Source organism: Cobetia sp. PDI-23MA (genome assembly GCF_059507735.1).
In genome coordinates, this window is record NZ_CM183352.1 from 453,248 (window position 1) to 914,620 (window position 461,373).

Annotated in this window: 359 protein-coding genes, 12 tRNA genes, 3 rRNA genes, 1 other RNA gene and 1 riboswitch (1 of these 376 running past the window's edge); of the genes, 205 read left to right on the top strand and 170 right to left on the bottom strand. The window is 63.4% G+C overall.

Annotated features, from left to right (window positions below):
• The 3 genes in view from AC5WNJ_RS02065 to AC5WNJ_RS02075 are tightly spaced (at most 33 nt apart) and all read left to right on the top strand, a layout consistent with a single transcriptional unit that may run on beyond the window.
• Positions 1-669, top strand: partial view of a (Fe-S)-binding protein gene (locus AC5WNJ_RS02065; protein ID WP_253063065.1) — the final stretch only. Its footprint begins 1,536 nt before the window's first position; 669 of the gene's 2,205 nt are visible here — the last part of the coding sequence; the start codon falls outside the window, past its left edge; the stop codon is at positions 667-669.
• Positions 666-2,156 carry an electron transfer flavoprotein subunit alpha/FixB family protein gene (locus AC5WNJ_RS02070; protein ID WP_253063067.1) on the top strand — a complete coding sequence of 497 codons (1,491 nt, stop codon included), beginning with the start codon at positions 666-668 and terminating at the stop codon, positions 2,154-2,156. Before AC5WNJ_RS02065 ends, AC5WNJ_RS02070 begins: the two co-directional genes overlap by 4 nt.
• 33 nt (positions 2,157-2,189) lie before the next feature.
• Positions 2,190-3,116, top strand: coding sequence for an adenine nucleotide alpha hydrolase family protein (locus AC5WNJ_RS02075; RefSeq protein WP_253063069.1), 927 nt, complete (start codon positions 2,190-2,192; stop codon positions 3,114-3,116).
• Between the two features lie 118 nt (positions 3,117-3,234).
• Here AC5WNJ_RS02075 and AC5WNJ_RS02080 read toward each other — a convergent pair whose 3' ends face one another.
• Positions 3,235-3,870 carry a DUF4174 domain-containing protein gene (locus AC5WNJ_RS02080; protein WP_253063071.1) on the bottom strand — a complete coding sequence of 212 codons (636 nt, stop codon included), beginning with the start codon at positions 3,868-3,870 and terminating at the stop codon, positions 3,235-3,237.
• A gap of 594 nt (positions 3,871-4,464) precedes the next feature.
• Between AC5WNJ_RS02080 and AC5WNJ_RS02085 the strand changes: the two genes are divergently transcribed.
• Positions 4,465-4,857, top strand: coding sequence for a DUF4168 domain-containing protein (locus AC5WNJ_RS02085; RefSeq protein WP_253063072.1), 393 nt, complete (start codon positions 4,465-4,467; stop codon positions 4,855-4,857).
• A 168-nt stretch (positions 4,858-5,025) separates the two neighbouring features.
• Here AC5WNJ_RS02085 and AC5WNJ_RS02090 read toward each other — a convergent pair whose 3' ends face one another.
• Positions 5,026-6,615 (bottom strand): BCCT family transporter, encoded by a 1,590-nt coding sequence (locus tag AC5WNJ_RS02090; RefSeq protein WP_253063074.1) that lies wholly within the window; start codon positions 6,613-6,615, stop codon positions 5,026-5,028.
• A 452-nt stretch (positions 6,616-7,067) separates the two neighbouring features.
• On the opposite strand from AC5WNJ_RS02090, the gene AC5WNJ_RS02095 reads away from it, so the two are divergent.
• The 3 genes from AC5WNJ_RS02095 (at position 7,068) to AC5WNJ_RS02105 (ending at position 12,376) form a co-directional block, all read left to right on the top strand.
• Positions 7,068-8,852, top strand: coding sequence for an NADH-ubiquinone oxidoreductase-F iron-sulfur binding region domain-containing protein (locus tag AC5WNJ_RS02095; protein ID WP_253063076.1), 1,785 nt, complete (start codon positions 7,068-7,070; stop codon positions 8,850-8,852).
• Positions 8,849-11,875 carry a molybdopterin-dependent oxidoreductase gene (locus tag AC5WNJ_RS02100; protein ID WP_495930355.1) on the top strand — a complete coding sequence of 1,009 codons (3,027 nt, stop codon included), beginning with the start codon at positions 8,849-8,851 and terminating at the stop codon, positions 11,873-11,875. Before AC5WNJ_RS02095 ends, AC5WNJ_RS02100 begins: the two co-directional genes overlap by 4 nt.
• 261 nt (positions 11,876-12,136) lie before the next feature.
• Entirely contained in the window at positions 12,137-12,376 is a 240-nt protein-coding gene (locus AC5WNJ_RS02105; protein WP_043333148.1) for a hypothetical protein, read from the top strand.
• A 141-nt stretch (positions 12,377-12,517) separates the two neighbouring features.
• Here the strand turns inward: AC5WNJ_RS02105 and AC5WNJ_RS02110 are convergent, their stop codons facing one another.
• Complete coding sequence (locus tag AC5WNJ_RS02110; protein ID WP_495930356.1) at positions 12,518-13,147, bottom strand: flavin reductase family protein; 630 nt, start codon at positions 13,145-13,147, stop codon at positions 12,518-12,520.
• A gap of 1,444 nt (positions 13,148-14,591) precedes the next feature.
• Between AC5WNJ_RS02110 and cyoA the strand changes: the two genes are divergently transcribed.
• From cyoA to cyoE, 5 genes are read left to right on the top strand one after another with little or no spacing between them, the layout of a single operon-like run.
• On the top strand, positions 14,592-15,560 hold the full coding sequence (gene cyoA / locus AC5WNJ_RS02115; RefSeq protein ID WP_495930357.1) for a ubiquinol oxidase subunit II: 969 nt from the start codon (positions 14,592-14,594) through the stop codon (positions 15,558-15,560).
• 3 nt (positions 15,561-15,563) lie between these two features.
• Complete coding sequence (cyoB, locus tag AC5WNJ_RS02120; RefSeq protein ID WP_495930358.1) at positions 15,564-17,573, top strand: cytochrome o ubiquinol oxidase subunit I; 2,010 nt, start codon at positions 15,564-15,566, stop codon at positions 17,571-17,573.
• A gap of 17 nt (positions 17,574-17,590) precedes the next feature.
• Complete coding sequence (gene cyoC / locus AC5WNJ_RS02125) at positions 17,591-18,202, top strand: cytochrome o ubiquinol oxidase subunit III (RefSeq protein ID WP_495930359.1); 612 nt, start codon at positions 17,591-17,593, stop codon at positions 18,200-18,202.
• Positions 18,199-18,528, top strand: coding sequence for a cytochrome o ubiquinol oxidase subunit IV (gene cyoD / locus AC5WNJ_RS02130; protein WP_054555337.1), 330 nt, complete (start codon positions 18,199-18,201; stop codon positions 18,526-18,528). The genes cyoC and cyoD overlap by 4 nt, the downstream gene beginning before the upstream one ends.
• A gap of 13 nt (positions 18,529-18,541) precedes the next feature.
• Entirely contained in the window at positions 18,542-19,396 is an 855-nt protein-coding gene (cyoE, locus tag AC5WNJ_RS02135) for a heme o synthase (protein ID WP_166019784.1), read from the top strand.
• 146 nt (positions 19,397-19,542) lie between these two features.
• Here the strand turns inward: cyoE and gbca are convergent, their stop codons facing one another.
• Positions 19,543-20,826, bottom strand: coding sequence for a glycine betaine monooxygenase oxygenase subunit (gbca, locus tag AC5WNJ_RS02140; RefSeq protein ID WP_495930360.1), 1,284 nt, complete (start codon positions 20,824-20,826; stop codon positions 19,543-19,545).
• Between the two features lie 620 nt (positions 20,827-21,446).
• Here gbca and gbcB point away from each other — a divergent pair.
• Both gbcB and nhaC read left to right on the top strand, forming a co-directional pair.
• Positions 21,447-22,556 (top strand): glycine betaine monooxygenase reductase subunit, encoded by a 1,110-nt coding sequence (gene gbcB / locus AC5WNJ_RS02145; RefSeq protein ID WP_495930361.1) that lies wholly within the window; start codon positions 21,447-21,449, stop codon positions 22,554-22,556.
• A gap of 198 nt (positions 22,557-22,754) precedes the next feature.
• Entirely contained in the window at positions 22,755-24,287 is a 1,533-nt protein-coding gene (gene nhaC, locus AC5WNJ_RS02150) for a Na+/H+ antiporter NhaC (protein ID WP_495930362.1), read from the top strand.
• Between the two features lie 559 nt (positions 24,288-24,846).
• Here nhaC and AC5WNJ_RS02155 read toward each other — a convergent pair.
• The gene (locus tag AC5WNJ_RS02155) at positions 24,847-25,737 is read right to left on the bottom strand and encodes an AEC family transporter (RefSeq protein ID WP_495930363.1); all 891 of its coding nucleotides are present in this window, start codon (positions 25,735-25,737) and stop codon (positions 24,847-24,849) included.
• Positions 25,738-26,109: 372 nt separating this feature from the next.
• Here AC5WNJ_RS02155 and glyA point away from each other — a divergent pair, with 372 nt between their 5' ends.
• From glyA to purU, 6 genes are all read left to right on the top strand, one after another.
• A complete protein-coding gene (gene glyA / locus AC5WNJ_RS02160; RefSeq protein WP_495930364.1) occupies positions 26,110-27,420 on the top strand; it encodes a serine hydroxymethyltransferase in 1,311 nt (436 codons plus the stop codon).
• 141 nt (positions 27,421-27,561) lie between these two features.
• A complete protein-coding gene (locus AC5WNJ_RS02165) occupies positions 27,562-28,812 on the top strand; it encodes a sarcosine oxidase subunit beta family protein (RefSeq protein WP_253063092.1) in 1,251 nt (416 codons plus the stop codon).
• A gap of 25 nt (positions 28,813-28,837) precedes the next feature.
• Positions 28,838-29,164 (top strand): sarcosine oxidase subunit delta, encoded by a 327-nt coding sequence (locus AC5WNJ_RS02170; protein ID WP_176676123.1) that lies wholly within the window; start codon positions 28,838-28,840, stop codon positions 29,162-29,164.
• Positions 29,161-32,268: a sarcosine oxidase subunit alpha family protein gene (locus AC5WNJ_RS02175; RefSeq protein WP_176676124.1), complete on the top strand. Its 3,108-nt coding sequence runs from the start codon at positions 29,161-29,163 to the stop codon at positions 32,266-32,268. Before AC5WNJ_RS02170 ends, AC5WNJ_RS02175 begins: the two co-directional genes overlap by 4 nt.
• The gene (locus AC5WNJ_RS02180) at positions 32,261-32,962 is read left to right on the top strand and encodes a sarcosine oxidase subunit gamma (protein WP_253063094.1); all 702 of its coding nucleotides are present in this window, start codon (positions 32,261-32,263) and stop codon (positions 32,960-32,962) included. The genes AC5WNJ_RS02175 and AC5WNJ_RS02180 overlap by 8 nt, the downstream gene beginning before the upstream one ends.
• Positions 32,963-33,181: 219 nt before the next feature.
• Positions 33,182-34,057: a formyltetrahydrofolate deformylase gene (purU, locus tag AC5WNJ_RS02185; RefSeq protein WP_176676125.1), complete on the top strand. Its 876-nt coding sequence runs from the start codon at positions 33,182-33,184 to the stop codon at positions 34,055-34,057.
• A 128-nt stretch (positions 34,058-34,185) separates the two neighbouring features.
• On the opposite strand, the gene fhuB is transcribed toward purU, so the two are convergent.
• The 9 genes from fhuB to AC5WNJ_RS02230 form a co-directional block, all read right to left on the bottom strand.
• Entirely contained in the window at positions 34,186-36,309 is a 2,124-nt protein-coding gene (fhuB, locus tag AC5WNJ_RS02190) for a Fe(3+)-hydroxamate ABC transporter permease FhuB (protein ID WP_495930365.1), read from the bottom strand.
• Positions 36,296-37,252, bottom strand: coding sequence for an ABC transporter substrate-binding protein (locus tag AC5WNJ_RS02195; protein ID WP_176676126.1), 957 nt, complete (start codon positions 37,250-37,252; stop codon positions 36,296-36,298). The genes fhuB and AC5WNJ_RS02195 overlap by 14 nt, the downstream gene beginning before the upstream one ends.
• Complete coding sequence (locus tag AC5WNJ_RS02200; protein ID WP_176676127.1) at positions 37,249-38,016, bottom strand: ABC transporter ATP-binding protein; 768 nt, start codon at positions 38,014-38,016, stop codon at positions 37,249-37,251. The genes AC5WNJ_RS02195 and AC5WNJ_RS02200 overlap by 4 nt, the downstream gene beginning before the upstream one ends.
• Positions 38,017-38,115: 99 nt before the next feature.
• Entirely contained in the window at positions 38,116-38,886 is a 771-nt protein-coding gene (locus AC5WNJ_RS02205; protein WP_176676128.1) for a sigma-70 family RNA polymerase sigma factor, read from the bottom strand.
• A 228-nt stretch (positions 38,887-39,114) separates the two neighbouring features.
• Entirely contained in the window at positions 39,115-41,847 is a 2,733-nt protein-coding gene (locus AC5WNJ_RS02210; protein ID WP_495930366.1) for a GNAT family N-acetyltransferase, read from the bottom strand.
• Entirely contained in the window at positions 41,844-43,415 is a 1,572-nt protein-coding gene (locus AC5WNJ_RS02215; RefSeq protein WP_176676129.1) for a SidA/IucD/PvdA family monooxygenase, read from the bottom strand. Before AC5WNJ_RS02215 ends, AC5WNJ_RS02210 begins: the two co-directional genes overlap by 4 nt.
• Positions 43,408-45,108, bottom strand: coding sequence for a pyridoxal-dependent decarboxylase (locus AC5WNJ_RS02220; protein ID WP_176676130.1), 1,701 nt, complete (start codon positions 45,106-45,108; stop codon positions 43,408-43,410). Before AC5WNJ_RS02220 ends, AC5WNJ_RS02215 begins: the two co-directional genes overlap by 8 nt.
• A 362-nt stretch (positions 45,109-45,470) precedes the next feature.
• Positions 45,471-47,603 carry a TonB-dependent siderophore receptor gene (locus AC5WNJ_RS02225; RefSeq protein WP_495930367.1) on the bottom strand — a complete coding sequence of 711 codons (2,133 nt, stop codon included), beginning with the start codon at positions 47,601-47,603 and terminating at the stop codon, positions 45,471-45,473.
• Positions 47,604-47,865: 262 nt separating this feature from the next.
• Positions 47,866-48,570 carry a hypothetical protein gene (locus AC5WNJ_RS02230; RefSeq protein WP_176676131.1) on the bottom strand — a complete coding sequence of 235 codons (705 nt, stop codon included), beginning with the start codon at positions 48,568-48,570 and terminating at the stop codon, positions 47,866-47,868.
• Between the two features lie 253 nt (positions 48,571-48,823).
• On the opposite strand from AC5WNJ_RS02230, the gene AC5WNJ_RS02235 reads away from it, so the two are divergent.
• Positions 48,824-48,900: transfer RNA gene (locus AC5WNJ_RS02235), tRNA-Ile, on the top strand.
• 25 nt (positions 48,901-48,925) lie between these two features.
• On the opposite strand, the gene AC5WNJ_RS02240 is transcribed toward AC5WNJ_RS02235, so the two are convergent.
• Entirely contained in the window at positions 48,926-49,114 is a 189-nt protein-coding gene (locus AC5WNJ_RS02240) for a hypothetical protein (protein ID WP_176676132.1), read from the bottom strand.
• A 63-nt stretch (positions 49,115-49,177) separates the two neighbouring features.
• On the bottom strand, positions 49,178-49,735 hold the full coding sequence (locus AC5WNJ_RS02245; protein ID WP_176676133.1) for a PRC-barrel domain-containing protein: 558 nt from the start codon (positions 49,733-49,735) through the stop codon (positions 49,178-49,180).
• 674 nt (positions 49,736-50,409) lie between these two features.
• On the opposite strand from AC5WNJ_RS02245, the gene AC5WNJ_RS02250 reads away from it, so the two are divergent.
• The 3 genes from AC5WNJ_RS02250 to AC5WNJ_RS02260 all read left to right on the top strand — a co-directional run bounded on the left by AC5WNJ_RS02250 (position 50,410) and on the right by AC5WNJ_RS02260 (position 52,159).
• Complete coding sequence (locus AC5WNJ_RS02250; RefSeq protein ID WP_253063118.1) at positions 50,410-50,769, top strand: hypothetical protein; 360 nt, start codon at positions 50,410-50,412, stop codon at positions 50,767-50,769.
• A 621-nt stretch (positions 50,770-51,390) separates the two neighbouring features.
• The gene (locus tag AC5WNJ_RS02255) at positions 51,391-51,705 is read left to right on the top strand and encodes a hypothetical protein (RefSeq protein WP_043333132.1); all 315 of its coding nucleotides are present in this window, start codon (positions 51,391-51,393) and stop codon (positions 51,703-51,705) included.
• A 226-nt stretch (positions 51,706-51,931) separates the two neighbouring features.
• Positions 51,932-52,159 carry a hypothetical protein gene (locus AC5WNJ_RS02260; RefSeq protein ID WP_176676135.1) on the top strand — a complete coding sequence of 76 codons (228 nt, stop codon included), beginning with the start codon at positions 51,932-51,934 and terminating at the stop codon, positions 52,157-52,159.
• A gap of 130 nt (positions 52,160-52,289) precedes the next feature.
• Here AC5WNJ_RS02260 and AC5WNJ_RS02265 read toward each other — a convergent pair whose 3' ends face one another.
• Positions 52,290-53,903, bottom strand: coding sequence for a peptidoglycan DD-metalloendopeptidase family protein (locus AC5WNJ_RS02265; protein WP_253063120.1), 1,614 nt, complete (start codon positions 53,901-53,903; stop codon positions 52,290-52,292).
• 509 nt (positions 53,904-54,412) lie between these two features.
• Here AC5WNJ_RS02265 and AC5WNJ_RS02270 point away from each other — a divergent pair.
• Positions 54,413-55,318, top strand: a complete 906-nt coding sequence (locus AC5WNJ_RS02270) for a LysR family transcriptional regulator (RefSeq protein ID WP_176676137.1) — start codon at positions 54,413-54,415, stop codon at positions 55,316-55,318.
• A gap of 140 nt (positions 55,319-55,458) precedes the next feature.
• On the top strand, positions 55,459-56,469 hold the full coding sequence (locus tag AC5WNJ_RS02275) for a glutathione S-transferase family protein (RefSeq protein WP_176676138.1): 1,011 nt from the start codon (positions 55,459-55,461) through the stop codon (positions 56,467-56,469).
• Positions 56,470-56,509: 40 nt separating this feature from the next.
• Here the strand turns inward: AC5WNJ_RS02275 and AC5WNJ_RS02280 are convergent, their stop codons facing one another.
• On the bottom strand, positions 56,510-57,022 hold the full coding sequence (locus tag AC5WNJ_RS02280) for a YaiI/YqxD family protein (RefSeq protein WP_176676139.1): 513 nt from the start codon (positions 57,020-57,022) through the stop codon (positions 56,510-56,512).
• Between the two features lie 577 nt (positions 57,023-57,599).
• Between AC5WNJ_RS02280 and AC5WNJ_RS02285 the strand changes: the two genes are divergently transcribed.
• The 3 genes from AC5WNJ_RS02285 (at position 57,600) to nfi (ending at position 60,851) form a co-directional block, all read left to right on the top strand.
• A complete protein-coding gene (locus tag AC5WNJ_RS02285; protein WP_176676140.1) occupies positions 57,600-59,291 on the top strand; it encodes a DEAD/DEAH box helicase in 1,692 nt (563 codons plus the stop codon).
• A 178-nt stretch (positions 59,292-59,469) separates the two neighbouring features.
• A complete protein-coding gene (locus AC5WNJ_RS02290; RefSeq protein ID WP_176676141.1) occupies positions 59,470-60,042 on the top strand; it encodes a hypothetical protein in 573 nt (190 codons plus the stop codon).
• 41 nt (positions 60,043-60,083) lie between these two features.
• Positions 60,084-60,851: a deoxyribonuclease V gene (nfi, locus tag AC5WNJ_RS02295; RefSeq protein WP_253063122.1), complete on the top strand. Its 768-nt coding sequence runs from the start codon at positions 60,084-60,086 to the stop codon at positions 60,849-60,851.
• A gap of 49 nt (positions 60,852-60,900) precedes the next feature.
• Here the strand turns inward: nfi and AC5WNJ_RS02300 are convergent, their stop codons facing one another.
• Together AC5WNJ_RS02300 and AC5WNJ_RS02305 are read right to left on the bottom strand one after the other, a co-directional pair.
• Entirely contained in the window at positions 60,901-64,440 is a 3,540-nt protein-coding gene (locus AC5WNJ_RS02300; RefSeq protein ID WP_176676142.1) for an AAA family ATPase, read from the bottom strand.
• Entirely contained in the window at positions 64,437-65,852 is a 1,416-nt protein-coding gene (locus tag AC5WNJ_RS02305) for an exonuclease SbcCD subunit D C-terminal domain-containing protein (RefSeq protein ID WP_176676143.1), read from the bottom strand. Before AC5WNJ_RS02305 ends, AC5WNJ_RS02300 begins: the two co-directional genes overlap by 4 nt.
• Positions 65,853-66,284: 432 nt before the next feature.
• Between AC5WNJ_RS02305 and AC5WNJ_RS02310 the strand changes: the two genes are divergently transcribed.
• The 8 genes from AC5WNJ_RS02310 to AC5WNJ_RS02345 all read left to right on the top strand — a co-directional run bounded on the left by AC5WNJ_RS02310 (position 66,285) and on the right by AC5WNJ_RS02345 (position 83,564).
• A complete protein-coding gene (locus AC5WNJ_RS02310; protein WP_176676144.1) occupies positions 66,285-66,704 on the top strand; it encodes a DUF1499 domain-containing protein in 420 nt (139 codons plus the stop codon).
• 539 nt (positions 66,705-67,243) lie between these two features.
• Positions 67,244-68,581 carry an MFS transporter gene (locus AC5WNJ_RS02315; protein WP_176676145.1) on the top strand — a complete coding sequence of 446 codons (1,338 nt, stop codon included), beginning with the start codon at positions 67,244-67,246 and terminating at the stop codon, positions 68,579-68,581.
• Between the two features lie 205 nt (positions 68,582-68,786).
• A complete protein-coding gene (locus tag AC5WNJ_RS02320) occupies positions 68,787-72,845 on the top strand; it encodes an exodeoxyribonuclease V subunit gamma (RefSeq protein ID WP_176676146.1) in 4,059 nt (1,352 codons plus the stop codon).
• On the top strand, positions 72,842-77,074 hold the full coding sequence (locus AC5WNJ_RS02325) for a UvrD-helicase domain-containing protein (RefSeq protein WP_176676147.1): 4,233 nt from the start codon (positions 72,842-72,844) through the stop codon (positions 77,072-77,074). The genes AC5WNJ_RS02320 and AC5WNJ_RS02325 overlap by 4 nt, the downstream gene beginning before the upstream one ends.
• Positions 77,067-79,214: an exodeoxyribonuclease V subunit alpha gene (recD, locus tag AC5WNJ_RS02330; protein WP_495930368.1), complete on the top strand. Its 2,148-nt coding sequence runs from the start codon at positions 77,067-77,069 to the stop codon at positions 79,212-79,214. Before AC5WNJ_RS02325 ends, recD begins: the two co-directional genes overlap by 8 nt.
• 112 nt (positions 79,215-79,326) lie before the next feature.
• Positions 79,327-80,517, top strand: coding sequence for a nitric oxide-sensing protein NosP (gene nosP, locus AC5WNJ_RS02335; protein WP_176678247.1), 1,191 nt, complete (start codon positions 79,327-79,329; stop codon positions 80,515-80,517).
• The gene (locus AC5WNJ_RS02340) at positions 80,507-81,952 is read left to right on the top strand and encodes a NahK/ErcS family hybrid sensor histidine kinase/response regulator (protein ID WP_176676149.1); all 1,446 of its coding nucleotides are present in this window, start codon (positions 80,507-80,509) and stop codon (positions 81,950-81,952) included. The genes nosP and AC5WNJ_RS02340 overlap by 11 nt, the downstream gene beginning before the upstream one ends.
• A gap of 295 nt (positions 81,953-82,247) precedes the next feature.
• Positions 82,248-83,564, top strand: a complete 1,317-nt coding sequence (locus AC5WNJ_RS02345) for an Nramp family divalent metal transporter (RefSeq protein WP_176676150.1) — start codon at positions 82,248-82,250, stop codon at positions 83,562-83,564.
• A 110-nt stretch (positions 83,565-83,674) separates the two neighbouring features.
• Here AC5WNJ_RS02345 and AC5WNJ_RS02350 read toward each other — a convergent pair whose 3' ends face one another.
• On the bottom strand, positions 83,675-84,481 hold the full coding sequence (locus tag AC5WNJ_RS02350; protein WP_176676151.1) for a response regulator: 807 nt from the start codon (positions 84,479-84,481) through the stop codon (positions 83,675-83,677).
• Between the two features lie 338 nt (positions 84,482-84,819).
• On the opposite strand from AC5WNJ_RS02350, the gene exaC reads away from it, so the two are divergent.
• Positions 84,820-86,340: an acetaldehyde dehydrogenase ExaC gene (gene exaC, locus AC5WNJ_RS02355; protein WP_176676152.1), complete on the top strand. Its 1,521-nt coding sequence runs from the start codon at positions 84,820-84,822 to the stop codon at positions 86,338-86,340.
• A gap of 131 nt (positions 86,341-86,471) precedes the next feature.
• On the opposite strand, the gene AC5WNJ_RS02360 is transcribed toward exaC, so the two are convergent.
• The 4 genes from AC5WNJ_RS02360 to AC5WNJ_RS02375 form a co-directional block, all read right to left on the bottom strand.
• Positions 86,472-86,963, bottom strand: coding sequence for a pyridoxamine 5'-phosphate oxidase family protein (locus AC5WNJ_RS02360; protein ID WP_176676153.1), 492 nt, complete (start codon positions 86,961-86,963; stop codon positions 86,472-86,474).
• A 161-nt stretch (positions 86,964-87,124) separates the two neighbouring features.
• Positions 87,125-87,616: a CreA family protein gene (locus AC5WNJ_RS02365; protein WP_176676154.1), complete on the bottom strand. Its 492-nt coding sequence runs from the start codon at positions 87,614-87,616 to the stop codon at positions 87,125-87,127.
• A gap of 121 nt (positions 87,617-87,737) precedes the next feature.
• Complete coding sequence (locus tag AC5WNJ_RS02370; RefSeq protein WP_176676155.1) at positions 87,738-88,091, bottom strand: DOPA 4,5-dioxygenase family protein; 354 nt, start codon at positions 88,089-88,091, stop codon at positions 87,738-87,740.
• Positions 88,092-88,206: 115 nt separating this feature from the next.
• Positions 88,207-88,977 carry a sulfite exporter TauE/SafE family protein gene (locus AC5WNJ_RS02375; protein ID WP_253063128.1) on the bottom strand — a complete coding sequence of 257 codons (771 nt, stop codon included), beginning with the start codon at positions 88,975-88,977 and terminating at the stop codon, positions 88,207-88,209.
• Between the two features lie 233 nt (positions 88,978-89,210).
• On the opposite strand from AC5WNJ_RS02375, the gene AC5WNJ_RS02380 reads away from it, so the two are divergent.
• Positions 89,211-90,236, top strand: coding sequence for a succinylglutamate desuccinylase/aspartoacylase family protein (locus tag AC5WNJ_RS02380; RefSeq protein WP_176676157.1), 1,026 nt, complete (start codon positions 89,211-89,213; stop codon positions 90,234-90,236).
• A gap of 137 nt (positions 90,237-90,373) precedes the next feature.
• Here AC5WNJ_RS02380 and AC5WNJ_RS02385 read toward each other — a convergent pair whose 3' ends face one another.
• The 3 genes from AC5WNJ_RS02385 to AC5WNJ_RS02395 all read right to left on the bottom strand — a co-directional run bounded on the left by AC5WNJ_RS02385 (position 90,374) and on the right by AC5WNJ_RS02395 (position 93,997).
• Positions 90,374-91,771, bottom strand: a complete 1,398-nt coding sequence (locus tag AC5WNJ_RS02385) for a peptide MFS transporter (RefSeq protein WP_495930369.1) — start codon at positions 91,769-91,771, stop codon at positions 90,374-90,376.
• Between the two features lie 458 nt (positions 91,772-92,229).
• Positions 92,230-93,237, bottom strand: coding sequence for a tRNA dihydrouridine(20/20a) synthase DusA (dusA, locus tag AC5WNJ_RS02390; RefSeq protein WP_176676159.1), 1,008 nt, complete (start codon positions 93,235-93,237; stop codon positions 92,230-92,232).
• A gap of 142 nt (positions 93,238-93,379) precedes the next feature.
• Entirely contained in the window at positions 93,380-93,997 is a 618-nt protein-coding gene (locus tag AC5WNJ_RS02395; protein WP_176676160.1) for a TetR/AcrR family transcriptional regulator, read from the bottom strand.
• A gap of 293 nt (positions 93,998-94,290) precedes the next feature.
• Here AC5WNJ_RS02395 and AC5WNJ_RS02400 point away from each other — a divergent pair, with 293 nt between their 5' ends.
• The 3 genes from AC5WNJ_RS02400 (at position 94,291) to AC5WNJ_RS02410 (ending at position 98,185) form a co-directional block, all read left to right on the top strand.
• Positions 94,291-94,845, top strand: coding sequence for a carboxymuconolactone decarboxylase family protein (locus tag AC5WNJ_RS02400; protein WP_176676161.1), 555 nt, complete (start codon positions 94,291-94,293; stop codon positions 94,843-94,845).
• A gap of 938 nt (positions 94,846-95,783) precedes the next feature.
• Positions 95,784-96,845: a magnesium/cobalt transporter CorA gene (corA, locus tag AC5WNJ_RS02405; protein WP_176676162.1), complete on the top strand. Its 1,062-nt coding sequence runs from the start codon at positions 95,784-95,786 to the stop codon at positions 96,843-96,845.
• Between the two features lie 440 nt (positions 96,846-97,285).
• On the top strand, positions 97,286-98,185 hold the full coding sequence (locus AC5WNJ_RS02410; protein ID WP_176676163.1) for a LysR family transcriptional regulator: 900 nt from the start codon (positions 97,286-97,288) through the stop codon (positions 98,183-98,185).
• A gap of 19 nt (positions 98,186-98,204) precedes the next feature.
• Here the strand turns inward: AC5WNJ_RS02410 and AC5WNJ_RS02415 are convergent, their stop codons facing one another.
• Genes AC5WNJ_RS02415 through cydD form a run of 3 tightly spaced genes read right to left on the bottom strand, consistent with a single transcriptional unit; the run spans position 98,205 to position 102,758 of the window.
• Complete coding sequence (locus AC5WNJ_RS02415) at positions 98,205-99,017, bottom strand: SDR family NAD(P)-dependent oxidoreductase (protein ID WP_176676164.1); 813 nt, start codon at positions 99,015-99,017, stop codon at positions 98,205-98,207.
• Positions 99,018-99,054: 37 nt separating this feature from the next.
• Entirely contained in the window at positions 99,055-100,917 is a 1,863-nt protein-coding gene (gene cydC, locus AC5WNJ_RS02420) for a thiol reductant ABC exporter subunit CydC (protein ID WP_176676165.1), read from the bottom strand.
• The gene (gene cydD, locus AC5WNJ_RS02425; protein WP_176676166.1) at positions 100,914-102,758 is read right to left on the bottom strand and encodes a thiol reductant ABC exporter subunit CydD; all 1,845 of its coding nucleotides are present in this window, start codon (positions 102,756-102,758) and stop codon (positions 100,914-100,916) included. The genes cydC and cydD overlap by 4 nt, the downstream gene beginning before the upstream one ends.
• A gap of 257 nt (positions 102,759-103,015) precedes the next feature.
• Here cydD and gltX point away from each other — a divergent pair, with 257 nt between their 5' ends.
• From gltX to AC5WNJ_RS02440, 3 genes are all read left to right on the top strand, one after another.
• Positions 103,016-104,491, top strand: coding sequence for a glutamate--tRNA ligase (gene gltX, locus AC5WNJ_RS02430; protein ID WP_176676167.1), 1,476 nt, complete (start codon positions 103,016-103,018; stop codon positions 104,489-104,491).
• A gap of 169 nt (positions 104,492-104,660) precedes the next feature.
• Positions 104,661-104,736 (top strand) — tRNA-Ala (locus tag AC5WNJ_RS02435).
• Positions 104,737-104,754: 18 nt separating this feature from the next.
• A tRNA-Glu gene (locus tag AC5WNJ_RS02440) sits at positions 104,755-104,830 on the top strand.
• A 530-nt stretch (positions 104,831-105,360) separates the two neighbouring features.
• On the opposite strand, the gene AC5WNJ_RS02445 is transcribed toward AC5WNJ_RS02440, so the two are convergent.
• On the bottom strand, positions 105,361-106,248 hold the full coding sequence (locus AC5WNJ_RS02445) for an NAD(P)-dependent oxidoreductase (protein ID WP_176676168.1): 888 nt from the start codon (positions 106,246-106,248) through the stop codon (positions 105,361-105,363).
• Positions 106,249-106,508: 260 nt separating this feature from the next.
• Positions 106,509-107,795, bottom strand: a complete 1,287-nt coding sequence (gltA, locus tag AC5WNJ_RS02450) for a citrate synthase (RefSeq protein ID WP_176676169.1) — start codon at positions 107,793-107,795, stop codon at positions 106,509-106,511.
• A gap of 391 nt (positions 107,796-108,186) precedes the next feature.
• Here gltA and sdhC point away from each other — a divergent pair, with 391 nt between their 5' ends.
• From sdhC to AC5WNJ_RS02500, 10 genes are all read left to right on the top strand, one after another.
• Complete coding sequence (gene sdhC, locus AC5WNJ_RS02455; protein ID WP_253063132.1) at positions 108,187-108,564, top strand: succinate dehydrogenase, cytochrome b556 subunit; 378 nt, start codon at positions 108,187-108,189, stop codon at positions 108,562-108,564.
• On the top strand, positions 108,558-108,905 hold the full coding sequence (sdhD, locus tag AC5WNJ_RS02460) for a succinate dehydrogenase, hydrophobic membrane anchor protein (protein ID WP_176676170.1): 348 nt from the start codon (positions 108,558-108,560) through the stop codon (positions 108,903-108,905). Before sdhC ends, sdhD begins: the two co-directional genes overlap by 7 nt.
• A gap of 3 nt (positions 108,906-108,908) precedes the next feature.
• Positions 108,909-110,681: a succinate dehydrogenase flavoprotein subunit gene (sdhA, locus tag AC5WNJ_RS02465; RefSeq protein WP_176676171.1), complete on the top strand. Its 1,773-nt coding sequence runs from the start codon at positions 108,909-108,911 to the stop codon at positions 110,679-110,681.
• A 154-nt stretch (positions 110,682-110,835) separates the two neighbouring features.
• Complete coding sequence (locus AC5WNJ_RS02470; protein ID WP_176676172.1) at positions 110,836-111,540, top strand: succinate dehydrogenase iron-sulfur subunit; 705 nt, start codon at positions 110,836-110,838, stop codon at positions 111,538-111,540.
• 227 nt (positions 111,541-111,767) lie between these two features.
• The gene (locus AC5WNJ_RS02475) at positions 111,768-114,602 is read left to right on the top strand and encodes a 2-oxoglutarate dehydrogenase E1 component (protein ID WP_176676173.1); all 2,835 of its coding nucleotides are present in this window, start codon (positions 111,768-111,770) and stop codon (positions 114,600-114,602) included.
• A 51-nt stretch (positions 114,603-114,653) separates the two neighbouring features.
• On the top strand, positions 114,654-116,204 hold the full coding sequence (gene odhB / locus AC5WNJ_RS02480) for a 2-oxoglutarate dehydrogenase complex dihydrolipoyllysine-residue succinyltransferase (protein WP_176676174.1): 1,551 nt from the start codon (positions 114,654-114,656) through the stop codon (positions 116,202-116,204).
• A gap of 113 nt (positions 116,205-116,317) precedes the next feature.
• Positions 116,318-117,757: a dihydrolipoyl dehydrogenase gene (gene lpdA, locus AC5WNJ_RS02485; RefSeq protein ID WP_175090458.1), complete on the top strand. Its 1,440-nt coding sequence runs from the start codon at positions 116,318-116,320 to the stop codon at positions 117,755-117,757.
• Between the two features lie 108 nt (positions 117,758-117,865).
• Complete coding sequence (sucC, locus tag AC5WNJ_RS02490; RefSeq protein ID WP_175090459.1) at positions 117,866-119,032, top strand: ADP-forming succinate--CoA ligase subunit beta; 1,167 nt, start codon at positions 117,866-117,868, stop codon at positions 119,030-119,032.
• Positions 119,032-119,904, top strand: a complete 873-nt coding sequence (sucD, locus tag AC5WNJ_RS02495) for a succinate--CoA ligase subunit alpha (RefSeq protein WP_043333998.1) — start codon at positions 119,032-119,034, stop codon at positions 119,902-119,904. The genes sucC and sucD overlap by 1 nt, the downstream gene beginning before the upstream one ends.
• 298 nt (positions 119,905-120,202) lie before the next feature.
• A complete protein-coding gene (locus AC5WNJ_RS02500; RefSeq protein ID WP_253063134.1) occupies positions 120,203-120,745 on the top strand; it encodes a DUF302 domain-containing protein in 543 nt (180 codons plus the stop codon).
• Positions 120,746-120,919: 174 nt separating this feature from the next.
• On the opposite strand, the gene glpQ is transcribed toward AC5WNJ_RS02500, so the two are convergent.
• The 7 genes from glpQ to AC5WNJ_RS02535 form a co-directional block, all read right to left on the bottom strand.
• Positions 120,920-122,080, bottom strand: a complete 1,161-nt coding sequence (gene glpQ / locus AC5WNJ_RS02505) for a glycerophosphodiester phosphodiesterase (RefSeq protein ID WP_253063136.1) — start codon at positions 122,078-122,080, stop codon at positions 120,920-120,922.
• Positions 122,081-122,213: 133 nt separating this feature from the next.
• Positions 122,214-123,218, bottom strand: coding sequence for a glucosaminyl phosphatidylglycerol flippase (gene gpgF, locus AC5WNJ_RS02510; protein WP_176676176.1), 1,005 nt, complete (start codon positions 123,216-123,218; stop codon positions 122,214-122,216).
• A 63-nt stretch (positions 123,219-123,281) separates the two neighbouring features.
• The gene (gene gpgD, locus AC5WNJ_RS02515; protein ID WP_176676177.1) at positions 123,282-124,124 is read right to left on the bottom strand and encodes an N-acetylglucosaminyl phosphatidylglycerol deacetylase; all 843 of its coding nucleotides are present in this window, start codon (positions 124,122-124,124) and stop codon (positions 123,282-123,284) included.
• Positions 124,117-125,241, bottom strand: a complete 1,125-nt coding sequence (gpgS, locus tag AC5WNJ_RS02520; protein ID WP_495930370.1) for an N-acetylglucosaminyl phosphatidylglycerol synthase — start codon at positions 125,239-125,241, stop codon at positions 124,117-124,119. The genes gpgD and gpgS overlap by 8 nt, the downstream gene beginning before the upstream one ends.
• Positions 125,242-125,991: 750 nt before the next feature.
• The gene (locus tag AC5WNJ_RS02525) at positions 125,992-126,357 is read right to left on the bottom strand and encodes a hypothetical protein (protein WP_176676179.1); all 366 of its coding nucleotides are present in this window, start codon (positions 126,355-126,357) and stop codon (positions 125,992-125,994) included.
• A gap of 290 nt (positions 126,358-126,647) precedes the next feature.
• Entirely contained in the window at positions 126,648-128,594 is a 1,947-nt protein-coding gene (locus tag AC5WNJ_RS02530) for an exoribonuclease II (RefSeq protein ID WP_495930371.1), read from the bottom strand.
• Positions 128,595-128,776: 182 nt separating this feature from the next.
• Positions 128,777-129,442: an NAD(P)H-binding protein gene (locus tag AC5WNJ_RS02535; protein WP_176676181.1), complete on the bottom strand. Its 666-nt coding sequence runs from the start codon at positions 129,440-129,442 to the stop codon at positions 128,777-128,779.
• A 286-nt stretch (positions 129,443-129,728) separates the two neighbouring features.
• Between AC5WNJ_RS02535 and AC5WNJ_RS02540 the strand changes: the two genes are divergently transcribed.
• A complete protein-coding gene (locus AC5WNJ_RS02540) occupies positions 129,729-130,880 on the top strand; it encodes an oxidoreductase (RefSeq protein ID WP_176676182.1) in 1,152 nt (383 codons plus the stop codon).
• Positions 130,881-131,010: 130 nt separating this feature from the next.
• Here AC5WNJ_RS02540 and AC5WNJ_RS02545 read toward each other — a convergent pair whose 3' ends face one another.
• The 7 genes from AC5WNJ_RS02545 to AC5WNJ_RS02575 all read right to left on the bottom strand — a co-directional run bounded on the left by AC5WNJ_RS02545 (position 131,011) and on the right by AC5WNJ_RS02575 (position 141,926).
• Positions 131,011-132,213 carry a TIGR01620 family protein gene (locus AC5WNJ_RS02545; RefSeq protein WP_253063140.1) on the bottom strand — a complete coding sequence of 401 codons (1,203 nt, stop codon included), beginning with the start codon at positions 132,211-132,213 and terminating at the stop codon, positions 131,011-131,013.
• Complete coding sequence (locus tag AC5WNJ_RS02550; RefSeq protein WP_253063142.1) at positions 132,210-133,697, bottom strand: YcjX family GTP-binding protein; 1,488 nt, start codon at positions 133,695-133,697, stop codon at positions 132,210-132,212. The genes AC5WNJ_RS02545 and AC5WNJ_RS02550 overlap by 4 nt, the downstream gene beginning before the upstream one ends.
• A 115-nt stretch (positions 133,698-133,812) precedes the next feature.
• Complete coding sequence (locus tag AC5WNJ_RS02555) at positions 133,813-135,018, bottom strand: MFS transporter (RefSeq protein WP_176678252.1); 1,206 nt, start codon at positions 135,016-135,018, stop codon at positions 133,813-133,815.
• A 144-nt stretch (positions 135,019-135,162) separates the two neighbouring features.
• Positions 135,163-135,999 carry a DUF2927 domain-containing protein gene (locus AC5WNJ_RS02560; protein WP_176676183.1) on the bottom strand — a complete coding sequence of 279 codons (837 nt, stop codon included), beginning with the start codon at positions 135,997-135,999 and terminating at the stop codon, positions 135,163-135,165.
• A 132-nt stretch (positions 136,000-136,131) separates the two neighbouring features.
• A complete protein-coding gene (locus tag AC5WNJ_RS02565; RefSeq protein WP_176676184.1) occupies positions 136,132-137,724 on the bottom strand; it encodes a solute:sodium symporter family transporter in 1,593 nt (530 codons plus the stop codon).
• Positions 137,725-138,230: 506 nt separating this feature from the next.
• Positions 138,231-139,826: a solute:sodium symporter family transporter gene (locus AC5WNJ_RS02570; RefSeq protein ID WP_176676185.1), complete on the bottom strand. Its 1,596-nt coding sequence runs from the start codon at positions 139,824-139,826 to the stop codon at positions 138,231-138,233.
• A 375-nt stretch (positions 139,827-140,201) separates the two neighbouring features.
• On the bottom strand, positions 140,202-141,926 hold the full coding sequence (locus AC5WNJ_RS02575) for an alkaline phosphatase D family protein (RefSeq protein WP_253063154.1): 1,725 nt from the start codon (positions 141,924-141,926) through the stop codon (positions 140,202-140,204).
• A gap of 266 nt (positions 141,927-142,192) precedes the next feature.
• Here AC5WNJ_RS02575 and AC5WNJ_RS02580 point away from each other — a divergent pair, with 266 nt between their 5' ends.
• The 4 genes from AC5WNJ_RS02580 (at position 142,193) to AC5WNJ_RS02595 (ending at position 147,698) form a co-directional block, all read left to right on the top strand.
• Entirely contained in the window at positions 142,193-142,810 is a 618-nt protein-coding gene (locus AC5WNJ_RS02580) for a DUF924 family protein (protein ID WP_253063156.1), read from the top strand.
• Positions 142,811-142,908: 98 nt separating this feature from the next.
• The gene (locus AC5WNJ_RS02585) at positions 142,909-143,154 is read left to right on the top strand and encodes a GlsB/YeaQ/YmgE family stress response membrane protein (RefSeq protein ID WP_176676186.1); all 246 of its coding nucleotides are present in this window, start codon (positions 142,909-142,911) and stop codon (positions 143,152-143,154) included.
• A gap of 319 nt (positions 143,155-143,473) precedes the next feature.
• Positions 143,474-145,720: a catalase HPII gene (gene katE, locus AC5WNJ_RS02590; RefSeq protein ID WP_176676187.1), complete on the top strand. Its 2,247-nt coding sequence runs from the start codon at positions 143,474-143,476 to the stop codon at positions 145,718-145,720.
• A 451-nt stretch (positions 145,721-146,171) separates the two neighbouring features.
• Positions 146,172-147,698, top strand: coding sequence for a catalase (locus AC5WNJ_RS02595; protein ID WP_176676188.1), 1,527 nt, complete (start codon positions 146,172-146,174; stop codon positions 147,696-147,698).
• Between the two features lie 163 nt (positions 147,699-147,861).
• On the opposite strand, the gene AC5WNJ_RS02600 is transcribed toward AC5WNJ_RS02595, so the two are convergent.
• Entirely contained in the window at positions 147,862-149,982 is a 2,121-nt protein-coding gene (locus tag AC5WNJ_RS02600; RefSeq protein WP_253063158.1) for a S9 family peptidase, read from the bottom strand.
• A gap of 268 nt (positions 149,983-150,250) precedes the next feature.
• Between AC5WNJ_RS02600 and AC5WNJ_RS02605 the strand changes: the two genes are divergently transcribed.
• From AC5WNJ_RS02605 to AC5WNJ_RS02615, 3 genes are read left to right on the top strand one after another with little or no spacing between them, the layout of a single operon-like run.
• On the top strand, positions 150,251-150,775 hold the full coding sequence (locus tag AC5WNJ_RS02605; protein WP_176676190.1) for a hypothetical protein: 525 nt from the start codon (positions 150,251-150,253) through the stop codon (positions 150,773-150,775).
• Between the two features lie 60 nt (positions 150,776-150,835).
• Positions 150,836-152,983, top strand: coding sequence for a VWA domain-containing protein (locus AC5WNJ_RS02610; protein ID WP_176676191.1), 2,148 nt, complete (start codon positions 150,836-150,838; stop codon positions 152,981-152,983).
• Positions 152,976-153,869, top strand: coding sequence for a class II glutamine amidotransferase (locus AC5WNJ_RS02615; RefSeq protein ID WP_176676192.1), 894 nt, complete (start codon positions 152,976-152,978; stop codon positions 153,867-153,869). Before AC5WNJ_RS02610 ends, AC5WNJ_RS02615 begins: the two co-directional genes overlap by 8 nt.
• A 136-nt stretch (positions 153,870-154,005) precedes the next feature.
• Here the strand turns inward: AC5WNJ_RS02615 and cysK are convergent, their stop codons facing one another.
• Positions 154,006-154,971: a cysteine synthase A gene (gene cysK, locus AC5WNJ_RS02620; protein ID WP_176676193.1), complete on the bottom strand. Its 966-nt coding sequence runs from the start codon at positions 154,969-154,971 to the stop codon at positions 154,006-154,008.
• Between the two features lie 519 nt (positions 154,972-155,490).
• Between cysK and AC5WNJ_RS02625 the strand changes: the two genes are divergently transcribed.
• From AC5WNJ_RS02625 to AC5WNJ_RS02650, 6 genes are all read left to right on the top strand, one after another.
• Entirely contained in the window at positions 155,491-157,251 is a 1,761-nt protein-coding gene (locus AC5WNJ_RS02625) for an AMP-binding protein (RefSeq protein WP_495930372.1), read from the top strand.
• A 232-nt stretch (positions 157,252-157,483) separates the two neighbouring features.
• Positions 157,484-161,650, top strand: coding sequence for an ATP-dependent RNA helicase HrpA (hrpA, locus tag AC5WNJ_RS02630; RefSeq protein ID WP_176676195.1), 4,167 nt, complete (start codon positions 157,484-157,486; stop codon positions 161,648-161,650).
• 399 nt (positions 161,651-162,049) lie between these two features.
• Entirely contained in the window at positions 162,050-163,234 is a 1,185-nt protein-coding gene (locus AC5WNJ_RS02635; protein ID WP_176678255.1) for a beta-ketoacyl-ACP synthase III, read from the top strand.
• Positions 163,235-163,369: 135 nt separating this feature from the next.
• Positions 163,370-164,131, top strand: a complete 762-nt coding sequence (locus AC5WNJ_RS02640; protein WP_176676196.1) for an MlaA family lipoprotein — start codon at positions 163,370-163,372, stop codon at positions 164,129-164,131.
• A 115-nt stretch (positions 164,132-164,246) separates the two neighbouring features.
• Entirely contained in the window at positions 164,247-165,398 is a 1,152-nt protein-coding gene (locus AC5WNJ_RS02645; RefSeq protein ID WP_176676197.1) for a PP2C family protein-serine/threonine phosphatase, read from the top strand.
• Positions 165,391-165,945, top strand: a complete 555-nt coding sequence (locus tag AC5WNJ_RS02650) for an STAS domain-containing protein (protein WP_176676198.1) — start codon at positions 165,391-165,393, stop codon at positions 165,943-165,945. The genes AC5WNJ_RS02645 and AC5WNJ_RS02650 overlap by 8 nt, the downstream gene beginning before the upstream one ends.
• Before the next feature lie 205 nt (positions 165,946-166,150).
• On the opposite strand, the gene tal is transcribed toward AC5WNJ_RS02650, so the two are convergent.
• Entirely contained in the window at positions 166,151-167,089 is a 939-nt protein-coding gene (gene tal, locus AC5WNJ_RS02655) for a transaldolase (RefSeq protein ID WP_175090482.1), read from the bottom strand.
• 52 nt (positions 167,090-167,141) lie between these two features.
• Here tal and AC5WNJ_RS02660 point away from each other — a divergent pair, with 52 nt between their 5' ends.
• From AC5WNJ_RS02660 to pstB, 6 genes are all read left to right on the top strand, one after another.
• Complete coding sequence (locus AC5WNJ_RS02660; protein WP_176676200.1) at positions 167,142-167,285, top strand: hypothetical protein; 144 nt, start codon at positions 167,142-167,144, stop codon at positions 167,283-167,285.
• Between the two features lie 128 nt (positions 167,286-167,413).
• Complete coding sequence (locus AC5WNJ_RS02665) at positions 167,414-168,631, top strand: Bcr/CflA family multidrug efflux MFS transporter (protein ID WP_176676201.1); 1,218 nt, start codon at positions 167,414-167,416, stop codon at positions 168,629-168,631.
• Positions 168,632-168,743: 112 nt separating this feature from the next.
• Positions 168,744-169,760: a substrate-binding domain-containing protein gene (locus AC5WNJ_RS02670; protein ID WP_176676202.1), complete on the top strand. Its 1,017-nt coding sequence runs from the start codon at positions 168,744-168,746 to the stop codon at positions 169,758-169,760.
• Between the two features lie 128 nt (positions 169,761-169,888).
• Positions 169,889-171,145: a phosphate ABC transporter permease subunit PstC gene (pstC, locus tag AC5WNJ_RS02675; RefSeq protein WP_176676203.1), complete on the top strand. Its 1,257-nt coding sequence runs from the start codon at positions 169,889-169,891 to the stop codon at positions 171,143-171,145.
• A gap of 14 nt (positions 171,146-171,159) precedes the next feature.
• Entirely contained in the window at positions 171,160-172,326 is a 1,167-nt protein-coding gene (gene pstA / locus AC5WNJ_RS02680) for a phosphate ABC transporter permease PstA (protein ID WP_176676204.1), read from the top strand.
• A gap of 81 nt (positions 172,327-172,407) precedes the next feature.
• A complete protein-coding gene (pstB, locus tag AC5WNJ_RS02685) occupies positions 172,408-173,250 on the top strand; it encodes a phosphate ABC transporter ATP-binding protein PstB (RefSeq protein WP_176676205.1) in 843 nt (280 codons plus the stop codon).
• A 145-nt stretch (positions 173,251-173,395) separates the two neighbouring features.
• Here pstB and AC5WNJ_RS02690 read toward each other — a convergent pair whose 3' ends face one another.
• Positions 173,396-174,616, bottom strand: coding sequence for an acetyl-CoA C-acyltransferase (locus AC5WNJ_RS02690; RefSeq protein ID WP_176676206.1), 1,221 nt, complete (start codon positions 174,614-174,616; stop codon positions 173,396-173,398).
• Positions 174,617-174,733: 117 nt separating this feature from the next.
• Here AC5WNJ_RS02690 and AC5WNJ_RS02695 point away from each other — a divergent pair, with 117 nt between their 5' ends.
• The 5 genes from AC5WNJ_RS02695 (at position 174,734) to AC5WNJ_RS02715 (ending at position 182,006) form a co-directional block, all read left to right on the top strand.
• Complete coding sequence (locus tag AC5WNJ_RS02695) at positions 174,734-175,351, top strand: TetR/AcrR family transcriptional regulator (RefSeq protein ID WP_495930373.1); 618 nt, start codon at positions 174,734-174,736, stop codon at positions 175,349-175,351.
• A gap of 250 nt (positions 175,352-175,601) precedes the next feature.
• Positions 175,602-177,272, top strand: coding sequence for an AMP-binding protein (locus AC5WNJ_RS02700; RefSeq protein WP_176676208.1), 1,671 nt, complete (start codon positions 175,602-175,604; stop codon positions 177,270-177,272).
• A gap of 81 nt (positions 177,273-177,353) precedes the next feature.
• On the top strand, positions 177,354-178,118 hold the full coding sequence (locus tag AC5WNJ_RS02705; RefSeq protein ID WP_176676209.1) for an SDR family NAD(P)-dependent oxidoreductase: 765 nt from the start codon (positions 177,354-177,356) through the stop codon (positions 178,116-178,118).
• Between the two features lie 442 nt (positions 178,119-178,560).
• Positions 178,561-180,372 carry an acyl-CoA dehydrogenase C-terminal domain-containing protein gene (locus tag AC5WNJ_RS02710; protein WP_176676210.1) on the top strand — a complete coding sequence of 604 codons (1,812 nt, stop codon included), beginning with the start codon at positions 178,561-178,563 and terminating at the stop codon, positions 180,370-180,372.
• Between the two features lie 350 nt (positions 180,373-180,722).
• On the top strand, positions 180,723-182,006 hold the full coding sequence (locus AC5WNJ_RS02715; RefSeq protein WP_253063161.1) for an AI-2E family transporter: 1,284 nt from the start codon (positions 180,723-180,725) through the stop codon (positions 182,004-182,006).
• A gap of 134 nt (positions 182,007-182,140) precedes the next feature.
• Here the strand turns inward: AC5WNJ_RS02715 and trxA are convergent, their stop codons facing one another.
• Together trxA and AC5WNJ_RS02725 are read right to left on the bottom strand one after the other, a co-directional pair.
• Entirely contained in the window at positions 182,141-182,464 is a 324-nt protein-coding gene (gene trxA / locus AC5WNJ_RS02720; protein ID WP_043333971.1) for a thioredoxin, read from the bottom strand.
• Between the two features lie 249 nt (positions 182,465-182,713).
• Positions 182,714-183,490, bottom strand: a complete 777-nt coding sequence (locus tag AC5WNJ_RS02725; RefSeq protein ID WP_176676211.1) for a sulfite exporter TauE/SafE family protein — start codon at positions 183,488-183,490, stop codon at positions 182,714-182,716.
• 176 nt (positions 183,491-183,666) lie between these two features.
• Between AC5WNJ_RS02725 and cysB the strand changes: the two genes are divergently transcribed.
• Positions 183,667-184,638, top strand: coding sequence for an HTH-type transcriptional regulator CysB (gene cysB / locus AC5WNJ_RS02730; protein WP_043333969.1), 972 nt, complete (start codon positions 183,667-183,669; stop codon positions 184,636-184,638).
• 136 nt (positions 184,639-184,774) lie between these two features.
• Here cysB and AC5WNJ_RS02735 read toward each other — a convergent pair whose 3' ends face one another.
• Positions 184,775-185,401 (bottom strand): phosphoadenosine phosphosulfate reductase domain-containing protein, encoded by a 627-nt coding sequence (locus tag AC5WNJ_RS02735; protein WP_176676212.1) that lies wholly within the window; start codon positions 185,399-185,401, stop codon positions 184,775-184,777.
• A gap of 215 nt (positions 185,402-185,616) precedes the next feature.
• On the bottom strand, positions 185,617-187,068 hold the full coding sequence (gene pabB / locus AC5WNJ_RS02740; RefSeq protein ID WP_176676213.1) for an aminodeoxychorismate synthase component I: 1,452 nt from the start codon (positions 187,066-187,068) through the stop codon (positions 185,617-185,619).
• Positions 187,069-187,324: 256 nt separating this feature from the next.
• Between pabB and AC5WNJ_RS02745 the strand changes: the two genes are divergently transcribed.
• The 15 genes from AC5WNJ_RS02745 to rlmM all read left to right on the top strand — a co-directional run bounded on the left by AC5WNJ_RS02745 (position 187,325) and on the right by rlmM (position 207,227).
• Positions 187,325-188,197 (top strand): alpha/beta fold hydrolase, encoded by an 873-nt coding sequence (locus AC5WNJ_RS02745; protein ID WP_176676214.1) that lies wholly within the window; start codon positions 187,325-187,327, stop codon positions 188,195-188,197.
• A 370-nt stretch (positions 188,198-188,567) separates the two neighbouring features.
• The gene (locus AC5WNJ_RS02750; protein ID WP_107335487.1) at positions 188,568-189,347 is read left to right on the top strand and encodes a GntR family transcriptional regulator; all 780 of its coding nucleotides are present in this window, start codon (positions 188,568-188,570) and stop codon (positions 189,345-189,347) included.
• 73 nt (positions 189,348-189,420) lie between these two features.
• The gene (prpB, locus tag AC5WNJ_RS02755; protein WP_176676215.1) at positions 189,421-190,332 is read left to right on the top strand and encodes a methylisocitrate lyase; all 912 of its coding nucleotides are present in this window, start codon (positions 189,421-189,423) and stop codon (positions 190,330-190,332) included.
• 182 nt (positions 190,333-190,514) lie between these two features.
• Complete coding sequence (gene prpC / locus AC5WNJ_RS02760; protein WP_176676216.1) at positions 190,515-191,657, top strand: bifunctional 2-methylcitrate synthase/citrate synthase; 1,143 nt, start codon at positions 190,515-190,517, stop codon at positions 191,655-191,657.
• A 67-nt stretch (positions 191,658-191,724) separates the two neighbouring features.
• Entirely contained in the window at positions 191,725-194,427 is a 2,703-nt protein-coding gene (acnD, locus tag AC5WNJ_RS02765; protein ID WP_176678256.1) for a Fe/S-dependent 2-methylisocitrate dehydratase AcnD, read from the top strand.
• Positions 194,424-195,692, top strand: a complete 1,269-nt coding sequence (gene prpF, locus AC5WNJ_RS02770) for a 2-methylaconitate cis-trans isomerase PrpF (RefSeq protein WP_495930374.1) — start codon at positions 194,424-194,426, stop codon at positions 195,690-195,692. The genes acnD and prpF overlap by 4 nt, the downstream gene beginning before the upstream one ends.
• Before the next feature lie 204 nt (positions 195,693-195,896).
• Entirely contained in the window at positions 195,897-197,504 is a 1,608-nt protein-coding gene (locus AC5WNJ_RS02775; protein WP_176676218.1) for a bifunctional 2-methylcitrate dehydratase/aconitate hydratase, read from the top strand.
• A 201-nt stretch (positions 197,505-197,705) separates the two neighbouring features.
• Positions 197,706-198,299 carry a LemA family protein gene (locus tag AC5WNJ_RS02780; RefSeq protein WP_166019876.1) on the top strand — a complete coding sequence of 198 codons (594 nt, stop codon included), beginning with the start codon at positions 197,706-197,708 and terminating at the stop codon, positions 198,297-198,299.
• A 70-nt stretch (positions 198,300-198,369) separates the two neighbouring features.
• Positions 198,370-200,274, top strand: coding sequence for a M48 family metallopeptidase (locus tag AC5WNJ_RS02785; protein ID WP_176676219.1), 1,905 nt, complete (start codon positions 198,370-198,372; stop codon positions 200,272-200,274).
• A 481-nt stretch (positions 200,275-200,755) separates the two neighbouring features.
• Positions 200,756-202,296, top strand: a 16S ribosomal RNA gene (locus AC5WNJ_RS02790).
• A 76-nt stretch (positions 202,297-202,372) separates the two neighbouring features.
• Positions 202,373-202,449, top strand: a tRNA-Ile gene (locus tag AC5WNJ_RS02795).
• 40 nt (positions 202,450-202,489) lie between these two features.
• Positions 202,490-202,565: transfer RNA gene (locus AC5WNJ_RS02800), tRNA-Ala, on the top strand.
• A 232-nt stretch (positions 202,566-202,797) separates the two neighbouring features.
• Positions 202,798-205,685: ribosomal RNA gene (locus AC5WNJ_RS02805) — 23S ribosomal RNA — on the top strand.
• Between the two features lie 138 nt (positions 205,686-205,823).
• Positions 205,824-205,939 (top strand): 5S ribosomal RNA (rrf, locus tag AC5WNJ_RS02810).
• The 16S, 23S and 5S rRNA genes sit together here with 2 tRNA genes alongside, the layout of an rRNA operon.
• A gap of 214 nt (positions 205,940-206,153) precedes the next feature.
• Entirely contained in the window at positions 206,154-207,227 is a 1,074-nt protein-coding gene (gene rlmM / locus AC5WNJ_RS02815) for a 23S rRNA (cytidine(2498)-2'-O)-methyltransferase RlmM (RefSeq protein WP_176676220.1), read from the top strand.
• Positions 207,228-207,356: 129 nt separating this feature from the next.
• Here the strand turns inward: rlmM and AC5WNJ_RS02820 are convergent, their stop codons facing one another.
• The gene (locus tag AC5WNJ_RS02820) at positions 207,357-207,641 is read right to left on the bottom strand and encodes an antibiotic biosynthesis monooxygenase family protein (RefSeq protein ID WP_176676221.1); all 285 of its coding nucleotides are present in this window, start codon (positions 207,639-207,641) and stop codon (positions 207,357-207,359) included.
• 62 nt (positions 207,642-207,703) lie between these two features.
• Here AC5WNJ_RS02820 and tusA point away from each other — a divergent pair, with 62 nt between their 5' ends.
• Positions 207,704-207,949 carry a sulfurtransferase TusA gene (gene tusA / locus AC5WNJ_RS02825; protein WP_054555155.1) on the top strand — a complete coding sequence of 82 codons (246 nt, stop codon included), beginning with the start codon at positions 207,704-207,706 and terminating at the stop codon, positions 207,947-207,949.
• A 40-nt stretch (positions 207,950-207,989) separates the two neighbouring features.
• Here the strand turns inward: tusA and AC5WNJ_RS02830 are convergent, their stop codons facing one another.
• Positions 207,990-208,724, bottom strand: a complete 735-nt coding sequence (locus AC5WNJ_RS02830; RefSeq protein WP_175090610.1) for a hypothetical protein — start codon at positions 208,722-208,724, stop codon at positions 207,990-207,992.
• 293 nt (positions 208,725-209,017) lie between these two features.
• Positions 209,018-210,493: an MATE family efflux transporter gene (locus tag AC5WNJ_RS02835; protein WP_495931017.1), complete on the bottom strand. Its 1,476-nt coding sequence runs from the start codon at positions 210,491-210,493 to the stop codon at positions 209,018-209,020.
• Between the two features lie 342 nt (positions 210,494-210,835).
• On the opposite strand from AC5WNJ_RS02835, the gene AC5WNJ_RS02840 reads away from it, so the two are divergent.
• The 5 genes from AC5WNJ_RS02840 (at position 210,836) to AC5WNJ_RS02860 (ending at position 217,087) form a co-directional block, all read left to right on the top strand.
• Entirely contained in the window at positions 210,836-211,408 is a 573-nt protein-coding gene (locus AC5WNJ_RS02840) for an elongation factor P hydroxylase (RefSeq protein ID WP_253062225.1), read from the top strand.
• Positions 211,409-211,643: 235 nt separating this feature from the next.
• On the top strand, positions 211,644-212,690 hold the full coding sequence (locus AC5WNJ_RS02845) for a Fe(3+) ABC transporter substrate-binding protein (protein WP_253062227.1): 1,047 nt from the start codon (positions 211,644-211,646) through the stop codon (positions 212,688-212,690).
• Positions 212,691-212,831: 141 nt separating this feature from the next.
• Complete coding sequence (locus tag AC5WNJ_RS02850) at positions 212,832-214,640, top strand: ABC transporter permease (protein ID WP_253062229.1); 1,809 nt, start codon at positions 212,832-212,834, stop codon at positions 214,638-214,640.
• A 113-nt stretch (positions 214,641-214,753) separates the two neighbouring features.
• A complete protein-coding gene (locus AC5WNJ_RS02855) occupies positions 214,754-215,290 on the top strand; it encodes an HPP family protein (RefSeq protein ID WP_176676223.1) in 537 nt (178 codons plus the stop codon).
• A gap of 216 nt (positions 215,291-215,506) precedes the next feature.
• The gene (locus AC5WNJ_RS02860) at positions 215,507-217,087 is read left to right on the top strand and encodes a DEAD/DEAH box helicase (RefSeq protein WP_176676224.1); all 1,581 of its coding nucleotides are present in this window, start codon (positions 215,507-215,509) and stop codon (positions 217,085-217,087) included.
• Between the two features lie 129 nt (positions 217,088-217,216).
• On the opposite strand, the gene AC5WNJ_RS02865 is transcribed toward AC5WNJ_RS02860, so the two are convergent.
• Together AC5WNJ_RS02865 and AC5WNJ_RS02870 are read right to left on the bottom strand one after the other, a co-directional pair.
• Positions 217,217-217,783, bottom strand: a complete 567-nt coding sequence (locus tag AC5WNJ_RS02865; protein ID WP_253062233.1) for a hypothetical protein — start codon at positions 217,781-217,783, stop codon at positions 217,217-217,219.
• Positions 217,784-217,831: 48 nt separating this feature from the next.
• The gene (locus AC5WNJ_RS02870) at positions 217,832-218,782 is read right to left on the bottom strand and encodes a TatD family hydrolase (protein ID WP_176676225.1); all 951 of its coding nucleotides are present in this window, start codon (positions 218,780-218,782) and stop codon (positions 217,832-217,834) included.
• A 326-nt stretch (positions 218,783-219,108) separates the two neighbouring features.
• Between AC5WNJ_RS02870 and AC5WNJ_RS02875 the strand changes: the two genes are divergently transcribed.
• On the top strand, positions 219,109-221,046 hold the full coding sequence (locus AC5WNJ_RS02875; RefSeq protein ID WP_176676226.1) for an ATP-binding cassette domain-containing protein: 1,938 nt from the start codon (positions 219,109-219,111) through the stop codon (positions 221,044-221,046).
• A 192-nt stretch (positions 221,047-221,238) separates the two neighbouring features.
• Here AC5WNJ_RS02875 and AC5WNJ_RS02880 read toward each other — a convergent pair whose 3' ends face one another.
• Positions 221,239-221,691 (bottom strand): universal stress protein, encoded by a 453-nt coding sequence (locus AC5WNJ_RS02880; RefSeq protein WP_175090604.1) that lies wholly within the window; start codon positions 221,689-221,691, stop codon positions 221,239-221,241.
• Positions 221,692-221,900: 209 nt separating this feature from the next.
• On the opposite strand from AC5WNJ_RS02880, the gene AC5WNJ_RS02885 reads away from it, so the two are divergent.
• On the top strand, positions 221,901-222,449 hold the full coding sequence (locus tag AC5WNJ_RS02885; RefSeq protein WP_176676227.1) for a preprotein translocase subunit YajC: 549 nt from the start codon (positions 221,901-221,903) through the stop codon (positions 222,447-222,449).
• Between the two features lie 124 nt (positions 222,450-222,573).
• Here the strand turns inward: AC5WNJ_RS02885 and slyA are convergent, their stop codons facing one another.
• A complete protein-coding gene (slyA, locus tag AC5WNJ_RS02890; RefSeq protein ID WP_176676228.1) occupies positions 222,574-223,020 on the bottom strand; it encodes a transcriptional regulator SlyA in 447 nt (148 codons plus the stop codon).
• A 217-nt stretch (positions 223,021-223,237) separates the two neighbouring features.
• Positions 223,238-224,350 (bottom strand): DUF5924 family protein, encoded by a 1,113-nt coding sequence (locus AC5WNJ_RS02895; RefSeq protein WP_176676229.1) that lies wholly within the window; start codon positions 224,348-224,350, stop codon positions 223,238-223,240.
• Positions 224,351-224,776: 426 nt separating this feature from the next.
• On the opposite strand from AC5WNJ_RS02895, the gene fadB reads away from it, so the two are divergent.
• The 3 genes from fadB to AC5WNJ_RS02910 all read left to right on the top strand — a co-directional run bounded on the left by fadB (position 224,777) and on the right by AC5WNJ_RS02910 (position 229,336).
• The gene (fadB, locus tag AC5WNJ_RS02900; RefSeq protein ID WP_176676230.1) at positions 224,777-226,927 is read left to right on the top strand and encodes a fatty acid oxidation complex subunit alpha FadB; all 2,151 of its coding nucleotides are present in this window, start codon (positions 224,777-224,779) and stop codon (positions 226,925-226,927) included.
• A 93-nt stretch (positions 226,928-227,020) separates the two neighbouring features.
• Positions 227,021-228,199 (top strand): acetyl-CoA C-acyltransferase FadA, encoded by a 1,179-nt coding sequence (gene fadA / locus AC5WNJ_RS02905; RefSeq protein ID WP_176676231.1) that lies wholly within the window; start codon positions 227,021-227,023, stop codon positions 228,197-228,199.
• Between the two features lie 204 nt (positions 228,200-228,403).
• On the top strand, positions 228,404-229,336 hold the full coding sequence (locus AC5WNJ_RS02910; protein WP_176676232.1) for an amidohydrolase family protein: 933 nt from the start codon (positions 228,404-228,406) through the stop codon (positions 229,334-229,336).
• A gap of 99 nt (positions 229,337-229,435) precedes the next feature.
• Here AC5WNJ_RS02910 and AC5WNJ_RS02915 read toward each other — a convergent pair whose 3' ends face one another.
• The 4 genes from AC5WNJ_RS02915 to leuS all read right to left on the bottom strand — a co-directional run bounded on the left by AC5WNJ_RS02915 (position 229,436) and on the right by leuS (position 234,342).
• Positions 229,436-229,786, bottom strand: coding sequence for a DUF6482 family protein (locus tag AC5WNJ_RS02915; RefSeq protein ID WP_176676233.1), 351 nt, complete (start codon positions 229,784-229,786; stop codon positions 229,436-229,438).
• Positions 229,787-229,807: 21 nt separating this feature from the next.
• A complete protein-coding gene (holA, locus tag AC5WNJ_RS02920; protein WP_176676234.1) occupies positions 229,808-230,866 on the bottom strand; it encodes a DNA polymerase III subunit delta in 1,059 nt (352 codons plus the stop codon).
• 145 nt (positions 230,867-231,011) lie between these two features.
• Complete coding sequence (locus AC5WNJ_RS02925; RefSeq protein ID WP_176676235.1) at positions 231,012-231,557, bottom strand: LPS-assembly lipoprotein LptE; 546 nt, start codon at positions 231,555-231,557, stop codon at positions 231,012-231,014.
• Positions 231,558-231,741: 184 nt separating this feature from the next.
• Positions 231,742-234,342 (bottom strand): leucine--tRNA ligase, encoded by a 2,601-nt coding sequence (leuS, locus tag AC5WNJ_RS02930; protein WP_176676236.1) that lies wholly within the window; start codon positions 234,340-234,342, stop codon positions 231,742-231,744.
• Positions 234,343-234,661: 319 nt separating this feature from the next.
• Between leuS and AC5WNJ_RS02935 the strand changes: the two genes are divergently transcribed.
• Entirely contained in the window at positions 234,662-235,342 is a 681-nt protein-coding gene (locus tag AC5WNJ_RS02935; protein WP_306424388.1) for a zinc ribbon-containing protein, read from the top strand.
• On the top strand, positions 235,342-236,559 hold the full coding sequence (locus AC5WNJ_RS02940; RefSeq protein WP_176676237.1) for a tetratricopeptide repeat protein: 1,218 nt from the start codon (positions 235,342-235,344) through the stop codon (positions 236,557-236,559). Before AC5WNJ_RS02935 ends, AC5WNJ_RS02940 begins: the two co-directional genes overlap by 1 nt.
• 124 nt (positions 236,560-236,683) lie before the next feature.
• Here AC5WNJ_RS02940 and AC5WNJ_RS02945 read toward each other — a convergent pair whose 3' ends face one another.
• The 6 genes from AC5WNJ_RS02945 to miaB form a co-directional block, all read right to left on the bottom strand.
• Positions 236,684-237,436, bottom strand: coding sequence for a YdcF family protein (locus AC5WNJ_RS02945; protein ID WP_043335281.1), 753 nt, complete (start codon positions 237,434-237,436; stop codon positions 236,684-236,686).
• A gap of 119 nt (positions 237,437-237,555) precedes the next feature.
• Positions 237,556-239,073 carry an apolipoprotein N-acyltransferase gene (gene lnt, locus AC5WNJ_RS02950; protein ID WP_176676238.1) on the bottom strand — a complete coding sequence of 506 codons (1,518 nt, stop codon included), beginning with the start codon at positions 239,071-239,073 and terminating at the stop codon, positions 237,556-237,558.
• A gap of 86 nt (positions 239,074-239,159) precedes the next feature.
• Entirely contained in the window at positions 239,160-240,068 is a 909-nt protein-coding gene (locus AC5WNJ_RS02955; RefSeq protein WP_176676239.1) for a CorC family transporter, read from the bottom strand.
• Between the two features lie 128 nt (positions 240,069-240,196).
• Positions 240,197-240,892: an rRNA maturation RNase YbeY gene (gene ybeY, locus AC5WNJ_RS02960; RefSeq protein WP_253062732.1), complete on the bottom strand. Its 696-nt coding sequence runs from the start codon at positions 240,890-240,892 to the stop codon at positions 240,197-240,199.
• A gap of 17 nt (positions 240,893-240,909) precedes the next feature.
• The gene (locus tag AC5WNJ_RS02965; protein ID WP_176676241.1) at positions 240,910-242,022 is read right to left on the bottom strand and encodes a PhoH family protein; all 1,113 of its coding nucleotides are present in this window, start codon (positions 242,020-242,022) and stop codon (positions 240,910-240,912) included.
• Between the two features lie 226 nt (positions 242,023-242,248).
• Positions 242,249-243,598: a tRNA (N6-isopentenyl adenosine(37)-C2)-methylthiotransferase MiaB gene (miaB, locus tag AC5WNJ_RS02970; RefSeq protein ID WP_176678260.1), complete on the bottom strand. Its 1,350-nt coding sequence runs from the start codon at positions 243,596-243,598 to the stop codon at positions 242,249-242,251.
• A gap of 833 nt (positions 243,599-244,431) precedes the next feature.
• Between miaB and AC5WNJ_RS02975 the strand changes: the two genes are divergently transcribed.
• Both AC5WNJ_RS02975 and tmpT read left to right on the top strand, forming a co-directional pair.
• On the top strand, positions 244,432-245,130 hold the full coding sequence (locus AC5WNJ_RS02975; protein ID WP_176676242.1) for a TIGR04211 family SH3 domain-containing protein: 699 nt from the start codon (positions 244,432-244,434) through the stop codon (positions 245,128-245,130).
• A gap of 40 nt (positions 245,131-245,170) precedes the next feature.
• Positions 245,171-245,842 carry a thiopurine S-methyltransferase gene (tmpT, locus tag AC5WNJ_RS02980; protein WP_253062236.1) on the top strand — a complete coding sequence of 224 codons (672 nt, stop codon included), beginning with the start codon at positions 245,171-245,173 and terminating at the stop codon, positions 245,840-245,842.
• Between the two features lie 124 nt (positions 245,843-245,966).
• On the opposite strand, the gene AC5WNJ_RS02985 is transcribed toward tmpT, so the two are convergent.
• The 3 genes from AC5WNJ_RS02985 to ggt all read right to left on the bottom strand — a co-directional run bounded on the left by AC5WNJ_RS02985 (position 245,967) and on the right by ggt (position 249,942).
• Positions 245,967-246,572, bottom strand: a complete 606-nt coding sequence (locus tag AC5WNJ_RS02985) for a YajG family lipoprotein (RefSeq protein ID WP_176676243.1) — start codon at positions 246,570-246,572, stop codon at positions 245,967-245,969.
• Positions 246,573-246,753: 181 nt separating this feature from the next.
• Entirely contained in the window at positions 246,754-248,016 is a 1,263-nt protein-coding gene (locus AC5WNJ_RS02990) for an MFS transporter (protein ID WP_253062240.1), read from the bottom strand.
• A 165-nt stretch (positions 248,017-248,181) separates the two neighbouring features.
• Positions 248,182-249,942, bottom strand: coding sequence for a gamma-glutamyltransferase (gene ggt, locus AC5WNJ_RS02995; RefSeq protein WP_253062242.1), 1,761 nt, complete (start codon positions 249,940-249,942; stop codon positions 248,182-248,184).
• A 278-nt stretch (positions 249,943-250,220) separates the two neighbouring features.
• On the opposite strand from ggt, the gene rpe reads away from it, so the two are divergent.
• Complete coding sequence (gene rpe, locus AC5WNJ_RS03000) at positions 250,221-250,928, top strand: ribulose-phosphate 3-epimerase (protein ID WP_495930375.1); 708 nt, start codon at positions 250,221-250,223, stop codon at positions 250,926-250,928.
• A complete protein-coding gene (locus AC5WNJ_RS03005; RefSeq protein WP_495930376.1) occupies positions 250,909-251,280 on the top strand; it encodes a GIY-YIG nuclease family protein in 372 nt (123 codons plus the stop codon). The genes rpe and AC5WNJ_RS03005 overlap by 20 nt, the downstream gene beginning before the upstream one ends.
• Before the next feature lie 100 nt (positions 251,281-251,380).
• Here the strand turns inward: AC5WNJ_RS03005 and AC5WNJ_RS03010 are convergent, their stop codons facing one another.
• On the bottom strand, positions 251,381-252,682 hold the full coding sequence (locus tag AC5WNJ_RS03010; RefSeq protein ID WP_175090585.1) for an NAD(P)/FAD-dependent oxidoreductase: 1,302 nt from the start codon (positions 252,680-252,682) through the stop codon (positions 251,381-251,383).
• Between the two features lie 466 nt (positions 252,683-253,148).
• On the opposite strand from AC5WNJ_RS03010, the gene AC5WNJ_RS03015 reads away from it, so the two are divergent.
• The 5 genes from AC5WNJ_RS03015 to trpC all read left to right on the top strand — a co-directional run bounded on the left by AC5WNJ_RS03015 (position 253,149) and on the right by trpC (position 258,298).
• Entirely contained in the window at positions 253,149-253,796 is a 648-nt protein-coding gene (locus tag AC5WNJ_RS03015) for a phosphoglycolate phosphatase (protein WP_253062736.1), read from the top strand.
• Positions 253,797-253,904: 108 nt separating this feature from the next.
• The gene (gene trpE, locus AC5WNJ_RS03020; protein WP_176678263.1) at positions 253,905-255,392 is read left to right on the top strand and encodes an anthranilate synthase component I; all 1,488 of its coding nucleotides are present in this window, start codon (positions 253,905-253,907) and stop codon (positions 255,390-255,392) included.
• A gap of 322 nt (positions 255,393-255,714) precedes the next feature.
• Entirely contained in the window at positions 255,715-256,350 is a 636-nt protein-coding gene (locus AC5WNJ_RS03025) for an anthranilate synthase component II (RefSeq protein ID WP_253062244.1), read from the top strand.
• A 77-nt stretch (positions 256,351-256,427) separates the two neighbouring features.
• Positions 256,428-257,474 (top strand): anthranilate phosphoribosyltransferase, encoded by a 1,047-nt coding sequence (gene trpD / locus AC5WNJ_RS03030; protein ID WP_176676248.1) that lies wholly within the window; start codon positions 256,428-256,430, stop codon positions 257,472-257,474.
• Complete coding sequence (trpC, locus tag AC5WNJ_RS03035) at positions 257,474-258,298, top strand: indole-3-glycerol phosphate synthase TrpC (RefSeq protein ID WP_176676249.1); 825 nt, start codon at positions 257,474-257,476, stop codon at positions 258,296-258,298. The genes trpD and trpC overlap by 1 nt, the downstream gene beginning before the upstream one ends.
• Positions 258,299-258,451: 153 nt before the next feature.
• Here trpC and AC5WNJ_RS03040 read toward each other — a convergent pair whose 3' ends face one another.
• The 7 genes from AC5WNJ_RS03040 to ugpB all read right to left on the bottom strand — a co-directional run bounded on the left by AC5WNJ_RS03040 (position 258,452) and on the right by ugpB (position 265,740).
• Positions 258,452-259,270: an HAD family hydrolase gene (locus AC5WNJ_RS03040; protein WP_176676250.1), complete on the bottom strand. Its 819-nt coding sequence runs from the start codon at positions 259,268-259,270 to the stop codon at positions 258,452-258,454.
• Between the two features lie 105 nt (positions 259,271-259,375).
• Entirely contained in the window at positions 259,376-260,197 is an 822-nt protein-coding gene (locus tag AC5WNJ_RS03045) for a DeoR/GlpR family DNA-binding transcription regulator (RefSeq protein ID WP_176676251.1), read from the bottom strand.
• Positions 260,194-261,021, bottom strand: a complete 828-nt coding sequence (locus AC5WNJ_RS03050; protein ID WP_176676252.1) for a glycerophosphoryl diester phosphodiesterase — start codon at positions 261,019-261,021, stop codon at positions 260,194-260,196. Before AC5WNJ_RS03050 ends, AC5WNJ_RS03045 begins: the two co-directional genes overlap by 4 nt.
• A gap of 213 nt (positions 261,022-261,234) precedes the next feature.
• Entirely contained in the window at positions 261,235-262,350 is a 1,116-nt protein-coding gene (locus AC5WNJ_RS03055; RefSeq protein WP_253062246.1) for a sn-glycerol-3-phosphate import ATP-binding protein UgpC, read from the bottom strand.
• Positions 262,351-262,448: 98 nt separating this feature from the next.
• Positions 262,449-263,294, bottom strand: a complete 846-nt coding sequence (ugpE, locus tag AC5WNJ_RS03060; protein WP_175090578.1) for a sn-glycerol-3-phosphate ABC transporter permease UgpE — start codon at positions 263,292-263,294, stop codon at positions 262,449-262,451.
• A complete protein-coding gene (ugpA, locus tag AC5WNJ_RS03065) occupies positions 263,294-264,169 on the bottom strand; it encodes a sn-glycerol-3-phosphate ABC transporter permease UgpA (RefSeq protein ID WP_495930377.1) in 876 nt (291 codons plus the stop codon). Before ugpA ends, ugpE begins: the two co-directional genes overlap by 1 nt.
• Positions 264,170-264,369: 200 nt before the next feature.
• Positions 264,370-265,740 (bottom strand): sn-glycerol-3-phosphate ABC transporter substrate-binding protein UgpB, encoded by a 1,371-nt coding sequence (ugpB, locus tag AC5WNJ_RS03070; protein WP_176676254.1) that lies wholly within the window; start codon positions 265,738-265,740, stop codon positions 264,370-264,372.
• A gap of 340 nt (positions 265,741-266,080) precedes the next feature.
• Here ugpB and AC5WNJ_RS03075 point away from each other — a divergent pair, with 340 nt between their 5' ends.
• The gene (locus AC5WNJ_RS03075; RefSeq protein WP_176676255.1) at positions 266,081-266,668 is read left to right on the top strand and encodes a hypothetical protein; all 588 of its coding nucleotides are present in this window, start codon (positions 266,081-266,083) and stop codon (positions 266,666-266,668) included.
• 128 nt (positions 266,669-266,796) lie between these two features.
• Here AC5WNJ_RS03075 and AC5WNJ_RS03080 read toward each other — a convergent pair whose 3' ends face one another.
• The 4 genes from AC5WNJ_RS03080 to betI form a co-directional block, all read right to left on the bottom strand.
• Positions 266,797-269,265, bottom strand: a complete 2,469-nt coding sequence (locus AC5WNJ_RS03080; protein ID WP_176676256.1) for an acyl-CoA dehydrogenase — start codon at positions 269,263-269,265, stop codon at positions 266,797-266,799.
• Positions 269,266-269,715: 450 nt separating this feature from the next.
• Complete coding sequence (gene betA, locus AC5WNJ_RS03085) at positions 269,716-271,431, bottom strand: choline dehydrogenase (RefSeq protein ID WP_176676257.1); 1,716 nt, start codon at positions 271,429-271,431, stop codon at positions 269,716-269,718.
• 336 nt (positions 271,432-271,767) lie between these two features.
• Positions 271,768-273,249 carry a betaine-aldehyde dehydrogenase gene (betB, locus tag AC5WNJ_RS03090; RefSeq protein WP_176676258.1) on the bottom strand — a complete coding sequence of 494 codons (1,482 nt, stop codon included), beginning with the start codon at positions 273,247-273,249 and terminating at the stop codon, positions 271,768-271,770.
• Positions 273,242-273,898 carry a transcriptional regulator BetI gene (betI, locus tag AC5WNJ_RS03095; RefSeq protein ID WP_176676259.1) on the bottom strand — a complete coding sequence of 219 codons (657 nt, stop codon included), beginning with the start codon at positions 273,896-273,898 and terminating at the stop codon, positions 273,242-273,244. The genes betB and betI overlap by 8 nt, the downstream gene beginning before the upstream one ends.
• Before the next feature lie 424 nt (positions 273,899-274,322).
• On the opposite strand from betI, the gene AC5WNJ_RS03100 reads away from it, so the two are divergent.
• From AC5WNJ_RS03100 to AC5WNJ_RS03120, 5 genes are all read left to right on the top strand, one after another.
• A complete protein-coding gene (locus tag AC5WNJ_RS03100; protein WP_176676260.1) occupies positions 274,323-275,276 on the top strand; it encodes a choline ABC transporter substrate-binding protein in 954 nt (317 codons plus the stop codon).
• 86 nt (positions 275,277-275,362) lie between these two features.
• A tRNA-Met gene (locus tag AC5WNJ_RS03105) sits at positions 275,363-275,439 on the top strand.
• A 174-nt stretch (positions 275,440-275,613) separates the two neighbouring features.
• A tRNA-Asn gene (locus AC5WNJ_RS03110) sits at positions 275,614-275,689 on the top strand.
• Between the two features lie 78 nt (positions 275,690-275,767).
• Positions 275,768-275,843 (top strand) — tRNA-Asn (locus AC5WNJ_RS03115).
• Positions 275,844-275,940: 97 nt separating this feature from the next.
• Positions 275,941-276,016, top strand: a tRNA-Asn gene (locus AC5WNJ_RS03120).
• Between the two features lie 466 nt (positions 276,017-276,482).
• On the opposite strand, the gene AC5WNJ_RS03125 is transcribed toward AC5WNJ_RS03120, so the two are convergent.
• Complete coding sequence (locus AC5WNJ_RS03125) at positions 276,483-278,591, bottom strand: carboxy terminal-processing peptidase (RefSeq protein ID WP_176676261.1); 2,109 nt, start codon at positions 278,589-278,591, stop codon at positions 276,483-276,485.
• 293 nt (positions 278,592-278,884) lie between these two features.
• On the opposite strand from AC5WNJ_RS03125, the gene AC5WNJ_RS03130 reads away from it, so the two are divergent.
• A complete protein-coding gene (locus AC5WNJ_RS03130) occupies positions 278,885-280,213 on the top strand; it encodes a M18 family aminopeptidase (protein ID WP_495930378.1) in 1,329 nt (442 codons plus the stop codon).
• 230 nt (positions 280,214-280,443) lie between these two features.
• Here AC5WNJ_RS03130 and AC5WNJ_RS03135 read toward each other — a convergent pair.
• Together AC5WNJ_RS03135 and AC5WNJ_RS03140 are read right to left on the bottom strand one after the other, a co-directional pair.
• Positions 280,444-280,520, bottom strand: a tRNA-Met gene (locus AC5WNJ_RS03135).
• Positions 280,521-280,601: 81 nt separating this feature from the next.
• Positions 280,602-281,936, bottom strand: a complete 1,335-nt coding sequence (locus tag AC5WNJ_RS03140) for a D-amino acid dehydrogenase (RefSeq protein WP_176676263.1) — start codon at positions 281,934-281,936, stop codon at positions 280,602-280,604.
• 182 nt (positions 281,937-282,118) lie between these two features.
• Here AC5WNJ_RS03140 and AC5WNJ_RS03145 point away from each other — a divergent pair, with 182 nt between their 5' ends.
• The gene (locus tag AC5WNJ_RS03145) at positions 282,119-283,069 is read left to right on the top strand and encodes a LysR family transcriptional regulator (RefSeq protein ID WP_176676264.1); all 951 of its coding nucleotides are present in this window, start codon (positions 282,119-282,121) and stop codon (positions 283,067-283,069) included.
• 185 nt (positions 283,070-283,254) lie between these two features.
• Here AC5WNJ_RS03145 and ychF read toward each other — a convergent pair whose 3' ends face one another.
• The 8 genes from ychF to AC5WNJ_RS03185 all read right to left on the bottom strand — a co-directional run bounded on the left by ychF (position 283,255) and on the right by AC5WNJ_RS03185 (position 290,649).
• Complete coding sequence (ychF, locus tag AC5WNJ_RS03150) at positions 283,255-284,346, bottom strand: redox-regulated ATPase YchF (protein WP_175088361.1); 1,092 nt, start codon at positions 284,344-284,346, stop codon at positions 283,255-283,257.
• Positions 284,347-284,644: 298 nt separating this feature from the next.
• Complete coding sequence (gene pth / locus AC5WNJ_RS03155; RefSeq protein WP_043335900.1) at positions 284,645-285,229, bottom strand: aminoacyl-tRNA hydrolase; 585 nt, start codon at positions 285,227-285,229, stop codon at positions 284,645-284,647.
• Between the two features lie 29 nt (positions 285,230-285,258).
• Entirely contained in the window at positions 285,259-285,894 is a 636-nt protein-coding gene (locus tag AC5WNJ_RS03160; protein WP_253062248.1) for a 50S ribosomal protein L25/general stress protein Ctc, read from the bottom strand.
• Between the two features lie 180 nt (positions 285,895-286,074).
• Positions 286,075-287,016: a ribose-phosphate pyrophosphokinase gene (locus tag AC5WNJ_RS03165; RefSeq protein ID WP_172978614.1), complete on the bottom strand. Its 942-nt coding sequence runs from the start codon at positions 287,014-287,016 to the stop codon at positions 286,075-286,077.
• Positions 287,017-287,088: 72 nt separating this feature from the next.
• Positions 287,089-287,163 (bottom strand) — tRNA-Gln (locus AC5WNJ_RS03170).
• A 29-nt stretch (positions 287,164-287,192) separates the two neighbouring features.
• Complete coding sequence (gene ispE / locus AC5WNJ_RS03175; protein WP_176678265.1) at positions 287,193-288,065, bottom strand: 4-(cytidine 5'-diphospho)-2-C-methyl-D-erythritol kinase; 873 nt, start codon at positions 288,063-288,065, stop codon at positions 287,193-287,195.
• A 50-nt stretch (positions 288,066-288,115) separates the two neighbouring features.
• On the bottom strand, positions 288,116-288,760 hold the full coding sequence (gene lolB / locus AC5WNJ_RS03180; protein ID WP_176676266.1) for a lipoprotein insertase outer membrane protein LolB: 645 nt from the start codon (positions 288,758-288,760) through the stop codon (positions 288,116-288,118).
• 122 nt (positions 288,761-288,882) lie between these two features.
• Positions 288,883-290,649, bottom strand: coding sequence for a tetratricopeptide repeat protein (locus tag AC5WNJ_RS03185; RefSeq protein ID WP_495930379.1), 1,767 nt, complete (start codon positions 290,647-290,649; stop codon positions 288,883-288,885).
• Positions 290,650-291,247: 598 nt separating this feature from the next.
• Between AC5WNJ_RS03185 and hemA the strand changes: the two genes are divergently transcribed.
• From hemA to AC5WNJ_RS03210, 5 genes are all read left to right on the top strand, one after another.
• A complete protein-coding gene (hemA, locus tag AC5WNJ_RS03190; protein ID WP_176676268.1) occupies positions 291,248-292,519 on the top strand; it encodes a glutamyl-tRNA reductase in 1,272 nt (423 codons plus the stop codon).
• Complete coding sequence (gene prfA / locus AC5WNJ_RS03195) at positions 292,516-293,601, top strand: peptide chain release factor 1 (RefSeq protein WP_176676269.1); 1,086 nt, start codon at positions 292,516-292,518, stop codon at positions 293,599-293,601. The genes hemA and prfA overlap by 4 nt, the downstream gene beginning before the upstream one ends.
• Before the next feature lies 1 nt (position 293,602).
• Positions 293,603-294,451 carry a peptide chain release factor N(5)-glutamine methyltransferase gene (gene prmC, locus AC5WNJ_RS03200; RefSeq protein ID WP_176676270.1) on the top strand — a complete coding sequence of 283 codons (849 nt, stop codon included), beginning with the start codon at positions 293,603-293,605 and terminating at the stop codon, positions 294,449-294,451.
• Between the two features lie 316 nt (positions 294,452-294,767).
• Positions 294,768-295,268, top strand: a complete 501-nt coding sequence (locus AC5WNJ_RS03205) for an Lrp/AsnC ligand binding domain-containing protein (RefSeq protein ID WP_176676271.1) — start codon at positions 294,768-294,770, stop codon at positions 295,266-295,268.
• Positions 295,269-295,340: 72 nt separating this feature from the next.
• A complete protein-coding gene (locus tag AC5WNJ_RS03210) occupies positions 295,341-296,090 on the top strand; it encodes a HesA/MoeB/ThiF family protein (protein ID WP_176676272.1) in 750 nt (249 codons plus the stop codon).
• A 104-nt stretch (positions 296,091-296,194) separates the two neighbouring features.
• On the opposite strand, the gene gatB is transcribed toward AC5WNJ_RS03210, so the two are convergent.
• The 3 genes from gatB to gatC form a co-directional block, all read right to left on the bottom strand.
• Entirely contained in the window at positions 296,195-297,649 is a 1,455-nt protein-coding gene (gene gatB / locus AC5WNJ_RS03215) for an Asp-tRNA(Asn)/Glu-tRNA(Gln) amidotransferase subunit GatB (RefSeq protein ID WP_495930380.1), read from the bottom strand.
• Positions 297,649-299,127 carry an Asp-tRNA(Asn)/Glu-tRNA(Gln) amidotransferase subunit GatA gene (gene gatA, locus AC5WNJ_RS03220; RefSeq protein ID WP_176676274.1) on the bottom strand — a complete coding sequence of 493 codons (1,479 nt, stop codon included), beginning with the start codon at positions 299,125-299,127 and terminating at the stop codon, positions 297,649-297,651. The genes gatB and gatA overlap by 1 nt, the downstream gene beginning before the upstream one ends.
• A 129-nt stretch (positions 299,128-299,256) precedes the next feature.
• Complete coding sequence (gatC, locus tag AC5WNJ_RS03225; RefSeq protein WP_054555110.1) at positions 299,257-299,544, bottom strand: Asp-tRNA(Asn)/Glu-tRNA(Gln) amidotransferase subunit GatC; 288 nt, start codon at positions 299,542-299,544, stop codon at positions 299,257-299,259.
• Positions 299,545-299,873: 329 nt separating this feature from the next.
• Between gatC and AC5WNJ_RS03230 the strand changes: the two genes are divergently transcribed.
• The 7 genes from AC5WNJ_RS03230 (at position 299,874) to tldD (ending at position 310,844) form a co-directional block, all read left to right on the top strand.
• Complete coding sequence (locus tag AC5WNJ_RS03230) at positions 299,874-300,911, top strand: rod shape-determining protein (RefSeq protein ID WP_043332576.1); 1,038 nt, start codon at positions 299,874-299,876, stop codon at positions 300,909-300,911.
• A gap of 64 nt (positions 300,912-300,975) precedes the next feature.
• Positions 300,976-301,953, top strand: coding sequence for a rod shape-determining protein MreC (mreC, locus tag AC5WNJ_RS03235; RefSeq protein ID WP_366071643.1), 978 nt, complete (start codon positions 300,976-300,978; stop codon positions 301,951-301,953).
• A complete protein-coding gene (gene mreD / locus AC5WNJ_RS03240) occupies positions 301,953-302,435 on the top strand; it encodes a rod shape-determining protein MreD (RefSeq protein ID WP_043332574.1) in 483 nt (160 codons plus the stop codon). Before mreC ends, mreD begins: the two co-directional genes overlap by 1 nt.
• Before the next feature lie 225 nt (positions 302,436-302,660).
• Positions 302,661-303,341 (top strand): Maf family protein, encoded by a 681-nt coding sequence (locus AC5WNJ_RS03245; RefSeq protein WP_176678267.1) that lies wholly within the window; start codon positions 302,661-302,663, stop codon positions 303,339-303,341.
• A gap of 185 nt (positions 303,342-303,526) precedes the next feature.
• Positions 303,527-304,990: a ribonuclease G gene (rng, locus tag AC5WNJ_RS03250; RefSeq protein WP_176676275.1), complete on the top strand. Its 1,464-nt coding sequence runs from the start codon at positions 303,527-303,529 to the stop codon at positions 304,988-304,990.
• An 80-nt stretch (positions 304,991-305,070) separates the two neighbouring features.
• Positions 305,071-309,387: a YhdP family phospholipid transporter gene (locus AC5WNJ_RS03255; RefSeq protein ID WP_495930381.1), complete on the top strand. Its 4,317-nt coding sequence runs from the start codon at positions 305,071-305,073 to the stop codon at positions 309,385-309,387.
• Positions 309,384-310,844 (top strand): metalloprotease TldD, encoded by a 1,461-nt coding sequence (gene tldD, locus AC5WNJ_RS03260; protein ID WP_176676277.1) that lies wholly within the window; start codon positions 309,384-309,386, stop codon positions 310,842-310,844. Before AC5WNJ_RS03255 ends, tldD begins: the two co-directional genes overlap by 4 nt.
• 88 nt (positions 310,845-310,932) lie before the next feature.
• On the opposite strand, the gene yjgA is transcribed toward tldD, so the two are convergent.
• A complete protein-coding gene (gene yjgA, locus AC5WNJ_RS03265; RefSeq protein ID WP_176676278.1) occupies positions 310,933-311,436 on the bottom strand; it encodes a ribosome biogenesis factor YjgA in 504 nt (167 codons plus the stop codon).
• 76 nt (positions 311,437-311,512) lie between these two features.
• Here yjgA and pmbA point away from each other — a divergent pair, with 76 nt between their 5' ends.
• On the top strand, positions 311,513-312,883 hold the full coding sequence (gene pmbA, locus AC5WNJ_RS03270) for a metalloprotease PmbA (RefSeq protein WP_176676279.1): 1,371 nt from the start codon (positions 311,513-311,515) through the stop codon (positions 312,881-312,883).
• Between the two features lie 108 nt (positions 312,884-312,991).
• Here pmbA and mgtE read toward each other — a convergent pair whose 3' ends face one another.
• From mgtE to AC5WNJ_RS03330, 12 genes are all read right to left on the bottom strand, one after another.
• The gene (gene mgtE, locus AC5WNJ_RS03275) at positions 312,992-314,347 is read right to left on the bottom strand and encodes a magnesium transporter (RefSeq protein ID WP_176676280.1); all 1,356 of its coding nucleotides are present in this window, start codon (positions 314,345-314,347) and stop codon (positions 312,992-312,994) included.
• Positions 314,348-314,725: 378 nt separating this feature from the next.
• On the bottom strand, positions 314,726-314,995 hold the full coding sequence (locus AC5WNJ_RS03280) for an HPr family phosphocarrier protein (RefSeq protein ID WP_176676281.1): 270 nt from the start codon (positions 314,993-314,995) through the stop codon (positions 314,726-314,728).
• Positions 314,982-315,923 (bottom strand): RNase adapter RapZ, encoded by a 942-nt coding sequence (gene rapZ / locus AC5WNJ_RS03285; RefSeq protein ID WP_176676282.1) that lies wholly within the window; start codon positions 315,921-315,923, stop codon positions 314,982-314,984. The genes AC5WNJ_RS03280 and rapZ overlap by 14 nt, the downstream gene beginning before the upstream one ends.
• A gap of 137 nt (positions 315,924-316,060) precedes the next feature.
• Positions 316,061-316,531: a PTS sugar transporter subunit IIA gene (locus AC5WNJ_RS03290; protein ID WP_043332557.1), complete on the bottom strand. Its 471-nt coding sequence runs from the start codon at positions 316,529-316,531 to the stop codon at positions 316,061-316,063.
• A 9-nt stretch (positions 316,532-316,540) separates the two neighbouring features.
• Positions 316,541-316,849, bottom strand: coding sequence for a ribosome hibernation-promoting factor, HPF/YfiA family (gene hpf / locus AC5WNJ_RS03295; protein ID WP_175088343.1), 309 nt, complete (start codon positions 316,847-316,849; stop codon positions 316,541-316,543).
• A gap of 660 nt (positions 316,850-317,509) precedes the next feature.
• Complete coding sequence (locus tag AC5WNJ_RS03300) at positions 317,510-318,958, bottom strand: RNA polymerase factor sigma-54 (RefSeq protein WP_176676283.1); 1,449 nt, start codon at positions 318,956-318,958, stop codon at positions 317,510-317,512.
• 233 nt (positions 318,959-319,191) lie between these two features.
• The gene (lptB, locus tag AC5WNJ_RS03305) at positions 319,192-319,932 is read right to left on the bottom strand and encodes an LPS export ABC transporter ATP-binding protein (RefSeq protein ID WP_043332551.1); all 741 of its coding nucleotides are present in this window, start codon (positions 319,930-319,932) and stop codon (positions 319,192-319,194) included.
• Positions 319,933-319,935: 3 nt separating this feature from the next.
• Positions 319,936-320,514 carry a lipopolysaccharide transport periplasmic protein LptA gene (lptA, locus tag AC5WNJ_RS03310; protein WP_225347607.1) on the bottom strand — a complete coding sequence of 193 codons (579 nt, stop codon included), beginning with the start codon at positions 320,512-320,514 and terminating at the stop codon, positions 319,936-319,938.
• Positions 320,515-320,622: 108 nt separating this feature from the next.
• Entirely contained in the window at positions 320,623-321,306 is a 684-nt protein-coding gene (gene lptC, locus AC5WNJ_RS03315; RefSeq protein WP_176676284.1) for an LPS export ABC transporter periplasmic protein LptC, read from the bottom strand.
• Positions 321,306-321,875, bottom strand: a complete 570-nt coding sequence (locus tag AC5WNJ_RS03320; protein ID WP_176676285.1) for a KdsC family phosphatase — start codon at positions 321,873-321,875, stop codon at positions 321,306-321,308. Before AC5WNJ_RS03320 ends, lptC begins: the two co-directional genes overlap by 1 nt.
• A gap of 126 nt (positions 321,876-322,001) precedes the next feature.
• Positions 322,002-323,057, bottom strand: coding sequence for a KpsF/GutQ family sugar-phosphate isomerase (locus tag AC5WNJ_RS03325; protein WP_176676286.1), 1,056 nt, complete (start codon positions 323,055-323,057; stop codon positions 322,002-322,004).
• Between the two features lie 99 nt (positions 323,058-323,156).
• A complete protein-coding gene (locus tag AC5WNJ_RS03330; protein ID WP_176676287.1) occupies positions 323,157-324,101 on the bottom strand; it encodes a calcium/sodium antiporter in 945 nt (314 codons plus the stop codon).
• A gap of 315 nt (positions 324,102-324,416) precedes the next feature.
• Here AC5WNJ_RS03330 and AC5WNJ_RS03335 point away from each other — a divergent pair, with 315 nt between their 5' ends.
• The 9 genes from AC5WNJ_RS03335 (at position 324,417) to hisD (ending at position 331,768) form a co-directional block, all read left to right on the top strand.
• Positions 324,417-325,337 carry an ABC transporter ATP-binding protein gene (locus AC5WNJ_RS03335; protein WP_082388135.1) on the top strand — a complete coding sequence of 307 codons (921 nt, stop codon included), beginning with the start codon at positions 324,417-324,419 and terminating at the stop codon, positions 325,335-325,337.
• Positions 325,334-326,134: a lipid asymmetry maintenance ABC transporter permease subunit MlaE gene (gene mlaE, locus AC5WNJ_RS03340; protein ID WP_043332547.1), complete on the top strand. Its 801-nt coding sequence runs from the start codon at positions 325,334-325,336 to the stop codon at positions 326,132-326,134. The genes AC5WNJ_RS03335 and mlaE overlap by 4 nt, the downstream gene beginning before the upstream one ends.
• Entirely contained in the window at positions 326,134-326,598 is a 465-nt protein-coding gene (gene mlaD, locus AC5WNJ_RS03345; RefSeq protein ID WP_043332545.1) for an outer membrane lipid asymmetry maintenance protein MlaD, read from the top strand. Before mlaE ends, mlaD begins: the two co-directional genes overlap by 1 nt.
• A 139-nt stretch (positions 326,599-326,737) precedes the next feature.
• Complete coding sequence (locus tag AC5WNJ_RS03350) at positions 326,738-327,400, top strand: MlaC/ttg2D family ABC transporter substrate-binding protein (RefSeq protein WP_176676288.1); 663 nt, start codon at positions 326,738-326,740, stop codon at positions 327,398-327,400.
• A 20-nt stretch (positions 327,401-327,420) separates the two neighbouring features.
• On the top strand, positions 327,421-327,786 hold the full coding sequence (locus AC5WNJ_RS03355; protein ID WP_253062255.1) for an STAS domain-containing protein: 366 nt from the start codon (positions 327,421-327,423) through the stop codon (positions 327,784-327,786).
• Between the two features lie 225 nt (positions 327,787-328,011).
• Positions 328,012-328,266 (top strand): BolA family protein, encoded by a 255-nt coding sequence (locus tag AC5WNJ_RS03360; protein ID WP_043332541.1) that lies wholly within the window; start codon positions 328,012-328,014, stop codon positions 328,264-328,266.
• A gap of 12 nt (positions 328,267-328,278) precedes the next feature.
• Positions 328,279-329,544 carry a UDP-N-acetylglucosamine 1-carboxyvinyltransferase gene (murA, locus tag AC5WNJ_RS03365; protein WP_176676289.1) on the top strand — a complete coding sequence of 422 codons (1,266 nt, stop codon included), beginning with the start codon at positions 328,279-328,281 and terminating at the stop codon, positions 329,542-329,544.
• Between the two features lie 83 nt (positions 329,545-329,627).
• Positions 329,628-330,272, top strand: coding sequence for an ATP phosphoribosyltransferase (gene hisG / locus AC5WNJ_RS03370; protein WP_043332537.1), 645 nt, complete (start codon positions 329,628-329,630; stop codon positions 330,270-330,272).
• Positions 330,273-330,463: 191 nt separating this feature from the next.
• A complete protein-coding gene (gene hisD / locus AC5WNJ_RS03375; protein ID WP_176676290.1) occupies positions 330,464-331,768 on the top strand; it encodes a histidinol dehydrogenase in 1,305 nt (434 codons plus the stop codon).
• A gap of 126 nt (positions 331,769-331,894) precedes the next feature.
• On the opposite strand, the gene AC5WNJ_RS03380 is transcribed toward hisD, so the two are convergent.
• Positions 331,895-333,211 carry a trypsin-like peptidase domain-containing protein gene (locus AC5WNJ_RS03380; protein WP_176676291.1) on the bottom strand — a complete coding sequence of 439 codons (1,317 nt, stop codon included), beginning with the start codon at positions 333,209-333,211 and terminating at the stop codon, positions 331,895-331,897.
• Positions 333,212-333,397: 186 nt separating this feature from the next.
• Between AC5WNJ_RS03380 and AC5WNJ_RS03385 the strand changes: the two genes are divergently transcribed.
• Complete coding sequence (locus AC5WNJ_RS03385) at positions 333,398-334,165, top strand: Nif3-like dinuclear metal center hexameric protein (protein WP_176676292.1); 768 nt, start codon at positions 333,398-333,400, stop codon at positions 334,163-334,165.
• An 88-nt stretch (positions 334,166-334,253) separates the two neighbouring features.
• Here the strand turns inward: AC5WNJ_RS03385 and AC5WNJ_RS03390 are convergent, their stop codons facing one another.
• The gene (locus AC5WNJ_RS03390; RefSeq protein ID WP_043332529.1) at positions 334,254-334,706 is read right to left on the bottom strand and encodes a Z-ring associated ZapG family protein; all 453 of its coding nucleotides are present in this window, start codon (positions 334,704-334,706) and stop codon (positions 334,254-334,256) included.
• Between the two features lie 514 nt (positions 334,707-335,220).
• On the opposite strand from AC5WNJ_RS03390, the gene zapE reads away from it, so the two are divergent.
• From zapE to AC5WNJ_RS03430, 8 genes are all read left to right on the top strand, one after another.
• On the top strand, positions 335,221-336,378 hold the full coding sequence (zapE, locus tag AC5WNJ_RS03395; protein ID WP_176676293.1) for a cell division protein ZapE: 1,158 nt from the start codon (positions 335,221-335,223) through the stop codon (positions 336,376-336,378).
• A 250-nt stretch (positions 336,379-336,628) separates the two neighbouring features.
• Positions 336,629-337,057: a 50S ribosomal protein L13 gene (gene rplM / locus AC5WNJ_RS03400; RefSeq protein ID WP_176676294.1), complete on the top strand. Its 429-nt coding sequence runs from the start codon at positions 336,629-336,631 to the stop codon at positions 337,055-337,057.
• 13 nt (positions 337,058-337,070) lie between these two features.
• Positions 337,071-337,460, top strand: coding sequence for a 30S ribosomal protein S9 (rpsI, locus tag AC5WNJ_RS03405; protein ID WP_176676295.1), 390 nt, complete (start codon positions 337,071-337,073; stop codon positions 337,458-337,460).
• A 217-nt stretch (positions 337,461-337,677) separates the two neighbouring features.
• The gene (petA, locus tag AC5WNJ_RS03410) at positions 337,678-338,274 is read left to right on the top strand and encodes a ubiquinol-cytochrome c reductase iron-sulfur subunit (RefSeq protein WP_176676296.1); all 597 of its coding nucleotides are present in this window, start codon (positions 337,678-337,680) and stop codon (positions 338,272-338,274) included.
• Positions 338,274-339,536 carry a cytochrome b gene (locus AC5WNJ_RS03415; protein WP_176676297.1) on the top strand — a complete coding sequence of 421 codons (1,263 nt, stop codon included), beginning with the start codon at positions 338,274-338,276 and terminating at the stop codon, positions 339,534-339,536. Before petA ends, AC5WNJ_RS03415 begins: the two co-directional genes overlap by 1 nt.
• The gene (locus tag AC5WNJ_RS03420; RefSeq protein WP_253062267.1) at positions 339,533-340,345 is read left to right on the top strand and encodes a cytochrome c1; all 813 of its coding nucleotides are present in this window, start codon (positions 339,533-339,535) and stop codon (positions 340,343-340,345) included. The genes AC5WNJ_RS03415 and AC5WNJ_RS03420 overlap by 4 nt, the downstream gene beginning before the upstream one ends.
• A gap of 215 nt (positions 340,346-340,560) precedes the next feature.
• Positions 340,561-341,187 carry a stringent starvation protein SspA gene (gene sspA, locus AC5WNJ_RS03425; protein WP_043332516.1) on the top strand — a complete coding sequence of 209 codons (627 nt, stop codon included), beginning with the start codon at positions 340,561-340,563 and terminating at the stop codon, positions 341,185-341,187.
• A gap of 167 nt (positions 341,188-341,354) precedes the next feature.
• Complete coding sequence (locus tag AC5WNJ_RS03430; RefSeq protein WP_176676298.1) at positions 341,355-341,945, top strand: ClpXP protease specificity-enhancing factor; 591 nt, start codon at positions 341,355-341,357, stop codon at positions 341,943-341,945.
• Between the two features lie 168 nt (positions 341,946-342,113).
• Here AC5WNJ_RS03430 and AC5WNJ_RS03435 read toward each other — a convergent pair whose 3' ends face one another.
• The 4 genes from AC5WNJ_RS03435 to AC5WNJ_RS03450 are packed head-to-tail and all read right to left on the bottom strand — an operon-like array spanning position 342,114 to position 345,649.
• Entirely contained in the window at positions 342,114-342,692 is a 579-nt protein-coding gene (locus AC5WNJ_RS03435) for a BON domain-containing protein (protein ID WP_176676299.1), read from the bottom strand.
• A gap of 37 nt (positions 342,693-342,729) precedes the next feature.
• Entirely contained in the window at positions 342,730-343,323 is a 594-nt protein-coding gene (locus AC5WNJ_RS03440) for a phosphoheptose isomerase (RefSeq protein WP_043332512.1), read from the bottom strand.
• Positions 343,324-343,344: 21 nt separating this feature from the next.
• Complete coding sequence (locus AC5WNJ_RS03445; protein ID WP_052384397.1) at positions 343,345-343,746, bottom strand: YraN family protein; 402 nt, start codon at positions 343,744-343,746, stop codon at positions 343,345-343,347.
• A 1-nt stretch (position 343,747) separates the two neighbouring features.
• The gene (locus AC5WNJ_RS03450; protein WP_495930382.1) at positions 343,748-345,649 is read right to left on the bottom strand and encodes a penicillin-binding protein activator; all 1,902 of its coding nucleotides are present in this window, start codon (positions 345,647-345,649) and stop codon (positions 343,748-343,750) included.
• 198 nt (positions 345,650-345,847) lie between these two features.
• On the opposite strand from AC5WNJ_RS03450, the gene rsmI reads away from it, so the two are divergent.
• The 17 genes from rsmI (at position 345,848) to lpxC (ending at position 366,239) form a co-directional block, all read left to right on the top strand.
• The gene (gene rsmI / locus AC5WNJ_RS03455; protein ID WP_043332510.1) at positions 345,848-346,711 is read left to right on the top strand and encodes a 16S rRNA (cytidine(1402)-2'-O)-methyltransferase; all 864 of its coding nucleotides are present in this window, start codon (positions 345,848-345,850) and stop codon (positions 346,709-346,711) included.
• Positions 346,712-346,813: 102 nt separating this feature from the next.
• Positions 346,814-347,166: RNase P RNA component class A (gene rnpB / locus AC5WNJ_RS03460), an RNA gene on the top strand.
• A 285-nt stretch (positions 347,167-347,451) separates the two neighbouring features.
• The gene (gene rsmH, locus AC5WNJ_RS03465; RefSeq protein ID WP_176676302.1) at positions 347,452-348,438 is read left to right on the top strand and encodes a 16S rRNA (cytosine(1402)-N(4))-methyltransferase RsmH; all 987 of its coding nucleotides are present in this window, start codon (positions 347,452-347,454) and stop codon (positions 348,436-348,438) included.
• 250 nt (positions 348,439-348,688) lie between these two features.
• On the top strand, positions 348,689-349,009 hold the full coding sequence (gene ftsL / locus AC5WNJ_RS03470; RefSeq protein ID WP_175088323.1) for a cell division protein FtsL: 321 nt from the start codon (positions 348,689-348,691) through the stop codon (positions 349,007-349,009).
• Positions 349,010-349,116: 107 nt separating this feature from the next.
• Complete coding sequence (locus tag AC5WNJ_RS03475) at positions 349,117-350,778, top strand: peptidoglycan D,D-transpeptidase FtsI family protein (RefSeq protein WP_176678269.1); 1,662 nt, start codon at positions 349,117-349,119, stop codon at positions 350,776-350,778.
• Positions 350,779-350,883: 105 nt separating this feature from the next.
• Positions 350,884-352,482, top strand: coding sequence for a UDP-N-acetylmuramoyl-L-alanyl-D-glutamate--2,6-diaminopimelate ligase (locus AC5WNJ_RS03480; protein WP_253062269.1), 1,599 nt, complete (start codon positions 350,884-350,886; stop codon positions 352,480-352,482).
• Positions 352,479-353,942: a UDP-N-acetylmuramoyl-tripeptide--D-alanyl-D-alanine ligase gene (locus tag AC5WNJ_RS03485; RefSeq protein ID WP_176676304.1), complete on the top strand. Its 1,464-nt coding sequence runs from the start codon at positions 352,479-352,481 to the stop codon at positions 353,940-353,942. Before AC5WNJ_RS03480 ends, AC5WNJ_RS03485 begins: the two co-directional genes overlap by 4 nt.
• Positions 353,943-353,951: 9 nt before the next feature.
• Positions 353,952-355,034 (top strand): phospho-N-acetylmuramoyl-pentapeptide-transferase, encoded by a 1,083-nt coding sequence (mraY, locus tag AC5WNJ_RS03490; RefSeq protein WP_176676305.1) that lies wholly within the window; start codon positions 353,952-353,954, stop codon positions 355,032-355,034.
• Between the two features lie 13 nt (positions 355,035-355,047).
• A complete protein-coding gene (gene murD, locus AC5WNJ_RS03495; protein ID WP_176676306.1) occupies positions 355,048-356,559 on the top strand; it encodes a UDP-N-acetylmuramoyl-L-alanine--D-glutamate ligase in 1,512 nt (503 codons plus the stop codon).
• On the top strand, positions 356,552-357,781 hold the full coding sequence (gene ftsW, locus AC5WNJ_RS03500) for a putative lipid II flippase FtsW (RefSeq protein WP_176676307.1): 1,230 nt from the start codon (positions 356,552-356,554) through the stop codon (positions 357,779-357,781). The genes murD and ftsW overlap by 8 nt, the downstream gene beginning before the upstream one ends.
• Before the next feature lie 77 nt (positions 357,782-357,858).
• Positions 357,859-358,935 (top strand): undecaprenyldiphospho-muramoylpentapeptide beta-N-acetylglucosaminyltransferase, encoded by a 1,077-nt coding sequence (gene murG, locus AC5WNJ_RS03505; protein WP_176678271.1) that lies wholly within the window; start codon positions 357,859-357,861, stop codon positions 358,933-358,935.
• 22 nt (positions 358,936-358,957) lie between these two features.
• The gene (gene murC, locus AC5WNJ_RS03510) at positions 358,958-360,370 is read left to right on the top strand and encodes a UDP-N-acetylmuramate--L-alanine ligase (protein WP_176678272.1); all 1,413 of its coding nucleotides are present in this window, start codon (positions 358,958-358,960) and stop codon (positions 360,368-360,370) included.
• The gene (locus AC5WNJ_RS03515) at positions 360,367-361,368 is read left to right on the top strand and encodes a D-alanine--D-alanine ligase (RefSeq protein ID WP_176676308.1); all 1,002 of its coding nucleotides are present in this window, start codon (positions 360,367-360,369) and stop codon (positions 361,366-361,368) included. Before murC ends, AC5WNJ_RS03515 begins: the two co-directional genes overlap by 4 nt.
• Positions 361,369-361,371: 3 nt before the next feature.
• Entirely contained in the window at positions 361,372-362,100 is a 729-nt protein-coding gene (locus AC5WNJ_RS03520) for a cell division protein FtsQ/DivIB (protein ID WP_176676309.1), read from the top strand.
• A 289-nt stretch (positions 362,101-362,389) separates the two neighbouring features.
• Positions 362,390-363,670 (top strand): cell division protein FtsA, encoded by a 1,281-nt coding sequence (ftsA, locus tag AC5WNJ_RS03525; protein WP_077371694.1) that lies wholly within the window; start codon positions 362,390-362,392, stop codon positions 363,668-363,670.
• A gap of 40 nt (positions 363,671-363,710) precedes the next feature.
• Entirely contained in the window at positions 363,711-364,877 is a 1,167-nt protein-coding gene (gene ftsZ / locus AC5WNJ_RS03530) for a cell division protein FtsZ (protein WP_043332494.1), read from the top strand.
• A 450-nt stretch (positions 364,878-365,327) separates the two neighbouring features.
• A complete protein-coding gene (lpxC, locus tag AC5WNJ_RS03535) occupies positions 365,328-366,239 on the top strand; it encodes a UDP-3-O-acyl-N-acetylglucosamine deacetylase (protein ID WP_495930383.1) in 912 nt (303 codons plus the stop codon).
• Between the two features lie 216 nt (positions 366,240-366,455).
• Here lpxC and AC5WNJ_RS03540 read toward each other — a convergent pair whose 3' ends face one another.
• Positions 366,456-366,935 (bottom strand): DUF721 domain-containing protein, encoded by a 480-nt coding sequence (locus AC5WNJ_RS03540; protein ID WP_495930384.1) that lies wholly within the window; start codon positions 366,933-366,935, stop codon positions 366,456-366,458.
• 62 nt (positions 366,936-366,997) lie between these two features.
• On the opposite strand from AC5WNJ_RS03540, the gene AC5WNJ_RS03545 reads away from it, so the two are divergent.
• From AC5WNJ_RS03545 to AC5WNJ_RS03560, 4 genes are all read left to right on the top strand, one after another.
• A complete protein-coding gene (locus AC5WNJ_RS03545; RefSeq protein WP_495930385.1) occupies positions 366,998-367,378 on the top strand; it encodes a hypothetical protein in 381 nt (126 codons plus the stop codon).
• A gap of 174 nt (positions 367,379-367,552) precedes the next feature.
• Positions 367,553-370,315, top strand: coding sequence for a preprotein translocase subunit SecA (secA, locus tag AC5WNJ_RS03550; RefSeq protein WP_176676313.1), 2,763 nt, complete (start codon positions 367,553-367,555; stop codon positions 370,313-370,315).
• 89 nt (positions 370,316-370,404) lie between these two features.
• A complete protein-coding gene (argJ, locus tag AC5WNJ_RS03555) occupies positions 370,405-371,628 on the top strand; it encodes a bifunctional glutamate N-acetyltransferase/amino-acid acetyltransferase ArgJ (RefSeq protein WP_495930386.1) in 1,224 nt (407 codons plus the stop codon).
• A 107-nt stretch (positions 371,629-371,735) separates the two neighbouring features.
• A complete protein-coding gene (locus AC5WNJ_RS03560; protein ID WP_495930387.1) occupies positions 371,736-372,689 on the top strand; it encodes a Nudix family hydrolase in 954 nt (317 codons plus the stop codon).
• Positions 372,690-372,836: 147 nt separating this feature from the next.
• Here AC5WNJ_RS03560 and yacG read toward each other — a convergent pair whose 3' ends face one another.
• The 5 genes from yacG to pilB all read right to left on the bottom strand — a co-directional run bounded on the left by yacG (position 372,837) and on the right by pilB (position 377,838).
• The gene (gene yacG, locus AC5WNJ_RS03565) at positions 372,837-373,082 is read right to left on the bottom strand and encodes a DNA gyrase inhibitor YacG (protein ID WP_495930388.1); all 246 of its coding nucleotides are present in this window, start codon (positions 373,080-373,082) and stop codon (positions 372,837-372,839) included.
• The gene (gene coaE / locus AC5WNJ_RS03570; protein WP_495930389.1) at positions 373,075-373,725 is read right to left on the bottom strand and encodes a dephospho-CoA kinase; all 651 of its coding nucleotides are present in this window, start codon (positions 373,723-373,725) and stop codon (positions 373,075-373,077) included. Before coaE ends, yacG begins: the two co-directional genes overlap by 8 nt.
• Positions 373,722-374,582, bottom strand: a complete 861-nt coding sequence (locus AC5WNJ_RS03575; protein ID WP_495930390.1) for a prepilin peptidase — start codon at positions 374,580-374,582, stop codon at positions 373,722-373,724. Before AC5WNJ_RS03575 ends, coaE begins: the two co-directional genes overlap by 4 nt.
• Positions 374,583-374,673: 91 nt before the next feature.
• The gene (locus tag AC5WNJ_RS03580; RefSeq protein ID WP_495930391.1) at positions 374,674-375,912 is read right to left on the bottom strand and encodes a type II secretion system F family protein; all 1,239 of its coding nucleotides are present in this window, start codon (positions 375,910-375,912) and stop codon (positions 374,674-374,676) included.
• Positions 375,913-376,101: 189 nt separating this feature from the next.
• Complete coding sequence (gene pilB, locus AC5WNJ_RS03585) at positions 376,102-377,838, bottom strand: type IV-A pilus assembly ATPase PilB (protein WP_495930392.1); 1,737 nt, start codon at positions 377,836-377,838, stop codon at positions 376,102-376,104.
• A 584-nt stretch (positions 377,839-378,422) separates the two neighbouring features.
• On the opposite strand from pilB, the gene AC5WNJ_RS03590 reads away from it, so the two are divergent.
• The gene (locus tag AC5WNJ_RS03590) at positions 378,423-378,860 is read left to right on the top strand and encodes a pilin (RefSeq protein WP_495930393.1); all 438 of its coding nucleotides are present in this window, start codon (positions 378,423-378,425) and stop codon (positions 378,858-378,860) included.
• 70 nt (positions 378,861-378,930) lie between these two features.
• Positions 378,931-380,697: a hypothetical protein gene (locus AC5WNJ_RS03595; RefSeq protein ID WP_495930394.1), complete on the top strand. Its 1,767-nt coding sequence runs from the start codon at positions 378,931-378,933 to the stop codon at positions 380,695-380,697.
• A 50-nt stretch (positions 380,698-380,747) separates the two neighbouring features.
• On the opposite strand, the gene AC5WNJ_RS03600 is transcribed toward AC5WNJ_RS03595, so the two are convergent.
• From AC5WNJ_RS03600 to AC5WNJ_RS03625, 6 genes are all read right to left on the bottom strand, one after another.
• Positions 380,748-381,050, bottom strand: a complete 303-nt coding sequence (locus AC5WNJ_RS03600; protein WP_043332474.1) for a hypothetical protein — start codon at positions 381,048-381,050, stop codon at positions 380,748-380,750.
• Between the two features lie 54 nt (positions 381,051-381,104).
• On the bottom strand, positions 381,105-382,463 hold the full coding sequence (locus tag AC5WNJ_RS03605) for a cation diffusion facilitator family transporter (protein ID WP_495930395.1): 1,359 nt from the start codon (positions 382,461-382,463) through the stop codon (positions 381,105-381,107).
• 73 nt (positions 382,464-382,536) lie between these two features.
• The gene (locus AC5WNJ_RS03610) at positions 382,537-384,096 is read right to left on the bottom strand and encodes a PhnE/PtxC family ABC transporter permease (protein ID WP_495930396.1); all 1,560 of its coding nucleotides are present in this window, start codon (positions 384,094-384,096) and stop codon (positions 382,537-382,539) included.
• Positions 384,086-384,814 carry an ATP-binding cassette domain-containing protein gene (locus tag AC5WNJ_RS03615; RefSeq protein ID WP_495930397.1) on the bottom strand — a complete coding sequence of 243 codons (729 nt, stop codon included), beginning with the start codon at positions 384,812-384,814 and terminating at the stop codon, positions 384,086-384,088. Before AC5WNJ_RS03615 ends, AC5WNJ_RS03610 begins: the two co-directional genes overlap by 11 nt.
• 28 nt (positions 384,815-384,842) lie before the next feature.
• Positions 384,843-385,724, bottom strand: coding sequence for a putative selenate ABC transporter substrate-binding protein (locus AC5WNJ_RS03620; RefSeq protein ID WP_199852379.1), 882 nt, complete (start codon positions 385,722-385,724; stop codon positions 384,843-384,845).
• A gap of 220 nt (positions 385,725-385,944) precedes the next feature.
• Positions 385,945-386,802, bottom strand: a complete 858-nt coding sequence (locus AC5WNJ_RS03625) for a MurR/RpiR family transcriptional regulator (RefSeq protein WP_495930398.1) — start codon at positions 386,800-386,802, stop codon at positions 385,945-385,947.
• Positions 386,803-387,191: 389 nt separating this feature from the next.
• Between AC5WNJ_RS03625 and zwf the strand changes: the two genes are divergently transcribed.
• The 3 genes from zwf to AC5WNJ_RS03640 are packed head-to-tail and all read left to right on the top strand — an operon-like array spanning position 387,192 to position 390,095.
• A complete protein-coding gene (zwf, locus tag AC5WNJ_RS03630; protein ID WP_253062303.1) occupies positions 387,192-388,682 on the top strand; it encodes a glucose-6-phosphate dehydrogenase in 1,491 nt (496 codons plus the stop codon).
• A gap of 1 nt (position 388,683) precedes the next feature.
• Positions 388,684-389,376, top strand: a complete 693-nt coding sequence (gene pgl, locus AC5WNJ_RS03635) for a 6-phosphogluconolactonase (RefSeq protein WP_175088301.1) — start codon at positions 388,684-388,686, stop codon at positions 389,374-389,376.
• 56 nt (positions 389,377-389,432) lie between these two features.
• A complete protein-coding gene (locus AC5WNJ_RS03640) occupies positions 389,433-390,095 on the top strand; it encodes a bifunctional 4-hydroxy-2-oxoglutarate aldolase/2-dehydro-3-deoxy-phosphogluconate aldolase (RefSeq protein ID WP_495930399.1) in 663 nt (220 codons plus the stop codon).
• A 231-nt stretch (positions 390,096-390,326) separates the two neighbouring features.
• On the opposite strand, the gene AC5WNJ_RS03645 is transcribed toward AC5WNJ_RS03640, so the two are convergent.
• The 3 genes from AC5WNJ_RS03645 to AC5WNJ_RS03655 form a co-directional block, all read right to left on the bottom strand.
• A complete protein-coding gene (locus tag AC5WNJ_RS03645) occupies positions 390,327-391,373 on the bottom strand; it encodes a ketopantoate reductase family protein (RefSeq protein WP_495930400.1) in 1,047 nt (348 codons plus the stop codon).
• A gap of 74 nt (positions 391,374-391,447) precedes the next feature.
• The gene (locus AC5WNJ_RS03650; protein WP_253062307.1) at positions 391,448-393,607 is read right to left on the bottom strand and encodes a DNA topoisomerase III; all 2,160 of its coding nucleotides are present in this window, start codon (positions 393,605-393,607) and stop codon (positions 391,448-391,450) included.
• A 69-nt stretch (positions 393,608-393,676) separates the two neighbouring features.
• On the bottom strand, positions 393,677-395,584 hold the full coding sequence (locus AC5WNJ_RS03655; RefSeq protein WP_253062309.1) for a hypothetical protein: 1,908 nt from the start codon (positions 395,582-395,584) through the stop codon (positions 393,677-393,679).
• 259 nt (positions 395,585-395,843) lie between these two features.
• Between AC5WNJ_RS03655 and AC5WNJ_RS03660 the strand changes: the two genes are divergently transcribed.
• Complete coding sequence (locus AC5WNJ_RS03660) at positions 395,844-396,782, top strand: homocysteine S-methyltransferase family protein (protein ID WP_253062311.1); 939 nt, start codon at positions 395,844-395,846, stop codon at positions 396,780-396,782.
• A 91-nt stretch (positions 396,783-396,873) separates the two neighbouring features.
• A complete protein-coding gene (locus tag AC5WNJ_RS03665) occupies positions 396,874-398,700 on the top strand; it encodes an SEC-C metal-binding domain-containing protein (RefSeq protein WP_176676331.1) in 1,827 nt (608 codons plus the stop codon).
• A gap of 190 nt (positions 398,701-398,890) precedes the next feature.
• Here AC5WNJ_RS03665 and AC5WNJ_RS03670 read toward each other — a convergent pair whose 3' ends face one another.
• From AC5WNJ_RS03670 to AC5WNJ_RS03710, 9 genes are all read right to left on the bottom strand, one after another.
• Complete coding sequence (locus tag AC5WNJ_RS03670) at positions 398,891-400,135, bottom strand: glycosyltransferase family protein (RefSeq protein WP_495930401.1); 1,245 nt, start codon at positions 400,133-400,135, stop codon at positions 398,891-398,893.
• A gap of 88 nt (positions 400,136-400,223) precedes the next feature.
• A complete protein-coding gene (locus AC5WNJ_RS03675) occupies positions 400,224-401,678 on the bottom strand; it encodes a WecB/TagA/CpsF family glycosyltransferase (protein WP_176676333.1) in 1,455 nt (484 codons plus the stop codon).
• Positions 401,678-402,760: a glycosyltransferase family 2 protein gene (locus tag AC5WNJ_RS03680; RefSeq protein ID WP_495930402.1), complete on the bottom strand. Its 1,083-nt coding sequence runs from the start codon at positions 402,758-402,760 to the stop codon at positions 401,678-401,680. The genes AC5WNJ_RS03675 and AC5WNJ_RS03680 overlap by 1 nt, the downstream gene beginning before the upstream one ends.
• Positions 402,757-404,151, bottom strand: coding sequence for an oligosaccharide flippase family protein (locus AC5WNJ_RS03685; protein WP_495930403.1), 1,395 nt, complete (start codon positions 404,149-404,151; stop codon positions 402,757-402,759). Before AC5WNJ_RS03685 ends, AC5WNJ_RS03680 begins: the two co-directional genes overlap by 4 nt.
• Positions 404,152-404,299: 148 nt before the next feature.
• Positions 404,300-405,673 carry an O-antigen ligase family protein gene (locus AC5WNJ_RS03690; RefSeq protein ID WP_495930404.1) on the bottom strand — a complete coding sequence of 458 codons (1,374 nt, stop codon included), beginning with the start codon at positions 405,671-405,673 and terminating at the stop codon, positions 404,300-404,302.
• A 7-nt stretch (positions 405,674-405,680) separates the two neighbouring features.
• On the bottom strand, positions 405,681-407,135 hold the full coding sequence (locus AC5WNJ_RS03695) for a GumC family protein (protein ID WP_495930405.1): 1,455 nt from the start codon (positions 407,133-407,135) through the stop codon (positions 405,681-405,683).
• A 58-nt stretch (positions 407,136-407,193) separates the two neighbouring features.
• Positions 407,194-408,366 (bottom strand): polysaccharide biosynthesis/export family protein, encoded by a 1,173-nt coding sequence (locus AC5WNJ_RS03700; RefSeq protein ID WP_495930406.1) that lies wholly within the window; start codon positions 408,364-408,366, stop codon positions 407,194-407,196.
• The gene (locus AC5WNJ_RS03705) at positions 408,366-408,725 is read right to left on the bottom strand and encodes an STAS domain-containing protein (protein ID WP_176676338.1); all 360 of its coding nucleotides are present in this window, start codon (positions 408,723-408,725) and stop codon (positions 408,366-408,368) included. The genes AC5WNJ_RS03700 and AC5WNJ_RS03705 overlap by 1 nt, the downstream gene beginning before the upstream one ends.
• Before the next feature lie 226 nt (positions 408,726-408,951).
• Entirely contained in the window at positions 408,952-410,157 is a 1,206-nt protein-coding gene (locus tag AC5WNJ_RS03710; protein ID WP_176676339.1) for an AmpG family muropeptide MFS transporter, read from the bottom strand.
• A gap of 253 nt (positions 410,158-410,410) precedes the next feature.
• Between AC5WNJ_RS03710 and rfaH the strand changes: the two genes are divergently transcribed.
• Together rfaH and AC5WNJ_RS03720 are read left to right on the top strand one after the other, a co-directional pair.
• Positions 410,411-410,938: a transcription/translation regulatory transformer protein RfaH gene (gene rfaH, locus AC5WNJ_RS03715; RefSeq protein ID WP_176676340.1), complete on the top strand. Its 528-nt coding sequence runs from the start codon at positions 410,411-410,413 to the stop codon at positions 410,936-410,938.
• A 68-nt stretch (positions 410,939-411,006) separates the two neighbouring features.
• Positions 411,007-411,513: an FKBP-type peptidyl-prolyl cis-trans isomerase gene (locus AC5WNJ_RS03720; RefSeq protein WP_253062335.1), complete on the top strand. Its 507-nt coding sequence runs from the start codon at positions 411,007-411,009 to the stop codon at positions 411,511-411,513.
• Between the two features lie 658 nt (positions 411,514-412,171).
• On the opposite strand, the gene AC5WNJ_RS03725 is transcribed toward AC5WNJ_RS03720, so the two are convergent.
• Positions 412,172-412,618 carry a helix-hairpin-helix domain-containing protein gene (locus AC5WNJ_RS03725; RefSeq protein ID WP_176676342.1) on the bottom strand — a complete coding sequence of 149 codons (447 nt, stop codon included), beginning with the start codon at positions 412,616-412,618 and terminating at the stop codon, positions 412,172-412,174.
• A 294-nt stretch (positions 412,619-412,912) separates the two neighbouring features.
• On the opposite strand from AC5WNJ_RS03725, the gene pyrF reads away from it, so the two are divergent.
• Entirely contained in the window at positions 412,913-413,614 is a 702-nt protein-coding gene (gene pyrF / locus AC5WNJ_RS03730) for an orotidine-5'-phosphate decarboxylase (protein ID WP_495930407.1), read from the top strand.
• A gap of 133 nt (positions 413,615-413,747) precedes the next feature.
• On the opposite strand, the gene AC5WNJ_RS03735 is transcribed toward pyrF, so the two are convergent.
• On the bottom strand, positions 413,748-414,572 hold the full coding sequence (locus AC5WNJ_RS03735) for an SIMPL domain-containing protein (RefSeq protein ID WP_495930408.1): 825 nt from the start codon (positions 414,570-414,572) through the stop codon (positions 413,748-413,750).
• A gap of 166 nt (positions 414,573-414,738) precedes the next feature.
• On the opposite strand from AC5WNJ_RS03735, the gene AC5WNJ_RS03740 reads away from it, so the two are divergent.
• Positions 414,739-415,587: a helical backbone metal receptor gene (locus AC5WNJ_RS03740; RefSeq protein WP_495930409.1), complete on the top strand. Its 849-nt coding sequence runs from the start codon at positions 414,739-414,741 to the stop codon at positions 415,585-415,587.
• 50 nt (positions 415,588-415,637) lie between these two features.
• Here AC5WNJ_RS03740 and cobO read toward each other — a convergent pair whose 3' ends face one another.
• The 5 genes from cobO to AC5WNJ_RS03765 form a co-directional block, all read right to left on the bottom strand.
• The gene (gene cobO, locus AC5WNJ_RS03745; protein ID WP_495930410.1) at positions 415,638-416,237 is read right to left on the bottom strand and encodes a cob(I)yrinic acid a,c-diamide adenosyltransferase; all 600 of its coding nucleotides are present in this window, start codon (positions 416,235-416,237) and stop codon (positions 415,638-415,640) included.
• 124 nt (positions 416,238-416,361) lie between these two features.
• Positions 416,362-418,248 (bottom strand): TonB-dependent receptor domain-containing protein, encoded by a 1,887-nt coding sequence (locus tag AC5WNJ_RS03750; RefSeq protein ID WP_495930411.1) that lies wholly within the window; start codon positions 418,246-418,248, stop codon positions 416,362-416,364.
• A gap of 132 nt (positions 418,249-418,380) precedes the next feature.
• Positions 418,381-418,633: riboswitch (cobalamin riboswitch) on the bottom strand.
• A gap of 254 nt (positions 418,634-418,887) precedes the next feature.
• On the bottom strand, positions 418,888-420,129 hold the full coding sequence (locus AC5WNJ_RS03755; protein WP_176676347.1) for a NupC/NupG family nucleoside CNT transporter: 1,242 nt from the start codon (positions 420,127-420,129) through the stop codon (positions 418,888-418,890).
• A gap of 261 nt (positions 420,130-420,390) precedes the next feature.
• Positions 420,391-422,337 (bottom strand): cation:proton antiporter, encoded by a 1,947-nt coding sequence (locus AC5WNJ_RS03760; protein WP_495930412.1) that lies wholly within the window; start codon positions 422,335-422,337, stop codon positions 420,391-420,393.
• Between the two features lie 281 nt (positions 422,338-422,618).
• Entirely contained in the window at positions 422,619-425,864 is a 3,246-nt protein-coding gene (locus tag AC5WNJ_RS03765) for an FAD-binding and (Fe-S)-binding domain-containing protein (protein WP_495930413.1), read from the bottom strand.
• 360 nt (positions 425,865-426,224) lie between these two features.
• Here AC5WNJ_RS03765 and AC5WNJ_RS03770 point away from each other — a divergent pair, with 360 nt between their 5' ends.
• From AC5WNJ_RS03770 to AC5WNJ_RS03790, 5 genes are all read left to right on the top strand, one after another.
• Entirely contained in the window at positions 426,225-427,109 is an 885-nt protein-coding gene (locus AC5WNJ_RS03770; RefSeq protein WP_495930414.1) for a hypothetical protein, read from the top strand.
• A gap of 281 nt (positions 427,110-427,390) precedes the next feature.
• Positions 427,391-427,768 carry a fluoride efflux transporter CrcB gene (gene crcB / locus AC5WNJ_RS03775; protein ID WP_495930415.1) on the top strand — a complete coding sequence of 126 codons (378 nt, stop codon included), beginning with the start codon at positions 427,391-427,393 and terminating at the stop codon, positions 427,766-427,768.
• A gap of 131 nt (positions 427,769-427,899) precedes the next feature.
• Positions 427,900-429,177 carry a serine--tRNA ligase gene (gene serS / locus AC5WNJ_RS03780; protein ID WP_495930416.1) on the top strand — a complete coding sequence of 426 codons (1,278 nt, stop codon included), beginning with the start codon at positions 427,900-427,902 and terminating at the stop codon, positions 429,175-429,177.
• A 263-nt stretch (positions 429,178-429,440) separates the two neighbouring features.
• Complete coding sequence (gene cobA, locus AC5WNJ_RS03785; protein WP_495930417.1) at positions 429,441-430,646, top strand: uroporphyrinogen-III C-methyltransferase; 1,206 nt, start codon at positions 429,441-429,443, stop codon at positions 430,644-430,646.
• 320 nt (positions 430,647-430,966) lie between these two features.
• Positions 430,967-432,796 carry an acyl-CoA dehydrogenase C-terminal domain-containing protein gene (locus AC5WNJ_RS03790; protein ID WP_495930418.1) on the top strand — a complete coding sequence of 610 codons (1,830 nt, stop codon included), beginning with the start codon at positions 430,967-430,969 and terminating at the stop codon, positions 432,794-432,796.
• A 167-nt stretch (positions 432,797-432,963) separates the two neighbouring features.
• On the opposite strand, the gene AC5WNJ_RS03795 is transcribed toward AC5WNJ_RS03790, so the two are convergent.
• Together AC5WNJ_RS03795 and AC5WNJ_RS03800 are read right to left on the bottom strand one after the other, a co-directional pair.
• Complete coding sequence (locus tag AC5WNJ_RS03795) at positions 432,964-433,509, bottom strand: Mpo1 family 2-hydroxy fatty acid dioxygenase (protein ID WP_495930419.1); 546 nt, start codon at positions 433,507-433,509, stop codon at positions 432,964-432,966.
• Between the two features lie 222 nt (positions 433,510-433,731).
• The gene (locus AC5WNJ_RS03800; RefSeq protein ID WP_495930420.1) at positions 433,732-434,184 is read right to left on the bottom strand and encodes a GreA/GreB family elongation factor; all 453 of its coding nucleotides are present in this window, start codon (positions 434,182-434,184) and stop codon (positions 433,732-433,734) included.
• 231 nt (positions 434,185-434,415) lie between these two features.
• Between AC5WNJ_RS03800 and AC5WNJ_RS03805 the strand changes: the two genes are divergently transcribed.
• A complete protein-coding gene (locus AC5WNJ_RS03805) occupies positions 434,416-434,742 on the top strand; it encodes a YnfA family protein (RefSeq protein ID WP_495930421.1) in 327 nt (108 codons plus the stop codon).
• A 133-nt stretch (positions 434,743-434,875) separates the two neighbouring features.
• Positions 434,876-435,247, top strand: coding sequence for a hypothetical protein (locus AC5WNJ_RS03810; RefSeq protein WP_495930422.1), 372 nt, complete (start codon positions 434,876-434,878; stop codon positions 435,245-435,247).
• A gap of 272 nt (positions 435,248-435,519) precedes the next feature.
• Here AC5WNJ_RS03810 and AC5WNJ_RS03815 read toward each other — a convergent pair.
• The 6 genes from AC5WNJ_RS03815 to bioB form a co-directional block, all read right to left on the bottom strand.
• A tRNA-Leu gene (locus tag AC5WNJ_RS03815) sits at positions 435,520-435,604 on the bottom strand.
• 99 nt (positions 435,605-435,703) lie between these two features.
• Entirely contained in the window at positions 435,704-436,492 is a 789-nt protein-coding gene (bioD, locus tag AC5WNJ_RS03820; protein WP_495930423.1) for a dethiobiotin synthase, read from the bottom strand.
• Positions 436,493-436,550: 58 nt separating this feature from the next.
• Complete coding sequence (locus AC5WNJ_RS03825; protein WP_495930424.1) at positions 436,551-437,417, bottom strand: methyltransferase domain-containing protein; 867 nt, start codon at positions 437,415-437,417, stop codon at positions 436,551-436,553.
• Between the two features lies 1 nt (position 437,418).
• Positions 437,419-438,249, bottom strand: coding sequence for an alpha/beta hydrolase family protein (locus AC5WNJ_RS03830; protein ID WP_495930425.1), 831 nt, complete (start codon positions 438,247-438,249; stop codon positions 437,419-437,421).
• Positions 438,246-439,607 (bottom strand): aminotransferase class I/II-fold pyridoxal phosphate-dependent enzyme, encoded by a 1,362-nt coding sequence (locus tag AC5WNJ_RS03835; protein WP_495930426.1) that lies wholly within the window; start codon positions 439,605-439,607, stop codon positions 438,246-438,248. Before AC5WNJ_RS03835 ends, AC5WNJ_RS03830 begins: the two co-directional genes overlap by 4 nt.
• A gap of 6 nt (positions 439,608-439,613) precedes the next feature.
• Entirely contained in the window at positions 439,614-440,792 is a 1,179-nt protein-coding gene (bioB, locus tag AC5WNJ_RS03840) for a biotin synthase BioB (RefSeq protein ID WP_495930427.1), read from the bottom strand.
• Between the two features lie 411 nt (positions 440,793-441,203).
• Here bioB and AC5WNJ_RS03845 point away from each other — a divergent pair, with 411 nt between their 5' ends.
• From AC5WNJ_RS03845 to AC5WNJ_RS03870, 6 genes are all read left to right on the top strand, one after another.
• The gene (locus AC5WNJ_RS03845; protein WP_495930428.1) at positions 441,204-441,824 is read left to right on the top strand and encodes a ComF family protein; all 621 of its coding nucleotides are present in this window, start codon (positions 441,204-441,206) and stop codon (positions 441,822-441,824) included.
• A gap of 182 nt (positions 441,825-442,006) precedes the next feature.
• Positions 442,007-443,104, top strand: coding sequence for a serine/threonine protein kinase (locus tag AC5WNJ_RS03850; protein WP_495930429.1), 1,098 nt, complete (start codon positions 442,007-442,009; stop codon positions 443,102-443,104).
• Positions 443,105-443,438: 334 nt separating this feature from the next.
• A complete protein-coding gene (folE, locus tag AC5WNJ_RS03855) occupies positions 443,439-443,990 on the top strand; it encodes a GTP cyclohydrolase I FolE (RefSeq protein WP_176676363.1) in 552 nt (183 codons plus the stop codon).
• Positions 443,991-444,075: 85 nt separating this feature from the next.
• The gene (folX, locus tag AC5WNJ_RS03860) at positions 444,076-444,480 is read left to right on the top strand and encodes a dihydroneopterin triphosphate 2'-epimerase (protein WP_175088383.1); all 405 of its coding nucleotides are present in this window, start codon (positions 444,076-444,078) and stop codon (positions 444,478-444,480) included.
• A 93-nt stretch (positions 444,481-444,573) separates the two neighbouring features.
• A complete protein-coding gene (locus AC5WNJ_RS03865; RefSeq protein ID WP_495930430.1) occupies positions 444,574-444,909 on the top strand; it encodes a hypothetical protein in 336 nt (111 codons plus the stop codon).
• A 97-nt stretch (positions 444,910-445,006) separates the two neighbouring features.
• A complete protein-coding gene (locus tag AC5WNJ_RS03870) occupies positions 445,007-446,464 on the top strand; it encodes an NAD-dependent succinate-semialdehyde dehydrogenase (protein WP_176676365.1) in 1,458 nt (485 codons plus the stop codon).
• Positions 446,465-447,055: 591 nt separating this feature from the next.
• On the opposite strand, the gene glsB is transcribed toward AC5WNJ_RS03870, so the two are convergent.
• Positions 447,056-447,997 carry a glutaminase B gene (glsB, locus tag AC5WNJ_RS03875; RefSeq protein WP_054555045.1) on the bottom strand — a complete coding sequence of 314 codons (942 nt, stop codon included), beginning with the start codon at positions 447,995-447,997 and terminating at the stop codon, positions 447,056-447,058.
• A gap of 350 nt (positions 447,998-448,347) precedes the next feature.
• Between glsB and AC5WNJ_RS03880 the strand changes: the two genes are divergently transcribed.
• Complete coding sequence (locus AC5WNJ_RS03880; protein WP_176676366.1) at positions 448,348-448,587, top strand: DUF2061 domain-containing protein; 240 nt, start codon at positions 448,348-448,350, stop codon at positions 448,585-448,587.
• Positions 448,588-448,649: 62 nt separating this feature from the next.
• Positions 448,650-449,759 carry an amidohydrolase family protein gene (locus AC5WNJ_RS03885; protein ID WP_253062412.1) on the top strand — a complete coding sequence of 370 codons (1,110 nt, stop codon included), beginning with the start codon at positions 448,650-448,652 and terminating at the stop codon, positions 449,757-449,759.
• A 137-nt stretch (positions 449,760-449,896) separates the two neighbouring features.
• Here AC5WNJ_RS03885 and purH read toward each other — a convergent pair whose 3' ends face one another.
• From purH to dsbD, 8 genes are all read right to left on the bottom strand, one after another.
• Positions 449,897-451,474: a bifunctional phosphoribosylaminoimidazolecarboxamide formyltransferase/IMP cyclohydrolase gene (gene purH, locus AC5WNJ_RS03890; protein ID WP_495930431.1), complete on the bottom strand. Its 1,578-nt coding sequence runs from the start codon at positions 451,472-451,474 to the stop codon at positions 449,897-449,899.
• A gap of 62 nt (positions 451,475-451,536) precedes the next feature.
• Positions 451,537-451,833 (bottom strand): DNA-binding transcriptional regulator Fis, encoded by a 297-nt coding sequence (gene fis, locus AC5WNJ_RS03895; RefSeq protein WP_043331993.1) that lies wholly within the window; start codon positions 451,831-451,833, stop codon positions 451,537-451,539.
• Positions 451,830-452,864 (bottom strand): tRNA dihydrouridine synthase DusB, encoded by a 1,035-nt coding sequence (dusB, locus tag AC5WNJ_RS03900; RefSeq protein ID WP_495930432.1) that lies wholly within the window; start codon positions 452,862-452,864, stop codon positions 451,830-451,832. Before dusB ends, fis begins: the two co-directional genes overlap by 4 nt.
• Positions 452,865-453,066: 202 nt before the next feature.
• Positions 453,067-453,981: a 50S ribosomal protein L11 methyltransferase gene (gene prmA, locus AC5WNJ_RS03905; protein ID WP_495930433.1), complete on the bottom strand. Its 915-nt coding sequence runs from the start codon at positions 453,979-453,981 to the stop codon at positions 453,067-453,069.
• Positions 453,982-454,104: 123 nt separating this feature from the next.
• Entirely contained in the window at positions 454,105-455,445 is a 1,341-nt protein-coding gene (accC, locus tag AC5WNJ_RS03910; protein ID WP_176676371.1) for an acetyl-CoA carboxylase biotin carboxylase subunit, read from the bottom strand.
• A gap of 19 nt (positions 455,446-455,464) precedes the next feature.
• Positions 455,465-455,941: an acetyl-CoA carboxylase biotin carboxyl carrier protein gene (gene accB, locus AC5WNJ_RS03915; protein ID WP_495931018.1), complete on the bottom strand. Its 477-nt coding sequence runs from the start codon at positions 455,939-455,941 to the stop codon at positions 455,465-455,467.
• A gap of 172 nt (positions 455,942-456,113) precedes the next feature.
• A complete protein-coding gene (aroQ, locus tag AC5WNJ_RS03920; RefSeq protein WP_495930434.1) occupies positions 456,114-456,554 on the bottom strand; it encodes a type II 3-dehydroquinate dehydratase in 441 nt (146 codons plus the stop codon).
• A 256-nt stretch (positions 456,555-456,810) separates the two neighbouring features.
• A complete protein-coding gene (gene dsbD, locus AC5WNJ_RS03925; protein ID WP_495930435.1) occupies positions 456,811-458,826 on the bottom strand; it encodes a protein-disulfide reductase DsbD in 2,016 nt (671 codons plus the stop codon).
• A gap of 529 nt (positions 458,827-459,355) precedes the next feature.
• Here dsbD and AC5WNJ_RS03930 point away from each other — a divergent pair.
• Entirely contained in the window at positions 459,356-460,459 is a 1,104-nt protein-coding gene (locus AC5WNJ_RS03930; protein ID WP_495930436.1) for a DUF2333 family protein, read from the top strand.
• A gap of 133 nt (positions 460,460-460,592) precedes the next feature.
• Here the strand turns inward: AC5WNJ_RS03930 and ppa are convergent, their stop codons facing one another.
• Complete coding sequence (gene ppa, locus AC5WNJ_RS03935) at positions 460,593-461,123, bottom strand: inorganic diphosphatase (protein ID WP_043331979.1); 531 nt, start codon at positions 461,121-461,123, stop codon at positions 460,593-460,595.
• Between the last annotated feature and the right edge of the window lie 250 nt (positions 461,124-461,373).

Below are 461,373 nucleotides of genomic sequence, written 5' to 3' on the forward strand. Positions count from 1 at the left end.
GTGGCGCGCCGTCTGGGGGATGAGGCGACCTTCCAGTCGCTGGCCACCCGCAATATCGCCACCCTGTCGAAGTATCGCTTCGCGCGCATCATCACCTGCGATCCGCACAGCTTCCATGTGCTGGGACGTGAATATGCCGCCTTCGGTGGCGACTACCTCGTCAACCACCACACCAGCTACATGAACGAGCTGCTGGCGGCCGGTCGCCTGAGCCTCGATGCCACCCGACTGGCGACGCTCGGCGCGGTCACCTGGCACGACCCCTGCTATCTGGGGCGCTACAACGGTGAATTCGAGGCGCCGCGTAGCTTGCTGGCGGCGCTGGGGCTGGAAGTGCGCGAGATGCAGCGCTCCGGTTTCCGCTCACGCTGCTGTGGCGGCGGTGGTGGCGCGCCGGTGACGGACATCCCCGGCAAGCAGCGTATCCCCGACATGCGCATGGGCGATGTGCGCGAGACCGGCGCCGAAGTCGTGGCGGTCGGCTGCCCGCAGTGCACCGCGATGCTGGAAGGCGTGGTGGCACCGGCCGGTGAAGCCGAACCCCAGGTGCTGGATCTGGCGGAACTGATGGCGCGGGCGCTGGTAACGGATGCGTCCACGCAGGGCTCGTCCACACAGGGCATGGCGACGTCGACCACGCAGCCCACTGACGCGGAGGTGGCGGCATGACGATTTCCGGCGACCCAAAAGCAACCGAGCATCCACACCCATCAGGGCATCCATACCCATCCGAGCGCGAGCTACTGCCACGCCGTGACCCGCGCCTGGAGCAGCAGGCACGCAATCGGCTGCACCCTGAGCATCTAATCGCGCTGCAGGCGCTGGGCCGTGGCGCGGCAGCACCTCAGGAACGCTGGATGGGCCCGAAGGGTGTGATGCGCCGCAATCCGCATGTCGGGCACTTCATCGCCGCCAATGGCCGCAAACGCATCGATCGCAGTGGCCGCTCCGGGCCTGCCGCGGTGGGTACTGGCCAGCCCGCTGTCGCGGCCAAGGCGCGCGTGCTGCCGCTGGTCGAGATCGCATCACCCGCCTTCCTGGTCGCGGTGGTGCCGGACATGACTGGTGGGCGACTGTCGAGTCATGACCGTGATGTGCTGGGGCTGGCCCGTCAGATCGCCGATGCCGACCCCGCCCATCAGGGCGCGGTGCTGGCCGTCACCTTCGGCACCTTGCGTGAGGATGGTGACGCCGCCGACAGTGTCGGGCTCGGCGCGGCGGGGGCCGACCGTTGGCTGCACTTTGCCGATACTCTCCACGATGGCTATGCGCCGCTGGCCCAGCTGGCGGAGCTTGAGGTCATCGATGGCAAGCTGGCACCACGGCTGTGGTTGCTGCCGGAATCCCGCACTGGCGGTGGTGAACGCGGCCGACGTCTCGGTGCGCGCCTGCTGTGTCAGGGCGATGCGCTGGCGCGGCCCAGCGGCAATGCCTATCAGCTCGACGGCGAGCTTGCCGCCATCGGGCGTGGCGAGCTTGCCGAGGTCAACGTCACCGGGCGCAGCGGCAATGGTCAGCAGGACCTGACCCGCCCGCTGACCCGTATCGTGCTGTGCGAGGCGGAATGCGCCGAGCCGGTGGAAGATGTGCGCCACGCCGCGCTGCCGCTCGAGTGGGAGGCGGCCAGCGCCGCGCACGCCGTGCCAGACGTGATCGAAGACCTTGGCCCGGTGGCCGTCGATCCCTCCGCGATCGCGCTGGGCGAGGCCGAATTCATTCTCTCGGCGGGCAACGGCATCCGCGATTGGGATGGCTTCCACCGCGCCGCCAGCCTGCTGGGCGCCACCGAAGGCGCCTCGCGGGTGGCGGTGGATGACGGCTTCATGCCGCGTGCCCGCCAGGTCGGTGCTACCGGGACCTGGGTGACGGCGCGGGTCTATGTCGCGGTGGGCATCTCGGGGGCCATTCAGCATCTGCAGGGCATCCAGCGCTGCGACAAGGTGGTGGCCATCAACACCGATGGCGGCTGTGACATGGTCAAGCGTGCTGATCTTGCGGTGATCGGTGACGCCGGGGCGATTCTTGCCAGTCTCTGTCAGCAGCTCGAGGCCGAACGCAGTGTCGGCGGTGATGCCTCGGCGGTGGGACAGTCGCCTGCCGTGCCCTCGACATCATCCAGCACGTCATCCGCCACGCTTGCCGCCGACGCGGCCTGAACTCGCGCCTGCGACAGGGGAAAGGAGAAGGACATGAAGGCAGATCGTTCATCCGTTGCGCAGCAGGCCTCGGCACCGCTTGAGGTCGTGAGTCTGGTATCGCTGGGTCAGCACCCGGTTTCGGGGCGTCTGCGGCGTGCCGAGCAGGACGCCCGCGCGCTGGAGCTGTGTCTGGCGCTGGAGCGTCAGTCGGCACCCGGTGCCGTAAGCCTCAGTGCCTGGCACGCCAGTGGCAGCGAGATCGCGCCCGGCAGCGAGCAGGATCAGGCGCTGCGCGGCTATCTGGGCATGGGGCTGGAGTCGTTGACGCTGGTGACGCCGGATTCTCCTGGCGCTGGCCCGCTCAAGGCTGCTGATCCGCTCATGGCTGACGATTCGTCGCTCACGGCTGCTGATCAACCGGTCATCGATGTCTGGCCGCTGCTGGTCACGCTCCTCAAGCAGGCGGCACCGCAGCTGGTGGTGTGTGGTGGCCAGGGCGAGACCGGTGAGGGCAGTGGCCTGCTGCCGCATCTGCTGGCGGAGAGTCTTGGCTGGCCGTTGGTGGAGGGTATCGTCGCGATCGAGAGCTGCGATGGCGCACATCTAATCGCCTTGCAGGCGCTGCCGCGTGGCCAGCGGCGACGGTTGCGCGTGAAGCTGCCGGCGCTTGTCAGCGTCGACTCCGCGGCGCCGGCGGCGCGTCAGTCGGCCTTCGCGCAGGCGCGGCGTGGTGAGCTTGCGTCACAGCCCAGCGGCGAGCTTGTCCATGATGCGCAGGCCGAGGCCTTCGGCGTGGCCCCGGCTCGCAAGCGTCCCAAGCGCTTGAAGCACATCAAGGCGACCAGCGCGCGGGACCGCTTCAAGGCCGCGGCCGCCAAGGCCGAAGGGGGCGGTGGCAAGCGGCTGGAAGGCGTGAGCGCCGAGGAGGGCGCGGCGGAAATCCTCAAGCTGCTGCGTGAGGAAGGCGTGCTGCGCTGAAGCCGCGCAGAGGGTAAAAAGCCCCTGTCAGCCGAGCTGACAGGGGCTTTTTCATGCATCACGGAAGATCGCTCTTCACCGAAAGTCGCTCTTCACAATAGGTCACCCTTACAGAAGATCACTCCTCCCACTGCCAGTCCTCATCGCTCAAGGGTTCGGGCGAGGTGTGCTCGTCGGTGCCCTGGGGGGCCTTGCGCGCTGCCTGACTGGCTTCGCGCTGGCGCATCGGCATGTTGTCGATCACCTGATAGATCTGGTCGGGGGCGACGAAGCCTTCCTGCTGCATCTTCTTGCCGCCGTCCTTGCCCATCAGGATGACGGTGAAGGGCGCGCCCTCGCGCAATTGCATGGCATCGCGCAGGGCACGCACCTCCTCGAAGCTCATCGGCACGCCATCGTGGATGCCGCGCGTGCCCATCAGCGTATAGAGCGTCATGTCGCGTTGCTGCATCTCGCCACGCGTGGCGCGTAGTTCCTCGCGCTGACGCTCGAGATCCCGGTCCTGCTCATCCGGCGCGATCAGCACCAGCGAGCGTCGGTTCCAGGTCTCGCCCAGCAGCGGGTTGGCGGCGGGGTCGACATTGGCGGCGGTCATGGTGGTCTCCGCGGTGTCCGGTGAGGTCGGGGGTGGCGGTGCGCCCGAGGATGTCTCGGAGGGTGCGTTCAGGTCGGCATCCGAATCCAGCAGGCTGATGGCATGCACCGGCGAGCTCAACAGCAGAGCCGGCAGCAGGGCCAGCAACAAGAGGCTCATCAGGCTCGACGTCAGTCTGTGATGCGAGAACAGTCGAGGCAGCGCGGACAGTCTCTGCGCGGATGGTATGTACGTGGACATGGCAGTCCTCCGGCGGCAATGATATGAGCTGGGCCAGCCAGCCTGGGCTGTAGAAACAGGTTGCAGGGAAGAATGGCACACCCTGTATGACAGCCTCTCCTTCAAGATTAAGACAGTCACCGAGAGTTTGCTGCCCGTTGGCGCGCGATTTATGTGGTACTTCATGACATGCCGCCCTCATTCAGCCTGTGGAGAGACCCATGGCGACATGCCGCTAGCGGTGGCAACAGGCGACGTGGCCTCCTTGTGTAAAGCGCATGCCGCGTACGTGGTGTGCAGACTTCACGCAGCATGCTGCAGATATTTCCACAATCGTGGCACAAGCTGTATGCGCGTCCAGCCGTCATGGCGCCCGCCATGCGTAGCCCCGAGGCTTCTACGTTGCTGATCTGCGACTCATGTAACTGTGTCGATACACAATATTTTCAAAGAGTTGCATGAAAAAATGAACGTCCTGTCTTCAGGCTCGTCTGAGTTAGGGCAAACACTTATTGATCACTGCTGGAGGCTGCAATGAAACGGATGACTGCATACATGACGGCTGCCCTGATTTCCGCGGGCATGATGTCGGCACCGGCGTTCGCTGCTGATGCACCGGCCCAAGGTCAGTCTACTGCCCAGGCGGCACAGGCTCAGGCTGGCGATTTCACCGACGCTCAGCTGCAACAGTTCGCTGCGGCCTCTCAGGACATCGCACGCATCTCACAGGAATTCGCCGGCAAGCTGCAGAAGGCTGACGACGAGACTGCCAAGCAGAGCGTGCGTCAGGAAGCCAACGACGAGATGGTCAGCGCTGTCGAGGACTCCGGTCTGGAAGTCGCCACCTTCAACTCCATCGGTCAAGCGGTCCAGAACGACCCGGACCTGATGAAGAAGGTACAGAAGCTGGCTCAGGAAAACTCCTGATCTCGCCTGGATGACGTTCGGGTCATCCAATGACAACGCCGCCCCCGGTTGCCGGGGGCGGCGTTTTTTTGTGCCCATGTCCTGCGGCCTGTCAGTCAGTACCGCCTTGGTCAGTACCGCTTTGGTCAGTAAAGCTTTGGTCATTAAAGCTCTGGTCAGCACCGCATGTCAGGCACCGGCAGCCGGACGAATGAGCATGTCCTGTGCCTTCTTTTCCTGCATCAGGCCACGGAACAGGGAATAGCACATCACCAGCAGCACCAGCGTGAACGGCAGCCCCGTGGCGATGGCGCCCGCCTGCAGCGAGCCCAGCGCAGCGCTCCCCCCGCCATAGAGCAGGGCGCCGGCGATCAAACCTTCCATCGCTGCCCAGAACATGCGCTGGCTGACCGGGGCGTCGATCTTGCCACCGGCAGTGATCGAGTCGATCACCAGCGAGCCCGAGTCGGAGGAGGTCACGAAGAACACCAGCACCAGCACGATGGCGATGAAGGACGCCACGCCGGACAGCGGCAGGTTGTCGAGCATCTGGAACATGGCCAGCGACACGGAGTCGATGCCATTGGCCAGCGCGCCCACGCCATTGATGGCCTGTTCCAGAGCGGTGCCACCGAAGACGGACATCCACACGATGGTGACCAGGGTCGGCACCAGCAGCACGGCGGTGACGAATTCGCGTACGGTGCGGCCGCGCGAGACACGCGCGATGAACATGCCGACGAACGGTGACCAGGAAATCCACCAAGCCCAGTAGAAGACGGTCCAGCCGTGGAACCAGCTTTCATCGGGGCGGCCGATCCAGTTGGACAGCGGCAGCAGATATTCCCCATAGCTGAGGGTAGTGGTGCCCAGGCCCATGAGAATGGTGAGAGTCGGCCCGAAGATGAGGATGAAGATGATCAGCACGGCGGCGATGATCATGTTGATGTTGGAAAGCAGCTTCACGCCGCCATCCAGACCACGACTGACCGAGTAGATGGCCACCAGCGTCACCAGAATGATGATCGCGATCTGGGTCGGCAGGCCATCGCCGACGCCGAACAGGTAGTCCAGACCCGATGCTGCCTGAGCGGAACCCAGCCCCAGCGACGTCGCCAGACCGAAGATGGTCGCCAGCACGGCGAGGATATCGACGATATGCCCCATCCAGCCCCAGGTGCGCTCACCGAGTATCGGGTAGAACGCTGAGCGGATGGTCAGCGGCAGGCCCTTGTTGTAGGTGAAGAAGGCCAGCGACAGCCCGACCACGGCGTAGATGGCCCAGGGATGCAGGCCCCAGTGGTACATGGTGGCACCCAGCGCGGCGCGTGCCCCTTCCGGCGTACCGGCAGGCGCGTTCAGTGGCGTGCCGTACCAGTCGGTGTAATAGGCCACCGGCTCGGCGACGCTCCAGAACATCAGGCCGATGCCCATGCCGGCGGCGAACAGCATCGCGAACCAGGAGCGTGTCGAGAACTCCGGCTTCGCCTTCTGGCCGCCCAGGCGCAGCTTGCCCACCGGATGCACGATCAGCAGCAGGCAGAACAGCACGAAGAGGTTGCCGGCCAGCATGAACAGCCAATCGCCATGTGCGATGGACCAGGCCTTGGCACCGCCCAGGGCACTTTCCGCGCCCGCAGGGAAGACGATGGCAAACAGGATGAAGCTGACGATCAGCACGGCGCTGATCGCGAAGACGGGGTTGTGAACATCGAGACCCATGACCTGGACATTGTCCTGGCCGATCTCGTAGTCCGTGTCATACGGATTCGATGACATGTGATGACCTCATGTTGTTATTGGTGTCGCCAGCCGGACAGGGCGGCTGGCGCGAAGCGAGGTGTTGTCGTGGGTGTCTCCCGGGTCTGCGATGTGGGAAGTGGGGGGAATGGCAATCCAGAGCGCGGTGGCAATCCAGAACGTAATGACGAGCTGACTGCGGGGCAGGTCGCCGCCGGACCCTGGTGATTGTGTGAGGGCGGGACGAGGGCGAGTTAGCTGGATACGACGCCGACATGTGCGTGGCTGACACGCGAGTCGATTCGATGGGGGAGGCGGTTGTCGCGGCTCTGCCCGCTTTGTAGATTGCGATCTACAGTGAAGGAACCTGCTTGGCTTGTCGGGCTTGCCTGACTTCGGACACCTTTAGATGGTCGCGTCCACGGCCCAGCCAGACCGTTGTCTCGACAGAACGATCCGCCAGTTCATAACGATAACAATGTGGTGCCGCCATGACGCCTGAGACCCTGACCGAGCCGACACCTGTCGCTCGCCGCCGTTCGCGCAGCCAGTTGCGCGGTCGTCCGCTGGATGCCGAGGCCTGGGCCGAGGTACAGCGCCTGCTGGGCGATGCCCCGGCGCAGCGTGACCTTCTGCTCGAATATCTGCATGTGCTCAATGATGAGGTCGGCTACCTGATGCTGGCCCACCTGCGTGCGCTGGCCGAGTGGATGCGCCTGCCGATGGCCGAGGTCTACGAGACGGCCACCTTCTATGCCCACTTCACCTTGGTCCGCGATGGCGAGACGCCGCCCGCGGCGCTGACCGTGCGCGTCTGTGATTCGCTGTCCTGTCAGCTGGCCGGCTCCGAGGCCTTGCGCGCCGGCCTCGCCGCGGGGCTGGACCCCGAACAGGTGCGCGTGCTGCGTGCGCCCTGCATGGGGCGCTGTGACAGTGCGCCGGTGGCGGAGGTCGGGCATTGCCATCTGGTCCACGCCAGCGTGGAAGGCGTCACGGCGGCGATTGCCGAAGGCCATGTGCATGCCGCGCCGGCTGCGAGTCTTGCCTATCCGCGGCTGGCACAATATCGCGCCAGTGGCGGCTATGGGCTGCTTGCCGCGCTGGAGGGCGGTGAGGTCAGCATCGAGGACCTGGCGCAGATGATCGAGCAGGCCGGTCTGCGTGGCCTGGGCGGGGCGGGCTTCCCGACGTTTCGCAAGTGGGGCTTCGTGCGCGCCGAGGCCGGGCCGCGCTACTGCGTGATCAATGCCGATGAAGGCGAGCCTGGCACCTTCAAGGACCGCTGCTATCTGGAGCGTGAGCCGCACACCTTCCTCGAGGGCGCGCTGGCCAGTGCGCATGCCATCGAGGCCGAGGCGCTCTACATTTATCTGCGCGACGAATACCCGACCCTGAATGAGGTGCTGCGTGAGTGCATCGCGGAGCTGGAAGCCGCAGGCCTCGTCGCGCCGGGTTATATCCAGCTGCGGCGTGGCGCCGGCGCCTATATCTGTGGCGAGGAATCGGCGCTGATCGAGTCGCTGGAAGGCAAGCCCGGCAAGCCGCGTCAGCGTCCGCCCTTCGTGGCCCAGTGCGGTCTGTTCGGTCGCCCGACCCTAGTCAACAACGTCGAGACGGTCTACTGGATCGCGCGGCTCCATCGCGAAGGCCATGACCACTACGTCGCGGCCGGGCGTCAGGGACGGCAGGGGCTGCGCAGCTTCTCGCTCTCCGGGCGCGTCAGACGCCCGGGCATGTATCTGGCACCGGCCGGCATCACGCTCAATGAGCTGGTCGAGGAATACGGCGGCGGCATGGCCGACGGCCATCGTCTGCGTGCCTATCTGCCCGGCGGTGCCTCCGGCGGCATCCTGCCGGCCAGCAAGGCTGACCTGCCGCTGGATTTCGACACCCTGCAGGCCCACGGCTGCTTCATCGGGTCGGCCGCGGTGGTGGTGCTGTCGGATAAGGACGATCTGGCGGTGGTGGCGCGCAATCTGATGAGCTTCTTCATGGACGAGTCCTGCGGCCAGTGCACGCCGTGTCGTGTCGGCACGCGCCAGATGCTGGCGGCGCTTAGCGGCGATGAGTGGGATGAGACGCTGCTGAAGCGCTTGTCGCAGGTGATGATGGACGCCTCGATCTGCGGGCTCGGTCAGGCCGCGCCCAATCCGGTGCTCGGCCTGCTCAAGGATTTCCGCCAGACCCTCGCGGATGGTGGGGTGCGCCTGATCGCCACGAGCGATACGACCGACGCCACGAGCCATGCGGCTGACGCCACGGGAGGTGAGGCATGAATGCGCTGACAGGGTTGGGCAACTCATCCTCGGATGATCAGCCGCTGCGCGAGGATGGTTTCACCATCACGCTGGATGGCGCCGAGGTGACGGCCTATCCCGGCGAGACGCTGTGGAAGATCGCCAAGCGTGCCGGCGAGACGATTCCCCATCTCTGCTACAGCGAAGCGCCGGATTATCGCGGCGATGGCAACTGTCGCGCCTGCATGGTCGAGATCGATGGCGAGCGCACCCTTGCTGCCAGCTGTATCCGCGAGGCGCGGGCGGGCATGGTGGTGCGCAGTGCCAGTTCACGGCGTGCCGGCGAGGCGCGCGCGATGGTGGTGGAGCTGCTCGCCGCCGACATGCCCGCCGAGGCGCACAACCCCGATGTCAGCAGCCACTTCATGGCGATGGCCGAGCTGCTGGCGGTGGATGTCGGGCACGCGCGCGAGACCCTGGGCGGCGCACGCGAGACGGTCCGCGAGTGGCTGGGGGAGACCGTGGAGGAGTGGTTGCCGACGCAGGCCAGCGCGCTTGATCACTCCCACACCGCGATGGCGGTCAATCATGACGCCTGCATCAGCTGTGGCCTGTGCGTGCGCGCCTGTCGCGAGGTGCAGGTCAATGACGTGATCGGGCTGGCGGGGCGCGGCAGCAATACGCGCATCGTGTTCGATCTCGAGGACCCGATGGGCGACAGCACCTGCGTCGCCTGCGGCGAGTGCGTGCAGGCCTGCCCGACCGGCGCCCTGATGCCCGCCGCCCAGGTGGATGAGCAGGGCCATGGCGACAGCGCCGCCGTCGATGAGCGCGTCGCCTCCATCTGTCCGTACTGCGGCGTGGGCTGTCAGCTGGAGTATCAGGTCAGTCGTGGCAGCGGCGAGGCATTGAGTGTCGAGGGCCAGCCGGTTGCGACCCTGGCGGATGCCCAGCAGGGCATGGCGGACGGCGACTCCCTCAAGACTGACAAGCGCTGGCAGCGCGTCGCGGATACGCGGCTGGACAACATCATTGCGGTCAGTGGCCGCGATGGGCCCTCCAACCACGGCCGGCTGTGCGTGAAGGGGCGCTTCGGCTTCGATTATCCGCGCCATCCGGAGCGCCTGATCCGCCCCCTGATCCGCCGTGACGGTGTGGCCAAGGGGCTGGATGCGAACTTTGACCCCGCACACCCGCTGACCCACTTCCGTGAGGCCAGCTGGGACGAGGCCCTCGAGGTCGCGGCCGAGGGGCTCATGCGCCTCAAGCGCGCGCATGGCCCCGACAGCCTGGCGGGCTTCGGCAGCGCCAAGTGCACCAACGAAGAGGCGTGGCTGTTCCAGAAGCTGGTGCGCACCGGTTTCGGCTCCAACCATGTCGATCACTGCACGCGCCTGTGTCATGCAAGCTCGGTGGCGGCGCTGATGGAAGGCGTCGGCTCGGGCGGCGTGAGCGCCTCCTTCATGCAGGCCGAGCAGTCCGACCTGATCGTGCTGACCGGCTGCAACCCGGGCGTCAATCATCCGGTGGCGGCGACCTTCTTCAAGCGCGCCGCCAAGCGTGGCACGCGCATCGTCGTGATCGACCCGCGTGCGCTGGCGCTGCGTCGTCAGGCGCATCGCTCGATCCAGTTCACGCCGGGGGCGGACGTGGCGCTGTTCAATGCCATGCTCAATGTCATCATCAGCGAGGGTCTGGCCAATCAGGCCTATATCGAGGCGCATACCGAGGACTTCGCCGCGCTGGCGGAGCATGTCGCGGCGCTGACGCCGGAGGCGATGTCGCCGCTGTGTGGCGTGGCGGCAGAAGAGATTCGCGCCGTGGCCCGCGAGTACGCGACCGCCAGGCGCGCGATGATCTTCTGGGGCATGGGCATCTCGCAGCACACCCACGGCACCGACAACGCGCGCTGTCTGATCGCGCTGGCGCTGGTGTGTGGTCATGTCGGGCGTGAAGGCACCGGCCTGCACCCGCTGCGCGGGCAGAACAACGTCCAGGGTGCCTCGGATGCCGGGATGATTCCGATGGTGTTCCCCGACTATCAGCCGGTGGGCGACACGGCGGCGCGCGAGCGACTGGAAGCGTTGTGGCAGACCCCGCTCTCGGCGACGCCGGGCCTGACGGTAGTGGAGATCATGCACGCCATCCACGCCGATCAGATCCGCGGCATGTACATTCTCGGCGAGAATCCGGCGATGTCGGACCCGGATCTCGAACATGCGCGCAGCGCGCTGGCGCGTCTGGAACACCTGGTGGTGCAGGACATCTTCGTCACCGAGACGGCACAGTTCGCCGATGTGGTGCTGCCCTCGTACGCCTGGCCGGAGAAGGACGGCAGCGTCACCAATACCAACCGGCAGGTGCAGCGCGGGCGGGCGGCACTGCGCGCCCCGGGCGAGGCGAAGCCGGACTGGTGGATCACCCAGCAGCTGGCGCGGCGCATGGGGCTTGACTGGGATTACGCCGGGCCGGAGGAGATCTACGCCGAGATGCAAAAGGGCATGGATTCCCTCGACAACATCGACTGGGCGCGGCTCTCCGAGGAGAACTCGGTGACCTATCCGTGCCTGACGCCGGGAGGCGAGGGCGAGGATGTGGTGTTCGGCGAGGGCTTCCCGCGCGCCAGCGGCCGTGCCCGCTTCGTGCCGACCTGGCCCACGCCGCCGGATGAGACGCTGGATGACGACTATCCGACGGTGTTGACCACCGGTCGTCAGCTGGAGCACTGGCATACCGGCTCGATGACGCGCCGCGCGGCGGTACTCGACAATCTCGAGCCGGCCGCCGTGGCCACGCTCAATCCGGTGGAGCTGGAGCGCCTGGGCATCACGCCGGGCGAGCCGCTCTCGATCACCACGCGACGTGGCCAGATCACCCTCGCTACCCGCGCCGATCCGCTGACACCGGCCGGCATGGTCTTCGTGCCCTTCTGCTACGCCGAGGCCGCCGCCAACCTGTTGACCAATCCGGCGCTCGACCCGGTGGGCAAGATTCCCGAGTTCAAGTACGCCGCCTGTCGTCTGGCCAAGGCCGAACCCGCCTCGGCGGGTGTGGAGAGCTGAAGCGGACATGTGAGGTGGACATGGCAAGCGGGCTGGACCGAGCGGACAGATCGAGGCAATAGACCGCAACCGAGCCAGACGCGCCTGACGCAAATGCCTACGCCAGTGGCGTGGGCAGGCACGCAGAGGGCGCCCCGGTCTGACCAGAATGTCGGAGACAGCCCGTCGTGCATTTCGGCTATCCTCACAAGGGCGATGCTCAGAACAGAGTGGGTCAATACCAATGACAATGCCCGCCGTCAGCGAGCAAGGAGAATGACGATGATGATCGTGGAGCTGATTGATCACGAAGACTTTCGTGAGCGGCTGGTGGCGCTTGGCGTGCAGATTTCCGAGCATGCCTGCGCGGACACCTGCGCACGCATGGCACTCAGAAAGCATGCCGAGGTGGGTGTGCCGGGCTTGCAGGAACTGGTGCGCGAGCTGGTGATGCACTCCGATATCCTGCTGCCGTCGGTGCGCCAGGCGCTGGACAAGTATCTGCTGCCCGGGCTTCGCTAGGCGCGCGCCGGGAAGATTGCGCGCCACGCACTGACACCGTTTACCTGATGTACACAAGGGCCTGTCGACTGACAGGCCCTTTTGCGTATGGGAGGCTCATCATCGAAAAGGGCGGAGTAAATGTCTCTGCACCTGCGTCCGTTACTCGGGGCGCTCCAGGCTGAACAGGCTATCCGTGCGTGCATAGTCACTGCCGGCCATGCGCCCGATGGCACGCAGTACCGAATTGTCGACATGCCGTCCATCCCAGACCGCTTCATCGGCATGCACCACCACTACCTCGGCCAGCACCAGTGAACCGGCCAGCGGTTGATCACCGAACGAGATGATGTCGCGCAGTCGGCAGCCGAAGGCGATCGGGGCGCCCTCCACGCGCGGAACCGCAAGCGGCGGCATGGCCACCTTGTTCAGGCCGGCATGGGTGAACTCATCCTCGTCGGCCGCGAGGCTGGCGCTGGTGAGGTTGAGCGCCTCGCTCATCGCCTCGCCACCGATGTGAATGACGCACTCCGCCACCTGCCCGAGGTTGTTGAGGGTGTCCTTGGTCTTGCCTTCGCCATTGCGCAGCGGGCTGAAGGCGAGCACCGGCGGATTGATGCTGGCGATGGTGAAGAACGAGAAGGGCGCGAGATTGGTGTTGCCTGCCGCATCGATGGTCGATACCCAGGCGATCGGTCGAGGTGCGATGCTGCCCGATAACAGGCGATAGAGGGTGCCCGCGGGAAGCTGGTCGGCGGCGATGAGGGGATGCGTGGTCGAGGAGGCAGTCATGGTGAGGGTCTCGTTGCAGGGCTCTGGTGGTAGGGCCGATGTCATAGAGCTGTCATTGCGGAGTTGTTGTTATGGAGCTGTCATGGCAGAGCCTGCGTCGCAGGGCATGGCGCTCGACCCGCTCAGGCAGCATCTCGCACGGCGACTGACATTCGAGAGAGTGAGAGCCTGGCAGGTCAGGTGACTGCCGGACCAAGAGCTCGCGAATCTGGCCGCCTCGGCTAGCGAGGGCCGTGAATCATCGTTGATGCGGAACGAGAATCGCGCCTGGCCATAGGCCGGTGGTGCTGGTGAAGAGTGGCCTGTCTGGCCGCCGGGCGTGGAAAAGGTCTCGGGAAATTCTCCCAGATCATTGTCCCTATTTTTGGTGTGGTCAATTGTCGCAGGTCTTGACCTTTTTTGAGGGTGTTGTTCCTGACGTCTCGGTCGAGTTCATTCCTTGTCTGACTCAAGTCACACAATGGGGGCGAGAAATCGGATTTTTGTGCAATTTTGGTAACCATTGAGTTTCTGTAATGTGTTTATTTGTGTATTTTTTATGATGTCGGGCCGGGTGTCATCTGGCAGAAAGGTGGTGAGTCAGCGGAAATGAATGACGGAAAATGACAGCCATCAAGCCATTTGGTTCGGCATTGATCATGAGAATGGCATGCCAAGGTTGCGAAAAAGCGTCCCCTGTTGATCGAGGGTGTCAGTATCATGCGAGACGCATCATGGTGCATTTACCTGTCAGATCATGATCGATAATGCTGCATGTTTCTCGCCAATGAATGCCGACGTCACTTGAGTATCATGTCGGGAAAATGCCTCTCGCGCCCTGGTTGGGAGAGTACTTCAGTCACTTTTGAAAGGCTAAAGAGCAGTTTTTTTGGTATTTAGTGTCGATATTTGGTTATTTTTTGGTTTTTAATTGCGCAACATCGTATGACGGCAGTGATTGCTTCGATATCGCGTGATGCGCCGATGTTCAGGACATCTGCGGTGATGCACTGAATTATGGCGCGACAAGGTCGTGATTCTCTCGGGCATCATCAGGCACGGCAGGGGGGGCTGGCATTGTGGAGAAGGCTGGCGATTGAGGTTCTGTCTGTTCCTGCAGGGCATGCACTGTCGCGACATCATCGCGGTGTGTGTCGGCTTTGCCACCCGATCCCGCTGCCTGCCCCCCCCTGGAGCGTGAGAGAACTCATGCCGCTCAAGGCATGATTGGCGCGCGCCGGATGGCCGAAGTCATCCGCATGTGGCCCCTGGTGCGTCATCGTGCCCCGTAGTCAGCCCCCCTGTCTTTTCTCTATCCTGTGCCCGCCTGCGGGAAATCTTCTGATTTCGTTCGAACGATCGACGGCTTCCTGTTGGTCATTTCTTCGAACGCTGTGTTCCACATGTGGGCTCGTCATGACGTCATGGCGTGTTCCAACGAGGTCGTGAGATGAGAAAAAGCCTAATGCGGGGGGCTCTGCGGGGACTCCCTATCCTCGCGGGATTATTGATGCTGTCCGGCTGTGACGCCGTACTCTTCGATCCCAAGGGGCCTATCGGTGAATCCGAAAAGTCGCTGATCCTGACTGCTACCTATCTGATGCTCGTGGTCGTTATCCCGGTCATCTTCATGACGCTGTGGTTCGCCTGGCGCTATCGCGATACCAAGCAGAGCAAGGCGACCTACACGCCCAACTGGGCGCATTCCACCAAGATCGAGATCGTGGTCTGGGGTATTCCCTGCATGATCATCCTCGCGCTTGGCATCCTGACCTGGAAGAGCACGCATGAGCTGGACCCGCGTGCCGAGATCGTCGACGGCGGTGAGCCGGTCGAGGTGCAGGTCGTGTCCATGGACTGGAAGTGGTTGTTCATCTATCCGGAGCAAGGCATCGCGACGGTCAATGAACTGGCCATGCCCGTGGATCGTCAGGTTCGCTTCCACATCACATCCGACACGGTGATGAACTCGTTCTTCGTCCCGCAGCTCGGTAGCCAGATCTACGCAATGGCGGGGATGGAAAACCGTCTGCACCTGATCGGCAATGAAGTGGGCACCTACGACGGTATCTCTGCCAGCTATAGCGGCGCCGGCTTCGCGGACATGCACTTCAAGGCGCATGTCATGAGCGAAGGCGACTTCGACGCCTGGATCGAGAAGGCACGCGGCAGCAGCAAGGTACTGGATGATGCTGGCTTCGCCGCTCTCCAGGAGCCGAGCGAAGACGTCGCCCCGACCTTCTATGGTCAGGTCAAGCCGAACCTGTATGAGCAGATCATGGCGCCCTACATGGACGGCATGGAGCTGGGCATGAGCGATGATCAGATGCGCCACATGAAGAAGGGTGGCATGCATCACGACAGCGCCGATCACGGCATGTCCGGTCATGACGCTTCTGGTCACGCCGAACCTGCGATGGCAACCGAGGAATAAGCAATGCTTGGAAAACTCACATTAGAGGCGATTCCGTATCACGACCCGATCATTGTGGTCGTGCTCGCGGCGGTAATCCTCGGTGGTGCAGCCCTGTTCGGGTTCATCACGGTAAAGAAAAAGTGGGCCTACCTGTGGAATGAGTGGTTCACCTCTGTCGATCACAAGAAGATCGGCATGATGTACATCATCGTCGCATTGGTGATGCTGATTCGTGGTTTCTCCGATGCGATCATGATGCGTTCCCAGCAGATGCTGGCCTCCTCCGGCGGGCACGGCTATCTGCCCCCGGATCACTACGACCAGATCTTCACTGCCCACGGCGTGATCATGATCTTCTTCGTGGCGATGCCGCTGGTCATCGGCCTGATCAACGTTGTCGTGCCGCTGCAGATCGGCGCACGTGACGTGGCCTTCCCGTTTTTGAACTCGCTCAGCTTCTGGCTGTTCGTGGTCGGCGCGCTGCTGGTCAACATCTCTCTGGGTCTGGGTGAGTTCGCCAAGACCGGCTGGCTGGCCTATCCGCCGTTGTCGGGGGCCAATTACAGTCCTGGGGTCGGGGTGGATTACTGGATCTGGTCATTGCAGATCTCCGGTGTCGGTACCCTGCTGACAGGTGTCAACTTCATCGCCACCATCCTCAAGATGCGTGCGCCGGGCATGTCCCTGATGAAAATGCCGGTCTTCACCTGGACCGCACTGTGCGCCAACATCCTGATCGTCGCGGCCTTCCCGATTCTGACCGCTACCATCGCGATGCTGACGCTCGATCGCTACCTCGACTTCCACTTCTTCACCAATGACCTTGGTGGAAACATGATGATGTACGTCAACCTCATCTGGGCCTGGGGCCATCCTGAGGTGTACATCCTGGTGCTGCCGGTCTTCGGTGTGTTCTCCGAAGTCATCTCCACCTTCTCCAAGAAGAAGCTGTTCGGTTACACCTCGCTGGTGTGGGCGACTCTCGTCATCACCATCCTGTCGTTCATCGTCTGGCTGCACCACTTCTTCACCATGGGGGCCGGCGCTGACGTGAACGCCTTCTTCGGTATCGCGACGATGATCATCTCGATCCCGACAGGTGTGAAGATCTTCAACTGGCTGTTCACCATGTACCGCGGTCGCGTCGAAATGACCTCTCCGGTGCTGTGGACCCTGGGCTTCATCGTCACCTTCACCATCGGTGGCATGACCGGCGTTCTGCTGGCCGTTCCGGGCGCCAACTACGTACTGCACAACTCGCTGTTCCTGATCGCCCACTTCCACAACGTCATCATCGGCGGCGTGGTCTTCGGTGCGATGGCCGGTATCACCTACTGGTTCCCGAAAGCGACCGGCTTCATGCTGTGCGAGAAGTGGGGCAAGCGTTCCTTCTGGTTCTGGATCACTGGCTTCTACCTCGCCTTCATGCCGCTGTACATCCTCGGCTTCATGGGCATGACCCGTCGTCTGCAGCACGTCGACAACCCGCTGTGGGTACCGTACCTGGTCGTCGCCTTCATCGGTGCTGTCCTGATCCTGATCGGTATCGCCTGCACCGTGATCCAGATCGCGGTCAGCATCAAGAACCGCAAGCAGCTGCAGGACACCACTGGTGATATCTGGGGCGGCCGTACCCTGGAGTGGAGCACCACTTCACCGGCACCGTTCTACAACTTCGCTCACGAGCCGCAGGTCTCCGAACTCGACGAGTTCTGGGAAATGAAGGAACGTGGTATCGAGCAGGAGGCCAAGAAGCCTTATGCGCCGATCCACATGCCGCGCAACGCCGCTGCTGGCGTCATCATCTCCGCCTTCAGCCTGGTGTTCGGTTTTGCTCTGGTCTGGCACATCTGGTGGATGGCCGTGGTCGGTCTGGTCGGCATGATCGCCACCTTCATCGTGCGTTCCTTCAACTACGACATCGACTACTACGTGTCCGTCGAGGAAGTGGAGCGTGTAGAGCGTGAGGGTCGCGAGCGTCGCGCCCTGCCCAGCGCCCGCACACCTAACGACACAGTGGTTCAGGGGTAATCATGGCGAATAATGCAATGACATCTCACGATGGGGCGCATGACGCCCATGACGATCACGAGCATCACGATACCAACGGCCTGAAGGTCTTCGGTTTCTGGCTCTATCTGCTGAGCGACTGCATCCTGTTCGCGATGCTGTTCGCGGGCTACGTGGTACTGAGCCAGGCGTATGCCGGTGGCCCGACGGGCGCCGAGATCTTCGAGCTGGACTTCGTGCTGGTCGAGACCGCGCTGCTGCTGGCCTCGAGCTTCACCTACGGCATGGCGATGCTGGGCATGAACCGCGGGGACAGCTCCGCGGTGATCAAGTGGCTGATGATCACCTTCGCCTTTGGCGCAGGTTTCATCGCGATGGAAATCTATGAGTTCCACCACCTGATCGTGAATGGCCATGGCCCGGACAAGTCCGCGTTCCTGTCTGCCTTCTTCACTCTGGTCGGCACCCACGGTCTGCACGTGACCGTCGGTCTGATCTGGATGGCGCTGCTGATCTTCCAGGTCAAGCAGAAAGGTCTGACGGAAGTGCATCGCGGTCGTCTGATGATGCTCAGCCTGTTCTGGCACTTCCTGGACGTCATCTGGATCTGTGTCTTCACCGTCGTCTATCTCACAGGAGTGATGCTATGAGCCATTCCAACAACGACCACAACGACAATCACGGCAGCGTCAAGCAGTACGTGACCGGTCTGATTCTCTCCATCATCCTGACCATCATCCCGTTCGGGATGGTGATGATGATGGACGATCCGGGTGTCGGCGTTATCTGGGCCATCTACGGCTTCGCCATCGCTCAGGTCTTCGTGCAGCTGTACTTCTTCCTGCACCTGGACGGCTCCAAGGAGCAGAGCTGGAATGTCATGGCCATGCTGTTCACCCTGGTGATCGTGGCAATCGTCGTTGGTGGTTCCATGTGGATCATGATCGAGCTGAATCAGAACATGATGCCCATCTGATAGCGTGAGCCTGATGATCAAGGACTACCTGCGTACCACCAAGCCGGGCATTATCTTCGGCAACCTGATCACCGTCAGCGGCGGCTTCTTTCTCGCTTCCGGTGGTGAGGTGGATTGGGCGCTGTTCATCGCCACCCTGGTCGGGGTGGCGTTGATCGTGGCCTCAGGCTGTGTGTTCAACAACTGCATCGATCGCGATATCGACCGCCACATGGCGCGTACCCAGGGCCGTGCCCTGGTGCAGGGCGATATCTCGCTGAAGGGGGCTTTCGTCTTCGGCAGCGTACTGGGTCTTGCAGGCTTCTGGCTTCTGGCCATGATGACCAACCTCATGGCGATGATCGCCGTGGGATTGGGCTTCGTGATCTACGTCGGGGCCTACAGCATGTGGCTTAAGCGTGGCTCGGTGTATGGCACCCTCATCGGCTCGCTGTCCGGTGCTGCGCCGCCAGTGGTCGGCTACCTGGCCGTCACCGGTCAGGCGGACATGGGGGCGCTGCTGCTGTTGATCATCTTCAGCATGTGGCAGATGCCGCATTCCTATGCGATTGCCATGTTTCGTGTCGATGACTATCGGGCCGCCAATATTCCGGTACTCCCGGTAGCGCGAGGCATGGAGCATGCCAAGCGTGTAGTGACGGGGTACATTGCCGGTTTCATCCCGGTGTCGCTGTTGCTGACACTCTGGGGCTATACCGGCATCTGGTATCTGGTAGTCGCGACCGTCACGGGCGGCTGGTGGCTGTATCTGGCCGCCTGGCGCCTCAAGGATCAGCCTGATGCCTCCTGGGCACGCAAGCTGTTCGGCTTCTCCATCATCATCGTCATGGCGCTCAGCCTGATGATGAGCCTGGACACGCAGCTGTAATCCAGCCGTAGTACCTCCCGGGTGACCCGCCTTCGGCGTGTTGCCCGGGGGAAAGCCAAAAAACCCGCCACCGGCTTGCCGGTAGCGGGTTTTTTCTTGCCTGTCTTTCAGAGACTCAGGTTTCGAGGACTCAAGGGCTCAAGCCCTCAGGCCAGCTGCAGATGCGGCTCCGGCTGTTCCTTGAGGGCGTCCTGAAGGCGCTCGGCATACCAGTCGACGAAGTCGACGACGCCGAACTCGAAGGTCGCCGAGTAGGGGCCGGGCTGGTAGGCGCTGGAGTTGACACCGCGCTGGTTCTCTTCCACCAGCTGACGGTCCTGATCATTGGTGGCGTCCCACACCTTGCGCAGCTTCTCGATGTCGTAGTCGACGCCTTCCACCGCGTCCTTGTGCACCAGCCACTTGGTGGTCACGCGGGTCTGGAGGGGGCCGATCGGGTCGACCTGGAAGACCACGGCGTGATCGCCCATGAAGTGGTTCCAGGAGTTGGGCAGGTTGAGGATGCGCAGCGAGCCCATGTCGGGGCTTTGCAGGCGACCCAACAGCTTCTTGCATGCTGGAGTGCCGTCCGTGGTCATCGAGACGGTGCCTTCCAGCAGCGGCGTGCGCGTCATGCGATTGCGACGACCGAAGCGCACCAGCTGATAGGGCACCTTCTCGGCATCCCAGTCGGCCTGCTTCTTCGCGACCAGCGCCTTGTAGGCTTCGGTGGCACGGGGGTCATCGGTGTCATCGAATTCCTGCAGGGTGTTGAGCAGCTCCGGGTGGGAGCCATCGCAGTGATAGCACTCGCGATTGTTCTCGATCACCAGCTTCCAGTTGCCTTCCTCGATGATGGAGGAGCTGGCCGCGACCTTGACGTTCTCCATGTCGTAGGGCTTGAGGTAGAACTCCAGCGTCTTGAAGAACGGCTCACAGTTCTCGGGCTGCTCGGCGAGGTTGATGAACAGCATGCCACCGGCTGAGCGCACGTGGACGGGGTGCAGGCCGTACTCACTGGTATCGAAGGTGGTGCCCATGTCGGAACCGGCGAACAGCAGACGGCCATCCAGCTCATAGGTCCACTTGTGATAGCCGCACACCAGCTTGGCGACCTTGCCACGCTCGGTGCTGCACAGGCGGGACCCGCGATGACGACAGACATTATGGAAGGCATGGATGGCCCCGTTGTCACCGCGCACGATGATGATCGGACTGTTGCCCACGTCCATGGTCATGAAGTTGCCCTTGAGCGGAATCTCGCTGCTGAGACCGGCAAACAGCCACTCGCGCTCGAAGATCTCCTTCATGTCGAGATCGAACAGGCGCTGATCATTGTAGAAGGGCTGGGGCAGGGTGTAGCCGGGACTGCGGGCCTGTAGAAGCCGCGCGGCGGCCTCGCGTACCGCCTGACGCTGCTGATCCTGAGCGTGTTCCAGTAAGTCGCTCATCGCGGTGTCCTCGCACGGTCGGTAGGCGCCGGGAGCAGGGTCGCCTTGGGTTGAGTGAGTGTGCTGATCATTGTTGTTGTGAAGCCGGGACAGAGAGAACGAGTGAACAGACCATTGCCGGGCAGCACCGCGAGTCGACATCAGTGCACCTATGAGTGAGTGCCGATGCATCGCGCGGTGCGTCGTCCCGTCCTGGTCGGTTCGGGTGTCGAGGGCGGCGCATGCCAGGAGGCCGCTCGCTCAACAGGATGGTCAGCGTGGAAGTTCAGGCGGCCCGCATGAGGTCTGAATGGCATTGCCACGCATGGAGCGCAGTGTGGCTGAGCTCAAGTCGCGACCTATGTCTGATGGCGACGCTCAATGATGTATTTCCGACGTCGGTTGGCTGCGCAGGACCTTCGAGGCACAGGCAGGCGCAGCGGTGAGGCGTGGGCAGGGGACTGCGGGGCGTGATTGGAGGGATCGGGCATGTTTCTGTCGTGCACGGATAAATGTCTGCCGGGCGCTGACTCGACAATCCTGAGCATGTCCCACCGTTGGCCGCGCACGCAGCGCAGGGTGGCCTGACACTGTCTCTTCACGAACATGTCTCCAAGAACAACATGCCCAGCGAGGCCTTCATGAGCACCACTCTCAGCAACTTCAATCCGGTTACGACGCAGACCTGGACCAACGGTCGACATAGCGTGCGCTGCGTGAAGGTCATTCAGGAAACCTGGGACGTGCGCACCTTCTGTTTCATGGCCGAACAGCCGGTGATGTTCTTCTTCAAGCCGGGACAGTTCGTGACCCTGGAGCTCGAGATCGATGCCCAGCAGATCATGCGCTCCTACACCATCTCCAGCTCACCGTCGGTGCCCTACAGCTTCTCGATCACCGTCAAGCGCGTGCCGGGCGGGCTGGTCTCCAACTGGCTGCACGACAACCTCAATGAAGGCGATGTGCTGGCGGTGCATGGCCCGGTGGGCAACTTCAACTGCATCGACTACCCGGCGGAACGCATTCTGATGCTGTCCGGTGGCGTGGGTATCACGCCCTTGATGTCGATGGCGCGCTGGTACTTCGATACCAACGCCAACGTGGACATCTCCTTCGTGCACAGTGCGCGCAGCCCGCGCGACATCATCTTCTGGCGTCAGCTCGAGTTCATGGATTCCCGCGTGCCGGAGTTCAACCTGCACGTCATCTGCGAGCGCTTCGAGACCGGCCAGACCTGGTCCGGCTATCGTGGCTATCTCACCGATGCGATGCTCGAGATGATCGCGCCGGACTTCATGGAACGCGAGATCTTCTGCTGTGGCCCGACGCCCTACATGAATGCGATCAAGCACCTGCTGCGCAGCCACGGCTTCGACATGAGCCGCTACCACGAGGAATCCTTCGGCGCCACGCCGGTCGAGGTCGAGGAAGAAGCCATCGAGCAGGCCGAACAGGCCGAGGTGCTGGCCGATGAACTGGACCGCTCCGATCTCATGCGGGTCGAGTTCTCCGCCACCGGCAAGTCGGTGCAGATCGCCCCGGGCGAAACCGTCCACGCCGCTGCCGCCAAGCTGGGTCTGCATATTCCCAAGGCCTGCGGCATGGGTATCTGCGGTACCTGCCGGGTACAGAAGGTCTCCGGCGAGGTCGCGATGGAACACAACGGTGGCATCACCGACGAAGACGTCGCCGAAGGCTTCATCCTGTCCTGCTGCAGTGTGCCCAATGGCGATGTGGTGATCGATTACTGATCCACAACCTGGCCTCCCGCCCTGCTGGCTTTCGCGAGCGATATTCACGGGCGGGCGCAGGCGCTGGATAAATACGCTGGCTAAATGAGAGGACATGTCGCATTCGCGCGGCTGGATGACGCAGTCAGTCAGCCTCGACTTCCCGGGTCCCATTAGCGTTGGGGGTACAAAAAGTACAACCAACTAATGGAGCAAGACATGACTCGGGACGTGAAGACCCCGCTACGGCCATCGCTCAAGATGGCCTGCCTGCCTATCGTGGCCACCCTGGCCGTTCTTGCGTTGCAACTGTTCGTGTTCGGCGAATTCACCCCGCATGTGCCGCTGGTATGCGGTGTCGCCATCACGGCGCTGATCGGCTGGAGGCTGGGCCATGGCTGGTCGGCGATGGAAGAGGGCATGATGCGCATCGTGCGTGTCGGCCTGCCCTCCATCGCGATCCTGATTCTGGTCGGCATGACGGTCGGGGTGTGGATCGCCTCCGGCAGTGTACCGATGATCATCTACTACGGGCTCAAGCTGGTCTCGCCGGAATACTTCCTGGCAGCGGCCATGCTGCTGTGCGCGGTGGTCTCGGTGGCGCTGGGTACCAGCTGGGGCACCGTGGGCACGGTGGGGCTTGCGCTGATGGGTATCGGGGCCGGCTTCGGCATTCCGCCGTGGTGGACCGCCGGCGCGGTGGTGTCCGGCGCCTTCTTCGGTGACAAGGTCTCGCCGCTGTCGGATACCACCAATCTGGCGCCGGCGGTGACGGGCGTGAATCTGTTCGCGCACATTCGCAACATGATGCCGACCACCATTCCCGCCATGCTGATCGCGCTGGTGGTCTATCTGGTCGCCGGCAACCTGCTCGCCGCCGGTCAGGTGCTGGATCTCGAGCGCATCACCGCCATCACCGAAGGGCTTTCCGGACACTTCACCTTCAATCTGTGGGTGCTGATGCCGCCGCTGCTGGTGATGACGCTGGCCGTTGCGCGCATGCCGGCACTGCCGGCGCTGTTCGTCGGGGTACTGGCCGGGGCGGTCGTGGCATTCGGCGTACAGGGCGAGGCGGTCAAGGCGCTGTTCGGCTATATGCAGGGCGGCTACGCCTTGAGCACCGGCGTGAGCGAGATCGACAGCCTGCTCAATCGCGGCGGCATCATGTCGATGGCCTGGGTCATCCTGCTGGTGATGATCGCACTGGCCTTCGGGGGATTGCTGGAAATCATCGGCTGTCTGCAGGCGCTGTGTGCCGCGGTGCTGGTCAAGGTGCGCGGTATCTTCGGTCTGCAGGTCGCGGCCAGTTCCACGGCGGCGCTGACCAATGTCATCGCGGGCGCCCCCTACCTCTCCATCGCTCTGCCGGGTCGCATGTACGCGCCGATCTATCGGGGTGAGGGATATTCGACGCTCAACCTGTCGCGCTCACTGGAAGAGGGCGGCACGCTGATCTCGCCGCTGATTCCCTGGAATGCCGGTGGTGCGGTGGTGGTCAGTTCGCTGGGGCTGATGGCCGGTGGCGCGGGCATGGAGGGGCTGCTTTACATTCCGCTGGCCTTCGCCTGCTGGCTGTCACCGTTGCTGGGGCTGCTCTACACCCTGCTTGGACGCTTCATCATTCGGGCCGATGATGATGAGCGCGCCGAATGGCAGGCCAAGGGGCATGCCGTGACAACGCTGGCCCAGCTGCGTCAGCAGCAGGCCGAGGGCCTGGCGGGACTGCAAGCCGCCGCGGCCGAGGTGCGCTGACAGCCTGCTCGGCATGAGTGCTCTAAGACTTAATGCTCAGGTTCATGAGCAAGTCGACTCGCGCAGGAAGACGGCACAAACCATCTGGAGGTGCAGACGACTTCGGGGCTACCCTTCAGATGTTGCCACGTGAATGAGCGCATGCAGTGCAGGGGGCTCTGCGGGAAGTCCCGCCAGGCCATGCCAGGGTTCGCCCTGGTGCCATAAGCACAAGGCCCCGTTGGGCTGCATGCCCTCTTCAGCTGCGGGTCGAGAGCGGAGAGCGTTCACGTCAGGTCCACGACTGCCACTCCAGTCAAGGGTTTGGTCAAAAGGGCAATGATGACACAGGGGAACGGTGCGCCACCTCCAGGCCGGGAGCGGGTGCCAGCAGGACTACAAGGCTGATCGTCGCAACAGGAAGCGCCGTGCTGCTCAATATCGGGATGGTGCAATACCGTCTTCTTCACAGCACGGCAGTTTCCGCAGGAAGGTGTCACACGACCACGCAAGCTCAGGCTCGCGTGGTTTTTTTGTGCCTGTCATTCACTGCGGGAAAGCTTGGGCGGCTTCCGTCGGGTCAGCCCAGTGTCGCCCCCATCGCCGCCAGCAGCATGGGCAGATAGAGGAAGGCGGCGAGCGTCGAGCAGAACACCAGCGTGGCCACGTACTCCGGCTCACGCCCGGCCTTCTGGGCGAACATGTAGTTGTAGACCGCCACCGGCATGGCCATCTGCATGGTCAACACGTGCAGTGCCAGCGGGGGCAGGTCCAGCAGGGTGCCGATCCCCCAGGCACACAGGGCGGCAAAGGGAATGCGCAGGACACTGAAGCCCACGCCCGCCGCCAGATTCTTGACACGAATGCTGGCCAGCGACACGCCCAGGGTGATCAGCATCAGTGGCACGGTGAAGCCGGAGATCAGCTCCAGGCTGTTGGCGACAAAGCGTGGCATGTGCACATCACAGAGCAACATGATGGTGGCGACGATGCTGGACCAGATGGTCGGCGAGCGCACCACGCTGCGCAGCGGGTTGCCGCTGGTGCTGGCAAGCCAGGCGCCGAGGGTGAACTGCAGCAGCGACATGGTGACCATGATGGTGATGGCGTAGGCGAAGCCGGCCTGGCCGAAGGCGTAGAGCGAGACGGGCAGGCCCATGTTGCCGACGTTGGAGAACAGCAGCGGGGCCACCGCCACCTTCCAGGGCTTGCCGATCAAGCGCGCGAAGGGCCAGCTCAGCGCCAGCAGCAGGGCCATCACGGACAGCGTCGCCAGGCCCGTACGCAGGAAGCTCGAGTTGTCGATCTCGGCGCTGCCCAGCGCATTGAGGATCAGCGCCGGTGTGCCGATGTAGAGCACCAGTCGGGTGACGAAGGCCATCGGGTAGTCATTGCCAAGCCTGACCCAGAAGAAGCCGATGGCGGCGCCACACAGTACCGGTGCCATCACCGCCAGCAATTCCATCAGCATATTCTCAACTCCCCTCCCCAGGCGCGCACTTGCATGGATCAGTCGTCATCCGGCGCCTGATCGCACGATATCGGTGTCTAGCATACCTGCCCGCAGGGGCTTCGGTGTAGCGCCAGTGGCGGGCAGCCACCATTCGCAGCAGCTCTGTTCGGGCCGACGGTATGTCGTTTTTGCCTGCCGATGTCGCATTCGCGCTGCGGTGTGACGCTGACAAGCAGTTTGCCGCAGGGGGGCAGGGCTAGTATCGGGTCAAGACAGCCACTCAAGGCCTTGGCGCCGGCTGACTCGACAGGATTTGAGCGAACAGACGATCACTGATCACCCTTCATCGAACCACTCCAACAACAACGATCCGCTTACCGGAGGCGCGCAATGTCTCAGCAACATGGCTACACCCGTGATGACCGACTGGCCAGACTCGACCCTGCACTGGCCGAGGCCATCCTCGAAGAGACAGCGCGTCAGGAAGCGCATATCGAGCTGATCGCCTCCGAGAACTATGCAAGCCCGCTGGTGATGGAGGCTCAGGGCAGCCAGCTGACCAACAAGTACGCCGAAGGCTATCCGGGCAAGCGCTACTACGGCGGCTGCGAATTCGTCGACAAGGTCGAGACACTGGCCATCGAGCGCGCCTGTGCGCTGTTCGGCTGTGACTACGCCAACGTGCAGCCGCACTCCGGCGCCCAGGCCAACGCGGCCGTGTTCATGGCACTCGTCTCGCCGGGCGACACCATCCTCGGCATGAGCCTGGCGCATGGCGGTCACCTGACCCACGGCGCGGCGCCCAACTTCTCCGGCAAGCACTACAACGCCATCCAGTACGGCCTGACCGAAAGCGGCGAGCTGGACTACGAGGAGATGGAGCGTCTGGCGCGTGAGCACAAGCCGAAGATGATCATCGCCGGCTTCTCCGCCTACTCGCGCCTGGTCAACTGGCGTCGCTTCCGCGATATCGCCGACGAGATCGGTGCCTGGCTGATGGTCGACATGGCCCATGTGGCCGGTCTGGTCGCGGCGGGTCACTACCCGAGCCCGCTGCCCTACGCCCATGTCGTCACCACTACCACCCACAAGACGCTGCGCGGCCCGCGCGGTGGCCTGATCCTCTCCGCCACCGGTGATGAAGCGCTGCACAAGAAGCTCAATGGCGCCGTCTTCCCCGGTCAGCAGGGCGGCCCGCTGATGCACGTCATCGCCGCCAAGGCCGCGGCCTTCAAGGAAGCGATGAGCCAGGACTTCGTCAGCTATCAGGCCCGCGTGATCGCCAATGCCCGCGTGATGGCCGAGGTCTTCATGTCGCGCGGCTATGACGTGGTCTCCGGCGGCACCGATGACCATCTGTTCCTCGTCTCGCTGATCCGCCAGGGCGTGACCGGCAAGGACGCGGATGCCTCACTGGGCCGCGCCCACATCACCGTCAACAAGAACAGCGTGCCGAATGACCCGCAGAGCCCCTTCGTGACCTCCGGGCTGCGCATCGGCACCCCGGCCGCCACCACGCGCGGTTTCGGCGAGGCGGAATGCGAGGCACTGGCCGGCTGGATCTGTGATCTGCTCGACGCGCTGTCCACCGGCGAGAGCGCCAAGGTGGAAGCCGAGGTGCGCGGCAAGGTCGAGGAAGTCTGTGCACGCTTCCCGGTCTACGCATCCAACAGCGTGACCGACCCCACCGCACTTGCCTGAACAAGGCGCTGGCGAGAGACAACGATAACAACGACACATGCCGCAAGCGCAGAGACATCACTCGGGTGACAAGAACAGATATCACTCGGGCGAGAGCACCGGACAGCGCTTGCGGTGGCAAAGATGTGAGGAGGGTGGCAAATGCAGCGTTACTCGGGATTCGGGCTGGTCAAGCATGCGCTCAGCCACCATGAGAACTGGCAGAAGGTCTGGCGTAGCCCAGAACCCAAGAAGGAATACGACGTCGTCATCGTCGGCGGCGGCGGGCATGGTCTGGCCACGGCCTACTACCTGGCCAAGGAGCACGGCATCACCAATGTCGCGGTGATCGAGAAGGGCTGGCTGGGCGGCGGCAACACCGCGCGCAACACCACCCTGGTGCGCTCCAACTATCTGTGGGACGAGGCGGCGGCGCTCTACGAGCATTCCATGAAGCTGTGGGAAGGCCTGTCTCAGGACCTGAACTACAACGTGATGTTCTCCCAGCGTGGCGTGCTCAACCTGGGCCACACCCTGCAGGACATGCGCGACATCCAGCGCCGCGTGAATGCCAACCGTCTGCAGGGTATCGACGGTGAGGTACTGGACACTCAGCAGGTGCAGGAATTGGTACCTGCACTGGACTGCTCGAGCCGGGCACGCTATCCGGTCCTCGGTGCCTCCTGGCAGCCGCGCGGCGGCGTGGCGCGTCACGACGCCGTGGCATGGGGCTTCGCGCGCGGTGCCGACAGCCTGGGTGTCGATCTGATCCAGCAGACCGAGGTCACCGGCTTCCGCAAGCAGGATGGCGCCATCGTCGGGGTGGAAACCTCGCGCGGCTTCATCGGTGCCAAGCGTGTCGGCGTGGTCACCGCCGGCAACTCCGGCGTGATGGCCGAGAAGGCCGGCTTCCGCCTGCCGCTGGAATCCCACCCGCTGCAGGCGCTGGTCTCCGAGCCGCTCAAGCCGATTCTCGACACTGTGGTGATGTCCAATCACGTCCACGGCTACATCAGCCAATCCGACAAGGGCGACCTGGTCATCGGTGCCGGCATTGATGGTTATGTGGGCTATGGCCAGCGTGGCAGCTACCCGACCATCGAGCACACCCTGCAGGCCATCGTCGAGATGTTCCCGGTCTTCTCACGGGTGCGCATGAACCGTCAGTGGGGCGGCATCGTCGATACCTGTCCGGACGCCTGCCCGATCATTTCCAAGACGCCCGTGAAGGGGCTCTATTTCAACTGCGGTTGGGGCACCGGTGGCTTCAAGGCCACGCCGGGGTCCGGCAACGTCTTTGCCTGGACACTGGCCAAGGGGCGCACCCATCCGCTGGCGGAACCCTTCTCCTATGACCGTTTCAACACGGGCAAGCTGATCGACGAACACGGCGCCGCTGGCGTCGCGCACTGAACCTGCCGTCAGGAGACGACCGACCATGATGCATATCTTCTGTCCCTACTGCGGCGAGCTGCGCGAGGAAGAGGAATTCCACGTCAAGGGCCAGGCGCATATCGAGCGCCCGAAGGACCCCGAAGCCTGCTCCGATGCCGAGTGGGGGGATTATCTGTTCTTCCGCAACAACCCGCGTGGCGTTCACCACGAGCTGTGGATTCACGCCGTGGGCTGTCGCAAGTATTTCAACATCACCCGCCATACCGTGACCTACGAGATTCTCGAGACCTATCGCATGGGCGAGCAGCCCAGCATCACCGGTGAGACGAAAGCCGATCCGACCACGCAAGCCAAGGGGGTGAGCGCATGAACCAGCAAGACCACCAGACCGCCGCTGCCCCGCGCCGTCTCGCCTCGGGTGGACGCATCGACCGCGCCACGCCGCTGACCTTCACCTTCAATGGCAAGCGCTATCAGGGCCTGGCAGGCGATACCCTCGCCTCGGCACTGATGGCCAACGGCCTCGACGTGCTCAACGCCAGCTTCAAGTATGCGCGTCCGCGCGGCCTGGTCGCCGCCGGTGCTGAAGAGCCCAACGCCATCCTGCAGCTGGGCAGCACCGAAGCGGGTCAGGTGCCCAACGTGCGGGCCACCCAGCAGGCGCTCTATGAAGGCCTGGAAGCCCACGCCGTCAGCGGCTGGGTCAAGGCCCAGAAGGACCTGATGAGCCGCTTCTTGCCGCAGGTCGGCAAGCTGGGCGGCAAGTTCATGCCGCCGGGCTTCTACTACAAGACCTTCATGGCGCCGGCCTCGCTGTGGATGACGTATGAAAAGTACATCCGCAAGGCCGCCGGTCTCGGGCGTTCTCCGCTCGAGGACGATCCGGACATCTACGATCACCTGCATCAGCACACCGATGTGCTGGTGATCGGCTCCGGCCCGGCGGGCCTGATGGCGGCGCTGGTTGCGGCCCGCAGTGGCGCGCGCGTCATCCTGTGTGATGAGCAGGAAGAGCTGGGTGGCTCGCTGCTCTCCATGTCGGCGGACTGTCTCGATCAGACCCTGGACGGCAAGCCGGCCATCGAATGGCGTGATGCCGTGCTGGCGGAACTCGAAGCCTGCGAGGATGTGCAGCTGCTGCCACGCACCACTGCCAACGGCTACCACGATCACAACTTCGTGACCCTGCACGAGCGCCGTACCGAACATCAGGCCGATCTCGCGCCCTTGAATGCCCGTGGCGCGCGTCAGGCACGTTCACGCCTGCACCGCGTGCGTGCCCATCGCGTCATCATGGCCACCGGCGCCCACGAGCGGCCGCTGGTCTACAGCCACAACGATGTGCCGGGCAACCTGCTGGCCGGTGCCGTCACCACCTATCTGACCCGTTACGGCGTCGCCGCCGGTGACAAACTGGTGCTGTCGGTCAACAACGACCACGCCTATCGCGCGGCGCTGGCCTGGAAGGCGGCCGGTCGTGAAGTGGTCGCGATCGCCGATGCGCGCCCGGCCCCTTCCGGCGTGATGGTCGAGGCGGCGCGTGCCGCGGGCATCCGCATCATCGCCGGTGCCGCCGTGATCGAGGCCAAGGGCGAGCGTCGCGTGACAGGCGCGCGCATCGCGGCCATCGATATCGATGCCTTCAGTGTGACGGGGGCGGTGGAAGAGCTCGCCTGCGACACCATCGCAAGCTCCGGCGGCTACAGCCCGGTGGTTCACCTGGCAGCGCACACCGGCGCACGTCCGGTATGGAGCGACGAGATCCACGGCTTCCTGCCGGCGCTGGGCGCCCCGATGCTCAAGGGCTTCGATGCCTGCGGCGCCGCCAATGGCAGCTTCGCGCTGGAAGACGTGCTGGTCGCGGCCTACGCCAGCGGTGTCGCCGCGGTGGAAGCCTGCGAGTTCGAGGTCGCGGCGTGCGAGGTGCCGGCAGTCTCCGAGCTGGCAGAAGCCCCGCTGCTGCCGCTCTACCAGGTGCCGCACGACAAGCCCACCGCTCGCGCCCCCAAGCAGTTCGTCGATCTGCAGAACGACGTGACCGCCGCCGGGATCGAGCTGGCCACCCGCGAGGGCTTCGAGTCCATCGAGCACGTCAAGCGCTACACCGCGATGGGCTTCGGCACCGATCAGGGCAAGCTGGGCAACATCAACGGCATGGCCATCGCCGCGCGCTGTCTGGGGCAGACCATCCCCGACACCGGCACCACCGTCTTCCGCCCCAACTACACCCCGGTGACCTTCGGTGCCATCGTCGGTCGTCACTGCAACGAGCTGTTCGATCCGATCCGCTACACCGCGATGCACGAATGGCACCTGGCGCAGGGAGCGAAATTCGAGGATGTCGGCCAGTGGAAGCGCCCGTGGTATTACCCGCAGGGCAGTGAAGACATGCACGCCGCGGTGGAGCGCGAGTGTCTGGCGGTGCGCGAGAAGGTCGGCGTGCTGGACGCCTCGACCCTGGGCAAGATCGACATCACCGGTCGCGATGCGCGCGAGTTCCTCAACCGTATCTACACCAACGCCTGGGCCAAGCTGGGCGTCGGCAAGGCGCGCTACGGCCTGATGTGTCATGACGACGGCATGGTGATGGACGATGGTGTCACCACCTGTCTGGCCGAAGACCACTTCCTGATGACCACCACCACCGGTGGCGCGGCCGCGATCCTGGAATGGCTGGAGCTGTGGCATCAGACCGAATGGCCGGAACTGGACGTGCAGATGACCAGCGTCACCGATCACTGGGCGACCCTGACCGTCACCGGCCCCGAGGCGCGTGCATTGGTCGGCGAGCTGACCGATATCGACCTCGACCGCGACAGCTTCAAGTTCATGGAAGTGCGCGAAGGGCTGATCGCCGACATTCCCGGGCGCATCTTCCGCATCTCCTTCACCGGTGAGCTGTCCTACGAGCTCAACGTGCCGGCCAACTACGGGCTGCATGTCTGGAAGCGTCTGTTCGAGTGCGGCCAGAAGTACGGCCTCACGCCCTACGGCACCGAGACCATGCACGTGCTGCGCGCCGAGAAGGGCTTCATCATCGTCGGTCAGGACACCGATGGCTCGATCACCCCGGAAGACCTCGGCATGCAGTGGTGCGTCGGCTACAACAAGCCGTATTCCTGGATCGGCAAGCGTGCGCTGTCGCGTCCGGATACCCGCCGCGACGACCGCAAGCAGATGGTCGGCCTGATTCCGACGCGCAAGAAGGCCGGCGATGAGCGCATCGTGCTGCCGGAAGGCTCGCAGATCGTCTTCGACCCCGAGCACGCCATCCCGATGCCGATGGTCGGCCATGTGACCTCCAGCTACTACAGCCCGACGTTGGGGCATGGCTTCGCGCTGGCGGTGGTCAAGGGCGGTGCCAAGCGCATCGGCGAGACGGTGTTCCTGCCCCAGGCCGATGGTACGACGCTGGAAGCCGAAATCACCTCACCGGTGTTCTACGACAAGAAAGGGGAGCGCCAGCATGTCTGATGCCACCACACTCGACCCGCAAGCGGGTGTCGCCGTCGAGGCGCAGCCGCAGGACATGACAAGTTCCCGGACATCGGTGATCGATCAGCGCCCGATGCCCGAGGTTCACGCTCAGTGCGCCCGTTCGCCGCTGGCGCATCTGTTCACGGCCCGCGATGACGGCGATGCCGGCGTTGTGCTTGAGGAGAAGGCGTTTCTCGGTCACCTGACGCTGCGCGGTGACCCCGCGCAGCCGGGCTTCGCCGAGGGTGTCGAGGCGGCGCTGGGTCTGGCGCTGCCGTTGACGCCGGCGACTCTCCATCAGAATGAGGGGGGGCGCTCGATTCAGTGGCTGTCACCGGATGAGTGGCTGATCCTGGTGCCCGGCGAGGAAGCCTTCACTGTCGAGAAGGCGCTGCATGAGGCGTTGGCCGGTCGCTATCAGGTGGTCAACGTCAGCGGTGGTCAGACCGTCATCTCGCTGAGCGGTGACCAGGCGCGGCAGGTGTTGATGAAGTCGACGCCTACCGATGTGCATCCGCGTGCCTTCCCGGTCGGGCGCGGCGTGCCGGCGGTGTTCGCCAAGGCGACACTGGTGCTGCGCCGCGTCAGCGAGAGCGAATTCGAGCTGGTGGTGCGCAGGAGCTTCGCCGACTATCTCGGCCGCTGGCTGCTGGATGCCAGCGAGGAATTCGGGGTCTGTATCAAGGCCTGAGGTCTGTATCTGGAAAGGTCTGTGTCTGGAGAGAGCTCTGTCGCAGGCGCACGCCACGACCTGAATCAACCGCCAGGGGCCTCGCCCGGGCCAGGAGGCGGGCTTCAGAAATACTGAAGCCCGCCTCAATAATATTGGTTTGTCGCGCAGGGCCTCGAATGCAACCCTGACGTTGCTGCTTCCAACAATAGATAATCCTTACATGACAGGCACCTACGTATGCGTGATACCTGGATTCTGACCGCCCAATGTCCCAGCCGCATCGGCACGGTGGACGTCGTGACACGCTACCTGCGCGAGCAGGGCTGCTATATCACCGAGCTCAATTCCTTCGATGACCGCCTGTCGGGGCGCTTCTTCATCCGGGCCGAATTTCGTCCGCAGACCGAGGCCGGTGCCCTCGATGACGGCTTCGATGCCGCGAGTTTCGAGCAGGGCCTGGGCACGCGTGCCGCCGACTTCGAGATGGACGTCAGCCTGAGTGCGCCGGATGAGCGCATGAAGGTGGTCATCATGGTCTCGCGCTCGGACCATTGCTTGAATGACCTGCTCTATCGGCATCGCATCGGCCAGCTGCCGATGGATATCACCGCCGTCATCTCCAACCATCCGGACATGGCACCGCTGGCCGAGTGGCATGGCCTGCCGTATCACCACCTGCCGATCACCGCCGAGACCAAGGCCGAGCAGGAAGCGCAGGTGTGGCAGATCGTGCAGGACACCGGCGCCGAGCTGGTGATTCTGGCGCGTTACATGCAGGTGCTGTCGAGCGACATGTGCGAGAAGCTCTCGGGGCGGGCGATCAACATCCATCACTCGCTGCTGCCGGGCTTCAAGGGCGCACGCCCCTACCACCAGGCCTACGAGAAGGGCGTCAAGCTGGTCGGAGCCACCGCGCACTACATCAATGATGATCTCGATGAAGGGCCGATCATCACCCAGGGCGTCGAGACGGTGGATCATGCCCACTATCCCGAAGACCTGATCGCCAAGGGCCGTGATATCGAGTGCCTGACCCTGTCGCGAGGCGTGCGTTATCACCTCGAGCGCCGCGTCTTCCTGCATGACAGGCGCACGGTGGTGTTCGGCAACTGAGTGCAGATTGCCAAACGAGAAACGCTGAAACACGAAGCCCGCGATCAGAGATCGCGGGCTTCGTGTCTTCTGGTCTCGTGTTTTCTGGCTGCGTGTCGTCTGGCTTGAGGCCTCTCATCGAGGGAACATCAGCTCGACTTGCGCAGACTCCACAGGAAGTAGCTGCCGCCGATCAGCGAGGCCATTAGGCCGGCGGGGATCTCGTAGGGCGACAGCAGCTGGCGGCCCAGCCAGTCGGCGAGCACCATCAGCAGAGCGCCGCACAACACCGCGCCGAGCATGTGCTCGCGAGCGCGGCTCAGCCCCAGCAGGCGTGCCAGATGCGGTGCCAGCAGGCCGACGAAGGACAGCGGACCAACGATCAGGGTTGCCAGCGCGGTCAGCACCGCCACCGCGCCCAGCAGCACCAGGCGGGCGCGGGTCACGCCGATGCCCAGCGCACTGGCGCTCGCCATGCCCAGCGGCAGGATATCCAGCCAGCGCGCCAGCGGACGCACCAGCAGCACCGCGATGATCGCCAGCGCGAGCACGCCGACCGCCGCGGAGAGGCCCACGTAATAGGTGGAGCCGGACAGCCAGGCCAGAATCTGCTGACCGCGCGGGTCGCCATCGGCAAGGATGATGCCGCGCACCGCATCGTAGAGCGCCGTGATCGCCACCCCGCACAGCAGCACGCGTTCGGGAATGAAGCCACTGCGAAGATTGAGCACTACCAGCAGCGCCAGACAGGCCAGCGCCCCGCAGATGCCTGCGCCCAGCAGGGTCAGTTGCCCCGGCGACGGGACCAGCAGCAGCGTCAGCATCAGGGCGATGGCGGTGCCGCCGCTGATGCCGAGAATCTCGGGGCTGGCCATCGGGTTGCTGGTCAGGCGCTGCAACAGGGTGCCGGCCAGGGCCAGCAGCACGCCGGCGCCTGCCGCCGCCAGTACCCTTGGCAGGCGGAAGTCCAGCACGCTGGTCTGGCCGGCCAGCAACTGCTGGAGCATGTCACCGCCCAAAGTCCAGCCATCGTCGCCATTGCCGACCAGCAGGGCCAGCATCAGGGCCACGCAGACCCCGGCCAGCAGCCAGCCGAGCAGGCGGTCGGGGCGGGGGTGACGATGCGTCAGGGACATGCCGTGATGACTGGCGGGGCCAGCCCCCTGGGCCATCTTGAGGCGCGGAATCAGCCACAGCAGCAGCGGCGCGCCGAGGGCCGCCGTCATCGCGCCGGTGGGAATCAGGTTGGGCAGCAGGCCATCGAGACTGGCGACCACCTGGTCCGTCACCGCCAGCAGCAGTGCCCCGAACAAGGGTGCCCACAGCAGGCGCTGCCCCAGGCGGCGCGCGCCCATCAGACGTACACATGCCGGTGCGGCCAGGCCGATGAAACCGATGATGCCCAGCACGCTGACCACGCAGGCACTCAGGAATACCGCCAGCCCCAGGCTCATCAGACGCAGCTTGCGCAGCGAGACGCCCAGGCTTCGGGCATTGGCCTCGTCGAGATCCAGCACTGCCAGCGGACGCATCAGCACCATCGCCAGCAACATGCCCGGCAGCAGGCGGGTGAGCAGCGTGATCACGCCATCCCAGCTGTTCTGGGCCAGCGAGCCTGCGCCCCATACCAGGGTGCCGTGCAGGGCTTCCTGATTGAACAGCAACAGCACCATGCCCAGCGCGCCGATGTAGAGATTGACCACCAGTCCGGCCAGCACCACTACGGTCGGCGACATGCCACGCGCCCAGGCCAGCGCAAATACAAGCCCCATGGCGGCAAGACCGCCGGCCAGCGCGACCCATTCACGGCCCAGCTGGAATCCATCACCTCCAAGGCCAGTACCGGCCATCAGCGCCGGGGCGAACAGCGTCGCCAGCATCATCGCCAGACTCGCGCCACTGGCGACGCCGAGGATGGTGGGCGCAGCCAGTGGATTGCGCAGTACCTGCTGCATCAGCACGCCCGCCATGCCCAGCGCGCCCCCGGCCAGCAGCGCGCAGACCAGTCGCGGCCACCAGCTGACATGTGCCACCAGCTGGGCGGAGAGCAGTGCGCTGTCTGACTGGCCGAGACTGGCCGCATCACTGAAGTCGGGCGATACCCACAGTGCGGTCAGGCCCTGCATCAGACTCAGGCCTTCACGATTGAGCGCGAGGCTGCCCAGTACCACAAGGGCCAGGGCCAACAGGCTGCAGGCCCGGCCCGGCGTGAGGTGCAGCGGGTGTCGGTTTGATGCGGGGCGAGTGCTCATGGCCTGCTCAGTGGTTGCCATCGGTGGTCTCCCCCTCAGGTGCCGTCTCGCCGTCAATCAGATGGCTGGCGAGCAGTTCGGCGAAACGGTTGGCCGAGGGCAGGGCGCCGAAGCTCCAGACCGGGGGCAGGAACAGCGGTGCCGAGGCCTGACTGTTCTCGCGCACGCCGGGCATGGCCTGCCACAGGCCATTGCGTGCCAGGGCTTCGCGTCCGCCCGGCGGCAGCGGTTCCACCACCACCATGCGGCCCTCCAGCGTCACCAGCTTCTCGAGACTGACGGTGGCGAAGCCCCAGGCGTTGGTGTCGCCTTGCCAGGCATTGTCGATGCCCATGCGTTCGATCACGGCCTGGAACAGGCTGTTGTCACCGAAGATGCGCACATGGCGGTCATCCATGAATTGCACCATCAACAGCGGCAGCGGCGTCTTGCCATCGTGTGCCGACTGCTGGCGCAGTGCGGCGTTGTAACCGGCCAGGCGAGCGGTGCTCAGGCGAATCAGCTGTTCGGCCTGTGGCTCGCGCTGCGTCAGCTTGCCCAGCTGGCGCGTCGCGGTGACCAGTGTCTGCCAGGTGTCGGCATCCGGGGTATAGATGGCAATGCTGGTGACCGGCGCGATGGCCGACAGGCGCGGTGCGAGGCTTGCCAGCATCGGGCTGATCAGGATGTCGTCCGGGGCGAGGGCGGCCAGCTGCTCCAGGTTCGGCTGGGTGCGCAGGCCAAGATCCCGCGTGCCCTGCGGCAGCGCCGGTTGATCCACCCAGCTTGCGTAGGTTTCCACCTGCCCCACGCCCATGGCGCGGACTCCGATACCGGTCAGGGTCTCGGCCAGCGTCCAGTCCAGCGCCACGACGGGACGATCGACGAAGCCCACTGGTGCCTCGTGGTCGTCAACCGTCGTGGCAGCGCAGGCGGGACCCACCGCCAGCAGACTCAGACTGATCAGTGCCGACAGCCACTTCATAGCGGCACCGCGATCTGCTGCCGGCTCTGCGGCGGGGTGATCACCTGCATCTCGACGCCATAGATGTCCTTGAGCGTGGACGGGGTCATCATCTCGTCGGGCGCGCCCTCGGCCAGTACCTTGCCGCCGTGCAGCGCCACCAGGCGATCGCAGTAACGCGCTGCCAGATTGATGTCGTGCAGCACGATGATGATGCCCAGCCCCAGGGTATGACTCAGATGCGAGACCAGCTCCATCACCTCGATCTGATGGGCGATATCCAACGCCGCCAGCGGCTCGTCCAGCAGCAGATAGCGACTGCCCTGGGCCAGCAGCATGGCCAGCCATACACGCTGACGTTCGCCACCGGAGAGGGTATCGACCTGCTGGTTGGCGAAGGCTTCGGTGTGGGTCAGCGCAATGGCGCGCTCGATGGCTTCTTCATCCTTGGGTCCGGGACGCCCGAGCAGGCCGTGCCACGGATAACGGCCGAAGGCGACCAGTTCGCGGCCGGTCAGCGCTTCGGCCGCCGGCAGATGCTGCGGCAGGTAGGCCACAGCGCGCGCGAATTCCCGACTGCCGAACTGCGAGAGCGGGCGATCATCCAGCGCCAGCTTGCCACTGGTCGGCGTGTTCTGGCGCGCCAGCAACTTGAGCAGTGTCGACTTGCCGGAGCCATTGTGGCCAATCAGGCCATGCACCTGGCCGGGGGCGAAATCGAGAGACTGCGTCTTGAGCAGACAGCGCTCGCCGAGGTCAAAGCGCAGGTGATCGAGAGTGAACATGAAGGCATCGTCATCCGTGGTCAGGGCGTCAGGCTAAGGGCGATTCATTCTGGGCGACATGACGCGGAGACGTTCGCCCATCCGTGCTCCGCGGGGCCATCAGTGCTGATCGGCTCTTGCTATCGGGACGTCATCACGCCGGCGTCGTCGTCGCGCCTTGCTGGGCGGCGCGGCTGACATGCCCTGCGCGGCTGGCGGCGAGTCCGCGTCGCCCTGTTGGCAGGCGGCGCAGTCGTGGCTGACTTCATTGCGATAACAGCTCGCCGCGGCCAAACGCTTTTCGCAGTGTTGCTGCGCCTGGGTGACGTAGCGACCCGCCATGCGCTCGGACACGCCGAGACGCTCGCCGATCTCGCGCTTGGTCAGCCCTTCGAGGCGATACCAGGTCAGGGCGAGGCGAAAATGGCCTGCCAGCTCGGAGAGTGCCGCATCGACGACCTGCAGCTTCTGGCGGCGCGCCAGGCTCCTCTCCGGGTCCAGATGGGCGGCCGCCACGCGCTCATCACCCTCGGACACCGATTCGAAATCCGGTGCGCGGGACTGGTGGCGGTGATGATCGATGATCAGGTTGCGTGCGATGCGAAACAGCCAGGCGCGCGGGTTGGCGGGCCACTCTCCGGTCAGGCGCAGGCGCAGATAGACCTCATGACTGATGTCTTCCGCCAGCTCATGCGAGCCCAGCTGGCGCACCAGAAAGCCGGTCAGTTCGTGACGATTCTCGGCAAACAGCTGGTCCAGCGAGTGGCGGTATTGCTGTGCAGCACAAGCCTGCAGCTCAGCGGGCGTTTCAGCTTCTGGCCCGCGTGTGTCAGGCGTTCGATCATCCGTGTCGCGATGAGTCCGAACTGGGGGCTTGGCGTGAGAGGGCATCCACGGCTCGCAATGAGATATGTCGTGATGGAAAGCCAATGGTATTGTTGTTACGAATCATTATCAATACTTGCTTGTCAGGCACCCCAAGGACCGCCCCTGTGCATGACGAGGGCGGTCCCGGTGCTGCTTGATATCACCCGGCAGTGACAGGGCGTTTCAGGTGTACGGCCCGAGACGCTGGGTCACTGCCTGGCGTGCTGACACTGCCTGGCTCGCCGTCAGCGCTCAGCGGCGGGCGAAGGCCGCGATGGGGTTGTCCAGCTCGCCCTTGAGCTGCAGGGCGCCGGACGGATCGGTGAGATCGACCATCTGCTGGTTATTGCGCAGCTGCAGGCGGTTGAGGCATGACAGCGTGAAGCGCGGTGCGAACAGGTCATGGCGCGCGAACTTGTCGGCCATCTCCGGATGGGCATCCTGGTAGTCGTGGATGCAAGCCGCGACGCGAGACCAGAAGGCCTCCTCCGTCATCACCTGCTCGCGCACCAGCAGCGGCACCGCGAAGCGGAAGATGCAGTCGAAGACGTCGGTGAGCAGTGACAGGATGCGGATCGGTTCCGGCACCTCGACCACCAGCCGCTCGACCCCTGCCGGCAATTCGAGTGCACGGGTCTCATCGGTGGCGAACAGCGCCGCTTCCTCGGCGATGTCCTTCATCAGTGCACCACACGGCACGCCATCGCGCAGACGCATGATCAGGTTCTCGCCATGCGGCATGAACACCAGGTCGTGCTTGAAATAGCAGTGCAGCAGCGGCGTCATGTAGGCCGTCAGCCATTTGTCGATCCATGCTTCGGCGCCGATGCCGGAACGCTCGATCAGCGCCGGCAGCAAGGCCTTCTCGTCATTGTCGACGTGCAGCAGCGCCGCCATGGTCATCAGGCGCTCGCCTTCATCCTTGACGTCTTCCGGGCTCTCGCGCCACAGGCTGGCCAGCATCTTGCGATAGCCGACAGCCGCCGGGTCGGCGTCTTCCAGCACATCATCGCGATAGCCGATGGCTGCGACTTCACGCAGCAGGCGGAAGCCCCACTGTTCGAAGGACGGGTCCGAATCGATCAGGCCCTTAAGCCATTGATTGATGACCGGAGTGGCGCGCATGTAATAGGGCGACAAACCGCGCATGAAGCCCATGTTGAGGATCGATAGCGCCACCTTTACATAGCGGCGGTTCGGCTGATTGCGGTTGTAGAGCGTGCGGATCGACTGCTGGGCCTGATAGCGGTCCTCCCCTAGCCCCAGACAGACGATGCGCTGGCTTGAGATCTCGGCGGCGAAGGTGATCGCCAGCTTGTGATTCCACTGCCATGGGTGCACCGGCATCATCAGATAATCGGCGGCATCGAGGCCCTTGGCCGTCAGTTGATCCTCCAGGCGGGCCAGTTCGGCCTGACCCAGTTCCTCTTCCAGCAGACGGCGCGGATCGAGACCATCCACGGCGGAGTAGTGCGCGTTGTCGCGATGCACGGCGATCCACACCAGCGCGAAGGGCTGAGCGGCTTCCGGCGCGTAGGCGCGATAGTCCAGCGCATCGAAGCCCATGCGGCCATTGTTGGCGACGAAGCACGGATGGCCTTCGCTCATTGCCGATTCCAGGGTCTGGAAGGAGGCACCGGCCAGCACGCGGGCGGACTGGTTCTCGCGCACGGCGCGCTGCATCTTCCAGGCGCTGGAGGCAAGCGTGGCGCTGACCTCCTCGAGATAGACCGGCAGCAGACGCGGCGGAATCTCCAGCACATCGTTGAGTTCCAGAATCAGCTCACGCGCGTCCAGTGGCAGGGAGTTGCCGTCGGCATCCAGACGCTGGATGGAGGCGGCATCGATCAGCCAGTGATCGAGCTGGAAACGTCGCGCCACGAAGCGATATTCCACCGCTCGGCGGCTGACGGGCGCCTTGTCACTTGCGGACTCGGCCAGCGGCAGGCGGAAGTGATGCCAGTTGTCATGACTCTGGCAGGCGGTGCGGGTGCCACAGTCATCGGCGCATCGCGGGTGGATAAGACGCTCGTGACTGAATTCGGCTAGCGCCTTGCGCACCAGCAGGCGATTGGCCTGCTGCCAGTCCGGCCCGGTGAGATGCTGGCTGGCCGCGGCCGGGTTGGCGGTCACGCCGCTGCCCAAGCGCGGGCTGCGGGTGGCCAGAGCGGCGCGGAAGTCCTGCGGGGTGCAGAAGCACAGGCGGGCCGGCTTGCCGTCGAGATCCAGCGGGCCATGATCGACGAAGCCCACCGCGGCATTCAGTGGATGAATGGCGCGATTGCGGCTGTCCGGCTCCACCACCACGCGGGACACGGGACGTACTGCCTCTTGCCCTTCATCTTTTTTCCCTTCAGCGGCATGCTCGTCACGGAACTGGCCGGCGAAGACCATCGCCATGATCGTCTCGATCACCGCACGCGAGAAGCCGCTGATGGGGGCCTGGTCCTCGCTGCGCGGCGCGACGAGGAAGTGCATGCCGAAGTCGCCGGGCTGCACACTGTAATGCTTGCCGAGCGGGTCGTGTGCCGGGTCATAGAGTTCGACCAGAAACGCTGGCTGGTCGTTGTAGAGACCGACCCAGCCCTGGGCATGCTGGCTGTCTTCCAGGCCCTGATAGAAGTCGTACTTGGTGGTGATGAGGTCATCACTCATGCCCCAGAAGCTGGCGCGTTCGCCGCTGGTCCACTCATCCACCAGCGCCATGTCGGCGGCGAGATCCAGCGGGCGCAGCGCGAATTCGGCGCGCTCGCTGGCGCTGTCATCCTGGGGCTTGCGCAGGCGCGCCTGGGCTTGCTCCAGCTCCACCGCGCGGCGGGTGAAGCGCGTTCCCGGTGCCGGGCTGAGCAGATCGAGCGGTGCCGGCGCGGCGAGCGATGTCGTTCCGAACACCTGCTGTGACGGTGTCGCTGCACTGTGAGAACTTGCCGCGCTGCTGGACTGTTCGGCGCTTGCGGCGCTGGTGATGTCGACTGGCATGTTCATGCGGTGGTCTCCCGGTGTTGCGGTGCAGCGGTGTGAGTCGTGTCGGTGGTGGCGGTAGCGGACGTACCGGTGGCGGACGTGCCGGTGGCGGACGTGCCGGCATGGATATCCGTCTCGCCGTAGGGCAGGTGTGCGGCGGGCAGCGGTGTGAAGCCATTGCCACAGCCCTTTTCAGAGCCGGGCGCGCCGAAGCTCTGGAAGGCGATGCGGCGCTCGATGGTATAGACCTCACGCCCGGTGATGGCGCGCAGGATGCAGCTGTTGCGATAGCAGGCCATGCCCAGGTCCGGCGCGGCCAGCGAGTGGGTATGCAGCTCGGCGTTCTGGACGAAGATCTCGCCGGCGAACGGCGATTGATCGCCCTCGTTGCCGTCGGTATCGGCGGTGCTCTGCGTGTCGACAGCGTAGAAGCGACCGACGGCGTAGCGGCCTTCCTCGTCACGACGAATGCGCGACTCGATGCTGCGCAGGAAGGGTGGCGCCACGTACTGATAGCCCGTGGCCAGTACCACGGCGCTGGTGTCATGACGCCAGGCCTGCTGCTGTTCGCGCTGATAGAGCCCCAGCGTGAAGTCGCCGTCGGCTCCTTCCTTGTTCAGCGAGGTCAGTTCGGTATTGGTCATCAGGGTGGTGGGCACCACGCCTTGCAGCTGCTTGGCGTAGAGGGTGTCGTAGATCTCGTCGATCAGCTCGAGATTGATGCCCTTGTAGAGACCCTTCTGGGTCGCCAGCAGGGTGTTGCGCTGTTCACGCGGCAGGGCGTGGAAGTAATCGATGTAATCCGGCGAGGTCATCTCAAGCGTCAGCTTGCCGTACTCCAGCGGGAAGAAGCGCGGCGAGCGCGTGATCCAGTTGAGCTGGTAGCTGTGCTGATCGATCTCGCGCAGCAGGTCGAGATAGATCTCGGCGGCGCTCTGGCCGGAGCCGATGATGGTGATGGCCGGCTGGGAGGTGAGCTCGTCCTTGCGCGCCAGATAGTGGGCGTTGTGACACACGCGGCTGCCCGCGACCGGCACGACGTCACGCACGGCATCGGCGGCTTGCGGCAGGTAGGGCTGGGTGCCGGTGCCCAGTACCAGCTTGCGTGCGCGATAGGCGAAGGCTTCGCCGGTGCTGGGGCGAGTGCCGCGCACGACATAGATGTCGCCGACATGCTGGATGTCCTGGACGTCGTGATCGAAGCGCAGGCTGGTCAGCTCGCGCGCCGCCCACTGGCAGTACTGGTTGTATTCGCGGCGCAGCAGGAAGAAGTCTTCGCGGATGTAGAAGTTGTAGAGCTTGTCATGCAGCTTCAGATAGTTGAGGAAGCTGAAGTGGCTGGTCGGGTCGGCCAGCGAGACCATGTCCGCCATGAAGGGCGTCTGCATGCTGGCATCTTCCAGCAACATGCCCGGGTGCCAGTCGAACTCTGCCTTGCGCTCCAGGAAGACGCCGTTCACGTCTTCCAGCGGCTCGCTCAGACAGGCAAGGCTGAGGTTGAAGGGGCCGATGCCGATGGCGACGAAGTCGAGCACCTCATTGCGCGTTTCAGCGGTATCGGTGACGTGAGGAGTCGAGGTGTCATGCATGACGGCTTTCCTTGGCTTCTGTGGTGTGGCTGCGACGTTTGGCGGCCGGGGTATCGACCAGGGCATCGGCCAGTGCTGCGGCGTGGCTTGCCTGGGCCGTGGTGCTGGCAGCCAGATGATGCGCCTTGACCAGCGCCTGGCCGTGCTGGCGGATCAGTTCGACCACCGCGGCGATGTCATCGCGGGTGGTTTCCGGATTGAGCAGGGTGAACTTCAGATACTGACGGCCGGACACCTTGGTGGCGGCGACGATGGCCTCACCGCTTCGCGACAGGCGCTTGCGGATCTCACGGTTCAAGGCATCCCACTGCTCGGCGCTGAGGGTCTCTTCATTGGCATCATGGAAGCGGAACACCAGGGTGCTGAGTTCCGGCGCCTGGGCGACATCGATGTCCGGTGCCGCCTCGAGCAGCTGATAGCCCTCGCGGGTGAGATCGATTACGCAATCGAGCATGTCGCCCAGCGCATCGGCGCCCATCAGACGCAGGGTCATCCACAGTTTCAGGGCGTCAAAACGACGCGTGGTCTGCAGGCTCTTGTTGACCTGATCCGGCGTGCCTTCACGGGCCTGAAGTTCCGGGTTGAGGTAGTCGGCGTGATAGGTGACGTGGCGCAGCTGGGTGCGGTCACGCACCACGCAGGCGCTGCAGCTGACCGGCTGAAAGAAGGTCTTGTGGTAATCGATGGTGACGGAGTCCGCCATCTCGGTGCCCTTGAGCCAGTGTCCGTGACGACGCGAGGTGATCAGGCCGCCGCCGTAGGCGCCATCGACATGGAACCAGATGCCACGTGCATGGCATTCGCGGCCGATGGCCTCCAGCGGGTCGATGCTGCCGAAGTCGGTGGTGCCTGCGGTGGCGACGACGGCCATCGGGATCAGGCCTTCGGCGCGGGCCTTGTCCAGCGCTTCCCGCAGTGCATCGGGGTCCATGCGGCGACGCTCATCCACGGCGACCGGGACGACGGCGTTGTGGCCGAGACCGAGCAGGGCACAGGCCTTCTGCAGACTGAAATGGCTGATGCCGGAGGCGAAGACGCGCAGGCGCCCGGCTTCCGGCGGCAGGCCGTGGGTCTGGTTGCCGGGGTGGTTGGGCAGCTTCTCGCAGACCGCATCACGGGCCAGCAGCAGCGCCATCAGGTTGGATTGGGTGCCGCCGCTGGTGAAGATGCCATCGGCAGTCGGACCCAGCCCCAGGCGCTCGGTGGTCCAGTCGATCAGGCGCTGCTCGATCAGGGTGCCGCCAGCGCTCTGGTCCCAGGTGTCGAGGGAGGAGTTGATCGCACCCAGCAGACTCTCGGCCCACACGCCGGGCAGCACGACCGGGCAGTTGAGGTGTGCGATGTAGCGGGGATGATGGAAGTAGACGGCATCCTTCAGGTAGAGCGACTTGAGCTCCTCCAGGCCGGCTTCGAGGTTCTCGAGGGGCGTCTCGAGATCGAGGTCGGCGAAGGCCGGACGCAGAGCTTCCGGAGTGATGCCGCTGAATGGCTGCTGGACACTGTCGAGCTGTTCAGCCACCAGGGTGCTGATGCGCTGCATGCCGGTCTGCCAGGCATCCATGTTGGCAGGCGAGAACAGGGCGGCGCTGGGCGAGCGGGACAGAGCGCCCGCACAGACGTCGGTCTGGGTGTCAGACGCGGAGGATCCTGCGGCAGCGCCGTAGGTGGCGGCGGAATCTTGAAGGCTGTGCATTACATAACCTTATGCGAATGTTCGCAGATAAAGACTTGGAAGAGACTCGCAGCCAGCTGGGACAGATGGCTCAGGTGCGAGGACCAGTCAGGACATTCATCAAGTGCCGCGTTTGCGGTCGTTGTTGTTGGTGGTGGTGGAATTGTTGGCGATGTAGTCGTCACGTCAATCACGCGAGCCGTGGGCATCGGTATCACGTGATTCGACATCGTAAGCGCAGAGTGCGAGTGCGATGTCAGAGGTGCCTGCATGCCAGATGTGTCAGACGATGAGTGGTTCAGGGCGATGGTGCCGGCGACATCCTTGCCGCCGGCGGGTCTTGCGGATCGATTCAGAATCGACGGACTGCGGAGGTGTCGGGATCAGAAATCATAGGTCAGGGTCGCGGTCATGCTGCGCTCGGCACCGTAGTAGCAGAAGCTGGTGTTGTAGCAGGACGCGATGTATTCCTTGTCGAACAGGTTGCTGACGTTGAGCTGTACGCTGGTGCCGCTCCAGCCGATCTGGCTCAGGTCGTAGCCGACCAGGGCATCGACCAGTGCGTAGTTCGGCACCTTCTCGGTGTTCTCGGAATCCGCCCACATGTCGGCGTAGTAGCGCACGCCGAGGCCGGCATTCAGGCCCGTGAGCGGGCCTTCATTGAAGGCGTAGTCACCCCAGACGCTGATCTGGTGCTTGGGCACCTGGTTGGCATCGTTGCCTTCGGTGCCATCTTTCGCCTTGGCATAGGTCACGTCGGTGTAGCTGTAACCGGCCTGCAGCGCGAAGTCGCGGGTCACCTGGGTACGGGCTTCCAGCTCCAGGCCCTGGGACTCGATCTCGCCGTAGGAGGTGTAGTAGCTGTCTTCCGGGTCCTTGGAGGCGACGTTTTCCTGATTGATGCGGAACAGCGAGACGCTGTACTGATCACGCGTGCCGTTGGGCTGGTACTTCATGCCGACTTCGACCTGCTTGCCGGTGGTCGGGTCGAGCAGGTCGCCGTCTTCATCGGTGTAGGAGTTCGGCGAGAAGGACGTGGAGTAGCTGACATAGGGCGAGATGCCGTTGTCGAAGCCGTAGATCAGGCCGATGCGGCCGCTCATCTCGTTGTCGTTCAGCTCGCTGGTGGTGTTGTAGTCACGATCGGTGTTCTTGATGTTGACCCAGTCCTGACGCAGGCCGGCGGCCAGGTTCCAGCGACCCCAGCTGATCTGGTCCTGCAGGTAGACACCGGTCTGGTCCAGCTCACGCTTCTGGTTCTCGGTGGCATAAATGGAGACATCGGCATCGCTGCTGCCGGAGACATCCAGCGTGCTGGCGGTGCCGTATTCCCAGTCCACGTCATTGGTGCGGGTCTGATAGTCGGCGCCGAACAGCAGGGTGTGATCGAAGGCGCCGGTGGAGAAGCGGCTTTCCAGCTGGTTGTCGACGGTCCAGGCGCGCAGGCTTTCCTCGCCGCCGGAGTAGTAGCGGGTCAGCTCGGTGTCCGAGGCCCAGCCATAGGCGTAGACCTGCTCGAGGTCCACATCGGAACGCAGATAGCGGAATTTCTGGCGTGCGGTGACAGCGTCATTGAAGCGGTGCTCGAAGTCGTAACCGAGCATGCGTTCGGTGCGATCGAATTCCTCGTAGTCTTCGTCACCTTCGTAGAAGTCGTTGCCGAGCTTGGTGCCGTTGTAGCTGACCACTGTGCCTTCATAGGGCAGGCCTGAGTGGTAACCGCCTTCCGGGTCCTTCTGGAAGTAGCCCATCAGGGTGACGGTGGTGTCGTCGGTGACATCCATGGTGATCTGCGGCGAGAAGGCGTATCGCTCTTCCTCGACGGAGTCGACCTGGGTGTCCTCGGCGCTGGCGAGGCCGGTCAGGCGGTAGGCGATACGCTGCTCGTCATCCAGCGGGCCGGTGAGGTCGAAGGCTGCGCTGCGTTCGTTGTCATCGCCGACGGTGAAGCGGACCTGGCCGGAGTCCTGGAACTCGGGGCGCTTGGACTGCATCGCGACCAGGCCACCCGGCGAGGAGCGTCCGTAGAGGACGGAGGACGGCCCTTTCACCACCTCGATGCTGTCGAGGAAGTAGGGGTCGATGGTCATCGAGCTGTAGGAGCCCGAGTCACCCATCAGCTTCAGGCCATCCAGGAAGGTGTTGCTGACACTGCCATCGGAGAAGCCACGAAGTACCAGATAGTCATAGCGGTTGGAGGCACCGATCTGGTTGGTGAAGACGCCCGGCGTGTAATCCGCGGCACGCTGTACCGTTTCGACGGCGCGCTTGTCGATATCGTCGCGCGTGATGGTGGAGACGGCCTGGGGGGTTTCCAGATAGCCGGTGTCGGTCTTGGTAGCCGCTGTGGTGGTCACCGTCATGGTGTCGAGGGTCTCGTCCTGAGACTCACGGTGGTCGGCCGCCATGGCCTGACCGGCAAAGGGCAGGCCAAGGCCAATCGCCAGTGCCAGAGGGTGCCTGGGCAGGGTCATCAGCAGGGAGCGAGTGGCTTTATGTGTGGCGGAGTCTTTCATGAGCGCGGTGTTCCATCCGGAATGATTTATATAGGAATGATTCTTGTTCGTCGTTTTATCCTCTGGGTAGACGTTCAGATGACAGCTTTCTGAACCATGAATGAGAATTATTTTTATCATTATCTTATGTCGTGGCGTCATGAGGGCTGACCATCGCCGTCAGGTGTGCCCTCGTTGGCTGACGCAGGCCGTCATCCTCGGCGGCTACCGGCACAAAAAAACCGCCCCGTGGGGCGGTTCTGGTGACGCGCTGTGCGGAAAGTTACTGGTCGACCATCTCGCCCTGCAGCGTGACGGGAATGTCGCCTACCAGCTTGCCGTAGCCCAGCAGGTTGAGCAGCGTGCTGCCGATCTGATTTCTGGCGACTTCTGCACTGTCCAGAGAGATTGGGTCGGCGTTGATGAAGGTCAGGTGGGTGGCATCCTGACGGGTGACCTTCAGCGGCAGGATCTCGCGGTGGGTACGGTTGCCATCGGTGGCCGAGAAGGGCACCTGCATGCGCGTCGTCTGGCCGGGCTCCAGCGCCGCGATGGCCAGCGGGTCAAGATTCAGGGTCAGCGTGGCCAGGCGCATCTGGCTGACGCCGGACAGCCACGGCGGCAGCTCGCCGACCTTGTCGAGCAGATCGGTCTGTCCGACGCTCAAGGGAATGCTCATCTTGCCATCATCTCCCACGGTGCCGCTCAGGCCATTGAGGTGATGCACGTGCTCCACGTTGCCCTGGCTGCCCTGCGCGGTCAGCGTCGCGGTGGCGCCGCTGCTGTCGGGTACCAGCTGCCAGGCGGCCTGGGTCGGCAGGCTGACACCGATACCACTCATGGCGAAGGCCAGTGCAGCGGCCTTGATCGGGGCGCTGAAGCGGCCTCCGTTGGTCGTGCCGGTGAGTCGGCTGGCGGGTTGGCCGGTCGAGCGGCGCGCAAGCGTGCGGCTCAGGGCGCGGGTCCAGCGAGAGAAAGGCAATGACATGTCATGACTCCTGATGGCCAGGGGCTTGATCGGGCGAGGCCCGCCATGAGCGCCTGGAAAAGATTCGATGCTGCAATGGCACCTTGGACAGACGGCGGCGCCAAGGGTTCGCGGCACTCGTCGCAGACAACAAGGCTGATGGGGGAGGACCAACGCACATCTCGCGTCGCAACCGGGAGTGGGAAATCGCTATGTTGTTGAGTTTTCGGGCTTTCCCGAGGCTCATGCTTTCGCTATCATATGCGCGCTGCATGGGCCCATAGCTCAGTTGGTTAGAGCACTCGACTCATAATCGATTGGTCGCAGGTTCAAGTCCTGCTGGGCCCACCATGCATGCCTTCCAGTGGGGTTTCATTCAGCTGATGCTCGAAAGCTCCAGTGCCCCGACAAGTCGCCAATGGCGGCTTTTTTTGCCTGCCATTCCGGCTTCTCTGGCTGTTCTTTCTCTTCTTTCTTTCTCTTCTTTCCCTTCTTCCCCCATCAGTGCATCAATGGCGTGATTTCTCGTGGTCCTGAACCACGAAAGCCCCATGCCGTGGGGCATGAGGCGTTTTCCTCTGCATTGATGCGGATCATCCGATTCAGGTGATCTCTTGCAGGGTCGCTATCACTGAGTCTCTTCTTCCATTTTCTGCTCAGTGTCATTGGCGGCACCGCTGATGGCGTTGCCGGCGGTGGTCAGCGCATTGGCAGTCGCCTGACGAGTGTCCTGCCATGCGCTGGCAGCAGTGTTCTTGGTTTCATCCCAGGCCGCTGCGGCGCTCTTGCGCGTGTCCTGCCACCAGTCAGTGGTGTAGTTCGGCTGCTGCTCGAACTCGCTCATATCCATGTCGAGGTGGATGCGGTATTCCAGGGCGTCCGGATCATCGCCCTGCTCGGTCTCGAGGGTGAACTTGCCCGTTTCCACGACGTACTGGTTCTCGTCCAGCCCCATGGAGTCATCGCTTTCGATGACCAGAGCGGCAACCTGCATGTTGTCGTCAAGCAGGATGTCCTCGACTTCACCGACCGCATTGCTGTCATCGTTGTGAAGGTAGACATCGGCATCCATCAATTCATCTGCGGAGTAGAGCCCCTGCGGACTGGCCATGGCCATGCTGGTAGTGGACAGCAGCGTGGTCGCGGTGATCGCACCCAGAATCTGTTTACGGTTCAGCTTGCTCATGCAGTACTCCTTGCGTGTTGAATCGGTACTTCTGGTCTGGTCCATCGAGCGCTTCCTTCTCGCTCGTGGCGCAAATGATTCGCCAGAACCATGACCTTACCCACTGAGATCCTGACGAGACCGACAAGTTTCAAGGGGGTGAAAGAAAAACTTGTACGAGAATTTCTCTGTCTGTCACATGCAAGGTGTAATGGAGCCCTGTACCTGTCACGAATAGGGCGCCCGCACACTGTCAGCAGGGGCCTGATGAAGGGGGCGAGTGGAGGATGCGAGCAGAGAGGTGAGGTGCTGAAGGGGGGGGGGCAAGGTCCGCTCTGTACGATGCAAAAAGTCGAAAAAGACATCTGTTTGTGCCGAAATCAGTGCGTTTTCGAGGCTTTTCTGCTCGCTGGCTGGCTTCCTGAAGAGTGGAGCAAGATGTTTTACACGTCAGATGAGGCTTTTTGTAGCGAAGTGTTACACAGTTTCTGTGGGGCGCTATCATGCCACAGCGGGCACATGGTGAGAGGTAAACGCTTGATCAGCGCACACGTAAATGCCTGCCAATTCCTCTACGCTAGCTGTACAGTTACGTTTTGATACGCGTTAAAACTTGTACAAATACTTGTAAGTGTCTAACTTTGTATTTGTCGAAGCACGGCGGGGTAGGCGGGAGATTTCCTGATACGACATTGATGGAGCTGCAGAGCCGCTTTTTCAATCCCCTGTCAGGTTGCCGCAAATTTTCACATCGTCATGCCGCCCGCTCCACCGGTTTCGAGCACATGTTTTTCATCATGGATCCAATGGAGGGCATCGAGATGAACACAGTACGCAAGGTTCCCATGGAGTGTTCACGCTGTGGCAGCAACCGGGTTCACCTCGAAGATTCCCCGGCAGATGATGACATCGTCAGTTGTGCCGAATGTGATGAGTTTCTGGGTGTCTGGTTCATGTTGCGTGATCGCCTTGAAGTCAGTGCACGCAAGCGAGCTGCGATTGACCCGGCTCTTATGGCGCAGAAGGTGGTCCAGCAGTTGGACGCCCCGACCTGAAGCAAGTGCCTGCAAGGCCAGTGTTCGCCAGTGTTCGTGAGGGCGCACAAGAGTTTTTTACCCCAGTGTCAGCAGTTTGTCGTTCTGTCTCGGTCAATCGAGACTTGACGTCTGGCACTGTAGGTTGAGTAGAGATTTCCGTGATACCGCTGACGACTGTTCAGCGTCCTGGTTGACCTGCGACGAGCCGCGTTGCTTCCGCGATAGGTCGTGTTCTGCCTGAGAGTGTTTTCCCGGCCTTTGGTCGGGATTTTTTTGGGCTCAAGCCCATCAATACCCGTCTTACGCCCGTCCGAAGAGTGGTGTGGCAGACATTCCTTGATCTGGTATGCGTTTGATCTGCGTCATTCGCGAGGTGTTATCAGACTGTAAGATAGTGCTGTCAGACTCTTGCCGGTCGCGCGGCCATGAAGAGTGTTTCGCGCTCTGTGCGATAGCTTTCGCAGCCGTGAGCGAAGAGGCTGACCAGCGATAAATTGTGGCATCTAACCAAAAGTGCAATGGAGCCTGTTGCTATCTGTCTCCATCATGCGCACGCAAAATGAGCCACGTCTTGATGTTTCCTGTACTGAGAACCTGGTCATGACATCGTCATCTTTTGCGTCGAAAAGGAGTTCGCGCATGTTTACCCCATCAGTCCCGACCCGTAATGGGCCTCAGTGTCCCGAATGCAACGAAGCGCTGGATTGGCCTGCCCGTGATCTGCCGGATGATCACATCCTCAAGTGCCCCAACGGCCATGCGTTGTGTTCGATGGGCGATTTTCGCCTGGCGGCACGTGAGATGGCGCTGCAGGAAGAGTTCCGCCTGACGCGTGATGGCGCCAGGTCACACGGCCAGCATCGTGTGCCGGAGCGCCCCGTCGCGCGCATGTCCAACACCGCAAGTCACGGCACCAGCCATGAGTCGCTTGCCGGCAGCATCAGCGCCGCGTGACATCTGTCTGTTCGCGCCTGCCCCTCAAGCCCCGGGCACCGTGTCGGGGCTTTGCGTCTGAGCGCAGTGCCTGGGCGCGGTAGCTCGGTGAGCTAGCTCGAGCCGAATGGCGAGCGACTCCTGGCCAGCGGGGTTGCATGCCGTGTGAGTGGCCCCATGTCTTGGGGAGCCGCCAATCGATCAGCTTCAAGGTGAGCGGCCCAGACACCGAACAGGAGAATGCTTCATGTCAGATCTTTCCGAGGAACTGCGTATTCCCAAGCCGTGCCCGGACTGTGGTAGCCAGCGAGTCCGCGTCTCGCAGGTCCATAATCCCGACGACAAGGTGTTCTGTGCATCCTGCGGTACCTACATCTGTCTGTATGCCGATGTGGCCAAGATGCGTGAGGAGGGCACGAGCAGCGAAACGGAAGAGCTGCTGGAGCAGGCCTCCAACAAGGGCATCAAGAAGTGACCTGATCCCCGGCTGAGACACCGACAAACGAAAAGGCCCCCACCGTATGGTGAGGGGCCTTTTCGTTTGTCGTGCGTGTTTCCTGTCAGGCGCAGACCCTGTGCTTGAGGGCCCGCGCCTGGGTTCGCGTCTAGCTCTCGTCACCCTGACTCGGGGTGGAGGCCTTGGCGATGGCGCCAGTGTTGTCGGCGGCTTCCAGCTTGGCCAGCATGTTCTCTGACTGACGCTTGAAGTTGGCGAGCGCCTTGCCGGACAGAGACTTGTTGTTCGGCAGCTGAACGCGCATGGGATCGACCTGGCGGTTGTTGACCATCACCTCATAGTGCAGGTGCGGGCCGGTGGAGCGGCCGGTGTTGCCTGACAGGGCGATCTTCTCACCCATGGTCACGCGCTCGCCTTTCTTGACCAGCGGACGTGACAGGTGCAGATAACGGGTCTTGTAGCCGTTGTCCATGCGCAGCACCAGATAGCGACCGGCCAGCGGGTGGTTGCCGACCAGCTCGACGACGCCATCCGCGGTGGAAAGCACCGGCGTGCCGGTACGCACCGCGAAGTCAGTGCCCTTGTGCGGGCTGATGCGTCCGGTCACAGGGTGGCGACGGCTCAGGTTGAACGGCGAGCTGATGCGCGCCTTGTGCGCCAGCGGGTAGCGATTGAAGGCCGGGTCGAGGCCCTTGCCATCAGGGGTGTAGTAGCGGCCATCGCTGCTGTTGCGCACCACGGTCAGTGACTTGCGAGAACCTTCGTAGCGTGCGGCGAGGATGCGGGAATCCATGCTGGTACCGTCGATCATGTCGGACTCGACCAGTACCTGGAACTTGTCACCCTTGCGCGTATCGCGTCGGAAATCGATCTTCTTGCCCAGCACCTGGGTCAGCTGGCTGACTTCCGCGACGCCCAGGCCAGTGGATTCCGCTGACAGGGAGAAGCTGCCACTGACCGTACCGGCGAACATGCGCTGAGTGGCCTGGGTCGCCTTCTCTATCTTGGCGACATTGAAGCTTTCACCGCCGGTCTCACGCTTGACCATGAAGCCGCGACGCGCGTCCTTCATGATGCGCAGCGCCAGCAGGTTGCCGTCTTCATCCAGCTTGTAATCGAAGCTGTCGCCGATGCGCCAATGCGTCAGCACGCGCTTGTCAGGCAGCGCCTTGAGGATGCGCGTGGTTTCGCTGTAGCCAAGGCCCAGCGAGCGCTCCGCCATCACGGCGAAGGTATCACCGGCCTGCACGGTATAGGTCTGCCACTCGGGCACATAGACTTCCTCGACCGCCAGCTCGGTCTGCAGCGTCGGGCTTTCGCCGAGCTCGACCGGGTCGACGGAGAGGTCGTCATAGGAGGTGCCGCCGGCCTGTTCGTCGGTCGCGGTGCCGATGACGGCTTCCGCGGTCTTCACTGCCGCCGGCGCCAGTGCCACGATCGGGGCTGCCGTCTGGCTGTCAGGGTGATAGTTGGCATCCGTCAGCAGTGTCGGCATGTCGAAATCGATGGCGACGATCTCGCTGGGCGTCAGCGCTGCCAGCGGAATGTCACCGGAGGCCGAGCTGGCCGCTGTCTGATTGGCGAGCTGCGCCGGGCTCAGAGGAGACTGAGTGTCGTCGGCGGCAGCAATTGCCAGCGGCAGCTTGGCCGGGGTGCTGGAATTTGCACTGGCCAGATCGATGGCGATGGACTGTGATGTCTTGGAGACATCAGGAGCATCGAATGTTTCGAGAAGCTTGTGAGCACCCAGCACGGTAACCATGGTGGCAACAGGTAAAAGAAGATACTTGTGCGCGCGAGGGAGCGAATGAAGAATTCGCAGCATATGTGACCGATAAAGTTATGTGAAATGAAAAGATGGCAACAATGAGGCATTCGAACCTTAACCAAGGTTCCCATCGTTCGATAGGCTGGACGCATATCCAGTATGAGTAATTCAACCCTGTTTAGATCATTGACGACGCAGTTGGCGGTACCGGCAACATGAGGTCTGGCGAAAATAGCGCCATTTTTGCTTAGGAAACGCTGTTCAGGCAGTAAATCCTGCTTGGTGTTAAATTTTGTAAAGTTAAGCAAAATAGCGTATTTGTCCTCCTGCATTTCAGAGGATGCCGTCCTGATGTCCGAGGATTGCGACCAGATGTCGGGAGTCTGACAGCACAGAATGCTCTTTTGCTTCCGTCGGGTTGCAGTATCAGGTGTCTGGTTTTTTGCGTCTGGCATGTCAGGATTGCCCCGTGCATTCCCGTACGTTCTGCAAGAGGAATCCCGATGTCGTCACGCGTGACACTGGCTCAGTGGCAGATGCTGGCCGCCGTGGTGGACCACGGCAGCTTCGCGCGTGCGGCGGCCGCGATCCACAAGAGTCCCTCGACCCTGAATCACGCCGTGCATCGTCTCGAGACCTTGCTGGGCGTGCAGGTGCTGGAGCCGGTCGGGCGCAATGTCCGGCTGACCGAGGCGGGTGAATTGCTGCTGCGCCGGGCGCGTCAGCTGATCGAGAATGCGCGGGCACTCGAGGATGTGGCCGATGCGTTGTCGGCAGGCATGGAGAGCGAGATCGCCATCGCGGTGGATCAGCTGTTTCCGTCGGATGTGCTGGCACGGGCGCTGGAAGCCTTCTCGACGGCCTACCCTCAGGTGCGTGTCCAGCTGCACGAGACGACGCTGACCGGCGGGCGCGAGCTGTTCGAGGAGAAGGAAGCGGACCTGTTGATCAGCGGCCTGATGCTGGATGACCATCTCGGCACCCCGTTGCTGCGTGAAACCTTCATCGCCGTAGCGGCGCCGGGGCACCCGCTGCATGCCCTCGGGCGTCCGCTGGATCTGCGTGACCTCGTGCAGCATCGCCAGCTGGTGGTACGCGACAGCAGCCGTTCCAGCGGCATGGATGCCGGCTGGCTCAAGGCCGAGGCGCGCTGGACGGTGAGCCACTTGGCCACGTCAGTCGATCTTGCCGAACGCGGACTGGGCTTCGCCTGGTTGCCCCGCACCCGCATGAGCGAGGCTCTGGCTCGGGGGCGGCTGTTGCCACTGCCGCTGGCCAATGGCGGCGAGCGCGAAGTGTCGCTGATGCTCTATCTGTCGGACGATGATCGCGCGGGCCCTGCCGTCCGGGCGATGAAGGCGCAGCTGCACGCTGCCGTCGAGCGGGATGCCAGCGAGCGGCGTTCCTGAACGGCGTGAGGGCTTGAGAAAAGCGCGTGACGTGATCGTTCGAGACACTCGATCGTTGCCACGCAGTGAATTCGCTTGCGCTGTCGCGCTTGGCTCTTAGGCTGGGGGCATCCCCTCAAGCCATACAAGGAGCGTGCAAGATGGGCTTACTGGTCGACGGCAAGTGGCAGGATCGCTGGTATGACACCGACAGCACCGGCGGTGAATTCAAGCGCGAGAGCGCGCGGCTCAGGGATTGGGTCGTGGCGCCCGATGCCACGCTCGAGGGGCCGCAGGGACAAGCGGCCGTGCCCGCCAGCGCAGACCGTTTCCATCTTTACGTCTCGTTGGCCTGCCCCTGGGCGCATCGCGCGCTGATCATGCGCTCTCTCAAGGGGCTCAAGCCGCTGATCGGCATGTCCTGCACCAGCCCATTGATGCTTGAACATGGCTGGAGCTACCTCGAGGAAGAAGGCTCCAGCGGTGATCCGATCAATGGCGTGCGCTATCACCACCAGCTCTACACCCTGACCGACCCGCACTACACCGGCCGTGTCACCGTGCCGGCACTGTGGGACAAGCAGACCGGTCGCATCGTCAACAACGAGTCGGCGGAGCTGGTGCGCATCTTCAATGACGCCTTCGATTCGCTGACCGGCAATGATCTGGATTTCTATCCAGAGGACCTGCGCGGCGAGATCGATGCCATCAATGCCGAGGTCTATGACAAGGTCAACAATGGTGTCTACAAGACCGGATTCGCCACGCGGCAGGAGGTCTACGAGCGTCACTTCACGGCGCTGTTCGAGTGCCTGGATTTACTGGAGCGTCGGCTGGCCGACTCGCGCTACCTCACCGGTGAGTGGCTGACCGAAGCGGACATCCGGCTCTTCACTAGCCTGGTGCGCTTCGACGTCGTCTATCACGGTCACTTCAAGTGCAACCAGCGCCGCATCAGCGACTATCTCAATCTCGCCAACTACCTGCGTGAACTCTACCAGTGGCCGGGTATCGCCGAGACCTGCCACTTCGATCACATCAAGACCCACTACTACGGCAGCCAGCTGGCCGTGAATCCGACCGGCATCGTGCCCATCGGCCCGGCGCTGGACCTTGAGGCGCCCCATGATCGTGAGCGCCTGACGGGACAGGGCATCCGCCGTCACGCCTGACGAAAGTCTCCCGGATTCCTGCCGTTGCCTCCGGCGCGGGTCAGGCGCCCGGTCTCGGACGTCTGGCCTTCGCCAGCCAGCGATCCAGAGCGTTGCCGAAGTCGCGCTGCTCGCGCTGGCCATAGGCGGACGGGCCGCCGGTATGCTCACCGCTGGAGCGCATGCTTTCCATGAAATCGCGCATCTGGACCTTGGCGCGGATATTGTTGGCATCCAGCGTCTCGCCACGGCTGGTCATCACCAGCGCGCCTTTCTCGATCGCTTCCAGCGCCAGTGGCAGGTCGGAGGTGATCACCATGTCGCCGCGACGTGCACGCTCGACGATCAACTGATCCGCCGCATCCGCGCCGGCCGGCACCGACAGTGCCTTGACGTGCGCGGAGCGGGGCAGGGGAACCTGGTGATTGGCCACGAACCAGGTGGGCGTCGCGGTGCGTTCCGCGGCGCGCACCAGGATGTCGCGCGCGGCGCGCGGACAGGCGTCGGCGTCGACCCACAGCGTGGCGAGGGGCTCGCTCGAGTCAGTGCTGGCGGGGGCTTGCGTATCAGTCATGCCGTCTCCTGTCAGAGAATGATGGGCGAGGGCGCGCCGCGCCGATGAGCGTCAGGCTTGCGACCAAGGTCAAAAGAAAGGATGCAGAATGCGCGAGGGACTGCTAGAATGCCAGCTCCTCGCATGTAGTGACCCACCATCCTGAGTAGCCGAGCCCGACGTGATCGCCGTTTCTTGTGGCCATCAGCCGGTATTTCGCGCCTCCCGGACCGCGTGGCGTAGCTTGCCCCAGCCATCCGTGACCCCTCGATTCGATCGATGTCCGGCCGCCGCGATGCAAGACCCGTCCCTGTCCACAGTGTGCATGATGGAGCGCCCCGAGACTCTGAGTAGAAGAGCCTCTGGTTGCTGTACGGTCGCCGCAGCGTTGTGCCTGAAAGTGGAAATGCGTCCATCTTCAGAGCAACCCGGGCCCGTCCATGCCAAGACGTCCAGCACTCGTACGTTTTTTCTGATGATGCCAGCGCCTCGTGCCTGATCGCATCGCCAGACGGAGCCCTTACGCTTCGTGTCGGTTCAACCCGACCCATTCTTCAGCTGCAAGCTTCACTTGCAGCCATTTAGGTGTGAGATATACATGACCACGACTTCCGTCGTCGATCGCTTCAGCGATCTTGCCCTGCTGCCTGCCGTCCTGACCTCTCTCGAGAAGCTGGGCTACGAAACGCCGTCCCCCATCCAGGGCCAGACCATCCCGAGCCTGCTCGAAGGCCGTGACATGATCGGCCAGGCCCAGACCGGCACCGGCAAGACTGCGGCCTTCGCTCTGCCGCTGCTGACCCGCCTGGACCTCGACCGCCGTGAACCGCAGGTTCTCGTGCTGGCTCCGACCCGTGAGCTGGCCCAGCAGGTCGCCGTCAACTTCACTCGCTACGGTCAGTTCATGCGTGGCCTGGAAGTGGCCACTCTCTGCGGTGGTCAGGACTACCGCGAGCAGATGCGTAGCCTCAAGAGCGGCGCCCAGATCGTCGTCGGTACTCCGGGTCGTGTCATCGACCACCTGGACCGCAAGAGCCTGAAGCTTGACGGCCTGTCCGCACTGGTGCTGGACGAAGCCGACGAGATGCTGCGCATGGGCTTCATCGATGACGTCAAGCGCGTCGTCGCCGATACCCCGAAGGAAGCGCAGCGTGTCTTCTTCTCCGCGACCCTGCCGGCCGAGATCGAGCGTATCGTCAACCGTTACCTGGTTGATCCGGTCAAGGTGACCATCAAGTCCGAGTCCAAGACTGCTTCCACCATCGAGCAGATGATGGTGCGTGTCGAAGGCGGCGCGAAGCTGGAAGCCCTTTCCCGTCTGCTGGAAGTCGAGACCGTCGATGCGGCCATCGTCTTCGTGCGCACTCGTGCGGCCTGTACCACTGTCGTCGAGCAGCTGATCGCTCGCGGTATCTCCGCGGCGGCACTGTCCGGTGATCTGGACCAGTCCCTGCGTGAGCGCACCGTGACTCGCCTGAAGCGTGGCAAGGTCGACGTGCTGGTCGCCACCGACGTCGCTGCTCGTGGTCTGGACGTGGCGCGCATCACCCACGTCATCAACTACGACCTGCCGGGTGACAGCGAAGCCTTCGTTCACCGTACCGGTCGTACCGGCCGTGCCGGTCGTGAAGGTCGTGCCATCACCTTCGTCAGCGGTCGCGAGATGCGCAAGGTCCGCTGGATGGAGCAGGCCCTTGGTCAGCGCATCACCGAACGCCAGCTGCCGAGCGAAGACGAGATCCGTGCTCACCGTGACGCGGCCTTCCGCGCTCGCGTCGTCGAGGCCCTGGGCAGCAGCTCCAACGGTCATCGCGCGCTGGTCCAGAGCCTGATCGAGGAAGGTCACGATCCGGTCGAGCTGGCCGCTGTCTTCGTCAAGATGGCGCGTGCCGGAGAGACGCCGATCCAGTCCCTGCCGAAGCCGGGCGCGCGTCGCAACGAGCGTTCCGAGCGTGGTGAGCGTCCGGAGCGTGGTGAGCGTCGCAACTCTGCCCCGGTCGCCCGGGAAGGCATGAAACTGTACCGCGTGGCCGTCGGTCACCGCGACGGGGTCAAGCCGGGCCAGCTGGTTGGCGCCCTGGCCAACGAAGGTGGCATCGAAGGTTCACGCATCGGTCGCATCGACATCCGCAACACGCACAGTGTCGTGGAACTGCCGAGCGGTCTGCCGACCAGCATCGTGTCCAAGATGGCGCGTGCTCGCGTCGCCGGTCGCCCGCTGGAGCTGTCTGAAGATGGCGGCCGCCCGCAGCGTCGTGAAGGTGGCAACGACGATCGTCGTCGCGCCTGATCAGGCCTGAGTCGGGCCAGCACTGATCGCAGTGTTGGCCACGGCTCCTGAAAAGACCGGTACCTCTCACGAGGTGCCGGTTTTTTTGTGCCTGGACGAAAGGCATCCCCGGTGCTGGTATCCTGTCGTGACATGGCGGTGGCGCCTTCACCGTCGATCATTTTCCGAGGATGCCCACATGATCTCTTCACTCGATGCCTTGCGCCGTGGCCTGCCCGCCACGCCTGCCCGCCAGCTGATGCTGTGTACTCTGCTGGCGACACCCTGGTTGCCACTCAGTGCGGCCCACGCCGAGTCCGACATGCCCGTCAGTAGCGCCACGCCGGAGATTCGCATCCCGCTGGTCTCGCTGGAGGCCCTGCGTCTGGCACCGGTGGTGTCACCGCAGGGCGAGACGCTGGGCAAGGTCGAGGATGTGCTCAGTGATACGCGTGGCCAGATCCATCGCCTGCTGATTCGCCCTGACGCCGGTGACAAGGCGGCCAGCATCGACTTCTCGCGCTTCACCCGTGAGGCGGTCAGTGACCCGCTGGCAGCCGCGGCGCCCGGCGACATCCGCTACCGACTGGTGCTCGACATGACGCCGGAGCAGCTGACGGCCCGCGCGGACCAACCGCTGTCCAATCGCCTGTCGCGTCAGCTGGAACGCAGCATGGGGGAGGTCGGCAACGGGCTGGACAGCTTCCGCAATCAGGCGGCGGAGGTGCTGCGTTCACTGGGCAAGCAGCTTGAAGGCGAGGGCGATCGATAGCATCTGAGGGAAAGAGACTCGCAACCGCCGAGAGGGAATGCATGAGTGAGTGGATGGCAGCACTGCACGATTGGAATCTCGACCCTGCCGCCGCCGTTGCCAAGCAACGCGAAATGGCCACTCGACTGACGCTGACACCGCCCTGGGGATCAAGTCCCGACGCGTGGCCAGCGACCATCACCGGGGTTGATATCGGCTTCGAGGATGGGGGCGAGGTGACACGCGCGGCGGTGGTGACGCTGGATCTGGCGACGCTGGAGCCCCTCGAGCAGCAGCTGGTCCGTCAGCCGACCCGCATGCCCTATATTCCGGGTCTGCTGTCGTTTCGCGAGCTGCCCGCCGCCATCGCCGCCCTCGAATCGCTGGAGCGTCCGCCCGAATGCCTGATGGTGGACGGCCACGGCATCGCACACCCGCGCCGCCTGGGCGTGGCGGCGCATCTCGGCCTGTGGTGTGACCTGCCATCCTTCGGCGTGGCCAAGAAGCGCCTGTGCGGCAAGTATGGCGAACCGGGCGATGCGCGCGGTGACTGGGTCGCGCTGACGGATTGCGTGCGTGAAGCGGATGGCAAGCTCGGCATCATCGAGAATACTGAGCTGCCCAAACGCGAACAGCGCAGCCAGCTGGGCGCCGTGCTGCGCTCACGCGCGAAGGTCAAGCCGGTATTCGTCTCGCCGGGCCAGCGCATGAATCTGGACACGGCGCTGGCGATGACCCTGCACTGTCTGGGCAAGACCAAGCTGCCCGAGCCGACCCGACTGGCGGACCAGCTCGCCAGCCGCCGCCTCAAGCGGCTTCGTGATGCCTAGCTGCCTCAAGCGGCTACGCTGAACCTGGCTTCGTGACGCCTGACCGCCGCTAGCCTTCGATCTCCAGTCGGCTCTGGCCGTTGCCCGAGGGGCGCACCGCGATACGCACCGGAATGCGTTCATGCATCTCGGCCACGTGCGAGATGACCCCGACGCGACGGCCGCTGGCCTGCAGGCCATCCAACGCCTCCATCGCCAGGGCCAGCGAATCCGGGTCGAGGCTGCCGAAGCCTTCGTCGATGAACAGCGATTCGATGCGCAGCTCACCGGAGGCCATGCCCGCCAGGCCCAGCGCCAGCGCCAGCGAGACCAGAAAAGTCTCGCCGCCGGACAGCGAGTGCACGCTGCGCAGCTCGTCGCCCATCTCGGTGTCCACCACCACCAGTCCGAGCGGGCTGGCGCCGCGCGCCAGACGATAGCGGCGCACCAGATTGGCCAGATGCAGATTGGCATGCTCGATCAGACGCTCGAGGTTGAAGGCCTGGGCGATGGTGCGGAATTTGGCACCGCTGGCACTGCCGATCAGCTCCGACAGCGCGCCCCAGCGTTCATGGACTGCGCGGGCGCGGGCCAGCTGCTCGCCAAGTTCGGCGCTGCCGCTGCGGCGCTGATCATCATTGAGTATCGCCGCCTGCGCCGATTGATGGGCCTCGCGCACGGCAGTGAGCGGTGTCTTGAGCGCCGCGATCAGGCCGGCCAACGCCTCGCCAAGCGCGTGGGTATCTTCCGCGGGCCGTGGCTGCGCATCCTCCGGCGCACCAGCGTCTTCTTGCGGGAGCTGCACATGAGCCTGCAAGCGAGCATGCAGCGCCAGTGCCTGCCGGGCCTGGGCGCGAATGACGCCCGTCTCTTCAGTCCCCGCCGCGCCGTCTCCCGCCACACCTTCTCCAGCGATACCTGCTCCTGACGTCTCCTCGGCGGGCGCTGCCAGCTGCTCGAGTACCGTCTGCCAGTTGGAGGTTCGAGCGGCCTGCCAGTGTTTGAACTGACGCGCATTGCGCTCCTCACGCAGGGCATCCGCGCGTGCGACGCGCTCGTGGGCGCTGCGCAGTTGCTGGCGCAGTGCCTGCAGCTCGTGATCCTCGACGGCCAGCAACTCCGCGATGCGCGCATCATCCAGAGCAGGGTTCGCTGCCTGCCAATGCGAGCGTTCGCTATCGAGCGAGTCCTGCTCCTCGCGCAGCTCCGTCTGGCGTTGCTGCAGGTTGGTCTGTTGCTGCGTCAGCTGCTGTTGCTGATCGTTCAGCTCCTGCAGTGCCTGACGCGCATCCTCTTGTTCGTTGCGCATCCGGGTGGTCAGCGACTCGATCCAGTCGGACCAGTCGCTCACGCTGGCATGCTGCCGCTTGGGGTCCGCGCTCAGCTGCTGGGCAAGCGTGCCGCTGAGCTGCTCGATCTCGCGCGCCAGCGCAGTGATCTGCGTCTCGCACTGTTGAAGCTGAGCCTCGCCATGCTGGCATTGCGTCGTCAGCGTGGCGTGGCGTGTTGCCAGTGCCTGGCGTTGCTCACGCAGTGGCGTCAGTTGACGCAGTGTCGTCACCAGCGTGTTCTGGCGGGCGTCCAGCTCCCCAAGGCGCTGCTCGATCAGTTGCAGTGCGTGGGCAGCCGGCAATGTCGGCAAGGGTTCAAGCTGGGGGTGCTCTGACAGCGAGTGCCGGGCCAGAAGTTCGGTCAGCTTCGTCTGGCAGCTCTGCGCCTGCTGCTGCAGGCGTTGCAGCTCCGAGTGCAGCTGGGTCTGTTCCTGCTGCAGATAGCCGAGCTGCTGCTCGAGGCGGGCGTGCTCGTGACTGGCCGTCTCCATGGCTTGCTGTGCGGTGGCCGTGGCCTGGCGACGCTGGTCAAGGCGCTCGCGGGCCTGCTGTTCCAGCTGAGCGATCAGCGCCTCGGCCGGTGCGGCCTGGCCGGCGGCGGGGTGCTCGTGGCTGCCGCACACCGGGCACTCCTCGCCCTGAACCAGCCCGCGGCGCAGCGCCAGCACATTGTCGCTGCGTGCCAGACGCTCCTGCTCCTGCTGGCGGCGTTCGGCGTCTTCCTCGTGGCGCGCCTGGTCGCGGGCCTGCAATGCCTGCACCTGCCGGGCAGCCACATCGCGCAACGCCTGTTGCTGTCGGGGCAGCTGCTGCTCCAGCTCGACAAGACGCTGCTGCACTTCATCACGGCGGGCCAGACCAGTGATCTGCTCGCTGAGTACGGGCTTGAGCTCCAGTAGTGCATCGCGCTGACGTTGCAGCTGGTCACGATACTCTTCGGCATCGCGCAGCGGCTGGCCGGACTCGTCGACCAGCGTTGCCTGCAGCTGCTGGAGTTGCTGCTCCAGCTGCTGACGCTGGCGATCCTGCGCCTCGAGCTCCTGCTGATGTTGGCCGAGCGTGTCACGCAGGCGTTGCTGTTCACTCAGCTGGCTGGCGTGTGCTTCGCGTTGTTGCGCCAGTCGCGAGGCCAGCTGACGTGCCTCTTCAAGCTTCGGCAGCTGCTCGCCGCGCCAGGTCTCGCAGCGCTGCATGCGTTCATCGGCAGCCTGCCTGGCGGCTCGGGCCTGCTCAACCCTGGGTGACAGGGTCTCTAGCTGCTGCTCCAGCTGGGCCAGTTGCGTGACCAGCTGCGCATGCTGCGGCGCGATCGCCTTGAGGCGCAGCAGGGCAGGGCGAATCGGCGCGAGGGCTTCCAGGGCGCTGAGTTTCTCGCGCTGACGGGAAAGATCATCACCGACGGCGTGGGCCTCGGTCTGTTCCTGCTGCGCCTGACGCAGGGCCTGTTCGAGTTCGCCCGCCGTGGTGGTCCACTGGTGATAGGCCGTCATCGCATCATGCTGTGCGCTGAGTCGAGTCATGGCCGTCTGGCGCAGATGGACCTCCTCCTCGAGCGCCTGACGCTCCTGCGGGCTGGCCGGCAGCTGGCCTTCCAGCTTGCGTTCCAGTTCAGCGACGGCCTCGCGGGCGGCGCGCTCGCGCTCATGGGCGGCCATCGAGATCTCGGAGTAATGGCCGGTATCGGTCAGTTTCTCCAGCAACTCCGAGCGTTCATTGTCTTTGGCGCGCAGGAAGGCGCTGAACTCGCTCTGCGCCAGCAGCACGGCGCGGGTGAACTGCGCGAAATTCAGCCCCAGCCTGTCGATGATCAACGCCTTGGCGTCATTGTTGGTGGTGTTGAGGGTCTGAGCCGGCTGGGTGTCATCGCCGGTGGCCAGCAGCTGGAGATGTTGCCTGGCATTCTGCAGGCGGCCGCCGGGCTTGCCGCGTGCGCGGCTGACCGTCCAGCTGGCGCGATAGCGCAGCCCATCGCGGCCGATGAAATCCACCTCGGCCTTGCCTTCGCCGCAGCCACGCCGGAGCAGGCTGCGCGGGTCCTTGAGCGTCAGCTGATGCTCTCCGATGTCGGTCAGTTTACCGTCGCCCGGAGTCTGATCTAGGCGCGGCGTGGTGCCATAGAGCGCCAGACACAGGGCATCGAGCAGCGTGCTCTTGCCGGCCCCGGTGGGGCCGGTGATGGCGAACAGGCCGGCATCGGACAGCGGCGCCTTCTCGAAGTCGACCTCATGCGTGCCGGCAAGCGATGCCAGGTTGTCGAGACGCAGGGCGAGAATCTTCATGCCTGACCTCCCTTGGCCTTGTCTGTCGAGGCTGTCTTGTCTATCGAAGCCGCCTTGCCGGCCTTGCGAGCGGGCCGGGTGGCTGGCTCGCCTTCGAGGCGCGTCTCGCGCGCGGCCTCGACCTCCTCGAGCAGCTGGGCGAAATCCTCGATCAGCGTCGGGTCCGGCTCACTGTCATAGGTGGCGAGATAGTGACGCTCGAACAGCCCCATCGGCCCCAGCTCATCGAGCTTCACGCCCTTCGGCGCGCGATGCTCGGCACTGGGCGCCGGGTAGCGGGTGGCCAGCTTGATCAGACGCAGCGGCGCGCCTTCCAGCAGTGCCTCGATACGGGCGCGCAGGTCGATCAGCGGGGCTTCCAGTTGCACGGTCACTTCCAGCCACGGCCAGCGTGTCGGCTCGAGATCCTCTTGCGCCTCGGCGACCAGCGCCGTGAGTTGAGTGGTGATCTCGGCCAGTGGCGCAGGCCCGACGCGCGTGAGAGCGACATGGCAGGGCACGCGATGCTCCTCGACCTTCTCCAGGCTGTCATTGTTGAGCGTGACATCGAGAATGCGGTGACCGTAGTCGACCTCGGAGAAGTCCATCGCCAGCGGCGTGCCGCAATAGCGGATGCGCTCCTCGCCGCCCACGCGTTGCGGGCGATGCAGGTGGCCCAGCGCCACATAGGCGATGTCGTCGGGGAACAGGCTGGTCGAGAGCGCCTCTTCGCCGCCCATCAGGATCGGGCGCTCGCTGTTCTCGGACACCTCGCCGTCACGCATGTGGGCATGACCCATGGCGATCAGCGCCTCGCCGGGTTGGCGGGCGGCACGCGCAGCACTGACCAGCTGCTGGTGCACGCGGGCCACGCCGTCGCGGTAGGCCTCGCTGCGGGTGCGTTCGCCCTTGCCTGCTTCCCCTTCCTGCTCGGCTGGCTCGCCGCTGCTCAGGCCGGTGACCTCGGCCGGGCGCAGGAAGGGCACCGCCAGACACAGGGCGCGGCACTTGCCGTCACGATCGTGCAGAGGCACCAGCAGATGCTGGCAGTCGAGACTGTGGGCATCGTCGCCGTCGGTGGAGTCATCCACCCAGCGCACGCGCCCCAGCGCATGGGTCTTGAGGCGGGCCAGCAGCGCGGCCGGCAGCTCGATGCGCGAGCCGGAATCGTGATTGCCGGCGATCATCACGATCTCCAGCGCCGCGTCCTGCTCGTGGGCGCGCACGATGAAGTCGTAGAGCAGCTCCTGGGCGGCCAGGCTCGGGTTGACCACATCGAACAGGTCTCCGGCGATCAGCAGCGCATCCGGCGCCAGAGTCTTGAGCTGCCCGAGCAGCCAGTCGAGAAAGGCAGCATGCTCGACGTGACGGCTCTGGCCGTGAAAGCTCTGGCCGAGATGCCAGTCGGAAGTGTGCAGGAAGCGGAAGCTCACGATGGGGTCCTTGCGAAGTCGTCTGGCCGGCGGCTGGGGCTGGAGCTGCGGATGGGGCAAAGCCGGGCCGGGTGAAATGCTGCCCAGTGTACGGTCTGGCTTCGCTGGGGCGGAAGAGGGCACGGCCTCAAGCCGCTCAAGGTGCGGCGCATTATCAGGCAGATGATCTGGATCAAGGCCTTCCACGGGCAAAATCGACAAAAGTCGCTACGCTGAAAGTCGAGGCCCTTGTCATTCACCGACAAGCCCGTGCGATGGCAGCGTGTGGGAGTTGCCTCAGCGAATCACATCAGCGGAGCAGCCCGCACGGGGCTTTCTTGCGCGCAGTCTTCTCAAGGACTTCGCAATGTCTTCAAGCTGACTTGGATAACAATCAGGCTGGTGACAGAGGATGCTGTTACCGACGCCCAGAGATGACAGGAAGGATTCGAAATGCGCCAAGGTCTTTTTGCTTCACCTCGTCCCGACAATCTCGGCCTGCATGATGGCATGCTGGCTCCGGCCCCCAGCACCCCCAACGGGGTCAGTTCCCAGGCCACTGACAGCAAGCACTATGTCGCGCCACTCCCGATGCCGCAGGATTGCTGCGTCAGTGCGATGGAGAAGGTGCACAGCATCATAGAGTCCATGGGCCATGCTGAAATCATCAGCGAAGATGGCGGCTATCTGCACGCCGAGTTCCACACCCCCGTGCTGGGCTTCGTCGATGATGTGGAAATCGTCTGCAATGAAGAGGAGGGGGTCTGTCATGTGCGCAGCGTCTCACGCAGAGGGCATTCCGATCTCGGCAAGAACCGTCAGCGGGTCGAGGACATTCGCCAACGCCTGGAAGGCTGGGGCTACTGCAGCTGACGCTTGTCGATGAACCTGAGCTTGAATCCAGGACTCGTGCGTCGCCCGGCAGGGGAGGGAAGGTGACCCACTGCAGGACGCCCATCACATTCCCTCCCTCATTGCTTGAACTAGACAGAAAGACTTCCCCCCCCACCCCGGTTCGCCTTGTCGAGGCACCGGGGTCTTTCATGCCAACTCCTTGCAAGGCCGGCGTGATTTCCCGCAAGCCCCCTGCCAAACAGTGAGCGAACGCTACCCAGCCAAGGTCGCCTTTGCTACTCTGGGCGCGATACATGAAACGCATGACTGCATCGACCTGTATTGTGTTTTGTGCAATGCAGTGATGCGTCGTACGCTGGCAGGATTCCGCATGATCGCCACGCCTCCGGGGCAACCCCGGTGCTTTCAGTCATCATCAGCACGACTTCCGCTCCGTGATCGATGATGTCTCTCGACCGGATGATGTCTCTCCGACTGAAAGCCTCCAAGACAAGATGCGCGACGCGTGAATCACCCTTGACCATCGCTGGACACCAGCCCCCGCTAAACAGAGATCCATGAACGATTCCGTCCCCGCAGCGGGCTCCGCCTCCGCTGCTCACGTTTTGCCCAACGAAAATTCGCTCAAGCGTGGTGACATCAAGGTGCTCGGTCTGTCCGCTCTCGGCGGCGCCCTCGAGTTCTATGACTTCGTCATCTTCGTATTCTTCGCCACCGTCGTCGGCCAGCTGTTCTTCCCGCCCGACATTCCCGAGTGGCTGCGTCAGGTGCAGACCTTCGGCATCTTCGCCGCCGGTTATCTGGCGCGCCCGCTGGGTGGCATCATCATGGCTCACTTCGGCGATACGCTGGGCCGCAAGAAGATGTTCACGCTGTCCATCTTCATGATGTCGCTGCCGACCCTGCTGATGGGCATGCTGCCGACCTATGCCGTCATCGGCATGTGGGCGCCGCTGCTGCTGATCATCCTGCGTCTGTTCCAGGGCGCCGCGGTCGGCGGTGAGGTGCCGGGTGCCTGGGTGTTCGTCAGCGAGCACGTCGCACCGCGTCACAATGGCCTGGCCTGCGGCACGCTCTCGATGGGGCTGGTGGGGGGCATCCTGCTCGGCTCGCTGATGGCCAGCGCCATCAACAGTGTCTACACCCCGCAAGAGGTCAGTGATTTCGCCTGGCGGATTCCGTTCATCATCGGCGGCGTGTTCGGGCTGTTCTCGGTCTATCTGCGTCGCTGGTTGCACGAGACGCCGGTATTCGCCGAGATGCAGCAGAAGAAGGCGCTGGCCGCCGAGCTGCCCTTGAAGATGATCCTGCGGGAACAGCGTTCGGCGATTGCCGTGGCGATGGCGGTCACCTGGATTCTGACCGCTGCCATCGTGGTCGTGATCCTGATGACGCCGAGCCTGATCGCAGGCCTCGAGGGCCTGAGCCGCGCCGCGGCCTTCTCCGCCAACAGTCTGGCGATCGTGGCGGTATGCATCGGTTGCATCGCCTCCGGTTACATGGTCGATCGCATCGGCGCCGGCGTCACCCTGGTGCTGTGGAGCGCCTTGCTGGGCATCACCTACTGGGTCTTCCTCGCCACCATGCACTCAGACCCCAGCCTGCTGGTGCCGCTCTACTGCCTGACCGGCTTCAGCGTCGGCATCGTCGGCGCGGTGCCGAGCATCGCGATCCGCGGCTTCCCGCCGGCGGTGCGCTTCACTGGCCTGTCGTTCTCCTACAATGTCGCCTACGCCATCTTCGGTGGCTTCACGCCGATTCTGGTCTCGCTGATGATGACCGTCTCGCCGCTGTCGCCGACCTGGTACGTGGCGGCGCTGTCGCTGATGGGCGTGGTGCTCGGCCTGTGGCTGGCGATCAGCCCGCGCGGCCGCGAACTGATGCGCATCGTCTGATCAGCGTGTCTGCTATCGCAGGATGAGAGGCAGGCCCTTGTGGCCTGCCTCTGCCTGAAAACGCGCATCACCCTCCGGGTGGTGCGCGTTTTTCGTTTGGGCCGGCGCCACGGCGACGCTAGGATAGAACCATTCATTGTCTCTTCCGCGCAGCGGCTTGCCACGGCCACGATGGCCGGGTTGTCACTCCCAGCAGGATGCCCGCATGTTTACCGTTCTTCACGCCAATCACCTCGAGGACCTTCGCGATCTGGCCCTCAAGGTGATCAAGGCCGCGCCTCAGCCTCCGCTGGTGCCGGAAACCTTCCTCGTCCAGTCCAACGGCATGGCCCAGTGGCTGAGATTGTCATTGGCCGAGGCCGATGGCATTGCCGCCTCGGTGGATTTCCCACTGCCCTCGAGCTTCGTGTGGCGTGCCTATCGCGGGGTGTTGGGCAGCGTGCTGGGCGACGAGATTCCGGAGCTGTCGCCCTTCGACAAGGGCCCGCTTGCCTGGCGTCTGCTGCGCCTGCTGCCGGGGCTGCTGGCCGATGAATCCCGGGCCGAATGCTATGCGCCGCTCAGGGATTACCTGTGTCGCGACGAGCGTGGCCAGTTGATCGAGGCGGTCGGTGAGGATGCACTGCCAGCGCTGCCCGAAGGCCCGGAGGCTGAGCGTCAGCAGTGGCAGCTGGCCTGCCAGCTGGCGGACCTGTTCGATCAGTACCTCAACTATCGCCCCGAGTGGGTGCGCAGTTGGGAGAGCGGGCTCGAAGACGACAACTTCCGGGATGCCTTCGCGCGCCAGCAGGCCGCAAGCGAGCTGCCGGCCAATCTGCTGCCCGACAACCTGCCGGACAGCCAGCAGTGGCAGCCGGCATTGTGGCGCGCGGTGCTGGCCGATGCGCCCTCCAGCAGCCGCCAGCATCACCGCGCCGCCCTGCATGGTCGCTTCGTCGCGGCGGCGCGCGCGCTGGAGACACTGCCCTCGACCCGTCGTCATCCGCTGCCGCCACGCCTGTTCGTGTTCGGAATCTCGGCGTTGCCGGGCCAGACACTGGATGCGCTGCATGCGCTGTCCGGGGTGATGGACATCTACCTGATGATCACCAATCCCTGCCGCCATTACTGGGGTGATATCGTCTCCGACCGCGAAGCCGTGCGGCGCAGTTCGCGAGCAGACAGCCAGCGCATGGACAGCGAGCGCCTCGCGCAACAGCGTGCCCGTCACCCCGAGGCGCCGGCGCTGATCGGGCTGGCGGAGGAGGAGTTGCACCTCAAGGCCAACCCGCTGCTGGCAGGGCTTGGCGCACAGGGGCGTGACTTCATCGTCAGCCTGTATGAATTCGAGAGTGCGCTGTCGGGGCGCGACAGCGGCTTCGATCTCGAGCTGGACGTCTTCGTGCCGCGCATCAGCGAGGACACGCCACCCGAGCAGGCACCGCTGCTGCTGCAGATCCAGGACGAGATCCTCGAGCTGGTCCATCCCGGCGAGCGTGCGCTGGCCGAGGGCAGTCCGCGGGCACTTGCGGCCGATGACGATTCCATCAGCCTGGTCAGCGCCCACTCGGCGCTGCGCGAGGTCGAGATTCTCCACGACCGTCTGCTGGCGGCCTTCGAGCGGGCCCATGACGCCGAGAAACGTGGCGAGGGCGAGCCGCTGCGGCCGCGCGACATCCTGGTGATGGTGCCGGATATCGACCGATATGCTCCCTATATCGAGGCGGTGTTCGGTCAGCTGCCGCCGGGCAATCCGCGCCATATTCCCTTCACCATCGCCGACCGTGTGGCCAGTCAGGCCAATCCGCTGCTCGGGCTGGTGCTGATGCTGCTGGAACTGCCGGAGCGCCGCCTCGGGGTCAGCGAGGTACTCGATGCGCTGGATGTCGCCGCCTTCCGACGTCGTTTCGCCATCGAGGAGGGTGAGCTCGAGCGTCTGCGGCGCTGGCTGGCCGACAGCGGCGTGCGCTGGGGGCTCTCCGGTGAGCATCGGGAGCAGCTCGGCTTCATGCCCCTCGATGAGAACAGCTGGCGCTTCGGGCTCGAGCGCATGCTGCTGGGCTACGCCACCGGGGCCCCGGCGGCCGGATCCCCGGCGGCCGGCGATCCGGCGCAGGGGGGACTTGGGGATGGGCAGAATGGCGTTCCGATTGACGACATGATGGACGGCCTTGTCGACATGAACGGCCTGAGTTTCGATGGCGTGGTGCCCTTCGATGAAGTGGCCGGTCTCGAGGCCGAGCTGGCAGGCAAGGTCGGCGAGCTGATCGAGAGTCTGGATCGCTGGCGCCGCTGGCTGGATACCTCGCGCACGCCAGCGGATTGGGCCACCACGCTGCAGCGGCTGTGGGAGGAGAGCCTCAGCCCGGACAGCGCCGAGGAATTCGACATTCTGGCGCGCCTGCAGGCGGCGCTGTCACGCCTCGACAAGGGCTGGCAGCAGGCCGGTTTCGAGGGCTGCCTGTCGCTCAAGGTGGTACGCGAGGCACTGCGCGGCGAGCTGGACAGCGGCGGTCTCGCTCAGCGCTTCCTCGCCGGGCGCGTCAACTTCGCCACCCTGATGCCGATGCGTGCGATTCCCTTCCGCGAAGTGCACCTGCTGGGCATGAACGATGGCGACTACCCGCGGGTGCGCATGCCGCAGGATTTCGACCTGATGGCCAGCCGCCCGCAGGCGGGGGACCGCTCGCGGCGCGACGATGATCGCTACCTGTTCCTTGAGGCGCTGCTGGCGGCGCGGGATCGCCTGTCGATCTCGTGGGTCGGCCGCGACCAGCGCGACAATGGCGAGCGGCCGCCCTCGGTGCTGGTCGGCGAATTGCTCGACTACATCGAACTGGGCTGGGAGCCCGAGCAGCTGCACTCCGCCAAGCGCTCGCGGGAGGCGGCACTGCGTGAACGCCTGATCACCGAACACCCGCTGCAGCCGTTCTCGCGGCGCTATTTCCATGCCTGCCAGGCGGCGGTCGTCGATCTGTTCAGCTATGACGCCAGCTGGTCGAGCCTGTATCGCGCGACAGATCAGGCTCAAGTGACTGAAAAAGATCCGGAAAAGCCAAGCGAGGCCAAGGCGGGTTCGGCGACAACGACTGCCTTGAAGCAGCTGGTGGAGCAGGCGCCGGAGTCCCACCTGCGCCTCGGTGCCGATTCGCTGGCGCGCTTCCTGCGCCGCCCCTGGCAGCTGGGGCTGGACCGCGTCGGCGTGCGCTTCCGCGATGCCGAGGTGCCGGATGAAGACAACGAACCTTTCGCCCCCGACGGTCTGGAGAACTTCACCCTGACCCGCGAGTTGCTGGACGCCGCGCTTGCCGGGCAGTCATTGCCGCTGGCCGCCGAACGTCTGCGCCGGGCCGGGCGGCTGCCGGCGCTGGGCTTTGCCGATGCCTTGATCGAACCGCGTCTCAAGCGCCTCGATCAGCAGTTGGCCAGCTGGCGTGACCAGCTCAGCGATGCCATCTCGCTGCCGCCGCGCACCCTCGAGGTACCGCTGATCATGCAGGATGAGGGCGGCGAGATGCTGCGCGTGACCCTCACCACGCGTCTGATCAGCCGTCAGCAGCTGCGCGATGACGCCGAGGGCGAGAGCCGCCTGCTGGCCACGCTGGAGGCGACCCACTTCGGCACCCTTAAGCCCGGCAAGGAAGGGCGCTACAAGAAGCTTGGCAAGCCGCATCGTCTGCTGGCCGGCTACCTCGAGTGGCTGATGGCCAATGCGCGCCCCGGCCTCGGGGAGCTGGCGGGTAATCAGGGCGCAAGCCGTGAAGGCTATCAGTGGCTTGCGGTGTTCGAGGACCGCTGGCTGCTGTTCCCCGCGCTGCGCATCGAGCAGGCCGAGGCCGCGCTGCGCCATCTCGTCAAGGCCTATGCCCAGGGCTGGCAGGCGCCGCTGGCGGCCGCCCTGGAACTGGCGACCACCCTCTGGGAGGTGGTCGGCGAGGAGGATCGCAATGCCCTGTTCGGTGCGCTCAAGGCGCAGGCCGCTGACGGCAGCGCAAATCTTGAGACGGCGCTGGCCGCCATTCACAAGTCCTGGCTTGCCGACAGTCTGATGCGCGCCATGGAAACCCGCTTCAGCGAAGACATCTTCAAGGGCCCCCAGGCGCTCAGGCGTCAGGAAGGTGCACTGGGCGAGCTGTGGCCGGAGTTCGAGGCCTTTGCACAGGCCGGCGGCGTGCTCAACAGCGTGCAGCTCTACCAGCCACTGATCGAGAGCATGATCGGCGTGCGGCAGGGCATACTCGGCGAACGCGCGGTGGAGCTTGCCACCGGGAAGGCGGCGTCATGAGCGATACCAGAGTGGAAGGCATGCGCGGTGTGCAGAGCGTCATGGCTCGGGACAAGGAAGCGGCAATGTGTGACGAGATGGATCAGAGCCAGCAGGGTCAGGCCCTCGATATTCCGACGCTGCCCCTGCTCGGTCAGCATCTGATCGAGGCGAGTGCCGGCACCGGCAAGACCTTCACCCTCGCCGCGCTCTACGTGCGGCTGGTGCTCGGGCCCTTGCCCGGCCAGGACGCGGGCGTCTGCTATCCGCGCCCGCTGACGCCGCCAGAGATTCTGGTGGTGACCTTCACTGAAGCCGCCACCGCCGAGCTTAGAGACCGCATTCGGGCGCGCCTCAAGCAGGCACGAGAGGCGCTGCTGGAGCGTGCCAGTCCTGATCCGGTGCTGGCCGAGTTGCTCGCGCCGCTGCTGACATCCTCATCTGCCGAGGACGCATCGCGTCTCAAGGCCGCGGCGGCACGGCGCCTCGATCAGGCCGCGCGCCTGATGGATGACGCCGCCATCTTTACCATCCATGGCTTCTGCCAGCGCATGCTCAGCCGGCATGCCTTCGATGCCGGTGGACGCTTCGGCGCCGAGCTATTGCAGGACGGCCAGTCGCTGCTGGCGCGCTGCGTCGAGGATTACTGGCGCTGCGAGTTCTATCCGCTGGCCCGCGAGTGGCAGGCCTTGATCCGTGGCCGCTGGGCCGGCCCCGACGCCTTGGGAGAGGAGCTGCGCGGCCTGCTGCGGGATGGCACGCCACGCCCGCTGTACCGCGACGGCGAATGTCTTGAGGCCCCGCATGACCTGAGCGAGCTGCTCGGCAATGCCGAACAGTGGCGTCAGCAGCAGGAGGCCGCCCGTCGCGCCGTCGAGGAAAGCTTCGATGAGCCGGCCATCCGCGCGGTAATGGGCGAGGCCTTCGCCAGCAAGGCGCTCAACGGCAACAGCTACAAGGAGGCCGAACTCGAGCCCCGTCTGGCGGCGACGGCCGCCTGGCTGGCCAGCGGCGAGCACGACTTCGCCGCCGACATGCTCGACAGCAAGAAGCTGTGCTGGCTGAGTCAGGCCAAGCTCGAGAAGGGCACCAAGAAGAACTGCCAGACGCCGCGTCATCCCTTCTTCGCGGCGCTGGACATGCTGGCCGAGGTGCCCGCCCCGGACGCCGTACTGTTGGATCAGGTCGCCGTGCATGCGCGTGACAGCGTCGCCCGTGCCCTGATCTGCGAGAAGCGCCGCCTCGGGCTGTGGGAATTCTCGGACCTGCTCAATGATCTCGATCACGCGCTGGACCCGTCGCTCAATGGCGAGGCCAGCCAGCGTCTGGCGCGCCAGATCCGTCAGGAACTGCCGGTGGCGATGATCGATGAATTCCAGGACACCGACCCGGTCCAGTACCGCATCTTCCGGCGCATCTATCCGCAGACGGCGGGCGATGGCCCGACCGACAACGATGCCTTCAGCAGTGATGTCGGCAACGATGCTGGCGAGGCGTCCAGCACGCTGTTGATGATCGGTGACCCCAAGCAGGCCATCTATGCCTTCCGCGGCGCCGATATCGACACCTATCTGGCGGCGCGCAAGGTCACCCCCTCGCGCTTCACCCTGCCGCGCAACTTCCGCTCCAGCGCCGCGATGGTGTCCGCGGTGAATGCCCTGTTCGCCCAGCATCCCGCGCCCTTCGGCAGTGAGGACATTCCCTTCCAGCCGGTCGAGGCCCAGGGCACGCGCACCCGGCTGGTACTGCGTCATCCGGATGGCCGCGAAAAGGCCGCCTGCGCGCTGAACCTGTGGTGGGCCAGCGGTGAGCGTCTGAGCGCCGATGACCACCGCCGCGCCATGAGTGAGGCCTGTCGCGCCCAGATCCAGGCCCTGCTGGAAGGACAGCAGCGTCTGGCGGCGGGCAAGCCGGGGCTGGTGTTCATGGATGCAGGGGATGCGACGCCACGTGGCGTAGCTGCCAGCGATATCGCCGTGCTGGTGCGCAACGGTCGCGAGGCAGCCGCGGTGCGTGGGGCGCTTGCCGAAGGCGGCATCCGCAGCGTCTATCTGAGCGAGAAGAGCTCGGTGTTCGATACACCGGAGGCCTTCGAGCTGCTGCAGTTGTTCGAGGCCGTGGCCCATCCGCGGGATGACCGTCGCCTGCGCGCGGCGCTGGCGACGCGGCTGCTGGCAGAGGATCTCTCGCTGGTCGAACGCCTCGCGGTGGATGAGCTGGCCTGGGAGCGTGAAGTCGAGCGCTTCGATGGCTATCACCGCGACTGGCAGCGGCGCGGCGTGCTGCCGATGCTGCGCGGCGTGATGCGCGACTTCCGGGTCGGTGAGCGGTTGGCGGCGCGCGCCGGGGGCGAGCGCGCCCTGACGGACGTGCTGCACCTTGGCGAACTGGCCCAGAATGCTGCCCAGCGCCTCGATGGCGAGCAGGCGTTGCTGCGCTGGTGGCATCAGGCGCTGGAATCGGGCCATGAAGCGCTGGACAGCGACAGCCTCAGCCAGCGGCTGGAAAGTGATGAGGGGCTGGTGCGCGTCGTCACCATCCACAAGTCCAAGGGGCTTGAGTATCCCATCGTGCTGCTGCCGTTCATGGCCAGCTTCCGCGCGGCCGAGCCGGACAAGACCTTTGGTCTGCTGAATCTCAAGCAGCGCTGGCTGGCTTCGGCTGACGGGGGAGGCGAGGACCAGGAAGGTGATGACCAAGGAGGTGATGACGAGGAAGTCTCTGCTCGGAGAGCCGATCAGGAGGATGACGCTCTCGATGACAGCATCCTGGTCAAGAAGCCCTCGAAGGAGGCCATCGCGGCGGCCGATCATGCGCGCCTGATGGAAGACGTGCGTCTGCTCTATGTGGCGCTGACGCGTCCCAAGTACGCCTGCTGGCTGGGACTGGCGCCGATCGGCAAGGGCGGTTTCAGCAAGCAGCTGAGTCTGCCGGCGACGGCCATCGGCTATCTGCTCGGCCTGAGCGAAGACCCGAACGTCGAGGCCAGTGGCGTCGAGGCCGCGTTGCACGGCTGGTGTGATCAGCAGCCGAGTGGGCTTGCCAGTGTCGCCGGTCTGCCGGGGATTCCCGGCCACGAGTATCAGCCACCGGCGGAGCGTGACCAGCACTTCCACGGCGCGCGCCACTTCGCGGGCGGCATCGAGGATGACTGGTGGATCGCCTCCTACACCGCCTTGCTCACCGATGCCCGTCAGGTGACGGCGGCGCTGGAAGACACCGCCGATGCCGCGGATGACCGCGTGCCCGAGGGCGCCACCGAGATCGCGCTGGAAGAAGGCGAGCAGGGGCTGACGCGTCCGGACCGCGAGGTGACGGGCCAGTCAGGCCCGCTGCTGGCCGGCGGCCTGCCGATGACGGTGGGCGAGATCCATCTGCATGACTTCCCGCGCGGACCGCGCCCGGGGACCTTCCTGCATGGTCTGCTGGAAGCGGTGGATCTTGATCGCCTCGGCGCGGATGACTATCGCGGCGAGCTTGAGCGGCTGGTGGGCTCGCGGCTGCATTTCGGTGGCTTCGATGCCAGCTGGCAGCCGCGCCTCACCGACTGGCTGGAGCAGGCGCTGACCCGCCCGCTGCAGGGCTTCGAGGGCGAGCCGATTCTGCTCAATCGACTCGAGGCCTGGCAGCCGGAGCTGGAATTCTGGCTGCCCGCTGTCCATGCACGCAGTCTGCCGCTGGATGCCGTGGTCACCGCGCTGGAGCCGTTGCCGCGCTCGCGGCCCAGACTCGCGCCACGCCGCATGCACGGCATGCTCAAGGGCTTCATCGATCTGACCTTCCAGTCCGGCGGACGCTGGTACGTGCTGGACTGGAAATCCAACTATCTGGGCGAGCGCCCCGAGGATTATCTTGGCGAGTCGCTGGCGCGTGCGATGGTCGAGCACCGCTACGACCTGCAATACGTGCTCTACACCCTCGCGCTGCATCGTCTGCTCAAGGCGCGTCTCGGCGACGACTACGATTACGAACGCTGCATGGGCGGGGTGCTGTATGTCTTCCTGCGCGGCCTGGATGCCGGCGGTGATTCACCCGCGCTTGCGGTGGACGCCCAAGGGGAGACGCCCGGCCTGCCCTTTGAAAGGACAGCGACGCCCGGCGTCTTCCAGCGCCGGCCATCACAGGCGCTGATCGAGGCGCTGGATCTCTGGCTGGGTGGCGACAGCTCCGCCCTGGACAGCCTGCTCCTCAACACCACCGACACCACGCCACTCACGCAAAGCGGCCAGCAGGGGGCCTTCGATGTCTGACGTCATGCCCGTGGAAACCCGGCGAAGCGCTGCTTCCTCCGATCAATTGCTCGCCACGCTCGGCCTGTGGGTCGAGCTGGGCTGGCTCAGGCGCGTCGATGCCCATCTGGTGCGCTTCATGGCACGTCATGTGCCGGAGGCCCCGGCCAGCGTGCTGCTGGCGGCTGCGCTGGCCAGCCACCAGCTGGGGCGCGGACATGTGTGCCTGTCGCTGTCGCGGGCGCTGGCCGAACCACGCGCGACCCTGTCGCTGCCACCGCTGGAGCAGTCCGAGGCGCACCTGGCCGAGGTCAGCGTGGCTCTGCCGGAGGCCTTTCTGGCGGATCTCGATGCCACTCGCTGGGCCGAACAGCTGGCGTCATCACGGCTGGTCAGCGTGCTGGCCCAGGCCGATGCCCCGGCGGGCCATCTGTCGCTGCGCCCGCTGGTGCTGGTGGGCGATCGTCTCTATCTGCGCCGGTACTGGCAGGCCGAGCGGGAAGTCGCCGCGGGACTGCGTGCGCGGATGGGCCCGAGCGAGGAGGGAGAGACGCGGGTCAGCGATGCGCTGGGTGAGCGCCTGCGCGAGTTGTTCGCCGGCAATCAGCCGGACCCCCACGGCGAGCCGGACTGGCAGAAGCTGGCCTGCGCCCTGGCGCTGCGTCAGCGCCTGACGGTGATCTCCGGCGGCCCCGGTACCGGCAAGACCACCACCGTCACGCGCCTGTTGGCGCTGTTGCAGGCACAGGCGCTGGCGGGTGGCGCTGACGGTGGCGAGGGCGAGGGCGAGGGCGAGGGCGAGACGCAAGGCGCTGAGACAGGCCATCCCCACGAGCGGCGAGCGCTGGATATCCGCCTGGTCGCCCCGACCGGCAAGGCGGCGGCGCGGCTGTCGGAGTCGATCCGCGGCGCGGTGGCGAAGCTCGAGGTGCCGGACGCGGTTCGCGCCGCCATCCCGCGCGAGGCAAGCACCGTGCACCGCCTGCTGGGCGCGCGTCCGGATTCTCGCCACTTCCGTCATCACGCCGGCAACCCGCTGGCGCTGGATCTGCTGGTGGTGGATGAAGCCTCGATGGTCGATCTCGACCTGATGGCGGCGCTGCTTGGCGCGCTGCCCGCTCACGCCCGCCTGATCCTGCTCGGCGACAAGGACCAGCTGGCCTCGGTGGAGGCCGGCGCCGTGCTGGGCGATCTCTGCGAGCACGCGCTGCCGCCGCGTTACTCACCGGCGCTGTGTGATGACCTCGCCCGTCTGACCGGCGAAACGCTGGAGCAGGCCATCGCCGTGCCTGATGACCAGGACCCGGAGGAGACCTCAGCGACACGCGGCCGACTCGCCGATCACGTGGTGGTGCTGCAGAAGAGCTATCGCTTCTCCGCCGACAGTGGCATCGGCGCCCTGGCACGTGCCAGCAACGCCGGGGATCGTCAGGCGCTGCGCACCGCCTGGAAGACAGGCTACAGCGATATCGCCTGGCTCAAGCTCAGTGGACCGGAAGACCGCGATCTGGAAAGGCTGGTGATCAATGGCTATCGCCCGGCGCTGGAGGCCGTGCGTGAGCGGCGCCCGGCGCGTGAGGTGATCGACCTGCTGCTCGAGTTCCAGCTGCTGTGCGCGCTGCGCCGTGGCCCCTACGGCGTCGATGGCCTCAACCAGCGCGTGGCGCGGGTGCTGATGCGACGTGGACTGATCATTGAGGAGCGCGGCTGGTACGCCGGGCGTCCGGTGATGGTGACGCGCAACGACCGCGCGCTGGGGCTCTACAACGGCGATGTCGGCATCACCCTGCCGGACCCCGCCGCCGGGGGGCGTTTGCGCGTGTTCTTTCCGGTCGAGGAGGAGGCGACGCCAGACACCGAGCGTGATGGGCAGGACACCGACATCCAGCGCTTCCACCGTGGCGTACGCGCGGTATTGCCGTCACGCCTCGAGGCGGTGGAGACGGTCTTCGCGATGACGGTCCACAAGTCGCAGGGTTCCGAGTTCCGCCATGTGGTATTCGTGTTGCCTGAAGGCGCCAACCCGATTCTGACCCGCGAGCTGGTCTACACCGGCATCACGCGGGCCAAATCGCGGGTCACGCTGGCGGGCACCCGCCGTGAGACGCTGGAAGGTGCCATTGAACGACGCGTGGTGAGAGCCAGCGGGCTGGTGCTCTAGGCCGGACGCCGACGGATGATCGTCATCTCCGGCTCCGCCACGCTCGACGGGAGGAGGGGACATGACGGATGTCAGCAGTCACGTGAAGGAAAGGGCGCAGCCACAGAGCGAGATGCATGCCGTGCCGCTGGCCACGGCGGCCAGCCAGCTCAAGGACCCACTGGCCGCGGTGGCTGAGCTTGCCCGAACGTTTGATCTGGCGCTGGGAAGTCGTGAGCGGCTCGGCGGGGTGCTGTTCTTCTGCTCGGCGGATTATCCGCTGGCGGCACTCGGTCAGGCGTTGGCCGCCACCTTCGGCGAGGTACCGGTCAGCGGTTGTACCACCGCCGGCGAGATCACGCCCGAGGGCTATGCGCGCGGCTCCATTACCGCCATCGGCCTGGCGCGCAGTGACTTCGCGCTGGCACAGGTGCTGATCGATGACCTGGACGGCTTCGATCTTCCGCGTGCCCAGGCGCTGAGTGATGGCCTGCTGGCGCGCTGTCGCGAGCAGGCCGTGGCACCGGTGATGGGCAACAGCTTCGCGCTGACGCTGCTCGATGGCCTGTCGAGCAGCGAGGAGCAGGTCCTGGCGACGCTGGATGCGGCGCTGGGCAGCATTCCCGCCTTCGGAGGTTCCGCCGGGGATGACAATCGCCTGTCACATACCTATGTCTACGCCGAGGGCGTCTTCCATGATCAGGCGGCGGTCGTGGTGGTGGTCAACACGCGGCTGCCCTTCGAGGTCATCAGCACCCATCACCTCACGCCGCTGGCCGACAAGCTGGTAGTGACGGCGGTGGAGCGTGATTCACGCCGCGTGTTGGAGCTGAATGCCGTACCCGCCGCCGAGGAGTACGCCCGGCTGGCCGGCGTCGCGCCCGAGGCGCTGGATGAGGTGGTCTTCGCGCGTTGTCCGCTGGCGGTGCGCATCGGCGAGGCGCATTACGTGCGCTCCATCCAGCGCGTGAATGATGATGCCAGCCTGAGTTTCTACTGTGCGGTGGAGATCGGCATCGTGCTCACCGCCATGCAGGCCACGCCGATTCTCGAGCAGCTCGAGCAGTGCCTGAGCGCGGTGGAGTCACGTCTGGGGGCGCCTGCGCTGACCATTGGCTGCGACTGCTTCCTGCGACGCATGGAGATCGAGGCACTGGGGCTGGAGGATGAGGCCTCACGGATGCTCAGGCGGCATCGGGTGATCGGCTTCAATACCTACGGTGAGCAGCACCGCGGCATGCACATCAACCAGACCTTCACCGGCGTGGTGATCGGCCAGCGCCGCTTGGTTGTCGACGGCATGGGAGGAGAGGATGGCGCCTGATACGCCGCTGACAGATTCCCGAAAGGACGCCCTGAGCGCCGAACTCGCCGCCCTCAAGGCGCGCAATCGCCAGCTGGAGAAGATCAATGCCGCACTGATCGAGCGGGTCGAATCCAGCAGTCCTTCACCGAGCGCGCCCTACGCCGCCTTCGAGCATGCGGTACTGCTGGCGGATCAGGTGCGCGAGCGCACCGATGCCCTGCATCGCACCCTCGATGAGCTGGGAGCGCTCAATCGACGCCTCACCGCCGCCAAGGCCGCCGCCGAGGCGGCCAATCACTCCAAGACCCGCTTTCTCGCCGCCATCAGCCATGATCTGCTGCAACCCCTGAATGCCGCCCGGTTGTTCACAAGCACCCTGGAAGAGCAACTGGTGAGGCTGGAGATGAACCAATCCCTGCAGAGCGATGCCACTTCGGGTGACGCTTCGCCCGGCGAGCTGGTGGCGCGGCTGGGGCGCTCGCTGTCAGATGTTGAGAGTCTGCTGGGCACGCTGGTCGATATCTCGCGGCTGGATGCCGGCGTGCTGACGGCGGATGTCGCCGTCTTCCCGGTGCGTGAGCTTCTGGATGTGCTCGCCGAGGAATATCGCCAGCTGGGTGCCGCCCGTGGGCTCAAGCTGCATTACGTGGCCAGTCATCTGAGTATCGAGTCGGACCTGCAATTGCTGGCGCGAGTGGTGCGCAACTTCCTGAGCAATGCGCTGCGCCATGTGCCGGATGGCCGGGCACGCGGGCGGGTGCTGCTGGGGTGTCGGCGTCGCGATGACTGGCTGGAGATCACCGTGGCCGACAACGGCCCCGGCATCGCCGAGCATCAGCGCGAGGTGGTCTTCCAGGAATTCCGACGTCTGGCGCCGCGCCGGGACAACGAGCAGCGCGGCCTCGGGCTGGGGCTGGCGATCGTCAAGCGCATCACCGGCCTGCTGGAGCACCCCCTGTCGCTGACCAGCACGCCGGGGCGCGGCGCCGCCTTCGCGGTGCGCGTGCCGATTCGTCAGCCTGCCAGTGTGGAGGGCTCGGCGGCTGACGCCTCTTCTCCCGGCCAGCCTTGCGCGTCACCGCTCGCGCAGCCGCTACTCGATACCGTTATCTGGGTGGTCGAGGATGATCGAGAGGTATGCGCCGGCATGCAGTCATTGCTCGGGGGCTGGGGCGCGAGTGTTTACTGCGCCGAGGATGCCGAGGTGCTGTTGCAGCAGGCCGTGGCCGCGCCGCAGGTCTTGATCGTCGATCATCAGCTCGGCGAAGGGCAGCCCGATGGCCTCAAGCAGGCGCAACGTCTGCGACAACGCTGGCCGGGCTTGCCGGTGGTGGTGATCAGCGCGGATCACTCGGCACCGCTCAAGGCCAGGGCGCGTGCGCTCGGTTTCGGTTTTCTGCTCAAGCCGGTCAAGCCGCTGCGTCTGCGCCAGTTGCTGGTCAATTGTCGCTAGCCGCTCACGGAAGTGCTGTAAGAAGCGCTGCAAGAGATGCTGTAAAGGGGAAGGGAAGAGAGCGCTGGAAAGAAATTGAGGGGGCACAAGAAGGGGCTGGAAGGGAGCGCTGAGAAAGGCAATGGCAAATAAACGTCCGTCACAGGGCGATTGAAAGTGCCTATCGGATATCACGCTTGTTTTTAATGAGAATCAATGGCGTTTGGGGTGTATGCTTGTCACATAGCCTCCCGCATATTTCCTTATCTGTTCGCGGGTCATTGATCTGGCAGGTTTTCCCCCCATGCTGAATGTCATGTCCGATAAATCCGTACGTCATGCCGCAAGCGTGTCACTGGGCAGCGATGGCGACGCCTCTGCTGCCGGTGGTGCGCGCACAGCTCCCCCTGTCCGTGTCGCTGGCCGCCTGCGCCGCGCCTTGCCATTCCTCGGCCCGGCGATGATCGCTGCCGTCGCCTATATCGACCCGGGCAACTTCGCGACCAATCTCGAGGCCGGTTCCCGTTATGGCTACGCCCTGTTGTGGGTGGTGCTGTGGGCCAATCTGATGGCGATGTTGATCCAGACCCTGTCGGCGCGGCTGGGGCTGGCGACCGGCAAGAATCTGGCCGAGGTCATCCGTGAACGCTTCCCGCGTCCGGTGGTATGGGCCTTCTGGGTGCAGGCGGAGATCGTCGCCATCGCGACCGATCTGGCTGAATTCCTGGGGGCGGCGCTGGCCTTCAATCTGCTGTTCGGGCTCAGCATGCTGGAAGGGGCGCTGCTGACCGGCGCCATCACCTATGCGGTACTGGTGATGCAGCGTTTCGGCTTCCGCATGATGGAAATGATCATCGGCGCGATGATACTGGCGGTCTCGGCGGGCTTCCTGCTCGAGATCATCCTCAGCCGACCGCCGGTGGAGCCGATCATCCATGGCCTGTTGTCCCCGGACTTTCCGGATAGCCACGCCATCTTCCTGGCGGCCGGCATTCTCGGTGCCACCGTGATGCCCCATGTCATCTACCTGCATTCCGCGCTGTCCCAGAATCGCATCCGGGTGCGTGACAGCGGGCAGCGTCGTCGCGTGATGGGCTACTACCGTCTGGATGTCATCCTCGGCATGGCGCTGGCGGGGCTGATCAACATGGCGATGCTGGTGCTGGCCGCCAAGGTCTTCCATGGCAACGGCGAGACCGGCGTGGCCTCCATCACCGAAAGCTACAAGCTGCTGTCACCGCTGATGGGGCAGGATGCGGCGAGTCTCATCTTCGGATTCACGCTGCTGCTGGCGGGGCTGTCCTCCTCCATCGTCGGCACCCTGTCCGGTCAGGTGGTGATGCAGGGCTTCGTCAACTTCCGCATACCGATGTGGCTGCGCCGCGTGATCACCATGGCGCCGGCCATCGCCATCATCCTGATGGAGTTGCCGGAGCAGCAGGTGCTGGTCGCAAGCCAGGTGGTACTCAGCTTCGGGATTCCCTTCGCGCTGGTGCCGCTGTTGATGTTCACCGCCAATCGCCGCCTGATGGGAGACCTGGTCAACCGTCACTGGGTGACGGCCATCGGGGTGCTGGTCGCGGCGATCATCATCCTGCTCAATGGCTATGTGCTGGTCGGCGAGCTGATGTAGGGCCTATGTTCCAGGCTCTATGTCCCAAGCCCTATTTCCCAGTGTCTGTGCCCCTGTGAGAGACAAGAGTCCTGTGGGTAGCAGGCCCATGAAACGCCCCGCGGTGCGCCTCACTCATGAGCGCCTCGGCGGGGCGTTGCGCGTTTCGGCAAGGCCGGGGACGCATCCGTGTCAGACATGGCAGCCAGGGCGTGGCTGGCCAGCAGGATTGCCTGCACCCGGCTGGTGACCTCCAGCTTGTGCAGGATGGCGGACACGTGCGACTTCACCGTGGTTTCCGCCACGCCCAGCTGCCAGGCGATCATCTTGTTGGATTCGCCCAGCACCATGCGCTCCAGCACGCCACGTTGCTTGGTGGTGAGGGTCTGCCAGCGCCGCGCGAATTCCGGCTCGCTGAGGCTCGGCACCAGTTGAGGCGCCGGCGGTGGCAGCGATGTCGATGATGCTGCCGATGTTGATGCTGATGCCGACGGTGCCGAGAGCGAGGCTGGACGTGGCGCAGCGCGCATCAACTGGGCAGGCACGTAGACTTCCCCTGCCAGCATGCGCGCGAGCGCCTCGCGCAATACCTCCGCCGAGCTCGACTTGGAGAGGTAGCCCACCGCGCCGAGTGACAAGGCCTCCAGCACCGTCTCGCGTGCCTCGTGGGCGGAGAGAATCGCCACCGGCAGCCAGTCTGCCTCCTGGCGCAATCGCCTCAGGCCTTCCAGGCCATGGCTGTCGGGCAGGTCGAGATCCAGCAGCAGCAGGTCGAGGCTATCGGCGTGCACATCGATGAGGCTGAGCGTTTCGGCGAGACTGGCGGCCTGCAGCAGCTCGTAGGGCGCCGCCGAGGCGTCAGCGACGCTCAGACTCAGGGTACGACTGATGGCGTCACGGAACAGCGGATGGTCATCCGCGATCAACAGACGGTACATGGAGGCTCCTGGCCGGTAACGGGCGATATCTTGAGCATAACGTCATGGCGTGGTGTCGTGCCTTGCGGCCTTCGCGGTATGGCGGCCTTCGCGGTATGGCGGCGTTCGTGTCTCCTCGCTTTTCTCCTCCCAAGGGATGAGACGGTCTCCACCCATGGGGGCATGTCGGGATCGGCGTGAGTGAACAAGACTGTGAAAGTCGTCTGATCAAGTAGTCATTGATGCAGTCATTGACGGTCAGGTGATGGACAGGAGCGCCACCTCCTGTTCAGGACATCGACAACAACAGGCCGTCGATCACGAGCGCCACTCGTGAATCCGGCCAACAGGAGTTCGCCATGATCTACGCCTCCCCGGGCAGCGCCGATGCGCTGGTCACGTTCAAGGATATCTACGGCAACTATATCGGCGGTCGCTTCGTCGAGCCGGTGAAGGGTGAGTACTTCGACAATGTCAGTCCGGTGACGGGCGAGGCCTTCTGCCGTATTCCGCGCTCCAGCGCGGAGGATATCGATCTCGCGCTGGACGCCGCTCACAAGGCAGCGCCTGCCTGGGGCAAGACCTCGGTGCAGGAGCGCTCCAACATCCTGCTCAGGATCGCCGATCGCATCGAGCAGAACCTCGAGATGCTGGCCGTCGCCGAGACCTGGGACAACGGCAAGGCGGTGCGCGAGACGCTGAACGCCGATATCCCGCTGGCGGCGGACCACTTCCGCTACTTCGCCGGTTGTCTGCGCTCCCAGGAAGGCACCGCGGCGGATATCGATGCCAATACCGTCTCCTATCATTTCCATGAGCCGCTGGGCGTGGTCGGGCAGATCATCCCGTGGAACTTCCCGATCCTGATGGCGGCCTGGAAGCTCGGCCCGGCGCTGGCGGCCGGCAACTGCGTGGTGCTCAAGCCGGCGGAGCAGACCCCGGCCTCGATTCTGGTGCTCGCGGAGCTGGTCGGTGACCTGCTGCCGGCGGGCGTGCTCAACATCGTCAACGGCTACGGGGCCGAGGCCGGCCAGGCGCTGGCCACCAGCAAGCGCATTGCCAAGATCGCCTTCACCGGCTCCACTCCCGTGGGCTCGCACATTCTCAAGTGCGCCGCCGACAGCATCATCCCCTCCACGGTGGAGCTGGGCGGCAAGTCGCCCAACATCTACTTCGCCGACATCATGAATGCCGAACCCGAGTTCATCGACAAGGCCGCCGAAGGCCTGGTACTGGCGTTCTTCAATCAGGGCGAGGTGTGTACCTGCCCGTCACGTGCGCTGATCCAGGAAAGCATCTACGACGACTTCATGGCTCGGGTGATGGAGCGCGTGAAGACCATCAAGCGCGGCAACCCGTTGGACACCGACGTGCAGGTCGGCGCCCAGGCCTCCCGCGAGCAGTTCGACAAGATCATGTCCTACATGGATGTCGCCCGCGAGGAAGGTGCCGAGGTGCTCACCGGTGGCAGCAGCGAGCAGCTGGAGAACGAGCTGGCCAACGGCTATTACATCCAGCCGACCCTGCTCAAGGGCAACAACTCGATGCGTGTCTTCCAGGAGGAGATCTTCGGGCCGGTGGTGGCCGTCACCACCTTCCGTGACGAGGCCGAGGCGTTGGCCATCGCCAATGACACCGAATTCGGTCTCGGCGCCGGCGTCTGGAGTCGCGACATGAACGTCGCCTTCCGCATGGGGCGTGGCATCCAGGCCGGCCGCGTATGGACCAACTGCTACCACCAGTATCCCGCCCATGCCGCCTTCGGTGGCTACAAGAAATCCGGTGTCGGTCGCGAGACCCACAAGATGGCACTGGAGCACTACCAGCAGACCAAGAACCTGCTGGTCAGCTACGACATCAATCCGCTCGGTTTCTTCTAGACTCCAGGTTCCAAGTTCCGGGTTCCAGGCTCGAATGCCAGACACGACAACGCCAGCCCTCGGGCTGGCGTTGTCGTGTCTGGCGTGTGCGTGACGGGGCAAGCGGGCGTTTTACCGAAATCGGCTCTTGCTCACAGCGTGCCGAATTTCTCGTTCTCGCCCATGTCCGGGGTGTGGTCCTTGTCGAGGTTGGCGCGGGCGATCTCGTAGAGTTGGTAGGCCTTGCTTTCCTTGGCCTTCCAGTACTCGCCGGACTGTACCTTGACCTCCAGCAGGGTGACATCGGGGTCATCCTTGCCTTCCGGGAACCAGGCGGCCACGAACGGGTTCCAGAACTTGTCGATCAGGTCCTGATCACGCTTGAGGTTGGCATGGCCGTTGAGCGAGACGTAGACGCCATCATCCTGATCGGAAAAGCTCAGGCAGACCTCGCTGTCCTTGCTGGCCTCGAAGACCTTCTCGGCGCTGGCACGGGTGAAGAACCACAGGGTGCCGTCGTAGTCATCCTGCACCAGATGCATCGGGCGGGCATGGGGCAGGCCGTCGCCCTGCGTCACCAACATGCCGACCTTCACGTCCTTGATCAGCTTCCAGATCTTCTGCTTGTGCTCCGGGCTCGACATCGTCTGTCACTCCTTTGCGTCATGCGAATGAAAATCCGGCTGGCTAGCCGTTGCACAAGACCTTGGAGCGACACCCCACAACTTCAAGGGATGATGGTGAAGCTTTCGCTTGATGAGTCAGCACTTGATCAATCGGCGCTTGATTCAGGCGTCGAGGTGACTCACTGCGCTGCCGGTGCCTGCCAGGCGTCGCTGCCCCATAGCGGCACGCTGCTCAACGCGTGCTTGAAGCTGCCACTGGTTTCCTTGGTGCTGTAGGCGATGTAGAGCAGGCTCTGTGAGTCGCGGTCCAGGATACGGCGAATCTTGAGGCTCTTGAGCAGCACGCTCTTGGACTTGCGATAGACCTCCTCGCCACTCTTGGAGGTGTCGATGTCGGCGATCATCGCCGGGGTGATCGGGCCGGTCTGACGGCAGGCGATGCTCATGTCGGAAGGGTCGGAGAAGTCGAGGTCCGCCTCGATGTTGCTCAGGTGGCAGGTCACGCCTGGCACCTTGGGGTCGATCAGGCTCTCGATCTTGATGTCCTTGGTGGTGAACAGGCCCAGCGAGACATCGCCGACCTCGTTGTCATCACAGCCGGCCAGCAGCAGGCCCGAGGCGATCACTCCGAGCAGGGCAGTACGCGAGGTAAAGCGACGCAGTCGTGTCATGGGGTCATCCTTGAGTCAGTGGGTAAGGCGAAGGGACAAGGCAAAGAGGCAAGGCGATGGTAGCGTGTCAGGCCCGCCGCGGGCATCAAGCAACGTCGTGGCATTGCTGCGTCGTGCGGTCTCACTGGCTGGTGAAGGCGGCGAGATTCAGCGCATGCGAGTTGCCCAGCCACATCACGCCCTGGGTGTGATCGAAGAGGTCATCGTCGGTGCCGACGTGCACGAAGATGTCCAGCGAACCACGGTTGAGTGCCAGCCACGGGATGATGCGGCCGAATTCTTCCGGGGCAAATGACAGCTGACAGCTCCATAGCGGATGCGGGCCTACCGGCTGCTGGTGAAAGCGGCCGACGCGCAGCGGGAACTGCTGCTCGGCGCGTGCCGCCAGCTCGCGAGCGGCGGCCAGGCCCTGCTCATCGGTGTAGTAGAGATGTGCATGGTAGTAGCTGATGCGGCTTGTCATGGAGTCGCTCATGGCGTTGTCTCGATCGTTCTCATGGGGCATTCCGGTACTCGGCCTCAAGGGCCGTACCGGGAGTTTTCAAAGGCTGGCGGCAATGGTCGTCAGGGCGTGATGGGCCTTGCGGCCCTCAGCCCCAGGCCCTGTAGATCAGCTGCACGCCCACCAGCGCCATCGCGATGATGATCAGGCGGAAGAACAGCGTCTCGTTGACGCGGGATTGCAGCCACAGGCCGCTTCTGACGCCCGCCCAGGCCACCGGTACCAGCAGCAGCGAGGTGGAGAGGCTGGTGAGGTTGATCTCGCCCAGCGCCACGTAGGGGCCCAGTTTCATCAGGTTCATGCCAGCGAAGATGATCACCGTGGTGGCGATGAAGGTTTCCTTGGGATGCTGGCGCGGAATCATGTACAGGTTGTAAGGCGGCGCGCCGGCGTGGGCGAAGAAGCTGGTGAAGCCCGCCGTCGCACCTGCAGGCACCGCCAGCCAGCGCGGCAGCGGTTTCCTGGCAGTGGGCTTGAACAGCATATAGGCGGCGAACAGCAGCGAGATGACACCCAGCAGGCCGCGAATCATGTTCTCGTCCAGCTCGTCGAACAGCACCACGCCCACCGCGATGCCGATGGCGGCGCTGGGCAGGATGATGCGCACCTCCGACCACAGCTGCTTGCCCCACCAGGCGCGGGAGCTCAGGAAGTCCATCACCAGCAACAGCGGCAGCAGGATGCCGGCGGCTTCCAGCGGCCCGATGGCCAGCGCCATCAGCGGCACCGAGAGCGAGCCGAAGCCACCGGCGAAGCCGCCCTTGGAGATACCGGTCAGGTAGGTCGAGAAGATGATCGCGCTCCAGGCCAGCGCAGAGTAATCGGGCAGTGTCAGCAGGGCATCGAGAGAATCGGTCACGGGCATCTCATGTCGAGAGGGCGGGCAAGGTGAGTCGTGAAGGCCCATTGTTGAACAATTCTGCCCGCGCTTCATCCCGATACGCTGCAATGAAGTCTTTCCCTTGGCGCACCAATGCGCTAAAAGGCGCATGTCGCACAGTGTTTTCTTTCGAGACACTGAGCGAATAGCCTGATCTGTCGGGCATGTCGCAATGCCTGTCGCTCGTTGGTCGAACAATCTCTGAGGTGGCGATGTCACGCGCTCCATTTGAAATCAGCGGTACCCGCATCGCGCCGGGAACGCGGGCCCAGGTCGATGTGCCTGTCGCCAAGCTCTACACCCATGCGCCGCTGCACATCCCCGTCGAGGTGGTGCATGGTCGCCAGTCCGGCCCGGTGTTGCTGGTATGTGGTGCCATCCACGGTGACGAGATCAACGGCGTCGAGATCGTGCGGCGGCTGCTCAAGAGTTCCAGCCTTGCACGGCTGCGCGGCACCCTGATCGCGGTACCCATCGTCAACGTCTTCGGTTTCGTGCAGCACACGCGCTACCTGCCGGACCGCCGCGACCTCAACCGCTGCTTCCCGGGCAGCGAGAGCGGCTCGCTGGGCTCGCGGGTGGCGGCGCTGTTCCGTGAGGAGATCGCCGATCAGGCTACCCACATCATCGACCTGCACACCGGCGCGATCCACCGCACCAACCTGCCGCAGATCCGCGCCACCATGACGGGCAGTGATGCCACGCGTCAGATGGCGGATGCCTTCGGCGCACCGGTGCTGCTGAATGCCGAGCTGCGCGAGGGCAGTCTGCGTGCCTATGCCAGCGAGCGCGGCGTGCCGGTCATCACCTATGAGGCCGGTGAGGCACTGCGCTTCGATGAGTGGGCGATTCGCCCGGGCGTCAGCGGCGTGAAGCGCGTGATGCGCTCCATCGGCATGCTGGCCAAGGACCGCGACCGCAAGCCCAGCTCGCGTGCGGTGGAGATGTCCAACGGCTCCAGCTGGGCGCGGGCCTCCATCGATGGCATCGTCCAGAGCCGCGTGGGCCTGGGGGACCGCGTCGAGAAGCATCAGGTGCTGGGCATCGTCGCCGACCCCTTCGGAAACAGCGAAAGCGAGGTGCTATCACCCGCCGACGGCATCATCATCGGCATGGCCAATCTACCGCTGGCCAACGAGGGCGAGGCGCTCTATCACGTGGCGCGCTTCCATGCGATCGACGATGCCGAGAGCGCCGTCGACAACTTCCAGCAGCTGTTCGTGCCGGACTCCATCTAGGCGTCTCGTTTCACTTCAGGCCCCCTCATGGTCCTGGTTGCCGGCAGTGACAACGCAAACGCCCCGCTCGATGAGCGGGGCGTTTGCGTTGCAGCAGTCTGTGATGTCGTCGCAGCAAGATGACGACGAGTACGAGATCAGCCGTGACTGCTCTGGGTCTCGAACGGGCCGTCATGACGCGCTTCCGCGCCGTGCATCCAGTCCACCAGCTTGCCGGCGAATACCAGCAACAGCAGGCCGCCGAGTACGCCGGTGATGGCGATGCCGCCGAACACGCTCATGGCACCGGCTTCGCCGACCAGCGAGCCGATCATTCCGGCCAGGTAGTTGGCCAGTGCCACGAAGGCGAACCAGGCGCCCATCATCAGCGCACCCATGCGCACCGGTGACAGCTTGGTGACCATCGACAGCCCCACCGGCGACAGGCACAGCTCGCCGAGGGTGTGGAAGAAGAAGGCGCCGACCAGCCAGATCATCGAGGCGCTGCCTGCGGCTTTCTGCTCCAGCACCGCGCCGATCATGCACACGAAGCCGATGCCGAGGGCGATCAGGCCGAAGGCGAACTTGACCGGCGAGCTGGGCTCGCGGTTGTCCATGCGGGTCCACAGACCCGCCAGCAGCGGCGAGAGCAGGATGATGAACAGCGGGTTGAGCGACTGGAACCAGGCCGCCGGCACTTCAAAGCCCATCAGCATGCGGTCGGTGTAGTCCTGCGCATACAGCGCCATCAGGCCGCCGCCCTGTTCGAAACCGGCCCAGAACAGGATGGTGAACAGGCCCAGCACCAGAATGACCTTGATGCGGTCACGCTCTTCGCGGCTCAGCGGCGTCTTGCGCTCGTGGCTCTTGTTCAGGCGTGCCTCGCGGCGGGCGCTGGGCTCCATCCCGAGATCCCCCAGATGGCGCGGCGCGAAGATGAGCTGGATGACGACTGCCAGCAGCATGCCGATACCGGCCACCAAGAAGCCGGCATTCCAGCCATAGCCTTCGGCCATGGAGCCCGCGACGATACCCGACAGCAGCGCACCGATGTTGATGCCCATATAGAAGATGGTGAAGGCACCATCACGGCGGTGATCGCCCTGCTGGTAGAGGTCGCCGACCATCGTGGAGATGTTGGGCTTGAACAGGCCGTTGCCGATGATCAGCAGGCCAAGGCCGACATACAGCAGCATCTCGGCATCGAGCCCGCTCATGGCCGGCGGCACGGCGAGCACGAACTGTCCGACCGCCATGATCAGCCCGCCGATCAGGATCGCACGGCGTGCGCCCAGCCAGTTGTCGGCCAGGGCGCCGCCGAACATCGGCGTGATGTACACCAGGCCCGTGAAGATGCCATACAGCTGCAGGGCATCGCCCTGACTCCAGCCCAGACCGCCACTGGTGACGGCATCGGTGAGATAGAGCACCAGCAGGGCGCGCATGGCGTAATAGGAGAAGCGTTCCCACAGTTCGGTGGAGAACAGCAGATAGAGTCCGGCCGGATGCCCGAACAGCTCACGGCCGTTGGCTCCGGAGGAGGAGGATGTGGACATGGAACCTCGAAGGAAGTGTCAGCAGAAGCAGCGCAGCCCGGAGGACGGGACTGCATGGACCGGCCCACAGGTCGCAGAGGAGGACTGTGGAGGAATCGCCGATGACGGAGCAGTTGTGTGGCTGACGTCACTCGCGCAGGGCGTAACGATGTCGAGACCTGTTGTTGTCCGTATGGTCAATCATTTTGCGTGAGATGTCTTTGTCAGACAATCAAACGAAAGTCATGTATGTCATTGGTATTCAAAGAGTTATTAGCTTAGATGGCGACGCAGGGTTGCGTCGGATGTCACGTCTGCCCGTGCCGCGTCGCCACTTCCTGACTGCCAAGACGACGACACCCGGCGTGAGGGCCAGGTGTCGGGGACTGACTTTTGACAGCGCTGCTCTCAAGAGAGGGCAGAAGAGAGAGCAAGAAAGGACAGAAGAGAGCAGAAGCGGCGCGAACAGGCCAGCTCGATCAGGCTTGCTCGACCTGCGCCTCGGGCCGCTGTTCCGGTACGCGCGCCATGGCGTCATCGATGACCTCGATGCCCGCGCCCGGCTTGTGGGCGTTCTCGGAGACATGGCGGCGGAACTGGCGACCGCCCGGTTGGCCCTGGAACAGTCCCAGCAGATGGCGGCTGATGTGGTTGAGACGCACGCCCTCGGCGAGGCGCTTCTCGATATAGGGGCGGAAGGCACGCAGCGCATCGTGGCGGCTGGTGTGCGGATTCTCGGCCTCACCGTACAGCTCGCTGTCCACCGTCGCCAGCAACCAGGGGTTGTGGTACGCCTCACGGCCGACCATCACGCTGTCGACGTGCTCCAGCTGCTCGTGCAGCTCATCCATCCGTTTCAGGCCGCCATTGATGCCGATATGCAAGGACGGGTGCGCCTGCTTGAGGCGGTGCACGCGGCCGTAGTTCAGCGGGGGAATATCGCGGTTCTCCTTCGGCGACAGGCCCTGCAGCCATGCCTTGCGCGCATGCACGCTGAAGGTGTCGCAGCCGGCGTCGGCCACGGTGGTGATGAAGCGCTCGAGATCGGCGTCCTCATCCTGATCATCGATCCCGATGCGGCACTTCACCGTCACCGGAATCTTCACCTGCGCCTGCATCGCCGCCACGCATTTTGCCACCAGCTCCGGATGGCCCATCAGACAGGCACCGATCATGTTGTTCTGCACGCGATCGCTCGGGCAGCCGACATTCAGGTTCACCTCGTCATAGCCCCAGCTCTCGGCGATCGCCGCACACTCGGCCAGCGCCTGCGGATCGCTGCCACCCAGCTGCAACGCCAGCGGATGCTCCGTCTCGTCATGGCCGAGGAAGCGCTCGCGGTCCGGATTGAACAGCAATGCCCCGGTGGTCACCATCTCCGTGTACAGCAGCGTACGACGGCTCAACACGCGCGCGAAGGCGCGGTAGTCACGGGTCGTCCATTCCATCATCGGCGCAACGGAGAAGGTGCGGTCAATCGGTGTCATCGGCATGGCAGTCATATCGGCTGGTGTGGGAGCAGGGATCGGAGCATCAGGCGCTGTCGAGACAAGCGGGCGGTGATTCTAGCAGCTTGTGAGGCGAAGCGCCGAGTCAGAGGGAGCCGCGAGCCAATGCGCCGCTCATGGCTCAATGCGTGTTGTTGACCTTCAGCGCTTCGATATCCTGGGCGATGTCTTCGGCGAGCTGGCGGACGGCGTCGCTTTCGCCTTCACGCTGGGCGTAGGCGCGCAGGCCCATGACTTCGGCCTGCAGGCGGCGGCCGAGGCGTTCCGGCTGGTGAGCGGGGCGCTCGGGGTCGATGAGTTCTCCGGCGTCGCGGGCGTCCGCGAAGGCCTGGCGGAAGCGGGCTTCCATGTTGGCGAGCAGCGTCTCGACCTTGTCGCGGGCGGCCTGTTCACGCTCGCCGAGTTCCAGCAGGCTCTTGGCCAGCATGCAGGCGCGGGACGGCACTTCGCAGTCACGTAGTCCGCCGAGCTTGCGGATATAGGTGGCGAGGGCGGTCAAGGGTGAGTCGTGACTGGCCATCAGGCTTTCCATCTCGCGCAGGCTGCGCGCGGAGTAGCAGTCCAGCGCTTCCTGGAAGAGGCCGTCCTTGCTGCCGAAGGTGGCGTAGATGCTGCCGGGGCGCATGTCGAGCGCGCGCTCGATGTCCTTCAGCGAAGTGGCATGAAAGCCCTTCTGCCAGAAGAGATTGAGCGCCCGTTCGAGGGAATCCTGGCGGTTGTGCAAGGTCGCGCGTGGCATGGCTGTCCTGACGATGGGGCTCGCGAGCGACGCCTGTCTTCGCGCGGCATGGCGAAGCGGGCGGTCTGCAAGGAGCAAGGTATTGAGTGAGTACTCAAGTTTAACTTGAATGATCGCTCAAATCCAGCTAGTGTGTTCCCCGACAACGCAGTGCAGCGGATGGTCAGGCTTTATTTTGAGCGTTTGCTCATATCTTGCCCTGCATCCTCAGGGGCGCCGCTGGAGGCTTCATGCCACTGACTGACAGCCCCTGAGGTTCCGCGCATCTCGCTCATCATTCCGAAGGAGTTCTCATGACTGATTTCACACTCTATACCGCCGACAATGCCCCGCAGGACAGCAAGCCGCTGCTTGGCAAGTCCGTCGAAGCCTTCGGCATGGTACCGGGCCTGCACGCCGTGATGGCGGAAGCACCGGGTCTGCTGGAAGGCTACCAGGTGTTGCACCAGCTGTTCCTCGATAGCAGCTTCGATGATGAAGAGACCACCGTCGTGTGGCAGACCATCAACGTCGAGCACAACTGCCACTACTGCGTGCCGGCGCATACCGGCATCGCCAAGTCGATGAAGGTGGATGACGCCATCACCGAAGCACTGCGCAACGAGACGCCTCTGCCGACCGAGCGTCTGGAAGCTCTGCGCACCTTCACGCTGGCCGTGGTACGTGAGCGTGGCTTCGTGGATGACGCTACCGTGCAGACCTTCCTCGATGCCGGTTATACCAAGCGCAATGTGCTGGAAGTGATTCTGGGCCTGTCCCAGAAGGTGATGAGCAACTACACCAATCACCTGGCCGAGACGCCGATCGACGAGCCGTTCAAGAAGTTCGAGTGGCACAAGCAGGGCTGAAGCTGAGGTGAGAGGCGGCGGCAAGTGCCTGACTCTCCAATACTAATGAAAATATTTCTCATTAGTATTGACGTCTGAGTCCGCGGGTCATATTCTGGGGTCATCGCTTCCCCGCCATGGGTAGCGGTGTCCCGGCCAGCGGAGTCAGGCCCCTGTCCGGGAGGCTTCTCATCAGACAGTTTTACGGTCCTTGCCAGCGGCTCATCCTACGGGGTGGGCCGCTTTTTTATGCGCAAAAAAAGACGCCTCCTTCGCTTGCACGAGGGAGGCGTCCGGAAGCGCTTCTCGAGTCATTCGCTTTCCGTCTGCCAATGACAGGGAGGAAGGCTTGCGAGTCGAGCGGTGCTTCGTGCTCACCAGATTTGGATGTCAGGTCCCTGGCAAGCGTCTCATCAGGCCAGTCACGACCTTGATATTCTGGCGCCATGATACGTCAGCCGGTGAGGGGAGGCCAGCGGCGCGTGAGATAAACGCTGACTCAATGTTAATGAAAATATTTCTCATTAGTATTGACGGCGTCAGCCGGAGAGCATAATCTGGATTCATCGCTTCCCGCCATGGAATGCGGTAGCCAGAACAGCGGAGTCAGGCCCCTGTTCGGGTTTCTCCTCATCAAGCTAGTCACGGTCTTAGGGCGACTCTCACGGGTCGCCTTTTTTCATGTCTGGCGCTTCTCCATTTCGTGTCTGGCACTTCTCTGGCGATTTACCTCGATCTTCCTTCCGTCGCTCTCCCGCTTGCCTCCTCATCTACGCTTGGTGCGCCCCGTCGCTCTGCCTCCGCTGGCGCGCCATCTCGTTTAGAATGACGACATCCTATTCCCACGCCGCCAAGGTGCCCGGGTTCCGCTGCCTTTTCAGAGGGTTGGCCATTGCGGTCAATCATTGTCATCAGTCAGAGCACGGGCGCGACCCGCGGGGCTTTCCGAGGAAGTCATCATGATCACACTCTATCGACTGCACGATGATGGGCGCCTGCGCGGTGAACATATCGTGTTGCCCGACCCGCAGCCCGGCCAGCCCGATACGCCGCCGCGCCTGGCGGATAGCGCTGAAGAGGCGGCAGCCCTGCATGCCGGGTTGCTGGCCGATGACGAGCTGGCGCCACCGATTCTGGTGCGTAGCGATGTGCTGTGGATCGATCTCTGTGAGCCGGATGAGCAGGAAAAGCGCTGGGTGAGCGAACAGTTCACGGTAGAGCTGCCTGATGTCGAGGAGCTGGAGGAGATCGAGTCGTCGTCGCGCTTCTATCTGGAAGGCGATGGCATCCACGTCGTCTCGCTGTTTCCGCATCGCAAGGGGCGCGAGCCACAGACGGCCAACGTCGCCTTCCATCTGCATGGGCGCCAGTTGATCAGCATGCGCCACGAGGATATCGGCCTGCTGCGGCTGTTCCGCAATCACCTGCGTCGCCAGCGACTGAGCCCGGAGGATGGCTGGGAAGTGCTGTTGGCGCTGCTGGCGATGAAGGTCGATTACCTGGCCGATGAGATCGAGGATATCTACCGGGCCCTGGAGGCGTTGGGCAAGCAGGCGGTGCACCCCGAGGCGCTGGAAGACACCCTGCACGGCATCCTGTTGCAGGAGCGCTACAACGACAAGGTGCGCCAGTCGCTGCTGGACAGCCAGCGCCTGCTGCGTCAGCTGACGCGCCATCTGCCCTCGGCGCCACGTCAGAAATCGCGACGTCAGGAGATTCGCGACATGTTGCGCGACATCGACTCGCTCAATCCGCACACCACCTTCATCTTCGACAAGGTCAACTTCCTGCTCGATGCCTCGATCGGTTTCACCAACCTCGATCAGAGCCGCATCATCAAGATCTTCTCGGTGGCGGCGGTAGTCTTCATGCCGCCGACCTTGATCGCCAGCATCTACGGCATGAACTTCCACTGGATGCCGGAGCTGGACGAGAACTGGGGCTATCCCTTCGCGCTGTGCCTGATGGGGGTATCGGCGCTCTCGACCTATCTGTTCTTCAAGTGGAAGAAGTGGCTGTAAGTTGCTGAAGACAGGCATAAAAAAGCGCCTGGCGTCGTGAGACGGCCAGGCGCACAAGAAACTTGCATTACAACACTGAAGATCGCCACCGAGGCCCAGGATGGGCCGACAGCGAAACCGCGCGTGGGGGCGTCGCCATGCAGACCAGTCACCGGGAATCGGTGGGATGAGCAGTGCAACTACCTGAGCGCGAACCTGGACGGTCGGGCTGCGCCACGCAGGCCCGGCCGTCTTCGGTCTAGTCCGGAAGCAGGCGGCCGATGCCGCGGCGCGCCTGCTCCCGCATGTTCGTGGCGCACAGTATAGGGTGCCGCGCTTTGGAGAATAAGCGCGTACAATTGAAAACTAGGGTTTCCAATATGGAAACCTGAGAGATTGATGGGGTGTCTGGCCGTGTCCGGAGGGCCATGGCGGTTGCAGAGCGAGGGAAAGGGAGACACATGGCGACACTTGATGCATTGCGCGTCTTCGTCGAAGTCGTGCGCGCGGCCAGTTTCACTGCGGCGGCGCGCCGACTGGGAATTTCCAAGTCGCTGGCGTCCAAGCGGGTGGCGGCACTGGAAGAGCAGCTGGGCGTCAGCCTGATCAATCGCTCGACCCGCAAGCTGCATCTCACCGAGGCGGGGCGCATCTACTACGAGCACGGCCTGCGCATCCGCGAGGAGCTGGAATCCGCCGAGGCCCGCGTACAGTCCGTGACCTCGCAGCCGATGGGCCAGCTCAAGGTCTCGGCACAGGTGTCGTTCGGCTTCATGTATCTGGCCGCGCCGACCACCGCCTTCATGCGTCGCTACCCGGATGTCAGCGTCGAGATTCTGCTCGAGGATCAGCGCTTCGAGCCCATCGATGAGTCGGTGGACCTGGCGATTCGCATGGGGCCGCTGCCGGATTCCTCGATGGTCTCGCGGCCGCTGTGCAAGGTGGTCTACGGCCTGTACGCCGCACCGGATTACCTGGCGCGCGTCAATTCACCGCCGGTGCAGCCCCAGGACATCCGCGCCTTCGATACCATCTTCTACGGCAATTACGACCTGGGGGCGCATTGGCGCTTCACGCTCAATGGTCAGCCCTTCGATGTGGAGCCGGAGTCGCGGCTGGTGATCAACAATCTGCTCGGCGTGGTGGAGGCGGCCAAGGCCGGCTTCGGTCTCGCCTACCTGCCGACCTTCTCGGCCCGCGCGGCAGTGGAAAGCGGTGAACTGGTGCCGCTGCTGCAGCCCTACTGGAACGAGCATGGCTCGATGGTGGTGCTGTTCCGTTCACGCAAGTACCTGCCTGACAAGACCCGCGCCTACCTCGACTTCATCACCGAGTGGTTTCAGGAGCATCTGCAGCTCTGAGTCGCCTCTACCGAGAGGGTTACCACTCGATGGCCTGGCCGGCCCAGTCGTAGAAGCCGCCGCTGGCGGTGGGCGAGAGTTCGCAGGCGACGCGCAGCAGACGGCGCGCCACGAAGCCCGTCGTGAATAACTTGCCCTCGGGCACGCGGGACTGGAAGGGAGTCGACAGGCCGGTGTCGGTGGTGCCGGGATGCAGCGCGACCAGCAGCGCCTCGGGATTGCGCCGTGCGATCTCGATGGCGGCGGTCTTGAGCAGCATGTTGTGGCTGGCCTTGCTGGCGCGATAGGCATACCAGCCGCCGCTGCGGTTGTCGGAGATCGAGCCGACCCGCGCCGACAGCGAGGCGAAGATCACTGGCGTGCGTCGGCGCAGACGTGGCGCCAGCATCCCCAGCAGCAGGGCCGGGGCGAAGGCATTGACCTGATGCAGACGCGTCAGGGCCGCCAGACTCAAGTCTTCCAGACGCTTCTCCGGCCATAGCTGCTCGCGCTCGTCATGCAGCAGGCCCAGCGCGTTGAGTATCAGCGCCGGTGGCTGCCCCGTCTCGCTCTCGCCATCCAGTTGCTGTGCCAGCCACTTCTCAAGGCGTGCGGTGCCTTGCTCGGTGGTCAGGTCGGCCTCCAGCGTCTCGAGCTCGGGATGCGTCGAAAGGCATGAGACATCGCGACTCACCGCCAGCACTTTTCCACAGTGCGGATGGGCGAGCAGCTCATCGATCAGCGCCCGCCCGATCCCGCCGCTGGCGCCGGTGACCAGTGCGCAGAAGCCCCGTGGCAGGCGCGCGAAGGTGTCCGCCGCCAATGGCTGATCTTCCAGTCTGCTGTCTACCATATATGTCTCCCTCTGTAGTGGCTGAACAGGATTATCGTCAGGCAGTGCGCTCCATCAGCCTGGCGAGGCGGGAATCGCGGCTCAGTGTGGTCGGGGTGGTGTCTTCCTGCAGTCGGCCCGCTTCCAGCAGCGCCAGACGCGCAAAGCGCTCCAGCCCCAGCGGCTGATGAGTGATCATGATCAGGCTGCGGCCCTCGCAGGCGGCGAGAATCGCGCTCATCACCTGCTCGGCGCTGGTGCGGTCCAGTCCTTCGCAGGGCTCATCGAGCAGCACGATCGGCGCCGGTGACAGCAGTGCGCGTGCCACGCCGAAGCGGCGCAGCTGGCCACCGGACAATGAACGTCCCCCTTCATCCGGGAAGCCGGCCAGTCCCTGTGGCTGGCGGGCCAGCCAGTCGCCGAGGCCAAGGCTTTCCAGCATGCGCGTCAGTGACTTATCGCTGGCCTCGGGAGCGGCCAGGCGCAGGTTGTCGGCGTAGCTGGCACAGAACAGGTGCGTGTCCTGCGGGCAGACCGCGAAGCTTGCACGCAGCGTGGCCTCGTCGAGCGAGTCCAGCGCCACGCCACCCAGCGTGATCTGTCCGGCACTGGGGGCATGGAAGCGACTGAGCACGTCCAGCAGGGTGCTCTTGCCGCTGCCGGACGGGCCGAGCAGTGCCAGATGCTCGCCTGCGGCCAGTGTCAGTGACAGCTCTTCAAGCACCGGCGTGTCGCCGTGGGTGACGCTCAGCTGCTCGATCTCCAAGGCGTGTCCCACCGGCGTGGCAGCCTCGGAGTCACTGGGGAACTGGGCCGCCGGCGTATTGGCCTGCACGCGGTTGAGGCGCGCGGCCGCCGACAGACAGCGACCGAGACCCTGCCAGGCCAGCGGCAGTGGCGCCAGTGCCTCGAAGGCGCCGAGTACCGCCAGCAGGAACAGCGCCAGCAGACGACCATCGAGCAGCTCGCCAGAATGCGTCGTGATGTCGTCGTTCGCATATGGCGCCATCTGCATGACGCCGAGCAGGGCGACCCCGGCCAGCGTCAGCCCCAGCAGACTGTGACTCAGCCAGCTGGCCAGTGCCTGACGGCGTGCCTGGGTGCGCTCGATGCGGTCCCGCTCGGCCTGTTGCTCGGCCAGGCGCTCAAGCTCTTCATTCCAGCGATCATAGATCACCAGCTCGCCCAGTCCCTGCAGGCGCTCCAGCAGGCGTGCGCGCAGGCGGCTGGCCGAGGATTGGTGACGCATGGCGTCACGGCTACCACGCCACCAGGCCAGCCACGGCACCAGTCCGCCGGTCAGCACCAGCCCGATCACTGCGACCAGCGCCAGTGTCGGCGCGAAGATGCCGATCAGCGTGCCGGCGGCGAGGATGGCGCAGACCGCCACCAGCGAGGGAATCAATACGCGCACGTAGAGGCTGTCGAGGGCGTCGACATCCGCGCCCAGGCGGGTCATCAGCTCGCCCTGGCCGGCATGCTGCAGGGCGGCGGGGGAGAGCGGCTCGATGGCCTCGAACAGGCGACGGCGCAGGCTCGCCAGCAGACGCAGCGTGCCTTCGTGGGTGGTGAGACGCTCGCCATAGCGTCCGGCGGTGCGCGCCAGTGCCAGACCGCGCACACCTGCCGCCGGGGTGAAGAAGTTGAAGGCCTGGGTGGCAGCGACGCTCAAGCCGGCCACGGCGGTGGCGGAGAGAAACCAGCCCGACAGTGCCAACAGGCCGGTGGCCGCCAGCAGAGTGATCAGCGCCAGCAGTGCGCCGATGCCCAGCCAGCCACGATGCTCGCGCATCAAGGCCAGATAGGGCGTCAGTTCGCGCAGACGTGGGCGCTGTTCGCTATACGCTTCACCTAGTGCTGGCTCGCTGGCTGTGACGGCCGCGGGCGTGTCAGGCGCGGACTTGCAGATGGCGCGGCTCATGCGTCACCTCGCGGCGTCGGGAGGGGGAGCGGGCGGTCCTGCACCAGCTGGCCATCGTCGAGGTGAATCAGGCGCTGGCACAGCGTCAGCAGCTCTGGTCGGTGGGTCAGCAACAGCAGGGTGCGGCCCTCGCCGAGACGCTTGAGCGCGGCGATCACGCGCGCTTCGCTGTCGGCGTCCAGGCTGGCGGTGGGTTCATCCAGCAGCACCAGTGGCGCGTCATGCAAGAATGCGCGGGCCAGTGACAGGCGGCGTGCCTGGCCGCCGGACAGCGCCTGACCGCCCTCGCCAAGGCGCGTCTCGAGCCCTCGCGGCAGCTGCTGGTACCAGTCAAGCAGGTCGGCATTGTCCAGCGCCGCTTCGAGTTGGGTGTCGCTGGCGTGAGGCCTGGCCAGACGCAGGTTGTCGGCCAGCGTGCCGGACAGCACCACCGTCTCCTGACCGACCCAGGTCGCCATGCCCGGCGGCAGGCCGTGGCTCAGCGGATGGCCATTGAGATACAGCAGGCCGTCGCTGGCCTCGACGAAGCCGAGCAGCAGATTGAGCAGCGTCGACTTGCCGGAGCCGGAGGCACCGGTCAGCGCGACGCGTTCGCCCTGGGTGATCCGCAGGGTCAGCGGGCCGAGTGCCGGTGGAGTCAGCGTGCTGGTCTGGCGGGTCCATTGATTGGGATAGCGCACACAGACCTCTTCCAGCATCAGCGAGTGCAGCTTGCGGGTCTGAGGGCGCGCCGCGGGCAGGTCGCTGTTGGCATTGTGCGTCTGTGTGGCAGCCTCGCCATCCGCCTCCTGGGTGAAGGGGGCACTGCCGACGATGGGGGCGAGATCACTGGCGGCAGCCTCGGCCTCGGCCTTGGCGTGATAGTGCACGCCCAGCTCGCGCAGCGGCTGATAGAACTCGGGCGCCAGCACCAGAATGAAGAGTGCGGTCTGCAGGGTCAGCGGTGAGTCGCCCCAGGTGCCGAATTGCAGGTGGCCGAGGAAATGGAAGCCGAGGTAGACCGCCAGCAGCGCGATGGACACCGCGGTGAAGAATTCCAGCACCGTGGAGGACAGGAAGGCCAGGCGCAGTACGCGCATGGTGCGCTTGCGAAAGGCATGGCTGACCGCCTCGACCTGGGGGCCGCGCCTGGCGCTGCCGAATAGCTTGAGGGTCTTGAGACCGGTGAGCAGGTCCATGAAGTGACGGCCCATGCGGTCCATCTCCCGGAACTGCTCCTGCGAGCGCTTGCGCGCCGCGATGCCGACCAGAATCATGAAGATCGGCACCAGTGGTGCGGTGGTGGCGAGAATCAGGCCGGCCGCCCAGTTGAGCGGAAACACCACACACAGCAGCATCAGCGGAATCAGCCCCGCGAGGCGTGTCTGTGGGCGGAAGTCGGCGTAGTAGCCGTGCAGTGACTCGACCTGGTCCCAGGCGCGGTTGGCCAGGCTTGCGCGATGCTGGCGACGCACCCACAGCGGGCCGAGTTCGGCGAAGCGCTGCAGCAGGCGCTCGCGCAGGCGACGGCGGATCTGCTGGCTGGCGCGGGTGCCGGCATAGCCACGCAGGCCAGTGAGCGCGCCGCGCAGCGAGAGACTGGCGGCGAGTACCGCGATGGCCGGCCACAGTGTCGCCAGGCCTTCGCGGTCGATCGCGACGCCCTGGGCCAGGCGGGCGATGGCCCAGGCCTGGGCGAGCAGCACCAGTGTCGAGAGCAGGGCGCACAGGATGGCGAGCTGGGGCCAGTGGCCACCGGCACGTGCCAGTGTCTCCAGCCAGCGGCGTGGCACGAATTCTGCCGAGGCAGTGGCATCGGTGGGGGAGGGTGAAACATCGGGTGCAGCGGCAGTTCGGGGCATTCATGCTCCTGCCGGTGGTGGCAGAGATAGTTGCAGGGAAGCGCTGGCGTCACGTCTCAAGGCAGAGAATGACGCATCTGGCGCAAGCTTACCGCCGAGAGAGCGTTGGTACACGGCGACGCACTGTCGCACATCTTCACCTTGCGTATAATATGCCCCAGCACTCGCTGCTGAGACAGCAGCGTGATTTCACGCCCCGGCAGTCAGTCATTGCCGAGACGCTTGTTGCCCTCTCTTCTCGAACTACTGGACTCCACATGACCGTTCGTACGCGCATCGCACCGTCGCCGACTGGTGATCCCCACGTCGGCACCGCCTACATCGCCCTGTTCAACCAGTGCTTCGCTCGTCAGCACGGTGGCGAGTTCATTCTGCGCATCGAGGATACCGATCAGACGCGTTCCACCGGCGAATCCGAGCAGATGATCCTCGACTCGCTGCGCTGGCTGGGCATCGAATGGGCCGAAGGCCCGGATGTCGGCGGTCCGCACGGCCCGTACCGTCAGAGTGAGCGTGGCGACATCTATGCCACACACTGCCAGCAGCTGATCGATGCCGGCCACGCCTTCAAGTGCTATCGCACCAGTGAAGAGCTGGATGAGCTGCGCGAGTCGCGCAAGGCCGAAGGTCTGCACATGGCGCTCAAGCCGTCCGACCTCGCGCTGCCGGCAGAAGAAGTGGCGCGTCGTGAAGCGGCGGGCGCGCCCTTCGTCATCCGCATGAACGTGCCGGAAAGCGGCACCTGTGTGGTCAAGGACATGCTGCGTGGCGAGATCGAGGTCGACTGGGCCCAGGTCGATGCGCAGATCCTGCTCAAGTCCGACGGCATGCCGACCTACCACCTGGCCAACGTGGTGGATGATCACCTGATGGAGATCACCCACGTGATGCGTGGCGAGGAGTGGATCAACTCGGCGCCCAAGCATCAGCTGCTGTATGAATACTTCGGCTGGCAGATGCCGGAACTGTGCCACATGCCGCTGCTGCGCAATCCGGACAAGACCAAGCTGTCCAAGCGCAAGAACCCGACGTCGATCCTCTACTACCGTCGCATGGGTTACCTGCCGGCGGCGGTGATCAACTATCTCGGTCGTCTGGGCTGGTCCATGCCGGACGAGCGCGAGAAGTTCACCCTGAGCGAGATGCAGGAGCATTTCGATATCCAGCGTGTCTCGCTGGGTGGTCCGGTGTTCGATGTCGAGAAGCTCAGCTGGCTGAACGGTCTCTATATCCGCGATCTGTCCGAGGATGAGCTGCTGAGCGAGCTGCGTCAGTGGGCCTTCAACGAGTCCTACGTCAAGCAGATCCTGCCGGAAGTGAAGCCGCGCATCGAGACGCTGTCCGAGGCGATTCCGCTGGCGGGGCACTTCTTCTCGGGTCTGCCGGCCATCACGCCGGACGACTTCGCCAAGGCGAAGCTGGAAGGCGAAGACCTGGTGCGTCAGATGCAGTTCCTGACCTGGAAGCTTGAAGCCGTGAGCCGCTGGGACAAGGAGCATCTGCTGGCGGAAGTGAAGCTGCTCTCCGAGCACTTCGGGCTCAAGATGAAGGACTTCCTGGCGCCGGTATTCGTGGCGGTGACCGGCTCGGCGACCTCTACCTCGGTGATGGACGCGATGGTCATTCTGGGCTCCGACATGACGCGCGCGCGTCTGCGCCACGCCGTGGCCGTGCTGGGTGGCGTCTCCAAGAAGGCGGCCAAGCGTTTCGAGAAGGAATATCGTGACCTCTGAGCGCAGTCCGTGACCGCGCTCCCGACGGGCGCGTCGCGCTGATGATGGCCTCCATAATGAATGACGTCATGGGGGCCATGCGCCGAAAAGGCGCGAGAGGCGAATTGTGTGAAAAAGAAGTTGACGACCCCGAGGGTTATCAGTAAGATACGCCTCGTTCTTGAGAGACGGGGCCTTAGCTCAGCTGGGAGAGCGCAACACTGGCAGTGTTGAGGTCAGCGGTTCGATCCCGCTAGGCTCCACCAAGTTTCTCAAGCGACTGCGTCCCATTCGTCTAGTGGTCCAGGACACCGCCCTTTCACGGCGGTAACAGGGGTTCGAACCCCCTATGGGACGCCACTCTTTCGACATCTCGAGCCACCTTTCAGGTCTCGTGAAGTCAACAAAAAAGCACACCTTAAGGGGTGTGTTTTTTTTGTCCCTGATTCTGGCTTATGCACAGCCTGTGTGTCGGCAGAAAAGCATGTTATCCCCAAGTCGCCCTTGACAGACCTCGTGTCTTGTCCACTGTTCGCGCGCTGTCACATCTCCCCCTGCATCTCCTCCCAAAGTGCGGCCCCTGCGGCTGGCGCTTACGTCGTGCTACCAAAAATTTCTTTTATATCAATGGCTTATGTGCTGGTTAAATTTTGTGCAATCTGTTGGTAAGCCCGCTGTCATGCTGGTTCGCTGCGCTTGTCTAGGGGTTATCAACGAGGTTATCCACAGATAGTGTGGAAAAGCATGCCGAGCGCCGCTGCTGTCTGGGATGTTGCGCTGCGGCACGAAAAAACGCCTCATTCCCGCGTCCATATGGCGTTGGAATGAGGCGTTTTCAGTGCGAGGCCGTGTGATGCGGTTCGGCTCACTCGCTTGAGTTCAAGGCCGCTTCATCTGGAGAGGCGCTTGAGCAGCGAGGAGGTGTCCCAGCGATTGCCGCCCATGGCCTGCACGTCGGCATAGAACTGATCGACCAGCGCCGTCACCGGCAGGCTGGCATCGATGCGGCGTGCTTCCGCCAGACAGATGTCGAGGTCCTTGCGCATCCAGTCGACGGCAAAGCCGTGATCGTACTCGTCCTTGATCATGGTGGAGTGACGATTTTCCATCTGCCACGAGCCAGCGGCGCCCTTGGAGATCACCTCGATCACCGCCTCGCGATCCAGTCCTGCCTGCTCGGCGAAGTGCAGGCCCTCGGAAAGTGCCTGCACCAGCCCGGCAATGCAGATCTGGTTGACCATCTTGGTGGTCTGGCCGGCACCGGTCTCGCCGATGCGCTTCACCATGCGACCGTAGTGCGTCAGCACCGGCTCGGCACGTGCGTAATCCGCCTCGCTGCCGCCACACATGATGGTCAGCACGCCATTCACGGCGCCTTGCTGGCCGCCGGAGACCGGTGCGTCGACGAATCCGATGCCGGCCTCGCCCGCGGCGGCGGCCAGCTCGCGTGCCAGGTCGGCACTGGCGGTAGTGTGGTCCACCAGCAGGCTGCCGCTCGCCATGCCGGCCAGCACGCCGTCGTCGCCGTAGGTGACGCTGCGCACGTCATCATCATTGCCCACGCACATCAGCACGATATCGGCGCCCTCGGCGGCTTCTCGCGGGGTGGCGTGATGGCTGCCGCCGTACTCCTCGCTCCACTGCTCGGCGCGTGCACCTGTGCGGTTGTAGACCCGCACCTCAAGGCCTGCGCGTTTCAGATGGCCGGCCATGGGGTGACCCATGACCCCGAGTCCGATGAAGGCGGCGGTACGTGGCGTGGTGTGTGTCTCTGACATGCTGGAAGGCTCCTTGCCATCGATCAGGTGTGAGGTTGCGCCGCTCGCGGTGGGGCGCATGGCGTGCCGGTGCTTGCAGGGCGTGACGAAGCCGGTACATCAGCACGCTAGCACGTTCGGGGCGGGGCGGGGCGGCTTTGTGACTTGCATCTCGACAGGGGGGGCGCATGAGAGGCGACAGGCCAAAAAAAACCGCCTCCGAAGAGGCGGTCTGTCCTGCAGGTCGATGACCCGATATTGCCTGGTTGCCAGGCAACTGGTTACTTGGTCGGGTAGTCGCGCTGCGGGTGGCCGGTGTAGAGCTGGCGCGGACGGCCGATACGGTGGCCGCCGGCGATCATCTCGTTCCAGTGGGAAATCCAGCCGATGGTGCGCGACATGGCGAAGATGACCGTGAACATGTTGGTCGGAATGCCGATCGCCTTGAGGATGATGCCGGAGTAGAAGTCGACATTCGGGTACAGCTTGCGCTCGATGAAGTACTCGTCTTCCAGGGCGATCTGCTCCAGACGCTTGGCGATCTTGAGCTGCGGATCGTCGGCCATGCCCAGCTGCTCCAGCACTTCGTCACAGGTCTCTTTCATGACCTTGGCGCGCGGATCGAAGTTGCGATAGACGCGGTGACCGAAGCCCATCAGCTTGAACGGGTCATCCTTGTCCTTGGCCTTGTCGATGAAGCGCTGGATGTTCTCTTCGGAATCCTCGCCGATTTCATCGAGCATGTTGAGTACGGCTTCGTTGGCACCGCCGTGTGCCGGGCCCCACAGTGCCGCGATGCCGGCGCTGATGCAGGCGAACGGGTTGGCACCGGTGGAGCCGGCCAGGCGCACTGTGGAAGTCGAGGCGTTCTGCTCGTGGTCGGCGTGCAGCATGAAGATGGTGTCCATCGCCTTGGCGAACACCGGGTTGATCTTGTACTCCTCACACGGATTGCCGAACATCATGTACAGGAAGTTCTCGCCGTAGGAGAGGTCATTGCGCGGGTACATGAAGGGCTGGCCGATGTTGTACTTGTGGCACATGGCCGCAAGGGTCGGCATCTTGGCGATCAGGCGCACCGCACTGACATAGCGTTCCTTCTCGTTGTTGATGTTCAGGTTGTCGTGGTAGAAGGCGGCCAGGCCACCGACGACACCGCACAGGATCGCCATCGGGTGGGCATCGCGACGGAAGCCCTTGAAGAAGTTGACGATCTGCTCATGCACCATGGTGTGGTTGCTGATCAGCTGGGCGAACTTGTCGTATTCCTCGTCGCTCGGCAGTTCTCCGAACAGCAGCAGATAGCATAGCTCGATGTAGTTGGAGCTCTTGGCCAGCTGGTCGATGGGGTAGCCGCGATGCAGTAGCACGCCTTTCTGGCCATCGATGAAGGTGATGGATGATTCGCAGGCGGCAGTGGAGACGAAGCCCGGGTCATACGTGAACATGCCTTCGGCGGTCAGGCCGCGAACGTCGATGACGTCCTGTCCGAGCGTGCCGGAATAGACCGGGAACTCGATGCTCTTGTCGATACCGTCTACTGTCAATGTCGCTTTCTTGTCAGTCATGCCGACCTCCTCATTATTCGCGTAACTCTTTGACTTGCTTGCCATGCCGGGCTTGCATCAATCCCGCCCACTATAGAAGCCCGCCAAGGATTGTCAATTCGCCACACGGCGTAGAGACGCGCGCCATGCTGTTGTGCGTGAGTTCCCCGACGTTTGCCTATCCCGTGGTGTCAGGTCGCGTCCTGTTCACTGCATTTTGTGCAATCTGTGGTTGCGGCCCTGCGACGTCATGTCATTTGTCATGCCAATGGCCAACCCCTATAATCCCCCGTCGCGCGACTGGCGGGAAATTCGGCTCGGTACCGTGGATGGCCTGCGCCCGAGACCCTTCCTCAAACCACCGCCCCTGCGGGCTTGCGTCCGTGTTGGGCCAAGAGAGTGTGTAAGAGCCGTGAATAGCAAACGACCCGTAAATCTCGATCTGACGACGATAAAGTTCCCTCTCCCTGCGCTGACTTCAATCACCCACCGTATTACCGGCGTGATTCTGTTCGTGGGCCTGGTATTTGCGCTGTGGGCACTCGATGCCTCGCTGTCCTCCCCGGAAGGGTTCGAGGCGGTGCGTGATGCTCTGGCAACCAATTTCCTGGCCAAGCTCGTGGCCTGGGGCCTGCTGTCTGCCCTCGGTTTCCACTTCGTGGCTGGTATCAAGCACCTGTTGATGGACATGGATATTGGTGTCGAACTGGAAAGTGCTAATCGCAAGGCGCAGGTCACTGTCGTGATCAGTGCTGTTCTCGTAGTCCTGGCGGGAGTCTGGGTATGGTAAACAACATCACCAATTTCAGCCGCAGCGGTCTGTCCGACTGGGTACTGCAGCGTGTTTCTGCCGTGATTCTGGCAGCCTATTCCGTGTTCATGGTCGGCTATCTGCTGCTCCATCCGAACCTCGACTACACCACCTGGAGTGGTCTGTTCGAGAACACGGCAATGCGCATCTTCTCTCTGATGGCATTCATCTCGATTGCCGCACACGCCTGGATCGGTCTGTGGACCGTGGCGACCGATTACATGAAGCCGACCGCAGTGCGCTTCGGTTTCCAGGTCTTCGTCATCCTTGCGTTGTTCATCTTCTTGGTCTGGGGCGTTCAAGTCCTGTGGGGAGCCTGATACATGTCCACCATGCGTAGCCTGACATTCGACGCGATCATCATCGGCGGTGGCGGCTCTGGCCTGCGTGCCGGCCTCGAGCTGTCCCAGTCCGGCAAGAAGACCGCCGTGCTGTCCAAGGTCTTCCCGACCCGTTCGCACACTGTCTCTGCCCAGGGCGGTATCACCTGTGCCATCGCTTCTGCTGATCCGAATGATGATTGGCGCTGGCACATGTATGACACCGTCAAGGGCGGCGACTACATCGCCGACCAGGACGCCGCCGAATACATGTGTACCGAAGGCCCGAAGGCGGTCTTCGAACTCGAGCACATGGGTCTGCCGTTCTCTCGCTTCGACAACGGTCGCATCTATCAGCGTCCGTTCGGTGGTCAGTCCAAGGACTTCGGCAAGGGCGGCCAGGCGGCACGCACCTGCGCCGCGGCTGACCGTACCGGTCACGCTCTGCTGCACACCCTCTATCAGGCCAACCTGAAGAATGGCACCGTCTTCCTCGACGAGTGGTACGCCATCGACCTGGTCAAGAATGCCAACGGCGATATCGTCGGCGTGATTGCCCTGTGCATCGAGACCGGCGAGACCGTGGTCGTGAAGTCCAAGGCGACCGTTCTGGCTACCGGCGGTGCCGGCCGCATCTACGCCTCCACCACCAATGCCCTGATCAACACCGGCGACGGTATCGGCATGGCGCTGCGCGCCGGCCTGCCGGTCCAGGACATGGAAATGTGGCAGTTCCACCCGACCGGCATCCACGGTGCAGGCGTGCTGGTCACCGAAGGCTGCCGTGGTGAAGGTGGCTACCTGGTCAACAAGGACGGCGAGCGCTTCATGGAGCGTTATGCGCCGAACGCCAAGGACCTCGCGGGCCGTGACGTCGTCGCGCGCTCCATGGTCATGGAAATCCTCGAAGGCCGTGGCTGTGGCGAGAATGGCGACCACGTCTTCCTGAAGCTGGACCACCTGGGCGAGGAAGTGCTCAACAAGCGCCTGCCGGGTATCTCCGAGCTGTCCAAGACCTTCGCGCACGTCGATCCGGTCAATGCACCGATCCCGGTCGTGCCGACCTGTCACTACATGATGGGCGGCATCGCCACCAACGTGCACGGTCAGGCCATCGCACAGAACGAAGACGGCAGCGATCGCATCGTCAACGGCCTCTATGCCGTGGGTGAAGTGGCCTGCGTGTCCGTGCACGGTGCCAACCGTCTGGGCGGCAACTCGCTGCTGGATCTGGTCGTCTTCGGCCGTGCCGCGGGCAAGTACATCGAGAGCGCGCTCAATGAAGGTGTCGAGTACCTCGAGCCGACCCAGAGCGACATCGATGCTGCCCTGGTGCGCCTGAACCGCTGGAACGAGTCCGAGAGCGGTGAGTCCGTGCCGGAACTCAAGCGTGAACTGCAGCAGATCATGCAGAACTCCTTCGGCGTCTTCCGTCAGGAAGACAAGATGGAAGAGGGCGTCAAGCAACTGGCCGAGCTGCGTGAGCGTATCGCCAAGGCGGGTCTGGCCGACAAGTCCCAGGTCTTCAATACCGCACGTATCGAAGCCCTTGAGCTGGACAACCTGATGGAAGTGGCGGAAGCCACTGCCATCGCGGCCCTGACCCGCAAGGAAAGCCGTGGTGCCCACTCCCGTTACGACTTCCCGGATCGTGATGACGAGAACTGGCTCAAGCATTCCCTGTTCTTCCCGAACGAGAAGCGTGTCGGCAAGCGCGACGTGAACTTCGCGCCGAAGACCGTCGAGCGTTTCGAGCCGAAGATTCGTACCTACTGAGTCTGGACCTGACACGTGCGTCCCGCTTCGAGGGGCGCACGTTTCTCCAGACCAAGTTCGCACTCGCTCGAGTTCACGCTCGCTTGAGTTCGCCGTGATCGAGGTGCGTGCAGGTCACCGCACGCACCTGACCCGTTTGCCCGGAGGGGAAACCATGCTTCAGGTATCCATATACCGCTACAACCCTGAAACCGATACTGCGCCGTACATGCAGGAGTTTCAGGTCGACACCCAGGGTCGTGACCTGATGGTGTTGAACGTGATGGAAATGCTCAAGGAACAGGACAGCTCGCTGGCCTATCGTCGCAGCTGCCGTGAAGGTGTCTGTGGTTCGGACGGCATGAACATGAACGGCAAGAACGGCCTGACCTGCGTCACTGCACTGTCCGAAGTCGTCAAGGACAACAAACTGGTGCTGCGTCCGCTGCCGGGCCTGCCGGTCGTGCGTGACCTGGTCGTCGACATGAGCCTGTTCTACAAGCAGTACGAGCGCATCCAGCCGTACCTGCTCAACGACACGCCGGCGCCGGCCATCGAGCGTCTGCAGTCGCCGGAAGACCGTGACAAGCTCGACGGTCTCTACGAGTGCATCCTGTGTGCCTGCTGTTCCACGGCCTGCCCGTCCTTCTGGTGGAACCCGGACAAGTTCGTCGGTCCGAGCGGTCTGTTGCAGGCCTATCGCTTCCTGGCGGACTCGCGTGACACCGCCACCAAGGAGCGTCTGAGCGAGCTGGACGATCCGTTTGCCGTATTCCGTTGTCGCGGAATCATGAATTGTGTCGCGGTTTGCCCCAAGGGTCTGAACCCGACACGTGCCATCGGCAAGATTCGTGAGCTTTTGCTGGCAAACGCCACTTAAAAGCCGCGCCTTAGCTTGCTATGATGCACGTCAGCTGCGGCAGGGTGTCACACCTTGCCGCAGCGCACAGCTTGCTGAAGCCGGTGCCTTGTGCACCGGCTTTTGACGATAAAAGAAGACTCAGATGGTGAAGGCCTCCATGGTTTCGCCATACAGGGCATAATCGAGTGACGCCGACAGCGCTTGTCAGGCGCCTACCCCACCCCATCAGTCAGGGTGACCGAGAGATGCAAGAAGGCACAATGGAGTTGATGTGGCGCACTTCCCATATGAGCGGGGGGAATGTCCACTACGTAGAAGATCTCTACGAGCGTTATCTTGTCGACCCGAATGAGGTTCCCGACGAGTGGCGCAACTACTTTGATACTCTGCCGCGTCATGACGGCAGCCCCTCCCAGGATGTTCCGCTAGCGCCGATCCGTGATCAGTTCTACGAGATGGGTCGCAACAGTCGCCGCCCGGTGGCTGTCTCTGCGGGCGAAAGCAGCGAGAACAAGAAGCAGGTTCGTGTTCTCCAGCTGATCAACGCCTACCGCTTCCGTGGCCACCAGAAGGCGGATATCGACCCCCTCGGTCTGCGCAAGCCGGCACCGGTACCGGACCTCGAGCTGTCCTTCCATCAGCTGTCCGCCGCTGACATGGACGTCGAGTTCCAGACCGGCTCGCTGTTCCTCGGCAAGGATGTTGCACCGCTCAAGGAAATCCACGCCGCGCTGGAGCAGACCTACTGCCGCAGCATCGGCGCCGAGTTCATGCACATCGTCAACACGGAAGAGAAGCGCTGGCTGCAACAGCGTTTCGAGTCCGTGCGTTCCAAGCCGAACTTCTCACGCGATGTCCGTCATCACGTGCTGGAACGTCTGACCGCCGCCGAAGGCCTCGAGAGCTATCTCGCCAGCAAGTACCCGGGCACCAAGCGCTTTGGTCTGGAAGGCGGTGAATCCTTCATTCCGATGATGGATGAGCTGATCCAGCGCAGCGGCAAGTACGGTACCAAGGAAGTCGTGATCGGCATGGCCCACCGTGGCCGTCTCAACCTGCTGGTCAACCTGCTGGGCAAGAGCCCGTCCGAGCTGATCGATGAATTCGACGGCAAGAAGCAGATCGCCAAGGGTTCCGGCGACGTGAAGTACCACCAGGGCTTCAGCTCGAATGTCATGACCCCAGGCGGCGAAGTCCACCTGGCGCTGGCGTTCAACCCGTCGCACCTGGAGATCGTCTCTCCGGTGGTGGAAGGCTCCGTGCGTGCCCGTCAGGATCGTCGTGAAGACGCCGAGGGTGACAGCGTACTGCCGATTTCCATCCACGGTGACGCGGCCTTCGCCGGTCAGGGCGTGGTCATGGAAACCTTCCAGATGTCGCAGACCCGTGCCTACAAGACGGGCGGTACCGTGCATGTCGTCATCAACAACCAGGTGGGCTTCACCACCTCGCGTGCCGATGACGCTCGCTCGACCGAATACTGCACCGACATCGCCAAGATGGTTCAGGCGCCGATCATCCACGTCAATGGCGATGATCCGGACGCCGTGCTGCACGCCGCCCAGGTGGCCATCGACTATCGCCAGCAGTTCAAGCGTGATGTGGTGATCGACCTCGTGTGTTACCGCAAGCGCGGTCACAACGAAGCCGACGAGCCGTCCGGTACCCAGCCGCTGATGTACGCCAAGATCAAGTCCCAGAAGACCGCTCGCGAGAAGTATGCGCAACGTCTGGTCGAGGAAGGTGTGCTCAGCGAGGAAGAGACCAAGCAGCTGGTCGACCAGTACCGTTCGGATCTCGATGCCGGCAATCACGTGGCCAACGCCCTGGTGAAACAGCCGAATACCGGCCTGTTCGTCGACTGGACGCCGTACCTGGGTCATGAGTGGACCGGCGTTGCCGATACCTCGATGGACATGAAGCAGCTGCAAGCGCTCGCCAACAAGATGTGCGAAGTGCCGGACGGTGTCTCGGTCCAGCGTCAGGTCAACAAGATCTATGAAGACCGTCGCAAGATGGCCGCTGGTGGCATGCCGCTGAACTGGGGCTTCGCCGAGACACTGGCCTACGCCACCCTGGTCGGTGCCGACCATCCGGTGCGTATCACCGGTCAGGACGTAGGTCGCGGCACCTTCTCCCACCGTCACGCGGTGGTGCATAACCAGAAGGATGGCAATACCTACGTGCCGCTGCAGCACATCAAGGATGGTCAGGCGACCTTCACCATCCATGATTCCTACCTCTCCGAGGAAGCCGTGCTGGCCTTCGAATATGGCTACGCCACCACCATGCCGAATGCGCTGGTGGTGTGGGAAGCCCAGTTCGGTGACTTCGCCAACGGTGCCCAGGTGGTGATGGACCAGTTCATCTCTTCCGGCGAGAGCAAGTGGGGCCGCCTGTGTGGTCTGACCATGCTGCTGCCGCACGGCTACGAGGGCCAGGGACCGGAGCACAGCTCCGCACGCCTCGAGCGTTACCTTCAGCTGTGTGCCGAGCACAACATGCAGGTCTGCATGCCGACCACGCCGGCGCAGATCTATCATCTGCTGCGTCGTCAGGTCATCCGCTCGCTGCGCAAGCCGCTGGTCGTGCTGTCACCCAAGTCTCTGCTGCGTCACAAGGAAGCGACTTCCACCCTCGACGAGCTGGCCGATGGCCGCTTCGAGATGGTGCTGTCCGACAAGGGCAACCTGGAAGCTTCCAAGGTCAAGCGCGTCGTGCTGTGTGCGGGCAAGGTCTACTATGACCTGGCCGCCTATCGCGCCGAGCAGGGCCGTGAAGATGTTGCCATCATCCGTGTCGAGCAGCTCTATCCCTTCCCGAAGGAAGAGCTCCAGGCTGCCATCGCCGACTACGAGAATCTCGAGCAGGTGATGTGGTGCCAGGAAGAGCCGCTCAACCAGGGTGCCTGGTATCAGAGTCAGCACCATATGCGTCAGGTCGCTGAGCAGCACCGTCAGGGGCTTGGCATGAGCCTGGACTTCGCCGGACGCCCGGCCTCTGCGGCACCTGCCGCGGGCTACATGTCCGTTCATAACGAGCAGCAGCGCCAGCTGGTCGACGACGCCTTCAACAAGTAAAGGCTCGCGACCCGCAAGGGCACCGAGAGAGAATTGAGTTAAGGAACTCCAATGGCTATCGATATCAAAGCGCCGTCTTTTCCGGAATCCGTCGCCGAAGGCACCGTGGCGACCTGGCACAAGCAGCCCGGCGACAGCGTCGAGCGTGACGAGCTGATCGTCGAGATCGAGACCGACAAGGTCGTGCTGGAAGTCGTCGCCCCGCAGGACGGCACCCTGGGCGAGATCAAGGTTCAGGAAGGTGACACCTGCGAGTCCGAGCAGGTGCTGGGCTCCATCGGTGAGGCAGGTGCTTCCGCCTCTGCTGACACCAAGGGTGACTCCGCTTCCGAAGAGAGCAAGTCCGACAGCAAGCCGGCCGCCGGTGGCGAAGGCAAGACGCTGGAAGTCAAGGCGCCGAGCTTCCCGGAATCCGTCGCCGAAGGCACCGTCGCCACCTGGCACAAGAAGGTCGGTGAAGCCTGCGAGCGCGACGAGCTGATCGTCGAGATCGAGACCGACAAGGTCGTGCTGGAAGTCGTGGCTCCGGCCGACGGCGCCCTGAGCGAGATCAAGGTCGAGGAAGGCGATACCTGCGAGACCGAAGCCGTATTGGCGCTGTTCAGCGCTGGTGCTACCGGTGGTGCCGCGCCGCCCGCTGAGGCAAGCGACGACAAGTCCGGCTCTGACGAAGGTCAGGACGAGAAGGTCGGCGACAAGATCCTCGCCCCGGCAGCGCGCAAGATGGTGGCCGAGCACGATCTGGACGTCAGCAAGCTGGTCGGTTCCGGCAAGGGCGGACGCGTGCTGAAGGAAGACGTGGCCAAGGCCGTCAAGGAAGGCACTGCGGCCAAGTCCGCTGCCAAGCCGGCTGCCGCACCCAAGGCTGCTGCACCGAAGGCCGCTCCGGCCTTCGAGGGTGAGCGTCCCGAGAAGCGCGTGCCGATGAGCCGCATGCGTCAGACCATCGCCAAGCGTCTGGTCAATGCCCAGCAGACTGCCGCCATGCTCACCACTTACAACGAAGTGGACATGAGTGCGGTGATGGAGCTGCGCAAGCAGTACAAGGACACCTTCCAGAAGGTGCACGACACCAAGCTCGGCTTCATGGGCTTCTTCGTCAAGGCGGCCACCGAAGCGCTCAAGCGCTTCCCGGACGTCAATGCCTCCATCGACGGCACCGACATCGTCTACCACGGTTACCAGGACATCGGTGTGGCCGTGTCTTCCGATCGCGGTCTGGTCGTGCCGGTGCTGCGTGATACCGATAGCATGAAGCTCGCCGATGTCGAAAAGACCATCGTCGACTTCGGCCAGCGTGCCCGCGCCGGCAAGCTGGGCATCGATGAGATGCAGGGCGGTACCTTCACGATCACCAACGGCGGCATCTTCGGTTCCCTGATGTCCACCCCGATCCTGAATCCGCCGCAGACCGCCATTCTGGGCATGCACAAGATCCAGGAGCGTCCGATGGCCGTGAACGGTCAGGTCGTCATCCGTCCGATGATGTATCTGGCACTGTCCTACGATCACCGCATGATCGATGGCAAGGATGCAGTCCAGTTCCTCGTCGCCATCAAGGACCTGCTGGAAGATCCGGCTCGTTTCCTGCTCGACGTCTGAGACCGCAATGTCTCACGGCCTTGAGGATCTCGAGGCCGTGAGCGGCCCCGGCGAGTGGCACTGACACTCGCCGGGTTGCCAACCCGAATCGAACTGCACCAACAGGAAGAGACATGGCCGATAAATTTGATGTGATCGTCATTGGCGCTGGCCCTGGTGGCTATGTCGCCGCCATCCGCGCTGCTCAGCTGGGTCTGAAGACCGCCTGCGTCGAGAAGTGGGTCAACAAGGAAGGCAAGGTCGTTCACGGCGGTACCTGCCTGAACGTCGGCTGCATTCCGTCCAAGGCATTGCTGGAAACCTCGCACAAGTACGTCGAAGCGCGTGATGAGTTTGCCGAACTGGGCATCAAGGCCGACGGCGTCGAGATCGACGTGGCCAAGATGATCGAGCGCAAGGCGCAGATCGTGAAGAACCTGACCGGCGGTATCTCCGGTCTGTTCAAGGCCAACGGTGTCACCGCGCTGGAAGGTACCGGCAAGGTGCTTCCCAACAAGCAGGTCGAAGTGACCGATCACGACGGTGGCAAGACCACCTACGAAGCCGAGAACATCGTCATCGCGTCCGGTTCCGTGCCGGTCGAGATTCCGCCGACGCCGCTGACCGAAGGTCTGATCGTCGATTCCACCGGCGCGCTCGAGTTCGAGGAAGCGCCGAAGCGTCTGGGTGTCATCGGTGCCGGTGTCATCGGTCTCGAGCTCGGCAGTGTCTGGAGCCGTTGCGGTTCTGAAGTCACCGTGCTGGAAGCCGTCGACAGCTTCCTGCCGATGGTCGATGCGGCCGTCGCCAAGGAAGCCCAGAAGCTGCTCAAGAAGCAGGGTCTGGACATCAAGCTCGGCGCCCGTGTGACCGGTTCCGACATCAAGGACAGCGAAGTCGTCGTCAAGTACACCGACGCCAACGGCGAACAGGAACAGACCTTCGACAAGGTCATCGTCGCGGTTGGCCGTCGTCCTTACACCCAGAGCCTGCTCGACAGCGATGTGGGTATCAATCTGGACGAGCGTGGCTTCATCCACGTCGACGACCAGTGCGCGACCAGCGTGCCGGGCGTCTACGCCATCGGCGACGTGGTGCGTGGCCCGATGCTGGCGCACAAGGCCTCCGAAGAGGGCGTGATGGTTGCCGACATCATCGCCGGCCACAAGGCCGAGATGAACTACGACGCCATCCCGAGCATCATCTACACCTTCCCGGAAGTGGCGTGGGTCGGCAAGACCGAACAGCAAGCCAAGTCCGAAGGCATCGAAGTCAAGACCGGCAGCTTCCCGTTCGCGGCAAGCGGTCGTGCCATGGCCAACAATGCCACTGAAGGTCTGGCCAAGATCATTGCCGACGCTGAGACTGATCGCGTCCTGGGCGTTCACATCATCGGCCAGCATGCCGGTGAGCTGATCGCACAGGGTGTGACTGCCCTCGAGTTCGGCGCAAGCGCCGAAGACCTCGCACTGATCTGCACGGCTCACCCGACCCTGTCGGAAGCCGTGCACGAAGCCGCGCTGGCCGTTGACGGGCATGCGATTCACATCGCAAACCGCAAGAAGCGCAAGTAAGCGTCCTTCCGAACAAGAGGCGCGTCGCCCCGGCCAGGCCGGGGCGAACGGTGGCAGTGGCATCTTGCGACTGCCGTTCGAGTCTAATGCAACCAATGGCATGACACGATGAACCTTCACGAATATCAGGCAAAACAACTTTTTGCCGACTATGGCCTGCCGGTGTCCAAGGGCTTTGCCGTTGACACCCCGGAAGACGCTGCTGAAGCGTGCAAGAAGATTGGCGGCGACAAGTGGGTCGTCAAGGCACAGGTCCACGCTGGTGGCCGCGGCAAGGCTGGCGGCGTCAAGCTGGTCGACAGCGCACAGGCCGCTTCCGACTTCGCGACCCAGTGGCTGGGCAAGAATCTGGTGACCTACCAGACTGACGAAAACGGTCAGCCGGTCACCAAGATTCTCGTCGAGAACTGCACCGACATCGCCGAAGAGCTGTACCTGGGCGCCGTCGTTGACCGCACCACTCGTCGCATCGTCTTCATGGCTTCCACCGAAGGCGGCGTGGAAATCGAGAAGGTTGCTGAAGAGACGCCGGAAAAGATCCTGAAAGCCGAGATCGATCCGCTGGTCGGCGCACAGCCGTACCAGGCGCGCGAACTGGCCTTCAAGCTGGGTCTGAACCCGACCCAGATCAAGCAGTTCACCAAGATCTTCCTGGGTCTGGCGAAGATGTTCGCCGACAAGGATTTCGCGCTGCTGGAAATCAACCCGCTGGTCATCACCGACGAAGGCAACCTCCACTGTCTCGACGGCAAGATCAACATCGACGCCAACGCCGTCTACCGTCACCCGGACCTGCAGGCGATGCACGATCCGTCCCAGGAAGACGAGCGTGAAGCGCATGCTGCCCAGTTCGAACTGAACTACGTTGCCCTCGACGGCAACATCGGCTGCATGGTCAACGGCGCAGGCCTGGCGATGGGCACCATGGACATCGTCAACCTGTCTGGCGGCAAGCCGGCCAACTTCCTCGACGTGGGTGGCGGTGCTACCAAGGAACGCGTTGCAGAAGCCTTCAAGATCATCCTGTCCGACGACAACGTCAAAGCTGTTCTGGTGAACATCTTCGGCGGCATCGTGCGTTGTGACATGATCGCCGAAGGCATCATCGGCGCCGTCGAGCAGGTCGGTGTCAACGTGCCGGTCGTGGTGCGTCTGGAAGGTAACAACGCTGAACTCGGCGCCAAGAAGCTGGCCGAAAGCGGTCTGAACATCATCGCTGCTACCAGCCTGACTGACGCGGCGCAGCAGGTTGTCAAAGCTGCGGAGGGCAAGTAATGAGCATTTTGATCGACAAGAACACCAAGGTGATCTGCCAGGGCTTCACTGGCGGCCAGGGTACCTTCCACTCTGAACAGGCCATCGCCTACGGCACCAAGATGGTCGGTGGCGTGACGCCGGGCAAGGGTGGTCAGACTCACCTGGGCCTGCCGGTGTTCAACACCGTTGCCGAAGCCGTTGCCGAGACTGGCGCTGAAGCGTCCGTCATCTACGTGCCGGCACCGTTCTGCAAGGATTCCATCCTTGAAGCGGCCAATGCAGGCATCAAGCTGATCGTCTGCATCACCGAAGGCGTGCCGACTCTCGACATGCTGGAAGTCAAGGTCAAGTGCGACGAGCTGGGCGCGCGCGTCATCGGTCCGAACTGCCCGGGTGTCATCACTCCGGGTGAGTGCAAGATCGGTATCATGCCGGGTCACATCCACCAGCCGGGCAAGGTCGGTATCGTGTCTCGTTCTGGCACCCTGACCTACGAAGCCGTCAAGCAGACCACTGACCACGGTTTCGGTCAGTCCAGCTGTGTCGGTATCGGCGGCGACCCGATCCCGGGTTCCAACTTCATCGACATCCTCGAGATGTTCGAGAAGGACCCGAAGACCGAAGCCATCGTCATGATCGGCGAGATCGGCGGCTCTGCTGAAGAAGAAGCGGCTGCCTACATCAAGGCGAACGTCACCAAGCCGGTCGTCTCCTACATCGCTGGTGTGACTGCGCCTCCGGGCAAGCGCATGGGCCATGCAGGCGCCATCATCTCCGGCGGCAAGGGTACTGCCGACGAGAAGTTCGCGGCTCTGGAAGCGGCTGGCGTCAAGACTGTGCGTTCCCTCGCGCAGATCGGCGATGCCATCAAGGAAGTCACTGGCTGGTAAGCCATTGATCTCCTGACACGATCGGCGTCAAGCGGATCGCATGTCACCGAAAGGGCAGGCCCACAGGGCCTGCCCTTTTTTTGTTTCTGGCCCCCAATAGTGGCTCCCGAATGCATGTCAGTGGGTCTACCAGCGGCCTGTGACGTAGGGCGAGGGGCGAGGTGTTTCGGCTGATGCAGGCGGGGCAGGTGCGTTCATATCAAGCAATTGATAGTCTGATGACTGTTCATTGGCACCTGACCAAGCGACACGTGCAGATGCCCCACGGCGTAACACGACTCACTGATAAGGATGTTCCATGCTCAAGTCATTCCCAGCCCTCACGCGTTCCGCGCGCCTGCTGGCGCTGCTGTCCCTGCCGTTGGCTGCTGGCGTGCCGCTGGCTGCCAGTGCAGATTCCGGCGCGGCGGCAGCCTCCGCCCCTGAAGCTTCAGCGAGCATGCAGGTACCTGCCAAGGGCATCGAGTCGGTGACCAGTCGTGATGATGTCGCCTCCGTCCAGGCGCGTCTCGAGACGGCTCTCGAGGCCAAGGGGCTGACGCTGTTCAGCGTCATCGATCATGAAGCGGGAGCCAAGAAGGTGGGCATGGAGCTGCCCGCGACGCATACCGTCATCTTCGGCAATCCCAAGGTGGGCACCCTGTTGATGCAGTGCAACGGGGCGGCCGCCCTGGACTTGCCGCAGAAGATGCTGATTCGCGCCGTGGAGGGCGGCAGCGTGATCGAGTGGAATGATCCCCAGTACATGGCCAATCGTCATGATCTGGGCGACTGCAAGCTGCCGCTGGACAAGATCGCCGGGCTGCTCAAGGGGTTGGCCGCCGAAGCGGCGGGTCAATGAAGGCAGCGCTTATCACGTGCCGATGCTGATATCGTGCACTGACAACGGGGACTGACGATCGATCGCTGCCAATCAAGCAGGACGAGAAACAAGCAGGACGAGAAAGCCGGACTCCTCACGGAGTCCGGCTTTTTGATGTTCCTCTGCCAAGGACTGCCTGTCTTGAAGGGCTGCTTACAGAGCCTCACCGTGCTGCTTCAGCCACTGTACGGCGCGGTCCGGGTAGTCCGTGAAGATACCATCGACCCTGGCGTCGACGAAGAAGGCGCGCAGCATGTCGTCGTAATCGCTGGCCCAGTCCGGAATGCGCCCTTCATCGAGCCGGAAGGTGTAGGGCATCACGATCAGCCCCTGCGCATGGGCTTCCTCGACCAGCGGCGTGACCTTGATGTCGTCCCGGGTCGAGCTGTCTTCGATCACCATCGGCTTCCATGGCCCGATGCCATCGGCGTAGGTGGCGATGCGCTGCATGCCGCCTTCCTGATACATCCAGTCATAGTCGTAGGGCTCAAGCTTGCCATCCGCATCCGGCTGGAAGGTCATGTCCCAGCTGGTCTCGCCCATCAGCTGTACCAGGCGCAGGTCCATCTCCAGCTCAGGCTGCAGCGTGTCGTGGATGCGCTTGAGGCCATTGGGGTCGAAGACCTGCACGACGGCATTGTCATCGTGCGCGATGTAGCCGTACTGCTTGAGGGTCTCGAGCATGGCTCGGGAGACCTGCTTGCCTTCCGACTGGTGGAACCAGGGTGCCTTGATCTCCACGTACAGGCCGACATCGCGTCCGGTTGAGTGATTCAGGCCCTGGATCATCTCGATTTCTTCACTCAGGGTATGCAGGCCGAAGTGCGACTTGCCCAGCGGGAAGCGTTCAGGGTAGTCGGCGACGGGCTCGCCATCCTTGACGGTGAAGCCCTCGCTGAACGACAGCTTGCGCAGCTCATCCAGCGTGAAGTCGATGGCGTAGTAGCGGCCATCGTCGCGCGCACGCTCGGGGAAGACCTCGGCGACATTGGTCACGCGATCCAGGAAGCGGTCGTGCAGCACCACCAGCTGGTCGTCCTTGCTCATCACCACGTCCTGCTCGAGGAAGTCGGCGCCCTGGGCGTAGGCCATCGCCTTGGCGGCGAGTGTGTGCTCGGGCAGGTAGCCCGAGGCCCCCCGGTGGGCGACCACGACCTTGTCGGTGCCATGGCCGGGGTCGATGCTGCGCAGAGGCCTGTCATCAGCGAGTGCCGCTGAGGTCGAGGTGGCCAGCAGAGAGCCGACCACGCCCATCATGGCCAGCGGACGACGAATACGGGGGTAAGTCGGGTGACGCTGGGAAGGATGCGGCATGTGAGATCACCTTGAGCTGTGGTTATTGTATGACCGTTCAATAAAGTCGTCTGCCAACATAACAAAGTCTTATTCATAAGGCGATCATCAAGTGTTTTTCATGATGAGTAAGAGCCGCTGCTCGGTCGTCCGGTCATGTGGTCGCCGAGCGACGCTTGAGCAAGCTTCCCAGCATGCTGCGTCCCGCCATCACGAAGAACACAGGAGCGCCGGCGATCAGGTAGAAATAGAAGGTCACCGCTCGCCAGATCACCACGGCCGCCGCGGCACTGGCGGCGCCGATTATCGGGCTGAGCAGGGCAGTGGAGGACAGCTCCGCGCCTCCAGCACCGCCGGGCAGCAGCGTCAGCTGGCCCGCTGCCAGCGAGAGCATCTGCACGATGAAGGTCCAGCTCCAGTCGATGTCCTGCCCCAGCCCGGACACGGCCAGATAGAGGATCGAGTAGCGCAGCAGCCAATGCGCACAGCAGAGCAGGAAGATCAGGCTCAGTGTCAGGCGCGGCAGGGCGAGCGTCTCGACCAGCGCATGGCGAAAGTGGATCAGACCCCTCGCCAGCTTGACGCGTGAGCGATGACGTACCTTGAGCCAGCGCAGCAGGCGTCCGCTGGTTTTGAGCAGGCGCCGATGATGCTTGCCCAGCGCGGCCAGCAGGCCAAAGCCGATGATCAGCAACAGCGCCGGCACGGCCAGCATCCACCCCAGGCGCAGGTCGATGGTATGCGAGAGGGCGTAGAGGCCGATGCTGGCCAGTGCCGAGAGGAAGAACAGCATGTCGGTGATCTGATCGACCGCGAAGACCGCCGTGGCCTGCGCCGGGCGCACCCCCTGACGTGACAGCAGCCCCATCAGGGTAAGCGGACCGCCACTGCCGCCGGGGGTGGCGCTGATGGCGAACTCGGTCGCCATCACCATGCCGACGGCGCGCCGTTGCCCCAGGTGACCGCCACGCCCGGCCAGCAGCAGACGCAGCCGGCCGGCGTTCAGGTTCCAACACATGACGATCATGCCGAGCATCAAGAGGAAGGTGTCGAGGGGGAACTGGCGCAACTGGCCGCCAAGTCCGCTGCCACCCAGCACCAGCGGTATCGCGATGACCATCACAAGGCCAGCACCCAGTAACCAGAGGGCACGATTCATGGCAGATTCCCGCAGCGGGTTGTCACAAGGCCCATACGACGGGACTCATACAGTGGGTGGGTCTCAGGCAGCACTGTGCGCCGCCTGGTACGAATTCAGTTGCGTCGTATCAGGCGTGGCGGAGGGGAGCAGTCCCTGCTGCGTCAGCCAGCCGATCTTGGTCATCGGCAGGCGTCCCTCATCGAGCAGGCGCTCGACCAGCGTCAGCCAATACTGGCGTGAGCGTGCATGACGCATATCGACCGGATGCAGGCCCAGACGCAACACCGGCGCCTGTTGCTCGCGGCTCAGCTTGCGCTGCGTCACCCACTGCGACATCAGGCGGCGTGGCGCGGAGCGTGCGCTCCATACGAGCCCTGGCGCATCGATGACCGTGAAGTCAGGTAGTCGATAGAGATGTTGGGGGTCGCTGGTGTAGCGGAAGTCGAGAGACTTCAGGGCTTGACGAGTGCCGTCACTCATCAGCCAGGCGGGAGCCACGAAGCCCTCCAGCGGCCAACCAAGACGCTTGAAGAGTGCGGCGCCTTTGAGCAGGCGTCGTCTGGCTTCGGCCTCATCGAGGGGGTAGAACTCGCCCTCCCAGGTCAGTACGCGGCGCATCAGGTAATCGCGCGGGGTGCGGGGGGCCGGAGCGTCATCGCAGTGATAAAAGCCATGCAGGGCAAGCTCGTCTCCCTGTTGGCGGCGAGAGTCCAGCAGGGTGATGAATTCGGGAGCGTCTTCCAGGGCGCTGCGATGATGGAAGTCAGGCACCACCAGCCAGGTGATCGGACAGGGGTGGTTCAGGCGCGCCTGGCAGAGGGCATCCACCTCGGCGACGAAGTCCCGGTAGTCGGACCAGGTCTCGGGCGCGACATCATGCAGGACCAGCAGAAAGTGCTGTTTGGCAGCTGGCGACTCAGCCATGGGTCACCTCCTCGAGCACCGGTTGCATGCGAGTCCCGGTGACCGCGTGATAATGCCCGAGCAAGCCATCCACGACACGGTCCCAGGCATGGTGCTTCTCGACATGACGCCGCGCCAGGCGACCCAGTGCGGCGGGGTCATTGGCGAAGACTTCCTGCACGGCACGCGCCATGGCATGCGGCGAGTGCGGGTTGCAGAGCTGACCGCAGCCCAGTGGCACATTCTCGGCCAGGGCGCCTGCGCGTGCCGCCACCACCGGCGTGCCGCAGGCCATGGCTTCCAGTACCACCAGACCGAAGGTTTCCTGGGTGCCGGCATGCAGCAGCACATCCACCGAGGCCACCAGGCGTGCCACTTCGGTGCTACTGCAGAAATGCCCGGTCACGCTGACATTATCGGGTAGATGCCGTGGCATGCCCGAGCCGATCAACAGTAGATGGTAGTCGGGGCCGAGCAGACGGGCGGCTTCCAGCAGCTCATCAAGATTCTTCTCGCGTGAGCCGCGCCCGGCGAAGGCCAGCAGGCGCACGTGGTCTTCCAGGCCAAGCTCGCGGCGCAGGTCCTCATCGCGGCAGTCAGGGTGGAAGGTGGAAAGATCGACACCGAGTGGCTGGATATGGACATTGTCGACACCGAGCCGGTCGAGTCGGTCGGCCATCACCTGGCTGGGAGCCAGTACGCGGTCGAAGTGGCGATAGAGGCGTTTGACGTAGCGATCGACGTTTGCCCCTGACCACTCGCCCAAGCGATTGGTGATCAGGCGCGGCAGGTCCGAGTGATAGAAAGCCAGCACCGGGACATCGAGCTTGCGACCGGCATCGAGTGCCGCCCACGCCGTGATGTAAGGGTCGCCGGCCTCGATGACATCGGGTTGCAGTGCCAGCAGCGTGCTGACCCAGCCGCCTCGGCGCAGTGGGAAGCGATAGCCGTTGCCGAAGGGAATGGGCGGTGCCGACACGCTATAGAGGTCATCACTGACGCTGGTGGTCTCACCGGGGACCAGCAGGCTGTGACGAACATCGGGCCGCGTCCGCAGACGTCGTCGCTTGGCTTCCAGGTAGGTTCTGACGCCGCCACTGGAGGGGGCGTGGAACATGGTCATGTCAGCGATATGCACACGGACTCCTCAAGACCGCTTTACCGGTCGTGCGCGATGAAGATGAATCCCAGCGTCACTGCCCGCCATGGCTGTCTTGTCGTGCTTCCGGGTGCTTGAGACAGACGCAAACGAGCACGCAGATTCCAGCAGGCCAGTGGCATTGACGAACGAGCCTCTGGTCAAGTCATGGGGGGAACCCGACGTGAAACCAAGGGCACGCGGCATGACATGCGGTGTCGCGCGTGACGAGACGCCTCGCCACGCGATGTTCCACACTGCGGCCGGCAATGACGTTACATCAGGAGATGGCTGGTCTGTGTGACAACAGGGAACAATGTTGGTGCGATGCGCTCCCGCGCTCGGATATTCGTCATCAAGCTCTTGGCATCAAGCTCTTGGCATCAGGCAATTGGCACAGGCTACTGGCATCAGGCAATTGGCACAGGCTACTGGTATCAGGTTCACTGCCAGGGGAAGAAAGGCGTTTCGCCATGCTGGCGTGCTTCAGCAGGGCGTGCGGCAGTTGGCCTCTGGTCAGTGCTGCGCAAGAGAAGCCATACGACAGGCAAAAAAAGACCCTGTCCGGAGCCACCGGACAGGGCAAGTGCGTGCACTACAGGAATACAGGGGGCGACAGGGGGAGGGTCGTCGAAGCGGGCATTGCAGGGTCTAGCAGTGGATCGACTCAGTCATGTCTGGCATCCGAGCCTGGTGTTGCATGGGGTCCTGGCATCGTTATCTGTCCTGAAGGATGGAGATCGGGCGTCATCACGCCAGTTCCTGCTGGGACAGGTGCAGGGCGCTGGGCATGGCCTGGCCGAGTTCCTGTGAGAAGGCGGCTTCCGGCACGGCTGGGCGCTGACTGGCGAGCAGCACAAGGCTCAGCAGCAGACCGGCGGCCAGCAGCAGGCGGTTTCGGGTGCGGCGACGATCACGTTCCAGCAGCATCGCGACATGCTCCATTGCTTCACGTTGGATCTCACGCTGGCGTTCCGGAGTGGTGGCGGTGTCGTTCGAGACGGGGTCTGTGTCGGAGTCGATACGGGCATAGTTCATGACTGGATGACGAACGATGGCGGCATGTTCGGCCAGGTGACGCAGTGAGGTAGCTGCAGTGGAGCGATGAGTTTTCATTTCGAGTCCTCGCATGGACGAACTTCATCAGGGGCAGGCATCAGTCATTCGCGCTTGGGTCAATCCAGTGATGCTGCAGCAGTGAAAGCAGGTGTCGTGTATTGATGCAAAGAGCTTAGCGTGAGCTCCTGTTTCACAAAATTACAATTTTTCACGCTTGGCACACGATACGTATACGTCATGCACAGGAACGAAAAACGCCCCGGGCGCAGAGCGCTCCGGGGCGTAGATGGCCGTGGAATTTGCCCGTGATGACAAGGCAGTTACATACGGCAGTGGTGGGTCGCGGCTTATTCGGCCGGGCGACCTACCAGTGAACGACGCTCTTCACGGGCTTCGGTCAAGGAGACCTTGATGATGTCGCCCAATGAGTAACGCAGCTCGTCTTCGATGCGCACGCGGCCTTCCTTGTCATCGATCGCGACCTTCTTGCGATCGCTGTAGATCAGCGGTGCCGGAATGAAGACGCTGGCGCCATTCTCTTCCAGACGCACGCGCATGCCGCCACGACGGATGTCGATGATCTCGCCAGTGAAGACCTGCTGTTCTTCGGCGGCCTTGGTCAGGTAGCGCACGTAGAGCCAGTCCTTCACATCACGCTCGGCCATGCGGTTGAGGCGACGACGTTCGCTGAGGTGCTCGGTCAGCTGCTCGGTGGCTTCCGCCGGCACGTCCTGGCCGAGAATCACGCGCTTGATCAAGCGGTGGTTGACCATGTCGCCGTACTTGCGGATCGGCGAGGTCCAGGTCGCGTAGGCCTCCAGACCCAGGCCGAAGTGCGGTCCCGGCTGAGCGGACATCACGGTGTAACCCTGGAAGCGACGCATGCGCACGTCCAGCCAGGTGTCTTCGCGGCTGTCCAGCTCCTGACGGATCAAGCGGTAGCCTTCCAGGCTGCTCAGCTGTTCCGGCGTGGCGGTGATGTTCTGGCCAGCCAGGAACTCGATGGTGTCGTCGTACTTCTCCGGTGCGAAGCCCTGGTGCACGTTGAAGATACCGTGACCGATATGCTTGGAGAGCAGACGTGCGCAGCTCAGGTTCGCGGTGATCATGGATTCTTCGATCATGCGATTGCTGATGCGGCGGTGGTCGGCACGTACGTTGAGCACGTTGCCTTCCTCATCCAGCTCGAACTCGAAGTCCGGGCGCTCGCGGAAGACCTGGGAATTGCGTGCACGCCAGGCGATACGCGCCTGGGTGAAGGCTTCCAGCTGACGCAGACCTTCGGCCAGCTCTTCGGTTTCCGGCTTCCAGCTGCCTTCCTGGCCTTCGATCCAGTCGGAGACATTGTCGTAGGTCAGGCGGTGGTGGGAGCGCATGGTGGCCGCGAAGAACTTCGGCTCACCGATCACGCCATCGGTATCGATGTCGACGATGCACATCAGCGTCGGACGATCTTCACCTTCCTTCAGCGAGCACAGGTCGTCGGCCAGGATTTCCGGCAGCATGGTGACGTTCTGGCTCGGCAGGTAGACGGTGAAGGAGCGCGTGCGCGCCTCTTCGTCGACACGGCTGCCTTCCGGCACGTAGGCGGTCGGGTCGGCGATGGCGATGCTCAGGGTCCAGCCGCCTTCCGGGCGCTCGACGATGTGCAGGGCATCATCCATGTCACGGGTCTTCTCACCATCGATGGTGAAGAAGGGCACGTGGGTCATGTCTTCACGTGTCAGGCCCTCATCCAGCAGCGGCCAGTCATTGCCGCCCTCCGGAGAAGCCTGTTCCAGCGCGTGACGCGCCAGGGTGACACGCCACGGCACGCGCGGGTTGTCCACCTCGGCGATGACTTCCTCGATCTGGGCGAAGAAGCTGCGGTCATCCTTGCGCATCGGGTGACGCAGCAGGCGTGCCACGACCCAGTCGCCATCATTGAGCTTTTCCTCATTGATGCCGCGCTTCACGCGCGCTTTCATGCGCGTGTTGATGGAGGGGTGATCCGGCATCACGTTCAGGCGGCCATCACGCTTGCCGACACGAGCGACGAAGCGATCGACACCCGTCTCGATCAGCACTTCCGGCTGTACGGATTTCTTCTCGCCTTCGACCTTGACGGTCGCTTCGACGCTGTCACCGTGCAGCACCTGCTTCATGGCGGGCGGCGGCACGAAATAGGATTCGCCGTCCTCGCACTCGAGGAAGCCGAAGCCCTTGTCGGTGCCTTTGATCACCCCCGTGACACGGGGAATTTCCTGGCGGATTTGATCTTTCAGCTGCGCCAGCAGCGAATTGTTCTGCAGCATTTCGGAAGTTCTGTTGGCGGGGTCAGTGGCTCACTATACGGACATGGGGCATGGGGGGAAAGCTACCTGATGGCTCAACGCCCGCGCGGGCTGCGCGCAGGCGTGGATGAGCGGTGGGACAACCGCGGGAAACCCAGATGAAAGCGGCCTGCCTGTGCACTTTGTCACGGGCTCGGGCGCGCTCAGTCGGCGGTCGTCGTGGCGTTCAGCAGACCCGAAACCGGCGTATCACCGTCGAACAGGGTGAAGATGGGCGCCTTGCGCTGGCGGCCACCGATCTCGCGGGCCTTGATCAAGCCGAGCAGGAACTCGGCGACATTGGCGCGCGAGACCTGCATCTCGTCGGAGTCATCGACATTCTGGGTCAGCTTGCCGCTGCCGCTGTCGTTGGTGAGACGGCCGGGCTTGACGATGACATGGCGCAGGCCGCTCTCGGCGAGGCACAGGTCGGCCGCCTTCTTGGCCGCGAAGTAGGGGCGCATCGCTGCCGGGCCGGCCAGTGGTGTCTCGGAGCGGATCGAGCTGACCTGGATCACGCGCGACAGCCCGAATTCGGCGGCCAGCTCCGCGGTGCGCATCGCACCATGCAGGTCGATGGTCAGCGTCTTGTCCGGGCCGGTATTCGGGCCGGAGCCCGCGACGAACACCGCCTGATCGCAGCCATAGAAGGCCTGGCGCATCTCGCCTTCCAGATCGCCCAGAACCGTCGGGATGCTGCGTTCATGGAACCAGCTCTGCTGCTCGGTCGAGCGGATCATCGCCACGATGGGTTCGCCGGCGGCCTGAGCCTTCTCGCAGAGTTGACGACCGATCTTGCCGTTGGCACCGATGATGAGCGTCTTGCGCATGCTGTCTGCTCCTTCGCGAATCAAATGGCGAGGTGGCTTGCGAGTGGTATTCCCACTCACTGCCATGCCTCTCCTTGTAGAGCAAGGTCTGCGGGCTGAGCCACATGACTTCAAGGGGACTGCTGTTCGATGGCGGGCATTACGCGGCGACTCGCTCACGGGATGAAGTCTGCGATGGTCAAGTATCAAAGGCGGCTGTCATCTCTGTCTGTGGCACGGGAGCCTTGCTAGGATGGCGCTGCCAGGTACGACTCCCCAAAGATTGCGCCAACGACAAGGATGCCCGATGAGCCGCATAGCCCACCCCGATAATGATGAGCACAGCGACACCGCCGCATGGCACGGCGCCGCCTTCCCCTCCGAGAGCGCGATCCGGGTCGGGCTGATCGGTTATGGCATGGCGGTACGCACCTTCCACGCGCCCTTGATCGAGGCCACGGACGGGCTGGCTCTGGTGGCACTGTCCACCTCGCGGCCCGAGATCGTCAGGGCCGAGCGTCCGCAGCTTGAGGTGGAGGCCACCCCGGAGGCCTTGCTTGCGCGTGACGACATCGACCTGATCATCATCGCGACGCCCAACGAGACCCACGCCCCGCTGGCCTCTGCGGCGCTGGCGGCAGGCAAGCATGTGGTCGTCGACAAGCCCTTCACGGTGACGCTTGAAGAAGGTGAGGCCCTGACCCGCCAGGCCGAGCAGGCCGGACGGGTGCTGGCGGTATTTCACAATCGGCGCTTCGATGCCGACTTCCTGACGCTGGCGGAATTGATCAACGACGGCACGCTGGGCCGTATCGCGCATCTGGAATCCCACTTCGACCGCTTCCGTCCGACGGTGCCGAACCGCTGGCGTGAACAGGCACTGCCCGGCAGCGGCCTGTGGTATGACCTCGGTCCGCATCTGCTGGATCAGGCGCTGTGCCTGTTCGGCGAGCCGAGCACCATCCAGCTCACGCGTCGCACCCAGCGCGAGGGCGCGGTGACCGATGATTTCTTCCACGCCGTGCTCGATTACGCCCACCATCCAGGGCACCCCGGTCTGGTGGTGGAGCTGCACGCCAGTGCTCTGACGGCGGCGTCGACGGCACGCTTCGCCGCGCACGGCACCCGTGGCAGCTTCGTGGTGTTCGGGCTCGACCCTCAGGAGGATTGCCTCAAGGCTGGTGACTGGCCCTCGCGTGACCCGCTGGAGCGTCAGGCGCGCCAGTGGGGGCGGGATGCGCGTCCCGGGATGCTGACCGTGCTGGAGGCCGACCCGGATGGCGCCGAAGGCGAGCAGGTGCTGGTGGGCGGCACCCATCAGGGCCGCGATGGCGACTATCCGGCCTGGTATGCGGGGCTGCGCGACTGCATTCGTGGCCAGGGCGGCAATCCGACCTCACCCCATGAGGCGCTGCGCGTGATGAAGTGGCTGGAGGCCGGCATCGCCAGCGAAGGCTGAAACCAGCGAAGGCTGAAACCATCGAAGGTGAGATGACTCACGAAAGACGCGCGCCCTGAAGGCCGAATGGCCAGCAATCAGAGGCGCGCGTCTTGCTTTCGAGGTAGTGGCAGGGGAGGTCGCGGCCTGCTCAGCTTGGGTCGTCCTCGCCCTTGTCGGCCTTGCGCATGCGCGAGAACAGCTCCGCGCGCAGCTCACCGATGCGCGGCACCTCCTCTGCATGGAAGGGGATGGGGCGCAGCAGGCGCATGGCTCGCAGGCCGAGACGTGCGTTCATCAGGCCACTGCCCAATCCCTGACCGGCCTTGGTGGAGAGGCGGCCGGCCAGATTCATCGACAGCAGGTCCATGCTGGCCTCGGCGGCCAGTTCGCTGGCACCGGCGAAGGCCATCGAGGCCAGCACCTCCTTGAACAGCCGCAGGCGGCTGGCATAGCCCAGCTCCAGGCCGTAGAGGCGCGACAGGCGCTCCATCATGCGCAGCCCGCGCCAGGCCACCAGGCTCATGTCGACCCAGGTCAGCGGCGAGACCGCCACCATCACCGCCGTCTCGCCACTCATGCGCGAGATCAGACGCCGCGCCTCACGGTCCCGCGGCCCCAGCACGTGGAAGGCGAACAGCTCGCGGCGCTCCGACGGGGAGTGATGCGCTTCACAGGCGGCGCGCCAGGCGCGTACGCCAGCGTCATCATCGCCGAGCTTCATTTGACGACGCAGCTGTTCGAGCAGGTCTTCCTGCGGGCTGTCGGCCTTGCCGCCTGTCTTGCCGCCGGTCTTGGCTGAGTCCTCGTCAGGCGTGGACAGCGCATCACCGCGCTGACCAAAGCCCTTTTGGCCAAAGCTTTTCTGGCCAAAGTCATCCTGCTGATGTTCTTCCAGCTCGGCGCGCAGCGCGACGTGCCTGCGCAGGTGACGCAGCCTGAAGAGCTCCTTGCCCAGCGCGCGGGCGCCAAGCCCGATGGCGCCAAGGCCCAGCAGACCCCAGGCACCGGCGATCAGATCCCCGCCCATGGCCGCCTGATACAGCGCATGACCGGCTTCGACACCCCCGAGTGTCAGGGTGCCGAGCAGCAGCCATTTGAGGCCGCGATGACGTGGCCGGGCGCTCAGCGTCGCATCGAGCCCCGGCGTGGCGGGTTCCGGTTCGGCCGCCGCCAGCGGCTGGCTTTCCATCTCCGGCGAGAAGTGACGCGCGCCGCGCAGGGCCTCTGCCGCGCTCTTCGATGCGCTCTCGGTGGGGCGCTCTGCATAGGAGGTCGAGGCGGCATCGGCCTTTGTCGAACCGGGGCTCGTGAAGCGTTTGCCCGGGCGCGGATGGCGGGATTCGGTAGTCATTTCAGGTGGTCTCCCAGCAGCCAGTCGAGCACGGCGTCCATGCGAATGTGAGGTGGCGCATTGCCGTCGATCTTCGGCGGAGCGAAGTGGGGGAAGTCGAAGCGACTTTCGGCCCAGAAATTCGGGTCGGGCAGCCGTGAAGGCACCTCGCCCGGGAACAGCAGAACGGACTCGCGGCCAGCGCCTTGCGTGTCCAAGTCACTCGCCCCCTCGTGCTCGCCGAGCAGTTGTCCCGCCAGTGCCGGATGACGTTGGCCATTCTCTACCACCTCACGCGCCTCGCTGGCGCGGATGGCGGCGATGGTGAAGGCCTTGAGTGGTACATCGCGATAGCGCAGGCGCTTGAGCGGGTCCGCCAGCAGCTGCTCGAGCAGGTCGCGCATCGCGCCATGCTGCTCCGGCGTGACGTGGTCGGCCTTGGTGGCGGCGATGGCCAGGCGGTCGATGCGGCGGTCGATCAGGCGCGCCAGCAGGTGGCGGCGGCCATAGGCGAAGCTGTCGAACAGCTTGTCCAGCGCACGGCTCAGGTCGCGGAAGGGCGCCGGGCCGGCATTCAGCGCGCCCAGCACGTCGATAAGCACGATCTGGCGATCAAAGCGCCGGAAGTGGTCGTGATAGAAAGGGCGCACCACGCGGCGGCGATAGTGATCGAAGCGCCGCGCCAGGGTGCGATACAGGCTGGCTTCCGGCAGGGCGGCCAACGCGTCGGGTGTCCAGTCACCGAGCCCCGGCAGCGGGAAGAACTGCAGTACCGGCGCCTCGTCCAGCTCGCCAGGCAGCAGGAAGCGGCCCGGTGTCAGGTCGACGAAGCCACCCTTGCGGCGCGCGGCGTGCAGATAGTCGGTATAGAGGCTCGCGATCTCGGCGAGGCGGTCTTCATCCACTTCGCTGTCCGGTGTCAGGCCCTCGATGGCCGCCATCCAGTCCTGCGCCCAGTCGCCACGACCGTCGGCCAGCCGGGTCTCGCACTCACTGCTCCAGCCGCTGAAGTCCTGCTCCAGCATCGGCAGGTCCAGCAGCCATTCGCCGGGATAGTCGATCAGGTCCAGCGTCAGGGTGGCGCGCTGGCTGTCGAGCATGCGCGCGGCGCGCGAGGTGGGGCGAAAGCCTATCTTGAGGCGCAGTTCGCTGATGCTGCGGGTCGGCGTCGGCCATTCGGGGCCGTGGTGCGCCTGCTGGCCGGACAGCGAGCGCAAGCCGGCCTCCAGCGGGAAGCGCGGGATGGAGAGGTCCGGCTGGCTGACGCGTTCCGCGCCGAGCAGGCGGCCATCGCGTGCGGCGGGCAGCAGTTCCAGGCGCGCACCGAGTCCGGCATGGCGCAGCTGTTCGATCAGCGAGACGAGGAACGCCGTCTTGCCGGCGCCGGACAGGCCCGTGACGGCGAGGCGCAGCTGGCGGTCGAGGCCGCGCTCCAGCAGGTCATGTGCTTCGCGGCCCACATCGCGGGCAAGCTGGCGGGCGTTGCGGGTCATGGTGTTGAACATCAGGCATTCCCTGTCAGTGGGGGCGAGGCGGCGGCGCGACGTGCAGACGTCCTGGCAGGTGAAGGTGAGCTGGGTGATGGTCGGGACTTTTCAGCGTGCGCCGCTCGGCTCGCCATCATCCCTCTATCTGCGGGCGATCGGCGCGCAAGGCAAGCTGACGCCACGCCAGCAGGGCGATGGGCAGCAGGCAGGCGGGGATCAGCAGCAGGTTGAGCAGCGCCCAGCCCAGCGTGCTGACCAGGGGGCCGGCCAGCAGCGCCGTCACCGCCCCGGTGGTGAAGACGAGGAACTCGTTGGCAGCCTGGGTGCGGGCCTTCTCGTTGGGTCGATGGCAGTGGGTCAGCAGCGTGGTGGCGGGCAGGAAGGTGAAGTTCCAGCCGATGCCGAGCAGGATGAGACCGAGGAAGAACCCCTGGGTTCCCGTCAGGTAGTCGACGGCCAGCAGCTGCGCGGTGGCAAGACTTGCCAGCAGAAAGCCACAGCCTGCCACGATCATGGTGCCCGATCCGAAGCGGGCGACCAGCCGCCCGGTGAAGAAGGACGGCAGGAACATGGCGACCACATGCCATTGGATGATGGTGGCGACGTGACCGAAGCCGTGTCCGGCATGGGCCATCGCCAGCGGTGTGGCCGTCATCGCCAGATTCATCACTCCATAGCCGACCATCGCGCTGAGCACGGCCAGCAGGAAGGTCGGCTGACGCAGGATCACGCCCAGAGGGCGTGCAGGTTCCACTGCATCATCGTCGGCTGACCGGGCATTGCTCTCGCTGGGCAGGCGGATGAAGGCCAGCAAGAGAAGCGCCAGCAGATAGAGCGCCCCCAGCCCGATGAAGCTGCCCAGGAAGGGCGTGTCGGCCAGCGCATGACTGGTGCGGGCAAGCCAGGGTCCGAAGAAGGCCGCCAGCACGCCACCTCCCATTACCAGCCCGATGGCGCGTTCGCGCTGCTCCTCCGGGGCGACCTCCATCGCGGCGAAGCGATACAGCTGACCGAAGCCGATGCCGATGCCCACCAGCCAGGTGGCGAGCAGGAACAGCCCGAAATGCTGCAGATGCAGCGCCAGCACGGCCAGCCCCGCGCCAGCCAGCCCGCACAGATTGCCGAGCACGAAGCCACGTCGCCGCCCGAGGCGGGCGGTGATCAGCGAGGCGGGAATGGTGGCACACATCAGTCCCAGCCACTGGGTGGCGACCGGCGCGGTCGACCAGCTGCTCGAGGCCAGCTGGGCACCGATCAGTGGTGAGACCGCGATCAGCAGGATGTTGCCGCTGACCAGCAAGGCCTGACACAGCGACAGCAGCGTGACGGCCAAGGGCAGGCGTGCCCGGTCGGCAGCGGGAGAAGATAGTGGCATGAAGGCGCAGCTCCGTCGGATGTCGGCGCCCGGCGCGCCTGACCTGATTATGCCTGTACTCCGTCCAGGCGTTCCAACTCCGTGCCCAGGATTGCGCTCACGGCGCGCCTAGTCTCCCGCCCATTCCCGCAGGCTGCCCTGGCGCACACGGTGAATGGCGTGTGACAGCTCGCCCTGCTCGGCAAGGCGCTGGATGACTGCGGGCAGCGCAGCGCGGACCTGTGTAGCTGACATGCCGGGAGAGAGTTCCGAGGCATACAGCATCTTGAGCAGCACGTAATCCAGCGGGCTCAGCCAGGTATCCACCGTGACGTCACTGAAGACGGAGGGAAAGACGTTATCCGAATCATTGGGCAGCCCCATCAGCTGGGCGCTCTCCTCGACGACGCAGTCCACCAGACGCGCCTTCTGGCGGGCATAGTCCGCGGGGATCAGGATCAGGCCGCTGGTGATGGCGTGATCTGGCCCGGTCTTGAACAGCGTCAGGCATACGCCTTCCCGCAGAGCCTTGCGCATGCCCGGGGTGGCGGCCTGCTGCTTGCCGACATAGGCGGTGGCCTCGCGCGTCATGTGGTCCCGGGGTATGAAGGCGATGCGCAGATTGGCCTCCATGGCGGAAGACACGAAACTCAGCGGATGACCGGTGATGGTGGATAGATGACGGAACTGGATCTCGCTCATCTGTCGCTGCAGAGATGAGTCGCCCAGTTGCGAGTCGACCCAGACCGTGATCGGTTCCTGCCAGCGCACCAGCGAGGCGCTGCTGCCGGGTAGGTATTCACGCTTGAGCGCCACTTCCATGAAGCTGTCCGTCAGCACATCGGCCCGCTGCCAGCGCTCGGCGGCCTGACTGAGCGGTGTTGACATCAGTGAGGCGAGCAGGGACAAGCACAGTGCCAGCATCTTGAGACGCGGACGACAGCAACGACGGCGGTAGCGGGACATGTAAGACCTCGGTGGTGAGCGACTCATCCAGCATGCCTGAAATGCACACGCCCCGCGTGTCCGGGAGGACATCACGGGGCGTGATACACGATTGATGACGATTTGGCGCCGGGGCAAGCTCGTCGGCAGGCGTCAGATGAAGGCCAGATAGATGGCGATCACCAGCACGACCAGCAGCAGTGCACAGACCTTGGCACCTTTCCAGGGCGTCATGTCGATGGCGCCGACATCCTGCTGGATCCACGGCTCGTCACGCGGCGCCAGCTTGCCGATGATCAGCATCATCGCGATCAGCAGCACGAATACCAGGCCGACGAAGTGGAACTCGTGGATCACGTCAAGCACGCCGGAGAAGGCCGGCACGAAGTAGACCACCCCGATCACGCTGCAACCGATCAGCAGCGCCAGGTTGGCGGCGATGGTCGGCACGCGACGCGTCAGCAGCCCCATCAGCACCACGGCGAAGATCGGGATGAAGTAGATGGCATTCATCTTCTGCAGGTAACCGAACAGGCTCTCTTGACCGGCCAGCAGCGGCGCGAGGGTCATGGAGGCGATCGCCAGCACCCAGCCGAAGCCCTTGGAGACCTTGACCACTTCCTCGTCGCTGGCATCACGACGCAGATGCGCCTTGTAGATACCGGTGGAGAACAGCGTGGTGGTGGCGTTCAGCGCCGAGTTGAAGGACGACAGGATCGCCCCGACCATCGCCGCGGCGAAGAAGCCGGTCAGCGGTGCGGGCAGCACATCGAAGACCAGCTGGCCGTAGGCGCTGTCGGCCTTGACGCCGGAAGAGGCATAGAGGTGATACGCGATGATGCCGGGAATCACCAGATACAGCGGGCCCAGCAGCTTGAGGGCACCGGTCAGCAGTACGCCTTTCTGGCCCTCGGCGAGGGTCTTGGCGGCGAAGGTGCGCTGGATGATCTGCTGGTTGGTACACCAGTAGAAGAAGTTGATGATCATCACGCCGGTGAACAGGGTCGAGAAGGGCACCGACTGGCCTTCACCACCCATGGAGTTGAATTTCTCCGGGTTGGCGGCGGTCAGCGTGTCCCAGCCGGCCATCACGCCCTGACCATCACTCACCGCATCGAGGCCGAAATAGACGATCAGCATGCCGCCGATCAACAGGCCCACGCCGTTCAAGGTGTCGGAGATGGCGATGGAGCGCATGCCGCCGAACAGGGCATAGATGGCGCCGATGATGCCGACCACCCAGATGGTCATCCACAGCAGCGCATTGGGCGAGCTGATGCCGGTCAGCGAGGGCAGATCCAGCATGCCCTGCAGGCCGATGGCACCGGAGTAGAGGATGATCGGCAGCAGGATCACCGCGTAGGCGAACAGGAAGATCAGGTTGGTGATCAGCTCGGTGCTGCGTCCGAAGCGCAAGGCCAGCAGCTCGGGCAGGGTGGTGATGCCACTCTTGAGGAAGCGTGGCAGGAAGAACATCGCCATCACCACCATGGCCAGTACCGCCATGACTTCCCAGGCCATCACCGACAGGCCATCGGTGAAGGCGGCGCCATTCAGGCCGACCATCTGTTCGGTGGACAGGTTGGTCATCAACAGCGAGCCCGCGATCAGCGGGAAGGTCAGACTGCGTCCGGCGAGGAAATAGCCGGTGGAATGCGAGGTGTCATCGCGATGTGTCCACCACCAGGTCAAGGCGGCGACCAGGCCGGTAAAGAACACGAAAGAAACAAGGGTAAGGGCATGCATGGGGAGATTCCTGTGGGCCTGCGGCGGCGAATCTTCGGGAAATGGGCAGGTTGCCCGGGGAGAGATTCGCTGCCGACAAGGCCGTGGCGATGCAATGCACACAGCAGGCTGTGTCATCGTCCGTGATGAGACTTACCGATAACATTCAGGGCAAGGCTGGCGATAGTGTAGGTATCTCCCGATATCTCGCTATCCGCCATTTGTAGAACATACGTTGGTTTTGTGGCGGGCTCGGCGTCGATTGAGCGTTGAGGATGGGCAGGTGGGCATCCCTTCTCAGTTTCTGGCATCAGTCGCTGAGCGCAGGATCTTGAAAAGATGCATGTCGCGGCGCTTGCCGCGCATTGCGGGGCATCCTTGATGCCCGACTAGATACGCCGGCGCCCCGCCATCGGCGAGGATGGCGGGGCGCCGGCGTGGTCATTTCCTGTGGTCCTCTCTTTCGGTCATGCCGTACTGTCATGTCGAGAACGTGTGTCGTGCAGTCGCCCTGGCGAGTGGAGCGATCAGCCGGCGAAGGCCAGATAGATCACCATCACCAGTACCAGCAGAACGATGCTGGCGATACGCGTGCCGGCCCAGGGCGTCATGTCGATGGCGCCGACATCCTGCTGGACCCAGGGTTCGGCACGCGGTGACAGCTTGCCGATCACCAGCATCAGAGCGATCAATACCACCAGCACGATGGCGATGAAGTGGAAGTTGTGCACCTGGTCGACCAGCTCGGAGAGCGTCGGCACGAAGTAGAACAGGCCGATGACCGCGCAGCCGAGTACCAGCGCCAGATTGGCGGCGATGGCGGGTACGCGCTCGGAGGCCAGACCTACCACGATCACCGCCAGCAACGGGATGTAGTAGATCGAGTTCACCTTCTGGATGTAAACGAACAGGCTTTCCTGGGTCGCCAGCAGCGGCGCGATGGCCATCGCGGCGGCGGCCATGATCCAGCCGGCCCACTTGGAGGCAGTGACCACTTCCTCATCGCTGGCACCGGGCTTGAGGCGTGCCTTGTAGACATCGAGGCTGAACAGGGTGGCGGTGGAGTTGAGCGCCGAGTTGAAGGACGACAGGATCGCGCCGACCATCGCCGCAGCGAAGAAGCCGGTCAGCGGAGCAGGCAATACATCGAAGACCAGCCGGCCATAGGCGGCATCGGCCTTGATGCCGTCACCGGCGTACAGTTGATAGGCGATGATGCCCGGCAGCACCAGGTACAGCGGGCCCAGCAGCTTGAGGGCACCGGTCAGCAGTACGCCCTTCTGGCCCTCGGCCAGAGTCTTGGCGGCAAAGGTGCGTTGGATGATCTGCTGATTGGTACACCAGTAGAACATGTTGAGCAGCAGCACCCCGGTGAATAGGGTCGAGACCGGCACTGACTGGTCATCCCCGCCCAGCGAATTGAGCTTCTCCGGGTGGGTCTCCTTGAGCGTCTCCCAGCCGGCGAGAATGCCATTGCCGTCACCGACACGGTCCAGCCCGTAGTAGACGATGATCATGCCGCCGATCAGCAGGCCGATGCCGTTCAAGGTATCGGAGATGGCGATGGAGCGCAGGCCACCGAAGAGGGCATAGATGGCACCGGCGATGCCGACGGCGATCACGGTGCCGGTCAGCAGCACCATCTGCGAGTCGATGCCGGTCAGGGCGTGCAGGTCGAGCACGCCCATCAGGCCGAGGGCGCCGGAGTAGAGAATGCTGGGCAGCAGGATGATGGCGTAGGCCAGCATGAAGATCAGGTTGGCCAGCAGTTGGGTGGTGCGATCGAAGCGCAGTGCCAGCAGTTCCGGCAGGGTGGTGATGCCGCTCTTGAGGAAGCGTGGCAGGAAGAACATGGCCATCGCGACCAGCGAGACCACGGCCACCACTTCCCAGGCCATCACGGAGAGGCCGTCGGTGAAGGCGGCGCCGTTGAGGCCCACCATCTGCTCGGTGGAGAGATTGGTCATCAGCAGGGAGCCTGCGATGATCGGGAAGGTCAGACTGCGCCCGGCGAGGAAATAGCCGGTGGAATGTTGATGATCGTCACGACGGGTCAGCCACCAGGTGATCACGGCGACCAGCCCCGTGAAGAACACGAAGGAGCTCAGGGTGAGGGCGTTCATGGCGTTATCCTTGTTGAACAACAGGGCTCGGAGGCCTGCTTGCTCAGCTGCCCATCGTCTGCAGAACATGCCTCACCGTTGGCGCGCGGTACCACGAGACACGCTGTCAGCGACCGACATCTAGCGTGCCGGTCAGTGTCAAAGAAATGCAGAACCCTCACCATTGACAATTTGTCTGACATTTTTCTGTAATTGTCTGATTCATGCAGACATAGCCCGCCAGCGGCTGTCGACCTGTCGCCATGACCAGAACGCCCCGCCTCTTGCGTGTCGATCGACGGCAGGAGGCGGGGCGTTGTCGTTGTCAGAACCTGGTATCGCAAGCCGCCAGTCAGCCGCGAGTGCCAGAAGCGGGTGGCGGAACAGAAACCGCTGTCAGGCGCTGGCGGCGGGAGTCAGCACCTGCTGATAGAGCGAGGCGCCATGGATGTCCTTGAGCGTGACGGTCAGCGCCTCACTTTCCGGATCAAGATCCACCTGGCCGAAGAACTGGAATCCTTCACTGGGTGACATATTGGCGCGCCCTTGCGGCGGGGCCTTCACGAACTCCAGTTTTGGCCCGAAGGTATTGTCCAGCTCGCCCGGCCCGTAGGTGCCGGCGTGGATCGGACCGCTGACGAATTCCCAGAACGGCGTGAAGTCCTTGAAGACGGCGCGCTCGGGCGAATAGTGATGTGCGGCGGTGTAATGCACGTCGGCAGTCAGCCAGACCAGATTCTGGATGTCGTGATCGCGCACGAACTTGAGCAGTTCGGCAATCTCCTGCTCGCGTCCCAGCGCCTCGCCATCGCCATTGGCGCCGTTCTCGAAGTTGTCGCCATCACGCACCAGCAGCCCGATGGGCATGTCGGAGGCGATGATCTTCCAGGTGGCGGTGCTGGCCTTGAGCGACTGCTTGAGCCAGGCAAGCTGATCACGGCCCAGGAAGTCGGTCTCGGGGCCACGCTCGGACTGGCGGTTGGCGGAATTGGCGCCGCGGAAGCTGCGCATGTCGAGCATGAACATCTCGAGCCCCGGCCCGAAGCTGAAGTTGCGGTGGATGCGCTCCGGCGCCTCTGGGCCGGTGCGCAGCGGCATGTTCTCGAGGAAGGCACGCCGCGCATTGGCGGACAGCACATCGAGATTCTTCTCGGTGTAGCGACTGTCCTCGAGAATCTCGCCCGGGTACCAGTTGTTGGTGGTCTCGTGGTCATCCCACTGGGCGAACATCGGCACTTCGGCATTGAAACGGCGCAGGTTCTCGTCCATCAGGTTGTAGGCGTACTGGCCACGATACTCGTCCAGCGTTTCTGCCACCTTGGACTTGGCCGGTGTGACGATGTTGCGCCACAGGCTGCCGTCATGCTGGGTGACGCTCTCCTCGAGCGGGCCATCGGCATAGATGGTGTCACCGGAGTGGAGGAAGAAGTCCGGCTGGACCTGACGCATGGTCTCGTAGAGACGCAGGCCGCCGAAGTCCGGATTGATGCCCCAGCCCTGGCCGACGGTGTCGCCGGACCACACGAAGCGCAAGGCGCGCGGTCGCTGGGCGCTCGGCGGCAGAACCAGGCGACCGGCGGTGGCCTCGCTGATGGCGCGGTGGTCATCCAGCGCTGCGTAACGTACCCGGTAGAAGACCTCGCCGCTGGCGTTGGCGCGAGTATTGATACGGGTCAGGTCCAGCTTGCTGGTCAGGCCATCCGTCGGCAGGGCCACCGGGCCACGCATCTGGAAGGCGCCGCGCATCTCGGGATTGTCGGCCAGCTCGATCAGCATGCGTGCCGGCTTGTCGCTCTGACTCCACAGCATGGCGCGGCTGGCGGTCACGTCGCCGCTCATCACGCCAGAGGGCATGCGTGGTCGCCGCCCCTCAGCCATCACGATGGCGGGAGCGCCGAGCAGGCCCGTGGTCGCCAGCAGCCCGACCCCAGCACCCTGCAGGCCACGCCCCAGCAGCTGGCGGCGGTCCATCCGTGACGGGGCGCCGGCGGGGGTGACTGTCGCAGCGTCATTGCCGGCTGGCGCAGCGCTTGGCGAAGAGGGGGATATGGGGGTGGTTTGAGCGGCGTGGGACTTGCGAGAGGAGCGCAAAGGCAGCAGATCAGACAGACGGCGGGACATGACGGGCTTCCTTGTAAGGGTCTGGCGTCAGGTTGGGGTAGAGAGTGGCAACATAAGTGACATCAAGGCACCAGCCAGCGCGGGACAGGCCGCAAAGGCTGACAGCACTGATGGGAGAGGCTACTTTCCACGCTCAAGATGAAGATCCGGTGTCAGAACCATGATCACCACGCGCTGCTCAGGACCGGCACTCGCAGTGCAAGGTGGTGCGCTCCGTCAGGCCTGTCTCGCGGCTTTCTTCCCGACTCCACGCAAGGACACCTTCGATGCCCCCCTCCATGCCCCCCTCAAGCCCCTCGGAATCCCCGCAACCTGACGCCGCCAGGCTGATCGCGGACAGCCATCCCCAGGCACGGCAGGTACTCGATTACTGGTTCACTCAGCTGACGCCCAAGGACTGGTTTCGCAAGAGCGATGCCCTCGATGCTCAGCTGCGCGAACGATTCGCGGAGCTACTCGAGCAGGCGCAGGCCTGTGAACTGTGGGAGTGGCGCACCACTCCCGGTGGGCGGCTGGCGGAAATCCTGCTGCTGGACCAGTTTGCGCGCAATATCCATCGCGATACGCCGCGCGCCTTCAGTGGCGACAACCTGGCACTCGCGCTCTCCCAGCAGGCCGTCATGCTGGGCGATCTGGAGCACTTGCCGATCGCGTGGCAGCCCTTCGCGATCATGCCGTGGATGCACAGCGAATCGTTGCGCATCCATGAATACGCCGAACAATTGTTCGCACGCCCCGGTCTCGAGCACACCTTGCGCTACGAGCATCTGCATGCGGACATCGTGCGTAGATTCGGCCGTTACCCGCATCGCAATGCGATTCTCGGTCGCGAGTCCACGCCTGACGAGGTCGCCTTCCTGGGCCAGCCAGGCTCATCCTTCTGACAAATGAAAGATCGCCCCCTTTTAATTGTATGGCGTCGTCTCCAAGACTTTTACAGCGGCGCCAAGCGCCCGTACATCAGTAAGGAAGGAGACAGCAGATGGGTATCATTCTCGGATTGATCATCGGTGGTCTGGCCGGCTGGATCGCAGGCAACATCATGCGCGGCGGCAGCTTCGGCATTCTTGGCAACATCGTCGTCGGTGTCGTCGGCGGCCTGCTGGGCAGCGTCATCTTCAAGCTGCTGGGGCTCGCCACCACCGGCATCATCGGCTCGCTGGTCGTCTCGGTCGTGGGGGCGGTGGTGTTGCTGTGGATCGTCTCGAAGGTCAAGTCCAAAGCCTGACGGCGCGCTGTCGAGCCCCGTCAGGCGCGAATTAGCAAGCGCAAGCAGCAAGTACAGTCGTCAACAGCAAGTGAAGTCCCTTGCGGGTGTCTGGATGGATTCGATGTAGCCACCCGCCGCAGCAACGCCTCTTGTCACCCGGGGTACCTGAATGCCCGGTGATCTGTCACGGCGCCTAGAGGCGCCTTGTCGAGGTGTGTACCTGGACAGGAAGTACCTGGACAAGAAGTACGCCGGCAAGAGGCGGCAAGGCCGAATCATCCTCCAGCGCCACAGTAGTGGCGCGTTGCGGATCTAGCGAAAACAGGAGCGTTTGAGCATGGCGAGCAATGAGCACGATTCTGCACCTTCTTCCCCGTCGAATGCCGACAGTGCGAAGTGCCCCTATCATGAGGGCCAGAATCGCTCGGCAGAGGGAGAGAACCCCTATACCCATCCCAACCGCAATGGGCCGCACGACACCAGGCCCAATGCCGGTGATGGCCATGCCAAGGACGAGGCGTTGGAGACCTATCGCACCGACGCCGAAGGGCATGATCTGCGTACCAACCAGGGGCTGCGCATCGCGGACAACCACAACTCGCTGAAGGCGGGAGAGCGCGGTCCGACCCTGATGGAAGATTTCATCTTCCGCGAGAAGATGAACCACTTCGACAATGAACGTATTCCTGAGCGTATCGTTCACGCGCGCGGCGCGGCCGCGCACGGGTATTTTCAGGCCTACGACAATGCCGCCAGATATTCCAAGGCTGGTGTGTTCAGCGACCCGTCCAGGAAGACGCCGGTATTCGTGCGCTTCTCGACCGTGCAGGGCTCGCGTGGCTCCAACGACACCGTGCGCGACGTGCGCGGCTTCGCGACCAAGTTCTATACCGATGACGGCAACTGGGACCTGGTCGGCAATGACATCCCGGTCTTCTTCATCCAGGACGCGATGAAGTTTCCCGACTTCGTGCACGCGGTGAAGCCGGAACCGCACAACGAGATTCCCCAGGGGCAGTCGGCCCACGATACCTTCTGGGACTTCGTGTCACTGATGCCGGAAACCACTCACACCGTGCTGTGGACCATGTCGGACCGCGCCTTCCCGCGTCATTACCGCAACATGGAAGGCTTCGGTGTGCATACCTTCCGTCTGATTGACAGCGAAGGCGTGTCGCGCTTCGTCAAGTTCCACTGGAAGCCGGTGGCCGGTACCTGCTCGCTGATCTGGGATGAAGCCCAGAAGCTGTGGGGGCGTGACCCGGACTTCAACCGTCGCATGATGTGGGATGACATCAAGAGCGGTGCACCGCTGGAGTGGGAGCTGGGCATTCAGGTGGTCGAGGAGAAGGACGAGCACAGCTTCGACTTCGACATTCTCGACCCCACCAAGCTGATCCCCGAATCGCTGGTACCGGTGGTGCCGATCGGCAAGATGGTGCTGGACCGCAATCCGGACAACTACTTCGCCGAGACCGAGCAGGTCGCCTTCAATCCGGCCAACATCGTGCCGGGGATCGACTTCTCCAATGACCCGCTGCTGCAGGGGCGTCTGTTCTCCTATCTGGATACCCAGATGCTGCGCCTTGGTGGGCCGAACTTCCACGAGATTCCCATCAACCAGCCGGTGTGCCCGTTCCACAACAACCAGCGCGATGCCCAGCATCGACAGACCATCAACACGGGGCAGGCGTCCTACGAGCCGAACTCCATCGATGGTGGCTGGCCGGCCGAGACACCGCCGTCCAACGATGCCCATGGCGGCTTCGAGCCGCATCATGAGCGCATCGAGGCGCACAAGGTACGTGCGCGCAGTGCCTCCTTCGGGGATCACTATTCCCAGGCCACCCTGTTCTGGAACAGTCAGACTGACGTGGAGAAGGAGCACATCATCGCGGCCTACACCTTCGAGCTTTCCAAGGTCGAGCGTCCGTGGATCCGAGAGCGGGTGATCACCGAGATCCTGCCCAACATCGATCTGGAGCTGGCACGTCGCGTCGGTGAGAATCACGGCATCGAGACACCGACCAGCAAGCCCGCGCCGGACGGTGAACTGGGCACCCGCCAGGTCGACAGCGACCCGGCGCTGAGCCTGATGGCGCGCCTGCCGGACTCGATCGCCACCCGCAAGGTCGCGATTCTGGCCGCCGATGGCGTCGCCATGGAAGATGTTCGCTCGACCAAGGAACAGCTGGCCGCCGAGGGTGCCGAAGGGGTGTTGATCGCCCCGAGCATGGCGCCGATCAAGGCCGGAGACGGCACCATGCTGTCGCCGGATGCGATGCTCAATGGCCTGCCGTCCGTGGCGGTGGATGCCGTCGTCGTCGCTGGCGGTGTGGGTAGCGTCGAGACGCTGAGCGGCTCGGGCCTCGGGCTCTATTATGTCCAGGAAGCCTACAAGCACCTGAAGCCCATCGTGGCCATCGGCGAAGGCAAGGAGCTGCTGGCCGCCGCACGCGTGTCGGTCGAGGAGGGCGTCATCCTGGTGGATGATGTACTCGCCGCCAGCCTGCCGCTGCGTGATGCCCTGATGGCTCACCGGGTGTGGTCGCGCGATGCGCGTGCCAATCAGATGCCAGCATGAGGCGCTGACGCCCCACAAGGTATGGTATGACTCACCAAGCCCCCTGACCTGCGAAGGTCAGGGGGCTTTTTCATGGTCATGATGTGGTCATCTGTGAACGTGAAGATGGGGTGGCGGTGATAAGGTGTAAACAGGGTTGATGATGTCGTCGGGTTGAGTGCCGTCCTGCGGTTCACGCCGCTGAGAGGGGTTGATAGGCTCGGTGATAGGGGCTGATTATCGAAGGCATGCTGGTAATTGATTATCGCTGGATTCATCAGATGCGTAAGGTAAATAGGCATCAAGGGGTCACAAGCCAGCACATGCCGGGCAGGCATCGGCCCCGACCCGATCCGACAATGGGCTGCAGGCCTTCACATCAAGCAGCGCATGAAAATGTGACATCAGCAGTATCTGGCCTTGCCAGTCGAGTTTGATAGCGCTTTTTTCTACCTGACAGGAGAACGTCTACATGTCCCAGACTCCACGCTATACCACAGGTAACGGCGCCCCGGTGCCTCACGATGACATCAGCCAGACAGCGGGCCCGAATGGTTCACTGACCTTCGACAACTGGCGTCTGTTCGAGAAGCTGGCGCACTTCAACCGTGAGCGCATTCCGGAGCGTGTCGTCCACGCCCGCGGCGTTGCCGCCTACGGCACCTTCACCCTGACCCGTGACCTGTCTGATCTGACCATCGCCCGCTTCCTGCAGGGTGTCGGCAAGCAGACCCCGTTGCTGGCGCGTTTCTCCACCGTGGCCGGTGGCCAGGACAGCGGCGACAATACCCGTGACGTGCGTGGCTTCTCCTTGAAGTTCTATACCGAGGAAGGCAACTGGGACATGGTCGGCAACAACACGCCGGTGTTCTTCATCCGCGAACCGTCCAAGTTTCCTGACTTCATTCACACCCAGAAGAAAGACCCGCGCACCAACATGGTCGACTGGCAGAACCGCTGGGAATTCTGGGCCAACCATCCGCAGGCGCTGCATCAGGTCACCATCCTGATGTCCGACCGCGGCATCCCGAAGTCGTTGACCACCATGAACGGCTACAGCTCGCACACGCTGAGCCTGTGGAACGACAAGGGCGAGCGCGTCTGGGTCAAGTGGCACTTCAAGACCGATCAGGGCCACGAGACACTGACCGATGACGAAGCGGCACAGGTCGCACCGGACTTCCACCAGCACGACATGTTCACCCGCCTCGAGCGTGGCGAGCGTCCGAGCTGGACCGTCAACATCCAGGTGATGACCGAGCAGCAGGCACGTGATTACCACATCAACCCGTTCGATCTGACCAAGGTGTGGCCGCATGGTGACTTCCCGCTGATCGAGATCGGCAAGATGGAGCTCAACCGCAACCCGGAGAACTACTTCGCGGAAGTCGAGCAGTCCGTCTTCTCGCCGTCCAACTTCGTGCCGGGTATCGGCGCCTCGCCGGACCGTGTGCTGCAGTCTCGTCTGTGGGCCTACGCCGATGCACACCGCTATCGTGTCGGTGCCAACGCCGAGCAGCTGCCGGTCAATCGTCCGATCTGCCCGGTCAACCACTACCAGCGTGATGGCGTGATGGCGGGCATGTGCCCGGTCACCGGCCACGGTGGCGGCCCGCTGGGCGGCCAGGCCGGTCAGGGCGTGCCGGGAGAGACGAAGGAAGGTGGCCAGTACTCACGCACCAACTTCTATCCCAACGAGCGTGCTGACCAGGGCGCCCCGGTGCCGGACGCTACCGTCGCCGAGCCGCCGATGCCGCTGGAGCAGAACGCCTGGATGGGCTATCACGACAACAGCGATGAGGATAACTACAGCCAGGCCGGCAACCTCTATCGTCTGTTCGACGAAGGCCAGAAGACGCGCATCACCGACGTCATCGCCGGCACCATGGTTGGCGTCAGCCACGTGGTCCAGGACAAGATGATCGCGCACTTCCGTCAGGCGGATGCCGATTATGGTGATCGTATCGCCACCAAGCTGGCCAAGCTCGATCCGCGCTGAGTCAGTCATGCTGCACCCTTCGTCAGGTCAGTAGTGCTACCTTGAGCTGACGAGAAACTCAAGGCCCCCGCCGGGTAACCGGCGGGGGCCTTGTCGTATGCGGCTTTCGGGGTGCTATCCGACAGTCACAGCGCTGTGCGAAAGACACGCAAGCACAGGCACCTCAGTCGTTGTCGCGCGTGGCCTCATTGCCGTCAGCTTTCTCGCACACGCCCAGCGCCCACAGCAGGAAGGCGTCCTGGCGCGCATTGTCATGCCACGCCTTGAAGCGACCCGAGGCGCCGCCATGTCCGGCGCTCATGTCGGTGCGCAACAGCACCGGATGCGGCGTGCAGTCCATCTGGCGCAGACGCGCATACAGCTTGGCCGGCTCCCAGTAGGGCACGCGGGTGTCATGCCAGCTGCCCTGCAGGAACAGCGGCGGATAGGGCGCGGCGCTCAGGTTGTCCAGCGGCGAATAGGCGCGGATGCGACGCCGCGCCTCGTTCTCGTGCGGGTTGCCCCACTCGGTGTATTCCGCGGTGGTCAGCGGCAGCTCCGGGTTTTCCATGGTGCGCAGCACATCGACGAAGGGCACATCGAGCACCGCGGCGCAGAAGGCCTCTGGGCGCTTGTTGAGGCTGGCGCCGACCAGCAGACCACCGGCGCTGGCACCGTAGGCGGCAATGCGATCCGCGGCCCCGACGCCGTGCTCGACCAGCGCATCACGCGCGGCGAGGAAGTCGTTGAAGCTGTTTTCCTTGTGTTCCAGCTTGCCGGCCAGATACCAGGGCTCGCCACGGTCTCCGCCCCCCCGCACGTGGGCGACCGCGAAGGCGACACCGCGCGTCAGCAGTTCCAGACGGGCGATCGAGAACCACGGGTCCAGCGTCTCGCCGTAGGCCCCATAGCCGTAGAGCAACACCGGCAGCGGGGCGTGGGGACGGCCCGTGTCATCACACAGGTCGCGACGCATCACCACCGAGACCGGCACCTGCTCGCCATCGTTGGACGTCGCCCACAGGCGGCGGCTGATCAACTGTTCGGGCGCGAGATCGCCATGCACGGTCTGGCGCTTGAGCAGTCGGCGCGCACCCGTGTCGAGGTCCAGCTCGATCCAGCTCGGCGGGGTGGTGAAGCTTTCCTCGCGGATGCGCAGGCGGCGAGCGTCGAAATGCGGGCAGTCGCCCAGCCCCTGACTCAGAGGTTGTTCCGGCATGGCCAGGCGTTCGTCGCGACTGATCGCCTGTGTCTGTGCCGTGCCCTCGAATTCGATCACGCGCAGCCATGCCTGGGCCTGACGGTGATCGCGTTCATCGACCATCAGCCCCCAGCTGAAGGCTTCGACGCCTTCCAGCGTCACCTCATCGCGGGTGGCGATCAGCGGCTGCCAGTCGCCGGGCGCATGCTCGGAGGCGATATCGAGCTGGAAGTGCGGCGCTTGCCTGTTGTGCAGCACATAGAAGTGGCCGGGGCGGTGGTCGACACCGTACTCGACACCGGTCTCGCGGGCGCGCACCAGGCGCATCTCATCCAGCGGGGCATCGGCCTTGAGCAACCAGGTCTCGCTGGTGTCCTTGGAGGCGGTTTCCAGAATCAGCCAGGCGCGTGAGCGGGTCTTGCCCATGCCGACCCAGAATTCGCTGTCTTCCTCGCGGTAGAGCAGCGTCTCGGCGCGGCTCGTGACATTCAGACACCAGATCTCGAAGGGGCGCTGGGTGCTGTCATAGCGCGTGAACAGCAGATGCTGGCCGTCCTCGGCCCACACCAGGTCCGGCCCGATATCCTCCAGCAGGCACTCGTCATCGTGGCCGGCGTTGCGTGAGTCGCCATCCGTCGCGTTCAGTGTTGCAAGACGCAGGCTGAACACCTCGTCGCCGCTGGTGTCCAGAGTCCATGCCAGTTGCTGTTCATCCGGGGAGATGGCCATCTCGCCCAGTTCGACGAAGTCGTGATGGCGCGACAGGCTCTGCAGGTCCAGCAGGCATTCGTGCTGGCGGGTATCGGCGGGGTCGGCGCCGATCGCATGGCGCCACCAGACCGGATAGTCGGCGTCTGCCGCGGTCTCGCTCCAATAGACGTAGTGATCCAGTGCCTCGGCCAGGCTTGAGACGGCCAGTTCGCGGCGCGCAAGATGGCCGTGATAGAGGGCGTCGCTCAGCGGCGCGAGCGGTGCGAACCAGCGATCACTCTCGGCGTTGACCGCCGTGAGAAAGGTGGTGACCTCTGGCGTGTCGCGTTCTTCAAGCCAGTGCCATTCGGGGTCATCGGCACGATAATGGCGCTGGACGGGGCTATCGGGCATGGCTACCTCGTGAAAGTGGGGTGCTCGAGTGTGTCGGGCGGGCATGGAGTGTAACATTGAGCCTGTCCCACAGCGTGCGCAAGCCCTTGCCTCATGGGAGGCATCGCCGCCGTGAGAGATGAATGCGCAGCCTCTGGTGCCACGCAACGTGTGGCTCCCGATGATGGGATGACTCGATGGCTGAACTGAGGTGTCGGGTGCTTCTGCACAGGACAGGCACCCCTCTGAATGTCAGTCTCGACAGGATGTTATGACAGGAGTGAAGGGCATGATGATTTCCGATTCGTTGCCGCAGATGTGGCTGATCTATTTTGGCCTGGCAGCGGTAGTGCTGTTTACCGGCTATATGGCGGTGCGAATACTGCCGCGTTTCCTGCGCTGGATCCTCGTCGGCGGCATCGCCGGCATGATCGCCGTGCCGACCAGTTTTCACGTCACGGCCAGCGTCGCGGAAGATGCCTACACCGGCCTTGCGCCAGCCATCGTGGCCTTTGCCGTCAGCGTGATACAGAAGGATGGTGGTGGCATGGCCTCGGCCTTCGGCATGCTGGTGCTGGGCATCGGGGCCGGTGTGGTGCTGGGTCTGGTGATCTGGTGGCTGGGACGCGGGCGTGAACAGCGTCGCCGCGCCGCCCAGCAGCGCCGCCAGCCTCATGCCCATGAGCAGGAGGATGAGGAAGTGCGCGAGGGCCACGCCGCTGGCGCCAGCTTGCGCAGCGAGAAACGTGGCACCTCGGCCCGTGCGGCGGCGCGTACCCGCGCAGGCCGCGACCGTCAGGAACCGTCGCTCTGATCGAGCGTCGTTCGATCAGCGCCAGCCGTGCATTGTCCGAGCGTGGACTAAGGATCTGTCATGCCCCGTGATGTAGCTGTCACTTCGTCTCTTGAGCCAGTCCGTTCACCAGGGCATGTATCCGGCTCTTCATTCGGCCCTGTCGCCAAGGTTGCGGGGGCGCGCTGGCTGGCGGCCCTGATGCTGGCGGGCATCAGCCTCGCGTCGCCCTCGGCCTTCGCCGAGCAGGCGTCGTCAGCGGCCAACGCTTCGGCAAGTGAGCCGATGAGCGAGCCGGTAAGTGGGCCGGTAGATGAGTCGGCCAGCGAACAGGCTGAGCAGATGCCGTTCGTGGCCCGGGATGTCGCGAGTGACGCGAACGCAGCCAGTGGCTCGGCGCGCGACATTGCGCCTGACCTGCGCATGGCGATCGATGTCTCCGGCAGCATGAAGCACAACGATCCGACCAATCTGCGCGCCAGTGCGCTGGACCTGCTGGTCACCTTGCTGCCGGAGCGCTCGCGTGCGGGGCTGTGGGGCTTCGGTGAGCAGGTACAGCCCTTGCTGGCGCTGGGCGCGGTCGATGCGGGCTGGAAACAGGCGGCCCGCGGGCTGGAAGGGCGGTTGGACGATTACGAGCAGTACACTGACCTCGAGGCGGGCCTGCGTGCCGCCGCCGAAGGCGCCGATGTGAGCATCGATGGCCAGGGGCCGCGTCAGATCATTCTACTCTCCGATGGCATGGTCGACCTGCGTGAGCCGAGCAGCGAGAAGGCCGCCTCGGACAGCGCCTCGCGCCAGCGCATCACCGATGAGCTGACGCCGACGCTTGCCGCGCACAACATCACGGTGCATACCGTCGCGCTGTCGCGCAATGCCGATATCGATCTGCTGCAGCAGGTCGCCGATGGCACCGGCGGGCTGGCGACGGTCGCCGAGACCCCGGAAGACCTGCTGCGTGCCTTCCTCGGGGCGCTCGACCGTATCGTGCCCGGCGAGCTGGTGCCGCTCGAGGACAAGCGCTTCACCATCGATGGCAGCGTCGAGGAATTCACGGCGCTGGTCTTCCACGGCCCCGATGACAGCGCGCCGATATTGATCGCACCGGATGGTCAGCGCTATTCGCTGGCCGACAAGGCATCGTTGCCCGAGGGCGTGCGCTGGGAACATCAGCCGCGCTATGACCTGATCACCGTGACCGACCCCGAGGCCGGGCAGTGGCGTATCGAAGGGCAGGTGGGCGTCGACAGCCGCATCACCGTGGTGTCAGACCTGGCGCTGGTGTCGCGCCCGCTGCCGGCCACGCTGTATCGCGGCTTTGGCTATTCCCTCTCAGCCTCGCTGGTCGACGGCGCACGTGATGTCGCTGAGCAGGACTTCCTGGCGACGCTGGACGGCAATGCGCGTCTGGTGCCGGAAGACGAGGGTGGCATGTCAGCAGAAACGGCAGCCGTGACCAGCGCCCAGCAGCGCGGTCTTGAGCGTGACGGCGCGCAGTTCAGCGTCAACATGCCGCCACCGCAGCAACCGGGTGGTGCTCGCCTGACGCTGACCATCGAGGGCCAGCGCGATGGCGCGCCCTTTGCACGTCAGTTGAGTCAGCGCACCAGCGTGGTCGACCCGCTGCTGGTCGAGCCGATCGGTGGCAATGCGCAGAACTCGACGCCGCCGAGCGCGCTGGAGGTCAGCGCGCGTCATCCGCTGCTCAACACCGCCAATACCCAGCTGGATGCGACGCTGCAGGGTGAGCCGTTGAGCGTGGCGGAAGCGGGCGAGAGTCGCTGGCGTATCGAACTGCCGCCGCTGGAGCGTGACGTCAGTGCCGATGTGCAGATCAGTGCGCGCATCGCACTGGGCGGGAGCTCACGGGTGATCGACCTGGCGCCCTATACCCTCAACGAGAATGCGGCGCGGCGTGCCGCCAATCTGGACCGCTCGCCCATCGAGGGCGAGTCCTTCGGTGAGATTCAGGGCCTGGATCAGGCGGTAGAGGAGAAGGAAGACCTCAATGACCTGCTGGTGAAGGGCCGCCTGCCCATCGACAAGGTGCCTGCGTTGATCAGTCAGTGGTTCGAAGGAGCTTCGGACTTTGCCAAACGTGAGGCAGAATCACCGCAAAGCCGCATGATCGCTTACGCCGTTGCCGGTGTGATCGGCCTGCTGGTAGTGATCATGTTGGTGCGTCGCATGACGCGCAAGCCGACTCAGCGGGAGGAACCCCATGTGTGAACTGCTCGGCATGAGTGCCAATGTGCCGACCGATATCTGCTTCAGCTTCGCCGGTTTTCTGCAGCGAGGCGGTGGTACTGGTCCGCACCGCGATGGTTGGGGAATCGCCTTCTACGAAGAGGGCGGTTATCGCGAATTCCGTGACCCGCATCCGTCGGTGGATTCGCCCATCGCGCGCATGATTCTCGACTATCCGATCAAGTCGCAGATGGTCATCAGCCATATTCGCCAGGCCAATGTCGGCCAGGTGACGCTGGCCAATACCCACCCGTTCACGCGCGAGCTGTGGGGTCGGCAGTGGTGCTATGCCCACAACGGTCAGCTGGCGGACTGGCAGGCACTGCCCCTGCCGTACTACCGCCCGGTGGGCAGTACGGACAGCGAGCACGCTGCCTGCTTCCTGCTCGGCGAGATCCGGCGCGCCTTCCCGAATCCGCCGGCCCGGTGCGAAGACCTGTGGCGGCATCTGCACGCCCAGTGCGAGCGTCTGCGCGGGCTTGGCGTCTTCAATCTGCTGCTCTCCGATGGCGTGCATCTCTACGCCTACTGCTCCACCAGGCTGGCGCACATCACGCGCCGCGCGCCCTTCGGGCAGGCGAGTCTCACCGACTTCGAGATGAGCGTCGACTTCCAGCAGCACACCACCGATGCCGATGTGGTCTCGGTGATCGCCACCGATCCGCTCACCGACAACGAGCAGTGGCAGCGCCTGCTTCCGGGTCAGCTGGTGGTGTTCCGCGAAGGCGAGCTGGTCGCCAGTCTTGGTGGCGAGTTGCCGCTGAGCCAGGAAGAGCCAGGGCAGGAGCAGGCCGAGAACGGAGCGGTCGATCGCACCGCGACCGCGCGCCTCAAGCCGGATTGGCTGGCGTCTGACTTGAGCTGCTGACGTTTGGTTGAGTCGCTGACGTTTGGCTGAGTCGCTGACGCTGAGCGACGCAGAAAGAAATTGAACGCCAGACACACGAAGGGCCGCGATTGCGGCCCTTCGTGTTTGCGGCTTTTGCCTGGTCAATGCGTGAGGCTCAGCCTTCGACGTCGTCGAACATGCCGGCGAACATCGGCGAGGACAGGTAGCGCTCGCCGCTGTCCGGCAGGATGACGACGATGGACTTGTCGGCGTAGGCCGGGTCTTCCGCCAGGCGCAGCGCCGCGGTCATCGCCGCACCGCAGGAGATGCCGCACATGATGCCTTCTTCCTGCATGATGCGACGCGCCATGGCCATGGCGTCTTCACTGGCGACCGGCTCGACGCGGTCGATCAGCGTCAGGTCCAGGTTGTCGGGAATGAAGTTGGCACCGATGCCCTGGATCTTGTGCGGGGCCGGCGTGATCGACTCGCCCTGCATGCGCTGGGTGATGATGGTGGATTCTGCCGGCTCCACCGCCACGGCCTCGAGTGACAGGCCGCGCACCGTCTTGAAGTAGCGGGCGATGCCGCTGATGGTTCCGCCGGTACCGACGCCCGCCACCAGCACATCCATTTCGCCGTCCAGCGCGTCCCACAGCTCCGGGCCAGTGGTCTCTTCGTGGATGCGCGGGTTGGCCGGGTTGGAGAACTGCTGCGGCAGGAAGTAGCGTTCCGGCTCGGCCTTCTGCAGCTCGCAGGCCTTGTCGATGGCACCCTGCATGCCCTTGGCCGGATCGGTCAGCACCAGGTTGGCGCCGAGGGACTTCAGCACCTTGCGGCGCTCCATGCTCATCGAGGAAGGCATGGTCAGGGTGACGGGGTAGCCACGCGCCGCGCCGACGAAGGCCAGCGCGATACCGGTGTTGCCGGAAGTCGGCTCGATGATCTCCATGCCCGGCTTGAGCACGCCGCGTTCTTCGGCGTCCCACACCATGCTGGCACCGATACGGCACTTGACCGAGAACGCCGGGTTGCGGGCTTCCACCTTGGCGTACAGGCGTGGATGGCTGCTGAGGCGGTTGATCTTGACCAGCGGCGTATTGCCGATGGCTTGCGAGTTGTCCTGATAGATCCTGGCCATGCGAGGTCCTCTGGGTATCTGGCGGCTAGACAGCGAGCATGCCCGCTGCTTGAGTGAAGTGATGACGCTCAGCAGCGGCTGTCGCGACTGTATGAGCATAAGGTTAAGGGCTAGCCGAGCGCGACTCAAAGGCCTGAAGCGCATAACGACATGGCTAGGTTGGCAGTCGAGGCTAGCCTCTGACCAAGGTCGTACAAGAGTAGTGATCTGATTCAACAAGACTTTTTCTGATGTGAACGATGGTTTCAATCGGTCGTTTTACATCATTGGCGTGACTGGTTAAGGTGAAGCTCGGCGGCCCTGAAGGTTCCTGCCGGGGTGTCGCCGGTGCGTTGCCGGCACCTGCGCGCGCGTTGTCGCGCCGACCTTTTCCCATCACGCCGTCATTCATGTCATTGTTCACATGTGGGCGTGACGCCCTGATAACAACAAGTGCTGAATTCTCGCCTGTGGCTGCCAGTGAAAGACGCCGCGCCCGGCCACGATCCAGCAGACGAATGCAGTCATGGAGCCCAAGCCATGCATGATGCCAATCCTGCCAACGCCTCGGCAGACCCGGAAGCCGACAAGGCGTCTGATCCCGCTGGCCCCGTGACCGGGGACGCCAACCTGATTCTCAGCGGTGAGCCGTTGTCCGGTCTCGAGGATTACCCCTCGATTCTCGAGGTCTTCGAGGCCAGCTGCGCCAACTATGCCAGCCGTCCGGCCTTCAGCTGCATGGACAAGACGCTCAGCTACGCCGATGTGGACCGCCTGTCGCGCAATTTCGCCGCCTGGCTGGAACACGAGACCGGCCTTGAGCCCGGTGATCGCATTGCCATCCAGCTGCCGAACCTGCTGCAGTTCCCGGTGGCGGTATTCGGCGCGCTGCGCGCCGGTCTGGTGGTGGTCAACACCAACTCGCTCTACACCGAGCGCGAGATGCAGCATCAGTTCCATGATTCCGGTGCACGTGCCATCGTGATTCTGGCCAACATGGCGGACAAGCTCGAGAAGGTGCTCAAGCGTACCGACATCGAGGAGGTCATCATCACCGAGATAGGTGACCTGCATGACTTTCCCAAGCGTCCGCTGATCAACCTGGCGGTGCGCTACGTCAAGAAGATGGTGCCGAAGTACCACCTGCCCGAGGCACACGGCCTGCGTGAGGTGCTCAAGCGCGGCGCGGGGCTCTCGCACACGCGTGTCACGCGAAAGCCCGAGGACATCGCCGCGCTGCAGTACACCGGCGGCACCACCGGGGTTGCCAAGGGCACCATGCTGACCCACCGCAATCTGGTCGCCAACATGCTGCAGGCGCGCGGCGTGATCAGTGACGTGCTCAATGAAGGCCAGGAGGTGCTGATCGCGCCGCTGCCGGTCTATCACATCTATACCTTCACGGTGAATTGCCTCTACAGCATGGAGAGCGGCAATCACAGCGTGCTGATCACCAATCCGCGCGATATCGATGGCTTCATCAAGACACTGGGCAGGACACCGTTCACTGCCTTCGTCGGCCTCAACACGCTGTTCTCGGCGCTATGCCAGCGTGATGACTTCAAGGCGCTGGACTTCTCGAGTCTCAAGCTGACCATCTCCGGCGGCATGGCGCTGACGCGCAGCGCGGCCGAGCGCTGGGAAGCCGTCACCGGCTGCCCGATCGCCGAGGGCTACGGCATGACCGAGACCTCGCCCATCGTCAGCTTCAATCCGCCGCGTGAGCTGCAGCTGGGCACCATCGGCAAGCCGGTGCCGGGTACCGAGCTCAAGGTGGTGGACGCCGATGGTGTGACGCTGGGGCGTGATGCGCCGGGCGAGCTGTGCGTGCGCGGCCCCCAGGTGATGAAGGGCTACTGGCAGCGTGACGATGCCACGCGTGAGGCGATGGATGAAGAGGGCTTCATCCGCACCGGCGATATCGCGGTCATCCAACAGGATGGCTTCGTGCGCATCGTCGATCGCAAGAAGGACATGATCATCGTCTCCGGCTTCAATGTGTTCCCCAACGAGATCGAGGACGTGGTCAGCGGCCATCCGGATATCGTCGAGGCGGCGGCAGTGGGCGTGCCGGACGAGCAGAGCGGAGAGGCGATCAAGCTGTTCGTGGTCTCCAGCAACCCGGATCTGGATCGCGACAGCCTGCGCAGCTGGTGCAAGGAGCAGCTGACCGGCTACAAGGTGCCGCGCTTCGTCGAATTCCGCGATGAACTGCCCAAGACCAACGTCGGCAAGGTGCTGCGTCGTGAGCTGCGCGACAGCGAAGAGAGCGGTGGCAATACGCCGCTACGCGAGCACTGAGGACAGTACTGAGGACAGCGCTGAATCGGCGGCGGGGCAGGGGACAAGCGCCGCCAAGGTTGGGCGCGGCTACGCGCAGGGCTACAATGGACGGCCCGTCACTTGTTGACGGGCCGTTTTGTCATTCAGGTGTCATGGCTTGCTGCCTCGTGCAGGCGAGCGTGAGGCTGAATTCCCGAGAGTTTCCGGCTGCGCGCGTGGCGTGTGGTCGCTGGTTGAGAAGAGGCAGTCCTTGAGCGACACCGCTACCGCACCGTCCGAACATGCGCGTCTTGAAGCCCTCGCGGCTCGCCTTGAACGCGCCCTGAGCCGTGATCAGCGCGAGCTGGGCAAGCGCCTGGCTGGCCTGCGGCGGCGTCTCAAGGAAGGCAAGCCGGTCGATCGTGCCATCAACGACATCGAGAGCCGCCTTGAGGCGAGCATCGCCCAGCGCGCCGCGCGCGAGACGGCACTGGCCCGCTGGCAGACCCCCGCCGCGCTCAACTATCCGCCGGAGCTGCCGGTGGTGGAGCGTCGCGAAGACATCCTCGCCGCGCTTGCCGAGCATCAGGTGGTGGTCGTTGCCGGTGAGACCGGCTCGGGCAAGACCACCCAGCTGCCCAAGCTCTGTCTGGAGATGGGGCTGGGGCGCAATGGCCTGATCGGCCACACCCAGCCACGTCGTCTGGCGGCGCGCTCGGTGGCGGCGCGTCTGGCCGAGGAGCTCGAGACGACGCTCGGCGAGACGGTCGGCTATCAGGTGCGCTTCAACGACACCACCGGCCCGTCGACGCTGGTCAAGCTGATGACCGACGGTATCCTCCTGGCGGAAACCCAGCATGATCCGGACCTGAGCCGCTACGAGGCGATCATCATCGATGAGGCCCACGAGCGCAGTCTGAACATCGACTTCCTGCTCGGTTATCTCAAGCGTCTCACTGCGCGCCGCCCGGACCTCAAGATCATCATCACCTCGGCGACCATCGACGTGGAGCGCTTCAGTCAGCACTTCGCGGCCCAGGATGGCACGCCGGCGCCCATCGTCTCGGTCAGCGGGCGCAATTTCCCGGTCGAGACCCGGTACCTGCCACTGGTGCGCGACGCCGAGGATGAGGAAGACCTCAGCCTGCAGGAAGGTATCCTGCGCGCGGTGGAAGAGCTGTCGTTGATCGAGCGCGAGAAGGGCTGGATGCGGGGCCCGCGTGACGTGCTGATCTTCCTGCCCGGCGAGCGCGAGATCCGCGCCACCGCGGACACCCTGCGTCGCGCCCAGCTGCGTGATACCGAGGTGCTGCCACTGTACGCGCGCCTCTCCAACGAAGAGCAGAACCGCGTCTTCCAGCCGCATCGTGGCCGCCGCATCGTGCTGGCCACCAATGTCGCCGAGACCTCGCTGACCGTGCCGGGCATCCGCTATGTGATCGACCCGGGCCTGGTGCGCATCAGCCGCTACAGCTATCGCTCCAAGATCCAGCGTCTGCCGGTGGAACCGATCAGCCAGGCCAGCGCCAACCAGCGCAAGGGCCGCTGCGGGCGTATCGCCGAAGGCCTGTGCATCCGCCTTTACAGCGAGGAGGACTTCCTCGCGCGCCCGGAATACACCGAGCCGGAAATCCAGCGCACCAACCTGGCCTCGGTGATTCTGTCGATGCTGTCGCTCAAGCTGGGTGACATCGAGAAGTTCCCCTTCGTCGATGCGCCGGATTCGCGCTTCGTCACCGATGGCTTCCGCCTGCTGCGCGAACTGGGCGCGGTGGATGAACACAACCGTCTGAGCCGTGATGGCCGCACCTTGGCGCGTCTGCCCATCGACCCGCGTCTGGCGCGCATGGTGCTTGAGGGCGCCTCGCGCGGTTGCCTGCGCGAAGTGCTGATCATCGTCAGCGCGCTGTCGATCCAGGACCCGCGCGAGCGCCCCGCCGACAAGCGCCAGCAGGCCGATCAGATCCACCACGAGTGGGATGACGACAACTCCGACTTCGTCAGCTGGCTGAATCTGTGGGAAGGCTTCGAACTGGCGCGTGATGCCTTGGGGGCCAACCCGCTGCGCCGCTGGTGCAAGGCGCGTTTCCTCAACTATCTGCGCCTGCGCGAGTGGCATGACACCTTCCGTCAGCTCAAGCAGCTGACGCGTGACCTGGGGCTGGAGATGACCAGCGCCCAGCAAGAGCGCGACGCCGAGGCGCAGGCCGAGGTCACCGCGCGGGTACTGGCCTCGCCGGGGCAGGGCCGCCGCCCGTCGGTGGCCATCGATCACGAATCACTGCATCGCGCGCTGCTGACCGGGCTGCTCTCCAATCTCGGCCTCAAGCAGGAAAATCGCGAGTATCTCGGCGCGCGCAACCGACGCTTCTTCGTCCACCCGGGTTCCGGTGTGGCCAAGAAGTCGCCCAAGTGGGTGATGGCGGCCGAGATGGTCGAGACCACCAAGCTCTACGCGCGTCAGGTCGCGGCGATCAAGCCCGAGTGGGTCGAGCCGCTGGCCGAGCATCTGGTCAAGCGCAGCTACAGCGAGCCGCACTGGGAGATGAAGCGCGCCCAGGTGGTCGCCAGTGAGCAGGTGACCCTGTTCGGGCTGCCCATCGTCACCGCGCGCAAGGTGCATTACGGCCCGCTGGCGCCACAGGAGTCCCGCGAGCTGTTCATTCGCCGTGCGCTGGTCGAGGGCGAATTCCAGACCCGTGCGCCGTTCTTCGCCCACAATCGCGGCCTGATGGATGAGGTTGGTGAGCTTGAGGACCGCGCGCGCAAGCGAGACATCCTCGTCGACGAAGAGACGCTGTTCGCCTTCTATGCCGAGCGGATTCCGGAAGGCATCTACAACGGGCGCAGCTTCGACAGGTGGCGCAAGGAGGCCGAGCGCAACAATCCCGATGTCCTGCATCTGAATCTCGACGACCTGATGGCGCGCGACGCCGAGGAAGTCACCGTCGCGCGCTACCCCGAGCAGCTGCACCACAACAGCGTCGCCTACCCGCTGAGCTATCACTTCGCGCCCGGTGCGGTGGATGACGGCGTGACGATGATCGTGCCGGCGGCGATGCTCTCGCAGCTGCCACGCTATCGCATCGAATGGCTGGTGCCGGGGCTTCTGCGTGACAAGGCCATCGCGCTGATGAAATCGCTGCCCAAGCAGTACCGCAAGCAGGTAGTGCCGATTCCCAACTGGGTCGATGCCGCACTTGAGGCGCTGACCCCGGACGACGTGCCGCTGACCGATGCGCTGGCCGAGTTCATGCGCGTCAAGACTGGCCTGCGCCTGCCGCAGGATGCCTGGGCGCCCGAAACGCTGGAACCGCACCTGAAGATGAACCTGCGTATCGTCGATCAGGACGGCAAGGTGCTGGGCGAAGGGCGTGATCTCGAAGCGCTGGAAGCTCGCTTCAAGGACTCGGCCGCGGCCGCCGCGCGGGCGATGGCCAACCGCAGCCGTGAAGCCGACAGCGAAGTGCTGGAAGATCTGCCGGAGACGCCGATCGCCACCTCGCACAGCACCACCCAGGCAGGCATCCGCGTCGAGGCTTATCCGGCGCTGGTGGTGAAGGCGGCGGCGCCTGCCGACGGCGGCATGAGTGCCAAGCAGCGCAAGCTGGCGCGCAAGACCGGCAAGAACAGCGCGCCGTCCAGCCATGCGCCTGCCAGCGCGACGGCTCAGGTCGAGCAGAATCTGAGCGTGGAGCTGTTCGATCATCCGGCCAAGGCCGCCGCCGCGCACCGTGATGGCATCACGCGTCTGGCGATGGCACGCCTGCCGGACCAGGTGCGCTATCTGGACCGTGATCTCAAGGCGCTGGAGCGCTGTGCGTTGCTGTTCGCCAAGGTCGGCACGCGTCGCCAGCTGGCGGATGACTTCATCTACGGCGTCTTCGAGCAGGTGATGGCCGTCGAGCCGCTGCCGCGTTCGCGCAGCGAGCTGCAGGCGCGTCTCGATGACAAGCGGGCCGAGCTGGTGCCGCACGCCGAGGCGCTGCTCAAGCCATTGGAAGCCGCGCTCAAGCAGCATCTGGAGCTTTCCAAGCGTCTCAAGGGCAAGATCGACTTCTCGATGGCGTTGGTGGTGGCTGATCTCAAGGCCCAGCAGGCGCGCCTGATCACGCCGGGCTTCATCCAGGCCTCCGGTGAATGGCTGCATCAGCTGCCGCGTTATGTGGAGGCGATGCTGATCCGTCTCGACAAGGCACCGCGTGAGCGCATGCGCGACCAGCGTGACATGGAAGAGGTCAAGGGCTTCGAATCCCGCCTTGATGCCCGCCTGAGCAAGGCGCGCGAGCAGGGGCTGCCGGATGCGGAGCTGGAAGAGTTCGGCTGGTGGCTGCAGGAACTGCGCGTCTCGCTGTTTGCCCAGCAGCTCGGCACCCTGGAGACTGTCTCCGCCAAGCGCCTCGAGAAGCGCTGGCAGGAGCTGATGGCGCGCCGCTGATGTCCTGGGACTGGGCTTTGTCTTGGCTGAGCTTTGTCTTGGCTGAAGTTCTGCCTTGGCTGAGGCTCGGCCTTGGCTGGGGCAGCGCCAGGACGTTGTGTGTGGCATCAGAGTCTTGCGTGACCGGTACGTGGAGGCGTGCCGAGGCGGGATGGCCCAAGCTGCATACAGGAAATGCTGTTTAAGCATTCACTGTGGTCGCTCGACAAATGCTGACTCGGGCGTCTGGAATTGCCGAGACAGCGTACACTGAACATGGGGCATGACGACGCGGTACCGGATCGTGCCCCGCTCAATTCTGGTGATATCCCGCGGGATAGCACTGTCAGGAGTGGATGCATGCCAAACAATGACAATGTTCACGCTGCCGATACGCAACACGCCAACGCCGGTCAGTCCATGAGCGCCAGCGGCAATCATCGGGTACTGATCACCGGCAGCGGGCTCTACACGCCGCCCAATGCCATCAGCAACGAGGCACTGGTGGCGTCCTTCAATGCCTGGGTGGCGGCGGACAATGCCGCCAATGCCGACGCCATCGCGCGTGGTGAGCGTGAGGCGCGTACCGAGTCCAGCGGCGAATTCATCGTCAAGGCCTCGGGTATCCACAGCCGCTACGTGCTGGATGCCGAGGGCATTCTCGACCCGGAGCGCATGCGCCCACGCCTGCCGGCGCGCGCCAATGACCAGCCCTCGGTGCAGTGCGAGATGGGCGTGGCGGCCGCGCGTGAAGCACTGGCAGCGGCGGGCGTCAATGCCGCGGACCTGGATCTGGTCATCGTGGCCTGTTCCAACCTCGAGCGCCCCTATCCGGCGGTGGCGGTGGAACTGCAGGCCGCGCTTGAGGCCGGTGGCTATGCCTTCGACATGAACGTGGCGTGCAGCTCCGCCACCTTCGGCATCGAGACCGCCGCCAACGCGATTCGCAGCGGCAGTGCCAAGCGTGTGCTGATGGTCAATCCGGAGATCTGCAGTGCGCATCTCAACTTCCGCGACCGAGACAGCCATTTCATCTTCGGGGATGCTTGCACGGCCGTGGTGCTGGAAGCCGCGGATGTCGCCACGCGCACCGATGGCTTCGAGGTGCTCGGCACGCGTCTGGTGACGCGCTTCTCCAACGCGATACGCAACAATTTCGGCTTCCTCAATCGCACGGCGGTGCTTGAGGACGACGTGGCATCCGCGATGACACTCGACAGCGCAAGCCATCGTGTAAAGGCCGATGACAAGTTGTTCATCCAGGAAGGTCGGCGCGTCTTCCGCGAGGTCTGCCCGATGGTGGCCGAGCTGATCACCACCCATCTGGGCGAGATCGAGGCAGACGGCGGTGATCTTGATCGCATGTGGCTGCACCAGGCCAACCGCCACATGAACGACATGATCGCGCGGCGTGTGCTGGGGCGTGACCCGTCGAGCGAGGAAGCGCCGATCATTCTCGATCGCTACGCCAATACCAGCTCCGCGGGCTCGGTGATCGCCTTCCACCTCCATCATGCGGATCTGGCGCCGGGGAGCCTTGGGGTATTGTGTTCTTTCGGGGCAGGCTACAGTGCCGGCAGCGTGCTGCTGAAACGCTGCGGTTGAAGCAGGACATTGCGCGAATCCACGTGGCCTGTGCTGGCTCTTGGCGGGCGCGGAACGTATAAAGAAGGTCGGACCTGACAGCCAGGGATGTGGCAAGGACCGCTGCAGGAATCCAATAGACTTACAGGTGACGAGATGCACACGATCAAGACTTCCCTGCCGGCACTGCTGGCCATGTCCCTGCTGGCGGGTTGCGCCAGCACCGGAGACAGCGAGCCGAATCCTCAGGACCCCTGGGAGGGCTTCAACCGTAACGTCTATACCTTCAATGACACCCTGGACCGCTATGCCCTCAAGCCGGTCGCGCAGGGCTATGACTATGTGACGCCGGAGCTTGTGCAGGATGGCGTGGGCAACTTCTTCTCGAACCTGGGAGAGGTCCGCACCATGTTCAACTCGGTGCTGCAGTGGAAGTGGGCCAATGCCGGAGTCTCCACCGGCCGTCTGTTGCTCAACTCCACCGTCGGCATCGGCGGCCTGTTCGATCCGGCCAGCGAACTGGGCTGGACGGTCGACGAAGAGGACTTCGGTCAGACGCTCGCCGTGTGGGGAGTCGGTCAGGGGCCGTACCTCGTGCTGCCGCTGTTCGGCCCGAGCACCGTGCGTGACACCGCGGGCATGCCGGTCGACTACTTCAATGATCCGGTCAATTACATCGAGAATGACAAGGTACGTTACGGCCTGAAGGCGCTGGATCTGGTCGACACCCGTGCCGGTCTGCTCGAGCAGGAGAAGCTGATCCAGGGGGATCGCTACAGCTTCATTCGTGATGCCTACCTGCAGCGCCGCAACTTCGAGATCAACGATGGCAAGCTGGGCGATGATCCCTTCGCCAGCGACAGCTTCGATGATGCCGATCTCGATGGTGCCTTCGCACCGGAAGACGACAGCCAGTAATGCGTCACCCGCAGCAGGCGGCCGGTACCGTGAATGGTCAGTGGTGCCGGTCGCGAGGGCAAGCAGCATCAAGACTGCGAGTGGATGGCAGCAAGGACGGGAATGAGGGGTTGGCATGGCGGATGAGCAAGGCAAGCGTCTGTTGATCGGTCTGATTGATCTTCCCGGCTCGCGGCGTGATGCGCTGGCGAAGCTGTTGACGGATGAACGCTGTGCGGTGGCGGCCTGTGGTGGCATCGCGACACTGCCCAGCGGAGTGGCGGTGGTGGTCGCGCATGTCGAGGCCGTTTCCAGTCATGAGTGGTCGCGTCTGGCCGAGCGCCTGCCGACGGTGGTGGTGGCCGAGAGTCGTGGGGATGAATGCCTGTTGCCGGCGGTGGAGGCCGGGCTGGTCGATTACCTCATCGCGCCGCGCGAGCATGGCTCGGTACTGCGCAGTCTGCTCAAACGGGCGGCGGAGCATCACCAGCTGGCCCATGAGCACGCCAAGGCACGCGCGCGCCTCGAGGAGCTCAACGAGCATCTGGAGACGCATCTGGCGCTGCTGCGTCAGGACCAGCAGGCCGGTGGCCAGATCCAGCAGCGTCTGCTGCCCCAGAGCGGACAGCACATCAATGGCGTCAGTTATGAGTACTGCCTGTCGCCGTCGCTGTATCTGTCGGGTGACTTCCTCGAGTATCAGGCGATCGACGAACGCTTCAGCCTGTTCTACTTTGCGGATGTCTCCGGTCATGGCGCCTCGTCGGCCTTCGTGACCGTGCTGCTCAAGCTGTTGTTCGCACGCGCGATCCGCCACTGGGAGGAACATACGCCGGAAACCTTCGGCCCCGAGTGGCTGGCACTGCTCAACCGTGAACTGATCGACAGTGGTATCGGCAAGCATGCCACGGTGATGTGTGGTGTGATGGACCGTGATACGCGCACGCTGCATTACACCCTGGGCGCCCAGCTGCCGATGCCGGTACTGGTCACGCCCGACGGCGAGCTGCGTGAGCTGGAGGGCAGCGGTCGGCCGGTGGGGCTCTTCCCAGACACCCGCTATCCAGCGTATCGTGTGGCGCTTCCTGAGCGCTTCCGCCTGTGGCTGGCCAGTGATGGTGTGCTGGAATGCCTGCCGGGCGAGGCGCTGGAGGACAGGACTCGAGCACTGCATCAACGGATTCTGAGCAGTGAGGATGTGCAAGGATTGCGTCGTGGACTGGCGCTGGATGGCGAGCTGCCGGATGACCTTACCTTGATGACGCTGACAGGATTCCATGATGGATGAAGGACGTATCCAGGCCGTGTTCGAAGACGGCCTGTTCGTGCTCAAGCTATCCGGTGATGTACGCCTGACGCTGTGTGCCACGCTGGATCAGCAGGTACAGCGCGTGGCTGCGGTTGAGGGACTGGAAAGCGTGATCATCGATCTGCGCGAAGCGACCAATGTCGATTCCACCGCACTGGGCTTTCTGGCCAAGCTGGCGCTGGCGGTCCGCGATCGGCTGGTGATGCCGGCGCAGGTGGTGGCTGCCCATCCCGACGTGCTGACCATGCTCAAGGTGATGGGGTTCGACGAGGTGGCCAGTGTCGTGGATGCCGGCAGCCTGCCGGAGGCGGACCAGGCCGATCTGGACGGAGCCTCCTGCTGCAACGCGCCAGCGCTGAACGAGTCTCAGGATGACGTCGATGCCTCGCCCCAGCAGGAACAGGAGCTGCGCGGGCGCATTCTCGAGGCTCACCGGCTGTTGATGTGCCTGAATGGTCACAATCGCCTGGAGTTCCAGCCGCTGATCGAGCTGCTGGAAAGCGAGGAGCATCGCCAGCCGCACTGAAGGCGCCGGGGCATTGAGCCTGACAGCTCGTTTCTAAAAGCACGAATCTGGCAGCGCGAATCAGACAGCACGTTTCTGAAAGCACGTTTCTAAAAGCATAAAGAAAGCGCCTGCCGTGAAACACGGCAGGCGCTTTTTGTTGCCTTGGCCGTTCAATGAGCTCTTGCTTAACAAGAGTTCATCATCGGCGCTATGCTCTGTTGGCTCAGTGGCTGCGCAGTTCGGCCAGCAGGGTCTCAAGCTTGCGCTGATCGGCCATGAACTTGCGGATACCTTCGCCCATCTTCTCGGTGGCCATGGCATCTTCGTTCATGTCCCAGCGGAAGTTGGACTCGGTCAGCACTTCCGGCACGTTCTGCTCGGCATCGCCGGCCAGCAGGCGACGTTCCAGCGTGCCGGTGCTCTCGGCCAGCTCACCCAGCAGTGCCGGCGAGATGGTCAGGCGATCACAGCCGGCCAGCGCTTCGATCTCGCCGGTGTTGCGGAAGCTGGCGCCCATCACGATGGTCTTGTAGCCGTGTCCCTTGTAGTGCTCGTAGATGGCCTTGACCGACTTCACGCCCGGGTCGTTGTCACCGCTGAAGTCGGCGTCCGGCTGATTGGCCTTGTGCCAGTCGAGGATACGGCCGACGAAGGGCGAGATCAGCGTCACGCCGGCATCGGCACACGCCTGGGCCTGGGCGAAGCTGAACAGCAGCGTCAGGTTGGTGCGGATGCCTTCGCGCTCGAGCTTCTCGGCGGCGCGGATGCCTTCCCAGGTGGAGGCGGTCTTGATCAGGATGCGTTCCTGACCGACGCCATTGGCGGCGTAGCGCTCGATGATGCGATGCGCGCGACGGATGGTCTCGTCGGCATCGAAGGACAGACGGGCACTGACCTCGGTGGAGACATAGCCCGGTACCAGGCCGGCGATCTCGGTGCCGATATCCACGGCCACGGCGTCGACGGCATCATCGATGTCGGTGGCCTTGCGCGCGACTTCGGTCAGGCGCTCGCGACGTGACGGGTCCTGAGCGGCCTGCAGGATCAGTGACGGGTTGGTGGTAGCATCAGTGGGCGCGAAGCGACGAATGGCCTCGAGGTCACCGGTGTCGGCGACGACGGTGGTCATTTCCTTGAGTTGGGAGAGCTTGTCCTGTGCCATGCAAGAGTTTCCTGTACTGAGCGTGAGCCACCCGAAGGGATGAGTGGCCCTCATGAATAAGGCAAGAGGTGAAGGGCAGGGGCCGCCGGAGCGAGCGCTGCCACCGAGTGTGCACCCACGCCTGCCGGCTGTGAAGACACCTCGGGTCGATCGCCCCAAGTGGATGATCCGCGGGGATTTCATCAGCGTGATGTGACATTCGTCACCTGTGTAGGTCAACTGTATCAATTGTGCGGCGGCGCGCCCACTGTCGTCATCTGACGGCAAGGGCGTGGCGTTTTCGGCACCTGGGCATACCATCGACAAACGATTGCAGGAGGGGATGTGGACAAGCGTCAAACCCGTCAGCTGGCCTTGCTGGTCGCGGCCAATACAGCCCTGGCTCCATTGGCCATCGATGCCTATCTGCCGGCATTGCCGGCCATGGCGGAAGACCTGGCGACCACGGTGCACCATACGGAGCTGTCGCTGTCGATCTTCCTGCTCGGCTTCTCGCTGGGGCAGTTGATCTTCGGCCCGCTGTCAGACCGTATCGGGCGCAAGCCGGTCCTGCTGTCAGGCATCTTCGTCTTCCTGCTGGCGAGTCTGGCCATCACCCGGGTCGAGAGCCTCGAGGGGCTCTATGCGCTGCGCTTCCTGCAGGCGCTGGGCGGCGGCGCCTCGGTGGTCAATTCCTCGGCGATCGTGCGCGATTGCTTCAGTGGCCGCGAGGCGGCCAAGGTGCTGTCCACCGTCGCGGTGATCATGATGCTGGCGCCCTTGATCGCGCCTGCCATCGGCAGCCTTTTGCTGGGCATGGCGGGCTGGTGGCTGATCTTCGCCTTCCTCGCCGCCTATGCCGCCTTCCTGCTGGTGGTACTGCCGCTGCGCTTGCCCGAGACCCGACGCAAGCGCGAGGCGGATGAGCCGCCGGCCAGCCTCCTGCAGGTCGCGCGTGACTATGCCAGCGTGCTTCGCCACGGGCCGGCGATGGGCTATGCGCTGACGCAGGCGATGGGCTTCGGTGGCATGTTCGCCTTCATCACCGCGTCGCCCTACGTCTATATTCAGCATTTCGGAGTGACGGCGGCCTGGTACCCGGTGCTGTTCGGCGCCAACATCCTGTTCATGTTCACCGCCAACCGTCTCAACGTGCGCCTGCTGTCACGCCTGTCGCCGCCGCGCCTGCTGCGCATCGGCATCGGTATCCAGCTGTGTGCCGCCATCCTGCTGGTATCGGCGCTGGTACTGGGGCTGGATCTGCTCTACGTCCTCGCGCCGCTGTTGATGGTGTTCGTCGGGGCCAACGGCATGGTGGCGCCCAATGCGATCTCCTCGGCGCTGGAGTATTTTCCGCGCATCAGCGCCACGGCCAATGCGTTGATCGGCAGCATGCAGTTTGCCAGTGGCGCCATGATCGGCATGCTGATCGCAGGCCTGGCGATGGACAGCCTGTGGCCGATGATCCTCGGCATGCTGGGCACGGCGCTGATCAGCAATATTCTGCTGCGGGTGCTGGCAGGGCGCAGTGCCCTGGCGCGCCACGCGACGCCGTCCGACTGAGAAAGGCGTGAGTCGGCGACTGTCACACAGTTGTCATGAATGCTTGGCAAGGTACTCCCTGTAGACAAGAAGCCACCTCACTGGCTCATTCCTATCGCAAGGAGTTTCAGGCATGAAGGCGTTCCTCAAGTCCGGTCTCGCAGCGGCTGTCATCGCTGCATCAGTGGGTGCAGCAGAAGCCCGTGAACAGCTGCGCATCGTGGGGTCTTCCACGGTCTATCCGTTCTCCAGCTACGTTGCTGAAGAGCTGGGTGCCACCAGCGATTTCCCGACTCCGGTCATCGAATCCACCGGTTCCGGCGGCGGCATGAAGCTGTTCTGTGAAGGTGTCGGTGACAGCACTCCGGACATCACCAACGCCTCTCGTCGCATGAAGACGTCTGAATTCGAGCGCTGTGAAGAGAACGGCGTGACCGATATCACCGAAGCCATGATCGGCTTCGACGGTATCGCCTTCGCCCAGTCTGTCCGCGATGGCAGCATCAACCTGACCCGTGAGCAGATCACCCTGGCGGTCGCCGCTCAGGTGCCGGTCGACGGCAAGTTGGTCGACAACCCCTACACCAAGTGGTCCGAGATCGATTCCTCCCTGCCGGACCGCAAGATCACCGTCTACGGGCCGCCTTCCACTTCCGGTACCCGTGACGCCTTCGAAGAGCTGGTGATGGAAGTCTCCACCGAAGAGATGGAAGGCTACGGCGGTGAGGGTTACACCAACATCCGTCAGGACGGTCACTACATCGCTGCTGGCGAGAATGACAACCTGATCATCCAGAAGCTGGTCGAGAACACCGAAGCCTTCGGTATCTTCGGCTACTCCTTCCTCGAAGAGAACGCTGACAAGGTCGTCGGTGCTTCCATCGATGGCGTGCAGCCGGAAGCCGATGCCATCTCCTCTGGCGAGTATCCGGTCTCCCGCTCCCTGTTCTACTACGTGAAGAACCAGCACAAGGATGACGTGCCGGCTCAGCAGGCCTACAACGACCTGTTCATGAGCGAGAAGATGATCGGTGAGCTGGGCTACCTGAAGGGCATCGGTCTGATCCCGCTGCCGAAGGAAGAGCGCGCCAAGCTTCGCGAGCAGGTCACTGAGCGCACCAAGCTGACTCTGGCCGATCTCCAGAAGTAAGCAACGCAGCTGACCCTCTGACGCGGCCGGTTGCCTTTGGCAGCCGGCCCGTTTGCTTGACTGGTCGCAGGGTTTCGCAAGGCATGAAGCCTTCCCCCTGTGAACAACGCGACTCCGGGACCCGAAAGATGCAGACTCAGCAGATCTTTCTCTTCTTCATAGGCATCGTGGCGCTGGCTGGCCTGGTAGCCTTCTTCAGCGGCCGCAGCAAGGCACAGCGTGTACGTGCCAGCGGTGCTGAAATGTACGCTCAGCCGGATCAGTACGGCTGGTTCACGGCAATTTCCAGCGCAGGGCCTGCTCTGCTGGTCGGTCTGGCAGCCGTCGTTGCGATTGCCACCGCAGGTATCGATATCGAAGGCATGCAGCTGCTGATCGCCAGTCTGGTCGTCGCAGCCGCCGGTCTGGTCATCGGCCTCGCGCTGGTGAAGCCTGATTTCCATGCGCGCAATGCCATCGAGACTCTCATTCGCTATGTGTTGATCGGCGCGGCGATGATTTCCATCGTCACGACGTTCGGCATTCTGGTCTCCATCATCTTCGAGGCCATCCGCTTCTTCCAGATGGAAAGCTTCTGGACCTTCATCACCGGGACCACCTGGGATCCGGGCAACAGCTTCCAGATGGCCGCCGGTCGTGGTGAAGGCGTCGAGAGCACCGCCAACTTCGGTGCCGTACCGCTGTTCGCCGGTACCTTCATGATCACCCTGATCGCGATGCTGGTGGCCATTCCCATCGGTCTGCTCGCCGCGGTCTACATGGCGGAGTTCGCCCCCGAGAGAGTGCGTACCGTCGCCAAGCCGGTGCTGGAAGTGCTCGCCGGTATCCCGACCGTGGTCTACGGCTTCTTCGCCGCCATCACCGTCGCGCCGCTGGTCGTCGATATCTTCTCTCCGCTGGGCATCGAGGCGTCCTACAACAACGCGTTGGCACCGGGTTTGGTCATGGGCATCATGATCATTCCGTTCATCTCCTCACTGTCCGATGACGTCATCACCTCCGTGCCGGACACCATGCGCCAGGGCTCTCTGGCGCTGGGCATGACCCACGGCGAGACCATTCGCAACGTCATCCTGCCCGCCGCGCTGCCGGGCATCGTGTCCGCTTCGCTGCTGGCGATGTCACGCGCGCTTGGCGAGACCATGATCGTGGTGATGGCGGCGGGCATGCGTCCGAACCTGACCGCCAACCCGCTGGAAGACATGACCACCGTCACGGTGCGCATCGTCGCCGCCTTGACCGGTGACCAGGAGTTCGCGAGTGCCGAGACATTGTCGGCCTTCGCGCTGGGTCTGGTGCTGTTCGTTGTCACTCTGCTGCTGAACATGGTCTCGGTGGTTCTGATCCGCCGCTTCCGTGAGAAGTACAGCGCCAACAACCTCTGAGGCCGAGACTAGACATGAGCCAATCATTCGACGATATCTCGGCCCAGCTGAAGGGCCGTCATCGCCGCACCAAGCGCCTGAAATTCATGTCCATGGGCGCACTCGCCCTGGCTGCCACCTTCCTGGTGGTCTTCATCGGCGACATGATCATGCGCGGCTATCCGGCCTTCCAGCAGGCAGAACTGCACGTGCCGGTTACCTACAGCGAGCAGTCGCAGGAAATCCCGCTGGCAGCGGTGGAAGAAGACGTGCGTGATCTGGTCAGCCGCGGCTGGCTGCGTCAGCTGCCGCGCGACATGGCCGCTGACGCCAGCCTGATGGGTCAAACGATCGAGCGCTGGGTGATCGCCGATGACCAGGTCGATCAGTATCTCAAGGGCCACAAGTCACATCTGAAGCCCAGGCAGACCGCCGTGCTGGACCGCATGGTCGAGAACGGCACGGCCGAGCTCAAGTTCAACGTCAACTTCTTCACCACCGGCGACTCCAAGCTTCCGGAGTACGCTGGTATCTGGTCGGCGGCGATGGGGACGATCCTGACGTTGCTGGTCACGCTGGCCTTCGCCTTCCCTGTCGGCGTGCTGACGGCGGTCTACCTGGAGGAGTTCGCGCCGGACAACCGCTTCACCCAGGCGATCGAGGTCAACATCAACAACCTGGCGGCGGTGCCGTCGATCCTGTTCGGTCTGCTGGGTCTGGCGATCTTCATCAACTTCTTCGGCATGCCGCGTTCCTCCCCGCTGGTCGGTGGTCTGACACTGGGTCTGATGACCTTGCCGGTGATCATCATCACCACGCGCTCGGCGCTGCGCAGCGTACCGGACACCATTCGTCAGGCCGCCTTCGGCGTCGGCTGCTCCCGCTGGCAGGTGGTGCGTGACCACGTACTGCCGCTGTCACTGCCGGGGATCCTGACCGGTTCCATCATCGGTCTGGCACAGGCGATGGGTGAGACCGCGCCGTTGATCATCGTCGGCATGGTGGCCTTCATTCCGGATGCGCCGACTGCCATCACCCAGGCTGCCACCGTGCTGCCGGCCCAGATTTTCACCTGGGCGGGCGAGCCTGAGCAGGCCTATGTTGAGCGTACTGCAGCGGGCATTCTGGTGCTGCTGTCAGTGCTGATCTTCCTCAATGCCGCAGCCGTGATGCTGCGCAAGAAATTCGAGCGTCGCTGGTAGGCAGCTGCGAGGCGGCCCGTCGATTGGCCGGTCGCCTCACACCTAAAGCCCTGGCCCACGACTCATAAAGGAATACGAGACATGAACAGCACCGTCGCCACTCCCGCCAAGCCTGCCGCGGCCACTCGTCCCGGTAGCCCGGTCGTCACGAACGAAGATGCCAACCACGAGCTGGCCATTCGTGTGGAAGATCTCAACCTGTGGTACGGCGAGAAGCAGGCGTTGAAGAACATCAACATTGATGTCTTCCAGAAAAATGTCACCGCTCTGATCGGCCCTTCCGGTTGTGGCAAGTCGACCTTCCTGCGCTGCCTTAACCGCATGAATGACCTGATCCGCAGCGTGCGCATCGAAGGTCTGGTCGAGATGGATGGCCGTGACGTCAACGCGCGCGACATGGATGAAGTGGCATTGCGTCGTCGCGTCGGCATGGTGTTCCAGAAGCCGAACCCGTTCCCCAAGTCCATCTACGACAACATCGCCTACGCGCCGACCATGCACGACCTGGTCAGCCGCCGCGCCGACAAGGATGATCTGGTCGAGAGCGCGCTGCGTGATGCGGGTCTGTGGGAAGAGGTGAAGGACATTCTTGACCAGCCGGGCACCTCGCTGTCCGGTGGCCAGCAGCAGCGTCTTTGCATCGCGCGTGCCATCGCGGTCAAGCCTGACGTCATCCTGATGGATGAGCCGACCTCGGCGCTCGATCCGATCTCCACCGCGACCATCGAAGACCTGATGGACAAGTTGAAGACCCAGTTCTCCATCGTCACCGTGACGCACAACATGCAGCAGGCGGCACGTGTCGCTGATTACACCGCCTTCTTCCATATGGGCGAGCTGGTGGAGTACAACGACACCAAGACGATGTTCTCCAATCCGAATACCAAGAAGGCCGAGGACTACATCACTGGTCGCTATGGCTAAGCGGCGCCAGCGTCAGGGCTCGGAAGGCTGAGCCCTTGATAGCTGTCTGAGAGCATTTCAGGCCGCACGACGACACGAGGCCCGGATCCATGATCCGGGCCTCGTGTCGTTGCAGCATCAGGTCGAGTCAGTGTCGAGTAGGATGTCAGTCTTCCAGCTCGACGGCGATCGCGGTGGCTTCGCCGCCGCCGATACACAGCGCCGCGATGCCACGTTTCTTGCCACGGCGCTCCAGCGCGTTGATCAGAGTGACGATGATGCGTGAGCCGGTGGAGCCGACCGGATGCCCCTGGGCGCAGGCCCCTCCGAAGACATTGACCTTCTCATGCGGGATATCGTGGGCATCCATCGCCAGCAGGGTGACCACCGCGAAGGCCTCGTTGATCTCGAACAGGTCGACGTCGTCCGTGGTCCACTCCAGGCGCTTCATCAGCGAGTCGATGGCGCCGATGGGCGCCAGTGTGAATTCGCTGGGGTGCTGGGAGTGGGTGCTGTGCCCGAGGATACGCGCCTTGACGGCCAGCCCGCGTCGTTCGGCTTCATCACGGCGCGTCAGCACCAGCGCCGAGGCGCCGTCGGAGATGGAGCTGGCATTGGCGGCGGTGATGGTGCCGTCCTTGGCGAAGGCCGGACGCAGGGCGGGAATCTTGTCAAGATTGGCCTGGAAGGGCTGCTCGTCCTGCTCGACCACGCTCTCGCCCTTGCGGCTCTTGACCGTGACGGCGGCGATTTCCGGCGCGATGTCGCCCGACTCGGTGGCCGTCATGGCACGCCTGAGCGATTCGATGGCGAAGTCATCCATGCGCTGGCGATCGTAGCCGCGGGCATCGGCCACTTCCTGGGCGAACACGCCCATCAGCTTGCCGGTCTCGGCATCTTCCAGCCCATCGAAGAACATGTGGTCCTTCAGCTCGCCATGGCCGAGGCGATAGCCGCCACGTGCCTGGGTGAGCAGATGCGGAGCGTTGGACATCGATTCCATCCCGCCGGCCAGCATGATGCGGTTGGTGCCTGCGCGTATCAGGTCATGCGCCAACATGGTGGCCTTCATGCCGGAACCACATAGCTTGTTGATGGTGGTGGCGCCGATGCTGTCCGGCACGCCGGCCTGGCGCATGGCCTGACGCGCCGGACCCTGCTTGACGCCAGCGGGCAGCACGCAGCCGAAGATGCCCTCGTCGACATCGGCAGGCGTGAGGCCTGCGCGTTCGATGGCCGCCTTGATGGCCACGGCGGCGAGCTGTGGCGCGCTCAGCGTCGAGAGTGAGCCCTTGAGGCCACCCATCGGCGTGCGGGCGCCGGCGAGAATCACGATGTCATCGGCGCTGGCGGAAGGGCTTGGCGTAGTGCGGGAAGCGGTCGTCATGACGGTCTCCTGTGTCTTGTTATTGGAAGATCGAGTCGTGCAGTCGGCGTTGTGATCACTGCGTGGCTATGCTTTGATCCATTCAATCCCATAAACCAAGCAAGCGCTAGTTATACGATGAATGTAGCCACCGCCTCACCCCGTCGCAAGGAGCTGGTCCGCATCGCCGCCCGCCTGTTCGTCGAGGAGGGTTTCGATCGCACCACCGTCCGCATGCTGGCCCAGGAAATGGGCATCAAGTCCGGCAGCCTCTTCCATCACTTCGCCGACAAGCAGGAAATCCTGTGCGCCGTGATCGAGGAGGGCATGTTCAGTGCGCTGGCCATCGCCCGTGAGCATCTGGCGCGCTGCGAGCCGTGCCAGGCAAGCGAAGTGACCGCCTCGGCGGCATCGCAGCAGCAGGCGCGTGAGCGACTGCTGGCCCTGGCGCGCGCACATCTGGACACGCTGCTCACCGATCGCAATGCCCATGTGGTCGCGCTCTATGAGTGGCGGCGGCTGGAGGGCCCGGCGCGCGAGCATCTCGTCCAGCTGCGTGATGACTACGAAGACCTGTGGCGTGACGCCATCGCCTCTGCCGTCGCTGCAGGGCTGCTCAAGGGCGACGCCACACTGCTGCGCCAGTTCATGCTCGGCGCGCTCAACTGGACGGTACGCTGGTATCGCCCCGAGGGAGAGCGCTTCCCCGATGAGCTGGCTGAGGCACTGGTCGACAGCCTGTGTCGTCTGCCCTGAACGAGCGTGCGGTACACGGCGTCTGCTACGCAGCGTCTGCAACTTTTGGCCAGTCGAGCATCACAATGCTTGCCGCCCGACAGGCTTGTCGCTAACTTGACGTTTACGTTAACTGTAGATGGCTGGCGCCCAGTCATCTCACTTCGCCCCGGAGCACCACTCAGGAGCCAGTCACGCCATGACGCCAAGCGATACAACAACAAACCGCACGTCACGCGCCCCCTCTGCTGAATCTGCGAATTCATACGCCATGCAACCCGCCGCCAGCCAGACGCTGAGCGATTATCTGGCCGCCTTCGATATCCAGGCACTGCGCGATGAATTGTTCACCACGCCGCTCGACACCAATGACGAGGGCGAGCTCGGCAATGCCTATGAGGCGTGTGTCGGGCGTCATCTGCGCGCCGGGCAGGGCGAACGTATCGCGCTGGTCCACGAAGACGAACAGGGCCGGGTACGTGAGCTGAGTTACGCACAGCTCGACGAGCAGAGCGCGCGGCTGGCGGCTGCCTTGAAGGCACAGGGCGTGATGGCGGGGCAGCGGGTCGCCTGCATGCTGTCGCGTACGCCGGAGCTGATGATCGCGCTGGCTGCGACCTGGCGGCTGGGCGCCGTCTATCAGCCGCTGTTCACCGCCTTCGGCACCGATGCGCTCGACTATCGCCTGTCGCGCGCCGAGACGCAGATCGTGATCACCGAGACGAGCCAGCGCAGCAAGTTCACAGAGCTCGCCCGCCATCCCGTGATCATCTGCGTGCGCGATGAGGAAGATGCGCTGGAGGCGGGTGATCTCGACTGGCAGACATTGATGCAGAGCGAGCCACTGACCGAGCCGCCAGTGTGGCTTCCGGCGGAGGCGCCCTTCCTGCAGATGTTCACCTCCGGCACGGTCGGCAAGCCCAAGGGCGTGGCGGTGGCGCTGAATGCGCTGCCGGCCTTCTGGCTCTATCAACGCCTGGCGGTGGACCTGCGCCCCGGCGAGCGCTTCTGGAACATGGCCGACCCCGGCTGGGCTTACGGGCTCTATTACGCCATCACCGGCCCGCTGTTGCTGGGGGCCACCACCTACTTCATGCAGGCGCCGTTCAGTGCAGAAGGCGGGCTGGCCTTCCTGGAGCGTCACCGCATCGACAATTTCGCGGCCGCGCCCACGGCCTATCGCATGCTCAAGGCCTCCGGGCTCGGCGAAGGCGCCTTCGAGCGCCTGAACCTGCGGGTCGCAAGCTCCGCTGGCGAGCCCCTCAACACCGAGGTAGTGGGCTGGGTCGCGCGGGAGCTGGGCTGTGCGGTGATGGACCATTACGGCCAGACGGAGACCGGCATGACTTGCTGCAATCATCACGCGCTGGCCCATGAGGTCGTGGTCGGCAGTGTCGGCTTCCCGCTGCCCGGCTACCGACTTGCCGTGCTCGACGCCGAGTATCGTGAGCTGCCGCCGGGCGAGCCGGGTGTGCTGGCGGTGGATATCGCCCGCTCTCCCGCGCACTTCTTCGCCGGCTACACCTGGCAGGAGAAGCAACCCTGCGTCGAGGGCTATTACCTGACCGGAGACGTGGTGGTGGCAGAGCCCGATGGGCGCTTCACCTTTGCCGGGCGTGATGACGACATCATCACCACCGCGGGCTATCGCGTCGGCCCGGCGGATGTCGAGAACGCTGTGCTGGTGCATCCGGCGGTGGCGGAATCGGCGGCGGTCGGCAAGCCGGATGCGCTGCGCGGCGAGATCATCAAGGCCTATGTGGTGTTGCGCGATGGCCATGTCGGCAGTGACGAACTGGCGGAGGAAATTCGCGCCAGCGTGCGCCAGCGACTCTCGGCGCACAGCTATCCGCGTGAGATCGACTTCGTCGACAGCCTGCCCAAGACGCCGTCGGGCAAGATCCAGCGTTTCCTGCTGCGGGCACAGGCGCGCGAAAGCTGAACGCCGCCATCTACGGGACTTTTCTGTCATCGCCTGCCTCTCATCACCTTTCCTGCCATCACCTTTCGGGAGACTCGTTTCATGAAGATCGCCGACCACTGCTTTTTTATCACCGGCGCAGCATCCGGCCTCGGGGCCGCCACGGCGTCACGTATCGTCGCGGCCGGCGGCCAGGTGGTGCTGGCGGATCTCTCGGAGAGTGCACGTGAACAGGCCGATGCGCTGGGGGAGGCGGCATGCTTCTGTCATTGCGACATCACCGACAGCGCCAGTGTCGAGGCCGCGCTGGATGTCGCGGAGCAGACCTTCGGTGCCATTCATGGGGTGATCCATTGTGCGGGGATGGTGAGCGTCGCCAAGCTGGTGGATCGTGATGGCGAGCCTGCTCCGCTGGAGGGCTTCGAGAAGACACTGGCGATCAACCTGAGCGGTACCTTCAACGTGGCGCGCCTGACGGCGGCACGCATGGCGCGCAATGCCGCCGAGGGCGAGGACGGCGAGCGGGGCATCATTCTCAATACCGCCTCGGTCGCGGCCTTCGATGGCCAGGTGGGGCAGTGTGCCTATAGCGCCTCCAAGGCCGGGGTCGCCGGCATGACGCTGCCGATGGCGCGTGAGCTGGCACGCCATGGCATTCGCGTGATGGCGATTGCGCCCGGCGTGTTCGAGACACCGATGATGGCCGGCATCCCGGAGCCTGCCCGTGAAGCGCTGTGCGAGGCGGTGCCGTTTCCCAAGCGACTGGGCAAGCCCGATGAGTTCGCGCGTCTGGCCGAGCACATCATCACCAACAGCATGCTCAATGGGGAGGTGATCCGCCTCGATGGCAGCATTCGCATGGCCTGAGGCTGGCGGGCAAGGCCTTTAACATTTGGATCGGCTCTCTGGATCGGCATCTCTGGATAGGATCTCTGGAGAGAGCACGGGACACAAGGAATCTTGCAGGACAGGTTATCTCTGGGGGAGATATTGCTCGATCGCGGCTGCGGTCGGGCTTTTTTGCGTCTGTTTCTCGTGTCATCTCTTGTTTCTGCCATGCGCGCGGGGGCGGCCTGAAGACAGGACTTGCCACCGATGAGACAGGGCTTGCCACCAATGTCGCAGACCAGAAATCAAACGACCGCTTGACGACCAACTGGAGGAGGCGCTAATTTCAAACGCATGTTTGATGGTGTGTGGGAGTCGTCTTTTCGCCTCTTTCATGAGTCTTGAGCAACAACGACAGCAAGCCCATCACCATTCCTTTTGATTCAGCGCCGCCGTGCCGCGACGGCTCAAGGAGTAAAGCATGCCGGACTATCAGGCGCCGTTGCGCGACATCCGCTTCGTGATGAATGAGCTGCTCGACTATCCCGCTCACTATGCCAGCCTGCCGGGTGGCGATGAGGCCAGCGACGATATCGTGACCGCCATCCTGGAGGAGGGCGCACGCTTCGCGCACGAGGTGCTGACGCCGCTGAACCAGTCGGGCGACCGCGAGGGTTGTACCTTCGAGGGCGGCGAGGTCAAGGCGCCGAGCGGCTTCAAGGCTGCCTATCAGCAGTATGTCGAGGGCGGATGGCCGAGTCTGGCTGCCTCACCGGAACATGGCGGTCAGGGGCTGCCACCGTCACTGGCGATGGTGCTCTCGGAAATGGTCGCCTCCGCCAACCTGTCGTGGGGCATGTATCCGGGCCTCTCGCATGGCGCGATGAATGCACTCGAGCATCACGGCAGCGAGGCGCTCAAGCAGACCTATCTGATTAAGCTGGTCGAAGGCAGCTGGACCGGTACCATGTGCCTGACCGAGCCGCATTGCGGCACGGACCTGGGCCTGATCAAGACACGTGCCGTGCCGCTGGATGACAGCGATGACAGCAAGGGCTACCGCATCAGCGGCACCAAGATCTTCATCTCGGCCGGTGAGCACGATCTTTCCGAGAACATCGTGCACCTGGTGCTGGCCAAGCTGCCGGATGCCCCGGAAGGCTCGCGTGGCATATCGCTGTTCGTGGTGCCCAAGTTCCTGCCCGACGCCAATGGCGAGGCTGGTGAGCGCAATGGCGTCAGCTGTGGCTCCATCGAGCACAAGATGGGCATTCACGGCAACGCGACCTGCGTGATGAACTTCGATTCCGCCACAGGCTTCCTGGTCGGCCCGCCGCACAAGGGACTGGCCTGCATGTTCACCATGATGAATGCCGCGCGTCTCGGGGTGGGGATCCAGGGCGTGGCGCTGGCCGAGGCCAGCTTCCAGAATGCGCTGAGCTATGCGCGTGACCGTCTGCAAATGCGTGCCCTGTCCGGTGCCAAGGCGCCGGAGAAGGCGGCCGACCCGATCATCGTGCATCCGGACGTGCGCCGCATGCTGCTGACCCAGAAGGCCATCGCCGAGGGTGGGCGCATGCTGGTGATGTATGCCGCCCAGTTCAATGACATCGTCGAGAATGCCCCGGACAGCGAAGACAAAACACGTGCCGATACCTTGCTCGGCCTGCTGACGCCCATCGTCAAGGCCTTCCTGACCGAGACCGGCTTCGAGGCGACCAATCACGGCGTTCAGGTCTATGGCGGCCACGGCTTCATTCAGGAATGGGGCATGGAGCAGTTCGTGCGCGATGCGCGCATCACTCTGCTTTATGAAGGCACCACCGGTATCCAGGCGCTGGACCTGCTGGGCCGCAAGATCCTGATGAGCCAGGGCGAATCGCTCAAGGTCTTCACCAAGGAGATCCACAAGTTCTGCCAGGCCAGCGAAGGCAGCGAGTTTGCCAATCCGCTCGCCGAGCTCAACCGCGAATGGGGCGAGCTGACCATGGCGGTGGGCATGGGCGCGATGCAGGACCGCGAAGCGGTCGGCGCCGCCAGTGTCGATTACCTGATGTACGCCGGTTACGTCGCGCTGGGCTACCTGTGGGCTCGTGCCGGCGAGACGGCCAGGGCGGCGCTGGCGGCCGGCGAAGGGGATACTGCCTTCTATCAGGCCAAGCTGGATACCGCGCGCTTCTACTTCCAGCGCATCCTGCCGCGCACGCAAGGCCATGCCGCGATGATTCGCGCCGGTGGCGAGACGCTGATGGCGCCGACGGTGGAAGGCTTCGGCAGCGGCTTCGAGATCTGATGACGGTTTCAAGCCTGAGAGCAGTTTCAAGCCTTAGCGAAGTTTCAAGACTCAGCAGTTCGATGTATCGGCAACAGTCGTGTCTTATGCCTCCAGTCAGTGCGCTCTGACTCGGTACCCTTGGGGAGACTTCGGTCTCCCCATTTTTTGTGCGCTTGGTGTCAGGCAGGAGTTTTTCCCGGCACGAGCAATCAATCTCGTTTCAGTCTTGGCTTGTGACAGGCATGCGCCCAAGATAGGCGCATCGATGGCTGTCCCGATGAACCCGCGGGGCAGCGACGCGCATGTGCTGATGGCAAGTACTTATGGCATGTACTGATGGCAAGCATTGACAGGATAGGTGGCGCAGGATGCACGCGAACGATACGCCTGAGGAAAGATCGCGGCACGAGGAAGTGCCGCCCGAGGCGCAGATGGCCGATGCGCAAGCGCCTGACGATAGCGTTGGCGAGCCACGCAGTGTCAGTGAGGGCACTTCCATCGAGGAGGCCGTGACACGCATGCAGGTGCCACGCGACGAGCGTCAGCAGGAGGCGCTCGAACGCTCCGGGCGTTCTCGCCACGCGCCCAACGTGCGCCGCGCGCTGGAGATTCACCCCCTGCTGGTCGGCATGGCCGCAGTGGTCATCATCATCGGCGGCCTCAAGCTGGCGGCGGACCTGGTGGTGCCGCTGCTGCTGGCGGTGTTCGTCGCTGCGGTCTGCGATGCGCCGGTGCGCTGGCTGGCCCGTCACGGCATCGGGCAACGCTTCGGGGTGCCCATCGTCATCCTGACGGTCTGCGTGCTGTTCTCGTCGCTGACGGCGCTGCTGGTCTCGCGCTTTACCCTGTTCAGCGATGAGATGCCCAAGCTTGAGGAGAGCCTGCGCGAACAGTATCAGAGCATGCTGGAATGGCTGGCAGACAGCGGCGTATCCATCGCGCCGGCCCGCTTCAGCGAGTTGGTCGACCCGGCCTCGTTGACCCAGTGGGTGCCGAATCTACTGACCGGGCTCGGGGGCCTGCTGTCCTCGAGCGTCATCATCGTGCTGACGGCCACCTTCCTGCTCTACGAGGCATTGTCACTGCGCGACAAGCTGGTCAGCACGCTGCGCAGCCCGCATGTCAGTCTGCGGCGCTTCACGCTGTTCTCGCTGACGCTGCGCCGCTATCTGGCGGTCAAGACCTTGATCAGCCTCGTGACCGGGGGGCTGGTCGCGATCAGCTGTCTGGTGCTCGATGTGGAGTTTGCCTTCCTGTGGGCCACGCTGGCCTTCTGCCTCAACTACATCCCCAACATCGGCTCGGCACTGGCCGCGGTGCCTGCGGTGTTGCTGACGCTGGTGATGCCGGAGGGTGGCGCAGTCAAGGCGCTGATGCTGGGCGGCTGTTACCTGGCGATCAACTTCATTCTCGGCAACTTGATCGAGCCGCGCGTGATGGGGCGCACCCTGGGGCTGTCGACGCTGGCCGCCTTCCTGTCGCTGGTGGTGTGGGGCTGGGTGTTCGGGCCGGTGGGCATGCTGTTGTCAGTGCCGATCACCATGACGCTCAAGATCGCCTTCGACTCGCACCCGGGCACGCGCTGGGCGGCGCGTCTGCTGGGCCCCTCCGTGCGCCGGATTCGCCGTCGTCGTCGCCTGGCGGAGGAGTGACCTACGGGCCAGCTCTGCGTGGATGACCCGCTGCCTGAATGCCAAAGGCCCCGTCACGCTGTGCGTGACGGGGCCTTTGATTATCGAATCAGTGCGCGGTGGCTGGTGGGCCAGTCACCTGTCAGCAAGTCGACTCAGAGGTTCTGCTCGATGAACTGGCTCAGTTGACCCTTGGACTGGGCACCGACCAGAGAGGCGACCTTGGCGCCGGACTTGAACAGGATCACTGTCGGCACGCCACGCACGCCTTGCTCGGCAGCGATTTCCGGTGCGTCATCGACATTCACGTTGACGATTTTCAGGCCTTCGCCTTTCTCGTTGGCGACTTCTTCGACGACCGGCGCCATCATCTTGCACGGACCACACCACGGGGCCCAGAACTTCAGCAGGACCGGGGCTTCAGCGTTGAGAACTTCCTGTTCGAAGTTGGCGCCGGTGACATCGACGTGATTGGACATCTTGTTTCTCCAGGGGATTCGTTTCGCTGTCTGCGGCATTGCCGGACATGCAGGCTGCGTCCGATGGTAGCGCCACTTTGCATCACTGACAAATGAGCATTGCCCATCGGCTCAATAGCACGGGGTTATGATCGCTAGTGTTTTTATAGCTGTTTTATTGGTTTGAGGGAATAGCAACGGGGCAGGCAATGTGGATTGCCTGCCCCGACTTTGGTATTGCCTGTGCGAAGGCCCTTCAGCAAGGAGAGCTCAGAAGAAGGCGTAACGGATACCCAGTCCCAGCAGCAGTGTCGTCAGCAGGCCCTGCAGCAGGCCGCTGGGCATGTGGCGCGTCAGGCGTGCACCAAGGTTGATGGCAGGCAGTGAGCCGACCAGCAATGCGCCGAGCAGCAGGAAATCGACGTTGCCCAGCCATAGATGTCCCAATCCCGCGACCAGCGTCAGCGGTACGGCGTGAGCGATATCGGTGCCCACGATGCGCGCGGTGCTCAACAGCGGGAACAGCATGATCAGCACGGCAGCGCCGAAGGCACCGGCACCCACGGAGGACAGGGTGACGCACACGCCGAGCACGATGCCGGCCAGAATGGTCAGCGGTGCCGCGTGGCGTACGATGAAGCTTTCCGGGCTGATCAGCCCCAGCAGGCGTTTCTTGAACAGCAGCACGCCGGCGGTGAGGATCAACATTACACCGAGCATGCCCTTGATCAGGCCCGCGTAGGCGGTGGGGTCAGTAAAGAAGGTATGCAGGACCGCAATCGTCAACAGCGCCGCCGGCAGCGAGCCGATGGCCAGGCGCCGGGCGATGGTCCAGTCCACATGGCCCTGGCGATGGTGCGCGAAGGCGCCGCCCGCCTTGGTAATGGCGGCATAGAGCAGGTCGGTGCCCACGGCGATGTGCGGCGGGAAGCCGAACATCAACAGCAGAGGCGTCATCAGCGAGCCGCCGCCCACGCCAGTGACACCGACCGCGAAACCCACTCCGGCGCCTGCCAGCACGTATAGCAGCAGTTGTGTGACTTCCATCCCTACCTACCCCCTTGTCAGGTTACTGTCGCCAATCTACTCTTGAGCGTATATTCCCGAAAGGAATCATTATTCATGATTTTATCGCCCGATCATCTTAGCAAGGTGACCGGCCATGTCCGGGCCACTGTCACGCCGCGTCGCGTCGATGGTGCTTCTCAGGAGAGTGAAGCCGCATGAAACTCCAGCAGTTGCGTTATATCTGGGAAGTCACCCGCCACAACCTGAACGTGTCCGCCACCGCGCAAAGTCTGTATACCTCCCAGCCGGGCATTTCCAAGCAGATTCGTCTGTTGGAAGATGAGCTTGGCGTCGAAATTTTCGCGCGCAGTGGCAAGCACCTGACGCGGGTGACCCCGGCCGGCGAGTCCATCGTCGAGCTGGCAAGCCAGGTGCTGCGCACGGTGGAGAACATCAAGCACGTCGCCCAGGAGCACAGTGATGACCGTCGTGGCAGCCTGTCGATCGCCACCACACACACCCAGGCGCGTTATGCCTTGCCGCCGGTGATCGCCGATTTCACGCGCAAGTACCCGGATGTCGCGCTGCACATGCAGCAGGGTACGCCGAAGCAGATCGCCAACATGGTCAGTGAGGGGCAGGCCGACTTCGCCATCTGCACCGAGTCGCTGGAGCTATTCAACGACCTCATCCTGCTGCCGTGCTATCGCTGGAATCGCTGCGTGCTGGTGCCCAAGGATCATCCGCTGGCCAATGGTGAGGAACTGACCCTCGAGTCGCTGGCCAGCTATGCGCTGGTTACCTATACCTACGGCTTCACCGGCCGCAGCCAGCTGGACGATGCCTTCAAGTCCCACGGCCTGGCGCCCAACGTGGTGCTGACCGCCTCGGACGCCGATGTCATCAAGACCTATGTGCGGCTCGGCATGGGTATCGGCATCGTCGCGCACATGGCAGTGGATGAGGTGGCCGACGAAGACCTGGTCGCGCTGGACGCCACGCATCTGTTCGAGAGCTCCACGACCAAGATCGGCATCCGCCGCGGCACCTTCATGCGCAGCTACATGTTCGAATTCGTCGAGCGCTTCGCGCCGCACCTGACGCGGGAGCGTGTCGAAGCGGCACTGGCCGCCGGCCCGCGCCACGAGCATGAGATCTTCCACGACATCGAGCTGCCGGTGCGCTGAGTGCCGGTGGACTGAGTGTCGGTGGACTGAGCCTCGCTCGCCTGATCTGCCACAGCGCAGATGAAAAAGCCCGCCTCCTGAGAGGCGGGCTTTTTGCTGGCTGGGCGATTCGAGCGCACAGCGTCAACCACAGGGCTCAGTGTGCCAGGTGCAGGCCACACTCGCGGTTGTCTTCCGCCTTGGTCGGGTCGACGTAGTCGAACTCGTTGGGCAGGTCATGGGCGACCAGGTACTCGTGCATCTGCTTGGACGACCAGTGGAGCACCGGGGCGACCTTGATCAGGCCATCGCCATTCAGCGAGACCGGCTGCATGCCGGCACGGAAGGCGGTGTCACTGGCGCGCACGGCGGTGAACCACATCTCGGGGTTCAGTTCGCGCAGCGCACGCTCGAACGGTTCGAGCTTCACTTCACGGGTGAAGGCTTCGTGGCGCGGGTCATCGATATGCGGAGTGAGGCCATCGACGGCTTCACGGTGCGCACGCGTACGCTGCGGCAGATAGATGATGCGGTTCAGGTTCAGCTTGCGCGTCACCTCATCGGCGAAGCGATAGGTGGCATCGGTATTGTAGCCGTTGTCCATCCACACGATCGGGATGTCAGGACGGAAGCGCGTCACCATGTGCAGGATCACCGCCTCGAAGGGACGGAAGTTGGTGGTGCAGATGGCGTGCTTGTCCAGCGACAGGGCCCAGCGGGTCAAGGCTTCCGGGTCGTTGCCGAATTCGGCGTTGATGCGAGAGAGATCGAAGGTATCGGACATGAGGAGTCTCCAGAACGAGGGCACGTCCGATGGAGCGGGGCGCAGGGCTGATCAATGGCCAGGAAAGACCATCAGCAGAGGCGGGGAGCGCTCAAGGAGACGTGCAGGAATGCGCCTACCCTATCAAAGGCAGGCACCGCTTCCCCAATACGAATTCGTTCGATCGTTATATGTCATCGAGTTATGGCACTCATGATGCCTTATAACATCGCCTGTCAGCCAAGCGCTTCCATCAGGCGCTGGATCTTGGCCAGGCTCTCGCGGTATTCGGCCTCTTCCTCGGAATCGGCGACCAGGCCGCCGCCGCCCCACAGATGCACCTGGCCCTCGGCGATCACCGCCGTGCGGATCGCGATGGAGGTATCCATGTGGCCGCGGATATCCAGATAGCCGAGGCTGCCGCAATAGGCGCTGCGGCGTACCGGCTCCAGCTCCTCGATGATCTGCATGGCACGGATCTTGGGCGCGCCGGTGATGGAGCCGCCGGGGAAGGCGGCGCCGAGCAGGTCCAGCGCATCGCGCCCTTCATCCAGGGTGCTGGTGATGGTACTGACGGAGTGGTGCACGTTGGCGTAGCTCTCCAGCGCGCACAGCGATGGCACCTTGACGCTGCCGGGCGCGGAGACGCGGCCCAGGTCATTGCGCAGCAGGTCGACGATCATCACGTTCTCGGCGCGGTCCTTGGGGCTTTCCAGCAGCTCGGCGGCCAGCCGGGCGTCCTCTTCCGGCGTCGCGCCACGTGCGCGGGTGCCCTTGATCGGCTTGGTCTCGACCGCGCGGTGATTGACCTCGACGAAGCGCTCCGGCGAGACGGAGACGATCGCCATCTCCTCGCCCTTGGCGTCCTGCCAGCTCAGATAGCCGGCGTAAGGTGTCGGCGTGGCCTGGCGCAGACGCAGGTAGGCGTGCCAGCTATCACCGCTGCACTCGGCGGAGAAGCGCTGGGTCAGGTTGATCTGGTAGCAGTCACCGGCATGCAGATACTCCATCACCTGGCGGAAGCGCTCTCCATAGCCTGCGCGATCCAGCAGCGGCGAGAAGGGGGTGTCGAGGGCGAAGTCAGCGCTGCGCGGCGCGGGTTGCTCCAGCCATTCCAATACCTGCCTGCGCCGTTGGGGCGAGGCGATCAGCCAGCTCTGCTGGCGCTGATGGTCACTGATCAATGCCCAGTCATAGAGACCAAGACGCGCCCAGGGCAGCGCGATGTCGTCCTCGGTCGTGGCGGGCAGGTCTTCCAGCGCGCGCCCGAAGTCGTAGCTCCAGTAGCCCAGCAGGCCGGCGATGAACGGCAGGTCCTCGGCTGTCAGGTCATGCCGGGCGAGCTCTTCGCCTGCCAGCGTCTGCGGCAGCAGGGTCAGCAGCTGACGCTGGGCCTCGATCACCGGCAGACGGGCGAGGCGCTCCAGCGCTTCACTGAACTGGCTCAGATCCCGCATCGTTTCCGGCAGCGGGCCGGTGAGCTTGCCACCCTGTGGGCCTTGCTCCAGTACGGCCAGCGGGTCGCTGCTGATGATGTCGAAGCGACCGCCGGCCAGCGACGGCTGGCCGCTGTCGAGCAGCACGGCGTCGGGTCGCGTACGCAGGCGTGCGAAGCGCGACAGCGTGGAGGCTTCATCCTCGGCGGTGAGGGCGTAGGGTAGGGCGTTGATTTCGAGCGAGATGGTCATGACAGCTTCCGTTGGCGGACAGGGCATTCTAGGCATCCGGAGGCGTTTTGTCCGCCCATGCGTGCGGATTCCGGTGAGGGGCGGCCCTTGTTGGCTTGCCGTTCTCCTGCGTGCTGATTAAGGTGCCTGCCTCTGAATGCCCTGCGTTGTCATCGATGACGGCGTTGGCGCACGTGCAGACATTCGCCCAGCCCTATTGCCTAGCCCTATTGCCCAGTCTCTTGCCCAGCCCCTGGCACCCCACCGGAGCCCTTGCATGCATCCCGAGTTCGAACATGGCCAACATCTGCTGTCACGTCCCGATCAGAACATCTTCTGGCAGCGTCTCAAGCGGCATGACGCCCAGGGCGGGCGTCGTCTGCTGATGCTGCACGGCGCGGGGGTGGCCGGTACGCTGACCTGGGCACCGCTGGTCGGGCATCTCACGGCCCATGATGAACTGATCATCCCCGACTTGCGTGGCATGGGGCAGACGCTGGCGCCGCAGGGTGGCGAGCCTCCTTTCACTCTCGAGCAGGTGGTCGAGGACGTGATGGCGTTGATCGAGACCCAGCGCATCACGCATTTCGACCTGATCGGCTACAGCTTCGGCGGGCTGGTCGCCATGCGTCTCGTCCAGCGCCTGCGCGCCGAGCGCCCGGAGGTGAAGGTCGGCGACATCAGCCTGCTGGAGCCGGCGCTGCTGGAGCGCGAATGCCACGCCACCATGGTCAAGGTGCGTGACGGCTACGCCGCGGCGGCGCGTGCCATGCGCGAAGCCCCAAGCCCCGAGGCGGGCATCACCGCCTTTCTCGACCTCATCTCGCCGCATCGTACGCGCAACCCGCGCGCCGAGCGCATGATGGTGGCACGTCTGGCGCATCGCCATCTGGGGTTTGCCAATGCGCTGGACTGTGTCACCCATGCCGTGCGCGAGATCGACCGCGAGGCACTGCTGGCCGACGTGCTGGCCTCAGGCAGCGAGGTGCGCAGCCTGGTCGGTGGCAAGAGCCCGCAGACCCTGCGCGACTATCACAGCCTGCTGGCCGAGCGTCATGTAGGTTGGCAATCGCTGGAAATTCCCGGCACCGATCACTCGCTGCCTTTCCAGAAACCCCGCCGCATCGGCGCGGAGCTCAGCTTCACATAAATCGCATGATTGTCGACAAGCCGGCCGATGAGCGGTCTGGCCTTGAGACGAAAGACGCCCCGTCAGCCTGTGCTGACGGGGCGTCTTTCGTCTCGGCCTCTGCCAGCTGGAATGCCTCTGTCCTGTCGGTGTGTGAAGGCTGAAATGGCGGCTTCTCAGGCGGTTCGTCCTTGTTCTTGCAGCCGTTTATCCAACGCATGCCAACTCTCTTACGCCAAAGGTGTAGAGGATTTGGCGGATTGTGTCTTGACCCACTCAGGCTCGCTGGCTAGTCTGGCAGTCATTGAATGATTGTCGACAATGGTGCTGAAAGTCCCTCATCGCCATTGTCCTGTCTCAGCCCCTTGTCCAGCCGGATCGCCTGACCACCATGACCACCGATGCCTTTCACAATGCCACCACCGCTCGAAGCCTCGCGCGCGGCGCCACTGCCGAGCAGGCAGGCCACACCGCCTCCGCCAGTGCTCCGGCGCCTGAGGTGCGCACCCTGGCCGAGCGCGTCTTCCACCAGCTGCAGGACGCCATCGTGCGCGGTGAGCTGGCACCTGGCAGCAAGATCACCGAGCCGGGGCTGGCGCAGGCCTATGGCATCTCGCGCGGCCCATTGCGTGAGGCGATGCGTCGTCTCGAGGTCCATCGCCTGATCGAGCGCGTGCCCCACGTCGGCGCGCGGGTGGTCAAGCTCTCGATGACCGAGCTGCTGGAGCTGTTCGACGTGCGTGAGGCGCTGGAGAGCATGGCTGCGCGTCTGGCGGCGCGGCACATGACGCAGGAGGAGGTCACGCGGCTGCGCAGCGTGCTCAAGACCCACGAGCAGCAGTCGGACCTCAAGACCGGCACCGCCTACTTCCAGAAGGAAGGCGATCTCGACTTCCACTATCAGATCGTCCTCGGCAGCCACAACCACATGCTGATGACGATTCTCTGCGACGACCTCTACTACCTGGTGCGCATGTATCGCACCCAGTTCAGCGCCAGTGGCTCGCGTCCGCAGAAGGCCTTCGTCGAGCACCACCGTATCGTCGATGCCATCGAGGCCGGCGACGAGGAGCTGGCGGAGCTTCTGATGCGGCGCCACGTCAGCGCCTCTCGGGAGAACGTCGCTCGTCGCTATGCCGCCACGCTCAAGGAGGAGCAGGGCGAGGAGTGAACTGCCACACCGCTTGCGACCGGATCACCCCCAACAATTCCAACCCCGTCATGGGCCCAGCCCGGGAGATGTCATGTCACGCCATCTGAGTTCCACCGCCTTGCCAAGCCCCGGCGCCCGCTTCCGCGCGGCGCTGGAAGCCAATCGTCCGCTGCCCATCGTCGGCACCATCAATGCCTATACCGCCATCATGGCCGAGCGCGTCGGGCATCAGGCGATCTACCTGTCCGGTGGCGGCGTGGCCAACGCCTCCTACGGTCTGCCGGACCTGGGCATGACCAGCATGAATGACGTGCTGGAAGATGCGCGTCGCATCACCGCTGCCAGCGAGCTTCCGCTGCTGGTGGACATCGACACCGGCTGGGGTGGCGCCTTCAACATCGCGCGCACCATTCAGGAGATGGAGCGTGCCGGTGTGGCGGCCGTGCATCTGGAAGATCAGGTCGCCCAGAAGCGCTGCGGTCATCGTCCCAACAAGGCGATCGTCTCCAGCCAGGAGATGGTCGACCGCATCAAGGCCGCTGCCGATGCCCGCCGTGATGATGACTTCTACCTGATCGCGCGTACCGATGCCTTCCAGAAGGAAGGGCTCGAGGCCGCCGTGGCGCGTGCCAACGCCTGTGTCGAAGCCGGAGCGGACGCGATCTTCGCCGAGGCGGTGCATACCCTCGAGGACTACCGTGCCTTCTGCGAGGGCGTCGACGCGCCGATACTGGCCAACATCACCGAATTCGGTGCCACGCCGCTGTTCAATCAGCGCGAGCTGGGCGACGTCGGCTGCCGGATGGTGCTCTATCCGCTGTCCGCCTTCCGCGCCATGAACGCCGCCGCCCTCAAGGTCTACCAGAACATCCACGACAAGGGTGATCAGAAGGACGTGGTCGACGACATGCAGACCCGCATGGAGCTCTACGACTTCCTCGATTACCACACCTTCGAGCAGAAGCTGGACACCCTGTTCGAGGTCGAAAGCCGCAAGGATTGATGCCAGACGCTCGAGGCGGATGCCATGTTTCGTCTCAGGAGGCCATTGGCTTCACGGGCCGGCACTTTCGGCCCGATCGTTTCACCCTCGCTGGCAGACGCCTGGCCGGCGAGGGGCTTGACGCTTTATGCCCTACAAGAAAAAGAACAACTCAATGACGTCACTGCCAAGGAGATCACGCCATGTCAGATACCACCGCTACCCCGAGCCCTAGGGCCTCCAGCGGCCTGCGCGGCCAGAGTGCCGGCGAGACCGCCTTGTGCACCGTCGGCCAGACCGGCTCCGGCCTGCGCTATCGCGGCTACGATCTGGAGGATCTCGCCGCCCACGCAAGCTTTGAAGAAGTCGCCTATCTGCTGCTCAAGGGCAAGCTGCCCAATCGTTCGGAGCTGGATGCCTACATCACGCGCCTCAAGGGGTTGCGTGGTCTGCCGGATGCCCTGAAGGCGGTACTGGAGCAGATTCCGGCCAGCGCCCATCCGATGGACGTGATGCGCACCGGTTGCTCGATGCTCGGCAATCTGGAGACCGAAGAGAGCTTCGCTGAGCAGTCCGATCAGGCCGACCGCATGCTGGCGGTGTTCCCGTCGATCATCAATTACTGGTATCGCTTCAGCCATGACGGCGTGCGCATCGACACCGAGACCGATGACGACTCCATCGGCGCGCACTTCCTGCACCTTTTGCACGGCGAGGCCCCCAGCGAGCTGCATGCCGCGGTGATGAACACCTCGCTGATCCTCTATGCCGAGCACGAATTCAATGCCTCGACCTTCACCGCGCGTGTCTGCGCCTCGACGCTCTCCGATCTGCATTCCTGCGTGACCGGGGCCATCGGCTCGCTGCGCGGTCCGTTGCATGGCGGTGCCAACGAGGCGGCGATGGCGATGATCGAGCACTGGCGCTCACCGGAGGAAGCCGAGCGCGAGATTCTCGGCATGCTGGAACGCCGCGAGAAGATCATGGGCTTCGGCCACGCCATCTATCGTGAACGTGACCCGCGCAACGCCATCATCAAGGAGTGGTCACGCAAGCTGTCCGAGGATGTGGGCGACACTCAGCTCTACGCCGTTTCCGAGCGCGTCGAAGCCGTGATGTGGCGCGAGAAGAAGCTGTTCTGCAATGCCGACTTCTTCCACGCCAGCGCCTATCACTTCATGGGCATCCCCACCAAGTTGTTCACGCCGATCTTCGTCTGTTCACGCCTGACCGGCTGGGCGGCGCATGTCTTCGAGCAACGCGCCAACAATCGCATCATCCGCCCGAGCGCCGATTACACCGGCCCGGAGCATTGCGACTGGCTGCCCATCGAGCAGCGCGACTGACCCTTCCCTCGGCCAGTCCGCGTGCTGGCCGATTGTTTTCTTGACCGCCTGATGAGTCCGGATGCCCATGAATACCGAGTATCGCAAACCCCTGCCTAGCACGGCGTCACCGGGTACCCCGGTCGACTACTTCGATGCGCGTGCCGCCGTGGAAGACATCGCCCCCGGCGCCTATGCCGGTCTGCCCTATACCTCACGCGTACTGGCCGAGAACCTGGTGCGTCGCTGCCCGCCGGACCAGCTGCGCGACAGTCTCGTGCAATTGATCGAGCGTCGGCGTGATCTCGATTTCCCCTGGTATCCCGCGCGCGTCGTGTGTCATGACATCCTCGGTCAGACCGCGCTGGTCGACCTGGCCGGTCTGCGCGATGCCATCGCCGAGCGCGGCGGAGACCCGGCCAAGGTCAATCCGGTGGTGCCGACCCAGTTGATCGTCGACCACTCGCTGGCGGTGGAACACGCCGGCTTCGACAAGGACGCCTTCGCCAAGAACCGCGCCATCGAGGAGCGGCGCAACGAGGACCGCTTCCACTTCATCGACTGGACCCGTCAGGCCTTCGAGAACATCGACGTGATTCCGCCGGGCAACGGCATCATGCACCAGATCAATCTGGAGCGGATGTCGCCGGTGATCGAGTCGCGCGCCGATGTGAAGGGCCATCAGGTCGCCTTCCCGGATACCCTGGTGGGTACCGACAGCCACACGCCGCATGTCGATGCGCTGGGCGTGATCGCCGTCGGCGTCGGTGGGCTCGAGGCCGAGAGCGTGATGCTGGGGCGCGCCTCCTACATGCGCCTGCCGGACATCATCGGCGTGCGCCTCACCGGGCGTCCGCAGCCGGGCATCACCGCCACCGACATCGTGCTGGCGCTGACCGAATTCCTGCGCGCCGAGAAGGTCGTCTCCTCCTATCTGGAATTCTTCGGCGAAGGCGCGGCCAGCCTGACCCTGGGCGATCGTGCCACCATCTCCAACATGACGCCGGAGTACGGCGCCACGGCGGCGATGTTCTACATCGATCAGCAGACGCTGGACTACCTGACCCTTACGGGGCGTGAGCCGGAGAACATCGCGCTGGTCGAGCGCTACGCGCGTGAGACCGGGCTGTGGGCCGATGAGAGCGGCCATATCGAAGGCGCGGTGAAATATGAGCGCGAGCTGACCTTCGATCTGTCCTCGGTGGTGCGCACCCTGGCGGGCCCCTCCAACCCGCACAGTCGCGTGCCGACCAGCGAGCTTGCCGCGCGTGGCATCTCTGGGGTGATCGAGCATGAGCAGGATGAGGATGGGCGCGACCTGATGCCGGATGGCGCGGTGATCATCGCCGCCATCACCAGTTGCACCAATACCTCGAATCCGCGCAATGTCATCGCCGCCGGCCTGCTGGCCAGACGCGCCAATGCGCTGGGGCTGACGCGCAAGCCGTGGGTCAAGACCTCGCTGGCGCCGGGCTCCAAGGCCGTGCAGCTGTATCTGGAAGAGGCGGAACTGCTGCCGGAACTCGAGCAGCTCGGCTTCGGTATCGTCGGCTTCGCCTGCACCACCTGCAATGGCATGAGCGGTGCGCTGGACCCGGCGATCCAGCAGGAAATCGTCGAGCGTGATCTCTACTCCACCGCAGTGCTGTCCGGCAATCGCAACTTCGATGGCCGTATCCACCCCTACGCCAAGCAGGCCTTCCTGGCCTCGCCGCCGCTGGTGGTCGCCTACGCCATCGCAGGCACCATCCGCTTCGACATCGAGAAGGATGTTCTCGGGCATGCGCCGGACGGCTCGCCGATCATGCTCAAGGACCTGTGGCCGAGCGACGAGGAAATCGACGCCATCGTCGGTGCCAGCGTCAAGCCGGACCACTTCCGTCAGGTCTACATCCCGATGTTCGAGACCCGTCAGGGTCGCGACGACACGACCAGTCCGCTCTACGACTGGCGCGAGATGAGCACCTACATCCGTCGTCCGCCGTACTGGGAAGGTGGCCTGGCCAGCGCGCCGACGCTCAAGGGCATGCGGGCACTGGCGGTGCTGGGGGACAACATCACCACCGATCACCTGTCACCCTCCAATGCCATCATGGCCAGCAGTGCGGCAGGCGAGTACCTGGCCGCGATGGGCCTGCCGGAGGAGGACTTCAATTCCTACGCCACCCACCGTGGCGATCACCTCACCGCGCAGCGGGCCACCTTCGCCAATCCCAAGCTGATCAACGAGATGGCCGTGGTGGAAGGGGCGGACGGCAAGCGCGAGGTCAAGCAGGGCTCGCTCACGCGTCTGGAGCCGGAAGGCAAGGTGGTACGCATGTGGGAGGCCATCGAGGCCTATATGCAGCGCAAGCAGCCGTTGATCATCATCGCGGGCGCGGATTACGGCCAGGGCTCGTCGCGTGACTGGGCGGCCAAGGGCGTGCGGCTGGCGGGCGTCGAGGCCATCGTCGCGGAAGGTTTCGAGCGTATCCACCGCACCAATCTGGTCGGCATGGGCGTGATGCCGCTGCAGTTCGCCGCCGGGACCACGCGCAAGACGCTGGCGCTGGATGGCAGCGAGATCTACGCCGTCGAGGGCGAGCCGGCGCCGGGGGCAGAACTCACGCTGGTGATCGAGCGCACCGCCGGTGACAAGGCAGGCAAGCTCGAGCGCGTGCCGGTCACCTGCCGTCTCGATACCCGTGAGGAGGTCTCCATCTACTCGGCGGGTGGAGTGCTGCAACGCTTCGCCGAGGACTTCCTGAACTCGCAGGCGCCGGGCGAGACGGCGGCGGAGGTATCGGCATGAGCCAGCAGGCACAGCTCAGGATTCCCGCCACCTACCTGCGTGGCGGCACCAGCAAGGGCGTGTTCTTCCTGCGCGATGAACTGCCGGAAGCGGCGCAGGTGCCGGGCCCGGCGCGCGATGCCCTGCTGCTGCGCGTGATCGGCAGCCCCGACTCCTATGCCAAGCAGATCGACGGCATGGGGGGCGCGACCTCCAGCACCAGCAAGACGGTGATCATCAGTCGTAGCGAACAGCCGGACCACGACGTCGACTATCTGTTTGGCCAGGTCTCCATCGACTCGCCCTTCGTCGACTGGAGCGGCAACTGCGGCAATCTCTCGGCGGCGGTGGGGCCCTTCGCCATCGAGAAGGGCCTGGTGCCGGCCGAGCGCCTGCCGCGTGACGGTATCGCCGAGGTGCGTATCTGGCAGGCCAACATCGGCAAGACCATCATCGCGCGGGTACCGATGTGCGAAGGGCGCGTCCAGGAAACCGGCGACTTCGCCCTGGATGGCGTGACCTTCCCGGCCGCCGAAGTGGCGGTCGCCTTCCGCGACCCTGCCGCCGGCGAAGGCAGCATGTTCCCCACCGGCAATGTGGTCGATACGCTGGAAGTGCCGGAATCGGTGGTCGCGGGCGGGAGAATCCGGGCGACCCTGATCAATGCCGGCATCCCGACCATCTTCGTCGCTGCCCGTGATCTCGGCTATCAGGGCACCGAGCTTCAGGAGGCGATCAACTCGGACGCCGAGGCCCTCGCGCGCCTCGAGACATTGCGCGCCCACGGCGCACTGCGCATGGGACTGATCCAGGAGTTGGGCGAGGCCGCCACGCGCCAACACACCCCCAAGGTCGCCTTCGTGGCGCCGCCGGTGGATCACGTTGTCTCCAGTGGTCGCGAGATCAAGGCCGACGAGATCGATGTGCTGATCCGCGCCGTGTCGATGGGCAAGCTGCACCACGCCATGATGGGCACCGCGGCCGTCGCCATCGCCGCGGCGGCTGCGGTACCGGGCACGCTGGTCAATCTTGCCGCCGCTGGCGGAGCCGATGCTGAGTCTGGGGCTGGGCAGACTGACGCGGCGCGTGACTCGGTGTGCTTCGGGCATCCCTCCGGCACACTCAGGGTCGGCGCGAGTGCCCATCGGCAGACAGAGGCAGGCCAAGGCAGTGATGGCCAGCAAGGCGAGGGCGAGTGGACCGTCAGTGAAGCGGTGATGAGTCGCAGCGCGCGTATCCTGATGGAAGGCTGGGTGCGGGTGCCGGCGAAGACCTTGATGCGCTAGCGCCGGCATAGGCAGGTGAGGGTCGGTTGTCATGTTCGACAGTCAAAGCCCCTTCTGCGGCACCCCGATGAAAGCCGGCCTGGCATGCATGTGCAGAGGGCCGGCTTTCGCGTGTCTGTGGTGTGTACACAGGTATTTCGGAGGGTGTGCCGGTGTCGCGGGAGCCGCACATGGGCAAAGACGATCCACGACAGGAGGTCATGTATGAGCACGCCATCCTCTGATCAGAAAGGCGAAAGCCGTCTCAGCGCCACTCAAGCCAGTACAAGTCAGGCCAGCGCCAATCAGCGCCCGGACTATGACCCGGAGCTGCAGCAGATCGCCGACTATGTGCTGGGGTATTGCGATGGACCGCATATCGCGGATGCGGATGCTAATGTGGATGACCGGGCTGGCAAGAGCGAGCGCTCAGGTCCCTCGGCGGAGGCGATGGACACTGCTCGCCTGTGTCTGATGGATACCCTCGGCTGCGGCATCCTGGCGCTGCGCTTCCCGGAATGCACCAAGCATCTCGGGCCGCTGGTGGCCGAGACCGTGGTGCCGCATGGTGCGCGGGTGCCCGGCACCGCCTTCAGTCTCGATCCCGTCAAGGCTGCGTGGGATATCGGCTGCACCATCCGCTGGCTGGATTACAACGATACCTGGCTGGCGGCGGAGTGGGGGCATCCCTCGGATAATCTCGGCGGCATTCTGGCGGTGGCGGATCACCTCTCGCGCCAGCGTGTCGCGCAGGGCAAGCCGCCTCTGGTGATGCGTGATGTGTTGGAGAGCATGGTGATGGCCCACGAGATCCAGGGTGTGCTGGCGCTGGACAACAGCTTCAATCGCGTCGGGCTCGACCATGTCATGCTGGTCAAGGTGGCGACCACTGCCGTGACGGCGCGCTTGATGGGGGCGAATCGCGAGCAGTTGCTGTCGGCGCTGTCGCACGCGTTCGTCGATGGCCAGAGTCTGCGTACCTATCGTCATGCGCCCAATGCCGGCTCGCGCAAGAGCTGGGCGGCGGGGGACGCCACCTCACGCGGCGTGCGGCTGGCGGATATCGCCCTGCGTGGCGAGATGGGCATCCCCGGCGCTCTCAGTGCGCCGCAGTGGGGCTTCAATGATGTTTCCTTCAGTCACGGCAACAGCGATCTCGCCCTCAAGCCTGAAAACGAACGGCACCTGACGCTGGCGCGCCCTCTGGGTAGCTATGTGATGGAGAACGTGCTCTTCAAGGTCTCCTTTCCGGCCGAATTCCATGCCCAGACCGCCGCCGAGGCGGCCGTCCAGCTCCATCCCGAGGTTCGCGACCGGCTCGAGGAGATCGAGCGCATCGAGATCACCACCCACGAATCCGCGATCCGCATCATCTCCAAGCAGGGTGCACTCGCCAATGCGGCGGACCGCGATCACTGCCTTCAATACATGGTCGCGGTGCCGCTGATCTTCGGCGAGTTGAACGCGGATCACTATGAAGATGGCTTCCATGCCGCTCACCCGGAGATCGACCGGCTGCGTGGCAGGATGGTCGTCAAGGAAGAGGCGCGCTTCACCCGCGAGTATCTGGAAGCCGACAAGCGCTCGATCGCCAATTCCCTGCGGGTGGTCTTTTGCGATGGCAGTGCCACTGAGCAGGTGACGGTGGAATACCCGCTGGGACATCGCCGGCGGCGTGAAGAGTCGCTCGCCCCGCTCGAGGACAAGTGTCGGGCCAATCTGGCCACCTGCTTCCCGCCTTCGCGTTGCGACACCCTGATGGCGTTGCTGGGTGATCGCGAGCGACTCGAAGCACTGTCGGTGCACGAGTTCATGGCGCATTGGGTGCCGTGAGGTTGCCGGCCGCATGATGCCCCGTTGGCAATCAGTCATCCAATTGACTGGTGCCGTCATCCGGTATGGGTAAACTGGAAGCGGATTGCACAGGGCGATCGCCAGGAGTGCTTGCAAAGACTCGCCGGAGAGCGGGGCAACGCCTGCCGAGCCTTCATTGCAAAGGCATCATGGCAAAGGCTTCATCACAAGGGACTCATCATGAAAACATTTCTGCTGCTGGGCGCCATCGCGCTGATCGTCATCTACGTGATCTCGATCTACAACAAGCTGGTCAGCCTCAAGGCGCGCTTCGAGAATGCCTTCGCGCAGATAGAGGTGCAGCTCAAGCGGCGCTACGACCTGATTCCCAATCTGGTCGAGACGGCCAAGGGCTATCTGAGTCATGAGCGTGGCACCTTGGAAGAAGTGATCAATGCCCGCAACAAGGCGATGGCTGCCTTGAATGCCGCAGCGGCGCACCCCGGCAGCATGGACAAGCTGGCCAGCCTGGCCGGTGCCGAGCAGGGGCTGGCGGCGAGTCTGGGCAAGCTGGATGTGGTGGTCGAGGCCTATCCGGAGCTCAAGGCGGACCAGACCATGAGCGACCTGATGGAAGAGCTGACCGCCACCGAGAACCGCGTCGCCTTCGCGCGTCAGGCCTACAATGATGCCGTCACCGACTACAACGTCTATCGCCAGAGCTTCCCGCAGGTGATGTTCGCGCCGACCTTCGGTCATCGCAGTGATGCAGGTCTGCTGGCCTTCGATGACAGCGTGAAGATCCGCCAGGCCCCGGATGTCAGTTTCTCCTGAGTCGACCGGCTGATGCTTCTCTCGCAGCGGTCTTGCGCTGTGATCCTGACTGGGTAGATGGCGAGCGCGAATGAATTTCTATCATGAGCAGGACAGTGCGCGGCGTCGTACGCGGCTATTGCTGGTGGCCTTCACGGTCATGTCGCTGGTGGTGTCTCTTGCCGCCGGCGCCGTGGTGCATGTCGCGATCAGCAGTTTCCTGGGGCGCCCGGCCACCACGACGTTTGAATATGTCTGGCCAGTGGCGAGCATCATCTTCCTGTGCAATGCATTGGTCGCAGCGCGTGAGCTGCGGCGTCTGCAGCAGGGCGGCGCGGTCGTGGCCGCACGCCTGGGTGGCAAGCTGGTGGATGTCGAGACCCAGGACTCGCGCGAGCGGCGGGCACTGAATGTGGTGGAAGAGATGGCGATCGCCGCCAATCTGCCCACGCCGCAGCTGTTCCTGCTTCCGCATGAGGCGATGATCAATGCCTTCGCGGCGGGCTATCGGCCACATGATGCGGTGATCGCGCTGAGTCGCGGGGCGTTGGAGCAGCTGGATCGCAACGAGCTGCAGGGCGTGGTCGCTCACGAGTTCGCCCATATCGCCAATGGCGATATTCGCCTCAACCTGCGTCTGGCGAGTGCGGTCCATGGCCTGGTGTTTCTCTCCGAGGCGGGACGCTTCCTGATGGGGACGGGGCGCATCGGCTTCGTGCTGGGCAGGGCGCGCTCCTCCGGCTCCGACAGGAAAGGCGGCATGCCACAGCTGATGCTGGTCGGTGTGGCGCTGTGGTTGCTCGGCAGTCTCGGCGGGCTGGGCGGCAGGCTGCTGCAACGCGGGGTCGCGCGCTCACGCGAATATCTCGCCGATGCCAGTGCGGTGCGTCTGACGCGCTTTCCGGATGGCATCGCCTCGGCCCTCAAGCGTATCGGCGGCATGGGTTGGCAGGGGCGCATCCAGCATCCGCGCGCCATGACCTACAACCATCTCTTCTTCGTCGAAGCGCGTCCGCCATGGCTGACGGGCTGGTTCGACTCGCATCCGCCGCTGGATGAACGCATCAAGCGCCTGGAACCCCGTTGGGACAGGCAATATCTGAGCGCGCGTCAGCAACCGGTGCATACCTTCGAGCAGCAGGGGCCCATCGGGGCAGAAGTGCTTGGCGGGGTCATGGCGGGTATCGCCGGCGCGGCTGTCCTGGGCGAGCTGTCGCGTTCCCGGGGGGAACTCGAGAACCTGACGCTGTCACGTTTTCTCTGCCCGCAGCTGGTGGTGGCGATGATCGCGCCCTCGGAACTCACCCGGCGTGGGGTCTGGCTCACCGAGCTTGAACGTCAGCATGACTGGCTGGATGGCAAGCGCGTGCGCGAGGCGCGGCGCAAGCTCGAGTCCTTGCCGCGAGTCGAGTGGATCCCCTTGCTCAACCGGCTGATACCGCGCTGGCGGGAAGCGGATGAGCGCGCTCATCGCATGCTCAAGGCGCAGACACCTCCGCAGGACATGTTCATCTGGTGTCTGTGGCAGTTGTTGCTGGAGTCACTGGACCCGCGAATCGATCGCAAGAGTGACTCGTTGGCCTTGCAGCAATGTCAGCCGGCCTGTCAGCACTGGCTCATGCTGATGGTCGGACTCATCGACGATGAAGCGATGCGCGAGGCCATCTTCCTGGACGCCAGTGCGGAACTTGGTCTGGCGCTTGCGTATCCGCAGTCGCAGCCGGATGGAGATAACCCTGCGCTGCGCTGTCGTCATCTCACGCAGCTGGCTCACCTGCGCCCGATGGACAAGCAGCGCTGGTTCACGGCGCTTGCCCAGGTGGTGCATGCTGACCAGACACTGGCCGATGAGGAAGTGGCCCTGCTGACATTGCTGGCCCGCGTCATGCAGCTGCCGGAGGCACGCCTGGAAGCGGCGCTTGAGACACAGTCCCATTCGCGTGGCGGCTGGCAGGCGCGCCCAGTATCACGGCCTGCGGATGGCAGGGCGGTCTGAGTATCGATCAGGCGAGCAGCTATTTTCTGCGTCAAAGCTCTTGCCATCAAACCGATTCCTGCGTAAAGTACGCATCCGCTGCCGGGGACGCATGGCGTCACCAGCGGTGAAAGAGGTTTGCAGGTGATTGTTTTGCTTGATGTTTTTGAAGTCCGCTTCGAAACCATCGATTGACAATTCCGGGCGATTCGCTAGAATGCGCCGCAATCCTTACGGAACAGGTGATCGAGCAACGCTCCTCACCGCTTGATGATGCTTAGAGGCAGTCGACTGACTCATCATCAAGTGCTTGACTTCTCAAGCGTTCCGGGTAGAATATGCCTCCTCGCTTCACAGCGACGCTCTTTAAAAATTTGATCAGGTAATTCGTGTGAGCGCTTGCCGATGAGTGGTGACAAGGTCACCAAATATCGGAGCAAGCCTCTCACGAGAAGTTTGACTCTGAACCAAGTTTGGTCTGCTTAACAGACTATCAAGCTTTCAACTGAAGAGTTTGATCATGGCTCAGATTGAACGCTGGCGGCAGGCTTAACACATGCAAGTCGAGCGGAAACGATCCTAGCTTGCTAGGAGGCGTCGAGCGGCGGACGGGTGAGTAATGCATGGGAATCTGCCCGATAGTGGGGGACAACCTGGGGAAACTCAGGCTAATACCGCATACGTCCTACGGGAGAAAGCAGGGGATCTTCGGACCTTGCGCTATCGGATGAGCCCATGTCGGATTAGCTTGTTGGTGAGGTAATGGCTCACCAAGGCGACGATCCGTAGCTGGTCTGAGAGGATGATCAGCCACACTGGGACTGAGACACGGCCCAGACTCCTACGGGAGGCAGCAGTGGGGAATATTGGACAATGGGCGAAAGCCTGATCCAGCCATGTCGCGTGTGTGAAGAAGGCCTTCGGGTTGTAAAGCACTTTCAGCGAGGAAGAACGCTTGTGGGTTAATACCCCGCAAGAAAGACATCACTCGCAGAAGAAGCACCGGCTAACTCCGTGCCAGCAGCCGCGGTAATACGGAGGGTGCAAGCGTTAATCGGAATTACTGGGCGTAAAGCGCGCGTAGGTGGCTAAGTCAGCCAGGTGTGAAAGCCCCGGGCTCAACCTGGGAACGGCATCTGGAACTGCTTGGCTAGAGTGCAGGAGAGGAAGGTAGAATTCCCGGTGTAGCGGTGAAATGCGTAGAGATCGGGAGGAATACCAGTGGCGAAGGCGGCCTTCTGGACTGACACTGACACTGAGGTGCGAAAGCGTGGGTAGCAAACAGGATTAGATACCCTGGTAGTCCACGCCGTAAACGATGTCAACTAGCCGTTGGGTCCCTTGAGGACTTAGTGGCGCAGCTAACGCAATAAGTTGACCGCCTGGGGAGTACGGCCGCAAGGTTAAAACTCAAATGAATTGACGGGGGCCCGCACAAGCGGTGGAGCATGTGGTTTAATTCGATGCAACGCGAAGAACCTTACCTACCCTTGACATCCAGAGGACTTTCCAGAGATGGATTGGTGCCTTCGGGAACTCTGAGACAGGTGCTGCATGGCTGTCGTCAGCTCGTGTTGTGAAATGTTGGGTTAAGTCCCGTAACGAGCGCAACCCCTATCCTTATTTGCCAGCGAGTCATGTCGGGAACTCTAAGGAGACTGCCGGTGACAAACCGGAGGAAGGTGGGGACGACGTCAAGTCATCATGGCCCTTACGGGTAGGGCTACACACGTGCTACAATGGCAAGTACAAAGGGTTGCAATACGGCGACGTGGAGCCAATCCCATAAAGCTTGCCTCAGTCCGGATTGGAGTCTGCAACTCGACTCCATGAAGTCGGAATCGCTAGTAATCGTGGATCAGAATGCCACGGTGAATACGTTCCCGGGCCTTGTACACACCGCCCGTCACACCATGGGAGTGGACTGCACCAGAAGTGGTTAGCCTAACCTTCGGGAGGGCGATCACCACGGTGTGGTTCATGACTGGGGTGAAGTCGTAACAAGGTAGCCCTAGGGGAACCTGGGGCTGGATCACCTCCTTATCGACACTGTCTACTGCTCGCGGCAAGTGCTCACAACGAATTACCTGATCAAGTTAGTTTATCGAGTAGTAGTGTCGGGTCTGTAGCTCAGTTGGTTAGAGCGCACCCCTGATAAGGGTGAGGTCGGCAGTTCAAATCTGCCCAGACCCACCAAAAGCTTCGTGCTTTTGTCGACACGGTTTTGCCGACTTTTGGGGCCATAGCTCAGCTGGGAGAGCGCCTGCCTTGCACGCAGGAGGTCAGCGGTTCGATCCCGCTTGGCTCCACCATCAAGTTCCGGTTCAAGCTGCTACTACCTGATAACGCTGCACAGTCCACAGTGACAAGCATATCGCCTTCCTCGAGAAGGTTGTGTGACTTCTCACTGTTCTCTGAACAGCCGCTCTTTAACAATGTGAATCATGCTGACGATGGAGTGTGCGCCAAGCACATCTCCATCAAACGATATGTCGGAGAGGTCCGACAGAGTCGTAATCCTTGACAGACCCCTTGGGGTTATATGGTCAAGCGATTAAGCGCATACGGTGGATGCCTTGGCAGCCAGAGGCGATGAAGGACGTGATAGCCTGCGATAAGCGTTGGCGAGGTGGCAAATACCCTGCGACCCAACGATTTCCGAATGGGGAAACCCACTCACCATCAGGTGAGTATCTATAGGCCAATACATAACCTATAGAGGCAAACCCGGGGAACTGAAACATCTAAGTACCCGGAGGAAAAGAAATCAACCGAGATTCCCCAAGTAGCGGCGAGCGAACGGGGACCAGCCCTTAAGCGTGACAACCGACAGGCGAACAAGCTGGGAAGCTTGACGATACAGGGTGATAGTCCCGTAGTCGAAGTCCGAGTCACGTGAAATCGAGTAGGTCGGGGCACGAGAAACCCTGACTGAACATGGGGGGACCATCCTCCAAGGCTAAATACTCCTGGCTGACCGATAGTGAACCAGTACCGTGAGGGAAAGGCGAAAAGAACCCCGGCGAGGGGAGTGAAATAGATCCTGAAACCGTATGCGTACAAGCAGTGGGAGCACCTTCGTGGTGTGACCGCGTACCTTTTGTATAATGGGTCAGCGACTTATATTCTGTGGCGAGCTTAACCGTATAGGGGAGGCGTAGGGAAACCGAGTCTTAACTGGGCGACCAGTCGCAGGGTATAGACCCGAAACCGGGCGATCTATCCATGGCCAGGGTGAAGATTGAGTAACATCAATTGGAGGCCCGAACCCAAGTATGTTGAAAAATGCTGGGATGAGCTGTGGATCGGAGTGAAAGGCTAATCAAGCCCGGAGATAGCTGGTTCTCCTCGAAAGCTATTTAGGTAGCGCCTCACGTATCACCGCTGGGGGTAGAGCACTGTTTCGGCTAGGGGGTCATCCCGACTTACCAACCCGAGGCAAACTCCGAATACCAGTGAGTGCAGCGTGGGAGACACACAGCGGGTGCTAACGTCCGTTGTGAAAAGGGAAACAACCCAGACCGTCAGCTAAGGTCCCAAAATCCTGATTAAGTGGGAAACGATGTGGGAAGGCTCAGACAGCTAGGAGGTTGGCTTAGAAGCAGCCACCCTTTAAAGAAAGCGTAATAGCTCACTAGTCGAGTCGGCCTGCGCGGAAGATATAACGGGGCTAAATCAGGTACCGAAGCTACGGGTTCATCCTCTGGATGAGCGGTAGAGGAGCGTCGTGTAAGCCAATGAAGGTGGATTGAGAAGTCTGCTGGAGGTATCACGAGTGCGAATGCTGACATGAGTAACGATAAGGGGAGTGAAAAACTCCCCCGCCGGAAGACCAAGGTTTTCTGTTCTACGTTAATCGGAGCAGAGTGAGTCGGCCCCTAAGGCGAGGCGGAAACGCGTAGTCGATGGGAAACGGGTTAATATTCCCGTACCGGATGTGGTTGCGATGGGGGGACGAAGAAGGCTAGGTGAGCCAGGCGTTGGTTGTCCTGGTGAAAGCATGTAGGCCGAGGAATCAGGCAAATCCGGTTCCTCTGAGGTCGAGATGCGAGACGAACTGACCACGGTCAGGAAGTCATCGATGCCACGCTTCCAGGAAAAGCCTCTAAGCTTCAGATCACATGCGACCGTACCCCAAACCGACACAGGTGGTCAGGTAGAGAATACCAAGGCGCTTGAGAGAACTCGGGTGAAGGAACTAGGCAAAATGGCACCGTAACTTCGGGAGAAGGTGCACCGGTTCGAGTGAAGGACTTGCTCCGTAAGCTCCTACCGGTCGAAGATACCAGGTGGCTGCAACTGTTTATTAAAAACACAGCACTCTGCAAACGCGCAAGCGGACGTATAGGGTGTGACGCCTGCCCGGTGCCGGAAGGTTAATTGATGGGGTTAGGATTCGTCCGAAGCTCTTGATCGAAGCCCCGGTAAACGGCGGCCGTAACTATAACGGTCCTAAGGTAGCGAAATTCCTTGTCGGGTAAGTTCCGACCTGCACGAATGGCGTAATGATGGCCACGCTGTCTCCACCCGAGACTCAGTGAAATTGAAATCGCAGTGAAGATGCTGTGTACCCGCGGCTAGACGGAAAGACCCCGTGAACCTTTACTATAGCTTTACACTGGATGCTGATGTTGTCTGTGTAGGATAGCTGGGAGGCTTTGAAACCACATCGCCAGATGCGGTGGAGCCAACCTTGAAATACCAGCCTGACATCATTGGCGTTCTAACTCAGGTCCGTCATCCGGATCGAGGACAGTGTATGGTGGGTAGTTTGACTGGGGCGGTCTCCTCCCAAAGAGTAACGGAGGAGCACGAAGGTACCCTCAGCACGGTTGGAAATCGTGCATTGAGTGCAAGAGCATAAGGGTGCTTGACTGCGAGACAGACACGTCGAGCAGGTACGAAAGTAGGTTCTAGTGATCCGGTGGTTCTGTATGGAAGGGCCATCGCTCAACGGATAAAAGGTACTCCGGGGATAACAGGCTGATACCGCCCAAGAGTTCACATCGACGGCGGTGTTTGGCACCTCGATGTCGGCTCATCACATCCTGGGGCTGAAGTCGGTCCCAAGGGTATGGCTGTTCGCCATTTAAAGTGGTACGCGAGCTGGGTTTAGAACGTCGTGAGACAGTTCGGTCCCTATCTGCCGTGGGCGTCGGAAGTTTGAGAAGAGCTGCTCCTAGTACGAGAGGACCGGAGTGGACGAACCTCTGGTGTTCGGGTTGTCATGCCAATGGCATTGCCCGGTAGCTACGTTCGGACGGGATAACCGCTGAAGGCATCTAAGCGGGAAGCCCCCTTCAAGATGAGACTTCCCTGAGGCCTTGCGCCTCCTGAAGGGCCCTTGAAGACGACAAGGTTGATAGGCTGGGTGTGGAAGCACAGCAATGTGTTGAGCTAACCAGTACTAATTGCCCGTGAGGCTTGACCATATAACACCCAAGGGGTTTGCCCAGGCAAACCGCCGGGATTGCGACAGGATCGACGACATATCGGTCAGCATGATTCATATTGCGAGTCGCGAGGTCACAAGCCTCGAGACTCAGGCATCGCAAGGTGCCACCGTTTCGCCTGACGACCATAGCGAGCGTGAACCACCCGATCCCATGCCGAACTCGGAAGTGAAACCGCTTAGCGCCGATGGTAGTGTGGAGTTTCTCCATGTGAGAGTAGGTCATCGTCAGGCACTTATCCCGAACCGCCCCTGTAGCCTTGCTGCAGGGGCGGTTCTCTTTGTGGTGAGAAAAGTTGCGCACAGCAAAGCAAGAGGCTTACGCGCTTCGTGAGGTGCCTGTCGCGCCCATGAACGGCCTGAGCGTTGTCACAGCCCCCATCACGTACATGCACGCTTGTAGAAGGCAGCGGCGAGGGGCTAGACTCCCCAGCCTTCTGTATTGGAGATGATGATGCAACCTCAAGAACTGTTGCTGTATTGCCGCCCTGGCTTCGAGGCCGACCTGGCCGCAGAAGTCAGTGAGAAAGCGGCGTATATCGGCACGCCGGGTTATCCGATTGCGGCACGCGACAGTGGCTTCGTGCGTTATGTGGTGACGGGTGAGGAGCCCGCCAACGCCCTGCATCGTGACATGCCGCTACAGGCGTTGGTCTTCGCTCGTCAGACCCTGGTGGCACTGGAGCCGCTGGTCGGCATGTCGCGGGAGAATCGTGTCTCGCCGATTCTGCAGCAGGTGGTCGACGCCGGCTGGAGCTTCGAGGAGATCCGCCACGAGATGCCGGATACCAATGATGGCAAGGCGCTGTCGGGGCTGGGCAAGGCCGTCGGTCGCCCGCTGGAATCCGCGCTCAAGAAGCGGGGTGCCCTGCGCCGCAAGGCCGGTGGTCGGGCGTTGCATGTCTTCTGGACGGATGGCGATGAAGTCCAGCTGGGCATGAGCTTCCCGGGCAACCGCAGCGAGTATGCCAATGGCATTCGTCACCTGCGTTCGCCGAGCCGTGCGCCCAGCCGCTCCACGCTCAAGCTGGAAGAGGCGTGGCACGAATTCGTGCCGCGCGATCAGTGGGAGCGTCGCATCGCCACTGGCATGCAGGCAGCGGATCTTGGTGCCGCCCCGGGTGGCTGGACCTTCCAGCTGGTCGAGAAGGGCATGTTCGTGTTCGCGATCGACAATGGTCCGATGAACCAGGACCTGATGGCGACAGGTCAGGTCGAGCATCTCAAGGAAGATGGTTTCACCTGGGAGCCGCCGCTGCGCCTGGATTGGCTGGTCTGCGATATCGTCGACAAGCCGATTCGTGTGACCGAGATGGTCGAGCGCTGGCTGAAGAAGCGCTGGTGCAACGAGGCCGTCTTCAATCTCAAGCTGCCGATGAAGCAGCGCTGGAAGGAAGTCTCTCGCTGCCTCGACTATCTGGCCGCCAGTCTCGAGCGCTCCAATGTCGGTGCCGAGATTCGCTGTCGTCATCTGTATCACGATCGTGAAGAGGTCACTGTGCACGTGCGTATCACGCACTGATTGGCTATAGGCTCGATCAGCACGCACGGGCGACATGCCCCATACAAGAACCCCACGGCCTGTACTGGCCGTGGGGTTCTTGTATGGGGAAGGAGGCGCCTGCTGCCTTCGCTCGCCGGAGAGGCGCGTTCAGGTATGCTCCAGCAGGATTATCCGCTCCGGTTGGGATAGCATGGGCGCCAGGCGCGCCATCATGTGATTTCTGGCCGGGCTGACCGACCATTCCTGCCACGCTCGCGCATCGCGCCATGAGGTGATCAGGATGCGGTGGCCCGCGCGGCCGGTTTCCATCAGGTTCTCGCCCGAGATGAAGCCCGGGACATGCGTGGCCTCGCGTACGACTTCACGCGAGGCCTGTTCGTAATCCTGTTCCAGTCCCGGCATGATATGCCGTTCGATCAGAACCTTGATCATGCCTGTCTCCCCTTTTTTGTACGTGCCGCCAGCCAGGGCGGCAGGATTGTCAGGAGTCTTCGATGACCGATATCACATTGCCCGAGGCCGATGCCGAACTGGAAACCAGTGGCCTGTATTGCCCGGAGCCTATCATGATGCTGCACAACAAGGTGCGTGAGCTTGCCTCGGGTGACCTGTTGCGGGTGGTGGCGACCGACCCTGCCACCACCCGTGATGTGCCCAAGTTCTGCGCCTTTCTTGGCCACACCCTGGAACTGAGCCACGAGACACCGGAACAGTTCCTGTATTACATCCGCATCAGTTGAGGCCTGTCCGCACCGCTGAGTCGTGGGTCATGACTGGCCCTCAGGCTTCGCGGTCATGGACCTCGACGCAGACCTGGTCGCTCTCGCCGGTCATCATCAGCGCGAGAGCCTCCAGCGTCGCCGGGTCCTGCTCGCGAATCTGATTGGCGATGGCGCGCTGGAAGAAATAGACCACATCATGCCGACTGCGCCCCGGGTACAGGCAGTCGTCGCCGGCCAGCACCGGTGTCTGGGTGACGCGAGTTTCATCGACCAGCAAGGCCTCGATGTTGCCATCGCTGTAGAGACGCCAACCGAAGACCTGCTTGAGCTGCCACTGTGACTCGCCGTTGGTCATGCACAGCGCATGGGTACCCAGCGTGTCCGGCAGTTGCTGCAGCAGCGTCGTCCTGTCCGAGACTTCATAGTCGTAATAGGCCGCTGCATGTTCGAGCTCGAACACCTTGTGGTCAGGCGCCAGCATGAAGACTTCGTCGGTTTCCGGGTCGCGATAGCCGACGAAATGCCCCTGCTGCGGGTCTTCCAGCTCGTGACAGGGCATCAGGCCCTCCATCCACGGCACCATGCCGACGACTTCACCATCCTCGCGCAGCCCCCAGGCCAGTACCGGAATGCTGTAATAGCTGTCCGGGTCGCTGTCGAGCTGATAGAGCATTTCCAATCCGTCGTGTTCCGGCGCCAGCCGGAGAATACGACGTCGTGCACGCATCCTGTCACGCATGACACTCAGGTCGATGACCTTGGCGGAGCGGGGGGAAGAAACTGGTACGCCCATGACGAACCCTCCTCAGCAGCTTGTCGATCGTCCTCGGCGTGTGCTGGTGCGTTCTCTCGCTTCTGCCATGTGTGTCGTCAGCGAGAGAGCACTGCCTTGAATAACCATTAGCACAGCCAGCGCCTTGACGGTAACCCCTCCTTGGACGAAATGACCGTCTATCGGCTTTGTCGTGTTTAAACGCAAAAGCCCCGCGTCACCCTGTCGGGTGTCGCGGGGCTTTCTCATCAAGGCGTTTCAGGTGGCTGTCAGACCAGCCTCCTGGCTGATATGCGCACGTTATTTGTCAGGCGTCACTGGCTCGCCAATACCTCGTCACGTACGCCACGGCGCGCGATGATCCACAGGCGCCAGCCCAGCAGCAGCGCTGCCACGGTCAGGCCTGCCACCATGCCGATCCAGTAGCCATAGACGCCCATCTGCTCGATGGGCCAGGGCGAGATCGGGAAGGCCTCACTGCCGACACCCAGCAGGTGTCCGCCTCCCAGCCCTACCACCCAGTAGGCGAACATGGTGATCAGCATGATGATGCGTGTGTCCTTGAAGCCGCGCAGTGCGCCTGCCATGGCGACCTGCAGGGAGTCCGAGACCTGATAGAGCATCGCCAGGGTGATCAGCGACATGGCCAGGGCCTGGACCTTGAGGTTGCTGGTATAGAGTGCCACGGCCGGCTCGGCCAGTACCCAGATCACGATGTCATTCACCAGCGCCACCACCAACGAGAAGGCCACGCCATTCCAGGCCACAAAACGTGCTTCACGCATGTCACCACGGCCGATGGTGTGGCCGACGCGCACGGTCAGGGCCATCGCCATCGACAGCGGCAGCATGAACAGCAGCGAGGTGAAGTTGAGCGCGACCTGGTGAGCCGCAACCTTGATCTCGCCGAAGCTGGCCACGAACAGGGCGATGACCGTGAACAGCGTGACCTCGAAGAAGATCGCGATACCGATCGGCAGGCCAACCTTGAGCAGTTCGCCCATCTGCTTGAAATGGGGGGCGCTGGGCTGGCACCACAACGCCACGGCGTGATACGCGCTGCTGTAACGCGTGTAGGCGAACATGCTCAGGCACATGATCCACATCGCAAGGCCGGTGGCGATACCGCAGCCGGCGGCGCCCATGGCCGGAATGTCGCCCAGCAGTCCCGGCAGGGTGATTCCCAGCAGGTCATCCACGCCCGCAGACCCGTAGATCAGCACGTAATTGAGCGGGACGTTCGATATCAGGCCGATCAGACTGATGATCAGTGCCGGGCGGGTATGGTTCATGCCGTCCGAGTAGGCGCGCAGAACCTGATAGAAGGCTGCGCCCGGCATGCCCCAGGCAATGGCCATCAGGTAGAGAGTCGCCTGCTCTGCCACGGCCTCAGGCACTTCCATCAGCGTGAAGATCGGCGCGGCCAGATACCACAGCGCAAGCCCGGACAGGCTGCCGAGCACCAGCGAGATCCACAGCGATTGATGCACGTTGCCACGTACCTCACCGCTGCGATTGCCTCCCATCAATTGCGCGACTACCGGTGTCAGGCCCATCAGGGTGCCCGCCATCAGCAGCAGCAGGGGCACCCACAGGCCGGAGCCCACCGACACGGCTGCCAGGTCCGTGGCCGAGGAACGCCCTGTCATCAGTACGTCCACGGCACTCATGCCTGCCTGAGCCAGCTGCGCGCCACAGATCGGCAGCGCCAGAGTGACCAGGCGTGAGGTTTCCGCTCTGATGCGGGGAATCAGTGGCGGAGGCGGAGAACCGGGGGCCGTCTGAGGCATGGAGGAGGGGGATGGGTCGGCGGGGGGCACGGCAGGCTCCTGCTAGTAATCGAGAATCATTCTTGCTTGGCGCGCCATCCTAGCAGATAAGCAGGTTTCATGAACGCAAGCTGATGAATTATCACGGCTATGAGTGACACTGTCAGCTGAAATGACGCGCTATAGGCTTGCCACGTACAATGAGCCATCCGGCAGAGCAGGTTTTCCTGCCGCCATCGAATGCTCCCACACTGCCAGCGCTTGCCGAGAATTGCCGTGTCGTCCCATGAGTCCCTAACTGCCGTCCATTCCTCTGATTCCGCCTGCGGGAGCCCTCGTCGTGCGCATGACCTCGCCACCTTGATGGCGTTGTTCGACGGCCTGTTCGGTGGCACCTTCAATACCTTGCTGCGTTGTGATCCCGAAGAGCCGCTCTATCTTCCGGCCGGCATGCAGGGAGAAGGCAGGCGAGTCCCGGAATCAGAGCTTGGCTATCACCGTGTCTATCTGGCACGTGGCTTCTTTTCCAGCGCACTGCATGAGATCAGCCATTGGTGCATCGCAGGCGCCAGACGGCGGCTCGAGGAAGATTACGGCTACTGGTATGCCCCGGATGGCCGCGACGCCGAGCAGCAGCGCGCCTTCGAGAGTGTCGAGGTTGCCCCCCAGGCGCTGGAGCTACTTTTCCACCGGGCGGTGGGCAAGCCGTTTCATGTCAGCGTCGACAATCTTGAGCTGGAGGTGGATCGAGACGCCTTCGCGCAACGTGTGATGCGGCGTGCCGCCGATATCGAGCAGCGCGCCCTGCCCGCACGTGCCGCTGCCTTCCGCCACGCGCTCGCCGGTGTCTGGCAGCAGGGGATGCCGCTTGAGCAGGCCATCGCCCATGCCATGCCCCTGTTGCCTACAGTGGGCGAGGACGGCCGACTGGCGTGATGCCTTCCTGCGCATGGCAGGCGGCAGTGTCGTCGCTGGCTGGGCTTGCCTCCCGGAACCCGCCTCCCGAAGCGGGATTGCATTATCTGCAAATCAGCGTTGCACTCACGTTGCAGGCGTCAGGGCTTTGTGATTAGAATGATTCGCATTGACACAATGGTTCCGCTTCTACTGGCCTGCAGGTCTGCCCATGGCAGTCCTCGTCAGGACAGGACACCTTGAACAGGGGTATTCGATGACTGCTGTATCCATGATTTCTGCATCCTCCGCTCGCAAGCTGTTGTTGAGTGCGCTGGTCGGCGTGACGGCTGTCACGGCCATGCCGGCGCAAGCCCAGGAAGAGGTGAACGTCTACTCCTATCGCCAGGCCTATCTGATCGAGCCGTTTCTCAAGGAGTTCACCGAGGAGACCGGCGTCAAGGTCAACGTGGTATTCGCCAAGCAAGGTCTGGCCGAGCGTCTCAAGCGTGAAGGCCGCAACACGCCGGCTGACGTCCTGCTGACGGTGGATATCGGTCGCCTGCAGGAATTGGTCGACGAAGAGCTGGTCAAGAGCGTCAATGACGACGTCATCGAAGCCAACCTGCCTGAGCAGTATCACGGCCCTGACAACCAGTGGTTCGGTATCACCACCCGTGCACGCGTACTCTACACCAGTGTCGATCGCCTCGAGGCCGGTCAGGTTGCAAGCTATGACGACCTGGCGGATCCGAGCCTCAAGGGCCGTGTCTGTTCACGAGCCGGTGATCACCCCTACAACGTGGCATTGATCGCCTCGCGTATCGCTCACAACGGCGAGGAAGCGACCCGCGAATGGCTGGAAGGTTTCAAGGACAACTTGGCGCGCAAGCCGCAGGGCGGGGACCGCGATCAGATCAAGGCGATTCGTGACAACGTCTGTGACGTGGCCATCGGCAACAGCTACTACTACGGCAAGATGCTCGACAATGACGAGCAGCGCCCGTGGGCCGAGAAGGCACGCATCGAATTCCCGGATCAGAACGGTGTCGGTACGCACATGAACATCTCCGGCATGGCGATGACCAAGTACGCGCCGCACGAAGAGAATGCGCTCAAGCTGATGCGCTTCTTGACCGAGAAGACCGCCCAGCACATGTATGCCGAGATCAATTTCGAGTATCCGGCCAACCCGGCTGCCGAAAGCTCGGAGCTGCTGACGTCCTGGGGCGAGTTCAAGCAGGATGACCTCTCGCTGACCGAGGTCGCCAAATATCGCAAGCGTGCTGCTCAGATGGTCAATGAAGTCGGCTTCAACCAGTAACGGCACTCACCGCTGGCATGAGCCATCGGGCGGGATGTCATGAACGAAGAGGGGCTGTCGCGATGCGACAGCCCCTCTTCGTTTGAGTGAACAATGTAAAATAGACGCAATTGCAGTTGGCAGGTCAGTGAGGAAGAACAGATGACGCAAGGCAAGCGGCTGTTGGCAAAGCGAGGTGCGAGTCTTGAAGAGGAAGCCTGCACGGCAACCAGCGCGACGGAGCTCGCCCTGGAGCACGTGACTCACGGCACGTCAGTCAGCGAAGATGCGGCGATAAGACGCCGTCAGCGGCGCCTGGGCACGCACATGGGATGGTTCGCGACGGCCTGGGGGGTCGCCGCGTTGGTGGTGATGCCGGTGCTGGCCGTCATCTGGCTGGCGTTGTTCGGCGATGATGGCAGTGACCAGGCCGGTGACGGCATCTGGCCGCACCTCGTCTCCACCGTGCTGCCTGACTATGTCATGACGAGTCTGGCGCTGGTGGCCGGCGTGGCGGTCCTCAGCGGCAGCATGGGCGTGGTCTCGGCGTGGCTGACCACCATGTATCAGTTCCCGCTGCGGCGTACCTTCGAGTGGTCGTTGCTGCTGCCGTTCGCGATTCCTGCCAACGTCATCGCCTACATCTACACCGATGTCTTCGAGTATGCCGGGCCCTTCCAGGGCGCGCTGCGTGCGCTGTTCGGCTGGGACTCGCCGCAGGATTACTACTTCCCCGAGATACGCAGTCTGGGCGGCGCCATCCTGATGCTGTCGCTGGTGCTGTTTCCGTATGTCTTCATGCTGGCGCGCTCGGCGTTTCTCGATCAATCACCTTCACTGCGCGATGCCAGCCGCACCCTGGGCTGCAATGGCTGGCAGAGCTTCTGGCGCGTGGCGCTGCCCAGTGCACGCCCGGCGATCGCCGTCGGTCTGGCGCTGGCGATGATGGAGGCGCTCAATGACTTCGGCACCGTCGATTACTTCGCGGTGCGTTCGCTGACTGCCGGCATCTTCAATGTGTGGCTCAACATGGGCAGCCTGCGCGGCGCGGCCCAGATCGCGCTGTGTCTGATGATCTTCGTGGTCACGCTGATCTGGCTGGAGCGACATGCCCGGCGCCGGCAGCGTCAGTTCGGCAAGGGCGATCGTTATCGTCGCTATCGTCGCCCGACATTGCATGGCTGGCGCGCCGGACTGGCGACGCTGGCCTGCCTGCTGCCGTTGCTCTTCGGCTTCCTGTTGCCGGTGGGCCTGTTGACGCGGCATGCCATTCGCTATTTCGAGGAGTCGTGGACGCCGGACTTTGCCGGTTACGCGCTCAATAGTCTGATGCTGTCGGTCAGTGCTGCCGTGTTGACGCTGATCATCGGGGTGCTGCTGGCCTACGCCAAGCGGCTGGATCGCACCGCCAGCGTACAGCAGGCGCTCAAGCTCTCGAGTCTCGGTTATGCCATGCCGGGCGCCGTGCTGGGGCTGGGCGTGCTGGTGCCGCTGTCCGGGTTCGACAATGCGCTGGACAGCTTCCTGCGCGCCAACTTCGGGTTCTCCAGCGGTCTGCTGCTGACGGGGACGATGGGCGCGATCATCATCGCCTATGTGGTGCGTTTCCTCGCCATCGCCGCGGGCTCCATCGAATCGAGTCTCGACAAGGTCACGCCCTCGATGGACATGGCGGCGCGCTCGCTGGGCGAGAACACCTTCTCGACACTGCGCCGGGTGCACCTGCCCTTGATCCGTCCCGGCTTGCTGACCGCGGCGCTGGTGGTCTTCGTTGATGCGATGAAGGAGCTGCCGGCCACCTTGCTGCTGCGGCCCTTCAACTTCGACACGCTCGCCACCCACGTCTATCAGTACGCCTCGGATGAAATGCTCGAGCAGGCGGCGTTGCCGGCGCTGGTGATCGTGGTGGTCGGCATCCTGCCGGTGATCGTGATCTCGCGCACCATCGTGGCCTCGCGCAGCGAGTCATGATGGCGACAGCGTCGTCATCAGCTTATTGCCAAACGGGAGTTGTTCCTTGTGTGGAGATCGCCTAGGGTGCAGCGCTCGACACTGACAGGACAATGCCGGAGATGGTTCGCACGATGCTCAAGCCTTACGTAGCCAAGATGCGGGGTGGTCCCCTGAAGCGGGGCAGGCCGCATGTTGCCGATGCCCTGTGGTCATGGCTCGGAGCCTTTCTGGGCATGGCGCTGATCGGCTGGCTGTCCTCGCACTATCTGGCGGTCAGCTCGCTGTTGCTGGTGGGGTCCTTCGGCGCGACCTCGGTGCTGCTCTACGGCGCGCCGCACAGCCCGCTGGCCCAGCCGCGCAATGTGCTGGGCGGCAACATGCTGTCGGCACTGGTCGGTGTCGCCTGCTATCACTGGCTGGGTGATGGCTGGCTGGCAGCGGCCATGGCGGTCTCGGTGTCACTGCTGGTCATGCAGCTGACGCACACCCTGCACCCGCCGGGCGGCGCCACCGCCCTGATCGCGGTGATCGGCGGTCAGCCGCTGCATGAGCTGGGCTACTGGTACGCCCTGTTGCCGGTGGGGCTGGGCTGCTTGGCGATGCTGGTGCTGGCGGTGTTGATCAACAATCTGGCGCGTCATCGCCGCTATCCGCTGCACTGGCATTGAGCCCATCGGATGCGCGCTTCTGCAGGCGATGGCGGAAGATGGTAGACTGGGCTATCGCCTGACGCGAGCGACTGGCAGCAGCCGGATGAGGTTCCTCTGACCGACTCCTTCTTCTCTGCGCCTGATACGCCTCGCTCCCTCTCCCGGCACGTGCCCGGCCAGGCGCCATTCCTTAATGATCGACCAGCACGTGGCCGGTCAGCCGAAGAGATATTGATGACTGAGACTACTGCCAATTCCGTCCCGGCGTTTGCCTCCCTGGGGCTGTCCGCTCCTGTCCTGAAAGCGATCGCCGAGATGGGCTATTCCACGCCGTCTCCCGTCCAGGCAGGTGCGATTCCTGCCGTGCTGGAAGGCCGCGATGTGATGGCTGCTGCGCGCACCGGTACCGGCAAGACCGCCGGTTTCGCTCTGCCGCTGGTCGAGCGCCTCGCGCAGAGCGCTCCCGCGGGTGCCCGCAGGATCAAGGCCCTGATCGTCACGCCTACGCGTGAGCTGGCCGCGCAGATCGACGAGAACGTTACCGCCTATTCCCGTCACCTGAAGCTGCGCAATGCCGTGGTATTCGGTGGCGTGAAGATCAACCCGCAGATCAGCCGCCTGGCCTCTGGCGTCGAGATCCTGACCGCCACGCCGGGCCGCCTGCTGGACCTGCACTCCCAGAAGGCCATCGACTTTTCCGATCTCGAGACGCTGGTGCTGGATGAAGCGGACCGCATGCTGGACATGGGCTTCATCCATGACATCCGTCGTCTGCTCAAGCTGCTGCCGACCAAGCGTCAGACGCTGCTGTTCTCCGCGACCTTCTCCGATGAGATCCGCAGCATGGCCAACAAGCTGCTGAATGACCCGGTGGCGGTGGAAGCCAGCCCGCGCAACACCACGGCCGAGAAGGTCGAGCAGCATATCCACACCGTAGAGAAGAGCCACAAGCCTTCGCTGCTCAAGCACCTGATCATCAAGGAAAACTGGCACCAGGTGCTGGTGTTCACCCGTACCAAGCACGGTGCCAACCGTCTGGCGACCAAGCTCGAGAAGTCCGGCATCAGTGCTGCGGCGATTCACGGCAACAAGAGCCAGAATGCGCGTACCAAGGCACTGGCCGGCTTCAAGAACGGCGAAGTACGAGTGCTGGTCGCGACGGACATCGCGGCGCGTGGTCTGGATATCGAGCAGCTGCCGCAGGTCGTGAACTACGAACTGCCCAACGTGCCGGAAGACTACGTGCACCGTATCGGGCGTACCGGCCGTGCTGGTGCCAGCGGGCGTGCCATCTCGCTGGTTTCCAGCGATGAGCGCAAGGAACTGGGCGGGATTGAGCGTCTGCTCAAGGGCAAGCTCAAGCGTGTCGAAGTGGAAGGTTTCGTGCCGGAAGTCGACGTCGAGCCGGAACGTGAACCGCGTCAGCCGCGTGGCGGCCAGCGCTCTGGCGACAAGCCGGCTGGTAAAGGACGCGGCAATGGCGGCCAGCGCTCTGGCGACAAGCCGGCTGGTAAAGGACGCGGCAATGGCGGCCAGCGCTCTGGCGACAAGTCGGCTGGTAAAGGACGTGGCAATGGCGGCCAGCGCTCTGGCGGTCAGCGCTCTGGCGGTCAGCGTCAGCAGGCCGCACGTGTCGATGATGACAACCGCGGCAACCGCGCACCGGTGCAGCGTGACGTGGATGGTAATCGTCTCGTGCCGCAACCGGAAGTGAACGGCAATCGCGCGCCGAATGCCGAGCGCCCGCGTCGTCGTTCCCGCGGCGGTCGCAATCGCTCAGGCGGCGGCAACGGTGGTAATCGCTCCAACGGTTGAGCCTTGACTGACAGTTTGAGTGTCTGAAGACGTTTGAGTGCGTAAAGAAAGAACGCCCCGACAACTTGCCGTTGTCGGGGCGTTTGCGTGTCGGGCCCTTGTCCGTCCGTCGCGAGACCGGGCGTGTGATCAGACGTCTTCTTGCCAGTCGATCTCGTAATCCGGCCCGGTGCCTTGAATGTCCTCCTCGCCTCGCACCCCGTCGCCGCGCAGGCGGGTATGGATGGCGAGCATCACCAGTACCTCGTTGTCGGGGCGGAACGGCTGCAGGCCCTGTTCGAACAGCATGTTGTTGCGCTCGCGCGCCCAGTCGCCCGGGGCAAGCTCGGGGTAGAGGCTCTCCGCCGGCGCGAACTCGATGAAAGGGTCCATGTTGTAGGCGTCGAACAGGCGGGCCAGTGCCTGCTCGTCATCCATGACGCCGGTGGTATAGAGCGTGGTCTGGTAGTAGTCCTGCTCCAGTTCCTTGAGCACATCGAGGGGGCTGACGCCGAAGCTGCGCAGGTCATCCAGGCTGTAGTCGCCCAGCTCCAGCATCTCGCCATCCAGCCATTCGTCATCCGGTTGAATCAGCACATGCTTCATCTGGCCATCGGGCAGCGCCCAGGCGATGGCCAGCGGCAGACTGGAGTCCTCGCCGGTCTCGACGGCGATGAAGGCGGGGAAGTCCCCTGTTTCGGGTTCATATTCGTGCATGGTGATGTCCAGAGCAGGGATGCGTGCAGGGAAAGTCGTGTATGCCGATTACAGGCGGAAGAAGCGGGTGGCAGTGACGGTGGTGGCCTGTGCGAGTTCTTCCATGTCGATACCGCGCAGCGCCGCGACCTCCGCCATGATCCACACCAGCAGCGAGGGTTCATGACGCCGTCCCTTGAGCTTGGCGGGCAGATTGCGCGGTACCAGATAGGGGCAATCGGTTTCCAGCATCAGGCGTTCGAGGGGAATCTCGCGGCACAGGCTGCGCAGGTGTTCGCCTCGGCGCTCATCACACAGCCAGCCGGTCAGACCGATGTGCAGGTCGAGATCCAGGTAGCCGTAGAGCGTCTCGCGCTCGCCGGTGAAGCAGTGCACGACGGCGTGACTGATATCGTCGCGCCAGTGCTTGAGCATCTCGAGCATCTGGCGACCGGCGTCGCGTTCATGCAGAAACAGCGGCAGGCCCGTCTCGGCGGCCAGCGTCAGCTGCGCTTCGAACGCTCGGGCCTGTTCGGCGGGCGTCGAGAAGTTGCGATTGAAGTCGAGGCCACATTCCCCCACCGCGACGACCTCCGGCTGCGCCAGTAGCTCCCGGATGCCGCGTTCGACGCCGTCGTTCCACTGGCTGGCATCATGCGGATGCACGCCGGCGGTGGCAGAAAGGCCGCGATAGCGTGCCGCCAGTGCCTGGGCCTCACGCGAGCCATCCAGGCTGGTGCCGGTCAGGATCTGCTGGCTGACGCCCGCCGCGCGTGCTCGCAGCAAGGTACCCTCGATGTCGCGCGCGTAGCTCTCATGCGTCAGGTTGACGCCGATGTCGACCAGCGCAGAGGGGCTGGCGAAGCGCAGCTCCGGTGCCAGCAGCGTCAGCGCGGCCGCGATTTCGGCCTCGCCGAGTTCAAGGTCGTCACACAAGGCGGCAAGCGTCTCGTCGGACAGCCGCTCGCTATCATAATAGGGCAGGGAGGCAGGATCGGCATGCGGGGGAAGCGCGGACATCGGACACCCTTGGGATCGCGGGGAGGGAGGAGACACGTGACAGTGCAAGGCCTGACAACAGCCCGTCGGCCTGGCACTAGATAGCGCTGCATGACAGGCGGGCCTTGGTAGCGCACGGCACGTGACGTGATTTCAAGCGGTCGGCCATTCTACCCAAGGCGCCGGCGTCTTTCAGCCCTTGCGGCGTCTTCCATCGCCTGCACGCTGCGCCTCGGGTAGAATGGCAGCATTCTCCAGCGCGCGTCGCTGGCGGCGGCCTGTCCGCCTGACTCCCACTTCCTCCGTGGCCTTCCCGGCCGTGGACCCGTCACGAGTTGCTGCTGCACATGGCATTGTTACGACTGGAAAATCTTCAGCTGGCCTACGGCCATCACGTCCTGCTCAACGGGGCGGATCTTGTCGTCGAGCGCGGCGAGCGTCTGGCGCTCGTCGGCCGCAACGGCACCGGCAAGTCGACCCTGCTCAAGCTGATCACCGGCGAATTCCAGGCAGATGCCGGTGAGCTGTGGAAGGCGCCGGGCCTCAAGATCGGCGTGCTCTCGCAGGACCTGCCGGCCGCCGAAGGTCGCACCATCTTCGATATCGTCGCTGAAGGCCTGCCGAAGGCGGGCGCGCTGCTGGCGGAGTACCATCATCTGATCAGCGACCCGGAGCCGGACCTCAAACGTCTCGAGCACGTGCAGGTCGCGCTGGAGAGCGTCGATGGCTGGCAGTTCCAGCAGCGTATCGATACCGTGCTGACCCGTCTGGGTCTGCCGGAAGACACCATGATGGAAGACCTGTCCGGCGGCTGGCGTCGTCGTGTCGCGCTGGCGCGTGCGCTGGTGTCCGACCCGGACCTGCTGCTGCTCGATGAGCCGACCAACCATCTGGATCTCGATACCATCGCCTGGCTGGAAGAGCAGGTCGCGGCCTTCTCTGGCGCCGTACTGTTCATCACCCACGACAGGGCTTTCCTGAAGCGCCTCGCGACCCAGATTCTGGAGCTGGACCGTGGCCGTCTCGGGCGTTACCCGGGCGATTACGCGGCCTACCAGGCTCAGAAGCAGCATGAGATGGATGTCGAGGCCAAGGAAAACGCCGAATTCGACAAGAAATTGGCTCAGGAAGAGACCTGGATCCGTCAGGGTATCAAGGCGCGCCGTACTCGTAACGAAGGCCGTGTGCGCGCACTGGAGAAGATGCGCCATGAGCGCGGTCAGCGGCGTGAGGTACAGGGGCGTGCGCGTATCGCCGTCGACTCCGCCGAGCGCAGCGGCAAGCGGGTCGTGGAGCTGGAAAACGTCAGCTATCGCTACGATGAGGCGCAGGAGCAGTGGGTCATCCGTGACCTGAGTGTCGAGATCCAGCGTGGCGACAAGGTCGGCCTGCTGGGCCGCAACGGCGCGGGCAAGACCACGCTGCTGCACATTCTGCTCGGTCAGCTGGAAGCCAGCGAAGGCAAGCGCATCGAAGGCACCAAGCTGCAGATCGCCTACTTCGATCAGCTGCGCAAGGGCCTGGACATGGAAGCCACCGTCTACGACAACGTGGCGCGCGGCAGCGATCGTGTCACCGTCGGTGGACGTGACATGCATGTGATGAGCTATCTGCAGAACTTCCTGTTCACGCCGGACCGCGCGCGTCAGCCGGTTCGCTCGCTGTCAGGGGGCGAGTCCAACCGCCTGCTGCTGGCACGTCTGTTCACCATGCCGGCCAACGTGCTGGTGCTCGATGAGCCGACCAACGACCTGGATGTCGAGACGTTGGAGCTGCTCGAGGAACTGTTGCTCGACTTCGACGGCACCGTGCTGCTGGTTTCCCACGACCGTGCCTTCATGGACAACGTGGTCACCAACATCCTCGCCTTCGAGGGCGACGGGGTCGTCAAGCCGTATGTCGGAGGCTACAGCGACTGGATACGTCAGGGCGGGCATCTGCCGCCGGCACCCTGGGAAGTCGAGCGCGAGCGCGAGGAAAAGCACCGTCGTGATGCCCAGGCAGAAGACGAGCGTCGCAAGCGTGAGGCCGCTCAGGCACAGCAGGCACCGAAGAAGGTCAAGCTGCCCTACAAGTTGCAGCGCGAGCTGGACCTGATTCCGACGACCATCGAGAAGCTGGAAGCGGAGGTCGCGACACTGGAAGCCGAGATCGCGGCGCCGGAGTTCTACACCGGGGATGCCAAGTTGGTGAAGAACACGTTGGAGAAGCTCAGCCACAAGCAGCAGGTGCTGGAAGAGACGATGGAACGCTGGATGGAGCTTGAGGCCATGCAGGAAGGCTGAAGCCGCAGGTGACGGTCATGCACGCGTACGGTCATGAACTACAGTCATGAACTACAGTCATGAGTGACGATGCTTGATGACCGTGCCGTGCAGAAAGCCCGTCAGCTGAACACACAAGAGGGCTGCCCATGGGCAGCCCTCTTGTCGTCCCTCACATGTCGTCGACGTGAGGTGTCGTCTAGCCGGCCACCATCATTCCTCGCTGTCATCCGCGCCGACGCGCACCGCCAGCACGTCGCACTGGGCGCCGTGCAGGACACCCGTGGAGGTGGAACCCAGCAGCAGCGCAAAGCCATGACGACCATGCGAGCCGACCACGATCAGGTCCACGTCGTGTTCGGCCGCGAAGCGATGAATCTCGCTATCCGGCATGCCGACCACCACGTACTGGTCTTCGGCGGCGATATCATGAGGCGTGGCGATCTCGCTGAGTCGTTCACGGGCGTGGGAATCCAGCTGGTCCTGGATGCTGGTCAGGTCCATCGGGATATCACCGCCATAGGCAAAGCCCAGCGGTTCCAGCGTATGGATGATGGAAATCTTGGCGCCGTTGCGCTTGGCGATCGGCAGGGCCCGCTCCAGCACCAGATGGGAATCCTTGGTCAGGTCGACAGCGACCAGTACATGCTTGTATTCGTTGCTCATCCTGAGATCCTCCCGCAGAGGTTGGCCATTCGAGTGGCGTCGTGCACCTGCTTCCATGCTAGGCTTGCCGCCCCCTTGAACACAATGACTTACATCAACGTAATGGCAGTGCGTGATACGCAACACTGCGGGGTTGCATAGCCTATCCTGCGCTTTCACGCCACGTCCCGCTTGATGAAACCCTTGAATAGACAACCGATGGATAGACGATGACGACTGCGCTGATCATCATTTTTGTCGTGCTGGCGATGCTGTCGCCGCTGACCTGGCTACGCCCCAGCAAACGAGAGACGCGCACGTCACTGGTCCGCAAGGCGGTGATCGCCGATGGCATGCGGGTGGATCTCAAGGCGCCGCCTCTTTCTGACGCGCCCAAGGGCATCGTCGGTTACCGCCGCCCTTGGCCGACCGAACGCGATGTCACGCCCTTCATCCTCGTGCAGGATGAATGGGCCAGTGATGCCCTGCGTGAGGCGGTGCCGGGCTATCGCTGGCGCGAAGAGAGTCGCCTGGCGGACGATCCTGATGTCGCCGCGGCGCTGCAGCGCTTCACGCGCACGCTGCCGGAGGATGCCCTGATGCTGGAGTCGTCGCTCTCCGGTCTGACGCTGTGGTGGGGCGAGAGTCTGGATGTGGAGAGCTGCCACGACTGGCGGCGCGAATTCGAGGCCTTGCATGCGTTGTTGATCGACAAGGCGCCTATCTCGCACAAGCGTCGCCCGCTGGTGGGCACCGAGCCGAAGATGCCGGATGCCTGACACGGGCAGCCCTCCCGCCTGCAGAAAAAAGCCCCCATCGAGTGACTCGATGGGGGCTTTTTCATGTCCCGCTTGCGCTCATGTCATGCTGGCGCGGCCGGCCATTTTCGGTCGGCGTCTAGGCTCAGGCGCTCTCCGGCACCTTCTCGGAGATTTCCAGGCCATTGCGCTCCATGACACGCAGGCATTCGCAGAATTGATCGACCTGCGCTTCACTCAGACCGTTGAGCATCTCGATGCGAGTCTGCTCGGCGATGGCATCGATCTTCTCGATCAATGGCAGCGCCTTGCGGGTCAGGAAGATGCGCTTGGTGCGGCGGTCTTCCTCACAGGCACGGCGCTCGACCAGGCCCTGTTCGGTCAGTTGGTCCAGGGTGCGAACCAGCGACGGGGCTTCGATACCGATGGAGCGAGCCAGATCACATTGGGGCTGACCATCGCCCATGCGCCACAGGTGTACCAGCGTCATCCAGCGAGTCTGGGTCAGCCCTAGTGGGGACAGTCGCTGGTCCAGAATGGCGCGCCACAGGCGCGGCAGGCGGGAAAGCTTGAGTCCGATATCTTCATGCATGGATAGGTCGTCCGCTGAGTGCAAAGGTGAAGGGGCTTTTGTCATTGGCGCGCGTCCAGCATCACTCAAAAGTGAATGAGACTGATTCCTTATCTGCGCCGCCCTTCACATCAGCATGCTAGGCAGTCTGGATAATTACAAGCCTGCGAACGAATTTTACGTCCATGGTCGAGTAACTCAGCGTTCCTGCTTGCGGAGTGACTCGTGGTGGCGACTGTCACAAACCCGGAATCAGGTTGGTGATACGCCAGCCTGGGATGCCGGGGGGCTGGCTGATGGTGCTGTCGGCCAGGGTCGCCAGCTGCGGATCATCGCTGACCACGAAGCGCAGACTGCCGATGCGCTGTCCGTTCATCGTCTCGACATCGATGCGCCACTCGCCCTCGCTGCCCTGCGGGAAGGCCGTCTTGTGGGTCCAGGCGCGGTAGCCTTCGCTGCGCCCGCCGTTGATGTTCAGGGCGATGCGATCGACGACTTCGCCATCATGACGCCAGACGTGATAGACCTTCTCCGACAGGCCGCGCGGCGCACGGATGGCCGTGAAGGCGTAGAGGCCACGGGCGGAGAGTTGCGCAGGCGTCAGCTGCATCTCGCCACGCGGTGCGCGCGCCGCGGTATCGAAGTCCGGCGACAGGCTGCTGGCATTGATCCACAGCGTGGCGGGCGGAATCCAGGCGCGTGCCCCCCATGCGCCTACCCCGAGCATTACGCTGATGCCGATCATCGCCAGACCGCCGACCACCCCACGCGCGATGCGCAGGTTGGCGACGCTGGGCAGCGCGAACAGGCTCATGGCGGCACAGGCGGCCAGCAGGCTCTCACCTGTGGTCAGTTCCAGCAGCAGGGGCAGGGTGACCAGCACCACGACGAACACGCACAGGGCGTGGAAGCCGAAGTACAGCCAGCGATGACGCTCGGCCAGCCGGTAGTAGAAGGGGTCGAGAATCGACAGCAGGGTCGCGCCGCACAGCAGCAGCGTAAAGCCTGCCTGGCCGCTGGCCCAGTCGGTGGTCGCCAGGAAGAACGGCAGTGTGAAACACAGTGTCTCCTGCTGGATCAGCTGGGCCACGAAGGTCGCCAGCTTGCGGGGCAGGGCATTCTGACCGCGATGGCGGCGCAGGCGGCTCCACAGGCCTTCGGCGATCAGGATCAACCAGGCCAGCATCATGCCCAGCGCCAGCAGGCCGCCCAGCCATTGTTGACGGTTGACGAGAAAGAAACTGCAGATGCCGGCGGCGAAGCCGATCGGCGGCCATAGCCAGTGCCAGCGCTTGGTGCGTTCGACAAGGCCGGTCAGGCGTAGATACAGGGCGGTGAGAGTGCTACTCATGAAAGCATGATATCGATGAGGCCTTTGAAAGCCTGCTGGCGCGCGAGGAGGTGTCGCGGTCAGCCTGCGGGTTGGGAAAGCGTTCAGGGTAACGCGGCTGCCTTGTGCGGTGTAGCGTCGATCTTTGCCTACATCGGCTGTCGATAGCGTGCGCCAGTCAGCTCAGGCCAGTATACAGACGCCCTGTGACCTCCGACCTTTCGCTAATGTCCGCAGGCTTGATCTTTGTCCGTCACTGGCCCAAGCTGGCTATATTCAAACGCTTGTATGAAGCGCTGTGATGAGAGATGACTCTCACGCGGTGCCTCAGCCAGCGGCGAGTCCGGCGAGGCCGGTTGCCAGCGCCTTCATGGCCAACGCCCAAATGGCAGTGACCCTCGAGCGCCCGGCAGCCCCTTCACCTCTTTCTCTTGTGGAGATCCGTGGATGATCTATTCAGGCAAAACGCTAACCGTCGAGGCCAATCAGGACGCCATCGCCCTGTTGACCCTCGACCTTGAAGGCGAATCGGTCAACAAGCTGGCCAGCTACGTACTCAAGGAGCTGGGAGAGGCAGTCGAGGCCATCAAGGCGACGGCCGATCTCAAGGGGCTGGTCATCCGCTCCGCCAAGGAAGCGTTCGTGGTCGGTGCCGACATCACCGAGTTCCACCAGATGTTCGAGAAGGATGAAGCCTTCCTCATCGACATGAACATGAACATCCATGGCATCTTCAACGCCATCGAAGACCTGCCGTTCCCCACCGTCACTGCCATCAATGGACTGGCGCTGGGCGGTGGCTGCGAGATTACCCTGACCACCGATTTCCGGGTCATGGCCGACAGCGCCAAGATCGGCCTGCCGGAGACCAAGCTCGGCATCATCCCGGGCTGGGCGGGCTGTGTGCGTCTGCCGCGTCTGATCGGGGCTGACAACGCCATCGAGTGGATCTGTGGTGGCACCGAGAACCGTGCCGACAAGGCGCTGGCAGTGGGCGCCGTCGATGCCGTCCTGCCGGTGGCCGAGCTGGACGCGGCGGCACTCGATATTCTGGCGCGTGCCAATGCAGGCGAGCTGGACTATCAGGCGCGTCGTCTCGAGAAGACCTCGCCGCTCAAGCTCAATGCCATCGAGCAGATGATGGCCTTCGAGACCGCCAAGGGCTTCGTGGCCGGCAAGGCCGGTCCGCACTATCCGGCACCGGTGGAGGCCATCAAGGTCATCCAGAAGGGCGCGGGGGAATCGCGTGAGCGTGCCCAGGCCATCGAGGCCAAGACCTTCGCCAGGATGGCGCTGACCGACGTGGCCTTCAATCTGGTCGGCCTGTTCATGAACGATCAGGTGGTCAAGAAGAAGGCCAAGGGCTACGAGAAGCAGGCCAGTGAGATCAAGCAGGCCGCCGTGCTGGGTGCCGGCATCATGGGTGGCGGCATCGCCTATCAGAGCGCCAGCAAGGGCACGCCGATCCTGATGAAGGACATCAATGGCGAGGCCATCGAACTGGGTCTGAAGGAAGCACGCAAGCTGTTCGGCAAGGGCGTCGAGCGCGGCAAGCTGACCACCGAGAAGATGGCGCAGGGCCTGTCCAACATTCGCCCGACGTTGTCCTACGGTGACTTCGGCAATGTGGACCTGGTCGTCGAGGCGGTGGTCGAGAATCCCAAGGTCAAGGCCTCTGTGCTGGCCGAGCTCGAGGACAACGTCGCCGAAGACGCCATTCTGACCTCCAACACCTCGACCATCTCCATCACGCGACTGGCCGAATCGCTCAAGCGTCCCGAGAACTTCTGCGGCATGCACTTCTTCAACCCGGTGCACCGCATGCCGCTGGTCGAGGTCATCCGTGGCGAGAAGTCCAGCGATGCGGCCATTGCCGCGACCGTCGCCTATGCCCGCCAGATGGGCAAGACGCCGATCGTCGTCAACGACTGCCCGGGCTTTCTGGTCAACCGCGTGCTGTTCCCCTACTTCGGTGGCTTCAGCCTGCTGGTCGAGAAGGGCGCCGACTATCAGCGCGTCGACAAGGTGATGGAAAAGTTCGGCTGGCCGATGGGCCCGGCCTACCTGCTGGATGTGGTCGGCATGGATACCGCGGTGCACGCCAATGCGGTGATGGCGGAAGGCTTCCCGGACCGCATGGCGCGTGACGGCAAGACCGCCATCCAGGTGATGTATGACAACAAGCGCCTCGGCCAGAAGAACGCTCTGGGCTTCTACCGCTACGAGGAAGATCGCAAGGGCAAGCCGAAGAAGCTGGCGGATGATGAGGCTCAGGCGCTGGTGGCACAGGTCGTCAGCGAGACGCGCGAGTTCTCCGATGACGACATCATCGCGCGCATGATGGTGCCGCTGTGCATGGAAACCATCCGCTGCCTGGAAGACGACATCGTCGGCAGCCCGGCCGAGGCCGACATGGCCCTGATCTACGGCATCGGTTTCCCGCCATTCCGTGGTGGCGCACTGCGCTATGTCGATGCCATGGGCGTGGCCGAGTTCGTCGCGCTGGCCGATAGTCTGGCCGAAGAGCTGGGCCCGCTGTATCGCCCGACCGAGGCGCTACGCGAGCGCGCCAAGCGTGGCGACGCCTTCTACTCCTGAGCCTTTGATGGCTGAGCGCCCGAGTGGCCGCCAGCACTATCCGACCAGAATTTTCGGCCCTCGCGACAGCGAGGGCCATGAGGGAGCCAGACAATGAATCTGAATCCGAGAGATGTGGTAATCGTCGATGGCGTGCGTACCGCCATGGCCAAGGCCAAGAATGGCGCCTTCCGACACGTGCGTGCCGAGAACCTGTCCGCCGCGGTAATGCAGGCGCTGTTCGATCGCAATCCCGGCCTGGTGCCGGCCGAGGTCGACGACATCATCTGGGGCTGCGTCAACCAGACCCTGGAGCAGTCAATGAACATCGCGCGCAATGCCGCCATCATGACCGGCATTCCGCGCACCGTACCGGCGCAGACGGTCAACCGCCTGTGTGGTTCCTCGATGAGCGCCCTGCATATCGCCACCGCCAACATCAAGGCCGGCATGGGGGACTTCTATCTCATCGGCGGCGTCGAGCACATGGAGCACGTGCCGATGGCGCATGGGGTCGACGTCAATCCGGCGGCCAGCAAGCATGCGGCCAAGGCGGCAATGATGATGGGCCTGACCGCGGAACTGCTCGGCAAGATGCATGGCGTGAGTCGTGAGCAGCAGGATGAGTTCGGTGTGCGCTCCCACCAGCGAGCCCAGGCTGCCGCCGATGAAGGTCGCTTCGACAATGAGATCATCGGTGTCGAGGGCCATGATGCCGAGGGTCGGCGTGTCCTGGTGACCCGCGATGAGGTCATCCGTGGCGATGCCAGCATGGAGTCCATGGGCAATCTCAAGCCGGTCTTCGATCCCAAGGGCGGTACCGTGACAGCGGGCACCTCTTCCGCGCTGTCGGTGGGCGCCTCGGGCATGGCGGTGATGAGCGCCGAGCGAGCCGAAGCGCTGGGCCTCAAGCCCATCGCGCGAGTGCTGTCCACTGGCGTGGCAGGCTGTGACGCCTCCATCATGGGCTACGGGCCGGTGCCGGCCTCCAAACAGGCGCTCAAGGCAGCAGGCCTGACCATCGAGGACATCCAGACCGTCGAATTGAATGAGGCCTTCGCGGCGCAGTCGATTCCGGTGCTCAAGGACCTTGGCCTGCTGGAGCGCGTCGACACGGCGGTCAACCTCAACGGTGGCGCCATCGCACTGGGTCACCCGCTGGGCTGTTCCGGTTCGCGTATCTGCACCACGCTGCTCAACGTCATGAAGCAGCAGAACACTCGCCTGGGTCTGGCGACCATGTGCATCGGCATGGGCCAGGGCGTCGCGACCGTCTTCGAGCGACTCGACTGAACGTCAGCACCTTCGGTCAGCGTCTTCGATAAGCGATCAGGCCACGCCTGATACCAAAAGCGGCATGTCTTCGGACATGCCGCTTTTTCGTCGGCAGGCTTTTGTCTGGAAACGAGAGGGGCGGCGCAGTATCGTGGCAGTGGGCGATCGAGCGTCACGTCGCCCCGGGCTTGATGATTGAGGTTACGCGAGGGAGTCGCATCGATGGACTGGAATCATGTCGAGCAGGATCTGCCGCGCGCCACGCCGCCCAGACCCTTGCCACACCCCCTGACCTTCCGGTTGCCGGCGGGCAGTATTGATTGTCACCTTCACCTGTTTGGTGACCCGGTGCGTTACCCATTGGCGGCGGACAGAACCTATGACCCGGCGCCTGTGGGGCTCAGTGAAGCACTCGAGATGCATCATGCATTGGGCGCCAGCCACGGCGTGCTGATACAGCCCAGTGTCTATGGCTATGACAATCGCCTGCTGTGCGACAGCCTGCAGAGCTGTCGCGAGCGTGGGCTGGACTATCGTGGCGTGGCGGTTGTCACGCCCGACATCAGTGATGCCGAGCTTGAGCGACTCTCCGAGCTGGGAGTGTGTGGCGTTCGCCTCAACCTGATCTTCGCCGGCGGGTTGCGCTGGCGTGATGTGGTGCTGCTGGCGGACCGCCTGGCACGCTTCAAGTGGCACCTGGAATGTCTGATCGACGTCTCGACCTTCCGTGACATGGAAGCGCGCCTAGGCAGCTTGCCGGTGCCGGTGGTAATCGACCACATGGGCCATCTGGCGGCCACGCGTGGCCCGGAGTGCCCCGGCTTTGCCGCGCTGTGTCGACTGCTCAAGCAAGGGCGCACCTGGGTCAAGCTGTCGGCGCCTTACCGGCTGACCACGCGTGGTCGCTTGCCTTACTCCGATGTCACGGCGCTGGTGCGGGCGCTGGTGGCGGCCAATCCGGAGCGCGTCGTGTGGGGCAGTGACTGGCCGCATCCCTATATCGGCGTCGAGATGCCGGAAGAGGACACCCTGGCCGAGCTGATGCAGCGCTGGTTGCCGGAGCGCGAGATGCGCGAGAGGATATTCCGCGACAATCCGCGCAAGCTCTACGGCTACAAGGCATTCGTGAAGTCCAGGGCGGATACGGCGCACTGAGCGCAGATCGAATGTTCGCTTGAGACCCGCAGGCATGCCCCAATGGCAATGGCCCCCGTCAGTGAACTGGCGGGGGCTTGCGCATGGGATGATAGATGACTACAGCGTCTGGAAGGCCACGCGCGTGCCATGGGCCAGCAGGCTGGCATTGTCGGTCGGCGTCGTGGGCAGGCCGATCATCTCATCTTGCACTTCCGCCCAGGTCTGCACGCCGTGGGTCAGCCCCAGCGGCAACAGCAGGCGGCTGATCCACTGTGTGCCGGTGAAGCGCAGGGACTGGCCGTTGTCATCGACCAGGCGACTGATGCCAGCGGCGTGATGCAGGCGGACCACATGAAGCCCTTGATCCAGCGTCTGCACTTCCACTGTCAGGGTATTGCCTGCGGCGAGCCACCGTCGCAGAGTCTCGATATCGACGGCTTCGTCAAGTGTGCTGAAGGAAGTCTGCATGCGTTCTCCCTGGGGTCTGAATCACACCACCTTGTAGGCATGAGGTAGTTCGGCCAGTGGGCCGCGTCCGCCGGCGAGTGTCAGGGCGAGATCGACCATCCCGTCCCAGATGGGCAGCGTCATCCCGCCCTTGATCGCCATGTCGAGTCGCTGCGAGAACAGCAGCAGCTTGTGCAGGCGCTTGTGGGGCAGGCGGTTGAGTGCCTGTTGATAGAAGGGGCGACGCTTGTCGAAGATCATCGGCTTCTGCGCCTTGCAGGCATGCTCGAAGCTCTGGCCTTGATCGAGGTGCTGGCGCAGCGAGAGCAGGGTGCGCAGCTCGCGGGTCAGTGCCCACAGGATCACCGGCGGCTCGACGCCTTCTCCCCTGAGCCCGAGCACGATGCGGCCACTGCGCTCGACTTCCCCCTTCAGACACGCATCGGCCAGCGTGAAGACATCATAGCGGGCATTGTCCTCGACGCCCTGGACGATGGCATTGCCATCCAGGCGTGCGCCCGGCGGGTGCAGCAGCGCCAGCTTCTGAAGCTCCTGATCCGCGGCCAGCAGATTGCCCTCGATGCGCTCTGCCAGCAGGCGGGCGGCGTCCTGATTCAGCTCGAGGCCGTGACGACGGGCGCGATCGCGAATCCAGAAGCCGAGGCGGGAGTGGTCCACCGGCCAGACTGCGATGAAGACGCCGACCTTCTCCAATGCCTTGAACCACGCCGTCTGCTGCACCTTGCGATCGAGACGCGCTGCGGTGATCAGCAGGATGTCGCCATCCTTCTCGATGCGCTCGGCGTAGGCCTTGAGGACCTTGCTGCCTTCCTGGCCGGCACTCTGGGTGCCCAGGCGCAGCTCGATCAGCTTGCGCGAGGCGAACAGTGACATGCTGGCGGCAGACTCGGTCAAACGGCCCCACTGAAAGCCATTCTCGACATGCAGTACCTCGCGCTCCTCGACACCGGCGGCACGCGCCGCACGCCGGATGGCGTCGCAGCTTTCCTGATGAATCAGCGGCTCGTCACCGGCCACGATATAGACGGGAGACAGGCGCTTGTTGAGCTGCTCGTCGAGCTTGTCGGGATAGACCTTCATGAATGTCCTTCGATATTGCGCAGGCGAGGGCGGTGATGCCGGTGGACGATAGACGAACACGGCTCCGCGATGGTCGGTTGCCCGATGGCGCGGAGCCGTGCTGTCAGTACGCTCTGGCGTTGGACATCGCGCCGATCCAGAGGTGTCAGGGAGTGATCGAGCGCAGGCGCTCCAGCAGCTGACGGCTCAGGTCACGATTGACTTCCCCGGCCGCACGCTCGCGGAGGTCATCGGTGTTGAGCAGGTCATCATCGTTGGTATAGAAGAAGCTGCTGGCCTGCAGCTCCTGCTGGTTGGTCAGATAGGCCCCATCGGACTTGCGCTGCAGCGAGTAGGTCAGGCGATAGGTCAGTTCACGCTTGATGCTGCCGGCATCGCCGTAGGTGATCTGCTGCACGTTCTCACGGACCTTGCCCAGGTTGAGGGTCAGCGGGGCGCTGTCGCTCAACTGGACGTCGGCACGCTCGAGAGCGTCGCGCAGGGCGTCGTGGGTCTTGGTGATCGGTGCCTGGACGTCCAGCTCGGTGATGGCCATCGGCGCATCGTTCACGCCGCGCAGCTGGAAGCCGCAGCCGCTCAGTGTCAGCGCCAGGCCGACGCCGAGGGCGGCCAGCACACGACGGCGGCCGAGGCCGCGGGATGCACGCTCTGATGTGTCTGTTGAAACACTGGAAGACTTCGCTTGCGTCACCGTGACCTCCTGTCATGAACGGGTGTCATGAATATCTTGCGAGAGCGCTGCGTGGTGCCTGTCAGCATCACGCAGCGCACGGAATATGGCCGTCAGAGACCGACATTTTCTACTCGTCTGTCGGCCTCTGATGGGACCGGCGACTCGGGCCGCCGGTATCTTGCTCTGCCTGGTCGGGTTGCTATCAGTTGGCGACGATATTGACCAGCTTGCCCGGCACCACGATCACCTTGCGCACCGTCTTGCCATCGGTGTGCTTGGAGACATTGGCATCTGCCAGCGCAGCGGCTTCGATGGCGTCGCGATCGGCATCGGCGGCGAAGGACAGACGCGCACGCAGCTTGCCGTTGACCTGTACGACCAGCTCGATGCTGTCCTTCTTCATCGCATCAATATCAGCGACCGGCCAGCTGGCATCGATCACGGCTTCGTCGTGGCCCAGTGTCGCCCACAGCGAGTGGCTGGCATGCGGGATGATCGGTGACAGCAGCAGCACGCAGGCCTCGACGGCTTCACGGCTGACGGCCAGGCCCTGCTCGGAGGTGTCCTCGAAGCGGCTGATGGCGTTGACCAGCTCCATCACGGCCGCGATGGCGGTGTTGAAGGTGGTGCGGCGGCCGATGTCGTCGCTGCACTTGGCGATGGTCTCGTGTGTCTTGCGACGCAGCGCCTTCTGATCATCGTTCAGGGCAGTCACGTCCAGCGCGCCCGGAGTGCCGGCGGCGACATGCTCGTGAACCAGACGCCAGACGCGCTTGACGAAGCGGTGTGCGCCCTCGACACCGGAATCGGACCATTCCAGCGACTGCTCCGGCGGCGCGGCGAACATCATGAACAGGCGCACGGTGTCGGCACCGAAGCGGTCGATCATCGACTGCGGGTCCACGCCGTTGTTCTTGGACTTCGACATCTTCTCGGTGCCACCGATTTCCACCGGCAGACCATCGGACTTCAACACGGCCTTGACGGCGCGGCCCTTGCCGTCGGTCTCGACGTCCACGTCCAGCGGGTTGAACCAGTCGCGGCCGCCTTTCTCATTGATGCGGTAGTAGGTATCCGCGACCACCATGCCCTGGGTCAGCAGCTGCTTGAACGGTTCGTCGCTGTCGACCAGGCCGAAGTCACGCATCAGCTTGTGGAAGAAGCGCGAGTAGAGCAGGTGCAGGATGGCATGCTCGATGCCGCCGATGTAGTAGTCGACCGGCAGCCAGTAGTTGGCGCGTTCGTCCAGCATGGCATCGGCGTTGTCCGCACAGCAGAAGCGCGCGTAGTACCAGGAGGACTCCATGAAGGTGTCGAAGGTATCGGTCTCGCGCTGCCAGCCATCGCCCAGGTCACTGAAGGACGGCATCTTCTTGATCGGCGAGCCGCCGGAGGCGTCGAATTCGACTTCCAGCGGCAGAGCGACCGGCAGTTCGTCGTCGGTCAGCGGGATGGATTCTCCGTTGGGGCCATTCTTGACCGGGATCGGCGCGCCCCAGTAGCGCTGACGGGAAACACCCCAGTCGCGCAGGCGGAAGTTGGTCTTGACTTCACCACGGCCCTGTTCGACCAGGCGCGCTGCGATGGCATCGAAGGCACTCTCGAAGTCGAGGCCATCGAAGTCACCGGAGTTGATCAGCACGCCGTGATCGGTGAAGGCGGCGTCGCTGACGTCAGGCGCATTGCCGTCGGCATCGGCGATCACGGCTTCGATCGGCAGGTCGTACTTGGTGGCGAATTCGTGGTCACGCTCGTCGTGGGCCGGCACGGCCATCACGGCACCGGTGCCGTATTCCATCAGCACGAAGTTGGCGACGAAGACCGGCACTTCACGGCCGGTCAGCGGGTGGATGGCCTTGAAGCCGGTATCCATGCCGCGTTTTTCCATGGTCGCCATGTCGGCTTCGCTGGTGCCGCCACGCGCGCACTCGGCGTTGAACTCGGCAAGCTCCGCATTGTGCTCCGCCGCGGCCTTGGCCAGCGGGTGAGCGGCGGCGACGCCGACGTAGGTCACGCCCATCAGGGTGTCCGGACGGGTGGTGAAGACGGTCAGGGATTCCTGTACCTGGCTTGCCCTGGCGTCGAGGCCGAAGCTCAGCTCGACACCGCGCGACTTGCCGATCCAGTTGCGCTGCATGGTCTTGACCTGCTCCGGCCACTCGACCTTGTCGAGGTCGGCCAGCAACTCTTCGGCATAGTCGGTGATGCGCAGGAACCACTGCGGGATTTCCTTGCGCTCGATCAGCGCGCCGGAACGCCAGCCACGGCCGTCGATGACCTGCTCATTGGCGAGCACGGTCTGGTCCGCCGGGTCCCAGTTGACGATGGAACTCTTCTTGTAGACGACACCCTTCTCGACCAGCTTGGCGAAGAACCACTGCTCCCAGCGATAGTATTCCAGGTCGCAGGTGGCGAACTCACGGCTCCAGTCGTAGGCGAAGCCCAGTGCCTTGAGCTGATCGCGCATGTAGGCAATGTTCTCGTGGGTCCACTTGCCCGGCGCGACGTTGTTCTTCATCGCGGCGTTTTCCGCCGGCAGGCCGAAGGCGTCCCAGCCCATCGGCTGCATGACGTTCTTGCCCTGCATGCGCTGGAAGCGCGAGATCACGTCACCGATGGTGTAGTTGCGCACGTGCCCCATGTGCAGCTTGCCGCTGGGGTAGGGGAACATTGACAGGCAGTAGAACTTCTCGCGGTTGGCATCTTCCACCGCCTTGAAACACTGATTTTTCTCCCAGTACTGCTGGGCAGCCTGTTCGATCTGATCGGGAGCGTACTGTTGAGAAGTATCCTGTGAATCCATCGGGTCCGTCACTACCTTGGCATTGGCCGCTACCCGTCACCAGGGACAGGCAGGGCGTGAAGAGGTGGGCGGTCACATCGGGATGGGCCGCCACTGTCTGCGATGGGGTCAAGTCTACCCCAGACGCCAGGCCTCAGGTAGGGGAGGCGAGTGCCGTGGCGCCAGGCGTATGCGCTTCATGCTGCCAGTGCCACGCGCTTGATGCGTGTCAGGGAGTGGAAGCGTGTGGCTTGTGTCGCAACGCCAACACCACCATGCTGAAGGTAGAGCGCCATGCCCTCCCGCAGTACGGGAGAAGGTGAAGACACAAGGAGAGTCCATGAGCCAACCACGTGAACCCCGCGATCCCCATGAGCCGATCAGCGCCACGGAGCGTAATACGGCTGCCACGTCCTCGTACGACAGTGGCTTTGAAGATACGCCGATGCCCTCGCGCTCAGCCTCCAGTCAGTTGCAGGGCGAAGGTGAAGGACGTCTCGGCGATGCCTATGGGCGAATCCTTTCGCGTCTGGAAGACAGCAGTGGTGAGCTGTCGTGGGATGGCCTCAAGGCCGAGCTGGATGAGGCGGTCAAGTTCGAGGCCGAGGTCGAGGAATTCACGCTGGACGAGCTGGCGCTGCTGCGTGCCTGGGTCGAGCGTGACATGCGTGAATTCCGCCGCCACCTGGCGACCGGCGGAGAAGGGATCGCCAGCTGGCTGGGGATCGATCTCTCGGTGTTGTCGCGCAGTGTCAGTTCCGCGCTGATGTCGATCGCGGACCGCACCGTGGTGGACCGCGCCCACTTCGAGGAAGACCTCGAGGCCGCGCGCGCCGACTACACCAGCGGCGAGGTCATCGCGCCGGGGCTATTGCATTGCGTGCACTGTGAGTCGACCACCACGCTCACGCGCCCCAGCGTGCTGGAGCCCTGCCATGCCTGTGGACATCGTTTCTTCTCGCGTGGCGCGCCGCCCGTCACTCGTCAGCCCCCCACGACCGACGAGAGTGATCAGAGCTGATGGCGACACCGTCAGACTGGTTCGCCCCGGCGCATGCCACCTGGATCGCCGGTCAGCGCCACAAGGCATTGCAACAGCTGATCGAGCACTTCAACCAGCGCCCGCGCCCACGTGATGCGGGCCTCTTCAAGCAGATCTCCTATTACCTCTTTCTGCTTGCGGATTATCGCTCGGCCAGCCAGATTCTGGCCCAGGGGCATGTGGAGTGTCCGGCCGATGAAGAGATCGCGCTCAACCAGGTGGTGTGTCTGTCGCGTGCCAATGATGCCGCTGGCTCGCTGGCGGCCGGTGAGGCATTGGCCGCACGGGGCTGTCGCAATCCGGTGCTGTTCGACTCGCTGGCCAGCAGCGCGGCCAGGCTCAAGCGCCACGATGAGGCACGCGAGTATGGCAGTCGCGCCCTGGCGCTGAAGGATGAGCGGCATGGGAGCCTGCCGTTGGCGAAGGGCTGGCGACTGCCCGCTGACCCCCCCTCGGCAGTCGCGGCCGGCAAGACGCGAGTGCTGGCCTTCGGCCTCTGGGGCAAGGGGCCGCGCTACCTGAACGGCATGCTGCATAACCTGCTGTTGGCGCCGGTGCTGTATCCGGGGTGGCAGGTTCGGCTCTATCACGATGACAGCGTGCCCGATGACTTCCTGGCTCTGGCGCGGCAACTGGACGCCGAGCTGATCGAGCGTCCCGCCAGTGACACCCTGAGACAGCGGCTGTGTTGGCGCTTCGCGGTCGCCGATGACCCGACGGTGGGTTACTTCGTGGTCCGCGACTGCGACAGCGTCATCAGCCTGCGCGAAGTGCGCGCGGTGCAGATGTGGCTGACGTCCGGGCGCTTCTTCCATGTCATGCGTGACTGGTGGAGTCATACCGATCTGGTGCTGGCGGGGCTATGGGGCGGGGTGGCCGGAGTCCTGCCGCCACTCGAGACATTGTTGGCCCGGTGGCAGCCACAGCATGTCGAGACGCCGAATATCGATCAGTGGTTCATGAAGGAGTGCGTGTGGCGCTATCTGCGCGAAAGCCTGGTCAGCCACGACCGGTGTTACTCGCTGCAGATCAAGGGTCGTGACAGCCTGAAGTTCCCGGATGACTTGCTGGGAGAAGCGCCTGGCGGCACGGCGCATGTCGGCAGTGACGAGTGGACGCGCGATCGCGCCTTCCAGCGCCGCCAGCTGGGGCCATGGCTCAAGGAGGCCAGCTGGATGCGTGACAGCGACGACTGAGCGTAATCCTGCGATAAGCTCCCGATGAGCGGGTTATATAGACACACGAAGGGCTGCCCATGGGCAGCCCTTCGTGTGTCTTGCCAGCAGTCCTTCGCTTGCCTTGCCAGCAGTGCTGTCGGGTCTAGCGACCCACCAGCCAGCCGATCCATTCATGCAGTGCCCAACGTGACTGGGTCAGCGCGGAGCTGTTGGGGATCCAGGCATCGATGCCCAGTCCCGACACCGTGGTGTAGCCCACCGGCGCCGGGATGATGGTGCGGAAGCCCTGATTTTGGAAGTTGCGCATCGCGCGCGGCATGTGCCAGGCGCTGGTCACCAGCACGATCTTGTTGATGTCGTCCTGCTCGAGCATCTCGCGCGTGAAGAGCGCATTCTGCTGGGTGTTCTCGCTGCGGTTTTCCAGCCAGCGCGCCGGGTAGTCGAATTCATCGATCAGCGAGCGCTGCATCAGCTCGGCGAGGGTGCCGTCATCGGAAGACGATACCTTGCCACCGGTGAGCAGAATCGGCAGCTCCGCGTTGCGTGCCACGCGTACGCCTTCGTCCAGACGGCTGAGCGTCTCGCCATTGATGCGATCGCGACCCTGCAGCTCCGGGGCGTCGTAGTAGCGTCCGCCGGAAAGCACCACCACGGCCTGCGCCTGGATCCACTCTGCCGGTTCACTGGGTTGAATACGCTCCAGCCCTGACATCAGGCGCGTGGAGACGACCGGCGAGGACAGCAGCCACATGCCCAGAATGGCCACGACCATCATGGCGCGTGCCAGGCCCGGCCAGCGCTTGAGCACGAGCATGGCCAGAAACAGCAGCAGGAGAGGCCCGCCGGGCGGCAATACCAGGTCCTTGATGATGCCGAGTAACTCTGTGATGCCCATTGTGGTCTCGCTTGTGCAGAGGCAGTGCCGGGCATCGGCCCGGCAACGGGTAAGGTTGAGCGTTCAAGCGTCTGAGGCCCAGGGGGCGCAGGCGTTCTGGGGCTCAGGCATTATGGGTCTCAGGCGTCCTGCGGATGTTGACGGCGCGCCTTGAGGCATTCGTTGATGCCCAGCACGAGGCCCGGCGCCAGCAGCAGCCCGATCAGGATCCACACCGGCAGCAGGCCGTAGTGCATCCAGGGCGTCATGCCCAGTTGCAGGCGGATATCGCCAGTGACGGTGGCCTCCTCGAACTGGGGGCCTTGGGCGATGATCTCACCCTGCGGCGAGATGATCGCCGTGACGCCATTGCTGGTGGCTCGCAGCAGATAGCGGCCGTTTTCCAGCGCGCGCAGCTGGGCCATCTGCAGGTGCTGCAGCGGGCCGATGGAGTGACCGAACCAGGTGTCGTTGGAGACGGTCAGCAGCACGGTAGAGCTCAAGGCGCGCTGGCGGACCAGCTCCGGATAGACGATCTCGTAGCAGATCGCCACGCCGATACGCAGACCGCTGACCATCAGCGGCGGCTGCTGGCTGTCGCCTGACTGCATGCTCGACATCGGCAGGTCCAGGAAGCCGATGATGCCCCGCAACCAGCTTTCCAGCGGTACATACTCGCCGAAGGGCACCAGGTGCTCCTTGCGATACTGGGCCGAAGGGTCATCGATGGGAATCACGCTGTTGTAGAAGCGATTGTCGGCGTCACGCTCGACGATCCCGGTCATCAGACCGGTCTTGGGCGGCAGAGTGGCCTGGATGCGCTCGAGGAAGGGCTCGGCCTGGTCGCGCAGCATCGGCAGTGCCGTCTCCGGCCAGACGATCAGGTCGGCATCGTCCTGCACGGCGCGCGTCATCGCGGCGTAGGTATTGGCCGCACGGCGCTGACCTTCGGCGCTCCACTTGATCAACTGCGGCAGGTTGCCTTGCAGCAGAGCGACGCGCGCCGGCTGGCCGCCGGACTGTGTCCAGTCGGTCGGCAGCAGCAGCCCCGCGCTCCACAGCACGATCAGTGGCGCGATCGCCCACCAGCGGCGACGCAGGGCCAGATTCCACAGCAGCGCCCCGGACAGCGCGATGATCAGCGAGATACCGTAGACCCCAAGCACTGGCACCCAGCTGGCCAGCGGCGAGCCCACGGCACTGTTGCCCAGCAGCAGCCACGGGAAGCCGGTGAAGGCCCAGGTGCGGAACAGCTCGCTGAGCACGAACACCGCGGCGAATGACAGCACATCGAGCTTGCGTGAGCAGAAGCGCTGCCACAGACCCATCCACAGCATCGGGAACAGCGCCATGCAGGCCACGAACAGCATCGTCAGCAGCACCGCCAGCGGCATGCCGGTATAGCCATAATCATGAATCGAGACATAGACCCAGCTGGCCCCGCTGCCGAACAGGCCGACCCCGAACCACCAGGCGCGCAGGAAGCCACCACCTTCCATGCGCAGCGCCCCGTAGAGCAGGCCTGCGCCGATCGGGCCCAGCCACCACTGCTCGAAGGGGGCAAAGCTCAGGGTGACCAGTACCCCGGCAATGGTCGCCAGTACATTGGCCAGCAACGAGGCGCCCGGGAAGCTCCTCGCGCGGGGGGAATCTGACATGCCGCTCTCCTTGTAAAATGCCAGACACATCGGCGGATGTGTCTGGCATTGTCCTCTATCGGGTCAGCCTGTGGTCAGGCCATGAATCACTCGCCGCTGATGTGCGCACGATGCTCGGCCGAGGGCGGCGCGACACCGGTGGCATCTTCCAGACGGCATACCTGTACCTGACGAATGCGACGATTGTCCGCATTGAGCACCGTGAAACGCCAGCCGGCGAAATCGGTGGATTCCTGACGGCGCGGCATGTGGCCGAAGCGCTGGATCATCAGACCACCGATGGTGTCGAATTCCTCATCGGAGAAGTCGGTATCGAAGTGCTCGTTGAAGTCATCGATGGTGGTCAGCGCGCTGACGGCGAATTGACCATCGCCCAGCTCGCGAATGTCCTCATCCTCATCGGTGTCGTGCTCATCCTCGATATCCCCGACGATCTGCTCGAGGATATCCTCGATGGTGACAAGGCCTGCCGTGCCGCCGTACTCGTCGATGACCACCGCCATGTGGTTGCGGGTCTCGCGGAATTCCTTGAGCAGGCTGTTGAGGCGCTTGGATTCAGGGATGAACATCGCCGGACGGATCGCTTCGCGCAGATCGAAGCGCTTGCGCTCGCTGTCATTTTGCAGAATCAGCGGCAGCAGGTCCTTGGCCAGCAGGATGCCGAGCACCTCGTCGAGGTTCTCGTCGATGACGGGATAGCGGGAGTGAGCCGATTCGAGAATCAGCGGCAGGTACTCCTCCGGGCGCTGATCGACCTGAATGGCCTGCACCTGGGAGCGGGGGATCATCACCTCGCGCACCTGCTGGTCGCTGATTTCCAGCGCGCCTTCGATGATGGCGATGGCGTCCTGATCGAGGTTGAGGCGTGGGCCTACCTCAGCCAGAAACTGGAGCAGCTCGCTACGGGAGCTGGGTTCGTCGGTGTCGCTTGAGAAGGCGCCGAACAGCTTATCGAGCCAGGTTTTCGATTGGCTTCCCGATCGGTCTTCGCTCATGCGTTAGTTTCTCTTTTCCTCGGTGGCGATACCCCATCGTCGTGGCGGTATCGGGGCTGCCGGGTGACTCGGGGACAAGCCCCGAAGCACCCGGCGGCGGGTGCTGCCGATGCGCAGGGGCGCCGGCATCAGTGATTCTCTTCCCGGTAGGGGTCGGCGATGCCGAGCCCTGCCAGCACATGACGCTCGAGCGCTTCCATGCGTTCGGCTTCATCGTCCTCGATATGGTCATAGCCGAGCAAGTGCAAGGTGCCATGGACCAGCATGTGGGCGAAATGATGTTCCAGCGATTTGCCCTGTTCCCGCGCTTCGCGGGCGACGACATGCACGCTGATGATCAGGTCGCCCAGAAAGCGCTGCTCATCAGGGCTCTGCTCGTCAGCATCGCTCAACGTGTCTGACGCCAGCATGACATCGTCGATGTTGTGGCCGTCGAGATCTTCCTCTTCGCCAGCGTCCAGATCGCCCTCCGGCATGCTCGCAAGCGGCAGGCTGTCGTCCTCGACTTCCTCGGCGAAGCGCGCGGCCAGTTCCGGCGGCAGGGCGAAGTCGTCCAGATCCAGCGGCTCATGCGGGAAGGACAGCACATTGGTCGGGGAATCCTTGCCACGATAATCGCGATTGAGGCCCTGACTCTCGGCTTCTTCCACCAGTCGCACGGTCAGCTCGTACGGCGCCGCGGCGTCGCTGGCCTCGCGCTCGAGTGCGCCATCTTCCGCGGCGGCCAGCAGCGCAGCCGCCACCCAGGCTTCCAGCTGATGGCTGGCCGGCAGCGGCTGACCATCGAATTCACTCTCGCCGATGGCCAGTTGCAGGTCCACCATGACCGCAGGGGCTTCGCTCACTGGCTACCTCCCGGCGGGGTGCTGTCGGCGGGTGGTATGTTGCTCTGGGCATTGAGTGCTGCCATGCGGGCTTCACGCTCGGCTTGACGCTTCTCGCGACGCTCGCCTTCCTGCTGCTCCTCCGCGGCCTCGAAGGTGTCGTAGGCCTCGACGATGCGCTGCACCAGCGGGTGGCGCACGACGTCCTTGGCCAGGAAGCGCGTGATGCTGATCCCCGGGGTGTCCTTGAGCACTTCCAGCACATGGGCAAGGCCGGACTGAGTACCACGCGGCAGATCGACCTGCGAGACGTCACCAGTGATGACGGCGGTGGAGCCGAAACCGATGCGCGTCAAGAACATCTTCATCTGCTCACGCGTGGTGTTCTGGGACTCGTCGAGAATGATGTAGGCGTTGTTGAGCGTCCGGCCGCGCATGTAGGCCAGCGGCGCGATCTCGATGATCTGGCGCTCGATCATCTTGTTGACGTGTTCGAAGCCGAGCATCTCGTACAGGGCGTCGTAGAGCGGGCGCAGGTAGGGGTCGATCTTCTGGGCCAGGTCGCCGGGCAGGAAGCCGAGCTTCTCGCCGGCCTCGACCGCCGGACGCACCAGCAGGATACGTCGCACTTCGTTGTTGTTGAGCGCTTCCACGGCCGCCGCGACGGCAAGGTAGGTCTTGCCGGTACCGGCCGGGCCGATGCCGAAGTTGATGTCGTGATTGCGCATCTCGGTGACATAGCCCTGCTGATTGAAGCCGCGCGGGCGCACGACCACCTTTGGCGTGCGAATCACCACATCGCCGTAGGTGGCGCCCTGGTCTTCGGCGGCTTCGACCAGCGCCTCGACGCCGGATTCCTGCAGGAACAGATGCACGGTCTCGGCATCGACCTCACCGGCCCCTGTCTCGCGGTACAGGTGCTCGAGGACGTTGGCGGTCGCCTTGACGGCCGCGGCAGGACCCGCGATCTGGAAGTCGTTGCCGCGGTTGCGCAGGGTGACACCGAGCCGGGATTCGATCAGCTTGAGATGCTCGTCGCGCTGACCGGTCAGGCTGGCCAGACGCTGCGGGTCTGCCGGCTCAAGCGTCATGTTGAGAATGCGATTGGCTTGCTGTGACTGGTGGCTCAAGGCGTCGAATATCCTGATAGTGATGAGTGGCGAAGAGGCTTGGCGATGAGGGCCGCCACGGCGCATGACGGCGCCATTTCAGTGTCAATGGTGACGCGTTGCCGAAGTCTCAAGAGAGCTTAATGCGCGATGGCCGTACAGGGCAATTGTCCTGTACGGCCAGCGTGGCTATCTGCTTGATAGCGGGGGCTGATGGCGCCTCGTCAATGTCGGGAGTGACGAGCGATCAATAGCGGTAGGGCGAGCTGAGCTCACCGCGCAGCGAGTTGGGGTAGGCCTCGGTGATCTCGACATCCACCAGGTAGCCGATCAGCTCGGTCGGGTTGGCGGCGCGGAAGTTGACCACCCGATTGTTCTCGGTACGCCCTGACAGCAGGCCCGGGTCACGCGGCGAGAAGCCGGAGACCAGGATGCGCTGGGTGGTGCCGACCATCTTGCGACCGATCTGCATCGCCTGCTGGTTGATGCGGTCCTGCAGGATGAGCAGGCGCTCCTTCTTCACCTCTTCCGGGGTGTCGTCTTCCAGATTCGCCGCCGGAGTGCCCGGGCGTGCGGAGTAGATGAAGCTGAAGGAGTGATCGAAGCCGATCTGGCCGATCAGATCCATGGTATCCATGAAGTCCTGATCGGTCTCGCCCGGGAAGCCGACGATGAAGTCGGAGGAGAAGCTGATGTCCGGGCGCAGCGCGCGGATGCGTTCGAGCTTGTCGATGTAGAGGTCACGCTCATGGCCACGCTTCATCGCCGCCAGGATGCGGTTGGAACCCGACTGCACCGGCAGGTGCAGGTGACTGACCAGCTCCGGGATCTCACCGAAGGCCTCGATCAGCGAGTCCTTGAACTCCAGCGGATGCGAGGTGGTGAAGCGGATGCGGTCGATGCCCTCGACCTGCGCCACGCAGCTGATCAGTTCGGCGAGGTCGATCTCCTCACCCAGCTGATTGAGACCGGCGTAGGCGTTGACGTTCTGGCCCAGCAGGTTGATCTCGCGCACGCCCTGTTCGGCCAGGTGGATGACTTCATCCATCACCCTCTCGAAGGGGCGAGAGACTTCCTCGCCGCGGGTGTAGGGCACCACGCAGAAGGTGCAGTACTTGGAGCAGCCCTCCATCACCGAGACGAAGGCGCTGGCGCCGTCGCTCTTGGGCGCGGGCAGATTGTCGAACTTCTCGATCTCGGGGAAGGTCACATCGACGACGGAAATCTGCTTGAGGCTGTCGCGGCGGGTATCGAGCATCTTCGGCACGCGGTGCAGGGTCTGCGGGCCGAACACCATGTCCACATGCGGGGCACGCTTGCGCAGGTTGTCACCTTCCTGACTGGCCACGCAGCCGCCAACGCCGATCACCAGCTCCGGGTTCTTTTCCTTGAGCTTCTTCCAGCGTCCCAGCTGGTGGAACACCTTCTCCTGCGCCTTCTCGCGGATGGAGCAGGTGTTGAGCAGGATGACGTCTGCTTCGGATTCGTCGCTGGTGACTTCCATCTGATGCGATTCGCCGAGCAGATCCGCCATGCGCGCGGAGTCATACTCGTTCATCTGGCAGCCGTGAGTCTTGATGAAGAGTTTCTTCGCCATTGCCTTGTGTGAACGCTCTGAGCTGCGCACCCGGGCTTCGTGCGCCCGCGCCCGGGCACTTGGTGGCGGCGGGCAGCGTCAGCGGTCAGGAGAAGCGGGCGCGACTTGTAATGAATGAGCCCCGGCGCTGATGGCTGGCCGGGAATCGAGGGCACGACGATACCGTGCCAAGCGGCACGCTGATCGGATCGAGGCCAAAATCGGGACGGCACAGTATAGGAGTCTGCCGGCCATGCGGCCAGCCCTGTCGCATCGCTGTCAGCAATGAGGAGGATGCCTGCCAACCACCGGTTCAGCCTGATGGTGGCTGTGGTATCCTCATGAGAAAGCCCGCGCATGCCCTGACGCTACAACAGGGGCTTGGCATGTTTCATAGTTATCAGGCAGGTGTTGCGCGACGCACATCAGGCTGTCAATGGCTTGATTTGTTGAGGTTTTCATGCCGATAGCCCGGCTGCCTGAGCTGGTTAAAATTTGATCGATTTGTTGGCGGGGCAGGCAATTCGCCGTGCGCAGACCTGCCCCTTTGCGGTTGTCCCAAGACTTATCCACAGAAAGTGTGGATCTCTGAAGACACTGAAATGACAGTCTCGGATTTTTCTCGCGGCAATTTCGTTACCGTACGTCCTAGCGCGACAGCGATGCCAGGCAGGATGCCTTGCATTGCGCAACCTGGCAGACACCGCATGGGCAGACAGGGCGAGCCTTCCTTCGCCCAAAAGTGGTCGATCATGTTCGGCATGTGGGGACGCTGGATTCAGCACGTTTGCTCCTCGTGCCCACACGCCTGACACGGTCGGCTTACGCCCTTAGACAGCCATGAAGAACACGATATGACGCGATTCTCCATTACCAGCACCCCTTCATCTTTCGGTCTCCTGTCACCCCGATCGCCGTGTTCGACGCTTGCGCGCTCACTGCGCCGTGTGGTGCTGGGGGCTGGCGTCGCCGGAAGCCTGCTGCTGGGCGCTCCGCTGGCCAATGCAGCCACCGACCGCTGGGTCGCCGATGACCTCACCACCTTCGTGCGCAGTGGCCCTACGGATGGCTACCGCATCGTGGGCACGGTGGAAGCCGGCCAGCCCGTCGAGCTGCTCGAGGTCCAGAATGACTACAGCAAGATCCGCACTGCCAGCGGCGACGTGGTATGGATGCCCTCCGCTGACCTGCAGAACACCCAGAGCGTCAATGCCCGGGTGCCCGAGCTCAGCGCCAGGGTCAAGGAATTGACTGCCAAACTCGATGGCATCAATGAAGAGTGGGAAACCCGTGTCGAGGACATGAAGGCCGGCCTCGAGACGCGTCAGGCGCGTATCGAAGAGCTTGAGCAGGCCAACAACAGCCAGTCAGCCGAGCTTGCCCAGGCGCGCAGCAAGATGCAGGACATGGAAACCAAGCTCGATACCAAGAAGCAGGACCTGCTGATGCGCTACTTCATGTACGGCGGTGGCGTGGCGGGTGTCGGCCTGTTGGTTGGCCTGATCGTGCCGCACCTGCCGCGTCGCAAGAAGAAGCGTCACGGCTTCCTGTAAGGCATCCCGGTAACCGATAGCAGAGGGAGTGCGCCAGCTCATGTCGACACAAGACACGACGATGGACGCGACGCCGGCCAGTGACCCCTGGCTGGCGCGATGGCAGGAAGGGCGGATCGGCTTTCATCTGCCTGCCACACATTCGGCGCTGGAGCGCTGGTGGCCGCGGCTTGAGGTCGCGGCAGGCGCCAAGGTGCTGGTGCCGTTGTGTGGCAAGAGTCTCGACATGCGCTGGCTGGCGGCGCAGGGCTATCCGGTGCTGGGTATCGAGCTTGCCCGCCAGGCCTGCGAGCAGTTCGTCGCCGAAGGCGCTGGGGATGTCTCGCGCTATCGGCTGGAGCACTTCGAATGCTTCCGCCAGGGCATGGTCGAGTTGTGGTGCGGAGACTTCTTCCACTTCCATATCGATCATGTCGATCATCTGGACGCCTTCTATGATCGCGCCGCGCTGATCGCCTTGCCGCCGGCCACCCGGCAGCGCTATGCCTTCCATCTGGCGCAGCTGCTGCCCCCGGGCGCGCGTGGCCTGTTGATCAGTCTCGAGCGGCAGACGGAGCAGCATCAGGGCCCGCCATTCCATGTCGCCGAAGACGAGATTCGTCAGCTGTTGAGTGCCAACTTCACGCTTGAGGTGCTGGAGCGTCGCGCCCCGGATGAGCGCGGCCTGCGCGAGACGGTGTGGAGTCTGGTGCGCAAGGGACCGCGTCGCTGACGCCTCGGGGATGACCTTGTCAGTCAGGTACCGTCCTCTTGAAGGTTCAGTCCTCATGAAAAACGCCACCGCCGCCCAATGGGCGGCGGTGGCGTTTTCGTTGGTGACGAGCTGCTGATTGAGCTTACTGGTCGAGCTGGCGGATCAGCGTGGTGTCCTGGAAGGCGCGAGTCAGCGCATCCCCAATCACCTTTGAAACCATCTCGGTGTTCTTCTCCTGGCTCGGCTTGAGGGCATAGCCCTGGTCACGTGTCGCGGTGTAGCTGCCGGTATAGCGCTGCTTGCCGGACACGGCGACGGCCTTGATCACGCCATTGAGTGTCGCGGTATCGGTGATCAGGCCGCCACGCTTCACGCCATAGGCCAGCTCGGTCAGCGAGATGGTCAGCTCTGCTGCGCCCTGGTTGGCCTGCTCGGCGGATACCGGCACGAAGCCCATGCGGCGCAAGGCGCTGATGGTCTGGGCCTCAAGCTTGGGGGTCAGGTCGCCGGTCGGCACGACCAGATAGCTCGAGGCATTGGTGGCGCCATCGCGAGAACCGATGCGCTCTGACGGACGCTCATCGAGCACATCCACCACCACCTGCTGACCGTGGCCGACCACGCCCATCTCGCCGACCTGCGGATTGACGTACAGGCGCTGCGGGCTGGTGCCGCAAGCGCTGAGAAGTGCCGTCGTGGCGATCAGTGCCACGCTCATGCAGGTGGTGCGCAACTTGTGCATCATCATCGGGGTTCCTGGGCCTGAGGCCGGTTGTCATGGGAGTCATCTCGGCCATCCGTTGCCAATATCTCGCCTGCAGCGCGGGATGGCCGGAGCACAATGGCGCGAGTATAGGGCCAGAATGACGCCTGAGCGTAGTGGAAATTCAGGCTCACGGTTGTCACTTGATGGCGACATTCTCGAGAGTTCATGCGGGATCGACACGGCGCGCCAATGCCAGCAATCCCAGCAGGGGGCCTGGCAGGATGGCAAGCAGCAGCAGGCTGCCCTGTGAGGCGACCAGCGGAGTCAGCAGGGCGATCGAGACCAAAGACAGGCTGAAGCCGATGGCATTCATCACGGCCAATGCACTGGCTTGAAGCTCGACCGGCGTACCGCCTGCCGCGAGTGCCGAGAATTGCGGAGAATCGATCACGGCCATCAGGCTCCAGAGCGCCAGCAGGCCCAGCAGCAGACCATAGCTGGCGTCACCCTGCATGGCCGTGACGAAGAGCAGGGTGAGTATCACCGAGCCCGCCAGCCCCAGGCGAGCCACCCACAGACTACCGCGCGTGCGTGACAGCCAGCCTCCCACCACGCAGCCGGGCCCGCCCACCGCGATCACCAGGAAGCTATGCAGCGCCAGTTGCGTGGCCGATAGCGACAGATCATTGAGTCTGGCCATTGTCGTCAACAGCAGCGGTACCAGCGCCCATAGCGTATAGAGTTCCCACATGTGGCCGAAGTAGCCCAGGGCACCGCGCACGAAGCCGGGATGACGCCAGGCGGCCAGACCACGGGTGGCCCGCGCCAGCAAAGACGTCTTCGTCGAGGTCGTGACCCTTGCGGGAGGCGCGATGGCGGGCAGCAATGCGACCAGCCCGGCCCCTGCCACGGCCAGCAGTGATGCCATGCCGATGGCCGCTCCCCAGGGGAGCGAGAAGTGGCCACTGAGTTGCAGCGCGGCCAGGCCGTGCGGCAGTGCGGTTCCCAGTACCAGCATGCCCACCAGCCAGGCCAGTGCGGCACCGGCGCGGTCAGGCGCCGTGTGCACCATCAGCTTGAGGCCGATGGGGTAGATGCCGGCCAGGGCCAGTCCGGTCAGCACGCGCAGTCCGGAGGCGCTCAGCAGTCCCGGTGCGATCAGCAGAGCCAGATTGGTCAGCGCGCCCAGCACACAGGAGGCCATGAACAGATGGCGCGCCGCGAAGCGGTCTGCCAGTCCTGCCAGTCCCAGCGCCAGCGTACCGACGATGAAGCCGCCCTGTACCGAGGAGGTCAGTTGTCCGAGTGCCGCGGCGCTGTCGCTCGTGAAACTCCAGCTTTCCAGCATGGGGGCGAGTACGGCATTGGGGGTAAACCACAGGCTGGTGCCGAACAGCTGTGCCAGTGCGATCAAGGCGACCGGATAGCGGTTGGCCCATTGCCGCCAGCCAGAGATGGGGGGCGTGAGTGACTTGGTGGAGGACACGAGGGCACCTTGTAGGGCAGAGGGCATGATGGCGCAGCAAGACGCGAACGGGCGACACCGAAGTGTCGCCCGTCACAGATAGCCCGCCCCATCAATGGGGTCAAGGCGTCATTGATGGGGCAGCTCGGCAACGCGGTGCAGAGACTACCCCGTCGCAGCTATCGTCTACAGCCCCATGGCCGAAGAGGTGGAGCGGCGCGGGTCAGCACCGCCGTAGAAGGTGCCGTCGTCGATCATGATCGACTGGATGGCGCCCATGGCGTCCTTGGTCACCACCTTGTGGCCCATCGCCTCGAGCAGGCGGATGGTGTCCTTGCTGATGCCCGCCTCGATACGAATCTCGTCCGGCAGCCACTGGTGGTGGATGCGCGGTGCGCTGACCGCCGACTGGATGTTCATGCCGTGGTCGATCACGTTCATGATCACCTGCAGCGTAGTGGTGATGATGCGCGAGCCGCCGGGGCTACCGGTGACGAGGAAGTTCTTGCCATCCTTCATCACGATGGTCGGGCTCATGGAAGACAGCATGCGCTTGTTCGGCTCGATCTTGTTGGCGACGCCACCGATCAGGCCATAGGCGTTCGGTACGCCCGGCTTGGCGGAGAAGTCATCCATCTCGTTGTTGAGCAGGAAACCTGCGCCATCCACCACGATCCCGGAACCGTAGCTGAAGTTGATGGTGTAGGTGTTGGAAACGACCAGACCATTGCCATCGGCAATCGAGAAGTGGGTGGTCTGATTGGACTCATACGGCTGCGGCTTGCCGGGCTTGACCTCACTGGAGGGCGTTGCCTTGTTCATGTCGAACTGGGCGCGCAATTCCTTGGCGTAGTCCTTGGAGATGATGCCCGACAGCGGCACATCGACGAAGTCGGTGTCGCCAAGATACTCGGAGCGGTCGGCGTAGGCGCGGCGCATCGCCTCGGCCATCACGTGGAGGGTGGCGGCAGAGTTGAAGCCCATTGCCTGGATGTCGTCACCCTCGAGCATGTTGAGAATCTGAACGATGTGCGCGCCGCCGGAGGAGGGCGGGCTCATCGAGAAGATGTCATAGCCACGATAGGTGCCGTGGACCGGCTCGCGGATGGCCGGCTCGTAGGCCTTGAGGTCATCCAGCGTCATGATGCCGTCGTGGCGCTCCATCTCGGCGACGATCAGTCGGGCAGTCTCGCCCTCGTAGAACTCGCGCGCACCATTGGCGGCGATGCGCTTGAGGGTCGCGGCCAGTTCCGGCTGCTTGAACAGCTCACCCGCTTGATAGTTGCTGCCGTCAGGCTTGTAGAACACCTTGGCGGTGCTGTCCCACTTGGCCAGGCGGTCCTTGGCATCGCTCAAGCCCTTGGCGAAGCGCGTCGGAATCACGAAGCCGTCTTCGGCCAGCTTGATCGCCGGGGCGAGGGCCTGCTCGAGGCTCAGGGTGCCGTAGTCTTCCAGCGCCTTGGCAAGGCCTGCGACGGTGCCGGGCACGCCTGCCGCACGGTGGGTGAAGCGTGACCATTCGGAGACCGCCTCGCCATTCTCATCTTGGAACATCGTCTCGCTGGCCGCCGCCGGGGCCTTCTCGCGGTAGTCGATGGCCACCACTTCGCCGGTCTTCTCATCGGACACCAGCATGAAGCCGCCGCCACCGATATTGCCGGAACGCGGCTGGGTCACGGCCAGTGCGAAGCCTGCCACCACGGCAGCGTCGACGGCGTTGCCGCCATTGGCCAGCACATCGCGTGCGACCTGGGAGGCCAGATAGTGGCTGGTCGCGACCATGCCGTGCTTGCCTTCCTGGGGGTGGAAGCGCTCGCCTTCCAGAATCGCGGAAGATTCGGCGAAGGCAGCGGGAATCGCCGTCGGTAGCAGGCCGGCCAGCGGCAACAGTGTGGCGGCGGCGAGGGTCTTCAGCCGCTTGCGTGCGGCAAGGGAGGTGTCAAACATGAGTCGATTATTCCATTTATCGTTATTGGAGTTGCAGCATGGCAATGGTGTCGCGAGTGTCATGTGCTGTCGTGAGTCGTGTCGGCAAGTGTTGCCCTGACGAACTCTTTTACTATCAGTTGCTAATGCAGCAATTTCAACCACCTGATGGCAGGCCTGGTCTTGTCATGGCGAGTGCGAGCGACAGGGGGCTACCCCGAACGGTGTCACACAGCGCCTGTCTTTTGTGAGAGTGTGGCGTAAAATGCCCCTTCCACTTCTCGCTGGCGCCTGATGACATGTCTGAACTACTGCCGAATGACTTCAAGATTGCCCCGTCGATCCTGTCTGCCGACTTCGCCCGCCTGGGGCAGGAGGTCGAGGATGTGCTGGCCTCCGGGGCCGATATCGTCCACTTCGACGTGATGGACAATCATTACGTGCCCAACCTGACCATCGGGCCGATGGTGTGCAAGGCGCTGCGTGACTACGGCATCACCGCCGAGATCGACGCCCATCTGATGGTCACGCCGGTCGACCGCATGATCGGTGACTTCGCCGAGGCCGGTGCCAGCTACATCACCTTCCATCCGGAAGCCTCCGACCACGTCGACCGCTCGCTTCAGCTGATCCGTGATGCGGGCTGCAAGTCCGGTCTGGTATTCAATCCGGCCACGCCGCTGTCCTACCTCGACTACGTGATGGACAAGGTCGACATGATCCTGTTGATGAGCGTCAACCCGGGCTTCGGCGGCCAGTCGTTCATCCCCGGCACCCTCGACAAGCTGCGTGAAGCGCGTCGTCGCATCGATGCCTCCGGCTACAACATCCGTCTCGAGATCGATGGTGGCGTCAAGGTCGACAACATCGCCGAGATCGCGCGTGCCGGTGCCGACACCTTCGTGGCCGGTTCCGCCATCTTCAATGCGCGCAGTGACAGCGATGCCAACCGCTACGACAGCGTCTTGGCGAAGCTGCGTGCCGAGCTTGCCAGCGTCCGCGGCTGATTGCGTGGTGGGCAGGCGCGCCAGTGTCGATGATGCGTCGGCTGAGCAGACCGGCCACGACGCGCTGCCTGCTGTGGCTGTCGAGTGGTCGCTGTATGTGCTGGAGACGACCCAGGGGCGTCTCTATACCGGCATCAGTACCGATGTGGCGCGCCGCCTGGCCGAGCATGAGGGCGGCAAGCGCGGTGCACGAGCGCTGCGCGGCAAGGGGCCTTTGATGCTGTGTTATCAACAGGTGGTCGGCGATCGCTCGCGGGCGCTCAAGCTTGAGTATCGCGTCAAGCAGTTGAGTGTGGCGGCCAAGCGTCGCTTGATCGCCGGTGAGCTTGCGCTGGATAGCCTGCTCGACTGACGGCCTGCCTGATTGAATGCGTGAAACGAAAACGCCCCCAGCGGTCTCCGCTGGGGGCGTTTTGTTGACTGGCGACCCTGCCGGGCAGGCTGTCCCAGTCTCAGTGCAGTTTCATCTTCGGACGCAGGTAACGGTTCAGGCCATCGACCACCACTGTCATGCCGGTCTTGACCACGCCGTGGATCGCCATCTGGTGCATGCGATACAGCGAGGCGTAGAAGAACTTGGCCAGGCGACCTTCGATGAACAGTGAACGCGCCGAGGCACCGCGCATCAGCGAGCCGACGGCGTCGAAGTGCGCCAGCGAGATCAGCGAGCCGTGGTCCTTGAACACGAAGTCCTTGAGCGGCTTGTTGGCCATCGCGGCGCGCAGATTCTTGACCATCAGGCTGGCCTGCTGGTGAGCGGCCTGGGCACGCGGCGGGACGCGCTTGTCATCCGGCTGCGGGCAGCTGGCGCAGTCACCGAGCGCAAAGATGAACTCATCATCGATGCTCTGCATGGTCTGGTGCACCTTGACCTGGTTGTTGCGCTCGGTGGACAGGCCCAGCTCGGACAGGAAGGCGGGCGCCCGGATACCGGCGGCCCAGACGCTCAGGTCGGCTTCGATCAGGGTGCCATCGGCCGTGGTGATACCGCGTGAGTCGGCGCAGGTCACCCGGGTATCGACGTGGATATCGACGCCCAGCCTGGTCAGCTCCTTGGCAACCGGCTTGCCGATGCGTTCCGGCAGGGCGGGCAGGATGCGCGGTGCGGCCTCGATCAGGTGGACCTTGACCTGGCGGTCTTCCAGCGAGGAGAAGCCGTAGCTGTGCAGCATCTTGGAGGCATCAAACAGCTCGGCGGAGAGTTCGACCCCGGTGGCGCCGGCGCCGATGATGGCGACGTTGAGCTGCTGGCGCTCACATTCCTTGCCGTTGGCGCTGAAGCGCAGGAAGGTGTCGAGCATGTCGCGGCGGAATTTCTCGGCCTGCTGCGGGCTGTCCAGGAAGTGGCAATGCTCGGCGACGCCTTCGGTGCCGAAATCATTGGACACGCTGCCCAGTGACAGTACCAGATAGTCATAGCTGAGCTGGCGGGCAGGCAGCAGCACGTTGCCCTTGGCATCGTGGATGGCGGCCAGGGTCAGCTGCTTCTCTTCACGCTCCAGGCTTTCCAGGGTGCCGCGCTGGAACTTGTAGCCGTGGGCCTTGGAATGGCCCTGGTAGGAGACTTCATCGAGACCGGAATCCAGCACGCCGGTGGCCACTTCGTGCAGCAGCGGTTTCCAGATGTGCGTGGAATTGCGGTCGATCAGAATGATCTCGGCTTTCTTCTTGCGGCCCAGCTTGTGGCCCAGTTTGGTGACGAGTTCCAGACCGCCGGCGCCTCCGCCAACGACTACGATGCGGGGAATGGCCATTGAGTGCTCCTGAGAGTGACAAGGTCGAAAAGGACAAGCAGAAACTGGCTGTCGCCGGAGCGTCGGGTCGCGCATTTTTTCGTTGTCACTGGCGCCACACCCGGAGGGACGGTCGACGGAATGGCGCTATGGTAACGTGGCCACTGGCGTGCTAATAGTGGCAAGGTGAAGGAATGTAATTTTTTTACGGATTTTTCCAACAAAACAGATGAAACCATGCGTTGCGTGGATGAATGACGGACGATTCTCATCCCGTGACAGCCGGATTCAGCGGGTGGTCTCAGGAGGCCAGGTGAGCGAAAAGACGGTGATGCAGACTTTTGAAGAGGCGCCTGTCCAGATGGCGCCTCATTCAGCTTCCACACCTTGCGATACCGCGCATGGCGGGGGGGCTCTCGGGGCCCGGCCCGAGCAGGCACAGGGCCTCGATCACGGACTGGCACATCCGGCGTTGCGGGGCATCGAGATGGTGGCCTTCGATCTGGATGGCACCCTCATCGACTCGGTGCCGGACCTCGCCCATGCGATCGACTGCATGCTTGAGCAAGAGGGGCTGACGGCGCTGGGGGAGGCGCGGGTACGCGACTTTGTCGGCAATGGATCGCGGGTGCTGGTGGAGCGCGCCCTGGCAGCACATGGCCTGGCGACCGATGACCTGGCGCGGGTCGAGCAGGCGCATCAGAGCTTCCTGGCACATTACGCCGCCGACCCCAGCTCGCGTACGCGACTCTATCCCGGGGTGCGGGAATGCCTGGAGGGTCTGCGCCAGGCCGGGATCCCGCTGGTGCTGATCACCAACAAGCCGGAGGCCTTCATCGAACCGTTGCTTTCGCACTTCGCGCTGAGCGAGCACTTCGCGCTGGCGCTGGGCGGCGACAGTCTGCCGACGCGCAAGCCGGACCCTGCGCCCCTGCTGTTCGCCGCCGAGCGGCTGGGAGTGCCGCCGCGTCAGGCCTTGATGGTCGGAGACTCGCGCCACGATATCGCGGCAGGCCGCGCCGCCGGCTTCCGCACCCTGGCGGTACCTTACGGCTACAACCATGGCGAGCCGATCTCGCGCAGCCATCCGGATTACCTCGTCGACTCGCTTGCCGAGCTTGTCGTGGCTGACTGAGTCTGGCAGACAGCGCTGCCGCCAGCGACACGCAATGATAGACTGAGCCCCAGACAAGCCGGCCTCGTGCCGGCAACGCACCCTCCGTGGAAGGAACTGCAGGTCATGATGACCCCACAACACTTCGCTGAACTGGCCGAAGCCGGTTACAACCGCATTCCCGTCACCCGTGACGTGCTGGCGGATCTCGACACGCCACTGTCTACCTATCTCAAGCTGGCCGACATGCCGTGGACCTTCCTGCTGGAGTCCGTGCAGGGTGGCGAGAAATGGGGGCGTTATTCCATCATCGGCCTGCCGTGTCGTGAGCGCATCGAGGTGCGTGGCCAGGTGATCTCGCATCTGACCAATGGCGAGCAGACCGGCATGACCGAGGTCGAGGACCCCCTCGACTGGATCGAGCAGTTCCAGACCCGTTTCCGTGTGCCGGTCATCGACGGTGCGCCGCGCTTCAATGGCGGTCTGGTCGGCTACTTCGGCTATGACACCGTGCGCTATATCGAACCGCGCCTGCGGGGTGTCGAGAAGCCGGACCCGCTGGGCGTGCCGGACATCCTGCTGATGGTCGCCGATGAGCTGGTGATCTTCGACAACCTGTCCGGGCGTCTGACGCTGTTGACCCACGCCGACCCGGCAATGCCGAACGCCTACGAGGCCGCTTGCGAGCGTCTCGAACGTCTCGAGATCCAGCTGCGCAGCGCGACGCTGAATACCGTCAGTCCCGGCACCGGCGGCGAGCCGGTCAAGGAGACCGACTTCACCTCCGGCTTCACCGAGGAAGGCTTCAAGGGCGCAGTGGATAAGATCAAGGAATACGTGCTGGCCGGTGATGTCATGCAGTGCGTGCCGTCCCAGCGCATGTCGATTCCCTATCGCGCCGCGCCGCTGGATCTCTACCGTGCACTGCGCAGTCTGAATCCCTCGCCCTACATGTTCTTCTTCAACCTGGATGACCACCACGTCATCGGCTCGTCGCCGGAGATTCTCTCGCGTCTCGAGGATGGCGAGGTCGCTGTGCGTCCGATCGCCGGGACTCGCGTGCGCGGCGCCACCGAAGAGGAAGACTTGGCGCTGGAGAAGGACCTGCTGTCAGACCCCAAGGAAGTCGCCGAGCACCTCATGTTGATCGACCTGGGCCGCAATGATGCCGGCCGCATCAGTCAGACCGGCAGCGTCAAGGTGACGGACCAGATGGTGGTGGAGCGCTATTCCCACGTCATGCACATCGTCTCCAACGTCACCGGCAAGCTGAAGGAAGGCCTGGGGCCGATGGATGTGCTGCGGGCCACCTTCCCGGCCGGTACCCTGTCCGGTGCGCCGAAGATTCGCGCCATGGAAATCATCGACGAGGTGGAGCCGGTCAAGCGTGGCATCTATTCCGGCGCGGTAGGCTATCTCTCCTGGCATGGCAACATGGATACCGCCATCGCGATCCGCACCGCGGTGCTCAAGGATCAGGTGCTGCACGTTCAGGCCGGTGCCGGTGTGGTCGCGGATTCCGTTCCGCAGTCCGAGTGGGATGAGACGCTCAACAAGGGGCGTGCTCTCTTCCGTGCCGTGGCGATGGCGGAGCGCGGTCTGGACAATCTGGACTGATCGACGCGCCGTGCATTTCGGGAGTGACTCGCCAGTGTGGGCGGGTCGTTCCCTGCAACGGCGCATGTGATTGACACTCCTGACAGCTCAACGCACTATTGACCCATGACGCTACGTAACCCGCACGACCTCATCCAGCAGTGGTGGCGCTCCTGACAAGGGGGCGGCTTTCGCATGTCTGAAGTTCGAGGACGTACGACCAGAAGAATGCCGCCGACCAGGGCGGCATTTTTGTTGCTGGACGGCGGGAACGACACCACAGAAGAGCGGGCAGGCCACTGAGTCACGGCGCAGGACCCGCTCCCGAGAATGGACACTGACCATGCAGACATTCACTTCCCAGGATGCCAGCACGCCACGCGTGCTGATGATCGACAACTTTGACAGCTTCACCTACAACATCGTCCAGTATCTGAGTGAGCTGGGCGCGGAAGTGCTGACCGTGCGCAATGATGCCATCACCCTCGAGCAGATCGAGGCGCTCGGCGCTTCACATCTGGTGCTGGGTCCGGGGCCGTGTACGCCCAACGAGGCCGGCATCACGCTGGAAACCATTCATCACTTCGCCGGCAAGCTGCCGATTCTGGGCGTGTGTCTCGGTCACCAGGCCATCGGTCAGGTCTATGGCGGCAAGGTGGTACGTGCCCCTCAGGTGATGCACGGCAAGACCTCCTCCGTGCGTCACGACAACAGCGGTGTCTTCGCCGCGCTGGCCGAGCCGCTGGAAGTCACGCGCTATCACTCGCTGGTGGTCGATCGCGAGAGCCTGCCCGAGTGTCTGATCGTCACCAGCTGGACGGATGACGAGGATGTCACGCCTCAGTTGATCATGGGCCTGCGCCATCGCGAGCTGGATGTCGAAGGCGTCCAGTTCCACCCCGAGTCGATCCTGACATTGCAGGGTCATGAGCTTCTGGCTAATTTCCTGCGCCGTGGCGAGGCTGCGAAAGCTGCTTGAGCGGGCGTTGATCGCAAGAGCTACATCCTATTTTTTCATGCGTCAGCCGCCGAGGCTGGCGCCTGCGGAGACACAACATGCAGATGCGTGAGGCGATTGGCGCCGTGATGCGCCGCCAGCACCTGAGCTACGACGACACTCATGCGGTCATGACGGCCATCATGACCGGCGAGGCGACCCAGGCGCAGATCGGGGCCTTGCTGATGGCGCTGTCGATGAAGGGCGAGACCGTCGATGAGCTGGCCGCCGCTGCCCAGGTGATGCGTGAGCTGATGACGCGCGTCACGGTGCGTGCCACTGATGCGGTGGATATCGTCGGCACCGGCGGTGATGGCGCCAACCTGTTCAATGTTTCCACGGCGGCAAGTTTCGTGGTGGCGGCCGCCGGTGGTCATGTGGCCAAGCATGGCAATCGCAGTGTCTCGTCATCGTCCGGCAGTGCCGACCTGCTTGAATCGGCCGGCATCCATCTGGCGCTGGACGTCGAGCAGGTCGCACGCTGCATCGATGATATCGGGGTCGGCTTCATGTTCGCACCCAATCATCACGCCGCCATGAAGCACGTGATCGGCCCGCGCCGCGAGATGGGTGTGCGTACCATGTTCAACATTCTCGGCCCGTTGACCAATCCGGCCGGCGCCACCCGTCAGGTGCTGGGGGTCTATGATCCGGCGCTGGTACCGCTGATGGCCGAGGTGCTCAAGCGCCTCGGGGCCGAGCATGTGCTGGTGGTGCACAGCGATGACGGCCTGGACGAGATCTCGCTGGCGGCATCGACGCTGGTCAATGAACTCAAGGATGGTGAGATCCGCGAATACCGTATCGCGCCGGAAGACTTCGGTCTCGCGCGCCAGTCGCTGGAAAGTCTGGCGGTGGAGACCTCGGATGCCAGCCTCAAGCTGGTGCAGCAGGCGCTGCGCGGAGATGAGGGCCCGGCCAGCGACATCGTGGCGCTCAATGCCGGCGCGGCTCTTTACGTGGCGGGCATCGCGGACAGTCTCAAGGAGGGGGTCAGCATTGCCGAGGACGTGCAGGCCAGCAAGCTGCCGTTCGAGAAGATGAAGGAGTTGGCAGATTTCACCCGTGTCTACGCCCAGGTCAATGATGAAGGAGCGACCCGCTGATGAGCACCGAGCAGACGACTGACAAGGCATTGCCGACCATCCTGGCCAGGATTCTGGCGCGCAAGGAAGAAGAGATCGCCGAGCGCAGCGCCGCGGTGAGCGAGGCGGACCTGCAGGCTCTGATCGAGAAACAGAGCGCGCCGCGCGGCTTCATCGCGGCGCTGACGTCGCGCATCGACCGTGGCGAGCCGGCCATCATCGCCGAGGTGAAGAAGGCGTCACCCTCCAAGGGCGTGATCCGTGAAGACTTCGTGCCCGCCGAGATCGCCGTAGCCTATGAGCAGGCCGGCGCCGCCTGCCTGTCGGTGCTCACCGATGCCGACTTCTTCCAGGGACATGAGGACTTCATGATCGAGGCGCGCGACGCCGTCTCGATTCCGGTGATTCGCAAGGACTTCATCATCCACCCGTATCAGGTGCTGGAAGCGCGTGCCATCGGCGCCGACTGCATCCTGTTGATCGTCGCGGCGCTGGACGACGCACGCCTGAGCGCTCTGTATCGTCAGGCGCGCGAGCTGAGCATGGATGTGCTGGTCGAGGTGCACGACGGCGAAGAGCTCAAGCGTGCACTGGCGCTGGGCATGGAGCTGGTCGGCATCAACAACCGTGACCTGCGTACCTTCGAGACGTCGCTGGAGACGACGCTGGACCTGCTGACCGACATGCCGCAGGGCGTGCGTGTGGTCACCGAATCCGGCATCCATACCCGTGACGATGTGGCGAAGATGCGCGACGGTGGTGTCCATGGCTTCCTGGTGGGAGAAGCCTTCATGCGCTTTGATGATCCGGGTGAAGGTCTGCGGGGATTGTTCTTCGCGGATTGATAGCCGGTGGTTTGTGTTATTTGTTATCTTATGGATAACAAAACCCCGCATGGTGATGCCATGCGGGGTTTTTCATGCCTGTCTGCTGACTTCTGTATCAAAGCCTGTGGCCGTCATCCTGCTGGAGGTCTATACCCGCCATCAGTCACAGGGTCAGGCGTCTGTCTTGACGCTCTCGCCCCCCTTGCGTGCCGAGAGCAGAGCCTCGGCAATTTCTTCGACCCCGGCGCCATGACTGTGGCGTGTCACCCAGCTGGGCTCCCAGCCCAGTGCCGCGCGGTGCTGGATGATATTGGCCACGCCTACGGTGTGACGGAAGGTCGCGAACATCGGCGCATCATTGGGCGCATCGCCGACGTACATCACCTCCTGCTCCAGCTGCATGCGGTCCAGGCCGAAGGTCTCGGTGAGGACTCGCACCGCCATGCGCGCCTTGTCGAACTCGCCCTGCCACGCATTGATGTGGATTGAGCTGGCGCGCGCCTGAATGCCAGCGGCCGTGAAGCCGGCGATGATGGCACGAATCTCGCTCTGGGCCAGCGGGCCTACCGCCTGACAGTGGTCCACCGCGACATCGGCAAATCGGAAGGGCTGGTCCTGGGCCAGTGCTGCGCGCGGGTGATTGAGCAGCAGCTGGCGAGCGACGGTCATGACATGGCGTTGACGAGCGCGCAGGCGCTGCTCGTCTTCCCACCAGGTGGTGAGGATGCGCTGCCCCTGGCGGCGAAAGGCAAAGGCACCGTTCTCACCGATCACGCTGGCGATCGGCCAGGCGCGCGCGATGTGATCACACCAGCCCGCACAGCCGCCCGTGACGGGAATGACCTTGATGCCGGCGGCATCCAGGCGTTCCAGTGCCGCCAGCGTCGATGCCGCGAGACGCCCCTCATGGGTGAGGGTGTCATCGATATCGGTCAACAGATAGCGGATACCCGACAGGGTGCTGGCAGGACAGTGAGCGAAGGCTTGCATGGTGATTCCAGAAATCCTCAGAAGGTAAGCGGGAGCGCGGCTGTCATCCGTCGTGTGTCCCTTCAGTATCGTCGATGCGTGACGGCTTGCGCGACGCGCCTCGGTTCAGGCGGTGAAGCGCACCGACAGGCTCTGCTGGCTGGCAGCCTCCAGCGCGCTGCGATAATCGGGCTGATGGGGCAGCTCATCGGTGACCAGCAGGTCGATCTCCTCGAGCGGGGCGATGCGGCACATGGCGGCGCGCCCCCATTTGCTGGCGTCGGCGACCAGGATCCTGCGCTGGGCGTGGCCGATCAGTGTACGACTGACCGCGGCTTCCTCCGGGTCGAAATCGAGCAGCCCACCGGTATCGAGACCACCACAGCCGAGGACCGCGATATCGACCTGATGACGCGCGAAGAAGGCCACGGTGGCACTGCCGACCACATCGAGATCCTGTGGGCGCAATTGTCCTTCCGCCAACTGGACAGCGACATCCGGATGGGTCGAGAGCGCTTGGGCCACCTGCAGATTGTTGGTGATCACGCGCAGGCCGCGCCGGGCAAGCAAGGCTTCGGCGACCGCTACCACGCTGGTGCCGATGCCCAGCGCCAGGGTGGCGCCATCGGGAATCTCGGCGACCACGCTGGCGGCCATGGCCTGCTTGGCGGTTCGTGCCAGCATGATGCGCTGGGTATGACCCAGGTTGTAACCGCCCGGTGGGCGCTCGATGCCGCCGTGGCGTCGACGCGCCAGCCCGCGCTCACACAGCACGGCCAGGTCACGCCGGATGGTCTGGGGCGTGACGTCGAAGGTATGGGCCAGCGGGTCGACCGCCAGCTGGCCCTCGCGGGCCAGTCGCTCGAGAATCTGTTGCTGGCGCCTCGTCAGTGCGTCATTGCTCGCGTGTTCGACGCTGCGACTGTCGCGCTCGATGCCCGGGCTCATGTCCGGGATAGCCCTTGCGTAGGGGTGTCGTTCGGCAGAGTGGGCTCGCGATCCTCCTCGCTGAAGATGGCCGGGTCATCGCTGATGACGGCATCCACACCCCAGGCCCAGCGCGGTGCGAAGGCCGCCGCATCATTGGGCGTGTAGCAGAGCAGCTTGTGGCCTCGGCTGGTGACGGCACTGGCCGCGGCGCGAGTCAGGGCGCGCCAGTCGGCATGCACGGAGCTTGCGTTCAGCTCATCGGCCAGGCTCTGCCAGTCATCGGGGATGTCATCGAAGAGCAGGCCGATATGCACCTGTGGGTCGCGTTGACGCGTCAGGCGCAGCGCCTGGGGGTCAAACGACGAGATGATCAGGTGCGAGGGGGGGAGATGGGCGCTGGCCATCGGAATGGCGGCATCGACCAGCGCCTGGGCATCGTGGCCGGGACTGAGTTTGAGCTCCAGATTCAGACGCATGTCCAGGCGCGCGATCAGCTCCAGCGCCTGCTTGAGCGAGGCCATCCGCTCACCGGCAAAGCACGCATTGAACCAGCTGCCGACATCGAAGGTCTGCACGCTGCCCCAATCGAGATTCTTGAGCTTGCCACGCCCATCCGAGCAGCGATTCACGCCGGCATCGTGCCAGATGACCGGTGTGCCGTCGCCCAGCAACTGCACGTCCAGCTCCACCCATTGAAAGCCGGCCTCATGCGCCGCCTGAATGGCGGCCAGGGTGTTTTCCGGCGCATAGGCCGACAGACCGCGATGCGCGATCGCCAGGGGCAGGGACAGAGCGTTGTCGGTTGAGCGTGATGAGTCAGCTGAATGTGACGATGAAGCCATGGTGAATCCTCACAGAAAGAATGGCATGTCTGCCCGCTACGCAGCTGCGGCATCGATCAGTCGAGACGGGACACTGAGGCACAGGCGCGAGACTGATCAGGGCAGGTCCCAAGCATTACCATCCAATGATGACGTTATCAGGGCAAGGGGGTCAGTTGGCCCGCGACGGGATGGCCGCGCCTGCTTGATGACAGCGCTTCACGACGACAGCGGTCATTCGATGGCCGCTGTCGCCTGCTCGCGGGTTGCCAGCCGCTTGCCATCGGCGCCGAACAGGTGGGCGCGCGCCGGAAGGATGGCCAGGCGCAGCGTCTGTTCTTCCGTGACGGCGTGCTCGCCATCCAGTCTCACTACCAGCGGCTCGCTCTGGCCATGCAGTCGGCAGTACGCGAGGGTGTCGGCGCCCAGCGGTTCGACCAGCTCGATGTGCGCCTCAAGCTCCGCGGCCCCTGCGGGCAGGGCATCGCCTGTCTCCAGCATCTGCAGGTGCTCGGGGCGAACGCCGAGGGTCAGCTCATCCCCCATGGTCAGGCCTTCGCCCCGCAGGGCGATGGTTGCGCCACACGGCAGTACGAGGCCTGTCTGTACCTGGGTGGCGCTCAGGAAGTTCATCGCCGGGGAACCGATGAAGCCGGCGACGAACTGACTGGCGGGCTGATCATAGAGCGCCATCGGCGTGCCGAACTGCTCGACATGGCCGCCGTTCATCACCACCAGGCGGTCCGCCAGGGTCATGGCTTCGGTCTGATCATGGGTCACGTAGATGGAAGTGACCTTGAGGCGCTTCTGCAGGCGGCGGATCTCGAGACGCATCTGCACGCGCAGCTTGGCGTCCAGATTCGAGAGTGGCTCATCGAACAGGAAGACCTGCGGCTTGCGCACGATGGCGCGCCCCATGGCGACACGTTGACGCTGGCCGCCGGAGAGCTGCTTGGGGCGGCGGTCGAGCAGTGCGGTCAGGCCCAGCAGTTCGGCGGCCTCGCTGACGCGCTGCTGGATCTCGTCCTTGGGCGTGCGCCGATTCCTGAGGCCGTAGGCCATGTTGTCGAACACGCTCATGTGCGGGTAGAGAGCGTAGTTCTGGAACACCATCGCGATATCGCGCTCGGCGGGTTCCAGGTCATTGACGCGTTGGCCGTTGATCTCCAGATCGCCCTCGGAGATGTCTTCCAGGCCTGCCAGGGTGCGCAGCAGGGTCGACTTGCCACAGCCGGACGGGCCGACGATGACGATCAATTCGCCTTCGCCGAACGCCAGATCGATGCCATGCAGGGCCTTGTAACCATTGGGGTACTGCTTCTTGAGCTGCTTGAGCGCCAGTGTTGCCATGAGTCGTGTATCCAGAGCGGTGGCGTGACGGGCAAGTCTGCCCATCACGGCGTAACGGAATCAGGGGCGGGCGAGGTGTCGCAGGTCGGAGCGCGAGATCACTTCTCGCTGTCCACCAGGCCCTTGATGAAGTAGCGCTGCATGAACAGGATCACCAGCACCGGTGGGCCCATGGCCAGCAGCGTGGTGGCGGTGACGTCCTGCCACGGCACCAGACCATCACCGGTGGTCAGCATGCGCTTGAGGCTGACGACGATGGTCAGGTAATCGGCATCGGTCGTGATCAACAGCGGCCACAGATACTGATTCCAGCCGTAGATGAACATGATCACGAACAGCGCCGCGATGTTGGTCTTCGACAGCGGCAGCAGGATGTCCTTGAGAAAGCGCCACGGCCCGGCGCCATCGATGCGCGCGGCCTCGACCAGTTCCGCCGGAATGGTCAGGTAGAACTGACGCAGCAGGAAGGTCGCGGTGGCGCTGGCGATCAGCGGCAGGATCAGGCCGGCGTAGCTGTCCAGCATGTTGAGGTCGGCCACTACCTTGAAAGTCGGCAGGATGCGCACCTCCACCGGCAGCATCAGGGTGATGAAGATCAGCCAGAAGCACAGCTTGCGGAAGCGGAACTCGAAGAACACGATCGCGTAGGCGGCCAGCACCGAGATGATGATCTTGCCGATGGCGATGCCCAGTGCCATCAGCATCGAGTTGAACAGCAGAGTCATCACGTCGGCGCCAAGACTGCTGACCGGGTCTGCCAGCAGATGACGGTAGTTGTCCAGGCCAGCCTCGCCGATCCAGACGGGGGCGACATTGGAATAGAGGTCACCCATCTCGTGGGTGCTGGCGCTGAAGGCGATCCAGACCGGCAGGAAGAACACTGCGCAGCCGACGATCAGCAGGGCATGGCTTGCGATATCAAGCCCGGGACGGTTGTAGCGCATCAGTACTGCACCTTCTTCTCGACATATCTGAACTGGATCATCGTCAGCACGCCGACGATGACCATCAACAGCACGGATTGGGCAGCACTCGAACCCAGGTCCTGCCCGACGAAACCATCTTCATAGACCTTGTAGACCAGGGTGCGCGTCGAGCCGGCCGGGCCGCCCTGGGTGGTGGCATCGATGGTGCCGAACGTCTCGAAGAAGGCGTAGACCACGTTCATCACCAGCAGGAAGAAGCTGGTCGGCGAGAGCAGCGGGAAGGTGATGGTCCAGAAGCGCCGCCAGGGGCCGGCGCGATCCATCGCGGCCGCTTCCAGCAGACTCTTGGGAATCGCCTGGAGACCGGCGAGGAAGAACACGAAGTTGTAGCTCATCTGCTTCCAGATCGAGGCCAGCACCACCAGCAACATGGCCTGATCGCCATTGAGCTTGTGGTTCCAGTCGATGCCGATGGCGGACAGCAGCTCCGGCAGGATGCCCAGCGTCGGGTCGAACAGGAACAGCCACAACACCCCGGCAACGGCGGGTGCCACGGCGTAGGGCCAGATCAGCAGGGTCTTGTAGGCATGTGCGCCGCGCAGTACGCGGTCCGCCAGCACGGCCAGTCCCAGCGCCAGTGCCATGGCACCGAAGGCCACCGCAAAGGAGAAATAGGTGGTCGTCCATAGTGTCGTGAGGTATTCAGGCTCGCTCAGCACGCTGACGAAGTTGCTCAGGCCGGTGAATTCCCGCGAGAGACCGAAGGCATCCTCGACATAGAAGGCCTGTTCGATGGCCTGGTAGGCCGGCCAGAAGAAGAACACGCCAACGATCAGCAGCTGGGGGGCCAGCAGTATCCAGGGCGTGATGGGGTGTCGATTGAAATGGGCCATGCAGCAGGGGTCTCGCAAGCAAGGAGGGGCTGGGTGGTGCCGTCGGTAGCACGGAGTCGGCAAGTCTCGGCCGTTCCTGCACCATCACGCCGTGAGAGAAGGGAAAGGACACCGGATGTCGGATGCGCTTTCCGCTCTCTGGCGATAGAGAATGGCGGGAGGGCGAGCCCGGCATGGGCCCGCCCCCGGTGTGGCGATGATCAGCCGTTGGCGCGTTCGAACTTCTCGAGCAGCGAATCACCACGCTTGACGGCGTTGTCCAGGCCGTCCTGCACGCTTTCCTTGCCGGAGAAGATCTTCTCCAGCTCTTCATTGATCACGTCACGAATCTGCACCATGTTGCCCAAGCGCAGCCCCTTGGAGTTCTCGGTCGGCGTCGCGGAGGTCATCTGGGTGATGGCGACGTCGGTACCCGGGTTCTCGGCGTAGAAGCCCTGTTCGCGCGTCAGCTCTGCCGCGGCAGTGGTGATCGGCAGATAGCCGGTGAACTGGTGCCAGTCGGCCTGCACTTCAGGCTTTGAGAGGTACTGGAAGAACTTGGCGACACCCTGGTACTCCTCATCGCTGTGACCGGACAGTACCCACAGCGACGCGCCGCCGATGATGGAGTTCTGTGGCGTTTCGATCACGTCGCTGTCATAGGGCAGTGGTGCGACGCCGAACTCGAAGCCCTTGGCGCTTTCCTTGACGCCGGCATAGCTGGCGGAAGAGCCCATCATCATCGCGCACTCGCCGGAGTAGAACTTGGGCGCCGCATCATCGAAGCGACCGCCGAACACGAAGCGCTTGTCGGCCTGCCAGTCATCGAGACGCTGGATGTGATCGACCACGGCGGTCGTGTTGAATTCAAGGCGGGTATCAGTGCCGGCGAAGCCATTGGCCTGGCTGGCGAAGGGCACGTCGTTGCGCGCCGAGAAGTTCTCGAGCATCACCCAGGACGGCCAGGTGGTGGTCAGACCACAGCTGGCGGCGCCGGAATCGACGACCTTCTTGAGCGCAGCGCCCATTTCCTGCCAGGTCTGCGGGAGGGACTCGACGCCCGCCTCGGCCAGCACGTCCTTGTTGTAGTAGGTCACCGGCGTCGAGGAGTTGAACGGCATCGACAGCATCTTGCCGTCGGTATCGGTGTAATAGCCGGTGACGGCAGACAGGTAGGCGTTAGGGTCGAAGGCGGTGCCTTCCTGCGGCGCGAAGTCTGCCATCAGCTGATACACCGGGACGATCGCGCCCTTGGCGCTCATCATGGTGGCGGTGCCGACCTCGAAGATCTGCACGATGTCCGGGCCCTTGCCGGCGCGGAAGGCGGCGATGGCGGAGGTCATGGTCTCGGAGTAGTTGCCCTTGAAGACCGGCTTGACGACGTAGTCGTCCTGGCTTGCATTGAAGTCGGCCGCGATCTCGTCGACCTTCTTGCCGAGCCCGCCCCCCATGGCGTGCCACCATTCCACCTCGGTGGCGGCGAGGGCGCTGGCGGAGGCGGAGGCGAAACCGATGGCCAGCGCGAGGCTGGCGAGGCGACGAGTCGCGGTGGCAGTCGTGCGGGTGCTTGCATGATGAGTCGGGCGGCGCATGGTCAAACTCCTGAGAGGTTCCCCTGGCCAGCTTCCGCACAAAGAAGAAGGACGCTGGCCGCTGACGATCGATGGCGACGATCAAGTGAACATTTTCTTGTTCTTTTGATGATCGTCCGAAAAGCGTAGACGACTCTATAGCGCCCGCTTTACAACTTTGTGACAGGAAGATGTTCATTCGAGCGAGGCTGAACTTGTGACTGAGCAGCCGCCGTGTGGCGCCGCCAGCTCGGCTCGGGCTGGCAAGCGAGGCGCCGGGGGTAACTCAAGGCCGAAATAAGCGGCCGGCGAGCGAGTGTGCTAGTCTTGCGCGCTGAAAATGCCTGTGGCGGAGAACGCGATGAAAGTGGTTGAAGTGAGTGCCGGTGCCCGACGTGATGCCTGTCTGGCGATGCTGTGCGCCGAAGTCCATGGCCGCGAAGGGGGTCTGGATGCGCTGGTGAGTTACGCCGGCGTGCGTGGGGTGTGGTTCGAGAATGAGATGGCGCGCCTGTTCGCGCTGGTCGACGATGCCGAGCGCATCCACTCTGCCGCGCTGCTGGTACTCGACGAGAACGCACGTGGCCTGAATCTGGCGCTGTGGGCGACGCCGACGGTGCATCGCGGTCACGACCACGGCATCGCGCTGGTCTCCCAGCTGGCCGATCACGGTCGCCTGCAGGTACGCATCACCGACAGTTCACTGGTCAGTGTGCTGCGTCGCGCCGGCATCAACGACTGGCTGGAGGCTGAGGCCGAAGGCGATCAGCCGCGCGAGCTGGTCGGCATGAATCCGGCGGCGCGTGTCGGCAATCTGGCAGCCCTCGACGCGCCGCTGCGCCTGGATCGCGAGCGCATCAAGCGCTCCTTCAAGGCGCGCCCGAAGGACTTCGAGGCCTACAAGAACGCCTTCGTGCGTGACCTGGAGCACTTCGCGCGTCATATCTGAGGATGAGATGACGCACGCGAATGGCATGCTCTGCCAAGACAAAGGCCCCGCTCATTGAGCGGGGCCTTTGTGGTTCTGCGATCAGTGATCAGTTCGAGCGTCGATCACGTGGGCGTCGCCAGTAGTGATCAGGCGGCGTCCTGCTGCGGGTTGGAGGCGGTGCCGTCACTCGCCATCGGCTTGCGCACGAAGGCGTCGAATTCGAAGTGGTCGACGGTCAGCATGTCGAGCACCTCGGCTTCGAAGACGCGCATGAAGTCGCCATCCTCTGCTGACAGGATGCCTGCCTCGACCGCCGCTTCGATACGTGCTTCCGGTGACAGGGCATCGGCCGGAATCTCGCCTTTGTGGTAGGCCTTGGCCAGCGCCTTGTAGATCGGCTCGGCGCGCGGATAGTCCTTGAGCAGCGCGTTGTAGCGGGCGAGGGCGTTGTCCTGCTGGCCTTCGTCCTGGGCGTCCCAAGTGTTGTCGGTCAGCTTGGCACGCAGTGCAGTGTCGGTGGAAACGGCACGGGCGACCTCGCGGGTCAGGCTGTCCCTGGGCATGGCGAACTGACGGCCACGCGGCAGGGCGATCACGCGCAGGGCAGTGCCCAGCGCACGGTTGGGCAGGTTGGCGAACAGCTCATCCAGTGCCTTTTCCGCGCGGTGCAGCAGCCACTGCATGCTGTAGTGGAACAGCGCCTCTTCGTGTTCGCAGGCCTCGGATTCGTGCCACTGCTTGAGCGTCAGTGACGCCAGGTAGAGGTTGGAGAGCACGTCGCCCAGGCGTGCCGACAGCATCTCGCGCGCCTTGAGGCTGGAGCCGAGGCTTGCCATGGCTGCATCGGCGGACAGCGAGAAGGCGGCGCTGAAGCGGTTGATGTGGCTGGTGTAGGGCGTGGCGATGGCGTCGAAGCCGGTGGCCTTGCCGCCGATGCCGAAGCTCTGGGTGAAGGCGCGTGCCGCGTTGCCGAAGATCAGGCCTGCATGGCGGAAGAAGGCCTTGTCGAAGGCGTTCAGGTCATCGGCGTCCTTGGCGGCCAGCTCTTCCAGCACGTAAGGATGGCAGCGGATCGCGCCCTGACCGAAGATCATCAGGTTGCGGGTCATGATGTTGGCGCCTTCCACCGTGATCGAGACCGGAGTGCCAGCGTAGGCCACGCCGATGTAGTTGCGCGGGCCAAGCGTCACGCCGCGTCCGCCGTGGATATCCATGCCATCGGCCAGCAGCGAGCGAGCCATCTCGGTCAGCTGACTCTTGAGGATGGCGGAAGGCACCGCCGGCTTGTGGCCGTTGTCGATCATGTTGGCGGTGTGCAGCACGGACGCCTGGCTGATGTAGTTCATCGCGGCCATGCGCGCCAGGGGCTCCTGAACGCCTTCCATCTCGGCCACCGGCAGATTGAACTGACGGCGGATGCGCGCAAAGCCGGCACTCCAGCCCAGCGCGTAGCGCGAGATGCCCGCAGAGCCGGACGGCAGGGTGATGCAGCGACCCACCGACAGACACTCGACCAGCATCTTCCAGCCCTGGCCGGCCATCTGCTCGCCACCGATCAGGTAGCTGAGCGGAATGAAGACATCCTTGCCGAAGATCGGGCCATTCATGAACGGCGCGCCGATCGGGTGGTGACGACGACCGATGTCCATGCCGTCGGTGTCACGCGGAATCAGGGCACAGGTGATGCCGATGTCTTCCACGTCACCCAGCAGGTGCTCGGGGTCGAACATGCGGAAGGCCAGGCCGACCACGGTGGCGACCGGCGCCAGGGTGATCCAGCGCTTCTCGAAGTTCAGGCGAATACCGACGACTTCCTCGCCATCATGCATGCCGCGACACACGATGCCGGTGTCCGGGATGGAAGTCGCATCACTGCCGGCACGCGGGCCGGTCAGACCGAAACACGGGATCTCGCGGCCATCGGCCAGACGCGGCAGGTAATAGTTCTTCTGTTCTTCGCTGCCGTACTTGAGCAGCAGCTCGCCCGGGCCGAGGGAGTTGGGCACGCCGACGGTGACCATCAGTGTCTCGTTGACCGAGAGTTTCTGCAGTACCAGTGACTGGGCCTTGGCCGAGAAGCCCAGGCCGCCATATTCCTTGGGAATGATCATGCCGAAGAACTTCTCGCGCTTGAGAAACTCCCACAGCGCTTCGGGCAGATCGGCACGCTCACGCGCGATCTCCCAGCTGTTGGTCATGCCGCAGGCGACAGAGCATTGATCGTCGATGAAGGCCTGCTCTTCGCTGGAGATGCCGTCGTTGCGCTGTGCGGTCAGGGTGTTCCACTGCGGCTTGCCGGAAAAGAGCTCGGCGTCCCAGAACACGGTGCCGGCTTCCAACGCCACCTTCTCGGTGTCCGAGACCTTGGGGGAGACCTTCTTGAACATCGCGAACAGACGCGGGCTGAGCCACTTGCTGCGCAGGGCCGGCAGGCCACATACCGCGACCAGTGCCGCGCCGATCAGCAGCAGGCAACCCAGCACCGGCGCGTCGACCGCCAGGCCGACGATGCCGATGATGGCGAGAACGCCGATGGCCGCGAGGGCCCCGGCTTCGCGTGCCATGACGGCCAACAGACCGGCAATGGCGACAAGGATGAGGATGAGCTGCGTCATGGCAGGATCTCCGGGTGGCGAGGGATGGTGTCTTTGCATGGTGTTACTACAGCGTAGCAGCCATGCGTTTAGAACGGTTGTTTGAATTGTCTTCAGCCTATCCCATGTTGCTCGACCCTGCAGTACGTCCAAGGTCTAAGGTGTGCGGATTCGTTCTCGAAAAGGACAGCCGCCCGGGGCAGGCAGTCGGAGAGCGCAAGACCGGGATGAGTGGCTGCTTCTGACAGGCATGAAAAAGGCCCCGCAATGCGGGGCCTTGGACGATCGATAGCGCTTGCGTGCGTGAGGCCAGACTACCTGTCGCAGGCGTTGACTCGCACGGATTCTGGCGTTGATCAGTGCTTGGTCATCGACCTGAACTCAGTCATTGATCGGTGCTCAGTCATTGATCGGTGCTCAGTCATTGATCGGTGCTCAGTCATTGATCGGTGCTCAGTCATTGATCAATGCTCAGCCATTGATCGGCGCGGAATCGATCTGGCGCTTGGCGGGCTGTTTGGCCGGTGTGCCCGGCTCGACCACGAAGTAATCGGCGTCGGACGGCGGCAGCGGCGCGCGGCCACGAATCTTGTCGGCCATCTTCTCGGCCAGCATGATCGTCGGCGCGTTCAGGTTGCCGGTGGGGATGACCGGGAACAGCGAGGCATCGACGACGCGCAGGTTGTCTAGGCCATGTACGCGACCGGCACCATCGACCACGGAGGTCTCGTCACTGCCCATGCGGCAGCTGCCACACGGGTGGTAGGCAGTCTCGGCATGGTTGCGCACGTACTCGTCGAGCTGCTCGTCTGTCTGGACATCAGCACCCGGCGCCAGTTCGCGGCCACGGTAATCATCCAGTGCCGGCTGAGCGATGATCTCGCGAGTCAGGCGAATGGCGGCGCGGAACTCTTCCCAGTCCCGCTCCTCGGCCATGTAGTTGAAGAAGATCGAGGGCGCGGCCTTGGGGTCGAGAGAGGTCAGTCGGACACGACCCTTGCTCTGGGAGCGCATGGAACCGACGTGTGCCTGGAAGCCGTGGCCCTGCACCGCGCTCTTGCCGTTGTAGCTGATCGCGATCGGCAGGAAGTGATACTGCAGGTTCGGCCAGGCTTCGTTGTCATCGCTGCGAATGAAGCCGGCGGCCTCGAACTGGTTGCTGGCACCCACACCAGTCCCCTTGAGCATCCACTCCAGGCCGATGGGCGGCTGGTTGTACCACTTGAGGGACGGGTAGAGCGAGATCGGCTTGGTGCACTCGTACTGGATGTAGAGCTCGAGGTGATCCTGCAGGTTCTCGCCCACGCCCGGCAGGTGGTGCACCATCTTCACGCCCAGCGGCTCGAGATGTTCACGGTTGCCGACGCCTGAGCGCTGCAGGATCTGCGGCGAGGCGATGGCGCCGGCGCACAGCAGCACTTCCTTGCGCGCACGCACGCGGTGGTCCTTGCCCTTGCGCTCGTACTTCACACCGACCGCCGTCTTGCCTTCAAACAGGATGACGTCGGTGGTGGCGCGCGTCTCGATGGTCACGTTGGGGCGCTTCTTGGCGGTATCCAGATAGCCGCGCGCGGTGGAGGCACGACGGCCTTCCCTAGTCACGAAGCGGTCCATCGGGCCGAAGCCCTCCTGCTGGTAGCCGTTGACGTCTTCGGTGGCCGGGTAGCCCGCCTCGATGCCTGCCGCGATGAAGGCATGATAGAGCTCGTTGTTGCCCTGCTTGGGCGTGGTGACAGACACCGGGCCGTCGCCGCCATGGTAGTCATTCGGGCCGATATCGCGTGTCTCGCACTTGCGGAAGTAGGGCAGACACTCACGATAGTTCCAGTCGGCCAGAATGGGGTCCTTGGCCCAGTTGTCGTAATCCAGCGCATTGCCGCGGATGTAGCACATGCCATTGATCAACGAGGAGCCACCCAGACCCTTGCCGCGGCCACATTCCATGCGACGGTTGTTCATGTGCGGCTCGGGATCGGTCTTGAAATCCCAGTTGTAGCGCTGACCCTGCAGCGGGTAGGCCAGGGCGGCGGGCATCTGGGTACGGAAGTCGAAGCGGTGGTCGCGGCCACCGGCTTCCAGCAACAGCACGCTGACGTCGGAATCTTCGCTCAGGCGGGTGGCCAGCACGTTGCCGGCACTGCCGGCACCGATGATGACGTAGTCGTATTCACGCTCGAATTGGCTCATGAAATCTCCTTTCGTATCAGATGCCACATGCGGGCGCAGGACGCCCCGTCGACGACGAGGGGTGGCCACTGCCGGGCGGATGGATACGGTGATGTGTCTGTGAAGAGTCGTCGGGGCACCGCATGACAGCAAGCTGCCATCGGGGGCTCAACGACTCATCGGGATTCGGGCACTGCGCGCGGCGCTGGCGAGCGACGCGGCGTGCAGCCGGCATGGCGAGTGTTCGACATGCCGGCAGGTGGGGCATCTGGCGCTTGGCCCGGTCTTGAGTTCCGGTACTTCAGCCTCTGGCGCCAGAGGGTGCTGCTGTCATCAGGCCTTATGGCCAGTGCTGGCTCAGAAGGCGGACTCGAACGGGCCCATCTCGATCAGCACGGACTTGGTCTGGGTGTAATGAGACAGCGTCTCGACACCGTTCTCGCGACCGATACCGGACTGCTTGTAGCCGCCGACCGGCATTTCGGACGGCGACTCGCCCCAGGTGTTGACCCAGCAGATGCCGGCTTCGAGCTGATGAATCACGCGATGCGCACGGTTCAGGCTCTCGGTGAACAGGCCAGCCGCCAGGCCATAGGTGGTGTCGTTGGCGCGACGGATGACTTCCTCTTCGCTGTCGAAGGACAGGATGGACATCACCGGACCGAAGATCTCTTCCTGCACGATGCGCATGTCATCGCTGCAGTCGGTGTAGACGGTCGGTGCGACCCAGGCGCCCTTGGCGAAGTCGCCTTCGCTCATGCGCTCACCGCCGACCAGCAGACGTGCGCCGTCCTGCTTGGCGATTTCCAGATAGGAGACGACCTTGTCCAGGTGCTCGAAGCTGACCAGTGGGCCGAAGGTGGTGGCGCGGTCCTGCGGGTCGCCGGCCTTGATGCGCGCGACTCGCTCGACGATCTTCGCCTCGAATGCCTCCTTGACGCTGGCTTCGACGAACACGCGGGTGCCGTTGGTGCACACCTGACCGGAGCTGTAGAAGTTGGCCATCATGGCGCCGTCGGCGGCACGGTCGAGATCGGAATCGGCGAACACCAGCAGCGGGGACTTGCCGCCCAGCTCCATGGTGACTTCCTTGAGGCTGGAAGAGGCGGACGCGGACATGACCTTCTTGCCGGTGCCGGCTTCCCCGGTGAAGGAGATCTTGGCGATATCCGGGTGCTCGGTGAGCATAACGCCGACGCGGGCATCGCCCTGCACGACGTTGAACACGCCGTCGGGCAGGCCGGCTTCGGTGAAGATCTCGGCCAGCTTCAGTGCGCTCAGCGGCGTGACTTCGCTGGGCTTGAAGACCATGGCGTTGCCGGCGGCGAGAGCCGGGGCAGACTTCCAGCAGGCGATCTGGATCGGGTAGTTCCAGGCACCGATGGCGCCGATGACGCCCAGCGGCTCCTTGCGGGTATAGACGAAGGCTTCCTGACGCAGCGGCGCCTGGCTGCCTTCGATGGCCGGCGCGAGGCCCGCGTAGTACTCGAGTGCATCGGCACCGGTGACGATGTCGACCGCTTCGGTCTCGGACAGCGGCTTGCCGGTGTCCAGCGTCTCGAGTAGTGCCAGTTCGTCGTTGCGCTCGCGCAGCAGATCGACGGCGCGACGCAGGATGCGTGAACGCTCCATGCCGGTCATCGCGGCCCACACCTTCTGCCCCTGCAGGGCGCTTTCGACGGCGGTATCGACGTCGGCACCGCTGGCCTGCTGGATCTCGGCGATGACTTCGCCGGTGGCCGGGTTGACGGTCTCGAAGGTCTCGCCGGAGGTAGCCTCGACCCGACGGCCACCGATGTAGAGGGTCTGGGTCGGGAAGCTTGCGTTGCCGTTAGCCATGCGTGCGCTCCTTTCTGGGTTCAGGGGAAGTGGGGGAGTCTGTCGCGTTCAGGGATGCTGTCATGTGACGTGTCAGCTGGTAGTCAGCATATTCGTAGGCGAGGCGGCGTGCGCGCTCGACATCGAGGCCGGTCGGGTCCAGCGTACCGCGCAACCACAGGCCGTCGATCAAGGCGGCCAGTCCGGCCGCGGCATCACGTGCCTCGTTCAGCGGCATGCAGCGGCGGAACAGGGCACACAGATTGGAGATCAGCCGCCTGTCGTTGACCCGCTGCAGGCGTTCCAGCGGAATGCGGTGCATGCTGGAGGCCCAGAAGGCCAGCCAGGTCTTGGACACGCTCTGACTGACCTGGCTGCGATCAAAGTTGCCGTCGATCACCGCACGCAAATGGCTGCGGACGTCATCATCTGCCAGTGCGGCGCGACGCTCACTGACGGCGCTGCGCAGGTCAGTGAGAATCTGGCGCATGGTGGCTTCCATCAAGCCATCCTTGCCGCCGAAATAGTGGCTGATGATGCCGGTGGACACACCTGCGTGACGGGCGATACGGGCCACGGTCGCATCGGCGAGTCCTGCCTCATCGATGGCTTGCATGGTGGCCTGGATCAACTGGCGGCGGCGGATAGGTTCCATTCCCACTTTGGGCATCAACGGAGTCCTTTTCGTATATCGGGTCGGTGTGACACTGGGTGTGGCCATGGTACTGGATCATCACCGGTTTGCCGCGAGCGCTGCACCATGCTGTCGTGTGCAAAGTTTTTATTGAACGTTCAATTAACAAAAAGTGTAGAGGCTGGTTCTCGATGCGTCAAGTTGAGGTAGGGCGGGGCAGCCAGGGGGCTGTCAACAGGCAGTCCGGGAGGGCATCAAAGGGGAGGCGGGCGAGGAATCGAGGTCAGGTGGCGGTCAGCGGCAGGCGGGCGTGAAAGATAGTGGGTTGGCGAGGCCGGTTGGTAAAAGCGCTACAGTGCGGTAGAACATGGAGGGGCAGCATGTCGATCTCAATGTAGGTTGAACGTTGCGCCGATGGTCGAGAGTTGACTGACAACGAACAATAAAACAAGGGGTTAGCATGAAACGATCACCTGGTAAGGTGCTGTTGGCATTGGGCGTCATCGCCGTGCCGGTCATGGCGAATCAGGCCCAGGCCGCCGTGACGGAAGAATGTCGCACGGTACGTTTCGCCGAAGTCGGCTGGACGGACATCACGGCTACCACCGCCCTGACGCGTGCCGTGCTGGAAGGGCTGGGCTATGAGACGACCTCTGACACCATCTCGGTGCCGATCGCCTATGCCGGCATGAAAAATGATGACTTCGACGTCTTCCTGGGTAACTGGATGCCCTCGATGGCCTCCATCAGTGACCCCTACATCGACAAGGGGCAGGTCGATCGCCCGCGCGCCAATCTCCAGGGCGCGAAATACACCCTGGCGGTGCCGCAGTATGTGCTGGATGCCGGCGTGACCTCGGTGGCGGACCTTGCCGACAATCTCGAGAAGTTCGACGGTCGCATCTACGGGATAGAGGCGGGTAACGACGGCAACATGATCATTGCCGACATGATCGATGACGACGCCTTCGGCATGGGCGAGTTCGAGATGATCGACTCCTCGGAAGCTGGCATGCTGGCGGAAGTGAAGTCGAAGATTGCCGCCGAGGAGTGGGTCGTGTTCCTCGGCTGGGAACCGCACCCGATGAATACCCGCTTCGAGATGGGCTATCTGGAAGGGGCCGATGATTACTTCGGGCCGAATCTGGGCGGTGCGACGGTGTATACCAACACCCGCGCGGGCTACAGCGAAGCATGCACCAACGTCGGGGCCCTGCTTGCCAATCTCGAGTTCACTCTGGAGATGGAAAATCAGTTGATGGGTGACATCATGGATGGCGGCGAAGACCCGGATGACGCGGCGGCCAGTTGGCTCAAGCAGAACCCGCAGGTGCTGGAGGCCTGGCTCGAGGGAGTCGAGACCGTGGAGGGCCAGCCTGGCCTTGCCGCGGTGAAGACATCGCTGGGGATCTGATCGGCCCGTCGGGCTCGTCTGTTGAGCTTTTGATAAAAAGTGCTTGCAATTCAGCAGCCTGACCTGCAATATACGCCTCGTCGTGTGGCTACATAGCTCAGCTGGTTAGAGCACATCACTCATAATGATGGGGTCCCCTGTTCAAATCAGGGTGTAGCCACCAGTGATTCCAAGGCCTGCATCCGTGCGGGCCTTGTCACATCTGGATGTCGCTTAGTGCGCTTTCGGAGGTGGATCCGGCAGGAGGAATCCAGCGAGTTCTGCGGTGGTCTGAATGGCCGAAGGTGGTTGACGCCATTGAGTATTTCCGTATAATTCGTCGCGTGCTCAAGGTTGTTCCTCGATAGCTCAGTTGGTAGAGCAAATGACTGTTAATCATTGGGTCACAGGTTCGAGTCCTGTTCGAGGAGCCAATAGCACATGCAGCATGCTTGAAATGTCAGCCTGATAGCATCCATGATCATGTCACTGACAGATGAATTTCCGGTCGTTCCTCGATAGCTCAGTTGGTAGAGCAAATGACTGTTAATCATTGGGTCACAGGTTCGAGTCCTGTTCGAGGAGCCAATCCAAGGCTTCCTGCCAATGCCGGAAATGACGCTGATAGATGAGTTCCTCGTCGTCAGCTTCGATATCGCCCTGATATCGATCGATATTTTGTTGTTCCTCGATAGCTCAGTTGGTAGAGCAAATGACTGTTAATCATTGGGTCACAGGTTCGAGTCCTGTTCGAGGAGCCAATATCACTTCCCTGCTTCCCCTCGTGTTCTCTGCTGGTGGCATCATCGCTGCCTGAGCTTTGCTTGTTGCTTTGCGCTTGAGCTCTGTTCGTAATCCTGGCTTGTCAGCCCTGCTCATCAATCCGTTCCTGCTCCTCCACCTGTCAGGTGTCTCGTGCTTTCTGCCTCGAGCGTGCTCTCGCGTCGCCAGCCGTCTGCTGTCGTTCTCTGCGCGCCTCTGCCTGACGTTGTGATGCTGGCCATTGTGTTTCTGCTGCTGCGTTTTCTGTCCTGTCGTTGCTTCGTATGTGTTGCTGCCTGTGCGTTGTTGTGCGCGCGTTGCTGCCTCGAGTGACCATCATGCTGCGTGCCACAGACTGTCTTTGTGGCATGAAAAAAGCCCCTGCGCTCGGTTTTGCATGAGAGCAGGGGCCTTGGCGGTCGACCAGCTTCGTCAAACGCGGTTCATGGTGCGAGTCACGAAAGTCTAGCGATCACCGGTGAGGTGGGCGTAGTCGAGCAGGATCTCGGCACTTTCCTGAAGCTGGGCCTGATCGATCGGGTCCTTGGCTTGCTTGTCGCTGCTGCCTTCTTCGATATCGGCTTCCTGCTGCGGGTCGCTCTCGGGGGAAGAGATGTGGTCGCTGGCGGCATCGAGTTCGGCAAAGCTTGTCAGTGGCTCGAGGTTGAGGGCGCGACGGCGCTTGTTTTCCAGTGCCAGCTGCTCGGCTTCCTGGGCATCCATCTCGCGTTTGCGCTGCTCACGATTGAGGCTGATGCTGGTCTGCTGCGCGCGCAATGCCTTTGACAGCGCGACTTCGCTCTTCAGGTAACTGAAGTTGGGCTCTTGCTCGACTCGGCTCTGGTGGCGGGCGCGCAAAGCGGCCAGATAGCGTGCCGGATCACCGTAGCGGCGATACTTCACCGGGCGTACCTGGTCCCAGGGCAGCGCGTAGTCGAGGCTGGATTCGCCGATCTCCTGCGGGTCGATGACGCTGGGGAAGGCGATGTCCGGCTTGACGCCCTTGTTCTGGGTCGAGTCGCCGGAGATGCGATAGAACTTGGCGCGGGTCAGCTTGATCTCGCCTTCGCTCAGCGAGGAGATGGTCTGCACCGTGCCCTTGCCGAAGGTCTGGCTGCCGAGCACCAAGCCACGACCGTAATCCTGGATCGCGCCAGCGAAGATCTCGGATGCCGAGGCGGAGAGGCGGTTGACCAGTACGGTCAGCGGGCCGTCATAGTGGGTGCCGGCATCGGTATCGCCATAGAGGCTGATGCGGCCGCGAGCGTCACGCACCTGCACGGTGGGGCCGCGATCGATGAACAGTCCGATCATCGAATTGGCTTCCTGCAGTGCGCCGCCGCCGTTGTTGCGCAGGTCGAGAATGATACCTTCCACCTGCTTGGCCTTGAGTTCGTCGATCAGGCGCGCCACGTCGCGGGTGGTGCTGCGGTAGTCGTCTTCGCCGGCCTGCCAAGCATCGAAGTCGACATAGAAGGCGGGCACATGGATGACGCCGATGCGGTGGGTGCCATCATCGCGCTTGACGTCGACGACCTTGGCGTTGGCGGCCTGGTCCTCGAGCTTGACGGTATCGCGGGTGATGTCCAGTTCACGCGTCTTGGTGACATCCAGCGACTGTGCCGGAATCACTTCCAGGCGCACCACGGAGCCCTTGGGGCCACGGATCAGGTCCACGACATCATCCAGGCGCATGCCGACCACGTTGGTCCACTCGCTGTCGCCCTGACCCTGGCCGACGGCCACGATGCGGTCGGCCGGCTTGAGCTCGCCATCCTTCTCGGCAGGGCCGCCAGGCACGAGGCTCGAGACCTTGACGTATTCACCTTCGGATTGCAGCAGGGCGCCGATGCCATCCAGCGACAGCTTCATCTGGATATCGAAGGATTCGCCCTGGCGCGGCGAGAAGTATTCACTGTGCGGGTCGATGCTTCCGGTCACGGCATGCATCACCAGCGTCAGGATATCTTCATCGTTGGTCTGCTTGATGCGCTTGAGCTGGTTGGAATAACGCTCGTTGAGCGTCTTGGCGATCTCGTCATCGCTCTTGTCGGACAGCGACATCGACAGCCAGGCATTCTTGAGGCGCTTGCGCCACAGCTCGTCGAGCTCCTGCTCGCTATCGGCCCACGGGCTGTCCTTGCGGTCCAGCGCCAGGCGATCATCGTTGTCGAAATCGAAGCTCGGTTTGGCATCCAGTGTCTTCACCAGCCAGGTGAGGCGTGCGGTGAGGCGTTGCTGATAGCGATCGTAGAGTCCATAGAGGCGCTCGAGGTCACCATCGACCATGGCGTCGTCGAAATCATGACGCAGGTCGCTGAACTCGCTGATGTCCGCATCCAGCAGATAGGCTTTCTGAGGGTCGAGAGTCTTGAGGTATTGCGTGAAGGCGCGGTTGGCCCAGTGGTCATCCAGGGTCACATCTTCGTAATGCCCATAGCGCAAAGACTCGGCAACTTCGCGAGCAGCCTGTGCATCGGCGTCAGTAGGGGTGACCGCGGCACTGGCAGGGCCGGCCATGGCAAGACACAGGGCAACGAATGCCGTGCGCCGGACGTTTGCGAACAGGCTCATCAATGAAGCACTCCCGATTCATGTACACTCTGCTCCCTGAACGACCTCCCCGCAGGAGGTCGAGCGGGCATTGTAGCAGTCTCACGCACCATACACAGTTGTCTGGCGTTGATGCGTTGGGGTTGTGAAAACTCTGTCAGCGCAGGGCTTTGGCTGGCATGCCGCGCTTTTGGGCGCCCCGCTGAGCGGTGACTGGATGGCAGTCATGTCATCGAAGGGTCGTCACAGGTTTTCCCCATCATGTTTCTTCTTATACAGTGCCTTGCCTATATCTTCGAGGACCAGACGCCATCATGACTCATGCGATTGCGGATTCCCGCGTTCCTGCACTGCTCGACTTCCTGTCTTCTTCTCCCACACCGTGGCACGCGACGGCTTCCATGGCGCAGCGTCTTGAACAGGCGGGCTATCGTCGCCTCAGCGAGATGTCTTCCTGGCAGCTGGTGCCCGGTGAGCGTGCCTATGTCACGCGCAATGATTCCTCGTTGATCGCCTTTCAGCTCCCGAAGGATGATACGTCGCTGAGCTCACTTCGGATGATCGGTGCGCACACCGATTCGCCCTGTCTGCGCCTGAAGCCCAATCCGGCACAGGCCAGTCAGGGCTGGTTGACGTTGGGCGTCGAGACCTATGGCGGCGTGTTGCTGAGCACCTGGTTCGATCGCGATCTGGGGCTTGCAGGCCGTGTTCAGGTGCGGCATGCGGACGGTCGTCGCGAGACGCTGCTGCTGACGGTCATGCGTCCGTTCGCCTGCGTGCCGAGCCTGGCGATCCATTTGGATCGTGACGTCAACAGCGGGCGTGCCATCAATGCCCAGACCCAGATGTCAGCCGTGGTCATGCAGCTGGGGGACGAGGCCGGGACGCCCGCGGAGGCCTTCAATATGATGTTGATCGATCTGATCGAGGAGCAGCACGGCGTGCGGGTCGCGGATGTCGTTGACTTCGAGCTGGGGCTGCATGACCTGCAGCCGGCGGCGCAGTCGGGGCTGAAGGGTGAGTTGATCACCAGTGCCCGCCTCGACAATCTGCTGTCCTGCTACGTCGGTCTCGAGGCGCTGCTGGAGGCCGATGGCAGTCAGGGGGCGCTGTTCGTCACCACCGATCATGAAGAGGTCGGCAGTGCCAGCGCCTGTGGTGCCCAGGGGCCTTTCCTGGCCGATGTGCTCAAGCGCATCAATCACTATGTCGGCTTGGACAGCGAAGAAGGCTATCAGTGCCTCGTGCAGCGCTCCTTGATGATTTCTTGCGATAATGCTCACGCCGTGCACCCCAATTTTGCGGACAAGCATGATGCGGGGCATGGGCCGAAGTTGAATGCCGGGCCGGTCATCAAGGTCAATGCCAATCAGCGTTACGCCACCAGCAGCACCACGGCCGGGCTGTTCCGCGAGATGTGTCGTGAGCAGGATGTGCCGGTGCAGACCTTCGTCAGTCGTGCCGACATGGGCTGTGGCAGCACCATCGGGCCGATCACCGCCAGTGAGGTGGGGGTGCCGACCCTGGATGTGGGGCTGCCGCAGTGGGGCATGCACTCGATTCGTGAGACATCCGGCAGTGCCGATGTCGCCATGTTGATCAAGGTGCTGGTAGCCTTCTGCAATCGCGAGCAGGTGGACTGAGTCGAGCCGGAGTGTGCTGAGAGAGCAGGCGCGGAGTGTAAGAAGACAAGCTCGGAAAAAGGGCGGCCTGCGGGTCGCCCTTTTTGATGTCTGTGATCTGGCTCGAGGACAGCGGCGCAGGGTGCTGGATGCGCGAGCGGAGTGCGATCAAGGTCCGATCAAGTTTTGGCGCAGATCGCGCACAACGAAAAAGGCCTGACTGCAAGCAGTCAGGCCTTTCGAATCCTGGTTGGTGGCTACACCCTGATTTGAACAGGGGACCCCATCATTATGAGTGATGTGCTCTAACCAGCTGAGCTATGTAGCCGTCCAACGGAGGCGAATATTACGGATTGCTCGTGATGTTGTCAATGCATTAGCGCGAAAAAGTGGCAGGGAATTCATCGGGCTAGCGTCCAGGCCGCGCAGCGAGGGCATCAGATAGGCTGTCGGAGAAAGTGCCGGGGAGAGCCTCTCGCGAGATGGCGCGTGCGATGAGGTCGCCACTGGCGCAGGACAGCGTGAAGCCCAGACTGCCATGGCCGACGTTCAGCCACAGATTGTCAGGGCTGTTCGCTTGCCGGGGACGGCCGAGGATCGGCGGCCCCTTGGGCGTACTGGGGCGCAGTCCGGCCCAAGGAGTGGCCTGCGCGAAATCGCCGGCTTCGGGGAAGGTATCGCTGGCCAGCTTGCGCAGGGCGGCAATGCGCTGCTCATTCAGTTCGGGGTGAAAGCTGTCGCGTTCCCGCTGGCCGATATCCACCATCGCCGCGACGCGCAGCTGGCGTGATGCCGATGACTCCAGATCGGCGTAGACCACCTTGCGTGCCGAATCGGTGACGCTGATGCGTGGCGCGGCCGTCTCGGGGGTGTCAGCTGCCAGTGGCAGGGTGAGGCTATAGCCCTTGAGCGGCTGCAGGGCCAGGCGGATACCCAGGGGGTGTACCAGCTCGGCGGCATGATTGCCGGCCGCGATGACGACCTCTTCGACGGTATGGCGTTCTCGGCGGCCATCAAGGTGTCTGAGCTCGAGTTGCTCGATGCGGCCGTCGCGTGCGGTCAGCGGGGCGACGCGCGTATTGGCGATGCGCGTGTAGCGCCCGGAGGCCCGCAGCTTGCGTTCCAGCGCCTGGCAGAAGGCATGGCAATCCGCCGTCTCGTCCGAGGCGCTGAAGATGCCGCCCGACAGATGGGCTTGCTGGTGGGAAAGTGAGGGCTCCAGCGCGATGCATTGGCGTGCATCGAGTACCTGTTGGTCCTGCGGGGCGACGCGCGCGGCTGCCGCCTTGTCGAGCGCTTCGGGATCACGATGGATCACCAGCTTGCCGCGCTGCTGCCAGGCGAAGTCGCCGAGCGCATCATGAGTGCGCCACTCCGTCATCACCTGCTGGCTGTGCAGAGCCAGCGAGAGCATCTGCGCTGCACTGGCCTGATGCGTGCGGTGATTGCAGGCGGCCACAAATCGGGCCATCCAGCGCCATTGTGCGGGTTCCAGATTCGGGCGCAGTTTCAGCGGTGCCTCGTTGCCTGCCAGCAGCCACTTGATGGCCTGGCGGGGCACGCCGCTATCGGCCAGTGGTGCCACATAGCGATAGCTCAGCTGGCCGCCATTGGCGCGACTGGTCTCGCTGGCCACCTCGGCATGGGCATCGATCAGGGTCACACAGTGGCCGGCGCGCGCCAGAGCATGGGCACTGGCGAGGCCGATCACGCCGCCTCCGATGACAGTCACATGGCGTTGCATGCTGGGCTCCCGGGTCGTGAAGGTCGTGTTTCGTTGTGCTTGAGCTTGCCGGTCGCTTGCGTGAGTGACGAATGAAAAGGATGTGCCGCGTCATAACCCGAGGTTATGGGGTAACCTGATGCACAGGCGCTCAAGTGCGCCCTCAAGTTGGCCCTCTAGACAACCGGACAGGAAGATTGCGCATGCGGCTCAGGGACCTGGAGATCTTTCACGCCGTCCTGCAGGCGGGCAGCGTGACCGGCGCGGCGAGGTTGCTGCATATCTCCCAGCCGGCGGCGAGCAAGGCGCTGCAGCAGGTCGAGCGCCAATGGGGCATCACGCTGTTCACGCGTAGTGCAGGGCAGCTTCATCCCACCGAGGAGGCGCGCAAGCTGGAAGCGGCCAGCCAGGGAATGCTCGGTCAGCTGGACGATGTGAGGCGGCTGGTCGATGGCTTGCGTGAGGGCGAGGCACGCACGCTCAAGGTGGTGGCGACGCCTGCCATCGCCCAGCAATTGCTGCCGCAGGCGCTGGGGCAGTGGCGCCGGCGTCAGCCGCGAGTCAGCTGTGAGCTGGCGACCCAGCATACCCGCGAGATCGTCGATGCCCTGTTGCTGCATGAGGTCGATATCGCCTTTACGCTGAGTGCGCCGACGCATCCTGCACTGATGACGCGTCCGCTGGTGCGCATGCCGCTACTGGTGCTCGCGCCTGAAGGGTATTGGGCACAGGACTGTCAGCAGACGCCGATGACGGTGGCGGAGCTGGCCGGTCAGCGCCTGATCGCGCTGGGGGCGCACGATCCGCTGGCGCGGCGACTCGATGGTTTGCTGGCGAGCGTGGCGCAGGAAGCTTCAAGTACTTTGCCATCTTCGCCGCGTATCGTGACGCGGGTGCAGACCTATCCCCTGGCGGCGTCGCTGGTTCAGGCGGGGGAGGGGCTGGCGGTGGTCGATGCACTCACGGCGCATGCCGCCACCACGGAGCGCAGCTTGAGCGCACGTCAGCTGCCCCAGGCGGGTGAGCTGGTGCTGAGTGCCGTGTGGCGACGCGAGGCGGGGCGTTCGCGGTTGGCCCAGTCGCTGGCAGATCAGCTCGCCAGACAGGCCGCGCAGTGGCTGCAGGTGCCGCTGGCAGAGCCCTCTACGGTCTGAGCCCTTCGCTGGTTGAGCCCTCCGCTGGTTGATATCTTCACGCCTTGATCGGCGCCCCTGATTGAACAGTTTTCCGCACCACAACGCAGAACGGCCCTGACCTCGTGAGAGATCAGGGCCGTTCTGTCAGGACAGGCTGTCAGGGCGTCAGCTGGGCCCGGGCGTCGCCGGGCGCCGATGAGCCATCAGACATTGAAGCGGTAGTGCACCACGTCGCCATCCTTGAGGATGTAGTCCTTGCCTTCCAGGCGCCACTTGCCGGCATCCTTGGCGCCTTGCTCACCCTTGTAGGCGATGAAGTCGTCATAGGAGATGACTTCGGCTCGGATGAAGCCTTTCTGGAAGTCGGTGTGGATCACACCAGCGCCTTCCGGTGCAGTAGCGCCGATCTTGACGGTCCAGGCACGCACTTCCTTCACGCCAGCGGTGAAGTAGGTCTGCAGACCCAGCAGCTCGTAACCGGCGCGGATGACGCGGTCCAGGCCCGGCTCTTCCATGCCCAGTTCGTCGAGGAACATCTCGCGCTCTTCCTCGTCCAGCTCGGCGATCTCGGCTTCGATCTTGTTGCACACCGGCACGACGCTGGCGCCTTCGTTGGCGGCAATGCCGCGCACGATATCGAGGTAGGGATTGTTCTCGAAGCCTTCCTCGCTGACGTTGGCGATGTACATGGTCGGCTTGAGGGTCAGGAAGCCGAAGCCGCGCACGATCTTCAGGTCGTCATCGCTGAGGCCGAAGCTGCGCAGCGGCTGGCCTTCGGCCAGGTGCGGCTGGATGCGTTCCAGCACGGCCTTGGTGGCGATGGCTTCCTTGTCGCCGCCCTTGGCGACACGGGTCAGACGCTGGATGCTGCGCTCGACGCTGTCGAGATCGGCCAGGGCCAGCTCGATGTTGATGGTCTCGATGTCGGCGGCCGGGTCGACGTGGTTGGCGACGTGGATGACGTTGTCATCCTCGAAGCAACGCACCACGTGCGCGATGGCGTCGGTCTCACGGATGTTGGCCAGGAATTTGTTGCCCAGACCTTCGCCCTTGGAGGCACCCGCGACCAGACCCGCGATGTCGACGAATTCCATGGTGGTCGGAATCACCTTCTCCGGCTTGACGATCTCGGCCAGCGCGTTCAGGCGAGGGTCAGGCATCGGCACGATACCGGTGTTCGGCTCGATGGTGCAGAAGGGGAAGTTCTCGGCGTCAATGCCAGACTTGGTCAGTGCATTGAAGAGAGTGGACTTGCCGACGTTCGGCAGGCCGACGATGCCGCAATTGAAACCCATGGCGCTAGATCCTGGTGTGACGTATCGAATGGGGCGTGGCACTGGCAGTCGTCTCGACCAGCAGGCTCTGAGTGCACAGACACTGGGCATGCGGGGAAACGAGTGGGCAGGCACGGAATGAAGACAGGCGGGAAGTGTAAGGCCTCATGCAGCCGAGGTCATCCATTGGGCGCATGTCGCGCGACAAATGATGCCTTTTGCTGCTGATCGCGTGGCGAGACACGCATACGCAAGCGAGGTGATGCGCTGAGCGAATCACCGAAATTCGGAGAGGGGTGATACTGGATGATGCAGAGGTTCAGCTCTTGAAAGAATGCAGGCGATTCATGGCCCGTGCCCATTCGCCACTGATGGCGTCGGGGAGGGTCATCACCACTTCGTCGATGGCGTCGTCGATGGCCTGGCGTTCCGCCTTGCCGGGGCGTCCAAGCACGAAGTTGGTCACCAGCTTGGCATTGCCGGGGTGGCCGATGCCGATGCGGGCACGATGGAACGACTTGTCGTTGCCCAGTGCGCTGATGATGTCGCGCAATCCGTTGTGACCACCATGGCCGCCACCCTGCTTGTAACGAGCGGTGCCGGGGTCGATGTCGAGCTCATCGTGGGCGACGAGCAGTTCATCCGGGGCGAGCTTGTAGAAGTTGCACAATGCGGCCACGGCCTGACCGCTGCGATTCATGAACGTCGATGGGAACAGCAAATGCAGATCCTGACCGGCGAAGTGGACCTTCGCGTATTGGCCATGGAACTTGCGTTCCGGACGCAACGTGGTGTGACCGTGGCGCGCAAGAGCGTCAAGGAGCCAGACGCCGGCATTGTGACGGGTGTCTTCGTATTCGTTCCCCGGGTTACCGAGGCCGATGATCGCTTTCACTCGTGACATGCGCTGTCTGGCTCCTTGATCAGGCTGCGTTATTCTGCAGCAGGTGCTTCTTCGCCTTCAGCAGCATCTTCTGCGTCAGCAGAGATGTTCGGACGAGTGACGTTGACCACAGCGGTGTCGTGATCGGCACCGTGGGACAGGGCAACGGACTCGGCGCCTTCCGGCAGAGCGATGTCGGACAGGTGCAGGGTGTGGCCAACTTCCAGCTTGGACACGTCCAGCTCCAGGTATTCCGGCAGGGCTTCCGGCAGGCAGCTGATTTCGACGTCAGTCGCCAGGACGTGCAGGACGCCGTCCTGGTCCTTGACACCGACACAGGCTTCCTGACCAGTGATGTGCAGCGGCACGTTCATGGTCAGTTTGTGGGACGGATCGATGCGCAGGAAGTCGACGTGAGTCAGCAGCGGCTTGAACGGGTGACGCTGCAGGTCACGGATGACGACTTTCTCGGTCTTGCCCGCAACGTTCAGGGTGATGATGGAGGTGTAGAACGCCTCATCGTCAACCGCCTTGTACAGGCTCGGCTTGTCGATCATGACCGGAGTCGGAGCCTGGTCGGCACCGTAGATGATTCCCGGCACGAAGTCGTTCGTACGACGCAGGCGGCGGCTCGCACCTTTCCCCAGGTCTTCACGAACTTCAGCATTCAGTTTGAACTGTTTCATTTTTGCAGATACCTCAAGGGGCTAATGAGAATCCGGCAGCCCCCGCGACCAGAGCGCTACCGGATCCATGAGGCCGGCCCGGAGATTTCCGGGCCGGCCGCTTGTCGGCAGATGACGGATCATCTGCCGTTGTCAGTGCCTCTTCCCCGAGCAGCGGCGAGCGGTGCCCGCCGACAGGACTCAGTGGAACATGGCGCTGACGGATTCTTCATTGCTGACGCGACGGATCGCCTCGGCGATCAGGCCAGCGACTGTCAGCTGGCGGATCTTGCCGGAACGACGCGCGGCGTCGGACAGCGGGATGGTGTCGGCCACCACCACTTCGTCGAGGACGGAGTTGGTGATGTTGTCGACCGCCGGGCCAGACAGAATCGCGTGGGAGGCATAGGCCACGACGCGGTTGGCGCCATGATCCTTGAGTGCCTCGCCCGCCTTGCACAGGGTGCCGGCGGTATCGATCATGTCATCGACCAGCACGCAGGTGCGGTCCTTGATATCACCGATGATGTTCATCACCTGGGCCTGGTTGGCCTGGGGGCGACGCTTGTCGATGATGGCCAGCTCGCAGTTGAGCTGCTTGGCGATGGCACGGGCACGTACCACGCCGCCCACATCCGGGGAGACGACGATCAGGTTGTCATAGTTCTGACGTTCGATGTCGTCGAGCAGGATCGGTGAGCCATAGACGTTGTCCACCGGCACATCGAAGAAGCCCTGGATCTGATCGGCATGCAGGTCCATGGTCATGACGCGATTGACGCCAGCCTTGACCATCATGTCCGCGACCACCTTCGCCGAGATCGGCACGCGCGCAGAGCGCACGCGGCGGTCCTGACGGGCGTAACCGAAGTAGGGAACGACCGCAGTGATACGCGCCGCAGACGCACGACGCAACGCGTCCACCATCAGGATCAGCTCCATCAGGTTGTCGTTGGTCGGTGCGCAGGTGGACTGCATGATGAAGACGTCCTTGCCGCGGACGTTTTCGTTGATTTCTACCGCAATCTCGCCATCGCTGAACTGACCGACGGTTGCATGACCCAGGCGGGTATCGAGGGCTTCAGCTACCTTGCGGGCGAGAGCGGGATTGGCATTCCCCGCGAATACCATCAGTTTTGACACGCGCAGCCACCTTTGGAGTCTTGTGGGATCTCGGGAGTGGAGAATTCCGGGTTGACCGGGAACGGCCAGGATTGGCTGGGGTACCAGGATTCGAACCTGGGAATGTCGGTACCAGAAACCGGTGCCTTACCACTTGGCGATACCCCAGCAACGTTCACTTCAACCAGTTGCTGTGCTCAGGCCGATGCCAGAGCGGCATGTAGAGGGGAGATATTGCAACCGCGTGCCGAGAAGGCGTGCCACATCGGGCGCTCGAGTTCGAGTCGACCCAGCACCTCGCTGGCCTGTCGTGCGTCGTCAAACGCACAGAACACACAGGCGCCGGTGCCCGTCAGTCTGGCGGTGCCGAACTGGTCCAGCCAGTCCAGGGCGTCGGCGACTGCCGGGTACAAAGTGCGCACCACGACTTCACAGTCGTTGCGGCCCCCCTGCAGTGCGCGCGCCATACTAATCGCGAGGCTGGAACGTGTCAATTGTGGGTGGCCGAACACGGCCGGTGTCGCGACCTCGATACCGGGGTGGATCACCACGAACCATGGGGTGTCCAGCGGGGCTGGCACCAGGCGTTCGCCGATGCCTTCGGCCCAGGCGGCGAAGCCACGCACGAACACTGGCACATCCGCGCCAAGCGACAGCCCGAGCTCGGCAAGGGTATCTTCGCCAAGCTCCAGGCCCCAGAGTCTGTCCAGTGCCAGCAGGGTCGTGGCGGCATCGCTGCTGCCGCCACCCAGGCCGCCACCCATCGGCAGCACTTTCTCCAGCGTGATATCGACACCGGGCAATGCGGTGGGCGACGCGACCTTGCCCTGCGCGTGTGCGGCTTCTCGCAGCAGGCGCGCGGCGCGCACGATCAGATTGGCCTCTTCGGGCACACCTTCAATAGGCGGTGAGAGGCGGATTGCCTCATCGTCGCGCAGCGTGAAGCTGAGGCTGTCGCCGTGCTCGAGAAACTGGAACAGCGTCTGCAGCTCGTGATAGCCATCGGCACGCTGGCCCGTGATATGCAGCATGCGGTTGAGCTTGGCCGGGGCGGGCAGGGTGAGTGTCATGGTCGATGTGGATGTCGGAGTCGTCATGGCAGAAGGAGAAGGTGTCACGATCACAGCGCCTGCCACTGGTTGACGATGAGAGTGGCAGTGAGGTCGCCGTAATAGAGTTTCATCTTGCGCGGTAGCCACAGGCCTTCGGCGCGGGTCCAATCCTGATAGTCCACTTCCCAGCCGTCCTGGTAGAGGGTGGTCGGGAAGCCCAGTGCATCTGTCTCGAGGTCATGCTCGCCAGCGGCCGGTACGCCGCGCACCCAGTTGTCGAGGGCACCCAGCGGCAATGACCAGCCCAGTTGCGCCAGCATCAGGCTCTCGGCATCCGGGGCTTCGAAGTCACCCTCGGAGGAAGAGAGGCGCACGCCTTCGGCGTCGCGCACTAGAGTCGTGCGCCCCGCGCCCAGCGGGCCGGTGATCAGCATGTGGTAATCATCGCCGTCCTGCTGCCAGTCGAGGTTGGCGCTGTGGCCTTCCTCGGGGGTGCGAATGCCGACCTTGCCTGCCAGCTGCCAGTGGGTCAGGGCGGCAAGTTGCGTGTCCTGTTGCTGCCAGTCACCGTCACTGCGCGTCAGATCACCGGCATTGTCGCTGGCCATCTGGCTGGCGCAGCCGCTGAGTACCAGTGTCATGGCCAGCAGGGCTGGTCCGAGCAGGCGGCGTGCCTGGCTCAGCAGAGGAAGTGACAGGGAAAAAGTGATCATGACGCGAAAGCCTTCCGGATGGCGAGAAGATGAGGAGAGGTGAGTGAGGCTCCACTCACTGGCGGGTCAGGATAATGGACTCGCCAGTGGGCAGAAAGTGCCGGGTAGCGTGGCAGTGCTCTTCAGGGCGCGTCGACGACCGGGCGCAGTTCCGGAATGTGCTGGAACAGAGCTTCGAGCTCGCTGGCTTCTTCAAAGCGCTCGCTCAGCTCTACCGCCAGACCGCGGGCTTCATCCTCGCGGCCCAGCGCCCACAGCACCTCGATGAGATGGGCGCCGATCTCGGCATCCTGCTGCTGGGCCCAGGCGGCTTCCAGCGGTGCCAGCGCATTGTCGAGGTCGCCTGTCAGGTAGCGTCCCCAGCCGAGGCTGTCCAGGATGGCCGCGTCGTCGGGCGACAGCGCATGGGCGCGCTCGATCAGGGCCAACGCTTCCTCGAGGCGATCGGTCTCGACCAGCAGGGTGTAGCCGAGCGCGTTGTAGGCGCTGGCATTGTCGGGTTCCAGCGCGATGACTTCGCGCAGGTCTTTCTCCATGGCGTCCAGCTGATCATCTTCCAGGTGGCGAATGCCACGCAGGAACAGCAGGCTGCCCAGTTCGCTCTCCAGGTCGTTGCGCTTCTCGGCCTCCTGGGCGGCGATGGCTTGCGCAAGTGCCTTGCGACGCGTGGCAATGCTGCTGCTCAGCAGGGCCTCGGCCTCGGCATGCGCCCCCTGGGAGTCGAGCAGGTCGATCTCGAAGCTGAGCAGCGTCATGGCATGACGCGGATGACGCAGGCGTTCCACGGCCAGAAACTGACGGGCCTCGTCCGTGCGTTCATGTTCGACCAGCAACTGGGCGGCACGGGCGCGACTGGAGATGTAGCGCTCGCCGTCCGGCACCTGCCGGTAGTAGAGAATGGCGTTGTCGACATCGCCGCTGGACTCGGCGGCCAGCCCCAGCAGGGCGTAGGCGGCGTCCGGCACCGGGTCTTCATCGAGCAGCGGCAGCAGCAGGCGATGGGCGTCCTCGGGCGAATCGGCATCAAGATAGAGACTGGCCAGTGCCAGACGCAGACGTGGCGCGCTGGGATGGCGGGCAATGAGGCTATCGATGCGCTCGCGTGCCGCGTCCAGATCGCCGCTGGCCAGTTCGGTCTGCGCGGCGCTCAGGATCAGGCGGCTGTCATCGGGGGCAATCTCAAGGCCTCGGGACACCGCTCGCCGAGCTGCCTCAAGACGCCCCGCGCTGCGTTCGATCTCGCTGCGCGCCAGCCAGAGCTCTGCCAATGTGGCGTGAGCGCTTTCCAGGCGCACCAGGCGTGCACGCGCCGCGGTCTCATTGCCCAGCGCAGACTCGAACAGTGCCGCGGCAATCTCGGGCATCGGCTGCTCGGGATACTGGGCGATATGCGTCTCCAGCATCGCCAGCAGGGGTTCGAGCTCGGCGCCGGCATCGATCGCCTGCTCGGCCAGGGTCGCCAGATTGCCATTGCCGCCACTGGCGGTGAGTATCAGGCGCTGTTCGAGCGCGGCCTGCCAGTCGCCTCGCTCGACAGCCAGGCGGGCGCGGATGATGCCGGGCTCGCTGGCGGACTCATCGAGTTGCTGCCAGCGTTCGGCGGCGCGCTCCAGCAGGGCCGGGTTGTCGGCGAAACGAGCCGCGAGCACGGCGCGTCGCGCCAGTTCCGGGTCATCGAAGTGACGGCTGGCGGCCAGATAGCCATTGGCGGCGCGGGGATAGTCACCGCGCTGTCCGGCGAGTTCGGCGCTCAACAGCTGATTGAGGCTGTCTGCATCCAGGCCCTGCTGGATGGGCGGCGCCGTGGCCAGCGGGTCGGGCTGCGCCCTCAGGGGCGCGGAGTCGCTCATCGACTGACAGCCGGTCATGCCCAGCAGCAACCCGCCCACGACGCAGGACTTCCACCCGCCGCGCGGGCGACGAGGGGCATCAAGAGAGGCGAGAGTGTGCGGGGGGCTATGTTCAGCGGCAGTCGAAGCGTGCATGCAACCTCGCGTTTGTCAGTGTGGGCAGAATGGGGAACAGGGCGATCGAGCCGCAGGCCGGGTCATGTGCGTAGCATGGCGCTGACGAAGCCATCGTGTCTCGCAGCATAACGGCTGGCGGCGAAGGGGGATAGCGTTGCCGACGCAAGGAAGTGGCATGACCCACCGGACACCTCGTATGCCGACAGATACGTCGCGCGGGCTGATAGCGATAGCCTGCCAGCATCATGGAAAATCCTCATCGGCTGCGACATGCTGCGGGGTCGCGTGGTGCAGACGCTGTGATAGAATGAGCGCGCTAATATTACGATCTCAGCCGCTTCGGCAGCCCTGTGTGCCTTTATGTCAGCCGCCCTTGTCCCCATTTGTGTCGACAGGTGTAAAGGCACCGAGCCTGCGCGGATTACCTGCTGTCCTGGCCTTGGCCTCGCGGCAGGCCAGCACCGAGAGCCGCCTGACATTGACGCCGATTCCTGCCGGCCAGACCCTGACGACTGACTCCATGACCCTTCTTGCCCTTGGCATCAATCACCGCACCGCCGCCGTTGACGTGCGTGAGCGCGTTGCTTTCACGCCTGCGCAGCTCGATGCCGCGCTGGGCGAATTGAAGCGCCTGCCGGCGGTTTCCGAAGCGGCGGTGCTGTCGACCTGCAATCGTACCGAGCTGTACTGCGTGACCAGCGATGGCGCCAAGTCGGTGCTCGAGTGGCTGGGGCGTTTTCATCGCCTGCCGGTGGAGGAGCTGTCGCGTTGCAGCTATCAGCACCTGGGAGAGGAGGCGGTACGCCACCTGATCCGTGTCGCGGTGGGGCTGGACTCGATGGTGCTGGGCGAGCCGCAGATTCTGGGCCAACTCAAGGACGCCTATCAGTTCGCGCGCAACTCGGTGGGGCTGGGCGGTGAGCTCGAGCAGCTCTTCCAGCATATCTTCCAGGTCGCCAAGCAGGTACGTACCGAGACCGGTATCGGCGAGAACCCCGTCTCGGTGGCCTACGCCGCCGTCAGCATGGCCAGCCACATCTTCGATGACTTCTCGCGGGCCAATGCCTTGTTGATCGGCGCCGGCGAGACCATCGAACTCGTCGCGCGCCATCTCAAGGAAGCGGGCATCGCCAACCTGTGCATCGCCAACCGCACCGTGTCGCGCGCCGAGCGTCTGGCCGATGAGCTGGGCGGGACTGCCATCGGCCTGGAAGGTATTCCGCATGCCCTCGAGAATGCCGATATCGTGATAGCCTCCACCGCTTCCCAATTGCCGATTCTCGGCAAGGGCATGGTGGAACGCGCGCTCAAGAAGCGCCGCTACAAGCCGGTGTTCATGGTCGACATCGCCGTACCGCGCGATATCGAGCCGCAGGTCGGAGACCTCGACGACGTCTTCCTCTATACGGTCGATGACCTGCAGGAGGTGATCGACGAGAATCGTCGCCACCGTGAGTTGGCCGCTGCCCAGGCAGAAGAGTTGATTCGCCAGGGCGTCAACGCCTGGTCGCACCGCAAGCGGGTGCGCAGTGGCGGCGAAGTCATCAAGCGCTATCGCAGCCATGGCGAGCAACTGCGCGCCGAATGCGAGGCGCAGGCGCTGGCGGAGCTCGATCAGGGACGCGACCCCCAGGAAGTGGTCGCGCAGTTGGCGCGCCAGCTGGCCAATCGCTTCATGCATCACCCGACACTGGCACTGCGCCAGGCCTCGGGAGACGATCGCCAGGATATTCTTCAGACGGCCCAGACGCTTCTGCTCGCGCCGGCTGATTCATCACAGGACCCTTCATGAAAGACAGCCTCATCACCAAGCTCGACACCTTCCATGACCGCTTCGAGGAGATCTCCGCACTGTTGTCGGAGCCCGAAGTGATCGGGGACCAGGCCAGGTTCCGCGACCTGTCGCGGGAGTATGCCGAGCTTGAGCCATTGATCGAGGCATGGCGCCGTCATCGCGGCCTGAACGAAGATCGTGACGCCGCGCTGGAGATGGCGGAGGACAGTGACCCCGAGATGCGCGACATGGCGCGTGAGGAAGTCCGCGATGCCGATGCGGCGCTCGAGACGCTGGAAGCCGAGATTACCCAGCTGCTGATTCCGCGTGACCCGGATGACGGTGCCAACGTCTTCCTCGAGGTGCGCGCCGGCACGGGCGGTGACGAGGCGGCGCTGTTCGCCGGTGACCTGTTCAAGATGTACTCGCGCTACGCCGAGCTCAAGGGCTGGCAGGTCGAGACCGTCAGCGCCAGTCACGGCGAGCACGGCGGCTTCAAGGAAGTCATCGCCCGCGTGAAGGGCGAGGGCGTCTACTCGCGCCTCAAGTTCGAGTCCGGCGCGCACCGCGTGCAGCGCGTGCCCGCCACCGAATCCCAGGGGCGTATCCATACCTCGGCCTGCACCGTGGCGGTGATGCCCGAGGCCGATGAAGTCGGTGACGTCGACATCAATCCGGCCGACCTGCGCGTGGACACCTATCGCAGCTCCGGCGCCGGTGGTCAGCACGTCAACACCACCGATTCCGCGATTCGCATCACCCACCTGCCCACCGGTGTGGTGGTGGAGTGTCAGGATGAGCGCAGCCAGCACAAGAACCGTGCGCGCGCCATGTCACTGCTGGCGGCGCGCCTCAAGCAGGCCGCGGTGGACACCCAGGCACAGGCCACCTCCGATGCCCGTCGCAAGCTGGTCGGCTCCGGTGATCGCTCCGAGCGCATCCGTACCTACAACTTCCCGCAGGGGCGTCTGACTGACCACCGCATCAACCTGACGCTCTACAAGCTCAATGAAGTGATCGCCGGCCAGCTGGACGAAGTGATCGAGCCGCTGGTGGTGGAATACCAGGCCGATCAGCTGACCGCACTGCAGGAGCAATAAGGTGAGAATCGATGTCACCCTGGCAGCCGCGACTGCCCGTCTGAGCGAGGCGGGCAGCGATTCTCCGCGTCTGGATGCCGAGTTGCTGCTGGGCGAGGTAATGGGACGAGAGCGCACCTGGTTCTACACCTGGGGCGATCGGGATCTCGAGAGCGAGGCCGGTGCCGAGGGTGTGGCACGTTTCGAGGCGCTGTTGGCGCGCCGGGCCGAGGGCCATCCCGTGGCGCATCTGCTCGGGCGGCGTGAATTCTATGGCCTGACGCTGGCCTGTTCACCGGCCACGCTGATTCCGCGCCCGGACACCGAGGTGATGGTGGAGTGCGCGCTGGAACTGGCCGAGGCCACCAGCGGCAAGCTGCTGGATCTCGGTACCGGCACCGGTGCCATCGCGCTGGCCTTTGCGCGTCACCGCCCGCAGTGGCAGGTGTTGGGCGTCGATCTCATCGAGGAAGCCGTGCAGCTTGCACGTGGCAATGCCGAGCGTCTGGCGATCGCCAATGCCGAATTCCGCCAAAGTGACTGGTTCAGTGGCGTCACCGAGACCGGCTTTGCGCTGATTACCGCCAACCCCCCTTATCTGGCCGATGATGACCCGCATCTCGTGCTGGGCGATGTGCGCTTCGAGCCGCGCTCGGCGCTGGTCGCGGCCGAGGCAGGGCTGGCGGACTTTCTGCATCTGATCGCCACTGCGCCGCAGCACCTGGCCGCAGGCGGCCACCTGATGCTGGAGCATGGCCTCACCCAGGGCAATGAAGTGCGCGAGGCACTGCGTGCCGGCGGCTTCGTTGACGTCGAGACCCTGGAAGACCTGGGCGGGCGCGAACGCATCACGCTGGGCAAGCTGGCCTGATGCTCGCCGGGCACCGTCTAGCGGTGCCCGTGTAGTGGTGCCCGTGTAGTGGCGCCCGTGGGTGTTTCCCGCTGACACCCTCGGCGCCTGGCATCCCTGTAGTGCATTCCACCGTTTTCTGTGGAGTCTGCGTGGAATCCTCGTCACAGTACCGCCAGTGAAGGCGTATCCCCTGTTGGTCGGGTATGATAGTAATGATCCTGCATGATTGGCATGGTCGTCTGATAACTCCCTTGTTATCCGACGGCCTGACTGCACGGAAGCCAGGAGCACGGATGATCCTGCTGCAAGTCACCCTGCTGGGAAAACTATTACAATGAAAGCAAAATCACGCACTCTGGACCGCATCGACCTCAAGATTCTGCGTTGCCTGCAAGAGAATGCTCGCATCTCCTATGTCGACCTCGCCTCGGAAGTCGGCCTTTCCACCACGCCGTGCCTGGAGCGTGTCAAACGCCTCGAGCGTGCCGGCGTCATCCGCGGTTACAAGGCGGTGCTCGACCCCAAGGCGCTCAAGGCCAACCTGCTGGTCTTCGTCGAGATCAGTCTCGAGACACAGTCGCCGTCGGTGTTCGATGAATTCCGCCGCGCCGTCTCCAAGCTGCCGCAGATCCAGGAGTGTCATCTGGTCTCCGGTCAGTTCGACTACATCCTCAAGTGCCGGATTCCGGAAATGTCCGCCTATCGTCAGCTGCTCGGCGATGTGGTGCTGACGCTGCCCGGCGTCAAGGAATCCAAGAGTTATGTGGTGATGGAGGAGGTCAAGGAGCAGTTCTCGCTGCATGTGCCCGATATCGAGGAGCTGGACGCCAAGTAATGGCAAGTCACGTTGTTGCCAGACAGGGCTCGTGGCTTCTCACTTCATTTACCGACAGGCGGCTTTTCTCCCATGCAAGATTCGCAATTGCTGCGCTACTCGCGCCAGATCCTGCTCCCTCAGGTCGACATCGCCGGGCAGCAGCGCCTGTTGGCGGCGCGGGTGCTGGTGATCGGGGCGGGTGGTCTGGGCTGCCCGGCAGCGCTCTATCTGGCAGCTGCGGGCATCGGCACCTTGGTGGTGGCCGATGATGACCACGTCGAGCTGTCCAATCTGCAGCGTCAGATCGCCCATGGTGACGCCGACATCGATCAGCCCAAGGCGCAATCACTCGCCGCCTCGCTGTTGGCGATCAATCCCGATACCGAGGTGATCGCATTGTCAGAGCGCCTGCAGGAGGAAGCGCTGGCCGAGCAGGTGGCCGCCGCAGACGTGGTGCTCGATTGCACCGATCGCTTCAGCTCGCGCTTCCCGATCAACGCCGCCTGCGTGGCAGCGGGCACCCCGCTGGTGTCCGGCGCCGCGATACGCTTCTCCGGCCAGCTGGCGGTGTTTGATCGCCGTGAGCCACAGGCGCCGTGTTACGGCTGCCTGTATCCGCCGGATGAGCTGGGCGATGAAGAGTTGACCTGCGCTGAAAGTGGTGTCATCGCGCCGCTGGTCGGCATCATCGGCGCCTTCCAGGCGCTGGAAGCGCTCAAGCTGATCAGCGGTGCTGGCAGCGTGCATCGCGGCCTGGCCACCTTCGATGGCCTGAGCGGTGAATGGCGGCGCATGGGCCTCAAGCGCGACCCCGGCTGTCAGGTGTGTGGCGGTTCGTGAGCCTGCATGGGCGGCTGTTGATTGTCGTTCGATAGAGCATGAAAAAGCCCCCAGCGTCGTGATGACGGTGGGGGCTTTTTTCATTCAGCGGCTGATGGACAGGCTCAGCTGAGGCTATCCAGCTTGTCTTTCAGCACCTTGTTGACCTGTTGCGGATTGGCGGTGCCGCGCGAGGCCTTCATCACCTGACCGACGAAGAAGCCGATCATCTTGCCACGCTTGTCCGGCTCGGCTTCCTGATACTGTGTCACCTGGGCCAGGTTGTCGGCGATCACCTGATCGACCACGGCTTCGATGGCACCGGTGTCGGTGACCTGCTTGAGGCCGCGTGACTCGATGATCTCGTCGGCGTTTTCGCCTTCGCCATCCCACAGCGCGGCGAATACCTGCTTGGCGGCCTTGCCGTTGATGGTCTCGTCGACGATGCGCTTGATCAGGCCACCCAGCTGAGCCGCGGAGACCGGGCTGACGGCGATGTCGAGGTTTTCCTTGTTGAGACGACCGGTCAGCTCACCTTGCACCCAGTTGGCGGCCTGCTTGGCGTCGCCGCAGACATCCTTCACTTCCTCGAAGAAGTCGGCCATTTCGCGGCTGGCGGACAGCACGCCGGCGTCATAGGCGGACAGGCCCAGTTCGCTTTCGAAACGCGCGCGTTTCTCGGCCGGCAGTTCCGGCAGGGTCTGGCGCAGGTGTTCGATGTAGGCCTCGTCCACTTCCACCGGCAGCAGATCCGGGCACGGGAAGTAGCGGTAATCGTTGGCTTCTTCCTTGGTACGCATGCTGCGCGTCTCGTCGGCGTCCGGATCATACAGGCGGGTTTCCTGCACGACCTTGCCGCCGTCCTCGATCAGCTCGATCTGACGCTCCACCTCGAAGTGGATGGCGCGCTCGATGAAGCGGAAGGAGTTGACGTTCTTGATCTCCGCGCGGGTGCCGAAGGCTTCCTGCCCCTTGGGGCGCACCGAGACGTTGACGTCGCAACGCAGCGAGCCTTCGGCCATGTTGCCGTCAGAGATGCCGAGATACGTCACGATGGCGTGGATCGCTTTCACGTAGGCCACCGCTTCCTTGGCGGAACGCATGTCCGGCTCGGAGACGATTTCCAGCAGTGGTGTGCCGGCACGGTTGAGGTCGATGCCGGTCATGCCCTGGAAGTCTTCGTGCAGCGACTTGCCGGCGTCTTCCTCGAGGTGGGCATGGTGGATGCGGATCGACTTGCGCGTGCCATCTTCCAGAAGGATCTCGAGCTCACCCGGACCGACGATGGGCTGATCCATCTGGCTGGTCTGGTAGCCCTTGGGCAGATCCGGATAGAAGTAGTTCTTGCGTTCGAACACCGAACGGCCGGCCACGGCGGCATTGACGGCGAGGCCGAAGCGCACGGCCATGGCCACGGCCTGCTCGTTGAGCACCGGCAGGGTGCCCGGCAGGCCGAGGTCCACGGCGCTGGCCTGGGTGTTGGGCTCGGCACCGTAGGTGGTGGAAGAGCCGGAGAAGATCTTTGACTGGGTGGCGAGCTGAGCGTGAACCTCAAGCCCGATTACGACTTCCCATTGCATCAGGCTTGCTCCTGTCCGAATTCCGGGCGCTGGCGGTGCCAGTCGGTGATTTGCTGGAACTGGTGCGCGACGCCCAGCAGGGTCTGCTCACCGAAGTGCGGGCCGAGGATCTGCAGACCCACCGGACGCTTGCCTGCCAGGCCGGCCGGCACGCTGATGCCCGGAATGCCCGCCAGGTTGATGGCGATGGTGTAGAGATCCTGCAGGTACATGGACAGCGGGTCCTTGTGCGCGCCGAGATCGAACGCCGGGGTCGGTGCCGCCGGGCCCATCAGCACATCGACCTGATCGAAGGCATCGAGGAAGTCCTGGCGGATCAGGCGACGCACCTTCTGGGCCTTGATGTAGTAGGCATCGAAGAAGCCTTCTGAAAGGGTGTGCGTGCCGATGATGATGCGGCGCTTCACCTCGTCGCCGAAGCCTTCCTCGCGGGTGCGCTTGTAGAGGTCTTCCAGGTCTTGCGGGTCATTGCAGCGATGGCCGAAGCGCACGCCGTCATAACGCGACAGGTTGGAGGAGGCTTCGGCCGGCGCGATCACGTAGTAGGTCGGGATGGCCAGGTGGGTATGCGGCAGCGAGATTTCCTGCACGCTGGCACCGGCATCCTCGAAGACCTTGATCGCGGCACGCACGGAGGCTTCGACTTCCTCGGACAGGCCTTCGCCGAAGTATTCCTTCGGCAGGCCGATCTTCAGGCCCTTGAGGTTGTAGTCCAGTCCTTCGACGTAATCCGGCACGCCACGCACCACGCTGGTGGAGTCGCGCGGGTCGGCGCCGGCGATCACGTTCATCAGGCGCGCGCAGTCTTCGGCGGAGCGAGCCATCGGGCCGCCCTGATCGAGGCTGGAGGCGTAGGCGATCATGCCGTAACGCGAGACGCGGCCGTAGGTCGGCTTGAGGCCGGTGATGCCACAGAAGGCGGCCGGCTGGCGGATGGAACCGCCGGTGTCGGTGCCCAGCGCGGCCGGTGCGAGGCCTGCGGCGACGGCGGCGGCACTGCCGCCGGAGCTGCCACCCGGTACGGCGGACAGATCCCACGGGTTCCTGACGGCACCGTAGTGGCTGTTCTCGTTCGAGGAGCCCATCGCGAACTCATCGAGGTTGGTCTTGCCGAGAATCACCACGCCCTCGGCCTTGAGCTTCTCGATCACGGCGGCGTCGTAGGGCGAGACGAAGTTGTCGAGCATCTTCGAGCCGCAGCTGGTGCGCACACCTTCGGTGCAGAAGATGTCCTTGATGGCCATCGGGACGCCGGTCAGCGCGGCGGCATTGCCGGCGGCACGGCGTGCATCGGCGGCATCCGCATCACGCAGCGCTTCTTCGCGGCACAGGGTGATGTAGCTGTTGAGCTCGCCATCGAGGCGTTCGATGCGGGCCAGGAAGGCTTCCGTCAGCTCGCGACTGGTGTATTCGCCGGCCTCCAGGCCTTGCGCCAGCTCACTGAGCGTCTTGTCATGTAGTGCAATGGACGATGACATGTTCGATTCCATCAGTGCAGACGATGCGCTGGGCATCGTCCGCAGAAATTCCGGGGCGGACGGGGCGTGCCGCGTGACGTGGTATCCGATGGCAGCCGATCACGATGTGTGAGCGATCTGCCAGCGAGATCACTCGACGACGCGCGGAACCAGATACAGACCCTGCTCTGTGGCCGGGGCTACCTGCTGAAAACGCTCGCGCTGATTCGATTCGGTGACTTCGTCCGCGCGCAGGCGTTGCGTGGCTTCCAGCGGGTGTGCCAGCGGTGCGACGCCGTCGGTATCGACCTGTTGCAGCTGGTCGACCATGGCGAGAATCCGGTCGAGATCCTCGACGTAGGCTTCGGCATCCTGCGAGGCAAGACCCAGGCGTGCGAGGTGAGCGGCACGCAGCACATCTGAATGTTCAAGGGCCATTGAAGTTTCCCTGTCTTGGCTTCGAGAGGCTTGAGGTGACGGCAGGAGTCGGAGACGACCACGCGGAATCGGACTGGCGCCACGAGCGCGAAAGGCCGAATTCGAAAATCGTGGTGTCCCGGCAAACCCGATGCCCGTTACCCTGTAGAACAGCGCGCTTTGCAGCGATGGAGCAATCTGTCGCCGAATGCGCCGTCACAGTGTGATTCGGCGTGAAATGTACCACATCTGCGTCGCTCTGGCAGGCGTGTCAGCTTGCCGCCATGGGGTGGCAATGGTACCGTTCGCGTCTGCACAGGGTTCCGGTCTGGACTAGGTGATCAACTTCCATGTTTAAACGTTTACGTGGGCTGTTCTCGAGCGATCTGTCGATCGATCTGGGTACTGCCAACACGCTTATTTATGTGCGCGGTCGCGGTATCGTGCTCGACGAGCCCTCAGTCGTGGCCATTCGCCAGTCCGGGAATGCCCGCAGTGTGGCGGCCGTCGGTGCCGATGCCAAGCGCATGCTGGGGCGCACCCCCGGCAATATCACGGCCATCCGTCCGATGAAGGACGGCGTCATCGCCGACTTCACCGTTACCGAACAGATGCTCCAGCATTTCATCCGCAAGGTGCATCAGAGCACCTTCCTGACACCCAGCCCTCGTGTGCTGGTGTGCGTGCCGTGCATGTCGACCCAGGTCGAGCGTCGCGCCATCAAGGAATCGGCCGAAGGGGCCGGCGCGCGTGAGGTCTACCTGATCGAGGAGCCGATGGCTGCCGCGATCGGTGCGGGTCTGCCGGTGGAAGAGGCGATGGGCTCCATGGTGGTCGATATCGGTGGTGGTACCACTGAAATCGCCATCATCTCGCTCAACGGCGTGGTCTATTCCGAATCCGTGCGTATCGGCGGTGACCGCTTCGACGAAGCCATCACCTCCTATGTGCGTCGCCATTACGGCAGCTTGATCGGTGAGGCGACGGCCGAGCGCATCAAGGAAGAGATCGGTTGTGCCTACCCGGGTGGCGAGCTGCGCGAGATCGACGTGCGCGGCCGCAATCTGGCCGAGGGTATTCCGCGTTCCTTCACGCTCAACTCCCACGAGATTCTCGATGCGCTGCAGGAACCGCTGGCGGCCATCGTCTCGGTGGTCAAGAGCGCGCTTGAGCAGTCTCCGCCGGAACTGGCCTCCGACATCGCCGAGCGCGGCCTGGTACTGACCGGTGGTGGGGCGCTGCTGCGTGACATCGACAAGCTGATCGCGGAAGAGACGGGGCTGCCGGTGATCATCGCCGAAGACCCGCTGACCTGCGTGGCGCGTGGCGGTGGCAAGGCGCTGGAAATGATCGATCAGCACACCTTCGAGCTGCTGTCGAGCGATTGACCTCGTCCGGGGCCGGGCATGCTGTGTGCTGTACGGCTGGTCCCGGCCTGTCGGAGGAAGTGCTATCAAACCCCTGTTCACGCGTGGCCCCGTGCCCGGCTATCGCATGCTGTTGTGCGCGGTGCTGTCACTCACGCTGATGTTTGCCGAAGATCGCTTCAGCTGGATGGTCGATGTGCGCGCCAGCATGGCGACGCTGGTGTCGCCCGTGCAGTGGGTCGTCAGCTTGCCGACGGAAGGCATCAGCTGGGGCGCCCTGGTGTTTGCCGATCAGCAGGAGTTGGCCGACGAGAATCGCGCGCTGCGCGAACAGCTGCTCAACCTGTCCAGCCGTGTGCAACGCATGGCGAGCCTGACTTCCGAGAATACGCGTCTGCGCGAATTGCTCAATGCCGGACAGCGCAGCGATATCCCCTATATCACCTCCCAGTTGTTGACCCTCGATGCTGACCCGTTCTCCCACCGCATGGTGGTGGACCGCGGTGAGCAGGACGGCGTGCGCATCGGCCTGCCGGTACTCGATGCCTATGGTCTCGTCGGGCAGGTCATCTCCACCTCGGCCTACAACAGTCGCGTGCTGATGATCAGTGATGCCAGCCATGCGGTGCCGGTGGAGATCAATCGCAATGGCCTGCGCTTCATCGCCCAGGGCAGTGGCAAGATCGACCAGGTCGATGTGCTGCATGTGCCGGATACCGCCGACATTCGTGTCGGGGATCTGCTGGTGACTTCCGGACTGGCGCTGCGCTTTCCGCGCGGCTTGCCGGTGGCACGTGTCACCGAGGTCTACCATGATCCCGGCAAGCCGTTCGCCCGCGTGAGTGCCGAGCCCATCGCGCAGCTGGAGCGTTCGCGCAACTTCCTGATCCAGATGCCGCCGCCGGTGGACACCGACAACCTGTATGTCGATGACAGCCTCGATGAGTTGCCGCGCGACAACCTGGCGGCGCCCAGACCCGAGGGTGACGACGCCGCACAAGGCTCCGCCGAGGATGCGGCAGACGCACAGGCACCCACCGATGCTGCCGGGGAGAACAACTGATGGCCTTTCGTCCCCAGACCACCTTGCTGTGCTGGTTCTCGCTGCTGCTGGCGCTGTGTCTGCAGGTCATGCCATTGCCGGATGTATGGCTGATCTGGCGGCCCCAGTGGCTGGGTCTGATGCTGGTCTACTGGTGCATCGTCTCGCCGCAGAGTGTCGGAGTCTTCCACGGCTTCCTGTTCGGGCTGGCGCTGGATGTCCTGCAGGGCGCACCGCTGGGGCACAACGCCCTGGTACTGTCGCTGACGGCCTTCATGGGTGTGCTGCTCTATCAGCGTATTCGCGCCTACTCGCTGTTGCAGCAGGCGTTGCTGGTGATCGTGGTGCTGGGCATCGCGCAGTTGCTGGATCAATGGCTGCGCAGCCTGTTCGGTGCCGGCCCCGTCAGCCTGTCGTTCCTGCTCTCGGCGGTCATCGGCGGCGCGCTGTGGCCGTGGCTCTATACCCTGCTGCAGATGCTGCGTCGGCGGGTCGCGGCCTGAGTGCCACTGGCACGTCGATAGCGTTTCTTGTGAGCTTCCAAAAGCCGCCTACGGGCGGCTTTCTGGTACTTGTCAGCCATCAACGCCTGTCAGTCATGTTTCTCCGCGAGGTCTTCCATGTCATCCCGTTCAAGTTCATCCGCTTCCAGGCCATCCACACCTGATACCGACAGCCCCACTTCCTCACTCTTTGCAAACTCTGACGCCGCGGGGCAGCGCAACGTGATGTTTCAGGGCATTGCTCAACAGGGCATTGCTCAACAGGGTTCTGATCAACAGGACGCTGCTCATCCGGGATTGATTCTGGCCTCGGGGTCGCCGCGTCGTCGTGACCTGCTGGCCAGTATCGGCATCCAATGTGAGGTGGCGCCGGTGGATATCGATGAGACGCCGCAGGCCAATGAGTCGCCGGAGCATTACGTGCTGCGTCTGGCGCGAGAGAAGTCGCAGGCCGGTTTCGCGGCCCTGGCGCAGCGGACGGCAGGCCAGACGGCGGGGTGGCGAGTACTCGGCGCGGATACCGCGCTGGCACTGGATGGACGCACTCTCGGCAAGCCGCGCGACGAGTTGGACGCGCGCGAGATGCTGCTCAGCCTCTCGGGGCGCAGTCATCAGGTGCTCAGTGGTGTGGCGCTGTGTCATGGCGACGCCGGGCGCGACATCCGCTGCGCGAGCGAGCTGGTCGAGAGCCGCGTGACCTTCCGCACCATCACCCCAGAGGAGGCCGCGCGCTACTGGGCGACCGGTGAGCCCGCTGACAAGGCAGGTGGTTACGCCATCCAGGGGCTCGGCGCCGTCTTCGTCAGTCATCTTGAGGGCAGTTACAGCGCCGTGGTCGGGCTGCCGCTGCATGAGACTGCACAGCTCTTGAGCAAGGCGGGCGTTCAGCCGTGGCAACCGCTCTGACGGGCGATGTTCCACGCTGCATCCGTCGGGCGTCGAGTCAGCGCACCAGCGTTATCACGAAGAACCATGGCTTGCATGCGTGGCACAAAATACCCGTTGCAGGAAATCCTTAGTCGATAGATCACAGCCGGGGGCTCCCTAGCTATGTCATAATCGCAAGCAACGACTTTACAAGGACTTGCGCTATGAGCGGCGAGGTATTGATCAATCTGACACCGATGGAGACCCGCGTGGCGGTAGTCGAGAACGGTGTCCTGCAGGAAGCCTTCATCGAACGCAGCGGGCGACGCGGCATCGTCGGCAACATCTACCGTGGCAAGGTGGTGAGAGTATTGCCCGGCATGCAGGCGGCCTTCATCGATATCGGTCTCGAACGGGCGGCCTTCATCCATGCCCAGGAAGTCATGCCGGCGCATACGCCGCATGATGAGCAGCTTTCGATCCGCGAGCTGCTCAGCGAAGGCCAGCCACTGGTGGTGCAGGTCACCAAGGACCCCATCGGCACCAAGGGCGCCCGGCTGACCACGCATCTGTCGGTGCCGTCACGCTATCTGGTCTACATGCCGGACTCGCCGCATACCGGCGTGTCGCAGCGCATCGAGAGCGATGTCGAGCGTGACCGCCTCAAGGAGATGACCGAGCAGTGCCTGACGGAGCTTGATCCGGAGGCGCCCGGCGGCTTCATCCTGCGCACCGCCGCCGAGGGCATCAGCGAGGCGGAACTCAAACAGGACATGCATTTCCTGCTGCGCCTGTGGCGCAAGGTCAGTGAACGTCGCCTCACCGCTGCCGTGCCCAGCGTCATCTACGATGATCTGCCACTGTTCATGCGCACGCTGCGCGATGTGATGCGCGACGAGATCGAGCGCGTGCGCATCGATTCCCGCGAGAACTATCTGCGTCTCAAGGAATTCTCCAGCGAATTCATGCCGGACATGGAAGGGCGCATCGAGTATTACCCTGGCGAGCGACCGATCTTCGATCTGTTCAGTGTCGAGGATGAGCTGCACAAGGCGATGGGTCGCAAGGTGCAGCTCAAGAGTGGTGGCTATCTGGTGATCGACCAGACCGAGGCGATGACCACCATCGACGTCAACACCGGTGGTTTCGTCGGCCACCGCAACCTCGAAGAGACCATCTTCAAGACCAATCTCGAGGCGGCGACCGCCATCGCGCGCCAGCTGCGGCTGCGCAATCTCGGCGGCATCATCATCATTGACTTCATCGACATGGAAGAGGCCGAGCATCAGCGCCAGGTGCTGCGGGTGCTCGAGAAGTCGCTGGAGCGTGACCACGCCAAGAACAAGATGACCGGTGTGACCGAGCTGGGCCTGGTGCAGCTGACGCGCAAGCGCACGCGCGAGAGTCTGGAGCAGGTGCTGTGCGAGGCCTGCCCGACCTGTCAGGGGCGCGGCACCCTCAAGACGCCGGAGACGGTCTGCTACGAGATCTTCCGCGAGATCATGCGCGAAGAGCGCGCCTACAGCCCGGATACCTACATGGTGCTGGCCTCACAGAACGTGGTCGATCGCCTGCTGGACGAGGAATCCGCGGCCGTGGCGGACCTCGAGAGCTTCATCGGCAAGACCATCCGTTTCCAGGTCGAGGCGCATTACACCCAGGAGCAGTACGATATTGTGCTCATGTGATCTGTCAGCCACCGAGCCTGCGATGAAGCCGGGAGTCGCGTTATCCACATCGTGAGTCTGTCCTGTTCGGAGAACCATCAGTGACCCGTTCTACCTCACCAGAGGCGGCACGTTCCACCTCGCAAGAGGCGGTGCAGGAGGGCGTCGACGACACCCCGTCTTCGCCAGCTGCGGTGCCAGCGCCACCCTCGCGTGGGCGGCGCTGGGCGCGCGGGCTGCTGATGGCGCTCGCGGTACTGCTGGCGTTGCTGGCCATCCTGATCGGGGGCCTGCGCTGGTGGTTGACCACGCTGGATTCGCGCAGTGAGTTCATCAGTGACTTCATCGCCACCCAGACCCACTCCAATGTGGGGATGTCATCGCTTGAGGGCCGAATAGATCACCTTGATCCGGCCATCGAGCTGTCCGGTCTGAACCTCTTTCGTCCCGACGAGATGCAGGCGGCGCCGCTGTTGAGCGTGTCCCATCTGGAAACCCGTCTCGATGTGCTCTCCTCCCTGCGCCATCTGGCGCCTGTCTTTGATCGCGCCACTGCCACCGGCGTCATCGTGCACCTGTACCAGCGTGAAGATGGCAGCTGGGGCTGGCCGGGGCCGCCGCGTCCTCCCGAAGCGCTCGAACCCGAAGGGCAGGTGAGCCTTGCGCAGACGGAGCAGGGGCTGGCGCTGCTGGCGCGTCAACGAGTGCGGCTCGAGGATGTGCGTCTGGTGCTGCATGGTCGCAACGATACCCTCAACCTGAATGCCGCCGAACTGTTGCTGTCGGGAGAAGGCGATCGCGCGCATCTGGAAGGCCAGTTGCGGGTCGGGGAATCGCCTCAGGCCGGAGTCAGCGCCGTACTGGAAGTGCTGCCGGGAGATGACGGCCTCGCCGACTACTCGGCCCAGCTGCAGGTGGAGCTGGACGCCGGTGCGCTGGCGAGTGTCGGTCGCCTGATGAGCGAGCGCGACAGCCTGATGCTGCGCGACGCCGATGGCAACGCGACGCTGTGGGCGCGCTGGCGTGACGCACGACTGGAAGATGCTCGCCTGCGTCTCGATCTCAATCGCCTGACGCTGGATCACCATGGCGCCCAGCTGGCGCTCAAGGACATTCATGCGCGTGGCCAGTGGCTGCGCGACCTGGCGGGCAGTGATCGCTGGCAGGCTTGGCTCAATCAGATCTCGGTCGGCGCCACGCAACTCGATGACGCCCCGGCGGCCGGCGCTCCGGTGGCCGGCACTCCGGCGGCCGGCGCCCCGGTGGCAGGCAGTGACGGCCAGACGCCGCAAACGGCGTCATCGCCAGAAGCCTCCACGGCGCTTGCCAGCCTGCCCGAGCGTATATCGCTGTCGGGGGATCTCGCCGATGGCAGCGTGTCGCTGGTCACCAGCAGTTTCGATCTGGAAAAGGTGGCGCGCTGGCGCAATGTGCTGGCGCTCGGCGAACTTGGGGATGTGCTCGAGTCTCTCGATCCGCGAGGCACGGCCAACGGCCTCTCCCTGTCGCTGGCCGGGATCGGGCTCGATGCCCCGCTGACCATGACGCTGGCGCTGGGGCTCACCGGCGCCGAGGTGGAACCCTGGCAGGGCGCCCCGGGACTCGGCCCCCTGGCGGCCTGGGTCACCGCGCACAGTCTTGAGGAGGGCGGCATCGCGAGCCGGATCGCGTTTCGTGGTGACCCGGGGATGCGCTTCCACTTTCCCGAAGTCTTCGGCGACGGCTGGCAGCTCGAGGCCGCCGACGGAGTGGTCGAGGTCAAGGTCGATGACAGTGGCAGCAGCGTCACGGGGCATGACCTGCATATCCAGCGCGACGGCGCCGATGTGACGGGCGGCTTCGGCCTGCAGATTCCCGCTCAGGACCATGATCGCTTCCAGCTGGATCTCGAGATGCGCGATGTGAACGCCCGCAGTATACCGCTGGCCTCCTGGTTGCCGATGAAGGTGCTGGACCCGGCGCTGAGTGAGTGGTTGACGCGCGATGTCGCGGGGCAGGTCCCCGAGGGCAGCCTGCATCTCACCCAGGTGTGGGATGATGACAATGGCGAGGATGGCTATGGACCCGGCGATTCGCTGGACCTTGAGCTGGCCATCGAAGACGGGCGACTCGGTTACGCCGAGGGCTGGCCTGCGCTGGAGGGCGTGAAGGGCAACCTCGCGCTGCATGACAATGCGTTGAGTGCCACGGTCGCGGCGGCGCGCTCTCAGCCGGCCACGGCGCTGGGCGGTGCAGCACCTCTGTCGGTGCGTCAGGCCGATGTCGGCATGCAGGACAATACCTTGAGTATCCAGGGGGATGTGACCGGCAGCGTCGAGGCGCTGTTCGATCTGATCTCGCATGCGCCGCTCGAGGATACCGCTGCGTTGATCGCCGAGTGGCAGGGCAAGGGCTCGGTGGCTGCGTCCATGGATATCCGCGTGCCCCTGGAGGACGCCGAGCAGACGCGCATCACGGCGGCGGGCAAGGTGGGCGAGCGCCAGGCGGCGACGCTGGTCTTTCCGGGGCCGGGCATCGAGGTTGATGACATTCGCGGGCCGCTCGAGTTCGTGCATGACCCTTCCCGCCCCGAGGGGCGTCGTGAGCAGTTGACCGGCAACCTCTCCGGCAAGCTGTTCGGCGGTGCGGTCAAGGCGGCGCTCAACATCGGGCAGGAAGATTCAAGCAGCAAGGGCGCGATCACCTTCGATGGCAAGGCGCCATTGGCACCGGTGCTGGGCTGGCTGGGCACGCCCGAGCACCTGATCGGCGATGCCGCCGAGAACACTCGGGCCGCCTTGCAGGACGGCGAGACGCCGCGTGCGCTGGGCGGCGAGTTCAACTATCAGGCGCGCCTGATGCTGCCCGATGACGGCGCCACTCTGGCGCTCTCGAGTGACCTCAAGGGAGTCGCCATCAATCTGCCGGCACCCTTTGGCAAGACGCGAGAGGAGGCGGCCCCACTGGCGGTGGATATCGGTCTCGCGGAGGGTGGCGGTGATGTGCGTCTCGACAATCGCGCCCGGGCACGCTGGAAAGGCGGCAATACGCGTGATGATGGCAGCACGGTGCCGATGACGGGGCAGTTGTGGCTGGAGCGTTGGCCGAGCGACCCGCAGTGGCCTACCCAGACCGGCTGGGACATCGCCTGGCGCACACCGACCCTTGCCCCCGAGCTCTGGAAGCCGTGGGCGGGAGCGCTCTCCGGTGAGGGCAGCGCGAGTGATGAGGGCGGCGCGAGTGGTGAGAACAGCGCGAGTAGAGAGGGCAACGACACGGAGCAGAGCGACCCCCTGCGTGCCTTGTCACGCCTGCGCGTTGCCACCGATTGCCTGATGATCCAGTCCCGGTGTGCGGGGCCGATGACGCTGGAGGCCGCGCCACGCCAGAGCTCGCAGCAGCAAGGACTGGGGCTGGCCGCGACGCTGGATGGTCAGCTCGCCAGTGGTGAGCTGGTGTGGCAGTCAGGTGCCGCGCGACCGCTGATTCTGGACCTGGACACTCTGAATCTCGACGCCCTGTGGCCCGCGGATGCCGAGCAGGAGACGCAGACTGCCAGTGTGCCAGGCAACTTTACCGAGGCTATCGATGTCGGCATCGAGCCGACGCCGTATCCCGCCGAGCTTGCCGACCTGCCCGCGGGCAGTCTGCGTCTGGCACACCTCATCTGGCGCGATCAGCAGCTGGGGCCGATCAGTGCCGACTGGACCGCCGACAGCCAGCAGCTGGTGGTGTTGCCGCTCTCCATCACGCTGGGCAGAATCACCGCAGTGGGCAATATCACCTGGGAGGATGCCGGCGCCAACAGTCTGACGCGCGCTCGCCTGTCCGCCGATGGCAGTGACCTGGGCGGGCTGCTCGAGCGCCTCTCCCAACCGCGCGGCATCGAGGCGGACCGCGCCCGGGCCGAGGTCAAGCTGGCCTGGCCCGGTGCGCCGCAGGACTTTGCCCTGTCACGCTCCAATGGTCGCGTCGAGATCAAGCTGGATGACGGACGCTTCCTGAATCTGGGCTCGACCTCCGCCCGCCTGCTGGGGCTGGTCAATGTGGATAACCTGCTGCGCCGGCTGTCGCTGGACTTTTCTGATGTCACCGACAAGGGGACGGCCTTCGACAAGGTGCGCGGCGCAGCGACGCTCTTCGATGGGCGGCTGGAAAGCGATGGCCCCTTGCGTATCGAGGCGCCGTCCACCACCGTGACACTCAACGGTCAGGTCGATCTGCTTCGCGGTACCCTTGATCAACGCATGGCCATCACGGTGCCGGTCAGCCAGAACCTTCCGCTGGCCGCCGTGCTGGCAGGCGCGCCCGCCGTGGGCGGGGCGCTGTTCGTGGCCGACAAGATCTTCGGCCGCTTCATCGACAAGGTGACGCAAATTCACTATCGGGTATCAGGCCCCTGGGGCGACCCGAACATTACTCTGGAAAGTGCCGAATGACGCAAAATGCGAGTTCCGGTCGCGTGCTCGACGATGCCGCGGCCCTGTTGCTGACCCCGGGCGGGCTCAGCCTGGATGATCTGGATGCTGGCCTGGCACATGCCATGGGCCCGGGCACCGACTATGCCGACCTCTACTTCCAGCGTATCTGGCAGGAGAGCTGGGTGCTGGAAGACGGCGTCGTCAAGGACGCCAGCTATAACATCGATGGCGGCGTGGGCGTACGCTCACTGGCGGGGGAGAAGACCGGCTTCGCGTACTCCAATCAGATCGATGCCGCCGCGCTTGCCGATACCGGTCGTACTGCGGCGGGTATCTCGCGCAGCGGCAGCAGCGGTACGGTCGCAAGCTCGATCATCACCCAGGCGCCGTCCTTCTATGCAGGCATCGACCCGCTGAATGGCCTGAGCGCTGAGGACAAGGTCGCGATGCTCAAGGAGGCGGATCGCATCGCGCGCAGCCTCGACCCTTCCATCAGTCAGGTATCGGCCTCGCTGTCGGCGCTTTACGAGGTGGTGATGGTGCGTGCCAGTGATGGCACCTTGGCGGCCGACCTGCGCCCGCTGGTGCGTTTCAACATCAGCGTGATCGCGGTGCGCAATGGGCGTCGCGAGCGTGGCAGCGCCGGTGGTGGCGGTCGCTTCCCGCTGACTCGCCTGCGCGACGACAATGTCGCCGAGCGTTACGCGCGCGAAGCCGTGCGTCAGGCGCTGGTCAATCTCGAGGCCGTCGATGCGCCGGCCGGTCAGATGCCGGTGGTGCTGGGCAATGGCTGGCCGGGCGTGCTGCTGCACGAGGCCGTCGGTCATGGTCTGGAAGGTGATTTCAACCGCAAGGGCAGCTCTGCCTTCTCCGGTCGCATGGGCGAGCAGGTCGCGGCGCGTGGCGTCACCGTGGTCGACGATGCGACCCTGGCCGATCGCCGAGGCTCGCTGTCCGTCGATGATGAAGGCACCCCGGGCCAGTACACGCCGCTGATCGAGGACGGCATTCTCACCGGCTACATGCAGGACAAGCTGAATGCTCGCCTGATGGGCATGGCACCGACGGGCAACGCGCGTCGCGAGTCCTTCGCCCATCTGCCGATGCCGCGCATGACCAATACCTACATGCTGGGCGGCGAACGTGACCCGCAGGAGATCATCAAGAGCGTCAAGCGCGGGCTCTACGCGGTCAGCTTCGGCGGCGGTCAGGTGGATATCACCTCCGGGCGCTTCGTGTTCTCGGCCAGTGAGGCCTACCTGATCGAGGATGGCAAGGTGACCACGCCGGTCAAGGGTGCGACCCTGATCGGCAATGGCCCGGAATCCATGGGGCGCGTCTCGATGATCGGCAACGATCTCGAGCTGGATACCGGGGTCGGCGTGTGTGGCAAGGACGGCCAGTCCGTGCCGGTCGGCGTCGGCCAGCCGACCCTGAAGCTCGACGAATTGACGGTGGGAGGCACCCAGTCGTGAGCCGATGAGGCTGAACGACAGGGAGCAGACATGACGACGCCGCCGTGGCAGGGCCGCAGCGGCGTCGATGAAGCGGGAAATGCCAGAATCAGAGATCGAGTTCGGCACGCAGCAGCTTGAAGAGCTTCTTGGCGCTGTTGGGCTGCTTGCCGGCATCACGTTCGGCACGTGAGTTGCGGATCAGCTGACGCAGTGCCTGGCGGTCCACCTCGGGGTGGTCCTCGACGAAGATCACGAAGGCTTCGTCATCCTCGATCAGGCGGTCACGCCAGCGCTCCAGGCGCTGGAAGGAGGCATCACGACGGATGCTCTGCTGTTCCATGTTCTGGAAGACGGCATTGATGGCCTCGAGGTCTTCCTTGCGCATCAGCTTGCCGACGTACTGCATGTGACGACGCAGGCCCTCGTGACTGCGAATGCGACCGCATTCATCGATGGCGGCCAGCATGTCATCGGATAGCGGAAACTTGGCGCGCTGCCCGGCCGGCATGTCGATGATCTTCTTGCCCAGTGCCTGAAGTTCGATCATTTCACGCTTCATCTGGGATTTGCTGGGACGCTCGACGAGCTCCTCAGATCTTTCTTTACGCATGCCAATTCCAACGAGTCGGGGAAATTTGCGGCAGTATAGCATTGCCAGCGCCCCGTCTCCTCAGAAGGAGAACAACATGAGCCAGGCCTTTGATGCCGTTGCTCAGCAACAACTGCTCGAGCGTCGCGTCAGCGAAGCGCTCGAGCTGGCCCGCAGCCTGGGCGCCGATGCCTGTGAGGTCGGCGCCAGCGTCGATCAGGGCGTCAGCATCTCGGTGCGCGACGGTGAGGTGGAAACCGTCGAGCTGTCACGCGATCAGGGCATCGGCGTGACGGTCTATCTCGGCAACCGCAAGGGCAGTGCGACCTCGTCCGATGCCGGCAGCGACTCGATCCGCGCCGCGGTCGAGAAGGCGGTCTCCATCGCGCACTATACCGGCGAAGACAGCTTTGCCGGGCTGGCGCCGGCCGAACTGATGGCCACCGACTTCCCTGACCTCAAGGCGCATCATCCCTGGGCGATCAGCGTCGATGAAGCGACCGACCTGGCACTGGCCTGTGAGCGTGCCGGGCTGGAAGTGGAAGGCATCGCGCAGTCCGAAGGCGCCAGCTTCTCCAGTGGCGAAGGCGTGCAGGTCTATGGCAACAGCCATGGGTTCCTGGCCAGCCAGTGCGGCAGTCGTCACTCGATGTCATGCATGCTGATCGCCAAGGATGCACAGGGCATGCAGCGTGACTATGACTACACCAGCGTGCGCAATCCGGCAGACCTGCGTTCCCCCGAGTCGGTGGGGCGTGAAGCTGCTCGCCGCACGCTGGCGCGTCTGAATGCGCGCAAGGTGGCGACGGGTCGCATGCCGGTGATGTTCGACCCGCAAATGTCGGCCGGTCTGATCGGTCACTACCTGTCTGCCATCGCCGGCGGCTCGCTGTACCGTGAGTCCAGCTTCCTGTGCGATAGCCTGGGCCAGCCGCTGTTCCCCGACTGGTTCACGCTGGGCGAGAAGCCGCGGGAAGTCGGTGGCATGTCCAGCGCCGCCTTCGACAACGATGGCGTCGCGACGCGTGACAATGTCTACTTTGCCAACGGCAAGGTGCAGAGTTACATGCTGAGCGCCTACAGTGCCCGTCGCTTGAACATGCAGACCACCGGCAACGCTGGCGGCGCGCGCAACGTGCGCATCACCGCGCCGCTGACCTCGCTCGATGAGATGCTCAAGCAGATGGGGACCGGCGTGCTGGTGACCGAGCTGATGGGCCAGGGCGTCAACGGTGTCACTGGTGACTACTCGCGTGGCGCCTCCGGTTTCTGGGTCGAGAACGGCGAGATCCAGCATGCGGTCGAGGAATTCACCATTGCCGGCAATCTACGCGACATGGCGGCCAATCTGCTGGCGGTCGGTGATGATGTCGATACGCGTGGCAGCATCCACAGTGGTAGCTGGCTGATCGATGGCATGACCGTCGCGGGCATGTCCGAAGGAGAAGATGATGAGCTGGAAGGCTGATCGCTGACGCTTCTGTCTCGTGCGACAGGCGACAAACAACACGGCCGCTCCCTCGGGAGCGGCCGTGTTGTTTCTGGGGTAATCACTAATACCCGCACCCGTCGGGGATTACAGATAGAGCCAGGTCGCCAGCCCCAGGAAGGCCATGAAGCCGATCACGTCGGTCACGGTGGTCAATATCACGCTGCCGGAAAGGGCAGGGTCGATATTGAGCTTCTTGAGCAGTACCGGCAACAGTGTGCCCGTCACGGCGGCGATCAACAGGTTGATCATGATCGCGGCGCCGATGATTGCCCCCAGCTGGACATCCCCGAACCATACGATGGCGATGCCTGCCACCACCACGGCCCATAACAGGCCGTTGAGTCCCGCGACGATGACTTCGCGCTTGAGTAGCCAGCTGACATTGCCACTCTTGACGTGCCCCAGCGCGATACCACGGATCAGGACGGTGAGTGCCTGAGAGCCCGCGATGCCCCCCATGCTGGCGACAATGGGCATCAGCACGGCCAGCGCGGTGATCTTCTGGATGGTGCCTTCGAACATGCCGATCACGGCGGAGGCCATGAAGGCGGTCAGCAGGTTGATACCGAGCCAGACGGCGCGGCGCCACGAGGTCCGTATCACGGGAGAGAAGGTGTCTTCGTCCTCATCCATCCCCGCCATCGACATCACCTGGTGCTCGGCGTCGCCACGGATGACATCGACCACGTCATCGATGGTGATGCGACCCAGCAGGTTGCCATCGCCGCCGACCACGGGCGCCGAGATCAGATCGTGCTTCTCGAATAGCGAAGCGACTTCGTTCTCCGGCATCAGGGCCGGGATCACCACGCTGTCGGTGTCCATCACTTCGCGCACCGTGACGCCGGGGTCCGAGACCAGCAGGCGGTTGATGGGCAGCGCACCGATGAATTCATCGCGTCGTGAGACGACCAGCAGGGTATCGGTGGAGTCGGGCAGGCGCTCGTGGCGGCGAATGTAGCGCAGCACCACGTCCAGGGTGATGTCCGGACGAATGGTGATGGTGTCCGTGTTCATCAGGCCGCCGGCGGTATCCTCCGGGAAGGACAGTACCGTTTCGACGCGCAGACGCTCCTGCGCCTCCATGGAGTCGAGGACTTCGAGAATCACCGTATTCGGCAGGCGCTGCAGGATGTCGGCGACATCATCCGGTTCCAGGTTCTCGGTAGCGGCGAGAACGTCGACGGCGTCCATGTCCTTGAGGAAGTCGGTCTGGATGTCTTCGCCAAGGTATTGAAGGACATCGCCCTGTAGCTCGGCATCGACCAGCTCCCAGAGCAGATTACGCTCCTTGGGGGGCGAGGATTCGAGCAGGTGGGCCACGTCCACCGGCGCGAGGCCGCGATTGAGCATGCGTCTTGCCTGTTCCAGCTCGCCGCTTTCCAGCGCCTGTGACAGGCGATCAAGTCTTGGCTTGAGTTTTCGAGACGTCTTGCTCATCTGTCGGCTTCCCCTGTCGACATGAAGGACAGTGCTGATTCTACCATTGGCTCAGGGGGGCGCGTCGACAAAAGAGAACAGCGTTTCTTATCGAAAGGACAATCCGCGTTCCGGCCACTGGCGCAAAAGCAGCGTTGCATGGCTGTCAAGCGCAAGGATAGGTGCAGGGAAAGGGGGGAGGGTAGGTGAAAGGATAGGTGCAAGATCAGGTGCCAGGCATCCCACGCGAGCCGTTGATGGTGTCGCCAGGGGGGGCTGCCAGAGGGGGGGAGCTGGCCGATAAGCGAGCGGGCCGAAAAGATAGTTGACCAAGAAGCGAGCTGGCTGAGGAAGGAAGGCTGAGCGCATAGCGCAAATGTACAGCGCTGTCAGTGGCGGTTATTCGTCTTCCTCGAAACGCGCCTCGAACAGCGCCTCGATGGCCAGCATCGCCTCATCGGCCTGTTCGCCCTCGACATCGATCAACAGCTTGGTGCCGCAGGGTGCGGCAAGCATCAGCAACGCCATGACATTGGCTGCATTGGCGCGTCGCTCGCCATGGCTGACCATCACCGTCGCGCAATAGGGCGCACAGCAATTGACCAGCTTGGTGGCTGCGCGGGCGTGCAGCCCGCGACGGTTGGTCAGCGTCAGCTCACGAGAGGCCATCGCGACTCTCCTCGGTGCTGGTGTCTGAGTCGCTTTCGCCTGTGGTATCGACATGACTCAGTGCGGTATGAATACCCAGTTCACGATGGCGTAGACGCACCTCCGGCAGGCGCTCGGCGAAGTAGCTCGCCAGCTGCTCGCACAGGTAGACGCTGCGATGTTGGCCGCCGGTGCAGCCCACGGACACCGTCAGGTAGCTGCGATTGCTGTCCTGATAGGCGGGCAGCCAGCGTTCCAGCCAGCCGGCGATATCGTCATGCATCGCCTGGACGGTGGGGTAGCGCCGCAGGAATTCGGCCACGCTGTCATCGCGACCGGTATCGCCGCGCAGGTTGATGTCCCAGTACGGGTTGGGCAGGCAGCGGACATCGAACACCATGTCGGCGTCGGTCGGCACGCCATGCTTGAAGCCGAAGGATTCAAAGGTCAGCGTCAGGTGGCGAGAGCTGTGCTGGGCGACCTGCTCGGTGATCCGGGAGCGCAGATCGTGCACGCTCAGGTTGGTCGAGTCGATGACCAGATCGGCCTTCTGGCGAATGGGAGCGAGCGTCTTCTGCTCGATCTCGATGGCCTCGGCCAGGGTGTGGTCGTTGTCGCGCGTCAGAGGGTGACGACGACGGGTCGCCGAGTAGCGTTCCAGCAGCACGCGCGAATCGGTGGTCAGGTAGACGACCTGCACGTCCATGCCGCTCTGGCGGACGTTGTCGAGCAATTCGGGGAAGCGGGTCAAGGCTTCCGGCAGGTTGCGGGCATCGATGGAGACCGCGATACGTCGGCGTGCCGGACTGTCCTGTTCGAGCTGGTCGACCAGTGGCGCCAGCAGCATGCCGGGCAGATTGTCGATGGCATAGTAGCCAATGTCTTCCAGCGCCTGGAGAGCGATGGATTTCCCGGAGCCGGAGCGGCCGCTGATGATCACGATCTTCATGAAGTGCTCTCCAAGGGCGAGGTCAACGTCGAAAGAATGCAGGGGTGGGGCAGAAGGCTGCCCGCTATCAGTGCGCTGTACGTCGGCCGATGGGAGGCCAGCAAGACGAAAGCCCGGACGATGTCCGGGCCTGTGATTCAGCGCGCCGGTAATTCGGCGATGGCTTGGGTCAATGCCTCAAAGAGTGCACGCTGGCTGTCTGCCTGGCGCAGGGCCGAGCGATTGGTCGGGGAATTGAGCAATTCCGCGACCTGCCCGAGCAGCGTCAGATGGGTTTCATCCGCTTCCTCAGGCACCAGCAGCACGAACAGCAGATCGATGGGTTCTCCGTCGATGGCATCGAAGTCGATGGGTTCACCGAGCTTCAGAAACGCAGCGATTGGCGTCTTGCAATGCGGGCTACGTGCATGGGGCACGGCCACACCGTGGCCGATGCCGGTCGATCCCAGTCTCTCGCGCCCGATCAGGCGCGAGAAGACTTCCTGGCTATCCAGGCTGGGAATGTTCTGTGCGATGAAGGTGCTGAAGAATTCAAGCACCCGCTTCTTGCTCCCCCCGGGGACACCGTAAAGGGTGCGCTCGGGGGGGAGGATCTGATCAAGTGTCATGGCTGAAGGTCAACGGGTCCCGGTGCCCTGAGCACGAGCCTGGGACTTTTCCTTGTGTTTGACCAGCTGGCGATCCAGCTTGTCGGCGAGCGCGTCGATGGCAGCGTACATGTTGGGGTCTTCTGCCAGGGCGTGGAGGTCAGCGCCTGCTGCGTGCAAGGTGCAGGCAGCCTGCTGGCGCTCCTTCTCGATCGACAGTGTCACCTGAACATTGGTGATGTTGTCGTAATGCCGTTCGAGGCGGGCGAGCTTCTCGTTGACGTAATCGCGGAGAGGATCGGTAAGTTCCACATGATGCCCGGTAATATTCACTTGCATGGACACGCTCCTTTATCCAGCGGGTTGCCATTCAATTGTAACCCTTTTTGACTACGAGCAAACCCTGATCGGACGCTCTGCAACAGGCTTGACGGCCGCCGTCTGGCGATGTTTTCGCGCCCTTGCCAGCGGCGTCAGATGTCGTGAGCGTCTGTACCGACAATGCCCAAGCTTTGCGCAAAGATCAACGCTGCGCTGCATCGTGGCTCAGTGCTTGTCTTCAACTCAATGAAGGGTAGCGGAATGGACTTCAAGGTCACGCTTGAAGGGTGGTGCATGAAAGGCGCGCAAGAAGGCGGGTTTTCGTCGCCAATCCCTGCATGTACGCCGCCTTTCAGGCGCCTGGGTTGCGTGGAGCAAGCAGCGTGCCAGAAGGATCACCGAGTGTCATCCCGGTGCAATACGGCCAAAAGTGACTTTAAAAACATGCGATTGACGGTAAATGATGCTGCCGGAATGATGGATTTTTGCCAACATCCTGCGCGCCGTCATGGGCCATGATGGGTCATTGACGAGTGGTTGACGGCATGACAGGGCGCGCAACAGGCGCGCCGGTGTCAGTAATGTCAGAGGCTGGTGAGAGAGAAAACCAGCGTCTGAGGTTGGCGGCGGCTGCCATTGTGGAGGTGAAAGCAGGGCATGGCAGCTGCAGGTGATGCCTCAGGCCAGACGCTTGCGCTCGCTGGAGGATGGGATGCCCATCGCTTCGCGATACTTGGCCACGGTACGGCGTGCGACCTCGATGCCATCGCTGGCGAGCAGATCGACCAGGCGTGAGTCGGAGAGAGGCTTGCGAGCCGGTTCTTCCGCAATCAGCTTGCGGATGCGGGCACGAATGGCGGTGCTTGAGTGGGCGTCGCCACTGCCGCTGCCACCGACCTGGCTCGAGAAGAAGAACTTGAGCTCGAAGACGCCGCGCGGGGTGTGGATGTATTTCTGGGTCGTGACCCGCGAGATGGTCGATTCGTGCATCTCGACCACTTCGGCGATGTTGGCCAGAATCAGTGGCTTCATGCCTTCCTCGCCTTGCTCGAGGAAGTCGACCTGGCGCGCCATGATCTCGCGGCCGACCTTGAGCAGGGTGTCATTGCGTGATGACAGGCTTTTCATCAGCCAGCGCGCTTCCTGCAGGTTGTCCTTGAGGAAGGTGTTGTCGGCGGACTTGTCGGCACGCTTTATCAGTGCGGCGTATTCCGGCTGGATGCGCAGCCTGGGCAGCGCTTCCGGGTTGAGCTCGACCTGCCAGCCGTGGCGGGTATGACGCACCAGCAGATCAGGGATCACGTAATCGCTGGCGGGCTCGCCCCAGGCGGATGCCGGACGCGGATCGAGCGCGCGCACCAGGCGGATGACGTGGTCCAGCTCGTCATCGTCAAGGCTCAGTCGGCGCTTGAGCAGCTTGCGGTCATCGTTGCCCAGTGCCTCGAGGAATTGACGTACCAAGCGACGCGCCTGCGCCAGCAGCGGCAGATCATCCGGCAGCAGCGCCAGTTGCAGCAGCAGGCACTCGCGCAGGTCGCGGGCGAAGACGCCGGTCGGGTCGAACTGCTGCAGACGCAGCAGTACCTGCTCGAGCTCGGAAGCCTTGAGACCGGGCAGGCCCTGGCCGCGCAGACCATCGACCAGCTCATCGAGTGACAGGCTCAGGTAACCGGCACCGTCGACGGCATCGATCAGACTCTCCGCCATCTGGCGTTCACGGCTATCGAGGTCGGTCATCGCCAGCTGCCAGCGCAGGTGGTCCTGCAGGCTCTCGACGCTTGTATTGCGATCGAAGTCCGGCCCTTCTTCGCTCCCGCTGCCACTGCCGGAGCTGGTCAGGCTACCGGCGTGGTCCTGATAGAGGTCCGACCAGTCGCTGTCGAGGGGGTATTCCTCGGGAATCTCGCTCGAGGAGTCGGCAGTGGAGATCTCGCTCGTATCCTGTGTCTCGATGACATCCAGCGACTCGTAGTCCTCGTCGAGCTCCAACATGGGGTTGGACTCGAGGGCTTGCTGAATCTCCTGACGCAGATCGAGCGTCGACAGCTGCAGCAGCTGGATCGCTTGCTGAAGCTGCGGCGTCATGGTCAGCGAGGTGCCGAGGCGGAGTTGCAGGGTGGGTTTCATGGAGTCAGTCAATTCACGGCAAAGGAACGTGCTTACTACGCTATACCGTGACTCGGGCCACTGACAAGTGGTTGCCGTGAATATTAAAGCAACTTGCATGCCATGTTTCCACCAAGGTGGTATGGACGTCATGCATGCGTCTGATGTCAGACATGAAAAAGCCGCTACGCGATAAAATCACGCAGCGGCTTTTGAAGCTTTCGCCTCCGGTGGGCTCAGCGCAGCCGCTGACCCTAGAGCGTGAACTCGTGGCCGAGGTAGACGTCGCGCACCTGCTGGTTGGCCAGGATGGAGTCCGCGTCACCGTGGGCGATGATCTGGCCATCGCCGACGATATAGGCGGTGTCACAGATATCGAGTGTCTCGCGCACGTTGTGGTCGGTGATCAGCACGCCGATGCCACGATCGCGCAGTTGGCGCACGATGCTCTTGATCTCTCCCACCGAGATGGGGTCGACGCCGGCGAAGGGCTCATCGAGCAGCACGAAGTCCGGCTCGGTGGCCAGTGCGCGGGCGATCTCGACCCGTCGACGCTCGCCACCGGACAGGCTCATGCCGGCACTGGCACGAATATGCGTGATGCTGAATTCCTCGAGCAACTCTTCAAGGCGTGCCTTGCGGCCATTGCGATCCAGGTCCTTGCGGGTCTCCAGAATCGCCATGATGTTGTCGGCTACCGACAGCTTGCGGAAGATCGACGCCTCCTGAGGCAGATAGCCGATGCCGGCGCGTGCACGCTGATGCATGGCGGCAGCGGAGAGGTCCTTGTCGTCGATGGAGACGTTGCCGGCATCGGCGCGCACCAGCCCGACGATCATGTAGAACGAGGTCGTCTTGCCGGCGCCGTTGGGGCCCAGCAGGCCGACGATGTCACCCTGACGGATCTCAAGCGAGATGTCCTTGACCACCTTGCGGCCCTTGTAGGCCTTGGCCAGATGGCGAGCGCTCAACGTACGCGGAGTAGCAGCAGTCATCACTCAGTTTTCCTTGCTGGCATTGGCGCCGCGCGGCGTCAGAGTCATGTGCACGCGACCGCCTTCGGTCTGCTGTGCCGTCTTGCTGTTGTTGGCGTTCACCTGGCGCTTGTCGAGGAAGTACTCCACGTAGCCGCCTTCGAAGGTGTCATCGCCTTTCTCGAGGCGCGCATTGCCGACCAGCTCCACGCGGCGCTCCAGCGCATGGTAGCGGATGGTGTCGGCCCAGCCCTTGACCAGCTTCTCGTCGGGTGCGGGTTGCTGTTCCAGGTAGGCACGCTTGCCGGTGGCCTTGACCAGCGAGATCTCGCCGCTGCCGGCGCGGCTGATATCGACGCGGCTGGCATCGAGCTTCATGCTGCCCTGGCGCATCTCCACCTGGCCGGTATAGGTGGCGGTACCGGCCTTGTCATCGAGAGACAGGGCATCCGCGGCGATGTTGATCGGCTGGCTGGCATCGCTGTCCAGCGCCATGGCGGCCGGGGCGAAGGTAGACATGCCCAGTGCCAGGCAGAGCGCCATGACACCGCTGTTGAGGGTCTGGCGACAGGCCGTCAAGGGCTTGCGAGTCGTGGAAGTCATGGTGGCTCCTTGGCATGACGGGGTCGCCGCCCGAGCAATGATGCCATCGAGCGGCAGGGAAGAAGGTGTTGCGGCGCGGGTCATGGCGCGACGGCCAGCCCGGCGGGTTCATTCACCGCTGGCAGGCGCTGCCTCGAAGGTGCTGTTGACGCGCCCCTCATCGGTAGTGGTGCTCTCGGTGCCCGAGTCTATGCGCTCGGCTTCCTTGCTGGCCTCGCTCTGGCCCGCACCGGGTTGCAGGACGCTGCGGACGCGGCCCTGCAGCACGGCGGAATCCCGGGAGAGGTCGGCGCTGAAGCTGTCGCTTTCGACATGCTGGCCATTCTGGGTGATCACGACCGGCACGTCACTCCAGGCGCGATTCTGATCACGGCTGTAGTGCAGGACATCGGTATCGAGGGTCCAGCGGTCATCGGGCTGGCGCAGTCTGGCATTGCCCTCGAGAGTGAAGGTGTCGCCGCCGGCGCTCAACACGCCACTGTCACCCGTGGCATACCAGCGGCGGTCTTCACTGTCGTTGGTGCGAATCTTCGGGGTCTGCGCCCGGGTCACGTCATCGCCTGGCGTATGCTCGATATGCGGCGAGCTCATGGACTGGATCGCCACGCCGCGCGCATCGAAGCGTGTCATGTCTGCCCCGTCGAGATAGTAATCCGGCTCACTGCTGTCGACCTCGACATTGACGGTCGATTCCAGGCTGTTGCGCTGCTCGATCAGCGCCAGCACGCCACCGACGAGCAGCAACAGCAGCATCAGCCAGAGACGCGGAGAAGGGCGGGGCAGACGTAACATCAGGGACGCGACTCCTGCAGGTAGGTATCCAGCACCGAGGCCCAGTGGCCCTGTGCCTTGAGCAGCAGATCACAGAGCTCGCGCACGGCGCCATCGCCGCCCTGGCGCGAGGTGACCCAGTTGGCCTCGCTCATCACGTAGGCCATGGCGTTGGGCACGCTGACGCCGAGGCCGACACGCCGAATAGCTTCGCGGTCCGGCAGGTCATCGCCACAATAGGCGACGTCTTCCAGCTCGATCCCGTGCTCGCGGCACAGATCGGTCAATGCGACCAGCTTGTCTTCACGGCCCTGGATGACATCCTGAATACCCAGTTCCTTGGCGCGACGCTCGACCATCGGTGAGCTGCGGCCGGTGATCAGCGCGACGCGAACGCCACTGCGCAGCACCAGCTTGAGGCCATGACCGTCCTGGACGTGGAAGGACTTGGTCTCGACGCCGTTGGCATCGTAGTGCAGGCGGTTGTCGGTGAGCACGCCATCGACATCCAGCGCCAGCAGACGCACGCGGCGTGCGCGGTCGATGATGTCCTGCGGATATTCTTCGCTCAGGGAATTCGTGTCGCTCATGGTCTTTCTCCTCGCACTCCGTGCATGCTTGACGCTGTCCTGTGAACGGCGCTGATGGGCGTTGAGCGGTGGCGTCTTGCCGGGACGATCTGCCGTCGAACAGAGACAGCGAACGCCCGCGGGAGTTCAGATCACGCCGCTGGCCAGCAGGCCGTGCATATGGATGGCCCCGATGGGGTGCTCATCCTCGTCACAGACTACCAGAACGCTGATGCGGTTTTCTTCCATGATGCGCACCGCTTCGGCGGCCAGCATGCTGGCGCGCACGGTCTTGCCGCCGCGGGTCATGACATCATCGACCTTCAGCGCGCGCAGATCGCCGTGCTGGTCGAGGGTGCGGCGCAGGTCACCATCGGTATAGACGCCGACCAGATGGTCGTCATCATCGATTACACAGGTGAAGCCCATGCCCTGACGCGTGATCTCGAGCAGCGCATCGCGCAGCGGGCTGCCGAGTGCCACGCGCGGCAGGGCGTCGCCATGATGCATCACGTCCTGGACTCGCAGCAGCAGGCGGCGACCCAGGCTGCCGCCCGGATGGGAAAGCGCGAATTCCTCGGCAGTGAAGCCGCGCGCCTCAAGCAGTGCCACCGCCAGGGCGTCGCCCATCACCAGCGCAGCGGTGGTCGAGGCGGTGGGTGCCAGATTCAGCGGGCAGGCTTCCTGGGCAACGCTGGTGTCCAGATGCGCCTCGGCGTCACGCGCCAGGGTCGAGCCGGGTTTGCCGGTCATCGAGACCAGCGGGGTGCCCATGCGCTTCAAGAGCGGTAGCAGCGCTGTGACTTCGGCGGTCTCTCCGGAGTTGGACAGCGCAAGTACTACATCGGCCGGCGTGATCATGCCCAGGTCGCCATGGCTGGCTTCCCCGGGGTGGACGAAGAAGGCCGGGGTGCCGGTGCTGGCCAGGGTGGCGGCGATCTTGCTGGCGACATGGCCGGATTTGCCCATGCCGGTCACGATGACGCGGCCCTTGGTGGCGAGCATCAGCTGACAGGCGCGGTCGAAGTCGTCATCGAGATGGCTTTCAAGCGCGGCGATGGCCGCCTCTTCAATGGCGAAGGTGCGACGGGCGCTGGCGCGAAAATCCGCCTGGCTGGCCGGAGTCTCATCAGCGGCGGCGGACTGGCTGGATGCTGAGGCGCCAGGTGTGGTGGCGTGTGGAGTGCTGGAAGGCTCGGTCATGATCGAATTGTTGCCTGTGGTTGGCCAGGGCTCAGGCCGCGCGGAAAGGGCGTGTCATCCCGCGCGGCGGCGTGGCAAACGATGATGAAGACGCTGCCGTCAGCGAGTCAGGCTGATGGCAAGCCAGGCCGTGTAGGCCAGATAGCAGGCGAGCAGGATAACACCTGGGGCACGGCCGATGCGCCCACGGCGCTGCCAGATGAGCAACGCGGCCAGCAGCAGCGTCAGTCCCAGCATCACCGGATAGTCACGGCTGATGGCGCTGCCATCCACCGGTCCCGGCGCCAGCAGGCCCGGCACGGGCAGCACGGCGAGGATGTTGAACAGGTTGGAGCCGATGACGTTGCCGATGGCGATGTCGTGATGGCGCTTGAGGGCGCTGGCCACGCTGGCGGCCAGTTCCGGCAGGCTGGTGCCGATGGCGATCACGGTCAGGCCGATGATCAATTCCGGCACGCCGAGTGCCTGGGCGATGTCGGTCGCTCCCCACACCAGCGCCCGCGAGCTGGCGATCAGCACGGCCAGCCCGACCAGTAGCCAGAAGATGGCGCGCCCGGTACTCATCTCGGGCACGTCATCCTGGCTTTCCGCCTCACTCGGGGCATCGACCTTGAACAGCCACACCAGCGTGAAGACCAGCAGGGCCAGCAGCAGGATGCCATCGAGACGCTCGAGCCCGCTGTTGGACAGCGCATAACCGCCCAGCGCCGTAGCCGCCAGCAGCAGCGGCAGCTCGCGGCGCACCAGCCCGAAATGCACTGGAATCGGGGCGATCAACGCCGTGACGCCGAGCACCAGGCCGATATTGGCGATGTTTGAGCCCAGCGCATTGCCGGTCGCGATATCCGGAGTGCCATCAAGAGAGGCCATGATGGAGACGACGATCTCGGGGGCAGAGGTGCCGACGGAGACAATCGTCATCCCGATCAGCAGTTTGCTCATCCCGGCGCGCCACGCAGTGGCCGCGGCTCCTTCGACGAAGCGATCAGCACTCCAGACAAGACCAATCAGGCCGATGACGACTGCAAGGATGGGAAATAGCATCAGAACTCTCGGGTCAGGGGGCAGGGCGGTGGCGTATCGCCGGGAACCGCGCCATTAAACGCATCCCCCCAATCCATTGCAAGACGGCGGCCTTGTTCGCATTGCAGGCCGTGTTGCCGAGCGCATTGCTGCCCGCATCACCACCCGCGGCACGGCTCTGTTGCCTTGATGAGACTGGCGGCACAGGGGTGGGTTCGGATACGATGTTCGCTAACTAACTTGATCCTTGGATCCCATGACTCGGACATTCGTCCTGTTCACGAGCCGACTGCGTGTGGCTTGTCACGGCGAAGGTCCCTCACAGCGGATGCTTCTATGACTGATTTGCCCGGTCAGACCGCAACCCGGACGGGTGCGGACGGCCAGGATGCGCAGGCTTCTTCACGTGGCGCGGCAGGCGAGATCAATCTCGATGACGCCCTGATTCGTGTCGAAGGCCTGCGGTTCACCCGTGGAGAACGCGAGATATTCTCCGGCATCGACCTCAAGATCCCGCGCGGCAAGATAACCGCCATCATGGGGCCTTCCGGTACCGGCAAGACGACACTGCTCAAGTTGATCGGCGGCCAGTTGACACCTTCGGCAGGACGCGTCGAGATCGCCGGGTTGCACGTGCATGGCCTGTCGCGGCGCGAGCTGTTTCGCATGCGCCGTCGCATGGGCATGCTGTTTCAGAGCGGTGCCCTGTTCTCCGACCTGAGCGTGTTCGAGAACGTCGCCTTCCCGTTGCGCGTCCACACCGATCTCCCCGATGCGATGATTCGTGACATCGTGCTGATCAAGCTCGAATCCGTCGGGCTGCGCGGCGCGCGTGAACTGATGCCGGCCGAACTCTCCGGCGGCATGACGCGGCGTGTGGCGCTGGCGCGAGCCATCGCGCTGGACCCGGACCTCATCATGTACGACGAGCCGTTCGCCGGGCAGGACCCCATCTCGATGGGCGTGCTGGTCAATCTGATCCGGCGCCTCAATGATGCGCTGGGCATGACGGCGCTGGTGGTCTCGCACGACATCAAGGAAACGCTGACCATTGCCGATTACGTCTATGTGATCGCCGATGGCAAGGTGATGGCGCAGGGCACCCCCGAGGCGCTGAACGCCGAATCGGACCCGCGTGTGGCCCAGTTCATCCACGGCAAGCCGGATGGCCCGGTGCCCTTCCATTACCCCGCCCCGGACTTCGCCGGCGACATTCTCGATGGTCGCGAGTCGGCAACCCGCAGGAGAGAGTCATGAGTGGTCTGAATCGTGGCCCGCTCGGGGCCATCACGTCACTGGGCCGCAGCAGCATCGACGTGATCGCGGCCATCGGGCGCGCCGGCATGCTGCTGGTGCAGGCCGGTATCGGCATCCCGTCCCGTGAGGGCATTGGCCTGTGGGTGCGACAGATGCACTTCGTCGGTGTGCTGTCGCTGGCCATCGTGCTGGTCTCGGGGCTGTTCATCGGCATGGTGCTGGCGCTGCAGGGCTACACCATTCTGGTCGGTTTCGGCGCCGAGGAAGCGCTGGGACAGATGGTGTCGCTGTCACTGCTGCGCGAGCTGGCGCCTGTGGTCGCGGCCTTGCTGTTTGCCGGGCGCGCGGGGTCGGCGCTGACGGCGGAGATCGGCCTGATGAAGGCCACCGAGCAGTTGACCAGCATGGAGATGATCGGCGTCGATCCGCTCAAGCGCATCGTCGCGCCGCGCCTGTGGGCCGGGTTCGTCTCGCTGCCGCTGCTGACCATCGGCTTCAGTGTCGTGGGTATCTGGGGCGGCAAGCTGGTGGGGGTCGACTGGCTGGGCATCTACGAGGGCGCCTACTGGAGCAGCATGCAGTCGAACGTCGATTTCATCGGTGATGTCATGAATGGCGTCATCAAGTCACTGGTCTTCGGGCTGGTGGTCAGCTGGATCGCCGTCTTCCAGGGCTATGACCTGATCCCGACCTCGGAAGGCATTTCGCGCGCCACCACACGTACCGTGGTTTATTCATCTTTGGCGGTGCTGGGACTCGACTTTGTCCTCACGGCCGTCATGTTCGGAGAGATTTGATGAAACGTACCCGCATGCTCGAGTTCGGCGTGGGCCTGTTCATACTCGCTGGTTTCCTGGGAATGGTCTTCCTGGGGCTGCGTGTCAGCGGCGTCACGTTCCAGCAGGCTGATGACACCTTCGTGCTCAATGCCAACTTCTCAGGGATCGGAAGCCTCAAGGCGCGGTCAAAGGTCACGATGGCAGGTGTTGCCGTCGGCAGCGTCGAGAAGATCGAGCTGGACCCGAAGTGGTTTGACGCCCGTGTCACGATGAAGCTGGACAGCAGCCTGCGTGGCAAGCTGAGCAAGGACACCACCGCCGCCATCCTGACGTCCGGCCTGCTGGGCGAGCAGTACATCGGCCTGAGTACCGGGGGAGACCCGGACGTGCTGGAGGACGGCGACACCATTCGCGATACCCAGTCTGCACTGGTGCTGGAAGAGTTGATCCAGCAGTTCGTGTCCAATTTTTCGAAGAGCTGATTCTGGAAGCGCTGATTCTCGAAGCGCTGTTCATCGAAGTCCAGGCACCCGGCGCATGCGTGTGATGCGCCGAAAGACCTGACTCGGTGCCTGTGGTTTCACGTTCGAGCACGATGCACATTTTCAAGGAGCAACCCTGATGATTCCTAGCCTCAAGAAGCTGATCCGTCCGCTGAGCGTGCTGAGCCTGTCCGCCCTGATGGCGCTGAGCCCGCTGGCCATGGCCGCCCCGCAGGAGCCGGACGTGCTGCTGCGCGACACGGTCGAGGGCCTGACTACCAAGATCGATAGCCGCGAGAGCTACTACAAGGACAACGTCGACGAGCTGGAAAGCCTGGTGGATTCCGCGCTGAAGCCGGTGGTGGATTATCGCTACATCGCCGCCAGCGTGATGGGCAAGTACTTCAAGGGCGCCTCTCCTGAGCAGCGCACCGAATTCGCCAAGGTCTTCCATGACACCCTGATCGGCACCTATGCCAAGGGGCTGGTGAGCTTCGATTACGCCAGGCTGGACGTGAAGGACAGCGAAGGTGAGCGTCGCTATGAAGACCAGGACACCGTCTACATGGACGTGGTCGATACCAAGGGCAAGGTCTATCCGGTGGCCTATTCCATGCGTCTGCGCAACGACAAGTGGAAGGTGGTCAACGTGATCGTCAATGGCGTCAACCTGGGCCTGACCTTCCGCAACCAGTTCGACCAGGCCATGCGTGACAACGGCCGCGACATCGATGCCGTCATCAAGGGCTGGCAGCCGGATGTCGACCTCGAGAAGGGTGAGGGGGATCAGGGCAACAGCTGAGCCCTGTCGTCGCCATGACCATGAAAACTCTCTTCGATCGCGAGGGCGTCACGCTGGAAGCCGGTGACGCACGGTTGAGCCTGAGTGGCCAGCCGGATTTCGACAATGCCGCAGAGCTGGCGGATTCCGGCAGGAAATGGCTGGGGCGCCGCGAGGATGGGGTTTCCATCGATCTGTGCGGCGTGGATAGCGCCAGTACTGCCACCCTGAGCGTGCTGCTCGAGTGGCAGCGCCATCTGGCGGAGCATGGTGGGCACGTCGCTCATCTCGCGTTGTCTCCCGCGTTGAGCCGACTGGCGGCAGTCTCTGGACTGGAAAACCTGCTGCCGGGGCTGAATGTCGCTGAGATCAGCGCCGAGCCCCCGCTGTCACTCGAGACGTCCTGAGCCAGCAGTGTGGCCTGACTACCTGTCAGGCCACACTGCTCTGCTGGATGCTAGAGGCTTGTCCGTATCGCCATTCATGCGCGCGGCAACGTGGAGGCAGCGATTGACTGCCAATCGCGTTCCCGCGCGCTTTTGATTACCATGTGCGGTCATATCGCATCGATCGTCGCGCAAGGATTCCCTGCCACGATCCCGACATGTACCGCGAAGGAGTCATCGCCCGTCATGCAACCGAATGATGTCAAGGCCCTGCTCGAGGCTCGTATCGAGAACGTCGATTTTCATATCCAGGGTGAGGGCTGCAATTTCCAGGTCGTCGCCGTGGGGGATGTCTTTGCCGAGCTGAGCCGCGTCAAGGCCCAGCAGCTGGTCTACTCCGCACTCAATGATGAGATCCGCTCTGGCGCGCTGCATGCCATCAGCATTCGTACCTATACCCCGGCGCAGTTCGAAGCTGCCGCCGGCAACGCTCAGGGTTGACCGGAACATTTCATGGATAAGCTGATCATCACTGGCAACGGGCCGGTCAACGGGGAAGTCTGGGCCAGCGGCGCCAAGAATTCGGCACTGCCCATTCTGGCAGCCACGCTGCTGTCGGAAGGTCCCGTGACCATCAGCAACCTGCCGCATCTGCAGGACATCACGACCAGCCTCGAGCTGCTCGGGCGTATGGGCGTCGAGCCGGTGATGGGCGACAACATGACCGTGCAGCTGGATGGCTCCAAGGTCGAGCATTGTCACGCGCCCTATGACCTGGTCAAGAAGATGCGTGCCTCGATTCTGGTGCTGGGCCCGCTGCTGGCGCACTTCGGCAGTGCCGAAGTCTCGCTGCCGGGCGGCTGCGCCATCGGCTCGCGTCCGGTGGATCTGCACATCCGTGGCCTGGAGGCGATGGGGGCCGAGATCACGGTCGAGAATGGCTATATCCGCGCCAAGGCGCCGGGTGGCCGCCTGAAAGGCGCGCGCATCGTCTTTGATGTCGTGACCGTCACCGGCACCGAGAACCTGCTGATGGCCGCGACCCTGGCCGATGGCCGCACCGTGCTGGAAAACGCCGCGCGTGAGCCGGAAGTCGTCGATCTGGCCGAGTGCCTGATCGCGATGGGCGCGAAGATCACCGGCCAGGGCTCCGACACCATCGTCATCGACGGTGTCGAGAAGCTGCACGGCTGTGAATACTCCGTCATGCCGGACCGCATCGAGACCGGCACCTTCCTGGTCGCGGCGGCTGCCTCGCGCGGCAAGGTGCGTGTCACGCGTACGCGTGCCGACACCCTGGATGCCGTACTGGCCAAGCTGGAAGAAGCCGGCGCCACCATCACCACCGGTGATGACTGGATCGAGCTCGACATGCACGGCAAGCGCCCGAAGGCGGTCAATATCCGCACGGCGCCGTACCCGGCATTCCCCACCGACATGCAGGCCCAGTTCGTGGCGATGAATGCGGTCGCGGAAGGCACCAGCACCGTGATCGAGACCATCTTCGAGAACCGCTTCATGCACGTGCAGGAGCTCAACCGCATGGGCGCCCACATCGCGCTCGAGGGCAACACCGCGGTCGTGACCGGCACCGAGCGCCTGTCCGGCGCGCCGGTGATGGCGACGGACCTGCGTGCCTCTGCCTCGCTGGTGATCGCGGCGACCGTCGCCGACGGCGAGACCATGGTCGACCGCATCTATCACATCGACCGCGGTTACGAGTGCATCGAAGAGAAGCTCTCCGGGCTGAACGTGATCATCCGTCGCTCCGCCGGCTGATCAGTGGCCCACCTCGTGCTGCCGGCCTTGATTGACCGGCAGCGCGTGCCGAATTCCTACGTACAAGCACGGGCGAATACCCCATGAGCAAGCAACTGGTCGTCGCCCTCTCCAAGGGGCGTATCCTCAAGGAAACCCTGCCGCTGCTGGCTGACGCTGGCATCGAGCCGCTGGAAGATCTCGACAAGAGCCGCAAGCTGCTCTTCGATACCAATCTGCCGGACGTCAAGCTGGTCATCATCCGTGCCACCGACGTGCCGACCTACGTGCAGCTGGGCGCGGCCGATCTCGGCATCGCCGGCAAGGACGTGCTGCTCGAGCATGGTGCCGAAGGCCTGTACGAGCCGCTGGACCTGGAAATCGCCAAGTGCCGCCTGATGACCGCCGGTGTCGTCGGTCAGCAGCAGCAGGGCGCTCGCCGCCGCGTCGCGACCAAGTTCGTCGATGTCGCGCGTCGTTATTACGCCGAGCAGGGCATTCAGGCGGAAGTCATCAAGCTCTACGGTGCGATGGAACTGGCCCCGCTGATGAATCTGGCCGACGAGATCGTCGATATCGTCGACACCGGCAACACCCTGCGCGCCAACGGCATGGAGCCGCGCGAGCTGATCACCGACATCAGCACGCGTCTGGTGGTCAACAAGGCCGCCATGACCATGAAGCACGATCGTCTCAAGCCGCTGATCGATCGCCTGCGTCAGGCCGTGGAAGCCCGCCGCGAGGCGTGATGGCGGCGTGCTGTTGGCATCGACCCGATGGATACCCAAGGTCGCATAGATGACCGTGGCAGAAGATGACGCTCGAAACGCCAGCTGCCGCCCCTGCTCGTCACGATCCTTATCAAGATGATAGGGGTAGGCGCTGGACAGAGCCCGTCCGGTTCAGCCTTCTCTGCCAAGCAATGAGAAAAGAGGTTCGCATGGATACCTTGATCAACCGGCTTGATAGCCGTGATACCGATTTTATTGCCCGCCTGGATCGCTTGCTGTCATGGGAGGGCGTGTCCGATGCCGAGGTACAGCATCGTGTCACCGACATCCTCGCGCGCGTCAAGCAGGAAGGCGATGTGGCGCTGGTGGAGTTCTCCAACCGCTTCGACCGCCTGAATGTCTCGAGCATGGCCGAGCTGGTCATCGGTGCCGAGCGTCTGGCCCAGGCCTATGCCGACTTGCCGGCGGATCAGCGCGAGGCGCTGGCTGTGGCTGCCGAGCGCGTGCGTGTCTATCACGAGCATCAGAAGCCGGAAAGCTGGTCCTTCAAGGACGAGCACGGCAGCCTGCTGGGCCAGAAGGTCACGCCGCTGGACCGCGCCGGCATCTACGTGCCGGGCGGCAAGGCCGCCTACCCGTCATCCGTGCTGATGAACGCGATTCCGGCGCATGTCGCGGGCGTGCGCGAGATCATCATGGTCGTGCCGACGCCGGACGGCGTGGTCAATGAGCTGGTGCTGGCCGCGGCTCACCTGGCGGGTATCGATCGTGTCTTCACCATCGGTGGCGCCCAGGCCGTGGCGGCACTGGCCTACGGCACCGAGTCCGTGCCGCGCGTCGACAAGATCGTCGGACCGGGCAACATCTACGTGGCGACTGCCAAGCGTGCGGTGTTCGGTCAGGTCGGTATCGACATGATCGCCGGGCCGTCCGAGATCCTGGTGGTCAGTGATGGCGTGACCGATCCGGACTGGCTGGCGATGGACCTGTTCTCCCAGGCTGAGCACGATGAAGATGCCCAGGCGATCCTGATCGGATGGGATGACGAGCACCTGGCCGCCGTCGAGGCCTCCATCGCACGCCTGGCACCGACCATGGAGCGTGCCGAGATCATCCTGACCTCGCTGCGTGAGCGTGGCGCCCTGATCCGTGTCAGCGGGCCGGAGCAGGCGCTGGAGCTGACCAACCGCATCGCGCCGGAGCACCTGGAGCTCTCGGTGGCCAATCCCCAGGAGTGGGTCGAGGGCGTGCGCCACGCCGGCGCCATCTTCATGGGCTCGCATACCTCCGAGGCGCTGGGCGATTACTGCGCCGGGCCGAATCACGTGCTGCCGACCTCCGGCACCGCGCGCTTCTCCTCGCCGCTGGGCGTCTATGACTTCCAGAAGCGCTCCTCGCTGATCCAGTGCTCGCCAGCGGGCGCGTCAGTGCTCGGGCGTACCGCCTCGGTACTGGCACGTGGCGAGTCGCTGACGGCACATGCGCGCAGTGCCGAGAATCGCATTCTCGACTGATCTTGAGACTGAGCCTTGCCTGGTCAGTCGTCTGACAAGACAAGAAGCCCCGCGACGGACTCCGTCGCGGGGCTTCTTGTCATCATGGGGCGGGGGCTGCCCAAGGCGCTGCGCCGATATACCGGCTCAGCCCTTGTCCTGCAGGGACGGCTCGACGGCCGCCGGTGTATTGTCGGGAATCGGGCGCTCGCCGACCTTGACATCGATGTCCAACGTCTTGCCGTCACGCAGCAGGCGCAACTCCAGCGCATTGCCGGGCTTGACGGCGGCGATGTCGGCCATGGCCAGGCGAGCATCCAGCAGGCGCTTGCCGCCGATGGCGGTCAGGATATCGCCCGGGCGCAGGCCGGCGCGCGCGGCAGGGCCGTCACGCAGCACGGCGGCCACCACCACGCCTTGCGGGGCGCTCAGGCCGAAGGAGTGCGCCAGCGACGGCGTCAGCTCCTGGACTTCCAGGCCCAGCCAGCCACGAATCACGCGGCCGTGGTCGACCAGCGCTTCGAGGATGTCACGTGCCAGGTTGGCGGGGATGGCGAAGCCGATGCCCTGCGAGCCCCCGGAGCGCGAATAGATGGCGGTATTGATGCCGACCAGCGAGCCGTCGGTATTGATCAGCGCGCCGCCGGAGTTGCCGGGGTTGATCGCGGCATCGGTCTGGATGAAGTCTTCATAGGCGTTCAGGCCAAGATGATTGCGTCCGGTGGCCGAGATGATCCCCATGGTGACCGTCTGGCCGACTCCGAAGGGATTGCCGATCGCCAGCGAGACATCGCCGACGTGCACCTGGGTGGAATCGGCAATCGCCACGGTGGGCAGGTTGTCGAGGTCGATCTTGAGCGCCGCGAGGTCGGATTCCGGGTCCACGCCCACGACCTTGGCGAATGTCTCGCGGCCATCGCGCAGGGCGACCTGGATCTGGTCGGCACCCTGGATGACGTGATTGTTGGTCAGGATGTAGCCGTCGCTGGAGAGAATGACGCCGGAGCCCAAACTCGACAGCATGCGCTGGCTGCGCAGTGCGTCTTCGCCGTAGAACTGGTTGAAGAAGGGGTCGGACATCAGCGGATGCTTGCTGTCGTCCTTGATCTCGCGCGAGGAATAGATGTTGACCACCGCCGGAGCGGCGGCGTCCACCGCGGCCTGATAGCTGGCCGGGCCGCTGTTGCGCTGCAGCGGCGGTGCTTCACGCAGTACCGGGTCTGCCGACTCTTCGCGCTGCGCCGCTGACAGCGTCAGGCTCGGAGGCGGCAGCACCTGCTGATTGGCGGCAGAGTTCCGTGACGGGCTCGGATAGGGGGTGTTGCCTGCCTGCTCGCTCTGCTGCGGGGCGGGTTCGCCCAGACCCAGCGTCGGAAAGCGATCCAGCACGACGACGGCCAGCAGGACGCCGGTGACGACGGGCCACAGTAGCGGGAGCAGTGTGCTGCGAAGAGAACGGGGCATCGGATTACCTGATGAAAAGTCCGCGCACCGACGCGATGCTGCGGACATGAAGATGAATGGCCTGAAACTCCACGTGCCACGCGAAGGGATGGCCCCGGTCAAGGCGCGGCACGCTTACATGGCGCCGATGCGCCGTTACAATGCTCGCCAGTGTAACACTCGATGACTCTGACTGCTGGAGGCCCAATGGCTGATCGTGACACGCTGATGAAGGCGCTGGATGGCTGTCTGGAGGCGCAGGCCTTCAAGGACTATACCGTCAATGGCTTGCAGGTGGAGGGGCGCCGCGAGGTGCGCCGCGTGATGACTGGCGTGACGGCCAGTCAGGCGTTACTTGATGAGGCGCTCGCCTGGCAGGCCGACCTGGTGCTGGTGCACCACGGCTACTTCTGGAAGAACGAGCCGGCCCAGATCACCGGCATGAAGCGTCGGCGCCTCAAGACCTTGCTGGCCAATGACATCAATCTGGCAGCCTATCACCTGCCGTTGGATGCGCATCCGACCCTTGGCAACAATGCCCAGCTGGCCGAGCGTCTGGGGCTGGTCAGTGAAGGCTGTCTGGATGGCGTGCCCGGGCGTGGCCTGGTGCATGTCGGGCGTCTGGCTGCTGAGGTGGAAGAGCTGGACAGCACAGCGCTGGGGGCCGAGTTCAGTCGGCGTCTGGGACGTGAGGTGCTGGTCGTGGCCGGCCATGATCGTCCCATCAAGCGCATTGCCTGGTGCACCGGCGGCGCTCAGGACTATATCGGTCTGGCCATCGAGGCCGGCGCCGATGCCTTCCTCTCGGGCGAGATTTCCGAGCGCACCACCCATAGCGCCCGTGAAGAGGGAGTGACCTACTTCGCGGCGGGGCATCATGCGACCGAGCGTGACGGTGTGCGGGCCCTCGGCGAGTGGCTGGCCGCCGAGCATGGAGTAGAGCACCGCTTCGTGGATATCGACAATCCGGCGTGACATCTGGTGCCGGAAACGACAACGGCCACCTCTCGAGGTGGCCGTTGTCGTTTTCAGATGCCGTGAGAGGTTCACGACAGCAGGGCGATCAGATGCGCGGCGGGTTGGTGGCCGGAGTCTCGCCTTCACTCGGTTGCGGCTTGAGGCCGAAGTCCTCTGACAGAGTGCCACGGTTATCGGCGTAATCACGCGGCAGGTCGACCTTGTCGGTCTCGCTGTCGTCCGGCGTGGTGTCAGTGTCCAGCAGGCGGCGCTTGAGCTGGCTGTCATCGCACAGCGCGGTGGCGCCAGTGGCCAGATGCTGGCGCAGCTCATTGCCGGCGCGCTGGATCTGGTCGGTCAGGTCGCTGGCCTTGGAGAAGTGGTCGTTGAGGGCATCGCGGAACTGGGTCAGCTCCAGTTCGCGCTCAGCCAACTTCTGGCGGGTCTTCTGATTGCGGGCCACGTTGGCATTCAGCAGGTGGTAGCACAAGGCGCCGATACCGATGCCAGCCAGAAAACAGGCAATGGCCAGGATCCAGTCAATGTTGCTCTCGTTCACGTCGCTCTCCTTGTGTCACGACTGCGGTGATCGTCACCGCTGGGGCATGGTAGCGCTGAGATACGATGCCGGTCTTCAATGATGTTCCATCACGCCGATCTCGGGATCGGTCTGGTGTCCAGCAGGTCAGCGCCGCTTGCCGCTGTCCTTCTTGCCTTGGTCTTTCCTAGCTCAGTCTGTAGTGCCGCTTGCGTTTCAAAAGCGTCCACGCGCCATTATATCGGTGTGGTGCAGCGATGCGTCAATTCACTCGGCGCGCGACCTTGGTCGCCTGTCGGCGCATCCGGCGGGGTGTGGGCGGATGCCAGCTCACGCCTTGCGAGCAATGCGCGCGGCGACAGCCACCTCGCACCGCCGATTGCTGGCCGGTGAGTGGGTAAAGTGGCCATCAAGGCGTATAATGCCGCGCAATTTCGTTCTTGCCTGCCCGCCGTGTCGGGTCAGGCGTGTTCTTGTTCCTTTTCATGTCAGGCGTGTGCCAGTAGGTGGCGCCTGACCTGCAGCGGGTTTCTCAATGCCAGCACCGACGCCTCTCGAGAAGTACCAGGCAGACCTCAAGCGTGATGACTTTGCCTACGATGCCGCCCAGGAAGATGCGGTCCGTCATCTGCAGCGTCTCTACGATGACCTCGTGCGCAGGCCGCGCCAGACGCCCGACAAGGTGTCCGACGCGACGGGTGGCGGCGGGCTGGGCTCCAAGGTGCGTCGTCTGTTCGGCAAGCCGTCACGCACGGCACCTGTCGATGAAGTGCCCGAGATCATGGGTCTCTACTTCTGGGGCGGTGTGGGGCGCGGCAAGACCTATCTCGTCGATACCTTCTACGAGAGCCTGCCGTTTGCCGACAAGATGCGCACGCATTTCCACCGCTTCATGCAGCGTGTCCACAATGAACTCGGCCACTACAAGGGCGAGAAGAATCCGCTGACTCTGGTGGCGGCCAAGTTCGCCGTCGAGGCGCGCGTGATCTGCTTTGACGAATTCTTCGTCAAGGACATCACCGATGCGATGATTCTCGCCACCCTGTTCGAAGAGCTGTTCAAGCAGGGCGTGGTGCTGGTCGCGACCTCCAATATCGTGCCGGATGACCTCTACAAGGACGGCCTGCAGCGGGCGCGCTTCCTGCCGGCGATCGACCTGGTCAAGCGTCACTGCACGGTGGTCAACGTCGATTCCGGCATCGACTATCGCCTGCGCGCGCTGGAGCACGCCGAGCTCTTCCATAGCCCGCTGGGCGACGACAGTGCCGCGCGGCTGGCGCGGGAGTTCCGCTCCATCGCCGGTGCCGAAGGCCATGCTGATGAAGGCTTGAGCATCAATCACCGCGTGCTGCATGCTCTGCGTCGCCATGAAGACGTGGTGTGGTTCCACTTCGATGAGCTGTGTGATGGCCCGCGTAGCCAGAATGACTACATCGAGCTGGCGCGTGAGTTCCATACCGTGCTGGTGTCCGAGGTGCCGCAGATGGGGCGCGACAGTGACGACCAGGTGCGTCGTTTCATCAACATGGTCGATGAGTTCTATGACCGTGGCGTCAAGCTGCTGATGAGCGCCGCGACGCCCGTCGAGGATCTCTACACCGGTGGCAATCTGGATTTCGAATTCCAGCGCACGCTGTCACGCCTGCAGGAAATGCAATCACGCGAGTACCTCGCACTGCCTCACAAACCGTGATGTCCATGACAGGGCAAAATAGCCTTTGTGGTAGGCGGGTATGACATGTACAATGCGCGCTCGCTCGAACTGTTGACCGGTTCTCGAGCCATCCTGAGTCATTCACTCCTGATGGGCGAGGGCAGTCTGGAGATGAGAGGGCAGTGACTGCGCAAGCAGCATGCCGCTCGCTGCCAGACGTCGGGCAACCAAGAAAAATAGGGATTGGTCGCGCACACAGGTGCAAGACCCGACTATAGGTGATTCATCCATGAAGACGTTTACTGCTAAGCCGCAGTCCGTCCAGCGTGACTGGTTCGTCGTCGACGCAGCCGGCAAGACGCTGGGCCGTATGGCTACCGAAATTGCTCGTCGCCTGCGCGGCAAGCATAAAGCCGAGTACACTCCGCACGTTGACACTGGCGATTACATCGTCGTCATCAACGCCGAGAAAGTCGCTGTGACTGGTCGCAAGGCAGAAGCCAAGACCTACTACCGTCACACCGGTTACCCGGGTGGCCTGCGCTCCATGAACTTCAACCAGATGATCGACCACAAGCCTGAGCGCGTGATCGAACTGGCTGTCAAGGGCATGCTGCCGAAGGGTCCGCTGGGTCGTGCCATGCAGTCCAAGCTGAAAGTCTATGCTGGCTCCGAGCATCCGCACGCTGCGCAGCAGCCGCAAGAACTGAACATCTGAGGGAAGCATCGCCATGACACAGCAGCACTACGGTACCGGGCGCCGCAAGACTTCTACCGCGCGCGTCTTCCTGAAGCCGGGCACCGGCAAAATCACCGTCAACCAGCGTGACCTGAACGACTACTTCGGTCGTGTGACAGGGCGTATGGTTGTCCGTCAGCCGCTCGAGCTGACCGAAACTAGCGAACAGTTTGACGTCTACGTCACTGTTGCTGGTGGTGGTGGTTCTGCCCAGGCCGGCGCTATCCGTCACGGCATCACTCGTGCCCTGATGGCTTACAACGAAGACTTCCGTCCGACCCTCCGCGCCGCCGGTTACGTCACTCGTGACGCCCGTGAAGTCGAGCGTAAGAAAGTCGGTCTGCGCAAGGCCCGTCGTCGTCCGCAGTTCTCCAAGCGTTAAGAGAACTCGCGTCGACTACAAGAACGTCCAGTACCCGCAAGGGTGCTGGACGTTTTTTTTGCGGTCTCGCTGCACGATTGACGAAAGCGGCTTTGGTCAAGGTGGCTTTCTTGAGTTGTGAGTGCTCTGTTCTTGCCCTTTAATACAAGCAAGCATCAAGTGCTCGGCAAGTGGATGGCCCAGCATCAAGCGGTAGTGTTTGGGAGATAACAATAAAATGTCAGATCAAGTCGTGAACCGAGGGCGACGCCGCTTCCTCGTCAGCGCAACCACCGTGGTCGGGGCGGTAGGGGTGGTCGGTATCGCAACGCCCTTCCTGGCGTCCTGGCAGCCAAGTGCGCGTGCTCGCGCGGCAGGCGCGCCTGTCACGGCGGATATCTCGCGGCTGGCACCCGGCCAGCAGATGACCATCGAGTGGCGCGGCAAGCCGGTGTGGGTGGTGCGTCGCACCCCCGAGATGATCGCCGATATCCGCGCCATCCCCCCCGCAGAGTTGCAGGACCCCGAGTCACTGCGTCCCCAGCAGCCCCCTTATGTCGATGCCGTGCTGCGTTCCATCAAGCCGGAATATGTGGTGTTGGTGGGTATCTGCACGCACCTGGGCTGCTCGCCTGGCTATCGTCCCGAGATTGGTGCGGCGGATCTTGGCGCGGACTGGCCGGGCGGCTATCTGTGTGCCTGTCATGGGTCCAGGTTCGATCTCGCCGGGCGAGTCTTCACCGGAGTGCCGGCACCTTCGAATCTGGAGGTGCCGCCGCATCGCTACGAGAGCGAGCAGGTACTGGTGGTGGGTGTCGACGAGGAGGCTGCCTGATGGGGAATCCAAACCGTGCCAAGGCGCCACGCGGCATCATGCGCTGGATCGATGACCGCCTGCCGGCCACCCAGTTTCTGCAGGACCATCTGACCGGCTACTACGCGCCGAAGAACTTCAACTTCTTCTACTTCTTCGGCTCGCTGGCCTTGCTGGTGCTGGTCAATCAGATATTGACCGGCATCTGGCTGACGATGAGCTATACGCCGAGTGCCGAGGAGGCCTTTGCCTCCATCGAGTACATCATGCGCGATGTGGAGTACGGCTGGTTGATCCGCTACATGCATTCCACCGGCGCCTCGGCCTTCTTTGTTGTCATCTATCTGCACATGTTCCGTGGCCTGCTGTATGGCTCCTACCGTGCGCCTCGCGAGCTGGTCTGGATCTTCGGCATGTGCATCTATCTGGCGCTGATGGCCGAGGCCTTCATGGGCTATCTGCTGCCCTGGGGGCAGATGTCCTACTGGGGTGCGCAGGTGATCATCTCGCTGTTCACGGCGATTCCGGTCATCGGGGCAGACCTGGCGCAGATGATTCGTGGCGACTATCTGATCTCGGGAATCACCCTGAACCGCTTCTTTGCGCTGCATGTCATTGCCTTGCCGCTGGTGATCGTCGGGCTGGTGGTGCTGCATCTGGTGGCGCTGCATGAGGTGGGCTCGAACAACCCCGATGGCATCGAGATCAAGGACCGGAAGGATGAGGCGGGGCAGCCCCTGGATGGCATTCCGTTCCATCCCTATTACACGGTGAAGGACCTCGTCGGCGTCGGCGTATTCCTGTTCGTGTTCTGTGCAGTGATCTTCTATTTCCCCGAAGGCGGCGGCTACTTCCTGGAGACGCCGAACTTCGAACCGGCCAATTCGCTCAAGACGCCCGAGCACATCGCGCCGGTGTGGTACTTCACGCCGTTCTACGCCATGTTGCGCGCGGTCAATTACCCGCTGTTCGGCGTGGATGCCAAGTTCTGGGGCGTGGTGGTCATGGGGCTGGCGATCGCTATCCTGTTCGTGCTGCCGTGGCTGGATCGCTCGGCGGTGCGCTCGATCCGCTACAAGGGCTGGCTGTCGCGTGTCGCCATCGTCATCTTCGTGGTCAGTTTCGTGACGCTGGGCGTGCTGGGGGTGATGCCGCCCACGCATGAGCGCACGATCATCGCGCAGCTGGCGACCGTGGCATATTTCGCCTTCTTCATACTGATGCCGCTGTATACGCGCTTCGAGACGACGCGAGCGGTGCCTGACAGGGTGACGGGCCGATGAACGCGCTGATGAGTGGGGCAAGGGAGTGGCTCAAACGCGGGCTGGCAGCAGGGTTGCTGGCCGTAGTGAGCCTGATGGGGGCGGGTATGGTGAGCGCGGCCAGCAGCGCGGTGCCGCTGGAGACGATGGAGCCGGATCTGCATGATCAGCCCTCGCTGCAGCGAGGCATGCAGCTTTACACCAACTACTGCCTCGGCTGTCATAGCCTGCAGTATCAGCGTTACTCGCGTGCCGCGGAGGACCTGGGGATGCCCGAGGACCTGGTCGAGCAATACCTGATTCTCTCGCCAGCGCTCAAGATCAATGACACCATGCGTACGGGCATGCAGAAAGAAGACGCGGCCGGCTGGTTCGGCACGCCGCCACCGGATCTGTCGCTCGAGGCGCGTCTGCGCGGCACGGACTGGATCTACACCTATCTGAAGAGCTTCTATCGCGATGCGTCACGTCCGTGGGGCGTGAACAATGCGGTCTTCCCCCAGGTCGGCATGCCGCATGTGCTGGAATCGCTGCAGGGCGTGCAGGAAAAGGTCTGTGGACAGACTGATATGGCGGTAGCGGGGGCGGAGATCGATCCCGGCACGGGGCGTTATGCCTCCTGTGATATCCTAGAGATCACCCAGCCTGGCAGCATGACGGCAGGGGAATTCGATCAAGCGATGTGGGATCTGACCAATTTTCTGGCCTATGTCGGCGAGCCTTCGCGACTCAAGGCTGAGAGCATGGCCCCCAAGGTGTTAATATTCATTCTGATCTTTACCTTGCTGGCGTATCTTCTCAAGAAGGAATACTGGCGCGACATTCATTGATGGCCCCCGGGGCGGGGTCTCAGTGATAATGGCGAGCCGGCAGTGACGGGCGCGCGGCTGATCAGTCGCGCGCCCGCTTGCGTCGCCTCGAGGTGGCGCAGGCTGACCCTCTGGCAGGGCCCGTTGTGACAAGGGCAGGCCAGAGGAAACTTATCCCCGTTTGTCAGGCCAAAAGCTGACACGGGCATGTCTCGAACAGATGCGAGGACAGTTTCATGGGTGTTGTGGCCAAGCGTTCATCGATGACCTTCTACTCCGGTGGTGACGACCACTTCAGCCACCGTGTACGGATCGTGCTGGCCGAGAAGGGTGTGGCAGTCGATATCATTGATGTGGATGATGACAGCCGTCCGGCCGAACTGGCCGACCTGAACCCGTACAACAGTGTGCCGACGCTGCTGGATCGCGACCTGGTGCTCTACGAGTCCAAGGTCATGATGGAATATCTGGACGAGCGTTTCCCGCATCCGCCGCTGTTGCCGGTGTATCCGGTGGCGCGCGCCCAGAGCCGTCTGTGGATGCATCGCATCGAGCGCGAATGGGTGCCGATGATGGAAACCATCCAGACAGGCACCAAGAAGGAAGCCGACAAGGCGCGCAAGGAATTGCGTGAAAGCCTGATCGGCATTTCCCCGATCTTCGACGACATGCCGTTCTTCATGAGCGACGAGTTCTCGCTGGTGGACACCTGCATTGCCCCGATCCTGTGGCGCTTGCCGACACTGGGAATCGAGCTGCCGGAGAAGCAGGTCAAGCCGCTGCTGACCTACATGGAGCGGTTGTTCGGGCGTGATGCTTTCAAGGCGTCGCTGTCCGAGGCCGAGCGCGAGATGCGCATCTGATCCGTGCGTGATCCTTCGGTCACTGATCGATCGGTCACGCATTCGGGCTTTCGCCCTCGCTCATCAGTCTGAGGTCGATGGATGTGAGCGATGTGCGGGGCGTTGGCCCGTTGGCGGAATGGACTTCGGTCGTCGCTGACACTCATTGCAGTTCAAGAGGTTCTCCCATGCTTTCCAGTCGCCCTTATCTGGCACGCGCACTCTACGAGTGGCTGCTGGATAACGACAATACGCCGTACATCGTGGTGGACGCCGAGCAGGAAGGTGTCCAAGTGCCGCGTCAACACGTCCAGAACGGCCAGATCGTGCTCAATATCGCACCCGGTGCGGTGCGTGATCTGTTGATCGCCAATGAAGGGGTCAGCTTCAATGCCCGCTTCGGTGGTCAGCCGATGCACGTCAGCGTGCCGACGACGGCCCTGGTCGCGCTGTATTCGCGTGAAAACGGTGTCGGTATGGTCTTCGGTCATGAGCCGGTGATGCCGGGTGCCGATGAGATGACATTCGGTGAAGCCGCGCCAGATGCCGAGCCGGCCGCCACAGCGCGCCCGACGCTGGCCAGTGTCGGCAGTGCGCCCGCCGAAGAAGAGGCACCTGCCTCGGAATCAGTGGATGCGTCCGTCGAGCCAGGCGCTGATGCCGGAGTCGCCGCTGAAGAGCCGGCGTCGGACTCGGCCAGTGACGAGCAGGATGCTGATGACAATGGTCAGCCCAAGCCGCCGCGCAAGGGGCGTCCTTCGCTGCGTGTGATCAAGTAATCACGTCGGCAGGTGGGGGCGATGGATGAGGGCTGGCCATTGTCCGCCTGATGTCGCTCCTGTCATGAAAAATGCCCCGCAGGCTTCGGCCTGCGGGGCATTTTTCATTCTGGGTGCTGTTCATTCAGGGCGCCTTGCATGTCAGGCATGCAAGGCGCGCCACCTTGATCAGTCGAGGTACTCGAAGACCTTGGCGATACGCTGGATGCCGCCGACTTCAGAGACCTTGCTGACGATCTGGTCAGCTTCGGCGCGGGTCACGATGCCCATCAGGTAGACGCTGGCATTCTCGGTGAGTACCAAGATGCGACCGGAGTCGATATTGGCATCCGCCGCCAGTGTGGCCTTGACGCGCGTGGTCAGCCAGGTGTCCTGCACGCGCTGGCTGGCCGGGGCATTGGCGCTGATTTCCAGCGCATTGTGCACCTGACGCACACGACGCACATCCTTGGCGATGTCCGTGGCCTTCTGCTTCAGCTCGTCACTGGCGACCTGGCCGGTCAGCAGCACCATGCCGTTGTAGGAATTCACATTGACATGGGCATCGTTGAAGCGGGCGTCGGTCTTGCCGAGATTGACCTCGATCTTGGTCTCGATGCTCTCGTCTTCCACCTGGGCGCCCAGGGTGCGATCGCCATAGTCTTCGTCGATCGGGCCGCTGTTGGTCAGGTCGGCGACGGTGGTGCAGCCGGCTAGCGTCAGGAAGCCGGCGGTGGCTATGAGGGAAAGCAGGTTCTTGGGCGTCATGCCGTTTTCTCCTGGTGAATGCCGTGGGGCGCGCGGATTACTCGTTGCTGCCGAACAGCTGATGATCAATCAGGTCGCACAGGCAGTGGATGGCCAGTAGATGGACTTCCTGGATGCGTGCCGTAGAGGTGGCGGGGACACGAATCTCGCAGTCTTCACTGCCCAGTAGTGACGCCATGTCACCACCGTCACGGCCGGTCAAGGCCACGACGCGCATGTCGCGGTCGTGAGCCGCCTGGATGGCCTGCACCACGTTGGCGGAGTTGCCGCTGGTGGAGATGGCCAGCAGGATGTCGCCGGGCTGACCCAGGGCGCGGATCTGCTTGGAGAACACCTCGTTGTAGCTGTAGTCGTTGGCGATGGACGTCAGCGTGGAGGTGTCGGTGGTCAGCGCGATGGCCGGCAGGCTCGGGCGCTCACGCTCGAATCGGTTGAGCAGCTCGGAAGAGAAATGCTGGCTGTCGCCGGCGCTGCCGCCGTTGCCGCAGGCCAGGATCTTGCCGTCATTGACCAAGCTCTGGACCATCATCTGGCTGGCCGCTTCGATGAAGGGCGGCAGCACTTCGCTGGCGTAGGTCTTGGTGTCAATGCTGGCGTTGAAGTGGCCGAGAATACGCGATTGGAAATCCATGATGGCTCTTGGTCGTTGGCTTCAGAACGCTTCGAAGGCGTGGCGAATCCAGTGAATGGAACGAGGGGAGGTCCCCTCCACGCCTACCACGTCGAAGCGGCAGGAACATGATAGCCCGTGCTGGGCCAGATAAAAACGCGCGGCAGTGATCAGCCGGCGTTGCTTGGTATGGGTCACGCTTTCCAGTGCGCTGCCGAAGCGGGAGTTGGCCCGGTAGCGCACCTCGATGAAGACCAGGGTCTCGGCGTCACGCATGATCAGGTCGATCTCGCCGCCCTTGGCATGCTGGTTGCGCGTGACGGGTGTCAGGCCACGCGCTGCCAGCCATTGTTCTACCTCCGCCTCGATGACGGCGCCGCGCGCTCGGGCGCGACGCTGGGGAGGCGGGTGCGCTTTGCCAGAGGGCGAGTCGGCGCGTGTCATGTCAGGGCGTGTAGGCTTCGACGGTGCGGCTGTTGGCGCCTTTCAGTGGCGGACGCGGTACGCCACCTCTGAATTCAGCCCAGGGCAGCGTGCGCTCGATGCGTCCATCGTGGCGCGGGAAGAGGCTGCCGGTGGCGCCGAAGAGTTCGCCGCCCGCTCCGGCCAGCATCAGCGGTACGCGCTGGGCCAGACGATAGGCATCGACCCCCATGGCGTTGAGCTTGAGCATGCGTGGTGAAGCATCGGACAGGGCGCGATAGGTGTCGGCTTCCGGCAGGGATGCCTTGCCACCGGAGGAGGCCTCCGGCACTTCCCAGGGAATGTCCACGAAGTCGACGCCATTGAGGTCGCCGTCCTGATCGGGCTGCGGTGCGCCGTCATAGAGATGGGAAGTGCCGTAGATCGGCAGGTCGCCCGCGTAGTAGAAGTCCAGCATCGGCGGCACCTGACGCGCATAGCTCGGCAGCGCCAGCAGGAAGATCATGTCGATGTTGCCGGAGTGCGCGCGGCCGTATTTGCTGCCGGATTTCTTGGCGGACTTCATGCGCGCCTGGTCCTGGCTCGAGACCGACAGCAGGTCCTTGACGGCCGAGCTGACGGCGCCCTTGGGGTTGTAGCGCTCAACGGAGACGATGTCGCCACCTTCCTGCTCGAAGCGGTCGCGGAAGGCGCTGTAGACGCGTTGGCCCCAGGCATTGTTGGGCACCAGTGCGGCGGCGCCACGATGGCCGTCGAGAGCGGCTCGCAGGGCGACCTGGCGGGCTTCGTCCTCGGCGGAAAGGCCGTACTGGAACAGGTTGTCGGCACGGTTGCTGTCATGGGTGCCGTAGTTGAGGGCCAGTGTCGGCAGCGGCAGGCTGTTCTGAGTCTCGAGCCGACTGACCAGCTTCTTGTCCAGCGGGCCGAGCACGACCTGAGCGCCATCCATGGTGGCACGGGCATACAGGGTCTTGAGGTCCGCGCTCGAGGTGTCATAGAAACTCAGCTGCGGCGTGGCCTCGGCATTGTCGATGGCGCTGCGATGGCGTGCCTCGATGCCTTCACGGATGGCCTGGGCGATCCGCTTGAGCGAACCGGACTCGGGCAGGAAGACGGCAATCTTGCGCACTTCCTGGCCGGAGAGCTCGCGCAGATCGAGAATGCCCTGCGGCATCTGGCGCGCTGCGGGATGCTGCGGGTTGGCGTCCGACCAGTCGTTGATGGCGGAGAACATCTGGTCGATGTTGCCGCCGAAGCGACGCTGTAGGCGCAGCAGGTCCGTCCAGCCGCTGGCGGTCGGGCTAGCGCTGGCCAGCTCATTGAGCTGACTGGGCGAGAGGCGCGTGAGCTGCTCCCACAGGGTGTCGTTGATGCTCAGGTCATCGCTGTCGGCCTGCAGGGCGATCAGGGTCTGGGCGCTGGCCAGGGGTTCGCCGACCATGCCGAGTGCCAGGCCGCGACGCTTGCGCAGTGTGCGCTGGTCATCGCTGGACATCTGGATGTTGTCCTCGAGCACCGAGGTGGCCAGGATCGTGTTCCAGCCGTCCTGCTGCTCAAGCGCGATACGCGACAGCAGCAGGGCCCATTGCACGCGTTCCTGCGGCTCAAGGCTTGTCGGGTCGATGTCGGATGCGATGGTGATCGCCTGCGCGTTGTCGCCGCTGCGTGCTAGGATGTCCGCAGCTTGCAGGCGCGTACTGGCCGCTTGCTGACCCTGTTGCTGCTCGGCCTGAGCTAGCAGGGCATCGGCACCGGGGCCGCTGGAAAGCGGTGACTGTCCGGCACACCCTGCCAGCAGCAGGGCGGAGGCGGCGAGGCCCGCCAGCGTGCACAGGCCGGAACGTGAACGGCGCGCGGCCTCCTGCCGGATGGCTGACGAAGTGCCCAGCGTATTGGCTGATGCACGATTCCATGTCTGGCGCATGTACGACGGTCCCTTGGCTGATGGGCGATGTGGTCAGGACTGTGCATCGCCGCCTACTGTGATGAAGGGTGAAAGGCATCATGGCACTCGGTCGATCAGGGCCACGCATGCAGCGTCCTTCGGATGAAATGTCCCAAGGCAATCTGCCTGTGTCTGACGACCATTTCTACCATTGAGTTCAACGAGTCGAAGCATTGAATGTCCGAGTCTTCTGAAGGCGTATTGTACGTGGTCGCCACGCCGATTGGTAACCTCGATGATCTCAGTCCCCGCGCCGCGCGGGTGCTGGGAGAAGTGGACCTGATCGCAGCCGAGGATACCCGCCACAGCGCGCGGTTGCTGCGTCACCTGGGCCTGGAAGTGCCCATGATGTCCCTGCACGATCACAACGAGCGTGGCCGTGTCGACCAGCTGTGTCAGGCGCTGGAGGCAGGCCGACGCGTCGCGTTGGTCTCCGATGCCGGCACGCCGCTGATCTCTGATCCCGGCTTCATCGTCGTGCGCGCCCTGCGCGAGCGTGGCTTCAAGGTAGTGCCGCTGCCGGGGCCGTGCGCGTTGATCACCGCCCTCAGCGCTGCGGGCCTGCCGACGGATCGCTTCACCTTCGAAGGCTTTCTGGCCCACAAGGGCGGCCCGCGTCAGGCGCGCCTTGCCGCGCTGCGCGACGATAGCGCCACCCACGTGCTGTATGAATCTCCGCACCGTATCCAGGCGCTGCTCGGCGATATCCGCGAGGTGCTGGGCGAGCGTCGGGTCGTGCTGGCCCGTGAGCTGACCAAGACCTTCGAGACCTTCCTCGATGGCACGGCGGCCGAGCTGCTGGCGCAGATGGACGCTGACAGTGATCAGACACGCGGTGAGTTCGTGGTCATGATCGAAGGAGCGCCGGCACGTGACGGCGACGAGGCGGCCAGTGTCGAAGGCGACGCCCTGTTGCAGGTGCTGTTCGAGGAGGGCGTCGGCGTCAAGCAGATGGCCGCTATCGCCACACGTCTGGTGGGCGGGCGCAAGAAAGCCTGGTATGCCAAGGCGCAAGCCATGAAGGACGCGGCGGAGGAATAGGCAAACCTCTGTCACGCCAGACTTTTTTGCCGCTGCCATTGTTCGGCCTGCGCGGGCTTCGTCTTGTGAAAGGCCCATGACACTGGTAGTCTTGCGTGCTTGGGAGACGGCCAGACAGTCGCCGCCAGCGCAAGCTGGGGGAGGAAAGTCCGGGCTCCATAGGGCAAGGTGCCAGATAACGTCTGGGCGGCGCGAGCCGACGGCAAGTGCAGCAGAGAGAAGACCGCCTACGTCAGCTTCGGCTGACCGGTAAGGGTGAAAGGGTGCGGTAAGAGCGCACCGCGCGGCTGGTAACAGTTCGCGGCGAGGTAAACCCCACCTGGAGCAAGACCAAATAGGCCCCCTATGCTGCTGCCCGCAGTGGGGGCGGGTTGGTTGCTTGAGCCCTGAAGTGATTCAGGGCCTAGATGAATGACTGTCCACGACAAGACCCGGCTTATCGGTCATCTCCCGCCTTATAACGTCAGTGTGCTGCCATCCTTCGCGATGCGAGCGGTGGCAGCACACCTTGAATTCGCATGACCGGCGCCGTCCGCTGCGTGTTTCGTGAATGACCATTGCAGTTGGATGGCAACGAACACGCTGCCGTGACAGGCGCCGGTTGTCGGTTATGGCACTTGAATTCGTGTTTCAGCCGCTTGCCTGCTGCACGCAGGCGCTGTCTCCGCTCTTATGCTGTCGGTGTCCTTTGCCACCGGCTTTCACTGCTCGCATCGCGTGCCAAGGTCCAGAGTTTCGTCATGTCCAAGCCCAGTGCTCCTTCCGTTACCGAGTCTGTCGATACCGAGTCCGTCGAAGTGGCTGATCGCTTCGCGCATGTCAGTGTCATGCTCGATGGTGCGGTCGATGGTCTGATTCAGGACACTGCCGGCGTCTACTTCGACGGCACCTTCGGTCGCGGTGGCCATTCGCGTCTGATCCTGTCGCGTCTGGCGCCCGAGGGGCGTCTGATCGCCTGTGATCGTGACCCCCAGGCGCTGGCGGAAGCCGCGACCATCGATGATGAGCGTTTCAGTATCCATGCCGGTGAATTCGCGCGTCTTGGCGAGTATGCCGAGCATGAGGGCGTGCACGGTCAGCTGGATGGCATCCTGCTCGACATCGGCGTGTCATCCCCGCAGCTGGATGATGCCGAGCGTGGCTTCAGCTTCATGAATGATGGCCCGCTGGACATGCGCATGGACCCCACCAGTGGCGAGAGCGCCGCCGAGTGGCTGTCGCGTGCCAGTGCCGAGGATATGGCCTGGGTCTTCAAGACCTACGGTGAGGAGCGTTATGCCAAGCGCCTGGCGCGTGCCGTGGTGGAGCGTCGCGCCGAGCGACCCATCACGCGCACCGGCGACTTCGCCAGCCTGATCAAGGATGCCCACCCCAACTGGGAGAAGCACAAGCACCCGGCGACGCGTGTCTTCCAGGCGATCCGCATTCACATCAATGGTGAGCTGGATGAGCTGACCCGCGCGCTGGATGCCGGTCTCGAGGCGCTCAAGCCCGGCGGTCGTCTGGTCGTGATCAGCTTCCACTCGCTGGAAGACCGCATCGTCAAGCGCTTCATGCGTGACAAGGCGCGGGGGGATCAGGCGCCGCGTGGCATGCCGATCCGCGAAGACCAGCTCAACAAGCGTCTCAAGCTGGTGGGCAAGGCACAGAAGGCTTCGCAAAGCGAAGTCGATGCCAATGTCCGTTCGCGCAGTGCGGTGATGCGCATTGCCGAAAAGCTCAAATAGCCTCTGTGCACCCTCTGGGGAATCGTGCCTCTTTCTGCGCCTGCCTACCGGCAGGCGCGCGCGCAAGTGGGCTGTGGTGAAAGGGCGACACAAGTGTTGCCGTGCTGCAACTCTTAGCGGCTAACGCCACTTGCTGACATAATGCGCCGGGCGCTTCAAACAAGTGAGCGAACATCGCGCTTGCACGTTGACAGTCTGCAAGGATATTCGTGATGCGGGGCATCACGTTCAGAGTGATTAGGGAGTCGGCATGGCGGGACGGAGACAGGAGGGCTGGACGGGTAACTGGCCGATCAAGGTGCAGATGCGTTGGCGTCACCTGTGTTTCGCGGTGCTGATGCTCAGTCTGCTCGGCTCTGCCGCTGCCGTCGTCATCAGCTCGCACCTCTCGCGCGGCCAATATGCCCAGCTGCAGAAGCTGGAAGCGGCGCGCGATGATGCGCGTGCACGCTGGGGCCGCCTGCTGCTGGAAGAGAGCGCCTGGTCGGCACCGGCGCGTATCGAAAGCATCAGCATCGAGCGACTCGAGATGCGCGTCCCGGATGTCCACGATGTCGAGGTCATTCGCTGATGGCCACGCGTCGCCCGCCTTCGTCACGCCCGCGCAAAGCCGCCGGCGCTGAGACGCCCGCTCGTACCAAGGCCGCAAGCGGTGCCCGCAAGAGCGCACGCGCGGCCATGGGGCCTGCCCGCTATCGCATCATGCTCTTCATCGTGCTTGCCGGGCTTGTCGCTCTGGTCGGCCGCATCGGCTATCTCCAGCTCTTCGATCAGCAGTTCCTGCAGGATCAGGGCGATGCACGCACCCTGCGTGTCGACAGCATCAATGCACACCGCGGCATGATCACCGATCGCACCGGTGAGCCGCTGGCGATCTCCACGCCTGTCATCACCCTGTGGGCCGACCCGCGCAAGGTGCCTGATGACCCCGTGCGTCTGTCATTGCTGGCGCGCGCGCTGGGTCAGAAGCCGGATGACCTTATTGCTCGCGTCCGCCGCTATCGTGATGCCGGCAAGGGCTTCATGTACATCAAGCGCCAGATGACCCCGCCGCAGGCTCAGCCTGCCATTGACCTCGATATTCCGGGCGTCAGCCACAAGCAGGAATACAAGCGCTATTATCCCTCCGGAGAAGTCTCCGCCCAGTTGATCGGCGTGACCAACGTCGATGACAAGGGTCAGGAAGGGCTCGAGCTTGCCTACAATTCCTACCTTTCCGGCACGCCGGGCAAGCGACGTGTGCTCAAGGACCGCAAGGGGCGGCTGGTGCGTGACCTGCATCTGATCAGCGAAGCCAAGCCCGGTGGCGACCTGACGCTCTCCATCGACCTGCGTCTGCAATACATGGCCTACCGCGAACTCAAGGCGGCCGTGGCGGAGCACCGCGCCGATGGCGGCACCCTGGTGATGATGGATGCGCGCACCGGCGAGGTGCTGGCGATGGTCAATCAGAAGTCCTATAACCCGAACAACCGTGCCGGGCTTGATCCCGAGGGGCTTCGCAACCGCGCGATCACCGATGCCTTCGAGCCGGGCTCGGTGATGAAGCCGCTGGCGATGAGCGCTGGGCTTGCCACTGACCTGTATCAGCCGGATACGGTGATCGATACCACGCCGGGTTACATGCGGGTCGATCAGTTCACCATTCGTGACTTCCGCAACTACGGCAAGCTCGACATGGCCGGCATTCTCTACCATTCCTCGAATATCGGCATGAGCCGCATGGCGCTGAGTCTCGAGGATGATGCGGTATGGAATCGCTACTATGAGCTGGGCCTCGGCCAGGCACCGGGCACCGGCTTCCCGGGCGAGACGACCGGCGTGCTGCCGCCGCCGACCAACTGGTCGCGCAGCAAGCGGGCCTCCATCTCCTACGGCTACGGTATCAGCGTCTCGGCACTGCAGCTGGCCAGTGCCTTCACCGCGCTCGCCAACGACGGTCGTCGTGTGCCGCCGTCGCTGCTCAAGGTCAAGACGCCGCCGGTCGGTGACCAGGTGATCTCATCGGACAACGCGCACGCCTTGCTCGGCATGATGGAGAAGATCGTGCAGCCCAACGGGCCTGCCAAGCGGGCGGTGGTCGAAGGCTATCGCATCGCCGGCAAGACGGGCACCGTGCGCAAGGTGACGGCCGGTGGTTATCAGAAGACCGCCTATCGTTCGTTGTTCGCGGGTGTGGCACCGGTGTCTGATCCGCGTATCGTGACCGTGGTGATGATCGAGAACCCCAAAGGGCAAGAATATTACGGCGGTCTGGTGGCGGCGCCCGTGTTCGGGCGCGTGGTGGGCAAGGCATTGCGCCTGCTGGATGTGCCGCCGGACAGCAAGGTCGATGAGTAACGCATTCAATGTGGCATGGTCGTCGGCCCCGGGCGGGCGGCTGCGTCTTTTTTCTCATGTAGTGAATACGTTCCGGGACATCGGGAACAAGGAAGGTCTTCCGACATGACTTCACCGCACGATTCCAGGCGCCTGGGCGAGTTTCTGGCGCGCCCGTTGGCCACGGCGAGCGACATGCTCGCCGCCTTGCTGGCACTGTGGCCAGGCGCCCTCGATGATGATTGGCGCGCGCGGCTTGCCGCGCGCGATGACTGGCACCTGACGATCGACAGTCGCAGTGCCGCGCAGGGTTCGCTCTTCATCGCCATCCCCGGCATCGCCAGCGATGGCCGCGACTATATCGCCGCGGCGCTTGAGGGCGGTGCCGAGCTGGTGCTGGCCGAAAGACCCGCAGGCGGGGATGCACGTCTCGCGCTGCATTCAGACGATGCCAGAGTCGTCTGGCTCGAGAATCTGGGCGAGCAGCTCGGTGAGCTGGGTCGCCAGGCCTTCAGTGTGCCCGAGTCGCTGACGCTGGTCGGGGTCACGGGCACCAATGGCAAGTCTTCCGTCACCCATTACATCGCCGAGCTGGCCGAAGCGATGGGCACGCCCGCCGGCATGATCGGCACGCTCGGCATCGGGCGTCCCGGCGCGCTGGTCGCGGGCGAGCGCACCACGCCTGATGCCCTGGCCGTGCAGGCGGCGCTCAAGGGCCTGAGCCTTGCCGGTGCCGAGCTGATCGCGATGGAAGTCTCTTCCCATGCGCTGGATCAAGGGCGCGTCAATGGCTGTCGCTTCACCGTTGCGGGCTATACCAATCTTTCGCGAGACCACCTCGACTACCACGGCAGCATGGCGGCCTATGCGGCGGCCAAGGCGAAGCTGTTCAAGCGCCCCGAACTCAAGCTTGCGGTGCTCAATGCCGATGATGCGCTGGCGCGTCTGATGCTGGCCGGCATGCAGCGCGGCGTGCGCGTGCTGGCGATGGGGCGTGATGATGTCGCGACCCTGCGCGTGCTGGATGTCTTCCCCGAGCCGCTGGGCCAGGTTGCCGTGATCGCGACGCCGGATGGCGAGCGTGAGCTGGGCCTCAATCTGATGGGGCGCTTCAATCTCGACAACGCCTTGCTGGCAATGCTGATCCTGCATGGCCTCGACTATACGTTCGAGGGGCTGTTTGCCGCCGCGCCGCGTCTGACGCCGGTGCCGGGCCGCATGCAGCGCCTGAGCCGTGATGGCGCGCCGGTGGTGGTGGTCGACTACGCCCACACGCCGGAGGCCGTCGAGACGGCACTGACCGCGCTGCGTGCCCACCTGCCGGCGCGGGATGATGCGCGCCTGTGGTGTGTACTCGGCTGTGGCGGCGATCGCGATAGCGGCAAGCGCCCGCTGATGGCCACGGCCGCCGAGCAGGGCGCCGACCGTGTCGTGATCACCGATGACAACCCGCGTAGCGAGGATGCCGCCGCCATCCGTCAGCAGATGATGACCGGCATCCATTCCCGCGAGCGCGTGCTGGATATCGCCGAGCGTGGTGAGGCCATTGCCCAGGTCATCCGGGATGCCGGCGAGCATGATGTCATCCTGATCGCCGGCAAGGGGCACGAGGACTATCAGGAAATCGACGGTCAGCGACTGCCGTTTTCGGATGTGGCCCATGCGGTCGCGGCGCTGGAGCGTCGTGAGCTCTCGATGCTGGAAGGTCAGGAGCGTGACGCATGAGCGCGCCTGAACAGCCCGTCGCTCTGAGTACCTTCGAGGAACTGGCCGCGGTGCTCGGGGCGCAGTTGCCACCGGCATTGCGCGGTCAGTCGCTGGGCGTCATCGAGACGGACACCCGCAAGCTTGGCGAGCAGGCCGCGCCGCTTTTTGTGGCACTCAAGGGCGAGCGATTCGACGCCCATGACTTCCTCGCCCAGGCTCGCGCCAATGGCGCCGTCGCGGCGCTGGTCGAACGGGCAGTGGATGACCCGCTGCCGCAGATCGTCGTTGCGGATACCCGGCTGGCCTTCGGGCTGCTGGCGGCGGCGCGTCGCCGTGCCTGGGGGAAGCCGTTGATCGCGGTGACCGGCAACAGTGGCAAGACCAGTGTCAAGGGCCTGGTGCATGCCATCCTCGTGCGGGATGCCGCGCGTTTCGAGGCCCAAAGCCTCGCCAATCACGGCAACCTCAACAACGATTTCGGCCTGCCGATGACGTTGCTGCGCTTGAGCGATGCCCACCAGCACGGCGTGGTCGAACTGGGCGCCAATCACCTCGGCGAGATTGCCTGGACGACGGCCCTGGCGCGCCCGCAAGTGGCGGTGATCACCAATGTCACCGGCGCCCATGTCGGCGAATTCGGCGGCATGGGTCAGATCGCCCAGGCCAAGGGCGAGATTCTGGCGGGCCTCAGCCCGTTGGGAGGACGACGCCCGGTCGCGGTGCTCAACCGTGATGACGCCTACTTCTCGCTTTGGCAGGCGCTGGCCGCGACTGGTCAGGCGATCGATATCATCGACTTCAGCGTTGCGGATGACGCTGCGGATGGCAGCGTGGATAGCGTTGATTGCCCGGCACGCCTGCAGGCGCGTGAGCTAGGCGCGGATGAACTCGGGCGTTATGCTTTCGAACTGACGTTTGATGGCCGCTCGCTCGGCCGTGTTCAGCTGGCGTTGCTGGGGCGTCACAACGTGGCCAATGCGCTGGCGGCTGCCGCGGCGTGCCTGGCACTGGGCATCGACAGTGATCTGGTGATCGCCGGGCTCGAGAGTGCCGAGAGCGTGCCCGGCAGGTTGGGGGTCGTGGCGGGCATCAATGGTTCGCGTCTGCTGGATGACAGCTACAACGCCAACCCCGGTGCCATGCTGGCGGCGCTGGATCTGCTGGCGACACTGCCTGCGCCGCGCTGGTGCCTGATGGGCGCCATGGGCGAACTCGGAGCCGACGCCGAACGTCTGCATGCCGAGGTGGGCGATTACGCCCGCAAGCTGGGCATAGATTTCATTGCCACCTGCGGCGAGGGCGCTCAGGCGACTGCCGAGGCCTTCGGGGCCGGTGGCAAGCACTTTATCGAGCGGGTGGAGCTGGAAGCTTACGCCCGTAACCATCTACCCACCGGGGCCAGTGTTCTGGTCAAGGGGTCTCGCAGCGCTGGCATGGAGAATGTCGTTGCCGCGCTCAAGGTCGACGCATCAAGGTGAATGTGAGTCATGCTGCTGCTGCTTGCTGAGTTTCTGGCCCAATTCAATGGCGCCTTTACGGTTTTCAATTATCTGACCCTGCGCGTGGTATTGGCCACGTTGACGGCACTGTTGCTGTGTCTGTGGCTGGGTCCCTGGGTCATCCGCAAGCTCGTCGATGGCCAGATCGGCCAGGCCGTGCGCGACGATGGCCCCAAGTCTCACCTTTCCAAGGCCGGTACTCCGACCATGGGCGGCGTGATGATCCTGCTGTCGATGGCCGTCTCCACCCTGCTGTGGGGCGACCTGACCAACCTGTATGTCTGGGTGGTGCTGGTCGTGACGCTGGGCTTCGGCGCCGTCGGCTGGGTCGATGACTACCGCAAGGTGGTGGAGAAGAATCCGCGTGGCCTGCCGGCGCGCTGGAAGTACTTCTGGCAGTCGGTGGTGGGCATCGGCGCCGCCGTGGTGCTGTACCTGACGGCGAGCACGCCGGCCGAGACGGGCCTGCTGGTGCCATTCTTCAAGGACGTCGTCATCCCGCTGGGCGTGTTCTACGTGGTGCTGACCTACTTCGTGATCGTCGGCAGCTCCAATGCGGTCAACCTGACCGATGGCCTCGATGGTCTGGCGATCATGCCGACCGTGCTGGTCGCCATGGGCCTGGCCATTTTCGCCTATGCCTCGGGCAATCTGAAGTTCGCCGAGTATCTGCACATTCCGTTCATTGCCGGTTCCGGTGAGCTGGCCGTGTTCTGCGCCACCATCGCGGGTGCCGGCCTCGGTTTCCTGTGGTTCAACACCTACCCCGCCCAGGTCTTCATGGGCGATGTGGGCGCGCTGGCGCTCGGCGCGGCACTGGGGGTCGTGGCGGTCATCGTGCGTCAGGAAATCGTGCTGTTCATCATGGGCGGCGTCTTCGTGATGGAAACCGTCTCGGTGATCCTGCAGGTCGGCTCCTACAAGCTGACCGGGCGACGCATCTTCCGCATGGCGCCGCTGCATCACCACTTCGAGCTGAAAGGCTGGCCGGAGCCGCGCGTCATCGTGCGCTTCTGGATTATCACCGTCGTGCTGGTGCTGCTTGGCCTGGCCACACTCAAGGTTCGCTGAGGACGCATTCGCGATGACCCTCTCTGTCACCTCTCACACACCGGCCTCGCCGGTGCCTGCCAAAGGACCGACCCTGGTGGTCGGTCTTGGTGTCTCCGGACAGGCGATCGCTCGCCATCTGAGTGATCGCGGCATCGACTTTGCCGTCGCCGATACCCGCAGCGCACCGCCTGGCCTCGAGAGCCTGCGCGAGCATGCGCCGCAGGCCGAGGTACATCTTGGCCCACTGGAAGCGCTGGACCTGTCACGCTTCGGCGAGGTGGTACTCAGTCCGGGCATTGCCCCGCGTCAGGCGGTGTTCGATGGGGTCCGCGAGCGACTGGTCGGCGAGATCGCACTCTTCGTGCGCGCGCTGGATGAGCGCCAGGCTCGTGACGCGCAGGGCAAGCGGCCCACGCTGGTCGCGATCACTGGCTCGAACGCCAAGTCCACCGTGACCACGCTGATCGCGCAGATGGCCGCGCGTGCCGGTCGTGACGTGGCGGTCGGCGGCAATCTGGGCACCGCCGCGCTGAGCTTGTTGCGTGAGCAGCCCGATGCCGAGCTCTACGTGCTGGAGCTGTCTTCCTTCCAGCTCGAGACCACGCCTGAGCTCAAGGCCGATGTCGCCTGCTTCCTGAATCTCTCCGAAGATCATCTTGATCGCCACGACGGCATGCGCGGCTATCAGGCCGCCAAGCGCGGTATCTTCCGCGGCGCAGGCCTTGCGGTCATCAATGCCGATGACGCCTGGAGCTGGCCGGCCGAGAATGATGCGGTGGCGCGAGTCAGTTTCAGCGTGCAGCTCGGTGGGTCGGCCGATAAGTCGACCGATGAGGCTGCCAGGCAGGCGCAATGGTGCCTGGCGGAAGAGGGCGGCACGCTGTCGCTGTGTCATGCCGAGTCTGGCCAGCTGCGCAGCGTGATGCCTGCTGCGGACGTGCGTCTTGCAGGCCGCCACAATCAGGCCAATGCGCTGGCGGCACTCGCGATGGGCACCGCGATCGGCCTCGACGAGGCGGCGATGGTCGCCGAGCTAACCAGCTTCGCGGGCTTGCCGCATCGCGGCGAGCTGATCGCCGAGGTGGCGGGCGTGCGCTGGATCAATGATTCCAAGGGCACCAATGTCGGGGCGACGCTGGCGGCGATTGCCGGTCTCGGCCCGACGCTCGAGGGCAAGCTGATATTGCTGGCCGGTGGCCAGGGCAAGGGCGCAGATTTCACGCCGCTGGCGGCGCCACTGGCCCGTTATGCCCGTGAGGTGGTGGTGTTCGGACAGGATGCGCCGTTATTGATGCAAGCCCTGGCCGATGACGTCCCCGTGACGCCAGTCATGACGCTGGGCGATGCCATGCGTCATGCACGACAGATCGCTCAGGCGGGTGACTGCGTGCTGCTGTCACCGGCCTGCGCCAGTCTTGATCAGTTCCCCCATTACATGGCGCGCGGCGACGCCTTCCGTGACTGGGTCACGCAGTACATCATGTCTGGTGCTGACGGCAATTCTGGCCCTAGCAGCAGCGACAAGGAAGCCTGCGATGCGTAACAAGGCCCGGCGAGTCCATGACACCTTGACGGCAGAGCGTCAGCCCGTCGACGGCTGGCTGCTGTTCTGCGCGCTGGCGATTCTGTGTATCGGCTGGGTAATGGTGACCTCTGCCTCCAGCGAGATCTCGAGCGAGCGCTTCGATGGCAATGCCTTCTACTACAGCATGCGCCACGGCATCTTTATCGTGATCGGCCTGGTGGCCGCCTTCTGTACGCTGCGCGTGCCGATGTCCGCCTGGCAGCAGCGCAGCTTCGCGATGCTGATGCTGGGCTTCGTGCTGCTGGTGGTCGTGTTGGTGGTCGGGCGCGAGATCAACGGCGCCAAGCGCTGGATACCGCTGCCATTGGTCGGCGGGGTGCAGGCCTCCGAGATCGCCAAGCTGTGCCTGATGATCTGGCTGGCCGGCTATCTGGACCGCCGCCTCGACAAGGTGCGCGCCAGCGTCGTCAATGGCCTCATTCTGCCCTGTGTCCCCTTGTTGCTGATGATCGTGCTGTTGGCACTGGAGCCTGACTTTGGCTCCATCGTGGTCATGGGCGGTGCCGTGATGGGCATGCTGCTGATGGCGGGCGTCGCCTGGTGGGGGTTCATCGTCTTGCTGGGCCTGGCGGGCGGTGGTGGTTGGCTCTTGGCGATCGCCGAGCCCTATCGCTGGGAGCGCCTGACCACCTATACCGACCCGTGGGCCAACATGTATGACAGTGGCTACCAGCTGACCCAGGCATTGATCGCCTTCGGTCGTGGCCACCTGAGCGGCATGGGGCTGGGCAATAGCGTGCAGAAGCTGTTCTATCTGCCGGAAGCGCATACCGATTTCGTATTTGCCGTGCTGGCCGAGGAGCTGGGCTTGATCGGGGCGACGGCCGTGGTGGCGCTGTTCGGACTGCTGATCTACCGCGCCTTCAAGATCGGTCGCCGCGCTGAACTCGCCGGCTTGCCGTTCAGCGCCTACCTCGGCTACGGTATCGCCCTCGTGCTGGGGGCGCAGGCCTTCATCAACATCGGTGTGGCCAGCGGACTGCTGCCCACCAAGGGGCTGACCCTGCCCCTGATGAGTTATGGCGGCTCCAGCCTGATCGTCAGTTGCGTGCAGATCGCGATACTGCTGCGTATCGATGCCGAGACCCGCAAGCTGACCCGCACACCGACAGGAAATGCCGCCGCGCCCCGCCGCAAGACCAGGAAGCCGACCGAGACACCGCAAGGAGCACAGGCATGACGTCATCTTCTTCTACCATCGCTCCCCAGGGGGCGGTTGACTCGGTAGACGCTGCCTCCAGGGGCGTCGTGCTGATGATGGCCGGCGGGACGGGAGGACATGTGATTCCAGCGCTGTCGCTGGCGCGTGCCCTTGCGGCGGCCGGTCACGAGATTCATTGGCTGGGCAGCCCGCGTGGTATCGAGAACCGTCTGGTGCCCGACGCCGGCTACCCGCTGCATCGGGTCGAGGTCGCAGGCTTGCGCGGCAAGGGGCTGGCGGGCTATGCGGCGATCCCGTTTCGTCTCGCGCGCGCCGTCCTGCAGGCAAGGCGCGTGATTCGTGAGCTCAAGCCGGTGCTGGTGGTGGGCCTCGGTGGCTTCGCCAGTGGTCCGGGCGGGCTCGCGGCGCGCCTTGAAGGCATTCCGCTGATCATTCATGAGCAGAACGCCATCGCGGGGCTGACCAACAAGGTGCTGGCGCGGATGGCGACGCGTGTCTACGCCGCCTTCCCGGGCGCCTTCCCGCCGGCCCTCGGGGCTCAGGTGGTGGGCAATCCGGTACGTGATGAGATCGCCGACGTCGGCGCCGCCGGGCATATGTCCGAGTCTGCTGCCGAGGCGGCAGGCGAGTCGCGTGCCTTGCATCTGCTGGTGATGGGCGGCTCGCTGGGGGCTCAGGCGCTCAACGAGACGCTCGCGCCGGCGCTGGCCCTGCTGCCGGAAGCCTCGCGCCCCGTGGTGCGCCATCAGGCCGGACGTGACAAGCAGGAGGCGACCCTCGCCGCCTATCAGGCAGTCGGTGTCACGGCTGAGGTCAGCGAGTTCATCGGTGACATGGCCGAGGCCTATGCCTGGGCAGACCTCGTGGTCTGTCGCGCCGGCGCCCTGACCGTGGCCGAGCTGGCCGCGGCAGGTCGCCCTGCGGTGCTGGTGCCGTTCCCCCACGCCGTGGATGACCACCAGACCGTCAATGCCGCGGTATTGGTCAAGGCGGATGCCGCACGCCTGATTCCCCAGAATACGTTGACTGCCGAGCGTCTCGCCGAGACGCTGGCAGAATTGCTCGACCCCAAGATACTCACTGGCATGGCCGCTCGCGCCCGCAATAGTGCGGAACTCGATGCGGTAGCGACCATGCTGGCAGGCTGCATGGAGACTCGCCTTGAACGCTAGCAATTCTGATCGCGGTGCAGGTATGCGCCGCATCCGTCGTATCCATTTCGTCGGCATCGGCGGTGTGGGCATGTGTGGTATCGCCGAAGTACTGGGCAACATGGGCTATGAGGTCAGCGGTAGCGATCTCAAGGAATCCGCCGTCACGGCTCACCTGCGTGAGTGCGGCGTGCGTGTCGCCATCGGTCATGCGGCCATCAATGCTGAAGGCTCGGATGTGGTCGTGGTCTCGACCGCGGTGGACATCACCAACCCGGAAGTGGCTTGGGCGCGGGAGCATCGCATTCCCGTCGTGCGTCGCGCCGAGATGCTCGCCGAGCTGATGCGTTTCCGCCAGGGCATCGCGATTGCCGGTACCCACGGCAAGACCACCACCACCAGCCTGACCGCGACTCTGCTCGCGGAAGGCGGCATGGACCCGACCTTCGTCATCGGTGGCAAGCTGACCAGCGCAGGCACCAATGCCCGTCTGGGCGAGGGGGAGTATCTGGTCGCCGAGGCGGATGAGTCCGATGCCTCCTTCCTGCATCTTCAGCCGTTGATCTCGGTAGTGACCAATGTCGATGCCGATCACATGGCCACCTACGAGGGCGACTTCAATCGCCTCAAGGACACCTTCATCGAATTCCTGCACAACCTGCCGTTCTACGGTCTGGCGGTGCTGTGTATCGATGATGCCAACGTGCGTGAGCTGCTGCCGCGTGTTCAGCGTCAGTTCGTGACCTACGGCTTCAGTGACGATGCCGATTACCGCATCAGCGATTTCCGCCAGGGTGGCGGTCAGCTCAGTTTCACGGCGCTGCGTCCGGAAGGCCATGCACCGCTCGAGATCACCCTGGCGATGCCGGGTGAGCACAATGCGCTCAACGCCCTGGCGGCGATCGCCATCGCCACCGATGTCGGTGTCAGCGATGAAGCCATCGCTCGCGCGCTGGCAAGCTTTGCCGGTGTCGGTCGTCGCTTCCAGGTGCACGGAGAATTCGCGGCACCCAATGGCGAGCAGAGCGTGATGCTGGTGGACGATTATGGCCACCACCCGCGCGAAGTGGAGATGGTGATTCGCGCCGTGCGCGCCGGCTGGCCGCAGCGCCGTCTGGTGATGGCCTACCAGCCGCACCGTTATTCGCGCACCCATGATCTCTATGAAGATTTCGTGCGTGTGCTGTCCGAAGTCGACACCCTGTTGCTGCTGGATGTCTACAGTGCCGGGGAAGCGATGATTCCAGGCGCCGATGGCCGCTCGCTGGCGGGCTCGATCCGTCAGCGCGGCCAGGTGGACCCGCTGTTCGTCGAACACAAGCGTGCCTTGCCGGACCTGCTCAAGAACGTGCTGCGTCCGGACGATATCCTGATTACCCAGGGGGCGGGCGATGTCGGTGGCATTGCGCTGGCACTGGCGGGGGCCGACCTCAAGCTTGACGAGGTGACGCTATGACCGTCTCTTCTTCCTCGTCTGGAGTGACAGGCGTGAATCCTGAGCTGGCCACGCGCTATGGACGTGTCGTGGTGCTGTTCGGTGGCCTGAGCGCCGAGCGCGAGGTGTCGCTCAAGAGCGGTGCGGCGGTGCTGGCGGCCCTGCAGGGCGCAGGTGTCGATGTGCAGGGCTATGACATGGCGCATGGGCTGGCCGGTCTCGAGACATTGCGCCCCGACCGTGTCTTCATCGCCATGCACGGTCGGGGCGGCGAAGATGGCACCTTGCAGGGGGCGCTGGAATTGCTGGGCATTCCCTACACCGGCAGCGGAGTACTGGCCTCTGCACTGGGCATGGACAAGCTGCGCACCAAGAAGCTCTGGGATATCGAGGGCTTGCCGACGCCGCGTTCCTGTCGCCTGGCGGCGGATACGAACTGGCAGTCGGTGCTAGAGACGCTCGGTACCCCGGTAGTGGTCAAGCCGGTGCATGAGGGGTCGACTCTCGGCATTCATATCGTCGAGGACGCCCAGGCGCTCCATGATGCCTGGACGGATGCCAGCCGCTTCGATGCGGTAGTGATGGCCGAGCGTTTCATCAAGGGGCCGGAATATACGGTCTCGGTGCTGGACGGCGAGGTATTGCCAGCCATTCGCATCGAAGCCGATAGTGGCTTCTATGATTACGATGCCAAATACATCGCCAATACCACGCGCTATCTGCTGCCTTGTGGTCTGAGCGCTGCGCGTGAGGCGGAATTGGCCGAGATCTCACTCAAGGCATTCAACGTGCTGGGCTGCGAGGGTTGGGGCCGTGTCGATGTGATGGAAGATGCGGACGGCGCCTTCTGGCTGCTGGAAGTCAACACCTCGCCGGGCATGACTGATCACAGCCTGGTGCCGCAGTCCGCGGCGCATATCGGGCTCGATTTCGCCACCCTGGTGCTGCGTATTCTCGACACGACTCTCGCCGAGCGGGGCGCAAACGATGCGTCAGTCGCTCAGCAGAGTGGTCATTGATCGATGGCGGCGCGTAGCACAACCGGTGCAATCTTCGGCTTCGTTCTCGGCCTTGCGCTGCTGGTTGCGGGCGGACAGGCATTGTGGACCTGGCTTGACCGCCCCATTGAGCGAGTCACCATCAAGGGTGACTTCGATCATGTCAGTGCTGCCTACCTTCAGCGTCATATCGCGCCGTTGATTCGCGGCCAGAGCTGGCTCTCCGTCCCCTTGGGCGAGGTTCGGCGTCGCGCGTTGGCGATCGATTGGCTGAGTGAAGTCAGCATATCGCGTCGCTGGCCGGATACACTCGAATTCGAGCTGTTTGAACAGCAGCCGGTGGCCTACTGGAATGATGGCGAATTGCTCAATGTGCGCGGTGATGCCTTCCAGGCGGGCCCGGTCACGCAGCTGGGCAACCTGCCCAATCTGGCGGGGCCAAAGGGCAGTGGATCCGAAGTGCTGGCCGAGCTTGACGCGCTGCAGAGCCAGTTGGGCGGGCTGGGACTCAATGTCTCCCAGTTGCGATTGGAGCCACGTGGCGCCTGGCGCTTCCAGGTCAATGATTCAGTGTGGGTGATGCTGGGTCGCAACGATCGAGAGGCACGTCTGGCGCGTTTCATGGCAGCCTGGCAGCGGCGTCTGGGTGATGAGGCGTCGCAGATCCGCTACATTGATCTGCGTTACCCCAACGGAGTGGCAGTGGCGTGGCATGGGGAGACGATGGCACTCGAAGAAGGCAAGGATAGTTGAGGCAAATGGCGACACTCACTACATGCTTCATTTGCGTGTGAGCATTAGCAAAATGGCGATATCGCCAGTTTCATTTGTCGTCAATCCCGCCTATTCTAGCGGGGATTTGCGCCCCTCGGTATTTTAGGCTGGTATGCCCCAAGTGGCTGCTCCTATACTGGGAAGTCAAATCCCTCTGTACGGGTTAAACGGAACGTAAACCCGTTCTGGGTGGTGCGGCAGACATGGTGTCTGTCAAAGCGCGCAATTATTTTCATGATGAACCAGAATCAAGGAGCTGGCCCGACCTATGGCAGGACATTCCAAATCACAGGATATGGTGGTCGGGCTGGACATCGGAACCTCCAAGGTAGTCGCGATCGTGGGTCAGCCGACCGATGATGGCGGTATCGAAATCGCGGGAATTGGCTCCCACCCTTCACGTGGCATGAAGAAGGGCGTGGTGATCAACATCGAGTCGACCGTACAGTCGATTCAGCGCGCAGTGGAGGAGGCTGAGTTGATGGCCGGCTGCGATATCCACTCGGTATATGTGGGCATCGCCGGCAGTCATATCAGTTCGATGAATTCCGATGGTGTCGTGGCAATCAAGGATCGCGAAGTGACGCCGTCTGATATCGAACGCGTGATCGACTCGGCGCGCGCTCGAGCGATTTCTGAAGGTCAGCGCATTCTTCACGTGCTGCCGCAGGAATATGCCATTGACCGTCAGGAAGGTATTCGCGAGCCGTTGGGCATGTCCGGGGTGCGTCTTGAGGCGCGCGTTCACCTGGTCACTGCCGCACTGAATGCCGTGCAGAATATCGAGAAGTGCGTGCGTCGCTGCGGGCTCGAAGTCGACGACATCATTCTCGAGCAGCTCGCCTCGAGTCATGCGGTTCTGACCGAGGATGAGCGTGAATTGGGTGTGTGCATGGTGGATATCGGCGGTGGTACCACGGATATCGCCGTCTTCACCGAAGGTGCCATTCGTCATACGGCTGTGATCCCCATCGCGGGTGATCAGGTCACGAATGACATCGCCATGGCGCTGCGCACACCGACGCAATATGCAGAGGAAATCAAGGTCAAGTATGCCTGTGCTCTGACCCAGCTGGCCTCCAGCGACGAGACGATCAAGGTGCCGAGTGTCGGTGACCGACCGGCACGTGACCTGTCCCGTCAAGCGTTGGCAGAAGTGGTCGAGCCCAGGTATGAGGAACTGTTCACCCTGGTCCGCGATGAATTGCGTCGCAGTGGCTATGAAGATCTCGTGGCTGCGGGCGTGGTCCTGACGGGTGGAACGTCACGCATGGAAGGTGTCGTGGAGCTGGCGGAGGAGATCTTCCATATGCCGGTTCGCATCGCTTGCCCGCAAAATGTGCGTGGACTGGCGGATGTGGTCCGCAATCCGATTTATTCCACGGGTGTGGGTTTGCTACATTATGGGATGAAACAGGAGCGGCATACGCCATCCTCGACTGCGGTCGCGGTGCGCAGGGAGGAATCTGCCGCACGACGCGTTCACGGCCATGAGCACGACACCTCCACGCTGGAGCGGATCAAGGGCTGGTTCAAGGGAAATTTCTGACAGGGATTACAGAAAGACTGTGATCCAGGAGACAGGGCATATGTTCGAACTGGTAGATAACGCACCCTCCAGCAGCGCGGTCATCAAGGTGATCGGTGTTGGCGGCGGCGGTGGTAACGCCGTCAATCACATGGTCGAGAGCAACATAGAAGGCGTCGAGTTCATCTGCGCCAACACCGATGCTCAGGCGCTCAAGCGCGTAGCCGCCAAGACTGTCCTTCAGCTGGGCAGTGAAATCACCAAGGGGCTTGGCGCTGGCGCCAACCCGGAAGTGGGCCGCCAGGCGGCGATGGAAGATCGTGAGCGTATCGTCGAGCTGCTGCAAGGCGCCGACATGGTCTTCATCACCGCTGGTATGGGGGGAGGTACCGGTACCGGCGGTGCTCCTGTCGTGGCGCAGGTCGCCAAGGAACTGGGTATCCTGACCGTGGCCGTCGTCACGCGTCCGTTCCCGTTCGAAGGGCCGCGTCGTCAGAAGGCGGCGGAGCAGGGCATGAAGGAGCTCTCCGAGCACGTCGACTCCCTGATCACCATCCCCAACGAGAAGCTGCTGTCAGTGCTGGGCAAGAGCGCCAGCCTGCTGAGCGCCTTCAGCGCCGCCAACGATGTGTTGCTGGGTGCCGTGCAGGGGATCGCGGAGCTGATCACCAGTCCGGGCATCATCAACGTCGATTTCGCCGACGTGCGCACTGTCATGTCCGAGATGGGCATGGCGATGATGGGGACCGGTGACGCCATCGGCGAGAATCGTGCTCGTGAAGCCGCCGAGAAGGCCATTCGCAGCCCGCTGCTCGAAGACATCGATCTGCACGGCGCGCGCGGTATCCTGGTCAACATTACGGCAGGCCCGGACCTCTCCATCGGTGAATTCAACGATGTGGGTGCCACCGTGCAGGAGTTCGCTTCTCCGGACGCCACCATCGTGGTCGGGACGTCCATCGACATGGACATGACCGACGAGCTGCGTGTCACTGTCGTGGCTGCGGGTCTCGACGGCCGCGTCGAGAAGCCGGCGGCGCGTGAAACGGCACCGGCCAAGCGTACCGTCGAGAAGCCGGCAGACTACCGCAGCCTGCAGACGCCGACGGTCACCCGTCAGGCCAAGGAAGAGCAGGAAGCGGCAGCCAAGAAGTCGGAGCCGCGCAAGTCGCGTGATATGGATGATTATCTCGATATCCCGGCCTTCCTGCGTCGCCAGGCTGACTGATGCGCACTGACTGACACGTCATTGACGCTCATGCGCCAGTCGGCACGAGGCTGAGATGACACGGCTCATCGTGAGTCTGACTTCACCCATCCGGGGTTTCCCGGGTGGGTGAAGTCGTTTCCGGGGCAGACAAAAGGGGCTTTCGCCGTCGGCCCGGGGCGCTGCCTATGCGTCGCGGGAGCATCCGCCAGTGCCGTGGGCGCGTAAGGAAGGGGGGCTTCAAGCTGCCTTGCACATTGATTATCGTTTTACAGCAGTACGAGTGAGAACTGTTTGGTGATTGCGTGTTCATACTCAGCACGAGGCCAGCAGGCGCGCGGGCAAGCCTCAATGGTGCTCGAAAGGCAATGTTGAATTTCCCTAGCAGCGGCAGGTGACAATTTGTTGAATTCCTGCATTGCTGTTATCATGAACACTGTTTCCAAATTCAGGCTGACTGGCTATCTCCCTATGATTCGACAAAAAACACTCCAGAATACGATCCGCGCCACAGGCGTTGGTCTGCACTCAGGTGACAAGGTTTACCTGACGCTGCGTCCCGCTCCGGTCAACACCGGCATCGTCTTCATCCGTACCGATCTCGAGCCGCAGGCTCATATCCGTGCCGATGCGATGAGCGTCCGTGACACCACCATGTGCACCGCCGTCTCCAACGGTGAAGCCAAGGTGACGACCGTCGAGCACCTGATGTCCGCCTTCGCAGGCCTGGGCATCGACAACTGCTTCGTCGAGCTGTCTGCGCCGGAAGTGCCGATCATGGACGGCAGCGCCGGCCCGTTCGTCTTCCTGATCCAGTCCGCTGGTATCCAGGAGCAGTCGTCGCTCAAGAAGTTCATCCGCATCAAGCGCGAGATCGAAGTGCGTGATGGTGACAAGGTCGCGACCTTCCTGCCGCACAACGGCTTCAAGGTGTCTTTCGCCATCGACTTCGATCACCCGGTGTTCGAACAGCAGAAGCAGACCACCACGGTCGACTTCTCCACCACCTCCTTCGTCAAGGAAGTGTCTCGCGCGCGTACCTTCGGCTTCATGCGTGACCTCGAGTTCCTGCGCTCCCAGAACCTCGCGCTGGGCGGAAGCCTCGACAACGCCATCGTCGTCGATGACTATCGCATCCTCAACGATGAAGGCCTGCGTTACGACGATGAGTTCGTCAAGCACAAGGTGCTGGACGCCATCGGTGACCTCTATCAGCTGGGTCACAGCATCATCGGTGAGTTCCGTGGCTACAAGTCCGGCCATGGCCTCAACAACCTGCTGTGCCGCGCACTGCTGGAAAATGCTGACTGCTACGAGATCGTCACCTTCGAGAACTCCGATGCGATGCCGATTTCCTACGCCTCTCCGGCGCTTGCCGTCTGAGTCGAGGCCAATGACATCTGCGAAAGCTGCAAGACGAGGTATTTCAGAAGAAAAGCACTCAGAGAGACAGTACCAGCAGAACACTGTGACCTAGCCCGTCCAGCCTGACAGCACTGCTCCGGCCTTAGCCAGCCGGAGATGGAAACGACAACAGCCGCGCCGCCCAGAAGGGCGGCGCGGCTGTTTGCATGCAGGACAAGAAATGCTTGAGTTGGCTCAGGGCGTCTCGGCGGCGTCGCTCGAATCCGATGCGTGGGCCGCCAGTCGCTCCAGGGCGAGACGCAGACGCTCGTCCCGGGTGTGGGAGGCGCAATCCATCAGGTGTTCCGCGGCAGCCTCTGGCAGGTGGCGCGGTTGGCGTGCGGGCACGAAGGCCGGACGGATCGGGCGGACCTTGAAGGCCAGGCGGGCGAGGGTGGCGAGTTCTGGCAGCTCGCGCAGCACACTGATCAGGCGACGCTGCTCATAGCGCAGCCAGGTCAGCCAGGAAGCGCGGCTGGTGATCAACGTCAAGGTGTCATCGTGATAGCCGCCGACGAAGACCTGTTCCTGCATGTCCTTGGGTAGTGCAGCACGCAGGTGCAGCTGGGCCTGCTCGAGCATGCGCGCCTGGCGCATGACGCTGCCAAGTTGCCCCTTGCCGTTCAACAGGCGCGCCGCGGGCTGGGCGCGGAAACGCTTAGCCTTTATACTCATGGGCTTGCATGCCGGTTCAGTGATTTCCGGCAATCTATCATGAGCGGGAGTCCGGCAACAGCATGAGCCTTGTCGATGCCACAGCACGCCCTCGCGCGTTACCGGATTCCGGTAGCGGCGCTTCGCGTCGCTGGTCGGTACGCACGGCGCCGCGCTGGCTGCTGGCAGGTCTGCTGCTCAGCTGTCTGTTCCCCGCTGGACTGAGCGCGGCGCAGGTCGAGCGCGTCAATCTGACACTGGCCAGCATCCAGTTGCTGGCACCCGCGGTGATTCGTGCCGAGAGTCGCCGCCAGGGACTGCGCTACCTGCGCAAGCGGGTGCGTCGTGCACCCCAGGCCAGTCCCAACCTCCCGCGTCAGCGCTCCTTCGTTTCCTGCACACGCGTCCTGCTGCGTGGTCTCGTCAATGCCATCGCGCCGCGTGCGCCGCCCATTCTGTCCTGACACCCCGTTCATCGTTCGCGCTGAGAATGATGAGGTTCGTTTTTTCTTTCGAGCGTAATGCCTGATGGGCCCCGGGCCACATCGAGCTGCTTGTCATCGCGTTTGGCGGCAGCGCTTGAGTGTCATGATATGTGAAGGCGTGCCCCGACCCCGGGTTACGTACAAGGACAGAATATGCTGGGTAAATTCCTGACCAAGGTAGTAGGTTCCAAGAATGATCGCGAAGTGAAGCGCCTGCGCAAGCGGGTCAACGCGATCAATGCGCTCGAGAGCGAGTTTGAGCCACTCTCCGATGAGGCGCTGACAGCCAAGACCGCGGAATTCCGCGAGCGTCTCGCGCAAGGGGAAAAACTCGACAAGCTGCTCCCGGAAGCCTTCGCGACAGTGCGTGAGGCCAGCAAGCGCATCATGGGCATGCGTCACTTCGATACCCAGATGGTCGGTGGCATGGCGCTGCACGAAGGTCGCATCGCCGAGATGAAAACCGGTGAGGGCAAGACGCTGGTGGGAACGCTCGCGGTCTACCTGAATGCACTGACCGGCGAAGGTGTCCACGTGGTGACGGTCAACGATTATCTGGCCACCCGTGATGCCAACTGGATGCGTCCATTGTATGAATTCCTCGGTCTGAGTGTCGGTGTCATCTACTCCGGCCAGCCCAATGAAGACAAGCGCGCCGCCTATCAGGCCGATATCACCTACGGTACCAATAACGAATACGGTTTCGATTACCTGCGCGACAACATGGCCTTCTCGCTGGAAGACAAGGTCCAGCGCAAGCTGCACTTCGCCATCATCGATGAGGTCGACTCCATCCTGATCGATGAGGCGCGCACGCCGCTGATCATCTCCGGTCCGGTGGAAGAGAATACCGACCTCTACAAGATCATCGATCGCATGGCGCGCGAGCTCGAGCAGTGCAGCGATGAGGAAGATCCAGAAAGCGGCGACTTCACCCTCGATGAGAAGCAGAAGCAGGTCGAGCTGACCGAGTTCGGTCACCAGAAGGTCGAGGCGCTGCTGCGTGCCCAGGAGCTGCTCGGGGAAGAGGACTCCCTGTATGCAGCCCAGAACCTGAGCCTGCTGCACCACGTGCACTCTGCGCTGCGTGCCCAGAACCTGTTCGTGCGTGACGTGGATTACATCGTCAACAACGGCGAAGTGGTCATCGTCGATGAGCACACCGGGCGTACCATGGTCGGTCGTCGCTGGTCTGAAGGTCTGCACCAGGCGGTCGAGGCCAAGGAAGGCGTTGCCATCCAGAAGGAAAGCCAGACGCTGGCATCCACGACCTTCCAGAATTACTTCCGTCTCTACGACAAGCTGTCCGGCATGACCGGTACGGCCGATACCGAAGCCTTCGAATTCCGTCAGATCTACAACCTCGACGTGATGGTCATCCCGACCAACAAGCCCATTGCGCGCAAGGACATGAATGATCTGGTCTATCTGACCGCGGAAGAGAAGTTCAACGCCATCATCGAGGATGCCCGCGAGAAGGTCGCGGAAGGTCGTCCGGTGCTGGTGGGTACCGCCTCGGTCGAGACCTCCGAGCTGCTGTCGCAGATGATGCACAAGGCGGGCGTCAAGCATCACGTCCTCAATGCCAAGCAGCACGTCAGCGAGGCCGCCATCATCGCCCAGGCGGGTCGTCCGGGCGCCGTGACCATCGCGACCAACATGGCCGGTCGTGGTACCGACATCATGCTGGGCGGCAACTGGGAAGCCGAGCTTGCCGAGCTGGAAGCGCCGACCGAAGAGCAGATCAACGAGATCAAGCATGGTTGGCAGGAGCGCCACGAAGCCGTGCTGGCGGCAGGGGGTCTGCACGTGATCGGCTCCGAGCGTCACGAATCACGCCGTATCGACAACCAGCTGCGCGGTCGTGCCGGTCGTCAGGGGGACCCGGGTTCCACGCGCTTCTTCCTGTCGCTGGAAGACAGCCTGATGCGCCTGTTCGGCTCTGACCGCGTGCAGCGTCTGATGGGCGCGCTGGGGCTCGAGAAGGGCGAAGCCATCGAGCACAAGATGGTCTCCAATGCCGTCGAGCGCGCGCAGAAGAAGGTCGAGGGTCGCAACTTCGACGTGCGCAAGCAGCTGCTTGAGTACGATGATGTCGCCAACGACCAGCGCAGCGTGATCTACGAGCAGCGCAACGACATCCTCGAAGCCGACGAGATCGCCGAGAACATCGCCGGCATCCGTCGCGAGGTGTTGGATGACGCCATCTCCCTGCGTGTGCCGCCGCAGAGCCTGCCGGAACAGTGGGACCTGCCGAGCCTCGAGAACGACCTCAAGACCGACTTCAACCTCGACTTGCCGCTGGTGCAGTGGGCGGAAGAGGACGAGCACTTCCATGAGGAAACGCTGCGTGAACGTCTGCAGGCCGCCCATGAAGCGCTTTATGCCGACAAGGTCGAGGCCGTCGGCCCTGAGCTGATGCGTCGCTTCGAGAAGCAAGTCATGCTTCAGGTGCTGGACACGCGCTGGAAGGAGCACCTGCAGGCGATGGACAACCTGCGTCGCGGTATCCACCTGCGCGGCTATGCCCAGAAGAATCCGAAGCAGGAATACAAGCGCGAAGCGTTCGAGCAGTTCCAGGCGCTGCTGGTCAACATCAAGTCCGACGTGGTGCGCATCCTCAGCCACGTGCAGGTGCGTCGTCAGGAAGAGGTCGACACGCTGGAAGAAGAGCGTCGTGCCAACCTCGAGCGTGAGCAGGCCAGTGCCGAGACGCGCCGTGTCGATGAGGACGCGGTCAGTGAAGACGGTGTCCAGGCGGCCGAAGAGGTCGTCGAGGCACAGTACGGTGCGCAGCCTCAGGCCCAGGGCGATGGCGAGCCGATGCGCCGCGATGTGCCCAAGGTCGGTCGCAACGACCCGTGCCCGTGCGGTTCCGGCAAGAAATACAAGCAGTGCCACGGCAAGCTGAGCTGACACTGAGCCATACAGCCTCCCTGCGAGTCATGTCGACTCGGCTCGCAGGGGGCAGTAGTCACAGAACACCATGATTGGAGACGTGAGCGATGGCGGTAGGGCCTTCCACTTTTCCCGCTGACATGCCGGCGATTGCCGGCTTTCAGATCGGGGTTGCTGAAGCCGGTATCAAGAAGCCGGGTCGTCGTGATCTGGTGATCATGGCCCTCGAGGCAGGGTCGCGTCTTGCAGGCACTTTCACCCGCAACGCCTTCTGCGCGGCGCCGGTTCATGTCGCACGTGAGCACCTCACGGCAGGCGTCGCAGGGCCGCGTTATCTGGTGATCAACACCGGCAATGCCAATGCGGGGACTGGGGAGCAGGGCATGACCGATGCTCGCGCGACCTGCCAGGCATTGGCAGAGATCGTCGGCTGTGATGCTCGGGCAGTGCTGCCGTTCTCGACAGGCGTGATCGGTGAACCCTTGCCGATGGACCGCCTGACGGCGGCGTTGCCGACAGCCTTTGCCAACCTGGGCGAGGGCGACTGGTCTGCCGCGGCGCATGGGATCATGACCACCGATACGCGGCCCAAGGGCAGCTGGCGGACACTGACGCTGAGCAATGGCGAGAGCGTGACGCTGGCAGGTGTCTCCAAGGGTTCCGGCATGATCTGCCCGAACATGGCGACCATGCTGGGCTTCGTGGCCACCGATGCTGATCTCGCCATCGATCAGGTGGCGCTCGACGCCATGCTGCGCCGGGTGGTGGTCAAGAGCTTCAACAGCATCACCGTCGATTCCGATACCTCCACCAATGACGCCTGCATGCTGGCTGTCACGGGGCAGGCCGGGCGTGTCGAGGGTGAAGACCTGATCGCGTTCGAGGCCGCCCTGGCGGAAGTCATGCTCGAGCTGGCTCAGGCCATCATTCGTGATGGCGAGGGGGCGACCAAGTTCGTCACCATCGAGGTCAGCGAGGCACGTTCACAGGAAGAGGCACGTGCCGTCGGCTTTACCGTCGCGCACTCGCCGCTGGTCAAGACAGCCCTCTATGCCAGCGACGCCAACTGGGGGCGCATTCTGGCGGCCGTCGGACGTGCGCCGCTGGAAGCGCTGGATGTCACGGGTGTCGCGATCACGCTCAATGGCGTCACCATCGTCGAACAGGGCGGCCGTGCCGACAGCTATACCGAAGCCGCCGGCAGTGCCGCCATGGCCGAGGAGGAGCTGGTGATCGGCATCCGCCTGGGACGTGGACAGCAGGAAGCTCGCATCTGGACATCGGATCTGTCCCACGATTACGTCTCGATCAACGCTGATTATCGTAGCTGACGCCCGAGGGTGGAGGCCTACGCTGAAACGGTAATGCAATATCTCCCGCAGGCTTCGCCTCTCGAGGCGGAGTCGGATGTACAACGCGAGTCAAAGGTACAGGCATCATGCCCAAGCGAAGGGTTCACGTGGCGGCTGCCGCCATCTTAAACGAACAGGGCCAGGTCCTGATTGCACGTCGTCCCTCGACGGTGGATCAGGGCGGCTTGTGGGAGTTTCCGGGTGGCAAGCTGGCGCCTTACGAAACCGGTCTGGAAGCGCTCAAGCGTGAGCTGTGCGAAGAGCTGGGCATCGAGATCATTCGTGCTCAGCCGCTGATCCGTATTCATCACGAATACCCGGACAAGCACATCCTGCTGGATGTGTGGGAAACGCGTCAGTTCACTGGCGAACCCTTTGGTCGTGAAGGGCAGGCAGTGCGCTGGGTCGAGATCGAGGATCTCTACAAGTACGCCTTCCCGGCGGCGAATCTGCCGATTCTGCGGGCGGTCTCGCTGCCGCGCGAGTACCTGATCACGCCGGAAGAGGCCGATGAGGACGTCTTCGAGACGCGTCTGACGCGTGCATTGGATGAGGATGGCGTGCGTCTGGTCCAGCTGCGCGCCAAGGAGCTGGATGAGGCGGCCTATATCGCGCGTGCCGAGAAGGCGCTGGCGGTCTGTCATGCGCGTGGTGCCCGTCTGCTGCTCAATGCCGAACCCTCCATGCTCGACAAGGTCGATGCGGATGGTATCCACCTGACCAGCGTGCGTCTGGCGGAGCTGGCGGAAAAGGGCGAGCGTCCGATTGCCGCCAACAAGTGGCTGTCTGCCTCCACCCACGATCAGCAGCAGCTGGATCAAGCCGGTCGTGTGGCGTGCGACTTCGTGTCACTGTCACCGCTGCGTGTGACGCCATCGCACCCGGAACGTCCGCCGCTGGGCTGGCACGACTTCCAGGGGCTGGTCGAGCAGGCGTGCATGCCGGTCTACGCGCTGGGTGGCATGTCCCGCCATGACAGCGACCACGCACGCGCCGTCGGTGCCCAGGGTATCGCCTCGATCCGTGATTTCTGGAAGTGATGCTCGCGCGTTGATGGCAGTTGCCTGAACAAAAAAAGACCCTCGAGGCTAGCCTCGAGGGTCTTTTTTTGTTCAGGCATCTTGGTTGCCGAGCATCTTGAGTGACGAGCTTTGGACCAGCCTGAGTCAGCAGGGCTCTCTCGAGCGCTACTGCTGATGCATGTCGCGTTCCATGCGCGCCACCATCTCGTCGATGCTGGTCTCATCCATGGCGGGCTCACCGGCGATGCTGTGGGATTCGTCAGCCCAGGCACCAAGATCCAGCAGTTGGCAGCGTTTGCTGCAGAAAGGGCGAAACTCGCTGGCGGCACTCCATACCACGTCGGTACGGCATTGAGGGCAAGCGACGGTCAAGGGTGTCTTGCCATTGGGGGCAGCGGTGGCATCAGACATGAGGGGTGTCCTGAAACGGTGTATGGGGGGCGCTCAGTGATCGATAGTAGGCATCCATGGCCCTTACCTGTTCACGAAGATGCGCCAAGCTTCCGTCATTGTCGATGACATCGTCGGCCTTGGCCAGTCGTGTCTCGCGTGGCAGTTGGGCCGCGAGGATGGCGCGTACCTGCGCTTCGCTGACACCATCGCGGCTCAGCGTGCGCTCAAGCTGGATATCCTGGCTGACATCTACCACCAGGGTACGTGAGACGAGGCTGTCCTGGCCGGACTCGAACAACAGGGGAGAAACCAGCAGGCGATAGGGGCTGGTCATGGCCGCCAGATGCTCGACGATCCGCTCCCGGATACGCGGATGGGTGCAGCGCTCCAGCCATTGGCGTTCCTCGGGAGCCGCGAAGATCCGCTCGCGCAGCGCGGCGCGGTCAAGCTCGCCCTGCGCCGTGACGGTTGACTCGCCGAAGTGGGCGATGATCTCGGCCAGTGCGGTCTCGCCGGGGCGCACGATCTCGCGCGAGACATCATCGGCATCCACCCACTGGATGCCCAGCTCGCCGAAGAGTCGCGCGACGCTCGACTTGCCGCTGCCGATGCCGCCGGTAACACCGATGATGGGGCCCTGGGTTGAAGAGGACGTCGTCATACGCCGATCACGCTCAGGTAGAGGCTCATCAAGGGCGTGCCAAACAGCAGGGCGATCCAGCCGGCAACCGCCAGATAAGGCCCGAAGGGCATCGGGGCGCCGCGCAGACGCGGAACCAGCAGTTGCAGCAGGATGCCCAGAACGGCCCCAAGACCGGCGGACAGAATCAGCAACAGCGGCAACCACTGCCAGCCGAGCCAGGCACCCAGCGCGGCGAGCAGTTTGAAATCACCGTAGCCCATGCCTTCCTTGCCGGTGATCAGCTTGAATAGCCAGTAGAAGCTCCACAGCACCAGATAGCCCGCCATCGCGCCGATGACAGCACTGGGCAGCATCAGAGGCTGGAACAGTAACTGATAGGCGAGACCTGCCCACAGTAGCGGCAGAGTGATGGCATCTGGTAGCAGCTGGGTGCGGAAGTCGATGACTGACAGCACCAGCAGGGTCAGACAGGCACCGAAGATCCACAGGCTCTGTGCCTCCAGGCCGTAGATCAACGCAATGGACGCACCAAGTGCGCCACCGGCCAGTTCCACCAGCGGATACTGCGCGCTGATACGCGTATTGCAGCTGGCGCAGCGGCCACGGCGTTTCAGCCAACCGAGGATGGGGAGGTTGTCGTGCCACTTGATTGGCGTGTCACAGCCCGGGCAGCGTGAAGCTGGCACCAGCAGGTTGAAGCGCGGTGTATCTTCGGCTTCCAGCTCCAATGCCTCGCGGGCCTCGGCGCGCCATTGGCGCATCATCATCACGGGCAGGCGAGTGATGACGACATTCAGAAAGCTGCCGATCAGCAAACCGAATATACCGGCCAGGCAGGCCTGCAGAGTGGGGGAAAGTTGGGCGAGTGATTCCACGAGTCGTCCTTGTCAGTAAATGACACGGCCGCGTCCTTTTGGTGGCGCGGCCGCTTGGCATGAAAGCTTCTTTCGAGATACAGGCCGCGTGCTAGATCGCGTTGCCCAGCTCGAAGATGGGAAGATACATCGAGACCACAAGCCCGCCCACCAGGGTGCCTAGCACCACGATGATCAAGGGCTCCAGCAGTGAGGTCAGGGCATCTACCTTGTTGTCGACATCTTCTTCGTAGAAATCCGCCACCTTGTTGAGCATGGCATCCAGTGAGCCGGATTCCTCGCCAATCGCTACCATCTGTACTGCCAGTGTCGGAAACAACTGGGTATTGCGCATGGCGAAGTTCAGCTGCTGGCCGGTAGAGACATCTTCCTTGATCTGGGCAATGGCACGCTCGTAGACCTTGTTGCCTGAGGCGCCGGCGGCAGTATCTAGCGATTCCACCAACGGAACACCGGCCTGAAAGGTCGTGGCCAATGTGCGTGAATAACGAGCGACAGACGATTTATCCAGGATATCGCCGAGTACCGGTACCTTGAGCATGAAGCGGTGACTGGCGTAGGCAAACTTGTCAGAGCGCTTGATCGCTTGCGCAATAAGTACGACGGCCAGGATGATCGCGCCTAGCGCAATATACCAATAATTCTGCGCATGCTCCGACAAGGTGATCGTCAGCTGGGTAAAGGCTGGCAGCTCTGCGCCGAAGCCCTGGAAAAGACTCTCAAACTGTGGGACTACCTTGATCAAGAGGATGGCTGTTACCCCGATCCCGACGCCGATCACGGCGATAGGGTAATACAGAGCTTTCTTGACGCGCGCCTTGAGGGAATCAATCTTTTCTTTGTAGGTCGCGACACGGTCGAGCATCTTGTCCAGGGCGCCCGCCTGTTCACCGGCTTCAACCAGATTGGCAAACAGCTTGTCAAAGTGCTGGGGATGTTTGCGCAAGGCTTCCGAAAAGCTGGCGCCTGCTCCCACCTGATTCATCATGTCTTCGACCAGATGACGCATGCCCGGACTCTTCATGCTTTCGGCCACGATGCCAAATGCCTGAAGTACCGGTACGCCAGCGCGGATCATGGTCGCCATCTGACGGGCGAACATGGTGACATCCTTGCCACTGACCTTCTTGCTGCCGCCAAACAGGGAGGACTTCTTGCGCAGGCGCTTGACCACGATGCCCTGGCTGGTCAGCGTGTTCTTGACCTGGTCGACGCTGGCCGACATCAGCTCGCCCTTGACGTTTTCGCCGCGCGAGTTCTTGCCCGACCATTGCCAGGTCTCGATGCCCGCTTTCTTCTTGTCTTGCTTGGCAGTTCTGGAGGTTGCCATGTCAGTTATCGTTCCCTGATAAATGGGATCAGGCATTGTGGGTGAGCCATGATCAATGCCTTGTCTGCTTGACGTCAATGTGCCTGATGAGCACACAAAAGTCAGCGTCGATGAAAATAGTTCACATCGGCATCCTCAACGCTATCGAGCCGCTTGCTCGGGGGATGTGAGCAACCTGGGGCATCACGATCAATCCTTGGTGATGCGATTGACTTCTTCCAGCGAGGTCATGCCCGACATCACCTTGCGCAAGCCGCTACGCCTCAGGTCTGAAAGCCCTTCCTTGCGGGCTTGGTCTGCCAGCTCGATGGCGGTGCCCTCACGCATGATCAAGCGGCTCATCTCGTCCGAGATCGGCATGACTTCATAGATGCCGACTCGCCCCTTGTAACCCAGGGTGCACTGACTGCAGCCGACGGGGCGGAAGATGGTCGCTGCCTCGAGTTCTGCTGCACTGAACCCATTGTCTTCACTGAAGCCCATCGAGGCCATCGCCTCGGGCGGAATCTCCGCGGGCTGGCGGCAGTGGGTGCACAGGCGGCGAGCAAGGCGCTGAGCGATGATCAACGAGACGGAACTCGCGATGTTGAAGGGGGCAATTCCCATGTTGCTCAGACGTGTCAGCGTCTCGGGCGCTGAGTTGGTGTGCAAGGTAGAAAGCACCAGGTGTCCGGTCTGGGCAGCCTTGACACCAATCTCGGCGGTTTCCTTGTCACGAATCTCCCCCACCATCACCACATCAGGGTCCTGGCGCAGGAAGGCGCGCAGGGCCGAGGCGAAATCCAGGCCGATCTTGGGCAGCACGTTGACCTGGTTGACACCTTCTACCTTGAGCTCGACCGGGTCCTCCGCCGTCGAGATATTGCGCTCCGGGGTATTGAGGATATTCAAGCCGGTATAGAGCGTCACGGTCTTGCCGCTGCCGGTAGGCCCAGTGACCAGAATCATGCCCTGTGGCTGCGCCAGCGTCTTCTCGAACATGGCGCGCTGCTCGGGCTCGAAGCCCAGCGCTTCAATGCCCATCTTGGCCGAACTGGGGTCGAGAATACGCAGCACGATCTTCTCGCCATACACGGTCGGCAGTGTATTGACACGGAAATCGATGGAGCGGGATTTGGACAGTCGCAACTTGATCGCGCCATCCTGCGGCAAGCGGCGCTCGGAAATATCCATGCGTGACATGACCTTCAAGCGCGCCGAGATACGGTTACGCATATTGAAGGGCGGGCGAGTGTTCTCGATCAACATGCCATCGATACGAAAACGAATGCGATAGGTGGATTCGTAGGGCTCGAAGTGGATATCCGATGCACCACGCTTGATGGCATCCAGCAGTACCTTGTGAACGAAGCGCACCACGGGCGCATCATCACTGCTGGCCGTGATCGCCATATCCTGGCTCTTGTCTTCCTCACTCTCGAAATCCAGCCCGTCGAGCGCTTCGCCGTCTTCGCCAAGTATATCCATGGCGCTTTCTTCGCCGGCTTCCAGGTACTGCTCCAATGCCGGCGCCAGCTGGTCGGCAGCGACCAAGACACTCTCGATCGACAGGCCGGTGGCAAATTGCAGCTCATCGAGATGCGTGAGGGTTGAGGGTGAGGGCACGCCGACGGTCAAACGATGCTCACGGCGATAGAGTGGCAATACCCCCAGCTTGCGCAACACCTTCTCGGGTAGTTCATCAATGGCGGGCAGTGAATCGGTGCGAATGGCATCGAGATCCACATACGGCAGGCCATATTCCCAGGCGGCTGCCAATGTCGCGTCACGTGCCGTCACCAGGCCGTGCGCGATGATATGCAGCAACAGGCTTTCCCCTGCCTCATTGGCTTCCTGTTCTGCCAGCTGTGCTGCCTGGGGTTCGAGCAGGCCAGAGTCGACCAGTCGAGCGGCAAATCCTTTTAGCGTGTGTTCTGACTGAGGCATGACACTCTTCCTGTTGCAGTGGCCGGTGGGGCTACTCTAACGACTTCAAGCGTGAAGCAGGCGCTGATCTGCTGTACGAGAACACTGGTGCGGCAAGCCATCGTATGACAAACCTCATATTACCGAAGAGTGTAGCTGGATTGCCCAGCGCTAGGAATGGCGCATTCGTGACATGCGTGACGAGGAAGGGGGGGGTAGGGGGCGTGGAAGGGAGCTAGCCATACGCTGGTGGGGCGGGAGTAACGTTGAAGCGCGTCTGAAGCTCGATCACAACGTTTTTGTGTTCGTTGCTTGCAATGTCACTGAGTGTAATCTATTGTAACAACCAAGCAGCCGTCAGCGCCGCCAGGAAAGCGTCTTGCGACATGCCAATGGCACCTGAACTGTGGCTGTGGTATCACTCGTCCCGTCCGGTCGACACCCCGTGATATCAAGATGTTATGCTGATGAAGATGTTGTTGGGAATAATGGAATCAAACATCCACACTGACATTCTTCTGTAACATCCTGCTGGTCAGGGAAGGTAACCGGGGTATCAGGACGTACGACCTGATCTCACTACGCAAAGGCAAGGGAGTCACACCATGACACGCAAGCAACAAGCTGGTTTTACACTTATCGAACTGATGATCGTTATTGCCATCATTGGTATTTTGGCTGCTATAGCAATTCCGCGTTATCAGGATTATACTAAGCGTGCTAATGTCTCTGAAGGTCTGCAGTTGGCAGCAGCAGCAAAAACAGCAGTTACTGAAGTTTACTCGACCTCAAGTTCATTTCCTGAAACTAATGCAGCTGCCGGTCTCCAGGAGGCCAGCACTATTAACGGAAATGCGGTTGACTCTGTTACTGTTGGCGCAAACGGTGTTATCACGGTCAATTATAATAGTACCGTAGATGACGGCGCGGAGATCACTCTCACTCCTTCCGCTGCATCTGGTGGCAGTATTACTTGGAGTTGTGGTAAAAATGCAACCATGGATGATGCATGGGTGCCTGCAGACTGTCGTTCTGGTTCATAATATCAATCTATGACCTTAAAAGGGGCTGCACTGACGTGCAGTCCCTTTTTTATTGATATGAGGGATCTAAATGTATAGGGTTACAGCTTTTTTGGCCATTTTACTATTTTATCCGTTAATGCAACTAGGGCAGCGTATACCTAGTGAAAATATGCCCCAAAAATTCTTTAATTTAGATTTTTCTATGCAAGACTTCTCTAGGTATGACTTCTATATTACCGGAGTATATCTATTGGTCTATTTGGTCTTCTGTCTATGGGTTTTATTCATTGCTCTTCTAGCCTCGCGATGGATCCTTAGTGTTTCAAAGCAGCGAGTAAGACCTATATTTATTAATGTTCTAGTCGCTTTCATTCTGTTCCTGGTACTTGATGTAGTGAATGGAGTCAAATTCCCTAATTCGCAATTCAAAATTTTAGATTTAAGCTCCAATGAATTTTGGATGAAGTATATAGGTACGATTTTAAGTTTATCCTTATCACTTTTTATAGTGTTTTTTAGTGATTCCTGTAGACGGCATTTAGCATTAATATCGCTTCTGCTTATGCCATCAGTACTTCTGGTTGTTAACTTTTCTCTTTATAAATGGAGCGATGGTTATACGAAGAAAGGTGTGAATAATATAACCTATGTTTTAGGTGTTGACTCAGTTAGAGCAGATGCACATTCTCTACTGGCTAATAACTCTACCTTTTTAGCTTCTAAGCATTTGTCTTCTTACAATAATGCTTGGTCACCTGTAGGAAGAACATATGCTTCTTGGAATGTATTGACTACAGGGCTAGCTCCTGAGAATAACAGAGTAAGATTCAATTTATCGAGCATTGAACCTAAGTGTACGATGTTTAACATTTTTGAGGACCATGAGTGGAATATAATTTATGGGTCAGATGAAAAAAGGTTTAATCATATTGGAGAAAAATGCTCACTTGAGAATAATCTTGGCTCGTCTACACAAGCATTAGATTTTGTTGCAGCGTCCCCTTTGTTAGATATGCCATATTATAACCTATTGTCTGAGTACGATTTTGTTTTCAAAGAGATTCTTCCATTCCATATTCATAATAGAGCTAATGCTGTTACTTACGATCCATACCTGGCTGCAAAATATTATGCTATAAAAGCAAAGAGTAAAATTATGGCTGGAGATAACTTGTTGGTATTTCATTTCACCCTTCCTCACATGCCTTGGACTCATCGTTGGAGTCACCTTTCTCAAGCCAGTGATAATCGAAAGTATGAAGTGATGGTGGAGGATGCTGGCCGTGCATTAGATATCTTTACTGATGTTATTTCAAGAATTGATAGCAATAGTTTTGAAGGGGTTATATGGTCTGATCATGGTGAATCATTCACACAGCATAGCTCACATGAAAATGACTTGTTTTGCTGTAGCAACGTTGGTGGACATGGTACTTCAGCTGAAATATTGGAGCAGTATAATATATTCATTTCCTTCTCAAATATAATTAATGATGAGTTGGTGTACTCCGGCGATAGTTTTATAACTAGTCTGGATATACTCCCTACGTTGATCGACTGGCATTTCGATAAGACTATAGTTAGTGATGGCTGCAATCTATTGCGGTTGTGTGGAACTTCTTTAGCGCGTAGCTTGACTATTGAGTCTGGCTTTACAGTAAAAGAAATGTTAAAAAAGACTCCAGATCTATCTAAGATTATGGAGCAAGGAATAGCTGCCTATACTGTAAAGGAAGGGAAAGTAATCCTTAGAGCTGAATTCGAAGAAGAATTGATACGCACAAAAGGGTACAAAACCGTACATGGGATAATGAGTGTCAAAAGTGAAAAGAAAAGTTATAGAGATATTCACTGAGCTTTTCAATCGTTAGCTAAGTCAGGCTACCTTCCGGTAGCCTGATGTTATCAATAAAGCGCTTCTTCCTCTTCCACCACATCCTTCAGCAGCTCCAGGAACAGCTTATCTGCATCGGAGTGCTCTGCCGGATCTTCCGGGATATGGATGCTGGTGGTATCAGAAATCTCGTTGGCGATGATGGCCAGCACCGCTTGCTCATTCTTTCCCTGTTCTGCCCCTTCCTTGAGGCGCGCTCGCGCCACGACCAGTGACTGCTCGAGAATCTTCGGGTCTTGCAGCAGCTTGCGGATGAAGCCTTTCAGCTCACTGATGATGCGTGTCTTGTGCATTTCGCCGGATGCGTTGCTCATGGCGTGCTCCTTGTCTGGTGGATGTCTGTCGTTGCCTGCAGTGTAACCCACACTTCAGTGCTGGTGGAGATGGGATGTCACGCCAATCGATAGTACGCCGAACCATTCAAGATCCGCTGCGAGGCGTTCCATTTCGGCGATTGATGCGTTGCGCGTGTCGCTGTCGCGGTAACATTGCAGAGCATCTTTCACATCCTCTTTCACGTCCTCTTTTGCAGCACCTTGCGTGACCTTCTCGGGCCTGCTTTCCAGGGCATCAGCGGGTAGCTCCAGCAGTATATCGACATGCGGGGCTGACGAGGCGATGTCAGTAGGCGTGGTGGCATGGTTGACGTAATGCAGGGTGAGGCCACTGCGCGCCTGCCAGAGGGGCGACTGCCGCCAGCATTCATCGAGTGCGGCGATGATGTCGTGGCGTAAAGGCAGGGGCTGCCGCCGCGTGGGCTGCGCTAGGCTGGCCTGACCGAGATGCGAGTCGTCTTCCGGGTCGATGTGATAGATCACGTCACTGAGCTGGGGGAATTCGGCCTTGAGGCGAGCCACGGCGTGGTGGCCGATGGCATGGCCTTCCGAGACGCTGATGCGTGGCGCGACCAGCAGGTGGACCTCCAGCACGATGCGGCCGGCCAGCGTGCGGCTGCGCAGGTCATGTGCGCCACGTACCTCCGGCAGTGACAGCAAGCACTCACGCATGGCGTGTTGCTGTTCACGTGGCAGGGCGGTGTCGATCAGTTCGCGGGAGGCCTCCCAGGCCAATGAAGCGCCGATCTTGCCCACCATCACACCAACGATGACCGCCGCGATGCCATCCAGCCAGCTTGCCCCCAGTTGGGTACCGATCAGGCCTACCAATACCGCCACCGTGGAGAGCGCATCGCTGCGCGAGTGCCAGGCATTGGCCTCCAGCAGCCTGGATTTCTGCTTGCGCGCGACCTTCAGCGTAGCGCGAAAGATACCTTCCTTGCCGAGCAGCGAGATGATCGCGATGCCGATGCCCAGCGCGCCGGGTAGCGGGATGGTCAATGAGCCGAACATCAGTTCCCAGCTGCGCAGGATACCTTCCCAGCCTATCGCGCCTGCCACGGCCAGCAGCAGGCTGCCGAGCACCAGAGTCCCGAGCGTCTCGATGCGCTCATGCCCCCAGGGATGTGAGCGGTCCGGTGCCTGGCGGCCGAAGTGAGTCGCCACCAACACGAAGGCATCCGTCACCAGGTCTGACAGGGAATGGATGCCATCGGCGATCAGCGCCTGCGAGCCGACCATCTTGCCGATCACGAGCTTGGCGACACCCAGCACGCCATCCAGCGCCGCGCCGATCAAGGTGATGCGCTGTGCCTCACGTTTGGCGCTTGCCGTGCTCGCAGACTCCGTGGATGACGATGGTGGCATGGAGGGTGGCACGGATGGTGGCATGGCAAGGCTCGCTCAAAGGGGAGTCGGGTGCGTCATGAAGTCAGCGCTTACTCCTGCGTAGGCGGCTCAGGAGTCAGCGCACGCAGCTGTCTTCAGAGATCTCAGCGCTGGGGCGCAGGCGCCGCGCGAGGCTGTCAACGCCGATATTGAGTATGGCGGTGAGCACCAGCAAGGCAAATGCCTGATCAAACATCAGATATTCGAAGCTCGAGTCGATATGGAAGCCCAGCGTTACCACTCCCAGCATGCCGAGAATGGCCGTCTCGCGAATGATGGTCTCGGCGCGGTAGAGCAGCAGCGCGAACATGCCGGGGGCGACACGCGGGTTGAGCTCATAGAGCCAGCATTCGAACTTGCCCTGCGGGCGACTGGGCGGCAGCTGAATCTGGTTGGCATGGCGAGCACACAGGAAGGCGATGATCGCGCCGTTGTGCAACGCCAGTGCCAGCCAGGCGGGCAGCAGGGAAGGCCCCAGCAGCAACAGCAGAATGAAGGCCAGAATCAGCTCCGGCGTGGTGCGCAGGAAGATCAGCAGGCCGTTGGCCGAATGCTGCGAGAGGCGGTTACCCACATGGCGGCTGGCCAGCGGCCATAGGAGCATGGCGATCAGCAGACTGCCGGCGGTACCCAGCAGGCCGAGCAGCAAGGTATTGCCGATGGCGGGTAGCAGGTCGGGCAGGTGGCTGGCCCACTGCAGCAGGCCTGTGGCGAGCTCACCCGAGGTCAGTGACTCGAAGGATGCATTGACCAGCGGCGCCGGCCAGATGTCATGGCTGATGAAGCGCCACAGCAGGGTCGGGCTGACATCGGGCCATGGCCCCAGCCACCACAAGCTGACGATGGCCAGCACCGGCAATGCACGACGGTGCCCCCACCACGGGAGCGTGGCGATCAGCAGATAGAAGATCCACAGCAGGGCGCCCGCCTCGGCGTAACGGCCCTCGCGAAAGGCGCTTTCCAGATAGAAACCCAGCGTGGGCAAGCCGACGAACCCGAGCAGAACACTGGCACGCAGTCCGCATTCGAAGCGATAGCGGGTGTAGCTGGCCATGCGCCGCCATGCCATCGGCAGTTCTGCATACACAAAGCGCATCGCGCGCGAGCTGGCCCAGGGTAGTGCCTTGAGTGGCGCCTGCGGCAGCTGTTCGAGAATCTCGGCATAGACCTTGGCGAAGGTCGCGGCATAGGGGATCGTGATCGCCGCCAGCGCCGTGGCGGCCGATAGCCCGAATACCTGCAGCAACAGCAGTGCCCAGAACAGCTCATGCACCGCACGCAGCCCGGCACAGATGCCCCGCAGCAGGCGTGAGCGAGAGCAGACCAATGCCAGCGGCAGCCCGATCAGCGCACCCAGCAGGGTGCCCCACAGCGCAAAAGCGATGGTCAGGATCAGAGCGTGCAGCGGGGATTCCAGCGCGCCGGGAGCCGGCGACGCCAGGCCCGCCAGCATGCGGCACAGTTCCTGCCAGGGGTCGCGCGAGGTAACGGAGAGATCGGCGAAGGGCACCAGCACCAGCATGGCGATGACCAGACCACCACCGAGGCGTAACAGGCGCGCACCGTCACTGCGTGCCTGCCACCAGCGAGGGGGGTGGCGTAGCTCTGCCGTCATGGTGGAGGGGTCAGCTGACATCGGATGACTCGCGGGTCGCCGCAGCGGGGTACAGGAAGTCCAGATCGCTGGACGTCAGTCCGTCGGTCGCGACATCCAGCAGCACCTGACCCTGATATTGACCCTGACTATGGCCCATGCCATCAGTCTGCTTGCCAAGCCCGATCACGCGCGTGAAGTGAGTGAGTGCCAACTCACGCTGGTGAAGCGCCACCACGCTGGTGGTGTGACGAGCATGAATCAGCTGGATCAGCTGGCTGGCCTGATGCGGGTCCACGCTTGCGACGGGCTCGTCGCCGAGGAACAGATCATGGCCCTGATAGAGCGCGCGTGCGATGGCGACACGCTGGCGCTGACCGCCGGAAAGCGCCTCGACGGAGCGCTCCATCAGGCCGGCGATGCCCAACGGTTCGCACAGCGTGGCGACCGCCTGCCAGTGAGCCGGTTTCGGGCGCAGCAGATTGAACAGGTTGGTCAGCCGTGAGTACTGGTCCAACCGGCCCATGAAGATGTTGTGGTAGACCGACAATTGCGGCACCAGCCCTTGGCGTTGAGGGCACCAGGCGGCGGCTATGTCGCGCTGTTGCAGCGCGGCGCGCAGGGCTTCCAGCAGCGTGGACTTGCCTGCGCCACTGGCACCGAGCAGGGCGATGCGCTCGCCCGGCAGGAGGCGAATATCCAGATCACGCAAGACCACCTCGGCGCCATGGCCGAGGTGGTCCTGCGAAAGGTGCAGCAATGGAGAGGGTGTTTCCTGGGTCATGAGCTCAGCGCAGCAGGCCGAGCTGTTCACCGACGGTCTTGATCGGCGCGTAGTCATCGTTGCTGGCCGGGATGAAACCGGAGCGCGGGAAGCTCTCGAGCAGGTCCGGGTCCTTCATGTCCAGCAGTGCCGTGGTGACATGGGCGGTGAAGTCCGCGCCGAAGTGGCTGTCGGCATCGCCACGAATGGTCCACTGATAATCCGGGTAGGCCGGCGTCTGCCACAGCACCTGCACCTTGCTCGGGTCGACCTTGCCGTCCTTGACGGCCGCTTCCCACACCGCGAAGTTCACTGCGCCCACGTCATAGGTGCCGGCGGCGACCAGTGCGATGGTGCGGGAGTGATCGCCGGAGAAACCGACGCGGCTGAACAGGGCGTCCGGCGCCTGCTGGAACTGCTCGCGCAGATAGTATTCCGGCATCAGGCGGCCTGAAGTGGAGGTCTTGGCGCCGAAGGTGAAGGAGTGGCCTTCGAGGGAGTCGGGCAGGGCGTCCAGCGGCTCGGCGGCATCGCCGGCCAGCTTGAGGTCGCGACGCGCGATGAAGTAGCTGCGGAAGGCGGCGTCTTCCACGCCCTGGGCGATGGCGACGGAGCCCGGCACCATCTGACGTGCCTGAACACCGGTCAGGCCGCCGAACCAGGCCATCTGGATCTGATCATTGCGGAAGGCACTGACCGCGGCGCTATAGGACTTGACCGGCACATACTCGACATCGACGCCCAGCTTCTCTTCCAGATAGTCAGCGACCTTGTCGAAACGCTCGACCAGGCGTGACTCGTCTTCATCCGGAATCGCCGTGAACTTGAAGGTGTCGGCCTGAGCCAGACTCATCGTCACGGGAAGGGCGGATATCAGGGTCAGAGCAGCAGTGGCCAGCCAGCGCATGGGAAGCATCCTCAGCATTCACGACATGAGACATCATGCGGCGAGCACCGCATGTCAGGGGGTATGGCGCGTATTGTTGTGTCTTGATCACGCGGGTGCAAGCCCCGCGCCATGTCTGAAGGATCGCTCAAGTGATGCTTGGGTGTCAGTAGCGCATTGAATGGCTGCGCAGGAAGAGTTCATTTGCTGTGTTTGGGGCTGATGACCTGATGGCCAGTGCTCAAGACTCTGGCGGGAAGCGGGTGTCCTTCAAGCTGTCCTTGATCTTCTTGAGATGCTGCTGGAAGTCTTCTCCGCGGCGCAGCGTCACACCGGTGGCCAGAACGTCGATCAAGGCCAGGTGGATCATGCGTGAGGTCATCGGCATATAGATATCGGTATCTTCCGGCGCCATGACTTCCAGCACTTCGGTGCACTCGCGCGCCAGCGGAGAGTCCGGTGCGGTGATGCCCAGTACCGCGGCGCCATTGCTGCGTGCGAGCTTGGCGATATCGACCAGCTCGCGGGTGCGTCCGGTGTAGGAGATGATCACGATCACGTCGCCGGTATGGCAGGCGGCGGCTACCATGCGCTGCATGAGCACGTCTTCATAGGCCATGACTGGCAGGTTGAAGCGGAAGAATTTGTGCTGGGCATCCGCCGCCACCGGGCCTGAGGCGCCAAGGCCGAAGAAGCAGATCTGCTTGGCCTGGCTCAGGTAGTCGACGGCGCGTTCGATGCGTCTGGGATCCAGTGCGCGACGGGCATCGTCCAGCGCAGCCACGGTGGCGCCGAGAATCTTGTCGCCATAGGACGCGGCATCATCGTTCTGTTCGACACTGCGCGACACGTAGGGCGTGCCGCCGGCAAGGCTCTGGGCCAGCTTGATCTTGAAGTCGGGGAAGCCCTTGGCATCGAAGTTGCGACAGAAACGGTTGACGGTAGGCTCGCTGACCAGCGAGGCCTGAGCGAGCGCCGCGATGCTCATGCCGGTGGCCTCAGCCGGGTCCGCCAGAATGACGTCGGCGACCTTGCGCTCGGAGCGATTGAGCTCGTCGAGACGTCCACGGATGCGATTGATGAGGTCGTGTACTGCCATTCGACTGTTACCCTGCCATTGTGTAGTGAAATAACTACGTAATCTGGGCATCCTAGCCTCACTCGTCTGGTAGGCCAAGCATCTCTTTGGGTCACTTGCTGATCCAGGGGCGCGCAGTACGAGGTGAAGGCGAAAGCGCCGCTGACTACCACTTTTAGGTAAGTTTACCTATTTGTGGGGCGAATTGTCTTGAGTGACAGCGGCGTTATCGCTACATTTGTTGTTAATATAACCAGCCATGTATCGCCAACGCCTTCCCGGTGCCGTGTGTCATTCGAGCCTCTCCTCGCCGCGCCAGCCTGCGCAGCCTTCATGGAGCGGGTTCGAAGTCGCCCACCTTGTCGGTCATTTCGGCATACAGGGCAGTTTCGACGGGAGAAATCGGCGGCATGAGTTCCGACATCATTCCGGGCGTGGATATTGCCCTGTTCGGCGCCTTGGGCGACCTCGCCAAGCGCAAGCTGTATCCAGCCCTCTATCACCTCGACCGTGACGGTCTGCTCGAGAAGGCAACTCGCCTGATCGGTCTGGCGCGTCAGGATGTCAGCCTCGAATCCTTCAAGGACACCGTGCAGGCGGCGCTCAAGGAGCGCGTCAAGCCGGAACACCTCGAGAAGGAATGCATCGAGCGCTTTCTCTCTCGCATCAGCTACGCGGCGCTGGACTTCAGCACAGTGGAAGGCTATTCCGCAATTGCCGATTGGCGTGTGGATGACAAGGGCAAGCCGTCGCCGCGCCCGCTGATGATCTATCTTTCCGTACCGTCGCGTATCTACGGCGACATCAGCAGCAATCTGCAGGCGGCGGGCTGTCTCGACGAGCACTCGCGTGTCGTGGTCGAGAAGCCGATCGGTTCTGATCTGGAGAGCTCGCGCGTCGTCAACGACGCGATCGGTGCCGTCTTCCACGAATCCCAGATCTATCGCATCGATCACTATCTGGGCAAGGAAACCGTCCAGAACCTGATCGCGCTGCGTTTCGCCAACCCGATGTTCGGCAACCAGTGGAATCAGAACCAGATTTCCCATGTCGAGATCACCGTGGCGGAGAAGGTCGGCATCGAAGGGCGCTGGGGTTACTTCGATCAGGCCGGTCAGCTGCGTGACATGGTGCAGAACCACCTGCTGCAGCTGCTGTGCCTGATCGCGATGGACCCGCCGTCCAACCTGGATGCAGACGCCATTCGTGACGAGAAGGTCAAGGTGCTCAAGGCGTTGCGCCCGATCACCGGCGAACGTCTCAACACGGATCTGGTGCGTGGCCAGTACATCGCGGGTGCCGTCGACGGCCAGCACGTGCCGGGCTACCTCGATGAAGAGGGTGCCAACACCGAATCCCAGACCGAGACCTTCGTCGCCTTCAAGACCGAAGTCTCCAACTGGCGCTGGGCCGGTGTGCCGTTCTACCTGCGGACCGGCAAGCGCATGCCGGAGAAGCTGTCACAGATCGTGATCCACTTCCGTCAGCAGCCGCACTACATCTTCGATCCGGACCAGCGCTCGCTGGCGGCCAACAAGCTGATCATTCGTCTTCAGCCGTCCGAGGGCATCTCCCTGCAGGTGCTGACCAAGGACTCCGGTCTCGACAAGGGCATGCGTCTGCGCCCGGGCCCGCTGGATCTCGACTTCAACAGCGCCTTCCCCAAGCGCCGTATTCCGGAAGCTTACGAACGTCTGCTGCTCGAGGTCATCAAGGGTCAGCAGTATCTGTTCGTGCGTCGTGACGAGATCGAACACGCCTGGCGCTGGGTCGATACCCTCATCGACGGCTGGGAATCTCGCGCCGCCACGCCACGCCGTTATCCGGCCGGCTCCTGGGGGCCCGTCTCCTCGATCGCGATGATCACGCGTGATGGCCGCAGCTGGTATGAGGAATATTGAGATGAGCGCCACCGTGACTGAGCAGGACCCGCGCGGTCAGACCGCACACTCTCTCGCCGAGTATCTGGCCGCCGCCTTGCGTGCTGATCTCGACGTTGATCCGTCAGCGCGTGCGCTGCTGGTGGTATCCGGCGGCTCCACGCCCAAGCCGCTGTTTGCCGCGCTGCGCGACAAACCGCTGGACTGGTCGCGGGTCGATATCACTCTCGCCGATGAGCGTTGGGTGAGCGAAGACGCCGATGACAGCAATGCACGCTTCGTGCGTGAGCACCTGCTGAGTGGTGCGGCCAGTGCCGCCACCTTCCATCCGCTGACCAACGCCGAGGCAGAGCCGGAAGATGGTTGCGCAGAAGTGAGTGCTCGCATCGCGGCGCTCCCCTGGCCGGCCTCCGCGCTGATTCTCGGCATGGGCGGCGATGGCCATACGGCCTCGCTGTTCCCGGATGGCGACCGCCTGCAGGAAGCGCTGACCAGTGCGGATTGCTGTGTCCCGATGCGTGCACCCAGCGTGCCGCAGGCGCGTATCACGCTGTCCCTCGAGCGTCTGCGCCAGACGCGTCGTACCGTGCTTCACCTCACGGGGACCGACAAGCAGGCCGTGCTGTCGCGCGCGCTGAGCGATGTCGAAGCGGTCAGTGAACTGCCGATTCGTGCCTTCCTGTCCGCGCCGCTGGCGCTTTACTGGGCCCCCTGATCACATCGGCCGCGGCCAGCCACAAGGGAGGCTGGCCGCGGCACAAGGAGAACGCCATGAGCTTTGAAAAACAGCTTCCGTCGACTCGCACCACCGAGATCGACAGCATCTGCCAGAAAGCCTCCGTGCTGCCGGTGATCGCCGTCGAGCGCATCGAGGACGCCGTACCGCTGGGCAAGGCCCTCTACGAAGGTGGCCTGACCGTATTGGAGGTCACGCTGCGTACCGACTGCGCGCTGGAAGCCATCCGCCTGATGCGTGAAGCGCTGCCCAACGCCAGCATCGGTGCCGGCACCGTGTTGACGCCGGAACAGTATCGCCAGGTGGAAGAGCTGGGCGTCGACTTCATCGTCACGCCGGGCACCACCGAAGCGCTGTACCAGTACGGCGTGACCAGCAGCGTGCCGATGCTGCCGGGCGTCGCGACCGTCTCGGAGCTGATGACGGGCTGGCAGTACGGTTACCGTCGCTTCAAGTTCTTCCCGGCGGAAGCTTCGGGCGGCGTCAATGCGATCAAGTCCTTCGGTGGCCCGATCAGCGAAGCTCGCTTCTGCCCGACTGGCGGCATTTCCCTGAGCAACGCCGCTGACTACCTCGCGCTCAAGAACGTGATGTGTGTCGGTGGTAGCTGGGTCGCGCCGCAGAAACTGATCGATGTGGGTGACTGGGATGGTATCCGCGAGCTGGCGCGTGAAGCCTCAGAGCGTTTCCACCGCTGAAGCCTGATATCTGGATGAGTGCTGGCCACTGATCCAGCGGTTGCCTGCCCACGTCATGCACGCCGTCGTGCTTGAGGCTGACAGGCTGCCAGTACTGCTCTCTCTCGACAGCTTGGCTGTTGCTTGTGACCCGTCTCTCGCGAGGCGGGTCTTTTTTATGCGCGTCATCTGTGGAGAGAGGCGAGGCTAACTTGTCTGGCTGGAGTCGCTGGGCTGGTCGTGATGCTGGTTTCAGCGCTGCGGCGTGCTCAGTTGGCGGTAGAGGTCATTCAGCAAGGGCAGGGCCAGCCCATGTCGGGAGGCAGTGCTGCGCAACGGGCCAAGGATCGCCTCGACCTCGGTAGGGCGACCGGCGAGCACATCCTGCAGCATCGAGGCGCGATTGTTGACGGTCGCGCGGATGACCTGTTCGACCAGCGCCTGCCAGCCTTCCCCCGGGGCAGAGATACCTTCGCTATCCAGTACCGTGCTGATCTCCTCGACCGCCTGGCGCACCATTGGCGCAAAGGGCCGGTCACGCAGCTGGCCATTGCGAATGCGATAGCGTGCCACCAGGGGATTGATCGCCGCATTGATCGCCAGCTTGTGCCACAGGCGAGTCTTGATGTCCGGTGTCCGTTCGCACGCAAACCCCGCAGCCTTGAGCCAGTCACCTTGCAAGAGAGCGGCCTGATTGGACTGGCTGTCGTGATCGCCGTCACCGCCACTCTGCCATGCGCCCAGCCAGGTGTGGCCGCGCCCGGCGTGTTGCACGCCAAGGTGCTGGAGTTCATTTGTTGTTGCGTCAGTGTCAGGCGTCGCGGTTGCGCCGGTCTCGGCTGGCAGCCAGGCGCCTTCGGTGGTGCTGGCGCATAGCAGGTTGGCGTGGCGTTCGGCCAGCCACGGCTGAGCGCTCAGGCCATTCTGCCAGCAGGTCACGGGTGTCTCGGGCGTGATATGTGGTGTCAGTTGCTGCCACACGGCGGGTACATCGTGGGCTTTGGTCGTCAGCCAGATGGCAGAGGGCTTTCTGGATGGCAGGCCTTGCAGTGTGTCAATTGTTGAATAGCTTATCTTTTCGATAACAGGGTGTGATTCTGGCGTGGTCATCTCGAGCGCGACCGCCTGCCCTGCCATTGCCTGGCGCCCCAGCAGCAAGACACGCGGTAGCGCGGATGTTCCCTGCTCACGAAGCTCTCGCTGGCGTGCTGCCATCAGCGAAGCCGCCAGCAGGCGCCCGATGGCCCCCGGACCGATGATCCACAGCCAGTTATCTTCCGGATCAGTCATTGTGTGCATATTCGTCATCTTGTCATGGAGAGCAGAGCAGGTGAGCGCAAGAGGAGGCCGGTGGTACTCCACCTGACCCGCTGTCAGCTATCGGTCTTGCGCCGTGACCCAGTCGCTCGCTTGCGGGGGCTTCTGGATGAGGCACTTTTACGAGAAGCACCGTCCCTATTGCTGCTAGAAGAGCTGCCAGAAGCTGCCTTGCCAGAAGAGCTGCCGGACGCGCGCTTCTTGTAGGACGTGGCCTTGCGACGCGAACCGCTCTTGCCACTGCCCTTGCGCGGCGCGGGTGTCGCACCCCCGACGCTGGCCAATGCCGTGCTCAGACGACTGGCGGAGCTATCGGCGAGCAGCGCTCGCAGGTCCACGATCAGCTCGCTCAGGAAGGGGGCCGCCGGATCGCCCTGCTCGTGGATCATGCTCAGGCGCTGCTCCCACTGAGCGGTGCGCTCCGGGCGCGACACGGCATCCGGCAGCGCGTGGATCAAGGCGCGGCCGATACGCGTCGAGCGCATCGCCTGGCCTTCTCGCACCAGATAGCCGCGGTTGATCAGCGTCTCGAGCATGCCGGCGCGTGTCGCCTCGGTGCCCAGGCCGTCTACATCGCGCAAGGTGCGCCGTACCGCTTCATCCTCGACGTAACGGGCGATGTTCATCATCGCCTGGATCAGGCTGGCGTCGTTGAAGGGCTCCGGCGGCCGGGTCTCCTTCTCCTCGATACCGCAGTCGAGCACGCAGGCCGGTTCGCCTGCCGTCAGGGCGGGCAGCGGCGGCGGGGTCTTGTCGTCGGCGGCTGTGTTCTTGTCAGAGGTCTTCTTGTCTGAGGCCTTCTTGTCAGCGGCCTCCCCGGCCTCCGCAGTGCGCTGGAACAGCACCTTCCAGCCCTCGTCGATGACGCTGCGGCCACTGGCGCGGAAGGGCTCCTTGGCGAAGCGCAGCTCGACCTTGACCTCGCGATAGCGATAGGCCGGATAGAACTGGGCCAGCACGTTACGCGTGATCATGCGGTAGAGATTGGCCTCATCGCGCGAGAGGCGCGCATAGTCCGGCTCGCGTCCGGTCGGCGCCAAGGCGTGGTGCGCGCTGACCTTGCTGTCATTGAAGGCGCGCGAGCGCAGGCTGAAATCGGCGTCACCACTGTAGCGTTCAAGCTCGCGGTCGCCCACGCAGGCGCTGATCATCAGATTGGCCATGCCGGCGTGATGTTCACGCGGCAGATAACGGCAATCGGAGCGCGGGTAGGTGATCAGCTGATGACGCTCGTAAAGCGCCTGGCAGGTGTCGAGTACCTTCTGGGCGGGCAGGCGAAAGCGGCGCGCAGCATCGACCTGCAGCGCCGAGAGCGAGTAGGGCAGCGGTGCGGGTTGAGACTTGTCGCTGGCCTCGACACTTTCGACATGGCCATCGCCGAGGGTGGTCAAGGTCGCGAGATGGCGGGCGAGGCGCTCGGCGGGGCGGCTATCCAGCAGGCGACCCTTGTCATCGAGTGGCAGCGGGGTGCCCTTGTCCGCCAGACGTTGCAGCCAGGGTGAGCTGGGTGCATGCCACCAGGCCTTGAAGCTGCCCGCCGCTACGCCAGCCTCGATCCACAGCGGGAAGAAGGTGCGGGGCTCGAATGCCTCGATTTCCTCGTCACGGCGCACGACCAGCCCCAGCAGCGGCGTCTGCACACGGCCTACCGACAGGACACCGTCATGGCCAGCCTGGCGCCCGGTCAATGTCCAGGCGCGGGTCAGGTTCATGCCATACAGCCAGTCGGCGCGCTGTCGCGCCAGCGCGGCTTCATAGAGCGGCTGCCAGCGCTGATTGTCGTCCAGCTTGTTGAGGGCACGGCTGACGGCGGGGCGATTCATGTCACTGATCAGCAGACGCTTGACCGGCCCGCGCCAGCGCATGTGCTCCAGCACTTCCTGTACCAGCAGCTGGCCTTCACGGTCAGGGTCGCCGGCATGCACGACCTCATCGGCCAGCTTGAGCTGCTCGCGGATGATCTTGAGCTGACCGCGCGCCTGGCTGCGCGGCTTGAGTTTCCATTGCTCGGGGATGATCGGCAGATGATCCAGCGACCAGCGCTTGAAGCGCTCGTCGTAGTCATCCGGCGGGGCCTGCTCCAGCAGGTGGCCGATGCACCAGGTGACACGGGTGTCACCGGCATCGATATAGCCGTCGCGCTTGCTTGAGCGTCCGGGCAGCGCCTCGGCAATGGCGCGGGCGAGGCTGGGCTTTTCGGCGATGATCAGACGCATCGGGCATCCTGCGGTCATAGGCTGTCGATATGATGATCCATACAGTATGCCGTTGGCCCGAGGCGGGGATCAATCGTCGCCGAGCGCACGACGTGCCTGGACGAGGGCGCGATACCAGTCGCGGTTGGCGGTCTGGATCAGCGGGGGGCGATTGGAGAGATAGCTGACCGGGTGGTGATCGGTGGGCTGATAGTTGCTGAGCATGTTGAGTGTCGCTTCACGGGCGCCGAAGGTGTCGCGCAGGAACTCGATGGCCAGCGGCTCAAGGTCGACACGGTAGTGACGCACCAGCGCGATGGCCAGTGATTCGGCGGTGCGTGACAGGTCATCGTCGATCTCGCGCACCATGGCGCTGCCTAGGGCCGCCTTGGCTGCCGCGGACTGATTGGGCTCCAGCTGGCCGAAATAGGCGGCGTTGGAGCCATTGATGGCGCGCTGCACGGCCGGGCGTGACAGGTGTATGTGGGGCTCCAGCGCGAGGGCGATCTCGACCGCCATCGCCTTGGCCTTGTCGACACCGACGCGCAGCACCGTCTCGCGCGCCTGGTAGGCGATCTCGCTGTCGACGCGCTTGATGCGGCTCTCGTTCAAGTGATCGGCAAGATGCTTGCAGACCTCCGCCTTGGCTTCATCGTCAAGCGCGATGGTCTTTTCCTGGATGCGCAGACCACGACGGCCCGGACCGACCCGCAGGCGGGTGGCGTCATCGGACATCTGCGAGGCGATGTTTTCCCAACGATTGGACATCTTGAGGAAGACGGCGTGGCTGCGACCGACCTGCTCATAGGCATTGGTCACCGTCTTGTAGAGGCGGATGGCGTTGGTGAGGATGTCGGCGCGTGAGCGAAGTGCGGTGCGGTGTTCACGATCGCCCTCATTGACCGCGATCGCCAGATGCGTCACCTGCTCGGCAAGGGCGTCCATCGCCTGGGTGGAGCGTTCCAGCAGTACCTCGGCGCGCAGGCCGGAGGCGGCATCCTCCACCAGAGTGCCGGACTGCTCGGCCAGATAGACCGTCAGTGCCTTGAGGCGTGACAGGCCGGTGGCCTGACGAATGCGGTAACGCGAGCGGGCATGCTCGAGGTTGTCCAGCGCGCGCGCCAGCTTCCAGCGGCCACGGTATTCGAAGGTCAGCAGCGGAATCTTGCGCCCGCTGATCAGCTCGAAGGCCAGAATCAGCATTTCCTCCACGTCCTGCAGGGTCATCAGCAGGTCGTTGTCCTGCTCGATGGCGGCCAGCACACGCTCGATGAAGTTCTCGTCACGCGGCACGCCGCTGTGCAGGTCGGGCGCGCGCCCTTCGAAGCGCTCACGCAGCAGACCGATGGCCTCGGGGGCCAGCTCGGCCAGCTCATTGAACTGGGGCTCGAGCCATTCGCGGTTGAGGCTGTTCATGTCGCGGATACGCGCATGCAGGCCCACGCGACGATAGACGTCGATCTGGCTGATGATGCGTGCGGCATCACGGTCATCGAGCAGCTCCAGCGCCGCCAGCTCGACCCCTTCCGGTGCCAGGTCCTGCTTGCGCAGCAACATGGCCGCCGCTTCACGCCGGCGGGCATCGCCTTCGAGGCTCTCGACGATCAGGTTGCGTGTGGCGAGGATCAGCTCCGGCACGGTGTCGATGACGCGCTCGATCTTGGCTTCGGTACGGTCATAGCGCCGTGAGCTGGTCAGGTTGTGGGCGATGTTGGCCACGATGCCCGCGACACCGGTGATGACGGTGTAGGAGATGAAGAAGATGTAGTTCTCGAAGGTCGGTTCCTTGCCGTAACCGAGCAGATAGCCACCCCAGGCGCCGATCAGCGTCACCGGGCCTGCGGTCCACAGGATCTGCATCAGACTCACCGACCAGGGTACGCGCTCCACGGCCTGGGTAATGCGGCGAATCTCGTCGCGGCCCTCACGCTCCAGACGCACCTGGGGCGCGTCATTTGCAGTGTTGGCTCGGGGACGAAAGAGGCTCGGCAACAGCAAGGCAGGTTTCCTTGATTGAACGGGATGGGGCATCTGGCACGACTGGACTGCCGAGAGGTTCGTGAGCACGAGCCTCGAGCGCAGCAAAGAATGCCGTCAACAGTAGCATTGGGCAGCCTTTTGGCTCCAGTGAGCAAGGGCCGCAAGCGGGGCGGGCGTGGTAGAATTTCGCCCGCCACTGACTGGCCAGCGGGTCTCGCCAGGTCGTCAGGCTCACGCTAGGACATCAAAAAGCTCTGGAGGTTGTGTGGAACGAGTCTTGGAAGCAGGAAAGGGGGCAGGCGACGGGGCTGAAGTCGTGCTGCTGGACGGCGGCATGGGACAGGAACTGGTGCGCCGTAGCGGTCGTGAGCCGACGCCGCTGTGGTCGTCTCAGGTGATGCTGGACCAGCCTGAGCTGGTGCGTGACCTGCACCTGGATTTCATTCGTGCCGGTGCGCGCCTCATCACGCTCAATACCTACACGGCCACCCCGCAGCGTCTGGGCCTGGCGGGTGTCGGTGAGTCCATCGCTGCCATCCATGCTGCCGCTGGCAAGGCCGCGCGGGATGCCATCGCCCTGAGTGGCGAGACGGATGTGCGCGTGGCGGGCTGCCTGCCGCCGCTGGTCGCCACCTATCGCCCCGATGTCGCACCGGATGCCGAGGAATCCCTGGCCAGCTATCGCCGGCTGGTGGAATTGCAGGCGCCGCTGGTCGATGTCCTGCTGTGTGAGGCGCTCTCTTCCTGCGTTGAGGCGCGCGCTGCTGCCACCGCTGCACTCGAGAGCGGCTTGCCGGTGTGGGTCTCGCTGACGGTGAAGGATGATCTGACCGCGACCCTGCGCAGCGGGGAGCCGCTGGCCGACGCGATCAGCATGCTGCAAGCGATGGGCGTGGACGCGATCCTGATCAATTGCAGCGCGCCGGAAGCCATTCAGGGTAGTCTGGAAAATCTGCTGGCCAGCCCGCTGCCGACCGGTGCCTATGCCAACGGCTTCACCTCCATCGCGGCGCTCACCCCCGGCGGCACCGTCAAGGACCTCAAGGCGCGCGAAGACCTGGGGCCGGAGCAATACGCGGCGCATGCGCTGGGGTGGGTCAATGCCGGTATTCGTATCGTCGGCGGTTGCTGTGAGGTGGGCCCCGCGCATATCGCCTGCCTGGCCGAACAGCTCAAGGCCTCAGGTTATCGCTGTGTCAGTCGCTTGAGTGAGTGAACGATGAGGGGCGTGGCCTCCTCATGATAGACTTCGACTCTTGATTCGCAGGCTCCGACGGGGCTGTGAAACGCTTTTCTAGGGAGATGCCATGCTTGCCGAGTGGGTCGAACGGCTCTTGAGTTACGCCAGTGGGGCACTTGATGCCATCCGCGCCGATGAATCCTTTCCTGCCTTCATGCAGTGGGCGCATTCGGAGGGCGTGAACTACAGCGGTGGCGACGAAGCGCTGGCGGTAGCGCTGGCGCCGGTGCTATGGAGCCAGACTCCGCTGGTGCGACTCGACTTCGCGCGCGAGTCGTTGGCACCGCCGGGACGCAACGAGCCTTGCTGGTGTGATTCGGGGCGCAAGTACAAGCAGTGCTGCGACAAGGTGCAGCTGCCGGCGATTCCGGATCATCTGATGTGGATGCTGTCGCTGCGCGAGTTCAAGGGCGAACAGCTCAAGGCGGCGCTGGCCTCCGGTCTCGCGCCGGCGCAGGCGCTGCTCGAGGCGGGGCTGATCAGCGCCGAGAGCGGCAATCGCGGACGGGCCCAGCAGATCATGGAGGCGCTGTTCGATACCAGCGACTGGTCGCGCCTGCCCGAGCAGGCCGAGCCTGGCTTCGAACTGCTGCTGGATCTCTATCAGGAGCGCGGCTTCACCCGCAAGAAGGCGCTGCTGCTCGATGAGGTACTCGAGCGTGGCCCTGCCTTCCTGCGCGGCGTCGCCCTGGAGCATCAGTGTCTGCTACATCTGGACAGCGATGATCTCGGCTCGGCGCGCGCCGCCTTCATTCGTGCCCAGCAGACGCTGCCCGATTCGCCGACGCTTGCGTATATCGAAGCCATGCTGCTGCTGCACGAGGGTCAGCCGGAAGAGGCGCAGGATCGCGCGCGCTTCTGGTGGCGTCGTCTGTCCAAGCAGAAGGACATCGAGCCCGGTCAGCTGGAATTCCTGGCGGATCTGGCCGAAAATCCGCGTGCCACGCTCGCCGAGCAGATGGTCAACTCCGATGAGTCCCTGTCGGATTCACTGGCCGCCCTGCAGGCGTTGTTCGAGGTGATCGAGCATCCGCCGCGTCTGGCGCTGGAAACGCAGCAAGATGGAAGCCTGCTGTTCCGGCAGAATGCGGAGCAGGCCGTGACACTCGGTCTCTGGGAGGCTGTCTTCCCGGCGCGTATCGAGGAAGAGGCGGCACTGGCGCTGGATATCGATCCCTGGGATGCCCAGGACCCCAACGAATGGCTGCAGCAGCTGTGCGCCAGTCCCGAATGGCTGGACGTTCCGGCGGTGTGTCAGGGGCTGATCCTGGCGCTGGCCAGTCGCTTCGGTAGCCTGCCGTGGATGTCGGACACCTTCTTCGTGCCGCTGGCACAGCGCTTCGATCGCTGGCTCGATCAGATCGAACAGGCCGGCGGTCTGCTGCGCTGGGAAGATGGCGACAACGCCCAGTTGCTGCGCTGTGGACTGGGGCTGGTGATCGGCATGGAGCGCGGCGAGCGCGAGCGCTCGCGCCAGCTGGCGGAGCGCCTGCTCAAGCTCGACGAGGAAGACAGCCTCGGCCTGCGTGAGCTGGTACTGGATCAGTTGCTGCGCGAAGGCCGCAACGACGAGGCCGTGACCCTCGCCGAGCATGATATCGAGCGACGTGCCGTCGATGAGGAAATGCCGTTGTTGGGCATCCTGATGGGCCAGGTGCTGGCGCTCTACCGACTGGGGCGCGACAAGGATGCCGAGCAGGCACTCGAGATCGTGCGGGAAGCCAATTCGCATCTGATCAGCCTGCTGCTGGCGGAGCATCCGCGGCCAGTGAGTCTGGCGGTGGAAGCGCCGGAACCCGGCACGCGTGGCGAGGCCTGGCAGTACCGCACCCTGATGCGCGACCAGTGGAAGCGCAGCGAAGGCGCGCTTGCCTGGCTGGCCAAGCATCGCTGAGTCGGTGTCAGAGGCCGCTCATGCTGCCATACGAGTGATCGCAAGCACTCGTATGGCAAGTCCTCGGGTGACAATGCCCCGTATGACGAGGCTCGTATGAAAAAAAACCGCAGTGCCAAGGCACTGCGGGGTTTTTGTGTCTCGTCCTGTAGCGCGAGGCGAGTTCACGGGGAAGCATGAATGGACACGATCACTGCTGCTTGCCTTGCTGGCGAAGACGCCAGGCTTCTCGAAGGGCGCTGCGTAGCCCCGGCGTCTGGCCGACCTGGATGGCCTCCAGCGTCGCGGCGAAGGCGTCCGGTGTGGCGCGCCAATCCGGGGGCTGGATGGCGCCCGCACTGCTGATGCCGACCCTGTCCAGTGGTGGCGGCGAGCGCTCGGGCAGTGCCCCGAACAGCCGCATGCGGCTGTCCTGCACCTGGCGCAGACGATGGCGAAGCTCTTTGTAGCGTGAGCCGAAGGGGCGTGTGGCCAGGGAAATCAGGGCCGCCAGAATCCGCTCTTGCCATTCAGGGCGTGCCGGGTTGCGGTAGGCGACGCCGCGTTGCGAGGCAGCGCCTGCCTGACGGCGGTCCTTGAGCCAGTGCGGGGTCGTACTGTCGAATGCCTCGCCCTCGAACAGGATGCCGGCGTTGACCTGCTGGCCACCGTGTACGCGGGTGAAGGGCAGGATGACGCAGTCCTCGAGCATGGCGCCTTCTTCCACGTAGCTGCCCTGTTCGAGACAGCAGTGTCCCTTGAGCAGCACGCCGGGCTCCACATGGGTGGTGATGCCGGCGAATCCACCAGTGAGACGCGATTCATCCAGGCGGGTTGCGCCGGCGGCGTAGTAGACGTGGTGCAGGTCCTGCTCGCCGGGCAATACCCCACGTTCGCCATGCGGTGTCAGGCCTGAGTCAGCGGCATCGAGTGCCTGCATCACCAGGGTGTGATAGTGCGACAGCGAGGCCAGCAGGGCAGGTCCCAGTCCGAGATTGTCGCGCAGTTCCGGCCAGTGCAGGCGAGCGAGCGACGGGTCTGCCACGCTGGCTGGATGGCAGACCGGCGCGCCCGACGCCATGGCCTGCTCGCTGATCGCGAGGCTGTCATCCTTGAACCATTCCGGCACCAGCAGCACATCGGCGCGCAGCACCGGGGCAGGCAGGGCGGCCATGGCGCCGAGCCGCTTGATCTGCTCGCGCGGGTCTCGCTCGCCGGGCATCGGCAGAATGTCGAGATCGATGCCCCAGCGTGAGCCATCGGCGATACGCGCGCGGAACCACTCGGGGTCACGGGCGATGATCAGGCTGATGTGCGTCACGCCTCGTCCGACCAGCAGGTCGAGGTTGCGCTCCAGCACGCTGCGTCCGGCGATCGGCAGCAGGGCCGGCGAGTAACGGCGGTCAATCGGCGCGACTTCCTGGCCGAGACGGTCCGCCAACAGGATCACATGCATTGCACACCTCCTTGGCATGAGTCGTGATATCGGCGCAGCGCTGCACGAAGTAGAAAGGGAGTCCGAAGTAGAAAGGGAGTCTCACGCATCAGTAGGCTCCACGGCTGGTCAGAACGGCAGGAATCGTGCGCAACAGCAGCTTGATGTCTTCCTTGATGCCCTGACGATGCAGGTAGAAGAGATCCAGATGGATCTGCTGCTCGAAGGACAGGTCCGAGCGGCCCGACACCTGCCACAGCCCGGTCAGCCCCGGGGTGGCATCGAGACGCATGCGCGCGCGCGCCTCGTAAAGTGCCACCTCGCGGGCGAGGGCGGGCCGCGGCCCGACCAGCGCCATCTCGCCGCGCATCACGTTCCATAGCTGCGGCAGTTCATCGATGGACAGCTTGCGGATCACCCGACCCACCCGCGTGATGCGCGGGTCCTGCTTCATCTTGAACAGCACCCCACCTTCGCTCTCATTGGCGGCCTGCAGTTCGCGCAGACGCTCTTCGGCGTCGATGTACATCGAGCGGAACTTCCACAGCTTGAACGGCTTGCCGTGACGCCCGATACGCTCCTGACCGAACAGCACCGGGCCTGGCGATTCCAGGCGGATGGCCAGCACCGTGCCCAACAGCAGTGGTGACAGCACCAGCAGCACGCCGCTGGCGCCGACGATATCCATGGCGCGGCGTGCGCGCGGGGTCAGCCAGTTGTTCACTCGCCATCGAAAGTGGCGCCAATTGGAGCGTGACTTCATCCACAGGCCGCGGCCGGGAATCGCCTCTTCTCCATACTTGCGCACGCTCATCAGAAAGCTCGGGTTGCCAAGCACGTAGCGCTTGAACATGCGGCGTGGCTCCATCAGCAATCGCCAGGCCCATTCCATGCCCAGTCTGCGTACGACGTCCGGCGCACGCGGAATGCGCTGGGAGTAGAAGTCGAACAGACCGCCGACGCCCATGACCACCGGCACCTCGAGTCGCTCACGATAGGTCGAGATCCACTTCTCCTGCGTCGGCACCCCCATTGCCACCAGCAACAGGTCAGTGCCCTGATTGATCTGCGCCAGCACGTCGTCGATGCTTTCCGGGCCGATGAAACCGTGATGTACACCACTGATCTCGAGCATCGGCCATCGCTCGCGGAGCTTGTCGGCCATCCTGTCGGCCACGCCCGGGGCGGCGCCGAGAAGGAATAGGCGCTTGTTTTCCGCCACCAGCATGTCGCACAGGTGGGGCAGCAGATCGGTGCCATTGAGGTTGGCTTCGAGCTCCTGGCCGAGCATGCGGCAGGCCATCTTGACGCCGCTGCCATCAGGCAGCAGCAGGTCGCTGTCATGCAGTACCTGCATGTAATAGCGATCGACCTGGGCCACGTTCAGGCAGTGGGCATTGACGAAGTTGACGGTGCGCGGTTCGGGATTGCTGATCCAGTCGCGCAGAAGATTCAGTGCCGTCTCCAGGTCAGTATTGACGAAGGGCACTCCCAGTACACTGACATGTGGCAATGTCTTGACGTGATCAGTAGTGAATAGAGTCTGATCAATGGGTTGGCTCATCATGGCGTCTCCACTTCATGAGCGTCACGCTGTTGATTCGGTCTGACCGACTGCGGGCGCGGCGCATTGTCGATCTTCTTCTTCTGTGCCTTGCCGATGACCTCCTGGGCGAGCCCTTCACAGCGTAGATAGAGGCTCCTGGGCATCACGCGCAGCATCAGGGCGGCCCCTGCCGTGGCAGCGGTGCGCCCGAATTCTGCCTTCCAGATGCCTGGCCATGCCTTGATGGCGCGGCGACAATACTCCCAGGCAGCCTCCCCGTCACGCAGGCGAATCGCCTGGCGCGATAGATAGCGCAGTTGGTAGGCCTGGGCGCGGGGATACCATTGTTCGATGAAGTCAGGCGCGTAGGCGCGCGTCAGCTCGACGATCGCAAGCCAGCTCTGGTACTGGCGTTCCAGTTGTGCCGAAAGCCCGCCTTCATTGAGCCGGTAGCGGGTCAGCGGCTCGGGGATGCCTTCCACCGTGGTGCCGGTCTTGAGGGCAATGCGTGTCCAGCATTCGATGTCTTCGCTTTGGCGCAGGCTCTCATTGAAGTAACAGGGCAGCACGCCACCTCCCTTGACCTCACAGTCGAAGGCGATGGCCTCGAGAATCTCGCGGCGGATGACCGGTGCCGAGCCATTGCCCACCGGGTTGCGACAGAACAGCAGCCCCGGCGTGATATCGGTCAGGCTCGGCATCTGGTAGTAGTCCAGCGGTTCGCCGTTGGCATCGACGAAGGCCGAGCGCGAGAAGGATAGACCTACCTCGGGGCGTGACTCGAGGTGCTCGCGGTGACGCGCCAGCTTGGCGGGCTCCCAGATGTCATCGGAGTCCAGGAAGGCCAGATAGCGACCTTGAGCAGCACGCACGCCGGTGTTGCGTGCCCCGGCCAGGCCGCGATTGACCGGATGCGTGATCAGCGTGAGGCGCGGGTCGTCGTAGGCCTCGCAGATCGCCCGGCTGCCATCAGGGGAGCAGTCATCGACGACCAGCAGTTCGAAGTCTCCATCCTCCTGCGCCAGCACGCTGTCGATGGCGGCCGCGACGAATCGTTCGACGTTGTAAATCGGCATGATGACCGAAAAGGTCGGGGTCATGGTCTGGCCTCCTGGACGTCCCTGTCTGGGGAAAGCGATGCGGTGGATGCTGCTGCGTGAGGTGTGTCTGGCGAGTCTGGTGTGTCTGGTGGCTGGGTCGATGTATGTGTCATCAAGCCGTCCTGAGCGAGGATCAGCCGGCGTGTCCACAGGTAGCCGGGCAGGGCGGCCAGGCTGATGCCGACCAGAATGCCGGCCGCGACGCCATTGATGCCGAAGGGGACGCCGGCGAACATGCCGGCGCCGAGCATCAGCGTCATGAAGATCTGCAGTTTGAGGTCTGCTCCGGGCATGCCCTGGGCGCGCAGTAACTGGCCGCAACTGTCGAGCAGAATGCGCGGCAGGGCGGAGAGGCAGATCAGGATCAGGATCGGCAGGGCACCACGCTCGACCCAGGCCTCCCCGAACAGGATCGGCACATACCAGGGTGCCAGCAGGCTCTGGGCGATGATGGCGGGCACGGCCACCAGCGCGAACAGACGCATGCCGTGGTGCATGCGTGCCATGCGCTCACGGGAAGTCATGTCACCGCACAGCTGTGGGAAGATGGCGGTGGAGTAGGCGCGCAAGAGGCCAAGGCTGATGCCGAGTCCGGCATTGAAGGCAAAGAAGTAGACGCCGAGCACGTCCATGGCGAACAGGGCGCCGACCAGCAGGTAATCCATCTGCTGACGCAGTACCGAGACCACCTCGACACCCATCATCGGGCGCGCGAAGCTCATCAGCGGACGCGACCACAGCGTGGAGGGGCGCTCATCGATGCGCCATGACTCGCACCAGCGGTAGGTCAGGGTCCAGATGGGCGTCACGATCAGCTTGGGCAGGATCAAGGCCCAGAACCCGGCACCCATGGCGGCCAGCAGCATCACACCGACGGCCTCGCCGATGCTCTGGCCCATCTCGATGCGCGCCGTGATGTGCAGGCGGTTGCTGCGCAGAATTCGCGCCGCGTTGATGGCGGCGGGGGGCAGCATCGGGAAGATCAGCGCCAGCGCCATCAGCGGCAGGGTCAGGTCGGGAGCGTCATAGAAGTAGGCCAGCAGCGGGGCCAGTGCCATCTGCAGCACCATCAGGCCAAGACACACCACCCAATTGAACCAGTAGGCATCGCGGCACAGGCGTTCATATCCCTCGCGCCCGGCCTGCACCAGGGCGGGTACCACGGCGGCATTGGAGATGGCGTGCATGATCTCGTGCGCGGTGAGCACGATGGCGGCGATACCGAAGGACTCCGGCGCGATCATGCGCGCCGCCACCAGGGTCGCGCCCAAGCGCGCGATGCGGTGCACCCCTTGCGACATGCCCATCCAGGCCAGATTGCGGATCAGACGGCCATTGCCGCTTTCTCCGCCACCTGACAGGCGTATCTTGAGTCGCGTGAATGCTCCCATTGCCTGGCTCCCTGGCTTCGTCGTGCCCTTTGAAGGCATCTGGTCTTGTCAGTCATGCTTTTGAACGGCTGATGTAGCCACTCTAGCGCAATGTACTGATGAATTGGCGTGATCTGGCGCAGCCTTGTTCCACTATCCCGTGATCAGGCTAGGTTGCCGTGTCGCTGCTGCCGGCATCGGCGGAGGCGGGCGCTGCCCTTGAAAGCGGCTTCTCCACATCCACCGGCCCCATGTTGTAGATATGCCCCTCGCTGGCGGGCAGGCCCGCCAGCTGGTGCGCCTTGCCGATCAGGATCAGCCCCGGCCAGATCAGGTAGGCCAGAATCTCCAGGTTCTCGCCGAAGGAGTAGACGAACAGCAGGCCGACCATGATCAGGCCCAGTTGCGCGACAGGGCGGCCGACCACGAAGCGCAGCAGATGCAGCAGGCTGGCCAGCATCGGGATCAGCAGCGCGAAAAGCCCGAAGATGCCCTTGACGAACAGCAGTCCATACCAGCTGTGGTGAGAGCCGATCGGCATGTACTCCACCAGGTGCGGTCCGCGCTCGACGATGCCGTGGCCGAACCAGGGTGCCTCATTGCGCCAGCGATCCACCGCGATACGCCCCAGCGCGGCGCGCACGCGGGTCGAGTCCGCTCGCGAGCCCTTGAAGGCGGCGATGAAGTTGTCGATGGCTTCCAGAATCGGCGCGCCAAGAAAGCCGGCGATCAAGCTCACGCCGGAGAAGCTGAACCAAAGCCACGGCTTGTGCAGGCGCTTGAGCAGGAACATACCGACGCTGATCAATACCAGCGATACCAGTGCCATTCGTGAGCCGGACATCAGGATCATCAACACGCTGCCGCCGATGCCGATCGCCTTCCATATCGGGTGCTTCTCCAGCAGGGCACAGGCGAAATAGATGCTGGCAACAAAGCCCACCGCCGGGGCCCAGGGCGTGAACAGTCGCCAGCGCGGCATGCCGCTGCCGGGATCGATCTCGTAGAGCGAGACGGCGAAGAATTCCGGTCCCGGCCCACCGATGGCCTGCAGTGGCGAGACGAAGGGCACCTGGGGCAGCCCCGCCAGCCAGGCGCCGACGAATACCGGCAGCAACAGCATGGTGTGCAGGCAGACGTGCATGGCCGCGCGAATGATCACCGCCGGGCGGATCGCCAGACAGCCAATGATCGGGAAGACCGCCAGCAACGCCCAGCCCTTGGCCCAACCGATGGAGGACTTGATCAGCTTGCCGGTGCCGAGGTTCTCGATCAGATGGCCGGCCAGCAGCGAGAACTCCATCACGATCATGCCGATGATCCACACCCATAGCGGCCAGGGCAGGCGCGGAAAACGCTGGCGGCCCTTGAGGTGCAACCAGGCGGCACGCATTACCAATGACCATGCCAGCACCGGTGCCAGCACGTAGAGGCCACCGATCAGGTAGAACAGATAGGTCGCGGTGATCGAGAACCAGATGATGCGCTCTTCCGGGGTCTCGGGGCGGACATCCGCCTCCGGCCCGGCCTTCAGGGAAAACATCGGCGGCTCACACGCTTTGCTGCAGGCGCAGCAGATAGGGTTTCCTGATCCACAGCAGGATCAGGCCGATGATGCTGAAGACGCTCGCGGCCAGCGCGCCGACGATGGCCAGCTTGATGCCCAGCGAATCCGCCTTCTCGGGCAGTGGCGGTGGATCGAGAATCTGCAGCATCGGGTAGCTGGCGAAGGGGTCGATCTGGCCGATGTCAATCTTGGCCAACGCCGTGGTGTAGACCGCCGTGGCGACCTGTTGCTCGCGCAGCAGGTCCTGCAGCTGGGCGGCCTTGGCAACACTGTTGTCCAGTCGCTGCTGGCGAGCCGCCAGATTGGCACGCCCGGTGGCAAGCTCGCTGATCACGCCGCGCCGCTGGGTATCCAGGGTGATCAGCTCGCCGACCAGGGTGTCCTGATTGGCATGGCCGGATGCGGCACGCAGGGCATTCTGGTTGCGCGAGGTCTGGCGGGGCAGCAACTGACGCATGCGTGAGGCCAGCGAGCGCTCGAGGGAATCAAGCCCCGCGGCCAGATTGATGACCTCCGGATTGCGCTCGCCCCATTTGCCACGCGCTTCATCGAGACTGGCCGCCTGCTCCGCGGCTTGAGTCAGCAGCGCCTGATAGCGGGCGTCACGCTGCAGGGCGATCACACCACCGGCCTGGCCGGCATCCAGCCCCAGGCGACTGGACAGGGTGGCGAGCCGGGCATTCAGCGCTGACAGCTCGCCATCACGCGTCTCGAGCGTCTCCTTGAGCGCCTCGACACTCAGCGTCAATTCCTTGAACTGCTCCATGGAGACCAGCCCGGAGGTGGACTGGAAGTCGAGCAGCTTGCGCTGGGTTTCCTTGAGCGTGCGGTCGTAGGTCTCCAGCGAGCGGCGGATGACGGCTTCGCGGCGCGCCTGTTCATCATTGCGCAGCTGTTCGATCACCTCATTGAAGGCATCAATGTGCGCATTGGCGCGAGCAAGTGCGGCCTTGGCGCTCGGCGCGCTGGTCTGGAAGGCGATCAGGGCGGTCTGGTCGGTCAGCTTGATCTTGGGCTTGCCGTAATCGTCGGGATGCATGTCGACCGTGCTGGCGGCACGCTCCAGTACGGCAGGGCTCTCGGCGATGGCGCGATAGTTGACCTTGGGATCCAGCGAGGAGCTGGAGTAGGAGGAGTTGGCGCTGGTGCTGGCCTGGCCAATGCTCTCGAAGTTCACCGACAGGCCGGAGCCGGTACCCGGCAGGATCATTGTCCAGCTGGTGGTGTAGGTGACAGGTGCCACGGCGATGAAGGCGATGGTCAGACCCCAGATGACACTCAGGATGGCGGTGGCCAGCAGCAGGTAGGCCGCGCGGCGGGTGCGCGGGCGCATGCTGGAGCCACGCGCCGCCCAGCCCAGCAGGACGCCCAGGAGTCGGCGTCCCAGTGAGGGCTTGGCTGCGTCTTGTGGTGTGTCGGGTGAGCGGGACTCTGTCATGCACATCCTTGTCGCGTGGTAGTGATCAGTCGCATTCCATCAACGGACAGGCGATGGGTTACAGCAGAGTGGCCGGCGTCAGCAGGTCAGTCAGCGTGCGGGCGATATCACGGATGTTGGTGACACCGGAGTCATAGCAGCCGACCACATCTTCGGGCATCAGGTAGGGATTGACGCCCACATCCGCCGGATTGGCCAGCAGGGCATCGATACCGCGATCGACCACGACCGGCTGATGCGTCATCGGGTTGGTGCTGATCAGCACCGCGCGACGTGAACCGGAGGTCGCCTGGATGCCGCCGACGCAGTTGGCATTGATCACGCCCTGCAGCATGCGCACGCCGTAGGGCACCTGCGAGCGCAACACCGTGTAATTGCTGACGTTGTTGTTGTTGGCAGGGGTGGTCAGGTTGGAGGCATAGATGACGATGCCCGGCGCGGTGAGAGGCGAGGGGCGCATCAGCGCGGCCTGGAAGGCGCCGCTGGAAGGCACGTGGACGCGGTCACCCACACGCAGCCAGGGATTGGCGGCATACTCGCCGTCGATCAGGCCGCGCATGTCGAGAATCTGTGTCTGGCCGTCGCGAATCAGCTCGATATGGCTCAGGTCCGCATCGGGGCGGATGCCGCCGGCCGTGGTCAAGGCCGCCGACAGGCGACGCTGTTGACTGGCATCGCCGCCGGCGAAATCGCGGCGCACCATGCGCTCTTCGGGCAGGCGGGTATTGATGACCGCCTCGCCCGGGAAGAACACCGCGCCGGACACCGCGACGGCCAGCGGCGCCCATTCCTCGAGCCGGATGCTGACATGCGCCAGCCCCGGGCGAATCAGCTCTTCCTGCACCAGACGCCGGGTGATCTCATCCGCCAGAGCATCGATGGTCCTGTTGGAGGCCTCGACCGGCGAGAGCCAGGGCAGGCGCAGGCGTCCGTCATGATCCACCTCGTAACTGCCATCGAAGAGTTCGCTGCCGGCGACCCTGACGCTCAGTCGATCGCCCGCCGCCAGCCGCTGGTCATCGCCCGCGGGCAGTTGCATGAAGCGATCATCGGCATGAGGGGCAGGCAGTTCCAGCGGCCAGTGGGTCGCCTGTTGCCAGTGATCTTCGGCGGGAGTGTCGTCCAACATGATCGGCGTACAGCCGCCCATCAGGCCGGCCGTGACCGCGACGCCCAGCAGGCGTCGAAGAGAGCGGAAAAGGGAGCTGGGCCGAGTCAGATCGCGTTTCATCAGGCTACCTCACGAGAAGGCCCTGTCCGCGTGTCGCCGCTCGACTCCAGCAGCGGGTCGCGCTGATAGTAGATATCGAAGAGCTCGAACAGGCGCACGCGCTCCAGCTCTGTCTGCATGACCGGCGAGGGTTCAACCACCACCAGCGCCGCCGGGGACAGCGCATCATGCAGACTGACCAGCACCGAGAGCCCATCGGCATCAATGGCCTCGACATGGCTGAGGTCCACCGCCAGCGTGCCAGTGTGCTCAGGAATCATCGCCAGCATCTCCTGGCGGAAATAGCGCGCGAGCTCGCCTGTCAGCTGGGCAGGCGGCGTGATCAAGATGCCTTCGTGAATCCGGGTGGTGATGGGCATGACGGGCTCCCTGTGCTTGATGTCACCGTCTGGCCCCAGCTGGGCCTGCGGTGCAGCTTGTTATCTTTATGCACTATGCCGCATAAGCATCGTTTACCTGCTGTTACAGTGTCAACGACGCCGGCTGACTTGCCTCATTCTTTCTTGCTGGGTTTTGTGGTTCTGCCTTGGTGTTTTCGGGCTCTCCTGCTGTTTTCGGGCTTTCCAGGTTGCCTGCGCGACGTTGTCACTCGCCCGACATGGCGGGTGACTTGTGTGGCGTGGCCAGCATCGCGCCCCAGTGGCGGAAGCGCAGCAACAGCAACAGGCCCGGTATGGCGGCCAGCGTGCAGATCCAGAAGAAGCTGTCCCAGCCGGCCGCATCGGCCAGATAGCCGGAGGGCGCGGCAATCACCACGCGCGGCAGGCCCATGATCGATGAGAGCATCGCGTACTGGCCGGCGGTAAAGCGCTTGTCGGTCAGCGCGCCCATGAAGGCGATGAAGGCGGCGCTGCCCATGCCGGCTGCCAGGTTCTCGAAGGCGACCACCGCCGCGAGCCACGCCAGCGAATCACCGACGTGATGCAGCCACACGAAGCCGGCAGTCGACACCATCTGCAGGATGCCGAACCACCAGAGCGCTCGATAGATGCCGATACGCATGATCAGCAGGCCGCCGAAGAAGGTGCCGGCCAGCAACGGCCACAGGCCGAACAGCTTCACGGTCGCGCCGATCTGCGAGTTGCTGAAACCGATGTCCTTGTAGAAGGGCGTGGTCAGATTGCCTGCCACGGAATCGCCCAGCTTGTAGAGCAGGATGAACAATAGCAGCCAGATGGCACCATCGCGCTTCATGAAGTGGCGGATGGGGTCCCACAGGATCTCATGCAGATGATGGGCGCGCGGCGCGGCCTGTGCCTCGGGCTCCGGTGCCAGCAGCGTCACCAGCATGCAGGCGCCCAAGGTCGCGGCCATGATCAGGTAGGTCACGCGGAAGCCGATCATGTCGGCCAGCACCAGGCCGCCGGCCGAGGCCATCAGCATGCCGATGCGATAGCCATAGACATAGAAACTGGAGCCCAGCCCCAGCTCGTTGTCCGGCAGATGTTCGCGCCGATAGGCGTCGATCACGATGTCCTGGGTGGCGCTGAAGAAGCTGACCGCCAGCGCGATGGTGCCCATGGTCAGCGGCGACATGTGCGGGTCCTGCAGGGCAAGCAGCGCGATCAGTGCGGTCAGGGCCAGCTGGGCGATCATCAGCCAGCCACGGCGCCGGCCAAGCACCGGTGGCATGATGCGGTCCAGCAATGGCGCCCACAGGAACTTCAGTGTGTAGGGCAGGCCGACCAGCGCGAGCAGGCCCACGGCGTCAAGCGAGACACCGGCATCCGTCATCCAGGCCTGCAGCACGCTACCGGTCAGCAGCAGTGGCAGCCCGGAGGCGAAGCCCATCAGGAACGTGATACCATGACGGCCAACGAGTAAGCGTAAATCCTTTGAAGTCAAAGCCTTGCCTGTCCATGCAGAGGGTGTGGCCGCGCGTGTCACACGCACGGTGAGCGGCTATCTGCCGCTTGCGTCATTCATGGCCGGATTGTCGCACTGCCTGAGGGCAAGAGCCATGCATTGTCCTGCCGGTCAGCCGACAGGCATGATGCAGGTCGAGACACGCATGAGTGGGGCAGGCAGGCAATGAGAGGTCATCATGAGTGAAGCCCGAGAAGCTGCCAAGGCGCATTGGTATCTTATCCAGTGCAAGGGCGGGGAATCCTTCCGTGCGGCGGAGAACCTCACCAATCAGGGATTTCACGTCTTCCACCCCCTGTTGGAGGTGGAGAAGAAGCGCGGCGGCAAGCTGCGTTGGGTCGAAGAGCCGCTCTTCCCTTATTACCTGTTCATACGCCTTGATCAGATGGATGACAACTGGCGTCCGATTCGCTCGACCCGTGGCGTGCTCAAGCTGGTCAGCTTCGGCAATACGCCGACGGCGGTGCCGACGCCTCTGGTGGAAGCCCTGATCGCCAGCGGCGAGCAACGCCAGGAGCAACCGCCGGAGAATGTCTATTTTCGTGCCGGCGAGCAGGTCGAGATCATCGATGGCCCCTTGAGTTCGCTCAGTGGCGTCTTCGAGAGCGCGAAGGGCGATGAGCGCGTCATCGTGCTGCTCAATCTGATCAATCAGCAACAGCGTGTCGAGCTGTCCAGTCGTCAGCTGCGGCGCAGCGAAAGCTGAGCTGTCGTCCTGTCTCATCCGACTTGATCCGCGAGACCGCATTGCATCTTTCTTCTGGAGTGGTTCCCATGGCGATTACTTCCCAGCAGGTCGTCAGCCTGCATTACACCCTGCGCACCGCTGATGGCACTGTGCTGGATAGCTCCCTTGAGCGTGAGCCGATGGACTACCTGCATGGCCACGACAATATTCTGGCAGCGCTCGAGAGAGCGCTTGAGGGCTGCGATGTCGGCGACCGCAAGGTCGTCAATCTGACGCCAGCCGAAGGTTTCGGTGAGCGGGATGAAGGCCTGGTGCAGTACTTCGGACGTGATGCCTTCGGCCCGGGCGAGATCAACGCCGGGATGCGCTTTCAGGCCCGCACGCCGGAAGGCCAGCGGTCGGTCACGGTGCTGGAAGTCGGCGAGCAGCAGGTCAAGGTCGATGCCAATCATCCGCTGGCAGGTCAGGCGTTGAACTGGGAAGTCGAGGTGCTGGATGTGCGCGATGCCACGCGTGCCGAACTCTCGGCCGGTCATCCGCTCGGTCTCGATGTCAGCCATACCGAGATCGAAGACAAGAAGGTGCGTCGCTGAAGTAGGCATTGCAAAAGGGGTATCGCTCAAGCTCCTCGTTGCAGTCCCTTTTCAACTAAAGACAGCCCCGCTGCCGGAATCCTCGGCAGCGGGGCTGTCTGTTGTTGGGGCCTATGGCGATGGAGAAAATTGATATGGATCAGTCGGCTGCGCGCCAGTCGCCAAGATCGATCCGTGAAGCCTTCAGGACTTGATGCAGATCAGATTCGCGCGGGGAGTGGCGGGGTAGAGTGTCCCTGTCGAGGCCGCAGCAGGCCGGCACAGGCGGAAGCGCTAGCGATATCAGAGCTGTTGATATCAAAGCTATCGATGTCAGAAGCAGAGGTGTCAGCTGCCGACAGAGGCTGACATTCAGGGAGCCCCTTGGGGAAGGGGCAGGCCAGGATGGCCGCTGTCAGAATCGGGCTTTTTTGCAGGTGCCGATTCGCCGTCAGGGGAGGGGGAAACCCCGCTAGCCGACCTTCGGGTCGGCTTTTTTGGTTGTGGGGTTCAGAGGGGGATGGCTAGAGCACCGCGTTTGCATGACGCTGGCTTGCCGGTGCGCTATTTGAATTTTTTTGCCAATTCTTGCCAATTCTTGCCAGTTCTCTGGGAGGAAGAGAGTCGATGGGCAGGCAACCCCGCAACTGACACGAGGTTGCCTGATTGGCGAGACGGCTCAACTATTGTTGCTGGCAGTCTTGAGGCTCTCGACTTCCTTGTGGGAGTCGACGACCCTCTGGGTAGTGGTCTTGTCGATGCTCTGACCTTTCTTGACAGCCTGGTTCTTCTGGGTAGCCACGTCTTGCTTGAGCGATGGGCTCTTCGTGTTGATGGACGAGGTCATCTTTCCTGGTTTGCCCGGCTCGCCCAGCGTCAATGTCGTGTTCATGCGCTTGAGCGTATTGGGACCGATTCCCTTGATTTCCGTCAACTGTGACACGTCGGTGAAGGGGCCGTTCGCCTTGCGCCACTCGACGATGGCCTGGGCCTTCTTGTCACCGATGCCCTTGAGCTCGGTCAGTTGTGCGGCAGTGGCGGTGTTGATGTTCATGTCTGCGGCCTGGCTGGTCGGTGACAGTACCAGCAGGCTGGTCACGAGAAGTGTTCCTAGCAGGGTTTTCATGGTCGCTTCCTATGCTCACATCAGGGTGGTCGATTGGGTGTGCGCGGAGCCACCACCCGAGGCCCTGCGCGAGAAATACTCTGGCTCAGGTATTAGGTTTGTAGTCATTTAGATTTAAACGGTTTCTCATCCTTACGCGGCTTTCTGCGCTCAACGCAAGAAAGCGCTAAGAGCGTTAGCCTGCTGATTCGATTCGTCTTTCCCTGGGCATACAACCATAGAGCCGAGCGCTATAATGTTGCCCCGAGCCCATGACCTCCCGTCATTGCGCCTGCCACATCGCCTGGAGCCCGGATGCCTGCCACGACTTCCCCCCTGATCATCGCCCTCGACTACCCGGACATGAAAGCTGCGCTTGCCATGGCAGACCAGCTGGATCCTGCCCGCTGTCGCGTCAAGGTGGGCAAGGAGCTGTTCACGCGTGTGGGTCCCGAGATTCTCAAGGCACTGCATCAACGCGGCTTCGAGGTCTTTCTTGATCTCAAATTCCATGACATCCCCAATACCACCGCCCAGGCTGTGTTGGCGGCAGCGGAGCACGGCGTGTGGATGACCAATGTCCACGCCTCTGGTGGTGCGCGCATGATGCAGGCCGCCGCCGAGGCACTCTCGACTCGCGGCCTCGACACCCAGTTGATCGCCGTGACGGTGCTGACCAGCATGGAACAGGCCGATCTGGCCGGTATCGGGCTGGATGTCACGCCGCTTGCACAGGTCGAGCGGCTGGCGGCCCTCGCCCAGCAGAGCGGCATGCACGGTGTGGTGTGCTCCGCACGTGAGACCCCGAGCCTCAAGGCGCTGTGTGGCCCTGAGTTTCTCAAGGTAACGCCGGGTATTCGCCCGAGCTTCGCGCAGGCCGGTGATCAGCGGCGCACCATGACGCCCGGTGAAGCCATGGCGGCCGGTAGCACCCATCTGGTGATCGGGCGTCCTGTCACCCAGGCGCAGGATCCGCTGGCGGCGCTGGCGCTGATCGAGCAGGAGCTGGGCGCCTGATCGGCTGATTGCCTGCCTCATGGGCAAAAAAAGACGCCAGTCGCAGACTCTGCGGCTGGCGTCTTTTTCATGGCAGTGATCAGCAGCAGAGATCACTGCTGCTGATCACTCGCTCACGTTTTGCGCGACGACCTCAATCGGCAGACTTGATATGCCAGCTGACCTGAACGCTGCTCTCGAGGCTCAACTCGCCCGGGCGGTATTCGCTGCCGCTGCTCTTGGCCTCCGCCATGTCGGCACGCATTGCCATCATCTGCGGGCGCGGGCTGTGAGAGGACTCATTGATCGACTGCACGCTGCCCAGGGTCGCGCCGAGGGTCTCGGCCATCAGCTGTGCCTTGTGGCGTGCCTTGGCCAAGGCCTCCTTCAACACCTTGTCTTCCAGGGCGTCCCGTTCACTGATCTGATACTGCACACCGGCCAGTTGATTGACCCCAGCGCCCAGCAGCAGGTCGATGACTTCCGGTACCTTGTCCAGGTCATCGAGAGCGAGGCTGATCGGGCGTTCGAGGTGTGTACGGCGCCATTGCTGGGGCTGCTGCTGACCATTGTTGCGCTCGTAGTACTGCTCAGGGCGCAGGTTGAGGCTGCCGGCACTGATCTGACGGCTGTCGATGCCCGCTTTCTCCAGTGCCTGAATCAGGGTCGTCATGCGTGATTCTAGTGACTCGCGTGCCTTGCGGGCCGCCTGACCCTCGGCCTTGCTGTCGGGAGCCTTGTCATCCACCTTGCGCGCGGGCGTCTTCTCCCACAGGCGAGCCTGGATGGTCGCCTTGTCGGGCGCCGCCTCCAGGCTGGCGCTGGCGCTGACATGCACCAGAGCCGGTGCGGGTGTCTGGTCGGCGCGGGCCAGGTGTGTGGTGCTGGCAGTGCAGAGCGCCAGGCCGCACAGCATGGCGGTACGACGCAGGCGCAGGGCGAGGGGGGCGGGGCCTCTGGTAGCGTGGTTCATCAGCATGGGAATTCCCTTGAGTAAAGTGGCAACATTGTTGCCTGGCGCTTGGTGAGGGGCATGAATGCGGGCGCGATAGGCTTGAAAGTATCAGCAATGAGGGCGATGCGTGAAGGTACACGAGAGACTGCGCTGGATACGAGGCGCTGCACAGGCAGTGCTGGCGCTCGTCATGTCATCACTGATGGCGTCGCCTGCCCTGGCCGCAGGGCGTGAGGTGATCGACGATGCAGGCGATGTCGTGACGCTGTCGCAGCCGGCGCAGCGGGTGGTCACGCTGGCCCCGCATGCGGCCGAGCTGGTATCGGCGGCGGGAGGCTTGCCGGCCTTGATCGGCGTGAGCCAAGGCAGTGATTTCCCCCCTGCGGTCAGCGAGCTGCCGCGTCTGGCCAGCTATCACGGCCCCAACCTGGAGGCGCTGCTCAGTGCACGGCCTGATCTGATCGTGGCATGGGGCAGCGGGCTTTCCGATGAGATGCATGCGCGTCTGACGGCGTTGGGGATGCCTGTCTTCGTCAGCGAGCCCGCCTCACTCGACGACGTGCTGTCCAATATCGCCCGGCTTGGCACCTTGCTGGGCACCCGCGACATTGCGGATAAGCATGTGGCGGAGCTCGCAGCGCGAATCGAGCAGCTGGAGCGCGCCCGCGACAGCGCCCCCTTGCCGGTCTTCTTCCTGCTGGGGGAAAGCCCGATGACGACGCTGGGCGGCAACCATCTGGTCAATGAGCTGATTCGGCGCTGCGGCGGTGAGCCGCTGCTGACGGACTCACCCGCCGTGGTGCCGCAGATCAACCGGGAAGCCTTGTGGCTGGCCAGGCCGCGCCTGATTCTGCATCCGATCGCGAAGGGGCCGGCGCGCGAGGGGTGGATTGCCGCCTGGCGCGCGAGTGAAGGGCCGCTTTCCGAGGTGGCACTGGCGGGTCTGACTCCTGACCTGATCAGCCGTCCCGGCCCGCGCAGTGTCGAGGCGATGGCAGAGGTCTGTGCTGCCATCGAGAAGGTGCAGGCGTCGGGCTGAAGGCGTCAGAGTAAGCGCGTCGGAGCAAGAGCGGCTGGAATGCTGGATGCTCAGAAATCGATGCCGCGTCGCGCCTTGAGGCCATGATTGAAGCCGTGGCGAACCTCGGTCATCTCGGTGACGGTATCGGCACAGGCGACGATTTCACGATTGGCATTGCGACCGGTGATGATCACGGTCTGTTCTGCTGGACGATTCTCGAGTGCCGTCATTACCTCCTCCAGCGGCAGATAGCCGAACTTGACCATGTAGGTCAGCTCGTCGAGCACCACCAGATAGACGTTGTCATCACGCATCAGGCGCTGCGCTTGCTGCCAAACGGCCTGACAGGCAGCGGTATCGGCCTCACGATTCTGGGTATCCCAGGTGAAGCCGGTGGTCATGGCATGTACTTCGAGATTGGCATCCTCGGCGAGCCGTTCGCGCTCGCCGCATTCCCACAGCCCCTTGATGAACTGGATGACCCCGACCTTGTAGCCATAGCCCAGCGCGCGGGTGATGGTGCCCCAGGCGGCGGTCGTCTTGCCCTTGCCATTGCCGGTGAACACCAGTAGTTGGCCGCGCTCCTCAGTGGCCTGTGCCACCTTGTCATCGACATGCGACTTCAGCTTTTCCATTGCGACCTTGTGGCGGGTATTGCGATCCGTCATGCGTATGCTCCGTAAGTCAAAGGCACAGCATCGACCCGGGGGACGGTGCCCTGATCGGTGCTGTGCCATGTGTGGCTGGCTAACGCCCGAGGCTCTTCGAAAGAGGTGCCCAGGGGAAAGCCGATCAGAAGAAGAAGGTGACGCCGCCTTCCACATAACGGCCTTGGATGTTGTAGCCATTGACCAGCTGGTAATCGCGATCGAAGACGTTATCCAGCTTGGCGCTCAGCTTGACGTTCGGCATTACCTGCCAGCTGGTGCGCAGATCGACCACGCCATAGCCGGCAGTGCGCGTGTCGGTGTAGGTGTCTGCGTCAGTATCGCTGCGGCTGGCGCTGCCACGCAGCGTGGCACCGAAGCTCCAGTCGTCGAGGGCGTAATCGGCGTCCAGACGCGCAAAGCGCTGGGCGCGGCGCTTCAATTGCTCACCGGTATCGCGGTCCTCCGGATCCTGCCAGGTCATGGCAAGGTTCACGCTGAGCGCATCACCTTGCCAGCCACCGCTCAGCTCGATGCCACGGATGCGTGAGCGATCGATATTGATCGGCGTGAAATTGGCACCTTCGTAGCTGATCAGATTGTCGATATCCGTCTGGAAAGCATTGACGCCTACGTGCCATCGCTGCTCCTGCAGACGCCAGAACATCTCGGCCGTCGTGGAGGTCTCGGCATCGAGATCCGGGTTGCCGGAGCCGTAGGGGCTGTAGAGGTCGATCAGGTTCGGTGCCTTGAATGCGCTGGAATAGCTGGCACCGAGCTGTTGCGCGGCCGTCAGGTCATAGGCGTAGCTGGAGCCGCCCGTCATCTGATGGCCATAACGATTGTCGTCGTCGTAACGCAGGCTGGTCGTGACGTGGTGACGCTGTTGCTGAAGATGCCAGCTGCCGTAGACGCCGGTGGCATAGCGGCTATCGACGCTGTAGCCCTCGGCGGTGAAGTAGGGGCCATCGGCATCCAGGCTTTCCTCGCGATGGTCCACCCCCAGACTGAGCGTGCCGAGGTCGGTGTAGAAGTCGTGGCGCAGGCCGACCTCGTTGCGGGTGCTGGCGACACGCCCGGCATCGCTGCCGGCTTCGGTGTTCTCGTACTCATCCCGCGTGCGTGCCACGCTGACCGTCATGTCCCAGTTCGGGTTCAGGTGCGTCAGCAGGCTGGCATCCAATACCGTCTGACTGCCTTCGCCGTGGCAGTCTTCCGAGGCACTGAAGCTGCTGTCGTAGCAGTCGTCATAGTCGTAATCGGTCTCGGTGTTGGCGACGCCGAGGCTGAGCGTGGCCCGCTGACCGAAGTCGTGGCCAAGACGCAGTTCGGCGCCCGTGGCCTCGTAGCCATCATCTTCACTACCGGTATCGCGGGCCGAGAAGCCATCGCTCTCATCATGATGGAGATTGGCCGAGAGGCGCGTGTCATCTTCCACTGAGCTGAACTGGGCGTTCTGGCGGAAGGTGCCGTCGCTGCCGGCACGCAGGGTGACTTCTGCATGCTGACCGACTTCGCTGCCGCCACGCGTGATCAGGTTGATCACGCCACCGATGGCATCGGCGCCGTAGACGCTGGCGCGCGGACCACGCACGATCTCGACACGCTCGACGGCAGCGAGTGGCAGGAATTCGAAATGCGCCAGGCCATCGGCACTGTTGGCGACGCGCTGACCATTGACCAGAATCAAGGTGTGGTCGGACTCGGTACCGCGCATGAAGAGGCTGGTCTGGCTGCCCATCGGGCCGCTGCGGGCGACCTCGATGCCATTGCGTGACTGCAGCAGATCGACTAGCGAATTGGCCTGCAGGCGATCGATCTCGTCACGGGTGATGACCTCGGTGCTGGCCAGGACATCATTCTGCAGCTGCGGAATGCGATTGGCGGTGACTTGCACGGTGTCCAGATCATCGGATACATCCGTTGTCAGCGCATCAGCGGCGACGGCGGGCGGGGTCAGCAGCAGCAGGCTACCGACGAGGGTAAATCTGGCCTGCGCGGAAGCGCGACCACGAGTGTTGTTGTGTTTCATTAATGATCCTCAAGCGTCAGACGCAATGAGGAGGACAGCGTGACAGGGTGCGTGAGCACACGTCCCCCGCACGCGCCCTGATCAAGCAGGCCCGTCGCGGGAGACTTGCCACTGGTGAGGCCCTCCGCATCAACCAGTGTGGAAGCGAGGGCCGGTCTCCGGACTGACGCCTGGTGGACTCCAATGGCAGGAGTCTCACCCCCTCATGCGCCTTCCCACCTCCTTCCCTTGGGGGAAGTCTGATTGACAGGACCTCCCGGAGGCAGTGGCTGGCCGTGTCGATCTTGTTGATCGTGGTCGACCTGCATGAGCGTTGCGATCACCGTTGCGGGGGCAGTACGGGGTTTTCACCCGTTTCCCGAGCACCCTAGCTTCAACGTGAACCATTGTCTGGGGCGGGGGTGAGGGAGTCAATCGGCAAACCGGCGTTGCGCTGACTGGCACCCATGGCCGCTCAGTCGCAGCCATGCAAGGGGAGAAGTCAGAGGGCGAGCAGAGGGTGAGAAGAGGGTGAGAAGAGGGTAAGAAGAGGCTAAGTCATTGGGTGTGCCAGATACGACAACGCCCGCATTGGGCGGACGTTGTCGAGATGTCACCTGGTGAGCGTCACTCACTGGCGAGTGACGCTCACCAAGCGTCTTACAGCGACAGAAACAGGCCGGCGAGGCTCGCTGACATCAGGTTGGAGAGGGTGCCGGCGAGAATCGCCTTCATGCCCATCTGCGCGATATCACCACGACGGTTTGGCGCCATCAGCCCCAGGCCCCCCATCAGGATGGCGACGGAAGACAGGTTGGCGAAACCGCACAGCGCGAAGATGATGATCGCTTCGGAGTGCTCGGACAGCTTGATCTGGTGGCTGGCGAGATCGGCGAAGGCGACGAACTCGTTGAGCACCAGCTTCTGACCGATGAAGCTACCCGCCTGGATGGCTTCGTGCCACGGCACGCCGATGACCCAGGCCACCGGGGCGAAGGCATAGCCCAGCAGCAGCTGCAGCGTGATGTCTTCATAGCCGAACAGGCCGCTGACCCAGCCGACGATGATGTTGCCCAGCGCGATCAACGCGATGAAGGCCAGCAGCATGCCGCCGACATTGATCGCCAGCTGCACGCCAGAGGCTGCGCCGGAGGCGGCAGCGTCGATGACGTTGGTCGGGCGATCGATGTCCTTGCCCAGCGCTTCTTCGACGCTCTGGGTCTTGGTTTCGGTCTCCGGGATCAGCATCTTGGCCATCAGCAGGCCACCCGGCGCCGCCATGAAGGAAGCCGCCAACAGGTACTTGAGGTCGATGCCCAGCGAGGCATAGCCCACCAGTACGGAACCGGCTACCGAGGCCAGGCCACCGGTCATCACGGCGAACAGCTCCGAGCGGGTCATGCCGGCGATGAACGGGCGCACGACCAGCGGGGCTTCGGTCTGGCCGACGAAGATGTTGGCGGCCGCGGACAGGGACTCCGGACGGCTGGTGCCGAGCACCTTCGACAGGCCGCCGCCGAGTACGCTGATCACGACGTTCATCACGCGCAGGTGATAGAGCACCGCGATCAGTGACGAGAAGAACACGATGATCGGCAGTACGCGCAGCGCGAACACGAAGCCGCCGCCGCCGAAGACTTCGAACATCTTGTCGCTGACCAGGCCGCCGAACAGGAAGTCCATGCCGACGTTGGCACTGGACATTACGGCCTGTACACCTTCGCTGAGGCCAAGCAGCATGCTCTTGCCGGCAGGCACGTAGAGCACGAAGGCCCCCAGCATCGCCTGGATGGCAAAGGCACCCAGTACGGTGCGCAGGCTGATGGCGCGTCGGTTTTCTGAGAGAAGGAAGGCAATCCCCAGCAGGGCGAAGATGCCCACCAGGCCCATGACGATCTGCATCAAGCAGCTCCTGAATGCGTAGGTGTTACGTTGAGGACAAGGCAATAGCGCTGGCCACAGGACGGTATGGCCAAAACTGGCGCGTACTCTACCAGTATTTTTGCCCTCTGTCGGAGTCTGCCACTAACGTTTGACGCATTTTTTGTGAATCGCGCGCGGCGTGCCTGCGTCAACACGCACGAGGCCCGCCATGAGCGAGCCTCGTGCTTTCTCCTTGGTACCGTCGTGATGTCCCGACGTGATACTGAGTCTATCCCCCTGTCAGGTGCCGGCGCCCGGCAGTCGACTGGCCGGCAGAGGGCCCGACCCTGAGCCCGGCGGCGTCCGTGAAGTCTGTGATGACTTGCCGCCCATGCCCTTGTCGGTCTGGGGAACTTCCGCCTTGTCGTTCCTGGGCTGGGAAGGCTTGTTCAGCTCCGGCGAGTCGGCATGGATCAGGCTGATCAGTGTCTCGCCGGCCTTGGGCTCCAGCGCCACGGCCGTGTTGGCGATCCGGATGCGACCCTGGCTGCTGATACAGAACAGTGGCAGCAGGCGCTCTTCGTGAATTTTGCGGTAATCCTCGAGGCTGAAGCTCTCGGTGATGCGCGCACGCCGGAACTGCGCGCCCTGAGATAGCAGGCTCGCCAGCTTGGCATAGGTGATCTTGCCATCGAACAGCAACGGCAGATGCCCCAGTGCCTGGTCCTGCTGGCGCTTGGCATTCTTGCCATTGTCCTCGGCGAGTCGGAAGACACGCCCGTGGCCCAGAATGTGCTCGAAGTGCAGCGCGGCCAGGCTATTGAGTTCGCGATAGGGCGACAGCGGCATCAGGTGGCCGATGCCGGTGAGCTCGAGATGCTGGGCGGCATGTTCAGACAGCGGGTTGCCGTAGTAGACCGGCAGACCCGCCATGCGCGCTTCCTGCACCGCGTCCCAGTTGGTATCGGTCAGGCGCACAGAGAAGCCGGCATCGACCAGTTCACGGGCGATCTGGCGCGACACCGAGTTGGCGCCCAGGATCAGGAACCCCGAGGGCGGCGGCTCGCCGACGCCCAGCACCTTGACGATGGGGCGCGACAACAGACTCTGGATCACCACCGTGCCGATGATGACCAGGAAGGTCATCGGTACCAGCATCTCGGCACCCTCGATGCCCTGGGATTCGAGCTTGAGGGCGAACAGCGAAGCGACCGCTGCCGCGACGATGCCGCGCGGCGAGAGCCAGGCCAGCAGGGCCTTCTCGCGCAGCGTCAGCCCGCTGCCCAGGGTACACAGCCAGACCGTCAGGGGGCGTGCGACCCACATCAATACTGCCAGGAAGATCCATGCCGGCCACGACAGCAGGGACAGCTGCTCGACGGTCAGGCGCCCCGCCAGCAGCAGGAACAGTCCCGAGATCAGCAGAACCGTCAGGGTCTCCTTGAACTCGATGATCTGCTGGGTCGGTACACCGCGCATGTTGGCCAGCCACACGCCCATCACGGTGACGGTCAGCAGGCCGGATTCATGGAACAGGGTGTTGGAGATGGCGAACAGCCCCAGCATCACCATCAGGGTGCCGAAGTTGTGCAGCTTCTGGGGCAGCCAGAAATGACGCAGCACCAGCCCCCAGCACCAGCCACCCAGTGCCCCCATGCCGAGCCCGAGGCCCACCGTCTGGGCGAACAGCAACAGGGTGTGCGAGGCCGCATTGCCGGTCATGCCGAGCGCGACGTACTCATAGACCAGTACCGCCAGCAGCGCGCCGACCGGGTCGATCATGATGCCCTCCCAGCGCAGGATCTGGGTCAGGTTGCCGCGCGCGCGCAGCGTCTGCAGCAATGGCATCACCACCGTCGGGCCTGTCACCACCAGCAGGGCACCGAGCACGGCGGCCATCTCCCAGCGCATGTCGAGCAGATAGTGGGCGGCCACGGTGCCGATCACGCCGGTGATCACCACGCCGGTGGTGACCAGCCGCCTGACGATATGGCCATGGCCGCGCAGGTCCTTGAAGTCCAGCGTCAGGCTGCCCTCGAACAGGATGACCGCCACCGCCAGCGAGACCAGCGGGAACAAGAGGTCGCCGAGCAGCTCATCCGGCTTCAGCCAGCCCGTGACGGGGCCGGCGAGGATGCCGACGATCAGCAGCGGCAGGATGGCGGGCAGACGCATGCGCCAGGCCAGCCATTGGCAGCCGAGGGCCATCAGACCGATCAGGGTCAGGGCCAGAGCAGGTTCGGTCATCGGATGTCTTCCTTGGAGTCAGCGAAAATGAGCGGTGCCACTGTTGCGGTCACCGCTCATCGTTTCGTTGTGTCTCAGCCGTCTGTCAGTGGCCCTTGCTCCTGCTTGCCTGTACAGGCTCGAAGCAGGGGGCAGGCGCCACTCAGGTGCCGCGCGGCAGGCCGAAAGGGCGCAGCCTAGCGGTTGATTCCGTGGTATGCAACGTCGCGTTGCCTTATCGCGCTCTCCTCATTTCCTTTCTCTGTCGTGCCCGCGTGATGGCGTCGGGCAGACACGATCCCTCATTGGGCGCGACGCAGCAGCGGCAGCAATGCCTGCAGCGGATGAGGCAACTGGCTGTCCGAGAAACGCTTGCTCTGACTTCGGCACGAATAGCCACTGGCGACCAGCTTGCCCTGATTGTCATCATCCTCGACCACGGACTTCCACGACAGGTCATAGATGGCGCGTGATGTCTCGAGATTGCGCGCTTCGTGGCCGTAGGTACCGGACATGCCGCAGCAGCCGGTGGCGATGGTCTCGAGCTTGAGGCCGAAGGCGGAGTAGACCTGCTGCCAGGCCTTGGCCGAGCCCGGGGCATTGGTGCTCTCGGTACAGTGGCTCAAGAGTTTCATGCCCGGGTCCATCTTGCCCAGCACCGTCTTGGTGACGCCGACCGGCAGCAGCTTGCGCAGGCTGATCAGCCATTCCTGCAGCAGCAGGACGTCGGGCGTGGCGTCCGGGCCGAGGGTCTTCACGTACTCCTGACGGTAGGTCAGGGTCATCGCCGGGTCGATGCCGACCAGCGGCACGCCGAAGTCGGCGATCGCCTTGAGACGCTCGGCCTGGGCACGTGCGGTACGCTGGAAGGCGCCGGTGAAGCCCTGTACCTGTAGCGGCTTGCCGTTGGGGGCAAAGGGCGCGACGAAGACATGAATATCGAGTCGCGACAGCAGCTCGATGATGTCCATCACCAGCTGGGCCTCGAAGTGGCTGGTGAAGGCATCCTGCACCAGAATCACGCTTCTGGCCTTCTGGGACTCGGTCAGACGGCCCAGCTGGGTCGGCGTCGCCTCGGACACGCCCCAGCTCTTGAGCTGCTTGCGCAGACAGGCGCGGGACAGGCGCGGCGCATCGACCATGCCGATCGGGCCCTCCAGCAGACGACTGACCAGGCGATTGGACAGCAGGCCGTTATACAGCGGCGTGACGCGCTCGGCCCACGGCAGCACGAATTCGAGGCTGCCGATCAGGTAATCGCGCAGCGGGCGCTGATAACGATGGTGATAGACCTCAAGGAAGCGGCTGCGGAAATCGGGCACGTTGACCTTGATCGGGCACTGGCCCGCGCAGGATTTGCACGCCAGGCAGCCGGACATGGCGTCGTAGACCTGCTGGTCGAAGTTGGCGTCAGGCTGACTCTCTGCCTGTGTGGTGCCGGCACGCCGCGCCTTGAGCGAGGCGCTGAGGCGCGCCGGCAGACGTGCCAGCCATATGCCGGTGCCCTTGAGGCCCGGCGTACGCGCAGCCTGGGCTTCGGCGATCACGTCGCGTCCGGCGTTGCCTTCCAGGCGCAGCCACTCACGCATCAGGCTGGCACGCCCCTTGGGCGAGTGGATGCGCTGGCGAGTCGCCTTCCACGACGGGCACATGGCGTCGTTGGGGTCGTAGTTGTAGCAGGCGCCGTTGCCGTTGCAGTAGACGGCGCTGGCGTATTCCTGCCACACGCGCTCATCGATCTGGCGGTCGAGATCGCCACGCATGGTCACGTCATCGATACGCATCAAGCGGGGGTCGAAGGCCTCGACGGCGCTGTCAGCATGATCACGCTTGTCGCTCTCACTGTTCTCTTCGTTGCCCCCTTCGCTGACATCAGCATCACTCGCGCCTGCGTCGTCGACCAGCGCCACTGGCAGGCGCGGGGAGGCGATCTTGCCCGGATTGAGCTGATTGTGCGGGTCAAAGGCCGACTTCACGTCCTGCAGCGCACCGTAGAGGCTGCCGAAGAAGCGTGGCGAGTACTCGGAGCGCACGCCCTTGCCGTGCTCGCCCCACAGCAGGCCACCGTACTTGTGGGTGAGGGCGGCGACCTCATCGGAGATCTCGCGGATCATCGCCTGCTGGGCGGGGTCCTTCATGTCCAGCGCCGGGCGCACGTGCAGCACGCCGGCATCGACATGCCCGAACATGCCATAGCGCAGGCCACGGGCATCCAGCGCGGCACGGAACTCGGCGATGTAATCGGCCAGGTGCTCCGGCGGAACGGCGGTGTCCTCGACGAAGGGCAGCGGGCGGGCTTCGCCGTCGACATTGCCCAGCAGGCCCACCGAGCGCTTGCGCATGCCATAGACACGACTGATCTGCGCCCGCCCGCGGGCTTCGGTGAAGCCGAGGCGCTCGACACTGGTGTCGCTGGCCAGGTGCTCGCTGAAGGCGCGGACCTTGGCATCCAGCACCTCTTCGCTGTCGGCATTGAATTCGATCAGGTTGATGCCGCCGATGGCCGGGGTGCCTTCGGCGCTGGCCGGGAAGAATTCCTCGACGCTATCCCACACGAAGTCCTGCATGGCGAGGTTGAGCACGGTGTCATCCACCGTCTCGATGGAGGTCGGGCGATTGCCCTCGACCGCCATCAGCGCCTTGGCGTCGCGCAGTGCGTCCATGAAGCTTGCGTAGCGCAGGTTGATCAGCGTCGAGCAGGGTGCGATGGGCAATGCATTCAGCTCGGCCTCGACCACGAAGCCCAGCGTGCCCTCGGCGCCGCACAGCAGGCTGTTGAGGTTGAAACGCCCATCAGCCTCGCGCAGGTGGGCGAGGTCGTAGCCGGTCAGGCAGCGGTTGAGCGGCGGAAAGATCTCGGCGATTTCCTCGGCGCGCTCATCGGCGATCGCGCGTGCGGTGCGGTAGACCTCACCGACGCGATCCTCACGTGCGCACAGTATCTCGAGCTCGGCGTCGTCGATGGCATGGCTCGACAGTCGTGTCCCGTCGAGCAGGACGCTGTCGAGCGCCAGCACGTGGTCACGCGTCTTGCCGTATTCGCAGCTGCCCTGGCCGGAGGCATCGGTATTGATCATGCCGCCAATGGTGGCGCGGTTGGAGGTCGAGAGTTCCGGCGCGAAGAACAGGCCATGCGGCTTGAGCGCGGCATTCAGCTGGTCCTTCACCACACCGGCCTCGACGCGCACGCGGCGGTTCTCGACATCGATCTCGAGAATGCGGTTCATGTGCCGCGAGACATCCACCAGCACGCCGTCATTGAGCGACTGGCCATTGGTGCCGGTACCGCCACCGCGTGGCGCGAGGGTGACGCCCGAAAAGCGTGACTCGTGGGAGAGGCGCGCGATGCACTGGATATCCTCGGCATGGCGCGGGTAGACCACGGCCTGAGGCAGCACCTGATAGAGCGAGTTGTCGGTCGACAACACGGTGCGGTTGGCGTAGTCCGGACTGATGTCACCGGCAAAGCCTGCATCTCGCAGGGCGGCCAGGAAGTCCAGATAGAGGGAATCGACGGGGGCGGGCATATCCAGCAGGCGTTCGGTCATGATCTCGCTCGGGCAGTGAGTCGCGTCAGGCAGGCATCCAGGGCCAATGGGTCCAAGCTTACCTGAGCTGGGCGTGTGGCCCCAGCCCAGCGCGGCATTGCGTCACTCGCGAGACGGGAATTCAGGTGAAAGGAGTGAGGAGTGACTACGCTGTGAGGAGTCATCAAATCAAGGTGTGTGCGCCATAATGCAAGCCACAAGGGGGGGGGCGATGTGCACATGCTGCGGGCGATTGTCAGGCGTCAGTCGCCGCCTCAGTGGTACCGTTGGCATCGCAAGGCAGACTGTCACGCCACATCCCCGCTGCTTCTTTCCTTGAAGCTGTCTTCCCTCTTCCGCTGAGTCATCAGGAGTTAGCTCATGGCATCGTCCACCTATTCCTCGACCTCCACCTGTCATCGCGAGTCTCGCCAGCCGCCCACGCGATTGGGAGTGCTGGGGGTGGGGGAGTTGGCGGAGTCATTGCTGGTCGCGTTGGCGCGCGGTTGTCAGCGCGAAGGCCGCTCCCGGCATGATCTGGAATTTCACCTCTCGCCGCGCAACGACGTGCGCAGTCACCGTCTGGGCTGGCGTTTCGGTGCCATCCGCCACGTAAGCAACGTCGCGGTGTGTGAATCGAGCCTGTGCCTGCTGGTCGGGGTGCGGCCGCAGCAGCTCGAGGCGCTGGCAAGTGAGCTGCGTGAAAGCCACGCACTGAGCAAGGATCATCACCTGATGGTGCTGGCAGCCGGTGTGCCACTGCAGCAGCTGCAGCGCTGGTTCGCGCCGGCGCGAGTGGTGCGGGTGATGACGGGGCTGGCAGTCTGTGAGGGGCAGAGCGCCCTCACGCTCTATCCGGAAGACCCGCTGACGCGCGACCTGCTCGGGCCGGCGGTCCGGCAGATCATCGCCTTCGATGATGAAGCGGCCTTCGAGGCCAGCATGCTGGCGGTCTGCGTGAATGCCTGGCAGATGGCGCAGCAGCAGGCGTTGCTCGACTGGTTCCAGACTGTCCCGGGCATCACCGGGCCTCAGGCCCGCCAGTTGTTGATGACCCAGATGCGTGATGCCCTTGCGCTGATGGAAGCCCACCCCGATACCCCGCCGGGTGAGCTTGCCTCGCGCATCGGCACCCCCGGTACCTGGACGGCACGCGGTCTGGAGCAGCTCGGGGGCAAGGAGGGCGCACACCGCCAATGGCAGCAGGTGCTGGAGCAACTGCGTGCGGAGATCGAACTGGGCAGTGCGTCACCCGGCAGTGAATGAGACGCTCTGCCGCCTGCTGATATCAGGCTGCTGCCAACTGGGATCTTGCTTCACTACCTCCCACCCTCAGACACCCGCGATACCCATTGGTCAGGAGGCGCATCGCGGGTGTCGTGCTTTGTTCAACCTGCCTTTCGTGAGTCGTGGATTCCCCGTGGCTGGCGATTTTCCTACAATGGAGCGCTAGGCGGCACCCTCGGGTGCCAGAGTGGCGGGCGGCCGAACGCTGGCGTTGCCCAGCGCTCACTCGCATTGAATCGAGAATGGGGCATACAAGGCACATGGGGACCTGGTTGGCAGTAGCAGCGGGCGGCGCCATCGGGGCGCTGGGACGATATCTTGTCAGTGGCTGGATCGTCGCCGCCGCGGGGCGCGGTTTCCCGTGGGGGACCCTCGGTGTCAATCTGATCGGCAGCTGCCTGATGGGTTTCCTGTTCATCTGGGTGACCCAGGAGCTCAAGCTGGCCCCCGTCTGGCAGGCGATCATGGTGGCCGGCTTCACCGGTGCCTTCACCACCTTCTCCACCTTTGCCCTCGAGGCGCTCAATCTGATGATGAGCGGACGCATGCTCGCGGGGCTGGTCTATGTCGCCGTCAGTGTGGTGGCGTGTCTGGGCATGGTCGCGCTGGGCATGAAGATCGCACGCGTCCTGCTGTGATCCCCGTCGCCGCGTGCGCCATCCTGTCGCCTGGGCGGCTGCGAAGCAGGGCATGGCTGAGGTAGACTAGGTCGCATGACCTTTCCGCGCCGCGATGCGGCCTGAGTGATCCGACGAGAGAGCCTTCCCACATGCTGGACCCGAAACTTCTGCGCGCTGATCTTGAAGCGACTGCCGAGCGCCTCGCACGTCGTGGCTATCAGCTGGATACCGAAGCCTTTGCCGCGCTGGAAGCGCGCCGCCGTGACCTGCAGGTCGAGACGGAATCCCTGCAGAACGAGCGCAACACCCGCTCCAAGTCCATCGGCAATGCCAAGGCACGCGGCGAAGACATCGCGCCGCTGCTGGCAGAGGTCAGTGATCTGGGCGAGCGTCTCGACGCCGCCAAGTCCGAGCTCAATGAGCTGCAGGCCAAGGCCGACGCCATGGCGGCCAGCCTGCCGAACCTGCCGGACGTCGAAGTACCGGAAGGCGCTGATGAAAGCGACAACGTCGAGCTGCACCGCTGGGGCACGCCGCGTGAATTCGATTTCGACGTGCGCGACCACGTCGACCTCGGTGAGCTCAAGGGCCAGCTGGACTTCGAGCTGGCGGTCAAGATCACTGGTTCACGCTTCGCCGTGATGCATGGCTCCATCGCGCGCCTGCACCGTGCGCTGGTGCAGTTCATGCTCGACAAGCAGACGCTGGAGCATGGCTACGAAGAATATTACGTGCCGTATATCGTCAACCGCGATTCCCTGATGGGTACCAGCCAGCTGCCCAAGTTCGAGGAAGACCTGTTCAAGCTCAACGACGATCGTGATTTCTTCCTGATCCCGACCGCCGAAGTGCCGCTGACCAACATGGTGCGCGACGAGATCATCGATGCCGGCAGTCTGCCTCTCAAGTTCACCGCCCATACCCCGTGCTTCCGCAGTGAAGCCGGTGCCTATGGCCGGGATACTCGCGGCATGATTCGCCAGCACCAGTTCGACAAGGTCGAGATGGTGCAGGTGGTCGCGGCGGAGAAGAGCGACGAAGCCCTCGAAGAGATGCGCGGCCACGCCGAAGCCATCCTGCAGGCGCTGGAACTGCCGTACCGTGCCGTGACCCTGTGCACCGGCGACATGGGCTTTGCCGCCGCCAAGACCTACGACCTGGAAGTCTGGCTGCCGAGCCAGGCGACCTACCGCGAGATCTCCTCCATCTCCAACTGCCGTGACTTCCAGGCGCGCCGCATGCAGGCGCGTGTGCGTGTCGAAGGGCAGAAGAAGCCGCAGCTGGTGCATACCCTGAATGGGTCCGGTCTGGCCGTGGGCCGTTGTCTGGTCGCCGTGCTGGAAAACCATCAGAATGCCGATGGCTCCATCACTGTGCCGCAGGCGCTGCGTGGCTACATGGGTGGAGTGGAAACCATCAACGTCTGAGATGCGTGAATCGCCGTAGTGGATTCTCGCGACAAGGCCCCCGCTTTCCCATGGGAAGCGGGGGCCTTCGTTTATCGCGCAGACAGAGGCCTTGCCCGATCGCACCACTCGTGATTCCCTCACTCGGTATTTCCTCTGCGTGACTACAACGTAGCATCAGGGTTGTTATTCTTATTGGTTATTTTAGAGAGTAGTTCTTATGCTCTAAAATACGACCCATCGAAGGCTGCTCCCCAGCCTCGCCGCGTTTGTGGATGTGCCTCATGGAATTTCTCAATCTCTCCTGTGATCCCTCACGACTCCAGTTGTGCCTGATTGGTGGCGGCCAGGAGGCTGTCGCGCTGGCCGAGCGTTTTGCCGGTCTCGGTGCAGACCTGTGTGTCTACGGCGATGCCCGCATGCCGATGCTGGAGACCCTGTGTGGTCGTGAAGGTTGGGAGGTTGCCGATACCCTGTTGCCCGTGCCGGCCCCCGGCCAGCTATGGTTGGTCGCCACCGGCAGCGAAGGACGTGATCGCGGCATCCTGCGTCATGCGCGCGAGCAGCACGTGATGGTGTTCGCGCCGAGCCACCCCCGGGACTCCAGCGTGCGCCTGCCGCCGCGTCTGGTGGCCGGCGAGGCGGTATTGCCCGTGAAGGAGGAGGACCGCTTCACGGGCACGCATGGCCAGGTGGCGTTGGTCAGCGCGGGGCCGGGTGATCCGGAGCTGCTGACGCTCAAGGCGCTGCGCCATCTGCAGCAGGCCGATGTCATCATTCATGATCGCCTGGTCAGTCACGAGATTCTGGCGCTGGCCAAGCCAAAGGCGCGTCGCCTGTACGTCGGCAAGGCGCGCAGCGATCACAGCGTGCCCCAGGAAGGCATCAATCAGGCACTGGTGGATTACGCCCGCGCCGGGCATCGCGTGGTGCGCTTGAAGGGCGGTGACGCCTTCATCTTCGGGCGCGGCGGGGAAGAGCTCGAGACCCTGGCCGGCGCCGGCATCAGCTTCGAGGTTGTGCCGGGCATCACGGCGGCTTCCGGTTGCGCGGCTTACGCGGGTATTCCGCTGACCCATCGCGACCACGCCCAGTCGGTGCGCTTCGTCACCGGCCACTTGAAGGATGGCAGCTGTGACCTGGATTGGGAGGCGCTGGCGCGTCCGGCCCAGACGCTGGTCTTCTACATGGGGCTCGGCAGCCTGGGGCTGATCTGCGAGCAGTTGATCGCCCATGGTCTGGCGGCGACCACGCCGATCGCGCTGGTCGAGCAGGGCACTACCGCGCGTCAGCGTGTGCATGTGGCAACGCTGGCGGACATGCCGGCGCAGATCGCCGGTCAGGGCCTCAAGCCGCCGACGCTGATCATCGTCGGGAATGTGGTCAAGCTGCACGATTCGCTCAAGTGGTTCTCGCCGAATGCCAACAGCAGTCTGGGGTGGGAAGATGGCAAGCACCCGACGCCGCTGGCCAATGTGGTATCGGTATAGCGCGACCGTCGTGGAAACGAAGGCGTAGAAACGAAAAAAGCAGCGCCATGCGCAGTGACAAGACGCCGCCTCGGTAACCCCGGGGCGGCGTCTTGCGTTGTGTCGCTGGTCACGGAAGGGCTGGTGGTCGTTGGCCTGACCATCGTTGGCGCATGGCTGGGCGGCTCTTGGGCCAAGGTCGAGATGACGTGGCATCTGATTGCGCCTATTGTTTCAAGCAATCGTTTGAAATCTGCTGAGCGAAGCCCGTCGCTCATCACGGGGTGAGAGGCAAATCTTTCGCGAAAGCCCTAAGCACATGAGCCAGTGAGGACAGTGATATGGCCAAGTATCAGGCGCCACTCAAGGATGCACGCTTCATTCTCGATGAGGTGTTCGCCGCCGAGCAGGAATGGGCGGGCATGGCAGCCACCGAAGAGGTGAATGTCGAGCTGGCCGAGGCGATTCTCGAGGAAGGTGCGCGCGTGACCCAGGCCGAGCTGCTGCCGCTCAACCTGAGCGGTGACGCCGAGGGCGCGCGCTTCGAGAACGGCCACGTCACGACACCTAAGGGCTTCAAGGAGGCCTATCGGGTACTCGCCGAAGGCGGCTGGATGGGGCTGGGCGGCAATCCTGAATACGGTGGTCAGGGCATGCCCAAGATGCTCACCGTGGCCTTTGAAGAGATGCTCTACGCCACCAATACCAGCTTCGCGCTCTATCCGGCGCTCAATGCCGGTGCCTGTCTGGCGGTGGACAGTCACGCGCCGGAGTCCGTCAAGCAGGTGTTTCTGCCGCGCATGTATGCCGGCGACTGGCTGGGCACCATGTGTCTGACCGAGCCGCATTGCGGCACGGATCTCGGCCTGATTCGTACCCGTGCCGAACCCCTCGAGGACGATGACCCGCTGCTGGGGCTGCCGCGCTATCGCCTCACCGGCACCAAGATCTGGATCACCGGCGGCGAGCACGACATGGTCGACAACATCGTGCATCTGGTGCTGGCCAAGTTGCCGGATGCGCCGCCGGGCACGCGTGGCATCTCGTTGTTTCTGGTCTCCAAGCACCTGCTTGATGCCGACGGCCAGCCGACGACACCGAATGCGGTCAGCTGTGGCTCCATCGAGCACAAGATGGGCATCAAGGGCAGCGCGACCTGCGTGATGAACTTCGACGGCGCCGAAGGCGTGCTGATCGGTGAGCCGCATCAGGGGCTGGCGGCGATGTTCACCATGATGAATTACGAGCGTCTTTCCATCGGTCTGCAGGGGCTGGGGCTGGGCGAGGTGGCCTATCAGAGCGCGATGGACTTCGCCGCCGAGCGCCTGCAGAGCCGGGCACCGACTGGGGCCAAGGTGCCCGACAAGCCGGCCGATCCGATTCTGGTGCATCCTGACGTGCGCCGCATGGCGCTTGAGGTGCGCGTCTGGAACGAGACCGGGCGCGCCTTTGCCGTCTTCGTGGGCCAGCAGCTGGACCGCGTCAAATATCACGCCGATGACGCGGTGAAGGCCGACGCGGATGCGCTGGTGCAATTCATGACGCCGATCGCCAAGGCGCTGCTGACCGACCGTGGCTTCGATGCCACCGTCATGGCGCAGCAGCTCTATGGTGGCAATGGCTATTGCGTGGAGTGGGGCGCCGAGCAGTACGTGCGCGATGCACGCATCGCGATGATCTACGAAGGCACCAACGGTATCCAGGCGATGGATCTGGTCGGGCGCAAGCTCTACCGCAACCGTGGCGCCCATGTGGCGAGCTTTGCCGCCCTGGTGCGAGCCGAGCTTGAGCGTGAGGCCGACGACGCCCGGACCCGCCCGTTCGCCGAGGCCTGCAAGACGGAGCTGGCGCGTCTGGAGCGAGTATCCGAGCAGTTGCTGGCCCGCGCCGATGACAATCCGGAAGAGCTGGGCGCGGCGGCCTGTGACTTCCTCAATCTGGCGGGGCTGTGTGTCTATAGCTATCTGTGGTTGCGCATGGCGCGTGCTGCGGCGCATGGACTGGCGCAAGCGGGGGCCAGTGGTGAGGGCTTCTATCGCCGCAAGCTGGCACTCGGGGGGTACTTCGTGGCACGCGTGCTGCCGCGCGCCGTCGCCCTGGAAGCCCAGATCAGTGCTGGCGCCTCGCCATTGATGGCCTTCAGCCTCGAGGATTTCGCGCCGGAGCAATGACGCAAGCCGCAAGCCGCAAGACGCAAGACGCAATGACGTAAGGCACCGTGACCGTCAGAGCGTCCAATGAAAAGCCCAGCGACCGTGTCAGGTCGCTGGGCTTTTTTGTGTTGTCGGAATCCCTGTCCATCGGGCCGTGTCGGCAAGCTTGCATGCCCACTGGCCGCTCATGACCGCTCGGTGGGCTCATCCTGCTTCAGCAGCCAGTCACGCATGGCGGGGAACAGCTCGACCAGCACGAACAGCGGGCCGATCAGCAGCTGACGCAGGTCATCGAGGAAGGCCGGTTTGCGGCCCTCGATACGATGGCCGACGCCCTGACCGATCCAGGCGACCACGAAGGCTGCCAGCATCATGGGTGTCACCGGCCAGTTGAGCCCGAGCATCACGGACATCAGCGCCAGGCTTGCCAGAGTCCAGGCGACCATCACGCCAAGCACCTTGAGAGAGAAGCGCGCATAGACGGCCAGGACCGCGAGGGTGATCACGCCACCGGGCAGTATCCACAGACCCAGCCCCGGTTCGCTCGATAGCCCCTGCCCCCCGAGCAGTCTCCACAACAGGATCAAGCTGGCAGTGAAGATGACAGACACGCAGACCAGGTGCATACGGATGTTTTCACGATGCTGATGACTGGCCGCGTAGTGCTCGAGTGCTTCATGCAGACGCTGGTGAGCGCCTGCCTTGACATGAGGGTGCGATAATATACCCATGAGGCATTCTCCAGACAGACATTGAAAATGCCCGCGTGCGCAGGTGCGCAGCGGGATCGATGGCGTGTTATGTCAAGGAGCAATGGCGTGAGCCAGCAGGGTCCGGCAACCCTGCTGGCTCCTGTCAGCGTAGCGTATTGCCGTGCTGCCAGCCTGTGTCAGCGCAGGCAGACTGTCGAACCTGGCGCTTTTTTCTGGTGTGAATCAAGCGGCATTGGCCCTTCAGAGGTGGAAATGACCGCAGGCTTCCGGCTGATGCAGGATGGCTTCCAGGCGGATGATGTCGCTCTGGCCATCTTCCCGGGGCAGCGTGATCTGCTCGCCAACCGCCATTCCCAGCAGCGCGATGCCCAGCGGCGACATGATGCACAGTGCCAGTGAGGTCTCTTGCTCTTCAGGTTGTGGCAGGTGGCTGCACAGGGGCATGCACTCACCATCCTCCGGGGTCGGATAGTGCAGTGTCAGCTCGCTATCGCCGGAGCGAGACCCCTTGAGGCGCAGGCGGCTACGCATGCTGACGCGGTCTTCGGGGAAGTCATCGGGGGGCACGATCTCTGCCTGGATCAGGCGGCTTTCGAGGCGAAGGGACAGCTCATCATCATGTTGCTGAGCGTCGATCAGGCGCTGGAGGCGGTCAGCATCCAGGCGGTTGATGATCAGTCGTTGCCGAGTCATCGTGGGGTTCCTTGTTATCGAGTCACTGCGCGATATCATGCGCAGCAAGACGGCGCCAATCCTGGCTTGGTCAATGCGGAGAGACGGACAGGGAATCCATCGGCCGTGATTGTCCATGGATTGTCCGCTAATTCATCCTAGCGGCTTTTGACGGGGTGCGGGAGTCGCCTGATACCGACAGCTTTCATGGCGCTGTTACCCAAGGCTGCCAATCTCACACGAGACTCATCGATGTCGATTCTCTGGATATATCCGCTGGCGGCGCTCGCCGAGATCGCTGGCTGCTTCAGTTTCTGGGCCTGGTGGAAACTGGAGCGCAGCTCCGCCTGGCTGATTCCCGGCATGCTCAGCCTGGCGTTGTTCGCCTGGCTGCTTTCACTGGTCGACGTCAGTCACGCCGGGCGCGCCTTTGCCGTCTATGGCGGTGTCTATATTGCCGCGTCAGTGGCCTGGCTGTGGCTGGTCGAGCAGCAATTGCCCAGTCGCTGGGACCTGCTGGGAACACTGGTCTGCCTAGCGGGCAGCGCCATCATCGTGCTGGGCGCCCGTGCGCAATGAGCGTAGATGTCTTTTTATTAGGATTTTATTAAATATCTCGGACGTTGAGCATGAGAGCGCTCATTGTTGGGTATACTGCGCCAGGATGAGGCAATGACCCTCGGGATTCGCTCTGACGCAGTGAGGCACCAGCATGCAGTGGGAATGGTTATGGGGGCTGGGCGGCCTTGGCATCGGCGGTTTCATCGGCTTCTGGTTCGGACGCTGGCGGCCGCGCAGAGAGGGATGGAATCAGGCCGTGCAACCACTGCTATCGGCATTGGTGGAGGCGGAGCCAGACGTTGCGCGTGGTGAGCGGCTGGCGCTTGATCCCTCGCTGCTCGACGCCTTTCGGCAGGTGGCCTCGCGTCGCGAGTTCTATCGTTTCGCCAGCGGAATCGAATACGTGAACCTGCAGCTCGCCGCGGCGCATGCCGCGCACCATGACCGTGAAGAGCGCCAGCTGTTGCTGGATCAGGCGCGTGTCAGCCTGGCCAACCTGCAGGACAGCCTGAGACGACGCTGAGGTGTGTCCAGACGCACGAATGCCGCACCGCGGATCGTCCGGAGGGCGCAAGGCAGAGGAACGCAGAGCAGGAGAGCGTAGAGCAGGTTGTTTGCAAGGAAGGCTGACGCAGAGTGCGGGCGTGAAACGGATATGGCAACCGACAGGAAGTCACTGACAATGATGATGGGTGCAGAAGGCGTCAGATGACACGACGCATGCACGACAGGCAAAAGCGGGAGGGCTTGCTGACTGCGCGAGGCAGCTGGGGAGCATCAACAAAGGCTTGCTGATGGTGCGGAAGGGGGGACTCGAACCCCCACACCTTGCGGCACCAGAACCTAAATCTGGCGTGTCTACCAATTCCACCACTTCCGCGAGAAGCAGGGCTGCATTTTACCTGTGATGCCTTTCAAGTCAATCGCTTGTGTCGATTATCCCCTGAATTTCCCCGCCTTGTGCTGCAACTTCACTGACTCACTCCGGCACGACATGCACGCTGCGTGATTCCAGCCCGCAGGGCAGTTGCAGATAGCTGGCGGCGCGCTCGGCGGCGTGGCGTGTATTGGAGAGGTCTTCATCGCACATCCACGGCACGACCCCCAGACAGGGGGCTCGCAGCGTGCGTGACAAGGTTGCCATGTTGTCTTCGCTGACCTCGATATCCGCTTCCAGATGGTTGATGACATAGCCGGCGATTTCCAGCCCATCGCGCTCGATGGCCTCAAGCGTCAGGCGCGCATGATTGATGCAGCCTAGGCGCAGCCCGACGACCAGAATCACCGGCAAGCCCAGCTCGATGGCCAGGTCCGAGAAGTCCTCATCGTCACTCAGCGGTACCCGCCAGCCGCCAGCGCCCTCCACCAGTAGCAGGTCGCGCGGTGCGCTTGTTCGCTGGTCCCGCACATGCGCGGCGATTTTCGCCACCTCGAGACTGACTCCTACCTGACGTGCGGCAATGTGCGGCGCGATGGCCGGCGCAAAGCGCCAGGGGTTGATGCTTTCATAATCCGCTTCTGGTTCGCACTGCGCCTGCAATGACAGGGCGTCGGCGTTGACCAGACCATCGTGATTCTCGAAGCAGTCAGAGGCCACGGGCTTGAGGCCCAGCGTGGTCAGGCCGCGCAGGCGAGCGCGTGCCAGCAGGGCGCTGGCGATGAAGGTCTTGCCGATTTCGGTATCGGTGCCGGTCACGAAGGCGGCGATGCCATGTTCGGCTCGCGCAGGCGGAGCAGTGTCCCCTGACGAGCTGTCCGCGGTTTTCATATCAGTTTTCATTGTATCCGAGCGAGGCAGGTAATTGCCTTCAAGCAAAGTGTCAGTGTTATTCGTACGCAATTCTGATCGGTTTTTCGAGCTCAAGTTCAATGACTTGATAGCTTACAGGCAATCCCTTCGCGGTACGCAAGGTTTCATGCCGCGCCTTGGCCTGCTGTACCTCGGCACGTGTCAGGCGCCGGCCAGTGGCGGTCTGTGCCCCGATGCCCTTGATCGAGGCCATGACCGCAGCGACATCGGGATAGTGAAATACCCGCGGGCGTAACTGCCAGTGGCAGCGCAACCCGGCGGCTTGGGCATGGCGTGCAAGGTGGGCGGCGCTGGGGAAGTGACGCACGGAATCATCTGCGCGCTGCCAGGCGTGGCGTACTTCCTTGAGGGTGCCGGGCCCCAAGGTGTTGATGTGCGCTCGAGCGCCGGGTTTCAAGGTGCGTGACAGTTCCGCGAGCCATTGCCGAGGGCTGTCGCACCATTGCACGGCGAGGCTCGAGAACACCAGGTCCAGACTCGCATCGGCCAGTGGCAGGCGCTCGGCATCGGCGCGTAGCCAGTGCAGACGTTCTGGGCTGCCAATCGCAAGCTCGCTTGTCTGGCGTGCGGCTTCACGCAGCATCTCAAGCGAGAGATCCAGCCCCATGCAGCAAGCCCCGGAGTAGCGCTGCGCCAGTTCGAGGGTCCAATGTCCGGGCCCACAACCGAGATCGAGCACACGCGCGGCGGGCGGCAGCCGCTCAGGGAGCGAGGCGAACAGGGTGGCCGCCATGGCGTGCTGCGCCTGCGCCAGTGTGAGGTAGTCGGCAGCGCCGCGATCAAAGGCGCGGGCAACCTGCTGACGGCTCGTGGTAGGCGTAAATGTTGGCGTGAGCGGTGGCGTTGCAGGCTTTGCAGGAGGCATGCTGACGGCAATCGACATCTCAGGCCTCCTCGCTGATGCGTGTGGCGTGGTGGGTGGCGAGGCCCATGCGTGTGAGCAGGGCATCGGCAAGCGCCTCGGTCGCACTCAATGGCAGGCAGTGGCCGCCCTCGAATTCCGCAACCCTCTGACCCTGCGCGCGCAGCGCCGCACTCAGGCCCGGTGCCAGTAGCGGGTCCTGCTTGCCGAGCCAGAACTCGAGCGGTAGCTCTGATTGAGGCGCCAGCGACATCTGGCGGCTGGCCAGTTCCGACAGTCCTGCCGCGAGCACCGCTTCGCGACTGACTGGGTGACGACCGATCAGTTCGCGCAAGTGTCTGAGGCAGTCACGTGCAGAGGCCTCACCACTGGCCTGCCAGCGCAGAAAGTGTTGCCAGCTGGCGGCAGGGTTGCGCGCGAAGGCTGCGCGGAAGTCCTCCAGCACCTCAGGTGCCAGGGCGGGGAGCGTCTGCTCCGCTGCGGCCTGGTCGATGAAGCTTGGCCCCATCGCCAGCGAGACAAGGGCGGCAGGCGCTTGCTCTCTCGCCAGCGCCTCGGCCCGCAGGGCGCCCAGCGACCAGCCCAGCCACAGGGTATCGGCGCCGCCCAGTGAGGAGTGCGAGGCAGTCGGTTCTGAGCCTGCCCGTGACTCGGCCTGCGGGCCTTCTTCTGGCCAGTCCGGCGTGATGACCTCCAGCGGGCGGCTCTCTGTCTGATCATCTGCCCCGTCATTTGCCTCATCATCCGTTTCAGTGACGTGAGCGAGGCGTGCGTGCAGGCAGGTGATCAAGGGCTGCCAGATGCGCGCATCGATGCCCCAGCCGCTGAACAGCACCAGACGAGTCAGCGTCATGGCGTGACTCCTTCTGAGCTGATGGTTGGGGAGACGGAGCGGGGCTGGGCCTTTTCCGCTGTCAGTACCGCTTCGAGAGCCTCAAGCAGTGCCGCGATATCTTCGGCCGTGTGCTCGGCGGAGAAGGTGAAGCGCAGGCGCGAGCTGCCGGCGGGCACCGTGGGTGGACGGATGGCCGAGACCAGTACGCCGCGTTCGCGCAGTTCCGCGCTCCAGGCCAAGGCCCGCGCTTCGCTGCCCAGAATCAGCGGCTGAATCGGGGTCAGCGGAATGGAGGGTGAATCATTGATGTCGGCTGGCGACAGCCCGAGCGCGAGACCACTGCCCGCCAGCAGATGCGTGCAACCCTCACGGAACTGCTGCACACGCGCCTGCAATCGCTCACGGCGCTGCGGCTCGCGCGCGACGATTTCCAGCGCCGCCAGGCTAGCGGCGGCGACATGCGGCGGTTGCGCGGTGGTGTAGATGTAGGGGCGTGCCAGCTGGATCAGGCTCTCGATCAGCGCATCGCTGCCGGCGACGAAGGCGCCGCTGCTGCCGAGCGCCTTGCCCAGGGTGCCGACCAATACCGGCACGTCAGCCAGCGGGGTATCGCGCCCGACCAGTCCTTCGCCATGCTCGCCCAGCACGCCCAGTCCGTGGGCATCGTCGATCATCAGCCAGGCGCCGTGCCGGGCGCAGGCCTGGCTCAGGCCCGCGATATCGGCGCAGTCGCCATCCATGCTGAACACGCCATCGCTGATCACCAGCTTGTCATCGGCCCGGGAGCGCGCCAGCTGGCGCTCGAGGTCTTCAAGATCGCGATGGTGGAAGCGACGCGAGCGTACGGCAGTGGTGCCGGAGGACGCCAGGCGTGCGCCGTCGAGGAGGCTGGCGTGATTGAGGCGATCATGGAAGATCTCGAGGCTGCGACCGGCCTCGCGCGAGGCACTCGCCAGCGCATCGATCACGCCCAGATTGGCCATGAAGCCGGTGGAGAACAGCAGCGCGCGTGGTCGCCCGGTCAGCTCGGCCAGGCGAGCCTCCAGCTGGTGGTGAGCGCGCTGGTGGCCATTGACCAGGTGAGCGCTGCCGCTGCCGACACCGAAGTCACGCGCCGCGCGACAGCCGGCTTCGACCAGCGCCGGGTGGTTGGCCAGCCCCAGATAGTCGTTGGCGGTGAAGTTGAGCAGCGGGCGCGGCTCTGCATCGACTACCTGCCCGGCGAGGCTGACGTGGGGCCCCTGTGGCGAATCCAGCGTCAGGCGCCGGCGATAGCGGCCGACCCGCTCACGCTGAGTGAGCAGGTCCTCCAGATGCGTGAAGCTTGCGCTGGATCGGGAGTTGGAGCGCGCGCTGATGGGCGTTTCGGTGGCCACGAGCGATCAGACCACCAAGCCGCAGGGCTTGCGTTCGCGCACCTGGCCTTCGCTGCTGGCGGGCGTCGCCTCGCGCGTGGCGTCATAGAACAGGCTGCCCTCGACATTGGCGCGTGCCTTTTCTTCCATGGCGGCCTTCAGGGCGGCCTCGCGCACTTCGTCACTGGCGACTTCCTGGCGGGTCTCCGGGTGCAGGCCGAGGCGCTCGAACAGCTCGCGGTCACGGTTGGCCTGCGGGTTGCCGGTGGTCAGCAGGCGCTCGCCATAGAAGATGGAGTTGGCGCCGGCGAGGAAGGCCAGTGCCTGGGTGGAATCGTCCATCTGCTCGCGGCCGGCGGACAGGCGCACGTGACTCTTCGGCATCATGATGCGTGCCACGGCGATGGCGCGGATGAACTCGATGGGATCGAGGTCATCGACATTCTCCAGCGGCGTGCCCGCCACCTTGACCAGCATGTTGATCGGCACCGATTCCGGCTGCGGCTCCAGATTGGCTAGCTGACGCAACAGGCCGGCACGGTCGGTGGTGGTCTCGCCCATGCCGAGGATGCCGCCGGAGCACACCTTCATGCCGGCTTCGCGCACGCTGGCCAAGGTATCCAGGCGCTCGCTGTAGCTGCGCGTGGTGATGATCTCGCCGTAGTATTCCGGTGAGGTGTCCAGATTATGGTTGTAGTAGTCGAGGCCGGCATCCGCGAGCTTCCTGGCCTGATCGGTATCGACCATCCCCAGCGTCATGCAGGTCTCGAGTCCCAGTGACTTCACCTGACGCACCATTTCGGTGACCACCTCGAGGTCACGCTCACGTGGGCTCTTCCAGGCCGCGCCCATGCAGAAGCGGCTGGCGCCGGCGTCCTTGGCGGCACGCGCCTGCTCGACCACCTTCCGGATCTCCATCAGCTTTTCCTTGCCCAGGCCAGTGTTGTAGTGGCCGGACTGCGGGCAGTACTTGCAGTCTTCCGGGCAGGCGCCGGTCTTGATGGACAGCAGGGTGGAGACTTGTACCGCATTCGGATCGAAGTGCTGGCGGTGCACCTGCTGGGCACGGAACAGCAGGTCATTGAAGGGCAGGGCGAACAGCGCCTCGATTTCCGCGACACTCCAGTCATGGCGTATCACGCTGTCATCGCCAGGCGCAGGGATATTCGTGGCTTGTGTGGTCACGCGGGAGGCTTCTACGGTCATGAGCTTGAGGTCCTTCATCAGGCGGGCAGAGCGAGAGCGCGCTGGGCCGTTCATCCGTGGGTGAGTCCGGGAGTCGGCAGCCGAGCTGGCAAGTGGTCAGTCAACGCATCGAGTAAAGTCAGGTTAACTGAGATGATAGAGTTTCCGCAGGCGCTGTCAACGATGAGAACTTTGCTGGTTGACCACTGGCAACTGTCGCGACCCTGTGCCTTCTGTCAACGTCAGCTGACGACGGCCATGCCCGGCGTGACCGAACGGCAGAGCGCTTCAGTTTCACCTCCCCAGTCATTTTTCTCTCTAAAGAGTGGTTCGCCTGATGAGCGAGAGCTGTCATCGCGCCGCGAGTGGTGCGACGCCTGCGAGGCGAGCATCGCGCGCAATCAGCATGCCTGTCCGCGCTGTGCTGAGCCTGTGGCCTCACTGGCCTTGAGTCAGCAGGCCTGTGCGCGGTGCCTGTCGTCACCGCCTGCCTTTGCACGCTGCTTTGCGCCGCTGCGTTATGAAGGGTTGCTGGCGGGGCTGTTCCAGCGCTACAAGGACCAGCATCAGCGCCGCGCTGGGCGACTGCTTCGCCAACTCATGCAGCGTGAGTTGACGCACTTCTGCCGCGACTGGCTTCAGGCGCACCCCTGCGGGGCAGTGCTGCTGGTGCCGGCTGACGCCTATCGTCGTCGCCAGCGCGGCCATGATGCGCTGGCGGAGCTGTGTCGCGGGCTGACACCGGTCATCGCCGGCCATCAGCGCGATATGGCGCGGGTGCGCGACAGACGCATGCCGCACGAGGCGTCTGTCGCGGTGGCCAGGGCAGCGCCGGATCAGCGCCTGCGGGATAGGCGCGGGCGTCTGAAAGCGCAGCGTGGGCGTTATGACATTGACGGCCTATTGCCCGGGCACGTGCTGCTGATCGATGACGTCATGACCAGTGGTGCGACGCTCGACAGTCTCGCTCAGGCCTGCCTGCGAGCCGGTGCGCGTGAGGTCGATGCCTGCGTGCTGGCGCGGACTCCGCTGTCCACGCGCGGGGTGCTGTGACCTGCAAACGCGACATGAAGGTGATCCGCACGACATGTGCCGCCAGGGCTCAACCTCCAAGCGGGCGTTGAACTCAGCGGGCAGGCGGGGTCAATCAGGCAGAAGACTGGCGTGCAGAGGGGCTAATCTCATAGCATGCAAGGTCCGGCAGCCGTTTGCTGGTCCATGCCCGAGGAATTGCCATGCCTATTGATCCTGTTTCCCCCGATGACACGCAATCTTTTGGCACCTCGCGCGAGTTGGATGCGCGCTCCAATGGCAACACCTGGTCGACGACATCCGCGCCAGAGGGCCATGGAGACACGCGTTTTCATCCCTTCGATGCTCTCGCGCCGGACCGTGTCGTGGCCGCTGTCGAATCGCTGGGCTTCTGGTTGCCCGGCGAGCCGTTCGCGCTGAACAGTTACGAGAATCGTGTCTACCATCTCGCCGATGATGATCGACGCCGCTGGGTGGCCAAGTTCTATCGCCCCGAGCGCTGGAGCCGTGCTCAGATTCTCGAGGAGCACGCCTTCCTGGCCGAGCTGGATGAGGCCGGTGTCCCGGGCGCCCCCGCGTGGGCCAACGAAGCCGGCGAGACGCTGCATCGGTTCGAAGGCTTCGACTTCGCTCTCTTCCCGCATGTGGTGGGGCGCGCGCCGGAGCTCGAATCTGCCGAGCACCTCTATCAGTTGGGTGAGCTGATCGGCCGCGTGCACGCAGTGGGGCGCAAGAGCGCGTTTCGCGAGCGGGAGACGCTCTCGCCGCTGCGGATTCTGGAAGAGAGCTGCGCCAGCGTGCTGGCCTCTGACTGGCTGAGTGAGCGCCAGCGCGACAGCTACCAGCGCGTCATCGAGGCATTGCGCCCGTTGATTGCGGAGCAGAGCTGGCCGGAAAGCGCCTTGATTCGTACCCACGGCGACTGCCACATCGGCAACATGCTGGGGCGTGATGACAGCTTCGCGCTGGTCGACTTCGATGACTGCCTGAGCGCCCCGGCGGTGCAGGACCTGTGGATGCTGTTGACCGGTCAGAGCGACCCGGAGCTGCACATGCAGCTGTCCGAGGTGCTGGAGGGCTACGAGCAGCATTGTGAGTTCAATCGCAGCGAGCTCAAGTGGGTCGAGACCCTGCGCTCACTGCGCATGGTGCGTCACAGCGCCTGGGTGGTGCGGCGCTGGTCGGACCCCGCCTTCCCGCAGGCCTTCTCCCACGTGGCGAGCCTGGGCTACTGGGACGACCACATTCGCAGCCTGGAACAGCAGCGCGTCGCGCTGTCTGCGCCGCGTTGGCTGGCCTAGCAATCGCGACATGGCCTGGTAGTCGTGACAAGAGCTGGCAGTCGTGACATGACCTGAAGGTCGTCGCGAGGCTTGAGCCCCATTGGCGAAGTGAGTGACATCGTCCCTTCATGCGCCCCCATCGGTTACCGATGGGGGCGCATGTGTTGCACGGATACGACAATCGTGTGAACAGACCTGCGTTGACGGCACGCCTGAGGTAGAATCTGGCCCTGACATTGAACACGAAGTTATACGATTTCTTGCCATCTGATCGCTTTTGTATGACTTTTGTGCTTTACCCCTGCTGTGCGTGCGCTCGTACGCGCCCCTGACCGATACCATAGGCAGACGGATGACCGAAGAGATTGCCAACCACTACCGCCAGATCATCACCTCGTTGGGTGAGGATCCAGAGCGTGAGGGCCTGCTGGATACGCCCAAGCGCGCGGCCAAGGCCATGCAGTACCTGACTCATGGCTATCAACAGTCGTTGGAGGAGATCGTCAACGGCGCTGTCTTCACCTCCGAGACGGACGAGATGGTGCTGGTCAAGGACATCGAGCTTTACTCGATGTGCGAGCATCACCTGCTGCCGTTCATCGGCAAGTGCCACATCGCCTATCTGCCGTCTGGCAAGGTGCTTGGTCTGTCCAAGTTCGCGCGCATCGTCGACATGTATTCGCGTCGCATGCAGATTCAGGAAAACCTCACCAAACAGATCGCCGAGGCCGTTCAGCAGGTCACTGGTGCACGTGGTGTGGCCGTCGTGGTCGAAGCGCGTCACATGTGCATGATGATGCGTGGGGTGGAAAAGCAGAATTCCAGCATGAAGACGTCCGTGATGCTGGGCGCCTTCCGCGACAATCAGCCGACTCGCCAGGAATTCCTGACGCTGGTCAGCTGACAGCAGAGTGATGACGCCGCCTTTCGAGGCGGCGTTGTTGTATTGGAGTCATCTCGCGCGTTTCCCTGTTCAGGAGTTCCTGCCGATGCCGATGCATGCCTTGCACGATGAACATCTCGATCACGACCTCGCCACCATTCGCATCAAGAATCTGCGCCTGAGAACCTATATCGGGATCAATGAAGACGAGATCCAGAACCGCCAGGATGTCGTGATCAATGTGGTGATCCGTTACCGAGCCGCTCGCGCCGTGCAGTTCAATCACATCAGTGAAGCGCTCAATTACCGCACCATCACCAAGCAGTTGATCCGCCATGTCGAGGAAGGGCGCTTCGCGCTGCTCGAACGCATGACTCGTGAGGTGCTGGATATCGTGATGGCGCATGAACAGGTGCTGACGGCGCAGGTCGAGATCGACAAGCCGCATGCCTTGCGCTTCTCGGACTCGGTGTCCGTCACCCTGTCGGACAGTCGCGAAGCGCATGATTAGTCAGTCGGGGCAGGCGTTGAGAAGCTCAGGTGTCGAGAAGCTCACATATCGAGAAAGTCATGCGCGTAAGCCAGGAGAGTCGGGAGACATGACGTGATCGGGGAAATCATCCATTTCGATGATGCAGAACAACAAGGCACCATTCGGGACGAGAAGGGCGGTGAGCACGCCTTCGATCTGTTCGGCTGGCGCGGGCGAGGTCTGCCGGGACCGGGAGTGGCCGTCGATTTCGAGGTGCGCGACGGGCGTGCAGTGCAGGTCTTCAATGCGCGTATCAAGCAGCAGAAGGCGCGTCGAGTCGTCTCGATGCCGCCCGAGAGCGAGTCCCCCGGGGCCACATCCAACGCTGCCAGGTCGGCGCTGCGCAAGCGCTGGTGGCTCGTCGGGCTGGCCATCGTGGTACTCGTACTGGCAGGGTTGTGGATCTAGCACCATGCCCGCATCTAAGCTATATCAGGTTAGTCTTGAGTAGTCCGGTCAAGTGACAGCGGCTGCCTCGACCCCCACGCATGCTTCTGGAGTCTTCATGGAACATCTCAACGATACCAGTCTGTTTCGTCCATTTGCCTATATCGACGGTGGCTGGGTAGCCGCGGATTCCGGCGAGCAGATCGAGGTCGACAATCCTGCCACCGGTGAGATCATCGGTCGCGTGCCTCGACTGGGGTACACCGAGACCCAGCGTGCCATCGAGGCCGCCCAGAATGCCTTCACCGACTGGAAGGAAACACCTGCGCTTGAGCGCGCCGACATCCTGATGAAGTGGTATGCCTTGATGCTGGAGCACAAGGATGATCTGGCGCAGATCATGACGCTGGAGCAGGGCAAGCCCCTCGCCGAAGCCGCCGGTGAAATCCAGTACGCGGCCAGCTTCCTGCGCTGGTTCGCCGAGGAGGGGCAGCGGGTCTACGGTGACACCATTCCCGCCGCCAAGCGTGATCAACGCATCCTCGTGCTCAAGCAGCCGGTCGGAGTGGTGGGGGCGATCACGCCATGGAACTTCCCGGCCTCGATGATTACCCGCAAGGCGGGTGCCGCGCTGGCCGCAGGCTGCCCGATCGTGGTCAAGCCGGCCAGCCAGACGCCGTTCTCGGCACTGGCGCTGGCGGTGCTGGCGGAACGCGCTGGCGTGCCGCGCGGCGTTTTCAACGTCGTGCCGGGCTCGGCCAAGGACATCGCCAAGGCGATGACCGATTCCAGCATCGTGCGCAAGGTGACCTTTACCGGCTCCACGGAAGTCGGGCGTGGCCTGATGGCAAATGCCGCTCAGCATATCCAGAAGATTTCGCTGGAGCTTGGCGGCAATGCGCCCTTCCTGGTGTTCGAAGACGCCGATCTCGATGCGGCGGTGGAAGGCGCGATGGCAGCCAAGTTCCGCAATGCGGGTCAGACCTGCGTCTGCACCAATCGCTTTTTGGTGCAGTCCAGCGTGGTCAATGCCTTCAGCGAGAAGCTGGCTGCCGCCATGAACGCCGAGCTGACCGTGGGCAATGGCTTGGAAGAGGGCGTCAAGGTCGGCCCGTTGATCGATGGCGACGCCGTCGAGAAGGTCACTGAGCACGTGCAGGATGCCCTCGACAAGGGTGCCGAATTGCTGCTGGGCGGCCATCCGCATCCGCTGGGGGGCAGCTTCTTCACGCCGACCCTGATCTCGCAGGTGACGCCGGAGATGAAGGTCGCCCGTGAGGAAACCTTCGGCCCGCTGGCAGCGATCTTCCCCTTCGAGAGCGAGGAAGAGGCCATCGAGATGGCCAACGACACCGAGTTCGGTCTGGCCAGCTATTTCTACAGCACGGATCTCAAGCGTGTCTGGCGCGTCTCGGAGGGGCTGGACTACGGCATGGTCGGCATCAATACCGGGCTGATCTCCAACGCCGCGGCGCCCTTCGGTGGCACCAAGGCATCGGGGCTGGGCCGTGAAGGCTCCAAGTATGGCCTCGAGGAGTACATGGAAACCAAGTATCTGTGTCTTTCGCTTGGCTGATTCATCGTCAACGGGTTTGCGCGGATGATCCTTGCGTGAGCCTTGCAACCTTGAGTTTTGCCTCCTGGAACCTTGCATCGCCGTTTGATGGCCAGTGCTCAAGGCAATGATCGGACACGCCATCAACTGGCAAAAAGCCCGCTCGGGAATCCGGGCGGGCTTTTTCATACCGTGCATTTCTCCCACCTGTCTGCGCCGAGTATGCCTGCAACTCGCCCATGGAATCTGCTCTGCTGATGAGAGCGACCTTTCGTTGCTGATGAGAGAGCGGCATGGACGAGAGGAGGGCAATCTCGCGTCAAGAGGCGCACAAGTCATTGGTCGTAGAGAGGGAGGGTCTCGAGGGTCGATGGCACTATAAATGTCAGACCAAAGTGGCATGTCGCGGTCTTTTGGCGCAGATCAGGGCCAAAGACAGATGTGCTTTGTCGGCATTCTCTTACTTGTGGATATGCTTATTTACGCTACAGTCAAAGAGCGGGACCTGTGGTGATAGTCTTCAAGGATTGAAGACAGGGCGAGTGGCGTGGCGGACGCGACTCGCCCTTTTTTATGGCCGGATCTCGGCTATCGTACCTCAACCCTCACGTCTCACCCCAATGGCGAAAGCCCCATTCCCGCCACCAGCCCTTCCAATGCATGCCGCCCGGCAATCGAGTTGCCATAGCCGTCCAGGCGTGGTGACCAGACGCAGATGCTCATCTGTCCCGGCAGGATGGCGATGATGCCACCGCCGACACCACTCTTGCCCGGCAGCCCCACTCGCCAGGCGAAGTCGCCTGCCGCATCGTAAAGCCCGCAGGTCAGCAACAACGCATTGAGCTGGCGTGTCTCCAGCGGCGAGACCACTTCCTTGCCATCCAGCGGATTGACGCCACGATTGGCCAGGAAGGCGAAGCTGCGCGCCAGTTCCACGCAGTTCATCGACACCGAGCAGCTGTGGAAGTAGGTATCCAGCAGGTCATCCACGTCGGAATGCACATTGCCGTAGGCCTGCATCAGGTAGGCGAGCGAGGCATTGCGTGCCTTGTGGTCCATTTCCGAGCGCGCGACCTTTTCATCGAAGCCGATATCGTCGCTGCCGGACAGACGCCTGAGCTGCTCACGCAGGGTGTTCTGGATCGAGACGATGCGTGACACCAGCAGGTCGGTGATCAGCAAGGCACCGGCATTGATGAAGGGATTGCGCGGAATGCCGTTCTCGACCTCCAGCTGCATGATCGAATTGAACGCCTGGCCGGAGGGTTCACGGCCGACGCGCGACCAGATCTCGTCGCTCTCCAGGCGCTGCATCGCCAGTACCAGCGCATGTACCTTGGAGATCGACTGGATCGAGAAGCGAGTATGCGCGCTGCCGGCGTACTGGACACGGCCATCGACATGGCAGACGGCGATGCCGAACTGGTCAGGGTCAACCTGCGCCAGTGCCGGGATATAGTCCGCGACCTTGCCCTCGTTGAAGCAGCGGCTGGCATCATCGGACAGGCGTTCGAGCAGTGTCTGGAGAGCATCGGGGTCGAGTGGCGGCGTCATGGCAACCTTGAAGCAGCGGTAGAGGGAAAAGGGCGTGAAGCTGGCCCGGCCATCGTGACAACGGCGCCATCGGGTGACAGGCCGATAATGGCGCCAGAGACCGGCAGAGCATTCTAGCGGATATGACCGCAGCTGGCGCGCTCGATGCCGCTGGCAGTCCCTGCCCTCAGGCCGGCTCAATCGCGTGATAGTTGACGCTTATCAGCCAGGTAGTGCAAAGTGATTTCTACATGCAGTTGAGAATCGTTATTGTTGGTACATCAAAGCAGCACGCAGCTGCCTGACCCCATGACATGCGACGCGCTGAGGCTCAGCGTCTCGCTGAGTAGACCGCCCGGAGGGCAGCCAACATGATCAAGACATTGACCTTTGCCAGCATGCACTTCTCCATCGCCTTCGGTGTCACCTACCTGCTGACCGGCGATATCGTGGTCGGCGGCCTGGTCGCCATCGTCGAGCCGGCGGTCAACACCGTCGCCTTCTTCTTCCACGAGAAGGTCTGGAATCGCGTCACCGCGCGCCGCCAGCAGGCAGCTGAGCGCGAGGCAGACTCGCGAAATCCCATGAGCGGGGCGGCGCTGGCGGGCTGAAGCCGCTTGCGCGTGGCGAGGATGCGCCGCAGAATCGAGCGACCTTTTTCCCGGAGCTCCCCATGCTGAAGCTTGCCCCTCGCACCGCCCGTTCCTCTCTCCCTGCCAGGGCCTCTTGTCCTGCCCGCGCCCGCCAGCGTCCTCTCGTCCAGGGGGCGTTGGCGTTGCTGCTGGGGCTTGCCGGCAGCCTGACTGCTCTCGAATCCGTGTCAGCCGACGAGACGCGCGATTATCACTACAGTGACGCCCATCTGCACTTCGTGGACTTCTTCCAGCAGGGTGAGGGGCTGGGGGCCTTGCTGGATGCCATGGACGAGGCGCAGGTCGATCACGCCCTGGTCACGGGCATCGGCGTCGCCAAGAAATGGCAGCAGGACGCACCCAAGAAACCACGTTACTACATGGGCGATGATGCGCCGGTCTACTGGTATTCCGGTACCGATTACATCCTGGCCGAGGCGCTGACTCGCGCGCCCGAGCCGGTACAGGCGCGTTTCTCGCCATTCATCACCGGCTTCAACCCCACCGATTTGAACGCCGCCGACGAGATCCGCCAGTTGATGGCGATCTATCCCGGCTTCTGGAAGGGTATCGGGGAGGTCTTCACGCGCCATGATGATCTGACGCGTCTGACCGAAGGCGAGACGCCGCGCGCCAATCATCCTGCCTTGATGAAGGTCTATGCGCTGGCGGCAGAGAAAGGCCTGCCGGTGATGATCCATTCCAATATCACCAGCAAACGGGAAGGGCATGAGGGCCTGTACCTCGAGGAATTCGAGAGTGCGGTGCGCGACAATCCGAACACGACCTTCATCTGGGCGCACGCCGGGACCAGTGCCGAGCTCAATCGCCGTCTGGGGCGCATGACCTGGCTATACGGCGAGGTCGAGCGCATGCTGGAAACCTATCCCAACCTGAATATCGACCTGTCCTGGTCAGTGCTGGAACCCTACCTGCTGGACGATGAAGGGCAGCCGCGCGCGCGCTGGGTCAAGCTGGTCGAGCGCTTCCCACAGCGCTTCGTGCTCGGCAGTGACGTGGTCGGGCGCTTCGGCTCGGTGGGCGATATCCTCGCCAGCTATACGCCCTTCCTCGATGCGCTGTCGCCACAGGCGGCGCGCAATGTTGCGCGCGACAACTTCCTGCGCTGGGTCAATCTGCCGGTCGAATGACCTCGTTCCTTGCCGTCTGCGCATGAAAAAGCCCCCGCCAGCGATTATTCGCTGACGGGGGCTTTTGCGTGAGCGCTAGTCTATACGCTCGTGCAAGTCACCGTGCTCGTGCATGCCACTGAAGTACTGACATCTGATCAGTGACGGAAGTGACGCATGCCGGTGAATACCATGGCGATGCCGGCTTCGTTGGCCGCATCGATGACTTCCTGATCGCGCATGGAGCCACCCGGCTGGATGACGGCAGTGATGCCGGCTGCCGCGGCGGCGTCGATACCGTCGCGGAACGGGAAGAAGGCATCGGAGGCCATCACGGAGCCCGGCACTTCCAGACCTTCATCGGCGGCCTTGATGCCGGCGATCCTGGCGGAGTACACACGGCTCATCTGGCCGGCGCCCACACCGATGGTCTGGCCATCCTTGATGTAGACGATGGCGTTGGACTTGACGAACTTGGCGACTTTCCAGGCGAAGGTCAGGTCGTTGAGTTCCTGCTCGCTCGGCGCACGCTCGGTGACGACCTTGAGCTCATCACGGCCGACCATGCCCTGGTCGCGGTCCTGGACCAGCAGGCCGCCGGTGACACGCTTGAAGTCATGACCGCCGGTACGCTCGGCCGCCCAGGCATCCGCGACGTCGAGCAGGCGCACATTGGCCTTGGTAGCGACAATGGCCGCCGCCTCATCACTGATGCCCGGGGCGATGATCACCTCGACGAACTGACGCGAGACGATCGCCTGCGCGGTCTCGGCATCCAGTGGCACGTTGAAGGCGATAATGCCGCCGAAGGCGCTGGTCGGGTCGGTCTGATAGGCACGCTCGTAGGCGGCCAGGGCAGACTCGCCGATGGCGACGCCACACGGGTTGGCGTGCTTGACGATGACACAGGCGGTCTCGTCGAAGGCCTTGACACACTCGAAGGCGGCATCGGTATCGGCGACGTTGTTGTAGGACAACGCCTTGCCCTGCACCTGCACGGCCGTGGCGACGCTGGCCTCGGTGGCACCGTCCTCGACGTAGAAGGCCGCCTGCTGGTGCGGGTTCTCGCCGTAACGCATGTCCTGCTTCTTGCTCAGGCTGACGTTGTACTGACGCGGCAGGCCTTCGCTGCCGCCTTCGACGCGCTGGCCCAGCCAGTTGGCGATGGCGCCATCGTAGGCCGCGGTGTGCTCGAAGGCGGCTACGGCGAGGTCGAAGCGCGCGCCATCGCTGACGGCGTTGTCATTGGCATCCATCTCGGCGATCACGCGGTCATAATCCGAGGCGTTGACGACGATGGTGGTGTGGGCGTGGTTCTTGGCGCAGGAGCGCACCATGGTCGGGCCGCCGATATCGATGTTCTCGATGGCGTCTTCCAGCGAGCAATCCGGGTTGGCCACGGTAGCGGCGAACGGATACAGATTGACGATGACCATGTCGATGGGGTCGATGCCGTGCTCGGCCATCACCGCATCATCCTGGCCGCGACGACCGAGGATGCCGCCGTGGATCTTCGGGTGCAGGGTCTTGACCCGGCCATCCATCATTTCCGGGAAACCGGTGTGCTCGGACACTTCCGTCACGGCAAGGCCGTTGTCCTTGAGCAGGCGGAAGGTACCGCCAGTGGACAGCAGGGCGACGCCGCGGGCGTCCAGGGCACGAGCGAATTCGACGATTCCGGTCTTGTCGGAAACACTCAGGAGGGCGCGACGGATGGCTTGGGGCTTGGCTTGCATGATGCTCCACTCGTGGATCAACAAAAAGACGCCGGGGCACCTGTAAAGGTGCCCCGGCGGGGTCAGATCAGATCAAACTGCTTGAGCTTCTTGCGCAACGTGCCTCGGTTGAGGCCCAGCATGTCGGCGGCGCGGGTCTGGTTGCCCTGTGCGTGGGCCATCACCGCCTCCAGCAGCGGCGCCTCGACCTCGGCCATCACCATGGCATGCAGGTCGGTGACCTGCTCACCATCCAGGTGGGCGAAGTAGCGCGCCATGGAGTGCTCGACCGCCTCGCGCAGGGTCTGATGGTGCCGCACGGGCGTCATCAGGGTGGCCTGACTTGCGTCGTCGGGTGAAAGAGGGTGCCTGCTGGTCATGCTGCGTGACTTCCTTGCGTCTCTGTGCGGGCGACGCCTTCCGGCTCGCCGAACAGGCGGGTCAGGAACTGGCGCTGTTCTTCCGGCTCCTCGAGGGGATTGAAGTGGCGCTTGAGCTCACTGCCATCCTCGCGCGTCGCCAGATACCAGCCCACATGCTTGCGCGCGATGCGCACGCCCATGTAGTCACCGTAGAATTCGTACAGGGCCTCGAGGTGGGTGCGCATCACTAGGGCGCGTTCCGCATCGCTCGGGCCACAGGCTACCTGGCCGGTGGCCAGATAGTGATTGATCTCGCGGAAGATCCAGGGGTTGCCCTGGGCCGCACGGCCGACCATCACGGCGTCGGCGCCCGTATAGTCAAGCACATGTCGCGCCTTCTCGCCGCTGTCGATATCGCCATTGGCGAAGACCGGAATCGACACTGCGGCCTTCACGGCGGCGATGGTGTCGTATTCGGCTTCACCGGTATATTTCTGCTGGCGAGTGCGACCATGCACGGACAACGCCTGGATGCCGGCGTTTTCGGCCATGCGCGCGATAGTGATGGCGTTGCGTGTCTCTTCGCACCAGCCGGTGCGCATCTTGAGCGTGACTGGCACGTCCACGGCGCGCACCACGGCATCGAGAATCTCGCCGACGAGCTTCTCGTCGCGCATCAGGGCAGAGCCGGCGGCCTTGTTACAGACCTTCTTGGCTGGGCAGCCCATGTTGATGTCGATGATCTCGGCACCCATCTCGGCGTTGAGCGCCGCGGCCTCGGCCAGCATGGCGGCGTCACCGCCGGCGATCTGCACGGCACGCGGGCCGGGTTCGCCGGCATGGTTCATGCGCGTGCGGGACTTGACGGTATTCCACAGCCGCTTGTCACTGGTCACCATCTCCGATACCACCAGCCCGGCGCCCAGCTCACGACATTGCTGTCGAAACGGGCGATCGGTGACACCGGCCATCGGGGCCAGAATCACGCGATTGGGAAGCTGGTGTACGCCGATGCGGGGCAGGTCGGCGGGAAGCGGGGTATCGGTCATGGGGCTCGTGTCATGCGTGTGGTGTCAGGCGCGCGATTCACCTTGGTGCCAACGGATTCGCGGGGGCGTCATGATACCTAGAGCACCGCAGGGTTTGAAGGGCTATTTCATCCACAATGCATCGCGGATGCGTTCTCCCTGTGCGGCTGCGGCGCTCACGGCGTGGCTCATACGTGTTTTATGGCGTGTCTTATAGCGAGCTTCAGCCCATCAGCGGACGCTGACCATTGAGGCGTACCCAGCCATCGCGCTCGGTGGGCTCTTCCATGATCAGGCCAGCCTCACGATAGGCGTCGAGCACCTCCCCCGCCTGGGGCGCGAGAATGCCGGAGAGCGCCAGCCGGCCGCCCGGGGCGACACTGGCAGCAATCTGCGGAGCCAGTTCGACCAGCGGGCCGGCCAGGATGTTGGCGACCACGATCTGATAGCCCGCGTCCGGCAGGCGGTCCGGGTAGCACAGGGTCAGCTGGTCGCTGACGTCATTGCGCTGGGCGTTCTCACGCGAGGCCTGCAGGGCCTGCGGGTCGATGTCGGTGCCCAACGCATCCACCGCGCCGAGCTTCAGTGCGGCGATGGCGAGAATGCCGGAGCCACAGCCGAAGTCGAGCACGCTGTGCTGGGCGAGCTTGCCATCGACGGCCAGACCATCGAGCCATTCCAGGCACAGGGCGGTGGTCGGATGGGTGCCGGTACCGAAGGCCAGGCCGGGGTCGAGCATCAGATTGACGGCGTCGTGCTCCGGGGCATCGTGCCAGCTGGGCACGATCCACAGGCGCTGGCCCATCTTGAGCGGCTCGAAGCCATCCATCCATTCACGGGCCCAGTCACGGTCCTCGAGGATCTCGACCTCGATCTCCGGGCAGGGCTCATCGGGAATCAATGCCGCCCAGCCGGCCTTGACCCGCTCGCGCATGGCCTCGATGCCTTCGGTGCCATCCCACAGGCCGGTGAGGACAGTCTCGCTCCACAGCGGCGTGCTGCCGAGGTCCGGCTCGAACAGCGGTTGGTCTTCAGCATCCTGCAGCGTGATGGCGCAGGCGCCCTCTTCCATCAGCAGATGCTCGAGAATCTCGGCGTGGTCGGGGGCGATACGCGCCTTGAGTTGCAGCCAGGACATGGTGACTCCTGTCGATGGGCGATAAGAAAGGGGAGGAGGGCACAGACGACAGAAGGGCAGCCGAGGCCACCCTTCTGTCGTGCGTCCATCGGCAACCAGGTCACCGATCTCAAGCGGGGCGTCTTACAGGCCCAGCTTCTTCTCCAGATAATGGATGTTGACGCCACCTTCCTGGAAGCCGGCATCACGCACCAGATCCTTCTGCAGGTCAGTGTTGGTCTTGATACCTTCCACCAGCAGCTCGTCGAGGGCATTGCGCATGCGCGTCAGTGCGATCTCGCGGCTTTCGCCCCAGGTGATCAGCTTGCCGATCAGGGAGTCGTAGTGCGGCGGAACGGTGTAGCCGGAGTACAGGTGCGAGTCCATGCGCACGCCCAGACCGCCCGGCGCGTGATAGAGCTCGACCTTGCCCGGAGACGGCATGAAGGTGCGCGAATCCTCGGCATTGATGCGGCACTCGAAGGCGTGACCGCGCAGCTCGATATCTTCCTGCTTCACGGACAGCGGCAGGCCGGAGGCGATGCGCAGCTGTTCCTTGACGATATCGATGCCAGTGACCATCTCGGTCACCGGGTGCTCGACCTGAACACGAGTGTTCATCTCGATGAAGTAGAAGCCGCCGTTCTCGTACAGGAACTCGAAGGTGCCGGCGCCACGGTAGCCGATCTCGATGCAGGCATCGGTGCACGCCTTGAGTACCTTGGCACGCGCTTCTTCGTCCAGCTGCGGCGCCGGTGCTTCTTCCAGCACCTTCTGGTGACGACGCTGCAGGGAACAGTCGCGGTCATACAGATGGATGGCGTTGCCCTGGCCATCGGCCAGTACCTGGACTTCGACGTGGCGCGGGTTCTGGAGGAATTTCTCCATGTACACCGTGCCGTCGCCGAAGGCCGCGGCCGCTTCACCTTGAGTGATGCTCACCGAGGACAGCAGGCTGGCCTTGGAGTGCACCACGCGCATGCCGCGACCACCGCCGCCAGCGGCAGCCTTGATGATCACCGGATAGCCGATGCGCTCGGCGATGGCGTGCATCTCGTCTTCGTCTTCCGGCACCGGGCCGTCGGAACCCGGCACGGTCGGAACGCCGGCCAGCTTCATCGCCTCGATGGCCGCGACCTTGTCACCCATCATGCGGATGGTGTCAGCGCGCGGGCCGATGAAGGCGAAGCCTGAACGTTCGACCTGTTCGGCGAAGTTGGCATTTTCCGACAGGAAGCCGTAGCCCGGGTGGATGGCGTCGGCGTCCGTCACTTCGGCGGCTGCGATCAGCGCCGGGATGTGGAGATAGGATTTGGTAGAGGAGGCCGGGCCGATGCACACAGCTTCATCCGCCAGGCGGACGTGCATCAGGTCGCGGTCGGCCTTGGAGTGCACCGCTACCGTCTTGATGCCCAGTTCCTTGCAGGCGCGAAGGATGCGAAGGGCGATCTCGCCGCGGTTGGCAATCAGTACCTTGTCGAGCATGGTGACGTGTCCGTTGGGATCAGGAAATGACGATCATGGGCTGGTCGAATTCAACCGGCTCGCCGTCTTCGATCAGAATGGCTTCGACGACGCCATCCTTGTCGGCTTCGATTTGGTTCATCATCTTCATGGCCTCGACGATGCAGACGGTATCACCTTTCTTGACGCTCTGGCCGACTTCGATGAAGGCCTTGGAGCCGGGTGCCGGAGACCGGTAGAAGGAGCCGACCATCGGGGAGTTGATGGTGTGACCCTGCGGTGCAGCCGGTACAGCCGGTGCTGCCGGAGCGGCAGGTGCGTCAGCGGCGCCAGCGGCTGCCGGAGCGGCCTGCTGCATCGGCTGCTGCATCATCGGGGCCTGCATCATCGGCTGCTGGGCGAAGCCCTGCGGATGGCGGCTGATGCGAACGGACTCTTCGCCTTCCTGGATCTCGATTTCGCTGATGTTGGACTCTTCGAGCAGCTCGATCAGCTTCTTGACCTTGCGGATATCCATGAAATTAATCCCGATGTGAATGTGGCTGGAAATGGGGTGTGCAGCCGTGATGGCGGCGGCTACGGGCGACAGCCCCGACGGCTGTCCCGACCATGGCGATGGCCGGTGAATCCTGGTGTCAGGCGGTGATGATGCCTGATGGTGGTGCGTGAACACCTCTCTGGACGTGCCCTTACTGCGCGAGATCGTCCAGGGCGGCGTCAAGCGCCATGTCATAGCTTCGAGCGCCAAAGCCCATGATCACGCCGCGTGCCACATCGGAAAGATACGAATGGTGGCGGAACGGCTCGCGGGCATGGGTGTTGGAAAGGTGCAGCTCGATGAACGGGAGTGCGATGCCGAGTAGCGCATCGCGCAGCGCAACGCTGGTATGGGTAAAGGCCGCCGGATTGATCAGGATGATGGCGGTGCCATCTTCACGGGCAAGGTGGATTCGCTCGATCAGTACATGCTCGGCATTGGACTGCAGCCAGTCCAGCTGATGGCCGGCCGCGCTGGCGCGCTGGACCAGATGCTGGTGGATATCCTCCAGCGTGGTGGTGCCATACACCTCGGGTTCACGGGTCCCCAGCAGATTGAGATTGGGGCCGTTGAGTACCAGGATGCGCGCCATGAAAGTCCCTTGTGTCAGCCGTGCTCGAGCACCAGGCTCATTGAGCTGTTAACCCATGAAGAAAATGCAAAGATACCGTCACTATCCACGACGTTTACCTATTGAGCGTAGGCTGTTGCCGTAGTGACGCGGATTTTGCCGAAATTCTCGAACGCTGTCCAGTTTGGCACTGAACCGAAGATTTTGCCGCATTCTTCGTCCTCGCGTGCGTCTCGGCAGCAACTGCCCCGCGCCGGGCGTGTGGCAGACACGCCGCTCAGTTCGCGCGCTGTGACGTGCCGCGCTGCTGATCCAGCACCGATGTCAGGTGCTGGCCGAGCTGGCTGGCGTTGACCTCCCCCTGAATGCGCGCCTCCTTGAGCTCGCGTTCATCGGCGAAGAACAGCAGGCTAGGAGGGCCGAACAGACCGTATTGCTTGAGCAGCGCCTGGGTCGCGGCCGCAGTACTGGTGACGTCGGCGCGAATCAGGTGGAACTGGCGCAACTGGCTGGCGACTTTGGGGAAGACCTCGCGCTCCATCACCTTGCACGAGATGCACCAGTCAGCGTAGTAGTCGACGAAGACCGGCTGGCCGCGGCTGGCGGCCAGTGCCAGTTCTCGCTCGAGCTCGCTCATGTTGCTGACGGTGGTGAAATCCAGTGACGTCTCGGTGGCCTGTCCGGGTGATGTGCCGCCAGTGAAGGGGGCCAGCGGGCGCAGCGGGTCACCTGCGCCGCCTGCCACGCCCAGCAGGCTGATCATGCCCCAACCCAGCGCGACCAGTCCCAGTGCCTGACGGGCACGCGCCCAGCCTCGGGTCTGTGCGCTGAGCGCCCCCAGCGCCACGCCGGTGCCGATGGCCAGAATGGCCCAACCCAGCACCGCCAGAGAGGCCGGCAGCAAGCGCTCGATCAACCACAGTGCCACCCCCAGCAGCAGGATACCGAAGGCCTGCTTGATGCCCTCCATCCAGGCGCCCGCGCGCGGCAGCAGGCTGGCACCGAAGGTGCCGACCAGAATCAACGGCACGCCCATGCCCAGCCCCAAAGCGAAGAGTGCCAGCCCGCCGGTCATGGCATCGCCACTGGCGGAAAGATAGACCAGTGCACCGGCCAGAGGTGCCGAGACGCAGGGCGATACCACGAGTACCGATAACGCGCCCGCCAGTGCCAGCCCGCCGGGGCCGGCGTTCATCAGGCGGCCTTGCAGCGTGTCGAGGCGTGAGTGCATGCCGCTGGGCAGGCGTAGAGTGAAGGCGCCGAACATGGCCAGCGCGAACAGAACGAACAAGGCAGCGAAGGGGATCAACACGGCAGGCGCCTGTAGATGCGCCTGCAGGTTGAGCCCCGCGCCGAACAGGCCCATCAAGGTGCCGGCCGCGGCGTAGGTCAGGGCCATGCCCAGGGCGTAGCTCGTCGACAGCAGCAAGGCGCGCGGGCGGCTGGGGCGCTGACCGACGATGATCGAGCTCAGGATCGGAATCATCGGCAGCACGCAGGGCGTGAAGGTCAGCCCGAGACCGGCGAGGAAGAACAGCCCCAGAGCCGTCAGCAGGCTGGCATCCGCGAACAATGCGCTGAAGCCGGCATCGGTGCCGCTGATCGGGGCTGTTGTGGTGCGACTGTCCGTCGACGCCGTCGTATCGCTCGACTGGCTGGCGGTTGGCATCAGCTGCGTGAAGGGGGCAGGGGCACTCTGCTCGCCGGCCTGCAGAGTGACGGTCTCCGGCGGATAGCAGAGCCCGGCATCGGCGCAGCCCTGGAAAGTGATGGAGAGCGGGATCGGGCCGCTGGCTGGTGTGTCATCACGCACTGCCTTGCCAGCGGAGGCGCTCATGAGCGGGATACGAATGACCAGCGCATCGTGGAAGACATGCACCTCGCCCATGTAGGGATCGTTCTTCAGCTCTCCCGGCGGAAGGTCGGCGTCGCCCAGAGCGACCTGGTCGCTGGTGGTCGCGAAGCTGAACTGATGCCGGTAGAGGTAATAGCCTTCGGCACTGGTGAAGCCGACATACAGGGTGTCGCCCTCGCGCCAGCTACGCGGCTTGAAGGCTTCATTGACCGGCAGGAAATCGCCCTGATTGCCGCTGCCGAACAGGCTGGACGCCGCACTGCTGGAGCCGCTGCCAGCGTTTGAACTTGAGCCTGAACTGAACAGACCGGCATTGGCGGGCAGCGCCGTCATTGCCTGCGCGATCACCAGAGCGATTGCCAGCAGGGTTGCCAGCAATGCAGGGCCCAGCAGGCGTGAGAACGCGGAGGGGCGTGCGCGGCCCGTTGGCAGCGCCATGCTGACTTTCAAGAACGAACGAAGCACGGAAGCATCCTTATACAGTGCCGAAAGAACATCCTGCAGGCCTCAAGGCACCGCAGTCTCGCGCCGCCATCATCCTGCTCTGGGGTGAGCGCTGGATCGAGAGCAGGCCCATCATCGCCGCGCACGGCTTGCACGCGGATGAATGTGCCACCATGTAGCAGACATCTCGCTCATGTGAGGGCGTGTGAGGACGTATCGGGGTCGAGTGGTGAAGCCGCCTGCGCGGGTGGCAGTCTGGCCCTCGGCTCTTACCGCGGCTCGGTCCTCGGCTCGGTTCACGACCAGGCCCGTGACCCAGCCCACAGTCCGGAGCGCATCGCACCTTGCTACAGAACCGGCACTTCACCGAGTGCGGCTGGCACGTGCAGGGGCGCATGATAGGATAGGACGTACGTCATGAGTACCGGCGCTGGATGCATCGGCGCGACTCATATCCGTTCAGGCAGGTCTGACTCGTCTCTCACACGGCTTTTTCTACAAGGCTTCATACAAGGAAGAACGCATGGCCCTATTCGGTAAAGGCAGCAAGCGCGGCGCCAATCGCGATGTGCTGGAAACGCCTCAGTATGGCTGGATCTGGAAACCACTGATCGGGCTGTTCGTCATTTACCTGCTGGTCTGTGTTGGCCTTGGTATCTACTGGAGCAGTGAACCGGACGAGTTCAACATCGATCAGGCCACGCGCACCGAACTGGCTCGCGTGCATGGTCTGGCCGCGCCGGTGGCCAAGGTCGAGGGTGAAGAGCCGGCACCGGCTTTCGAGACCCTGCCGACAGGCACCGCGACCGTCGCCACCCTGATGACACTCAACGATACTCTGCTGCACAAGCCGGGTGGTTATCTCAAGAATGATGTGGCGCCGCCGGGGCTGGTGCTCGACAACATGCCCAACTGGGAATATGGCGTGCTGGTGCAGGTACGTGACATGACGCGTGAGCTGCGCAAGGAATTCAGCCGCTCGCAGTCCCAGTCCAGCGATGACAAGGCACTGGGCAAGGCCGAATCCCTGCTGTTCATCGATGCCAATGCCTGGATGCTGCCGGAAGCCGAGCACGAATATGCCGACGCCAACCGTGAGCTGGGCGACTACCTGAAGCGTCTGAGCGATGACACCCAGAACAACGGCCAGTTCTACGCGCGTGCGGACAACCTGGTGGCCTGGCTGTCCGATGTCGAGAATCGCCTCGGTTCCCTGTCCCAGCGCCTGTCGGCCAGTGTCGGCAAGTCGCAGCTCAACCTGAGCCTGGCCGGCGACAAGAGCGCCACCTCGGCCAAGAGCACCCAGACGGAAGAAGAGATCAAGACGCCGTGGCTCGAGATCGACGACGTCTTCTATCAGGCACGCGGCACCTCCTGGGCGCTGATCCATCTGCTCAAGGCGGTGCGTCACGACTTCCAGGGCGTGCTGGAAGACAAGAACGCGCTGACCTCCATCGATCAGATCATCCGTGAGCTGGAAGCGACCCAGACCGACATCGGCAGCCCGGTCATCCTCAATGGCTCCGGCTTCGGCTTCTTCGCCAACCATTCGCTGGTGATGGCCAACTACGTCGCGCGTGCCAACTCCGCGATCAGTGACCTGCGCAGCCTGCTCGAGAAGGGCTGATCCCGTGACGTTCGATGCCGGCTGACGGTTCTCCTCACCGGTGTCGGGCGTGAGCTGGAAACGAAAAAGCCCCCGTCAATGACGGGGGCTTTTTGCATCGTGATGCCTGAATCGCGCATCACTTCGAAAGGACTCAGTCCTTCTGGTAGGCAGCGGCTGCCTTCTCGATCGCGGCACGGGCTGCATCAGCACCGTCCCAGGAATCGATCTTGACCCACTTGCCTTTCTCGAGATCCTTGTAGTTCTCGAAGAAGTGCGCGATCTGCTGACGCAGCAGTTCCGGCAGATCAGTTACTTCCTGGACGTCGTCGTACAGGGAGGTCAGCTTCTGGTGCGGGACGCAGACCAGCTTGGCGTCTTCACCGGCTTCGTCGCTCATGTTGAGCACGCCGACCGGACGCGCACGGATGACGCTGCCCGGTGCGACCGGATACGGAGTCACGACCAGCGCGTCGAGGGCATCGCCATCGTCGGCCAGGGTGTTCGGGATGTAGCCGTAGTTGGCCGGGTAGAACATCGGGGTGGCCATGAAACGATCCACCATGAGCGCATCGATGTCCTTGTCGATCTCGTACTTGATCGGCGCGTGATTGGCCGGAATCTCGATCGCTACGTAGACGTCGTTCGGCAATTCCTTGCCAGCGGGGATCTTGTCGAAACTCATTGTCGAGTCCTTGGGTTTGCGGGTTGAAGGCCTGCGGGTCAAAATTCCGCTGAATTATACGAACTGGCAGACCGTTTTGCCATCATGCCACGCTCGATCGCCTTGCGTTGCACCAACGAGTGGTGGCACTGCAGGCTGACTCGGGTAACACTTGGGGCCGTCCAGCGCGGCGCGACGGCGATTGTGCCTTTTAGCGTCGGGCTGACGCTGCGTCACCACCGCATGCATGAAACGTAACGGCAGGATCGAG

What these genes read in the sequence shown, in the direction of transcription:
- AC5WNJ_RS02070 (WP_253063067.1), top strand. Translation starts at nt 666, where the DNA reads ATGACGATTTCCGGCGACCCAAAAGCAACCGAGCATCCACACCCATCA.
- AC5WNJ_RS02075 (WP_253063069.1), top strand. Translation starts at nt 2,190, where the DNA reads ATGAAGGCAGATCGTTCATCCGTTGCGCAGCAGGCCTCGGCACCGCTT.
- AC5WNJ_RS02080 (WP_253063071.1), bottom strand. Translation starts at nt 3,870, where the DNA reads ATGAGCCTCTTGTTGCTGGCCCTGCTGCCGGCTCTGCTGTTGAGCTCG.
- AC5WNJ_RS02085 (WP_253063072.1), top strand. Translation starts at nt 4,465, where the DNA reads ATGAAACGGATGACTGCATACATGACGGCTGCCCTGATTTCCGCGGGC.
- AC5WNJ_RS02090 (WP_253063074.1), bottom strand. Translation starts at nt 6,615, where the DNA reads ATGTCATCGAATCCGTATGACACGGACTACGAGATCGGCCAGGACAAT.
- AC5WNJ_RS02095 (WP_253063076.1), top strand. Translation starts at nt 7,068, where the DNA reads ATGACGCCTGAGACCCTGACCGAGCCGACACCTGTCGCTCGCCGCCGT.
- AC5WNJ_RS02100 (WP_495930355.1), top strand. Translation starts at nt 8,849, where the DNA reads ATGAATGCGCTGACAGGGTTGGGCAACTCATCCTCGGATGATCAGCCG.
- AC5WNJ_RS02105 (WP_043333148.1), top strand. Translation starts at nt 12,137, where the DNA reads ATGATGATCGTGGAGCTGATTGATCACGAAGACTTTCGTGAGCGGCTG.
- AC5WNJ_RS02110 (WP_495930356.1), bottom strand. Translation starts at nt 13,147, where the DNA reads ATGACTGCCTCCTCGACCACGCATCCCCTCATCGCCGCCGACCAGCTT.
- cyoA (WP_495930357.1), top strand. Translation starts at nt 14,592, where the DNA reads ATGCGGGGGGCTCTGCGGGGACTCCCTATCCTCGCGGGATTATTGATG.
- cyoB (WP_495930358.1), top strand. Translation starts at nt 15,564, where the DNA reads ATGCTTGGAAAACTCACATTAGAGGCGATTCCGTATCACGACCCGATC.
- cyoC (WP_495930359.1), top strand. Translation starts at nt 17,591, where the DNA reads ATGACATCTCACGATGGGGCGCATGACGCCCATGACGATCACGAGCAT.
- cyoD (WP_054555337.1), top strand. Translation starts at nt 18,199, where the DNA reads ATGAGCCATTCCAACAACGACCACAACGACAATCACGGCAGCGTCAAG.
- cyoE (WP_166019784.1), top strand. Translation starts at nt 18,542, where the DNA reads ATGATCAAGGACTACCTGCGTACCACCAAGCCGGGCATTATCTTCGGC.
- gbca (WP_495930360.1), bottom strand. Translation starts at nt 20,826, where the DNA reads ATGAGCGACTTACTGGAACACGCTCAGGATCAGCAGCGTCAGGCGGTA.
- gbcB (WP_495930361.1), top strand. Translation starts at nt 21,447, where the DNA reads ATGAGCACCACTCTCAGCAACTTCAATCCGGTTACGACGCAGACCTGG.
- nhaC (WP_495930362.1), top strand. Translation starts at nt 22,755, where the DNA reads ATGACTCGGGACGTGAAGACCCCGCTACGGCCATCGCTCAAGATGGCC.
- AC5WNJ_RS02155 (WP_495930363.1), bottom strand. Translation starts at nt 25,737, where the DNA reads ATGCTGATGGAATTGCTGGCGGTGATGGCACCGGTACTGTGTGGCGCC.
- glyA (WP_495930364.1), top strand. Translation starts at nt 26,110, where the DNA reads ATGTCTCAGCAACATGGCTACACCCGTGATGACCGACTGGCCAGACTC.
- AC5WNJ_RS02165 (WP_253063092.1), top strand. Translation starts at nt 27,562, where the DNA reads ATGCAGCGTTACTCGGGATTCGGGCTGGTCAAGCATGCGCTCAGCCAC.
- AC5WNJ_RS02170 (WP_176676123.1), top strand. Translation starts at nt 28,838, where the DNA reads ATGATGCATATCTTCTGTCCCTACTGCGGCGAGCTGCGCGAGGAAGAG.
- AC5WNJ_RS02175 (WP_176676124.1), top strand. Translation starts at nt 29,161, where the DNA reads ATGAACCAGCAAGACCACCAGACCGCCGCTGCCCCGCGCCGTCTCGCC.
- AC5WNJ_RS02180 (WP_253063094.1), top strand. Translation starts at nt 32,261, where the DNA reads ATGTCTGATGCCACCACACTCGACCCGCAAGCGGGTGTCGCCGTCGAG.
- purU (WP_176676125.1), top strand. Translation starts at nt 33,182, where the DNA reads ATGCGTGATACCTGGATTCTGACCGCCCAATGTCCCAGCCGCATCGGC.
- fhuB (WP_495930365.1), bottom strand. Translation starts at nt 36,309, where the DNA reads ATGGCAACCACTGAGCAGGCCATGAGCACTCGCCCCGCATCAAACCGA.
- AC5WNJ_RS02195 (WP_176676126.1), bottom strand. Translation starts at nt 37,252, where the DNA reads ATGAAGTGGCTGTCGGCACTGATCAGTCTGAGTCTGCTGGCGGTGGGT.
- AC5WNJ_RS02200 (WP_176676127.1), bottom strand. Translation starts at nt 38,016, where the DNA reads ATGTTCACTCTCGATCACCTGCGCTTTGACCTCGGCGAGCGCTGTCTG.
- AC5WNJ_RS02205 (WP_176676128.1), bottom strand. Translation starts at nt 38,886, where the DNA reads ATGCCCTCTCACGCCAAGCCCCCAGTTCGGACTCATCGCGACACGGAT.
- AC5WNJ_RS02210 (WP_495930366.1), bottom strand. Translation starts at nt 41,847, where the DNA reads ATGAACATGCCAGTCGACATCACCAGCGCCGCAAGCGCCGAACAGTCC.
- AC5WNJ_RS02215 (WP_176676129.1), bottom strand. Translation starts at nt 43,415, where the DNA reads ATGCATGACACCTCGACTCCTCACGTCACCGATACCGCTGAAACGCGC.
- AC5WNJ_RS02220 (WP_176676130.1), bottom strand. Translation starts at nt 45,108, where the DNA reads ATGCACAGCCTTCAAGATTCCGCCGCCACCTACGGCGCTGCCGCAGGA.
- AC5WNJ_RS02225 (WP_495930367.1), bottom strand. Translation starts at nt 47,603, where the DNA reads ATGAAAGACTCCGCCACACATAAAGCCACTCGCTCCCTGCTGATGACC.
- AC5WNJ_RS02230 (WP_176676131.1), bottom strand. Translation starts at nt 48,570, where the DNA reads ATGTCATTGCCTTTCTCTCGCTGGACCCGCGCCCTGAGCCGCACGCTT.
- AC5WNJ_RS02240 (WP_176676132.1), bottom strand. Translation starts at nt 49,114, where the DNA reads ATGCCCCACGGCATGGGGCTTTCGTGGTTCAGGACCACGAGAAATCAC.
- AC5WNJ_RS02245 (WP_176676133.1), bottom strand. Translation starts at nt 49,735, where the DNA reads ATGAGCAAGCTGAACCGTAAACAGATTCTGGGTGCGATCACCGCGACC.
- AC5WNJ_RS02250 (WP_253063118.1), top strand. Translation starts at nt 50,410, where the DNA reads ATGGAGCTGCAGAGCCGCTTTTTCAATCCCCTGTCAGGTTGCCGCAAA.
- AC5WNJ_RS02255 (WP_043333132.1), top strand. Translation starts at nt 51,391, where the DNA reads ATGTTTACCCCATCAGTCCCGACCCGTAATGGGCCTCAGTGTCCCGAA.
- AC5WNJ_RS02260 (WP_176676135.1), top strand. Translation starts at nt 51,932, where the DNA reads ATGTCAGATCTTTCCGAGGAACTGCGTATTCCCAAGCCGTGCCCGGAC.
- AC5WNJ_RS02265 (WP_253063120.1), bottom strand. Translation starts at nt 53,903, where the DNA reads ATGGTTACCGTGCTGGGTGCTCACAAGCTTCTCGAAACATTCGATGCT.
- AC5WNJ_RS02270 (WP_176676137.1), top strand. Translation starts at nt 54,413, where the DNA reads ATGTCGTCACGCGTGACACTGGCTCAGTGGCAGATGCTGGCCGCCGTG.
- AC5WNJ_RS02275 (WP_176676138.1), top strand. Translation starts at nt 55,459, where the DNA reads ATGGGCTTACTGGTCGACGGCAAGTGGCAGGATCGCTGGTATGACACC.
- AC5WNJ_RS02280 (WP_176676139.1), bottom strand. Translation starts at nt 57,022, where the DNA reads ATGACTGATACGCAAGCCCCCGCCAGCACTGACTCGAGCGAGCCCCTC.
- AC5WNJ_RS02285 (WP_176676140.1), top strand. Translation starts at nt 57,600, where the DNA reads ATGACCACGACTTCCGTCGTCGATCGCTTCAGCGATCTTGCCCTGCTG.
- AC5WNJ_RS02290 (WP_176676141.1), top strand. Translation starts at nt 59,470, where the DNA reads ATGATCTCTTCACTCGATGCCTTGCGCCGTGGCCTGCCCGCCACGCCT.
- nfi (WP_253063122.1), top strand. Translation starts at nt 60,084, where the DNA reads ATGAGTGAGTGGATGGCAGCACTGCACGATTGGAATCTCGACCCTGCC.
- AC5WNJ_RS02300 (WP_176676142.1), bottom strand. Translation starts at nt 64,440, where the DNA reads ATGAAGATTCTCGCCCTGCGTCTCGACAACCTGGCATCGCTTGCCGGC.
- AC5WNJ_RS02310 (WP_176676144.1), top strand. Translation starts at nt 66,285, where the DNA reads ATGCGCCAAGGTCTTTTTGCTTCACCTCGTCCCGACAATCTCGGCCTG.
- AC5WNJ_RS02315 (WP_176676145.1), top strand. Translation starts at nt 67,244, where the DNA reads ATGAACGATTCCGTCCCCGCAGCGGGCTCCGCCTCCGCTGCTCACGTT.
- AC5WNJ_RS02320 (WP_176676146.1), top strand. Translation starts at nt 68,787, where the DNA reads ATGTTTACCGTTCTTCACGCCAATCACCTCGAGGACCTTCGCGATCTG.
- AC5WNJ_RS02325 (WP_176676147.1), top strand. Translation starts at nt 72,842, where the DNA reads ATGAGCGATACCAGAGTGGAAGGCATGCGCGGTGTGCAGAGCGTCATG.
- recD (WP_495930368.1), top strand. Translation starts at nt 77,067, where the DNA reads ATGTCTGACGTCATGCCCGTGGAAACCCGGCGAAGCGCTGCTTCCTCC.
- nosP (WP_176678247.1), top strand. Translation starts at nt 79,327, where the DNA reads ATGCATGCCGTGCCGCTGGCCACGGCGGCCAGCCAGCTCAAGGACCCA.
- AC5WNJ_RS02340 (WP_176676149.1), top strand. Translation starts at nt 80,507, where the DNA reads ATGGCGCCTGATACGCCGCTGACAGATTCCCGAAAGGACGCCCTGAGC.
- AC5WNJ_RS02345 (WP_176676150.1), top strand. Translation starts at nt 82,248, where the DNA reads ATGTCCGATAAATCCGTACGTCATGCCGCAAGCGTGTCACTGGGCAGC.
- AC5WNJ_RS02350 (WP_176676151.1), bottom strand. Translation starts at nt 84,481, where the DNA reads ATGTACCGTCTGTTGATCGCGGATGACCATCCGCTGTTCCGTGACGCC.
- exaC (WP_176676152.1), top strand. Translation starts at nt 84,820, where the DNA reads ATGATCTACGCCTCCCCGGGCAGCGCCGATGCGCTGGTCACGTTCAAG.
- AC5WNJ_RS02360 (WP_176676153.1), bottom strand. Translation starts at nt 86,963, where the DNA reads ATGTCGAGCCCGGAGCACAAGCAGAAGATCTGGAAGCTGATCAAGGAC.
- AC5WNJ_RS02365 (WP_176676154.1), bottom strand. Translation starts at nt 87,616, where the DNA reads ATGACACGACTGCGTCGCTTTACCTCGCGTACTGCCCTGCTCGGAGTG.
- AC5WNJ_RS02370 (WP_176676155.1), bottom strand. Translation starts at nt 88,091, where the DNA reads ATGAGCGACTCCATGACAAGCCGCATCAGCTACTACCATGCACATCTC.
- AC5WNJ_RS02380 (WP_176676157.1), top strand. Translation starts at nt 89,211, where the DNA reads ATGTCACGCGCTCCATTTGAAATCAGCGGTACCCGCATCGCGCCGGGA.
- AC5WNJ_RS02385 (WP_495930369.1), bottom strand. Translation starts at nt 91,771, where the DNA reads ATGTCCACATCCTCCTCCTCCGGAGCCAACGGCCGTGAGCTGTTCGGG.
- dusA (WP_176676159.1), bottom strand. Translation starts at nt 93,237, where the DNA reads ATGACACCGATTGACCGCACCTTCTCCGTTGCGCCGATGATGGAATGG.
- AC5WNJ_RS02395 (WP_176676160.1), bottom strand. Translation starts at nt 93,997, where the DNA reads ATGCCACGCGCGACCTTGCACAACCGCCAGGATTCCCTCGAACGGGCG.
- AC5WNJ_RS02400 (WP_176676161.1), top strand. Translation starts at nt 94,291, where the DNA reads ATGACTGATTTCACACTCTATACCGCCGACAATGCCCCGCAGGACAGC.
- corA (WP_176676162.1), top strand. Translation starts at nt 95,784, where the DNA reads ATGATCACACTCTATCGACTGCACGATGATGGGCGCCTGCGCGGTGAA.
- AC5WNJ_RS02410 (WP_176676163.1), top strand. Translation starts at nt 97,286, where the DNA reads ATGGCGACACTTGATGCATTGCGCGTCTTCGTCGAAGTCGTGCGCGCG.
- AC5WNJ_RS02415 (WP_176676164.1), bottom strand. Translation starts at nt 99,017, where the DNA reads ATGGTAGACAGCAGACTGGAAGATCAGCCATTGGCGGCGGACACCTTC.
- cydC (WP_176676165.1), bottom strand. Translation starts at nt 100,917, where the DNA reads ATGAGCCGCGCCATCTGCAAGTCCGCGCCTGACACGCCCGCGGCCGTC.
- cydD (WP_176676166.1), bottom strand. Translation starts at nt 102,758, where the DNA reads ATGCCCCGAACTGCCGCTGCACCCGATGTTTCACCCTCCCCCACCGAT.
- gltX (WP_176676167.1), top strand. Translation starts at nt 103,016, where the DNA reads ATGACCGTTCGTACGCGCATCGCACCGTCGCCGACTGGTGATCCCCAC.
- AC5WNJ_RS02445 (WP_176676168.1), bottom strand. Translation starts at nt 106,248, where the DNA reads ATGTCAGAGACACACACCACGCCACGTACCGCCGCCTTCATCGGACTC.
- gltA (WP_176676169.1), bottom strand. Translation starts at nt 107,795, where the DNA reads ATGACTGACAAGAAAGCGACATTGACAGTAGACGGTATCGACAAGAGC.
- sdhD (WP_176676170.1), top strand. Translation starts at nt 108,558, where the DNA reads ATGGTAAACAACATCACCAATTTCAGCCGCAGCGGTCTGTCCGACTGG.
- sdhA (WP_176676171.1), top strand. Translation starts at nt 108,909, where the DNA reads ATGTCCACCATGCGTAGCCTGACATTCGACGCGATCATCATCGGCGGT.
- AC5WNJ_RS02470 (WP_176676172.1), top strand. Translation starts at nt 110,836, where the DNA reads ATGCTTCAGGTATCCATATACCGCTACAACCCTGAAACCGATACTGCG.
- AC5WNJ_RS02475 (WP_176676173.1), top strand. Translation starts at nt 111,768, where the DNA reads ATGCAAGAAGGCACAATGGAGTTGATGTGGCGCACTTCCCATATGAGC.
- odhB (WP_176676174.1), top strand. Translation starts at nt 114,654, where the DNA reads ATGGCTATCGATATCAAAGCGCCGTCTTTTCCGGAATCCGTCGCCGAA.
- lpdA (WP_175090458.1), top strand. Translation starts at nt 116,318, where the DNA reads ATGGCCGATAAATTTGATGTGATCGTCATTGGCGCTGGCCCTGGTGGC.
- sucC (WP_175090459.1), top strand. Translation starts at nt 117,866, where the DNA reads ATGAACCTTCACGAATATCAGGCAAAACAACTTTTTGCCGACTATGGC.
- sucD (WP_043333998.1), top strand. Translation starts at nt 119,032, where the DNA reads ATGAGCATTTTGATCGACAAGAACACCAAGGTGATCTGCCAGGGCTTC.
- AC5WNJ_RS02500 (WP_253063134.1), top strand. Translation starts at nt 120,203, where the DNA reads ATGCTCAAGTCATTCCCAGCCCTCACGCGTTCCGCGCGCCTGCTGGCG.
- glpQ (WP_253063136.1), bottom strand. Translation starts at nt 122,080, where the DNA reads ATGCCGCATCCTTCCCAGCGTCACCCGACTTACCCCCGTATTCGTCGT.
- gpgF (WP_176676176.1), bottom strand. Translation starts at nt 123,218, where the DNA reads ATGAATCGTGCCCTCTGGTTACTGGGTGCTGGCCTTGTGATGGTCATC.
- gpgD (WP_176676177.1), bottom strand. Translation starts at nt 124,124, where the DNA reads ATGGCTGAGTCGCCAGCTGCCAAACAGCACTTTCTGCTGGTCCTGCAT.
- AC5WNJ_RS02525 (WP_176676179.1), bottom strand. Translation starts at nt 126,357, where the DNA reads ATGAAAACTCATCGCTCCACTGCAGCTACCTCACTGCGTCACCTGGCC.
- AC5WNJ_RS02530 (WP_495930371.1), bottom strand. Translation starts at nt 128,594, where the DNA reads ATGCTGCAGAACAATTCGCTGCTGGCGCAGCTGAAAGATCAAATCCGC.
- AC5WNJ_RS02535 (WP_176676181.1), bottom strand. Translation starts at nt 129,442, where the DNA reads ATGCGCAAGACGCTCATCATCGGTGCCAACGGCAAGATCGGTCGTCAA.
- AC5WNJ_RS02540 (WP_176676182.1), top strand. Translation starts at nt 129,729, where the DNA reads ATGAGCCGCATAGCCCACCCCGATAATGATGAGCACAGCGACACCGCC.
- AC5WNJ_RS02545 (WP_253063140.1), bottom strand. Translation starts at nt 132,213, where the DNA reads ATGACTACCGAATCCCGCCATCCGCGCCCGGGCAAACGCTTCACGAGC.
- AC5WNJ_RS02550 (WP_253063142.1), bottom strand. Translation starts at nt 133,697, where the DNA reads ATGTTCAACACCATGACCCGCAACGCCCGCCAGCTTGCCCGCGATGTG.
- AC5WNJ_RS02560 (WP_176676183.1), bottom strand. Translation starts at nt 135,999, where the DNA reads ATGTCCCGCTACCGCCGTCGTTGCTGTCGTCCGCGTCTCAAGATGCTG.
- AC5WNJ_RS02565 (WP_176676184.1), bottom strand. Translation starts at nt 137,724, where the DNA reads ATGCATGCCCTTACCCTTGTTTCTTTCGTGTTCTTTACCGGCCTGGTC.
- AC5WNJ_RS02570 (WP_176676185.1), bottom strand. Translation starts at nt 139,826, where the DNA reads ATGAACGCCCTCACCCTGAGCTCCTTCGTGTTCTTCACGGGGCTGGTC.
- AC5WNJ_RS02575 (WP_253063154.1), bottom strand. Translation starts at nt 141,926, where the DNA reads ATGTCCCGCCGTCTGTCTGATCTGCTGCCTTTGCGCTCCTCTCGCAAG.
- AC5WNJ_RS02580 (WP_253063156.1), top strand. Translation starts at nt 142,193, where the DNA reads ATGCCCCCCTCCATGCCCCCCTCAAGCCCCTCGGAATCCCCGCAACCT.
- AC5WNJ_RS02585 (WP_176676186.1), top strand. Translation starts at nt 142,909, where the DNA reads ATGGGTATCATTCTCGGATTGATCATCGGTGGTCTGGCCGGCTGGATC.
- katE (WP_176676187.1), top strand. Translation starts at nt 143,474, where the DNA reads ATGGCGAGCAATGAGCACGATTCTGCACCTTCTTCCCCGTCGAATGCC.
- AC5WNJ_RS02595 (WP_176676188.1), top strand. Translation starts at nt 146,172, where the DNA reads ATGTCCCAGACTCCACGCTATACCACAGGTAACGGCGCCCCGGTGCCT.
- AC5WNJ_RS02600 (WP_253063158.1), bottom strand. Translation starts at nt 149,982, where the DNA reads ATGCCCGATAGCCCCGTCCAGCGCCATTATCGTGCCGATGACCCCGAA.
- AC5WNJ_RS02605 (WP_176676190.1), top strand. Translation starts at nt 150,251, where the DNA reads ATGATGATTTCCGATTCGTTGCCGCAGATGTGGCTGATCTATTTTGGC.
- AC5WNJ_RS02610 (WP_176676191.1), top strand. Translation starts at nt 150,836, where the DNA reads ATGCCCCGTGATGTAGCTGTCACTTCGTCTCTTGAGCCAGTCCGTTCA.
- AC5WNJ_RS02615 (WP_176676192.1), top strand. Translation starts at nt 152,976, where the DNA reads ATGTGTGAACTGCTCGGCATGAGTGCCAATGTGCCGACCGATATCTGC.
- cysK (WP_176676193.1), bottom strand. Translation starts at nt 154,971, where the DNA reads ATGGCCAGGATCTATCAGGACAACTCGCAAGCCATCGGCAATACGCCG.
- AC5WNJ_RS02625 (WP_495930372.1), top strand. Translation starts at nt 155,491, where the DNA reads ATGCATGATGCCAATCCTGCCAACGCCTCGGCAGACCCGGAAGCCGAC.
- AC5WNJ_RS02635 (WP_176678255.1), top strand. Translation starts at nt 162,050, where the DNA reads ATGAGCGCCAGCGGCAATCATCGGGTACTGATCACCGGCAGCGGGCTC.
- AC5WNJ_RS02640 (WP_176676196.1), top strand. Translation starts at nt 163,370, where the DNA reads ATGCACACGATCAAGACTTCCCTGCCGGCACTGCTGGCCATGTCCCTG.
- AC5WNJ_RS02645 (WP_176676197.1), top strand. Translation starts at nt 164,247, where the DNA reads ATGGCGGATGAGCAAGGCAAGCGTCTGTTGATCGGTCTGATTGATCTT.
- AC5WNJ_RS02650 (WP_176676198.1), top strand. Translation starts at nt 165,391, where the DNA reads ATGGATGAAGGACGTATCCAGGCCGTGTTCGAAGACGGCCTGTTCGTG.
- tal (WP_175090482.1), bottom strand. Translation starts at nt 167,089, where the DNA reads ATGGCACAGGACAAGCTCTCCCAACTCAAGGAAATGACCACCGTCGTC.
- AC5WNJ_RS02660 (WP_176676200.1), top strand. Translation starts at nt 167,142, where the DNA reads ATGAATAAGGCAAGAGGTGAAGGGCAGGGGCCGCCGGAGCGAGCGCTG.
- AC5WNJ_RS02670 (WP_176676202.1), top strand. Translation starts at nt 168,744, where the DNA reads ATGAAGGCGTTCCTCAAGTCCGGTCTCGCAGCGGCTGTCATCGCTGCA.
- pstC (WP_176676203.1), top strand. Translation starts at nt 169,889, where the DNA reads ATGCAGACTCAGCAGATCTTTCTCTTCTTCATAGGCATCGTGGCGCTG.
- pstA (WP_176676204.1), top strand. Translation starts at nt 171,160, where the DNA reads ATGAGCCAATCATTCGACGATATCTCGGCCCAGCTGAAGGGCCGTCAT.
- pstB (WP_176676205.1), top strand. Translation starts at nt 172,408, where the DNA reads ATGAACAGCACCGTCGCCACTCCCGCCAAGCCTGCCGCGGCCACTCGT.
- AC5WNJ_RS02690 (WP_176676206.1), bottom strand. Translation starts at nt 174,616, where the DNA reads ATGACGACCGCTTCCCGCACTACGCCAAGCCCTTCCGCCAGCGCCGAT.
- AC5WNJ_RS02695 (WP_495930373.1), top strand. Translation starts at nt 174,734, where the DNA reads ATGAATGTAGCCACCGCCTCACCCCGTCGCAAGGAGCTGGTCCGCATC.
- AC5WNJ_RS02700 (WP_176676208.1), top strand. Translation starts at nt 175,602, where the DNA reads ATGCAACCCGCCGCCAGCCAGACGCTGAGCGATTATCTGGCCGCCTTC.
- AC5WNJ_RS02705 (WP_176676209.1), top strand. Translation starts at nt 177,354, where the DNA reads ATGAAGATCGCCGACCACTGCTTTTTTATCACCGGCGCAGCATCCGGC.
- AC5WNJ_RS02710 (WP_176676210.1), top strand. Translation starts at nt 178,561, where the DNA reads ATGCCGGACTATCAGGCGCCGTTGCGCGACATCCGCTTCGTGATGAAT.
- AC5WNJ_RS02715 (WP_253063161.1), top strand. Translation starts at nt 180,723, where the DNA reads ATGCACGCGAACGATACGCCTGAGGAAAGATCGCGGCACGAGGAAGTG.
- trxA (WP_043333971.1), bottom strand. Translation starts at nt 182,464, where the DNA reads ATGTCCAATCACGTCGATGTCACCGGCGCCAACTTCGAACAGGAAGTT.
- AC5WNJ_RS02725 (WP_176676211.1), bottom strand. Translation starts at nt 183,490, where the DNA reads ATGGAAGTCACACAACTGCTGCTATACGTGCTGGCAGGCGCCGGAGTG.
- cysB (WP_043333969.1), top strand. Translation starts at nt 183,667, where the DNA reads ATGAAACTCCAGCAGTTGCGTTATATCTGGGAAGTCACCCGCCACAAC.
- AC5WNJ_RS02735 (WP_176676212.1), bottom strand. Translation starts at nt 185,401, where the DNA reads ATGTCCGATACCTTCGATCTCTCTCGCATCAACGCCGAATTCGGCAAC.
- pabB (WP_176676213.1), bottom strand. Translation starts at nt 187,068, where the DNA reads ATGACCATCTCGCTCGAAATCAACGCCCTACCCTACGCCCTCACCGCC.
- AC5WNJ_RS02745 (WP_176676214.1), top strand. Translation starts at nt 187,325, where the DNA reads ATGCATCCCGAGTTCGAACATGGCCAACATCTGCTGTCACGTCCCGAT.
- AC5WNJ_RS02750 (WP_107335487.1), top strand. Translation starts at nt 188,568, where the DNA reads ATGACCACCGATGCCTTTCACAATGCCACCACCGCTCGAAGCCTCGCG.
- prpB (WP_176676215.1), top strand. Translation starts at nt 189,421, where the DNA reads ATGTCACGCCATCTGAGTTCCACCGCCTTGCCAAGCCCCGGCGCCCGC.
- prpC (WP_176676216.1), top strand. Translation starts at nt 190,515, where the DNA reads ATGTCAGATACCACCGCTACCCCGAGCCCTAGGGCCTCCAGCGGCCTG.
- acnD (WP_176678256.1), top strand. Translation starts at nt 191,725, where the DNA reads ATGAATACCGAGTATCGCAAACCCCTGCCTAGCACGGCGTCACCGGGT.
- prpF (WP_495930374.1), top strand. Translation starts at nt 194,424, where the DNA reads ATGAGCCAGCAGGCACAGCTCAGGATTCCCGCCACCTACCTGCGTGGC.
- AC5WNJ_RS02775 (WP_176676218.1), top strand. Translation starts at nt 195,897, where the DNA reads ATGAGCACGCCATCCTCTGATCAGAAAGGCGAAAGCCGTCTCAGCGCC.
- AC5WNJ_RS02780 (WP_166019876.1), top strand. Translation starts at nt 197,706, where the DNA reads ATGAAAACATTTCTGCTGCTGGGCGCCATCGCGCTGATCGTCATCTAC.
- AC5WNJ_RS02785 (WP_176676219.1), top strand. Translation starts at nt 198,370, where the DNA reads ATGAATTTCTATCATGAGCAGGACAGTGCGCGGCGTCGTACGCGGCTA.
- rlmM (WP_176676220.1), top strand. Translation starts at nt 206,154, where the DNA reads ATGATGATGCAACCTCAAGAACTGTTGCTGTATTGCCGCCCTGGCTTC.
- AC5WNJ_RS02820 (WP_176676221.1), bottom strand. Translation starts at nt 207,641, where the DNA reads ATGATCAAGGTTCTGATCGAACGGCATATCATGCCGGGACTGGAACAG.
- tusA (WP_054555155.1), top strand. Translation starts at nt 207,704, where the DNA reads ATGACCGATATCACATTGCCCGAGGCCGATGCCGAACTGGAAACCAGT.
- AC5WNJ_RS02830 (WP_175090610.1), bottom strand. Translation starts at nt 208,724, where the DNA reads ATGGGCGTACCAGTTTCTTCCCCCCGCTCCGCCAAGGTCATCGACCTG.
- AC5WNJ_RS02835 (WP_495931017.1), bottom strand. Translation starts at nt 210,493, where the DNA reads ATGCCTCAGACGGCCCCCGGTTCTCCGCCTCCGCCACTGATTCCCCGC.
- AC5WNJ_RS02840 (WP_253062225.1), top strand. Translation starts at nt 210,836, where the DNA reads ATGGCGTTGTTCGACGGCCTGTTCGGTGGCACCTTCAATACCTTGCTG.
- AC5WNJ_RS02845 (WP_253062227.1), top strand. Translation starts at nt 211,644, where the DNA reads ATGACTGCTGTATCCATGATTTCTGCATCCTCCGCTCGCAAGCTGTTG.
- AC5WNJ_RS02850 (WP_253062229.1), top strand. Translation starts at nt 212,832, where the DNA reads ATGACGCAAGGCAAGCGGCTGTTGGCAAAGCGAGGTGCGAGTCTTGAA.
- AC5WNJ_RS02855 (WP_176676223.1), top strand. Translation starts at nt 214,754, where the DNA reads ATGCTCAAGCCTTACGTAGCCAAGATGCGGGGTGGTCCCCTGAAGCGG.
- AC5WNJ_RS02860 (WP_176676224.1), top strand. Translation starts at nt 215,507, where the DNA reads ATGACTGAGACTACTGCCAATTCCGTCCCGGCGTTTGCCTCCCTGGGG.
- AC5WNJ_RS02865 (WP_253062233.1), bottom strand. Translation starts at nt 217,783, where the DNA reads ATGCACGAATATGAACCCGAAACAGGGGACTTCCCCGCCTTCATCGCC.
- AC5WNJ_RS02870 (WP_176676225.1), bottom strand. Translation starts at nt 218,782, where the DNA reads ATGTCCGCGCTTCCCCCGCATGCCGATCCTGCCTCCCTGCCCTATTAT.
- AC5WNJ_RS02875 (WP_176676226.1), top strand. Translation starts at nt 219,109, where the DNA reads ATGGCATTGTTACGACTGGAAAATCTTCAGCTGGCCTACGGCCATCAC.
- AC5WNJ_RS02880 (WP_175090604.1), bottom strand. Translation starts at nt 221,691, where the DNA reads ATGAGCAACGAATACAAGCATGTACTGGTCGCTGTCGACCTGACCAAG.
- AC5WNJ_RS02885 (WP_176676227.1), top strand. Translation starts at nt 221,901, where the DNA reads ATGACGACTGCGCTGATCATCATTTTTGTCGTGCTGGCGATGCTGTCG.
- slyA (WP_176676228.1), bottom strand. Translation starts at nt 223,020, where the DNA reads ATGCATGAAGATATCGGACTCAAGCTTTCCCGCCTGCCGCGCCTGTGG.
- AC5WNJ_RS02895 (WP_176676229.1), bottom strand. Translation starts at nt 224,350, where the DNA reads ATGAGTAGCACTCTCACCGCCCTGTATCTACGCCTGACCGGCCTTGTC.
- fadB (WP_176676230.1), top strand. Translation starts at nt 224,777, where the DNA reads ATGATCTATTCAGGCAAAACGCTAACCGTCGAGGCCAATCAGGACGCC.
- fadA (WP_176676231.1), top strand. Translation starts at nt 227,021, where the DNA reads ATGAATCTGAATCCGAGAGATGTGGTAATCGTCGATGGCGTGCGTACC.
- AC5WNJ_RS02910 (WP_176676232.1), top strand. Translation starts at nt 228,404, where the DNA reads ATGGACTGGAATCATGTCGAGCAGGATCTGCCGCGCGCCACGCCGCCC.
- AC5WNJ_RS02915 (WP_176676233.1), bottom strand. Translation starts at nt 229,786, where the DNA reads ATGCAGACTTCCTTCAGCACACTTGACGAAGCCGTCGATATCGAGACT.
- holA (WP_176676234.1), bottom strand. Translation starts at nt 230,866, where the DNA reads ATGAAGGTCTATCCCGACAAGCTCGACGAGCAGCTCAACAAGCGCCTG.
- leuS (WP_176676236.1), bottom strand. Translation starts at nt 234,342, where the DNA reads ATGGATTCACAGGATACTTCTCAACAGTACGCTCCCGATCAGATCGAA.
- AC5WNJ_RS02935 (WP_306424388.1), top strand. Translation starts at nt 234,662, where the DNA reads ATGAGCCAACCACGTGAACCCCGCGATCCCCATGAGCCGATCAGCGCC.
- AC5WNJ_RS02940 (WP_176676237.1), top strand. Translation starts at nt 235,342, where the DNA reads ATGGCGACACCGTCAGACTGGTTCGCCCCGGCGCATGCCACCTGGATC.
- AC5WNJ_RS02945 (WP_043335281.1), bottom strand. Translation starts at nt 237,436, where the DNA reads ATGGGCATCACAGAGTTACTCGGCATCATCAAGGACCTGGTATTGCCG.
- lnt (WP_176676238.1), bottom strand. Translation starts at nt 239,073, where the DNA reads ATGTCAGATTCCCCCCGCGCGAGGAGCTTCCCGGGCGCCTCGTTGCTG.
- AC5WNJ_RS02955 (WP_176676239.1), bottom strand. Translation starts at nt 240,068, where the DNA reads ATGAGCGAAGACCGATCGGGAAGCCAATCGAAAACCTGGCTCGATAAG.
- ybeY (WP_253062732.1), bottom strand. Translation starts at nt 240,892, where the DNA reads ATGGTGGACCTGCAACTGGCCATCGGCGAGAGTGAATTCGATGGTCAG.
- miaB (WP_176678260.1), bottom strand. Translation starts at nt 243,598, where the DNA reads ATGGCGAAGAAACTCTTCATCAAGACTCACGGCTGCCAGATGAACGAG.
- AC5WNJ_RS02975 (WP_176676242.1), top strand. Translation starts at nt 244,432, where the DNA reads ATGACGCGATTCTCCATTACCAGCACCCCTTCATCTTTCGGTCTCCTG.
- tmpT (WP_253062236.1), top strand. Translation starts at nt 245,171, where the DNA reads ATGTCGACACAAGACACGACGATGGACGCGACGCCGGCCAGTGACCCC.
- AC5WNJ_RS02985 (WP_176676243.1), bottom strand. Translation starts at nt 246,572, where the DNA reads ATGATGATGCACAAGTTGCGCACCACCTGCATGAGCGTGGCACTGATC.
- ggt (WP_253062242.1), bottom strand. Translation starts at nt 249,942, where the DNA reads ATGTTTGACACCTCCCTTGCCGCACGCAAGCGGCTGAAGACCCTCGCC.
- rpe (WP_495930375.1), top strand. Translation starts at nt 250,221, where the DNA reads ATGTCTGAACTACTGCCGAATGACTTCAAGATTGCCCCGTCGATCCTG.
- AC5WNJ_RS03010 (WP_175090585.1), bottom strand. Translation starts at nt 252,682, where the DNA reads ATGGCCATTCCCCGCATCGTAGTCGTTGGCGGAGGCGCCGGCGGTCTG.
- AC5WNJ_RS03015 (WP_253062736.1), top strand. Translation starts at nt 253,149, where the DNA reads ATGGTGGCCTTCGATCTGGATGGCACCCTCATCGACTCGGTGCCGGAC.
- trpE (WP_176678263.1), top strand. Translation starts at nt 253,905, where the DNA reads ATGACCCCACAACACTTCGCTGAACTGGCCGAAGCCGGTTACAACCGC.
- AC5WNJ_RS03025 (WP_253062244.1), top strand. Translation starts at nt 255,715, where the DNA reads ATGCAGACATTCACTTCCCAGGATGCCAGCACGCCACGCGTGCTGATG.
- trpD (WP_176676248.1), top strand. Translation starts at nt 256,428, where the DNA reads ATGCAGATGCGTGAGGCGATTGGCGCCGTGATGCGCCGCCAGCACCTG.
- trpC (WP_176676249.1), top strand. Translation starts at nt 257,474, where the DNA reads ATGAGCACCGAGCAGACGACTGACAAGGCATTGCCGACCATCCTGGCC.
- AC5WNJ_RS03040 (WP_176676250.1), bottom strand. Translation starts at nt 259,270, where the DNA reads ATGCAAGCCTTCGCTCACTGTCCTGCCAGCACCCTGTCGGGTATCCGC.
- AC5WNJ_RS03045 (WP_176676251.1), bottom strand. Translation starts at nt 260,197, where the DNA reads ATGAGCCCGGGCATCGAGCGCGACAGTCGCAGCGTCGAACACGCGAGC.
- AC5WNJ_RS03050 (WP_176676252.1), bottom strand. Translation starts at nt 261,021, where the DNA reads ATGGCTTCATCGTCACATTCAGCTGACTCATCACGCTCAACCGACAAC.
- AC5WNJ_RS03055 (WP_253062246.1), bottom strand. Translation starts at nt 262,350, where the DNA reads ATGGCAACACTGGCGCTCAAGCAGCTCAAGAAGCAGTACCCCAATGGT.
- ugpE (WP_175090578.1), bottom strand. Translation starts at nt 263,294, where the DNA reads ATGCGCTACAACCGTCCCGGGCTTGATATCGCAAGCCATGCCCTGCTG.
- ugpA (WP_495930377.1), bottom strand. Translation starts at nt 264,169, where the DNA reads ATGGCCCATTTCAATCGACACCCCATCACGCCCTGGATACTGCTGGCC.
- ugpB (WP_176676254.1), bottom strand. Translation starts at nt 265,740, where the DNA reads ATGCGCCGCCCGACTCATCATGCAAGCACCCGCACGACTGCCACCGCG.
- AC5WNJ_RS03075 (WP_176676255.1), top strand. Translation starts at nt 266,081, where the DNA reads ATGAAAGTGGTTGAAGTGAGTGCCGGTGCCCGACGTGATGCCTGTCTG.
- AC5WNJ_RS03080 (WP_176676256.1), bottom strand. Translation starts at nt 269,265, where the DNA reads ATGACGCAGCTCATCCTCATCCTTGTCGCCATTGCCGGTCTGTTGGCC.
- betA (WP_176676257.1), bottom strand. Translation starts at nt 271,431, where the DNA reads ATGAGCCAATTCGAGCGTGAATACGACTACGTCATCATCGGTGCCGGC.
- betB (WP_176676258.1), bottom strand. Translation starts at nt 273,249, where the DNA reads ATGGCTAACGGCAACGCAAGCTTCCCGACCCAGACCCTCTACATCGGT.
- betI (WP_176676259.1), bottom strand. Translation starts at nt 273,898, where the DNA reads ATGCCCAAAGTGGGAATGGAACCTATCCGCCGCCGCCAGTTGATCCAG.
- AC5WNJ_RS03100 (WP_176676260.1), top strand. Translation starts at nt 274,323, where the DNA reads ATGAAACGATCACCTGGTAAGGTGCTGTTGGCATTGGGCGTCATCGCC.
- AC5WNJ_RS03125 (WP_176676261.1), bottom strand. Translation starts at nt 278,591, where the DNA reads ATGAGCCTGTTCGCAAACGTCCGGCGCACGGCATTCGTTGCCCTGTGT.
- AC5WNJ_RS03130 (WP_495930378.1), top strand. Translation starts at nt 278,885, where the DNA reads ATGACTCATGCGATTGCGGATTCCCGCGTTCCTGCACTGCTCGACTTC.
- AC5WNJ_RS03140 (WP_176676263.1), bottom strand. Translation starts at nt 281,936, where the DNA reads ATGCAACGCCATGTGACTGTCATCGGAGGCGGCGTGATCGGCCTCGCC.
- AC5WNJ_RS03145 (WP_176676264.1), top strand. Translation starts at nt 282,119, where the DNA reads ATGCGGCTCAGGGACCTGGAGATCTTTCACGCCGTCCTGCAGGCGGGC.
- ychF (WP_175088361.1), bottom strand. Translation starts at nt 284,346, where the DNA reads ATGGGTTTCAATTGCGGCATCGTCGGCCTGCCGAACGTCGGCAAGTCC.
- pth (WP_043335900.1), bottom strand. Translation starts at nt 285,229, where the DNA reads ATGTCACGAGTGAAAGCGATCATCGGCCTCGGTAACCCGGGGAACGAA.
- AC5WNJ_RS03160 (WP_253062248.1), bottom strand. Translation starts at nt 285,894, where the DNA reads ATGAAACAGTTCAAACTGAATGCTGAAGTTCGTGAAGACCTGGGGAAA.
- ispE (WP_176678265.1), bottom strand. Translation starts at nt 288,065, where the DNA reads ATGACACTCACCCTGCCCGCCCCGGCCAAGCTCAACCGCATGCTGCAT.
- lolB (WP_176676266.1), bottom strand. Translation starts at nt 288,760, where the DNA reads ATGATCACTTTTTCCCTGTCACTTCCTCTGCTGAGCCAGGCACGCCGC.
- hemA (WP_176676268.1), top strand. Translation starts at nt 291,248, where the DNA reads ATGACCCTTCTTGCCCTTGGCATCAATCACCGCACCGCCGCCGTTGAC.
- prfA (WP_176676269.1), top strand. Translation starts at nt 292,516, where the DNA reads ATGAAAGACAGCCTCATCACCAAGCTCGACACCTTCCATGACCGCTTC.
- AC5WNJ_RS03205 (WP_176676271.1), top strand. Translation starts at nt 294,768, where the DNA reads ATGAAAGCAAAATCACGCACTCTGGACCGCATCGACCTCAAGATTCTG.
- AC5WNJ_RS03210 (WP_176676272.1), top strand. Translation starts at nt 295,341, where the DNA reads ATGCAAGATTCGCAATTGCTGCGCTACTCGCGCCAGATCCTGCTCCCT.
- gatB (WP_495930380.1), bottom strand. Translation starts at nt 297,649, where the DNA reads ATGCAATGGGAAGTCGTAATCGGGCTTGAGGTTCACGCTCAGCTCGCC.
- gatA (WP_176676274.1), bottom strand. Translation starts at nt 299,127, where the DNA reads ATGTCATCGTCCATTGCACTACATGACAAGACGCTCAGTGAGCTGGCG.
- gatC (WP_054555110.1), bottom strand. Translation starts at nt 299,544, where the DNA reads ATGGCCCTTGAACATTCAGATGTGCTGCGTGCCGCTCACCTCGCACGC.
- AC5WNJ_RS03230 (WP_043332576.1), top strand. Translation starts at nt 299,874, where the DNA reads ATGTTTAAACGTTTACGTGGGCTGTTCTCGAGCGATCTGTCGATCGAT.
- mreD (WP_043332574.1), top strand. Translation starts at nt 301,953, where the DNA reads ATGGCCTTTCGTCCCCAGACCACCTTGCTGTGCTGGTTCTCGCTGCTG.
- AC5WNJ_RS03245 (WP_176678267.1), top strand. Translation starts at nt 302,661, where the DNA reads ATGTTTCAGGGCATTGCTCAACAGGGCATTGCTCAACAGGGTTCTGAT.
- rng (WP_176676275.1), top strand. Translation starts at nt 303,527, where the DNA reads ATGAGCGGCGAGGTATTGATCAATCTGACACCGATGGAGACCCGCGTG.
- tldD (WP_176676277.1), top strand. Translation starts at nt 309,384, where the DNA reads ATGACGCAAAATGCGAGTTCCGGTCGCGTGCTCGACGATGCCGCGGCC.
- yjgA (WP_176676278.1), bottom strand. Translation starts at nt 311,436, where the DNA reads ATGCGTAAAGAAAGATCTGAGGAGCTCGTCGAGCGTCCCAGCAAATCC.
- pmbA (WP_176676279.1), top strand. Translation starts at nt 311,513, where the DNA reads ATGAGCCAGGCCTTTGATGCCGTTGCTCAGCAACAACTGCTCGAGCGT.
- mgtE (WP_176676280.1), bottom strand. Translation starts at nt 314,347, where the DNA reads ATGAGCAAGACGTCTCGAAAACTCAAGCCAAGACTTGATCGCCTGTCA.
- AC5WNJ_RS03280 (WP_176676281.1), bottom strand. Translation starts at nt 314,995, where the DNA reads ATGGCCTCTCGTGAGCTGACGCTGACCAACCGTCGCGGGCTGCACGCC.
- rapZ (WP_176676282.1), bottom strand. Translation starts at nt 315,923, where the DNA reads ATGAAGATCGTGATCATCAGCGGCCGCTCCGGCTCCGGGAAATCCATC.
- AC5WNJ_RS03290 (WP_043332557.1), bottom strand. Translation starts at nt 316,531, where the DNA reads ATGACACTTGATCAGATCCTCCCCCCCGAGCGCACCCTTTACGGTGTC.
- hpf (WP_175088343.1), bottom strand. Translation starts at nt 316,849, where the DNA reads ATGCAAGTGAATATTACCGGGCATCATGTGGAACTTACCGATCCTCTC.
- AC5WNJ_RS03300 (WP_176676283.1), bottom strand. Translation starts at nt 318,958, where the DNA reads ATGAAACCCACCCTGCAACTCCGCCTCGGCACCTCGCTGACCATGACG.
- lptB (WP_043332551.1), bottom strand. Translation starts at nt 319,932, where the DNA reads ATGACTGCTGCTACTCCGCGTACGTTGAGCGCTCGCCATCTGGCCAAG.
- lptA (WP_225347607.1), bottom strand. Translation starts at nt 320,514, where the DNA reads ATGACTTCCACGACTCGCAAGCCCTTGACGGCCTGTCGCCAGACCCTC.
- lptC (WP_176676284.1), bottom strand. Translation starts at nt 321,306, where the DNA reads ATGTTACGTCTGCCCCGCCCTTCTCCGCGTCTCTGGCTGATGCTGCTG.
- AC5WNJ_RS03320 (WP_176676285.1), bottom strand. Translation starts at nt 321,875, where the DNA reads ATGAGCGACACGAATTCCCTGAGCGAAGAATATCCGCAGGACATCATC.
- AC5WNJ_RS03325 (WP_176676286.1), bottom strand. Translation starts at nt 323,057, where the DNA reads ATGACCGAGCCTTCCAGCACTCCACACGCCACCACACCTGGCGCCTCA.
- AC5WNJ_RS03330 (WP_176676287.1), bottom strand. Translation starts at nt 324,101, where the DNA reads ATGCTATTTCCCATCCTTGCAGTCGTCATCGGCCTGATTGGTCTTGTC.
- AC5WNJ_RS03335 (WP_082388135.1), top strand. Translation starts at nt 324,417, where the DNA reads ATGACTGATTTGCCCGGTCAGACCGCAACCCGGACGGGTGCGGACGGC.
- mlaE (WP_043332547.1), top strand. Translation starts at nt 325,334, where the DNA reads ATGAGTGGTCTGAATCGTGGCCCGCTCGGGGCCATCACGTCACTGGGC.
- mlaD (WP_043332545.1), top strand. Translation starts at nt 326,134, where the DNA reads ATGAAACGTACCCGCATGCTCGAGTTCGGCGTGGGCCTGTTCATACTC.
- AC5WNJ_RS03350 (WP_176676288.1), top strand. Translation starts at nt 326,738, where the DNA reads ATGATTCCTAGCCTCAAGAAGCTGATCCGTCCGCTGAGCGTGCTGAGC.
- AC5WNJ_RS03355 (WP_253062255.1), top strand. Translation starts at nt 327,421, where the DNA reads ATGAAAACTCTCTTCGATCGCGAGGGCGTCACGCTGGAAGCCGGTGAC.
- AC5WNJ_RS03360 (WP_043332541.1), top strand. Translation starts at nt 328,012, where the DNA reads ATGCAACCGAATGATGTCAAGGCCCTGCTCGAGGCTCGTATCGAGAAC.
- murA (WP_176676289.1), top strand. Translation starts at nt 328,279, where the DNA reads ATGGATAAGCTGATCATCACTGGCAACGGGCCGGTCAACGGGGAAGTC.
- hisG (WP_043332537.1), top strand. Translation starts at nt 329,628, where the DNA reads ATGAGCAAGCAACTGGTCGTCGCCCTCTCCAAGGGGCGTATCCTCAAG.
- hisD (WP_176676290.1), top strand. Translation starts at nt 330,464, where the DNA reads ATGGATACCTTGATCAACCGGCTTGATAGCCGTGATACCGATTTTATT.
- AC5WNJ_RS03380 (WP_176676291.1), bottom strand. Translation starts at nt 333,211, where the DNA reads ATGCCCCGTTCTCTTCGCAGCACACTGCTCCCGCTACTGTGGCCCGTC.
- AC5WNJ_RS03385 (WP_176676292.1), top strand. Translation starts at nt 333,398, where the DNA reads ATGGCTGATCGTGACACGCTGATGAAGGCGCTGGATGGCTGTCTGGAG.
- zapE (WP_176676293.1), top strand. Translation starts at nt 335,221, where the DNA reads ATGCCAGCACCGACGCCTCTCGAGAAGTACCAGGCAGACCTCAAGCGT.
- rplM (WP_176676294.1), top strand. Translation starts at nt 336,629, where the DNA reads ATGAAGACGTTTACTGCTAAGCCGCAGTCCGTCCAGCGTGACTGGTTC.
- rpsI (WP_176676295.1), top strand. Translation starts at nt 337,071, where the DNA reads ATGACACAGCAGCACTACGGTACCGGGCGCCGCAAGACTTCTACCGCG.
- petA (WP_176676296.1), top strand. Translation starts at nt 337,678, where the DNA reads ATGTCAGATCAAGTCGTGAACCGAGGGCGACGCCGCTTCCTCGTCAGC.
- AC5WNJ_RS03415 (WP_176676297.1), top strand. Translation starts at nt 338,274, where the DNA reads ATGGGGAATCCAAACCGTGCCAAGGCGCCACGCGGCATCATGCGCTGG.
- AC5WNJ_RS03420 (WP_253062267.1), top strand. Translation starts at nt 339,533, where the DNA reads ATGAACGCGCTGATGAGTGGGGCAAGGGAGTGGCTCAAACGCGGGCTG.
- sspA (WP_043332516.1), top strand. Translation starts at nt 340,561, where the DNA reads ATGGGTGTTGTGGCCAAGCGTTCATCGATGACCTTCTACTCCGGTGGT.
- AC5WNJ_RS03430 (WP_176676298.1), top strand. Translation starts at nt 341,355, where the DNA reads ATGCTTTCCAGTCGCCCTTATCTGGCACGCGCACTCTACGAGTGGCTG.
- AC5WNJ_RS03435 (WP_176676299.1), bottom strand. Translation starts at nt 342,692, where the DNA reads ATGACGCCCAAGAACCTGCTTTCCCTCATAGCCACCGCCGGCTTCCTG.
- AC5WNJ_RS03440 (WP_043332512.1), bottom strand. Translation starts at nt 343,323, where the DNA reads ATGGATTTCCAATCGCGTATTCTCGGCCACTTCAACGCCAGCATTGAC.
- AC5WNJ_RS03445 (WP_052384397.1), bottom strand. Translation starts at nt 343,746, where the DNA reads ATGACACGCGCCGACTCGCCCTCTGGCAAAGCGCACCCGCCTCCCCAG.
- AC5WNJ_RS03450 (WP_495930382.1), bottom strand. Translation starts at nt 345,649, where the DNA reads ATGCGCCAGACATGGAATCGTGCATCAGCCAATACGCTGGGCACTTCG.
- rsmI (WP_043332510.1), top strand. Translation starts at nt 345,848, where the DNA reads ATGTCCGAGTCTTCTGAAGGCGTATTGTACGTGGTCGCCACGCCGATT.
- rsmH (WP_176676302.1), top strand. Translation starts at nt 347,452, where the DNA reads ATGTCCAAGCCCAGTGCTCCTTCCGTTACCGAGTCTGTCGATACCGAG.
- ftsL (WP_175088323.1), top strand. Translation starts at nt 348,689, where the DNA reads ATGGCGGGACGGAGACAGGAGGGCTGGACGGGTAACTGGCCGATCAAG.
- AC5WNJ_RS03475 (WP_176678269.1), top strand. Translation starts at nt 349,117, where the DNA reads ATGGGGCCTGCCCGCTATCGCATCATGCTCTTCATCGTGCTTGCCGGG.
- AC5WNJ_RS03480 (WP_253062269.1), top strand. Translation starts at nt 350,884, where the DNA reads ATGACTTCACCGCACGATTCCAGGCGCCTGGGCGAGTTTCTGGCGCGC.
- AC5WNJ_RS03485 (WP_176676304.1), top strand. Translation starts at nt 352,479, where the DNA reads ATGAGCGCGCCTGAACAGCCCGTCGCTCTGAGTACCTTCGAGGAACTG.
- mraY (WP_176676305.1), top strand. Translation starts at nt 353,952, where the DNA reads ATGCTGCTGCTGCTTGCTGAGTTTCTGGCCCAATTCAATGGCGCCTTT.
- murD (WP_176676306.1), top strand. Translation starts at nt 355,048, where the DNA reads ATGACCCTCTCTGTCACCTCTCACACACCGGCCTCGCCGGTGCCTGCC.
- ftsW (WP_176676307.1), top strand. Translation starts at nt 356,552, where the DNA reads ATGCGTAACAAGGCCCGGCGAGTCCATGACACCTTGACGGCAGAGCGT.
- murG (WP_176678271.1), top strand. Translation starts at nt 357,859, where the DNA reads ATGGCCGGCGGGACGGGAGGACATGTGATTCCAGCGCTGTCGCTGGCG.
- murC (WP_176678272.1), top strand. Translation starts at nt 358,958, where the DNA reads ATGCGCCGCATCCGTCGTATCCATTTCGTCGGCATCGGCGGTGTGGGC.
- AC5WNJ_RS03515 (WP_176676308.1), top strand. Translation starts at nt 360,367, where the DNA reads ATGACCGTCTCTTCTTCCTCGTCTGGAGTGACAGGCGTGAATCCTGAG.
- AC5WNJ_RS03520 (WP_176676309.1), top strand. Translation starts at nt 361,372, where the DNA reads ATGGCGGCGCGTAGCACAACCGGTGCAATCTTCGGCTTCGTTCTCGGC.
- ftsA (WP_077371694.1), top strand. Translation starts at nt 362,390, where the DNA reads ATGGCAGGACATTCCAAATCACAGGATATGGTGGTCGGGCTGGACATC.
- ftsZ (WP_043332494.1), top strand. Translation starts at nt 363,711, where the DNA reads ATGTTCGAACTGGTAGATAACGCACCCTCCAGCAGCGCGGTCATCAAG.
- lpxC (WP_495930383.1), top strand. Translation starts at nt 365,328, where the DNA reads ATGATTCGACAAAAAACACTCCAGAATACGATCCGCGCCACAGGCGTT.
- AC5WNJ_RS03540 (WP_495930384.1), bottom strand. Translation starts at nt 366,935, where the DNA reads ATGAGTATAAAGGCTAAGCGTTTCCGCGCCCAGCCCGCGGCGCGCCTG.
- AC5WNJ_RS03545 (WP_495930385.1), top strand. Translation starts at nt 366,998, where the DNA reads ATGAGCCTTGTCGATGCCACAGCACGCCCTCGCGCGTTACCGGATTCC.
- secA (WP_176676313.1), top strand. Translation starts at nt 367,553, where the DNA reads ATGCTGGGTAAATTCCTGACCAAGGTAGTAGGTTCCAAGAATGATCGC.
- argJ (WP_495930386.1), top strand. Translation starts at nt 370,405, where the DNA reads ATGGCGGTAGGGCCTTCCACTTTTCCCGCTGACATGCCGGCGATTGCC.
- AC5WNJ_RS03560 (WP_495930387.1), top strand. Translation starts at nt 371,736, where the DNA reads ATGCCCAAGCGAAGGGTTCACGTGGCGGCTGCCGCCATCTTAAACGAA.
- yacG (WP_495930388.1), bottom strand. Translation starts at nt 373,082, where the DNA reads ATGTCTGATGCCACCGCTGCCCCCAATGGCAAGACACCCTTGACCGTC.
- coaE (WP_495930389.1), bottom strand. Translation starts at nt 373,725, where the DNA reads ATGACGACGTCCTCTTCAACCCAGGGCCCCATCATCGGTGTTACCGGC.
- AC5WNJ_RS03580 (WP_495930391.1), bottom strand. Translation starts at nt 375,912, where the DNA reads ATGGCAACCTCCAGAACTGCCAAGCAAGACAAGAAGAAAGCGGGCATC.
- pilB (WP_495930392.1), bottom strand. Translation starts at nt 377,838, where the DNA reads ATGCCTCAGTCAGAACACACGCTAAAAGGATTTGCCGCTCGACTGGTC.
- AC5WNJ_RS03590 (WP_495930393.1), top strand. Translation starts at nt 378,423, where the DNA reads ATGACACGCAAGCAACAAGCTGGTTTTACACTTATCGAACTGATGATC.
- AC5WNJ_RS03595 (WP_495930394.1), top strand. Translation starts at nt 378,931, where the DNA reads ATGTATAGGGTTACAGCTTTTTTGGCCATTTTACTATTTTATCCGTTA.
- AC5WNJ_RS03600 (WP_043332474.1), bottom strand. Translation starts at nt 381,050, where the DNA reads ATGAGCAACGCATCCGGCGAAATGCACAAGACACGCATCATCAGTGAG.
- AC5WNJ_RS03605 (WP_495930395.1), bottom strand. Translation starts at nt 382,463, where the DNA reads ATGCCACCATCCGTGCCACCCTCCATGCCACCATCGTCATCCACGGAG.
- AC5WNJ_RS03610 (WP_495930396.1), bottom strand. Translation starts at nt 384,096, where the DNA reads ATGTCAGCTGACCCCTCCACCATGACGGCAGAGCTACGCCACCCCCCT.
- AC5WNJ_RS03620 (WP_199852379.1), bottom strand. Translation starts at nt 385,724, where the DNA reads ATGCGCTGGCTGGCCACTGCTGCTCTGACCCTGATATCCGCCCTTCCC.
- AC5WNJ_RS03625 (WP_495930398.1), bottom strand. Translation starts at nt 386,802, where the DNA reads ATGGCAGTACACGACCTCATCAATCGCATCCGTGGACGTCTCGACGAG.
- zwf (WP_253062303.1), top strand. Translation starts at nt 387,192, where the DNA reads ATGAGTTCCGACATCATTCCGGGCGTGGATATTGCCCTGTTCGGCGCC.
- pgl (WP_175088301.1), top strand. Translation starts at nt 388,684, where the DNA reads ATGAGCGCCACCGTGACTGAGCAGGACCCGCGCGGTCAGACCGCACAC.
- AC5WNJ_RS03640 (WP_495930399.1), top strand. Translation starts at nt 389,433, where the DNA reads ATGAGCTTTGAAAAACAGCTTCCGTCGACTCGCACCACCGAGATCGAC.
- AC5WNJ_RS03645 (WP_495930400.1), bottom strand. Translation starts at nt 391,373, where the DNA reads ATGCACACAATGACTGATCCGGAAGATAACTGGCTGTGGATCATCGGT.
- AC5WNJ_RS03650 (WP_253062307.1), bottom strand. Translation starts at nt 393,607, where the DNA reads ATGCGTCTGATCATCGCCGAAAAGCCCAGCCTCGCCCGCGCCATTGCC.
- AC5WNJ_RS03665 (WP_176676331.1), top strand. Translation starts at nt 396,874, where the DNA reads ATGCTTGCCGAGTGGGTCGAACGGCTCTTGAGTTACGCCAGTGGGGCA.
- AC5WNJ_RS03670 (WP_495930401.1), bottom strand. Translation starts at nt 400,135, where the DNA reads ATGCATGTGATCCTGTTGGCGGACCGTCTCGGCCAGGAAGTCGCGCCG.
- AC5WNJ_RS03675 (WP_176676333.1), bottom strand. Translation starts at nt 401,678, where the DNA reads ATGAGCCAACCCATTGATCAGACTCTATTCACTACTGATCACGTCAAG.
- AC5WNJ_RS03680 (WP_495930402.1), bottom strand. Translation starts at nt 402,760, where the DNA reads ATGACCCCGACCTTTTCGGTCATCATGCCGATTTACAACGTCGAACGA.
- AC5WNJ_RS03685 (WP_495930403.1), bottom strand. Translation starts at nt 404,151, where the DNA reads ATGGGAGCATTCACGCGACTCAAGATACGCCTGTCAGGTGGCGGAGAA.
- AC5WNJ_RS03690 (WP_495930404.1), bottom strand. Translation starts at nt 405,673, where the DNA reads ATGTTTTCCCTGAAGGCCGGGCCGGAGGCGGATGTCCGCCCCGAGACC.
- AC5WNJ_RS03695 (WP_495930405.1), bottom strand. Translation starts at nt 407,135, where the DNA reads ATGACAGAGTCCCGCTCACCCGACACACCACAAGACGCAGCCAAGCCC.
- AC5WNJ_RS03700 (WP_495930406.1), bottom strand. Translation starts at nt 408,366, where the DNA reads ATGAAACGCGATCTGACTCGGCCCAGCTCCCTTTTCCGCTCTCTTCGA.
- AC5WNJ_RS03705 (WP_176676338.1), bottom strand. Translation starts at nt 408,725, where the DNA reads ATGCCCATCACCACCCGGATTCACGAAGGCATCTTGATCACGCCGCCT.
- AC5WNJ_RS03710 (WP_176676339.1), bottom strand. Translation starts at nt 410,157, where the DNA reads ATGGGCTTCGCCTCCGGGCTGCCACTGCTGCTGACCGGTAGCGTGCTG.
- rfaH (WP_176676340.1), top strand. Translation starts at nt 410,411, where the DNA reads ATGAGTGAAGCCCGAGAAGCTGCCAAGGCGCATTGGTATCTTATCCAG.
- AC5WNJ_RS03720 (WP_253062335.1), top strand. Translation starts at nt 411,007, where the DNA reads ATGGCGATTACTTCCCAGCAGGTCGTCAGCCTGCATTACACCCTGCGC.
- AC5WNJ_RS03725 (WP_176676342.1), bottom strand. Translation starts at nt 412,618, where the DNA reads ATGAAAACCCTGCTAGGAACACTTCTCGTGACCAGCCTGCTGGTACTG.
- pyrF (WP_495930407.1), top strand. Translation starts at nt 412,913, where the DNA reads ATGCCTGCCACGACTTCCCCCCTGATCATCGCCCTCGACTACCCGGAC.
- AC5WNJ_RS03735 (WP_495930408.1), bottom strand. Translation starts at nt 414,572, where the DNA reads ATGCTGATGAACCACGCTACCAGAGGCCCCGCCCCCCTCGCCCTGCGC.
- AC5WNJ_RS03740 (WP_495930409.1), top strand. Translation starts at nt 414,739, where the DNA reads ATGTCATCACTGATGGCGTCGCCTGCCCTGGCCGCAGGGCGTGAGGTG.
- cobO (WP_495930410.1), bottom strand. Translation starts at nt 416,237, where the DNA reads ATGACGGATCGCAATACCCGCCACAAGGTCGCAATGGAAAAGCTGAAG.
- AC5WNJ_RS03750 (WP_495930411.1), bottom strand. Translation starts at nt 418,248, where the DNA reads ATGAAACACAACAACACTCGTGGTCGCGCTTCCGCGCAGGCCAGATTT.
- AC5WNJ_RS03755 (WP_176676347.1), bottom strand. Translation starts at nt 420,129, where the DNA reads ATGCAGATCGTCATGGGCCTGGTGGGCATCTTCGCCCTGCTGGGGATT.
- AC5WNJ_RS03760 (WP_495930412.1), bottom strand. Translation starts at nt 422,337, where the DNA reads ATGACCGAACCTGCTCTGGCCCTGACCCTGATCGGTCTGATGGCCCTC.
- AC5WNJ_RS03765 (WP_495930413.1), bottom strand. Translation starts at nt 425,864, where the DNA reads ATGACCGAACGCCTGCTGGATATGCCCGCCCCCGTCGATTCCCTCTAT.
- AC5WNJ_RS03770 (WP_495930414.1), top strand. Translation starts at nt 426,225, where the DNA reads ATGGCATCGTCCACCTATTCCTCGACCTCCACCTGTCATCGCGAGTCT.
- crcB (WP_495930415.1), top strand. Translation starts at nt 427,391, where the DNA reads ATGGGGACCTGGTTGGCAGTAGCAGCGGGCGGCGCCATCGGGGCGCTG.
- serS (WP_495930416.1), top strand. Translation starts at nt 427,900, where the DNA reads ATGCTGGACCCGAAACTTCTGCGCGCTGATCTTGAAGCGACTGCCGAG.
- cobA (WP_495930417.1), top strand. Translation starts at nt 429,441, where the DNA reads ATGGAATTTCTCAATCTCTCCTGTGATCCCTCACGACTCCAGTTGTGC.
- AC5WNJ_RS03790 (WP_495930418.1), top strand. Translation starts at nt 430,967, where the DNA reads ATGGCCAAGTATCAGGCGCCACTCAAGGATGCACGCTTCATTCTCGAT.
- AC5WNJ_RS03795 (WP_495930419.1), bottom strand. Translation starts at nt 433,509, where the DNA reads ATGGGTATATTATCGCACCCTCATGTCAAGGCAGGCGCTCACCAGCGT.
- AC5WNJ_RS03800 (WP_495930420.1), bottom strand. Translation starts at nt 434,184, where the DNA reads ATGACTCGGCAACGACTGATCATCAACCGCCTGGATGCTGACCGCCTC.
- AC5WNJ_RS03805 (WP_495930421.1), top strand. Translation starts at nt 434,416, where the DNA reads ATGTCGATTCTCTGGATATATCCGCTGGCGGCGCTCGCCGAGATCGCT.
- AC5WNJ_RS03810 (WP_495930422.1), top strand. Translation starts at nt 434,876, where the DNA reads ATGCAGTGGGAATGGTTATGGGGGCTGGGCGGCCTTGGCATCGGCGGT.
- bioD (WP_495930423.1), bottom strand. Translation starts at nt 436,492, where the DNA reads ATGAAAACCGCGGACAGCTCGTCAGGGGACACTGCTCCGCCTGCGCGA.
- AC5WNJ_RS03825 (WP_495930424.1), bottom strand. Translation starts at nt 437,417, where the DNA reads ATGTCGATTGCCGTCAGCATGCCTCCTGCAAAGCCTGCAACGCCACCG.
- AC5WNJ_RS03830 (WP_495930425.1), bottom strand. Translation starts at nt 438,249, where the DNA reads ATGACGCTGACTCGTCTGGTGCTGTTCAGCGGCTGGGGCATCGATGCG.
- bioB (WP_495930427.1), bottom strand. Translation starts at nt 440,792, where the DNA reads ATGACCGTAGAAGCCTCCCGCGTGACCACACAAGCCACGAATATCCCT.
- AC5WNJ_RS03850 (WP_495930429.1), top strand. Translation starts at nt 442,007, where the DNA reads ATGCCTATTGATCCTGTTTCCCCCGATGACACGCAATCTTTTGGCACC.
- folE (WP_176676363.1), top strand. Translation starts at nt 443,439, where the DNA reads ATGACCGAAGAGATTGCCAACCACTACCGCCAGATCATCACCTCGTTG.
- folX (WP_175088383.1), top strand. Translation starts at nt 444,076, where the DNA reads ATGCCGATGCATGCCTTGCACGATGAACATCTCGATCACGACCTCGCC.
- AC5WNJ_RS03870 (WP_176676365.1), top strand. Translation starts at nt 445,007, where the DNA reads ATGGAACATCTCAACGATACCAGTCTGTTTCGTCCATTTGCCTATATC.
- glsB (WP_054555045.1), bottom strand. Translation starts at nt 447,997, where the DNA reads ATGACGCCGCCACTCGACCCCGATGCTCTCCAGACACTGCTCGAACGC.
- AC5WNJ_RS03880 (WP_176676366.1), top strand. Translation starts at nt 448,348, where the DNA reads ATGATCAAGACATTGACCTTTGCCAGCATGCACTTCTCCATCGCCTTC.
- AC5WNJ_RS03885 (WP_253062412.1), top strand. Translation starts at nt 448,650, where the DNA reads ATGCTGAAGCTTGCCCCTCGCACCGCCCGTTCCTCTCTCCCTGCCAGG.
- purH (WP_495930431.1), bottom strand. Translation starts at nt 451,474, where the DNA reads ATGCAAGCCAAGCCCCAAGCCATCCGTCGCGCCCTCCTGAGTGTTTCC.
- fis (WP_043331993.1), bottom strand. Translation starts at nt 451,833, where the DNA reads ATGACCAGCAGGCACCCTCTTTCACCCGACGACGCAAGTCAGGCCACC.
- dusB (WP_495930432.1), bottom strand. Translation starts at nt 452,864, where the DNA reads ATGACCGATACCCCGCTTCCCGCCGACCTGCCCCGCATCGGCGTACAC.
- prmA (WP_495930433.1), bottom strand. Translation starts at nt 453,981, where the DNA reads ATGTCCTGGCTGCAACTCAAGGCGCGTATCGCCCCCGACCACGCCGAG.
- accC (WP_176676371.1), bottom strand. Translation starts at nt 455,445, where the DNA reads ATGCTCGACAAGGTACTGATTGCCAACCGCGGCGAGATCGCCCTTCGC.
- accB (WP_495931018.1), bottom strand. Translation starts at nt 455,941, where the DNA reads ATGGATATCCGCAAGGTCAAGAAGCTGATCGAGCTGCTCGAAGAGTCC.
- aroQ (WP_495930434.1), bottom strand. Translation starts at nt 456,554, where the DNA reads ATGGCGCGCATCCTGGTACTCAACGGCCCCAATCTCAATCTGCTGGGG.
- dsbD (WP_495930435.1), bottom strand. Translation starts at nt 458,826, where the DNA reads ATGGCGCTGCCAACGGGCCGCGCACGCCCCTCCGCGTTCTCACGCCTG.
- AC5WNJ_RS03930 (WP_495930436.1), top strand. Translation starts at nt 459,356, where the DNA reads ATGGCCCTATTCGGTAAAGGCAGCAAGCGCGGCGCCAATCGCGATGTG.
- ppa (WP_043331979.1), bottom strand. Translation starts at nt 461,123, where the DNA reads ATGAGTTTCGACAAGATCCCCGCTGGCAAGGAATTGCCGAACGACGTC.